Source organism: Kitasatospora sp. Ki12, assembly GCF_054601375.1.
The window spans coordinates 2156905-2606469 of sequence record NZ_BAAIHT010000002.1 but is presented as its reverse complement, the minus strand read 5'-3'; the positions used below and the strand labels follow the sequence as shown (position 1 = coordinate 2606469).

General features: G+C 72.7%; 407 protein-coding genes, 9 tRNA genes, 5 pseudogenes and 2 riboswitches (2 of these 423 cut by a window edge). Of the genes and pseudogenes, 248 read left to right on the top strand and 173 right to left on the bottom strand.

From position 1 onward, the window contains the following. Positions 1-1998, bottom strand: the 5' portion of a protein-coding gene (locus ACYP53_RS29100) for a S9 family peptidase (protein WP_459649586.1). It extends 93 nt beyond the left edge of the window; only the first 1998 of its 2091 coding nucleotides appear in the window; it begins with the start codon at positions 1996-1998; the stop codon falls past the left edge of the window. Positions 1999-2095: 97 nt separating this feature from the next. Here ACYP53_RS29100 and ACYP53_RS29095 point away from each other — a divergent pair, with 97 nt between their 5' ends. Then, entirely contained in the window at positions 2096-3268 is a 1173-nt protein-coding gene (locus ACYP53_RS29095) for an aminotransferase class V-fold PLP-dependent enzyme (protein WP_459649585.1), read from the top strand. Between the two features lie 58 nt (positions 3269-3326). Here the strand turns inward: ACYP53_RS29095 and ACYP53_RS29090 are convergent. Beyond that, a pseudogene (locus ACYP53_RS29090) lies at positions 3327-3650 on the bottom strand (ArsR/SmtB family transcription factor); the annotation flags it as partial. 30 nt (positions 3651-3680) lie between these two features. Next, the gene (locus ACYP53_RS29085) at positions 3681-4055 is read right to left on the bottom strand and encodes a hypothetical protein (RefSeq protein WP_189920878.1); all 375 of its coding nucleotides are present in this window, start codon (positions 4053-4055) and stop codon (positions 3681-3683) included. Positions 4056-4307: 252 nt separating this feature from the next. Between ACYP53_RS29085 and ACYP53_RS29080 the strand changes: the two genes are divergently transcribed. Next, complete coding sequence (locus tag ACYP53_RS29080) at positions 4308-7163, top strand: DEAD/DEAH box helicase (protein ID WP_189921086.1); 2856 nt, start codon at positions 4308-4310, stop codon at positions 7161-7163. 353 nt (positions 7164-7516) lie between these two features. Here ACYP53_RS29080 and ACYP53_RS29075 read toward each other — a convergent pair whose 3' ends face one another. Continuing rightward, positions 7517-8005: an SAM-dependent methyltransferase gene (locus ACYP53_RS29075; protein WP_459649584.1), complete on the bottom strand. Its 489-nt coding sequence runs from the start codon at positions 8003-8005 to the stop codon at positions 7517-7519. A gap of 41 nt (positions 8006-8046) precedes the next feature. Further along, positions 8047-9423, bottom strand: a complete 1377-nt coding sequence (locus ACYP53_RS29070) for a Tat pathway signal protein (RefSeq protein ID WP_459649583.1) — start codon at positions 9421-9423, stop codon at positions 8047-8049. A 217-nt stretch (positions 9424-9640) separates the two neighbouring features. Here ACYP53_RS29070 and ACYP53_RS29065 point away from each other — a divergent pair, with 217 nt between their 5' ends. The 5 genes from ACYP53_RS29065 to ACYP53_RS29045 are packed head-to-tail and all read left to right on the top strand — an operon-like array spanning position 9641 to position 13448. Then, entirely contained in the window at positions 9641-10237 is a 597-nt protein-coding gene (locus ACYP53_RS29065; protein WP_459649582.1) for an ATP-binding protein, read from the top strand. Next, positions 10234-11184, top strand: coding sequence for a hypothetical protein (locus ACYP53_RS29060; protein WP_459649581.1), 951 nt, complete (start codon positions 10234-10236; stop codon positions 11182-11184). Before ACYP53_RS29065 ends, ACYP53_RS29060 begins: the two co-directional genes overlap by 4 nt. A gap of 26 nt (positions 11185-11210) precedes the next feature. Further along, the gene (locus tag ACYP53_RS29055) at positions 11211-11819 is read left to right on the top strand and encodes a hypothetical protein (RefSeq protein WP_459649580.1); all 609 of its coding nucleotides are present in this window, start codon (positions 11211-11213) and stop codon (positions 11817-11819) included. Then, positions 11806-12339, top strand: coding sequence for a class IV adenylate cyclase (locus ACYP53_RS29050; RefSeq protein ID WP_459649579.1), 534 nt, complete (start codon positions 11806-11808; stop codon positions 12337-12339). The genes ACYP53_RS29055 and ACYP53_RS29050 overlap by 14 nt, the downstream gene beginning before the upstream one ends. A gap of 14 nt (positions 12340-12353) precedes the next feature. Continuing rightward, complete coding sequence (locus ACYP53_RS29045) at positions 12354-13448, top strand: radical SAM protein (protein ID WP_459649578.1); 1095 nt, start codon at positions 12354-12356, stop codon at positions 13446-13448. Between the two features lie 102 nt (positions 13449-13550). Here the strand turns inward: ACYP53_RS29045 and ACYP53_RS29040 are convergent, their stop codons facing one another. The 4 genes from ACYP53_RS29040 to ACYP53_RS29025 form a co-directional block, all read right to left on the bottom strand. Then, the gene (locus ACYP53_RS29040; protein ID WP_459649577.1) at positions 13551-13934 is read right to left on the bottom strand and encodes a winged helix-turn-helix domain-containing protein; all 384 of its coding nucleotides are present in this window, start codon (positions 13932-13934) and stop codon (positions 13551-13553) included. Then, positions 13931-14725 (bottom strand): hypothetical protein, encoded by a 795-nt coding sequence (locus tag ACYP53_RS29035; RefSeq protein ID WP_459649576.1) that lies wholly within the window; start codon positions 14723-14725, stop codon positions 13931-13933. Before ACYP53_RS29035 ends, ACYP53_RS29040 begins: the two co-directional genes overlap by 4 nt. A 193-nt stretch (positions 14726-14918) precedes the next feature. Next, positions 14919-15821 (bottom strand): 5'-3' exonuclease, encoded by a 903-nt coding sequence (locus tag ACYP53_RS29030; protein ID WP_189921084.1) that lies wholly within the window; start codon positions 15819-15821, stop codon positions 14919-14921. A gap of 72 nt (positions 15822-15893) precedes the next feature. Continuing rightward, entirely contained in the window at positions 15894-16970 is a 1077-nt protein-coding gene (locus tag ACYP53_RS29025; RefSeq protein ID WP_189920869.1) for a cation diffusion facilitator family transporter, read from the bottom strand. A gap of 279 nt (positions 16971-17249) precedes the next feature. Between ACYP53_RS29025 and ACYP53_RS29020 the strand changes: the two genes are divergently transcribed. The 6 genes from ACYP53_RS29020 to ACYP53_RS28995 all read left to right on the top strand — a co-directional run bounded on the left by ACYP53_RS29020 (position 17250) and on the right by ACYP53_RS28995 (position 22984). Further along, on the top strand, positions 17250-18197 hold the full coding sequence (locus tag ACYP53_RS29020; RefSeq protein WP_459649575.1) for an acyl-ACP desaturase: 948 nt from the start codon (positions 17250-17252) through the stop codon (positions 18195-18197). 115 nt (positions 18198-18312) lie between these two features. Beyond that, positions 18313-19218 (top strand): class I SAM-dependent methyltransferase, encoded by a 906-nt coding sequence (locus ACYP53_RS29015; RefSeq protein ID WP_189920867.1) that lies wholly within the window; start codon positions 18313-18315, stop codon positions 19216-19218. Then, positions 19218-20702, top strand: coding sequence for an MFS transporter (locus tag ACYP53_RS29010; RefSeq protein WP_459649574.1), 1485 nt, complete (start codon positions 19218-19220; stop codon positions 20700-20702). Before ACYP53_RS29015 ends, ACYP53_RS29010 begins: the two co-directional genes overlap by 1 nt. Before the next feature lie 14 nt (positions 20703-20716). Next, the gene (locus ACYP53_RS29005) at positions 20717-20959 is read left to right on the top strand and encodes an acyl carrier protein (RefSeq protein WP_189920863.1); all 243 of its coding nucleotides are present in this window, start codon (positions 20717-20719) and stop codon (positions 20957-20959) included. After that, entirely contained in the window at positions 20956-22215 is a 1260-nt protein-coding gene (locus ACYP53_RS29000) for a beta-ketoacyl-[acyl-carrier-protein] synthase family protein (RefSeq protein WP_459649573.1), read from the top strand. The genes ACYP53_RS29005 and ACYP53_RS29000 overlap by 4 nt, the downstream gene beginning before the upstream one ends. A 19-nt stretch (positions 22216-22234) precedes the next feature. Beyond that, positions 22235-22984 carry an SGNH/GDSL hydrolase family protein gene (locus tag ACYP53_RS28995; RefSeq protein ID WP_459649572.1) on the top strand — a complete coding sequence of 250 codons (750 nt, stop codon included), beginning with the start codon at positions 22235-22237 and terminating at the stop codon, positions 22982-22984. A gap of 76 nt (positions 22985-23060) precedes the next feature. On the opposite strand, the gene ACYP53_RS28990 is transcribed toward ACYP53_RS28995, so the two are convergent. Then, positions 23061-23834: a gamma-glutamyl-gamma-aminobutyrate hydrolase family protein gene (locus tag ACYP53_RS28990; RefSeq protein WP_459649571.1), complete on the bottom strand. Its 774-nt coding sequence runs from the start codon at positions 23832-23834 to the stop codon at positions 23061-23063. Between the two features lie 156 nt (positions 23835-23990). Between ACYP53_RS28990 and ACYP53_RS28985 the strand changes: the two genes are divergently transcribed. The 3 genes from ACYP53_RS28985 to ACYP53_RS28975 all read left to right on the top strand — a co-directional run bounded on the left by ACYP53_RS28985 (position 23991) and on the right by ACYP53_RS28975 (position 27605). Continuing rightward, positions 23991-25451, top strand: a complete 1461-nt coding sequence (locus ACYP53_RS28985) for a glutamine synthetase family protein (RefSeq protein WP_189920855.1) — start codon at positions 23991-23993, stop codon at positions 25449-25451. Positions 25452-25551: 100 nt separating this feature from the next. Then, positions 25552-26352 (top strand): 3-oxoacyl-ACP reductase, encoded by an 801-nt coding sequence (locus tag ACYP53_RS28980; RefSeq protein ID WP_459649570.1) that lies wholly within the window; start codon positions 25552-25554, stop codon positions 26350-26352. Positions 26353-26450: 98 nt separating this feature from the next. Continuing rightward, positions 26451-27605, top strand: a complete 1155-nt coding sequence (locus tag ACYP53_RS28975; protein ID WP_459649569.1) for a DUF2510 domain-containing protein — start codon at positions 26451-26453, stop codon at positions 27603-27605. Between the two features lie 186 nt (positions 27606-27791). Here the strand turns inward: ACYP53_RS28975 and ACYP53_RS28970 are convergent, their stop codons facing one another. From ACYP53_RS28970 to ACYP53_RS28960, 3 genes are all read right to left on the bottom strand, one after another. Beyond that, a complete protein-coding gene (locus ACYP53_RS28970; protein ID WP_459649568.1) occupies positions 27792-28706 on the bottom strand; it encodes a lytic polysaccharide monooxygenase auxiliary activity family 9 protein in 915 nt (304 codons plus the stop codon). Between the two features lie 241 nt (positions 28707-28947). After that, positions 28948-29361, bottom strand: a complete 414-nt coding sequence (locus ACYP53_RS28965) for a hypothetical protein (RefSeq protein WP_459649567.1) — start codon at positions 29359-29361, stop codon at positions 28948-28950. A 62-nt stretch (positions 29362-29423) separates the two neighbouring features. Next, complete coding sequence (locus ACYP53_RS28960; protein WP_189920845.1) at positions 29424-30641, bottom strand: alanine racemase; 1218 nt, start codon at positions 30639-30641, stop codon at positions 29424-29426. A gap of 151 nt (positions 30642-30792) precedes the next feature. Between ACYP53_RS28960 and ACYP53_RS28955 the strand changes: the two genes are divergently transcribed. Next, entirely contained in the window at positions 30793-31566 is a 774-nt protein-coding gene (locus ACYP53_RS28955) for an SseB family protein (RefSeq protein ID WP_459649566.1), read from the top strand. Between the two features lie 78 nt (positions 31567-31644). Here ACYP53_RS28955 and ACYP53_RS28950 read toward each other — a convergent pair whose 3' ends face one another. Further along, positions 31645-32022 carry a DUF1844 domain-containing protein gene (locus ACYP53_RS28950; RefSeq protein ID WP_229928911.1) on the bottom strand — a complete coding sequence of 126 codons (378 nt, stop codon included), beginning with the start codon at positions 32020-32022 and terminating at the stop codon, positions 31645-31647. Positions 32023-32511: 489 nt separating this feature from the next. Here ACYP53_RS28950 and infC point away from each other — a divergent pair, with 489 nt between their 5' ends. The 11 genes from infC to ACYP53_RS28895 all read left to right on the top strand — a co-directional run bounded on the left by infC (position 32512) and on the right by ACYP53_RS28895 (position 43760). After that, on the top strand, positions 32512-33273 hold the full coding sequence (gene infC / locus ACYP53_RS28945; RefSeq protein WP_189921078.1) for a translation initiation factor IF-3: 762 nt from the start codon (positions 32512-32514) through the stop codon (positions 33271-33273). A 141-nt stretch (positions 33274-33414) separates the two neighbouring features. Continuing rightward, a complete protein-coding gene (gene rpmI, locus ACYP53_RS28940) occupies positions 33415-33609 on the top strand; it encodes a 50S ribosomal protein L35 (RefSeq protein WP_030055648.1) in 195 nt (64 codons plus the stop codon). Between the two features lie 109 nt (positions 33610-33718). Beyond that, positions 33719-34114 (top strand): 50S ribosomal protein L20, encoded by a 396-nt coding sequence (gene rplT / locus ACYP53_RS28935; RefSeq protein ID WP_030055649.1) that lies wholly within the window; start codon positions 33719-33721, stop codon positions 34112-34114. Between the two features lie 131 nt (positions 34115-34245). After that, positions 34246-35112 (top strand): TrmH family RNA methyltransferase, encoded by an 867-nt coding sequence (locus ACYP53_RS28930; RefSeq protein ID WP_189920841.1) that lies wholly within the window; start codon positions 34246-34248, stop codon positions 35110-35112. Between the two features lie 187 nt (positions 35113-35299). Next, positions 35300-36403, top strand: coding sequence for a sensor histidine kinase (locus tag ACYP53_RS28925; protein WP_459649565.1), 1104 nt, complete (start codon positions 35300-35302; stop codon positions 36401-36403). Between the two features lie 264 nt (positions 36404-36667). After that, positions 36668-37789 (top strand): phenylalanine--tRNA ligase subunit alpha, encoded by a 1122-nt coding sequence (gene pheS / locus ACYP53_RS28920; RefSeq protein ID WP_189920837.1) that lies wholly within the window; start codon positions 36668-36670, stop codon positions 37787-37789. Further along, entirely contained in the window at positions 37789-40290 is a 2502-nt protein-coding gene (gene pheT, locus ACYP53_RS28915) for a phenylalanine--tRNA ligase subunit beta (RefSeq protein ID WP_189920835.1), read from the top strand. The genes pheS and pheT overlap by 1 nt, the downstream gene beginning before the upstream one ends. Before the next feature lie 178 nt (positions 40291-40468). Then, entirely contained in the window at positions 40469-40906 is a 438-nt protein-coding gene (locus ACYP53_RS28910; protein ID WP_459649564.1) for a GntR family transcriptional regulator, read from the top strand. Continuing rightward, entirely contained in the window at positions 40906-41832 is a 927-nt protein-coding gene (locus tag ACYP53_RS28905; RefSeq protein ID WP_459649563.1) for an ATP-binding cassette domain-containing protein, read from the top strand. Before ACYP53_RS28910 ends, ACYP53_RS28905 begins: the two co-directional genes overlap by 1 nt. Then, positions 41829-42794, top strand: coding sequence for an ABC transporter permease subunit (locus ACYP53_RS28900; RefSeq protein ID WP_459649562.1), 966 nt, complete (start codon positions 41829-41831; stop codon positions 42792-42794). The genes ACYP53_RS28905 and ACYP53_RS28900 overlap by 4 nt, the downstream gene beginning before the upstream one ends. A gap of 123 nt (positions 42795-42917) precedes the next feature. After that, on the top strand, positions 42918-43760 hold the full coding sequence (locus tag ACYP53_RS28895; RefSeq protein WP_459649561.1) for a chitosanase: 843 nt from the start codon (positions 42918-42920) through the stop codon (positions 43758-43760). Positions 43761-43873: 113 nt separating this feature from the next. Here the strand turns inward: ACYP53_RS28895 and ACYP53_RS28890 are convergent, their stop codons facing one another. Next, positions 43874-44743 carry a 3-hydroxybutyryl-CoA dehydrogenase gene (locus tag ACYP53_RS28890; protein WP_189920825.1) on the bottom strand — a complete coding sequence of 290 codons (870 nt, stop codon included), beginning with the start codon at positions 44741-44743 and terminating at the stop codon, positions 43874-43876. A 283-nt stretch (positions 44744-45026) separates the two neighbouring features. Here ACYP53_RS28890 and ACYP53_RS28885 point away from each other — a divergent pair, with 283 nt between their 5' ends. Beyond that, positions 45027-45845, top strand: coding sequence for an SDR family NAD(P)-dependent oxidoreductase (locus tag ACYP53_RS28885; protein ID WP_189920823.1), 819 nt, complete (start codon positions 45027-45029; stop codon positions 45843-45845). A 58-nt stretch (positions 45846-45903) separates the two neighbouring features. On the opposite strand, the gene ACYP53_RS28880 is transcribed toward ACYP53_RS28885, so the two are convergent. Continuing rightward, complete coding sequence (locus ACYP53_RS28880; RefSeq protein WP_459649560.1) at positions 45904-46836, bottom strand: polysaccharide deacetylase family protein; 933 nt, start codon at positions 46834-46836, stop codon at positions 45904-45906. A 208-nt stretch (positions 46837-47044) separates the two neighbouring features. Here ACYP53_RS28880 and ACYP53_RS28875 point away from each other — a divergent pair, with 208 nt between their 5' ends. Both ACYP53_RS28875 and ACYP53_RS28870 read left to right on the top strand, forming a co-directional pair. Continuing rightward, complete coding sequence (locus ACYP53_RS28875) at positions 47045-47929, top strand: SAM-dependent methyltransferase (RefSeq protein WP_459649559.1); 885 nt, start codon at positions 47045-47047, stop codon at positions 47927-47929. 199 nt (positions 47930-48128) lie between these two features. Further along, positions 48129-48644 carry an FBP domain-containing protein gene (locus tag ACYP53_RS28870; protein WP_189920818.1) on the top strand — a complete coding sequence of 172 codons (516 nt, stop codon included), beginning with the start codon at positions 48129-48131 and terminating at the stop codon, positions 48642-48644. A gap of 42 nt (positions 48645-48686) precedes the next feature. On the opposite strand, the gene ACYP53_RS28865 is transcribed toward ACYP53_RS28870, so the two are convergent. Further along, a complete protein-coding gene (locus tag ACYP53_RS28865) occupies positions 48687-49061 on the bottom strand; it encodes an RNA-binding S4 domain-containing protein (RefSeq protein ID WP_459649558.1) in 375 nt (124 codons plus the stop codon). Positions 49062-49138: 77 nt separating this feature from the next. After that, positions 49139-49543, bottom strand: coding sequence for a VOC family protein (locus ACYP53_RS28860; protein WP_459649557.1), 405 nt, complete (start codon positions 49541-49543; stop codon positions 49139-49141). Positions 49544-49684: 141 nt separating this feature from the next. On the opposite strand from ACYP53_RS28860, the gene ACYP53_RS28855 reads away from it, so the two are divergent. The 16 genes from ACYP53_RS28855 (at position 49685) to cobA (ending at position 69934) form a co-directional block, all read left to right on the top strand. After that, positions 49685-50851, top strand: a complete 1167-nt coding sequence (locus tag ACYP53_RS28855) for a methyltransferase (protein WP_459649846.1) — start codon at positions 49685-49687, stop codon at positions 50849-50851. A 116-nt stretch (positions 50852-50967) separates the two neighbouring features. After that, on the top strand, positions 50968-51996 hold the full coding sequence (argC, locus tag ACYP53_RS28850; RefSeq protein ID WP_189920811.1) for an N-acetyl-gamma-glutamyl-phosphate reductase: 1029 nt from the start codon (positions 50968-50970) through the stop codon (positions 51994-51996). Between the two features lie 14 nt (positions 51997-52010). After that, entirely contained in the window at positions 52011-53165 is a 1155-nt protein-coding gene (gene argJ, locus ACYP53_RS28845; protein WP_459649845.1) for a bifunctional glutamate N-acetyltransferase/amino-acid acetyltransferase ArgJ, read from the top strand. A gap of 129 nt (positions 53166-53294) precedes the next feature. Continuing rightward, positions 53295-54170 (top strand): acetylglutamate kinase, encoded by an 876-nt coding sequence (gene argB / locus ACYP53_RS28840; RefSeq protein WP_189921070.1) that lies wholly within the window; start codon positions 53295-53297, stop codon positions 54168-54170. Continuing rightward, a complete protein-coding gene (locus ACYP53_RS28835) occupies positions 54167-55372 on the top strand; it encodes an acetylornithine transaminase (protein ID WP_459649556.1) in 1206 nt (401 codons plus the stop codon). The genes argB and ACYP53_RS28835 overlap by 4 nt, the downstream gene beginning before the upstream one ends. A 23-nt stretch (positions 55373-55395) precedes the next feature. Continuing rightward, complete coding sequence (locus ACYP53_RS28830) at positions 55396-55944, top strand: arginine repressor (protein ID WP_049652068.1); 549 nt, start codon at positions 55396-55398, stop codon at positions 55942-55944. Positions 55945-56057: 113 nt separating this feature from the next. Continuing rightward, the gene (argH, locus tag ACYP53_RS28825) at positions 56058-57482 is read left to right on the top strand and encodes an argininosuccinate lyase (RefSeq protein ID WP_459649555.1); all 1425 of its coding nucleotides are present in this window, start codon (positions 56058-56060) and stop codon (positions 57480-57482) included. A 104-nt stretch (positions 57483-57586) separates the two neighbouring features. Continuing rightward, positions 57587-57844: a sigma-70 family RNA polymerase sigma factor gene (locus ACYP53_RS28820; protein WP_189920805.1), complete on the top strand. Its 258-nt coding sequence runs from the start codon at positions 57587-57589 to the stop codon at positions 57842-57844. A 234-nt stretch (positions 57845-58078) separates the two neighbouring features. Then, positions 58079-58579: a GNAT family N-acetyltransferase gene (locus ACYP53_RS28815; protein ID WP_189920803.1), complete on the top strand. Its 501-nt coding sequence runs from the start codon at positions 58079-58081 to the stop codon at positions 58577-58579. A gap of 548 nt (positions 58580-59127) precedes the next feature. After that, a complete protein-coding gene (locus ACYP53_RS28810; RefSeq protein ID WP_459649554.1) occupies positions 59128-60153 on the top strand; it encodes a methionine ABC transporter ATP-binding protein in 1026 nt (341 codons plus the stop codon). Further along, positions 60150-60884 (top strand): methionine ABC transporter permease, encoded by a 735-nt coding sequence (locus ACYP53_RS28805; protein ID WP_459649553.1) that lies wholly within the window; start codon positions 60150-60152, stop codon positions 60882-60884. Before ACYP53_RS28810 ends, ACYP53_RS28805 begins: the two co-directional genes overlap by 4 nt. 57 nt (positions 60885-60941) lie before the next feature. Continuing rightward, the gene (locus tag ACYP53_RS28800; RefSeq protein WP_189920792.1) at positions 60942-61766 is read left to right on the top strand and encodes a MetQ/NlpA family ABC transporter substrate-binding protein; all 825 of its coding nucleotides are present in this window, start codon (positions 60942-60944) and stop codon (positions 61764-61766) included. A gap of 223 nt (positions 61767-61989) precedes the next feature. After that, positions 61990-62652 carry a GNAT family N-acetyltransferase gene (locus ACYP53_RS28795; protein WP_189920790.1) on the top strand — a complete coding sequence of 221 codons (663 nt, stop codon included), beginning with the start codon at positions 61990-61992 and terminating at the stop codon, positions 62650-62652. Between the two features lie 199 nt (positions 62653-62851). Then, a complete protein-coding gene (cbiE, locus tag ACYP53_RS28790) occupies positions 62852-64108 on the top strand; it encodes a precorrin-6y C5,15-methyltransferase (decarboxylating) subunit CbiE (protein ID WP_459649552.1) in 1257 nt (418 codons plus the stop codon). A gap of 494 nt (positions 64109-64602) precedes the next feature. Then, entirely contained in the window at positions 64603-68577 is a 3975-nt protein-coding gene (gene cobT, locus ACYP53_RS28785) for a nicotinate-nucleotide--dimethylbenzimidazole phosphoribosyltransferase (RefSeq protein WP_459649551.1), read from the top strand. 109 nt (positions 68578-68686) lie between these two features. Next, positions 68687-69934, top strand: coding sequence for a uroporphyrinogen-III C-methyltransferase (gene cobA, locus ACYP53_RS28780; RefSeq protein WP_189920784.1), 1248 nt, complete (start codon positions 68687-68689; stop codon positions 69932-69934). 51 nt (positions 69935-69985) lie between these two features. Here cobA and ACYP53_RS28775 read toward each other — a convergent pair whose 3' ends face one another. After that, positions 69986-72736, bottom strand: a complete 2751-nt coding sequence (locus ACYP53_RS28775) for a SpoIIE family protein phosphatase (protein WP_189920782.1) — start codon at positions 72734-72736, stop codon at positions 69986-69988. A gap of 89 nt (positions 72737-72825) precedes the next feature. Between ACYP53_RS28775 and ACYP53_RS28770 the strand changes: the two genes are divergently transcribed. Next, entirely contained in the window at positions 72826-73638 is an 813-nt protein-coding gene (locus ACYP53_RS28770) for a TrmH family RNA methyltransferase (protein WP_189920780.1), read from the top strand. A gap of 893 nt (positions 73639-74531) precedes the next feature. On the opposite strand, the pseudogene ACYP53_RS28765 reads toward ACYP53_RS28770, so the two are convergent. After that, a pseudogene (locus ACYP53_RS28765) lies at positions 74532-75779 on the bottom strand (serine/threonine-protein kinase); the annotation flags it as partial. Between the two features lie 405 nt (positions 75780-76184). On the opposite strand from ACYP53_RS28765, the gene ACYP53_RS28760 reads away from it, so the two are divergent. Then, positions 76185-76385, top strand: coding sequence for a hypothetical protein (locus ACYP53_RS28760; protein WP_189920778.1), 201 nt, complete (start codon positions 76185-76187; stop codon positions 76383-76385). A 365-nt stretch (positions 76386-76750) separates the two neighbouring features. On the opposite strand, the gene ACYP53_RS28755 is transcribed toward ACYP53_RS28760, so the two are convergent. The 6 genes from ACYP53_RS28755 to ACYP53_RS28730 all read right to left on the bottom strand — a co-directional run bounded on the left by ACYP53_RS28755 (position 76751) and on the right by ACYP53_RS28730 (position 77385). Next, positions 76751-76822, bottom strand: a tRNA-Val gene (locus tag ACYP53_RS28755). A 41-nt stretch (positions 76823-76863) separates the two neighbouring features. Next, a tRNA-Val gene (locus ACYP53_RS28750) sits at positions 76864-76935 on the bottom strand. A 41-nt stretch (positions 76936-76976) separates the two neighbouring features. Further along, positions 76977-77048: transfer RNA gene (locus ACYP53_RS28745), tRNA-Val, on the bottom strand. A 41-nt stretch (positions 77049-77089) separates the two neighbouring features. Further along, a tRNA-Val gene (locus ACYP53_RS28740) sits at positions 77090-77161 on the bottom strand. Positions 77162-77198: 37 nt separating this feature from the next. Further along, a tRNA-Cys gene (locus tag ACYP53_RS28735) sits at positions 77199-77272 on the bottom strand. Positions 77273-77312: 40 nt separating this feature from the next. Beyond that, positions 77313-77385 (bottom strand) — tRNA-Gly (locus ACYP53_RS28730). Between the two features lie 360 nt (positions 77386-77745). Here ACYP53_RS28730 and ACYP53_RS28725 point away from each other — a divergent pair. The 3 genes from ACYP53_RS28725 (at position 77746) to ACYP53_RS28715 (ending at position 80622) form a co-directional block, all read left to right on the top strand. Continuing rightward, positions 77746-78807: a chorismate-binding protein gene (locus tag ACYP53_RS28725; RefSeq protein ID WP_459649550.1), complete on the top strand. Its 1062-nt coding sequence runs from the start codon at positions 77746-77748 to the stop codon at positions 78805-78807. 33 nt (positions 78808-78840) lie between these two features. Continuing rightward, positions 78841-79671: an aminotransferase class IV gene (locus tag ACYP53_RS28720; protein ID WP_459649549.1), complete on the top strand. Its 831-nt coding sequence runs from the start codon at positions 78841-78843 to the stop codon at positions 79669-79671. Between the two features lie 105 nt (positions 79672-79776). Continuing rightward, on the top strand, positions 79777-80622 hold the full coding sequence (locus ACYP53_RS28715; RefSeq protein ID WP_459649548.1) for a GNAT family N-acetyltransferase: 846 nt from the start codon (positions 79777-79779) through the stop codon (positions 80620-80622). Between the two features lie 7 nt (positions 80623-80629). On the opposite strand, the gene ACYP53_RS28710 is transcribed toward ACYP53_RS28715, so the two are convergent. Further along, complete coding sequence (locus ACYP53_RS28710; RefSeq protein ID WP_459649547.1) at positions 80630-81142, bottom strand: DsbA family protein; 513 nt, start codon at positions 81140-81142, stop codon at positions 80630-80632. Between the two features lie 110 nt (positions 81143-81252). Between ACYP53_RS28710 and ACYP53_RS28705 the strand changes: the two genes are divergently transcribed. Beyond that, positions 81253-81711 carry a hypothetical protein gene (locus tag ACYP53_RS28705; RefSeq protein WP_189920767.1) on the top strand — a complete coding sequence of 153 codons (459 nt, stop codon included), beginning with the start codon at positions 81253-81255 and terminating at the stop codon, positions 81709-81711. A 57-nt stretch (positions 81712-81768) separates the two neighbouring features. On the opposite strand, the gene ACYP53_RS28700 is transcribed toward ACYP53_RS28705, so the two are convergent. After that, positions 81769-82338, bottom strand: a complete 570-nt coding sequence (locus ACYP53_RS28700) for a CGNR zinc finger domain-containing protein (protein WP_189920765.1) — start codon at positions 82336-82338, stop codon at positions 81769-81771. Positions 82339-82731: 393 nt separating this feature from the next. Further along, positions 82732-83145 carry an SsgA family sporulation/cell division regulator gene (locus ACYP53_RS28695; RefSeq protein WP_030056266.1) on the bottom strand — a complete coding sequence of 138 codons (414 nt, stop codon included), beginning with the start codon at positions 83143-83145 and terminating at the stop codon, positions 82732-82734. Between the two features lie 256 nt (positions 83146-83401). Between ACYP53_RS28695 and ACYP53_RS28690 the strand changes: the two genes are divergently transcribed. From ACYP53_RS28690 to ACYP53_RS28680, 3 genes are all read left to right on the top strand, one after another. After that, positions 83402-83791 (top strand): TIGR02611 family protein, encoded by a 390-nt coding sequence (locus tag ACYP53_RS28690; protein ID WP_459649546.1) that lies wholly within the window; start codon positions 83402-83404, stop codon positions 83789-83791. A 78-nt stretch (positions 83792-83869) separates the two neighbouring features. Beyond that, a tRNA-Val gene (locus ACYP53_RS28685) sits at positions 83870-83941 on the top strand. Positions 83942-84150: 209 nt separating this feature from the next. Continuing rightward, positions 84151-84222 (top strand) — tRNA-Val (locus tag ACYP53_RS28680). Between the two features lie 80 nt (positions 84223-84302). On the opposite strand, the gene ACYP53_RS28675 is transcribed toward ACYP53_RS28680, so the two are convergent. Beyond that, on the bottom strand, positions 84303-85070 hold the full coding sequence (locus ACYP53_RS28675) for an exonuclease domain-containing protein (RefSeq protein ID WP_459649545.1): 768 nt from the start codon (positions 85068-85070) through the stop codon (positions 84303-84305). Between the two features lie 168 nt (positions 85071-85238). On the opposite strand from ACYP53_RS28675, the gene ACYP53_RS28670 reads away from it, so the two are divergent. From ACYP53_RS28670 to ACYP53_RS28655, 4 genes are all read left to right on the top strand, one after another. Beyond that, positions 85239-85793, top strand: a complete 555-nt coding sequence (locus ACYP53_RS28670; RefSeq protein ID WP_189916592.1) for a DUF4365 domain-containing protein — start codon at positions 85239-85241, stop codon at positions 85791-85793. 34 nt (positions 85794-85827) lie between these two features. Then, a complete protein-coding gene (locus ACYP53_RS28665; protein WP_459649544.1) occupies positions 85828-86991 on the top strand; it encodes a hypothetical protein in 1164 nt (387 codons plus the stop codon). Between the two features lie 88 nt (positions 86992-87079). After that, positions 87080-89059, top strand: a complete 1980-nt coding sequence (gene thrS, locus ACYP53_RS28660) for a threonine--tRNA ligase (RefSeq protein WP_459649543.1) — start codon at positions 87080-87082, stop codon at positions 89057-89059. 81 nt (positions 89060-89140) lie between these two features. Next, positions 89141-89701: an HIT family protein gene (locus ACYP53_RS28655; protein WP_459649542.1), complete on the top strand. Its 561-nt coding sequence runs from the start codon at positions 89141-89143 to the stop codon at positions 89699-89701. 75 nt (positions 89702-89776) lie between these two features. Here the strand turns inward: ACYP53_RS28655 and ACYP53_RS28650 are convergent, their stop codons facing one another. Beyond that, the gene (locus tag ACYP53_RS28650) at positions 89777-91423 is read right to left on the bottom strand and encodes a hypothetical protein (protein ID WP_459649541.1); all 1647 of its coding nucleotides are present in this window, start codon (positions 91421-91423) and stop codon (positions 89777-89779) included. A 206-nt stretch (positions 91424-91629) separates the two neighbouring features. Between ACYP53_RS28650 and ACYP53_RS28645 the strand changes: the two genes are divergently transcribed. Then, entirely contained in the window at positions 91630-92055 is a 426-nt protein-coding gene (locus ACYP53_RS28645; protein WP_459649540.1) for a thiol-disulfide oxidoreductase DCC family protein, read from the top strand. A gap of 32 nt (positions 92056-92087) precedes the next feature. Here ACYP53_RS28645 and ACYP53_RS28640 read toward each other — a convergent pair whose 3' ends face one another. Further along, positions 92088-94136 carry an elongation factor G-like protein EF-G2 gene (locus tag ACYP53_RS28640; RefSeq protein WP_189916604.1) on the bottom strand — a complete coding sequence of 683 codons (2049 nt, stop codon included), beginning with the start codon at positions 94134-94136 and terminating at the stop codon, positions 92088-92090. A 277-nt stretch (positions 94137-94413) separates the two neighbouring features. Between ACYP53_RS28640 and pgsA the strand changes: the two genes are divergently transcribed. The 16 genes from pgsA to ACYP53_RS28560 all read left to right on the top strand — a co-directional run bounded on the left by pgsA (position 94414) and on the right by ACYP53_RS28560 (position 110420). Further along, positions 94414-95061 (top strand): phosphatidylinositol phosphate synthase, encoded by a 648-nt coding sequence (gene pgsA, locus ACYP53_RS28635; protein ID WP_459649539.1) that lies wholly within the window; start codon positions 94414-94416, stop codon positions 95059-95061. A 16-nt stretch (positions 95062-95077) separates the two neighbouring features. Next, positions 95078-96040 carry a phosphatidylinositol mannoside acyltransferase gene (locus ACYP53_RS28630; RefSeq protein WP_229928644.1) on the top strand — a complete coding sequence of 321 codons (963 nt, stop codon included), beginning with the start codon at positions 95078-95080 and terminating at the stop codon, positions 96038-96040. Positions 96041-96130: 90 nt separating this feature from the next. Then, entirely contained in the window at positions 96131-97315 is a 1185-nt protein-coding gene (locus ACYP53_RS28625; RefSeq protein WP_459649538.1) for a glycosyltransferase family 4 protein, read from the top strand. 102 nt (positions 97316-97417) lie between these two features. Next, the gene (locus tag ACYP53_RS28620; RefSeq protein ID WP_459649537.1) at positions 97418-97786 is read left to right on the top strand and encodes a 5-carboxymethyl-2-hydroxymuconate Delta-isomerase; all 369 of its coding nucleotides are present in this window, start codon (positions 97418-97420) and stop codon (positions 97784-97786) included. A gap of 88 nt (positions 97787-97874) precedes the next feature. Beyond that, positions 97875-98375 (top strand): hypothetical protein, encoded by a 501-nt coding sequence (locus ACYP53_RS28615; RefSeq protein ID WP_189917272.1) that lies wholly within the window; start codon positions 97875-97877, stop codon positions 98373-98375. Positions 98376-98503: 128 nt separating this feature from the next. Next, a complete protein-coding gene (gene pdxS, locus ACYP53_RS28610; protein ID WP_189916612.1) occupies positions 98504-99415 on the top strand; it encodes a pyridoxal 5'-phosphate synthase lyase subunit PdxS in 912 nt (303 codons plus the stop codon). A gap of 103 nt (positions 99416-99518) precedes the next feature. Further along, a complete protein-coding gene (pdxT, locus tag ACYP53_RS28605; protein WP_189916614.1) occupies positions 99519-100142 on the top strand; it encodes a pyridoxal 5'-phosphate synthase glutaminase subunit PdxT in 624 nt (207 codons plus the stop codon). 110 nt (positions 100143-100252) lie between these two features. Beyond that, complete coding sequence (locus tag ACYP53_RS28600) at positions 100253-101011, top strand: YebC/PmpR family DNA-binding transcriptional regulator (protein ID WP_189916616.1); 759 nt, start codon at positions 100253-100255, stop codon at positions 101009-101011. Between the two features lie 145 nt (positions 101012-101156). Next, positions 101157-101747: a crossover junction endodeoxyribonuclease RuvC gene (gene ruvC, locus ACYP53_RS28595; RefSeq protein ID WP_459649844.1), complete on the top strand. Its 591-nt coding sequence runs from the start codon at positions 101157-101159 to the stop codon at positions 101745-101747. Continuing rightward, positions 101744-102355, top strand: coding sequence for a Holliday junction branch migration protein RuvA (ruvA, locus tag ACYP53_RS28590; protein WP_459649536.1), 612 nt, complete (start codon positions 101744-101746; stop codon positions 102353-102355). Before ruvC ends, ruvA begins: the two co-directional genes overlap by 4 nt. Positions 102356-102410: 55 nt before the next feature. Then, on the top strand, positions 102411-103481 hold the full coding sequence (gene ruvB / locus ACYP53_RS28585) for a Holliday junction branch migration DNA helicase RuvB (RefSeq protein WP_189916621.1): 1071 nt from the start codon (positions 102411-102413) through the stop codon (positions 103479-103481). A gap of 260 nt (positions 103482-103741) precedes the next feature. Next, positions 103742-104149, top strand: coding sequence for a preprotein translocase subunit YajC (gene yajC / locus ACYP53_RS28580; protein WP_189916623.1), 408 nt, complete (start codon positions 103742-103744; stop codon positions 104147-104149). Between the two features lie 149 nt (positions 104150-104298). Beyond that, a complete protein-coding gene (gene secD, locus ACYP53_RS28575; protein ID WP_459649535.1) occupies positions 104299-106140 on the top strand; it encodes a protein translocase subunit SecD in 1842 nt (613 codons plus the stop codon). Between the two features lie 4 nt (positions 106141-106144). Next, complete coding sequence (gene secF / locus ACYP53_RS28570; protein WP_459649534.1) at positions 106145-107236, top strand: protein translocase subunit SecF; 1092 nt, start codon at positions 106145-106147, stop codon at positions 107234-107236. Between the two features lie 27 nt (positions 107237-107263). Next, positions 107264-107815, top strand: coding sequence for an adenine phosphoribosyltransferase (locus tag ACYP53_RS28565; protein WP_097238690.1), 552 nt, complete (start codon positions 107264-107266; stop codon positions 107813-107815). 169 nt (positions 107816-107984) lie between these two features. Then, positions 107985-110420 carry a RelA/SpoT family protein gene (locus ACYP53_RS28560; protein ID WP_189916627.1) on the top strand — a complete coding sequence of 812 codons (2436 nt, stop codon included), beginning with the start codon at positions 107985-107987 and terminating at the stop codon, positions 110418-110420. Positions 110421-110503: 83 nt separating this feature from the next. Here ACYP53_RS28560 and ACYP53_RS28555 read toward each other — a convergent pair whose 3' ends face one another. Together ACYP53_RS28555 and ACYP53_RS28550 are read right to left on the bottom strand one after the other, a co-directional pair. Next, positions 110504-111733 (bottom strand): DUF349 domain-containing protein, encoded by a 1230-nt coding sequence (locus tag ACYP53_RS28555; protein ID WP_459649533.1) that lies wholly within the window; start codon positions 111731-111733, stop codon positions 110504-110506. Positions 111734-111997: 264 nt separating this feature from the next. Next, positions 111998-112843, bottom strand: coding sequence for a peptidylprolyl isomerase (locus ACYP53_RS28550; protein ID WP_189916631.1), 846 nt, complete (start codon positions 112841-112843; stop codon positions 111998-112000). A 233-nt stretch (positions 112844-113076) separates the two neighbouring features. On the opposite strand from ACYP53_RS28550, the gene ACYP53_RS28545 reads away from it, so the two are divergent. From ACYP53_RS28545 to rpsD, 8 genes are all read left to right on the top strand, one after another. Next, positions 113077-113784: an MBL fold metallo-hydrolase gene (locus tag ACYP53_RS28545; RefSeq protein ID WP_189916633.1), complete on the top strand. Its 708-nt coding sequence runs from the start codon at positions 113077-113079 to the stop codon at positions 113782-113784. 11 nt (positions 113785-113795) lie between these two features. Continuing rightward, on the top strand, positions 113796-115058 hold the full coding sequence (hisS, locus tag ACYP53_RS28540) for a histidine--tRNA ligase (protein ID WP_459649532.1): 1263 nt from the start codon (positions 113796-113798) through the stop codon (positions 115056-115058). After that, positions 115055-116845: an aspartate--tRNA ligase gene (gene aspS, locus ACYP53_RS28535; protein WP_459649531.1), complete on the top strand. Its 1791-nt coding sequence runs from the start codon at positions 115055-115057 to the stop codon at positions 116843-116845. The genes hisS and aspS overlap by 4 nt, the downstream gene beginning before the upstream one ends. A 97-nt stretch (positions 116846-116942) precedes the next feature. Then, the gene (locus ACYP53_RS28530; protein WP_459649530.1) at positions 116943-117449 is read left to right on the top strand and encodes a GNAT family N-acetyltransferase; all 507 of its coding nucleotides are present in this window, start codon (positions 116943-116945) and stop codon (positions 117447-117449) included. Between the two features lie 169 nt (positions 117450-117618). Continuing rightward, a complete protein-coding gene (ppk2, locus tag ACYP53_RS28525; protein WP_189916649.1) occupies positions 117619-118437 on the top strand; it encodes a polyphosphate kinase 2 in 819 nt (272 codons plus the stop codon). A 134-nt stretch (positions 118438-118571) separates the two neighbouring features. After that, entirely contained in the window at positions 118572-119189 is a 618-nt protein-coding gene (locus tag ACYP53_RS28520) for a hypothetical protein (protein WP_459649529.1), read from the top strand. 32 nt (positions 119190-119221) lie between these two features. Then, entirely contained in the window at positions 119222-120652 is a 1431-nt protein-coding gene (locus ACYP53_RS28515) for a replication-associated recombination protein A (RefSeq protein ID WP_459649528.1), read from the top strand. A 320-nt stretch (positions 120653-120972) separates the two neighbouring features. Next, positions 120973-121587, top strand: a complete 615-nt coding sequence (gene rpsD / locus ACYP53_RS28510; RefSeq protein WP_063346792.1) for a 30S ribosomal protein S4 — start codon at positions 120973-120975, stop codon at positions 121585-121587. A gap of 99 nt (positions 121588-121686) precedes the next feature. Here the strand turns inward: rpsD and ACYP53_RS28505 are convergent, their stop codons facing one another. Together ACYP53_RS28505 and ACYP53_RS28500 are read right to left on the bottom strand one after the other, a co-directional pair. Further along, positions 121687-122013 (bottom strand): tetratricopeptide repeat protein, encoded by a 327-nt coding sequence (locus ACYP53_RS28505; RefSeq protein ID WP_189916654.1) that lies wholly within the window; start codon positions 122011-122013, stop codon positions 121687-121689. An 81-nt stretch (positions 122014-122094) separates the two neighbouring features. Beyond that, on the bottom strand, positions 122095-124323 hold the full coding sequence (locus ACYP53_RS28500; RefSeq protein ID WP_189916656.1) for an ATP-binding protein: 2229 nt from the start codon (positions 124321-124323) through the stop codon (positions 122095-122097). Positions 124324-124543: 220 nt separating this feature from the next. Between ACYP53_RS28500 and ACYP53_RS28495 the strand changes: the two genes are divergently transcribed. The 5 genes from ACYP53_RS28495 to mltG (ACYP53_RS28475) all read left to right on the top strand — a co-directional run bounded on the left by ACYP53_RS28495 (position 124544) and on the right by mltG (ACYP53_RS28475) (position 130024). After that, the gene (locus tag ACYP53_RS28495; protein ID WP_189916658.1) at positions 124544-125023 is read left to right on the top strand and encodes a DUF948 domain-containing protein; all 480 of its coding nucleotides are present in this window, start codon (positions 124544-124546) and stop codon (positions 125021-125023) included. Positions 125024-125028: 5 nt separating this feature from the next. Continuing rightward, complete coding sequence (locus ACYP53_RS28490) at positions 125029-125448, top strand: DUF6167 family protein (RefSeq protein WP_459649527.1); 420 nt, start codon at positions 125029-125031, stop codon at positions 125446-125448. Continuing rightward, positions 125448-128117, top strand: coding sequence for an alanine--tRNA ligase (alaS, locus tag ACYP53_RS28485; protein ID WP_189916662.1), 2670 nt, complete (start codon positions 125448-125450; stop codon positions 128115-128117). The genes ACYP53_RS28490 and alaS overlap by 1 nt, the downstream gene beginning before the upstream one ends. Beyond that, the gene (ruvX, locus tag ACYP53_RS28480; RefSeq protein WP_189916664.1) at positions 128117-128602 is read left to right on the top strand and encodes a Holliday junction resolvase RuvX; all 486 of its coding nucleotides are present in this window, start codon (positions 128117-128119) and stop codon (positions 128600-128602) included. The genes alaS and ruvX overlap by 1 nt, the downstream gene beginning before the upstream one ends. A gap of 138 nt (positions 128603-128740) precedes the next feature. Beyond that, positions 128741-130024 carry an endolytic transglycosylase MltG gene (mltG, locus tag ACYP53_RS28475; protein ID WP_459649526.1) on the top strand — a complete coding sequence of 428 codons (1284 nt, stop codon included), beginning with the start codon at positions 128741-128743 and terminating at the stop codon, positions 130022-130024. A 184-nt stretch (positions 130025-130208) separates the two neighbouring features. Here the strand turns inward: mltG (ACYP53_RS28475) and ACYP53_RS28470 are convergent, their stop codons facing one another. Beyond that, positions 130209-130733, bottom strand: a complete 525-nt coding sequence (locus ACYP53_RS28470) for a hypothetical protein (RefSeq protein ID WP_459649525.1) — start codon at positions 130731-130733, stop codon at positions 130209-130211. On the opposite strand from ACYP53_RS28470, the gene mltG (ACYP53_RS28465) reads away from it, so the two are divergent. From mltG (ACYP53_RS28465) to ACYP53_RS28425, 9 genes are all read left to right on the top strand, one after another. Continuing rightward, complete coding sequence (mltG, locus tag ACYP53_RS28465; protein WP_459649524.1) at positions 130707-132098, top strand: endolytic transglycosylase MltG; 1392 nt, start codon at positions 130707-130709, stop codon at positions 132096-132098. The two genes, ACYP53_RS28470 and mltG (ACYP53_RS28465), sit on opposite strands and share 27 nt — an antisense overlap. 34 nt (positions 132099-132132) lie before the next feature. Continuing rightward, positions 132133-132963 carry a shikimate dehydrogenase gene (locus tag ACYP53_RS28460; RefSeq protein ID WP_459649523.1) on the top strand — a complete coding sequence of 277 codons (831 nt, stop codon included), beginning with the start codon at positions 132133-132135 and terminating at the stop codon, positions 132961-132963. Positions 132964-133204: 241 nt separating this feature from the next. Then, positions 133205-134389, top strand: coding sequence for a chorismate synthase (aroC, locus tag ACYP53_RS28455; RefSeq protein ID WP_189916680.1), 1185 nt, complete (start codon positions 133205-133207; stop codon positions 134387-134389). Beyond that, the gene (locus tag ACYP53_RS28450; protein WP_189916682.1) at positions 134386-134907 is read left to right on the top strand and encodes a shikimate kinase; all 522 of its coding nucleotides are present in this window, start codon (positions 134386-134388) and stop codon (positions 134905-134907) included. Before aroC ends, ACYP53_RS28450 begins: the two co-directional genes overlap by 4 nt. Beyond that, positions 134900-135991: a 3-dehydroquinate synthase gene (gene aroB, locus ACYP53_RS28445; protein WP_189916684.1), complete on the top strand. Its 1092-nt coding sequence runs from the start codon at positions 134900-134902 to the stop codon at positions 135989-135991. The genes ACYP53_RS28450 and aroB overlap by 8 nt, the downstream gene beginning before the upstream one ends. Positions 135992-135999: 8 nt before the next feature. Then, entirely contained in the window at positions 136000-136428 is a 429-nt protein-coding gene (gene aroQ, locus ACYP53_RS28440) for a type II 3-dehydroquinate dehydratase (protein ID WP_189917278.1), read from the top strand. 71 nt (positions 136429-136499) lie between these two features. After that, positions 136500-137396 (top strand): AAA family ATPase, encoded by an 897-nt coding sequence (locus ACYP53_RS28435; protein WP_459649522.1) that lies wholly within the window; start codon positions 136500-136502, stop codon positions 137394-137396. 102 nt (positions 137397-137498) lie between these two features. After that, positions 137499-138308 (top strand): Fpg/Nei family DNA glycosylase, encoded by an 810-nt coding sequence (locus ACYP53_RS28430; protein WP_459649521.1) that lies wholly within the window; start codon positions 137499-137501, stop codon positions 138306-138308. Between the two features lie 72 nt (positions 138309-138380). Further along, positions 138381-140387 (top strand): AAA family ATPase, encoded by a 2007-nt coding sequence (locus tag ACYP53_RS28425; RefSeq protein WP_459649520.1) that lies wholly within the window; start codon positions 138381-138383, stop codon positions 140385-140387. Positions 140388-140400: 13 nt separating this feature from the next. Here the strand turns inward: ACYP53_RS28425 and ACYP53_RS28420 are convergent, their stop codons facing one another. Together ACYP53_RS28420 and ACYP53_RS28415 are read right to left on the bottom strand one after the other, a co-directional pair. After that, complete coding sequence (locus ACYP53_RS28420; protein WP_459649519.1) at positions 140401-142077, bottom strand: hypothetical protein; 1677 nt, start codon at positions 142075-142077, stop codon at positions 140401-140403. A 72-nt stretch (positions 142078-142149) separates the two neighbouring features. Beyond that, positions 142150-142533, bottom strand: coding sequence for an ArsR/SmtB family transcription factor (locus tag ACYP53_RS28415; RefSeq protein WP_189916692.1), 384 nt, complete (start codon positions 142531-142533; stop codon positions 142150-142152). 82 nt (positions 142534-142615) lie between these two features. Further along, positions 142616-142829, top strand: a riboswitch (cobalamin riboswitch). Between the two features lie 32 nt (positions 142830-142861). Between ACYP53_RS28415 and nicT the strand changes: the two genes are divergently transcribed. Continuing rightward, positions 142862-143977: a Nickel transporter NicT gene (gene nicT, locus ACYP53_RS28410; RefSeq protein ID WP_459649518.1), complete on the top strand. Its 1116-nt coding sequence runs from the start codon at positions 142862-142864 to the stop codon at positions 143975-143977. 90 nt (positions 143978-144067) lie between these two features. Here the strand turns inward: nicT and ACYP53_RS28405 are convergent, their stop codons facing one another. Beyond that, on the bottom strand, positions 144068-144316 hold the full coding sequence (locus ACYP53_RS28405) for a type B 50S ribosomal protein L31 (protein WP_459649517.1): 249 nt from the start codon (positions 144314-144316) through the stop codon (positions 144068-144070). A gap of 77 nt (positions 144317-144393) precedes the next feature. Continuing rightward, positions 144394-144558, bottom strand: a complete 165-nt coding sequence (gene rpmG, locus ACYP53_RS28400; protein ID WP_097238718.1) for a 50S ribosomal protein L33 — start codon at positions 144556-144558, stop codon at positions 144394-144396. Positions 144559-144718: 160 nt separating this feature from the next. Here rpmG and rpmB point away from each other — a divergent pair, with 160 nt between their 5' ends. The 10 genes from rpmB to ACYP53_RS28350 all read left to right on the top strand — a co-directional run bounded on the left by rpmB (position 144719) and on the right by ACYP53_RS28350 (position 151304). Next, complete coding sequence (gene rpmB, locus ACYP53_RS28395) at positions 144719-144955, top strand: 50S ribosomal protein L28 (protein WP_189916705.1); 237 nt, start codon at positions 144719-144721, stop codon at positions 144953-144955. Further along, the gene (gene rpsN, locus ACYP53_RS28390) at positions 144955-145260 is read left to right on the top strand and encodes a 30S ribosomal protein S14 (RefSeq protein ID WP_189916718.1); all 306 of its coding nucleotides are present in this window, start codon (positions 144955-144957) and stop codon (positions 145258-145260) included. Before rpmB ends, rpsN begins: the two co-directional genes overlap by 1 nt. Positions 145261-145265: 5 nt before the next feature. Next, positions 145266-146444 carry a CobW family GTP-binding protein gene (locus ACYP53_RS28385; protein WP_189917282.1) on the top strand — a complete coding sequence of 393 codons (1179 nt, stop codon included), beginning with the start codon at positions 145266-145268 and terminating at the stop codon, positions 146442-146444. 15 nt (positions 146445-146459) lie between these two features. Further along, positions 146460-146696, top strand: coding sequence for a 30S ribosomal protein S18 (gene rpsR, locus ACYP53_RS28380; RefSeq protein ID WP_189916726.1), 237 nt, complete (start codon positions 146460-146462; stop codon positions 146694-146696). Between the two features lie 9 nt (positions 146697-146705). Continuing rightward, the gene (rpmF, locus tag ACYP53_RS28375; protein WP_189916728.1) at positions 146706-146879 is read left to right on the top strand and encodes a 50S ribosomal protein L32; all 174 of its coding nucleotides are present in this window, start codon (positions 146706-146708) and stop codon (positions 146877-146879) included. Positions 146880-147047: 168 nt separating this feature from the next. Then, positions 147048-148154: a M24 family metallopeptidase gene (locus ACYP53_RS28370; RefSeq protein WP_459649516.1), complete on the top strand. Its 1107-nt coding sequence runs from the start codon at positions 147048-147050 to the stop codon at positions 148152-148154. 74 nt (positions 148155-148228) lie between these two features. After that, positions 148229-148792, top strand: coding sequence for an elongation factor P (efp, locus tag ACYP53_RS28365; RefSeq protein ID WP_189916732.1), 564 nt, complete (start codon positions 148229-148231; stop codon positions 148790-148792). Between the two features lie 4 nt (positions 148793-148796). Then, entirely contained in the window at positions 148797-149234 is a 438-nt protein-coding gene (gene nusB / locus ACYP53_RS28360) for a transcription antitermination factor NusB (RefSeq protein ID WP_189916734.1), read from the top strand. A gap of 125 nt (positions 149235-149359) precedes the next feature. Beyond that, the gene (locus tag ACYP53_RS28355) at positions 149360-150181 is read left to right on the top strand and encodes a thioesterase family protein (protein ID WP_189916736.1); all 822 of its coding nucleotides are present in this window, start codon (positions 149360-149362) and stop codon (positions 150179-150181) included. 205 nt (positions 150182-150386) lie between these two features. Beyond that, positions 150387-151304, top strand: coding sequence for a hypothetical protein (locus ACYP53_RS28350; protein ID WP_459649515.1), 918 nt, complete (start codon positions 150387-150389; stop codon positions 151302-151304). A 221-nt stretch (positions 151305-151525) separates the two neighbouring features. On the opposite strand, the gene bldD is transcribed toward ACYP53_RS28350, so the two are convergent. Beyond that, positions 151526-152029, bottom strand: coding sequence for a transcriptional regulator BldD (bldD, locus tag ACYP53_RS28345; protein ID WP_030056198.1), 504 nt, complete (start codon positions 152027-152029; stop codon positions 151526-151528). Positions 152030-152359: 330 nt separating this feature from the next. On the opposite strand from bldD, the gene pyrR reads away from it, so the two are divergent. The 14 genes from pyrR to ACYP53_RS28275 all read left to right on the top strand — a co-directional run bounded on the left by pyrR (position 152360) and on the right by ACYP53_RS28275 (position 169065). Then, positions 152360-153016, top strand: coding sequence for a bifunctional pyr operon transcriptional regulator/uracil phosphoribosyltransferase PyrR (gene pyrR, locus ACYP53_RS28340; RefSeq protein WP_229928649.1), 657 nt, complete (start codon positions 152360-152362; stop codon positions 153014-153016). Positions 153017-153021: 5 nt separating this feature from the next. Next, the gene (locus ACYP53_RS28335; protein WP_459649514.1) at positions 153022-154011 is read left to right on the top strand and encodes an aspartate carbamoyltransferase catalytic subunit; all 990 of its coding nucleotides are present in this window, start codon (positions 153022-153024) and stop codon (positions 154009-154011) included. After that, on the top strand, positions 154008-155312 hold the full coding sequence (locus ACYP53_RS28330; protein ID WP_459649513.1) for a dihydroorotase: 1305 nt from the start codon (positions 154008-154010) through the stop codon (positions 155310-155312). The genes ACYP53_RS28335 and ACYP53_RS28330 overlap by 4 nt, the downstream gene beginning before the upstream one ends. Continuing rightward, positions 155309-155878: a PH-like domain-containing protein gene (locus ACYP53_RS28325; protein ID WP_189916740.1), complete on the top strand. Its 570-nt coding sequence runs from the start codon at positions 155309-155311 to the stop codon at positions 155876-155878. The genes ACYP53_RS28330 and ACYP53_RS28325 overlap by 4 nt, the downstream gene beginning before the upstream one ends. Further along, positions 155875-157047: a glutamine-hydrolyzing carbamoyl-phosphate synthase small subunit gene (carA, locus tag ACYP53_RS28320; RefSeq protein ID WP_459649512.1), complete on the top strand. Its 1173-nt coding sequence runs from the start codon at positions 155875-155877 to the stop codon at positions 157045-157047. The genes ACYP53_RS28325 and carA overlap by 4 nt, the downstream gene beginning before the upstream one ends. Further along, positions 157040-160348, top strand: coding sequence for a carbamoyl-phosphate synthase large subunit (carB, locus tag ACYP53_RS28315; protein ID WP_459649511.1), 3309 nt, complete (start codon positions 157040-157042; stop codon positions 160346-160348). Before carA ends, carB begins: the two co-directional genes overlap by 8 nt. A gap of 89 nt (positions 160349-160437) precedes the next feature. Further along, positions 160438-161541: a quinone-dependent dihydroorotate dehydrogenase gene (locus ACYP53_RS28310; protein WP_189916746.1), complete on the top strand. Its 1104-nt coding sequence runs from the start codon at positions 160438-160440 to the stop codon at positions 161539-161541. A 101-nt stretch (positions 161542-161642) separates the two neighbouring features. Next, positions 161643-162476, top strand: coding sequence for an orotidine-5'-phosphate decarboxylase (gene pyrF / locus ACYP53_RS28305; RefSeq protein ID WP_189916748.1), 834 nt, complete (start codon positions 161643-161645; stop codon positions 162474-162476). A 373-nt stretch (positions 162477-162849) separates the two neighbouring features. Continuing rightward, positions 162850-163176, top strand: a complete 327-nt coding sequence (gene mihF / locus ACYP53_RS28300) for an integration host factor, actinobacterial type (protein WP_030056187.1) — start codon at positions 162850-162852, stop codon at positions 163174-163176. A 49-nt stretch (positions 163177-163225) separates the two neighbouring features. Continuing rightward, a complete protein-coding gene (gene gmk, locus ACYP53_RS28295) occupies positions 163226-163783 on the top strand; it encodes a guanylate kinase (protein ID WP_189916750.1) in 558 nt (185 codons plus the stop codon). A gap of 37 nt (positions 163784-163820) precedes the next feature. After that, entirely contained in the window at positions 163821-164087 is a 267-nt protein-coding gene (rpoZ, locus tag ACYP53_RS28290; RefSeq protein WP_030240625.1) for a DNA-directed RNA polymerase subunit omega, read from the top strand. A 172-nt stretch (positions 164088-164259) separates the two neighbouring features. Further along, positions 164260-165486: a bifunctional phosphopantothenoylcysteine decarboxylase/phosphopantothenate--cysteine ligase CoaBC gene (gene coaBC / locus ACYP53_RS28285; protein WP_189916752.1), complete on the top strand. Its 1227-nt coding sequence runs from the start codon at positions 164260-164262 to the stop codon at positions 165484-165486. Positions 165487-165637: 151 nt separating this feature from the next. Beyond that, entirely contained in the window at positions 165638-166846 is a 1209-nt protein-coding gene (metK, locus tag ACYP53_RS28280) for a methionine adenosyltransferase (protein WP_189916754.1), read from the top strand. A gap of 134 nt (positions 166847-166980) precedes the next feature. Continuing rightward, positions 166981-169065, top strand: coding sequence for a primosomal protein N' (locus tag ACYP53_RS28275; RefSeq protein ID WP_189916756.1), 2085 nt, complete (start codon positions 166981-166983; stop codon positions 169063-169065). Positions 169066-169246: 181 nt separating this feature from the next. On the opposite strand, the gene ACYP53_RS28270 is transcribed toward ACYP53_RS28275, so the two are convergent. Then, positions 169247-169876 (bottom strand): hypothetical protein, encoded by a 630-nt coding sequence (locus ACYP53_RS28270; RefSeq protein ID WP_373313746.1) that lies wholly within the window; start codon positions 169874-169876, stop codon positions 169247-169249. A gap of 266 nt (positions 169877-170142) precedes the next feature. On the opposite strand from ACYP53_RS28270, the gene def reads away from it, so the two are divergent. The 10 genes from def (at position 170143) to ACYP53_RS28220 (ending at position 180256) form a co-directional block, all read left to right on the top strand. Next, positions 170143-170688, top strand: coding sequence for a peptide deformylase (def, locus tag ACYP53_RS28265; protein WP_459649510.1), 546 nt, complete (start codon positions 170143-170145; stop codon positions 170686-170688). Between the two features lie 75 nt (positions 170689-170763). Continuing rightward, the gene (gene fmt, locus ACYP53_RS28260) at positions 170764-171714 is read left to right on the top strand and encodes a methionyl-tRNA formyltransferase (protein ID WP_459649509.1); all 951 of its coding nucleotides are present in this window, start codon (positions 170764-170766) and stop codon (positions 171712-171714) included. A gap of 94 nt (positions 171715-171808) precedes the next feature. Then, positions 171809-172165 carry a hypothetical protein gene (locus ACYP53_RS28255; RefSeq protein WP_189916762.1) on the top strand — a complete coding sequence of 119 codons (357 nt, stop codon included), beginning with the start codon at positions 171809-171811 and terminating at the stop codon, positions 172163-172165. 136 nt (positions 172166-172301) lie between these two features. Next, positions 172302-173747, top strand: coding sequence for an RsmB/NOP family class I SAM-dependent RNA methyltransferase (locus tag ACYP53_RS28250; protein WP_459649508.1), 1446 nt, complete (start codon positions 172302-172304; stop codon positions 173745-173747). A 957-nt stretch (positions 173748-174704) separates the two neighbouring features. Next, complete coding sequence (locus ACYP53_RS28245; protein ID WP_189916766.1) at positions 174705-175007, top strand: hypothetical protein; 303 nt, start codon at positions 174705-174707, stop codon at positions 175005-175007. A 138-nt stretch (positions 175008-175145) separates the two neighbouring features. Next, a complete protein-coding gene (locus tag ACYP53_RS28240; protein ID WP_459649507.1) occupies positions 175146-176546 on the top strand; it encodes a SidA/IucD/PvdA family monooxygenase in 1401 nt (466 codons plus the stop codon). Between the two features lie 98 nt (positions 176547-176644). Next, positions 176645-178276: a class I tRNA ligase family protein gene (locus tag ACYP53_RS28235; RefSeq protein ID WP_459649506.1), complete on the top strand. Its 1632-nt coding sequence runs from the start codon at positions 176645-176647 to the stop codon at positions 178274-178276. Then, positions 178273-179541 (top strand): saccharopine dehydrogenase family protein, encoded by a 1269-nt coding sequence (locus ACYP53_RS28230; RefSeq protein ID WP_459649505.1) that lies wholly within the window; start codon positions 178273-178275, stop codon positions 179539-179541. Before ACYP53_RS28235 ends, ACYP53_RS28230 begins: the two co-directional genes overlap by 4 nt. Beyond that, the gene (locus ACYP53_RS28225) at positions 179538-179885 is read left to right on the top strand and encodes a cupin domain-containing protein (RefSeq protein WP_189916778.1); all 348 of its coding nucleotides are present in this window, start codon (positions 179538-179540) and stop codon (positions 179883-179885) included. Before ACYP53_RS28230 ends, ACYP53_RS28225 begins: the two co-directional genes overlap by 4 nt. Before the next feature lie 203 nt (positions 179886-180088). Next, the gene (locus ACYP53_RS28220; RefSeq protein WP_189916780.1) at positions 180089-180256 is read left to right on the top strand and encodes a hypothetical protein; all 168 of its coding nucleotides are present in this window, start codon (positions 180089-180091) and stop codon (positions 180254-180256) included. Positions 180257-180341: 85 nt separating this feature from the next. Here the strand turns inward: ACYP53_RS28220 and ACYP53_RS28215 are convergent, their stop codons facing one another. Both ACYP53_RS28215 and ACYP53_RS28210 read right to left on the bottom strand, forming a co-directional pair. Further along, positions 180342-181595 (bottom strand): GNAT family N-acetyltransferase, encoded by a 1254-nt coding sequence (locus tag ACYP53_RS28215; protein ID WP_459649504.1) that lies wholly within the window; start codon positions 181593-181595, stop codon positions 180342-180344. A 101-nt stretch (positions 181596-181696) separates the two neighbouring features. After that, a complete protein-coding gene (locus ACYP53_RS28210; protein WP_189916784.1) occupies positions 181697-182947 on the bottom strand; it encodes an ATP-grasp domain-containing protein in 1251 nt (416 codons plus the stop codon). 37 nt (positions 182948-182984) lie between these two features. On the opposite strand from ACYP53_RS28210, the gene ACYP53_RS28205 reads away from it, so the two are divergent. Then, positions 182985-183683 carry a thioesterase II family protein gene (locus ACYP53_RS28205; protein WP_459649503.1) on the top strand — a complete coding sequence of 233 codons (699 nt, stop codon included), beginning with the start codon at positions 182985-182987 and terminating at the stop codon, positions 183681-183683. A 52-nt stretch (positions 183684-183735) separates the two neighbouring features. Here ACYP53_RS28205 and ACYP53_RS28200 read toward each other — a convergent pair whose 3' ends face one another. Genes ACYP53_RS28200 through ACYP53_RS28190 form a run of 3 tightly spaced genes read right to left on the bottom strand, consistent with a single transcriptional unit; the run spans position 183736 to position 186862 of the window. After that, a complete protein-coding gene (locus ACYP53_RS28200; protein WP_189916787.1) occupies positions 183736-184257 on the bottom strand; it encodes a flavin reductase family protein in 522 nt (173 codons plus the stop codon). Continuing rightward, a complete protein-coding gene (locus ACYP53_RS28195) occupies positions 184254-185465 on the bottom strand; it encodes a MupA/Atu3671 family FMN-dependent luciferase-like monooxygenase (RefSeq protein WP_459649502.1) in 1212 nt (403 codons plus the stop codon). The genes ACYP53_RS28200 and ACYP53_RS28195 overlap by 4 nt, the downstream gene beginning before the upstream one ends. Positions 185466-185488: 23 nt before the next feature. After that, the gene (locus tag ACYP53_RS28190; RefSeq protein ID WP_459649501.1) at positions 185489-186862 is read right to left on the bottom strand and encodes a KamA family radical SAM protein; all 1374 of its coding nucleotides are present in this window, start codon (positions 186860-186862) and stop codon (positions 185489-185491) included. A gap of 263 nt (positions 186863-187125) precedes the next feature. On the opposite strand from ACYP53_RS28190, the gene ACYP53_RS28185 reads away from it, so the two are divergent. From ACYP53_RS28185 to ACYP53_RS28170, 4 genes are read left to right on the top strand one after another with little or no spacing between them, the layout of a single operon-like run. Then, positions 187126-187674 carry a phosphopantetheine-binding protein gene (locus ACYP53_RS28185; protein WP_189916789.1) on the top strand — a complete coding sequence of 183 codons (549 nt, stop codon included), beginning with the start codon at positions 187126-187128 and terminating at the stop codon, positions 187672-187674. Beyond that, positions 187667-189214, top strand: coding sequence for an AMP-binding protein (locus ACYP53_RS28180; RefSeq protein WP_459649500.1), 1548 nt, complete (start codon positions 187667-187669; stop codon positions 189212-189214). Before ACYP53_RS28185 ends, ACYP53_RS28180 begins: the two co-directional genes overlap by 8 nt. After that, complete coding sequence (locus tag ACYP53_RS28175; protein WP_459649499.1) at positions 189207-190478, top strand: MFS transporter; 1272 nt, start codon at positions 189207-189209, stop codon at positions 190476-190478. The genes ACYP53_RS28180 and ACYP53_RS28175 overlap by 8 nt, the downstream gene beginning before the upstream one ends. Then, positions 190471-191733, top strand: coding sequence for an ATP-grasp domain-containing protein (locus tag ACYP53_RS28170; protein WP_459649498.1), 1263 nt, complete (start codon positions 190471-190473; stop codon positions 191731-191733). The genes ACYP53_RS28175 and ACYP53_RS28170 overlap by 8 nt, the downstream gene beginning before the upstream one ends. A 58-nt stretch (positions 191734-191791) precedes the next feature. On the opposite strand, the gene ACYP53_RS28165 is transcribed toward ACYP53_RS28170, so the two are convergent. Then, on the bottom strand, positions 191792-193033 hold the full coding sequence (locus ACYP53_RS28165) for an aminotransferase class I/II-fold pyridoxal phosphate-dependent enzyme (RefSeq protein WP_189916802.1): 1242 nt from the start codon (positions 193031-193033) through the stop codon (positions 191792-191794). Between the two features lie 129 nt (positions 193034-193162). Here ACYP53_RS28165 and ACYP53_RS28160 point away from each other — a divergent pair, with 129 nt between their 5' ends. After that, positions 193163-194149, top strand: a complete 987-nt coding sequence (locus tag ACYP53_RS28160) for a helix-turn-helix domain-containing protein (RefSeq protein ID WP_189916804.1) — start codon at positions 193163-193165, stop codon at positions 194147-194149. Positions 194150-194194: 45 nt separating this feature from the next. On the opposite strand, the gene ACYP53_RS28155 is transcribed toward ACYP53_RS28160, so the two are convergent. The 3 genes from ACYP53_RS28155 to ACYP53_RS28145 all read right to left on the bottom strand — a co-directional run bounded on the left by ACYP53_RS28155 (position 194195) and on the right by ACYP53_RS28145 (position 196026). Beyond that, the gene (locus tag ACYP53_RS28155; protein ID WP_459649497.1) at positions 194195-194671 is read right to left on the bottom strand and encodes a hypothetical protein; all 477 of its coding nucleotides are present in this window, start codon (positions 194669-194671) and stop codon (positions 194195-194197) included. A 5-nt stretch (positions 194672-194676) separates the two neighbouring features. Then, the gene (locus ACYP53_RS28150; protein WP_459649496.1) at positions 194677-195615 is read right to left on the bottom strand and encodes a polysaccharide deacetylase family protein; all 939 of its coding nucleotides are present in this window, start codon (positions 195613-195615) and stop codon (positions 194677-194679) included. 84 nt (positions 195616-195699) lie between these two features. Next, positions 195700-196026: a sulfurtransferase TusA family protein gene (locus tag ACYP53_RS28145; RefSeq protein WP_459649495.1), complete on the bottom strand. Its 327-nt coding sequence runs from the start codon at positions 196024-196026 to the stop codon at positions 195700-195702. 159 nt (positions 196027-196185) lie between these two features. Between ACYP53_RS28145 and ACYP53_RS28140 the strand changes: the two genes are divergently transcribed. Then, positions 196186-197205, top strand: coding sequence for a S66 peptidase family protein (locus tag ACYP53_RS28140; protein WP_189916818.1), 1020 nt, complete (start codon positions 196186-196188; stop codon positions 197203-197205). A gap of 112 nt (positions 197206-197317) precedes the next feature. Here the strand turns inward: ACYP53_RS28140 and ACYP53_RS28135 are convergent, their stop codons facing one another. The 4 genes from ACYP53_RS28135 to ACYP53_RS28120 all read right to left on the bottom strand — a co-directional run bounded on the left by ACYP53_RS28135 (position 197318) and on the right by ACYP53_RS28120 (position 199709). Beyond that, a complete protein-coding gene (locus ACYP53_RS28135) occupies positions 197318-197824 on the bottom strand; it encodes a MarR family winged helix-turn-helix transcriptional regulator (RefSeq protein WP_459649494.1) in 507 nt (168 codons plus the stop codon). Between the two features lie 77 nt (positions 197825-197901). After that, the gene (locus ACYP53_RS28130) at positions 197902-198258 is read right to left on the bottom strand and encodes a DUF6204 family protein (RefSeq protein ID WP_189916822.1); all 357 of its coding nucleotides are present in this window, start codon (positions 198256-198258) and stop codon (positions 197902-197904) included. Between the two features lie 88 nt (positions 198259-198346). After that, positions 198347-198991 (bottom strand): ester cyclase, encoded by a 645-nt coding sequence (locus ACYP53_RS28125; protein ID WP_459649493.1) that lies wholly within the window; start codon positions 198989-198991, stop codon positions 198347-198349. Next, positions 198984-199709 (bottom strand): SDR family oxidoreductase, encoded by a 726-nt coding sequence (locus ACYP53_RS28120; RefSeq protein WP_189916824.1) that lies wholly within the window; start codon positions 199707-199709, stop codon positions 198984-198986. The genes ACYP53_RS28125 and ACYP53_RS28120 overlap by 8 nt, the downstream gene beginning before the upstream one ends. Positions 199710-199839: 130 nt before the next feature. Between ACYP53_RS28120 and ACYP53_RS28115 the strand changes: the two genes are divergently transcribed. After that, positions 199840-200730, top strand: coding sequence for a LysR family transcriptional regulator (locus ACYP53_RS28115; protein ID WP_189916826.1), 891 nt, complete (start codon positions 199840-199842; stop codon positions 200728-200730). 193 nt (positions 200731-200923) lie between these two features. On the opposite strand, the gene ACYP53_RS28110 is transcribed toward ACYP53_RS28115, so the two are convergent. Together ACYP53_RS28110 and ACYP53_RS28105 are read right to left on the bottom strand one after the other, a co-directional pair. After that, a complete protein-coding gene (locus ACYP53_RS28110) occupies positions 200924-201613 on the bottom strand; it encodes an alpha/beta hydrolase (protein WP_189916828.1) in 690 nt (229 codons plus the stop codon). A 32-nt stretch (positions 201614-201645) separates the two neighbouring features. After that, positions 201646-201975 (bottom strand): hypothetical protein, encoded by a 330-nt coding sequence (locus tag ACYP53_RS28105; protein WP_189916830.1) that lies wholly within the window; start codon positions 201973-201975, stop codon positions 201646-201648. Between the two features lie 197 nt (positions 201976-202172). On the opposite strand from ACYP53_RS28105, the gene ACYP53_RS28100 reads away from it, so the two are divergent. From ACYP53_RS28100 to ACYP53_RS28090, 3 genes are all read left to right on the top strand, one after another. Then, positions 202173-202793 carry a WHG domain-containing protein gene (locus tag ACYP53_RS28100; RefSeq protein WP_189916831.1) on the top strand — a complete coding sequence of 207 codons (621 nt, stop codon included), beginning with the start codon at positions 202173-202175 and terminating at the stop codon, positions 202791-202793. Between the two features lie 55 nt (positions 202794-202848). Then, positions 202849-204231, top strand: a complete 1383-nt coding sequence (locus ACYP53_RS28095) for a carotenoid oxygenase family protein (protein WP_459649492.1) — start codon at positions 202849-202851, stop codon at positions 204229-204231. 209 nt (positions 204232-204440) lie between these two features. Next, positions 204441-206033 (top strand): hypothetical protein, encoded by a 1593-nt coding sequence (locus ACYP53_RS28090; protein WP_189916835.1) that lies wholly within the window; start codon positions 204441-204443, stop codon positions 206031-206033. Between the two features lie 69 nt (positions 206034-206102). On the opposite strand, the gene ACYP53_RS28085 is transcribed toward ACYP53_RS28090, so the two are convergent. After that, positions 206103-206642: a GNAT family N-acetyltransferase gene (locus ACYP53_RS28085; protein WP_459649491.1), complete on the bottom strand. Its 540-nt coding sequence runs from the start codon at positions 206640-206642 to the stop codon at positions 206103-206105. 159 nt (positions 206643-206801) lie between these two features. Between ACYP53_RS28085 and ACYP53_RS28080 the strand changes: the two genes are divergently transcribed. Continuing rightward, a complete protein-coding gene (locus ACYP53_RS28080; protein WP_459649490.1) occupies positions 206802-207611 on the top strand; it encodes an alpha/beta fold hydrolase in 810 nt (269 codons plus the stop codon). A gap of 40 nt (positions 207612-207651) precedes the next feature. Here ACYP53_RS28080 and ACYP53_RS28075 read toward each other — a convergent pair whose 3' ends face one another. Next, positions 207652-208641: an ArsR/SmtB family transcription factor gene (locus tag ACYP53_RS28075; RefSeq protein WP_189916841.1), complete on the bottom strand. Its 990-nt coding sequence runs from the start codon at positions 208639-208641 to the stop codon at positions 207652-207654. 244 nt (positions 208642-208885) lie between these two features. Here ACYP53_RS28075 and ACYP53_RS28070 point away from each other — a divergent pair, with 244 nt between their 5' ends. Next, positions 208886-210277: an alpha/beta fold hydrolase gene (locus tag ACYP53_RS28070; RefSeq protein WP_459649489.1), complete on the top strand. Its 1392-nt coding sequence runs from the start codon at positions 208886-208888 to the stop codon at positions 210275-210277. A gap of 149 nt (positions 210278-210426) precedes the next feature. Here ACYP53_RS28070 and ACYP53_RS28065 read toward each other — a convergent pair whose 3' ends face one another. Together ACYP53_RS28065 and ACYP53_RS28060 are read right to left on the bottom strand one after the other, a co-directional pair. Further along, positions 210427-210984, bottom strand: a complete 558-nt coding sequence (locus ACYP53_RS28065) for a hypothetical protein (protein WP_189916843.1) — start codon at positions 210982-210984, stop codon at positions 210427-210429. Next, on the bottom strand, positions 210981-212126 hold the full coding sequence (locus tag ACYP53_RS28060; RefSeq protein WP_459649488.1) for a serine hydrolase domain-containing protein: 1146 nt from the start codon (positions 212124-212126) through the stop codon (positions 210981-210983). Before ACYP53_RS28060 ends, ACYP53_RS28065 begins: the two co-directional genes overlap by 4 nt. Positions 212127-212264: 138 nt before the next feature. On the opposite strand from ACYP53_RS28060, the gene ACYP53_RS28055 reads away from it, so the two are divergent. Together ACYP53_RS28055 and ACYP53_RS28050 are read left to right on the top strand one after the other, a co-directional pair. After that, positions 212265-212825, top strand: a complete 561-nt coding sequence (locus tag ACYP53_RS28055; RefSeq protein ID WP_229928657.1) for a DUF3885 domain-containing protein — start codon at positions 212265-212267, stop codon at positions 212823-212825. 178 nt (positions 212826-213003) lie between these two features. Beyond that, a complete protein-coding gene (locus ACYP53_RS28050) occupies positions 213004-214383 on the top strand; it encodes a pyridoxal-phosphate dependent enzyme (protein ID WP_459649487.1) in 1380 nt (459 codons plus the stop codon). 27 nt (positions 214384-214410) lie between these two features. Here the strand turns inward: ACYP53_RS28050 and ACYP53_RS28045 are convergent, their stop codons facing one another. Then, positions 214411-214836 carry an ML domain-containing protein gene (locus ACYP53_RS28045; protein WP_189916849.1) on the bottom strand — a complete coding sequence of 142 codons (426 nt, stop codon included), beginning with the start codon at positions 214834-214836 and terminating at the stop codon, positions 214411-214413. A 127-nt stretch (positions 214837-214963) separates the two neighbouring features. Continuing rightward, positions 214964-215722, bottom strand: coding sequence for a TetR/AcrR family transcriptional regulator (locus ACYP53_RS28040; RefSeq protein ID WP_459649486.1), 759 nt, complete (start codon positions 215720-215722; stop codon positions 214964-214966). Between the two features lie 104 nt (positions 215723-215826). Here ACYP53_RS28040 and ACYP53_RS28035 point away from each other — a divergent pair, with 104 nt between their 5' ends. From ACYP53_RS28035 to ACYP53_RS28010, 6 genes are all read left to right on the top strand, one after another. Next, entirely contained in the window at positions 215827-216843 is a 1017-nt protein-coding gene (locus ACYP53_RS28035; protein ID WP_459649485.1) for an ATP-binding cassette domain-containing protein, read from the top strand. Continuing rightward, positions 216843-217664 carry an ABC transporter permease gene (locus ACYP53_RS28030; RefSeq protein WP_459649484.1) on the top strand — a complete coding sequence of 274 codons (822 nt, stop codon included), beginning with the start codon at positions 216843-216845 and terminating at the stop codon, positions 217662-217664. The genes ACYP53_RS28035 and ACYP53_RS28030 overlap by 1 nt, the downstream gene beginning before the upstream one ends. Before the next feature lie 103 nt (positions 217665-217767). Further along, positions 217768-218754 (top strand): aldo/keto reductase, encoded by a 987-nt coding sequence (locus ACYP53_RS28025; protein ID WP_189916866.1) that lies wholly within the window; start codon positions 217768-217770, stop codon positions 218752-218754. Positions 218755-218825: 71 nt separating this feature from the next. Beyond that, positions 218826-219440: a TetR/AcrR family transcriptional regulator gene (locus ACYP53_RS28020; protein WP_459649483.1), complete on the top strand. Its 615-nt coding sequence runs from the start codon at positions 218826-218828 to the stop codon at positions 219438-219440. An 89-nt stretch (positions 219441-219529) separates the two neighbouring features. Beyond that, entirely contained in the window at positions 219530-220123 is a 594-nt protein-coding gene (locus ACYP53_RS28015; RefSeq protein ID WP_189916870.1) for a DUF4188 domain-containing protein, read from the top strand. Positions 220124-220389: 266 nt separating this feature from the next. Next, positions 220390-221040 (top strand): C39 family peptidase, encoded by a 651-nt coding sequence (locus tag ACYP53_RS28010; protein WP_459649482.1) that lies wholly within the window; start codon positions 220390-220392, stop codon positions 221038-221040. Between the two features lie 38 nt (positions 221041-221078). On the opposite strand, the gene ACYP53_RS28005 is transcribed toward ACYP53_RS28010, so the two are convergent. Beyond that, positions 221079-221930 carry an SCO6745 family protein gene (locus ACYP53_RS28005; protein ID WP_459649481.1) on the bottom strand — a complete coding sequence of 284 codons (852 nt, stop codon included), beginning with the start codon at positions 221928-221930 and terminating at the stop codon, positions 221079-221081. 281 nt (positions 221931-222211) lie between these two features. On the opposite strand from ACYP53_RS28005, the gene rpe reads away from it, so the two are divergent. Together rpe and ACYP53_RS27995 are read left to right on the top strand one after the other, a co-directional pair. Beyond that, positions 222212-222895, top strand: a complete 684-nt coding sequence (gene rpe, locus ACYP53_RS28000) for a ribulose-phosphate 3-epimerase (protein ID WP_189916876.1) — start codon at positions 222212-222214, stop codon at positions 222893-222895. A gap of 167 nt (positions 222896-223062) precedes the next feature. Next, a pseudogene (locus tag ACYP53_RS27995) lies at positions 223063-223236 on the top strand (pirin family protein); the annotation flags it as partial. A gap of 72 nt (positions 223237-223308) precedes the next feature. On the opposite strand, the gene ACYP53_RS27990 reads toward ACYP53_RS27995, so the two are convergent. Further along, on the bottom strand, positions 223309-223482 hold the full coding sequence (locus ACYP53_RS27990) for a hypothetical protein (protein ID WP_459649480.1): 174 nt from the start codon (positions 223480-223482) through the stop codon (positions 223309-223311). Further along, positions 223482-223952 carry a hypothetical protein gene (locus ACYP53_RS27985; protein ID WP_459649479.1) on the bottom strand — a complete coding sequence of 157 codons (471 nt, stop codon included), beginning with the start codon at positions 223950-223952 and terminating at the stop codon, positions 223482-223484. The genes ACYP53_RS27990 and ACYP53_RS27985 overlap by 1 nt, the downstream gene beginning before the upstream one ends. A gap of 169 nt (positions 223953-224121) precedes the next feature. Between ACYP53_RS27985 and ACYP53_RS27980 the strand changes: the two genes are divergently transcribed. Continuing rightward, entirely contained in the window at positions 224122-224364 is a 243-nt protein-coding gene (locus ACYP53_RS27980; RefSeq protein WP_459649478.1) for a GntR family transcriptional regulator, read from the top strand. Positions 224365-224517: 153 nt separating this feature from the next. Here ACYP53_RS27980 and tgmC read toward each other — a convergent pair whose 3' ends face one another. From tgmC to ACYP53_RS27945, 7 genes are all read right to left on the bottom strand, one after another. Then, positions 224518-225660 (bottom strand): ATP-grasp peptide maturase system methyltransferase, encoded by a 1143-nt coding sequence (gene tgmC, locus ACYP53_RS27975; protein WP_459649477.1) that lies wholly within the window; start codon positions 225658-225660, stop codon positions 224518-224520. Further along, positions 225657-226622 (bottom strand): ATP-grasp ribosomal peptide maturase, encoded by a 966-nt coding sequence (gene tgmB, locus ACYP53_RS27970; protein ID WP_459649476.1) that lies wholly within the window; start codon positions 226620-226622, stop codon positions 225657-225659. The genes tgmC and tgmB overlap by 4 nt, the downstream gene beginning before the upstream one ends. Then, a complete protein-coding gene (gene tgmA, locus ACYP53_RS27965; RefSeq protein WP_459649475.1) occupies positions 226622-226882 on the bottom strand; it encodes a putative ATP-grasp-modified RiPP in 261 nt (86 codons plus the stop codon). The genes tgmB and tgmA overlap by 1 nt, the downstream gene beginning before the upstream one ends. A gap of 341 nt (positions 226883-227223) precedes the next feature. Beyond that, positions 227224-227541 (bottom strand): hypothetical protein, encoded by a 318-nt coding sequence (locus ACYP53_RS27960; protein WP_459649474.1) that lies wholly within the window; start codon positions 227539-227541, stop codon positions 227224-227226. Next, entirely contained in the window at positions 227538-227894 is a 357-nt protein-coding gene (locus ACYP53_RS27955) for a hypothetical protein (RefSeq protein ID WP_459649473.1), read from the bottom strand. The genes ACYP53_RS27960 and ACYP53_RS27955 overlap by 4 nt, the downstream gene beginning before the upstream one ends. Next, positions 227891-228220, bottom strand: coding sequence for a DUF7848 domain-containing protein (locus ACYP53_RS27950; RefSeq protein WP_459649472.1), 330 nt, complete (start codon positions 228218-228220; stop codon positions 227891-227893). Before ACYP53_RS27950 ends, ACYP53_RS27955 begins: the two co-directional genes overlap by 4 nt. Further along, entirely contained in the window at positions 228217-228426 is a 210-nt protein-coding gene (locus ACYP53_RS27945; protein ID WP_459649471.1) for a hypothetical protein, read from the bottom strand. Before ACYP53_RS27945 ends, ACYP53_RS27950 begins: the two co-directional genes overlap by 4 nt. Before the next feature lie 168 nt (positions 228427-228594). On the opposite strand from ACYP53_RS27945, the gene ACYP53_RS27940 reads away from it, so the two are divergent. Both ACYP53_RS27940 and ACYP53_RS27935 read left to right on the top strand, forming a co-directional pair. Beyond that, positions 228595-229422, top strand: coding sequence for a helix-turn-helix domain-containing protein (locus ACYP53_RS27940; RefSeq protein ID WP_459649470.1), 828 nt, complete (start codon positions 228595-228597; stop codon positions 229420-229422). Next, on the top strand, positions 229419-229619 hold the full coding sequence (locus tag ACYP53_RS27935; protein WP_459649469.1) for a DUF397 domain-containing protein: 201 nt from the start codon (positions 229419-229421) through the stop codon (positions 229617-229619). Before ACYP53_RS27940 ends, ACYP53_RS27935 begins: the two co-directional genes overlap by 4 nt. A 60-nt stretch (positions 229620-229679) precedes the next feature. On the opposite strand, the gene ACYP53_RS27930 is transcribed toward ACYP53_RS27935, so the two are convergent. The 7 genes from ACYP53_RS27930 to ACYP53_RS27900 form a co-directional block, all read right to left on the bottom strand. After that, positions 229680-229952, bottom strand: a complete 273-nt coding sequence (locus ACYP53_RS27930; protein WP_459649468.1) for a hypothetical protein — start codon at positions 229950-229952, stop codon at positions 229680-229682. Beyond that, complete coding sequence (locus tag ACYP53_RS27925) at positions 229949-230302, bottom strand: hypothetical protein (protein WP_459649467.1); 354 nt, start codon at positions 230300-230302, stop codon at positions 229949-229951. The genes ACYP53_RS27930 and ACYP53_RS27925 overlap by 4 nt, the downstream gene beginning before the upstream one ends. Positions 230303-230567: 265 nt before the next feature. Further along, positions 230568-230810, bottom strand: a complete 243-nt coding sequence (locus ACYP53_RS27920; RefSeq protein ID WP_459649466.1) for a hypothetical protein — start codon at positions 230808-230810, stop codon at positions 230568-230570. Positions 230811-230954: 144 nt separating this feature from the next. After that, a complete protein-coding gene (locus ACYP53_RS27915; RefSeq protein WP_459649465.1) occupies positions 230955-231953 on the bottom strand; it encodes a DNA cytosine methyltransferase in 999 nt (332 codons plus the stop codon). 207 nt (positions 231954-232160) lie between these two features. Next, positions 232161-232889: a sigma-70 family RNA polymerase sigma factor gene (locus tag ACYP53_RS27910; protein ID WP_459649464.1), complete on the bottom strand. Its 729-nt coding sequence runs from the start codon at positions 232887-232889 to the stop codon at positions 232161-232163. Between the two features lie 453 nt (positions 232890-233342). Beyond that, a complete protein-coding gene (locus tag ACYP53_RS27905) occupies positions 233343-235142 on the bottom strand; it encodes a DNA polymerase (RefSeq protein WP_459649463.1) in 1800 nt (599 codons plus the stop codon). Between the two features lie 108 nt (positions 235143-235250). Continuing rightward, positions 235251-237668 (bottom strand): phage/plasmid primase, P4 family, encoded by a 2418-nt coding sequence (locus ACYP53_RS27900; RefSeq protein WP_459649462.1) that lies wholly within the window; start codon positions 237666-237668, stop codon positions 235251-235253. Between the two features lie 80 nt (positions 237669-237748). On the opposite strand from ACYP53_RS27900, the gene ACYP53_RS27895 reads away from it, so the two are divergent. Together ACYP53_RS27895 and ACYP53_RS27890 are read left to right on the top strand one after the other, a co-directional pair. After that, on the top strand, positions 237749-238258 hold the full coding sequence (locus tag ACYP53_RS27895) for a hypothetical protein (protein WP_459649461.1): 510 nt from the start codon (positions 237749-237751) through the stop codon (positions 238256-238258). Positions 238259-238874: 616 nt separating this feature from the next. After that, on the top strand, positions 238875-239444 hold the full coding sequence (locus ACYP53_RS27890) for a hypothetical protein (protein ID WP_459649460.1): 570 nt from the start codon (positions 238875-238877) through the stop codon (positions 239442-239444). A gap of 50 nt (positions 239445-239494) precedes the next feature. Here the strand turns inward: ACYP53_RS27890 and ACYP53_RS27885 are convergent, their stop codons facing one another. The 4 genes from ACYP53_RS27885 to ACYP53_RS27870 form a co-directional block, all read right to left on the bottom strand. Continuing rightward, positions 239495-239674, bottom strand: coding sequence for a hypothetical protein (locus ACYP53_RS27885; RefSeq protein WP_459649459.1), 180 nt, complete (start codon positions 239672-239674; stop codon positions 239495-239497). A gap of 169 nt (positions 239675-239843) precedes the next feature. Further along, positions 239844-240533: a recombination directionality factor gene (locus ACYP53_RS27880; RefSeq protein WP_459649458.1), complete on the bottom strand. Its 690-nt coding sequence runs from the start codon at positions 240531-240533 to the stop codon at positions 239844-239846. A 57-nt stretch (positions 240534-240590) separates the two neighbouring features. Next, entirely contained in the window at positions 240591-241343 is a 753-nt protein-coding gene (locus ACYP53_RS27875) for a hypothetical protein (RefSeq protein WP_459649457.1), read from the bottom strand. 205 nt (positions 241344-241548) lie between these two features. Continuing rightward, positions 241549-242829, bottom strand: a complete 1281-nt coding sequence (locus tag ACYP53_RS27870) for a hypothetical protein (protein ID WP_459649456.1) — start codon at positions 242827-242829, stop codon at positions 241549-241551. A gap of 298 nt (positions 242830-243127) precedes the next feature. Here ACYP53_RS27870 and ACYP53_RS27865 point away from each other — a divergent pair, with 298 nt between their 5' ends. Next, a complete protein-coding gene (locus ACYP53_RS27865) occupies positions 243128-243496 on the top strand; it encodes a hypothetical protein (protein WP_459649455.1) in 369 nt (122 codons plus the stop codon). A 39-nt stretch (positions 243497-243535) separates the two neighbouring features. On the opposite strand, the gene ACYP53_RS27860 is transcribed toward ACYP53_RS27865, so the two are convergent. The 19 genes from ACYP53_RS27860 to ACYP53_RS27770 all read right to left on the bottom strand — a co-directional run bounded on the left by ACYP53_RS27860 (position 243536) and on the right by ACYP53_RS27770 (position 260307). Then, positions 243536-243739, bottom strand: coding sequence for a hypothetical protein (locus ACYP53_RS27860; RefSeq protein WP_459649454.1), 204 nt, complete (start codon positions 243737-243739; stop codon positions 243536-243538). Positions 243740-243801: 62 nt separating this feature from the next. Continuing rightward, a complete protein-coding gene (locus tag ACYP53_RS27855; RefSeq protein ID WP_459649453.1) occupies positions 243802-244026 on the bottom strand; it encodes a hypothetical protein in 225 nt (74 codons plus the stop codon). A 15-nt stretch (positions 244027-244041) separates the two neighbouring features. After that, positions 244042-245100: a peptidoglycan-binding protein gene (locus ACYP53_RS27850; RefSeq protein ID WP_459649452.1), complete on the bottom strand. Its 1059-nt coding sequence runs from the start codon at positions 245098-245100 to the stop codon at positions 244042-244044. 132 nt (positions 245101-245232) lie between these two features. After that, positions 245233-245418, bottom strand: coding sequence for a hypothetical protein (locus ACYP53_RS27845; protein WP_459649451.1), 186 nt, complete (start codon positions 245416-245418; stop codon positions 245233-245235). A gap of 12 nt (positions 245419-245430) precedes the next feature. Further along, positions 245431-247665, bottom strand: coding sequence for a hypothetical protein (locus ACYP53_RS27840; protein ID WP_459649450.1), 2235 nt, complete (start codon positions 247663-247665; stop codon positions 245431-245433). Then, on the bottom strand, positions 247652-248917 hold the full coding sequence (locus ACYP53_RS27835) for a hypothetical protein (RefSeq protein WP_459649449.1): 1266 nt from the start codon (positions 248915-248917) through the stop codon (positions 247652-247654). Before ACYP53_RS27835 ends, ACYP53_RS27840 begins: the two co-directional genes overlap by 14 nt. A gap of 2 nt (positions 248918-248919) precedes the next feature. Next, positions 248920-251565, bottom strand: a complete 2646-nt coding sequence (locus ACYP53_RS27830; RefSeq protein ID WP_459649448.1) for a phage tail protein — start codon at positions 251563-251565, stop codon at positions 248920-248922. Positions 251566-251586: 21 nt separating this feature from the next. Continuing rightward, positions 251587-251991: a hypothetical protein gene (locus ACYP53_RS27825; protein WP_459649447.1), complete on the bottom strand. Its 405-nt coding sequence runs from the start codon at positions 251989-251991 to the stop codon at positions 251587-251589. Next, positions 251943-252293 (bottom strand): phage tail assembly protein, encoded by a 351-nt coding sequence (locus tag ACYP53_RS27820; protein WP_459649446.1) that lies wholly within the window; start codon positions 252291-252293, stop codon positions 251943-251945. The genes ACYP53_RS27825 and ACYP53_RS27820 overlap by 49 nt, the downstream gene beginning before the upstream one ends. A gap of 43 nt (positions 252294-252336) precedes the next feature. After that, positions 252337-252894, bottom strand: coding sequence for a phage tail tube protein (locus ACYP53_RS27815; protein ID WP_459649445.1), 558 nt, complete (start codon positions 252892-252894; stop codon positions 252337-252339). An 11-nt stretch (positions 252895-252905) separates the two neighbouring features. Then, the gene (locus ACYP53_RS27810; protein ID WP_459649444.1) at positions 252906-253325 is read right to left on the bottom strand and encodes a phage tail termination protein; all 420 of its coding nucleotides are present in this window, start codon (positions 253323-253325) and stop codon (positions 252906-252908) included. After that, the gene (locus ACYP53_RS27805; protein ID WP_459649443.1) at positions 253322-253606 is read right to left on the bottom strand and encodes a DUF5403 family protein; all 285 of its coding nucleotides are present in this window, start codon (positions 253604-253606) and stop codon (positions 253322-253324) included. The genes ACYP53_RS27810 and ACYP53_RS27805 overlap by 4 nt, the downstream gene beginning before the upstream one ends. A 324-nt stretch (positions 253607-253930) precedes the next feature. Then, on the bottom strand, positions 253931-254308 hold the full coding sequence (locus ACYP53_RS27800) for a hypothetical protein (RefSeq protein WP_459649442.1): 378 nt from the start codon (positions 254306-254308) through the stop codon (positions 253931-253933). Then, positions 254308-255219, bottom strand: a complete 912-nt coding sequence (locus ACYP53_RS27795; RefSeq protein WP_459649441.1) for a P22 phage major capsid protein family protein — start codon at positions 255217-255219, stop codon at positions 254308-254310. The genes ACYP53_RS27800 and ACYP53_RS27795 overlap by 1 nt, the downstream gene beginning before the upstream one ends. A gap of 38 nt (positions 255220-255257) precedes the next feature. After that, positions 255258-255797 carry a hypothetical protein gene (locus ACYP53_RS27790; protein ID WP_459649440.1) on the bottom strand — a complete coding sequence of 180 codons (540 nt, stop codon included), beginning with the start codon at positions 255795-255797 and terminating at the stop codon, positions 255258-255260. Positions 255798-255854: 57 nt separating this feature from the next. Beyond that, positions 255855-256814, bottom strand: coding sequence for a VG15 protein (locus ACYP53_RS27785; protein ID WP_459649439.1), 960 nt, complete (start codon positions 256812-256814; stop codon positions 255855-255857). Next, positions 256811-258193, bottom strand: coding sequence for a phage portal protein (locus ACYP53_RS27780; protein ID WP_459649438.1), 1383 nt, complete (start codon positions 258191-258193; stop codon positions 256811-256813). The genes ACYP53_RS27785 and ACYP53_RS27780 overlap by 4 nt, the downstream gene beginning before the upstream one ends. Before the next feature lie 26 nt (positions 258194-258219). Next, positions 258220-259842 (bottom strand): terminase, encoded by a 1623-nt coding sequence (locus ACYP53_RS27775; protein WP_459649437.1) that lies wholly within the window; start codon positions 259840-259842, stop codon positions 258220-258222. A gap of 33 nt (positions 259843-259875) precedes the next feature. After that, positions 259876-260307, bottom strand: a complete 432-nt coding sequence (locus ACYP53_RS27770; protein WP_459649436.1) for a phage terminase small subunit — start codon at positions 260305-260307, stop codon at positions 259876-259878. A gap of 716 nt (positions 260308-261023) precedes the next feature. Here ACYP53_RS27770 and ACYP53_RS27765 point away from each other — a divergent pair. Together ACYP53_RS27765 and ACYP53_RS27760 are read left to right on the top strand one after the other, a co-directional pair. Further along, complete coding sequence (locus ACYP53_RS27765) at positions 261024-261386, top strand: hypothetical protein (RefSeq protein WP_459649435.1); 363 nt, start codon at positions 261024-261026, stop codon at positions 261384-261386. After that, positions 261383-261742: a hypothetical protein gene (locus tag ACYP53_RS27760; protein ID WP_459649434.1), complete on the top strand. Its 360-nt coding sequence runs from the start codon at positions 261383-261385 to the stop codon at positions 261740-261742. The genes ACYP53_RS27765 and ACYP53_RS27760 overlap by 4 nt, the downstream gene beginning before the upstream one ends. Here ACYP53_RS27760 and ACYP53_RS27755 read toward each other — a convergent pair. The 5 genes from ACYP53_RS27755 to ACYP53_RS27735 form a co-directional block, all read right to left on the bottom strand. After that, positions 261717-262154: an HNH endonuclease gene (locus ACYP53_RS27755; protein WP_459649433.1), complete on the bottom strand. Its 438-nt coding sequence runs from the start codon at positions 262152-262154 to the stop codon at positions 261717-261719. The two genes, ACYP53_RS27760 and ACYP53_RS27755, sit on opposite strands and share 26 nt — an antisense overlap. A 12-nt stretch (positions 262155-262166) precedes the next feature. Next, a complete protein-coding gene (locus ACYP53_RS27750) occupies positions 262167-263066 on the bottom strand; it encodes a class I SAM-dependent methyltransferase (protein ID WP_459649432.1) in 900 nt (299 codons plus the stop codon). 45 nt (positions 263067-263111) lie between these two features. Continuing rightward, positions 263112-263186 (bottom strand) — tRNA-Gly (locus ACYP53_RS27745). Between the two features lie 320 nt (positions 263187-263506). Next, positions 263507-263773: a hypothetical protein gene (locus ACYP53_RS27740; RefSeq protein WP_459649431.1), complete on the bottom strand. Its 267-nt coding sequence runs from the start codon at positions 263771-263773 to the stop codon at positions 263507-263509. A gap of 93 nt (positions 263774-263866) precedes the next feature. Next, complete coding sequence (locus tag ACYP53_RS27735; protein ID WP_459649430.1) at positions 263867-265300, bottom strand: recombinase family protein; 1434 nt, start codon at positions 265298-265300, stop codon at positions 263867-263869. Positions 265301-265353: 53 nt separating this feature from the next. Here ACYP53_RS27735 and ACYP53_RS27730 point away from each other — a divergent pair. The 3 genes and pseudogenes from ACYP53_RS27730 to ACYP53_RS27720 all read left to right on the top strand — a co-directional run. Then, a pseudogene (locus ACYP53_RS27730) lies at positions 265354-266160 on the top strand (pirin family protein); the annotation flags it as partial. A gap of 210 nt (positions 266161-266370) precedes the next feature. After that, positions 266371-269001, top strand: a complete 2631-nt coding sequence (locus ACYP53_RS27725; protein ID WP_459649429.1) for an RICIN domain-containing protein — start codon at positions 266371-266373, stop codon at positions 268999-269001. A 189-nt stretch (positions 269002-269190) separates the two neighbouring features. Further along, on the top strand, positions 269191-271644 hold the full coding sequence (locus tag ACYP53_RS27720) for a non-reducing end alpha-L-arabinofuranosidase family hydrolase (RefSeq protein ID WP_459649428.1): 2454 nt from the start codon (positions 269191-269193) through the stop codon (positions 271642-271644). 103 nt (positions 271645-271747) lie between these two features. Here the strand turns inward: ACYP53_RS27720 and ACYP53_RS27715 are convergent, their stop codons facing one another. Further along, positions 271748-272866: a DUF5954 family protein gene (locus ACYP53_RS27715; protein WP_189916883.1), complete on the bottom strand. Its 1119-nt coding sequence runs from the start codon at positions 272864-272866 to the stop codon at positions 271748-271750. A 232-nt stretch (positions 272867-273098) separates the two neighbouring features. Here ACYP53_RS27715 and ACYP53_RS27710 point away from each other — a divergent pair, with 232 nt between their 5' ends. Beyond that, on the top strand, positions 273099-275150 hold the full coding sequence (locus ACYP53_RS27710; RefSeq protein ID WP_459649427.1) for a transglycosylase domain-containing protein: 2052 nt from the start codon (positions 273099-273101) through the stop codon (positions 275148-275150). A gap of 116 nt (positions 275151-275266) precedes the next feature. Further along, positions 275267-276298, top strand: coding sequence for a hypothetical protein (locus ACYP53_RS27705; protein ID WP_459649426.1), 1032 nt, complete (start codon positions 275267-275269; stop codon positions 276296-276298). Positions 276299-276439: 141 nt separating this feature from the next. Here the strand turns inward: ACYP53_RS27705 and ACYP53_RS27700 are convergent, their stop codons facing one another. Continuing rightward, positions 276440-277201, bottom strand: coding sequence for a maleylpyruvate isomerase family mycothiol-dependent enzyme (locus tag ACYP53_RS27700; protein WP_459649425.1), 762 nt, complete (start codon positions 277199-277201; stop codon positions 276440-276442). A gap of 64 nt (positions 277202-277265) precedes the next feature. On the opposite strand from ACYP53_RS27700, the gene ACYP53_RS27695 reads away from it, so the two are divergent. Next, positions 277266-278186: a MerR family transcriptional regulator gene (locus tag ACYP53_RS27695; protein ID WP_459649424.1), complete on the top strand. Its 921-nt coding sequence runs from the start codon at positions 277266-277268 to the stop codon at positions 278184-278186. Positions 278187-278237: 51 nt separating this feature from the next. On the opposite strand, the gene ACYP53_RS27690 is transcribed toward ACYP53_RS27695, so the two are convergent. Both ACYP53_RS27690 and ACYP53_RS27685 read right to left on the bottom strand, forming a co-directional pair. Then, positions 278238-278438, bottom strand: a complete 201-nt coding sequence (locus ACYP53_RS27690; protein WP_459649423.1) for a DUF397 domain-containing protein — start codon at positions 278436-278438, stop codon at positions 278238-278240. Further along, positions 278435-279283: a DUF5753 domain-containing protein gene (locus ACYP53_RS27685; protein WP_459649422.1), complete on the bottom strand. Its 849-nt coding sequence runs from the start codon at positions 279281-279283 to the stop codon at positions 278435-278437. The genes ACYP53_RS27690 and ACYP53_RS27685 overlap by 4 nt, the downstream gene beginning before the upstream one ends. Before the next feature lie 120 nt (positions 279284-279403). Between ACYP53_RS27685 and ACYP53_RS27680 the strand changes: the two genes are divergently transcribed. Beyond that, positions 279404-279667 carry a hypothetical protein gene (locus ACYP53_RS27680; RefSeq protein WP_189916899.1) on the top strand — a complete coding sequence of 88 codons (264 nt, stop codon included), beginning with the start codon at positions 279404-279406 and terminating at the stop codon, positions 279665-279667. Between the two features lie 218 nt (positions 279668-279885). Here ACYP53_RS27680 and ACYP53_RS27675 read toward each other — a convergent pair whose 3' ends face one another. After that, positions 279886-280086, bottom strand: a complete 201-nt coding sequence (locus tag ACYP53_RS27675; protein ID WP_459649421.1) for a DUF397 domain-containing protein — start codon at positions 280084-280086, stop codon at positions 279886-279888. Positions 280087-280422: 336 nt separating this feature from the next. Between ACYP53_RS27675 and ACYP53_RS27670 the strand changes: the two genes are divergently transcribed. The 3 genes from ACYP53_RS27670 to ACYP53_RS27660 all read left to right on the top strand — a co-directional run bounded on the left by ACYP53_RS27670 (position 280423) and on the right by ACYP53_RS27660 (position 282012). After that, a complete protein-coding gene (locus ACYP53_RS27670; RefSeq protein WP_459649420.1) occupies positions 280423-280932 on the top strand; it encodes an allene oxide cyclase barrel-like domain-containing protein in 510 nt (169 codons plus the stop codon). A gap of 514 nt (positions 280933-281446) precedes the next feature. Then, on the top strand, positions 281447-281734 hold the full coding sequence (locus tag ACYP53_RS27665) for a hypothetical protein (protein ID WP_189916905.1): 288 nt from the start codon (positions 281447-281449) through the stop codon (positions 281732-281734). Positions 281735-281877: 143 nt separating this feature from the next. After that, positions 281878-282012: a hypothetical protein gene (locus ACYP53_RS27660; RefSeq protein ID WP_268256579.1), complete on the top strand. Its 135-nt coding sequence runs from the start codon at positions 281878-281880 to the stop codon at positions 282010-282012. A gap of 130 nt (positions 282013-282142) precedes the next feature. On the opposite strand, the gene ACYP53_RS27655 is transcribed toward ACYP53_RS27660, so the two are convergent. The 3 genes from ACYP53_RS27655 to ACYP53_RS27645 all read right to left on the bottom strand — a co-directional run bounded on the left by ACYP53_RS27655 (position 282143) and on the right by ACYP53_RS27645 (position 283120). Continuing rightward, positions 282143-282346, bottom strand: a complete 204-nt coding sequence (locus tag ACYP53_RS27655) for a DUF397 domain-containing protein (protein WP_459649419.1) — start codon at positions 282344-282346, stop codon at positions 282143-282145. Between the two features lie 113 nt (positions 282347-282459). Beyond that, positions 282460-282663 carry a DUF397 domain-containing protein gene (locus ACYP53_RS27650; RefSeq protein WP_459649418.1) on the bottom strand — a complete coding sequence of 68 codons (204 nt, stop codon included), beginning with the start codon at positions 282661-282663 and terminating at the stop codon, positions 282460-282462. Positions 282664-282754: 91 nt separating this feature from the next. Further along, entirely contained in the window at positions 282755-283120 is a 366-nt protein-coding gene (locus ACYP53_RS27645) for an ArsR/SmtB family transcription factor (RefSeq protein ID WP_189916906.1), read from the bottom strand. Between the two features lie 94 nt (positions 283121-283214). On the opposite strand from ACYP53_RS27645, the gene ACYP53_RS27640 reads away from it, so the two are divergent. Then, the gene (locus ACYP53_RS27640) at positions 283215-285206 is read left to right on the top strand and encodes a heavy metal translocating P-type ATPase (RefSeq protein WP_459649417.1); all 1992 of its coding nucleotides are present in this window, start codon (positions 283215-283217) and stop codon (positions 285204-285206) included. A 40-nt stretch (positions 285207-285246) separates the two neighbouring features. Here ACYP53_RS27640 and ACYP53_RS27635 read toward each other — a convergent pair whose 3' ends face one another. After that, on the bottom strand, positions 285247-286533 hold the full coding sequence (locus ACYP53_RS27635) for an MFS transporter (RefSeq protein WP_189916911.1): 1287 nt from the start codon (positions 286531-286533) through the stop codon (positions 285247-285249). 309 nt (positions 286534-286842) lie between these two features. Beyond that, positions 286843-288207, bottom strand: coding sequence for a right-handed parallel beta-helix repeat-containing protein (locus ACYP53_RS27630; protein WP_459649416.1), 1365 nt, complete (start codon positions 288205-288207; stop codon positions 286843-286845). Between the two features lie 94 nt (positions 288208-288301). Between ACYP53_RS27630 and ACYP53_RS27625 the strand changes: the two genes are divergently transcribed. Continuing rightward, on the top strand, positions 288302-289450 hold the full coding sequence (locus ACYP53_RS27625; protein WP_459649415.1) for a Dyp-type peroxidase: 1149 nt from the start codon (positions 288302-288304) through the stop codon (positions 289448-289450). Positions 289451-289501: 51 nt separating this feature from the next. On the opposite strand, the gene ACYP53_RS27620 is transcribed toward ACYP53_RS27625, so the two are convergent. Both ACYP53_RS27620 and ACYP53_RS27615 read right to left on the bottom strand, forming a co-directional pair. Beyond that, complete coding sequence (locus ACYP53_RS27620; RefSeq protein ID WP_459649414.1) at positions 289502-290734, bottom strand: cytochrome P450; 1233 nt, start codon at positions 290732-290734, stop codon at positions 289502-289504. A 108-nt stretch (positions 290735-290842) separates the two neighbouring features. Next, positions 290843-291481, bottom strand: a complete 639-nt coding sequence (locus tag ACYP53_RS27615; protein WP_459649413.1) for a TetR/AcrR family transcriptional regulator — start codon at positions 291479-291481, stop codon at positions 290843-290845. Between the two features lie 124 nt (positions 291482-291605). Here ACYP53_RS27615 and ACYP53_RS27610 point away from each other — a divergent pair, with 124 nt between their 5' ends. Then, positions 291606-292037: a DUF4345 domain-containing protein gene (locus ACYP53_RS27610; RefSeq protein ID WP_459649412.1), complete on the top strand. Its 432-nt coding sequence runs from the start codon at positions 291606-291608 to the stop codon at positions 292035-292037. On the opposite strand, the gene ACYP53_RS27605 is transcribed toward ACYP53_RS27610, so the two are convergent. Continuing rightward, positions 292019-293602: an FAD-dependent monooxygenase gene (locus ACYP53_RS27605; protein ID WP_459649411.1), complete on the bottom strand. Its 1584-nt coding sequence runs from the start codon at positions 293600-293602 to the stop codon at positions 292019-292021. The two genes, ACYP53_RS27610 and ACYP53_RS27605, sit on opposite strands and share 19 nt — an antisense overlap. A gap of 109 nt (positions 293603-293711) precedes the next feature. On the opposite strand from ACYP53_RS27605, the gene ACYP53_RS27600 reads away from it, so the two are divergent. From ACYP53_RS27600 to ACYP53_RS27590, 3 genes are all read left to right on the top strand, one after another. Beyond that, the gene (locus tag ACYP53_RS27600; RefSeq protein WP_459649410.1) at positions 293712-294323 is read left to right on the top strand and encodes a TetR/AcrR family transcriptional regulator; all 612 of its coding nucleotides are present in this window, start codon (positions 293712-293714) and stop codon (positions 294321-294323) included. Between the two features lie 116 nt (positions 294324-294439). Then, positions 294440-294982, top strand: coding sequence for an MOSC domain-containing protein (locus ACYP53_RS27595; protein ID WP_459649409.1), 543 nt, complete (start codon positions 294440-294442; stop codon positions 294980-294982). Between the two features lie 26 nt (positions 294983-295008). Next, positions 295009-295380 carry a hypothetical protein gene (locus tag ACYP53_RS27590; RefSeq protein WP_459649408.1) on the top strand — a complete coding sequence of 124 codons (372 nt, stop codon included), beginning with the start codon at positions 295009-295011 and terminating at the stop codon, positions 295378-295380. Between the two features lie 162 nt (positions 295381-295542). Here ACYP53_RS27590 and ACYP53_RS27585 read toward each other — a convergent pair whose 3' ends face one another. Both ACYP53_RS27585 and ACYP53_RS27580 read right to left on the bottom strand, forming a co-directional pair. Then, entirely contained in the window at positions 295543-295863 is a 321-nt protein-coding gene (locus tag ACYP53_RS27585) for a metal-sensitive transcriptional regulator (RefSeq protein WP_459649407.1), read from the bottom strand. Between the two features lie 26 nt (positions 295864-295889). Beyond that, a complete protein-coding gene (locus ACYP53_RS27580; protein WP_459649406.1) occupies positions 295890-296234 on the bottom strand; it encodes a cation transporter in 345 nt (114 codons plus the stop codon). A 243-nt stretch (positions 296235-296477) separates the two neighbouring features. On the opposite strand from ACYP53_RS27580, the gene metF reads away from it, so the two are divergent. Next, the gene (gene metF / locus ACYP53_RS27575; RefSeq protein ID WP_459649405.1) at positions 296478-297413 is read left to right on the top strand and encodes a methylenetetrahydrofolate reductase [NAD(P)H]; all 936 of its coding nucleotides are present in this window, start codon (positions 296478-296480) and stop codon (positions 297411-297413) included. Between the two features lie 482 nt (positions 297414-297895). Here the strand turns inward: metF and ACYP53_RS27570 are convergent, their stop codons facing one another. From ACYP53_RS27570 to ACYP53_RS27560, 3 genes are all read right to left on the bottom strand, one after another. Further along, positions 297896-298627, bottom strand: coding sequence for a DUF7873 family protein (locus ACYP53_RS27570; RefSeq protein ID WP_189916935.1), 732 nt, complete (start codon positions 298625-298627; stop codon positions 297896-297898). Continuing rightward, a complete protein-coding gene (locus ACYP53_RS27565) occupies positions 298615-298914 on the bottom strand; it encodes a hypothetical protein (RefSeq protein WP_459649404.1) in 300 nt (99 codons plus the stop codon). The genes ACYP53_RS27570 and ACYP53_RS27565 overlap by 13 nt, the downstream gene beginning before the upstream one ends. A 213-nt stretch (positions 298915-299127) precedes the next feature. Next, positions 299128-302160, bottom strand: a complete 3033-nt coding sequence (locus ACYP53_RS27560; protein WP_459649403.1) for an ATP-binding protein — start codon at positions 302158-302160, stop codon at positions 299128-299130. 252 nt (positions 302161-302412) lie between these two features. Here ACYP53_RS27560 and ACYP53_RS27555 point away from each other — a divergent pair, with 252 nt between their 5' ends. Together ACYP53_RS27555 and ACYP53_RS27550 are read left to right on the top strand one after the other, a co-directional pair. Then, positions 302413-303576, top strand: a complete 1164-nt coding sequence (locus tag ACYP53_RS27555) for a permease (RefSeq protein ID WP_459649402.1) — start codon at positions 302413-302415, stop codon at positions 303574-303576. A gap of 142 nt (positions 303577-303718) precedes the next feature. After that, positions 303719-304966, top strand: a complete 1248-nt coding sequence (locus ACYP53_RS27550; RefSeq protein ID WP_459649401.1) for a neprosin family prolyl endopeptidase — start codon at positions 303719-303721, stop codon at positions 304964-304966. Between the two features lie 70 nt (positions 304967-305036). Here the strand turns inward: ACYP53_RS27550 and ACYP53_RS27545 are convergent, their stop codons facing one another. Next, positions 305037-305246 carry a DUF397 domain-containing protein gene (locus ACYP53_RS27545; RefSeq protein WP_459649400.1) on the bottom strand — a complete coding sequence of 70 codons (210 nt, stop codon included), beginning with the start codon at positions 305244-305246 and terminating at the stop codon, positions 305037-305039. 102 nt (positions 305247-305348) lie between these two features. After that, the gene (locus ACYP53_RS27540; RefSeq protein WP_459649399.1) at positions 305349-305501 is read right to left on the bottom strand and encodes a DUF397 domain-containing protein; all 153 of its coding nucleotides are present in this window, start codon (positions 305499-305501) and stop codon (positions 305349-305351) included. Between ACYP53_RS27540 and ACYP53_RS27535 the strand changes: the two genes are divergently transcribed. The 5 genes from ACYP53_RS27535 (at position 305488) to ACYP53_RS27515 (ending at position 308057) form a co-directional block, all read left to right on the top strand. Beyond that, positions 305488-305790, top strand: coding sequence for an ATP-binding protein (locus tag ACYP53_RS27535; RefSeq protein ID WP_459649398.1), 303 nt, complete (start codon positions 305488-305490; stop codon positions 305788-305790). The two genes, ACYP53_RS27540 and ACYP53_RS27535, sit on opposite strands and share 14 nt — an antisense overlap. Then, a complete protein-coding gene (locus ACYP53_RS27530; protein ID WP_459649397.1) occupies positions 305787-306062 on the top strand; it encodes a hypothetical protein in 276 nt (91 codons plus the stop codon). The genes ACYP53_RS27535 and ACYP53_RS27530 overlap by 4 nt, the downstream gene beginning before the upstream one ends. Further along, entirely contained in the window at positions 306059-306256 is a 198-nt protein-coding gene (locus ACYP53_RS27525) for a hypothetical protein (protein WP_459649396.1), read from the top strand. The genes ACYP53_RS27530 and ACYP53_RS27525 overlap by 4 nt, the downstream gene beginning before the upstream one ends. Positions 306257-306440: 184 nt before the next feature. Further along, entirely contained in the window at positions 306441-307691 is a 1251-nt protein-coding gene (locus ACYP53_RS27520) for an RNA-guided endonuclease InsQ/TnpB family protein (protein ID WP_459649395.1), read from the top strand. A gap of 51 nt (positions 307692-307742) precedes the next feature. Then, positions 307743-308057: a hypothetical protein gene (locus ACYP53_RS27515; RefSeq protein ID WP_459649394.1), complete on the top strand. Its 315-nt coding sequence runs from the start codon at positions 307743-307745 to the stop codon at positions 308055-308057. A gap of 59 nt (positions 308058-308116) precedes the next feature. On the opposite strand, the gene ACYP53_RS27510 is transcribed toward ACYP53_RS27515, so the two are convergent. Then, on the bottom strand, positions 308117-309025 hold the full coding sequence (locus ACYP53_RS27510) for a hypothetical protein (protein WP_459649393.1): 909 nt from the start codon (positions 309023-309025) through the stop codon (positions 308117-308119). A 44-nt stretch (positions 309026-309069) separates the two neighbouring features. Beyond that, a complete protein-coding gene (locus tag ACYP53_RS27505; protein WP_189916952.1) occupies positions 309070-309351 on the bottom strand; it encodes a metal-sensitive transcriptional regulator in 282 nt (93 codons plus the stop codon). A gap of 277 nt (positions 309352-309628) precedes the next feature. On the opposite strand from ACYP53_RS27505, the gene ACYP53_RS27500 reads away from it, so the two are divergent. Beyond that, complete coding sequence (locus tag ACYP53_RS27500) at positions 309629-311872, top strand: heavy metal translocating P-type ATPase (protein ID WP_459649392.1); 2244 nt, start codon at positions 309629-309631, stop codon at positions 311870-311872. Positions 311873-311997: 125 nt separating this feature from the next. Here the strand turns inward: ACYP53_RS27500 and ACYP53_RS27495 are convergent, their stop codons facing one another. Further along, positions 311998-313785 carry a serine/threonine protein kinase gene (locus tag ACYP53_RS27495; protein ID WP_459649391.1) on the bottom strand — a complete coding sequence of 596 codons (1788 nt, stop codon included), beginning with the start codon at positions 313783-313785 and terminating at the stop codon, positions 311998-312000. 250 nt (positions 313786-314035) lie between these two features. On the opposite strand from ACYP53_RS27495, the gene ACYP53_RS27490 reads away from it, so the two are divergent. Beyond that, positions 314036-318253 (top strand): CHAT domain-containing protein, encoded by a 4218-nt coding sequence (locus ACYP53_RS27490; protein WP_459649390.1) that lies wholly within the window; start codon positions 314036-314038, stop codon positions 318251-318253. A gap of 144 nt (positions 318254-318397) precedes the next feature. Further along, complete coding sequence (locus ACYP53_RS27485) at positions 318398-318823, top strand: hypothetical protein (RefSeq protein WP_189916963.1); 426 nt, start codon at positions 318398-318400, stop codon at positions 318821-318823. Between the two features lie 32 nt (positions 318824-318855). On the opposite strand, the gene ACYP53_RS27480 is transcribed toward ACYP53_RS27485, so the two are convergent. Further along, a complete protein-coding gene (locus ACYP53_RS27480; RefSeq protein WP_459649389.1) occupies positions 318856-320076 on the bottom strand; it encodes an RNA-guided endonuclease InsQ/TnpB family protein in 1221 nt (406 codons plus the stop codon). Positions 320077-320235: 159 nt separating this feature from the next. Between ACYP53_RS27480 and ACYP53_RS27475 the strand changes: the two genes are divergently transcribed. The 7 genes from ACYP53_RS27475 (at position 320236) to ACYP53_RS27445 (ending at position 327852) form a co-directional block, all read left to right on the top strand. Continuing rightward, positions 320236-320997, top strand: a complete 762-nt coding sequence (locus ACYP53_RS27475) for a nucleotide exchange factor GrpE (protein WP_459649388.1) — start codon at positions 320236-320238, stop codon at positions 320995-320997. A gap of 31 nt (positions 320998-321028) precedes the next feature. Continuing rightward, positions 321029-323593, top strand: coding sequence for an Hsp70 family protein (locus ACYP53_RS27470; RefSeq protein WP_459649387.1), 2565 nt, complete (start codon positions 321029-321031; stop codon positions 323591-323593). A gap of 20 nt (positions 323594-323613) precedes the next feature. After that, the gene (locus ACYP53_RS27465; RefSeq protein WP_459649386.1) at positions 323614-323952 is read left to right on the top strand and encodes a hypothetical protein; all 339 of its coding nucleotides are present in this window, start codon (positions 323614-323616) and stop codon (positions 323950-323952) included. 92 nt (positions 323953-324044) lie between these two features. Next, complete coding sequence (locus ACYP53_RS27460) at positions 324045-324284, top strand: chaplin (protein WP_189916973.1); 240 nt, start codon at positions 324045-324047, stop codon at positions 324282-324284. A 68-nt stretch (positions 324285-324352) separates the two neighbouring features. Then, positions 324353-326104 carry an AMP-binding protein gene (locus ACYP53_RS27455; RefSeq protein ID WP_459649385.1) on the top strand — a complete coding sequence of 584 codons (1752 nt, stop codon included), beginning with the start codon at positions 324353-324355 and terminating at the stop codon, positions 326102-326104. A 144-nt stretch (positions 326105-326248) separates the two neighbouring features. Then, positions 326249-326461 (top strand): hypothetical protein, encoded by a 213-nt coding sequence (locus ACYP53_RS27450; protein WP_459649384.1) that lies wholly within the window; start codon positions 326249-326251, stop codon positions 326459-326461. A 125-nt stretch (positions 326462-326586) separates the two neighbouring features. Continuing rightward, positions 326587-327852, top strand: a complete 1266-nt coding sequence (locus tag ACYP53_RS27445) for an APC family permease (RefSeq protein WP_459649843.1) — start codon at positions 326587-326589, stop codon at positions 327850-327852. A gap of 85 nt (positions 327853-327937) precedes the next feature. Here the strand turns inward: ACYP53_RS27445 and ACYP53_RS27440 are convergent, their stop codons facing one another. Together ACYP53_RS27440 and ACYP53_RS27435 are read right to left on the bottom strand one after the other, a co-directional pair. Further along, positions 327938-328339: a YccF domain-containing protein gene (locus tag ACYP53_RS27440; protein ID WP_189916979.1), complete on the bottom strand. Its 402-nt coding sequence runs from the start codon at positions 328337-328339 to the stop codon at positions 327938-327940. Between the two features lie 476 nt (positions 328340-328815). Further along, the gene (locus ACYP53_RS27435; RefSeq protein WP_189916987.1) at positions 328816-329862 is read right to left on the bottom strand and encodes a YncE family protein; all 1047 of its coding nucleotides are present in this window, start codon (positions 329860-329862) and stop codon (positions 328816-328818) included. Positions 329863-329990: 128 nt separating this feature from the next. Between ACYP53_RS27435 and ACYP53_RS27430 the strand changes: the two genes are divergently transcribed. Then, on the top strand, positions 329991-330887 hold the full coding sequence (locus ACYP53_RS27430) for a LysR family transcriptional regulator (protein ID WP_459649383.1): 897 nt from the start codon (positions 329991-329993) through the stop codon (positions 330885-330887). Between the two features lie 69 nt (positions 330888-330956). Here ACYP53_RS27430 and ACYP53_RS27425 read toward each other — a convergent pair whose 3' ends face one another. After that, positions 330957-333365, bottom strand: a complete 2409-nt coding sequence (locus tag ACYP53_RS27425) for a collagenase (protein ID WP_459649382.1) — start codon at positions 333363-333365, stop codon at positions 330957-330959. A gap of 250 nt (positions 333366-333615) precedes the next feature. On the opposite strand from ACYP53_RS27425, the gene ACYP53_RS27420 reads away from it, so the two are divergent. From ACYP53_RS27420 to ACYP53_RS27410, 3 genes are all read left to right on the top strand, one after another. Then, positions 333616-334050 (top strand): DUF6153 family protein, encoded by a 435-nt coding sequence (locus ACYP53_RS27420; protein ID WP_459649381.1) that lies wholly within the window; start codon positions 333616-333618, stop codon positions 334048-334050. A 107-nt stretch (positions 334051-334157) separates the two neighbouring features. Next, entirely contained in the window at positions 334158-335810 is a 1653-nt protein-coding gene (locus ACYP53_RS27415; RefSeq protein WP_459649380.1) for a multicopper oxidase family protein, read from the top strand. 407 nt (positions 335811-336217) lie between these two features. Further along, positions 336218-338029, top strand: a complete 1812-nt coding sequence (locus tag ACYP53_RS27410) for an APC family permease (RefSeq protein WP_459649842.1) — start codon at positions 336218-336220, stop codon at positions 338027-338029. Between the two features lie 149 nt (positions 338030-338178). On the opposite strand, the gene ACYP53_RS27405 is transcribed toward ACYP53_RS27410, so the two are convergent. After that, a complete protein-coding gene (locus ACYP53_RS27405; RefSeq protein WP_459649379.1) occupies positions 338179-338790 on the bottom strand; it encodes a transglycosylase family protein in 612 nt (203 codons plus the stop codon). 218 nt (positions 338791-339008) lie between these two features. On the opposite strand from ACYP53_RS27405, the gene ACYP53_RS27400 reads away from it, so the two are divergent. From ACYP53_RS27400 to ACYP53_RS27390, 3 genes are all read left to right on the top strand, one after another. Further along, positions 339009-339866: an S-methyl-5'-thioadenosine phosphorylase gene (locus ACYP53_RS27400; RefSeq protein WP_459649378.1), complete on the top strand. Its 858-nt coding sequence runs from the start codon at positions 339009-339011 to the stop codon at positions 339864-339866. A 305-nt stretch (positions 339867-340171) separates the two neighbouring features. Beyond that, on the top strand, positions 340172-341674 hold the full coding sequence (locus ACYP53_RS27395) for a purple acid phosphatase family protein (RefSeq protein WP_459649377.1): 1503 nt from the start codon (positions 340172-340174) through the stop codon (positions 341672-341674). Positions 341675-341927: 253 nt separating this feature from the next. Further along, on the top strand, positions 341928-342863 hold the full coding sequence (locus ACYP53_RS27390; RefSeq protein ID WP_459649376.1) for a hypothetical protein: 936 nt from the start codon (positions 341928-341930) through the stop codon (positions 342861-342863). Positions 342864-342909: 46 nt separating this feature from the next. Here ACYP53_RS27390 and ACYP53_RS27385 read toward each other — a convergent pair whose 3' ends face one another. The 4 genes from ACYP53_RS27385 to ACYP53_RS27370 form a co-directional block, all read right to left on the bottom strand. Continuing rightward, positions 342910-343356: a hypothetical protein gene (locus tag ACYP53_RS27385; protein ID WP_459649375.1), complete on the bottom strand. Its 447-nt coding sequence runs from the start codon at positions 343354-343356 to the stop codon at positions 342910-342912. A 70-nt stretch (positions 343357-343426) separates the two neighbouring features. Beyond that, positions 343427-343951: a hypothetical protein gene (locus tag ACYP53_RS27380; RefSeq protein WP_459649374.1), complete on the bottom strand. Its 525-nt coding sequence runs from the start codon at positions 343949-343951 to the stop codon at positions 343427-343429. A gap of 376 nt (positions 343952-344327) precedes the next feature. Continuing rightward, a complete protein-coding gene (locus ACYP53_RS27375) occupies positions 344328-344741 on the bottom strand; it encodes a peptidase inhibitor family I36 protein (protein WP_189917010.1) in 414 nt (137 codons plus the stop codon). Between the two features lie 175 nt (positions 344742-344916). Next, positions 344917-345240 carry a hypothetical protein gene (locus tag ACYP53_RS27370; RefSeq protein WP_459649373.1) on the bottom strand — a complete coding sequence of 108 codons (324 nt, stop codon included), beginning with the start codon at positions 345238-345240 and terminating at the stop codon, positions 344917-344919. Positions 345241-345428: 188 nt separating this feature from the next. Here ACYP53_RS27370 and ACYP53_RS27365 point away from each other — a divergent pair, with 188 nt between their 5' ends. Further along, positions 345429-346280, top strand: coding sequence for a helix-turn-helix domain-containing protein (locus tag ACYP53_RS27365; RefSeq protein WP_459649372.1), 852 nt, complete (start codon positions 345429-345431; stop codon positions 346278-346280). A gap of 13 nt (positions 346281-346293) precedes the next feature. Continuing rightward, the gene (locus ACYP53_RS27360) at positions 346294-346491 is read left to right on the top strand and encodes a DUF397 domain-containing protein (RefSeq protein WP_459649371.1); all 198 of its coding nucleotides are present in this window, start codon (positions 346294-346296) and stop codon (positions 346489-346491) included. 35 nt (positions 346492-346526) lie between these two features. Here the strand turns inward: ACYP53_RS27360 and ACYP53_RS27355 are convergent, their stop codons facing one another. The 3 genes and pseudogenes from ACYP53_RS27355 to ACYP53_RS27345 form a co-directional block, all read right to left on the bottom strand. Next, complete coding sequence (locus tag ACYP53_RS27355; protein ID WP_459649841.1) at positions 346527-347228, bottom strand: 2-phosphosulfolactate phosphatase; 702 nt, start codon at positions 347226-347228, stop codon at positions 346527-346529. Positions 347229-347336: 108 nt separating this feature from the next. Next, positions 347337-347789: pseudogene (locus ACYP53_RS27350) on the bottom strand (GNAT family N-acetyltransferase); the annotation flags it as partial. Positions 347790-347898: 109 nt separating this feature from the next. Next, a complete protein-coding gene (locus ACYP53_RS27345; protein ID WP_459649370.1) occupies positions 347899-348507 on the bottom strand; it encodes a TetR/AcrR family transcriptional regulator in 609 nt (202 codons plus the stop codon). A gap of 58 nt (positions 348508-348565) precedes the next feature. Between ACYP53_RS27345 and ACYP53_RS27340 the strand changes: the two genes are divergently transcribed. Further along, positions 348566-349462: an alpha/beta fold hydrolase gene (locus ACYP53_RS27340; protein WP_459649369.1), complete on the top strand. Its 897-nt coding sequence runs from the start codon at positions 348566-348568 to the stop codon at positions 349460-349462. Here ACYP53_RS27340 and ACYP53_RS27335 read toward each other — a convergent pair. Together ACYP53_RS27335 and ACYP53_RS27330 are read right to left on the bottom strand one after the other, a co-directional pair. Beyond that, positions 349445-350149 carry a sirohydrochlorin chelatase gene (locus ACYP53_RS27335; RefSeq protein WP_459649368.1) on the bottom strand — a complete coding sequence of 235 codons (705 nt, stop codon included), beginning with the start codon at positions 350147-350149 and terminating at the stop codon, positions 349445-349447. The genes ACYP53_RS27340 and ACYP53_RS27335 overlap by 18 nt on opposite strands. Next, positions 350149-351270, bottom strand: coding sequence for a uroporphyrinogen-III synthase (locus tag ACYP53_RS27330; RefSeq protein WP_189917023.1), 1122 nt, complete (start codon positions 351268-351270; stop codon positions 350149-350151). The genes ACYP53_RS27335 and ACYP53_RS27330 overlap by 1 nt, the downstream gene beginning before the upstream one ends. 336 nt (positions 351271-351606) lie before the next feature. Here ACYP53_RS27330 and ACYP53_RS27325 point away from each other — a divergent pair, with 336 nt between their 5' ends. The 8 genes from ACYP53_RS27325 to ACYP53_RS27290 all read left to right on the top strand — a co-directional run bounded on the left by ACYP53_RS27325 (position 351607) and on the right by ACYP53_RS27290 (position 364532). Further along, positions 351607-353697: a molybdopterin oxidoreductase family protein gene (locus ACYP53_RS27325; RefSeq protein ID WP_459649840.1), complete on the top strand. Its 2091-nt coding sequence runs from the start codon at positions 351607-351609 to the stop codon at positions 353695-353697. Then, positions 353694-354974 carry an NAD(P)/FAD-dependent oxidoreductase gene (locus ACYP53_RS27320; protein WP_459649367.1) on the top strand — a complete coding sequence of 427 codons (1281 nt, stop codon included), beginning with the start codon at positions 353694-353696 and terminating at the stop codon, positions 354972-354974. Before ACYP53_RS27325 ends, ACYP53_RS27320 begins: the two co-directional genes overlap by 4 nt. Next, positions 354971-357574 carry a nitrite reductase large subunit NirB gene (nirB, locus tag ACYP53_RS27315; RefSeq protein WP_459649366.1) on the top strand — a complete coding sequence of 868 codons (2604 nt, stop codon included), beginning with the start codon at positions 354971-354973 and terminating at the stop codon, positions 357572-357574. The genes ACYP53_RS27320 and nirB overlap by 4 nt, the downstream gene beginning before the upstream one ends. Next, positions 357571-357930, top strand: a complete 360-nt coding sequence (gene nirD / locus ACYP53_RS27310; RefSeq protein WP_459649365.1) for a nitrite reductase small subunit NirD — start codon at positions 357571-357573, stop codon at positions 357928-357930. The genes nirB and nirD overlap by 4 nt, the downstream gene beginning before the upstream one ends. After that, entirely contained in the window at positions 357927-359258 is a 1332-nt protein-coding gene (locus ACYP53_RS27305; protein WP_459649364.1) for a nitrate/nitrite transporter, read from the top strand. Before nirD ends, ACYP53_RS27305 begins: the two co-directional genes overlap by 4 nt. A gap of 224 nt (positions 359259-359482) precedes the next feature. After that, positions 359483-359941 carry a hypothetical protein gene (locus tag ACYP53_RS27300; RefSeq protein ID WP_459649363.1) on the top strand — a complete coding sequence of 153 codons (459 nt, stop codon included), beginning with the start codon at positions 359483-359485 and terminating at the stop codon, positions 359939-359941. 63 nt (positions 359942-360004) lie between these two features. Further along, positions 360005-363823, top strand: coding sequence for an HD domain-containing protein (locus ACYP53_RS27295; protein WP_459649362.1), 3819 nt, complete (start codon positions 360005-360007; stop codon positions 363821-363823). A gap of 85 nt (positions 363824-363908) precedes the next feature. After that, positions 363909-364532: a hypothetical protein gene (locus ACYP53_RS27290; RefSeq protein ID WP_459649361.1), complete on the top strand. Its 624-nt coding sequence runs from the start codon at positions 363909-363911 to the stop codon at positions 364530-364532. On the opposite strand, the gene ACYP53_RS27285 is transcribed toward ACYP53_RS27290, so the two are convergent. The 3 genes from ACYP53_RS27285 to kdpB all read right to left on the bottom strand — a co-directional run bounded on the left by ACYP53_RS27285 (position 364520) and on the right by kdpB (position 368226). Continuing rightward, positions 364520-364984, bottom strand: coding sequence for a hypothetical protein (locus ACYP53_RS27285; RefSeq protein WP_459649360.1), 465 nt, complete (start codon positions 364982-364984; stop codon positions 364520-364522). The two genes, ACYP53_RS27290 and ACYP53_RS27285, sit on opposite strands and share 13 nt — an antisense overlap. 334 nt (positions 364985-365318) lie before the next feature. Further along, positions 365319-365804 carry a universal stress protein gene (locus ACYP53_RS27280; protein WP_189917039.1) on the bottom strand — a complete coding sequence of 162 codons (486 nt, stop codon included), beginning with the start codon at positions 365802-365804 and terminating at the stop codon, positions 365319-365321. A gap of 217 nt (positions 365805-366021) precedes the next feature. Continuing rightward, the gene (gene kdpB, locus ACYP53_RS27275; protein ID WP_459649359.1) at positions 366022-368226 is read right to left on the bottom strand and encodes a potassium-transporting ATPase subunit KdpB; all 2205 of its coding nucleotides are present in this window, start codon (positions 368224-368226) and stop codon (positions 366022-366024) included. A gap of 343 nt (positions 368227-368569) precedes the next feature. Here kdpB and ACYP53_RS27270 point away from each other — a divergent pair, with 343 nt between their 5' ends. Together ACYP53_RS27270 and lysA are read left to right on the top strand one after the other, a co-directional pair. Beyond that, complete coding sequence (locus ACYP53_RS27270; protein WP_459649358.1) at positions 368570-368749, top strand: hypothetical protein; 180 nt, start codon at positions 368570-368572, stop codon at positions 368747-368749. A gap of 38 nt (positions 368750-368787) precedes the next feature. Beyond that, the gene (lysA, locus tag ACYP53_RS27265) at positions 368788-370164 is read left to right on the top strand and encodes a diaminopimelate decarboxylase (protein ID WP_459649357.1); all 1377 of its coding nucleotides are present in this window, start codon (positions 368788-368790) and stop codon (positions 370162-370164) included. A gap of 30 nt (positions 370165-370194) precedes the next feature. On the opposite strand, the gene ACYP53_RS27260 is transcribed toward lysA, so the two are convergent. Beyond that, positions 370195-371064, bottom strand: a complete 870-nt coding sequence (locus ACYP53_RS27260; protein WP_189917047.1) for an SAM-dependent methyltransferase — start codon at positions 371062-371064, stop codon at positions 370195-370197. Positions 371065-371285: 221 nt separating this feature from the next. Between ACYP53_RS27260 and ACYP53_RS27255 the strand changes: the two genes are divergently transcribed. The 8 genes from ACYP53_RS27255 to ACYP53_RS27220 all read left to right on the top strand — a co-directional run bounded on the left by ACYP53_RS27255 (position 371286) and on the right by ACYP53_RS27220 (position 380606). Beyond that, positions 371286-372077, top strand: a complete 792-nt coding sequence (locus ACYP53_RS27255; RefSeq protein WP_459649356.1) for a DUF2785 domain-containing protein — start codon at positions 371286-371288, stop codon at positions 372075-372077. Positions 372078-372365: 288 nt separating this feature from the next. Then, a complete protein-coding gene (locus ACYP53_RS27250; protein WP_459649355.1) occupies positions 372366-373160 on the top strand; it encodes a hypothetical protein in 795 nt (264 codons plus the stop codon). A 38-nt stretch (positions 373161-373198) separates the two neighbouring features. Continuing rightward, entirely contained in the window at positions 373199-374461 is a 1263-nt protein-coding gene (locus ACYP53_RS27245) for a radical SAM protein (RefSeq protein ID WP_459649354.1), read from the top strand. A 206-nt stretch (positions 374462-374667) separates the two neighbouring features. Beyond that, positions 374668-376011 carry an extracellular solute-binding protein gene (locus ACYP53_RS27240; protein ID WP_459649353.1) on the top strand — a complete coding sequence of 448 codons (1344 nt, stop codon included), beginning with the start codon at positions 374668-374670 and terminating at the stop codon, positions 376009-376011. Continuing rightward, positions 376008-376931 carry a carbohydrate ABC transporter permease gene (locus ACYP53_RS27235; protein ID WP_459649352.1) on the top strand — a complete coding sequence of 308 codons (924 nt, stop codon included), beginning with the start codon at positions 376008-376010 and terminating at the stop codon, positions 376929-376931. Before ACYP53_RS27240 ends, ACYP53_RS27235 begins: the two co-directional genes overlap by 4 nt. Next, complete coding sequence (locus ACYP53_RS27230; RefSeq protein WP_189917065.1) at positions 376928-377755, top strand: carbohydrate ABC transporter permease; 828 nt, start codon at positions 376928-376930, stop codon at positions 377753-377755. The genes ACYP53_RS27235 and ACYP53_RS27230 overlap by 4 nt, the downstream gene beginning before the upstream one ends. A 2-nt stretch (positions 377756-377757) precedes the next feature. Beyond that, a complete protein-coding gene (locus ACYP53_RS27225; RefSeq protein ID WP_459649351.1) occupies positions 377758-379548 on the top strand; it encodes a glycoside hydrolase family 36 protein in 1791 nt (596 codons plus the stop codon). A 20-nt stretch (positions 379549-379568) separates the two neighbouring features. Then, a complete protein-coding gene (locus tag ACYP53_RS27220) occupies positions 379569-380606 on the top strand; it encodes a LacI family DNA-binding transcriptional regulator (RefSeq protein ID WP_189917069.1) in 1038 nt (345 codons plus the stop codon). A gap of 41 nt (positions 380607-380647) precedes the next feature. Here the strand turns inward: ACYP53_RS27220 and ACYP53_RS27215 are convergent, their stop codons facing one another. Then, the gene (locus tag ACYP53_RS27215) at positions 380648-381457 is read right to left on the bottom strand and encodes a DeoR/GlpR family DNA-binding transcription regulator (RefSeq protein ID WP_189917071.1); all 810 of its coding nucleotides are present in this window, start codon (positions 381455-381457) and stop codon (positions 380648-380650) included. Positions 381458-381561: 104 nt separating this feature from the next. On the opposite strand from ACYP53_RS27215, the gene galT reads away from it, so the two are divergent. Together galT and galK are read left to right on the top strand one after the other, a co-directional pair. Beyond that, positions 381562-382668, top strand: a complete 1107-nt coding sequence (gene galT / locus ACYP53_RS27210; protein WP_459649350.1) for a galactose-1-phosphate uridylyltransferase — start codon at positions 381562-381564, stop codon at positions 382666-382668. 86 nt (positions 382669-382754) lie between these two features. Continuing rightward, complete coding sequence (galK, locus tag ACYP53_RS27205; protein WP_459649349.1) at positions 382755-383888, top strand: galactokinase; 1134 nt, start codon at positions 382755-382757, stop codon at positions 383886-383888. Here the strand turns inward: galK and ACYP53_RS27200 are convergent, their stop codons facing one another. After that, entirely contained in the window at positions 383889-384551 is a 663-nt protein-coding gene (locus tag ACYP53_RS27200; protein WP_189917075.1) for an NADPH-dependent F420 reductase, read from the bottom strand. A gap of 190 nt (positions 384552-384741) precedes the next feature. Here ACYP53_RS27200 and ACYP53_RS27195 point away from each other — a divergent pair, with 190 nt between their 5' ends. Together ACYP53_RS27195 and ACYP53_RS27190 are read left to right on the top strand one after the other, a co-directional pair. Further along, positions 384742-385518, top strand: coding sequence for an SDR family NAD(P)-dependent oxidoreductase (locus tag ACYP53_RS27195; protein ID WP_459649348.1), 777 nt, complete (start codon positions 384742-384744; stop codon positions 385516-385518). 94 nt (positions 385519-385612) lie between these two features. Next, the gene (locus ACYP53_RS27190) at positions 385613-386452 is read left to right on the top strand and encodes a helix-turn-helix domain-containing protein (RefSeq protein WP_459649347.1); all 840 of its coding nucleotides are present in this window, start codon (positions 385613-385615) and stop codon (positions 386450-386452) included. 69 nt (positions 386453-386521) lie between these two features. On the opposite strand, the gene ACYP53_RS27185 is transcribed toward ACYP53_RS27190, so the two are convergent. After that, positions 386522-387142 carry an L-threonylcarbamoyladenylate synthase gene (locus ACYP53_RS27185; RefSeq protein ID WP_189917080.1) on the bottom strand — a complete coding sequence of 207 codons (621 nt, stop codon included), beginning with the start codon at positions 387140-387142 and terminating at the stop codon, positions 386522-386524. Positions 387143-387332: 190 nt separating this feature from the next. Between ACYP53_RS27185 and ACYP53_RS27180 the strand changes: the two genes are divergently transcribed. Then, entirely contained in the window at positions 387333-388652 is a 1320-nt protein-coding gene (locus ACYP53_RS27180) for a cytochrome P450 (protein WP_459649346.1), read from the top strand. A gap of 63 nt (positions 388653-388715) precedes the next feature. On the opposite strand, the gene ACYP53_RS27175 is transcribed toward ACYP53_RS27180, so the two are convergent. Next, on the bottom strand, positions 388716-389129 hold the full coding sequence (locus ACYP53_RS27175; RefSeq protein ID WP_189917084.1) for a Fur family transcriptional regulator: 414 nt from the start codon (positions 389127-389129) through the stop codon (positions 388716-388718). A gap of 278 nt (positions 389130-389407) precedes the next feature. Here ACYP53_RS27175 and katG point away from each other — a divergent pair, with 278 nt between their 5' ends. Continuing rightward, positions 389408-391627: a catalase/peroxidase HPI gene (katG, locus tag ACYP53_RS27170; protein ID WP_459649345.1), complete on the top strand. Its 2220-nt coding sequence runs from the start codon at positions 389408-389410 to the stop codon at positions 391625-391627. A 76-nt stretch (positions 391628-391703) separates the two neighbouring features. On the opposite strand, the gene ACYP53_RS27165 is transcribed toward katG, so the two are convergent. Both ACYP53_RS27165 and ACYP53_RS27160 read right to left on the bottom strand, forming a co-directional pair. Then, entirely contained in the window at positions 391704-392405 is a 702-nt protein-coding gene (locus ACYP53_RS27165; RefSeq protein WP_459649344.1) for a response regulator transcription factor, read from the bottom strand. 26 nt (positions 392406-392431) lie between these two features. Continuing rightward, the gene (locus tag ACYP53_RS27160) at positions 392432-393700 is read right to left on the bottom strand and encodes a sensor histidine kinase (protein ID WP_459649343.1); all 1269 of its coding nucleotides are present in this window, start codon (positions 393698-393700) and stop codon (positions 392432-392434) included. Positions 393701-393970: 270 nt separating this feature from the next. Between ACYP53_RS27160 and ACYP53_RS27155 the strand changes: the two genes are divergently transcribed. Beyond that, positions 393971-394657 carry an ABC transporter ATP-binding protein gene (locus tag ACYP53_RS27155; protein ID WP_459649342.1) on the top strand — a complete coding sequence of 229 codons (687 nt, stop codon included), beginning with the start codon at positions 393971-393973 and terminating at the stop codon, positions 394655-394657. Then, positions 394654-397044, top strand: coding sequence for an ABC transporter permease (locus ACYP53_RS27150; protein WP_459649341.1), 2391 nt, complete (start codon positions 394654-394656; stop codon positions 397042-397044). Before ACYP53_RS27155 ends, ACYP53_RS27150 begins: the two co-directional genes overlap by 4 nt. 17 nt (positions 397045-397061) lie before the next feature. Here ACYP53_RS27150 and ACYP53_RS27145 read toward each other — a convergent pair whose 3' ends face one another. The 4 genes from ACYP53_RS27145 to ACYP53_RS27130 all read right to left on the bottom strand — a co-directional run bounded on the left by ACYP53_RS27145 (position 397062) and on the right by ACYP53_RS27130 (position 400446). After that, a complete protein-coding gene (locus ACYP53_RS27145; RefSeq protein WP_459649340.1) occupies positions 397062-397613 on the bottom strand; it encodes a hypothetical protein in 552 nt (183 codons plus the stop codon). Between the two features lie 117 nt (positions 397614-397730). Continuing rightward, positions 397731-398186, bottom strand: coding sequence for a DUF6193 family natural product biosynthesis protein (locus ACYP53_RS27140; RefSeq protein ID WP_459649339.1), 456 nt, complete (start codon positions 398184-398186; stop codon positions 397731-397733). A gap of 115 nt (positions 398187-398301) precedes the next feature. After that, positions 398302-399306 (bottom strand): JmjC domain-containing protein, encoded by a 1005-nt coding sequence (locus ACYP53_RS27135; protein WP_459649338.1) that lies wholly within the window; start codon positions 399304-399306, stop codon positions 398302-398304. Positions 399307-399372: 66 nt separating this feature from the next. Beyond that, positions 399373-400446 (bottom strand): cytochrome P450, encoded by a 1074-nt coding sequence (locus ACYP53_RS27130; protein WP_459649839.1) that lies wholly within the window; start codon positions 400444-400446, stop codon positions 399373-399375. Between the two features lie 446 nt (positions 400447-400892). Here ACYP53_RS27130 and ACYP53_RS27125 point away from each other — a divergent pair, with 446 nt between their 5' ends. Beyond that, entirely contained in the window at positions 400893-401345 is a 453-nt protein-coding gene (locus ACYP53_RS27125; RefSeq protein WP_459649337.1) for a DUF5990 family protein, read from the top strand. An 80-nt stretch (positions 401346-401425) separates the two neighbouring features. Here the strand turns inward: ACYP53_RS27125 and ACYP53_RS27120 are convergent, their stop codons facing one another. Next, positions 401426-403696, bottom strand: a complete 2271-nt coding sequence (locus ACYP53_RS27120) for a M9 family metallopeptidase (protein ID WP_459649336.1) — start codon at positions 403694-403696, stop codon at positions 401426-401428. A 298-nt stretch (positions 403697-403994) separates the two neighbouring features. Here ACYP53_RS27120 and ACYP53_RS27115 point away from each other — a divergent pair, with 298 nt between their 5' ends. Beyond that, the gene (locus tag ACYP53_RS27115) at positions 403995-404597 is read left to right on the top strand and encodes a superoxide dismutase (RefSeq protein ID WP_459649335.1); all 603 of its coding nucleotides are present in this window, start codon (positions 403995-403997) and stop codon (positions 404595-404597) included. Positions 404598-404679: 82 nt separating this feature from the next. Here ACYP53_RS27115 and meaB read toward each other — a convergent pair whose 3' ends face one another. The 3 genes from meaB to ACYP53_RS27100 are packed head-to-tail and all read right to left on the bottom strand — an operon-like array spanning position 404680 to position 409810. Beyond that, positions 404680-405672 carry a methylmalonyl Co-A mutase-associated GTPase MeaB gene (gene meaB, locus ACYP53_RS27110; RefSeq protein ID WP_459649334.1) on the bottom strand — a complete coding sequence of 331 codons (993 nt, stop codon included), beginning with the start codon at positions 405670-405672 and terminating at the stop codon, positions 404680-404682. 17 nt (positions 405673-405689) lie between these two features. After that, the gene (scpA, locus tag ACYP53_RS27105) at positions 405690-407945 is read right to left on the bottom strand and encodes a methylmalonyl-CoA mutase (RefSeq protein ID WP_459649333.1); all 2256 of its coding nucleotides are present in this window, start codon (positions 407943-407945) and stop codon (positions 405690-405692) included. Next, positions 407942-409810 (bottom strand): methylmalonyl-CoA mutase family protein, encoded by a 1869-nt coding sequence (locus ACYP53_RS27100; RefSeq protein ID WP_459649332.1) that lies wholly within the window; start codon positions 409808-409810, stop codon positions 407942-407944. Before ACYP53_RS27100 ends, scpA begins: the two co-directional genes overlap by 4 nt. Before the next feature lie 379 nt (positions 409811-410189). Here ACYP53_RS27100 and ACYP53_RS27095 point away from each other — a divergent pair, with 379 nt between their 5' ends. Then, positions 410190-411275, top strand: coding sequence for a C40 family peptidase (locus tag ACYP53_RS27095; protein WP_459649331.1), 1086 nt, complete (start codon positions 410190-410192; stop codon positions 411273-411275). Positions 411276-411401: 126 nt separating this feature from the next. Here the strand turns inward: ACYP53_RS27095 and ACYP53_RS27090 are convergent, their stop codons facing one another. The 3 genes from ACYP53_RS27090 to ACYP53_RS27080 form a co-directional block, all read right to left on the bottom strand. Further along, positions 411402-411773, bottom strand: a complete 372-nt coding sequence (locus ACYP53_RS27090) for a BlaI/MecI/CopY family transcriptional regulator (RefSeq protein ID WP_459649330.1) — start codon at positions 411771-411773, stop codon at positions 411402-411404. A gap of 291 nt (positions 411774-412064) precedes the next feature. Then, a complete protein-coding gene (locus tag ACYP53_RS27085; protein WP_459649329.1) occupies positions 412065-414806 on the bottom strand; it encodes an FtsX-like permease family protein in 2742 nt (913 codons plus the stop codon). Beyond that, positions 414803-415603, bottom strand: coding sequence for an ABC transporter ATP-binding protein (locus tag ACYP53_RS27080; protein WP_459649328.1), 801 nt, complete (start codon positions 415601-415603; stop codon positions 414803-414805). The genes ACYP53_RS27085 and ACYP53_RS27080 overlap by 4 nt, the downstream gene beginning before the upstream one ends. Before the next feature lie 139 nt (positions 415604-415742). After that, positions 415743-415918: riboswitch (M-box (ykoK) riboswitch) on the top strand. Between the two features lie 356 nt (positions 415919-416274). Between ACYP53_RS27080 and ACYP53_RS27075 the strand changes: the two genes are divergently transcribed. The 3 genes from ACYP53_RS27075 to ACYP53_RS27065 all read left to right on the top strand — a co-directional run bounded on the left by ACYP53_RS27075 (position 416275) and on the right by ACYP53_RS27065 (position 419485). Then, positions 416275-417927 (top strand): NRAMP family divalent metal transporter, encoded by a 1653-nt coding sequence (locus ACYP53_RS27075; protein ID WP_459649327.1) that lies wholly within the window; start codon positions 416275-416277, stop codon positions 417925-417927. A gap of 85 nt (positions 417928-418012) precedes the next feature. After that, on the top strand, positions 418013-418747 hold the full coding sequence (locus tag ACYP53_RS27070; protein ID WP_189917129.1) for an MgtC/SapB family protein: 735 nt from the start codon (positions 418013-418015) through the stop codon (positions 418745-418747). Positions 418748-418807: 60 nt separating this feature from the next. Further along, the gene (locus ACYP53_RS27065; protein ID WP_459649326.1) at positions 418808-419485 is read left to right on the top strand and encodes a YoaK family protein; all 678 of its coding nucleotides are present in this window, start codon (positions 418808-418810) and stop codon (positions 419483-419485) included. 118 nt (positions 419486-419603) lie between these two features. Here ACYP53_RS27065 and ACYP53_RS27060 read toward each other — a convergent pair whose 3' ends face one another. From ACYP53_RS27060 to ACYP53_RS27050, 3 genes are all read right to left on the bottom strand, one after another. Beyond that, entirely contained in the window at positions 419604-420260 is a 657-nt protein-coding gene (locus ACYP53_RS27060; RefSeq protein ID WP_189917133.1) for an Rv1733c family protein, read from the bottom strand. A 378-nt stretch (positions 420261-420638) separates the two neighbouring features. Beyond that, the gene (locus ACYP53_RS27055; protein WP_189917135.1) at positions 420639-421127 is read right to left on the bottom strand and encodes a nucleotide triphosphate diphosphatase NUDT15; all 489 of its coding nucleotides are present in this window, start codon (positions 421125-421127) and stop codon (positions 420639-420641) included. Positions 421128-421148: 21 nt separating this feature from the next. Continuing rightward, complete coding sequence (locus ACYP53_RS27050; protein ID WP_459649838.1) at positions 421149-422636, bottom strand: SDR family NAD(P)-dependent oxidoreductase; 1488 nt, start codon at positions 422634-422636, stop codon at positions 421149-421151. A gap of 314 nt (positions 422637-422950) precedes the next feature. Between ACYP53_RS27050 and ACYP53_RS27045 the strand changes: the two genes are divergently transcribed. Next, the gene (locus ACYP53_RS27045; RefSeq protein WP_189917139.1) at positions 422951-424390 is read left to right on the top strand and encodes a GuaB1 family IMP dehydrogenase-related protein; all 1440 of its coding nucleotides are present in this window, start codon (positions 422951-422953) and stop codon (positions 424388-424390) included. Here the strand turns inward: ACYP53_RS27045 and ACYP53_RS27040 are convergent. Beyond that, positions 424351-424983, bottom strand: coding sequence for a DUF5995 family protein (locus ACYP53_RS27040; protein WP_459649325.1), 633 nt, complete (start codon positions 424981-424983; stop codon positions 424351-424353). The two genes, ACYP53_RS27045 and ACYP53_RS27040, sit on opposite strands and share 40 nt — an antisense overlap. A gap of 110 nt (positions 424984-425093) precedes the next feature. On the opposite strand from ACYP53_RS27040, the gene ACYP53_RS27035 reads away from it, so the two are divergent. From ACYP53_RS27035 to ACYP53_RS27010, 6 genes are all read left to right on the top strand, one after another. After that, positions 425094-426707 carry a recombinase family protein gene (locus tag ACYP53_RS27035; RefSeq protein WP_459649324.1) on the top strand — a complete coding sequence of 538 codons (1614 nt, stop codon included), beginning with the start codon at positions 425094-425096 and terminating at the stop codon, positions 426705-426707. A 325-nt stretch (positions 426708-427032) separates the two neighbouring features. Next, positions 427033-428223 carry a serine/threonine-protein kinase gene (locus ACYP53_RS27030; RefSeq protein ID WP_459649323.1) on the top strand — a complete coding sequence of 397 codons (1191 nt, stop codon included), beginning with the start codon at positions 427033-427035 and terminating at the stop codon, positions 428221-428223. Between the two features lie 97 nt (positions 428224-428320). Next, positions 428321-431473 carry an SNF2-related protein gene (locus ACYP53_RS27025; RefSeq protein WP_459649322.1) on the top strand — a complete coding sequence of 1051 codons (3153 nt, stop codon included), beginning with the start codon at positions 428321-428323 and terminating at the stop codon, positions 431471-431473. Continuing rightward, the gene (locus ACYP53_RS27020; protein WP_459649321.1) at positions 431470-436902 is read left to right on the top strand and encodes a hypothetical protein; all 5433 of its coding nucleotides are present in this window, start codon (positions 431470-431472) and stop codon (positions 436900-436902) included. The genes ACYP53_RS27025 and ACYP53_RS27020 overlap by 4 nt, the downstream gene beginning before the upstream one ends. Beyond that, positions 436899-443633, top strand: coding sequence for a DEAD/DEAH box helicase (locus ACYP53_RS27015; protein ID WP_459649320.1), 6735 nt, complete (start codon positions 436899-436901; stop codon positions 443631-443633). Before ACYP53_RS27020 ends, ACYP53_RS27015 begins: the two co-directional genes overlap by 4 nt. Next, the gene (locus ACYP53_RS27010) at positions 443630-445984 is read left to right on the top strand and encodes a UvrD-helicase domain-containing protein (RefSeq protein WP_459649319.1); all 2355 of its coding nucleotides are present in this window, start codon (positions 443630-443632) and stop codon (positions 445982-445984) included. The genes ACYP53_RS27015 and ACYP53_RS27010 overlap by 4 nt, the downstream gene beginning before the upstream one ends. A gap of 404 nt (positions 445985-446388) precedes the next feature. On the opposite strand, the gene ACYP53_RS27005 is transcribed toward ACYP53_RS27010, so the two are convergent. Both ACYP53_RS27005 and ACYP53_RS27000 read right to left on the bottom strand, forming a co-directional pair. Continuing rightward, on the bottom strand, positions 446389-446700 hold the full coding sequence (locus ACYP53_RS27005) for a hypothetical protein (protein ID WP_459649318.1): 312 nt from the start codon (positions 446698-446700) through the stop codon (positions 446389-446391). 168 nt (positions 446701-446868) lie between these two features. Beyond that, positions 446869-449565, bottom strand: partial view of a hypothetical protein gene (locus ACYP53_RS27000; protein WP_459649317.1) — the 3' portion only. Its footprint extends 405 nt past the window's final position; only the last 2697 of its 3102 coding nucleotides appear in the window; its start codon lies off the right edge, out of view; the stop codon is at positions 446869-446871.

The following is a 449565-nucleotide window of genomic DNA, read 5'->3' as shown; positions in this document are numbered from 1 at the left end:
CAGCACCGCGTGCGGGCGCCCGGCCGTGGTGAGCGCCTGGGAGAGCAGCAGGGTGTGCGAGGGGTGGACGTTGTCGTCGGCCAGCCCGTGGATCAGCAGCAGCGGCCTGGTCAGGCCGGGTGCGTCGGCGAGCAGGCAGTCGGCGGCGTAGCCCTCGGGGTTGTCCTGCGGCAGGCCGAGGTAGCGCTCGGTGTACGCGGTGTCGTACTGCCGGAAGTCGGTGGGCGGGGCGCCCGCGCAGGCGGCGTGGAAGACGTCCGGGCGGCGCAGGACGGCGAGCGCGGCGAAGTAGCCGCCGTACGACCAGCCGCGGACGCCGACCCGGCCGAGGTCGAGGTCCGGGTGGTGCGCGGCGAGCGCGCGCAGGGCGTCGACCTGGTCGTCCAGGGCGGCCTCGGAGAAGCGGCGGAAGATCGCCCGGGTGAAGTCCGGGGAGACGAACGGGGTGCCGCGGTTGTCGGTGGTGACGACGGCGAAGCCCTGGTCGGCCCACCACTGGCGGAGCTGCCAGCGGCGCGGTTCGGCGGCCACGGCCTGGTAGCCGGGCCCGCCGTAGACGTCCAGCAGGACGGGGAGCCGGCGGCCGGGGACGTGGTCGCGGGGGTACACCACGGCGGTCGGCAGGCCGCGGTCGGTGACCCGGGCGAGGCGCGGGCGGACCGGGTAGGGCAGCGCGGCGCTCAGGTCGGTGAGCGGGAGTTCGGCTCCGTCCTCCAGGTCGCTCGGCAGGACGCCGCGCAGGACGCGGCGGTGGATCCCGTCGGCGGAGGCCGAGGTGAGCAGCAGGGTGTCGGCGGCGGCGAGCGCGGAGTGCACGCCGGGCCCGGTGGTGAGGAGTTCGGGGGCGCCGCCGTCCGGGTCGATCAGGTGGACGTACTGGTCGGCCGGGTCGCCCTGGCCGGTCTCGCAGAGCAGTCGGCCGCGCAGCCGCCCGACCACCCGGCGGATCTGCAGCCCGGTGGTGTCCAGCGGCTTGCCGTCCAGGGCGAGGCCGCGGGCGTGCGGGGTGTCGTGGACGGTGAGCAGCCGGCCGTCGGGCAGCCGGTCGGGGGTGCCGGGCAGGTCGTCGGCCCAGAACTCGTCGGTGGTGCGGGAGAGTTCGCGGGTCCGGCCGGTGGCCGGGTCGGCGGTGAGGAGCAGCACGTTCTGCTGGAGCCGGTCGGCGACGGTGAGCAGCAGCTCGTGGTCGGAGGCCCAGGAGGCGGCGCACAGGTAGGGGAACGCGTCGGCGTCCCAGTGGAGTCGGACCCGGCCGCCGTCGAGGCCGAGGACCCAGAGCTGGACGTCCGCGTTGGGGCCGCCGGCCTGCGGGTAGGCGAAGTCCTCGGGCGCCTCGGCGGGGTGGGCCGGGTCGGCGAAGTAGCGCCGGGGGAGGGCGGATTCGTCCACCCGGGCGGCCAGCAGCGCGCCGCCGTCCGGGCGCCACCAGTGGCCCCGGGCGCGGCCGAGCTCCTCGGCGGCGGCGAACTCGGCGACGCCCCAGCGGGCGCCGTCGGCGGGGGAGAGCGGGTCGGGGCCGGGGGTGACGTACAGGGCGTCGTCGGCGACGTAGGCCACCCGCTGGCCGGTGGCGTCCGGCCGGGGGTCGAACGCGGGCCCGGCGGTGGGGAGTTCGTCGCTGGTGCCGGTGGCGGTGTCGGTGCGGAACAGCCGGCCGTCGAGGGTGAAGACGGCCACCGCGAGGTCGGCGGTGGCGGCGTAGCCGCCGATCCCGGCGGCGACCAGCCGGGTGCGCTCGCGCAGCCGGCGCTCGACGGCGGGCAGGTCGTCGCGGCGGCCGGTGCGGCCGGGCAGCAGCGCGGCCGGGTCGGCGACCGTCCGCTCCTCGCCGGTGGCGGTGTCGAGCAGGTGGAGGCGCTCGACCGGGTCCTCGGGGCCGGCCGAGCGGAGCAGCAGCAGCCGGGTACCGTCCTCGGCGAGGGTGTAGGCGCGGGGCGCGCCGTGGGTGAACCGGCCGGTGCGGGCGCTGAGGGCAAGGAAGGCGTCGGTGATGGTCACGGCCCGATCGTGGTCGCGCGGTGCGTGCCCCGACCAGTAGTCTGTCATGTGAAATGTCACACACCACGTGGGGTGTGCCGTGCGAACGGAGGAAACCGTGACCGAGGACCTGCGGACCGTCGAACCCCCGGCCCCGCTGCCCGCCGCCGACGGGCTGTTCAGCGTGTCGGCGGACGCGGCGCACCTGAACCACGGCTCGTACGGCGCCGTGCCCGTCCCGGTGCAGCGCGCCCAGGAACGGCTGCGGACCGAGCACGAACTCGACCCGGACGGCTTCTTCGCCGACCTCCCGGCCCGGATCGCCGCCGCCCGGACCGTCCTCGCCGCCGAGCTGGGCACCGACCCGGACCGGCTCGCCCTGGTCGCCAACGTCACCGAGGCGGTCGCGATCGCCCTGGACAGCCTCCCGCTCGCCCCCGGCGACCGGATCCTGGTCACCGACCACGGCTACGGCGCGGTCACCCAGGCGGCCGCCCGCAAGGCCGCCGAGACCGGCGCCGAACTGGTCGTGGCGCCGGTGCCGCTGGACGCCCCGGACGAACGGGCCGTCCGGGAGGCCGTGCTCGCCGCCGTGGACGCCCGCACCACTGTCGCCGTCCTGGACCAGCTCACCTCGCCCACCGCCCGCCTGGTGGCCGGCCCCGCCCTGCTCGCCGAACTGCGCGCCCGCGGCGTGACCACCGTCGTGGACGGCGCCCACGCGCCCGGCATGCTGCCCGCCCCGGCCGACCCGCACGCGGACTTCTGGTTCGGCAACCTGCACAAGTGGGCCTTCGCCCCGCGCGCCACCGGCGTCCTCGCCGTCCGCCCCGAGTGGACCGCCCGGGTGCGCCCGCTGGCCCTCTCCTGGGAACACGACAAGGGCTTCCCGGGCAACGTCGAGTGGCGCGGCACCTGCGACTACACGCCCTGGCTGGCCGCCCCGGCCGGCTTCGAACTGCTGCGCGCCCTCGGCCCGGCGGCGGTGGCCGCGCACAACGCCGCGCTCGCCGCGTACGGCCAGCGGGCGCTCGCCGAGCGGGCCGGCCTGGAACCGTTGCCCGCGACGCCGGGGGTGTGGATGCGCACCGTCCGGCTGCCGGCCGGGCACGGCGAGACCGAACCGCAGGTCAAGGCGCTGATGGCCGAGGTGTGGCGGCGGCTGCGCACCCGGATCGCCGTCCGCCCCTGGGCCGGCGGCGGGGTGCTGCGGATCAGCGCGCAGCTGTACAACCGGCCGGGGGAGTACGAGCGGCTGGCGGACGGGCTGGCGGCGGTGCTGAAGGGCTAGCGGGGCGGTTCTCCGGCTGCGGGTCTGCACGAGGCCCACGGTCCGTATGTGGCTCCGGGGCCGCCCGTAGCTCCGCGAGCAGCAGGTTGCGGTCGGCGAGCAGCCCGGTGAGGATCCGCCGGGCCGCCCGCAGCAGGTCCGCGACGTCCCCGCCGGCCAGCGCGTAGACCACCGTGCCGCCCTCCCGGGTGGCGGTGACGATGCCGGACCGGCGCAGCACCGCGAGCTGCTGGGAGAGGCTGGAGGGCTCGACCTCCAGCTCGGCGAGCAGACCGCGGACGGGCGTCGGCCCGGCCTGGAGCAGTTCCAGCACCCGGATCCGGACGGGATGGCCGAGCATCCGGAAGAACTCGGCCTTCGCCTGGTAGAGCGCGACCGTCACGAGGCCCCCCTTCCTGGTGTCGGTGCCGGTTCAGATCTCCAGCGAGCCTTCGATCAGCTTGAGCCGGTGGCGGGCCATCGCGAGGTTGGAGCGCTCGCGGTTGAGCGCCAGGAAGAGGAACAGGCCGCGTCCGCTGGGCGTCGTGATCGGCCGGACCATGTGGTACTGGTTCGTGAGGCTGATCAGGATGTCCTCGATCGCGTTGTCGTGCAGGTTGAGCATCTCCATCGCCCGCATCTTGGCGCGGACCACGTCGGTGTTCCCGGCCGCGGCGACGTTGAGGTCGAGCTCACCGCCGTCGCCGAGGCTGCCGAGCGCCATGCCGCTGCCGTAGTCGACCAGGGCGACGCCGATGGCGCCGTCGATCGACATGGCCTCCTTGAGGGACGTCTCCAGGTTCGCCATCGCGGTTCCTCCCGTGGGTTGGTGGCTGTTTGGTGGCTGTGACGACGAAGGTAGGGAGATCGGGCGGCGGTCCACCGGCGATGATCGAAGACGTTCGAAGTCGACCGGTCCGCGATCGCTTGAAGACATTTGCAACTATGGATCTGAGAGAGGAGTGATCTCCTCGCACGGAAAAACGGTGCTATCGATGTCACTCCTCCCGGGTAACCTCTCGCTGAGATGCCAGATCACACCAACCACACCCGGACGGCGATGAACACCCCCGATCCAGAGCCCCAGGACGATCAGGAGCTCAGCCCCGCCGAGGCGTACGCGGCCAGTCGTCGCCGGGCCAAGGAGCAGGCCACCGCCCTGTACGGCTTCCAGCAGCTGTACGACTTCCCGCTGGACGACTTCCAGCTGGAGGCCTGCGAGACGCTGGAATCCGGCTCGGGCGTCCTGGTCGCCGCTCCCACCGGCTCCGGGAAGACGATCGTCGGCGAGTTCGCCGTGCACCTCGCCCTGGCCGCCGGGCGCAAGTGCTTCTACACGACGCCGATCAAGGCGCTCTCCAACCAGAAGTACGGGGACCTGGTCAAGCGCTACGGCGCCGCCAAGGTCGGCCTGCTCACCGGCGACAACACCGTCAACGGCGACGCACCCGTGGTGGTCATGACCACCGAGGTGCTGCGCAACATGCTCTACGCGGGCTCCAGCACCCTCAACGGCCTCGGCTACGTCGTGATGGACGAGGTGCACTACCTCGCCGACCGCTTCCGCGGCGCCGTCTGGGAGGAGGTCATCATCCACCTCCCCGAGTCGGTCACCCTCGTCTCGCTCTCCGCGACCGTCTCCAACGCCGAGGAGTTCGGCGACTGGCTGGACACCGTGCGCGGCGGCACCAAGGTGATCGTCTCCGAGACCCGCCCGGTGCCGCTGTGGCAGCACGTGATGGCCGGCAACCGGATGTACGACCTGTTCGCCGACCCCGACCGGGACGGCCGCCCCAAGCACAACCTGAAGAACCCCGGCAAGGCCGTCAACCCCGAGCTGGTCCGGCTCGCCCGCTCCGAGGTCGACCGCAACCCGCGCGACCGCTTCGGCCGCGGCCGGGGCCGCTCCATGCCCAACGGCCGCCCCGGCAAGGTCTGGACGCCGGGCCGGGTCGACGTCATCGACCGGCTCGACGCCGAGGGCCTGCTGCCCGCGATCACCTTCATCTTCAGCCGGGCCGGCTGCGAGGCCGCCGTCCAGCAGTGCCTCAGCTCCGGCCTGCGGCTCAACAAGGACTCCGACCGCGCCCTGGTCCGGACGATCGTCGAGGAGCGCTGCGCCGACATCCCCGACGAGGACCTGCACGTCCTCGGCTACTTCGAGTGGCTGGACGGGCTGGAGCGCGGCATCGCCGCCCACCACGCCGGGATGCTGCCCCGGTTCAAGGAGGTCGTCGAGGAGCTCTTCGTGAAGGGCCTGGTCAAGGCCGTCTTCGCGACCGAGACCCTGGCGCTCGGCATCAACATGCCCGCCCGCTCGGTGGTCATGGAGAAGCTGGTCAAGTGGAACGGCGAGACCCACGCCGACATCACCCCCGGCGAGTACACCCAGCTGACCGGCCGGGCCGGGCGGCGCGGCATCGACGTCGAGGGCCACGCCGTGGTGCTCTGGCAGCGCGGCCTCGACCCGGAGGCGCTGGCCGGCCTGGCCGGCACCCGCACCTACCCGCTGAAGTCCTCGTTCCGGCCGTCCTACAACATGGCCGTCAACCTGGTCTCCCAGTTCGGCCGGCACCGCTCGCGCGAGCTGCTGGAGACCTCCTTCGCCCAGTTCCAGGCGGACCGCTCGGTCGTCGGCCTCGCCCGCCAGGTGCAGCGCAACGAAGAGGGCCTGGACGGCTACCGCGAGTCGATGACCTGCCACCTCGGCGACTTCGACGAGTACATGGAACTGCGCCGCCGGCTCAAGGACCGCGAGAACGAGATGGCCCGCGAGGGCACCAGCCAGCGCCGCGCGGCCGCCGTCGAGTCCATCGAGCAGCTCAAGCCGGGCGACGTCATCCACGTGCCCACCGGCAAGTTCGCCGGCCTCGCCCTGGTCCTCGACCCGGGCCTGCCGCCGGTCGACCGCTCCGGCCGGGGCGACCGGCGCCACCCCGACTTCCAGGACGGCCCGCGCCCGGTGGTGCTCACCGCCGAACGCCAGGTCAAGCGGCTCGCCATGATCGACTTCCCGCACCCGGTCGCCGCGATCGAGCGCCTCCGCATCCCCAAGTCCTTCAACCCGCGCAGCCCGCAGTCCCGCCGCGACCTCGCCTCGGCCCTGCGCACCAAGGCCGGCCACCTGGAGCCCGACCGGTTCCGCCGCGGCCGCGCGGCCGCCGCCGACGACCCGGAGATCACCCGGCTGCGCACCGAACTGCGCCAGCACCCCTGCCACGGCTGCTCCGACCGGGAGGACCACGCCCGCTGGTCCGAGCGCTACCATCGGCTGCACCGCGACACCGAACTGCTGGAACGCCGGATGCGCTCGCGCACCCACACCATCGCCCGCACCTTCGACCGGGTCTGCGCACTGCTCACCGACCTCGGCTACCTGCGTGGCGACACCGTCACCGACGACGGCAAGCGGCTCGGCCGGCTCTACGGCGAACTCGACCTGCTCGCCTCCGAGTGCATCCGCGAAGGCGTCTGGAGCGGCCTCGCCGCCGCCGAACTCGCCGCCTGCGCCTCGGCGCTGGTGTACGAGGCCCGGCAGTCCGACGACGCCGGCGCCCCCCGGGTCCCGGAGGGCGCGGCCAAGGAGGCGCTCGGCCAGATGGTCCGCATCTGGGGCCACCTGGACGCCCTGGAGGAGCAGCACCGGATCAACACCGCCGAGGGCGTCGGCCAGCGCGAGCCCGACCTGGGCTTCGCCTGGGTCGCCTACCGCTGGTCGCTCGGCCACGACCTCGACCAGGTCCTGCGCGACGCCGAGATGCCGGCCGGCGACTTCGTCCGCTGGACCAAGCAGCTGATCGACGTCCTCGGCCAGATCCAGGACGCCGCCGGCGAGGACGCCGACCTGCGCAAGACCGCCCGCAAGGCCGTCGACAGCCTCCGCCGAGGCATCATCGCCTACTCCTCGGTCGGCTAGCACGACCCCAACGGGGGCCCGCACGAAACCCTTCGTGCGGGCCCCTTCGGCATCGCGCAGCGGGCGGCCCCACCGGTGACCGGTGAGGGCAAGCCAAGCCTTCGGCCCTGGCTTGCCCCTACCCCCCACCCCCCACCCCCCACCCCCCACCCCTCCTTCCTGTGCGGCTTCGGCATCGCCTCACTGCTTCCATTTCACATAGCAGAAATGCCCCTGCCCCCGCCGGTGGCGGGGGCAGGGGCAGGGTGAATGAAAGCGGTTCCTTCCGTTGCCGCTTCGGCAGAGCCGAAGCGGCAACGGACATGCGGGAGACTGCGTAGGAAGTCGATACGGTCGACTTCCCATGGAGACGGTCAGGACGCGGGGGGCGCCGGCGCGAAGTAGTCGTGGAGCATCGCCGTGGTCCACGCGGGTTGGCGAACCTCTCCGCGCGGGCCGAATTCCTCGAACCAGGGCTTCACTTCGAGGACGGGGGTGCCGTCGATGGCGTCCAGGTCCTCGACGTGCAGGTCCAGGCCGTCGACCTTGAGGAGCCGGCAGCGGGAGGACCCGAGCCAGTTGATGCGCCGCATGTTCCGGTGACCGAACACGCCGACCTCGGGCCAGTCGGGGTTGTCCCGGGGGCGGCGCGCGCCGAAGTTCAGGTCGGCGGGGTCGGTCTTGTGGAACCGGAAGATCACGTCGAGGTGGGAGAACTCGTCCAGCCCCTTCGTCGCGTCGAGCGGAAACCTGTCGCCGTCGAGCCGGATGATCGCGCGGGTCCCACCCCAGTAGTCGTCTGTCGGTTCCGTTCGGCCCCCCACAACGTGTCCGAGCGCTTCCACACCGAAGACCTCACCCATGTGCTTCCCCTCCTGTGAACGAACCGCGCCGGGACGGCGGGTCAGATGGTTGCCGCCAGGTAGTCGGTGGCGAGCCTGTCGACGGCGTCGATGGTCGGCACCTTCCGTCCACGGTAGGGGGACAGCGCACCGCGGATTCGCAGGGCGACGTCGCGGGTGCGGGCGGATCGGACGGTCTGCATGGCATCGAGCGACCGGGACCAGATCGCGCAGGCCTCCTCGATGGAGTGCTGTCGGGCCTTCACGAGGCCCAGGTGGCCGAGCGTGACCGCGTGGGTCCTGGTGAAGGAGGAGGCCTTACGGGTCGCAACGCTGCGCTCGAACTCCCTTGCCGCACCCTCCAAGTCGCCGAGGTCGCGCAACGCCGACGCCGTCTCGTGTGCCAAGGAGGCCTCGCCGAAGAAGAACACCCGGGCCGGCTCCTCGTCACCGGGCGAGGCTGCGGACAGATCGAGCTCGGCCCGGAGAAGCGCGGCGTTCGCCTCCGCGGTGCGTCCCGCAGCGGCGAGAGAGCGTGCGTGTACGACGCCGAGCAGGGAGCGCTCGCGCGGGCTGGCGAGCCCGTACCGGTTGTCAGCCATGGACGCCTCGGCGACCCTCACGGCGTGGTGCGGCTTCCCGAGGTCGACCGCTTGATGGGCCATGGCGCGCAGGACATGGCCGGCCATCGCAGGGTCATCGGCCTCGGCTGCCAGCTTCACGGCGACGGTGTAGTAGTGCTGGGCCGTGGGGTGCTCGCCGTTGTCGAACGCTGTCCACCCTGCCAGGTAGGCCAGTTCGGATGCCGCGGAGAACATGTCCCGCCGAACCTGGTCGGAGGCGAAGGTGCCCTGGAGGAACTCTCCGACGTCAGTGAGGAGGTACTGCGCGACGGCCGTGCGTCCGTGCCCGCCGCCACGGCGCTGGTCGAGCTGGGAGAACAGCTTCGTCATCTCCCGGACGGCGTCCACATCGGCCTGGCCGGCACGGCGCTGTGTGATACCGCGGCTGTTGGTGCGGGCCATGTGTTCCCACCAACTCGCAGGCGGGACGCTCAGCGCCCCGAGCGAGTACGTGAGCGTGCGGAGGAGCTGTCTGCGTTCCACGTCAACGTCGATCCGTCCAAGAGCCGCCAGGGCCTTCAGCGTATCCAAGCTCCAGTCACACAGGTCCGGTTGATCGTCCCCCAGCCCCATCGCTACCAAGGTGATGTCCCGGTTCAGCCAATGGGAGAGCACCTCCGCGAGGTATCGCGGGATGTTTCCGGACGGCATCACACCTTGGCGGACCCACTGCGTGACGGACACCCGGCTCGGTCGTGCCGGATCGTCGTGGCGGGCCGCGACGGCGCACAAGGCCCGGGCGAGGGCTTCGTTCGGCCGACCTGCTTCCCGGATGAGCTGCCCCAGCCGCTCATTGGGTTGGCGAGTACGCCCCATGGGGGTCTCCTGGCGGTGCCGTTTAACCGGTTTAACAACGGACGGTGTCCAACACCTTACTCCCAGCGAACTCGGGCGGTTTGCTGTTCGTGCAAGGCAGCTACAGGCCGCACCGCGAATGTCCCGTCGCGTTCGGGCAGCGGTACGGCCTGTCTTCCGACAACCCCGACCCCGAGTGAGTGAGGCGCCCTCAATGGAGCCTGGATCACGCATCATCATGACGAGGTTCCCCGCCGAACGGGAACGGATCGGCGAGCTCCGCCGCTGGGCGAAGGCGGCCGTCCTACTGCTCGGCCTCGACCTGGACGACCGGCAGTGCGGCGACGTGGTGGACGACGTCGGGCTCGTGCTGTCCGAACTCGGTACCAATGCCGTCCTGCACGGCTGCGGCGGCGACCGGCCGGACGTGGAACTGACCGCCTCTCTGGCGTACGCCCCGGGCGTGCTGCGCGTGTCCGTGACCGACCCGGGTGGCGGCAGGCCCGAGTGCCGACCGGCGAGCGACGAGGCGACCTGCGGACGTGGCCTGAGGTTGGTCATGGCGGTGGCGTCCCAGCTCGGTGTCGGAGACCTTCCCGAGGGCGGCAAGGAGATCTGGGCCGAGATCAAGCTGCCTGATCCGGTTCGGCCGCCGACCGCCATGGTCGAGCAGATCGGCCGGCAGATCGGGGTGCTGTGCTCGGACACCACGGCACGGGAGTTCAGGCACCGGCCGTCCAGAGCGGGGCGAAGCGCCGCTTCCGTTCCGGTACGTACCGGACCGACCTCCCGTCCGGTCCATCCGTCCACTCCGCGCCCGAGGGTCGAACCATGAGTGTCGGGGCGCGCACCGGAACGCTGCTCAAGACCACCACCCCGGCCCGCAGGCTGGACGTCGGAGCATCATTCGAGGCGCTGACACGGGCCTGCGCTGCCATCGCCGCCGACTTTCGGCGGGCTGAACTGGTCAGCGACAGTCCGAACCACCTCTGGTCGCTGCCGGCTTCGCAGGTGCTCGCCCTCGTGCACCCCGACGTGGACGAGGCCCGAGCGCTCATCAAGGGCGCGGAGCTCCTTCGGCAGCACCAGGTCGCCGTCACCTCCCCTTGGAACACTGACGTCCACGTGTCCGCAGACGGCCGGGCCGTGACCTTCTGGCGGGACCCCGGGAAGCCGGGTGCCGACACGTCCCTGTCCGCATGGGTTACCGCCCTCACGCACCGGATCGACCCCAGGGCGGCCCCGTGGCTCAGGGAGCATGACCCGTTCGGCCGCCTGCTGGACGGCCTGGACGCGGCTCCTCTGAACGACGCTGCCCGCTGGTTCCTCCGCGAGCGCGCAGCCCAGCTGCACGAGGAGTGGGCCTACCTCGACTGGCCGACACCGGACGCCGTCATCCTCGGCGCCCTCCGCATGGCCCCCTGCCACGACGACGGAGTCCACGTCGGGCTCCTGCTGCGCCGCCCCCTCCAGCGCGGCCACCGGGAGTGGGACTTGGTCGCCGCCCGCTGGCGCTCCGAGTTACTCACCGGCCAGCGCGAGGATCACAGGACCTACGCCGACACCTACCTCTCGTACGAGCGGGACGACCAGCCCCTGAACCACCCGTACATCGGTGCCTGGTCGGGCTACCAAGTGGTGCGCGACACCGTCGTACTCACCGCGGTGATGGACACGGTGCGCCGCGCTCACCTCGACACCGGTACCCGTCGACAGGCTGCTCACCGCATCGCGTGCCTGCGCGGTGCTCGTTCTGTCCCGTGGAACTGGGGGCCGGGATGACAGCCGGAACGAAGGACGGAGTTCACATGGACGTGACCCGGGGTTTCTTCATCACCCTCGACGGTCTCAGTGCGAGCGGGAAGTCCACCGTCGCCCCGCTGGTCGCCACCTTGGTCAGCGGCGTTCACCTCACCGACGGGGCGTTGCCGACGTTCGACCGCATGCGCGCGGAGGTCGACGCCACCGGCATCCTGCCGGCCCGGTTCCACTGGTGGTTGATGGCTAACCACATCAAGTCGGAGACTGCCCGGGCGCTCATTAGGGCCGGCCGGACGGTGGTGGTCGAGTCCTACTTCCCGCGCACCATCGCCACGCACAGGGCGATGGGTCACGACTGCGTGCCGGGGTACCCGGACACGGCCCTCGTTCCCGACGTTCCGATCCTCTTGGAGGTGGACGAAGTCGTACGCCAGGAGCGGCTTCACCGGCGGGCTGTGGAAGGAACGCTGACCGACTGGCACCAGCGGGAGGAGCCGAACGTGGCGGAGAGCTCCCGTGTGTACCGGGCGTTCGGTCTGAGGCCGGTGGACGGCACCGGCCGTTCGCCCGAGGAGGTGGCGCGTGGCATCGCCGATGTCGTGCGCTCGCATGCTCGCACCGTATCGAGGAAGGCAACTTTCGATGACCGCAACTGAGTTCGAAGCGAAGATCCTCGACATCGAGCCGGAGAGGATCCGTGCGCTGCTTGCCGAAGCCGGGGCCGAGCACCTATGCGACCGGTTCCAGCGCCGCTACGTCTACGACATCCCCGGCCGGCCCGGTGCGTGGGTCCGGCTGCGCGACACCGGCCGCGATGTCACGTTGTGCGTCAAGGAGATTCACTCGGACGCGATCGACGGCGTGACGGAGACGGAGACGGCCGTCGGCGACTTCGACACCGCGAACACGCTCCTCGGCAAGCTCGGTTACCAGCCGAAGGCGTATCAGGAGAACCGCCGATCCTCCTGGACGCTGGGCGGCGCGGCTGTCGAGATCGACGAGTGGCCGCTGATCCCCCCGTACCTGGAGATCGAGGGGGACAGCGCCGATCACGTCCACGCGACGGCGCTCGCGCTCGGGCTCCCGCTCGGCGAGCTGACGAGCGAGAACACCACCAAGGTCTACCGCCGGTACGGGATCGACATCGAGGCGATCCCCCGGCTCACGTTCGAGTGAAAGGGAGGTACGCCTTGTCTGCGACCCAACGCCCGGCGGTCCGAGTCGTCCGGGACAACACCATCCGCGTCAAGGTGATCGACGCCTGCGGGATGGCCTGCACGTTCTGCCACAACGAGGGCACGCCCGTCACCGCCGACAACAAGGGCCGCACCCTGCTGCCCTTCCTGTCGGGGCCCGGCCGGACCGGACGCGTGTCGATCTACAGCGAGACGAACGGCGTCGACTTCCTCTCGGCCAAGATGGCCCCGGACATGTCCTTCCGGCGCGCCGTTCGGACCGTGGCGAGGGCGTTCGACGCCGGAGAGGTCCACCTCACCGGAGGGGAACCCACCCTTCACGCGGAGGTGTCCTCGCTGGTCTCGGTGCTCACCGGCATGGGGCTGAGCGTCGGTATGACCAGCAACGGCGAGCGCGGACGACAGGTGATGCCGGCGTGCTCGGCGGCCGGGCTCAACCGGGTCAACGTCTCGGTCTTCGGCACCACCGCCGAGGAACTCCGGGCCGTCCAGTCCGAGCGCTTCAACGCGGCAGGCCTGGCGGACTCGAAGGTCCGTGCTGCGGAACAGACCATCCGCGCCGCCGTGTCCAACGGCGTGAAGGTCTCCGTGAACATCGTCGTCCCCGGAATGGCCCACGTGGACCGGGTCGTCAACCTGGTCGAGTCGTACGGCCAGTTCGCGGACGTGCGGATGCTCACCAGTATCCAGGACGGAGCGGAGTCGGCCGCAGCGATCTCCGAGGTGCTGGCCCGTGTCGGCGCGGAACCGGTGCTCCGGACGTTCACCGCCGGCACCTCCGATGAGCGCACCCTCTACCGGGCGCTCGGCGGCCGGGCGGTCTACGTGAAGCGGCTGCTGCCCGTACGGCTCCCCGGCACCTGCGCGTCGTGTCGGTTCAACAACGACACGGACTGCGAGGAGGGCTACTACGGCATCCGCCTGTACCTCACCGAGCAGGGGGAGTACATGGTCGGTGTCTGCATCCAGCGGATGGACCTCTGCGTCACCGTGGCCGATCTGCCGAGGAGCGGGATCGTGGAAGAGGTGCTGGCCTTCAAGGACGCCGAAGTCCGGAGGCTGACGAGCGAGTACGGCGCCGCTGCCTGACCCGAGTCCGAGTGGGGCCCGCACGTTCGCCACGAACGTGCGGGCCCCTTCGCATGCCCACCCCGCAACGGCGCGGCGTGGGAAGTCGGCCTGGCCGACTTCCTAGGTGCGGGGGTGGGCGGAGTCGGCGGCGTCGAGGCGGCGGACCAGTTCGCGGAGGGCGCGGAGTTCGCGGTCGAGGGCCTGGGCGCCCTGGGGGGTGAGGGTGATCCAGGTGCGGGGGCGGCGGCCGGCGTAGCCCTTGTTGACGGCGATCAGGCCGGCTTCCTCGAGGACCTTCAGGTGCCGGGAGAGGTTGCCGTCGGTGAGGCCGAGCTGCTCCTTCAGGAAGCCGAACTCGACGCTCTCGGCCTCGCGGGCGACGGTCAGGACCCCGAGCCGGACCCGCTGGTGGACGGTGTCGTCCAGGTCCAGGGTCGGGTGCGGCCGCTCGGCCTCGTCCTGTTCCTCGTCGCCCGTTCCACCGGACGCCTGCGCAGCGCTCATGGGGTGACGGTACGGGACGCCGCCGGTTCGCGGCGGGCCGCGGTCCACTGGGCCAGCCCGGCGGCGAGCAGGATCGCGGCCAGCAGCAGGGCCTTGGGCTGGGGGCCGTCGGCCCAGCCGCCGTCGCTCCGGTCGAGCCACGGCAGCCAGCCGCTCTCCCAGGGTGCTGCGAGGTAGGCGGTGAGCAGCGCGGTGTGGGCGAGGCCGGCGCCGGCGACCAGCGGGCTGCGCTCGGTCAGCCCGAGGACGAGCAGGCCGGTGCCGATCACGTACCAGGGTGAGGCGTAGCCGTTCGCCAGCAGGGAGAGCGTGAACGGCGTCCGGTCCGCGAAGAGCAGCGCGAGCAGTACGGCGGCGACCAGGACGCCGGCCCCGGCGGCGGCGCCGAGCCAGGAGGCGCGGTGCGGGACGATGCCGCGGGCCTCACCGCGCCGCCGGTACCAGCGGGCGAGGGCCAGCCAGGCCAGGGGGAGCAGCGCGAACCAGATTCCCCAGCCGAGGAAGCGGAGGACCGCCCCGTCGAACTCGTGGGCGTCGCAGGCGGCGTCCGGGGCGTGGGCGACGCAGAGGCCCGTCAGCTGCGCGTAGGCGAAGGCCGGGTACGACTCGACGCCGCGCCCGTGGGCGCCGAAGTTGTAGGCCTGTCCGGCAATCGGCGCGGCTGCCAGCGAGAGCAGGCCGAAGCCCAGTAACGGCACCCCCGCGCCGCGCAGTCGGGTGCGGGCGCGGGCCCGCAACCCTTCGGTGGCGGCCAGCAGTTCGGCCGGGTCGTCGTGGTGCGGTGTTGCCATGGTCCACCCCTGTCGAGCTTGATCGTGGATTCACTTTGCATCGCAAAGTAGATTGCGGTCAAGAGTTCACGGGGAGGCAAAGCAACCGGCGGTCCGGTGCGGTCCGGGAACGCCGAAGGGGCCCGCCGCGCGATGCGACGAGCCCCTCTCGGGTACGAGCCCCTCCGGGGTACGAGCCCCTCCCGGGTGCGGCTCAGCGGGTGGCGAGGGCCTCCAGCAGGCGGTCGAGGGAGGTGCCGAGGCCCCAGCGGGTGGCGAGTTCCTCGAGGGTCATGGGGTCGAGCGGTTCGCGGGGGAGGGCCGGGTCGAAGGCGGGGAGGGGGGCGTCGGGGGCGACGCGGACCACGGTCGGGGCGACGTCGAGGTAGGCGGAGCCCTCGACGATGTTGCGGCGGCGGGCCGGGGTGAGCCCGGAGCCGATGTCGAGGGCGGCGGCGCGGATGGCCGCGAGGTCGCCGTACTCGTTGATCAGCTGGGCGGCGGTCTTCTCGCCGATGCCCTTGACGCCGGGCAGGCCGTCCGACGGGTCCCCGCGCAGGGCGGCCATGTCGGCGTACTGGGCGCCGCGTACGCCGTACTTCTCCAGCAGCAGGGCGTCGTCGGTGACCTGCAGGTTGCCCATGCCCTTGACCGGGTAGAGCACGGTGATGCCGCGGGCGTCGTCGACGAGCTGGAAGAGGTCGCGGTCGCCGGTGACGATCTGCACCGGGCCGTCGGCGCGGGCGGTGAGGGTGCCGATCACGTCGTCCGCCTCGTAGCCGGGGGAGCCGACCCGGGCGATGCCGAGCGCGTCCAGCACCTGCTCGATCACCGGGACCTGCGGGGCCAGCGTGTCGGGCACCTCCTCCTCGCCGTCCTGGGCGGCCTCGGCGACCCGGTGGGTCTTGTAGGAGGGGACGAGGTCCACCCGCCACTGCGGGCGCCAGTCGGCGTCCATGCAGGCGACCAGCCGGTCGGGGCGGTGGTCGTGGACCAGCCGGGCGATGAAGTCCAGCAGGCCGCGGACGGCGTTGACCGGCTCTCCCTGCGGGGAGCGCAGGGAGTCCGGTACGCCGTAGTAGGCCCGGAAGTACAGGCTGGCGGAGTCGAGCAGCATCAGTCGCGGTGCGGTCACGACTCAGATCATGCCGTACGGGGGTGACGGACAGGGGCGACGGACCGCGGGTTCTCAGTGTTCGTGCGGGCCGGCGCGGTGGACGGGGCCGTGGGCGTCGGCGCAGTGTTCGGCGGCGGTGTCGCCGGGGGCGGAGATCTGCAGCAGCGCGCCCGCCTCGTCCTCGCCGACGTGGTCGACCTGGAGGGTGCTGTGGGTGATCCCGTACTCGTCGGCGAGGCGGCGCTGGAGCTGGCGGCGGACCGCGTGGCAGTCGCCGCCGGGGGTGACCAGGATGTGCGCGGAGAGCGCGGGCTGGCCGGAGGTGATCTCCCAGATGTGCAGGTCGTGGATCTCCTCGACCAGCGTTTCGGTGACCATCCGGTCGGCGACGGCGTCCGGGTCGATCCCGGCCGGGGCGGCCTCCAGGAAGATCCGCCCGGAGTCCCGGACCAGGGCGATGCCGGCCTTGAGCATCAGCGCGACGACGATCAGGGAGGCGATGGCGTCGGCCCGGGCGAAGCCGGTGAGCAGGACGACCAGGCCGGCGACGGCGGTGGCGATGAACGCGTACAGGTCGGTGAGCACGTGCTGGAAGGCGCCCTCGACGTTCAGCGAGCTGCGGTTGGCCTTGGACATGCACCAGGTGGCGGCGAGGTTGACCACGATGCCGATCAGCGCGGTGACCAGCACCAGCGAGCCGGTGACCTCGGGCGGCTCGATCAGCCGGGCGACGGCCTCGTAGCCGAGCCAGGCCGAGAGCACCAGCAGGGTGACCCCGTTGGCCTGCGCGGAGAGGATCTCGGCGCGCTTGAGGCCGTACGTGTAGCCGCCGCGGGCCGGGCGGGCGGCGAGCCGCATCGCGATCAGGGCCAGCACGATCGAGGCGGCGTCGGTGAGCATGTGCGCCGCGTCGGAGATCAGCGCGAGGGACTGGGCGGCGAAGCCGACCACGACCTCGCCGGCCATGAAGACGACGATCAGGGCGAGCGCGCTGAGCAGCCAGCGGCGGTCGGCGTCGGCGGAGACCCCGTGCGAGTGTCCGCCGTGTCCGCCGCCGTGTCCGCTTCCGTGTGCGTGTCCGTGGGTGTGGCCGGGGGAGTGCTGCTGGTCATGCGCATGATCATCGTGAGAATGCTCGTGGCCGGCCATCGAAGTCCTCTCTGGACGCACGGGTGCTGGTGACGGGGTGCGATCGCCCCGCACCCGAAGTGAACCGCAGAATCGACAAAGATCCAAAGGCTGTACTGGTGACCGTTGTCGTTGCCGTTCGGGCGTCCGTTCAGACGTCCGTTCCGGTGTCCGTGGCGGCCTCCTCGGCGGCCGGCTTGCCGGGGGCATGGGCCCAGGTCAGGACCGCGATCCGGGAGTCACCTGAACGGGTGAGGCGAGCTTGCGCGGCCGTACGCGGTTACACGACGATCATGGCCCGTGAAGATCGCTACCGCGGACGCCCTCCGCTGGCTCTCCGAACTCGAAGCGACCGCCGAGGAGCTGATGAACCGTCATCTCGCGTCGGCGCGCGAGTGGTTCCCGCACCAGTACGTCCCCTGGAGCCTCGGCCGGGACTTCGACGGCCCGCTCGGCGGTGAGCCCTGGAGCGCTGATCAGTCCGCGCTGAGTCCGGCCGTACGGTCCGCCCTGGTCGTCAACCTGCTGACCGAGGACAACCTGCCCGGCTACCACTGGACCATCGGCAGCCGGACCTCCCGGGACGGCGCCTGGGGTGCGTGGCTGCACCAGTGGACCGCCGAGGAGGACCGGCACGCCGCGGCCATCCGGGGCTATCTGCACGCCGCCCGTGCCGTCGACCCGATCGCGCTGGAACGCGCCCGGATGGCGCACCTCGGCACCGGCACCGTCCCGGAGCTCGAAGGCCCCCTCGACGTGATCGCCTACGCCGCCGTCCAGGAGCTCGCCACCCGGGTCAGCCACCGCAACACCGGGCGGCTCAGCGGCGACCCGGTCTGCGAGCGGCTGCTCACCCGGATCGCCCAGGACGAGAACCTGCACATGGTCTTCTACCGGGAACTCCTGCGCGCCGCACTGGAGTCGGACGCCGACCAGGTGCTCGTCACGCTCGACGCCACGATCCGCGACTTCGCCATGCCCGGCCTGGCCATGCCCGGCTTCGGCCGGATGGCCGCCGAGATCGCGGTGGCCGGCGTCTACGACCTGCGGGTGCACCACGACGAGGTGCTCGTCCCGCTGCTGCGCGCCCTCAGGGTGAACGACCTCACCGGGCTCGGCCCCGCCGGGGAGCGGGCCCGCGACCGGATCGCCGCGCACGTCGAGCGGACCGACGCCCGGGCCGCCCGCTTCGTCGAGCGCCGCGCCCAGGCCCTCGCCGTCCGGGCCGGCCGGGCGGAGCCCGCCTGAGCCCGCCTGAGTCCGCCTGAGCCCGCCTGCGTACGCCCGAGCCCGCCCGCCCGAGCCCGCCTGCGTACGCCGCCGCCGAGCACACCCGAGCCCGACCCTCCAGAACAGGACCCGTATGACCATCACCACGGCCGGCACCACCGCCGCCGACATCGCGTTCCACTACGACCTCGGCAACGACTTCTACGCCCTCTGGCTGGACGAGACCCTCGCCTACACCGCCGCCAGGTGGGACGGCATCCCGCCCGGGGAGCCGGACGCCACCGCGCTGCCGCGCGCCCAGCGGGCCAAGCTCGACCACCACCTCGACCTGGTCGGTGCCCGCCCCGGCGACGGCCTGCGGCTGCTCGACGTCGGCTGCGGCTGGGGCGCCATGCTGGCGCACGCCGGCCGCGACGGCCGGATCGCCCACGCCACCGGCCTGACCATCTCCCGCGCCCAGTACGACTTCCTCACCGCCCGCGCCCTGCCCGGCACCGAAACCCGACTGGAGAGCTGGGAGGACCACGCCCCCGAGCGGCCGTACGACGCCGTCGTCTCGATGGGCGCCTTCGAGCACTTCGCCACCGCCGGCATGGACCGGGCCGAGCGGCTGGACGTCTACTCCCGCTACTTCGAGGCCTGCCACCGCTGGCTGCGCCCCAGCGGCCGGATGTCGCTGCAGTGCATCGCCTACGACGGTGCCGCCGACGGCTCCGGCCCGATCGGCGACTTCGTCGGCGCCGACGTCTTCCCGAGCGCCAAGCTGCCCCGGCTCTCCGAGATCGCCGCCGCCTGCGACCCGTACTTCTCGGTGGTCGCCCTCACCGCCTCCGCCGATGACTACGTCCGCACCCTCGCCTCCTGGTCGGCCCGGCTGCTGCGGGCCCGGGTGGAGGCCGAGCGGCTGGTCGGCCCCGAGGGCTACCGGCGGTACCGGCGCTACCTGCGGGCCAGCGAGGTGACCTTCCTGCGCGGCGCCGCCACGCTGTACCGGATCGGCTTCCGGCGGCGCGACGAGCCGCTGCGGCTGTCCGCCTGATGCCCGGGCCCAAGCCACTCCCGGAGTCCCCGCCGTCCACGGAGTCGACGCCGTCCCTGGACAGGACCACCACCCCACGCCACGCCTGGGCGGCCGTCGCGGTGGTCTGCGCCGCGCTGTTCCTGCTCGGCCTGGACTTCACCGTCCTCAACGTGGCCGTCCCCGGCCTGCGCGCCGACCTCGGCCCGACCCTCGCCGAGACCCAGTGGATCGTGGACGGCTACGCCCTCGCCCTCGGCGGCTGCGTGCTGGCCGGCGGCGCGCTGGGGGACCGGTACGGGCGGCGGCGGGCCTTCCTCACCGGGCTGGCCCTGTGCGGTGTGGCCTCCGCCGCCGGGGCGCTCGGCACCGGGCCCGCCCAACTGGTCGCCGCCCGCTGCGGCATGGGCCTCGGCGCGGCCCTGTTCATGCCCGCCACCCTCTCCACCGTGGTGCACGTGCTGCGCGAGCCGGCCGCCCGGAAGCGGGCGATCGGCATCTGGGCGGCGGTGGCCGGGGTCGGCGCGGTGTTCGGCCCGGTCGCCGGCGGCCTGCTGGTCGACCGGTACGGCTGGCAGTCGGCCTTCTGGCTGAACGTCCCGGTGATCGCGGCGATCGGCGTCGCGGCGCTGATCGCCGTTCCCGAGTCCCGTGCTCCCGAGGTCCGGCCGCTGGACCGGCCCGGCGCGCTGCTGTCCTGCGCGGGGCTGCTCGCGCTGGTCTGGGGCGTGATCGAGGCCCCGGGCCGGGGCTGGACCAGTGCCGCCGTCCTCCTCGCGTTCACCCTCGGCGCCTTGCTGCTGGCGGCCTTCGTCCGTCGCCAACTCGGCTGCCCCGCACCGATGGTGCCGGTCCGGCTGCTGCGCGGCGGGCCGGTCTGGCCGGCCACCGTCTCGCTGGCGCTGATGTCCTTCGCGATGTTCGGCGCGATGTTCCTGCTCACCCTCTACCTCCAGCAGGTCCGCGGCCTGAGCGCCTGGCAGGCCGGGCTGCGGATGGTCCCGCTCTCCCTCGGCCTGGCCACCGGCGCGCTCCTCGGGCCGCTGGTGGCACGGCAGTCGGGGGCCAGGGTGCCCTCGGCCGGCGGACTGCTGCTGATCGCCGCCGGATTCGTCCAGCTCGGCGGGCTGGCCGCCGGATCGGGGGACGGGCCGGTGCTGCTGTTCGAGGGACTGTCCGGGCTCGGTGCCGGACTGCTCGCCCCGGTCGCCACCGAGGTGGTGATGAGCGCCGTCCCGGTCGCCGCCGCGGGTGTCGGCTCGGCCCTCAACGATGCGACCCGGCAGGTCGGTTCGACCCTCGGCGTGGCTGTGCTCGGCTCCGTGCTCGCCACCTCGCTCACCGGTACCGCCCCCGGCGACCCGGCCGCCTTCACCGACGGCCTGGCCGCGGCCGCCGTCGTGGGCGGCGCGGTCGCGGTGCTCGGCGCCGTCCTCGCCTGGGCCCGACTGCCCGGGCGGCAGCCCTCCGCCACCGCCCTCGACCTCACCAACCACCCCAGTTGAAAGGAAAATTCACCATGCCCAGCACCTACGAGACGATCCGCGCCTGCCTGGTCGACGAGTTCGACGTGTCCCCGGCCGTGGTCACCCCCGACGCCACCCTGGCCTCACTCGCCCTGGACAGCCTCGCCCTGGTCGAACTCTCCCTGGTGGTCGAGGAGCGGATCGGCGTCACCGTCGCCGACATCACCCCGGACCGCACCCTCGGCGAACTCGCCGCCCACGCGGAAGCCACCCTGGCCAAGGAGTCGGCCAGTTGAGCCCGCGCACGGTCGCCACCCCGCGTACGGCCGCCGCCCCGCGCACGGTCGCCGTCACCGGCCTCGGCCTGGTCACCCCGGCCGGGAACGGGCCGGACGCCGTCTGGGCGCACTTCCTCGGCGCCGGGCCCACCGCCCGGCCCGACCCCGAACTCGACGGCCTCGCCGTCGACTTCTCCTGTCGGCTGGCCGACTTCGAGCCGCCCGCCCTGCTCGGCGGGCGGCTCGCCCGGCGCCTGGACCGCTTCAGCCAGATGGCCGTGGTCGCCGCCCGGCAGGCCGTGGCCGACGCCGGGCTCGACCCGGCGGAGTGGGACGGCGACCGGGTCGGCGTCGTCCTCGGCGTCAGCGCCAACAGCGTGCACACCTACCCCGTCGAGTACGCCCGGCTCGCCGAGGGCCGGGCCGACCGGGTCTCCCCGCTGATGCTGCCCCGCTCCATCCCCAACATGGCCGCCGGCGAGGTCAGCCTCGACCTCGGCGCCCGCGGTCCCGGCCTGGTCGTCAGCACCGCCTGCGCCTCCGGCACCAGCGCGCTCGCCCTCGGCCGCGACCTGATCGCCTCCGGGACCTGTGACCTCGTCCTGGCCGGCGGCACCGACAGCCCCCGCACCCGGATGACCTGCGTCGCCTTCGACCGCCTCGGCGCGCTCTCCCGGCGCCGGCACGACCCGGCCGGCGCCTCCCGCCCCTTCGACGCCGACCGGGACGGCTTCGTCCTCGGCGAAGGGGCGGGCGTGCTGCTGCTCGAACACCCCGAACACGCCCGCGCCAGGGGTGCCCGCCCCCGGGCCCACCTCGTCGGGCACGGCGCCTCCTCGGACGCCCACCACTTCACCGCCCCGCACCCCGGCGGCGCCGGCCTGGCCCGAGCCGTACGGGCGGCGCTCGCCGACGCCGGGCTGGCGCCCGAGGAGATCGGACACATCAACGCGCACGGCACCGGCACCGCGCTCAACGACCCGGCCGAGGCGGCGGCCCTGCGGCAGGTCTTCCGCCGGCCGCCGCCGGTCACCGCCAACAAGAGCGTGATCGGGCACACCATGGGCGCGGCCGGCGCCATCGAGGCGGCGCTCACGGTGCTCGCGCTGCAGCACCGGCTGGTCCCGCCCACCGCCAACCTCGACCGGCTCGACGACGCCATCGGCCTCGACGTGGTCACCAAGGTGCCGCGACCGGTCGACGTCCCCACCGCCCTGTCCGTCTCCAGCGGCTTCGGCGGGCAGAACGCCGCCGTCGTCCTCACCGCCGCCTGACCCGGGAGCCCTGCCCACCATGCGTCGCCTCGCCCTCCGGCTCGCCCGGCTGTACATGCACCTGCTGGCCCACCGCCCGCCCACCGACTGGACCGTCCCGGTCGCCGACGGACGGTACACCCCGCCCGAGCCCGTCCCCGACGGCCGTCCGCTCACCCTGCTGATGCTCGGCGACTCCCTCGCCCAGAGCTTCGGCGCCCACCGCCCCGACCAGACCCTCGGGGCCCGGCTCGCCGCCGGCCTCGCCGAGGGCACCGGCCGGCCCGTCGACCTGCGCGTCCACGCCCGGGTCGGCTCGACCACCGCGGCCGTCGGCCGCCAGCTCCTGCGGGCCGCCCCGCTGCGCCCCGGCATCGCCGTCCTCATCGTCGGCGGCAACGACGTCCTGCTGCCCGCCCCGCTCGGCCGCGCCGCCCGTCGGCACGCCCACTTCGCCCGGTCCCTGCGGGAGGCCGGCTGGCAACTCGTCGTCGTCCCCTGCCCCAACCCCGGCTACGGCCCCGGCTTCCGCGCCCCCGCCCGCTGGATCGGCCACCACCGCTCCCGACGCCTCGCCCGCCGCCACACCCGCACGGCCACCCGTACCGGTGCCCACCTCGCGCCCACCTCCGGCCCGGAGTTCCGCGACCAGGCCCCCCGGCTGCTCGGCCCCGACGGCATCCACCCCTCACCCCACGGGTACGCCGCCCACGCCACCCGGATGCTTCCCACCCTGCTGGCCGCCGCCGAGCACCTCCACCACCCGGCCCCCAGCCCGGCGACCCCCTGAACCGGCCGTTCCCCCCGCGCCCCGACCGGGGAGCGCGGGGGGAACGGCGGGGGTCGTGCCCGAACTTCGCCGCCCCTCAGCGAAGCGCCACCGCGTCCAGGGCCGGGGAGCCCAGCGCCGCCGCGTCCGGGACCAAGGCGTCCAGGGACGCCGGGGTGGCCGCCCGGACGAGGGCGCGCATCAGCCGCAGATCGTCCCCCTGCTCCGGGTGCCACTGCACCCCGAGGGTGAAGCCCGGCCCCTCCACCGCCTCCACCGTGCCGTCCGGCGCGTGGGCGCTCACCCGCAGGCCCGCCCCGAGCCGGCCGACGGCCTGGTGGTGGAAGGTCGGCACCTCCAGCTCGCTCTCCGGCAGCAGCCCGCCCAGCAGCGTCCCCGGCACCGGCCGCACCAGGTGCGAGCCGTAGCGCCCCGGCGAGCCGCCGTGCACGTCCACCGGCACCACGTCCGGCAGATGCTGCACCAGCGTCCCGCCGCACACCACGTTCAGGACCTGCATCCCCCGGCAGACGCCCAGCAGCGGCATCCCCGCCGCCAGGGCCGCCCGCAGCAGCGCGACCTCCCAGACGTCCCGCTCCGGCGAGTCCACCTCGGTCGCCGGGTGGGCCGGCTCGCCGTAGTACGCCGGGTCGATGTCCGGGCCGCCCGCGATCACCAGGGCGTCCAGCCGGGCCAGCACCTCGGGCGCGCGCTCCGGGGCGTCCGGCGGCAACAGGACGGCGATGCCGCCGGAGTTCTGGACGTACGCGGTGTACCGCTCGGGGACGAGGGCCACCCGCCGGGCCCGCCAGTCGCTCCAACTCGCGTCCACCAGGTAGGTGCTGACGCCGATCAAAGGCCTGCGATCCATGGCGCGCATTCTCCTCCCGAAACACCTGATCCATCGTCAACCACGCATATCGGCGCGCCACACCCGTCCGCCCTCTTCCGCCCCGCGAGTCGCAGGCCGTACGGTTCGCTGTGACCGCGTGATCTCGAAGAGTGATCGAGGAAGGAGGGTTCCGCCATGTCCGAGAACGCCGCACCTGAGAACGCCGTACCTGAGAACACCGCCCCCGGGGACGCCGCACCCGGGAACGCCGCACCCGGGAACGCCACCGCCGGTTCGCGCCCCCGGCCGCCGCTGACCCTGGACGAGCTGCGCACCCTGGTGGACGCCGGCGAGGTGCACACCGTGGCCCTCGCCTTCACCGACATGCAGGGCCGCCTGCAGGGCAAGCGCTTCGCCGCCCGGTTCTTCCTCGACGAGGTCGCCGAGCACGGCTCCGAGGCCTGCGACTACCTGCTGGCCGTCGACGTCGACATGAACACCGTGGACGGCTACGCCTTCTCCTCCTGGGCCACCGGCTACGGCGACTTCGCGATGCGCCCCGACCTCGGCACCCTGCGGCTGACCCCCTGGCAGCCCGGCACCGCCCAGGTGACCGCCGACCTCGCCCGGCACGGCGGCCACCCGGTGGACGCCGCCCCGCGCCAGATGCTGCGCCGCCAGATCGCCCGGCTCGCCGAGTACGGCCTGGCCGCCGACATCGGGACCGAACTGGAGTTCCTGGTCTTCCGCGACACCTACGAGCAGGCCTGGCTCGGCGGCTACCGCGGCCTGACCCCGGCGAACCTCTACAACGTGGACTACTCGATGCTGGGCACCGCCCGGGTCGAGCCGCTGCTCTCCCGGATCCGCAACGAGATGGCCGGCGCGGGCCTGGTCGTGGAGTCCGCGAAGGGCGAGTGCAACCTCGGCCAGCACGAGATCGCCTTCCGCTACGCCGACGCCCTCACCACCTGCGACCAGCACAGCGTCTACAAGACCGGCGCGAAGGAGATCGCCGCCCAACTCGGCTGCGCACTCACCTTCATGGCCAAGTACGACGAGCGCGAGGGCAACAGCTGCCACATCCACCTGTCGCTGCGCGACACGGTCGGCGCGCCCGCCTTCGCGGACCGGGACGGCCGGATGACCGACACCATGCGGCACTTCCTGGCCGGGCAGCTGAGGGCGCTGCGCGAGTTCAGCCTGCTCTACGCGCCGAACATCAACTCCTACAAGCGCTTCCGCCCCGGCTCCTTCGCCCCGACCGCCGTCGCCTGGGGCCGGGACAACCGCACCTGCGCCTACCGGGTGGTCGGCCACGGCCCCGGGCTGCGGATGGAGAACCGGGTGCCCGGCGGCGACGTCAACCCGTACCTCGCGGTGGCCGGGATGATCGCGGCCGGCCTGCACGGGCTGCGGCACAAGCTGGAGCTGCCCGCGCCCTGCCTGGGCAACGCCTACGCGGTCGAGGAGTACGCCCGGGTGCCCGGATCGCTGCGCGAGGCCGCCGACCTGTGGGCGGGGAGCGAGCTCGCCCGGGAGGCCTTCGGCGGTGACGTGGTCGACCACTACCTGAACATGGCCCGGGTCGAACAGTCCGCCTACGACGGCTCCGTCACCGACTGGGAGCGCTACCGGTCCTTCGAGCGGATGTGACGCGTGACAGAGGTGGCGCACGAGCGTTGGACGTGACGCATGACGCATGACGCGTGACGGACCACGAACGTCTTCACCCAAAGCGAGGAGTGACAGCCCCATGAGCGAGAAGCACGCCGCGCCGGACGCGGTGGTCTGCCGCCGGCTGGTCGGCCGCACCGCCGTGGTCACCGGCGCGGGCAGCGGCATCGGCCTGGCCGCCGCCCGCCGGCTCGCCTCGGAGGGGGCGAAGGTGGTCTGCGCGGACCTCGACGAGGAGACCGGGCGGGCCGCCGCCAAGGAGACCGGCGGGCTGTTCGTGCACACCGACGTCACCGACCCGTACATGGTCGAGGCGCTGTTCGACGAGGCGTACGAGACCTACGGCAGCGTGGACGTCGCCTTCAACAACGCGGGCATCTCCCCGCCGGAGGACGACTCCATCCTGACCACCGGCCTGGACGCCTGGCGCAGGGTCCAGGAGGTCAACCTGACCTCGGTCTACCTCTGCTGCAAGGCCGCGCTGCCGTACATGCGCCGGCACGGGCGGGGCTCGATCATCAACACCGCCAGCTTCGTGGCCCGGATGGGCGCGGCCACCTCGCAGATCTCCTACACCGCGTCCAAGGGCGGGGTGCTGGCGATGTCCCGCGAGCTGGGCGTGCAGTTCGCCCGGGAGGGGATCAGGGTCAACGCGCTCTCGCCGGGGCCGGTGGACACCCCGCTGCTGCGCGAGCTGTTCGCCGCAGACCCGGAGCGGGCCGCCCGCCGACTGGTCCACATCCCGCTCGGCCGGTTCGCCCGGGCCGAGGAGATCGCCGCCGCGGTCGCGTTCCTGGCCAGCGACGACTCCTCGTTCATCACGGCGAGCGAGTTCCTGGTGGACGGCGGCATCTCCGGGGCGTACGTCACCCCGCTGTAGGCCCGCGGGGACCTTCTCACCGTAATCTCATCGAAAACCGCGGGAATCGGCTGCCGCGCTGATTTCGCGTTTATCCGGCTGCCTTTAGATTCTTTGCTGTGAGTGAGCAGATCCCCGCCGGGTGGTACCCGGACCCGAAGGACCCCACCGGCGACCCGAGGCCGCAGCGGTGGTGGGACGGCAAGGGCTGGACGGCCGACACCCGGCCCGCACCCTCGGACGCCCCGGAGCCCGCTGCGCCCGACGCGTCCGATGCGGCCGGCGCTCCGGGGCCGGAGACGACCGAGCAGTCCAGGGTGCTGGAGGGCGAGGTCCTGGGGAGCGGCCCGACCGTCCGCTACCCGGAGCCGCCGCCCTTCGGCGCCGCCTACGGTTCGCCCGCGCCGCCGCCGCGCAAGCCCTGGCGCAAGCCGTCCAAGCTGGTCGTGGCGACGGCTGTCGCCGCCCTGCTCGGCCTGGGCGCGGGCTCCGGGATCACCTACCTGGCGATGGACGGCCACGGGGACAAGGCCAAGCCGGCGGCCCAGCACGTCCCCAAGGGCGGCTTCGGCCCCTGGGACGGCTACCCGGGCGGCCCCGGCGGCAACGACGGCGGCAGCGGTGACGGCGGAAGCGGCGGGAACGGCAACGGCGGCAGCGGGGACGGCAAGGGCAACGGGAAGGGCAACGGCAACGGCAAGGTGCGGCCGAACGCCGACACCGCGATCGACGTGGTGAACCGCCTCACCCTGCCGGTCCCGAACGGCTGGCAGGCCGGCACCACCGGCAAGGGCTACGCGATGATCACCGTCGGCTCGTACACCTGCGCCGACGGCAACGGCGAATGCACCCTCGGCGGGGTCAACACCGGCCGGATCGACGGCGGCGGCACCGACGTCCAGGCGGCGGCCAAGGCCGACATCGCGGCGGTCGCCAAGGAGTCGTACGGCGACGTCACCGGGCACCAGGAGCTCAAGTCCGAGGCCGTCAAGGTCAACGGGAAGGACGGCTACCTGGTCCGCTGGAAGGTGGACGCGCCCAAGGGCAACAACGGCTACGTGCAGACCGTGGTCTTCCCGTCCGCCGACGGCAAGGGGCTGGTGTCGGTGCACTTCGGCTTCGACATCGCCGACAAGGCGCCGGACGTCGCCGTGATGGACACCATCGTCAAGGGCATCACCGACTACAAGGGCAAGCTGCCGAGCATCCCGGGGCTGCCCGGCTCGGGCTCCGGGGCCGGCGGCGCCGGGGACGCGGGCGGCACCACCACCTGAGCCCCGCGCTCCTCACACGGCACACGGCGGCTGCCCACCCGGAGGTCCTCCCTCCCGGGCGGGCCGCCGCCGTTCGCTTGCTCGCCGTTGGCTGCCCCGCCGTTCGCTTCCTCGCCGGGCCGTGCCGCGGCGCCGCGGGAACCGGGCCGGACGGGGGTGTGACCGGCCCGGCGCCCGCGTCCGGCGTCAGGAGTCGCGTCGAACAGCCTCGACGCGACGGCGCCGGAGCACCATGCCGGCCCAGCCGACGCCGATCGCCGCGGCGCCGGCGAGCAGCAGCGGACCGGTGGCCGAGGTACCGGCCACGGCGGCGGAGGTGGTCGGGACGATCTGGCCGGCCGGGGCGTTCGGGTCCCCGCCGTGCCCGTGGTGGGCGACCGTGGACTTGGGCGCGTCCGCCGCGATCTGGGCGTCGCTGGGCGCGGCCGGGGCGTTGGCGGCGAGCGCCGTACCGGCCGCGTCGGCCTTGCCGAAGTCGACGTCGGAGCAGCTGTAGAACGCCTCCGGGCTGTCGCTGCGCTGCCAGACCATGTACAGCAGCTGGCGGCCGGTGCGCTGCGGCAGCGTGCCGGAGTAGGTGTAGTACCCGTCGGTGGCGGTCCGGGTGACCTGCACCTGGGCCACCGGCGTCGGGTCGAGGTCCGACCACTTCAGCGGCTTGGTGGGGTCGTAGGTCGGCTTGGTGATGTAGACGGTCTGGGTGCCGACGTGCGGCGCGGTGGTGCGGAACTGGAAGGTGAACGCGCCGGGCTTGACCGCGGTGGCCGGCCAGTCGGTGCGCGGCCAGTCCAGGGCCTTGTACTTGTCGCGGTTGGCCGAGCAGAGCTTGCCGTCCGGGATCAGCGCCTGGTGGTTGCCGGCGGCGTTGGCGATGTTGACCTCGTTCCAGTCGTACAGCGGCTGGGTGCCGCTCGCCGCGACGAGGTCCTTGCAGACCTGGGACACCGGGTGCTCGGGGCCCTCCGCGTAGCAGGCGGCGACCCGGCTGACGGGGTTGGTCATCGTGCCGTGGGCACTGGCGGTGCCGGCGGTGGTCGCGGCCACCGCGAGGACCGCGGCGCCGACCACACCGACGGACAGGGCACTTCGCTTGATGGACATGGGGTGGGGACTCCTTGACCGTCGTTCCGGGCGGGTGTGGGGGAACGGGCACGCCTGCCCGTTCGGAGGTCGCCGGCCCGGCGCGCGACCCCCGGCCAGAGCGTAGGATTGGTCTGGACCAGAGTGCAATAGCCGCGCGTGGGCCTCTTGTTGACGGACTGTAGGGCCCCGGGCAGCGCAAAGGCCCGATGGATGACGGTGGTTAGCCGTTCCATCGGGCCCGGTTAAGGCTGGGGAAAGGTCAGCGCTGCATGTTGTGGATGATGCCGGCCTGGATCACGGACTCGTTGTAGGTCCCGTTCTCGATCACGTTGATGATGTACGTCCCGCTGCTGGTCTTGCTGAACTGCCCCGGAGCGAAGTCCGAGAGGATGTCGAAGAGCTCCTCGGCCGCCTGCGGGTTCTCCCGGAACAGCGCGCGCAGCCGGTTACGGATGGCGGCGGCCTGGTCGGCCAGGACCTCCTGATCGCCGTCGGCCTCCAGCACCTCGGCGCGGATCACCTCCAGCTCCGCGCTGGCCTCCTCGTCCCGATCGCCGCGCCCGAACACCCGGGCGATCCGCGAACTGGCCTGGTTCCAGGCCGCTGTGGCCATCAGGCCGGCTACCGAAGTCGCCCCGGACCTCACCATCTCCTGCACGAGCTCGGTGTCCATGTGCCCCCTCCCGGGTCGGACTGCAGTGTCGCCACCACCGTAGGGCAAAGCCGGACGAAGCGTCAGAGGAACGTCTTCCCCTCGCCCCGGTACGTCGGCACGGTCCGTACGATCCGGTCGCCCTCGACGAGGTGCAGTTCGGCGAAGCGTTCGCACAGTTCGCCCGCCTTGGCGTGCCGGAACCAGACCCGGTCGCCGATCAGCAGGTCGTCCGCGGCGGAGCCGAGCAGGGGGGTCTGCACTTCCCCGGCGCCTTCCATCGGGTCGTAGCGCAGGCCCTCCGGCAGGTACGGCTGCGGTGAGCGGTCGGGGCCGGCCGCGCCGGAGGCGGGGTAGCCGCCGCCGAGCACCGTGACCACGCCGACGCCGGGCCGCCGCACCACGGGCTGGCCGAACAGGGCGGCCGGGCGGCCCCGGAACGAGCGGTAGTTGTCGAACAGCCGGGGCTGGTAGAGCCCGGAGCCGGCCGCCACCTCGGTGACGGCGCGTTCGGCGACAGTGGACTCCACGCTGCCGGTGCCGCCGCCGTTGACGAACTCCAGGTCGGCCACCCGACGCAGCCGCCGGACCACGGCGGCGCGCCGCTCGGCCAGTTCGGTCCGGGACCTGTCCTGCATCAGCCGGATCAGCCGCGAGCGCACCGGCCGTCCGGGCAGCCGGTCGCCCACCCCGGCGACGTGTCCCTCGTACGCCATCAGGCCGACGACCCGGAAGCCCCGGCGCTGCTGGACGAGTTCGGCGAAGGCGCCGAGGTCCTCGGGGGTGCGCAGCGGGGAGCGGCGGGCGCCGACCCGGACCCGTCCGCCGAGCAGGTGCAGCGCGGTGTCGAGTTCCAGGCAGACCCGTACTTCGGCGTCGCCGCCCCGGGCCTTGTCGATGAGGTCGAGCTGGGCCGGGTCGTCGAGGACGACGGCGATCTCCCGGGCGGCTTCCGGGTCGGCGGTCAGCTGGGCGAAGCCGTCCCGGTCGGCGGAGGGGTAGGCGAGCAGGATGTCGCGGACGCCGGTGCGGGCCAGCCAGAGCGACTCGTCCAGGGTGAAGCTCATCACCCCGGTGAAGCCGTCCGTGTTCAGGGTCCGTTCCAGCAGGGCCCGGCAGCGCACCGATTTGCTGGCGACCCGGACCGGCTTGCCGCCCGCCCGGCGCACCAGGTCGGCGGCGTTGGCGTCGAACGCGGCGAGGTCGACGATCGCCACCGGGCCGTCGAGGTGGGCGGTGGCGCGGTCGTACCGGAGGCGGTCGGAGACCGGGGCGGGCGCGGGCGCGTCGAGGATCACCATGGGCGCAGGGTGCCACAGCGGACTACCGGTGGGTAGGGCCTGTCTCGTGGATTTTGGCGCCCCGGGCCCGGCAAGGGTCCGCAGGACAGTCCCTCCGGGGCGCGGGCGGGGAAATGGGGCCGGTCGGGGGAGGTGGCATAGGGTCGGCGGGGTGGACCGCAAAGACTTCTCCAACCCGGCGTTCGTCGGCAAGAACATCCCGAACCCCGGCTTCGGCGACGACGACGGCACCGCCGATCCGGCGCTCGCCGAGGCCCTGGCCCGCTGGTCGGAGGACCGCGCGGCCGAGCCCGCGGTGCTGGCGGCGCTGATCCCCACCCGGCTGATGGTCCCGATCGTCGCGATCCTCGGCGAGGTGGAGGTGGACGAGCACGGGCACAAGCACGACAAGAGCAGCGACATGGCCGTCCCGGTGCTGGAGGCCCCGGACGGGCGCCGCGCGCTGCCGGCCTTCACGTCGCTGGAGTCGCTGGCCCGCTGGCGCGCCGACGCCCGTCCGGCGCCGACGGCCGCCCCGCAGGCGGCGATGGTGGCCTACTCGGAGCGCGCCGACACGCTGGTGATCGACCCGGCCGGGCCGGTGCCCTTCCAGCTGAGCGGGGCCCGGCTGCGGGCGCTCGCGGAGAACCGGCCGTTCCTGCCGCCGGCCCGGGACCCGGAGGTGCGGGAGGCGGTGCGGGCGCTGCTGGCGGCCGAGCCGCAGGTGGTCACCGGGCTGCTGGGGGCGTCCGGGAGCGCGGACGCGGTGCTCGCGGTGGTGTTCGACCCGGCGCTGGACCAGCCGGGGCTGCAGGCGGCCGCGCAGCGGGTCGGGCGGGCGGTGGCGGCCGATCCGCTGCTGCGGGTGCGGCTGGACCGGGGGCTGGAGCTCGCGGTACTGCCGGCGGGCGCGGAGCTGCCGTGGGAGCCGCTGTACAAGCGGTGAGCGGTGAGACGAACGCTGGCACGAACGGGTCCGCCCGCATGCTCACGTGAGCATGCGGGCGGACCCGTTCCGGCGGTCTCAGGCGTAGACCGGCCCGGTGAACTTCTCGCCCGGGCCCGCGCCCGGCGCGTCCGGGACGAGGGAGGCCTCGCGGAAGGCGAGCTGCAGCGAGCGCAGCCCGTCCCGCAGCGGCGCGGCGTGGAAGTTGCTGATCTCCGGGGCTCCGGCGGTGACCAGCCCGGCCAGCGCGGTGATCAGCTTGCGGGCCTCGTCCAGGTCCTTGTCCTTCTCGCCGCCCTCGGCGAGACCGCACTTGACGGCGGCCGCGCTCATCAGGTGGACGGCGACGGTGGTGATCACCTCGACGGCCGGGACCTCCGCGATGTCGCGGGTGAGGTCGTCGAAGCCGATCGCGTCGTCGTCCGGGCCGGGGGTCTGGGTGGGCTCGCTGCTCAAGGGGGGCTCGTTCCGTCGTGCCGTGATGGGTACAGGTGGAGCGTACAAGGGCCCCGGAGCACGTGGACGGGGCAGTGCGCGGGGGCGGAACGGCGGCGGAATAGCGTTCGACAGCGTGACGCTGTAAGCTTCGAGACTGACCGGCCGGGATCCCGCATGGGCGCCTGGCCAGCAAGTGGAGGCTCCACTGAGGAGGCCCGAGAGGGCAACCGCGAAAGTCTCCCACCTGGTCGGCCCGAGGGCCGACGGGTCCCCGGTCCGCGACGGGCGCCTGGCGCCGAGTCGCCGCAGCACCCCTCACCGGGTGCCGCCCCCGGTTGTGTGGAGCCCCGCTTGTACCGAGCGGGGCTTTTTTCGTGTCGCGGTGCACACGGTGCCTGAGGTACCCGGGCAGCGCAGCACGAATGAAGCCCCGCCCAGTGGTCGAGTCCACTACGTGCGACCGCCGTCCGACGGCCGCATCGCAGAAGGTGCAACCGAGGAGGCCCCATCAGCACCGAGCCCCGCATCAACGACCGGATCCGCGTTCCGGAGGTGCGACTCGTCGGTCCCAGCGGCGAGCAGGTCGGCATCGTGCCGCTTGCCAAGGCGCTGGAGCTTGCGCAGGAGTACGACCTCGACCTGGTCGAGGTCGCGGCGACCGCCCGGCCGCCGGTGTGCAAGCTCATGGACTACGGCAAGTTCAAGTACGAGTCGGCCATGAAGGCCCGTGAGGCGCGCAAGAACCAGGCGCACACGGTCATCAAGGAGATGAAGCTCCGGCCGAAGATCGACCCGCACGACTATGACACCAAGAAGGGTCACGTCGTCCGGTTCCTCAAGCAGGGCGACAAGGTCAAGATCACGATCATGTTCCGTGGTCGCGAGCAGTCCCGCCCCGAGCTGGGCTTCCGCCTGCTGCAGCGGCTCGCCGACGACGTCCAGGACCTGGGCTTCGTGGAGTCCTCGCCCAAGCAGGACGGCCGTAACATGATCATGGTTCTTGGCCCGCACAAGAAGAAGACCGAGGCGATGGCCGAGGCCCGTGCCCTCGCGGACGCCCGCAAGGCCGAGCGTCAGGGCCGGGTCGCCGGCTCCGACGCCGCCGCGGACGACGACGCGCTGGCCGAGGACCTGGTGACCGAGGACCTGCTGACCGAGGACCTCGAGGCCGACGACGAGGTGGCCGAGGCGCAGGACGCCCCGGCCGAGGCGGCGGCCGACGAGGCCGACGCTCCGGTCGAGCAGCCGGCCGCCTCCCAGGGCGCCTGAGCCTCACGGCCAGGACGGCCCGGGAGACCGGCCCCCAAGGGTGACGGGCGTCCCGCCCGGTCACCGCAGATCCATCCAGTTCACGCCCGTGTGGCAGAAGCCGCGCGGGCGTGGACGGGACCGACGAGGAGATACGGCGAAATGCCGAAGCAGAAGACGCACAGTGGCGCCAGCAAGCGCTTCAAGATCAGTGGCTCTGGCAAGGTGCTGCGCGAGCGCGCCGGCCGCCGCCACCTCCTGGAGCACAAGCCCTCGACGCTGACCCGCAAGCTGGCCGGGACCGTCGAGCTGGCCCCCGCTGACGCCAAGAAGATCAAGAAGCTTCTCGGCAAGTGATCGCCTTCCCGCCCGGTGCGAGCCGTGCGCGGGGCAGCTGATCCTTCCCGACCCATTCGAATGACGGACCACGTGAAGTAGTCCGTGGTCCAACCCAAGGAGTAATCAAGTGGCACGCGTCAAGCGGGCAGTCAACGCCCACAAGAAGCGCCGGGTCATCCTGGAGCGCGCCAGCGGCTACCGTGGCCAGCGCTCGCGCCTGTACCGCAAGGCCAAGGAGCAGGTCACCCACTCGCTGGTCTACAACTTCAACGACCGCAAGAAGCGCAAGGGCGACTTCCGTCAGCTGTGGATCCAGCGCATCAACGCTGCGGCCCGTGCCAACGGCATCACCTACAACCGCTTCGTGCAGGGCCTGAAGGCCGCCAGCGTCGAGATCGACCGCAAGATGCTGGCCGACCTGGCCGTCAACGACCCGGGTGCGTTCGCCTCCCTGGTCGAGGTCGCCCAGAAGGCGCTGCCGGCCGACGTGAACGCCCCGAAGGCCGCCGCGGACGCCGCCTGATCTTCCGAGATCGGTTGAGCTCTGACCGGACCCGCAGGCTCTCCTGCGGGTCCGGTTCTGCTTTTCTGCCCCTCAGTGACCTCCGTCCGCCGGCGCCCCCGAGAACGCCGGCGCCTCCAGAGAACGAGACCATGCCGAGCACCGAGACCCCCCTGCTGACCTCCCTGCGCTCCCCGCGCGTCGTCGCCGCCCGCCGGCTGGCCAAGCGCAACCAGCGCACCAAGGAGCGGCGCTTCCTGGCGGAGGGCCCGCAGGCCGTCCGGGAGGCCGTGGCCTTCGGCAGGCTGCCGGGCACGTCCGAGCACGCCGTGGTCGAGGTCTACGTGGGCCTGGAGGCCGCCGAACGGCACGCGGACATCGTCGAGGCCGCGCTGGCCGAGGGGCTGCCCGTGCTGACCGCCACGGACGAGGTGATCGCCGACATCTGCGACACGGTGACCCCGCAGGGCATCGTGGCGCTCTGCCGCTTCATCGACACCCCGTTCGCCGAGGTGCTGGAGGCCCGCCCGAAGCTGGTCGCGATCCTCGCGCACGTGCGCGACCCCGGGAACGCCGGCACCGTGCTGCGCACCGCCGACGCGGCCGGCGCGGACGCCGTGGTGCTCACCGACGCCTCGGTCGACCTCTACAACCCGAAGGCCGTCCGGGCCTCCGTGGGCAGCCTGTTCCACCTGCCGGTGGCGGTCGGCGTGCCGGTCGAGGAGGCCGTCGCCAGGCTGCGCGAGGCCGGCATCCGGGTGCTCGCCGCGGACGGCGCGGGGGAGCGCGACCTGGACCAGGAGCTGGACGAGGGCACCCTGGGCGCGCCCGGCGCGTGGCTGTTCGGCAACGAGGCGTGGGGGCTTCCGGAGGAGACCCGCGCGCTCACCGACGAGGTCGTGCGCGTCCCGATCCACGGCCACGCCGAGAGCCTCAACCTGGCCACCGCCGCGGCCGTCTGCCTGTACGCCTCGGCCCGGGCGCAGCGTTCGCCCGGCGGCTGCCGCTCGAACGCCTGACGCACCGGACGGGCGTGCCGTGCGGGTCCCCGCCGGGCCCGCCGCGGCCCGATCCGGCGGAACCCGCGGGACACGCCCCGGGCGCGCCGGGATCACCCCGTTGCAAGCCCTACTGCGGGGGCCTGCGAGGCGCTAGGGTCTGCCTCGGTGGGGGGAACGGCACGGTGGGTAATCGGGGAGGCAACCCATGGTCGGCAGCGGGCCCGAGCTCGACCCGGACGACCTGCCGGACGGCCTGGTGGTCGCCGACGCGCTGGGCCGGGTGGTCTGCTTCAACCGGGCCGCGGCCCGGCTCACCGGCGTGCTCCCGGAGGCCGCGCTCGGCTGCGGGCTGGAGGACGTCCTCCCGCTGGAGGACCTGGACGGCCGCCGCTGGTGGCAGCTGACCGACCCGTACGGCGGCCTGGCCACCCGTACCCGCCAGCCGGAGCGCAACCTGCTGCTGCCCGGGGGCCGGGAGGTGCTGGTCTCCGCCCGGTACGTCCGTACGGCGCCCTGCGGGCCGCTGGAGCGCCTGGTGATCGCCCTGCGCGGCACCGAGGCCCGGCGCCGCACCGAGCGCAGCCACGCCGAGCTGATCGCCACCGTCGCGCACGAGCTGCGCTCCCCGCTCACCAGCGTCAAGGGCTTCACGGCGACGCTGCTGGCCAAGTGGGAGCGGTTCACCGACGGGCAGAAGCGGCTGATGCTGGAGACGGTGGACGCGGACGCCGACCGGGTCACCCGGCTGATCGCCGAGCTGCTGGACATCTCCCGGATCGACGCGGGCCGGCTGGAGCTGCGCAAGCAGGTGGTCGACCTGGCCGCGGCGGTGCGTCGGCACGTCGAGCGCAAGGTGGCCACCGGCATCCCCGAGGAGCGCTTCGACGTCCGGATCGCCGAGCCGCTGACCGTGCTGTGGGCCGACCCGGACAAGGTCGACCAGGTGCTCGGCAACCTGCTGGAAAATGCGGTGCGGCACGGGGAGGGAACTGTCACGATCGAGGTGGCACCGGCCAAGGAGGTCGTCGAGGCACCCGTCTGGGAGCGCTCCGGCACCCCGCCCCGCATCGTGGAAGGCACAGCGGTCACCGTGAGCGACGAAGGCAGCGGCATCCCCGAGGAGTCGATGCCGCGCGTCTTCACCCGCTTCTGGCGCGGCTCCAAGCGCGGCGGCACGGGCCTCGGCCTCTACATCGTCAAGGGCATCGTGGAGGCCCACGGCGGCTCGATCCGCGTCGACCGCGCGCCCGGCGGCGGCGCCCGGTTCCGATTTATCCTGCCCGCCGGCGTGCCCGACTTCATGCTCTGAAAGAGCATGAACGACGAGCAGAGCATGCTCCGAAGGAGCTCTGAGGTCCCGCCGGACGGGCTTCGCGCCAGCGGTGCTACGCGCTGCGACTACACTCGACCTTTGGCGTCGCGCAACGCCCTGCGCGGCTGAGCCGCGGACACCCACTCCCGTGAGCCTCCGGTGAACGGTGACCGGCTGCCCGTGCCCCGGCCCCGCCGGGCGTGACGTGAAGGCGAGCCCACACACCTGAGCACGGACGAGCAGGAGCACGGGAAGATAGAGATGTCGGCACCCAACAAGTCGTACGACCCGGTAGAGGTCGAGGCCCTGAAGCCCGAGGTGGTGGAGCAGGCGCGGGACGAGGCGATCGCCGCCTTCGCCGCCGCCGGCACCCTGGACGAGCTGAAGCAGGCCAAGGTCGCCCACACCGGCGACCGGTCCCCGCTCTCGCTCGCCAACCGCGAGATCGGCGCCCTGCCCCCGCACGCCAAGGCCGCCGCGGGCAAGCTGATCGGCCAGGCCCGCGGGGCCGTCAACCAGGCCCTCGCCAAGCGGCAGGCCGAGCTGGAGGCGGAGCGGGACGCCCGCGTGCTGGTCGAGGAGGCGGTGGACGTCACGCTGCCGTTCGACCGCGCCCCGCGCGGCGCCCGGCACCCGCTGACCACCATGGCCGAGCGCATCGAGGACACCTTCGTCGCGATGGGCTACCAGGTGGCCGAGGGCCCCGAGGTCGAGGCCGAGTGGCTCAACTTCGACGCCCTCAACCTGGGCCCGGACCACCCGGCCCGCTCGATGCAGGACACGTTCTTCGTCCAGGCCCCGGACGGCTCCGCCGACTCCGGCGTGGTGCTGCGCACCCAGACCTCCCCGGTCCAGGCCCGCACGATGCTCGACCGCGAGCCCCCCATCTACGTGATCTGCCCCGGCCGGGTCTACCGGACCGACGAGCTGGACGCGACCCACACCCCGGTCTTCCGCCAGGTCGAGGGCCTCGCGGTGGACGAGGGCATCACCTTCGCCGACCTCAAGGGCACCATCGAGGTCCTGGTCGAGAAGCTGATCGGCGACCACCTGGAGCTGCGCTGGCGGCCCTCGTACTTCCCGTTCACCGAGCCGTCGGCCGAGGTCGACCTGCAGTGCTTCGTGTGTCTCGGTGCGAGCGTCGGCAACCCGGACCGGCCGTGCCGCACCTGCTCCTCCGAGGGCTGGATCGAGCTCGGCGGCTGCGGCGTGGTCAACCCGCGGGTGCTCGTCGCCTGCGGTGTCGACCCGAACCGCTACAGCGGGTTCGCCTTCGGCCTGGGCCTGGAGCGGATCCTGATGAATCGCCACAACGTCGCCGACATGCGCGACATGGTCGAGGGTGACGTGCGCTTCACCCTCCCGTTCGGGATGGAGATCTGATGCGCGTCCCGCTTTCCTGGCTGCGCGAGTACGTCGACCTGCCGGCCGGGGCGACCGGCCGTGACGTCGCGGAGCGCCTGGTCCGGGCCGGCCTGGAGGTCGAGACCGTCGAGCAGATCGGCGCCGACCTCAAGGGTCCGCTGGTGGTCGGCGAGGTGCTCTCCATCGAGGAGCTGACCGGCTTCAAGAAGCCGATCCGGCACTGCTTCGTCAACGTCGGCGCCGCCAACGGCACCGGCGAGCCGCAGGAGATCGTCTGCGGCGCGACCAACTTCGCCGTCGGCGACAAGGTCGTCGTCGTGCTGCCCGGCGCCGTGCTGCCCGGCCCGTTCCCGATCGCGGCCCGCCAGACCTACGGTCACACCTCGGCCGGCATGATCTGCTCCGCCCGCGAGCTGGGCATGGGCGACGAGCACAACGGCATCATCGTGCTCCCGCCGGAGTACGAGCCCGGCACCGACGCCGTCGAGCTGCTCCAGCTCGTCGACGAGGTGCTCGACATCGCCGTCACCCCGGACCGCGGCTACTGCCTGTCCATGCGCGGCGTGGCCCGTGAGGCCGCCGCCGCGTACGGGCTGCCGCTGGCCGACCCGGCGCTGCTCGACGTGCCGCCGGCCAACTCCTTCGGCTACCTGGTCAAGGTCAACGACCCGGCCGGCTGCGACCGCTTCGTGGCCCGTACGGTCGTCGGCGTCGACCCGAACGCCAAGTCCCCGCTGTGGCTGCAGCGCCGGCTGCAGAAGTCGGGCATCCGCCCGATCTCGCTGACCGTCGACATCACCAACTACGTGATGCTGGAGGTCGGCCAGCCGCTGCACGCCTACGACAAGCAGCGCGTGAACGGCCCGATCACGGTCCGCCGGGCGGAGCAGGGCGAGACCCTGACCACGCTCGACGGGGTCGAGCGCAAGCTCGCCGCCGAGGACCTGCTGATCTGCGACAACAGCGGCCCGATCGGCCTGGCCGGCGTCATGGGCGGCGCCTCCACCGAGATCCTCGACCCGGCCGCCGGCCCGGGCACCACCGAGGTGATCATCGAGGCGGCGCACTTCGACCCGGTCGCCATCGCCCGCACCGCCAAGCGGCACAAGCTGCCCTCCGAGGCGTCCAAGCGCTTCGAGCGCGGCGTCGACCCGGAGGCCGCCCGCGCCGCCGCGCAGCGCGCCGTCGACCTGCTGGTCCTGATCGCCGGCGGCACCGACGAGGCCGGGGTCACCGACATCGCGGCCCCGCACCCGGTGCGCACCATCACCATCGCCGCCGACCTGCCCGACCGGGTGGCCGGCACGGCGTACGGCCGCGAGACCGTCACCCGGCGTCTGCAGGAGGTCGGCTGCTCGGTCGCCGGCGCCGACGTCCTGGAGGTCACCCCGCCGACCTGGCGCCCCGACCTCACCGACCCGTACGACCTCGCGGAGGAGGTCATCCGGCTGGAGGGCTACGACAACGTCCCCGCCCGGATGCCGAACGTGCCGCCGGGCAAGGGGCTGACCGAGGGCCAGCGGATCAACCGCCGGATCGGGGTCGCCCTGGCCGCGGCCGGCTACGTCGAGGTCAACAACTACCCGTTCCTCGGCGAGACCGCCTGGGACGCGCTCGGCCTGGAGGCGGACGACCGCCGCCGCCGGACGGTGAAGCTGGTCAACCCGCTCAACGACGAGGAGCCGGCGCTGCGCACCACGCTGTTGCCGGGCCTGCTCGGAGCGCTGCGCCGCAACATCGGCCGGGGCAACACCGACCTCGCGATCTACGAGACCGGTACCGTCTTCCTGCCCAAGGACGAGCTGTCCGTGGCCCCGCGCCCGGCCGTCGACCACCGGCCCAGCGCCGAGGAGCTGGCCGAGCTGGACGCCGCGCTGCCGGACCAGCCGCGCCGGATCGCCGTCGCCCTCGCGGGCGAGCGGCTGCCGTCGGGCTGGTGGGGCAAGGGCTCCGAGGCCTCCTGGGCGGACGCCGTCGAGGCGGCCCGCACGGTGGCCCGCGCGGCCGGCGTCGAGCTGACCGTCCGCCAGGGCCAGCTGGCGCCCTGGCACCCGGGCCGCTGCGCGGAGCTGGTCGTGGCCGGCACCGACCGGGTGGTCGGCCACGCCGGTGAGCTGCACCCGCGGGTGGTCAAGGCGCTCGGGCTGCCGGCCCGGTCCGCCGCGATGGAGATCGACGTCGACCTGCTCACCGCCGACGGCGCCGAGCGGGTCAGCGGCCCGACCGTCTCCGGCTTCCCGGTGGCCACCCAGGACGTCGCGCTGATCGTCGACACGGCGGTTCCGGCCGCCGACGTCGAGGCGGCGCTGCGCGCCGGCGCGGGCGAACTGCTGGAGGCCCTCCGGCTGTTCGACGTGTTCACCGGCGAGCAGGTGGGCGAGGGCAAGAAGTCGCTGGCGTACGCGCTGCGCTTCCGCGCCGTCGACCGCACCCTGACCGCCGACGAGGCCACCGCCGCCCGCGAGGCGGCCGTCGCCGAGGCCGTCGCCCGTACGGGCGCGGTGCTGCGCGGCGCCTGACCGGGTAGCCCGGAGGGGCCCCGCCACGGACCACGAGGTCCGCGGCGGGGCCCTTTCGCGTGTCCGGGGCCCTTTCGCGTGTCCGGGGCCTTTCGCGTACCCGGGGCCCGGCCCGGACCCCCGGCTTTGCCGAGGCTTGACTTGACGGTGCCTCAGTCCGTCCTTTATCTCTTTACCTATGGAAGTAGATAAAGCTGACGACCAGCCCTCTCCCATCGAGTTCCGCCTGGACCCGGCCTCCGGCGTCCCGACCTACCTGCAGCTCGTGCAACAGGTCGAACAGGCGCTGCGGATGGGCTGGCTGACCGAGGGGGACCGGCTGCCCCGGGTGCGCGAGGCGGTGGCCGGGCTGGCGATCAACCCGAACACCGTGCTCAAGGCGTACCGCGAGCTGGAGCACCGCGGCCTCGCGGTCGGCCGCCGGGGCCAGGGCACCTTCGTACGGGGGCTGCCCGCCGGGGTGGTGCCGCTGCGCGAACGGGCCGCGCTGCGGCGGGGGTTGCTGGACTGGATGCGCTCGGCGCGGACCGCCGGGCTGGACGAGGAGGGGATGGTCGCCGTGTTCGAGGACGCGCTGCGCGACCTGCGCGAGGGCCGGGACGGGGTGGTGGCCTGATGGCCGCGGACACGGTGATCGACTGCGCCGGGCTCGGCAGGCGCTACCGCCGCACCTGGGCGCTGCGGGACTGCCGGCTGGCCGTCCCCGCCGGGCACGTGGTGGCCCTGGTCGGCCCGAACGGCGCCGGCAAGTCCACGCTGCTCGGCCTGGCCGCCGGGCTGACCCTGCCCACCGAGGGCGCGATCACCGTCCTCGGCGACCAGGTGCCGGGCTCGCCGAGGGCCCTGGACCGGATCGGGTTCGTCGCCCAGAACGCCGCGCTCTACCCGGGCCTGCGGGTCCAGGACCTGCTCGCGATGGGCCGCCACCTCAACCGCCGCTGGGACGACGCCAGGGCCAGGGCCCACCTGGACGGCCTCGGCATCCCGCGGGACCGCCGGTACGGCCGCCTCTCCGGCGGCCAGCAGGCCCAGGTCTCGCTCGCCCTCGCGCTCGCCAAGCGCCCCGAACTCCTGCTGCTGGACGAGCCCTTGGCCGCCCTCGACCCGCTCGCCCGGCACGATTTCATGGCCGTGCTGCTGACCGCCGTGGCCGAGGACGGGCTGTCCGTGGTGTTCTCCTCGCACGCCGTCAACGAGCTGCGGCAGAGCTGCGACTACCTGGTGGTGCTCGGCGGCGGCCGGGTCCAGGTAGCGGGGGAGGTGGACGACCTGCTCGGCGGCCACCGGATGCTGACCGGCCCGACCGCCGAGGCGGACCGGGTCGCCGATCGGCTGCCGGTGGTCCGCGACCGCCGGGCCGGCGCCCAGTCCCACCTGCTGGTGCGCACCGGCGGGGTGGACGCCCCGGTCTCCGACGGCTGGCGCCAACAGCGCGTCGGCCTGGAGGAGTTGGTGCTCGCCTACCTGCGCGAGCCGACCGCCTCCGCCCTCCCCGGCCCGCGCGGGGCCGTCCGTCCGAACGAGAAAGTACTGCTGCCGTGAGCTCCCTGACCCTCGCGCCGCCCCGCTCCGCCGTCCTGCGGGCGGCCGGGCTGCGGCACCGCCCCGCGCTACGGACCCTGTCGGGCGTCCTGGCCGGGCTGCTCCTGGTACTGGCCGTCACCGGGTACCGGCTCCACGCGGGGCTCGACCGCTCCGGCGCCCAGGGGTGCGACATGGCGCTGCGGAGCTGCAACGAGCACTGGAAGGACTTCCTGCGCGAGTACGGCGCCGAGCTGGCGCTCGGCGGGAACCTGGTCTACTTCCTGGGCGGCGCCCTCGGGGCGTTCCTCGGGGCTCCGCTGCTGGCTCGGGAGTTCGAGCACGGCACGGTCCGCTTCGCCTGGACCCAGGGGGCCGGGCGCACCCGCTGGACGGTCGGCGGGCTGGTGCTCGTCGGCAGCGTGCTGGCCGTGGCGACGGCCCTGACGGCGGTGGTGCTCGACTGGTGGATCGCGCCGCTGGCCGTCCACGGGGGCCGGTTCACCCCGCTGGCGTTCACCAGTGCCCCGCCCGCGCTGGTCGGCCGGGTGCTGCTGGTCTTCGCGCTGTCCGCGCTCGTGGGGGCCGTGCTGCGCCGGACGCTGGTGGCGGTCGGGGTCGGGGTGGCGGCCTCGGTGGCGACCACCCTGGTCGCCGAGTCGCTGCGCTTCCACTACCGCGCACCGCTCGAGGACACGCTGCACACCCTCGCCCAGGCCTCGCTCGACCACCGCTGGGAGGGCGGCCTCTGGGTCACCGACCCGGCGGGGGAGCGGCTCGGCCTCGGCCGGCTCTACGACCTGGGCGGCGACTACTACGGGGCCCAGAAGCTGCTGAGCGAGGGCGGTTACTCGCTGCACGAGTCCTACCAGCCGGACGGCCGCTACTGGACCTTCCAGTTCGTCGAGTTCGGCTGGACGGCCCTGCTCGCCGTGGCCCTGTGCGCGGCGGCGGTCTGGTGGGTGCGGCGCCGGGCGGTCTGAGCTGCGGGTCCGATGATCGCTTGAAGAGTTTCCGTCAAAACCCTTGCGGGAGTGCGGGCGGGACCGCTTTCCTTTCTTCTCGTTAGGAAAGTTTCCTAACCCTACGAGGAATCGGAGCGTCCCATGCGCCCTCAGCCCCGTCGTGCCCTCCGCATAGCCCTCGCCGCGGCCCTGGTGGCCGCGCCCCTCACCCTCGCGGCCACCACGGCGGCCCAGGCCGCCCCCGCCGCGGCCTCGGCCGCCCAGCTCAAGGCCGCCGGCCTGGACGACCCGCACAAGAAGGACATCGCGATGCAGCTGGTGTCCAGCGCGGAGAACTCGTCGCTGGACTGGAAGGCCCAGTACAAGTACATCGAGGACATCAAGGACGGGCGGGGCTACACCGCCGGCATCATCGGCTTCTGCTCCGGCACCGGCGACATGCTGGAGCTCGTCCAGCACTACACCGACGTCAAGCCCGGCAACGTCCTGGCCAAGTACCTGCCCGCGCTGAAGAAGGTCAACGGCACCGACTCGCACGCCGGCCTCGGCTCCGCGTTCGAGCGGGACTGGGCCACCGCCGCCAAGGACACCGTCTTCCAGCAGGCCCAGAACGACGAGCGCGACCGGGTGTACTTCAACCCCGCCGTCCAGCAGGCCAAGGCCGACGGCCTGCGCGCGCTCGGCCAGTTCGCCTACTACGACGCCATCGTCATGCACGGCCCGGGCAACAGCTCGGACAGCTTCGGCGGCATCCGCGCCGCCGCCATGAAGAAGGCGAAGACGCCCGCCCAGGGCGGCGACGAGGCCACCTACCTCAAGGCGTTCCTGGACGCCCGCAAGGTCGTCATGAAGAAGGAGGAGGCCCACTCCGACACCAGCCGGGTGGACACCGAGCAGCTGGTCTTCCTCAACGCCAGGAACTTCGACCTCAACCCGCCGCTGAAGTGGAAGGTCTACGGCGACAGCTACGCCATCAACAGCTGACGCCCGGTCGAAGGTCGAACGGCGGGGCCCGGCGGCCGTCATCCGGTCGCCGGGCCCCGCCGCGTTCCCGCCGTGCTCCTGCCGCGTTTCCGTCGCGTTCGCGCCGGAAGGGATCAGGCGCCGGCGGTGTAGTCGTAGAAGCCGCGGCCGGACTTGCGGCCGAGCAGGCCCGCGTCGACCATCCGGGAGAGCAGCGGGGGAGCGGCGTACAGCGGCTCCTTGTACTCGTCGTACATCGACTCGGCGATCGAGACGATGGTGTCCAGGCCGATCAGGTCGCACAGCCGCAGCGGGCCCATCGGGTGGGCGCAGCCGGCCTCCATGCCCTTGTCGATGTCGGAGGCGGTGGCCACGCCCGACTCGAACATCCGGACCGCGGAGAGCAGGTACGGCACCAGCAGTGCGTTGACCACGAAGCCGGCCCGGTCGCGGGCGCGGATCGGCTCCTTGGCGAGCACCTGGGACGCGAAGGCCTCGACCCGCTCGGTGGTGGCCGCCGAGGTGGTCAGGGTCGGGATGACCTCGACCAGCTTCTGCACCGGCGCCGGGTTGAAGAAGTGCAGGCCGATGACCTGCTCCGGGCGCGAGGTGGCGGCGGCCAGCTTCACGATCGGGATCGAGGAGGTGTTGGAGGCGAGGATCGCGTCGCGGCGCTCGACGACCTGGTCCAGGGTCTGGAAGATCTTGACCTTGATGTCCTCGCGCTCGGCGACCGCCTCGACCACCAGGTCGCGGTCGGCGAAGTCGGACAGGTCGATCGTGAAGGACAGCCGGGACATCGCCTCGTCCCGCTGCTCGGGGGTCAGCTTGCCGCGCTTGACGGCGGTGTCCAGGGAGTTGGTGAGCCGGGTGCGGCCGAACTCCAGCGCCTCACCGGTGGCCTCCGACACCAGGACGTCCAGCCCGGCCCGGGCGAAGACCTCGGCGATGCCCGACCCCATCAGACCGCAGCCGACTACTCCGACGCGCGCGATGTCACTCACTCAGTTGCCCTTCGGTGGTGCTGGGGGTCGCCCAGCGACTGGTGGCCCAGCGAGCTGCTGGTCAGCGGGTCGGTGTACCGGAATGGGTGCACCGGTCACCGCCCCGACGACGTTACTACTCCGTACCGGCCAGTAGGTCACCCCCTCCCCGGCCGAGTGCCACCGCCGAGGACCCCCCGAACGGGTGAGCCGGGGGCCCGGGCCCGTGCGCCCGGGGGCACCGCCGCCCGGTGGCCGACAGAATGCCGCAGACGGGGCCGGGGGGCGGAAGGGAGCACACACGGTGTCGACGGGATCGCTCACAGGACAGGTCGCCCTGATCACCGGCGCAGGCCGGGGCATCGGCCGGGAGATCGCCATCGGCCTGGCCGCCGAGGGCATGGCCGTCGGCCTGGTCGGCCGCACCCACGGGACGCTGACCGACACCCTCAAGGAGTGCGTCAAGCACGGCTCCCGGGGCGTCGCCGTCGCCGCGGACGTCACCCGCCCCGGCTCGGTGCGCGAGGCCGTGCGGCTCGTCGAGCGCGACCTCGGCCCGATCGACCTCCTGGTCAACAACGCCGGCCTGGTCGACCGCGCCGAGGTGCCGATCTGGGAGACCGACGCCAACCAGTGGTGGCAGGTCGTCGAGACCAACCTGCGCGGCCCCTACAACCTGCTGCGCTGCGTGCTGCCCGGCATGGTCGCCCGGCGGCGCGGCCGGGTGCTCAACCTCAACTCCGGCTTCGCGCTGCGCCCGGACGGCCACTACACCGCGTACGCCACATCCAAGGGCGCGCTGCTCCAGCTCTCCGACAACATGGCGGACTCGCTCGCCCGGCACGACGTCGTGGTCCTCGACATCAGCCCGGGCGCGGTCGCCACCGACATGACCGCCGGGATGCCGATGTTCCGGGACATGAAGGCCTGGGGCTCCATCCCGTACATGGTCGCGGTCACCGTGGACGCCGCCCGCGGCCGCTTCGACGGGCTGCACGGGCGGTTCATCCACGTCGGGCGGGACGACCTGCAGGAGCTGGTCGACCGGGCCGACGCGATCCGGGCCTCGGACGCCCGTACGCTGCGGCTGCGCCCGTACAAGGACGACGACCCGATGGTCTGACCGGTCCCGCCCCTGCGGGCCCTACGCGTCCTGCGGGCCCCGCGCGTCCCGCGCCGCCCTACGCGCAGAGCTGGCTGGCGGTCACCGGCTTGAGCCCGGCCTTGGCGAGCCCGTCCAGGATGGCGGGCAGCGCGTCCACCGTGCACTGGTGGCCCATGTGCAGGGCCACCACCGAGCCGCCGCGCACCGCGTTCAGCACCCGGCGCTGGAGCTCGGCGGCCGGGGGGTCGTTGTAGTCGCGCGGGTCGACGTCAAAGGACAGCACGTGCTCGTAGCCGACGGCCCTGGCCTGCTCGCGCACCATCGGGGTGGCGTACTGGGCGGCGGAGGGGCGGAACCAGCGGCCGATCGAGCCGGTGAGCCGCTGCAGCCGCTCGGCGCACTGGGCGATCTCGGCGCGTGCCTGGTCCGGCGTCATGGCGGAGATGTTGAGGTGGTTCTGGGTGTGGTTGCCCAGCTCGTGGCCGCCGTCCAGGATCCGCCGGGCCATCTGCGGCTGCTGGTCGAGCCAGCTGCCGACGACCATCACGGTCAGTTTGGCGCCGCGCTGCTCGGCGATCTCCAGCAGCGCGGTGGCCAGCTTCGGGTCGCCGCTGCCGTGGAAGGTGAGTGCCACGTTCTTGCCGGTCCGCGCGCCGTACGCGACCTCGACCGGGGTGCCGGGCGCGAGCGGCGGCAGCGGGGGCGGGGTCGGCGGGGCGGAGGCCTGGGCGGCGGCCGCGGTCGGCCCGGCGGTCGGTTCGCCGGCCGGTTCGGTGGTGGGCAGGGGCTCGCCCGGGGTGGTCGGGGCGGGAGAGGCCGGGCCCTCGCCGCCGTTCCAGGCCGGGTCGGTGGTGTGCTGCGGGTCGACGGTGCCGGGGTGCGCGGCCAGCGCCCCCGGGTCGGCCCGGCGGTGGGCGCCGGTGCCGCAGGCGGTGAGGAGGCCGCCGGTGGCGGCGAGGGCGGCCAGCTGGGCGGCGGTGCGCAGTACGGTGCGGCGGTCGGCAGTCATCGGCAGCCAGCATAGAGAGGGCGGCTGCGGCGGGCGATCCGGCATGACCGGTGGGACCCGCCTTTGACGTGCACACATTCGGTCTACGGGCGTTGCGTAAACCTGAACTCCCGCTGTTTCCACGGCGTGTCGTTGGATACGATCACCGCGCACCGCGTGTTGACGGGCGGTCGCACAATTCCGGCATTGCGCATGGGGGGCGGACAGGATGCACGAGGACACCGCGGCGATCGGCGAGCCGACCGGCACCGACTGGCACTGGGCCAGAGCGGACGACTGGCGACCGCCGAGCGAGCTGGACACCGGCGTCCCGCACACGGCCCGGATGTACGACTACTACCTGGGCGGCAAGGACAACTTCGAGGTCGACCGCAAGGCCGCGCAGGCCGCGATAGCCGCCTACCCCGCACTGCCGCTGCTGGCCCGCACCAACCGGCAGTTCCTCGGCCGCGCCGTGGAGTCCGTGGCCGGCCGGGGCATCCGCCAGTTCGTCGACATCGGCACCGGCATCCCGGCCGTCGGCTCCACCAGCGAGGTCGCCCAGCGGGTCGCCCCGGACGCCCGCGTGGTGTACGTGGACAACGACCCGATCGTCGCCACCCACGCCCGCGCCCTCCTGGCGAGCCACCCCGCCGGGCACACCTCGGTGATCGAGGCCGACCTGCGCGACCCGGCCTCGATCCTGGCCCACCCGGCGCTGGCCGCCGCCGTCGACCTCTCCCAGCCCGTCGCGCTGATGCTGGTCGCCGTCCTGCACTTCATCCGGGACGAGGACGGCGCGCAGCGCATCGTCAGCACCCTGCGCGACGCGCTCGCCCCCGGCAGTGCCCTGATCCTCTCCCACGGCAGCCCCGACTTCGCCTCCCGGGAGAGCGCCGCCGAGGGCACCCGGATCTACCGGAGCGCCAGCGCCCCGCTCGTCCTGCGCCCGCGGGCCGATGTCGAACCCTTCTTCGGCGACTTCGAGTTCGTCGGCCCCGGGCTCGTCCAGCTCCCGCTCTGGCGCCCCACCGCGGGCCACGTCCCCACCACCGAACTCCCCGAGGGCTGGCAGGACGTCTCCGCCTACGCGGGCGTCGCGTTCAAGCCCTAACAGCCCCGTCGCCCCCGGCCCCGGCGCCTCCCTCCTACGCCGGGACCGGGTCAGCCCAACCTACGCACCGCCACTGACAACGCCTCACCCGGATCGGTGAGGACGCCCCGCGGCGGCTCGGCGTCCAGGCCGGGTACCCCGTACGAACCGGGAGAAATTGACGCGACAGGGCGGGCGGGCCGGTGTTAGCTTCCGGCGCATGGAACCCCTGAGTGAGAACGAGATCCGCGCGTCCTTCGTCAACTGCTCCAAGGGCGAGGCCCGTCGGCTCAACCTGCCCCGGGGTCTGGCCGAACTGCCCTGGGAGAGCCTGGACTTCCTCGGCTGGCGGGACCAGGGCGCGCCCGACCGGGCGTACCTGGTGGCGTCGTACGGCGGCGAGCCGGTCGGCGTCACGCTGCGGGTGCCGACGGTCCGGCGCAGCCTGACCAAGACCAACGTGTGCTCGCTCTGCATCACCGCGCACGCCGGCACCGGCGTCGCGCTGCTCGCCGCCCGCCGGGCCGGGGCGGCCGGGCGCGAGGGCAACACGGTCGGGACGTACATCTGCGCCGACCTCGCCTGCTCGCTCTACGTCCGCGGGCTGAAGAAGTCCACCCTGGTCACCCGGCCCGACGAGTCGTTGCCGCTGGAGGACCAGATCGCCCGGACGAGGGCCAACCTGGACGCCTTCCTCGGCCGGGTGCTCACCGACACCTCCGCAACGGCTGCCTAGCGTCCGGGGGCGTCCTGGGCTCCGGCCGGCGTCGCGGTGCCCTCAGTGGCCGCGCAGCTGGTCGAACTCGCGGCGCTCCCGCTTGGTGGGGCGCCCGGCCCCGCGCTCCCGCTGTCCGGCCGCCGCGACGAACTCGCGCGGCGGCCGCGGCGGGCTGTTGTCGACCAGGCACTCCGCCGCGGCCTCGGCGCCGACGCGCTTGCGGATCAGCTTCCGCACCACCACGACCCGCTCGTGGTTCTCCTCGCGGACCCGTACCTCGTCCCCGGGCTTCAGCGCCTGGGCCGGCTTGGCCCGTTCGCCGTTCACCCGGACGTGCCCGGCCCGGCAGGCGGCCGCCGCCAGTGCCCGGGTCTTGAGCAGCCGGACCGACCAGATCCAGCTGTCCACCCGCACGCTTCCCTCGTGTTCAGCCATCCCCGGAGCCTACCCAAGCGGCCTGCCCGAGCCGGCCTGCCCGAGCGGGTCGACCCAGGCAGCCTCCGTCGGGAGCCCTACGCGGCCGACGGCGCCTCCTGGACCGCCCAGCCGTTGCCGTCCGGGTCGTTGAAGAACACGAAGTTGTTCCACGGCTCGCCGTGCCCGTTCACCCGGGACCCGGCGACGAAGTGCTGGACCGGGCTGACCTGGACGCCCCGCGCCAGCAGTTCGGCGTGCGCCTTCTCGATGTCGGCCACCACCAGCTGGAGGCCCTTGACCGAGCCGGGCGGGGAGTCGATGACCCCCCGGCCCACCACGATCGAGCAGGGCGAGCCCGGGGGAGTCAGCTGGACCACCCGGACCCCGTCCCGCAGGCGGGTGTCGTGGTCGACCGTGAAGCCTGCCTGCTCCTCGTAGAAGAGCTTCGCGCGGTCCACGTCGGACACCGGGACCACGACGACTTCGAGCTTCCAGTCCATCGCCCTCACCCCTCTCGGTCGGGCTCTTCCAGTATCCGTCCGGCGGCACTCATCCAAAACTGTTCCCCGCCGGCCGTCCGATAGCCTGAGAACACGATGAATCCCCAGACCACGCCCGCCGCGACCCCGCAGGCCACCCCGCTGACCAGCCCGTGGGGCACCCTCGACCTCACCCGCTTCCCCGAGGACCCGCGCGAGCGGCTGCGGGCCTGGGACGCCGCCGACGAGTACCTGCTGCGCCACCTGGCGGGCGAGGCGGACAGCGCGGCCGGTGCCGCGACCGAGCTGTCCGGCCGCCGGATCGCCGTCCTCGGCGACCGCTGGGGCGCGCTGACCACCGCGCTGGCCGAGCACCGCCCGGTCCAGATCTCCGACTCGCACCTCGGCCGGCAGGCCACCCGCGCGAACCTGGCCCGGGCCGGCGCCGCCGTCGACGAGGGCCTGCTGCTCACCACCCGGGACACCCCGCCGGACCGGATCGACGTGCTGTTGGTGCGCGTCCCCAAGAGCCTGGCCCTGCTGGAGGACCAGCTGCACCGGCTCGCCCCCGCGATCCACCCCGGCACCGTGGTGGTCGGCGCCGGCATGGTCACCGAGATCCACACCTCCACCCTCCAGCTCTTCGAGCGGATCCTCGGCCCGACCCGCACCTCGCTCGCCGTCCGCAAGGCCCGGCTGATCCTCTGCACCCCCGACCCGGCGCTCGAGCCGGGCCCCAACCCGTGGCCGCACCGCTACGCGCTGCCCCCGGACATCGGCCCCGCCGCCGGCCGTACGGTGGTCAACCACGCCGGCACCTTCTGCGCCGAGCGGCTCGACATCGGCACCCGCTTCTTCCTCGCCCACCTGCCCGTCCCCGCCCTGGGGGCCCGGGTGGTGGACCTCGGCTGCGGCAACGGCGTGGTCGGTACGGCGGCGGCGCTGGCCGGGCCCGGCGCGGAGCTGGTCTTCGTGGACGAGTCGCACCAGGCGGTGGCCTCCGCGGAGGAGACCTTCCGCACCAATCTGGGCCCGGAGGCCCCGGCCGAGTTCCTGACCGCCGACGCGCTCGCGGCGGACGTGGTCGCCCCCGGCTCGGTGGACCTGGTGCTCAACAACCCGCCGTTCCACTCCCACCAGGCCACCACCGACGCCACCGCGTGGCGGATGTTCACCGGCGCCAAGCGGGCGCTGAGGCCCGGCGGTGAACTCTGGGTGGTCGGCAACCGTCACCTCGGCTACCACGTCAAGCTGCGCCGGCTCTTCGGCAACTGCCAACTCGTCGCGGGCAACCCCAAGTTCGTGGTGCTGCGGGCGGTCAAACGCTGATCCGGGAGCGGCCCTGACACCGCCGGCGGGTGGCCGTCCGGCGGTGCTCCGGCAGAGACTCCTTGCATGGATTTTCCTCCACGCGTATATTCATGCCAAGACCTAGGAGGAACGCCATGGCATTGCGAGTCGCCGTCGCCGGCGCCAGTGGGTACGCGGGCGGCGAGGTGCTGCGTCTGCTGCTCGGCCACCCTGAGGTGGAGATCGGGGCGCTGACCGGCGGCTCGAACGCGGGCACCAGACTGGGCGCGCTGCAGCCGCACCTGATCCCGCTCGCCGACCGCGTGCTCGAACCCACCACCCCCGAGGTGCTGGCCGACCACGACGTGGTGTTCCTGGCGCTGCCGCACGGCCAGTCCGCCGCCGTCGCCGAGGCCCTCGGCCCGAACGTCCTGGTGGTGGACTGCGGCGCCGACTTCCGGCTCAGGGCCGCCGCCGACTGGGAGCAGTTCTACGGCTCCGCGCACGCCGGCACCTGGCCCTACGGCCTGCCCGAACTCCCCGGCCACCGCGCCGCGTTGAAGGGCAGCAACCGGATCGCCGTACCCGGCTGCTACCCGACGGCCGTCTCGCTGGCGCTGTTCCCCGCGTACGCGGCCGGGCTCGCCGAGCCGGAGGCCGTGGTGGTCGCCGCCTCCGGCACCTCCGGGGCCGGCAAGGCCGCCAAGCCGCACCTGCTGGGCAGCGAGGTGATGGGCAGCGTCAGCCCGTACGGCGTCGGCGGCGTCCACCGGCACACCCCGGAGATGGCGCAGAACCTCAGCCCGCTCGCCGGTGAGCCGGTCACCGTCTCCTTCACCCCCACCCTGGTCCCGATGCCGCGCGGCATCCTCGCCACCTGCTCGGCCAAGGCCAAGCCCGGCGTGACCGCCGAGGGCCTGCGCGCCGCCTACGCCGAGGCGTTCGCGGGCGAGGCCTTCGTCCACCTGCTGCCCGAGGGGCAGTGGCCGCAGACCAGCAGCGTCTACGGCGCCAACACCGCCCTGGTCCAGGTCGCCCTGGACGCCACCGCCGGGCGGATCATCGCGATCAGCGCGATCGACAACCTGGTCAAGGGCACCGCCGGTGGCGCGGTGCAGAGCATGAACATCGCCCTCGGCCTGCCCGAGGAGCTCGGCCTCCCCGTGAACGGAGTCGCACCGTGAGTACTGCTGGCAACGTGGGCGTGACGGCGGCCAAGGGCTTCCGCGCCGCCGGGGTGACGGCCGGCATCAAGGCCTCCGGCACCCCGGACCTCGCCCTGGTGGTCAACGACGGCCCCTCGCTCGCCGCGGCCGGCGTCTTCACCGCCAACCGGGTCAAGGCGGCGCCGGTGCTCTGGTCCGAGCAGGTCCTCAAGGGCGGCCAGGTCTCCGCCGTCGTCCTCAACTCCGGTGGCGCCAACGCCTGCACCGGCCCGCTCGGCTTCCAGGACACCCACGCCACCGCGGAGAAGGTCGCCGCCGACCTGGGGCTCAACGCGGGCGAGGTCGCCGTCGCCTCCACCGGCCTGATCGGCGTCCGGCTGCCGATGGACATCCTGCTGCCCGGCGTCACCCTGGCCGCCGGGGAGCTCAGCGCGACCGGTGGCGAGGCCGCCGCGATCGCCATCAAGACCACCGACACCGTGCACAAGACCGCCCAGGTCACCAGCCCGGCCGGCTGGACGGTCGGCGGCATGGCGAAGGGCGCGGGCATGCTCGCCCCGAGCCTCGCCACCATGCTGGTCGTGCTCACCACCGACGCCGCCGTCGACAGCGCCGGCCTGGACGCCGCCCTGCGCGGCGCCACCCGCACCACCTTCGACCGGATCGACTCCGACGGCTGCATGTCGACCAACGACACCGTGCTGCTGCTCGCCTCCGGCGCCACCGGCGTCACCCCGGACGAGGCCGAGTTCGCCGAGGCCGTCCGCGCGGTCAGCGCCGACCTGGCCCGCCAGCTGATCGGCGACGCCGAGGGCGCGAGCAAGGACATCCGGATCGACGTCACCGGTGCCGCCACCGAGGACGAGGCGGTCGAGGTCGCCCGGACGATCAGCCGCAACAACCTGCTCAAGTGCGCCATCCACGGCGAGGACCCCAACTGGGGCCGGGTGCTGGCCGCGATCGGCACCACCTCCGCCGCCTTCGACCCGGACCGGCTGGACGTCGCCATCAACGGCGTCTGGGTCTGCAAGGACGGCGGCGTCGGCGAGGACCGCGACCTGGTGGACATGAAGGGCCGCGAGGTCGTCGTCACCGCCGACCTGAACGCCGGCGGCGCGAGCGCCTCGCTCTGGACCAACGACCTCACCGCCGACTACGTCCACGAGAACAGCGCCTACTCCACGTGAGCCGTGCCACCTGATCCGCGACATCCTCCGCCAACCTCCGGCCGGGGGGACCCCCATCGACGAGGGATACCCGTGCAGATCGCACCCAAGGGCGAACAGGCCCGCAACAACACCGCGTTGCCCAAGGCCATGACGCTGATCGAGGCACTGCCGTGGCTGGAGCGCTTCCACGGCAAGACCGTCGTGATCAAGTTCGGCGGCAACGCCATGGTGGACGAGGAGCTGAAGGCGGCGTTCGCCCAGGACGTCGTGTTCCTGCGCTACGCCGGTCTGCACCCCGTCGTGGTGCACGGCGGCGGCCCGCAGATCAGCGCCCAGCTGGAGAAGCTCGGCCTGGAGTCCAGCTTCACCAACGGCCTGCGGGTCACCACCCCCGAGACCATGGACGTGGTCCGGATGGTGCTGGCCGGCCAGGTGCAGCGGGAGCTGGTCGGCCTGCTCAACTCGCACGGCCCGTTCGCCGTCGGGATGACCGGCGAGGACGCGCACACCATGACGGCGGTCAAGCGCTACGCGGTGGTGGACGGCGAGCAGGTGGACATCGGCCTGGTCGGCGACATCGTCAACATCGAGGCCGGCGCGGTGAAGGCGCTGATCGGGGACGGCCGGATCCCGGTCATCTCCTCGATCGCCCGGGGCGCGGACGGCCACGTCTACAACATCAACGCCGACACGGCCGCCGCCGCCCTGGCGGTCGCGCTCGGCGCCGAGATGCTCGTCGTCCTCACCGACGTCGAGGGCCTCTACAAGGACTGGCCGAACTCCGACGACGTGATCAGCCAGCTCAACGCGAGCGAGCTGGATGAGCTGCTGCCGGGCCTGGCCAGCGGCATGCTCCCCAAGATGGAGGGCTGCCTGCGCGCCGTCCGCTCGGGGGTGGGCACCGCCCGCGTCCTGGACGGCCGGGTGCCGCACAGCCTGCTGCTGGAGATCTTCACCGACGAGGGCATCGGCACGATGGTCGTGCCGGACGACGAGCCGACCGTGACCGGGGGACTGGCATGACGCACAACGAGCAGCTCACCGAGCGGTGGCAGCACACCTTCACCGACAACTACGGCACCCCCCGGATCCCGCTGGTGCGCGGTGCGGGCAGCAGGCTGTGGGACGCGGACGGCAAGGAGTACACCGACCTGCTCGGCGGCATCGCCGTGAACGCCCTCGGTACGGCCCACCCGGCCGTCGTCGAGGCGGTCGGCCGGCAGATCGCCACCCTCGGCCACGTCTCCAACCTGTTCATGGCCGAGCCGACCGTCGCGCTCGCCGAGCGGCTGCTGGAGCTGGACGGCCGGCCGGGCGGCCGGGTGTTCTTCTGCAACTCCGGCGCCGAGGCCAACGAGGCCGCCTTCAAGATCAGCCGGCGGACCGGCCGCACCCACCTGGTCGCCCTCCAGGGCGCCTTCCACGGCCGGACCATGGGCGCCCTCGCGCTCACCGGCCAGCCCGCCAAGCAGGACCCGTTCCGCCCGCTGCCGGGCGACGTCACCCACGTCCCCTTCGGTGACGTGGAGGCGCTGCGGGCGGCCGTCACCACCGAGACCGCCGCCGTCTTCCTGGAGCCGATCCAGGGCGAGAACGGCGCGATCCCGCTGCCGGACGGCTACCTCAGGGCGGCGCGCGAGATCACCCGGGCCACCGGCACCCTGCTCGTCCTGGACGAGATCCAGACCGGTGTCGGCCGCACCGGCCACTGGTACGCCCACCAGGCCTTCGAGGGCGTCGAGCCGGACGTGGTCACGCTGGCCAAGGCGCTCGGCGGCGGCCTGCCGATGGGTGCGACCCTCGCCTTCGGGCCGGCCGCCGACCTGCTCACCCCGGGCCAGCACGGCACCACCTTCGGCGGCAACCCGGTGGCCGCCGCGGCCGGGCTCGCGGTGCTGGACACCATCGAGTCCGAGGGCCTGCTGGAGCACGTCCGCAAGCTGGGCGAGCGGCTGCGGCACGGCGTCGAGGCGATCGGCGACCCGCTGGTCTCGCACGTGCGCGGGGCCGGCCTGCTGCTCGGCATCGTGCTCACCGAGCCGGTCGCGGCCCGGATCCAGGCCGTCGCGCAGGAGGCCGGCTTCCTGGTCAACGCGGCCGTCCCGGACGCCGTACGGCTGGCCCCGCCGCTGGTCCTGACCGAGCAGGAGGCGGACGCCTTCCTCGCGGCGCTGCCGGGCATCCTCCGGACGGTGCGGGAGAACGCCCCGGCCGATGCGAGTTGACCGTCGTCCGGGAGAATAATCACATGACCGCTTCCCACTCCGGCCCGTCCGCCGCCGGCCCGACGCCGCAGGTCCCGCAGACCCGCACCGCGCGCCACCGGCGGATCGTGGACCTGCTCACCCGCCAGCCCGTGCGTTCGCAGAGCCAGCTCGCCAAGCTGCTCGCCGACGACGGACTCGTGGTCACCCAGGCCACCCTCTCCCGGGACCTGGACGAGCTGGGCGCGGTCAAGATCCGCAACCGGGACGGCGCGCTGATCTACGCCGTCCCCGCCGAGGGCGGCGACCGCACGCCGCGCGCGCCGATGGGGGAGTCGGCCAGCGAGGGCCGGATGGCCCGGCTGGCCGGCGAGCTGATGGTCTCCGCGACGGCCTCCGGCAACCTGGTGGTGCTGCGCACCCCGCCGGGCGCCGCCCAGTTCCTGGCCTCGGCGATCGACCAGGCGGAGGTGTTCGAGATCATCGGCACCATCGCCGGTGACGACACCGTGCTGCTGATCAGCCGCGACCCGGCCGGCGGCCAGGCGCTCGCCGACCACCTCATGCAACTCGCCCAGGCGAAGGCGCAGTAGCGTCCGGACACCCACGACCCCGGCCGACGGACCCCGTCGGCCGGGGTTTTGTGTTTCATACGCCATCGTGCATACTTATGCCGTCCGCTGTACAGGCATGAAGGAGCCCCGCGATGACCGCCCAGCAGTCCTCCGACGTCCGCCTCTGGGGCGCCCGCTTCGCCGACGGCCCGTCCGAGGCGCTGGCCAGGCTCTCCGCCTCGGTCCACTTCGACTGGCGCCTCGCGCCGTACGACATCGCCGGCTCCAAGGCCCACGCCCGGGTCCTGCACAAGGCCGGCCTGCTCTCCGACGAGGAGCTGGCCGGCATGCTGGGCGGCCTCGACCGGCTGCTCGCCGACGTCGAGGCGGGCACCTTCACCGGCACCGTCGCCGACGAGGACGTCCACACCGCCCTGGAGCGCGGCCTGCTGGAGCGCCTCGGCGCCGAGCTCGGCGGCAAGCTGCGGGCCGGGCGCTCGCGCAACGACCAGATCGCCACCCTGTTCCGGATGTACCTGCGGGACCACGCGAAGACCATCGGCGGCCTGCTGCTCGACCTCCAGCAGGCCCTGGTCGGCCTCGCCGAGGCGCACCCGGACACCGCCATGCCGGGCCGCACCCACCTCCAGCACGCCCAGCCCGTGCTCTTCGCCCACCACGTCCTCGCGCACGTGCAGGCCCTCGGCCGGGACGCCGAGCGGCTGCGCCAGTGGGACGCCCGCACCGCCGTCTCGCCGTACGGCTCCGGGGCGCTGGCCGGCTCCTCGCTCGGCCTCGACCCGCAGGCCGTCGCCGCCGACCTCGGCTTCGAGGGCGGCTCGGTCGGCAACTCCATCGACGGCACGGCCTCGCGCGACTTCGTCGCCGAGTTCGCCTTCGTGACCGCGATGATCGGGATCAACCTCTCCCGGATCGCGGAGGAGGTGATCATCTGGAACACCAAGGAGTTCGGCTTCATCACGCTGCACGACGCCTTCTCCACCGGCTCCTCGATCATGCCGCAGAAGAAGAACCCGGACATCGCCGAGCTCGCCCGCGGCAAGTCCGGCCGCCTGATCGGCAACCTGACCGGCCTGCTGGCCACCCTCAAGGCGCTGCCGCTGGCCTACAACCGGGACCTCCAGGAGGACAAGGAGCCGGTTTTCGACTCCTGCGACACGCTGGAGGTGCTGCTGCCCGCGTTCACCGGGATGATGGCCACCCTCACCGTGCACCGGGAGCGGCTGGAGGAGCTCGCCCCGGCCGGCTTCTCGCTCGCCACCGACATCGCCGAGTGGCTGGTCAAGCAGGGCGTGCCGTTCCGGGTCGCGCACGAGGTGGCCGGCGCCTGCGTCAAGGTCTGCGAGGCCGAGGGCATCGAGCTGTCCGACCTGACGGACGAGCAGTTCGCCGCGATCTCCGAGCACCTGACGCCGGAGGTGCGCTCGGTGCTCAGCGTGCACGGCGCCATCGCCTCCCGCAACGGGCGCGGCGGCACCGCCCCGTCCGCCGTCGCGGTCCAGCTCGCCGAGGTGAAGGCGGACCTGGCGCGACAGCAGGAGTGGATCCGGGTCTGACCCGGGGCCGGGGGAGGGGCGCGGCGGTCCGACCGGCGCGCCCCTCCGGCGTCCGCGCCCCGGCCCGGGCGTAACCGGCCCCGCCCCCGGGCGTCATGCACGGTGTGTGCACAACCCTTCCCCCCGTCCCCTCCGCCGAGGACGTCTACCTCGCCGAACGCCGCCGCCGGGTGGTCCGCGAGACCGTCGCCGCGCTGCCCGGCCGCTGCCCGCAGCTGGTCGCCGCCCTGGCCGAGGACCCGCCGCCGACCTACCGCGAGCTCTCCGAGCGCCTCGGCATGCCCCGCGGCTCCATCGGCCCCACCCGCTCCCGCTGCCTCGCCTGCCTGCGTACGCTGCTCCACGCGGAGCGGTACCCGTGAGGCGCGGGGGCGGCTCCCGCCGCGCCCGTCCGCGCCGCCCGACCGGGCGCCCCGGCCCCTCCCCGAACGGGCGTGACCCTCGCCACGTCCGGCCCCGCGAAGGTTGAGGAAAGCTGACACCCGGGTAGAGCGCTGGCGAACGCAGCTCTTGACGGTGCCGCGATCACTCGGATACTGAGCGTGAGCGCGCCACCCTCTGCGCGCCGGGCACGACGACTGGGGAGGCCCCTCCACATGGGCATGAGCGTGATCATCTCGGCCGCGGCGGCCGAGGACGCGGAGCAGATCCTCAAGCTCCAGTACCTCGGCTACCAGCCCGAGGCCGAGCTGTACGGCGACTGGGCGATCGAGCCCCTGACGCAGAGCCTGGAGAGCCTGCGCGCCGAACTGACCGAACAGCACTTCCTGGTCGCCCGGCTGGGCGACGAGGTGGTCGGCACCGTCCGGGGCCACGTCGGCGCCGACGGTGTCGGCCGGATAGGGCGTCTGGTCGTCCACCCGCGGATGCAGCGCCACGGCCTCGGCGGCCGCCTGCTGGACGCGCTGGAGCGCCGCCTCGTCGAGGACGGCCGGGTGTCCGCCTTCCGCCTGTTCACCGGCCACCGCAGCCTCGGCAACCTGCGCCTGTACGCCCGCCAGGGCTACCGGCAGACCCGGGTCGAGCAGGTCAACAACCGGCTGAGCTTCGTCCACCTGGAGAAGCCCGTCAGCACGCCGCTCGCCGCGACGGCCTGAGCCCGCCGCTCCGCGCCCCCTCGGCGCCGCCACCATCCGGACGGTACGGTGGCGGCGCCGAGCCGTGTTTCCGCAGGTCAGAGCCGAACGTGTCCGTATTGCGGACAGCCCCGTCAAATAATTGGGCGTACCCGGAGCCATCTGTTTTACTGGCTCACATGACTGCGACGACGAACTGCACCCCCACCGGCACAATGCCGGCAGGTGAGCGTGCCATGTGTCGTCGAATGTGTCACTGCTGAGGGCCACCGCCCCCGGCGCCCCCCTGCGGGTGCCCTTCCCCTCGCGCCCCGAAGCGAGACTCCGGCGCCGCTCCCGCCCGTGCGAGCGCGTCCGTCATCCCGTACCCCTCCCCCTGCCGTGCCCGCCCACCCGCGGGCACCGGTGACTCGTAAGGGCCACGCCGTCGCGCGGCCCGGCCGTCCAGCGGCCACGATCAAGGGGTGGCAGGTCCGGATCCCCCTGGCGAAGCGACGTAAGACGCCGCCGACCGCACGCCGGTCGGGCGGTCGACCCACGCCGCCCGCCCCCGACCCACGGAAGCCGCTGTGATCACCACCACGGACCTCACGAAGGTCTACCGCTCCCGAGGCCGCGAGGTGACCGCCCTCGCCGGCGTCGACCTGCACGTCCGCCCGGGCGAGGTCTACGGAGTCGTCGGCACCAGCGGTGCCGGCAAGTCCACCCTCATCCGCTGCGTGAACATGCTGGAGCGCCCGACCTCCGGCACCGTCACCGTGGACGGGCTCGAACTCACCGCGCTGTCCGGTGGCGAGAACCGCGCGGGACGGGAGCTGCGCGAGGCCCGCCGGCGGATCGGCATGGTCTTCCAGCACTTCAACCTGCTCGCCTCGCGGACGGTGCAGCAGAACGTCGAACTCCCGCTGGAGATCATCGGCCTGGACCGCACCCAGCGCCGCCGCAAGGCCGCCGAACTCCTCGACCTGGTCGGCCTCGGCGACAAGGCCCGCAGCTACCCCAACCAGCTCTCCGGCGGCCAGAAGCAGCGCGTGGGCATCGCCCGCGCCCTGGCCGGCGACCCCAAGGTGCTGCTCTCCGACGAGGCCACCTCGGCGCTCGACCCGGAGACCACCCGCTCGATCCTCAAGCTGCTGCGCGACCTCAACCAGCAGCTCGGCCTCACCGTCCTGCTGATCACCCACGAGATGGACGTCATCAAGTCCGTCTGCGACTCGGCCGCCCTGATGCGCGGCGGGCGGGTGGTCGAGTCCGGCAGTCTCACCGACCTGCTGGCCGAGCCCGGCTCCGAGCTGGCCCGCGAGCTGTTCCCGCTCAGCGAGTTCGGCACCGGACACCCCGGCTCCACCGTGCTGGAGATCACCTTCCAGGGCGACACCTCGGCCCAGCCGTTCGTCTCCCAGCTGGCCCGCACCTACCAGATCGACATCAACATCCTCGGCGCCGCCGTGGAGACCATCGCCGGCCGGATGGTCGGGCGGATGCGGGTCGAACTGTCCGGCGGCCACCAGGACAACGTGGTGCCGATCGGCTACCTGCGCGAGCAGGGCCTGCAGGTGGACGTGATCGGCGCGGCGAACGGAGCGGTGGCATGACCTGGGACCAGATGCAGGAACTGATGTGGCCCGCCACCCAGGAGACCTTCCAGATGGTCGGGGTCGCGACCGTCTGCACCGTCCTCCTCGGGCTGCCCCTCGGCGTCCTGCTGGTGCTCACCTCCAAGGGCGGAGTGCTGCAGAACCAGCCGGTGAACAAGGTGCTCGGCGCGATCGTGAACCTCGCTCGCTCGCTGCCGTTCATCATCCTGATGATCGCGCTGATCTCCTTCACCCGGTGGCTGACCGGCAACTCCCTCGGCTGGCAGGCGGCCACCGTGCCGCTGACCGTCGGCGCGATCCCGTTCTTCGCCCGCCTGGTCGAGACCTCCGTCCGCGAGGTCGACCGCGGCCTGATCGAGGCCGTCCAGTCGATGGGCGGCGGCACCTGGACGCTCGTCCGCAAGACGCTGGTGCCCGAGGCCCTGCCCGGCATCGTGGCCTCCGTCACCACCACGATCATCGCGCTGATCGGCTACTCCGCGATGGCCGGCACGGTCGGCGGCGGCGGCCTGGGCGACCTCGCCTACCGCTACGGCTACCTGCGCTTCGAGACCGCCTTCATGTGGATCATCGTGGCGGAGATCGCGATCATCGTGACGATCATCCAGCTGGCCGGCGACTACGCCGTGCGCCGGCTGGCGAACCGGGGCCAGGGCGGCGGACGCACCCGCCTGCTCCGCCCGCGCGCCGCCACCCCCGAAGCCGACGAATCCGCCGTCGCCTCCTAGACCTCCCCCGTCCGACCCTGGACGCGGCTCCCCGCATCACGCAGAAAGGCACTTTTCGTGCGCAACGTTCTGAAGTTCACCAGCATCCTCGCCACCGCCGGCCTCGCCCTCTCCGTGGCCGCCTGCAGCAGCTCGGGCTCGTCCTCCTCGGACCCGAACGCGCCGCTGAAGGTCGTCGCCAGCCCCACCCCGCACGGGCAGATCCTCAAGTTCGTCAAGGACAACCTCGCGGACAAGGCGGGCCTCAAGCTCGACATCAAGGAGGTCACCGACTACGTGACCCCCAACACGGCGGTGCAGGACGGTTCGGCCGACGCCAACTACTTCCAGCACGTCCCGTACCTGGAGGACTTCAACAAGAAGCGTGGCACCGACATCGTCTCGGTCGAGACGGTGCACCTGGAGCCGCTCGGCGTCTACTCCAAGAAGGTCAAGTCGATCACCGACCTTCCGGACGGCGCCACCATCGGCCTGCCGAACGACGCCACCAACGAGGGCCGCGCGCTCAAGCTGCTCGCGGACAACAAGCTCATCACCCTCAAGGACGGCGCCGGCACCGCCGCCACCCCGGCCGACGTGACGGGCAACCCGAAGAACCTCAAGTGGAAGGAGCTGGAGGCCGCCCAGCTGCCCCGCTCCATCACGGACGTCGACGCCGCCGTCATCAACGGCAACTACGCGCTCGACTCCGGCCTGAAGCCGGCCACCGACGCCCTGGTGCTGGAGAAGGCCGAGGGCAACCCGTACGCCAACATCCTCGCCGTCAAGAAGGGCAAGGAGAACGACCCGCGGGTCAAGAAGCTCGCCGAGCTGCTGCACTCCGACGAGGTCAAGAAGTACATCAACGACACCTTCCAGGGCTCGGTCGTCCCGGCCTTCTGATCCGACGCACCTCCGTCGCGGCGCCGTCGCACCGCCGTCCCCCCGCAACGCCCGACCGGGCCCCCGCCGCACCTCGGCGGGGGCCCGGTCGGGCAGTATGCACCAGGGACGCCCCGGGCAAAGGCGTTCTGACGTACCGTCGTGCGCGCGGCGCACCGCGTGATACCCGGAGTGCGACGGAGGCGTACGGTGTTGTGTTCACGACCCGGCGAGGAGAGACGGCATGGCAGCGAGCTTCCCCGAGACCGCCATCAGCACCGAACGGCTGCTGCTGCGTCCCCTTGCGGAGGACGACGCCCCCGGCCTGGCCGCGATGATGGCCGATGACCTCGTACTGGCCTGGACGGACCTCCCGCACCCCTTCACCGAGGCCTACGCGGCCGAGCTCGTCCGCACCCACGCCCCCGCCCACCGGGCCGCCGGGCGCGGCATCGTCTTCGCCGTCACCGAACACCTGACCCAGCGCCTGGTCGGCCTGGTCGAGCTGCGCAACACCGACTGGCGGCTGCGCAGCACCGAGATCTCCTACGTCACCGCCACCTGGGCGCGCGGCGAGGGCTACGCCCCGGAGGCCGTCCTCGGCGTCGCCCAGTGGCTGTTCGAGGACCGCGGCTTCCTGCGCCTGGAGATGCGCACCGCCGCCGGCAACACCGCCGCCCAGCAGGTCGCCGGGAAGATCGGCGCGATCAGCGAGGGCGTGCTGCGCAGCGCCTGGATAGTGCGCGGCGAGCCCGGGGAGGCCTTCGTGGGGGCTCCCGGCCGCCGGACCGGGGAGGAGAGCCGCAGCGACCTCATCCTGTGGAGCCTGCTCCCGGAGGACCTGGAGTCGCCCGGAGCGCACCGGGGCGGCTGGCACGGCGAGCACCGCTACGTGCTGCGCGACTGACCCGCCAGGCCCGGCGGCGCCCGACCGGACGGCGGGCCGCCACCCGCCCGTCACGGACATGTGTGCGAGATGTCCACCCCGGACGATCACACCCGGTAGCCTCTGACCGGCGCCGCACCGCGCCGAACCGCGCCGCAAGTGAGTGGCGTGCTGAGTGGCGTACCGCGTGGCGCACCGAGTCGAGGGAGAACGGCCGCAGATGGCTGACCGGATCACGGTCATCGGGTGGGACGGCACGCCGCTGACCGAGGCCGCCGGTGCGGCCCTCGCCGCGGCGACCCTGGTGGCCGGAGCCCCCTACCAACTGGGCGCCCTCCCGGTGCCGGACGACGCCGAACGGATCGCCCTCGGCGACATCCGGCAGGCCGCCCGCCGGATCGCCGAACACCGCGGCGCCGCCGTCGTGGTCGCCGAGGGCGACCCGGGCTTCTTCGGCGTGGTGCGCACCCTGCGCCGCCCCGAGTACGGCCTCGAACTCGAAGTCCTGCCCGCCGTCTCCTCCGTGGCCACCGCCTTCGCCCGGGCCGGCATGCCCTGGGAGGACGCCCAGGTGGTCAGCGCCCACGGCGGCCGGCTGCGCCGCGCGGCGAACATCTGCCGGGCCAACCCCAAGGTCGCGGTGCTCACCGCTCCGGGCGCCGGGCCCGCCGAACTCGCCCTGATGCTGCGCGGGGTGCACCGGACCTTCGTGGTCTGCGAGGCCCTCGGCACCCCCGAGGAGGACATCACCGTCCTCACCTCCGACCGGATCGCCGACCACGTCTGGCGCGACCCCAACGTGGTGCTGGTGATCGGCGGCTCCGCCCTGGCCGGCCCGGTGGACCAGGCGGCCGGCTGGCTGGCCGGGCGCCCGGTCGGCTACCCCGGCGCGGAGCGCGGCTGGGCGCTCCCCGGCGATGCCTACGCGGGCGCCGGGCGCACGGGGGGTGAGACGGGCGCGCCGGACACGCTCCCCGCGCACGTACGCGCCCTGGTGCTGGCCCGTCTGGGTGCACGTCCGGGGGACCTGGTCTGGTCGGTCGGCGCGGGCAGCGGAGCCCTCGCCGTCGAGGCGGCCCGGTTCGGCGCCGCCGTGGTCGCCGTCGAGGGCTCCCGCTCGGCCTGCGCCCGGCTGACCGTCAACGCCCGCCGGTACGGCGTCGAGGTGGAGGCCGTCCACGGCAGCGGCCCCGAAGTGCTCGGCGGCCTGCCGGAGCCGGACGCGGCGGTCGTGGAGTCCGGCGGACCGGACGTGGTGCGCGCCGTACTGGCCCGCAAGCCGGAGCGGTTCGTCGCGCTGCCCCGGACCCTCGCCGAGGCGGAGGAGATCCGCCGGGCGATCGGCGAGGCCGGCTACCGGGCGGACGGCGCGCTGCTCCAGTCGACCCCGCTGCGCTCCACCGGGGACGGCGGCGGACTGGCGCTGGGGGCGGACGGGACCGGCGCGCTGGTGCTCTGGGGTGAGCAGATCGTGTGAAGGCCTCGGGTGCGGCCGGGGGGCCGCGCGCGGCGGGACGGTGATCGACGGTGATCCAGGTCGCATCCGGACAATGATTCGAGAGGTGACCGCGCCGGGCCGGTAGTGTGACGTCCTGGGCGGCTGCAGCTGTCGGCGACCCACCCGATTCGGTCGGTTTGTCACCTTTTTGACGTGGTGCAACCCCGTTCCGCTCGGAGTGTGGGCAATTCGACGCGCCTCGTGCCGGACCTGGAGAATGCCGTAGGGTCCGGTGCGGTCGTGCCGGTCGCTCCGGGTTGTCGTTGTTTCAGACGATGCGCCGCCCCCGTGTGGGCGGTGTGCCGGGCCGGGGTGCCGCAGTGCGCCGGAAGGACTCGGGCCGCAGCGCTTCGGCGCGGCGGCCGCGTGTGGTTGAGGGGCGGGTCGGTGCAGGCCCGGCCCGTGCGGATGGGCGCTGCGATCGGTGATCGCGTCGCCAAGGGCGCGGCAGCGGCCTGGAAGGAGCTTTGACAATGACCGATGGCGGCCACGTCCCGGGCGAGGGACTGCCGGAGCACCTGAACGCCGGGCCCGACCCGCTCGGCGGACCGGAGGGCGTCGCGGGCGTTGCACCTCTGCAGGGCGTCGCGACGGACGGCGGAGTGATCCCGAACCCGGCGGCCCCGGTCGGTGCCGTGCCCGGCGGGATGCCCCCGGGCGCCGGCGCCATCCCGCCGCAGGGCCAGCCCGGCTATGCCGTCCCCGGCGAGGGGTGGGCCGTCGACCAGGGCGCCCAGCGCCCGGCCTTCCACTTCCTCGACCAGCCCGACGGCCTGGACGACGAGGACGACGTGCTGCTGATGCCCGGTCCGCAGGGCTCCTGGGGCGAGCCGATGGCGGCCGTCCCGGTCGAGCAGACGCCGCTCGCGCCGCAGCAGGACGGCATGCCGGTCGAGCCCTCCTGGCCGCCGCTGGACCCGCCGGCGCTCGGCGCCGAGCAGTTCCAGCAGCAGCCCTTCCCGTCGCAGCCGCAGGCACAGCAGCCGGTGACGCAGGCTCAGCCGCCGCGCCGCCCGCTGCACGCCGGCCCGCCGATCCCGGACCCGTCGCTGATGACCGGCCAGGTCCCGGTCCGCTCATTGGCCGACCGCGGGCCGTCGCAGGGCGGCACGCCCGCGCACGGCATCCCGGTCGTCGGCCGGCCGCCGATGGCCGAGACCGTCGCCCCGGCTCCGGCCGCCGTGCCGCAGGCCGCTCCGGCGGCGCCGGTCGTTCCGCTGGTCGCGGGGGCTCCGATGGCGCAGGCCGCGGCGGCTCCGGCCGCTCCGGCGGGCCCCATGGCTCCGATGGCTCCGATGGCTCCGGGGGCTCCCGTGGCGGAGGGTCAGCAGGTGCTGCCGCAGGACGTCCAGCAGGTGGCGCAGGTGCCGCTGGCCTCGCAGCCGGTCGAGGCCGTCATGGCCATCGAGACGGTCGGCGCGATCGAGGTGATCGAGGTCGTCGAGACCCCGGACGCCGCCCAGACCGTCCAGGGCGCCCAGCCCGCCGAGGCCGTCGCGGAGGCTTCGGCCTTCGCGGCGCAGGCCGTCGTCGCCGAGCCGGTCCCGGCCGAGGCCGCCCAGCCGGGCGCCGAGGCCCACGCCGCTCCCGGTGCGGTCGAGCCGGTCGCGGTCGGATCCGTCGCGGTGGAGTCGGTGGCCGTCGAGTCGGTCGCCGTCGAGTCCGTGGCCGTCGAGTCCGTCGTGGTCGAGGAGGCCGCCGCCGAGGGTGCCGTCGCCGACGGTGCCGCCGAGCAGGCCGAGGCCGCCACTCCGGCCGGTCAGCCGCGCCGGATCTCCGCCTTCCTCGCCGCGCCCACCCCGCACGGCCTGCCCAAGGTCGCGCCTGTCGAGCAGGCCCCGGCGGCCGGCGAGGCCGCGCCGCAGCAGCCCGCGCCCATAGCGGCCGCCGCCGCGCCGCAGGCCGTCGAGGGCGGCGAGACCGCCGAGGCCGCTCCGGCCGCCGCCGAGCCCGTCCAGGGTGCGGAGACCGCCGAGGCCGTCGCGAGCGCGCCGGAGGCCGTGGCCGAGCCGGTCGCCGAGACCGCCGCCGGCACCGGCGAGATGCCGTCCGGCCAGGCCGTCGCGGAGAACACCGTCGCGGAGAACACCGTGGTGGAGCAGGCCGTCGAGGGCGAGCAGCCGCAGCAGGCCGCGCCCGTCGAGACCCCGGCCGAGGCCGCCGCCGAGCCGGTCGCCGAGCAGGCCCAGGCCGAGGTCCCGGCCGAAGCCCCCGAGCAGGGTGCCGAGGCCGCCGCCGCACCCGCGGCCGAGGCCGCGCAGCCGACCGACGCCGTCCTGCCGGAGGGCGAGCCGCAGCCCGCCGCCGAGCAGGCCGAGCCCGCCGCCGAGGCCGTCGCGGAGCACGTCGTGGCGGAGAACGCCGCGGCCGAGCAGGCCGTGGTGGAGCAGACCGCGGAGGGCGAGCAGCCGCAGGAGGCCGCGCCCGTCGAGGTCCCGGCCGAGGCCACCGCCGAGCAGGCACCGGCCGAGGGCACGGCTGACGCCGCCGCCGAGACCGCGGAGCCCGTCACCGCCGAGGCCACCGAGGCCGTCGAGACCGTCGAGCAGGCCCCTGAGGCCCCCGCCGCCGGGGAGCCCCAGGCCGAGCCGCAGGCCGAGCAGCAGCTCGCCGACCAGCCGGTCGCCGAGCAGCCCGCCGCCGACCAGCCGGTGGCCGAGGACCCGCAGCCCGAGGAGCCCGCCGAGCCGCGCGGCCCGGCCGCCCCCGGTTACGACGAGGCCGGCCGCGAGGCCGTCCACCAGGTGATCCGTGAGCGCCGCGACGTCCGCAACGGCTTCCGCCCGGACCCGATCCCGCACGAGGTGCTGATCCGGGTCCTGGAGGCCGCCCACACCGCGCCCAGCGTCGGCTACTCGCAGCCCTGGGACTTCGTGGTGATCCGCTCCGGCAAGACCCGCAGGCGGATGCACGCCCTGGCCGAGCGCCAGCGCGAGGCGTACGCGGACTCGCTGCCCAAGGGCCGGGCCAAGCAGTTCAAGGAAATCAAGATCGAGGCCATCCTCGAGACCCCGGTCAACATCGTGGTGACCGCCGACCGCACCCGCGGCGGCCGGCACACCCTGGGCCGGCACACCCAGCCGCAGATGGCCCCGTACTCGGCCGCCCTGGCCGTCGAGAACCTCTGGCTGGCCGCCCGCGCCGAGGGCCTGGGCGTCGGCTGGGTGAGCTTCTTCGACGACGAGCAGCTGGTCCGCGAGCTCGGCCTGCCGGAGCACCTGGAGGTCGTCGCCTACCTGTGCGTCGGCTACGTCGACTCCTTCCCGGACGAGCCGGAGCTGGAGCAGCAGGGCTGGGCGAAGAAGCGCCCGCTGGCCTGGGTCGTCCACGAGGAGCAGTACGGCAACCGCGCGCTGCCCGGCGAGGAGCCGCAGGACCTGCTCGCCGAGACGCTGCGCGGCATCCGCCCGCTGGACGCCAAGGCGCTCGGCGAGGCGTGGGACCGGCAGAAGCGGATGACCAAGCCGGCCGGTTCGCTCGGCATGCTGGAGATCATCTCCGCCCAGCTGTGCGGCCTGTCCCGCAAGTGCCCGCCGCCGATCCCGGAGCCCGCCTGCGTGGCGATCTTCGCCGGCGACCACGGCGTGCACGCCCAGGGCGTCAGCCCGTGGCCGCAGGAGGTGACCGCCCAGATGGTCGGCAACTTCCTGGCCGGGGGAGCGGTGATCAACTCCTTCGCCAAGCAGATCGGCACCGAGGTCTGCGTGGTCGACGTCGGCGTGGCCGCCGAGCTGCCCGACGCCGTCCAGCAGGGCCGTGCCACCGGTCTGCTGCCGCGCAAGGTCCGTCCCGGCACCGCCGACATGACCCAGGGCCCGGCGATGACCCGCGAGGAGGCCCTCAAGGCCATCGAGGTCGGCATCGAGACCGCCCGCGACCTGGTCGCGGCGGGCAACAAGGCACTGGTCACCGGCGACATGGGGATCGCCAACACCACCGCCTCGGCGGCCCTGATCTCGGTGTTCACCGGCCTGGACCCGGCCGAGGTCACCGGCCGCGGCACCGGCATCGACGACGAGACCCACGCCCGCAAGATCGAGGTCATCCGCGCCGCGCTGGCCCTGCACCAGCCCGACCCGAACGACCCGATCGGCGTCCTCGCGGCCATCGGCGGCCTGGAGCACGCGGCCATCGCCGGCTTCCTGCTGGGCGCCGCCTCGCTGCGCACCCCGGTGGTCCTGGACGGCGTCATCGCCGGTTCGGCCGCGCTGGCCGCCAAGGCGATCGCCCCCGAGGTGCTGGCCGCCTGCATCGCCGGCCACCGCTCCGCCGAGCCCGGCCACCAGGCCGCGCTGGCGAAGCTCGGCCTGCGTCCGCTGATCGACCTGGACCTGCGGCTCGGCGAGGGCACCGGTGCCCTGCTGGCCCTGCCGCTGGTGCAGAGCGCGGCCCGGGCGATGCACGATGTAGCCACCTTCGACTCCGCCGGGGTCACCGAGAAGGCCTGACGCGCACCTCGTCACCGCTCCGCGGACCGGCCCGAGGGCGCGCCGGTCCGCGGAGCGGCGTCTTGCCGTACCGTCCCCACATCCGCACCCCGATCCAGGAGCACCGCCGATGACCGCGCCCAATCCGCACCCGAGCACCGAGGGCCGCACCCCGTACCCGGTCGGCCTGCTGCTGGCCGGCCGCCGCGTCGTCGTGGTCGGCGGCGGCCAGGTCGCCCAGCGTCGGTTGCCCGCCCTGATCGCCACCGGCGCCGACCTGCACCTGATATCCCCGGCCACCACCCCCGCCGTCCAGGCGATGGCCGACGCCGGGGAGCTCACCTGGCACGCCCGTCCGTACGAGGAGGGCGACCTGGCCGAGGCCTGGTACGTGCTGGTCGCCACCGACGACCCGGCCGTCAACACGGCCGTCAGCGCCGAGGCCGAGCGGGCCCGGGTGTTCTGCTCCCGCAGCGACGACGCCTCCGCCGCCACCGCCTGGACCCCGGCCAGCGGCCGCGACGCGGGCGCCACCGTGGCCGTCCTCACCGGCGACCCGCGCCACTCCGCCGCCCTGCGCGACTCGATCGTGGAGGGCCTGCGGGACGGCTCGCTGGCCGCCCGCCAGTACCGCTCGCACGGCGCCGGCGTCGCCCTGGTCGGCGGCGGCCCCGGCGACCCGGACCTGATCACCGTGCGCGGCCGCCGCCTGCTCGCCGACGCCGACGTGGTGGTCACCGACCGCCTCGCCCCGCGCGAGCTGCTCGCCGAGCTGCCCGAGCACGTCGAAGTGATCGACGCCTCCAAGATCCCGTACGGCCGGTTCATGGCCCAGGAGGCGATCAACCGCACGCTGATCGAGCACGCCAAGGCCGGCAAGTTCGTGGTCCGGCTCAAGGGCGGCGACCCGTACGTCTTCGGACGCGGCGGCGAGGAGCTGCTGGCCTGCGCCGAGGCCGGTCTGCCGGTCACGGTCGTGCCCGGCATCTCCAGCTCGATCAGCGTCCCCGCGGCGGCCGGTGTCCCGGTCACCCACCGGGGCATGACGCACGAGTTCACCGTGATCTCCGGCCACGTCGGCCCGGACGACGAGCGCTCGCTGACCAACTGGGAGGCCGCCGCGAAGATGAGCGGCACCCTGGTGCTGCTGATGGCCGTGGACAAGATCGGCGCGATCGCCGCCCGGCTGGTCGAGCACGGCCGCCCGGCGGACACCCCGGTCGCGATCGTCCAGGAGGGCACCACCGCCGCCCAGCGCCGGGTGGACGCCACCCTGGGCACCGTCGCCGCGGTGGTCGAGGCCGAGGGGGTCAAGCCGCCGGCGGTCATCGTCATCGGCGACGTCGTCAACGTCCTGGCCGCCGCCTTCCAGCGGTAGGGCCGCCCCGAGCGGGAGAGTCGGGAGTGGGAAGTCGGCCCGTCCGACTTCCTACTCCAGCGGCTGCTCCGTCCAGATCACCTTCCCGGTCGCCGTGTACCGCGTCCCCCAGCGGTCCGCGAACTGCGCGACCAGGAACAGCCCGCGCCCGCCCTCGTCCTCGGTCGCCGCGTACCGCAGGTGCGGCGAGGTGCTGCTGCCGTCCGACACCTCGCAGATCAGCGCCCGGTCCCGCAGCAGCCGCACCCGGATCGGCCCCGAGCCGTACCGGATCGCGTTGGTCACCAGCTCGCTCAGGATCAGCTCGGTGGCGAACGCGGCCTCCTCCAGCCCCCAGGACTCCAGCCGCCGCGCCACGTCCGCCCGGACGGTGCCCACGGCCGCCGGGTCCGACGGCACGTCCCACTGCGCCACCTGGTCCGGCGCCAGCACCCGGGTCTGCGCCACCAGCAGCGCGATGTCGTCCTGCGGGTGCGCCGGCAGCATCGCCCCGAGCACGTCCGCGCAGGTCTGCTCGGGGGTGCGCGGCGGGCCGGAGAGCGCCGAGCGCAGCAGCTCCAGCCCCTCGTCGATGTCCCGGTCGCGGTCCTCCACCAGCCCGTCCGTGTACAGCACCAGCCGGCTGCCCTCGGCCAGCTCCAGCTCGGCGGTTTCGAACGGCAGCACCGCCAGCCCCAGCGGCGGCCCGGTCGGCAGCTCCGGGAACACCACCCGGCCCTCCGGGTCCACCACGGCCGGCGGCGGGTGCCCGGCGGTGGCCAGCGTGCACCGGCGCGCCACCGGGTCGTAGATCGCGTACAGGCAGGTCGCCCCGGTCAGCCCGGCGCTCTCGCCGCTCGCCGCCTCGTCCTGGTCTATCCGGTTCACCAGCTCGTCCAGGTGCCCCAGCAGTTCGTCCGGCGGCAGGTCCAGGGTCGAGAAGTTGTGGATCGCCGTCCGCAGCCGGCCCATCGTCGCCGCCGCGTGCAGCCCGTGCCCCACCACGTCCCCGACCACCAGCGCCACCCGGGCGCCCGGCAGCGGGATCACGTCGAACCAGTCCCCGCCCACCCCGGCCTGGGCCGGCAGGTAGCGGTGCGCCACGTCCAGCGCGTTCTGCGCCGGCAGGCTGCGCGGCAACAGGCTGTGCTGCAGCGTCACCGCCATCGCGTGCTCCCGGGTGTAGCGGCGGGCGTTGTCGATGCACACCGCCGCGTGCGAGACCAGCTCCTCCGCCAGCGCGAGGTCGTCCGGCTCGAACGGCTCCGGCCGCTGCGCCCGCCAGAACCGGGCCACCCCCAGCAGCACCCCGCGCGCCCGCAGCGGCACCCGCACCAGCGAGTGCACCCCGTACGCCAGCGCCCGCGCCGACCCCTCCGGGTCCTGCTCCCGCCAGCGCAGGGCCTCCGCCAGATCCGGCTCCAGGCCCGGCTCGCCGCTGTGCAGCGCCCCGGCCAGCGGGCTCGACGGCACCACCTCCAGCACCGTGCCGACCGGGTAGAACGGCCCGTCGTCCCGTACGCCCGCCACCGCCGCGCGCCGCATCCGCCCCAGGACGACGCCCGGCGGCGGCTCCTCGCCCACCAGGACCTGCTCCGCGAGGTCCACCGTGACGAAGTCCGCGAACCGCGGCACCGCGACCTGCGCCAGCTCCTCCGCCGTCCGCGTCACGTCCAGCGTGCTGCCCACCGTCACCCCGGCGTCGTACAGCAGCCGCAGCCGCCGCTGCGCCCCCTCGGCCCGGCCGGACAGCGCCAGCAGCTCGGTGGAGTCACGCAGCGTGGCGACGCAGCCGGGCGGGCCGCCGGCCTGGTCGGTCAGCCGGACGTTCACGGCCAGCAGCCGCTCCCCGGCCAGCACCACCTCGTCGGTCACCTGGCGGTTGGCGGTCAGCAGCTCCAGCGGCGCCTGCTCCAGGCCCAGCTCGGCCACCGGGCGGCCCTCGGCGTCCGGCGGCAGGTCCAGCAGCCGGCGCGCCTCGTCGTTGCAGAGCAGCAGCAGCCCGTCCCCGCCGACGATCATGACGCCCTCGCGCACCGCGTGCAGCACGGCCGCGTGGTGCTCGTACATCCTGGTCATCTCGATCGGGCCCAGCCCGTGCGTCTGCCGCCGCAGCCGACGGCTGATCAGCGCGCTCCCCAGTGTGGCCAGCCCGATCGCGCCCGCCGTCGCGCCCAGCACCACGGGCAGCTGACGCTCGCTCGCCGTGCTGACGTTGGCCAGCGTGACGCCCGCCGAGACCAGCCCGACCACCTGGCCGTCCGGCGAGTACACCGGGACCACCGCCTGCACCAGCGGACCGAGCGTGCCCGTGACGTGCTCGGTCACCACCTGGCCGTGCAGCGCGGGCTCGTAGGTGCCGATGAACTTCTGGCCGATCCGGGCCGGGTTCGGATGGGTGTAGCGGATGCCCTGGTTGTTCAGGACGACGATGAAGTCCACGCCGGACCCGATCCGCGCGGACTGCGCCTTCGGCTGCAGGATCGCGGTCGGGTCGGGGGAGCGGAGCGCGTCCACCATGCCCGGCGAGTTGGCGAAGGTCTGGGCGACCGCCACCGACCGGTTGCGCGCCTCGTTGTCGGCGTCGTTGCGCGACTGCACCACCAGGGCGATCACCGCGGCCGCCGCCAGCAGCAGCACGACCAGGATCTGCAGGGCGAACACCTGCCCGGCAACCGACCGGTGCCACACCGGCCACGCCCGCCTCGCGCGCGGCAGCTGTGGCCGACCGTGTGGGCGGCCACCGGAGGAGCCGGCGGAGCCAGTGGCGTCAGAGGCGCCAGAGGCCGACGGTGCCCAGGATCGGCCCGGATAACGGGCCATACGGTCATATTTGCACTCCGGCTAGCCGGGGACCACCCCGTCCGGTCGGCCGTTTGGCCTTCCCCGCCCCCGCTTGGCAAGATCGCAGGGTGTCCGAACCCAGCACCATCACCGACCCGGCCGACTCCCGCCTCGCCGACTACACCGGCCTCACCGACGTCGAACTGCGCCGCCGCCGCGAACCCGCCGAGGGCCTGTTCATCGCCGAAGGGGAGAAGGTCATCCGCCGCGCCCTCGCCGCCGGCTACCGGATGCGGTCGATGCTGCTCACCGCGAAGTGGCTGGACGTGATGGCCGACGTCATCGCCGAGGCCGACGCCCCGGTCCATGTGGTCGAACCCGGGCTCGCCGAAGCCGTCACCGGCTACCACGTCCACCGCGGCGCCCTCGCCTCGATGGAGCGCAAGCCCCTCCCGGACGCCGCCGACCTGCTCGCCGGGGCCCGCCGGGTCGCCGTCCTGGAGGGCCTGGTCGACCACACCAACCTCGGCGCAATCTTCCGCAGCGCCGCCGCCCTCGGCATGGACGCCGTCCTGCTCTCGCCCGACTGCGCCGACCCGCTCTACCGGCGGGCCGTCAAGGTCTCCATGGGCGCGGTCTTCGCGGTCCCGTACGCCCGCCTCGACCCCTGGCCCGTCGCCCTGGACACCGTCCGCGCCGCCGGCTTCACCCTCCTCGCCCTCACCCCCGCCGACAACGCCGTCGACCTCGCCACCCTCACCCCGCACCGCCTCCCCAAGGCCGCCCTCCTGCTCGGCGCCGAAGGCGACGGCCTCACCCCCCACGCCATCGCCGCCGCCCACCACCCCGTCCGCATCCCCATGGCCCACGGCATCGACTCCCTCAACGTCGGCGCCGCCGCAGCCGTGGCCTTCTACGCCGTCACCACCCCCACCCCCTGAAGGCCGCCCCACGCTGCGATCCACCAGCACCATCACCAGAAGCCGCCTGGCCCGACCTCCCGCGCACTCGCATGACTGGCCCGGCGGCTCTGCCCGCCCGCCCCTGAACCCGCATCCCCCGGCTGGCCCCGGGCACACCGCAGCACCAGAAGTCGATCCGCTCGACTTCCTGTGCGCTCGTGCGGATGGGGTGCCGCTCCCCTTCGGGCCAGGGGTCAGCGGCTGTTCCCCGTAGGTCAGCTGGCTGGGGAGGTGGGCGGGGCCGGGGCGGCGGCGGGGGGTGGGGTGGTGCTGCCGGGGGCGCCGGGCCAGGACTCGTCGAGGGTGCCGTCGGCGCGGACGGTGTAGCGGGTGGAGGTGGTCGCGCCGGTGGCGGCGACGCGTTCCTCGCGGACGACCGCGGTGCCGTCCAGCCGCCAGGTGGCCGTCGCCTGTGGGTCGGCGGCCGAGGTGCGGGAGGTGGTGGCGACCGGGGTGTCCCCGGCGAAGGTGTAGAGCTGGACGAGGTCGACCGGTGCGGAGCCCTCGGCCCGGCGCAGCACGACGACCGCGGCCGGCTGGCCCTTGTACCGGGCCGGCAGCACCGCGCTGAGCGCGACCTGGGGCCCGGCGCCGGCGGAGTGTCCGTCGCGCAGGGCGATGGCGGGTCCGCCGGCCCCGTCGGGGTAGCTGCGGTTCGGCCAGTCGACGGCGGGCAGCGGCCCTTGGGGGGCGGCCAGGGCGCCGTCCGCGGCCCCGCCGCGCGCGGCGGCCGGGAGCGGTGTGGCCGAGGCCTGCGGGGCGACGTCCACCGATGTCCCCGGCACGGCGAGTTCGCCGCCGCCCCGTGCACCGGTGTCCGTGCTCACGACGGCGGCCCCGGTGGACGGCTTCAGTCCCTGGCTGTCCCGGTTCTCGCAGCCCTGTGCCGCGGCGATGGCGAGGGCCACGCCGATGGTCACGGTGACGAAGACCACCAGCCGTTGCCGCAGCAGCCGCTGCCGCGAGGTGCCGGGCCGTACGCCGGGGGCGGGGGTGTGCTGGCGGCCCCGGTCGCGGGGGCCGGGGCGGCCGGGGGGAGGTGTCTGCGGTCGTTCGGGCCGGCTCCGCAGCGGTCGGGTGACGGGGGTGGGCTCGGGCCGGGGGAGCGGGCGCCGCCCGGCGGTGCCCGCGGCCTGCGCGCCGGGGCGGCCGGCGCCGGCTCTGGCCCGTGCCACGCCGGGCGGCTCGGGGGAGCGTCCGGGGGCCGGGACACCCTGCCGGGCACCGTCCTGCGGGGCGGCGGGTGCGCCGCGCCCGGGTCGGGGCGCGCGCGTTCCGGGGCCGGCGGCTCCGGCGGCCGCGCCGCGTGCGGCGAGTTCGCTGAGGCGTTCGTGGAGGGCGGCCGCGCCGGGCCGTTCGGCGGGTTCCTTGGCGAGGCAGGCCCGGATGAGCGGTGCGAGTTGGGGCGGTACCGCGGACAGGTCGGGTTCCTCGTGGACGACCCGGTACAGCATCACCTCGGAGGACGCCCCGGATCCGAAGGGGGTGTCGCCGGTGAGGGCGTACGCGAGGGTGGCCCCGAAGGCGAAGACGTCGGTGGCCGGTGTGACGGCGGCGCCGCGGACCTGCTCGGGGGCGAGGAAGCCGGGGGAGCCGACGGCGGTGCCGACGTGGGTGAGCGTGCTGGCGCCGCGCGACCATGCGATGCCGAAGTCGATGATGCGCGGGCCGCGCGGGGAGAGCAGGATGTTGGACGGCTTGAGGTCCCGGTGGACGACCCCGGCCTCGTGCACCTTGACCAGTCCGTCGGCGAGCGCGGCTCCGATCCGGGCGGCTTCGGGCCAGCTCATCGGTCCTTCGTCGCCGACCCGCTTGTACAGCGAGGGCCCGGGTACGTACGCGGTGGCCAGCCAGGGCCGGTCGGCTTCGATGTCGGAGCCGACCACGCGCGCGGTGCAGCCGCCGCGGATCCGGGAGGCGGCGGCGATCTCGCGGGCGAAGCGGGTGCGGAACTCCGTGTCCTCGGCGAGTTCGGCGCGGATCAGCTTGAGGGCGACGCGCTGGCCGCGGCGGTCGGAGCCGAGGTAGACCACGCCCATGCCGCCGGCGCCCAGTCGCCGGTGCAGGCGGTACGGCCCGACGATGCGGGGGTCCTCACGCCTCAGCCGCATCATCGCCATGTCCGTTCCCCGTCAGCCCGTGGTTGAGGCCCCGTCGGTTGGGCCATCGTCAGTTCCTGTCTGGCACAGCTTACGGACTGCCTGCTGCGGTGTGCTGATACGCAACACCTGAAGCCGCCGTGCGATTGTCTGATCTTGCGCTGACCCGCAGGTCACAGGGGTGCCGGATCGTTTCTCGGGGTTACCCCTCAGGGTTCCCCCGGGGGTCGGCCGAGGCTTCCCTCCCCCTCCGGTAGTAGGCCCTGAGGCGGTCCGTCATCCTCCGGGACGTCCGAGGAACAGTACGACGGCATGACGTCCGCAGGGGCCCCCGACCAATAGCGTTGTGTCCAGCGGTGGACGGGGAGCTCGTCCCCCGAGGTAAGCCGTCCACCGCGCCAACTCGACCGGATCAGGAGCAAGGGCATGGCACAGCTCACGGGAACCCCCCGCCGCCGTCGGCCGGCCTTCGTCCAGACCCGGTCCACCACCGAGCAGCCCACCCGGCACCCCGCGGTGGCGCTGGCCATGGCCCTGCCGTGCGCCGTGCTCCTGATGCTGCTCTTCGGCGGGTGGGACCAGATGGCGAACCAGGCCCAGGCCGTCGCCGATCTGATCGGCCGCTGAGGACGGCGGGGCGAGCAGGGAGCAACTGAGAGCCGGGAGCACCCGAATGCCGGGAGCACCCGAGTAGGACCCGCCGTCCCCCAGGGGGCGGCCACAGGACGGGCATCGATCCCCTGGGGACGGGGAGCGGTGCCGCCGGGGAGGCCGCGGCCGCGATGACACGCGGACGGGCGAGAGCGGTGCGCAGAGCGCCCCGGCAGGCGGAGACGCCGCGTACGGACGTCGGTGAGGGCGTCCGTACGCGGCTCTTCGGTTTCCCTGATGTCCGGTGCTTCGCCACAGAACCGCCAACACGGCCGACACGGCCGGCGAACGCAAGAGGCCGGGGCCGCGACCCTGACGGATCGCGGCCCCGGCCGTTACTGTGCGCGATACTGGGATTGAACCAGTGACCCCTACCGTGTCAAGGTAGTGCTCTCCCGCTGAGCTAATCGCGCCTGGTGAGGCGGTCTTGCAGCAGACCCCGAAGGGCCCGACGTGCGCGATACTGGGATTGAACCAGTGACCCCTACCGTGTCAAGGTAGTGCTCTCCCGCTGAGCTAATCGCGCCTGGTGAGGCGGTCTTGCAGCAGACCCCGAAGGGCCCGACGTGCGCGATACTGGGATTGAACCAGTGACCCCTACCGTGTCAAGGTAGTGCTCTCCCGCTGAGCTAATCGCGCCTGGTGAGGCGGTCTTGCAGCAGACCCCGAAGGATCCGACGTGCGCGATACTGGGATTGAACCAGTGACCCCTACCGTGTCAAGGTAGTGCTCTCCCGCTGAGCTAATCGCGCGCAGGGGGATGCCCCCGGTTGAACCGGGGGACCCTCTTGGAGGTGGAGACGGGATTTGAACCCGTGTACACGGCTTTGCAGGCCGTTGCCTCGCCTCTCGGCCACTCCACCAGGCAACGCATGAAGAACGATCTTACACTGTTCTCCATCGAGCGGACGACGAGATTCGAACTCGCGACCCTCACCTTGGCAAGGTGATGCTCTACCAACTGAGCTACGTCCGCCTGTCTCCCAGGGCCCCGGCCGGTTTTCCCGGCTGCGCTCCCTGGCGACGTGTTGAACTCTAGCGGATTCCCGGGCCAGCTAAAAATCCGTTCCCGCAGCGTGCCGCGGGGATGTCCTCCGCGTGCCGTTCCGTCAGCCACCGCGGACGGCCACCGCCCGCCACCTGCGGCGCTCCCGGACGATCATCCGCAGGCCACCCGACGCACACCCGCACGACGCCCGGAACCGCTCACACCCCGACTCCCGTCCCGGCCGCGCTCCGGCCCGTACGCCCCGTCGCACAGGCGCTCACCAGGGCCGCGCCCGCGCCCCCGACCTACACTTCAGGCACCGCCGCCCAAGCACCGCGCAGGAGAACCGTGTCCGGCCACCCCGACCCCCGCACCCCGCTCGCCCGCTTCGGCGGCCGCCTGGCCACCGGGCTGCGCGACGTCACCTCGGACCCGGCCGCCCTCGACTCCTCCGGTCACTGGGCCGTCGCCTACGACTTCGAGGGCCGGCTGACCTGCGCCCGCTTCGACCGGGTCCGCCCCGCCCCGGCCCCGCCCTCCGGCGCCGGCTGGCGCGGCCCGGACGCCGGCAGCTGGCACAGCTCCCTCGACCGCGCCGCCTACACCGCGGGCGTACGCCGCATCCGCGAGCACATAGCCGCCGGCGAGGTCTACCAGGCCAACCTCTGCCGCGTGCTGACCGCACCGCTGCCCGACCCGGACCTCAGCGACATCGACGCCCTCACCGGCCTCCTCGCCCACGGCAACCCCGCCCCCTACGCCGGCACCATCCGGCTGCCCGAGCACGGCGTCGAGATCGCCACCGCCTCGCCCGAGCTCTACCTGCGCCGCACCGGCCACACCGTCTCCTCCGGCCCGATCAAGGGCACCGGCCGCACCGAGGCCGACCTCCTCGACAAGGACCACGCCGAGAACGTGATGATCGTGGACCTGGTCCGCAACGACCTCGGCCGCGTCTGCGACACCGGCACCGTCACCGTCCCCGACCTCTGCGCCGTCGAGAAGCACCCCGGCCTGGTCCACCTGGTCTCCACCGTCGAGGGCACCCTGCGCGAGGACGCCGGCTGGCCCGAGCTCCTCGCCGCCACCTTCCCGCCCGGCTCCGTCACCGGCGCCCCCAAGTCCAGCGCCCTGCGGATCATCGACGCCCTGGAGACCGCCCCGCGCGGCCCGTACTGCGGCGCCGTCGGCTGGGTCGACGCCGACCGCGGCGAGGCCGAGCTCGCCGTCGGCATCCGCACCTTCTGGCTCGACCGGACCGACCCCGGCGCACCCCTGCTGCGCTTCGGCACCGGCGCCGGCATCACCTGGGGCTCCGACCCCGAACGCGAGTGGGCGGAAACCGAACTGAAGGCCGCCCGCCTGGTCGCGATAGCGTCGGGCAGCGAACCCGACCCGACCGGGGTATGAGCAGCACCGCCCACCGCTGAGGAGCACCCCTCCATGCACAACCGCACCACGAGCTGGGTCAACGGCAGGCTCGTCGACTCCGCCGACGCCGCCGTCTCGGTCCTCGACCACGGCCTCACCACCGGCGACGGCGTCTTCGAGACCATGAAGACCGTCGACGGCCGGGCCTTCGCGGTCACCCGGCACCTCGACCGGCTCACCCGTTCCGCCCGCGGCCTCGGCCTGCCGGACCCCGACCACGACCTGGTCCGCGAGGCCTGCGCCCAGGTCCTCGCCGCCAACCCCGCACCGCTCGGCCGCCTGCGGGTGACCTACACCGGCGGCCAGGCCCCGCTCGGCTCCGAGCGCGGCACCACCGGCCCCACCCTCGTGGTCGCCCTCGGCGCCATCAACCGCCGCCCCGACGAGACCGCCGTCGCCGTCGTCCCCTGGCGCCGCAACGAGCACAGTGCCGTCGCCGGCCTCAAGACCACCTCGTACGCCGAGAACGTCGTCGCCCTGGCCGCCGCCCACCGGGCCGGCGCCTCCGAGGCCCTGTTCGCCAACACCGCCGGCCGGCTCTGCGAAGGCACCGGCTCCAACGTCTTCGTGGTCATCGGCGGCCGCCTGCTCACCCCCGCGCTCGCCTCCGGCTGCCTGGCCGGCATCACCCGCCGGCTCGTCATCGACTGGTGCGGCGCCGAGGAGGCCGACCTCCCGCTCGACGCCCTCCAGGACGCCGAAGAGGTCTTCCTGACCTCCACCACCCGCGACGTCCAGGCCGTCACCCGCGTCGACGACCGCGAACTGCCCGGCATCGGCCCCGTCACCGCCAAGGCCATGGCCGTCTTCACCGAGCGCGCCGGCGACGACCTCGACCCGTGAACCCCACCCCGTGATCCCCGCCCCCGGGCGACGGAACCGGCCGGGTGGACGGCCCGGCGGACGGCCCCGTGGATAACCGTCCGAGCAAGGGGAAGGGAGCAGCACATGACCACCACGCTGCGCCCCGAGGGCCCGGAGACACCCATCGCGGCCGGCGGCCGCACCAGACGCTGGCGGATCCTGTCGAACGGCCACCCGGTCGGCGCGCTGCGCACCACCGCCACCCCGAACGGCGGCCAACTCTGGGGTGAGATATCCGAGTTGGAAGTCTCCGAAGCGCGCGGCCGGGGCCGGGGCACGTTCGGCGCGCTCGCCGCGGAGGAGGTGCTGCGCAGCTGGGGCTGCGTCCGGGTGGACGTCCGGATCCCCGAGCCGGCGTCGATCGCCCGCTCCCTCGCCGCCACCCTCGGCTACACCGAGCGGATGCGGACCATGAGCAAGCGCCTGACCGACGCCCCGGCGCTGCCCACCGGACTTGCCGTGCGCCCGATCGGCGCGGAAGCCCTCAGCGCCTGGCTCGACGAGGGCGCGGAGCGCTTCACCCGGGCGCTCGTCGCCTCCGGCCTCACCGAGACGCAGGCCCGCGCCAAGGTGGACGGCGGACGGCGGCACCGGCTGCCGGAGGGTGTCGGGGCCCCGGGCGTCGTCCTCAGCAGCCTGTACGGCGCCGACGGCGGGCCCGGCCCGTACGGCTCGATCTGGCTGGCCCTGCACCTGCGCGACCTGCCGGACGGCGAACCGCTCGCCTGGGTGATGGTGGTCGAGGTGTCCCCGGCCCACCGGGGCCGGGGACACGGCCGCACCCTGATGCTGCTCGCCGAGCGGGAGTGCCTCGCCGCCGGCGTGCGCAACCTCGGCCTCAACGTCTTCGCCGACAACGCCGTCGCCGTCCGGCTCTACGGCTCGCTCGGCTACCGGGTCACCGAACGCCTCTACGGCAAGGCGCTCTGACGTGCCGTCAGGACGTCTTCGCCGCCTCGACGGCCGCCTCGACGACGGCCTCGATCCGCTCCCGGAGCCCCTCCTGGCTCTTCCCGCCGTCCAGCCGCTCGCGGCCGATCACGTACGTCGGCGTGCCGGTGACCCCGATCGCCTTCCCCTCGGCCTGGTCGGCGTCGACGGTCAGCATGTGCCGGCCGTCGATCAGCGCGGTGTCGACCTCCTCGACGTCCGCCCCGACCTCCCGGGCGACGTCCAGCAGCACCTGCTGCCCGCGCGCGTCCAGCTCCTCGACCCTGGCCAGCAGCGCCTCGACGAACGGCCAGCCCAGGCCCTGGGCGAACGCCTCCTCGGCGGCCTCGGCGGCGGCGTAGGCGTGCTTGTGCTTCTCCAGCGGGAAGTGCCGCAGCTCCACGGACAGGGCGTCGCCGTACCGGGCGCGCAGCGCCCGGACGTCGTCCAGCGCGGTGCGGCAGTCCGGGCACTGGAGGTCGCACCAGAACTCGAGGCGGGGGAGGGAACCATCGATCATTCCCCCAGTGTTCCACTAGTGGGCGCCCGCTCCGGCCGGCGGTGCGTCCGAGGCCGGACCGACAGGGAGGCACCGATGACCGGGACGAACGGACGCGAAGGGGTGGCCCCGTGCTGAGCGCGGCGATCAGCTTCATCCTCACGGCGGGCGGGGTGGCCGTCGCGGGCCTGCGGGCCTACAAGCGGCGCTTCCTCTCGGCGACCCGCTGGTTCGCGGTCGCCCTGCTGCCCGCCGGCCTCTACCTGACCGGCCTGTTCCCGCTGGCGAGCACGATCGGCCGGGCCTTCACCGACTGGGCGGCCAAGCTGGTCTTCGACCCCCGGGTGTGGGTGGGTGTCGTGCTGCTCGGCGTCTCCGCCGCGCTGCTGGTCACCACCCGCTGGGTGGGCCGCCGCGGCAGCGCCGTGGAGGGCGCGCCCGAGCGCCCCGCCGCCGCGGGCCCGGCGCCCGAGCGCCCGGCGGTGGCCCCGGCGCCCAAGGCCCCGAAGAAGCAGGCCGGGGGCAAGCGCGAGGACGGCCTGGGCGACTTCGCCGACATCGAGGAGATCCTCCGCAAGCGCGGGATCTGACCGGGGGCCGAGCGCGGGATCTGACCGAGGGCCGCGCCCAGCGGCCCGACGTGGCGCTCAGGCGGAGGGAACGGACTCCGCCGAGCGCTGCCGCGCCCGGTAGGCGGCGACGTGCAGCCGGTTGCCGCAGGTACGGCTGTCGCAGTAGCGCCGCGAGCGGTTGCGGGAGAGGTCGACGAAGACCCGCGCGCAGTCCGGTGCCTCGCACCGGCGCAGCCGCTCCCGCTCGCCCGCCATCAGGATGAAGGCCAGCGCCATGCCCAGCTCGGCCGCCAGGTGGTCGCCGAGCGCGGCGTGCGGCGCGAAGTAGTGGATGTGCCAGTCGTGGCCGTCGTGGTCGGTGAGCCGGGGCGTCGTGCCGGCGGCCGCGACGATCGCGTTGACCAGCTCGGCGGCGGCCGCGGTGGACTCCATCGCGAAGACCTCGCGCAGCTTGGTGCGCAGCTCGTGCACCCGGTGCAGGTCGTCCTCGGTCAGCGAGTCGATCTCGCTGATCTCCTGGCGGACCACGAAGGCGTCGAGCGCGGCGACGTCCGGCAGCCGCTCGGCGCCGCACACCTCGGGCGCGGTGTTGAGCAGTTCCACGAGGATGCTCAGCGCGCACTCGGTGTCATGGGTGATCAGCACGTTGGGGGCTCCTCGCGCAGGGGGACTCCGATACCCCGCGTCCACGGTTACCCCCAGACCATACCGGGCCTTGTGCCGTAAGGGCGGCGCCTTCTTTCGAAAGCGTGTACGGATCCCGTCAGAGCGTCCGAAACCGGGCACCGCCGGGCCCTCGGAGCCCCACAAAGACATCGGCGCCCGGCATCGGGGCCGGCCACCCGCTTGGGTGGCCGGCCCCGATGCCGGGCGCTCGCGGTGCCGCGGACCCGCTCCGGTGGGAGCGGGCCGTCCACCGGCCCCGAGACCGCGTCGTGCGCGGCTGAGTCCGCTGCCGTGCCCCCGAGTAGGACGGCTGCGATGACGGCAGGGGGTGCGGCCCCGCCGTCGGCGGGGCTTGACCGCCTCCGGTCGAGTTCAGCTTTCGGCGAGGATGTGGGACAGCTCCCGGTCGAGGTCGAAGTGGCGGTGTTCGGTGCCGGGTGGCACCGCGGCGTCCGTCCGCTTGAGGAACGACTCAAGCGCGCGGGCAGGGGCCTCCAGCAGCGCTTCTCCTTCCGGAGAGCTCAACGCGATGCAGACCACCCCTTGCCCGTGACTGCGCGACGGCCACACCCGGACGTCGCCGGTACCGGTGGGTCGGTGCAGCCCCTCCGCGAGGAGATCTCGGGCGAACACCCACTCCACGGTCTCGTCGGCGCCCGTGTGGAACGTGGCGTGCACGGCGTAGGGGTCGGCGGTGTCGTAGCGCAGGCCCGCGGGGACGGGCAGTGAGGACTCGCTGGACACGATGAGGCGCAGGTGCAGCTCGCAGCTGACCGTGGTGTTCATAAGCGCCATGGCCTTTCGCTCAGTGTGCGCTCGGGGAATCGCACGTCGGCGAACGGACCATCCCACCCCCAAGACCGATGTAAACCCCTCTGTCCCGATTCGGGCGCGAGTCGTACCCCTTACGGCGCATTGCGGAATCGTCCCGGTGCGGCCGGGCCGGGCATTACCGAGGCACTTCTTGGTTAGTTTCCTGGCATGACTGTGCGAAACGACAAGACGGGCGGGAACACGAGAACGGGTGAAGGTCTCCATCCGGATGACGCGGCGGGCAAGGGCGGCCGGCTCCCGGGCCCCGGCCTTCGTGCGCCGCTCCCCGGCGCTGCACCGGGCCTGGCAGGCGGCGGTCTTCCTGGCCGGCCTGGTGGTGGTCGGGCTCGGGGTGGTCATGCTGCCGATGCCAGGCCCCGGCTGGGTGGTGATCTTCCTGGGCATGGGGATCTGGGCCACCGAGTTCGCCTGGGCCCGGCTGGTCCTGAGCTGGACCCGCCGCAAGGTGGCGGAGGCGGCCCAGCGGGCCCTGGACCCCAGGGTGCGCCGCCGCAACCTGACGATCACCGCGATCGGGCTGGCCGTCCTCGCCGGCGCGGGCGGCTGGTACTTCGCCCGCTACGGCCTGGCCGTCCCCTGGCGGCTGAGTGAGAGCTGAGCGGCCGGGCTCGGGCCGGGGGAGCCGGGAGGGTGTTCGGACCACCCTCCTGGATGCGGTAATGTTTTCCCTGCACCCGGGCGATTAGCTCAGCGGGAGAGCACTTCGTTCACACCGAAGGGGTCACTGGTTCGATCCCAGTATCGCCCACCGGAATGCATTGTGATACGTGAGGCCCAGCCGATTATCGGCTGGGCCTCACGTGTATTTCCGGAATCCGCCTGAAGGGCCGTCGGTAATCGCCTGAGGCACAGTCACCTTCCGCGCCCGGCGCGAGTTCTGCGGATGCGTCGGCGCACCCCCGGAAGGGCGAGTTGTACGACGACCCCCGAATGGTGCTAGAGTTCATCTCGTTGCCCGGGCGATTAGCTCAGCGGGAGAGCACTTCGTTCACACCGAAGGGGTCACTGGTTCGATCCCAGTATCGCCCACCGGACAGCACGCAGGCCCTGACCAGGAAATCGGTCAGGGCCTGCGGCGCGTTCGGGCCCGATGCCGTCGGAACCGCCCGCTACGCCGCCGCCTCGCAGCCGTGCTCCGGCTCCAGCCGGCGCCCGCAGCCGCACCGGGCCGGCCGCAACGGCCAGGAGAGGTCCACCCGCTCCGCCACCCCCGAGCGGTCGAACCAGCTCTGCAGCCCGCGCGCCTGCGCCGCGTGCCAGACCGCCTGCCGCAGGTGCAGCTCCGCCGCCGTCAGGTCGCCGAGCGCCGCCGGGTAGCGGGCGCCTATTCGGCGGGTCAGCGCCAGCGCCGCCGCCGCGTCCGCCGCCGCCTCGTGCGCCCCGGTCAGCTCCACCCCGTAGTGGGCGCACAGGTCGGTCAGCGTCCGGCGGCCCTTGCGGTAGCGGTCCACGTGCTTGTCCAGCACCCGCGGATCCAGCACCAGCAGCCCGGCCGCCTCCAGGCCGCCGATCAGCGTCAGCCCGTGGTGCCGGCGCAACTCCCGGTCCAGCAGCGTCAGGTCGTACGGCGCGTTCATCACCACCACCGGACGGCCGGCCCGCGCCTGCGCCGCCAGCGCGCGGGTGACCTCCGCCACCACCGTGCGGGCGGGCCGGCCGTGCAGCCGGACCTGTTCGTCGGTGATGCCGTGCACCGCACGGGCGCCGTCCGGGATCGGGACGCCCGGATCGGCGAGCCAGGTGGTGGTCCGCACCGGTGCGCCCGGGGCGAGTTGGACGACCAGGGCGGCCGAGACGATCCGGTCGTTCTCCACGTCCACGCCGGTGGTCTCGGTGTCGAAGGAGGCGAGTGGGCCGGTGTACCAGTGCTGCTGCATGACTGCCCCTCAGGCGTGCGTTCCGCGCCCGGTTGATACCCGGTTCTGACGCTCCTTCAACCCGTTTGGCCCAGGCGGGACCGGGGATCCTGCCCTTGACTGTCCCGTTCGAATCGACCCGCCCGTTCGAATCCGGACGGGCCCGGAGCCGGGGGAGGCCACGGGGCGATGGCACTGACACAGCCGCAGCCCGACGAGGCGGCGGCCGTCCTGCGGGGGAACCTCGCGGTCACCGCCTGCATGGAGACGCTGCAGGTCGGCTACCTGCACGCGGTCGCCGCGGCGGCCGGCTGCTCGCTCTCCCAGCCGTTCCCGGACAACGGCATCGACTGGCAGGTCAACCACGGCTCCCGGGCGCACGAGGTGGACGACGAGGTCACCATCAAGATCCAGCTCAAGGCCACCCAGCAGATCGCCCCCGACCCGGCCGGCCGGTTCTTCAGCTTCACCCTGGACAACGACCACCTGCGCAAGCTCGCCCGCTCCCGGGTCGCCGTGCCCCGGATCCTGGTCGTGATGCTGCTGCCGAGCCGGGTCGACCACTGGCTCCGGGCCCGCCCGGACGCCCTGGAGCTGCGGCACTGCTGCTACTGGGTCAACCTGGCCGGCCACCCGGTCACCGGGCAGCGGCGGACCAACGTCCGGGTGCCCACCGACAAGGTCTTCGACGACCGCGCGCTCTGCGACATCATGGCCCGGGTCGGCGCGGGCGGAAGCCCGTGACCGCGCCCGGCCCCCACAGCGAGGAGCCGACCCCATGACACCGCCGTACGAACCGGGCGAGCCGCCCCGGGCCCTGCCCGACCCGGCCACCGTGGACCCCGCGGTGCTGGCCACCCTGCTCGCCCGGCACGGCTGGGTCCGCCGGGGCGGCCCGGCCGCCCGCTACGGTCGCTGGACCCCGCCCGACGGCGAACCCGGCACCAGCCTCCTGGTCCCGGCCGGGGAGGGATTCGACGACGCCGTCGACCTCCTCGCCGACGCCGTCACCGCGCTCTCCCGCTCCCGCACCCCCTCCGCCCGCTCGATCCTGCTCGCCCTCGCCGTGCCGGGCGACGAACTGCGCTGGCGCCGCGAAGCCCCCGGCCCCGCCGAGGCCACCCCCTGGGACGACGCCGAGCGGCTCCGGCAGGCCGCGCGCGGGATGCTCGCCGCCGGGGCCAAGGCCGCCCGCACCAGGGCCGCCTACTTCGGCGCCCGGCTGGACGGCCCCGCCGGGGACTTCCTGGACCGCGTCCTCGTGGTCGAACAGGGCGCCGCCCTCACCGCCTACACCCCCGCCCCCGAGGGCCGGGCCGCCGTCACCACCCTGGTGCGCGCCCTGGAGGCGCTGCGCGACGCGGTCGACTACCGCCGGGTCAGCGGCGGGCCCGAGGCCTTCGAGAACGCCGTCCAGGCCGGGGTCAGCCGGGAGCTCGTGCAGTCCGTCGAGGAGCTCGTGCGCGGTACGACGGCGGCCCGGCTCACCGTCGCCTGGTCGCCCGCCGCCGGGACACCGGGCGGCTTCGGGGACCGCCGGGTCGTCCTCGACTTCTCGCCCGGCGACCTGCCCGCCCTCACCGAGGCCGCCGAACTGCTGGAACGGATCGAACCCGCCGTCGCCGTCACCGTGGTCGGCGTGGTCACCCGGCTCAAGCGCGCCGACCCGGCCGGACCGGGCTCGGTACGGCTGCGGGTGCTCGGCGGCGCCGAGGTCCGCGAGCTCAAGCTCCGGCTGCCCGACCCCGACTACCGGCTCGCCGCCGAGGCCCACCTGGCCGGCCTCCCGGTCCGGGTCTCCGGCCGGCTGGAGCGGCACGGCGGCTTCCGTCGGCTGACCCGCCCGCACGGGCTGGAGCTGTGCGGCTGGGAGGAAGGGGACCGCGAGCGACTGCTGAAGGCGCTCGGGGAGGGGCCGGAAGAAGGGGGAGCAGGGGCGTAGGTGGACGGCGGGGGCGGCGCTCTCGGTACCATCGTCACGCGCAGCGCAGTGTTGCGTCCTCTGAAATCCAGCACGTCAGGAGAGACCGGTGACGGACGTCCGGGTAATCATCAGCCGCGAACCCGATCGGGAAGAGCGCGTGGTGACGACGGGCACCACGGCCGCCGAGCTCTTCGCCGACGACCGCTCGATCATCGCCGCCCGCGTCGGCGGCCAGCTCAAGGACCTCGCCTACGCCGTCCAGGACGGCGACGAGGTCGAGCCGGTCGAGATCGGCAGCAAGGACGGCCTCGACATCCTGCGCCACTCCACCGCGCACGTCATGGCCCAGGCCGTGCAGCAGCTCTACCCCGAGGCCAAGCTGGGCATCGGCCCGCCGGTCAAGGACGGCTTCTACTACGACTTCGACGTCGAGAAGCCCTTCCACCCCGATGACCTCAAGGCCATCGAGAAGAAGATGCAGGAGATCATCAAGCGCGGGCAGAAGTTCTCCCGCCGCGTGGTCACCGACGAGTCCGCCCGCGAGGAGCTGGCCGCCGAGCCGTACAAGCTCGAACTGATCGGCCTCAAGGGCTCCGCCGCCACCGCCGGCGAGGGTGCCGACGTCGAGGTCGGCACCGGCGAGCTCACCATCTACGACAACCTGGACGCCAAGAGCGGCGAGCAGTGCTGGGGCGACCTCTGCCGCGGCCCGCACCTGCCCAGCACCCGCCACATCCCGGCGTTCAAGCTGATGCGCAACGCGTCCGCCTACTGGCGCGGCAGCGAGAAGAACCCGCAGTTGCAGCGCATCTACGGCACCGCCTGGCCGACCAAGGACGAGCTGAAGGCCCACCTCGACTTCCTGGTCGAGGCCGAGAAGCGCGACCACCGCAAGCTCGGCAACGAGCTGGACCTCTTCTCCATCCCCGAGGAGATCGGCTCCGGCCTCGCCGTCTTCCACCCCAAGGGCGGCATCATCCGCCGGGCCATGGAGGACTACTCGCGCAAGCGGCACGAGGAAGAGGGCTACGAGTTCGTCTACACCCCGCACGCCACCAAGGGGAAGCTCTTCGAGAAGAGCGGCCACCTCGACTGGTACGCGGACGGTATGTACCCGCCCATGCAGCTCGACGAGGGCGTGGACTACTACCTCAAGCCGATGAACTGCCCGATGCACAACCTGATCTTCGACGCGCGCGGCCGCTCGTACCGTGAACTGCCGCTGCGCCTCTTCGAGTTCGGGACGGTGTACCGCTACGAGAAGTCCGGCGTGGTGCACGGCCTGACCCGGGCCCGCGGCTTCACGCAGGACGACGCCCACATCTACTGCACCCGCGAGCAGATGGCGGAGGAGCTCGACTCCACGCTGACCTTCGTGCTCAACCTGCTCCGCGACTACGGTCTGACCGACTTCTACCTGGAGCTGTCGACCAAGGACCCGGTCAAGTACGTCGGGTCGGATGAGACCTGGGAGGAGGCCACCGCCGTCCTGGCGGCCGTGGCCGAGAAGCAGGGCCTGCCGCTGGTGCCGGACCCGGGCGGCGCGGCCTTCTACGGCCCGAAGATCTCGGTGCAGGCGCGCGACGCCATCGGCCGAACCTGGCAGATGAGCACCATCCAGCTCGACTTCAACCTGCCCGAGCGCTTCGACCTCGAGTACACCGCGGCGGACGGCTCGCGCCAGCGGCCGGTCATGATCCACCGCGCGCTGTTCGGCTCGATCGAGCGCTTCTTCGCGGTGCTGCTGGAGCACTACGCCGGCGCCATGCCGCCGTGGCTGGCCCCGGTCACCGTGACCGGCATCCCGATCACCGACGAGCACGTGCCGTACCTGCTGGAGGTCGCGGCCGAGCTGAAGAAGCAGGGGATCCGGGTCGAGGTGGACACCTCGGACGACCGGATGCAGAAGAAGATCCGCAACGCCCAGAAGACCAAGGTCCCGTTCATGCTGATCGCCGGCAACGACGACGTCGAGGCGGGTGCGGTCTCCTTCCGCTACCGCAACGGCGAGCAGAAGAACGGCGTCCCGGTCGCGGACGCCGTCGCGGAGATCGTGGACGCGGTGAAGAACCGGATCCAGGTCTGATCCGGTAGCACGACCGTCACGCGCGGGGCAGGCTCTCGATGAGTCTGCCCCGCGCGGCTTTGCATCCACCGTCGGGCGAATATGCTGATCAGCATGACGACTGAGCCGGAACTGCAGCGGGGCGTCGGGGAGCCGGACGGCTTCCGCCGCCTGTGGACCCCCCATCGGATGGCGTACATCCAGGGTGAGAACAAGCCCACCGGCCCGGCTCCGGACGACGGTTGTCCGTTCTGCTCGATCCCGTCGCTGAGCGACGAGGACGGGCTGGTCGTCGCCCGGGGGAGCGCGGTGTTCGCGGTGCTGAACCTGTACCCGTACAACGGGGGGCACCTCATGGTGGTCCCGTACCGGCACGTGGCCGACTACACCGAGCTGGACGGGGCGGAGACGGCCGAGCTGGCGGACTTCACCAAGAAGGCGATGACGGCGCTGCGGGCGGCCTCCGGGGCGCACGGGTTCAACATCGGGATGAACCAGGGCACGGCGGCCGGTGCCGGGATCGCGGCGCACCTGCACCAGCACCTGGTGCCGCGCTGGGGCGGGGACACCAACTTCATGCCGGTGGTCGGCCACACCAAGGTGCTGCCGCAGCTGCTGGCGGACACCCGGAAGATGCTGGCCGAGGTCTGGCCGCAGGGCTGACCCCAGGCATGCGAAGGGGCCCGTCACCGAGGAGATCGGTGGCGGGCCCCTTCGTCCGTCCGGCGCCGGCCGGGCTCAGCCGGCGTTGAAGGTGTCGACGTCGTACGGCCGGGGGCTCTGCGCCTCGGACTTGATGATCGAGGTGCGGGTCTTGAAGAAGCGGTCGGCGTCGAGGTCGTGCTCCCGGAGGAACTCCAGGGTGGCGGTGTGGACGGCGTTGAGCACCGGGACGGAGGCGTTCATGGCGTTGTCGACCATGGAGCGGTTGTCCCAGGCACGGCCGGCCCAGACGTGCCGCAGGCCGAACGGCTCGGGCAGGCCGAGCCCGCCGCCGAGCCAGCCGAGCAGGCCGGGCATCCGGTAGAAGGGGGCGCGGACGGCCTGGCGGACGACCTCGTCGTTGTCGATCAGGGGGAGCTTGATGGTGCGCTCCTCCCAGAACTTCACGGTCTTGGAGACCGTCTTCTCCTTGTCCTTCGGCTTGTCGAAGAAGACGCCCTTGACCGGGCCGAGCGCGTAGCCGGCGACCGAGATGTTCAGCACGTCGGCGAGCAGGGTCACCGTGATGGTGAAGGTGAGGACCAGCTTGCCGTCGTGGGTGATGAACTGGGTGGCGAGGTAGTGCCGGGGGCCGCCGGAGAAGGTCTGCTTGTCGGCGATGCTCTGGACGGCGAAGTCGCGCATCCGGTCGCCGTCCATGTCAGCGTTGCCGGGGCGGCTGATCTCGTCGGCGCCCTCGCCGATGTCGAAGACCACCCACTGCTTGATGGTGACGTTGGGCATGCCGCTGTTGGCGACATGGCTGATTCCGAGGCCCTTGAGGTGGGAGGAGATCCGGCGGATCAGGTCCCAGGGGTGGAAGGCCCGGAAGTCGGCGTGGCCCTCGGCGGGGTGGAGGGTGTCGGCGAGGCGCCACTCGCCCCAGCGGCGGCCGGCGCCGAGGATGCCCTTGGGGCCGGCGTAGTGGTGGACGTTGGTCTCCTGCTCGCCGTCCAGGCGGCCGAGCTTGTCGCGCAGCGCGGTGGCCTTCTTGTCGAGGTCGTCGCGGGGGACGGCCTTGGCGACGGTGGCGGCGACGGCGGAGCCCTCGACCAGGGACTGCCAGCGGCCCCGCAGGTCCTTGGCGGAGCGCTCGACGATCCGGCGGGCGAGGTACCAGCCGATGACCGGGGCGAGCATGGTGACCCGCAGGTAGACGCCGAGGACGCCGGCGGCCGGCGGGCGCAGCACCAGGAAGACGGCGAGGGCGGCGGCCAGGGCGAGCACGATTCCGCCGTAGGCCGCGGCGTTCTTGGGGTTGTCCCGCTTGAGCCAGGCGCGCACCTGGAAGGCGGCGAGCCAGAGCAGGGTGCCGGGGAGGAAGAGCGCGCCGGTGACGAGGGTGACGGTGGTGAGCTGCCGGTCACGGGTGTTGCGCAGTTCCTCGGCGGCGAGGCAGTGTTCGACGACCTGGCGGGTGTCGACGCCGAAGGCGGGGACGATGGGTTTGCGCTCCCCGCCGAGGGCGCGCGAGACCAGGGCCTTGCTGAAGGCCTCGCCGAGGTTGGGGCGGAAGAGGGCGAAGCGGCCCTTCTTCTCCTTGGCGTCGGTGACGGCCGTGACGAAGCCGCCGATCTCGCCGTCGCGGTACGCGGCCGAGGAGAGCGCCTGGGTGACGGCGGTCTGCGGGCCGGCGTCGGTCCGGGGTATCTGCGCACCCGGGGTCATGTCGAGTGTGGTCACGGTGGCGTCCCCTCCTCCCCTTGTCAGCGGCAGGTTACCGTGCTGCGGCACCCCCGCGCGGATGATCGTCTGAAGTACCGTCACGATCGAGCCGCACCGGGCCCGGGAGGCATGATGCCCATGTTCGGGCAGGTCGATACCCGCGGGAGCGGGTCGGTGTGGGGTGGAGGAGGATGGTGGGTGGAGGCGAGGAAAGGGGAACCGCTGTGAAGGATCCGGTGCTGGTCTTCGACGGGGACTGCGCGTTCTGTTCGTCGTGCGTGCGGTGGGGGGAGCGGTACCTGCGGCAGACCTTGGCCTCGGGGGGCTGGGAGCCGGTGGCGTTCCAGTTCGCGGACCTCGACGCCCTGGACGCGCGGGCCGGCGGCCGGGGTGAGGTGTCGGCGGAGCGGGCGGAGCGCGAGGTGCTGTGGGTGACGCCGGCCGGGCGGGTTTACGGGGGCGCGCAGGCGGTCGCGCGGCTGCTGATGCGCTCCGGCGGGGTGTGGGCGTACCTGGGCGCGGTGTTGACGCTGGCGCCGGTGCGGCCGGTGGCGGGTCTGGCCTACCGGTGGGTGGCGCGCAACCGGCACCGGATGCCGGGGGGTACGGCGGCCTGTGCGCTGCCCGACCGCGGCGTCGGCCGGGCGTAGGTGCGGGTAAGTCCGGTCGTCCGTACGGTCGTTCAGCCGGTGTGGCGCTCGGCCAGGGCGGCCGGCATGGGTTCGTGGCGCAGGTAGGCGCGGGTGAACTCGGCGGTGCCGTGGGTGAGGGCGCGCAGGTCGACCGGGTAGCGGGTGAGTTCGAGCTCGGGGACCTCGGCGCGCAGCAGGGTGAGGCCGGGGCCGCCGGTCTCGGTGCCGAGGACGCGGCCGCGCCGGGCGGAGAGGTCGCCGAGGACGGCGCCGAGGTAGTCGTCGGGCGCCAGGACGCTGACGGCGGCGACGGGTTCGAGCAGGCGGATGACGGCGTGTTCGGCGGCGTCGCGCAGGGCGAGGGCGGCGGCGTTCTGGAAGGACGCGTCGGAGGAGTCGACGGAGTGGGCCTTGCCGTCGGTGAGGGTGACCCGGACGTCGACGAGCGGGTAGCCGGTGGAGACGCCCTTGGCGAGCTGGGCGCGGACGCCCTTCTCGACCGAGGGGATGAAGTGCTTGGGGACGGCGCCGCCGACGACGTGTTCCTGGAACTCGAAGCCGGAGCCGGCCGGGAGGGGTTCGACCTCCAGGTCGCAGATGGCGTACTGGCCGTGGCCGCCGGACTGTTTGACGAGCCGGCCGTGGCCGGCGGCGGCGGTGCCGAAGGTCTCGCGCAGGGCGACCTTGGGTTCGACGGTGTCGACGTGGACGCCGTGGCGGCTGCGCAGCCGGTCGAGGACGACTTCGGCGTGGGCCTCGCCGGTGCACCAGAGGACGAGCTGGTGGGTGTCCGGGTTCTGTTCGAGGCGTAGCGCCGGGTCCTCGGCGGCGAGGCGGGTGAGGGCCTGGGAGAGCTTGTCGTCGTCGGCCTTGCTGTGGGCTTCGACGGCGATCGGGAGCAGCGGCTCGGGGAGGGTCCAGCCGTCGAGTTCGACGGGGTGTCCGGGGTCGTGGACGGTGTCGCCGGCCCGGGCGGTGGTGAGTTTGGCGGCGCAGACGAAGTCGCCGGCGACGGCGTGCGGGACGGGGCGCTGGAGTTTGCCGAAGGGGCTGGTGAGCGCGGTGACGCGTTCGTCGCCGTTCTGGTCGGCGGTGTGGGCGGGGCCGACCAGGTGGATCTTGGTGTCGGGGCGCAGGGTGCCGGCGTACACGCGCAGCAGGCTGATCCGGCCGACGTAGGCGTCGCCGGTGACGCGGACGACCTGGGCGGCGAGCGGGGCGTCGGGGTCGCAGTCGGGGCCGGGGCGGGTGCGTTCGGTGGGGTCGGGGAAGGTGTGCGCGATGAGGTCGAGGAGTTCGGCGGCGCCGAGGCCGTTGTCGCTGGTGGGGACGGCGGGGTGGAGGGCGCAGTCGAGGACTTCGCGGCGCAGGCCGGCTTCGAGGGAGTCGGCGTCGAGGGTGTCGCCGGCGAGGTAGCGCTCCATGAGGGTGTCGTCCTGGCCGGAGATGGCCTCGACGAGGCTGTCGTGGGCGGGGCCGGTGTCGGGGAGGGGGGTGGCGTCGCCGTAGGTGTCGCCGGTGAGCAGGTCGACGCTGCCGTCGGGCCGGCCGTCGTGGAGGACGGGCAGGAACAGCGGGCGGAGGGTGTCCGGGCCGAGTTCGAAGGCGTCGTGGCAGGTGGTGAGGATGTCGTCGAAGCCGGTGCGGGCGAGGTCGAGCTTGGCGACGGCGATGGCCCGGGGGATGCCCTCGGCGGCGCATTCGCGCCACAGGGCGCGGGTGGGGGCGGTGACCGGGTCGGTGGCGGAGACGACGAAGACGGCGGCGTCGGCGGCGTGCAGGGCGGCGCGCAGGTCGGCGCCGAAGTCGGGGTGGCCGGGCGGGTCGATCAGGTTGATCTTGACGCCCTTCCATTCGAGCGGCAGGAGCGCGAGCTGGACGGAGCGCTGCTGCTGGTGCTCGATGGGTTCGTGGTCGGAGACGGTGGTGCCGTCGGTGACGCGGCCGGCGCGGCCGGTGGCGCCGGCCGCGTGGGCGAGGGATTCGGCGAGGGTGGTCTTTCCCACACCGCTGGAGCCGATGAGGACGACGTTGCGCAGGTCCCGGGGGCCGGTGACGGCGGGCGCCTGGCCGGCTCGTGCCGTGCTGCGGTCGGGCATCGGGGTCTCCTCCCGTAGCGCCGAGGCTGTCCATCGCAGTCTAGGGTCGGGTCCTGTCCGGGCGCGTGCCGTGCGGCTGACCGGGGTACGTGTCGTACGGCCGGCCGGTGACCGTACGTGTGCGTGTCGTGGCGGGGCGGCGTCCGGCGGTGCGTGCGGTCGAGCGTGTCGTCGGCGTGGCTACGATGGGTGCGCCGGGCGGGCTGATCCGTCGGGCCGTCTGCCGCGTGTGTTGCGCCAGGCGGGTATCTGGAAGATCGGGGCGGCTGGGAAGGCCATGCTCAACAAATACGCGCGTGCCTTCTTCACACGTGTTCTGACCCCGTTCGCCGCGTTCCTGATCCGGCTGGGCGTGAGCCCGGACGCCGTGACGCTGGTCGGTACCGCCGGTTCGGTGGCCGGTGCGCTGGTGTTCTTCCCGCGTGGGGAGTTCTTCTGGGGCACCATCACGATCACGCTGTTCATCTTCTCGGACCTGGTGGACGGGAACATGGCGCGGCAGCTGGGCCGGAGCAGCAAGTGGGGGGCCTTCCTGGACTCCACGCTGGACCGGGTCGCGGACGCGGCGATCTTCGGCGGCCTGGCCATGTGGTACGCGGGCAAGGGCGACAACGACCTGCTGTGCGCGGTGTCGATCTTCTGCCTGGCGAGCGGCCTGGTGGTGTCGTACACCAAGGCGCGGGCGGAGAGCCAGGGCCTGCCGTGTGACGTGTCGGGGCTGGTGGAGCGGGCCGAGCGGCTGGTGGCCAGCCTGGTGGCGGCCGGTGTCGCGGGTCTGCACACGTTCGGTGTGCCGTACGTGGAGTGGCTGCTGCCGGTGGCGCTGTGGCTGGTGGCGGTGGGCAGCCTGGTGACGGTGTTCCAGCGGATGCTGACCGTGCGCCGCGAGGCGTTCGAGGCCGACCGAGTGGCGGCCGGGAGCTGATGGGGGGCGTCCTGCGGTGACGGACCGACTGGTGTACTGGGCGTACGCACTGGGCTGGGGGCTGTTGAAGCACCTGCCGGAGCGGGTGGCCCGGGGCCTGTTCGACCGGCTGGCGGACTACGCGTGGCGCAAGCGCGGCAAGCGGGTGCTGCAGCTGGAGGCGAACCTGCGCCGGATCCGTCCGGGCTTGGACGAGGCCGGGCTGCGGTCGCTGTCGCGGGCCGGGATGCGGTCGTACCTGCGGTACTGGATGGAGTCGTTCCGGCTGCCGGTGTGGAGCCGGGAGCGGGTGGCCCGGGACGTGCGGGTGGACGGCTTCGAGCACCTGCGGGGGGCGCTGGAGTCCGGTCGGGGCGCGGTGATAGCGCTGCCGCACATGGGCAACTGGGACCTGGCCGGTACCTGGGTGGCGCAGCAGGGCTACCCGTTCACCACGGTCGCGGAGCGGTTGAAGCCGGAGCGGCTGTTCGACCGGTTCGTGGCGTTCCGGGAGGGCCAGGGCATGGAGGTCCTGGCGCTGACCGGTGGTTCGGTGAACGTGATCGGCACGCTGGCGCGGCGGCTGCGCGAGGGCCGGCTGGTCTGCCTGGTGGGGGACCGGGACCTGTCGGAGGCGGGCATCGAGGTGACCTTCTTCGGTGAGGCGACCCGGATGCCGGCCGGTCCGGCGGCGCTCTGCCAGCGGACCGGGGCGGCGCTGCTGCCGGTGACGCTCTGGTACGAGGGACCGGTGCTGCGGGCGCTGATCCACCCCGAGGTGACGGTGCCCGAGGAGGGCGACCGCAAGGAGCGGACCCGGGCGATGACCCAGGCGATGGCCGGGGTGTGGGAGCGGGGGATCCGCGAGTACCCGCAGGACTGGCACATGCTGCAGAAGTTCTGGCTGGCCGACCTTCCGGCCCGTGAGACGGTGGAGGAGCCCGCCGCGGTGCGCGCGGAGGCGGCGCCGGAGCCCGCGGCCGAGGCTTCCGGGTCCTGAGTCCGACCTGTCCTGAGCGCGTGCCGAGCCCCGTGCTGAGCCCGACCCGTCCTGAGCCCGTACGACCGTCCGAAGGAGCTTGAGGTATCCGTGAAGATCGGCATCGTCTGCCCGTACGACTGGGACGTCCCCGGTGGGGTGCAGTTCCACATCCGGGATCTGGCCGAGCACCTGATCGGCCTGGGGCACCAGGTGTCGGTGCTGGCGCCGGCCGAGGACGACGAGGCGCTGCCGCCGTACGTGGTCTCGGCCGGGCGGGCGGTGGCGGTGCCGTACAACGGGTCGGTGGCCCGGCTGAGCTTCGGCATCCTGTCGGCGGCGCGGGTGCGGCGGTGGCTGCACGACGGGCGCTTCGACATCCTGCACGTGCACGAGCCGGCCTCGCCGAGCCTGTCGATGCTGGCGGCCTGGTCGGCGACCGGGCCGATGGTGGGGACGTTCCACACCTCCAACCCGCGGTCGCGGGCGATGATCGCGGCCTCGCCGATCCTGCAGCCGGGCCTGGAGAAGATGCGGGCCCGGATCGCGGTCTCGGAGTACGCCCGGCGCACCCTGGTGGAGCACCTGGGCGGGGACGCGGTGGTGATCCCCAACGGCGTGGACGTGGGCTTCTTCGCGGAGGCCGAGGCGGACGAGCGGTGGACGGGCCACGCGGCGAAGGGCGAGCCGGGCACGATCGGCTTCATCGGCCGGATCAACGAGCCGCGCAAGGGCCTGCCGACGCTGCTGGCGGCGCTGCCGAGGATCCTGGCGGAGCGGCCGGGGGTGCGGCTGCTGGTGGCGGGCAAGGGCGACGAGGAGGAGGCCGTCGCGGGCCTCGCGCCGGAGGTGCGCCGGCAGGTGGAGTTCCTCGGCATGGTGAGCGACGCGGAGAAGGCCCGGCTGCTGCGCAGCGTGGACCTGTACGTGGCGCCGAACACCGGTGGCGAGAGCTTCGGGATCATCCTGGTCGAGGCGATGTCGGCGGGCGCCCCGGTGCTGGCGAGCGATCTGGACGCGTTCAAGCAGGTGCTGGACGGTGGGGACGCCGGCGAGCTGTTCCGGGTGGAGGACGCGGACGCGCTGGCCCGTACGGCGCTGCGGCTGCTGGGTGATCCGGCGCGGCTGGAGGAGCTGCGGAAGGCGGCTTCGCGGCACGTGCGGCGGTTCGACTGGTCGACGGTGGGCGCGGACATCCTGGCGGTGTACGAGACGGTGACGGCCGGGGCCGCGGCGGTGGTCGAGGAGGACGTGCGCAGCGGGCGGCGCGGCAGGTTCGGGCTGGCCCGGGACTGATCCGGTGGCCGCCGGCCGGTCGCGGCGGGGTCGGCCTCGGCCCGGCTGTAGGTGGGGTTAGGGTCGGGCGCGACCGTACCGCCTGACCGCATGGGGGAACCGATGCCGCAGATCTCCGTGGACTACTCGGCCGGCCTGGCCGGCACCTTCGACCGCCGGGCGCTGGGCCTGGCGATCAACCGGCTCGCCGAGGAGACGATCGACGCGAAGCCGGAGTCCTGCAAGACGGTGTTCCGGTCGAGCGAGGAGCTGGTGGTCGGGACCAGCGGGATGAGCGGGGACGTCCAGGTGTTCGTGGAGTTCCAGATCTTCCCGGGGCGCTCGCCGGAGGCGAAGGCCGCGCTGGCCGAGGGCGTGCTGAAGCTGGTGGCCCAGTACGTGCGGCCGCGGCCCGGTGCCCGGCTGTTCAGCGCGGTGGACATCGCGGACATCGACCGGGACTGCTACCGCAACGCGGTGGTGCTGGGCTGACGCCGGTCGGGGCGGCCGGTGACACCCGGTAACGTAGCGGCCCGTGACTACCTGGATCTGGGCCGGCGTGGCCGTGGTGCTCTTCGGCATGTACCTGAGTTGGACGGCCGGCCGGCTGGACCGGCTGCACGCCCGGATCGACGCCGCGCGGGCGGCGCTCGACGCGCAGCTGGTCCGCCGGGCGTCGGTGGCGATCGAGCTCGCGACGTCCTCGCTGCTGGATCCGGCGGCCTCGCTGCTGCTGCTGGACGCGGCGCACGCGGCCCGGCAGGCCGAGGACGAGCACCGCGAGGTGGCGGAGAGCCAGCTGAGCCTGGCGCTGCGGGCGGTGCTGGAGGAGCCGGAGCAGGTGGCGGCGCTGGTGGCCGAGCCGGGCGGCGAGGAGGCGGTTCGTGAGCTGACGGCCGCGGTGCGCCGGGTGCCGATGGCCCGCCGGTTCCACAACGACGCGGTGCGGGCGGCGCGGGCGGTGCGCGAGCACCGGCTGGTGCGGTACTTCCGGCTGGCGGGGAAGGCGCCGTTCCCGATGGCCTTCGAGATGGACGACGCTCCGCCGCCCGCTCTCACGCCCGAGGGGGCGCCTGCTTAGGGTGGCCACGGATACGGCCCGTTTGTCGTGTCCCGTCGTCCTGGCTGGACTCGGTGGCGCATGGATGGGCCACCTGTTCCGCCTACCATAGGGCGATAGCACTGGTTCATCTTCGAGTGAGGTCTCACGTGTCCACCACCCCCACCACCGCAGACCAGCCGCAGATCGGCACCGCCCGGGTCAAGCGGGGCATGGCCGAGCAGCTCAAGGGCGGTGTGATCATGGACGTGGTCAACGCCGAGCAGGCCAAGATCGCCGAGGACGCCGGCGCGGTGGCCGTCATGGCGCTCGAGCGGGTTCCGGCCGACATCCGCAAGGACGGCGGCGTGGCCCGTATGTCCGACCCCAACATGATCGAGGAGATCATCGAGGCGGTCTCCATCCCGGTGATGGCCAAGTCCCGCATCGGCCACTTCGTCGAGGCCCAGGTCCTGCAGTCGCTCGGTGTCGACTACATCGACGAGTCCGAGGTGCTGACCCCGGCCGACGAGGTGAACCACTCGGACAAGTTCGCCTTCACCACCCCCTTCGTGTGCGGCGCCACCAACCTGGGCGAGGCGCTGCGCCGCATCGCCGAGGGCGCGGCCATGATCCGCTCGAAGGGCGAGGCCGGCACCGGCAACGTCGTCGAGGCCGTCCGCCACCTGCGCCAGATCAAGAACGAGATCGGCCAGCTGCGCGCCCTGGACAACAACGAGCTGTACGCCGCCGCCAAGGAGCTGCGCGCCCCGTACGAGCTGGTCAAGGAGGTCGCCGAGCTCGGCAAGCTGCCGGTCGTGCTGTTCTCCGCCGGTGGCGTGGCCACCCCGGCCGACGCCGCGCTGATGCGCCAGCTGGGCGCCGAGGGCGTCTTCGTCGGCTCCGGCATCTTCAAGTCGGGCGACCCGGCCAAGCGCGCCGCCGCCATCGTGAAGGCCACCACCTTCTTCGACGACCCGAAGGTCATCGCGGACGCCTCCCGCAACCTGGGCGAGGCCATGGTCGGCATCAACTGCGACACCCTGCCGGAGACCGAGCGCTACGCCAAGCGCGGCTGGTAGTCGCCCCGCAGGTTCCGAGGGCACGGGCCCGCCGCAGCGTTCCGGCGCTGCGGCGGGCCGCGCCACGTAGTCCCGTAGTAACGATCGATTGAGGTTGAAGACCGTGAGCACTCCAGTCATCGGCGTCCTCGCCCTGCAGGGCGACGTCCGCGAGCACCTGGTGGCGCTGGCCGAGGCCGACGCGCTCGCCCGTCCGGTGCGCCGGGCGGAGGAACTGGCCGAGGTCGACGCGCTGGTGATCCCCGGCGGGGAGTCCACCACCATGTCCAAGCTGGCGCTGCTGTTCGGCGTGATGGACCCGGTGCGCGAGCGGGTCGCCGCCGGCATGCCGGTCTACGGCACCTGCGCGGGCATGATCATGCTGGCCGACAAGATCCTGGACGGCCGCGAGGACCAGGAGACCGTCGGCGGCATCGACATGACGGTGCGCCGCAACGCCTTCGGCCGCCAGAACGAGTCCTTCGAGTCCGGGATCGCTTTCGCGGGCCTGGACGACGCGCCGGTGCACGGCGTCTTCATCCGCGCCCCCTGGGTCGAGGCGGTCGGCGCGGGCGTCGAGGTGCTGGCCGAGCTGCCCGCCGCGGACGGTCCGGACAGCCGGATCGTGGCCGTGCGCCAGGGCAACCTGCTGGCCACCTCCTTCCACCCGGAACTGACCGGCGACCACCGGGTGCACGCGTACTTCGTGCGGATGGTCGAGGAGCACCTCGCGGCGGCCGCGCGCTGACCCGCACCGGGCGCGCCATCACCGCGTGCTGACCGTGTGCGCCTCACCGGTGACGACACCGGTAAGATCTCATCTGTTCATTTCCCTTTGGCGACGTAAAGGAGCTGGCGATGTCCGGCCACTCTAAGTGGGCTACCACCAAGCACAAGAAGGCCGTGATCGACGCCAAGCGCGGCAAGCTCTTCGCCAAGATGATCAAGAACATCGAGGTGGCGGCGCGCACCGGCGGTCCCGACCCGGCGGGCAACCCGACCCTGTACGACGCCATCCAGAAGGCGAAGAAGAGCTCGGTCCCGATCGACAACATCAACCGCGCCGTCAAGCGCGGTGGCGGCCTGGAGGCCGGCGGCGCCGACTACCAGACCATCATGTACGAGGGCTACGGCCCGAACGGCGTCGCCGTCCTGATCGAGTGCCTCACCGACAACCGCAACCGCGCGGCCTCCGACGTGCGCGTCGCGATGACCCGCAACGGCGGCTCGATGGCCGACCCGGGCTCGGTGTCGTACCTGTTCGCCCGCAAGGGCGTCGTCATCGTCCCCAAGGCCGACGGCGTGGACGAGGACAAGCTCTTCGAGGTCGTCCTGGACCAGGAGCCCGAGGAGATCAACGACCTCGGCGACACGTTCGAGATCGTCTCCGAGGCCTCCAAGATGGTCGCCGTGCGCACCGCGCTGGTGGACGCCGGTGTCGACTACGACTCGGCCGAGGCCAACTTCCTCCCGAGCATGCAGGTCGAGCTGGACGTCGACGGCGCCCGCAAGATCCTCAAGCTGATCGACGCCCTCGAGGACAGCGACGACGTGCAGAACGTCTTCGCCAACTTCGACATCTCCGACGAGGTCGGTGCGCAGCTCGACGCCGAGTAACGGCACGAGTGGTCGTTCTCACTGCCCGGCCCGGTGGTCCCAGGACCGCCGGGCCGGTGTCGTCGGCCGGGTTGTCGGACCCGGGCGGTAGCCTGCGGAAGTTCACCCGCCACAGCCGGCGGGTCACGGGAGGCGGGGCGAAGTGGTGCGGGTACTGGGTGTGGACCCGGGGCTGACCAGGTGCGGGGTCGGCGTGGTCGAGGGCGCGCCGGGCCGGCCCCTGCGGATGGTCGGGGTCGGGGTGGTGCGCACGCCCGCCGACGCCGAGATCGGTCAGCGGCTGGTCCAGGTCGAGCAGGGCATCGAGGCCTGGCTGGACGAGCACCGGCCCGACCTGGTCGCCGTCGAGCGGGTTTTCGCCCAGCACAACGTGCGCACCGTGATGGGGACGGCCCAGGCCAGCGCGGTGGCGATGCTCTGCGCGACGCGGCGCGGCATCCCGGTCACCCTGCACACCCCCAGCGAGGTCAAGGCGGCCGTCACCGGCTCCGGCCGGGCCGACAAGGCGCAGGTCACGGCCATGGTGCAGCGGCTGCTGCGGCTGGACGCGCCGCCCAAGCCGGCGGACGCCGCGGACGCGCTGGCGCTCGCGATCTGCCACATCTGGCGCGGCGGGGCGACCAACCGCCTGGAGGCCGCCGTCCTGGCGGCCCGCGCCACGTCCGGGTCCGCCACGTCCGGGTCCGCTCCCCGTTCCACCCCCCGATCCACCCCCGTGAGAGGAACAGTCCGGTGATCGCCTTCGTGCAAGGGCCCGTGGCGGCCATCGCCGCCGGTACGGCGGTGGTCGAGGTCGGCGGGATCGGGATGGCCGTGCAGTGCACCCCGAACACCCTGGCCGGTCTGCGGCTGGGCGAGCCGGCCCGGCTGGCGACCTCGCTGGTGGTCCGGGAGGACTCGCTGACGCTCTTCGGTTTCGCGGACGACGACGAGCGCGCCGTCTTCGAGATCCTCCAGGCCGCGCCGGGCGTCGGCCCCAAGCTGGCGCAGGCGATCCTCGGCGTGCACAGCCCGGACGCGCTGCGGGCCGCGATCGCGGGCGGCGACGAGAAGGCGCTGGTCGCGGTCCCCGGCATCGGCAAGGCGAAGGCCGCCAAGCTGCTGCTGGAGTACAAGGACAAGCTGGGCGCCCCGCACGGCGCGGTGCCGGCGCAGAAGCCGATCGCGAGCGGCCCGGCGCCGTGGAGCGAGCAGCTGCACTCCGCGCTGACCGGCCTGGGCTACGCCCCGCGCGAGGCGGACGAGGCGGTCGCGGCCGTCGCCCCGGAGGCGGAGGCCCAGCAGGCGCCGGACGTCGGCGCCCTGCTCCGGCTCGCGCTGCGCGGTCTCAACCGCGCCCGCTGACGCCATCTGACGATCTGTCCGTTTGTCGACTCTGAGGACTCGGGAGCCCGCAACGATGTACGACTCGGAACCCGCCGACCGGCTGGTGACGGCCGCCGCCGACGGTGAGGACCAGGCGGTGGAGGCGGCGCTGCGCCCCAAGCTGCTGGACGAGTTCATCGGCCAGGAGCGGGTGCGCGAGCAGCTGTCCCTGGTGCTCCAGGCCGCCCGCAAGCGCGGCAGCGCGCCGGACCACGTGCTGCTGAGCGGTCCGCCCGGGCTGGGCAAGACCACCCTGTCCATGATCATCGCGGCCGAGCTGGGCGCCCCGATCCGGATCACCTCCGGCCCGGCCATCCAGCACGCGGGCGACCTCGCGGCGATCCTCTCCTCGCTGACCGAGGGGGAGGTGCTCTTCCTCGACGAGATCCACCGGATGTCCCGGCCCGCCGAGGAGATGCTCTACATGGCGATGGAGGACTTCCGGGTCGACGTGATCGTCGGCAAGGGGCCGGGCGCCACCGCCATCCCGCTGGAGCTGCCGCCCTTCACCCTCGTCGGCGCCACCACCCGGGCCGGCCTGCTGCCGCCGCCGCTGCGCGACCGCTTCGGCTTCACCGGCCACATGGAGTTCTACGCCCCGGCCGAGCTGCAGCGGGTGGTCCACCGCTCGGCCGCGCTGCTGGACGTGGAGATAGACCCGGCCGGTGCCGCCGAGATCGCCGGGCGTTCGCGCGGCACCCCGCGGATCGCCAACCGGCTGCTGCGGCGGGTCCGCGACTACGCGCAGGTCCGGCACGACGGCCTGGTCGACGCCGAGATCGCGGCCCAGGCGCTGGCCGTCTACGAGGTGGACGCCCGCGGCCTGGACCGGCTGGACCGCGCGGTGCTGGACGCGCTGCTGCGGCTGTTCGGCGGCGGGCCGGTCGGTTTGTCGACACTGGCCGTCGCGGTGGGCGAGGAGTCCGAGACGGTCGAGGAGGTGGCCGAGCCCTTCCTGGTCCGCGAGGGACTGCTCGCCCGGACCCCGCGCGGCCGGATCGCCACCGCCGCGGCCTGGCAGCACCTCGGCCTGACCCCGCCGGTCCAGACCGCCCGGGGCACTGTTCCGCCCCAGCCGGAGCTGTTCCCGGCCGACGAAGGTTGACCGCCATCGGCTGAACGGGTGAGACGGGGCCGTACGTTCCCGCCCGGTGCGGTCGGCGCACGGCATGGGGGAGCCGGGAAAGGAGCCCGGGGAAACTGTGCAGGCGGAGGGTCGCCACTTTCGGCGGCAGGATGCGATGCTTGGCGTTGTCCGATCAGTTCGGGGTTGCATAGACTCCGCCGGACCGCCCCTCTCACCTGACGGGCCGACCCATACCACACAGGCCGCCGGCCGGCGGCCCGTAAAGGACCCTGGCTGCAGTGAACCTCATCATCCTTCTCCTCCCGATCATCGCGATCGTGCTCATGTTCCGGTCGCAGAAGAAGCGCCAGCAGCAGCAGCAGAGCATGCAGACCTCGCTGGAGCCCGGGGCGGGAGTGCGCACCATCGGCGGTCTGTATGCCCAGGTGAAGGCGGTCAATGACGAGACCGTCGAGCTGGAGATCGCGCCCGGCGTGGTCACCCACTTCACCAAGAGCGCGATCGCGGCCGTCCTGGACCCCCAGGAGTACGACGCGATCATCAACGGTCGCCCCGCCGACGACGAGCTCCCCGAGCCGGAGGCCGAGGACGCCGACGCCGAGCCGGTCGAGGACAAGCCGCTGACGCTCACCAAGGACAGCGCCGCGAAGGGCGACGTCGAGGGCGGGGCTCCCGCGAGCAAGTAGTACGGACGGGCAACCCGCCCGGCCGCGCGGCAACAGTTGCCGCGAGCCCACAGGACCTCAGGGCCGCAGCACCGCCGGACCCCTGTCCCGCCACGAGCCGGACGGGGGTCCGGTCGGGGAAGTGGCATGGACAGGGAGAAACGAGCAAGGTGGCAACACCCAAGTCGCGCCCGCGCGACGGCTACCCAGGGCGGGCGCTGGCCCTCATCCTGGTCGTCACCGTCGGACTGGTCGCCCTCATGTTCGGGACGGGCAACACCAAGCCCCGGCTCGGGATCGACCTCGCCGGTGGCACCAGCATCACGCTGACCGCGAAGTCGACCGACCCCAAGGCGATCAACAAGTCCAACATGGACATCGCCACCGGGATCATCGAGCGCCGCGTCAACGGCATGGGTGTCTCCGAGGCGGAGGTCCAGACCCAGGGCGACAACACGATCATCGTGAACATCCCCAAGGGCGGCGACCGGCAGAACGCGGCGGACCAGGTCGGTACCACCGCCCAGCTGTTCTTCCGCCCGGTCCTGGCCGTGGCCCCCAGCGGCGTCACCGCCCCGGCTCCCACCGGCACCCCGTCCGCGGGCGCCACCGGCACCCCGTCGGCGACCCCGCCGGCCGGTGCCACTCCGTCGGCCACCGCCGGCGCCTCCGCGCCCGGCTCGCCGTCCGCGTCCGCGAGCGCCACCAAGCAGGGCCGCACCGTCGGTGAGGCGCTGGCCGCCGAGGGCACCAGCCCGTCGCCCGCCGCCACCGGCGCGAGCACGGCCCCGTCCGCCGCCGCCACCGGCAGCGCCGCCCCGGCCGCCACCGGCGCCCCGAGCGCCCCGGCGACCCCGCCGTCCGCCGCCGACCTCAGCGCCGCGATGACCCAGGGCACCGTCCCGCCGGAGCTGGCCGCCGCGTTCGCCGCGGTCGACTGCTCCAAGCCCGAGGTCCGCGCCGCCCAGACCGGTCCCGAGGACAAGGCCGTCATCGCCTGCTCCCAGAAGCCCGAGAACGGCTACTACGAGAAGCTGGCGCTCGGCCCGGTGGCCGTGAAGGGCAAGGACGTCTCCAAGGCCCAGCCCAGCCTCGACACCCAGACCGGCGCCGGCTGGCAGGTCCAGCTGCAGTTCAACGGCACCGGCACCGACGCCTTCGCCAAGGTCACCGGCCAGCTGGCCACCCAGGCCCCGCCGACCAACCAGTTCGCCATCGTGCTGGACAACCAGGTCGTCTCGCACCCGCAGGTCAACGGCTCGATCCCGGGCGGCAGCGCGGTCATCACCGGTCGCTTCACCCAGACCGAGGCGCAGGACCTGTCCAACGTGCTGGGCTACGGCGCCCTGCCGCTGGAGTTCGCCAAGAGCGACATCACCACCGTCTCCCCGGCGCTCGGCAGCGACCAGCTCAAGGCCGGCCTGGTCGCCGGCCTGATCGGCATGGTGCTGGTCGTCGCCTACTCGCTGATCTACTACCGCGGCCTCGGCCTGGTCTCGATCGCCGGTCTGATCGTCTCGGCGATCATGACCTACTCGATCATGAGCCTGCTCGGCGGCGGGATCGGCTTCGCGCTGAACCTGCCCGCGGTCTGCGGCGCGATCGTCGCGATCGGCATCACCGCGGACTCCTTCATCGTGTACTTCGAGCGCATCCGCGACGAGGTCCGCGAGGGCGCCCCGCTGCGCCCGGCGGTCCAGCGGGCCTGGCCGCGCGCCCGGCGCACCATCCTGGTCTCGGACTTCGTGTCCTTCCTCTGTGCCGCCGTGCTCTACGTGGTCTCGGTCGGCAAGGTCCAGGGCTTCGCGTTCACCCTGGGTCTGACCACGGCGCTCGACGTCGTGGTGATCTTCCTCTTCACCAAGCCGCTGATCACGCTGCTGGCCCGCCGGAAGTTCTTCCTCAACGGCCACCCGTGGTCCGGCCTGGACCCGAAGCGGCTGGGCGCCCGCCCGCCGCTGCGCAGCAGCCGTCGTCGTAACCCCTCCTCTGCCGCCGTGAAGGAGGCCTGACACCGTGTCGCGCTTCTCCAACCTGGGACACCGGCTCTACCAGGGCGAGGTCAGCTTCGACTTCGTCGGCCGCCGCAAGCTCTGGTACTCCATCTCCGGCGTGATCGTGCTGGTCGCGGCGATCGGCCTGGCCATGGGCCTGCACCTGGGCATCGAGTTCAAGGGCGGCTCGGTCTACACCGTGGCCAAGCCCGGCCTGACCGTCTCGCAGGCGCAGGAGAAGGCCGACCAGGTCGTCTCCTCGCACCCGCTGGTGCAGTCCACCGACAACGGCAAGATCCGCATCCAGGTCAGCACCGAGGAGCCGAAGAGCTCGGACGAGGTGCGCTCGCAGCTCGCCGAGAAGATCGGCGTTCCGCTGGACACCGTCGAGGCCCAGGTGATCGGCCCCAGCTGGGGCAAGCAGATCTCCAGCAAGGCCCTCACGGGTCTGATCATCTTCATGATCCTGGTGACGGTCTACCTGGCGATCGCCTTCGAGTGGCGGATGGCGGTGGCCGCCCTGGTCGCCCTCATCCACGACCTCCTGATCACCATCGGGGTCTACGCCCTGGTGGGCTTCGAGGTCACCCCCGGTACGGTGATCGGCTTCCTGACGATCCTCGGGTACTCGCTCTACGACACGGTCGTCGTCTTCGACACCGTGAAGGAGAACACCAAGGGGCTCACCAAGCAGAACAAGCTCACCTACAGCGAGGCGGCCAACGCGGGCCTCAACCAGACCCTGGTGCGCTCGCTCAACACCACCGTGGTGGCGCTGCTGCCGGTCGCCGCGCTGCTGTTCATCGGTGGCGGCATCCTGGGCGCCGGCACCCTGAACGACATCTCGCTCGCGCTCTTCATCGGCCTCGCGGCCGGTGCCTACTCCTCGATCTGCGTCGCCACCCCGCTGCTGGCGCAGCTCAAGGAGGAGCAGCCGGAGATGAAGGCGCTGCGCAAGCGGGTCCTGCAGCACCGGGCCGCCGCCGCCGACAAGGTCGAGGACGCGGTCGCCGGTGACGAGCTCGCGGACGAGGGCCAGCCCGCGGGTATGGTCGGTCAGCGTGGCCGTGCGGCCGGCACCCGTGCCAAGGGCCGTCCGTCCACCAAGCGCTGACCCGTACCACGACCCCGAGGACTCACCGTGACCACCGCCGACATCGCCCTGGCCGAGCTGCTGAACAGCCGGATCCGGGACGTTCCGGACTACCCGAAGCCGGGCGTGCTGTTCAAGGACATCGCGCCGCTGCTCGCCGACGCCGAGGCTTTCGGCGCCCTGACCCGGGCGCTGGCGGACCGGGCGAAGGAGCTCGGGGCGACCAAGGTGGTGGGCCTGGAGGCGCGCGGCTTCGTGCTGGCGGCTCCGGCGGCCTTCGCGGCCGGGCTCGGCTTCGTGCCGATCCGCAAGCAGGGCAAGCTGCCCGGCGAGGTGTTCCGCCGCTCGTACGAGCTGGAGTACGGCTCGGCGACGCTGGAGGTGCAGTGCGACGCCTTCGCGCCCGGTGAGCGGGTGCTGGTGGTGGACGACGTGCTGGCCACCGGCGGGACGATCGGGGCCTCGCTGGACCTGGTCAAGGAGGCCGGCGCCGAGCTGGCGGGCGTCGTGGTGCTGATGGAGCTGGGCTTCCTGGACGGCCGTGAGCGGCTGGCCGGGCACCTGGCCGGCGCTCCGCTGGAGACGCTGGTCACGGTCTGAGGCACCTGAGTGGAGGGCGGCGGTCGGAGCATCCGACCGCCGCCCTTCCGTTTGCGGCCCGGCCGGATGAACGCCGGGGCGCCGGGCTCGGTACCATGAAGATTCATCCCCTCCCGGTCGGGTCCTCCCGTTCGGACCGCGGCAGGGGCCGGCCCGGTGCCCCGAGGAGTTGTCCTTGCCCGACGAGGTTGTGCCCACGGCCGCAGCGGCCGCCCCCGAAGACCGTCCCGCGCCCTCGGGGGCCACCCCGGCACGTCCGGCGCCGACCTCCTCGCGTTCGCTCGCCCCGTCCGGCCGGGGCTCCACCGGTGGCATGCGCGCCCGCCTGGCCCGCCTCGGCGGCCAGCGCTCCAGCGTGCTCAACCCCGTCCTGGAGCCGCTGTTCCGCTCGATCCGGGCGAACGACCCCAAGGCCGACCCGGCGCTGCTGCGCGACATCGAGAAGGCGTACGCGGTCGCCGAGAAGTGGCACCGGGGGCAGAAGCGCAAGAGCGGCGACCCGTACATCACCCACCCGCTGGCCGTCGCGACGATCCTCGCCGAGCTCGGCATGGACGCCCCGACGCTGATGGCCGGGCTGCTGCACGACACCGTCGAGGACACCGACTACGGCCTGGAGACCCTGCGCAAGGACTTCGGCGACTCGGTGGCCCTGCTGGTGGACGGCGTCACCAAGCTGGACCGGGTCAAGTTCGGCGAGGCCGCGCAGGCCGAGACCGTCCGCAAGATGGTCGTCGCGATGGCCAAGGACCCGCGGGTCCTGGTGATCAAGCTGGCCGACCGCCTGCACAACATGCGCACGATGCGCTACCTCAAGCGGGAGAAGCAGGAGAAGAAGGCCCGCGAGACGCTGGAGATCTACGCCCCGCTGGCGCACCGGCTGGGCATGAACACCATCAAGTGGGAGCTGGAGGACCTCGCCTTCGCGATCCTCTACCCCAAGATGTACGACGAGATCGTCCGGCTGGTCGCCGAGCGCGCCCCCAAGCGGGACGAGTACCTGGCGACCGTCATCGACCAGGTCCAGACGGACCTGCGCGGCGCCCGGATCACCGCCTCCGTCACCGGCCGGCCGAAGCACTACTACTCGGTCTACCAGAAGATGATCGTCCGGGGCCGGGACTTCGCCGAGATCTACGACCTGGTGGGCATCCGGGTCCTGGTCGACACCGTCCGCGACTGCTACGCGGCGCTGGGCACCATCCACGCGCGGTGGAACCCGGTGCCGGGGCGGTTCAAGGACTACATCGCGATGCCCAAGTTCAACATGTACCAGTCGCTGCACACGACGGTGATCGGCCCCGGCGGCAAGCCCGTCGAGCTCCAGATCCGCACCTTCGACATGCACCGGCGGGCCGAGTACGGCATCGCCGCGCACTGGAAGTACAAGCAGCGCGCGGTGGCCGGGGCGTCCAAGGTCCGCACCGACACCCCGACCCAGACCCGCAAGGACGACAAGGCCGGCGCCGTCAACGAGATGGCCTGGCTGCGGCAGCTGCTGGACTGGCAGAAGGAGACCGCCGACCCGGGCGAGTTCCTGGAGTCGCTCCGCTTCGACCTGGCCAGCAACGAGGTCTTCGTCTTCACCCCCAAGGGTGACGTGATAGCCCTGCCGGCCGGCGCGACCCCGGTCGACTTCGCCTTCGCGGTGCACACCGAGGTCGGCTACCGGACGATAGGCGCCCGGGTGAACGGGCGGCTGGTGCCGCTGGAGTCGACCCTGGAGAACGGCGACGCCGTCGAGGTGTTCACCTCCAAGGCGGAGAACGCCGGTCCGTCCCGGGACTGGCTGGGCTTCGTCAAGTCGCCGCGCGCCCGCAACAAGATCCGCGCCTGGTTCTCCAAGGAGCGCCGCGAGGAGGCGATCGAGCACGGCAAGGAGGCGATCGTCCGGGCGATGCGCAAGCAGGGCCTGCCGATCCAGCGGATCCTGACCGGCGACTCGCTGGTCACCCTGGCCCACGAGATGCGCTACCCCGACATCTCCTCGCTCTACGCCGCGATCGGCGAGGGCCACGTCGCCGCGCAGAACATCGTGCAGAAGCTGGTCCAGGCGCTCGGCGGCGAGGAGGGCGCGACCGAGGACCTGGCGGAGACCGCCACCCCGACGCACGACAACCGCCGTGCGGTGCGCCGCCGGGCCAAGGGCGACCCGGGCGTGATCGTCAAGGGCGTCGAGGACGTCTGGGTCAAGCTCTCCCGCTGCTGCACCCCGGTGCCGGGCGACCCGATCGTCGGCTTCGTGACCCGCGGCAACGGCGTCTCGGTGCACCGCGCCGACTGCGTCAACGTGGAGGCGCTGAGCCAGCAGCCGGAACGCATGATCGACGTCGAGTGGGCGGCCACCCAGTCCTCGGTCTTCCTGGTGGCCATCCAGGTCGAGGCGCTGGACCGCTCCCGGCTGCTCTCCGACGTCACCCGGGTGCTCTCCGACCAGCACGTCAACATCCTGTCGGCGGCGGTGCAGACCTCCCGCGACCGGGTGGCGATGAGCCGGTTCACCTTCGAGATGGGCGACCCGAAGCACCTCGGCCACGTGCTCAAGGCGGTGCGCGGCGTCGAGGGCGTGTACGACGTCTACCGCGTCACCTCCGCGCGGAAGTGACGACGGTCTGACGGCGCGTCCGTACGGCGAAGGCCCCCGGGGAGCTCCCCGGGGGCCTTCGCCGTACGGACGGTTCGGCGGGATCAGCCGCTGAACTCCTCCTGGCTCTTGTGCGCCTGCTCCAGCAGGGTCTGCACGCCGGCCAGCTCGGACTCGAGCTTGGCCGTCCGGGAGGCGTTGCCGGCCGCGCGGGCCTTGTCCAGGTCGGCCTGGATCTTGTCGGCCTTGGCCTGGAAGAGCCCGACCATGCCGGCCGCGCGGGCCTTGGCCTCGGGGTTGGAGCGCTTCCACTCGCTCTCCTCGGCCTCGCGGATGGCCCGCTCGACCGTGTTCAGCCGGCCGTCCAGCTTCGGACGGACCTCGCGCGGCACGTGCCCGATCGCCTCCCAGCGCTCGTTGACCTCGCGCAGCGCGGCCTTGGCGACCTTCAGGTCGGTGATCGGCAGGATCGCCTCGGCCTCGGCGGCCAGCGCCTCCTTGAGCTTCTGGTTCTCCACCTGCTCGGCGTCGCGCTCGCTGAACACCGCGGAGCGGGCCTGGAAGAAGACGTCCTGCGCGCCGCGGAACCGCGCCCACAGCTCGTCCTCGATGTCCCGCTGGGCGCGGCCGGCGCCCTTCCACCGCGCCATCAGGTCGCGGTAGGCGGCCGCGGTGGTGCCCCAGTCCGTGGACGAGGACAGCGTCTCGGCCTCGGCGACCAGCGCCTCCTTGGTCTGCCGGGCCTTGTCGCGCTCGGCGTCCAGGGTGGCGAAGTGCGCCTTGCGGTGCTTGGAGAAGACCGAGCGGGCGTGCGAGAAGCGGTGCCACAGCTCGTCGTCGCTCTTGCGGTCCAGGCGGGGCAGGCCCTTCCAGGTGTCCACCAGGGCGCGCAGCCGGTCCCCGGCCTCCCGCCACTGGGTGGACTCGGCGAGCTGCTCGGCCTCGGTGACCAGGGCCTCCTTGGCCGCGCGGGCCTCGTCCTGCGCCTTGGCGCGGGCGGCCTTGCGCTCCTCGCGCCGGCTCTCGATCTCGCCGGCGAGCGTGTCCAGCCGCTTGGCCAGGGCCTCCAGGTCACCGACCGCGTGCCCCTCGACCACCTGCGCGCGCAGGTGCTCCAGCGCGGTCTGGGCGTCCTTGGCGGCCAGGTCGGTGGTGCGCACCCGCTTCTCCAGCAGGCCGATCTCCACCTCGATGCCCTGGTACTTGCGCTCGAAGTAGGCGAGGGCCTCCTCGGGCGAGCCGGCCTGCCAGGAACCCACGACGCGTTCGCCGTCGGCCGTCCTGACGTAGACCGTGCCCTGCTCGTCCACACGGCCCCACGGGTCGCTGCTCATAGCGCGTCCTCCACATGACGTCGCGCCCACGCCGGGGCGGCGCGCGACCGTCGTCCACAGTTGATGTGCGGCGGACCGATGAGTCCGCCGTCCCCGTCCGCCCTGCCCTGCTGCCGAGGGTGACGGCTGGGCGGGTCCGGGCACCCTATACAACGCCAACATAGGCGACCAGGCCCGGTGCTGTCCGCATCCGGGCCGGGCGATTTCGGCCCGGGGCCGGGCGAGCGCGCCGCGCGGGACGGCTGCCGACGGCCCCGGGATCGGTCAACCCTTCGACACCGTAACGGAGTTGAAGGTCACGTCGGCCATCGGGTGGCCGTCCGGGGAGCCCTCCAGGGTGCCGGCCGCGGCGATCTTCTGCACCACGTCCAGGCCGCCGGTGATCTTGCCGAAGGGGGTGTACTTCGGCGGCAGCTTGGTGTCCTTGTAGACCAGGAAGAACTGGCTGCCGTTCGTGCCGGGGCCGGAGTTGGCCATCGCCACGGTGCCCGCCGGGTAGGTCGCGCCGTCCAGGTTCTCGTCCGCGAACTTGTAGCCCGGGTCGCCGGTGCCGCCCGGGACGGTCGCGCTGGCGGTCGGGTCACCGCACTGCAGCACGAAGATGCCGTCGGTGGTGAGGCGGTGGCACTTGGTGTGGTCGAAGTACTGCTCGCCGGCCAGGAAGGAGAACGAGTTCACCGTGTGCGGGGCCTTGGCCGCGTCCAGCGCGATCGTCACCTTGCCGCAGTTGGTGTCCAGCGCCATCGTGTACGCCGAGCCCGGCTCGATCGACATGGCCGGCTCGGCCTGCCACTTCTTGCCGTTGGGGGCGCCCGGCGCCGGAGCGGCGCAGCCCTCGACCGGCTTGCGGGTCGGGGTCGTCGGCTCGGCGGCCTTGGTCGGCGCGGCCTGCGGGCTGTTCGCCGCGGACGCGCTCTTGTCCTTGTCGTCCGAGCTGAACGCGCCGGTGGCGATCAGGGTGCCACCGCCGGCCAGGACCACCACGGCCAGCGCGGCGCCCAGGATCGTGGTGCGACGCTTACGGGCGGCCTCGGCCTCGGCCCGGCGCTCCATCTGGCGATCGTACTTCTCGCGGGCGAGCTGCCGCCGCCGCTGTTCGCTGCTGACCACCGGCCGTGTCTCCTACGGATGTGCGGGGAAAGTGGAGGGGATTCCGGAGCGGATCATCGCATCCCTCGGCGGCCAAGTGTAGGGACCGGGCCCGTAAGGACGCGGTGAACCTGTCAGACGGCCGCGTCCGGGCGCCGATCTGGTTCGCAACCGGAGGCGCACCGCCGGTAGGCTGCCCTTACACCACTTGACTTCCATCCTCGTCGCCACCGACCGCATCACGAAGGACGCGCGTGTTCATCGCCGGATTCCCCGCTGGAGCCTGGGGCACCAACTGCTACCTGGTCGCTCCGGCGGCGGGCGAGGAGTGCGTCATCGTCGACCCCGGCCACCAGGCCGCCCGCGGCGTCGAGGAACTGGTCCGCGAGCACCGGCTCAAGCCCGTCGCCGTGCTGCTCACCCACGGCCACATCGACCACGTGGCCTCGGTGGTCCCGGTCTGCGGCGCCCGCGGCGTCCCGGCCTGGATCCACCCCGAGGACCGGTACATGATGGCCGACCCGGAGAAGGCGCTCGGCCGCTCCCTGGGCACCCAGCTGATGGGCGAGCTCACCGTCGGCGAGCCCGACGACGTGCGCGAACTCACCGACGGCAGCGTGCTGGAGCTGGCCGGCCTGCGACTGACCGTGGACCACGCCCCGGGCCATACCGGGGGGTCGGTGACCTTCCGGACGCCCGGTGCCGAGGACCTCCCCCCGGTGCTGTTCTCGGGCGACCTGCTGTTCGCCGGCTCCATCGGGCGTACCGACCTCCCGGGCGGGGACAGCGAGGCGATCATGACGTCGCTGGCCCGGGTGTGCCTGCCCCTCGACGACTCCACCGTGGTCCTCTCCGGCCACGGCGGTCAGACCACCATCGGCCGCGAGCGCGCCACCAACCCCTACCTCCGACAGGCAGCGGGTGCGGTCGGCGCCCCGGACTTCCCTCGACGAGGAATGTGACGGAAGAGAAGTTGAACACCTTCACCGCCCCCAAGGGCACCTACGACCTGCTGCCCCCCAGCTCCGCGACGTTCCTGGCGATCCGCGAGCGCATCGCCGCGCCCGCCCGCCGGGCCGGCTACGGCTACATCGAGACCCCGGTCTTCGAGGACGTGAAGCTGTTCTCCCGCGGTGTCGGCGAGTCCACCGACATCGTCAGCAAGGAGATGTACACCCTCACCACCAAGGGTGGCGACGAGCTCGCGCTGCGCCCGGAGGGCACCGCCTCGGTGCTGCGGGCCGCGCTCCAGGCGAACCTGCACAAGCAGGGCAACCTGCCGGTCAAGCTCTGGTACTCCGGCTCGTACTACCGCTACGAGCGCGCCCAGAAGGGCCGCTACCGCCAGTTCTCCCAGGTCGGCGCCGAGGCGATCGGCGCCGAGGACCCGGCGCTGGACGCCGATCTGATCATCCTGGCCGACGACGCCTTCCGCGGGCTCGGCCTGCGGAACTACTCGCTGCTGCTCAACAGCCTCGGCGACAAGCAGTGCCGCCCGGTGTACCGCGCGGCGCTGATCGACTTCCTCTCCGGCCTCGACCTGGATGAGGAGACCCGCCGCCGCGCCGAGATCAACCCGCTGCGGGTGCTGGACGACAAGCGCGAGTCGGTGCAGGCCCAGCTCGCCGACGCCCCGATGCTCCGCGACTACCTGTGCGAGGAGTGCAAGGCGTACGACGAGAAGGTCCGCGAGCTGCTCACCGCCAACGGCGTCGCCTTCGTCGACGACCCGAAGCTGGTCCGCGGCCTGGACTACTACACCCGCACCACCTTCGAGTTCGTGCACAACGGCCTCGGCGCGCAGTCCGCGATCGGCGGCGGCGGCCGCTACGACGGCCTGTCCGAGATGATCGGCGGCCCGGCGCTGCCCTCCGTCGGCTGGGCGCTCGGCGTGGACCGCACCTACCTGGCCCTGGAGGCCGAGGGCGTCGCCCTCGACCTGCCGGCCGCCACCTCCGTGTACGCCGTCGCGCTCGGCGAGGAGGCCAAGAACACCCTGTTCGCCAAGGTGGTCGAGCTGCGCCGGGCCGGCGTCGCCACCGACCTCGCCTTCGGCGTCAAGAGCATCAAGAACGCCATGAAGTCCGCCGACCGGTCCGGCGCCCGCTTCGCCCTGATCGCCGGGGACCGGGACCTCGCCGAGGGCGTCGTCCAGCTCAAGGACATGAGCACCGGCGAGCAGAACCCCGTCGCCCTCGACGCACTCGTCACCACCCTGAAGGAGAAGCAGCTGTGATCCGCACGCACGACGCGGGCACGCTCCGCCCGGAGCACGCAGACACCACCGTCACCCTGGCCGGCTGGGTCGCCCGCCGCCGCGACCACGGCGGCGTGGCCTTCATCGACCTGCGCGACGCCTCCGGCACCGTGCAGATCGTGGTCCGCGACCTCGACTCGGTGCACGGCCTGCGCGCCGAGTACTGCGTCAAGGTCGTCGGCGACGTCCGCGTCCGCCCCGAGGGCAACGAGAACCCGGACATCCCGACCGGTGCCGTCGAGGTCGTGGTCAGCGCGATCGAGGTGCTCTCCGAGGCCGCCCCGCTGCCCTTCCCGGTCGCCGAGTACGAGCCCGGCACGGTCAACGAGGAGGTCCGGCTGCGCTACCGCTACCTGGACCTGCGCCGTGAGGGCCCGGCCAAGGGCCTGCGCCTGCGCTCCAAGGTCAACAACATCATCCGCCGGGTGATGGAGGAGAACGACTACCTCGACATCGAGACGCCGTACCTCACCCGCTCCACCCCCGAGGGCGCCCGCGACTTCCTCGTCCCGGTCCGCCTGCAGCCCGGCCACTGGTACGCGCTGCCGCAGTCGCCCCAGCTGTTCAAGCAGCTGCTGATGGTGGCCGGCATGGAGCGCTACTACCAGATCGCCCGCTGCTTCCGCGACGAGGACTTCCGCGCCGACCGGCAGCCGGAGTTCACCCAGCTGGACATCGAGGCCTCCTTCGTCGACCAGGAGGACATCCTGGCCCTCGGCGAGAAGATCGTCGGCTCGATCTGGCGCGACGTGCACGGCTACGAGATCCCGAACCCGCTGCCCCGGATGACCTACGCGGACGCCATGGGCCGCTACGGCTCCGACAAGCCGGACGTCCGCTTCGGCCAGGAACTCACCGACCTCACCGAGTACTTCAAGGGCACCGAGTTCCGCGTCTTCCAGGCCCCGTACGTCGGCGCGGTGGTCATGCCCGGCGGTGCCTCGCAGCCGCGCAAGCAGCTGGACGCCTGGCAGGACTGGGCCAAGGCGCGCGGCGCCAAGGGCCTCGCCTACGTGCTCATCGACGCCGAGACGGGCGAGCTGCGCGGCCCGGTCGCCAAGAACCTCTCCGCCGAGCACCTGGCCGGCCTGGCCGCCGCCGCCGGCGCCAAGAACGGCGACGCGGTCTTCTTCGCGGCCGGCAAGGAGCGCGCCTCGCAGGAGCTGCTCGGCGCCGCCCGTCTGGAGATCGGCAAGCGCTGCGAGCTGATCGACGAGTCCCAGTGGGCCTTCCTCTGGGTCGTCGACTTCCCGATGTTCGAGCCGATCGAGGACGACAAGGGCCAGTTCCAGGGCTGGCACGCGGTGCACCACCCGTTCACCGCCCCGACCGCGGAGTCGCTGGACACCTTCGACACCGACCCCGGCTCGGCGCTGTCCAACGCGTACGACCTGGTCCTCAACGGCTCGGAGCTGGGCGGCGGTTCGATCCGTATCCACCAGCGCGACGTGCAGAAGCGGGCGTTCGACGCGATCGGCCTCTCCGAGGAGGAGGCGGCCTCGCAGTTCGGCTTCCTGCTGGACGCCTTCAACTACGGCCCGCCGCCGCACGGTGGCGTCGCCTTCGGCCTGGACCGGATCGTCACCCTGCTCGGCGGGTACGACACCATCCGCGACGTCATCGCCTTCCCGAAGACGTCCACCGGTGGCGACCCGCTGACCGGTGCGCCGACCCCGATCACCCCGGCGCAGCGCCGCGAGGCCGGTGTGGACGCCCAGCCCAAGGTCCGTGAGGACGCCAAGACCGAGGCTCAGCCCAAGTCCTGACGAAGCGTCACATCCGCTAACCTGCAACGGCCCCGGACGGTCCACCCACCGTCCGGGGCCGGTCCACAACGGTGTGCGACACAGGGAGGGTTGACTCATGCGGGTCACAACGAGAATCGAATGTCCGGAGGACGCCCCGGCGACCAGACGCGTCCACATGGCCGCGTTCCCCGGGCCGGACGAGGCGGACCTGGTGGACGCGCTGCGGCGCGATCCCGCCTGGCTGCCCGGGCTGTCCGTGGTCGCGGTCGACGCGACCGGGCTGGTCGTCGGGCACGCGCTGCTGACCCGGCTGCGGGTCGGGGACGGCCAGGCGCTGGCGCTCGCGCCGGTCGCGGTGGCGCCCGAGTGGCAGCGCCGGGGCGTCGGCGAGCTCGTCGTCCGGGCCGCGCTGGCGGCGGCCGAGGACGCGGGGGAGAAGCTCGTGGTCGTCCTCGGCGATCCGGAGTACTACGGCCGGTTCGGCTTCACGCCGGCCGGGGGCCACGAGGTCGTCGGCCCGTTCGAGGTGCCGGAGCCCTACTTCCAGGCGCTGCCGCTGGCGTCGTACGACGGCGGCCCGCGCGGGCTCTGCCGCTACCCCGAGCCCTTCGTCTCCGTTTAGGGCGTGCCCTGCCCGCTGGCCCGCTGCCGTGACCTCCCGGCCGGGCCCGCCCGTCCCGACGCGTTCCGGGCTCCCCGTCCCTGTCCGGTCCGCCGCACCGACCTGCGAATCCGCGGCCCTGGGCCTACGGTGAGTGTGCATCAGCAGCAGTCGGACGGAGGACCAGAGGGTGGCCGAGGAGCAGCGGACCGCGAAGCCGGGGCGACTGGCGAAGAAGCCGTACGAGCGGGAGCTGCTGCGGCTGCAGCAGGAGCTGGTGAAGCTCCAGGAGTGGGTGCGGGTCGAGGGCGCCCGGGTGGTGGTGGTCTTCGAGGGACGTGACGCCGCGGGCAAGGGCGGAGCGATCAAGCGGGTGACGGAGTACCTGAACCCGCGCATCGCCCGGGTCGCGGCGCTGCCCACGCCGACCGAGCGGCAGAAGACCCAGTGGTACTTCCAGCGGTACGTCGAGCACCTGCCGGCGGCCGGGGAGATCGTGCTGTTCGACCGCAGCTGGTACAACCGGGCCGGCGTCGAGCGGGTGATGGGCTTCTGCACCGACGAGGAGTACTGGCAGTTCCTGCACCAGTGCCCGACCTTCGAGCGGATGCTGATCGAGGCGGGCATCGTGCTGCGCAAGTACTGGTTCTCGGTGAGCGACACCGAGCAGGAACGGCGCTTCCGGGACCGGCTGGAATCCCCGATGAAGCGCTGGAAGCTCTCCCCGATGGACGTCGAGTCGATCACCCGCTGGGAGGACTACTCGCGGGCCAAGGACGAGATGTTCATCCACACCGACATCCCCGAGTCGCCCTGGCACGTGGTGGAGAGCGACGACAAGCGCCGGGCCAGGATCAACATGATCGCCCACCTGCTCTCCACCGTGGAGTACCACGAGATCAAGGCGCGGCAGATCGAGCTGCCGCCCCGGCCGGCCTCGCGCGGCTACCAGCGGCCACCGCGCGACCTGCAGAAGTACGTCCCGGACCACGCCGCCAAGCTCGACTAGCGGGTGCCCCCGGGCCGTCGCCCGAACGGACCCGTGGCGTTGCCGGTGCCCGGGCCGGGCCGTGCGATGGACGTGGCCACACCCGGCGCGGGCGTCCGACGCGCGGCGCCCGCCGGACGTCAGGAGACCCGCCCATGTTCGTGCGCACCGGCTACTTCACCGGCGACCCGGCCCGCCTCGGCAGAGCCCTCGACGGGCTGAGCGCCGAAGCCGTCGGCCTGCTCTCCGCCGAGCCCGGCTACCGGGGCTTCGGGCTCTTCGCCAACCGCGAGCTGGGGATCATCACGATGGGCTCCTGGTGGGAGAGCGCCCAGGCCGAACGGGACAGCGACGCCAAGCTGGGCGGGCGGCGCGCCGAGCTGGTGGCGCCCTTCGCCGGGACGGTGGCCGTCGACGTCTGGGAGGCCGCGGCGTTCGCGCCGCCCCGGGAGGGCGGGCCGGGCGCCGGCTTCCGGCTGGTCCGGGCCGAGTTCGACCCCGCCGCGGCCGACCGGCTGGTCGGGATCTTCCGGGAGCAGGCCCTGCCCGCCCTGGAGCGGATGGACGGCTTCGTCGGCGGCGCCCTGCTGATCCAGCGGGACCGGGGGCGGGGCTCGGTGGGCGCGATCTTCCGCGACCGGGCCGCACTGGCGGCCTCCCGCGGTCCGCAGGCCGAGGCGCGGGCCAAGGTGACCGCCGCGGCGGGCGTGACGGTGCGCTCCGTGGAGGAGTTCGAGGTGGTCGTCCTGGACCGCCGCCCGCCGCAGGGCTGAGCCCTGTCACCGCCCTCGCATAGGCTTCCGGTGTGGACGAACCGGACCTCTTCACCGCCGCCGCCGAGGAACGCCAGGCCAAGGAGCCCGGCCGGGCTCCCCTGGCCGTACGGATGCGCCCGCGCACCCTGGACGAGGTGGCCGGGCAGCGGCAGCTGCTGAAGCCCGGCTCGCCCCTGCGACGGCTGGTCACGGGCTCGCGGGGGCCGGCCGCCACCAGCTCGGTGATCCTCTGGGGGCCGCCCGGCACCGGCAAGACCACCCTGGCGCACGTGATCAGCCAGGCCGTCGAGGGGCGCTTCGTCGAGCTGTCCGCGATCACCGCCGGGGTCAAGGAGGTCCGGGCGGTGATCGACGGCGCCCGGCGGGCGGTCGGGATGTCCGGCCGGGAGACGGTGCTCTTCCTCGACGAGATCCACCGCTTCTCCAAGGCCCAGCAGGACTCGCTGCTGCCGGCCGTGGAGAACCGCTGGGTCACCCTGATCGCGGCGACCACCGAGAACCCGTACTTCTCGGTGATCTCCCCGCTGCTGTCCCGCTCGCTGCTGCTCACCTTGGAGTCGCTGACCGACGAGGACGTCCGGGCGCTGCTGCGCCGGGCGGTGGCCGACGAGCGCGGCCTGGAGGGCGCGCTGGAGCTGACCGGGGAGGCCGAGGACCACCTGGTGCGGCTGGCCGGCGGCGACGCCCGGCGGGCGCTCACCACGCTGGAGGCGGCGGCCGGGGCGGCGCTGGAGAAGGGCGAGCCGGCCATCACGCTGGCCACCACCGAGACGGCCGTCAACCAGGCGGCGGTGCGCTACGACAAGGACGGCGACCAGCACTACGACGTGGCGAGCGCGCTGATCAAGTCGATCCGCGGCAGCGACGTAGACGCCACCCTGCACTACCTGGCCCGGATGATCGAGGCGGGGGAGGACCCGCGGTTCATCGCCCGACGGCTGATGATCTCGGCCAGCGAGGACGTCGGCCTGGCGGACCCGACGGCGCTGCAGACGGCGGTGGCGGCCGCGCAGGCGGTGGCGCTGATCGGCTTCCCGGAGGCGCGGATCATCCTCTCCCAGGCGGCGATCGCGCTGGCCCTGGCGCCCAAGTCCAACGCGGCCTACCTGGCGATCGACGCGGCGCTGGCGGACGTCCGGCAGGGCCTGGCGGGCGCGGTGCCGGCCCATCTGCGGGACGCGCACTACGGCGGCGCGGGCAAGCTCGGCCACGGCAAGGGCTACCAGTACCCGCACGACCTGCCGGAGGGCATCGCCGCCCAGCAGTACGCGCCGGACGCGGTGCACGGCCGGGAGTACTACCAGCCGACCAGGCGCGGCGGCGAGGCCCGGTACGCGGACGTCGTGGACTGGACCCGGGGGCGGCTGCGCGGGGAGCGGCGGAGCGAGAAGCGGGCGGAGAAGATGGCGGAGACGGCGGAGAAGGCGGCCGAGCGGAGCCCCGGGGAAAAGGGCGAGTGATCGGCGGCTATACTCGATCGGAGTGCCATGTCCCGGGACGGCGGCGGGGGAGACCCCACCGACCGGCCGCACCAGCGGGACACCGGCCGTAGGCCCCTTCCGAGGGGCCCGCACCAGGAGCGTCGCGCACCGTTTCGGTGTCGCGTGCAGCCCGCCGGCCTCGGTTCGGTGGGCCACACGTGTGACAAGCACTCTCGTGCCCGGCTCCGGAGAGCGGCTGATCCCATCGCGCAGGCGGCGGGGTTTTCTCCGGGTCGCGACGTGCGACCTCCGTCAACACCTGGTGAAAGCCGTATTCGTAAGCAAGGAAGGTTTGGTTCATGGCGAACCAGAAGCGTCCCAAGGTCAAGATCGCGCGTGCGCTCGGCGTGCCGCTGACCCCGAAGTCCGTCAAGTACTTCGAGGCCCGCCCGTACCCGCCCGGCCAGCACGGCCGTGGTCGCAAGCAGAACTCGGACTACAAGGTCCGTCTGCTCGAGAAGCAGCGTCTGCGCGCTCAGTACGACCTGAGCGAGAAGCAGATGGCGCGCGCGTTCGACCGCGCGAAGAAGGCCGAGGGCAAGACCGGTGAGGCGCTCGTCGCCGAGCTGGAGACCCGTCTGGACTCCCTGGTCCTGCGTTCGGGCATCGCCCGCACCATCTACCAGGCCCGCCAGATGGTCGTCCACGGCCACATCGAGGTCAACGGTGGCAAGGTCAACAAGCCGTCGTACCAGATGAAGCCGGGCTTCGTGGTGACCGTCCGCGAGCGCAGCAAGGAGAAGGTCCCCTTCCAGGTCGCCCGTGAGGGTGGCTACGCGGGTGAGGGCCAGACCCCGAAGTACCTCGAGGTCAACCTGAAGGCCCTGGCCTTCCGCCTGGACCGTGCGCCGCAGCGCAAGGAGGTCCCGGTGATCTGTGACGAGCAGCTGGTCGTCGAGTACTACTCGCGCTGACCCGCGTCCGCTCTTCGCGAGACCGCGAACGAGCCCCCGTCGCCTTTCGAGGCGGCGGGGGCTCGTCCGTTTCTCCGGCCGTTCCGGTCCGGGCGGAGCTCAGAGGTTCTCGCCGGTCATCGCGGCGGCCAGCCGCAGGTGCGGCCGGGCCTCCTCGGCGCGGCCCTGGCGCTCCAGGGTGCGGCCGAGCATCAGCCGGGCGTAGTCCTCGGCCGGGTCGGCCTCCAGGATCCGGTTCAACTCGGCCTCGGCGCGGCGGAGTTGGGCGGAGTGGAAGTAGCTGCGGGCGAGCATCAGCCGGACGGAGAGGTTGGCCGGCTCCTCGGCCAGCACGCCTTCGAGCAGGCGGGCGGCATCGGTGTACGCCTTGGAGTCGAAGTAGAACATCGCCATGCGGTACTCGTCGGCGGTGTTGTGGACGGCCATGGTGCTCCTTCCGGGTGGATCCTTGCCTCCTCAAGCAACGGGCAAGTTTCAACTATTCCGGGGCACCCGCTCCGGCCCGCCTCAGCTGTGGCGGACCGCCGCGGCCGCCGGTGCGGGCGGCGCCGGACAGGGCCCCGGGCCCGGCTCCGGGTCCTCCGCCGAGCCCCCGCCGTCGAGCGCCCGGCAGACCGCCGCGTCCACGTCCAGCCGGGCGCCGGCCTCGTAGCACTCCTCGTACTCCCGCTCGCCGAGCCCGGCCCGGGCCCGCTCGGCGCACTGCTGGTGGGTGCCGAAGAAGCTCCGCGAGCCCAGGAACGGGGTGCCGACCGTGCGCCAGATCCGGTGCGCGGCGCCCTGCAGCACCCGGGCCTCGCGCAGGTTGCCCGGCTCGCCCGGGCCGCTCGGCTCGGTCTCCAGCAGTGCCAGCAGGTCGATGCCCAGCACGATGCCGAGCAGGTCGTGGAAGAGGTGGTTCAGCCGGACGCACTCCCGGGCCAGCACCCGGGCCGGCTGGACGGCGCCGTCCAGCCAGTGCGAGTAGGCCGTCGCGTACAGCACGTACGCGTACGCCCACTGCTCGCCGTGCTCCTCGCACAGCTCGCGGGCCTGCCCGAACCAGAGCTCGCCGCTGTCCAGGTCGCCCTGGAACAGGTAGGCCAGGCCCAGTTCGAGCATGGCCATCACCACGTTGCTGTTGAGCTCGCCGATGGTCCGGTAGTGCCAGAGCGCCTCCTCGAACAGCTCGGCGGCACGCTCCGGGTCGTCGCCGATCAGGGCGACGCAGCCCTGGCGGTGGACGGCGTAGGCGAGGGCCCGGTCGTCGCCGGTGTCCAGGGCCTGGCGGCGGCACTCCTCCAGGGCCGGCCGGGCGGCCCCCAGGTCCCCCTGGAGGGTGGCCATGTAGCCGGTCACCCAGAGCGCCTTGGCGCGGGCCTCGGTCGGTTCGCGGTCCAGGGCGAGCGCGCGGTCCAGCCAGTGCCGGCCCTCGCCGAGGTGGCCGCAGCCGACCCAGTAGAACCAGAGGGTGCCGGCCAGCAGCAGGGCGATCTGCTCCTCGCCCGGCTCGGCGAGGCAGAACTCCAGGGCCGCGCGCAGGTTGGTGTGGGCCAGTTCGGTGCGCTCGGCGGTCTCGGCCTGCCGGGGGCCGAACCACTCGACCTCGCCCCAGGTGGCGACGCCCAGGTACCAGTCCCGGTGGCGGCGCAGCAGCCGCTGCTCCTCGCCGGCGGCGCGCAGCCAGTGGCCGCCGTACTCGCGCAGGGTGTCCAGCAGCCGGAAGCGGACGCCGAAGGCGCTGTCCTCGCGCAGCACCACGGACTTGGCGACCAGCTCGTCCAGCAGGTCCAGCACGTCCTCGGACTCGATGCCGCCGCCGGCGCAGACGTACTCGGCGGCCTCCAGGTCGAAGCTGCCGGCGAAGACCGACAGGCGGGCCCAGAGTAAACGTTCCTGCACCGTGCAGAGCTCATGACTCCAGCCGATCGTCGTCCGCAGCGTCTGGTGCCGCGGCAGGGCCGTCCGGGACCCGCCGGTGAGCAGCCGGAAGCGGTCGTCCAGCCGGGCGGTGATCTGCTCCACCGACAGCGCCCGCAGCCGTCCGGCGGCCAGCTCCACGGCCAGCGGGATGCCGTCCAGCCGGCGGCAGAGCAGGCCGACCGCCTCCGCGTTGGCCTCCGTCACCTCGAAGGACGGCAGCACCGCCCGGGCCCGGTCGGCGAACAGCCGCACCGCGTCCGGCAGCGCGCCTGCGGGCACCGGACCGTCCGGCGCCGGATCGACCGGCAGCGGCGCCAGGGTCAGCAGGTGCTCGCCCGAGGCCCGCAGGGCGGCGCGGCTGGTGGCCAGCAGCCGCAGGCCGGGCAGCGCCCGCAGCAGCGCGTCGGCCAGCTCGGCGCAGGCCTCCACCAGGTGTTCGCAGCCGTCCAGCACCAGCAGCAGGCGCCGGCCGGCCAGCCGCTCGGTCAGGACGTCCAGCGGCGGACGGGCGGTGCCGTCGGTCAGCCGCAGGGCCTCCAGCAGGGCGTGGCCGAGCAGCAGCGGGTCCTGCACCGGGGCCACGTCCACCAGCCAGGTGCCGTCCGGGAACCCCTCGCCCGCCCGGGCCGCCGCGCGCAGCGCCAGCCGGCTCTTGCCCACCCCGCCCGGGCCGGTCACCGTCACCAGCCGGGCGGCGGCCAGCAGCTCCGCCAGCGCGGCCAGTTCCCGCTGCCGCCCGACGAAGCCCGTCACCTCGGCCGGCAGCCGGCCGTGCTCCGGTTCGGGTGGGTCCGCCTCGGGCTCCCCGGGCTGTGCTGTCCAGTCGCCGGCCAAGCGCTGCTCCCGCCGTTCCAGGCCGGACCGTCGCGGTCCGGACGTGCTCGGGCCGTACGCGCGACGGCCTGCCTGGCAGAACGAGGTGACCGGCCGGTAGGTTACGCCCGCGGTTCGCACACCCGGTCGGATCGCCCGCGCCGACGACCCGGTCCGGAAACGGCGCGTGGGCGCGATAGGGTTCCGTCTGGAGAACTGCAAGGTGAGGGAGCGCGCAAAGGTGTCCGTGGGAGAGCTGGCCGGATTGCTCGTCGCCGTGTTCTGGGCGGTCCTGGTCACCCTGCTCGCCGTCGTGCTGGTCCGCCTCTCCCGGGTGCTGAAGGAAGCCACCGTCCTGGTCTCCGCGGTCACCGAACAGGCCGTGCCGCTGCTGGCCGACGCGGGCACCGCGGTGCGCAGCGCCAACGAGCAGCTGGAGCGGGTGGACGAGATCACCGCCAACGTGCAGGACGCCGCCGCCAACGCCAACGCGCTCTCCTCCACCGTGGCCGCCACCCTGGGCGGACCGCTGGTGAAGGTCGCGGCCTTCAGCTACGGCGTCCGCAAGGCCGTCGCCAAGCAGCAGGGCGGCCTGCCGTCCGTACCGCTGCAGACCGGCGAGCGCGAGGAACTGGCCCGGCTGATCCGGGCCGAGGTGCGCGCCGCGACCGCGCCCAGGGGCGGTTTCCTCTCCAGGGTCCGGCGAGCGGTGAGGGGCTGACGGGCATGGCACGCATCTTCTGGATGGCGGTCGGTGCCGGCGCCGCCGTGTGGGCCATGAACAAGGCCAACGGCGCCGTGCAGAAGCTCACCCCGGACAGCCTCTCCGGCACCGCCGCGCGCGGTGCGCTGCACCTGGGCGACCTCGCCAAGCAGTTCGCCCAGGACGTGAAGGCCGGCATGGCCGAGCGCGAGGAGCAGCTCAAGGACGACCTCGGGCTGCACGGCACCGCCGCGGTGGAGCCGCGGCAGCGCCGGGTGCTCAGGGGAGAGCCCCAGTACCGAGCTATCTCGGCGGCGCCCGGCAGCCCGGCCGCCGCCCTGCCCCCCGCCCGCAGTGCCCGCACCACCCCCAGGACCACTGAAGAAACGCCCCGCCGCGCCCTGCCGCAGCGGGGCGGCACCCCGAACCGGAAGGACCAATAATGGAGTCGGCTGAGATCCGCCGCCGCTGGCTGCGCTTCTTCGAGGAGCGCGGCCACACCGTCGTTCCGTCGGCGTCCCTGGTCGCCGACGACCCCACCCTGCTGCTCGTCAACGCCGGCATGGTGCCGTTCAAGCCCTACTTCCTGGGCGAGGTCAAGCCGCAGTTCTCGCGCGCCACCAGCGTCCAGAAGTGCGTGCGCACCCTGGACATCGAGGAGGTCGGGAAGACCACCCGGCACGGCTCCTTCTTCCAGATGTGCGGCAACTTCTCCTTCGGCGACTACTTCAAGGAAGGAGCCATCAAGTTCGCGTGGGAGCTGCTCACCACGCCCGTCGCGGACGGTGGCTACGGCCTGGAGAAGGAGAAGCTCTGGATCACCGTCTACAAGGACGACGACGAGGCCGAGCTGATCTGGCGTGACGTCATCGGCGTCCCCTCCGAGCGCATCCAGCGCCTCGGCATGAAGGACAACTTCTGGTCGATGGGCGTCCCCGGCCCGTGCGGCCCGTGCTCGGAGATCAACTACGACCGCGGCCCCGCGTACGGCGAGGAGGGCGGCCCGGCCGTCAATGGCGAGCGCTACCTGGAGATCTGGAACCTGGTCTTCATGCAGTACGAGCGCGGCCACGGCGACGGGAAGGACGGCTTCGAGATCCTCGGCGACCTGCCGAGCAAGAACATCGACACCGGCCTCGGCCTGGAGCGCCTCGCCGCCATCCTGCAGGGCGTCGACAACCTCTTCGAGATCGACACCAGCCGGATGATCCTCGACCGCGCCGCCGAGCTCACCGGCCACACCTACGGTGCCGACCACAAGGCGGACGTCTCGCTGCGCGTGGTCACCGACCACATCCGCACCGCGCTGATGCTGATCGGCGACGGCGTCACCCCCGGCAACGAGGGCCGCGGCTACGTGCTGCGCCGCATCCTGCGCCGCGCCATCCGCAACATGCGCCTGCTGGGCGCGACCGGAGTGGTGGCCAAGGACCTCACGGACATCGCGATCAAGGCGATGGCGCCGCAGTACCCGGAGCTGGAGACCGAGCGCAAGCGCATCGAGACGGTCGTCGCCGGCGAGGAGGCGGCCTTCCTGCAGACCCTGAAGGCCGGCACCAGCCTGCTGGACACCGCGGTCACCGAGACCAAGCAGGCCGGCGGCGCGGTGCTCTCCGGCGAGCAGGCGTTCAAGCTGCACGACACCTACGGCTTCCCGATCGACCTCACCCTGGAGATGGCCGAGGAGCAGGGCCTCCAGGTCGACGAGGCCGGCTTCCGCCGCCTGATGCAGGAGCAGCGGGACCGGGCCAAGGCGGACGCCAAGGCCAAGAAGATGGGCCACGCCGACGTCGCCGCGTACCGCGAGGTCGCCGACAAGTCCGGCGCGAGCGTCTTCACCGGCTACAACCTGACCGAGGGCGAGGCCACCGTCGTCGGCCTGCTGGTGGACGGCGTCCCGTCGCCGGCCGCCTCCGAGGGCGACGAGGTCGAGCTCATCCTCGACCGCACCCCGTTCTACGCCGAGGGCGGCGGCCAGCTCGCCGACCACGGCCGGATCCGGCTGGAGTCCGGCGCGGTGGTGGAGATCCGCGACGTGCAGCAGCCCGTCCCGGGCGTCATCGTGCACTCGGGCGGCGTGCTGTTCGGCGAGGTCGTGCTGGGCGCAGCGGCGTACGCCACGATCGACACCGAGCGCCGCCGGGCGATCGCCCGCGCCCACTCGGCCACCCACCTGACCCACCAGGCGCTGCGCGACGCGCTCGGCCCGACGGCCGCCCAGGCCGGCTCCGAGAACGCCCCCGGCCGTTTCCGTTTCGACTTCGGCTCGCCCGCCGCCGTCCCGGGCAGCGTGCTGGTCGACGTCGAGCAGAAGATCAACGACGTGCTGGGCCGCGAGCTCGACGTCACCGCCGAGGTCATGACGATGGACCAGGCCCGCAAGGCCGGCGCCATCGCGATGTTCGGCGAGAAGTACGGCGACGAGGTCCGGGTCGTCACCATCGGCGACTTCTCCAAGGAGCTGTGCGGTGGCACCCACGTCGGCAACACCGCCCAGCTGGGCCTGGTGAAGCTGCTCGGCGAGTCCTCGATCGGCTCCGGCGTGCGCCGGGTGGAGGCGCTGGTCGGCGTCGACGCGTACAAGTTCCTGGCCCGTGAGCACACCGTGGTCGCCCAGCTCACCGAGCTGGTCAAGGGCCGCCCGGAGGAGCTGCCGGAGAAGATCTCGGGCATGCTCGCCAAGCTCAAGGACGCCGAGAAGGAGATCGAGCGCTTCCGCGCCGAGAAGGTGCTGGCCGCCGCGGCGGGCCTGGCCGACTCGGCCGAGGACGTGCACGGCATCGCCGTGGTCGCCGCCCAGGTCGCCGACGGCGTGGGCGCCGACGAGCTGCGCAAGCTGGTCCTGGACGTGCGCGGCCGGCTGGGCTCGCGCCCGGCCGTGGTCGCCGCGTTCACGGTGGCCAACGACCGTCCGCTGACCGTGATCGCCACCAACGAGGACGCCCGCGGCCGCGGCATCAAGGCCGGCGAGCTGGTCCGGACCGCCGCCAAGACCCTCGGCGGCGGCGGTGGCGGCAAGGACGACGTCGCCCAGGGCGGCGGCTCCAACGCGGCCGCGGTCGGCGAGGCCATCGCCGCGGTGCGCGGCCTGGTCGCGGAGCGCGCCAGCTGATGGAGCCCGTCCAGGAGGAGCGCCCCTTCCGGCGTGGGCGGCGGATCGCCGTCGACGTCGGTGACGCCCGGATCGGGGTCGCGTCCTGCGACCCCGACGGGGTGCTCGCCACGCCCGTGGAGACCGTGCCGGCGGGGGTGAAGTCGCAGGCCAGGATCGCCGCCATCGTCGAGGAGTACGACGCGGTGGAGGTGATCGTCGGGCTGCCCCGCTCGCTGAGCGGCAAGGAGGGCCCGGCGGCGGAGAAGGTCCGCGCGTACGCGGTGCGGCTGGCCAACCGGCTCTACCCGGTGCCGGTGCGGCTGGTGGACGAGCGGATGTCGACCGTCACCGCGACCCACGGGCTGCGCGCCTCCGGGGTCAAGGCGAAGAAGGGCCGCTCGGTGGTCGACCAGGCCGCCGCGGTGGTGATCCTGCAGACCGCCCTTGAGTCCGAACGGGTGAGCGGACGCCCGCCCGGTGAGAGCGTCGAGGCGGTCGGCTGAGCAGCCTGATCTAACGTCCCGTTGAGGGGTCCGTGCGGACGCGTCCGCACGGACCCCTCTTTCGTTCGTTTCCGATGTCGTCGTGGATCGATGGAGATCGATCCGGACCGATCTGGGACCGCCGAGGGGACGCGCGCCATGACCGACCAGGACTTCCACCCGGGGCTCACCCCCGGACACCTGGGTGCGCCGGTACTGGAGCCGGAGGGCCGCCCGCCGTCCGCGCCCCGTCCGCGCTTCGATGCGCCGGATCCGCACCGACGGCGTAACGGGCTGGCCTGCGGGCTCACCGCGCTCGCCCTGATCGCGGTGTTCGGCGGGATCGGACTGACCGGGTACACCTGGTTCCAGGCGCAGCGCCGGCCGCCGGCCGCCGCCGACTTCGGCGGGCAGGGCACCGGCAGCGTCCAGGTCTCGGTGCCGGAGGGCGCGGGCCTGTCCCAGATCGCGTCCGCGCTGGTCCGCAACGGTGTGGTGGCCAGCTCGCTCGCCTTCACCCGGGCCGCGAAGGGCAGCGCGGCCGCGGCCGGACGGATCCAGCCCGGGACGTACACGCTGAAGCAGAAGATGTCGGCGGTGGCGGCGCTCGCCGTCCTGATCGACCCGGCCAACGCCAACGGCCTGACCATCCCCGAGGGCTGGCGCGGCTACCAGATCTACGCGGCCGTCGACAAGAAGCTCGGCCTCCCGGACGGCACCACCCAGCGCGCCGCCCAGGAGCAGGGCGCCGAGCTGGGCCTGCCCGACTTCACCAACGGCAGCCCCGAGGGCTACCTGTTCCCGGCGACGTACAGCGTCACCGACGGGACCACCGCGATCGACCTGCTGAAACAGATGGTGGAGCGGGCCGGCAAGGAGTACAGCCGGGACGACGCCGGCGTCGTCGCCCAGAACCTCGGGCAGAGCGTGTACGGGCTGGTCACCGTGGCCAGCATGGTCCAGGGCGAGGCCGACAACACCGAGGACATGGGCAAGGTGGCCCGGGTCATCTACAACCGGCTGGCCAAGGGTATGCCGCTGCAGCTGGACTCCACGATCAACTACGCGCTCGGCCGGTCGACCCTGAACACCAGCGTCACCGAGACCAGGCTGGACTCCCCGTACAACACCTACCTGCACCCCGGGCTGCCGCCGACCCCGATCTCCAACCCCGGGCGGCAGGCGGTCATGGCGGCACTGGACCCGACGCCGGGGGACTGGCTGTACTTCGTCACCGTGAAGCCCGGGGACACCCGGTTCACCGACAGCTTCGACGTGCAGCAGCGCAACGTCGCGGAGTTCAACGCCAACCGGGCGGCGGCGAAGCCGAGCGCCCCGGCCTCGGCGCCCGCGTCGGCTGCCGCGTCCGTGCCCGGAGCCTCTGTACCCGCGCCCGGAACGGCGCCCGGGGCTCCCTCCGGCGCGGGTGCGGCGACCCCGTAGTGATCTTGTGTCCCCTCCGTGAGGTCGCCCGCTGACGGCACGTTCGCCCGGCCGGGGGTAAGGCTGCGGTACGGTAACGTCTCTCCCCAGGCGCTGCGCTAGCACGCCGGTTCGAGAATCAGCCGGGACGGATCCGTCCCGGACGGCCGGTCCGATCCGCCGGCCGTCACGTCGGTTAAGGGGATCAATGACCGATCTGGGTGGGGGCTACGCCCCCCAGGGCGAGCCGTGGCACCCCGGTGATCCCGGGTACGACGGCCGGCAGCCGGTCCCCGGCCAGCAGGACGGCCAGTGGCAGCAGCAGTACCCGCAGCAGGAGCACCAGGGCCAGCACGGACAGCACGGCCAGCAGGTCCAACAGCCGTACGGGGACGCGCAGGGGTATCCGCAGCAGCAGATGCAGCAGGGCTACCCGCAGCAGCCCGGCATGCAGCAGCAGGCGTTCCAGCAGCAGGGGTACCAGCAGCAGGGGTACCCGGGCGGTCAGCAGGGCTTCGTCCCGCAGGGCCACGCGCAGCAGGGGTATCCGCAGCAGCAGATGCAGCAGGGCTACCCGCAGCAGCAGATGCCGGAGCAGGCGTTCCAGCAGCAGGGTTACCAGCAGCAGGGGTACCCGGGCGGTCAGCAGGGCGGCATGCAGCAGCCCGGCATGCAGCAGCAGGGGATGCCGCAGCAGCCCGGTATGCAGCAGCAGGCCGTGCCGCAGCAACAGCAGCAGGCCCGGCCGCAGGCGGCGCCGGCGCCCGCGCCCGCTTCGGGCCCCGGTCCGGACGGCATCGACTGGGAGGCCGAGGCCGCCGCGCTGGAGTCCGGTGCCGACCCGGTCGGCGGTGCGCAGGACGGCGCGACGGACGAGTGGGACGGCCACCAGGACGGCCACCACGAGGACGGCGGGTACCTGGAGCAGGAGGCCGAGCACCAGGAGTCCGGCTTCCTCGGTGAGCAGGACGACTCCCGCGAGGCGAAGAAGAAGCGCAAGGAGAAGGGTAAGCAGTCGGGCCGGCGCAACGGCGGCGCCTGCCTGCTGGTCGCCGTGGTGCTGCTCGGCGCCGTGGGCGGCGCCGGCTGGTGGGGCTACGGCTTCTACCAGGACCACTTCGGCCCGGCGCCGGACTTCACCGGCGAGGGCACCGGCTCCGTCCAGTTCGAGGTCAAGAAGGACGCGGTCGCCGGGCAGATCGGCCTGGCGCTGAAGAGCGCCGGCGTGGTCAAGAGCGTCGACGCGTTCTCCGAGGCCTGCAAGGCCGAGCCCAAGTGCATCACCGTCCAGCCGGGCTTCTATGAGATGAAGAAGGAGATGTCGGCGGCCGCCGCGCTCAAGGAGCTGCTCGACCAGGCGGGCGGCGCGGCGATGGTGATCCCGGAGGGCAAGAACTCCTCCGAGATCTACGCCAAGATCGACGACAAGCTGAAGCTCCAGAAGGGCACCACGGCGGGCGTCGCGAAGGCCCAGCTCAACGACCTCGGCCTGCCGGCGTATGCGAACGGCAACATCGAGGGCTTCCTCTGGCCGACCCGCTACAACATCGCCGACGGTATGAAGCCCGAGGACCTGCTCAAGCAGATGGTGAAGAACGCCACCGAGAAGTACGCGGGCCTGGACGCCCAGGCCGCCTCGGTGGGGCTAAAGACCGGGTACGAGGTGATCATCGAGGCGAGCATCCTCCAGCGCGAGGGCAACAACCCGGAGGACTTCGCCAAGATGGCCAAGACCATCCAGAACCGGCTGGCCGCCGGCGGCGAGATCAACCACCGGCTCGGCATGGACACCACGCTCCAGTACTCGCTGGGCCGCAAGGAGCTCAACAAGAGCGACATGGACAACGCGTCCAACAAGTACAACACCTACGTCAACCCGGGCCTGCCGCCGACGCCGATCTCCAATCCCGGGGACGACGCGCTGAACGCGGTGCTCCACCCGGCCGACGGCAAGTGGCTGTACTTCATCGCGATGGACCCGCAGCACACCCGGTTCGCCGAGACGAGCAAGGAGCACTACGCCAACGTCAAGGAGTACTGCCAGGCGGCCGGGCAGGGCTTCGACGAGGCCCGTGGCCACTGCACCACCAAGTAGCCCCGGCCGGACGGTAGTCGATGGAGAGGCAGCGTTGACCAGCAAGCACCGGGCGGCCGTCCTCGGCTCGCCGATCGCCCACTCGCTCTCGCCGGACCTGCACCGGGCCGCCTTCGCGGCGCTCGGGCTGGACGGCTGGCGCTACGACCGCTTCGAGGTCGACGAGGCCGCGCTCCCCGGCTTCGTCGCCGGGCTGGACGAGGCCGAGTGGGCGGGGCTGTCGCTGACCATGCCGCTGAAGCGGGCGATCATCCCGCTGCTCGACGAGGTCAGCGCGACGGCCCGCTCGGTCGACGCGGTCAACACCGTGGTGTTCACCGCCGACGGCCGGCGCACCGGGGACAACACCGACGTCCCCGGGCTGGTCAACGCGCTGCGCGAGCGCGGGATCACCGAGGTGTCCGCCGCCGCCGTGCTGGGCGCCGGGGCCACCGCCTCCTCGGCGCTGGCCGCGCTCGCCCAGATCTGCACCGGCGAGGTGACGGTCTACGTGCGCAGCCCCGAGCGGGCCCGGGAGATGGCCGAGCTGGGCGAGCGGCTGGGCGTGGTCGTGCGCACCGCCGACTGGGAGCGCGGCGCCGAGGCACTGGAGCGGCCGCTGACCGTCTCGACCACGCCGGTCGGCGCGACGGACGGCTTCGCGGCCGCGCTGCCCGCCGCGCCCGGGGCGCTGTTCGACGTGCTGTACCACCCGTGGCCGACGGCGCTGGCCGCCGCCTGCGCCGAGCGCGGGTCGACCGTCCTCGGCGGGCTGGACCTGCTGGTGCACCAGGCGGTGCTGCAGAGCGAGGCCTTCACCGGGCGGACGCCCGGGCCGCTGGCGGCGATGCGCGAGGCGGGGGAGAAGGCGCTCGCCGGGCACTGAGCCCGGCGGCCGGACGGTTCCCGGGCCGGTCGTGGCACCCCGCCGCGCCGCCGGGTGTCCGCCATCCGGACGTCCGGCCGTCGCCGCCCGGCCGTCCGCGGCACGGTTCGTGGCCGGTTGCCGTCCGTCACGCGGACTCTGGCCCCCGGGCGCCGCCGGGGCATGAAAGGATTCGGGCAGAAGGCACGCTCGGGCGGGCCCCGGCGGTGCCGTGGGCCGGCCCGCTGATGAAGGAGCTCCGTTGGGTACGTTGCGCTGGCTGACGGCGGGGGAGTCGCACGGTCCCGCACTCGTCGCGACGCTGGAAGGCCTGCCCGCCGGTGTACCGGTCACCACCGCCGTGGTGGCCGACGCGCTGGCGCGCCGTCGGCTCGGTTACGGCCGCGGGGCGCGGATGAAGTTCGAGCAGGACGAGGTGACCTTCCTCGGCGGTGTCCGGCACGGCCTGTCCATGGGCAGCCCGGTCGCGATCATGGTCGGCAACACCGAGTGGCCGAAGTGGGAGCAGGTCATGTCGGCCGACCCGGTCGACCCCGAGGTGCTGGCGGGCCTGGCCCGCAACGAGGCGCTCACCCGCCCCCGGCCCGGCCACGCCGACCTGGCGGGCATGCAGAAGTACTCGATCGAGGAGGCCCGGCCGATCCTGGAGCGCGCCAGCGCCCGGGAGACGGCCGCGCGGGTCGCGCTGGGCGCCGTCGCCCGCGCCTACCTGCGCGAGGTGGCCGGGATCGAGATCGTCAGCCACGTGGTCGAGCTGGCCGCCGCCAAGGCGCCGGCCGGCGTGCTGCCGCTGCCCTCGGACGAGGCCCGGCTGGACGCCGACCCGGTGCGCTGCCTGGACGCCGACGCCTCGAAGGCGATGGTCGCCGAGATCGACCAGGCCCACAAGGACGGCGACACCCTCGGCGGCGTGGTCGAGGTGCTGGCGTACGGCGTGCCGGTGGGCCTCGGCTCGCACGTGCACTGGGACCGCCGGCTGGACGCCCGGCTGGCCGCCGCGCTGATGGGCATCCAGGCCATCAAGGGCGTCGAGGTCGGCGACGGCTTCGACCTGGCCCGGGTGCCGGGCTCCAAGGCGCACGACGAGATCGTCCCGACCCCCGAGGGCGTCAAGCGCACCTCCGGCCGTTCCGGCGGCACCGAGGGCGGCCTGTCCACCGGTGAGGTGCTGCGGGTGCGCGCCGCGATGAAGCCGATCGCCACCGTGCCGCGGGCGCTGCAGACCCTGGACGTGCGCACCGGTGAGCCGGCCAAGGCGCACCACCAGCGCTCGGACGTCTGCGCCGTGCCGGCCGCGGGCATCGTCGCCGAGGCGATGGTCGCGCTGGTGCTCGCCGACGCGGTCAACGAGAAGTTCGGCGGCGACCACGTCTCCGAGACCCGCCGCAACGTGCAGGGCTACCTCGACCACCTGATCATCCGATGACGCACCCCGTGGTCGTGCTGGTCGGTCCGCCCGGCAGTGGCAAGTCCACCGTCGGGCGGGCCCTGGCCGAGCGCCTGGGCGTCGGCTTCCGGGACACCGACGCCGACATCGAGGCCACCGCCGGCAAGCCCATCCCGGAGATCTTCGTCGACGAGGGCGAGCCCCACTTCCGCGCGCTGGAGGTGACGGCCGTCCGCGAAGCCGCCACCGGACACGACGGGGTGCTGGCGCTCGGCGGCGGCGCGGTGATGGCCGACGCCACCCGCGAGCTGCTGCGCGAACTCCCGGTGGTCTTCCTGGAGGTCCCGCTGGGCGACGCGGTCAAGCGGGTCGGCCTGGACGCCCCGCGCCCGCTGCTGGCCGTCAACCCGCGGGCCCGCTGGCGCGAGCTGATGGAGGCCCGCCGCCCCCTCTACCTGGAGGTGGCCACCGCCGTGGTCGACACCGCCGGGCGCACCCCCGAGCAGGTCGCGGACGCCGTACTGGAAGCACTGGAGCTGAAGACCCCCCATGAGTGACACCACCGTCAGGATCCACGTCGGCGGAAGCGCCGGCCACGACCCGTACGACGTGCTGATCGGGCACCAGCTGCTCGGTGAGCTGGCACCGCTGATCGGGACCCGGGCGAAGCGGGTCGCGATCATCCACCCGGAGGCGCTGGCCGCCACCGCCGACGCCATCCGCGAGGACCTGGCCGGCGAGGGCTACGAGGCCATCGGGCTGCAGGTGCCCAACGCCGAGGAGGCCAAGAGCGCCGAGGTCGCCGCGTACTGCTGGTCGGTGCTCGGGCAGACCGGGTTCACCCGCAGCGACGTCGTCGTCGGTCTCGGCGGCGGTGCCACCACCGACCTGGCCGGGTTCGTCGCCGCCACCTGGCTGCGCGGCGTGCGCTGGGTCTCCATGCCCACCACGCTGCTCGGCATGGTCGACGCCGCCGTCGGCGGCAAGACCGGCATCAACATCGCCGAGGGCAAGAACATGGTCGGCGCCTTCCACCCGCCGGTGGGCGTGCTGGCCGACCTCGGCACCCTGGAGACCGTGCCCAAGCACGACTACGTCTCCGGGCTCGCCGAGGTCATCAAGTGCGGCTTCATCGCCGACCCGGTCATCCTCGACCTGATCGAGGCCGACCCCGAGGGTGCCAAGACCCCGGCCGGGCCGCACACCGTCGAGCTGATCCGCCGCGCCATCCAGGTCAAGGCCGACGTGGTCTCCGGAGACCTCAAGGAATCCGGGCAGCGCGAGATCCTCAACTACGGCCACACCCTCGGCCACGCCATCGAGCGCAACGAGCGGTACAAGTGGCGGCACGGCGCCGCGATCTCCATCGGCATGGTCTACGCCGCCGAACTCGGCCGCCTGGCGGGCCGGTTGGACGACGCGACGGCCGACCGGCACCGCACCGTGCTGGCCTCCGTCGGCCTGCCGCTGAGCTACCGGGCGGACGCCTGGCCGAAGTTGCTGGACGCGATGAAGATCGACAAGAAGTCGCGCGGCGACCTGATCCGCTTCATCGTCCTGGACGGCCTCGCCAAGACCTCCGTGCTGGAGGGCCCCGACCCGTCCCTGCTGGTCGCCGCCTACGCGGAGGTCTCGGCGTGACCCGGGTGATGGTGCTCAACGGCCCCAACCTCGGGCGGCTGGGCAGCCGCGAGCCGGACGTCTACGGCGCCACCTCGTACGCCGGGCTGGTCGAGCGCTGCACCGCGCTCGGCAAGGAGTTCGGCTTCGAGGTCGAGGTGCACGAGACCAACTCCGAGCAGCGGATGGTGGAGTGGCTGCACGAGGCGGCCGACGGGAAGGTGCCCGTGGTGATCAACCCGGGCGCGTTCACCCACTACTCGTACGCGATGCGGGACGCCGCCGCGCAGCGCACCGCGCCGCTGATCGAGGTGCACATCTCCAACCCGTACGCCCGGGAGGCTTTCCGGCACACCTCGGTGATCGCCGCGGTGGCCTCCGGCACCATCGCCGGTTTCGGGCTCGGCTCGTACGAACTGGCGCTGCGCGCGCTGGCCGAGCAGCTGACCACGCGCTGAGAGTGGGCGGCCACGGCCCGGCGGCGGACTGTGCCCGCCGCCGGGCCGCCGTGTAGTGTCCCCGCTGAGAGGTGTCGGGAGGTGCCGTGACGCAGTACGCCGGAGGTGGGCCCGTCCCGCCGCGTCCCGCCGCTCCGCCGGTGCCGCCGGGGAGCGCCGCGGGGGTGAACCCGCCGGTTCCGCCTCCGCCGCCGGTGCGGCCCGCGCCGGCCGGACCGTCCGCTCCCGCGCCCGCCACTTCGCCCGCGCCCGGCCCGACTCAGGCCCCGGTGCCGGCTCCGGCGCCCGCCGCCGCCGTCGCGCCCGCCCCGGTGGCCGGACCGCCGGTCCCCCCGGGCGGCACCGGGCACTTCGTCCTGCCGTCCGGGACGCCGGTCCAGCTGCCCGCCCACCCGCAGCAGCACGCGCCCACCGGGCCGATCGCCGTCCTGCTGATCGGTCCCGCCGGGGCCGGGAAGACCACCGTCGCCCGGTACTGGGCCGAGCGCCGGCCCACCCCGACCGCGCACATCAGCCTGGACGACGTACGGGAGTGGGTGCAGTCCGGCTTCGCCAACCCGCAGTCCGGCTGGAACAACGCCTCCGAAGCGCAGTACCGGCTGGCCCGCCGCACCTGCGGCTTCGCCTGCCGCAACTACCTGGCCAACGGCATCTCCTGCATCATCGACGACGCCGTCTTCCCCGACCGCCCGGCGATCGGCCTCGGCGGCTGGAAGCGGCACATCGGCCCCGGCATGCTCCCCGTCGTGCTGCTGCCCAGCCTGGACTCGGTGCTGCGCCGCAACGCCCGGCGCAACGGCAACCGGCGCCTCGGGGACGAGGAAGTGGCGCGGATCCACGGGCGGATGGCCGGCTGGTACAACTCCGGGCTGCCGATCATAGACAACTCCTACCTGGACGTGGCCGGGACGGCCGCCGAGCTGGACCGCGTCATCCTGGCCCGGCTGATGGGCATGCCGGTCCGCTGACCAGCGGCTTCGCGGGGGTGTCGGAGCCGGCTGCGATGATGGAGGCGTCCTCGGGCCCGCCCAGCGGCCCGTCCTGTCGAACGCCCCGGGGAGCTGACGCCCGTGCCGGAAGGCCACATCATCCACCGCCTCGCCGCCGAGAACCGGAACGCCTTCGGCGGCCGCCCGGTCCGGGTCTCCAGCCCGCAGGGCCGGTTCGCCGACGAGGCCAAGGTGATCGACGGACAGCTGCTCACCGGCGCCGAGGCCACCGGCAAGCACCTCTTCCTCGGCTTCGAGGAGGGCGCCTGGGTGCACATCCACCTCGGCCTCTACGGCGGCTTCACCTTCGGCACCGGCCCGGCGCCCGAGCCGGTCGGCCTGGTCCGGCTGCGGCTGGAGGGCGAGGACGGCTACGCGGACCTGCGCGGCCCCAACACCTGCGCGCTCGTCACCGACGGCCAGAAGGCCGCCGTCGCCGCCCGGCTCGGCCCCGACCCGCTGCGCGCCGACGCCGACCCGGAGGCCGCCTGGCGCCGGGTCACGGGCAGCCGCACCACGGTCGCCGCGCTGCTGATGGACCAGAAAGTGCTGGCCGGGGTGGGCAACGTCTACCGGGCCGAGGTGCTGTTCCGGCACGGCATCGACCCGCACCGGGCCGGGCGCGACCTCACCCGCCGGGAATGGGACGCGATCTGGGCCGACCTGGTCGCGCTGATGCGCGAGGGCGTCACGGCCGGCCGGATCGACACCGTCCGCCCCGAACACACCCCCGAGGCGATGGGCCGCCCGCCCCGCGTGGACGACCACGGCGGCGAGGTGTACGTCTACCGGCGGGCCGCCATGCCCTGCCTGGTCTGCGGCACGGACGTCCGGACGGAGGAGCACGCCGCGCGCAACCTCTTCTGGTGCCCGACCTGCCAGACGGCCTGAGGCGGGGATTCCGGCCGTCGGGCCGGTCCGCAGCCCGTAGGCTGGGGCCGACCGGCCGGAGGGAGCAGGCTGATGGAGCGGCGGGACGTGGCCAACACCGTGTCAGGCACCACGGTGGGCGGCCACCTGGTGCAGGCCCAGCACATCGGCTCGGTGCACCTCCACCAGCCCGAGGAGCTGCCGAGACCGCATCAGGTCCGGCGGCCGCACGGCCCGTTCGTCAACCGTGAGCCGGAACTCGCCGCGCTGACCGCCGCCCTGGGCCGGGTCGAGACGGGCGAGCTCGGTGTGGTGGTGTTCACCGGCCTCGGCGGGGTCGGGAAGACCGAACTGATCGCCAGGTTCACGGAGGAGCACCGGGCGCGCTTCCCGGGCGGGGACCTCTACGCGGACCTCCAGGCCTACCGGCACCAGGGCGGGGTGGATCTGCCGGAGCTGCTGGCGGGCTTCCTGCGCGCACTCGGCACCGAGTCCCCCGCTGCGGAGGCCGAGCGGTTCACCAAGTTCCGGACGGTCACCGCCGGGCGCCGGTGCCTGTTCTTCCTCGACAACGTCGAGCACGCCGCCGAGGTCAGAGCGCTGCTCCCCTCCGGCGGGCTGGTGGTGGTCGCGAGCCGGCGACGGCTGCCCGCCCTGCGGATGGACGGCGCCGAGGTGCGGCAGCTCGGGCCGCTGAGCCCGGAGGCCGGCGCCGAGCTGGTGCGGACCTGGCCGGGCTCCGAGCACGGCACCGAGGAAGAGCTCTCGGCGCTGGTCGAGCTGTGCGGCGGGCTTCCGCTCGCGCTGAGCGTGGTCGGCAGCCAGCTGCTGGACCACGAGAACCTGCCGATCGGTGAGGTGGTGGCCGAACTCCACGACCGGGAGGGCCGGTCGGCCGTGCTGAACGATGAGGACAGTGACCTCGGCCCCACCTACGACGCGGTGTACGAGCGGCTGCCGGAGCAGGGCAAGGCGCTCTACCACCTGATCGGCGTGCACCCCGGCCCGTTCCTGTCGGCCGGACTCGCCCAGGCGGCGGGCATCGAGCGGGCCGCGCGGGTGCTGTCGGAGCTGCGCGCCACCCACCTGGTGGACGAGGTGGAGGACGACGACCCGTCCGAGAAGCGCTTCCGCGCCCACGACGTGGTGCGGCTGCACGCCTACGGCCGGGCCCGGGAACTGCCGGACCGGGCCGAACTGCTCGCCCGGGTGGTGGCGTACTTCCGGGGCCGGGCCTCGCGGGCGGACCGGGCGATGGGGCCCCGGCTGCGGTTGCAGGACCCGAGCGGCGACGGGCTGCCGGGATTCCCGTCCGGCGCCGCCGCGCTGGAGTGGCTGCACGCCGAGCGGGCCAACCTGCGCGCGGTGGTGGAGGCGGCGGCCGAGCAGGGCTGGCACGGCGAGGTGTGGCGGCTGTGCGAGTCGCTCTGGCCGCTGTACCACGGTCGCAAGCTCTACCAGGACTGGATCGCCACCCACCGGCTCGGTGTCGAGTCGGCGCACTGGGACAACCAGCCGGACGCCGTGGTCCGGATGCGCAACCAGCTGGCCCGCGCCCACTACGAGCGCAAGGAGTACCCGCTCGCCGCCGAGCAGCTGGCGCTGGCGGCGGAGCAGCTGCCGCTGGTGACCAGGCGTCAGGTGGCGGGGGTGCTGCACGAGACGGACGGCCTGCTCTGTCTGGCCGACGGCCGTCCGGGCCGGGCGGTGGAGCGGTTCGCGCTGGCCCTGGAGGAGAACCGGGGCGACCCGCACGGCGAGATCGTGCAGAGCTACAACGTGGCGCAGGCGCTGATCGCCGACGGCCGCCCGGACGAGGCGCTGACCGTGCTGGCCGGCGCCGCCGCGCGGGCCGGGGCCACCGGGGACGACGACATGCTGATGAAGCTGCCGCTGGTGACCGCCCGGGCCCACCGGGCGCTGGGGCAGCTCTCTCCCGCCGTCGCCCACGCCGAGGACTGCGTCCGGAGGGCGAAGGAGCGGAGCCAGCACGCCAAGGAGGCCCAGGCGCACACCCTGCTGGTCTCCCTCGCCACGGAACTGGACGACCCGGAGCTGGCCGAGCGCAGCCGGGCCCGGCTGCGGGAGCTGGCGGGCTAGGTATCGATGGTGGCTAGGGACCGGTGGTGAAGGAGACCCGGGTGCGGTGTTCGCCGGTGCGGACGGTGAGGCCGTGTTCGGGCAGGCCGGCTGGGTCGCCGCCGTCGGCGAGCCAGCAGGCGAGTGCCGAGCCGAGCAGCAGCGGGTCGAGGCTGGGTTCGGGGCAGCCGAAGCCCCGTTCGGCGCGGGCCTCCAGCAGCAGGCCGCCGTGCAGCCGGAGCAGGTGGCGGGCCGGGCCGAGGGCGGCCACCGCGACGGCGAGGCCGGGCAGTTCGAGGGCGGTGTCGGCGAGCCAGTCGGCGGCCGGGCGTTCGGCGTGCGGCTCGGTGCGGGCGAGGACTTCGGCGGTGTAGCGCAGGGCGTCGCCCGGGTGCTCGTCGGTGAGGGCGTGGAAGCCGCGCGGGGTGTGGTCGCCCGGGTCGAAGGGGTAGCGCCGCAGGCTGACCTCGGTGCCCTCGGTCGTGCCCTCGACGTCGTACGCGGTGGGCCCGTCGGTGGTGCCGGGGCGGGGGACGGGCTTGGGGTAGGGCGGCAGGAGCGGTTCGCCCTCGGGTTCGTCCAGTTGTTCCAGGAAGGAGTAGAGCAGCGGGCGCAGCAGCTCGGCCGAGCGGCCGCGTCCGCCGAGCGAGCGGTCGGTGAGCGGGCGCAGGGTGGCCGGGTCCTGGTCGCGCAGGGCCAGTTCGAGCTGGGCGGCGAGGTCGCCGTCGGGGTCGAGCACGGGTGCGGCCTGGCCGAAGGCGTAGGTGGGGGAGTGCGGGTCGAGCTCGGCGGCGCCGGTGGCGACGAGCACGGTGGGTCGTTCCAGGGCGGCGCCGTAGACCGAGACCGAGCCGTGGTCGCCGATCAGGCAGTCGGCGGCGACCAGGGCGGCCTGCCAGCCCTGGTGGGGCGGGATCAGGCGCAGGCCCATCCGGCGGGCGCTGTCGAGCAGGGCCTCGGGGTCGTGCCGGCTCCAGATGTTGGGGTGGAGGACGACGGCCACGGTGTACTCGTCGGCGGGCAGTCGGCGGACCAGGCGCCGGGGCAGGTCGGGGCGGCGGCCGAATAACGAGTGCTCGCTCCAGGTGGAGTTGACGACGACGAGCCGCCGCCCGTCGACGGCGCCGAGCGCGGCGCGGTAGGCGTCGCGGGAGCGCAGGCTGCGCAGCATCCGGTCGAAGCACGGGTCGCCGACCACGCGGGCGACGTCCAGGGCCTCGGGGCAGGAGGCCCGGAGCCGGTCCAGCTGTTCGGGGTGGGAGAGGCCGAGGACGTCCACGAACACCCGGCCGCGGTGGGTGAGTTCGTTGCGGGACAGGCCGGCGGAGCTGACCGCGTCGCCGGTGGACTCGGTGACCAGGCGGTTGTAGCCGGCGCCGTGCGGGAGGACGACGAGGCGGGCGTCCAGCCGGTGCATGGAGGCGTGGACGGCGCAGGCGACGGCCAGGTCGAAGCGGTGCCGGACGGCGTCCTCCCAGTCCAGCACGGTGTAGCCGGGCAGGCCGTGGAGGTATTCGTCCAGGGCGCGGTCGGCGAAGGCGGAGCCGGGGTTGACGGTGAAGTAGCGGGCGATGCCGTCGGGGTTCAGCAGGCTGAGGACGTCCAGCACCCGGGTGGCCGAGGTGAGGGTGCGGGCGACCGCCAGCACGCGGGCTCTGACCGGTCGGGTGTTCCAGCGGTCGGCGGGCCAGGCGTGGGGGTGGGACGGCACACCATGATCGTACTCATCCGGGGTGCCGGCCAGGCGGCTGTCGCCCGAGTGTCGGTCAGCCCGCAGCTGTGGTCAGCCCGCCGCGGCGGTGGGTTCGTGGTGCTCGGCGGCGGCGCACTCGTCGAGGAGGGGGCGCATGGCCTCGTCCACGAGCCGGTAGCGCACCACACGTCCGTCCCGGTCGCCGGTGACCACGCCGGCCGTGCGGAGCAGCCGCAGGGCCTGGGAGACGGCGGGGTCGCGCATGCCGGTGGCGACCGCGAGGTCGGTGACGGCGAGCGGGCCGGCCCGGTGGAGGGCGAGCAGCAGGGCGAGCCGTCCGGGGTCGGAGAGCAGCGAGAACCGCTCGGACCAGGACCGGACGTGCGCGGTGTCGCCGATCGCGGCGATGGCCTCGCACACCCGGTGTCCGTCGATGGTGCGGTGGCCCGCGCGGTCGGCCGGTACGAGATGCATGACCGCATTCTTGCAGGCGGGGGGCTGTGATCCTGGACACCTGCGCAGGTGCGCAGCCTTGCACGGGTCGGGGGCGGACCCCTACGGTGTAGCCCGCCGTGGTGCTCGGGAAGACCGGTGACGGACCTTCAGTGGTCCCAGCCCGGAGCGGCCCTCGCCACTGTGATCGGGTGAATTCCTTCGTCCTCGACGGATTTCAGTCCGTGTCCACGAAGCCACTGGGCGCCTCGCGCACCCGGGAAGGCGGACCCGGATGTCCCGTAAGCCAGGAGACCGGCCGCGGCACTTCACGAAGTGATTCCACGAGGTGTTGGAGCGTGATCCGGACATGACCCTGCCCGAAACCGTCGCCGCGGAAGCCAAGGCGGCGCCGTCCGTGCTGCCCAGCTTCAGATGGAAGCGCGAGGACACCGTCCGCACGGCCGGGCTGATGGGGGTGATCCTGGCCATGCACGTGGTGGCCTTCGGGACGCTCGTCTTCCTGGTGGCGCCCGAACGGTACGCGGTCGGTACCCAGGTCTTCGGGGTGGGCCTGGGTATCACCGCGTACACCCTCGGCATGCGGCACGCCTTCGACGCCGACCACATCGCGGTGATCGACAACACCACCCGCAAGCTGATGGCGGACGGTAAGCGGCCGGTCTCGGTGGGCTTCTGGTTCGCCCTCGGGCACTCCTCGATGGTGGTCATCATGGCCGCCCTGGTGGCGGGCGGCGCGCAGCTGGCCAACACCCTGATGGACGACGAGTCGACCACCCACAAGTGGCTCGGCGTGGTCGGGACGACCACCTCCGGCGTGTTCCTCTACCTGATCGGCGCGCTCAACCTGGCGGCGCTGCTCGGCATCGTCAAGGTGTTCCGGGCGATGCGGGCCGGGCAGTACGACGAGGCGGAGCTGGAGGCGCACCTGGACTCGCGCGGCTTCATGGCCCGGGTGCTGAACCGGGCGACCCGCTCGATCACCCGGCCCGGGCAGATGTTCCCGGTCGGCATGGTGCTGGGGCTGGGCTTCGACACCGCGACCGAGGTCACCCTGATGGTGATGGCGGGCTCCGGCGCGGCCTCCGGGCTGCCCTGGTACGCGATCGTCTGCCTGCCGCTGCTGTTCGCGGCGGGGATGAGCCTGTTCGACACCCTGGACGGGACCTTCATGAACTTCGCGTACCAGTGGGCGTTCTCGAACCCGGTGCGCAAGGTGTACTACAACCTGACCATCACGGGGCTGTCGATCGCGGTGGCCTTCGTCATCGGCACCATCGAGCTGGTCGGGGTGCTGCACGAGAAGTTCGACCTCACCGACCCGGTGAGCGGCTGGATCGCGGACATCTCGCTGGACAACGTCGGCTACGCGATCGCCGGGCTGTTCGTGGTGGTCTGGGCGCTGGCGATCGGGTACTGGAAGGTCGCCAAGGTCGAGAAGCGCTGGGCGCCGCAGGAGCAGTGAGCCGCGCCGGCCCCCGTCGTCACACGCCGAACGGCGCCTCCCCGGGTGGGGAGGTGCCGTTCGGCGTTCCTCGGGCTCAGTTCCTCGGGCTCAGTGCTGGTCGCCGTAGCGCCGGCGGAAGCGCTCGACCCGGCCCGCGGTGTCCATCACGCGGGACTGGCCGGTGTAGAAGGGGTGGCTCGCCGAGGAGATCTCGACGTCGATCACCGGGTAGGTGCGGCCGTCCTCCCACTCGACGGTGCGGTCGCTGCCGACCGTCGACCGGGTCAGGAAGGCGAGGCCGCCGACCTTGTCGCGGAAGACGACCGGGCGGTAGGAGGGGTGGATTCCGGGCTTCATGGACGGGCTCCTCTCGGGGGCCTGCGGGGTGCTGGGGTTCTTGTCGGGTGTCGGGTGTCGGGTGCGGGCGCCGCCGGTCAGCGCTCCTCGCGGAAGTCGACGTGCCGGCCCGCGACCGGGTCGTACTTGCGCAGGACCATCCGGTCCGGGTCGTTGCGGCGGTTCTTGCGGGTCACGTACGTGAAGCCGGTGCCGGCGGTGGAGCGGAGCTTGATGACGGGGCGCAGTTCGCTGCGGGCCATGGGGCGTCCTCCTGGCGTCTGGGTCCTGGGTCCTGGGTCCTGGGTTCCGGGTCGCGGGTCTCGGGGTGCTGGGTCGAAACCGTACACCGAAATGGAAGTCATTTTCATCTGGTGTAACGTGAGCCCGGTCCTGCCCATTCCCGGACGCCAGGGAGCATTCATGTCCGCCCGCTGCCAACTCACCGGCCGCCGGCCCGGCTTCGGCAACGCGATCTCGCACTCGCACCGCCGCACGAGCCGCCGCTTCGACCCCAACATCCAGCGCAAGCGCTACTGGCTGCCCAGTGAGGGCCGGTACGTGCGGCTCGTCCTCAGCGCCAAGGGCATCCGCACCGTCGACACGATCGGCATCGAGGCCGCCGTCGCCCGTATCCGCGCCCGGGGGGAGAAGGTCTGATGGCCAAGCAGAGCAAGATCGCCAAGAACGAGCAGCGTCGCGCCACCGTCGCCCGCTACGCCGAGCGCCGCGCCGAGCTGAAGCGGATCATCGCCCACCCGGGCACCGGCCCCGTCGAACGCGCCGCCGCGCAGGCCGAACTCGCCCGCCAGCCGCGCGACGCCAGCGCCACCCGGATCCGCAACCGCGACGCCGTGGACGGCCGCCCCCGCGGCTACCTGCGCGCCTTCGGCCTCTCCCGGGTCAACCTGCGCGTCCACGCCCACGCCGGCCACCTGCCGGGCGTCCGCAAGGCGAGCTGGTGAGCGCGATGGAGGCCATCCCGGGGCGGATCAAGCTGCCCGTGGTCGTCGTCGCCGGACTGCACGAGGGCGAACGCCGGACCGCCGTCGAGGAACTGGCCGCCGCCGCGGTCGACGCCGTCGTCCTGCGGCACGACCTGCGGGACGCCTCGCTCGGCCTCGTCCACCGGGAACTGTGCGACGCCCGGGGGACGTTCGACGCCGACGACGTGCCGCTGACGAACGACTGCCCGTGCTGCGCCCTGCGCGAGGACCTGCTGCCCCGGCTGCTGGAGATCGCCGACGAAGGCCGGTACGGGCTCGCCGTCGTCGAGCTGTGGGGTGGCAGCGACCCGCACCCGGCCGTCGAGGTGATCGCCGGCGGGGAGTCCGAGGGGCGGCCCCTCGCGGACGCCGTCGAACTCGCGGGTGTCGTCACCGCCGTCGACCCGGACCGGCTGATCGGCGAACTCTCCGTCCCCGACGACCTGGTGGAACACGGCCTGCACACCGCCGAACGGGACGAGCGGACCCGTGCGGAGGCGCTGGCCCACCAGATCGAGTACGCCACCACGATCGCCGTCCCGCGCGCCACGGCGCACGCGCCGGGGCTCGCGCTGCTGCGTCAGCTCCATCCGACCGCCCGGGTCGTCCGGCTCGGCACCGGCACCCTCACCCGGGCCGCGCTCGGCGGCTTCGACGTCGCCGCCGCCCGCGACCGGGTCAACCCGGCCCTCGCGCTGCTGCCCCAGGAACGCGACGAGGCGGGCGTCACCACCCTGGTCTGGGAACGCCGCCGGCCCCTGCACCCGGAGCGGTTCCACGAGGCGCTGCACCAGCTCGTCCCCGCCGCACAGCGCAGCCGCGGGCGGTTCTGGCTGGCCAACCGGCCCGACCTGATCCTCGCCTGGGACGCGGCCGGGGCCAACCTCGCGGTCGAGGAGTGCGGGCCCTGGCTCGCCACCCTGCCCGACGCGGCCTGGGAGCTCTACCCGCCGGCCCGGCGGGCCGCCGCCGCCCTCGACTGGCATCCGCTGCACGGCGACCGGGTCCAGCAGCTCAGCTTCACCGCCGAAGGGCTGGACGCCGAGGGCATCACCGCCCTGCTCGACTCCTGCCTGCTCACCGACGCCGAACTCGCCGCCGGCGAACCCGGCTGGAAGGCACTGCCCGACGCCTTCCGGGACCTGCTCGCCCCCCTCCACTGAAGGAGCCCCGACACCATGCGCAAACGAACCGCCCCGCCGAAGGACCGGCCCAACCCCCTGATCGCGGCGGGCATCGAGTACATCGACTACAAGGACACCGAGCTGCTGCGGCGCTTCGTCTCCGACCGCGGCAAGATCCGCAGCCGCCGGGTCACCCGCCTCACCGTGCAGCAGCAGCGGGCGATGGCCCGGGCGATCAGGAACGCCCGCGAGATGGCCCTCCTCCCGTACACCTCCGGTCCCACCCGATAGGAGCCTCCGATGGCCGTACCCAAGCGCAAGACCTCCCGCAGCAACACCCGGCACCGCCGCGCCCAGTGGAAGGCGACGCCCCCGAAGCTGGTCCCGGTCACGATCGACGGCCGCGAGCTGCTCGTCCCGCAGCGGCTGGTCCCGGCCTACCGGCGGGGGCTGCTCGACCCGGGGGAGGCGTAGCGGCGAGGCGCAGGGCCCGTCTTCGAACCCCAGCGGCGGCCGATGGCGGTCGGGCCCGGGCGGGGTGGCGGGAAACGGCCGGTGGTGCGGGGGCGCGTCGGGGGCTCCGGGGGTTCTGCCGGGGGTGCTCGGCGGGCGGTTCGGGCCGGGGGTTCGTAGGCTCGACGCATGGCGGATGCGTACGCGGGGCGGCGGGAGCGGGTGAGGGAGCACTGCAGCGCGGCCGGGGCCGATGCGGCACTGATCACCCGGGCGGCGAACGTGCGGTATCTGACGGGCTGCGCGCCCTGCGGGGCGACGCTGCTGCTGACCAGGGAGCGGGCGCTGCTGACGCTGCCGGACGACCTGCCGCCGGACGACTCCGGGGAGCACCTGATCGCCCCGGACGTCACCCAGGTGCCGGTGGCGGCCGGGGCGGACACCGCGCTGGCCGCCGCGGCCGCCGCGGCGAGCTTCGGGGTGTCCGGCCTGGCGGTGGAGGAGCACGACCTGACCGTCACCCGGCACCGGTCGGTGGCGGGCCTGGCCGAGGGGGCCCGGCTGATCGACCTGGGCCAGGTGGTCGAGGGGCTGCGGGTGGTCAAGGACGAGCACGAGATAGCCGACCTGCGGATCGCCGCCGAGATCGCCGACCAGGCGCTCGGCGAGCTGCTGGAGTCGATCCTGGTCGGCCGCACCGAGCGGCACCTGGCGATGGAGCTGGAACGCCGGATGATCGACCACGGCGCCGACCGGGCCGCCTTCCCGGTGTCCGTCGGCACCGGCAGCCACTCCGGCCAGGCCGCCCACCAGCCGACCGACCGCCGGGTGGAGGAGGGCGACTTCCTGACCGTGGTGATGGGCGCCCAGTACCGCGGCTACGGCGTCTCGACCGCCCGCACCTTCGTGATCGGCGCCGCTCCGGCGCCCTGGCAGGTGGAGCTGCACCGGCTGGTCTTCCGGGCCCAGCGGGCCGGCCGGGAGGCCCTCGGACCAGGGGTGGAACAGTGCGTGCCCGACCGGGCCGCCCGGCAGGTCCTGGAGGCGGCGGGCCACTCCGAGGCCTCTCCGCGCCCGGTGGGCCACGGCATCGGGCTGGAGATGAGGGAGGCGCCGCGCCTCGGTCCGTCGGACATGGGTAAACTGGACAGCCGCGTGCCGGTCACCGTCGGTCCGGGAGTCCACCTCCCGGGCAAGGGCGGCGTCCGGATCGAGGACACGCTCGTCGTGCGCCCCCTCGAGGAGGGCGGGCCCGAGCTGCTCACCATCACCACCAAGGAGCTCCTCGCCCTGTGACCGCGGCCCCGGGCCGTGGCGGCAGGACGCACCCCTTGGTTCCTTGACAGCTATATCCAGGAGTTAGTGCGCCCGTGGCTTCCACGAACGATCTCAAGAACGGCATGGTCCTCAAGCTGGAGGGCGGCAAGCTCTGGTCCGTCGTCGAGTTCCAGCACGTCAAGCCCGGCAAGGGCCCGGCCTTCGTTCGGACCAAGCTGAAGGAGGTCCTGACGGGCAAGGTCGTCGACAAGACCTTCAACGCGGGCACCAAGGTCGAGACCGCGAACGTCGACAAGCGCGGCATGCAGTTCTCGTACAAGGACGGCGAGAACTTCGTGTTCATGGACATGGACACCTACGACCAGCTCACCATCGAGCCGGCCGTCGTGGGCGACGCCGCCAAGTACCTGCTGGAGGGCTTCGAGGCCCTGGTCGCGCAGAACGAGGGCGCGGTGCTGTACATCGAGCTCCCGGCCGCCGTCGAGCTGACCATCGCCGAGACCGAGCCGGGCGTCCAGGGCGACCGCTCGACCGGTGGCACCAAGCCGGCGACCCTGGAGACCGGCGCCGAGATCCAGGTGCCGCTCTTCATCACCAGCGGTGAGAAGGTCAAGGTCGACACCCGCGACGGCAGCTACCTCGGCCGGGTGAAGTAAGTCCGTGTCGGCCGCACGTAGCAAGGCCCGTACTCGGGCCTTCCAGATCCTCTTCGAGGCCGACCACCGCGGGGTCGACCCGCAGCGGGTCCTCGCGGACTGGGTGGCCCGCGCCCGCGAGCCGAAGCCCGACGAGGGCACTCCGCAGGTGGGCGAGTACACCATGGAGCTCATCGAGGGGTACGTCCAGCACGCCCGTCGGATCGACGACCTGATCTCGCAGTACGCGGTCGGCTGGACGCTCGACCGGATGCCGATCGTGGACCGCAACGTCCTGCGGCTCGGCGCGTACGAGCTGATCTGGGAGGACGGCGTCCCGGACGCGGTCGTCCTGGACGAGGCGGTCGAGATCGCCAAGGAGTTCTCCACGGACGACTCCCCGGCCTTCGTCAACGGCATGCTGGCCCGCTTCCTGGAGCTGAAGCCGAGCATCCGCCGGTAACGGTCATGCCCGTCGGGACGGCCGCCGGACCCGGAAATCCGGGTCCGGCGGCCGTTTCGCGTTTCACCCGGCAGGCGTAATGTGGAGTCCTACTCGCCAGTAACTTGAAGGGCAGGTCTCCCCGCATGACCACCACGATCAGCAGCGAGTTCGACCGGGGCATCGCCCTGACCAGACACGCCGAGGAGTCCGGCCGCTACGAGGCCGAACTCGGCGCCGGCTGGCAGATCGGCGGCGGCGTCAACGGCGGGATGCTGCTCGCCGTGGCCGGACACGCGCTGTCGCTGGAACACGGGACGCACCCGGACCCGGTGTCGATCAGCGGTTACTACCTGTCCGCCTCCACCCCCGGGCCCGCCACCGTCCGCACCGAGGTGCTGCGCTCCGGCCGGGGGCTCTCCACCGGCACCGCCTCGCTCAGCCAGGACGGCGTCGAACGGCTGCGCGTGGTCGCCAGCCACGGTGACCTCGCCACCGCCGACGGCGAGGTGCGCACCAGCGCCCGGCCGCCGCAGCTGCCGCCGCCGGACCAGTGCATCGGCGTGGAGCACGCACCCAAGGAGCTGATCGAGCAGGCCGCCCTGCTGGAGCGCTTCGACCTGCGGCTGGACCCGGCCACCGTCGGCTGGGCGCTCGGACAGCCCTCCGGCAACGGCCGGATCCAGGGCTGGTTCCGGCTGGCCGACGGCCGCGAGCCCGACCCGCTGCTGCTCCTGCTGGTCGCCGACGCGCTGCCGCCGGTCACCTTCGACCTCGGCATGCCGGGCTGGGCGCCGACCGTCGAGCTGACCGTCCACCTGCGCGCCAAGCCCGCCCCCGGCTGGCTGCGGGTCACCCACGCGACCCGCAACCTGGCCGGCGGGTACTTCGAGGAGGACGCCGAGATCTGGGACGAGTCCGGCCGCCTGGTCGCGCAGTCCCGCCAGCTGGCCCGGGTCCCGAGGTAGCGGAGGGTCCTGAGGCGGCTGAGGGTCCCGAGGTGGCCGAGGGTCCCACGGGTCCTTCGGGGGCCTCGGGGCCGGTGCTATTACCGGTGGTTACATTCCTGTGACACGCCGTACGTGTGCGGCGTGCGAGGGGTGGGGAGGAAGGCGGTCAGCGGCGAGCCCGCCGCCGACCGTCACCGCCGAAGCCAGGAGCCAGGAGCCAACGATGAGCCGTAAGGGGCGAGCCCGCCGCAACTCCGACTGCACCTCCGGCGGTCCGCGGCCCGTGGTGCGGGCACCGCACCGGCCGCAGCCGGCCGAGGGCGCCGACCAGGCCTTCGTCATCGGGGTGCTCACCAACGCGGCGGACTTCGCCCGGGCCCGGGCCTGGGGGGTCTCGGACGCCCCCGACTTCGAGCGCTACCTGACCGACGCCGCCGAGCTGCTGGCCGACGCGCTGGAGCGGTTCGAGACCGTCCGGGCGCGGATGTTCCACCCCCAGGACTTCGAGGAGTTCTGCCTGCTCAACGGGCTGGACCCGGCCGAGCCCGGCGCCCGGGACCGCTACCTGGTCAACCCGGCGCTGCAGACCCAGCTGCTCGCCTACCAGGGCGAGGAGCTGGCCGGGGACTTCGTGCCGCGCCTGGTCCGGGCCCGGGAGAACGGGCTGACGCTCTGCCACGTCGACCTGCTGCTCGACGGGGGCCTGTACGGGGGCGCGGGCGAACGGGACGAGGATCACACCCGCTGGGTGCGCGCCGCCTACCAGCGCGGGGGCGAGGTCTTCCGCCGGATGCTGGTCGGCGCGGGCGCCGGCGTGTACGAGCTGCGCCTGCGGGTGGACGCGCCGGGCGGCCGGCTGACCGCCGCCGCGCGGGTCCTGCAGTGGGAGGACGGCGTGGTGCGGATCAACGACGAGGACCTGGAGCTGGTCTGCGCGGTGCTGTGCGCCGGGCTGGCCCTGGAGCTGCCGGGGGTCGCGGTGCTGCACGGTTCGCAGGGGTCGGCCGCCTCCTGCGGGGAGTACCTGCCGGCCTCCTGGGCCTGGTCGAGCGGCGGGGCGGACTGGGCGCCGGCGGACCGCCCGGTCAGCCTGGACGGGGTCGCGGCGAAGCCCGGCTACAGCCTGGGCACCGTCTGCTGACGCCACTGACAGCTGCTGCCGCCCTTGCGGCCGAGCCGACCGTCGGCACCGGGTACGAGCGCCCGGAGGCGAGGCGGCGATATAAGAGGCGGCAGGTCGCATACGCGCCGCGGCGCGGCGCCCCACTGGGGTGCCGCGCCGTGACGTTTCTGCTTGTCGGCACTGGAGAACCGAGTGCCGGGAATTGCAAGATCCGCTGGCGGGAGCCGGTGCGGTGAGCCTCAGCTCGCGTCCTCCTCGCGCACCGCGCGGCGCGCGTCGGGGTTGAGCACGCCCCAGGAGATCAGCTGCTCGGTGAGGATCGACGGCGACTGGTCGTAGATGACCGCCAGGGTGCGCAGGTCGTCCTGGCGGATCGACAGCACCTTGCCGTTGTAGTCGCCGCGCTGGCTCTGGATGGTGGCCGCGTAGCGCTGCAGCGGGCCGGCCTTCTCGGAGGGGACCTGGGTCAGTCTCTCCAGGTCCAGGACCAGGCGCGGCGGCGGCTCGGCCGCGCCGCCCGGGGTGCCGCCGGGCAGCAGCTCCTGCACCGGGACGCCGTAGAACTCGGCCAGCTCGGCCAGCCGCTGCACGGTGACCGCACGGTCGCCGCGCTCGTACGAGCCGACGACGACTGCCTTCCAGCGCCCCTGGGACTTCTCCTCGACACCGTGCAGGGAGAGACCCTGCTGAGTGCGGATCGCTCGGAGCTTGCCTCCGAGTTGCTTCGCGTAGTCGCTGGACATTGATCTCCCCGGACGAGATTGCTTCGCGTTCAGTGGTGGGTCACGGGCGATTGCCGACGCCGTTACCGGTGGGTTCGACGTCCGTCTCGTAACTCACTGTGAGGTTACGTAGAGTAAGGTAGTTGCGTCAAGCCGAATGGGGCAGTCGTGCGAATGGCCCGCATCGTCGGCGCGTCCGGGGTGTTAACCGGCGGAAGCGGAATGGTGGACTCCTGTTTGCCGTCCGGGGCACTGCTAGGATGACCCGAAGCCCGCGCCGAGTCGGCGGGGGCCGTCCCAGACATCCTTTAAGGCCCGTCCAGTGAGGCGGGGAAGGAGGTCCGCTTCGGCATGACCGCACACCGAGATTCGACGCCGCAGGACCAGGCTCCGAGGCCGCCGCACCAAGTGCTGGACGGTACGGACATCGCCCGGGTCATCACCCGGATAGCACACGAGATCGTCGAGCGCGCCAAGGGCGCGGAGGACGTCGTGCTGCTCGGCATCCACACCAGGGGCGTCCACCTCGCCCGCCGCCTGCACGGCCGGCTGGCCCAGATCACCGGGCGCGAGATCCCGCTGGGCACCCTGGACATCACCATGTACCGGGACGACCTGCGGCTGAAGCCCGCCCGCGCCCTGGAGCACACCGAGATCCCGCCCGGCGGCATCGACGGCAAGCTCGTCGTCCTCGTCGACGACGTGCTCTTCTCCGGCCGCACCATCCGCGCCGCGCTCGACGCGCTGAACGACATCGGCCGGCCGCGGGCGGTCCAGCTCGCCGTCCTGGTCGACCGGGGCCACCGCGAGCTGCCGATCCGCGCGGACTACGTGGGCAAGAACCTCCCCACCTCGCTGCGCGAGGCCGTGCAGGTGCGCCTCTCCGACTCCGACGGCGTGGACGCCGTCCTGGTCGGGGACCGCGACTTCACCGCGGCGTCGCGCTCCGCGCTCACCGAACAGGGCGCGCAGGCCGCCAAGCCCACCGAACCGCACCTCCCGGAGTAGCCCGCGTGAAGCGCCACCTCGTCTCCGCCGCCGATCTCAGCCGCGACGACGCGCTGCTGATCCTGGACACCGCCGAGGAGCTGGCCCAGCTCTCCGGCCGGGCCGTCAAGAAGCTGCCCACGCTGCGCGGCCGCACCGTCGTCAACCTCTTCTTCGAGGACTCCACCCGGACGAAGACCTCCTTCGAGGTCGCCGAGAAGCGCCTGTCGGCCGACGTCATCAACTTCTCCGCCAAGGGCTCCTCGGTCTCCAAGGGCGAGAGCCTCAAGGACACCGCGCTGACCCTGCAGGCCATGGGCGCCGACGCGGTCGTCATCCGCCACCACGCCTCGGGCGCGCCGGCCCGGTTGGCCCAGTCCGACTGGCTGCACGGCAGTGTGATCAACGCCGGTGACGGCACCCACGAGCACCCCACCCAGGCGCTGCTCGACGCCTTCACCATGCGTCGCCACCTCAACCCGGGCGCCGGCCACGATCTCGCGGGCCGCCGGGTGACGATCGTCGGCGACGTCCTGCACAGCCGGGTCGCCCGCTCCAACGTCCACCTGCTGAACACCCTCGGTGCCCAGGTCACCTTCGTCGCGCCGCCGACGCTGCTGCCGATCGGCATCGAGAACTGGCCCTGCGAGATCAGCTACGACCTGGACCGGGTGCTGCCCAAGACGGACGCGCTGATGATGCTGCGGGTGCAGCGCGAGCGGATGAACGCCGCGTTCTTCCCGACCGAGCGCGAGTACAGCCGCCGCTACGGCATGAACGGCCTCCGGTTGGCCCAGCTGCCCGGGCACGCGATCGTGATGCACCCCGGCCCGATGGTCCGCGGCATGGAGATCACCGCCGAGGTCGCCGACTCGCCGCGCTGCACCGCGGTCGAGCAGGTCGCCAACGGCGTCTCCGTCCGGATGGCCGTGCTCTACCTGCTCCTCGGCGGAGCCACCCTCGCCGACGCCCCCGCCGACGCCCCCCGCACCGAGACCGTGGAGACCGCTCAGTGACCACCTACCTGATCCGCAACGCCCAGATCCTCGGCGGCGCCCCGCAGGACCTCCTCCTCGCCGACGGCGTGATCAAGGAGATCGGCACCGGCCTGACGGCCGTGGCGGACATCGAGATCGACGCCACCGGGCTGGTCGCGCTCCCCGGCCTGGTCGACCTGCACACCCACCTGCGCGAGCCCGGCCGCGAGGACGCCGAGACCGTGCTCACCGGCACCCGGGCCGCCGCGATGGGCGGCTTCACCGCCGTGCACGCGATGGCCAACACCACCCCGGTGGCCGACACCGCCGGCGTGGTCGAGCAGGTCTGGCGGCTCGGCCAGGAGGCCGGCTACTGCGACGTGCAGCCGGTCGGCGCCGTCACCGTCGGCCTGGAGGGCAAGCAGCTCGCCGAGCTCGGCGCGATGCACGAGTCCGCCGCCGGCGTCCGGGTCTTCTCCGACGACGGCAAGTGCGTGGACGACGCGGTGCTGATGCGCCGCGCCCTGGAGTACGTCAAGGCCTTCGACGGCGTCGTCGCCCAGCACGCCCAGGAGCCGCGGCTGACCGAGGGCGCCCAGATGAACGAGGGCCAGGTCTCCGGCGAGCTCGGGCTCGGCGGCTGGCCGGCCGTCGCCGAGGAGTCGATCATCGCCCGCGACGTGCTGCTCGCCGCGCACGTCGGCTCCCGGCTGCACGTCTGCCACGTCTCCACCGCCGGTTCGGTCGAGATCATCCGCTGGGCCAAGGGCAAGGGCTGGGACGTCACCGCCGAGGTGACCCCGCACCACCTGCTGCTCACCGACGAGCTGGTCCGCTCCTACGACCCGGTGTACAAGGTGAACCCGCCGCTGCGCACCGCCGAGGACGTCCAGGCGCTGCGCAAGGCGCTCGCCGACGGCACCATCGACGCCGTCGCCACCGACCACGCCCCGCACCCGGCCGAGGACAAGGACTGCGAGTGGGCCGTGGCCGCGATGGGCATGGTCGGCCTGGAGACCGCGCTGTCGGTCGTCCAGCAGACGATGGTCGAGACCGGCCTGCTGAACTGGGAGGGCGTCGCCGACCGGATGTCGCACCGACCGGCCCGGATCGGGCGTCTCGCCGGGCACGGCCGCCCGATCTCGGTGGGTGAGCCGGCGAACCTGGTGCTGTTCGATCCCGCGTACCGTGGTGCCGTGAACCCGGAGAGCTTCGCCACCCGTAGCCGCAACACCCCCTACAAGGGCCTGGACCTGCCCGGACGGGTGCACGCCACCTTCCTGCGCGGCCGCGCCACCGTGCTGGCGGGCGAGCTGTCCGAGCAGGGCGGCGAGCTGTGAGCGCCTACGCCACGCTCGCCAAGGAGCAGGCGAAGGTCACCAACTGGCCCGGGTACATCGGCTGGTCCGTCGGCCTGCTGGTCCTCATCGCCCTCGTCTACTGGCTGATGCGCCAGGGCTGGAACTGGCGGCGCACCCTGCAGTCCGGCATCCCGCCGCTGCCCGCCGTGCCGGACCGCGCCGGACGCACCATCCTGGAGACCAGCGGCCGGTACCACGGCACGACCACCGCCGGGAACTGGCTCGACCGGGTCGTCGCCCACGGCCTGGGCACCCGCAGCCGGGCCGACCTCACCCTCGGCGAGGACGGCCTGCTGGTCCAGCGTCCCGGTGACGTCGACTTCTGGATCCCGGCCGCCCACCTCACCGGTGCCCGGACCGACTCCGGGATCGCCGGCAAGGTCGTCCCGTCCGGGCTGCTCGTCGTCAGCTGGACGCACGAGGGCACCGAGCTGGACTCCGGCTTCCGGGCCGACCACCCCGACGAGCACGCCGCCTGGGTCGAGGCGGTCGCTCACCTTGCCACACGCACGCAGACGAAGATGACGGAAGAGGCCGCGCAATGACCGCACCTGCCCCCACCACGCAGCGCCAACGGCGGGAGCGTCCGGTTTCGAACCGTGCGGCCGCCGTGCTCGTCCTGGAGGACGGCCGGATCTTCCGTGGCCAGGCCTACGGCGCGACCGGCGAGACCTTCGGCGAGGCGGTCTTCAACACCGGCATGTCCGGCTACCAGGAGACCCTGACCGACCCGTCGTACCACCGGCAGGTGGTCGTGATGACCGCCCCGCAGATCGGCAACACCGGCTGGAACGACGAGGACGACGAGTCCAAGCAGATCTGGGTCGCCGGCTACGTCGTGCGCGACCCCTCCCGGGTCGCCTCCAACTGGCGCTCCCGCCGCTCGCTCGACGAGGAACTGGTCAGCCAGGGCATCGTCGGCATCAGCGGCATCGACACCCGCGCGCTCACCCGCCACCTGCGCGAGCGCGGCGCGATGCGCTGCGGCATCTTCTCCGGCGAGACGCTGGCCGACCCGGCCACCCTGCTGGCCCGGGTGCAGCAGTCGCCCGAGATGAAGGGCGCCGACCTGTGCGCCGAGGTCGCCACCACCGAGCCGTACGTCGTCCCGGCCGTCGGTGAGAAGCGCTTCACCGTCGCCGCGCTGGACCTCGGCATCAAGGCGATGACCCCGCAGCGGATGGCCGAGCGCGGCATCGAGGTGCACGTGCTGCCGGCCGACTCCACCCTGGAGGACGTCTACGCGGTCCAGCCGGACGGCGTCTTCTTCTCCAACGGCCCGGGCGACCCGGCCACCGCCGACCACCAGGTCGCCGTCGCGCAGGGCGTGCTGGAGCGCGGGACCCCGTTCTTCGGGATCTGCTTCGGCAACCAGATCCTCGGCCGCGCCCTGGGCTTCGGCACCTACAAGCTCAAGTACGGCCACCGCGGCATCAACCAGCCGGTGCAGGACCGCACCACCGGCAAGGTCGAGGTGACCGCCCACAACCACGGCTTCGCCGTGAACGCCCCGCTGGACAAGGTGAGCGACACCCCCTACGGACGGGTCGAGGTCTCCCACGTCTGCCTGAACGACGACGTGGTCGAGGGCCTGCAGGCGCTCGACGTCCCCGCCTTCAGCGTGCAGTACCACCCCGAAGCTGCTGCCGGCCCGCACGACGCGGCCTACCTCTTCGACCGTTTCGTGAAGCTCATGGAGGGCCAGCGTGCCTAAGCGCACTGACATCAAGTCCGTCCTGGTGATCGGCTCCGGCCCGATCGTGATCGGGCAGGCCGCCGAGTTCGACTACTCGGGCACGCAGGCCTGCCGGGTCCTCAAGGCCGAGGGCCTGCGGGTCGTGCTGGTCAACTCCAACCCGGCCACGATCATGACCGACCCGGAGATCGCCGACGCCACCTACGTCGAGCCGATCACCCCGGAGTTCGTCGAGAAGATCATCGCCAAGGAGCGCCCCGACGCCCTGCTGCCGACCCTCGGCGGCCAGACGGCGCTCAACACCGCGATCTCGCTGGACGCCAACGGCGTGCTCGCCAAGTACAACGTCGAGCTCATCGGCGCCAAGGTCGAGTCGATCCACAAGGGCGAGGACCGGGAGCTCTTCAAGGGCGTCGTCGAGGCCGTCAACGCCAAGATCGGCCACGGCGAGTCCGCCCGCTCGGTCATCTGCCACACCATGGACGAGGTGCTGGCCGGCGTCGACACGCTCGGCGGCTACCCGGTCGTCGTCCGCCCCTCCTTCACCATGGGCGGCGCCGGCTCCGGCTTCGCCCACGACGAGGAGGACCTGCGCCGCATCGCCGGCCAGGGCCTGACCCTCTCGCCGACCACCGAGGTGCTCCTGGAGGAGTCCATCCTCGGCTGGAAGGAGTACGAGCTGGAGCTGATGCGCGACAAGAACGACAACGTCGTGGTCGTCTGCTCCATCGAGAACTTCGACCCGATGGGCGTGCACACCGGTGACTCGATCACCGTCGCCCCGGCGATGACCCTCACCGACCGCGAGTACCAGATCCTGCGCGACGTCGGCATCGCCGTCATCCGCGAGGTCGGCGTCGACACCGGCGGCTGCAACATCCAGTTCGCCGTCAACCCCGACGACGGCCGGGTCATCGTCATCGAGATGAACCCGCGCGTCTCGCGCTCCTCGGCGCTCGCCTCCAAGGCCACCGGCTTCCCGATCGCCAAGATCGCCGCCAAGCTGGCCGTCGGCTACACGCTCGACGAGATCCCCAACGACATCACCGAGCAGACCCCGGCCTCCTTCGAGCCGACCCTCGACTACGTCGTGGTCAAGGTGCCGCGGTTCGCGTTCGAGAAGTTCCCGAGCGCCGACGCCACGCTGACCACCACCATGAAGTCGGTCGGCGAGGCCATGGCCATGGGCCGCAACTTCCCCGAGGCGCTGCAGAAGGCGCTGCGCTCGCTGGAGAAGAAGGGCTCCCAGTTCTCCTGGACCGGCCCGGTCGGCGACAAGGCCGAGCTGCTGACCAAGGCCGCCGTGCCGACCGACGGCCGGATCAACACCGTCATGGAGGCGATCCGGGCCGGCGCCACCCCGGAGGAGGTGTTCGAGTCCACCAAGATCGACCCGTGGTTCGTCGACCAGCTCTTCCTGCTCGACGAGATCGCCGGCGAGCTGGCCGACGCCGCCGAGCTCACCCCCGAGCTGCTGCGCCACGCCAAGCGGCACGGCTTCTCCGACCAGCAGGTCGGCGAGATCCGCGGCCTGAAGCCGGACGTGGTCCGTGAGGTGCGCCACGCGCTCGGCATCCGCCCGGTCTTCAAGACCGTCGACACCTGCGCCGCCGAGTTCGCCGCCAAGACCCCGTACTTCTACTCGTCCTACGACGAGGAGAGCGAGGTCGCCCCGCGCACCAAGCCCGCCGTGATCATCCTGGGCTCCGGCCCGAACCGCATCGGCCAGGGCATCGAGTTCGACTACTCCTGCGTGCACGCCTCCTTCGCGCTCTCCGAGGCCGGGTACGAGACCGTCATGGTCAACTGCAACCCGGAGACCGTCTCCACCGACTACGACACCTCCGACCGGCTCTACTTCGAGCCGCTCACCCTGGAGGACGTGCTGGAGATCGTCCACGCCGAGCAGCAGGCCGGCCCGCTCGCCGGTGTGATCGTCCAGCTCGGCGGCCAGACCCCGCTGGGCCTGGCGCAGGCGCTCAAGGACAACGGCGTGCCGATCGTCGGCACCCAGCCCGAGGCGATCGACCTCGCCGAGGAGCGCGGCGCCTTCGGCCGCGTCCTGCGCGACGCCGGCCTGCCCGCGCCCAAGCACGGCACCGCCTTCTCCTTCGAGGAGGCCAAGGCGATCGCGGACGAGATCGGCTACCCGGTCCTCGCCCGTCCGTCCTACGTGCTCGGCGGCCGCGGCATGGAGATCGTCTACGACGAGGCCTCGCTCGCCTCCTACCTGGAGCGGCACGCCGGTCTGATCTCCGAGCACCCGGTGCTCATCGACCGCTTCCTGGACGACGCGGTGGAGATCGACGTCGACGCGCTCTACGACGGCACCGAGCTCTACCTCGGCGGTGTCATGGAGCACATCGAGGAGGCCGGCATCCACTCCGGCGACTCCGCCTGCGCGCTGCCCCCGATCACCCTCGGCGGCCACGACATCAAGCGCCTGCGCGCCTCCACCGAGGCCATCGCGCGCGGCGTCGGGGTGCGCGGTCTGATCAACATCCAGTTCGCCCTCTCCGGCGACATCCTGTACGTCCTGGAGGCCAACCCGCGCGCCTCCCGGACCGTCCCGTTCACCTCCAAGGCGACCGCCGTGCCGCTGGCCAAGGCCGCCGCCCGGGTCTCGCTCGGCGCCACCATCGCCGAGCTGCGCGCCGAGGGCATGCTCCCGGCCGAGGGCGACGGCGGCACGCTGCCCGCCGACGCGCCGATCGCGGTCAAGGAGGCCGTGATGCCGTGGAGCCGCTTCCGCGACGTCCACGGCCGCGGCGTGGACACCGTGCTCGGCCCGGAGATGCGCTCGACCGGTGAGGTCATGGGCATCGACAAGGTCTTCGGCACGGCCTACGCCAAGGCCCAGGCCGGCGCCTACGGCGCGCTGCCGACCAAGGGCAAGGTCTTCGTCTCGGTCGCCAACCGCGACAAGCGCAACCTGGTCTTCCCGGCCCGCGCGCTGGTCAGCCTCGGCTTCGAGGTGCTCGCCACGGCCGGCACCGCCGAGGTGCTGCAGCGCGGCGGCATCCCGTCCACGCTGGTGCGCAAGCACAGCGAGGGCGAGGGCCCGAACGGCGAGAAGACCATCGTCCAGCTGATCCACGACGGTGAGGTCGACCTCATCATCAACACGCCGTACGGCACCGGTGGCCGCCTCGACGGCTACGAGATCCGCACCGCGGCCGTGGCCCGCGCGGTGCCCTGTCTGACCACCGTCCAGGCGATGGGCGCGGCCGTGCAGGGCATCGACCGGCTGCTGCGCGACGAGGTCGGGGTGATGTCGCTCCAGGAGCACGCCGAGCTGATCAACGCCGGCCGCAAGTAGCACCACCGCAGTGGGGGGCACCGGAGCCGGATTGGTGCCCCCCACTTCCATGCCCACGTCCCGTCACCGCTCCGGGAGTTGAACCACCCTTGTACAAGCTTCTGTTCGACTTGGTCTTCAAGAAGATGGACCCCGAGAAGGCCCACCACCTGGCCTTCTTCTGGATCCGGCTGGCCTCCTCGGTGCCCGGCCTGCGCTCGCTGGTGCGGCTGGTGCTCGCCCCGCGCGACCGCGCCCTGCGCACCGGCGCCCTCGGCCTGGACCTGCCCGGCCCGTTCGGCCTCGCGGCCGGCTTCGACAAGAACGGCGTCGGCATCGACGGCCTGTCGATGCTCGGCTTCGACTACGTCGAGATCGGCACCATCACCGGCGAGCCCCAGCCCGGCAACCCGGCGCCGCGGCTGTTCCGCCTGGTCGAGGACCGCGCGCTGATCAACCGGATGGGCTTCAACAACCAGGGCTCCGCCCGGGTCGCCGCCCGGCTGGCCGCCCGGCCGCACACCAGCTCCACCCCGGTGATCGGCGTCAACATCGGCAAGACCAAGGTCGTCGAGGAGGCCGACGCGGTCGCCGACTACGTCAAGTCCACCGAGCGCCTGGCGAAGTACGCCGACTACCTGGTGGTCAACGTCAGCTCGCCGAACACCCCCGGGCTGCGCAACCTGCAGGCCGTGGACCACCTGCGCCCGCTGCTGGCCGCCGTCCGCGAGGCCGCCGACCGCACCACCGCGCACCACGTGCCGCTGCTGGTCAAGATCGCCCCCGACCTGGCCGACGAGGACGTCGACGCGGTCGCCGACCTCGCCCTGGAGCTGGGCCTGGACGGCATCATCGCCACCAACACCACGATCGGCCGCGAGGGCCTGCGCACCGACGCCGGGCGGGTCGAGGAGATCGGCATGGGCGGTCTGTCCGGCGCCCCGCTCAAGGCCCGCGCCCTGGAGGTCCTGCAGCGGCTGCGCGCCCGCACCGGCGGCCGGCTGACCCTGGTCTCGGTCGGCGGCATCGAGACCGCCGAGGACGCCTGGCAGCGGATCGTGCACGGCGCCGACCTGGTCCAGGGCTACAGCGCCTTCATCTACGAGGGCCCGTTCTGGTGCCGCAAGATCCACAAGGGCCTGTCCGCCCGGCTCCGGGCCGCGGGCTTCCGCGACCTGGCCTCGGCCGTCGGCAGCGCCGTCAGCGGCTCCTGAGCGGCCGGGCCCGGCCCGACACCCCCGGTACGACCCCGGCACGACCCGTGCCACCCCCGGGCCACTCCCGGACCATCCCCGGACCATTCGGAAAGGACGACATGACCCTCGCCCCGTTCGGCGCCCGGCTGCGCCAGGCCCTCGACACCCGCGGCCAGCTCTGCGTCGGCATCGACCCGCACGCCTCCCTGCTCGCCGCCTGGGGGCTCGGCGACGACCTCGCCGGGCTGGAGACCTTCAGCCGCACCGTGGTCGAGGCGCTGGCCGACCGGGTGGCCGTGCTCAAGCCGCAGGCCGCCTTCTTCGAGCGCTTCGGCAGCAAGGGCGTCGCCGTGCTGGAGAAGACCGTCGAGGAGGCCCGGGCGGCCGGTGCGCTGGTCCTGATGGACGCCAAGCGCGGCGACATCGGCTCCACCATGGCCGCGTACGCCGAGGCCTTCCTGTCGCCCGCGAGCCCGCTGTTCTCGGACGCCGTGACGGTCAGCCCGTACCTGGGCTTCGGCTCGCTGCGCCCGGCCCTGGACCTGGCCCGGGAGCAGGGCTGCGGCGTGTTCGCGCTGGCCCTCACCTCCAACCCGGAGGGCGGCGAGGTGCAGCGCGCGGTGGGCGCGGACGGCGAGTCGGTCGCCGCCTCGGTGCTGCGGCAGCTGGCGGCCGAGAACGAGGGCGCCGCGCCGCTGGGCTCCTTCGGCGCGGTGGTCGGCGCGACGCTCGCCGACGCGGGCGTGGAGCTGGCCATCAACGGCCCGCTGCTGGCCCCGGGGATCGGCGCCCAGGGCGCGACCATGGCGGACCTGCCGCGGGTCTTCGGCGGCTCGGTGATCAACGTGGTGCCGAGCGTCAGCCGGGACGTGCTCAAGCACGGCCCGTCGGTGCCGGCGCTGCGGGAGGCGGCGGAGCGCTTCGCCGGCGAGTTCGCGGACGCCGTCAAGTAGGCGCGGCGGGGGCCGTCGAGGAGCGGAAGGCCTCCTACTGGTAGCCGGTCGGTGACCCTGTGGAGTGTCCGCAGGACGGCGACACCGTCGCGGAGCGGACGTGAGCGCCGTCACATCGAGCCCGTCAAAGTTTCGCAATCGCGGTCATTTTGCCCGGGAAAGTCCTGGTCGGCCTTGGCTGACCAGGACTTTTCGTGTTCTTTTCCTGACGTGGCGCCGCAATCCGGGTAGTGTCCGGCGATAGGTCATCGGCGAGCCGCGAATTGTGCGGGTCCCGCAGGTCAGGGCCCTTGTGGTTCCCCTTGCGGACGGTGTCCTGGGTACCAAACCAGTCATAGCTCAATCCCTTCCATCCACACCTGAGGTGAACGGCGTGGCTCTTCCGCCCCTTACCCCTGAACAGCGCACCGCCGCGCTCGCCAAGGCCGCCGAGGCTCGCCGGGAGCGCGCCGAGGTCAAGAACCGGCTCAAGCACTCCGGCGCCTCCCTGCACGAGGTCATCAAGGCCGGCAAGGCCGACAACGACGTCATCGGCAAGATGAAGGTCTCGGCCCTGCTGGAGTCGCTTCCGGGCGTCGGCAAGGTTCGCGCGAAGCAGATCATGGAGCGCCTCGGCATCAGCGAGAGCCGGCGTGTCCGAGGTCTCGGTACCAACCAGATCGCCTCCCTGGAGCGGGAGTTCGGCGGGGGTGCCGCCTGACCGTGCCCCGGTGGTCCCGTCATCGTCCGCGATCCGGGATAATCGGTGCATGAGTGAGCGTCCGCGGCTGACCGTGCTCTCCGGCCCCTCGGGGGTCGGCAAGAGCACGGTCGTCGCTCATATGAGGAAGATGCACCCCGAGGTCTGGCTCTCGGTGTCGGCCACCACCCGCCACCCGAGGCCCGGCGAGAAGAACGGGGTCCAGTACCACTTCGTCGACAACGACGAGTTCGACAAGCTGATCGCCAACGGTGAGCTGCTGGAGTGGGCCGAGTTCGCCGGGAACCGTTACGGGACCCCGCGCGCGGCCGTGCTGGAGAAGCTGGAGCGCGGCGAGCCCGTGCTGCTGGAGATCGACCTGCAGGGTGCCCGGCAGGTGCGCGAGTCGATGCCCGAGGCACAGCTGGTCTTCCTGGCTCCGCCGAGCTGGGACGAACTGGTCCGCCGACTGACCGGTCGGGGCACCGAGCCGCAGGACGTGATCGAGAAGCGGCTCGACGCCGCCAAGATCGAACTCGCGGCCGAGACCGAGTTCGACACGACCCTTGTCAACACCTCCGTCGAGCAGGTAGCGGCCGAACTGCTAGCCTTGCTCGGTGTAGCCTGACCTGTCTGTCTTTTCCACCCTTTCGGAAGGTTTTCGCGTGTCCTCTTCCATGACCGCGCCCGAGGGCATCATCAACCCGCCGATCGATGAGCTGCTCGAGGCCACCGACTCGAAGTACAGCCTCGTGATCTACGCCGCCAAGCGCGCGCGCCAGATCAACGCGTACTACTCGCAGCTCGGTGAGGGCCTCCTGGAGTACGTCGGCCCGCTGGTCGACACCCACGTGCACGAGAAGCCGCTGTCGATCGCGCTGCGCGAGATCAACGCGGGCATGCTGACCGCCGAGGCGATCGAGGCCGCCTGAGGCGGTCGGTGAAGTTTCCGGGAGGGCCCGGCGGAATCGTTTCCGCCGGGCCCTCCCGCGTACCCGGCCGTCGTTCCCGCTCCGTCGCTCCGGCGCGGGGTGGGGCGCCGCGCGGGGCGCCGCCGAGGGGCCGTAGGGTGGGCGGGTTCCCGATGCGTAGAGAGGTCGGCCCATGACGACTGCGGACGCCCCCCGCGTGGTCCTCGGTGTGAGCGGCGGGATCGCCGCGTACAAGGCGTGCGAGCTGCTGCGCCGGTTCACCGAGTCCGGCCACCAGGTCACCGTGGTGCCCACCGCGGCCGCGCTGCACTTCGTCGGCGAGGCGACCTGGGCCGCGCTGTCCGGCCGCCCGGCCGCCACCGAGACCTGGGAGCGCGTGCACGAGGTGCCGCACGTGCGGATCGGGCAGCAGGCCGACCTCGTCGTCGTCGCCCCGGCCACCGCCGACCTGATCGCCAAGGCCGCCCACGGCCTCGCCGACGACCTGCTCACCAACACCCTGCTCACCGCGCGCTGCCCGGTCGTGGTGGCGCCCGCGATGCACACCGAGATGTGGGAGCACCCGGCCACCCGGGACAACGTCGCCACGCTGCGCCGTCGGGGTGTGATCGTGCTGGAGCCGGCCGTCGGGCGGCTCACCGGCAAGGACACCGGCAAGGGGCGGCTGCCCGAGCCGTCCGCGGTGTTCGAGGCCTGCCGGGCCGTGCTGCGCCGCGGCGGCGCGGTGCCGACCGACCTCGCGGGCCGGCACGTGGTGGTCTCGGCCGGCGGCACCCGGGAGCCGCTGGACCCGGTGCGCTACCTGGGCAACCGCTCCTCCGGCAAGCAGGGCTACGCGCTCGCCGTGACGGCCGCGGCGCGCGGGGCCCGGGTGACGTTGCTCTCGGCCAACGCCGAGCTGCCGGACCCGGCCGGGGTGGACGTGGTGCACGTCTCGACCGCGCTGGAGCTGCGCGAGGCGGCACTGAAGGCCGTCGCCGACGCGGACGCCGTGGTGATGGCCGCCGCGGTGGCCGACTTCCGGCCCGCCGAGTACGCGACCGGCAAGATCAAGAAGGTCGAGGGCATCGAGCCGGCCCCGGTCGCGCTGGTCCGCAATCCCGACATTCTGGCCGAGCTGTCCGCCCAGCGGCCCCGTTCGGGTCAACTGGTGGTCGGATTCGCGGCGGAGACCGACGACGTGCTCGCCAACGGCCGCGCCAAGCTCGTCCGCAAGGGCTGCGACCTGCTCGTGGTCAACGAGGTGGGCAACGGGAAGGCCTTCGGCACGGACGTCAACGAGGCCGTCGTCCTGGGCTCGGACGGCAGTGAGACGCCCGTTCCGGTGGGCCCGAAGGAGGCACTCGCGGACGTGATCTGGGACCTGGTCGCAAAGCGGCTGGAATCGGGCGGCAACTGATCGGAATGGGCTGCAGAACGCTCGAGAATTCCTGGAGCGGGTGACGTTCGACGGAACCGGCCCGTTAGACTCCAGGAATCAAGTCTTTCCGGAGTTCCCCGGGCCCACCGGGGACCTTCAGTCAGCAGCCGCTGCAACCCCAGGGAGCGCTGTGTCTCGCCGCCTGTTCACCTCGGAGTCCGTCACCGAGGGACACCCCGACAAGATCGCTGACCAGATCAGCGACACCATCCTTGACGCTCTCCTGCGTGAGGACCCGACGTCCCGGGTCGCCGTGGAGACGCTCATCACCACCGGCCAGGTGCACGTGGCCGGCGAGGTGACGACCAAGGCGTACGCGCCGATCGCCCAGCTCGTCCGGGACAAGATCCTGGAGATCGGCTACGACAGCTCCAAGAAGGGCTTCGACGGCGCCTCCTGCGGCGTGTCGGTGTCCATCGGTGCCCAGTCGCCCGACATCGCGCAGGGCGTCGACACCGCGTACGAGGCCCGGGTCGAGGGCGACGAGGACGACCTGGACAAGCAGGGTGCCGGCGACCAGGGCCTGATGTTCGGCTACGCGTCCGACGAGACGCCCGAGCTCATGCCGCTGCCGATCACCCTGGCCCACCGCCTCTCGCGTCGGCTGACCGAGGTCCGCAAGAACGGGACCATCCCGTACCTGCGCCCCGACGGCAAGACCCAGGTCACCATCGAGTACGACGGCGACAAGGCCGTCCGCCTCGACACCGTGGTCGTCTCCACCCAGCACGCCAGCGACATCGACCTGGAGTCGCTGCTCACCCCGGACATCCGCGAGTTCGTGGTCGAGCCGGAGCTGAAGGCGCTGGCCGAGCAGGGCATCAAGCTGACCACCGAGGGCTACCGCCTGCTGGTCAACCCGACCGGCCGCTTCGAGATCGGCGGCCCGATGGGCGACGCCGGCCTCACCGGCCGCAAGATCATCATCGACACCTACGGCGGCATGGCCCGCCACGGTGGCGGCGCCTTCTCCGGCAAGGACCCGTCCAAGGTGGACCGCTCGGCCGCGTACGCGATGCGCTGGGTGGCGAAGAACATCGTCGCCGCCGGCCTCGCCCGCCGCGCCGAGGTCCAGGTCGCGTACGCGATCGGCAAGGCCGAGCCGGTCGGCCTGTTCGTGGAGACCTTCGGCACCGAGACCGTGCCGGTCCTCGCGATCCAGAAGGCCGTCTCCGAGGTCTTCGACCTGCGTCCGGCCGCGATCATCCGCGACCTGGACCTGCTGCGCCCGATCTACTCCCAGACCGCCGCGTACGGCCACTTCGGCCGTGAGCTGCCGGACTTCACCTGGGAGCGCACCGACCGGGTGGAGCAGCTGAAGGCCGCCGTCCAGGACTGACGCCCGCAGCGCTCGAAGCGGCGCCCGCCCCTTTCCGGGGGCGGGCGCCGCTTTTTTCGTCGGGGGGGGGGAGTCCTCGCGGCGGCCGCCGGTCCGTGCGCGTTGTCGGTGTGACCTGGTAGTACTTGGTCGCGATGAGCAACACAGGGGAGAACGGGGCCGCCGAGCCGGAGCAGCTGGCGTTCATCCGGGAGACGGTCAAGCGCGCCAAGCCGCGCAGCTGGCGCGGGGCCAAGCGGGCCGAGCACCTGCCGGTGGCCCGGGTCGTGGTGGACAAGGGCGTGCTCACCATCGACAAGTTCTTCGACTACGAGGTGCCGGCCGCCATGGCCGAGGAGGCCCAGCCGGGCGTCCGGGTGCGGGTGCGCTTCGGGGCCCGGGTGGTGAAGGGGCAGCGCGAGGGCGGGGAGCTGCACGACGGGTTCATCGTGGCCCGGCTGGAGAAGAGCGACTTCCCCGGGCCGCTCGCCCCGCTGGCGCAGGTGCTCTCGCCCGAGCCCGTGCTCACCCCGCAGCTGCTGCGGCTGTGCCGGACCGTCGCCGACCGGTACGCCGGCACGCTCGCCGACGTGCTGCAGCTGGCCGTCCCGCCCCGGCACGCCAAGGCCGAGGCCGAGCCCTCGCCGGAGCCGCTGCCGCGCCCGGACGCCCCCGCCCCCGGCGGCTGGCAGCGCTACCCGGCCGGGCCCGACTTCCTCACCGCGCTGGCCTCCGGCGGCGCGCCGCGCGCGGTCTGGGCGGCCCTGCCCGGGCCCGGCTGGCCGTACGAGATCGCGCGGGCGGTGGCGGCGACGCTCGCGGGCGGGCGCGGAGCGCTGGTCGTCCTGCCGGACGGGCGCTCGGTGTCCCGGGTCGACCAGGCGCTGACCGAGCTGCTCGGCCCCGGGATGCACGTGGCCCTGGAGGCCGACCTGGGCCCGCGCGAACGGTACAAACGCTGGCTCGCGGTGAGCCGGGGCTCGGTGCACGCCGTCATCGGCACCCGCGCGACCATGTTCGCGCCGGTGCGCGACCTCGGCCTGGTCGTCGTCTGGTCGGACGGCGACAGCAGCCACAGCGACCCGCGCGCCCCGCACCCGCACGTCCGCGAGGTGGCCCTGCTGCGGGCCGCCGAGGAGGGCGCGGCGGTGCTGCTCGGCGGGCACGCGGTGACCGTGGAGGGCGCGCAACTGGTCAGCACCGGCTGGGCGCGCCCGCTGGTCGCCGACCGGGAGACGGTGCGGCAGGTCGCGCCCCGGGTACGCACCGTCACCGACCAGGACCAGCACCGCGACGCGGCCGCCCAGGCCGCCCGGCTGCCCTCGGTCGGCTGGGAGGCAGCCCGGGAGGCGCTGGCCGCCGGTCACCCGGTGCTCATCCAGGTGCCCCGGCGCGGCTACGTGCCCCGGCTCGCCTGCGGACGCTGCCGCACCCCCGCGCGGTGCCGGAAGTGCGAGGGGCCGCTGGAGGCGCCCTCGGCGGACGCCGCGCTGCACTGCGCATGGTGCGGGGAGCCGGAGAACGACTGGCACTGCCCCGAGTGCGGCTCGTTCCGGCTGCGGGCCCAGGTGATCGGCGCCCGGCGGACGGCGGAGGAACTGGGCAAGGCCTTCCCGCGGATCCCGGTACGGACCTCGGGGCGGGACGCCGTGCTGGCCACCGTGCCGGACGAGCCCTCGCTGGTGATCTCCACCCCCGGCGCGGAGCCGGTGGTCGAGGGCGGCACCGGATACGGGGCGGCGCTGCTGCTGGACGGCTGGGCGCTGCTCAGCCGGCCCGACCTGCGGGCCGGCGAGGAGACGCTGCGGCTCTGGCTGGCCGCCGCGGCGCTGGTGCGGCCGTCCACGGAGGGCGGCGCCGTCGTCGTGGTCGCGGAGCCCTCGGCCCGGCCGGTGCAGGCGCTGGTGCGCTGGGACCCGCTCGGGCACGCCGGGCTGGAACGGGACGAGCGGGCGCAGCTGCACTTCCCGCCGGTGTCCCGGATGGCCTCGGTCAGCGGCACCCCGGCGGCGGTCGCCGACCTGCTCGGGCTGATCCGGCTGCCGGAGGGCGCGGACGTGCTCGGGCCGGTGCCGGTGCCCGCGCTGCGGGGGGAGGAACAGGAGCGCGCGCTGCTGCGGGTGCCGCCCGGGCAGGGGGCGGCGCTGGCGGCGGCGCTCAAGGCGGCGCAGATCGCGCGGATCGCGCTGCGGACGCCGGAGCCGGTGCGGGTGCGGGTGGATCCGCTGGACATCGGCTGAGGCCGGGAGCCGCGGGCCGGGGCCGGGGTCGGGGGTGCGGGCTCGGGGGCTTGCTCGGCGGTGGGGCGGGGTGAGTGGGCCACCCCGCCCCGGAGTGGCCGGTCGTCGGTGCGGCGGTGCGGTGCTGCCGTGCTGCTTGTGCTGCTTGTGGTGCGGTGCTGCTGTGGTGCTCGCGGTGCGGTCAGCCGCGCAGGGGGATACCGGTGCGGTCGACGGGGGTGCCGCGGTCGATCGCGGTGCGCTCGATGGGGGTGCGGTCGATGGGCGCGCGCTCGGGCTGGGGGCGGTCGACGGGGGTGCGGTCGATCGGGGCGCGGTCCAGGCTGCTGCGGTCCAGGCCGCCCTGGCGGGCCGCCGGGACGGTCGCGGCCAGGCCGCCGGTGGGGGCGGCGGGCAGCTCCTCGGAGCGGTCCGGGCGGCTCGGGCCCGGGACGGCCCCGCTGGCGGCGAGGAGTTCGCTGGTCGGGCGGCGCATGCCGTAGCGGCGGTGCACGGCCTGCTTGGTGACCCCGAGGGCGGAGCCCACCGAGTCCCAGGAGAAGCCCAGCGCGCGGTCGAACTCGACCGCGGCCGCCACCAGGGTCTCCACGCTCTCCCGCAGCTCCTGCGCCAGGCGCACGGTCGGCGCCGGCGCCCTCCCGTACACCACGAAGCCGGCCGAGGTGCTGGGGCGGCGCGGACGGTAGACGTTGCCCAGTTGGGCGGTGAGCGTCCGCAGCGCGTCGACCTGGCGCCTCACCCGCTCGATGTCCCGCACCAGCAGGTGCAGGCTCGCCCGCGCCCGGGCGTCGTGGTTGATCTGCTCGGCCATGGCCTACGTGCCACCTTCCGTACGGTTCAGCTCGGCCGGGGCGCGGTGTCCCGTGCGCCCGGCCCCGGTCAATCTCTCTTGACCAACGCCGAAGCGGGGGCCGGGGTAACGCCGCTCGGCAGAGTCGGGATATGCCAGTGCCCTCCGGGCGGGCCCCGAGGGCATGGGGGCCGGCGTCCGGGGGTTGCATAGACTTGGCGGGCACAGCCGTTGCCCGCAGTCCCTCCCCGACGCCCGACACCTCGACGGACAGGAGCCCGCACCCCGTGGCGATCCAGCCGATCCGTCTCTTCGGAGACCCCGTCCTGCGCGCCACCGCCAAGCCGGTGACCGTGTTCGACAAGGAACTGCGCACCCTGGTCCGGGACCTCACCGAGACCATGCTGGACGCTCCCGGCGCCGGTCTGGCCGCACCCCAACTCGGCGTCTCCCTGCGGGTGTTCACGTACCACGTGGACGGCGTCACCGGGCACCTGATCAACCCGGACCTGTCGCTGAGCGAGGACGAGCAGGAGGGTCCCGAGGGCTGCCTGTCGCTGCCCGGCCTGCGCTACGACACCAAGCGCGCGTACGGCGTGGTGGCCAAGGGCTTCAACATGTACGGCGATCCGGTCACCCTGGAGGGCACCCAGCTGCTCGCCCGGTGCATCCAGCACGAGACCGACCACCTGGACGGCATCATCTTCATCGACCGGCTCGACCGCGAGCAGCGCAAGGCCGCGCTCAAGGCGATCCGGGACACCGACTGGGGCGGCGGGCCGGCGCCGGTCGTCAAGGTCTCGCCGCACAGCACCTTCGGCGCGGCGCGCTGAGCCGCTCGGCTCGCTGGGCCGCTCGCCACGCTCCCCGGTCGGCTTCCTGAACTCCCCACTGCAGAAAGGCACTTGATGCGTCTCGTCTTCGCCGGCACCCCCGAGGTCGCCGTTCCCGCCCTGGACGCCCTGCTCGCCTCCGACCGGCACGAGGTCGTCGCGGTGGTCACCCGCCCCGACGCCCCCGCCGGCCGTGGCCGCAAGCTGGTCGCCAGCCCCGTCGCCCAGCGCGCCGAGGAGGCCGGGATCGAGGTCCTCAAGCCGGCGAAGCCCAGCGACCCGGAGTTCGTCGCCCGGCTCACCGAACTCGCCCCCGACTGCTGCCCGGTGGTCGCCTACGGCGCGCTGCTGCGCCCCGGCACCCTGGAGATCCCCAAGCACGGCTGGGTCAACCTGCACTTCTCGCTGCTGCCCGCCTGGCGCGGCGCGGCCCCGGTCCAGCACGCGGTGCTGGCCGGCGACGAGGTCACCGGCGCGTCCACCTTCCTGATCGAACAGGGCCTGGACTCCGGCCCGGTCTACGGCGTGATCACCGAGGAGATCCGCCCGAGCGACACCAGCGGCGAACTGCTCAGCCGGCTGTCCGTCTCCGGCGCGCGGCTGCTCGCCGCCACCATGGACGGCATCGAGGACGGCTCCCTGCACGCCGTGCCGCAGCCGGCCGAGGGCGTCACGCTGGCGCCGAAGATCAGCGTCGAGGACGCCCGGATCGACTGGAACCACCCCGCGCTGCGGGTCGACCGGGTCGTGCGCGGCTGCGCGCCGGCGCCCGGGGCGTGGACCGAGTTCCGCGGCGAGCGGCTGAAGGTCACCGGGCCGGTGAAGCTGCTGCCCGGGTCGGCCGAGCTGACGCCCGGTGAGGTGGCGATGGTCGGCAAGAACAGCGTCCGGGTCGGAACCGGCAGCCACGACATCGAGCTGGGCGAGGTCCGCCCGCAGGGCAAGAAGGAGATGCGGGCCGCCGACTGGGCGCGCGGGGCGCGGCTGGAAGCGGGCGAGCGGTTCGGCGCGGGCGCCGAGGGCTGAGCGTTCGGGGGCGGTCCGGCTCGCCGCGCGGGCCGTTGCGGGTGGGCCTACCTTGGTCCGAGTGGGGGATTCCTCACCAGGAAGGCTGATCCCAATGGCCCGACTCACCTGGACGAGCCCGCGCACCTGGACCGCCGTGGCCGGCGCGCTGCTGGTGACCGCGACCTTCGGGCTGGCGACGGCTCCACCGGCCGGCGCCGTGACCACCACGGTGGTCCGCGGCACACCGGCCGCCTCGGGCACGGTCTCCTCCGCCACCTGCACGGGGGACAGCGTCCTGATCGCGGGAGGCTTCGACCTGGGGACCGTCGCGGTGGATCCGTCCACCGGTGCGGCGCCCGCCGTGCTGGTGACGCTGAACGGCCCCTCGACCGACCGGAGCAACACCTGGGAGGCCGCCGCGGTCGGCGTGAACGGGGCCCAGGCGCTCGCCCTCTGCCAGACGGGCTGACCGGCCGTCACGGAGCCCCCTCGCGCGAGGGGGCTCCACCCCCGGGGCCGCGGGGCGGCGCAGGCTTCGGGCGGCACCTCCCGCAGGGGATATCGTTGAGGCCGATAACCACCGCAGCACTTTGAGGCACACAGGCATGAGCACCCCCGGCAGCACCTCCGGCGCCCCGCGCGCACCCCGCCCGCACCGCCGTCCGAAGAAGGACCCGGCCCGGATCGTCGCGTTCCGCGCGCTGCGCGCCGTCGACGAGCGGGACGCGTACGCCAACCTGATCCTGCCCTCGCTGCTCCGCGAGGCGGAGCAGAAGGGCATGGACCGGCGCGACGCCGCCCTGGCCACCGAGCTGGTCTACGGCACCCTGCGCCTGCAGGGCACCTACGACGCGATCATCGCGGCCTGCATCGACCGGCCGCTGAGCAAGGTGGACCCGCCGGTCCTGGACGTGCTCTCGCTCGGCGCCCACCAGCTGCTCACCACCCGCATCCCCAGCCACGCGGCCGTCTCGGCGACCGTCGAACTCGCCCGGGTGGTGCTCGGCGACGGCAAGGCGAAGTTCGTCAACGCCGTGCTGCGCCGGATCAGCGCCCGTGACCTGGACGCCTGGATCGAGCAGGTCGCCCCGCCGTACGAGAAGGACGCCGAGGACCACCTGGCGGTCGTGCACTCGCACCCGCGCTGGGTGGTCTCCGCGCTCTGGGACTCGCTCGGCCGCTGGCAGCCGGACGCCTCCGGGCGCGGCGCCATGGAGGAGCTGCTGCGGGCCGACAACGAGCGGCCCGAGGTGACCCTGGTCGCCCGCCCCGGCCGGGCCACCGTCGGCGAACTGGCCGACGCGCTGCCCGAGGCCGTGCCGGGCCGCTGGTCGCCGTTCGCCCTGCGGCTCGCCGAGGGCGGCGACCCGGGCTCGGTCGAGGCGGTCAAGGACAACCGGGCGGGCGTGCAGGACGAGGGCAGCCAGTTGGTCGCGCTGGCGCTGGCCGCCGCCCCGCTGGACGGCCTGGACCGGCTCTGGCTGGACGGCTGCGCCGGCCCCGGCGGCAAGGCGGCGCTGCTCGGCGCGCTGGCCGCCGAACGCGGCGCGGCGCTGGTCGCGAGCGAGAAGCAGCCGCACCGGGCCCGGCTGGTGGCACGGGCGCTGGAGGGCAACCCCGGCCCGTACACGGTGATCGCGGCGGACGGGACGCGCCCGGCCTGGCGGTCCGGCGGCTTCGACCGGGTGCTGGTCGACGTGCCCTGCTCCGGCCTGGGTGCGCTGCGCCGCCGCCCGGAGGCCCGCTGGCGGCGCCGGCCCGCCGACGTGGCGGCCTTCGGCCCGCTGCAGCGGGACCTGCTGCGCTCGGCGGTCGAGGCCACCCGGATCGGCGGCGTGGTCGGCTACGCGACCTGCTCGCCGCACCTGGCGGAGACCCGGGCGGTCGTGGACGACGTGCTGCGGGCCGAGGGCGGCCGGGTCGAGTGGATCGACGCGCGCCCGCTGCTGCCCGGCGTCCCGGCGCTCGGCGACGGGCCGGACGTCCAGCTGTGGCCGCACCTGCACGGGACGGACGCGATGTACCTGGCGCTGCTGCGGCGCACCGCCTGAGGAAGCCCGCGGGCTGATCGGCGGCCGCCGCCTGCCGCCGCGCGTCCGGATCGCGTCCGTACGTCGAGGGAGCCCGGGGTCGAACACCCGGGGCGGTCCGGCGTGCCCGGACGCGAATTCCGGTGCCATATCGCGGACCCGCCCGGGGCGATGGGCGGAACGCGTGGTGACCGGGCCGTGCGGCTCATGGAAATGCCACCGGTCACCCTGTCGTGGGGTGTGCGGGAAAAGCGCCGGCGTCTCGCCTGAGCGCGAGCCCGGCGTGGCCGTCGACAACCCGTGCGGCCCGGCCGACGCCCGTGCCGCGCCTGGACCGAGGGCACGGCGGGCTCCTCGGACGAGGAGCCGATCGCGGTACCCGTCGGCAAACCGCTGAAATCCCCCGGGCCCTCCGAACGTACCCGCCGCGACGCCCTCCGGATCGTCCCGGGGCCGGCCCGGTACACGGAACGGGCCGACGGGGCACCGGAATTCGACGACGTATTCCGAAAACCTTCTCCGGCACCCCCGGGAAGACCGTGAATCCACCGGATCCGCCGTCTCCCGCGAGGCGGCGCCGGCCGTGCCGGGAGTAGCGGTCGCCGATGAACCGGCCGGCCGCCGTACGAGGGCGCCGCGGGTCGCCGGGGTCCGTCGGGGTCCGTCGGGGTCCGTCGGGTTTCGTCGGCCGGGCCGGGCCGGGCCGGGCGTCGGCGGGGCGGGGTGACCGGTGTCGTCCGGAACATCCGGAACGTGTCCGGACGGTGCTTTAACTGCGGTTCATGCGGATGGTGCGGTGGAAACGTGTACGCCGCGGTGGTGGGGGAATTGCGCTCGATCGGCTCGATGAGTAGGGTTTCGCCGAATTCCCGGCCTGCGCACCCTCCATCCGTTCTGCGCCTCCTGGGCCGGGCCCGAGTGCGCTTCATTCGTCGGGGTCGAGTCCTGGGCCGAACCCTGCGGCGACAAGGAATGCAGATGTATCTGGTGCACGTCTCGCTGGCTGCTCCGGCTGTTCCGTACGACCCGGTCGATCCGGTGGGGATACGCGGCGCGGTGCTGCGGACGGTGCCGGCGGCCGCGCATGTGACGGCCCGGCTGGACCGGGAGCCGCCGAGCCTGGTGGTGTTCCTGGTGGGGACCGACGCGGGGCAGGCCGAGGCGGCCACCGCCCGTGGCTGTCTCCGGTTGACGATGCCGGGGGAAGTGCTTGACGGGTGGTCAATTCTCAACAGTGAGGCGCTGGTCGTGCGGCAGTACTTCGATCGGCTGCTGGACTGATCCGGTTCCTGGCCGATTGCTGCCGTTGCACGGTCCTGCAGGCCGGAACGGGTGACCGGGGGCGGTCCGGCGCGGAAACATGGCCGGGAGAGAACCGCGGAGCACCGTCCGCGGGTTGCCCGAGACACCTGGGAATCCATGGACCGCAGTCGCAGCACAGGCCCGTATGACCTGCTCGTGGTGGGGGGAGGCCCGAAAGCCGCAAGTCTGGCGGCGAAAGCGCACTGTCTGAATCGGCTGGGAATCGCCGAGGTGCGCATTGTGGTGGTCGAATCGGCGGAGATCGCCGCTTCCTGGAGCGGCCGCCACGGAAATACCACCGGTAGTGAATTCCTCGGCACCCGGCCGGAGAAAGACGTCGGATTTCCGTACCGCAGTTCCCGGCTTTTCGAGGCCGGCGGTGCGGAACTGGACGCCATGATGGCCGGTACCTTCTCCTGGCAGCGCTTCCTGGTGTCCAGGGGGGAGTTCAGCCGCTGGGTCGACTCCGGCGGGCCGGCCCCCACCCACCGGGTGTTCGCCGAGTACCTGGCGTGGGTGTTCGACCAGGCCACCGAGGGTGTCGAGGTGGTCCGCGGCCGGGTGACCGGTCTGCACCGGGGGCCGGAGCGGTGGACCGTCGACCACCTGGACGCGGAGGGCCGGCCGCGGTCGGTCGAGGCGTACGGCGTGGTGCTCACCGGGCCGGGCGAGTCGCGTCCGCTGCCCTGCGACGAGGGCGCCGCGGACCGGGTCGTCCCCGCCTCGGTGGACCGTTCCACCGTCCGTCCGCTGCTCGGCGGCGGCCGTGAGGTGCTGCTGGTCGGCGCGGGGGAGAGCGCGGCGAGCTTCGCGACCTACCTGCTCGGCACGCTGGGTGACGCCGTGTCGACGGTCACCATCGCCTCGCCGACCCCGCCGTACAGCCGGGCCGAGTCCTACCTGGAGAACGGGGTCTACTCGGAGCCCGAGGCCGCCGGCTGGCAGGAGCTGCCGGAGCCGCTGCGCGAGGAGTTCATCCGGCGCACCGACCGGGGAGTGCTCTCGCCCGGCGTCCTGGCCGGCCTGGCCGGCGACCCGCGGCTGCGCTTCGAGACCGGCCGGGTGGAGTACATCGGCTCCGGGGCGAACGGCCGGCTCGGAGCCGAGCTGGACGGACCGTCCGGCCGCCGCAGGATCGACTGCGACCTGGTGGTGAACTGCATCGGCAGCTCGCCGCTGGCCCAGCTGCGCCTGCTGCTCTCCCCGTCCACCGCGCGGGAGTTGGCGGCCGACGCCGGGGTCGACCTCGGCGACCAGCGCTCCGTGATGCGCGCCGTGGCCGCCGACCTGGCCGTGGAGGCCCCCGGGCCCCGGCTGCACGTCCCCGCCCTGGCCGGGCTCGCCCAGGGCCCCGGCTTCGCCAACCTCAGCTGCCTCGGCGCGCTCTCCGACCGCATCCTGCACAGCTACGCACCCGGCGGCCGCCGGGCGGACGGCGAGCAGCGGACGGCGACCGGCGCGGACGGCGCGAACGCCGCGAGCGACCGGTCCCCCGCGGAGCTCGGCGTCCCCGCCTGAGCCGACCGGTGGTTTCGATCCCGGCCCCCACACGCCCGGTGCCCGGCGGCTCCGCGCCCCGGGCCCGCTGACTCACGTACGACCATTCGAGGAGAACCATGCCCACCGCCGACCCGTCGGCCACCGTCCTGTTCGCACCGAGCAACCCCACCCCCAACGGAGACCTGCACGTCGGTCACCTGGCCGGCCCGTTCGTGGCGGCCGACGTGGCCCGCCGCTCCCTCGAGTTCCACGGCGGGCAGGGCCGGCTGCTGCTCGGCACCGCCTGGATGAACACCCATGTGATGTTCGCCGCCGAGCAGGCCGGCGTGCCGTACCTGGAGTACGCGGACCTGCTCGGCGAGCGGATCTGGGAGACCTTCAGGTCGGCCGCCGTCGAGCCGGACGTGGCGCTGCGGACCGCCCAGGCGGACCGGATCGGCACGGTGGTGCTGGAGATGCTGCGGCGGGCCACGGAGTCCGGCGCGGTACGGCCGCGCACCCGGCCCGCGCACTACTGCACGGCCTGCGCGGACTGGCGCTTCCAGGGCTATGTGAGCGGGAGCTGCCCGCACTGCGGCACCGCGGGCGCGGCCGGGATCGACTGCGAGGCCTGCGCGCTGCACCACGACGACTCCGAACTGATCGGCGGCACCTGCACGGTGTGCGGCGGCGAGACCGAACTGCGGCCGCTGCGGCGGCTCTACCTGCTGCTGGAGCCCCTGCGCGAGGAGCTGACCGGCTGGCTCGCCGGGGCGCACCTGTCGCCGGCCGCCCGCCGGTACGCCGACCTGGTGCTGGCCCGGGAGCTGCCCGAGGTGCCGGTCAGCTATGTGTCGGCGCTGGGCATCCCGCTCCCGGAGCTGCCGGTCGATCTGACGGACGGTCAGAGCGTCTACCCCTGCTTCGAGTTGGCCGGGCGCTACCAGGTGATGGTGGAGCTGGCCCGGGAGTCCGGGGCCGCCCCGGAGGGCTCGCCCTCGGCGATGTTCTTCGGCTTCGACAACGCCTTCGAGCGGCTGTTCATCCTGCCGGCCGTGCTGCTGGCCGCCGGTACGGGCGTCGCGCCGCTGCCGAGCTACCTGGACATGTCGTACTTCTACCGGCTGGACGGCGCCAAGTTCTCCACCTCCCGCAACCACCTGGTGTGGGCCCGGGACCTGGTGGCCCGCAGCTGCGCCGACGAGGCCCGGCTGTACACCTCGCTGACCCGCCCGGAGACCGGCGAGACCGACTTCACCATGGCGGAGTTCCTCGCCTCGCCCGCCCACGGGCTGGCCGGACGGCTGCTGGCCTGGGCCGAGGAGCTCGGCGCCACCGCGCCGGAAACCGCCGCCGTGGCAGGGCAGTTCAGCCAGGGGCCGGCCGCGCTGGCGGCGAGCTGCGCCACCTGGGCGCAGGACCTGTGGCGGGCCTACCGGCTGGAGTCCTTCTCCTGCCGCTCGGCGGCCCACGCGCTGCTGCGGCTGGTCCAGGACGGGCGGTCGGCGCTGACCCTGGCCGCCGCCGCGCCGGAGCGGGAGGCCGGCGAGTACCGGGCCCTGGCGCTCCAGGTGCTGCGGACGGTCGCGGTGGCCGGCCTGCCGTTCCTGCCGGAGACCTGCGCGGCGCTCCGGCAGCGGCTCGGCCTGGCGGCGGAGGGCGTGCGCTGGGACGGCACGCTGCTGACCGGCGTCCGGACCGGAGCCACCGTGCCCGGCGACAGCCGGACGGACGGCCCCGGCACGGCCCGGACGGCGGTCGCCGTATGAGGTACGCGGTGGTCGGCTGCGGGCCGATGGGGGCCGCGGCCGCCCTGCGGCTCGCCGCGACCGACCCGGACGCCGAACTGGTCCTGGCCGACCGCGACCCGGAGCGGGTCGAGGAGGTGGCGGCCAGGCTGCGGGCCGGCACCGGGGCGCCGGTCCGGACGCTGGTCGGTGACACCGGCGACGCGGAGTTCCAGCGGACGGTGGGCGGCGCGGACGCCGTGGCGGTCGCCCTGCCCTGGGTCGCCGCCCGTCCGCTGCTGGACCGGCTGGTGGCCTCCGGGACCGCCGCCACCGGCATCGGCCGTCCGCCGGACGACGGGCTCACCGGGCTCGACGAGGCGGCCCGCCGGGGCCGGACCCGGCTGATCCTGCCGGTCGGCCTGGAGCCCGGCCTGACCGAGATCCTGGCCCGCCGCGCCGCGGCCAGGCTCCGCGCCTGCGAGCAGCTGCGGATCTGGTGCGGCGGCATCCCGCTCAACCCCCGTCCGCCGCTCAACCACCTCGCCCTGTACGGGGACCGGCTGACCATCACGCCCCGGGCGACCTGGAGCGTGCGCGGCGGCGCGCTGGTGCGGGTGCCGCGGTTCGGCGGCCTGGAGTCGGTGCGGGTGGCCGGCCTCGGCACCCTGGAGGCCTACGACGACGGGATGCTGCCGAGCCTGGTCGACGACCCGGTGCTGGGACGCGTCCCCGAGGTGAGCCAGAAGACGCTGCGCTGGCCCGGCTACGCGCAGAAGGTCCGGGCCTTCGCCGAGTGCGGACTGCTCGACGAGCAGCCGCGCACCGTGGACGACTCGCGGGTGGCGCCGCGCGCGGTCCTCGACGACGTGCTCGCCGAGCACGTCCGCCGCCGGGACGGCGACGTGGACGTGACGCTGCTGCACATCCGCGCCACCGGCGGCGGCGACGAGGACTTCGAGACGGCCACCACCACCGTGGTGGACCGGCTGGACACCGACGGCCTCACCTCGATGGCCCGGCTCACCGGCTTCACCCTGGCCGCCTGCGTCCGGCTGCTCGCCGCCGGACTGCCCGCCGAGTACGGCCTGCACACCCCGCAGGAGGTGTTCGCCGGCCGGCACGGCGACGAGCTGCTGGCGGAGCTGCGGGCCGCCGGCGTGCGGGTCACCGAGCGGGTCACCGCCGGCCGTCGGCCGGCCGAGGAGTCCCTGCACCACTTCGCCCTGAACCACCCCGATCCGAACCACCCCGATCCGAACCACCCCGACCCGAACCACCCCGATCTGATGGAGACCAACGCATGAGCGTGACCGAGGAGTTCACCGCCCTGCTGCCCGAGGCGGAGTTCAAGCTGCGCCCCTCGGGCGCCCACCTCGCGGTGCTGGACCTGCCCGACAGCCCGGAGCCGGTGGCACCGTTCACCTTCGCGCACATCCACGTCCCGCCGGGCGTGACCACGGCCGCGGACTGCCACCCGGAGCGGGAGGTCTGGTTCGTGCGCAGCGGCTCCGGCGTGCTGTCGGTGGACGGCGTTCCCCGCCGGGTGTCGGCCGGTGAGCACTTCTTCTACGACAGCGGTCACACCCACCAGCTGCACAACGACGGCGAGGAGCCGATCGAGGTCGTCTCGGTGTGGTGGCTGCCCTGATCAGGCTGCCCTGATCCGGGTGGTCTGCGCCGCGGGGTGACGCGGCCGGCGGGCGGCATGGTGTTGCCAGGGCAGCACTATGCCGCCCGTTCGTGCAGACAGCGGGGTGCCCGAGCGGCCAGGCTGGTGAACACAGCCCGGGGCGCGGTGAACGGCCGGCCCGGGCGCACACTCTCCGGTTCCGTCACTCGCAGGAGTCCACCATGCAGAAGACCGCCCGCCCGGCCCTCGTCGTCCTCCTCGCCGTCGTGTGCTCGCTGCTGGGCGCCTCCGTCGTGACCGCCGCCGACGCCGCCGGGCCGGCGCGGGCGGCGGCCGCCGTGACGAACACCGTCACCCCGCAGCCCGGCGACAGCATGGGCTGGGAGTGACCTCCGGCGGTACGGAGCACAGAGAAGCGGTGGGACGGTCCCGATCGGGACCGTCCCACCGCTTCTCTGTCGTACGGAGCCGGCGTCAGGAGGCGTCGAGGCCCAGTGCGGCGACCCGGGCCCGGGCGCTGCGGTCCTGGATGGCCAGCAGCTCGGCACAGGGGTCGGCGGCCGCCTCCGGCAGGGTGAAGTAGGCGCGGCGCGGCACCAGTTCGCAGCCCCGGACGTGCTTGGCCTCGGTGGTGCCCAGCCCGTAGTGGATCCGGCGGATGCCGTTGCGGGCGGCCCACTCCAGGGTGTCGTAGTAGACCAGGTTGAAGTAGCAGTACGTGCCGTCCACGGCCGCGTAGTCGAAGCCGGCCGAGCGGGTGTAGAGCACGTCGCCGGCCCGGAAGGCGAGCAGGTAGCCCACCACCCGGCCGTCCCGGACGCTGCTGAGGACGGTGAGGCGCTCCCCGAGGGTGTCGCGCAGCGCGGCGAACTCGCGGCGGGCCCAGCTCTCCCCGGCGGCGTGGCCGTACTTGGCCCGCAGAGCGACGCGCAGCGCGAGGTGCTGCTCGCCGAGCGCGTCGGGGCCCTCGGCGGCCGTGGTGTGCAGGCCGGCCGCCCGGTACGCCTGCATCTCCTTGCGGAGCTTGCTGCGGCGGGCGCTGGGGAAGCGCGCCAGGTAGCCGTCGAGTCCGTTCTCGGGCACGTCGAGGACCGCCTCCGCGCCGAACAGCGCCCGGACGGCACCGGTCGCGGCGGCGTGGTCGCGGCCGGCGGCGTCCTCGGCCGGGTCCAGGTAGAGCAGGGAGTGTCCGGCGCAGCCGAGTTCGGCGGCGGTGGCGCGGGCCAGCCGGTCCAGGGCGGGCACCAGGGGCGCGGTGTCCGCCGGGCTCGCGGCGTCGAAGGGCCGCAGGCCCAGCGAGGAGCCGAAGACGCCGACGGTCAGCCAGGGGTACAGCGTGCCGCGGACCTCGGCGACCCGCGGTGCGAGGTGTCCGGCGCGGGCGGTGTCCTGCTCGGTGGCGGCCGGCGGGTGGCCGATCGCGGAGAAGTCGCCGATGATCCGGGGCCCGTTGTAGAAGAGCAGCTGTTCGGGGCCCCGGATGAGCAGGGCGGGGGCGACGGCGAGCGGCCGGCCGGTGTCGGCCCGGTTGATCAGCAGGTAGAGGATCTCGTGGTCGTCGTCGGCCTCGACGAACCGCCACCAGTCGGCGCTGGCCCAGACCGGTTCGCCGGGCAGGTCGGTCAGCCCGGCCCGGCGCAGTTCGGCGACCGAGCCGACGACGGTGCCGGTCAGGCCGTCGCCGAGCGGGCAGGACCAGCCGGTCAGGCCGTCGACGGGTGCGTGCATGGTTGTTCTCCCAACAGAACGGCGACGGTGGCCCCGTGGGTCGCGGGGCCACCGTCGGAGGCGGGTGCCGAGGGGGACGTACGGCGGTGGGTGGGGCCTGCTCAGGCGGTGGTGATCCGGGGGCGGGACAGGTCGACCGCGCGGGCGGCGACGTCCCGGGCGTCCTGGTAGTCCACCGAGCGGGTGATGGCGTAGCCGAGCACGGCGCTGAGCGTCTCGCCCGGGGGGAGCACGATCTTGCCGCCGAGCTCGCGCTCGTAGACGAAGTGCTCCAGGCCGAACAGCTCCAGCACGTCGTACAGGCCGTCGAAGCCGTGGAACTGGCCCTCGACCGGGCTGAGCACGCCCCGGCTGGCCGCGAACAGCTCGGAGCGCTTCTCCATGTCCGGGGCCTGGCCGGTGGCGACCCGGACCAGGTTGGCCGGGAACGGGATGCCGGTGCTGAGCGGGATCAGGTGGGAGGTGATGTAGCCGCCGCCGGGGCGGGCGGCGATCTCCAGCAGCTTGGCGCTGCCGTCGGGCAGCACCCGGCACTCCAGGTGGAAGGAGCACCAGTCCAGGCCGATGGCCTTGGTGACGCTCTCCGCGAGGCGGCGCACGCTCTCCTGCGCCTGCTCGCTCAGCGCGGTCGGGTGGACCTGCTCGTACTCGACGTAGAACGGCTCGGTGACCCACTTGTCGGTGATGCCGGCGATCATCGTGCGGCCGTCGTGGACGAAGCCCTCCACGCTGTGCTCGCTGCCGCCGAGGCGCTCCTCGTAGACGAACTGGCCCTCGTAGTCGCCGAAGACCGGGGAGAGCTCGCGGGTCGCCAGCAGGGTCGCCTGGCGGAAGGTGGCGGCCAGGTCGGTCTCGGCGTCGATCTGGAAGATCGACCGGCTGCCGGAGCCGCCGGCCGGCTTGAGCACGGCGGGGGTGCCGATCTCGGCGGCCGCCGCCTCCAGGTCCGCCAGGTCGTCGACCTTGCGGAAGCGCGGGATCAGGTCCGGGTGGTCCAGCAGGGCCGAGCGCATCGAGTGCTTGTTGCGGGCCTTGTGCGCGGCCTCCAGCGGCACGCCCGGCCAGCCGCAGCGCTGGGCCAGCGCCGCGGCCAGCTCGACCCCGGTGTCGGTCCAGGTGACCACGCCGGAGGCCTTGGTCCGCTGGGCCAGCGTCAGGCCGGCCTTGAGCGCGGCCGGCCGGTCGAAGATGTCGACCTGCTCGAAGTCGCTGATCGCCTCACGGCAGAAGGCGGGCGGGGTGGGGCCGAGCAGCGCGACCTTGTACCCGGCGGCGTGCGCGCCGAGGACGGCCGCGTTGACCTCCAACGGGGTTCGCCGGGTACCGATGAATATGATGGTCGGCTTCGACATGGTGTCTCCTCGGAGCGAGATTCATAGGGGTTCGTTGATGACTGGAACGGCCGTGGTCTGCCTGCCCCCCTCGGGAGCGGGGCGGTCCTTCTACCGCGGCTGGCCGCGCCGGATCGACGAGGCCGCGGTCCGTCCGATGTCGCTGGCGGGCCACGAGGAGCGGATGCGCGACGTGCTGCCCGGTTCGGTGGGGGAGGCCGCCTCGGACATCGCGGACCGGGTGCTCGCGCTGGACGCGGCCCGGGTGGTGCTGTTCGGTCACAGCCTGGGTGCGGCGGTCGCCTACGAGACGGCGGCGCTGCTCGCCGCCCGGCCGGACGCGCCGCGGCTGGCCGTGGTGCTGTCGGCCCGTCAGGCCCCGGGCGGGCCGAGCCCGGTTCTGGCGGCGCTCGACGGTGACGACCGGGCGCTGCTGGACACGGTGTCCGCCTGGGGCGGGATGCCGCCCGGCGGTGCGGACGGTGAGCTGGCGGCGCTGCTGGCCCCCGTCCTGCGGGCGGACCTGGCGATGAGCGCCGGGTACACCGAGCCGGGCGGCCCGCTGCGGGTGCCGGTCACCGTGGTCGGGTACCGGGAGGACACCGTGGTGCCGCTCGCCGAGGTCGGGCGCTGGTCCGCGCTGTGCGAGGGCCCGTACCGCAACGAGACGCTGGCCGGGGGGCACTTCGCGGCGAAGGACGCGCCCGAGGAGCTGATCGGCCTGGTCCGCGAGGCGCTGGAGCGGACGGCGGACTGACCGGCGGTCACGCCTGTCACGCCTGTCACGCCCGTCACGTCGGTCACATCGCTCACGCCGTCGCGACGCCGGTGAGGCGGCGGCCCAGGTGGACCAGCGGGTCGCGGTCCGGGCCCGGCTCGGCTTCGAGCACTTCGAGGACGGCCAGCTCGTGGTCGCCGGACTCCACCCAGGCCACCGGACGCGCGGTGATCGCGGCGCAGCCCCCGGCGAGGACCAGCCCGCCGGCCGCGCCGCGGGTCACCGTCCGGCCGCGCAGCAGCTCCTCGCCGTCCGGCCGGGCCGGGTCGGCGAACCAGCGGGCCACCTCGGCCTGGTCCGCCGCGAGGACCGTGATGCCGACCGGGCCGCCGCCCTTCAGCGCCCGCAGCAGCCGGGAGGAGCGCTGGAGGGAGACGGTGGCCAGCGGCGGTTCGAGCGAGGCGCAGACCAGGGTGCTGACGGTCGCGCCGACCGTGCCGCCCGGCGTGTCGCACAGCAGCACCGCCACCCCGGCGGGCAGCCGGGCGAAGGCGGAGCGCAGCTGCGCGGGACCGACCGCGGCGGGTGACGGAGCGAGGGTCGTGCCGCTCACCCGGCCACCTCCGCGAGCGGGCGGTCGACGGCCGCGTCGCGGGCGTCGGTGCCGGTGCTGGTGCTGGTGCCGCTGCCGCTGCTGGTGCCGGCGAGCGTCCGGTCGGTGTCCGCGGGCGTCCGGTCGGTGCCGGGGTAGCGGGTGTCGGCGAGCAGTTCCAGGCTGTCCAGGACCCGTTCCAGCGGCAGGCCGAAGTCGACCAGGCAGGCGATCTCGTCCACGCCGGCCGCCCCGACCCGCTCCAGCATCCGCAGGCACTTCTCGGGTGTGCCGATCAGGCTGGCCTCGCGGTGGAAGCGGCGGGCCCGCTCCTCCAGCAGTTCGTCGATCACGGCCTCCGGCAGGGCCGGGATGCTGACCTCGCGGCCGCCGCTGACCGCGCCGCCGCCGGCCGAGGCGCGCAGCTCCAGCTCCAGGGCGGTGCGCAGGTAGCCGCGCAGCGGGGTCCTGGCGGCCTTCCAGCCGTTGTCGGCGTCTCGGGTGGCGTAGGTGTGCAGCATCAGGGTGACCGTGCCGGGGCCCTGGTGGCCGGCCTCGGCCCGGGCCGCGCGGTAGCGGTCGATCCGTTCGCGCAGGGTGTCGAGGTCCTGGCCGAGCAGGTGGGTGAGCAGGTTGGTGCCGAGCCGGCCGGCCGCCTCGAAGGTGGCCGGGTTCCCGGAGGCGGTGAGCCAGAGCGGGAGTTCGGGGGAGAGCGGTGTGGGCTGGACGGCGACCTGGACGGTCCGGCCGGAGCCGTTGCGGCGCTCGACCGGCCGGCCGGCCCACAGCTCGCGCAGTTCGGTCACCGCGTCCTGGACGCGCCGGGCGCGGTCGGCGTAGCGGTCGGGGGCGAGCACGAAGTCGTTGGCGTTCCACCCGGAGCCGAGCGAGATGCCGACCCGGCCGCCGCCGCTGAGGTTGTCCAGCACCGACCAGTCCTCGGCGATGCGCAGGGTGTCGTGCAGCGGGGCGACCACGCTGCCCGCGCGGATCTGGCACCTGGAGGTGCCGGCCGCGAGGGCGGCGCCCAGGACGGCGGGGCTGGGGAACAGCCCGCCGAAGGCGTCGAAGTGGCGCTCGGGCGTCCACACGGCGGTGTAGCCGAGGCGGTCGGCGGCGGCGGCCGCGCCGCGGACCAGCGCGTAGCGGTCCTCGGACCGGTCGGCCTCGGTCGCGCCGAAGAACATCACGCCGAGTGCGGGCAGCGGGCCCGACGGCAGGGAGGGCAACTCGGTTCTCCTCGGTGGGGTGGTCATCGCGCGGCCAGCAGCAGGTCGCTGTCGGTCGGCCCGGTTTCGGTCTGCGCCTCGGTCTGCGCGTCGGTCCGCGCGTCGGTCTGCGCCTCGGAGGTCGATCCGGTCTGTGCCTCGGACGATGATCCGGACGGCGTCTCGGACGGCGTCCCTGCGTTCTCCTCCCACGGGAAGCAGGGGGCGAAGGCCGGCTCCAGGTGGTTGATCCAGGAGGCGGTCGGGGACCAGTGGGCGAAGAACGACCGTCCGACCAGCGCGGGGTCGCGGGCCTGCAGCATCCGCAGGACGAACACCCGCTGCCCGGCGATGGTCGCCTCGCCGTCGACCGCGATCTTGCCGGGGGTCGCCGACATCACCGGTCCGCGGGCCGAGCGGGCCAGGCCGGAGACGGTGCGCTGGGCGTCCTGGACGATCTGCAGGGCGGTGGCCAGCGGCACTTCGAAGTAGCGGCGGGCACCGGTGTCGCGCTCGACGAAGGCGTAGTACGGGTGGATGCCCAGGTTGACCATCTCGGCCCACATCTCGGCCCAGGTCTCCGCCCGGTCGTTGACGTGGCGGATGATCGGGGCCTGGGCGCGCAGCACCGCGCCGGCGGCGAGGAGTCGGCGGACCGCCGTCCGGGCCTCGGTGGTGGCGAGCTCGCGCGGGTGGGACACGTGCAGCATGACGGCGACCTGCCGGCCGGAGTCGACGATCTCGCCGATCAGCCGCATCAGGTCGTCGGCGTCGGCGTCGGTGGTGAACCGGTGCGGCCAGTACGCCAGCGCCTTGGTGCCGAAGCGGATGGTGCGGATGTGCTCCATGCCCTCGCCCAGCAGCGGGGCGACCCAGCGCCGCAGCACCGCCGTCGACATGATCATCGGGTCACCGCCGGTGAACAGCACGTCCGTCACCTCGTGGTGGCGGCGCAGGTAGGCGGTGGAGGGGTCGAGTTCGGCGCTCAGCCGCAGCTCCGGCATGCCGACGAACTGCGCCCAGCGGAAGCAGTAGCCGCAGTACGCGTGGCAGGTCTGTCCCTGCGAGGGGAAGAGCAGCGCGGTCTCGCGGTACTTGTGCTGGAGGCCCTCGACCACCATGCCGTCCTCGACCGGCACGTTCTGCGCCAGCTGGCCGGAGGGGTGCGGGTTGAGCTCCAGCCGGATGCGCCGGGCGGCCGCCGTGACGGTGGCCCGGTCGGCGCCGCTCAGCAGCAGGTCCGACATCTCGGCGAATGCGGCCGGTGGCAGCATCTCCCGGTCCGGGAAGGTCAGCCGGTAGATCGGGTCGTCCGGGGCGGCCGTCCAGTCGATCAGCTCGTCCACCACGTAGTTGTTCACCTTGAACGGCAGGACGGCGGCGACGGTCTGGATTTCATGACGGGTTTCCGGGTCCATTGCGCGAACCTGTGGAATGTCCGTGAGGCGCGCCCCGGAAATGCTTCTCAACTTCACTGCTGGAATTCTCCCACGGCTCAACGGAGTGGACTCGTGAACGATCGTGCCACAGCTTCGGCGGCTTGGGGCGGCAGGAAGCTGTCAGGGCAACTTGCTGCTGACAAGGCCTGCTCCCGGCCAGCTCGGAGGGCGGTAGCTTCCTTCTGGAACGGTATTTCACGACCGTAGCAAATAACATTTCGCCGGAATCTGGAGTTTCTGCTGTGGATGCGTTGAAGGTAGCCGAGATCTGGGGTGACCTGGTCGGCCGAGACACCGTGGACATCGACGACGACTTCTTCTTCGATCTCGACGGGAACTCCCTGATGGCGGCCGCCGTGGTCGCCCGGACGAGCGAACTCTCCGGCGTTCCGCTGGAACTGCGCGACCTTTATCTGGCGACCACCCCGCGCGAGCTCGCCGAGCACCTCGCGGCGATCGGCGCGCGGCTCGCCGAGCTCTCGGAGACCGCGCCCGCCACCGGGGCGCTGCCCGCCGTCGCGGCCGCCCTGGCCGAACTCAGCGCCGCGGCCGCCGAGCGGCTGCTGCCGCCGGACACGGTCGTCCGCACCGTCGATCCCGAGGCGGAGGAGGCCGCCGGGGGCCGTCGGATCGCCCTGCTGCGCGAGTACCGGGGCGCGGGCCGCTGCGAGGTGGAGAGCGCGGACGCCGAGGAGGCGGTGCTGCGGCGCGGCGACGGCCCCGCCTTCCGGCTGCGGCTGGCCGGCCCGGTCCTGGAGGTCGGCACCGTCGAGGTAGCCAGGCATGGCTGAGCCGAGCGAGAGCCTGGCCGGGCTCGTCGAGGCCGCCCTCGCCACCGCCGACCCCGCCCGGCCCGCCGTGACCGAACCGGCCGGCACCTGGACGTACGGCGAACTCGACCGTGCCAGCGCCGAGTTGGCCGCCGCACTGGCGGCCGCCCCGGGCCGGGAGCCGGCCGTGGACGGTGCCGGGCCCGCCCCGGTGGCGGTCCTGCTGCCCCGGGGCGCGGCGGCGGTGGCGGCGATGCTGGCCTGCGTCCGCGCCGGGCGGCCGTTCCTGCCGCTCCCTCCGGACACCTCCTCGGCCGCGCTGCCCGACCTGCTGGGCGTCCGCGACCTGGTCACCGCCGGCCCGCCGCCCGCCTGGTGGACCGGCCCGGCGTCCCGGGTGCACCGGGTGCGGCGGGAGGGTCCTCCGGCGGCCCGACCTGCTGTTCAGGCCGTCGCGGGTGACGGGACCGGGTACTTCCTCGCCACCTCCGGCACCACCGGTACGCCCAAGGTGGTGCGGGGTTCGGCCGCCGGGCTGGCGCACTACCTGCGCTGGCAGCGCGAGGAGCTGGCGCTCGGACCGGGTGACGTGCTGTCCAACTCCGCCGACCCCTGGTTCGACTTCTCCTTCAAGGAGACGCTCGCCGCCGTGGTGTCGGGCGCGACCGTGGCCGTCCTCACCGACCGCGAACTGCTCGGCGGGGCCCACCTGTTGAGCTGGGCCGCAGAACACCGGCCGACCATGGTGTGCCTGCTGCCCTCGCGGCTGGCCGCCCTGCTCGGCGCGGCCGAGCAGGCCCCGGCGGAACTGCTGGACGCGGCGTTCGGCCGGCTGCGCCTGCTGCTGGTCTCCGGCGAGGTGTTCCCCACGCCGCTGCTGGCACGCTGGCGGGCGGTCTGCCCGCACGCCACCGTGCTCAACCTGTACGGCCCGACCGAGTCGACCGTCATCAAGCTGCGGCACACCGTGCCGCCCGGCGCGGCGGTCGACACCCCGACGGTGCCGGTCGGGACGCCGATCCCCGGCGCCGAGGCCCTGCTGGACGCCGGGGATCCGGCCGAACTCACCCTGGTGTCAGATCAGTTGGCGCTCGGCTACGCCTCCGGCGGGCAGGGCTCCGCCACCCGCTTCGGCACCCACCCGGACGGCCGGCCGCTGCTGCACACCGGCGACCTGGCCCGCCGGACCCCGGACGGCGCGATCGAGATCGTCGGGCGCGCCGACCACGTGGTGAAGCGCCACGGCGTCAAGGTCTCACTGCCGGACCTGGAGGCACAGGCCCGTACCTGCTCCTCGGTCGGCTCGGCGGTCGCCCTGCTGCTGCCCGGGGAACGCGAGCGGATCGTGCTCTGCTGCACCCCGTACGGCGCCGCGGCCGACGGCCCGGCGCTGCGCCGCCTGCTGCGCGAGCACCTGCTCGGCCGGGTGCCGGCGGCCGCCATGCCGGACGCGGTCCGGGTGCTGCCCGAACTGCCGCTCGACCCGCGCGGCAAGGTCGACCGCCGCGCGCTGGCCGCGCTGTTCGAGCCCCGGCCCGAGCCGGTGGCCGCTCATGGCTGAGCCGGTGCCGGGCAGCGCGGCCGTGCGCCGCCGGCTGGCCTTCGGCGCGGCGGTGGACTCCTTCGGCACCGGTCTGCTGCTGTCGACCTCGGCGGTGTACTTCGTCGCCGTGATCGGCTTCGGGGTGGGCGAGGTCGGTGTGGTGATGTCGGTGGCCGGTGTGGCGGGCCTGCTCGGGCCGGTCCCGGTGGGCCGGCTGGCGGACCGGCTGGGCCTGCGCCGGGTGTACTGCGGCGCGCTGCTGCTGCGCGGGGCCGGCTACCTCGGCTACGCGTTCGTCACCGACTTCCGGGTGTTCGTGGTGGCCACCTGCCTGCTGCGGATGCTCGACCAGTCCACGCCGCCCCTTCAGCAGTCGCTGGTCGGCGCGCTGGCCGAGGGCGGCGAGCGGGTGCGGACCATGGCGCTGGTGCGCGGTGTCCGCAACACCGCGCTGAGCGCCGGGTTCCTGGTGGCGGGGCTGGCGCTGGCGGCGCACACCAGGCCCGCCATGATGGCGATGCTGATCGGCAACGGGCTGAGCTTCTTCGTCCTGGCCGCGGTGATCGCCTCGCTGCCGATCCCGGCCCCGGCGGCAACCGCATCGGTGTCCACTGCTGCGGACGGCGTCGCCGGGCCCGAGGCGGGACCGGACGTGGAGCGCTCCGGTCCGCCGCTGCGCCACCGCCGCTTCGTGCTGCTGACGGTCAGCAACGGCCTGCTGCTGCTGCACGACTCGGTGCTGTTCGTACTGCTGCCGGTCTGGATCGTGACCAGGACCTCGCTGCCCGCCGCGACCGTGGCGGGGCTGCTCGCGGTCAACACGGTGCTGACGGTGCTGCTGCAGCTGCTGTTCAGCCGGACCGAGCGGCTCACCCACCGGCCGGGCGCGGTGCTGCTCGCCGCGGCAGGCTTCCTGGTGGCCGCCTGCGCGGTGTTCCCGGCGGCCGCGCGGCTGTCCGGCGGCTGGGCCGTGGCGGGCTGCGCCGCGGCGGTGGCGCTGCTCACGGTCGGCGAGAACCTGCACGCCGTGGCCGGCTGGCAGCTGTCCTTCGACCTCGCGCCGGCCGACCGGCGCACCGAGTACATGGCCGTCTTCAACCTCGGCCTCGGGCTGCAGAACGTCGTCGGTCCGGCCCTGATGACCTCGGTCGTGCTGGGTGCGGGCCCGGGGGGCTGGCTGCTGCTCGCCACCCTGTTCGCGGGCTCCGCCCTGGCCTGCCGCGCGGCGGGCACGGTGCGGGCCCCGCTACCGGTCTCCCAAGGAGGAATCTGTCATGGCTGAACACGTCCTGGTGCTCGGCGGCGGGATGGACATGCCCGCCATGCTGCGCGAGCAGGGTCTCGACGTACGCACCACGGTGGCCTGCCAGCTCGCGGTGCTGCCGAAGATCCGCCGCTCGGCGGAGCACAGCCGGGTGCTCGGGCTGCGGGCCGACGCCCCGGCGGCCGAGTGGGCCGCGGTGGTCCGGGCCGTCCACGGGCTGGACCCGTTCACCAGGGTCGCCGCCTTCGCGGAGCGCGACCAGGACCGGGCGGCGGCGCTGGCCGAGGAGCTGGGCCTGCCGATGCACAGCCCGCGCACCGTCCACCTGGTGCACCACAAGCCCAGCATGCGCGCCCGGCTGGCCGAGGCGGGCGTGGACGACACCCCGTTCGCGGTGGCGGCCGACGTGGCCGAACTGCGCGCGTTCCTGGCCCGCCACGGCGGGCCGTGCATCGTGAAGCCGGCGATCGGCGCGGGCAGCGTCGGGGTGCGCCGGCTGGACGGCGAGGCGGACCTCGACTCCGCCTTCGCCCGGGCCGACCTGGACAGCGAGTGGGCACGCGGCGGCGTGCTGGTCGAACGGCTGCACGCCGGACCGCAGTTCAGCGTGGAGGCGTTCTCCGAGGACGGCGAGCACCAGGTGGTGTGCGTCACCCGGAAGTACTCCGACCCGGACACCTTCGTGGAGCTCGGCCATGTCGCGCCGGCCCCGCTGCCGGAGGCGGACCGCGCGGCGATCGCCCGGCACGTCGCGGCCGTCCTGGACGCCCTGGACATCCGCTTCGGCCCCACCCACACCGAGGTGGTGCTGACCGCCGACGGCCCGCGCACCATCGAGACCCACATCCGGCTGGCCGGCGACGAGATCCCCGCCCTGGTGCGCGCGGCGCTCGGCGTGGACCTGGAGCGGCACACCGTCCGCCAGGTGCTCGGCCTGCCGGTGCTCGCCGAACTGCGGGCCGAGCTCGCCGCGGCGGAGGCGGCCGAGCCCCGGCACGAGGCGGTGTGGTTCGCCCGGCCGACTGCCCTCGGCGTCCTGGACGCCGTGGACGGCCTGGCGCGGGCGCGCGCCGGGGAGGGCGTGTCGGAGGTCCGGCCGCTGGCCGAACCGGGGGCCGAGCTGGCCCCGCTCGACTCCTCCGGCGCCCGGCTCGCCCTCACCCGGGCCCACGGCCCGGACGCCCGGACCGCGGTGGCCCGGGCCCGCGCGGCCACGGCCGAGCTCAGGTTCCGGGTGACCCTGGAGTCGGGCGAGGACCGGCCGCTGGTCTGACCGCGCCCCGGCCCGGCCCCGTCGCGTCACCCACGCCCGGGCCGGGCCGCGTCGGGGGTCAGCCCTGCGGGGCCGCCGCCGCGAGCACCTCGCGGACGCAGACCGCGAGTGCCCGCAGCGCGGTCTCCAGGTCGGCCGGCTCCGGGTAGCTCGGGGCGATCCGGATGGTCCGGTCGGCCGGGTCGTCACCGTACGGGTGGGTGGCACCGGCCGGGGTCAGCGCGACCCCGGCCGCTCCGGCCAGCCGGACCACCTCGCGGGCGCAGCCCTCGGGCACCTCCAGCGACACGAAGTAGCCGCCCTTGGGCTGCGACCAGCGGACCCCCGGCTGGTCGCCGAACTCCTCCCGCAGGATGCGCTCGACCAGTTCGAACTTGGGCTGCAGCAGCTCGCGGTGGCGGCGCATGTGGGCGCGCACCCCGTCCGCGTCGCGCAGGAAGGCGACGTGCCGCAGCTGGTTGATCTTGTCGGGGCCGATGGTGCGCTTGCCGGTGTGGCCGAGCAGCCAGGACACGTTGGCGGGGGAGGAGCCGAAGAAGGCCACGCCGCTGCCGGCCAGGGTGACCTTCGAGGTGGAGGCGAAGACGAACGCCCGGTCCGGGTGGCCGCCGTCGGCGCAGGCCGCCAGCACGTCGGCGAGCTCCACCTCCTCGTCGGTCAGGTGGTGGACCGCGTAGGCGTTGTCCCAGAAGATCCGGAAGTCCGGCGCGGCGGTCGGCATCCCGGCCAGCCGGCGCACGGTCTCGGCGCTGTAGCAGGCGCCGTCCGGGTTGCTGTACTTGGGAACGCACCAGATGCCCTTGATCCGGGCGTCGCCGGCCACCAGCTCCTCGACCACGTCGAGGTCCGGGCCCTCGGGCGTCATCGGGACCGGGATCATCCGGATGCCGAAGCGCTCGCACAGCGCGAAGTGCCGGTCGTACCCGGGGACCGGGCAGAGGAACGCGATCTCCGGCTCCTCCGCCCAGCGCCGCTCCGAGCCGGGCACCCCGCTCAGCATCGCGTGGACCAGGCTGTCGTGCATCAGGGCCAGGCTGGAGTTGTCCAGCGCCACCAGCTGCGCGACGGGCACCTGGACCAGCTCGGCGAAGATCTCCCGGAGCTCGGGCAGGCCCTGCAGACCGCCGTAGTTGCGGCAGTCGGTGCCGTCGGCCGAGGTGTGCCCGACGGGCTTCGACAGCAGGTCCTGCGACAGGTCGAGCTGGCGGGGCGAGGGCTTGCCCCGGGTCAGGTCCAGGGACAGGCCCTGTTCCAGCAGCTTCTGGTACTCCCCGACGGATCGCGACTGCACGGGTGTCACGGACTTCCTCCCTTGGACCGGACCTTGTGCCGGACAGCCTATCGAGGCCTTAAGCTGCGCTTTTAACGGCACTACGATCGTGGACACGCCATCGACAGGATGGCGTCCGAATGTCACCCGGGGGGGAACATGCTGACGAGTCTTGGGCTGGACACCTTCTCCGAGCAGGTGTACCGACAGATGCTGGCCTACCCGGAGCTCGGCCTTCCGGAGCTCGCGGAGCGGCTGGGCAGCTCCGTCGAGGAGATCCAGGAGGCCTGGGACCGGCTCGCCGACCTGTCCCTGCTGCGGCCGACCCGCAGCGGATCGAGCGGCCTGCACGTGGTCAGCCCCGAAGTCGGACTGGAGATGCTGCTCGCCCGCGAGCAGGCCGAGCTGCTGGAACGGCAGCAGCAGATCGAGCGCAGCCGGGTGGCCGCCGCCGCGCTGATCGCCGACCACGCCGACCTGCGCCGGGAGTCCCCGGTCGCGTACGTGGAGCAGCTGCCGGGCGTCGAGGCGGTGCGCGACCGGCTGCGCAAGCTCACCGGTGAGGTCGAGCACGAGCTGCTGGCCTTCGCCCCGGGCGGCCCGCAGAGTCCGGAGAACCTGGCCGCCGCCCGCCCGCTCGACGAGGAACTGCTCAACCGCGGGGTGCGCATCCGCACCCTGTACGTGGACAGCATCCGCAAGGACCGGGCCACCGCCGAGTACGCGAGCTGGCTGGGATCGGCGGGCGGCCAGACCCGTACGGTGCCGAGCCTGCCGCTGCGGATGCTGATCATCGACCGGAAGATCGCCGTCGTCCCGGTCAACCCGGAGCGCTCCGACCAGGGCGCCGTGGTGCTGCACGGGCCGGGGACGGTCACCGGGATGTACGCGCTCTTCGACCAGTTCTGGGCCCGTGGCGTCCCGCTGGACCAGGAGCCGGGGGACGGCGCCTTCGAGGAGCTCAACGGGCAGGAGCGGGAGATCCTGGCGCTGCTCGCCGACGGCATGACCGACGAGGTGCTCTGCCGCCGGCTGGGCGTCTCGGTCCGCACCGCGCGGCGGATCATCGCCAAGCTGATGGACCAGCTGGGCGCGCGCAGCCGCTTCCAGGCCGGCGCGGAGGCCGTCCGGCGCGACTGGATCTGACTCCCGGCTCGCGCGGCCCCTCGGGTTCAGGGCGCGGCCGCGGGTTCAGGGCGTGTCCGACGAGCCCTGGGGGCGGGGGCGCGTGGGGTCGGGGAACCCGGCGAGGAAGGCGTGGGCCTGGGCGCGGAGGTCGTCGACCGGCGGGTCGTCGCAGACCACCTCCAGGCCGAGCGCGGTCGTCTGCCCCCAGTGGAAGTAGGACTGGTAGGCGAGGTAGGGCCGGTGGCCGTCGCTGGGGTCGAGCCCGACGGCGAAGGTCGCGGAGCAGGTGCGTTCCCGCTTCGTCCGCGCGAACTCCGTACGGGAGAGCGCCCATTCGAACTCGTACGGCTCGGGCTCGGCGGGCAGGTCCAGCAGGGCCTGGGCGAGTTGGCGGACCTCGTCCGGGTCCGCGAAGGGCAGCGACTCGGAGCCGAAGGGCGCGGCGGCGAACAGCTCCCACTCCCGGCCGTTGTGGCTGACGGTCAAGGCCCACGGGCCGTCCTCGTCGCGCCAGTGGCAGTGCAGGCTCAGGTCCTCCATGACGGTCAACCTCCCTGTGGTGCTGGGCTGTTCGTAGACCTCCATGGTGGCACAGCGGGTGGCGGAGGGAAGTCGGGTGTGAGCCGTTCTCGGGCCCGTCGCCAGGCGTCCCGCAGCGTGTCCCAGCCGACGACCGTGACGCCGTGCTCGGCGAGCAGACGGCGGGCCTCCGGGGAGACCAGGAACTCGTGGTCGGTGCGGCGCACCAGCCAACCGTCCTGCGGGGCACGGGGGTTCGGCCCGGCCAGGCTGGGGTGCAGCGCCCATTCGGTCAGGCCCGGCGGCAGGTCGGCCAGCAGCCGGGCGTAGTGGGCGGGCTTGTCCTCCGGCGGTACGGAGAAGCTGTCGAGGAAGCCGTGGTCGACGACGGGCAGGCCGCGTGCGCGCGACCGGTCCAGGGCGGGCGGCAGCCAGACCCGGACCGCCAGGCCGTACTCGGCGCCGAGGGCGAGCGTGAGGTCGAGCACGTCCTCGCGGCCGCCGTCGGCGAGGCAGTGGAAGTCGAGGTGGGTCGGGGCCCGGCCGGCCGCCGCCACCGCGTCGATCTGGGCGCGGAACTCCCGCTCCACGTGGTCGAGTCGGGCACGGGCGAGCAGTGCGGCCCGCCCGGCCGGGGTGGGGGCGAAGAACTCCCCGTCGTCGTCGAGCAGGGACGGCACCCGGTCGCGCGGCGACAGCGGGCCCCAGCGCAGGTGCGGCGACTCGCAGACCAGGGTGAGGTGCACGCCGAACGGCACCTCCGGGTGCCGGCGCAGCAGCCGGAGCGCGTGCGGGGCGCCGGCGCAGGGCGTCATCAGGCTGCAGGAGGCGGCGATGCCGTGGCGGACGGCGTCGATCACGGCGCGGTTGACGGACTCGTCCAGGCCGAAGTCGTCGCAGTTGAGCAGGAGGAGCCGGGCCTCGGGCGGGTGGCCCAGGAGGGCGTTGGCGGCGGGTGCGGGCACGACGGCAGTCTGCACCGGAGGCACCGGCGGTGCACGGGAATTACCGCCCGGGGGCGGGGGTTCGGAGACGGGCCCGGGGCCGGGTCAGTCGGCGATGGGGGCCGGGTGCCAGGGGCGGTCGGGGCGGGTCCGGACCGGGGCCGAGGTGAGCCGCAGGGCGTACACCTCGCGGTCGGTGGCCTCGTACGGGACCCGGCCGAGGTACTCGTGGCCGGTCAGGTGGCACCAGGCGGGCAGGTCGAGCGGGGCGGCGGGGTCGGTGGTGTGGATGTGGACCACCGCGCCGGCCGGGAGGTGCGCGATCCGGGCGCGCAGGCGCAGCAGGAGCTGGACGCAGAGCAGGCCCGTGCCGTCGACGGTGAGGTCGGGGGCGGTGCGGGCGGTGTCCGTGCTGCCCGGGGTGTCGGTCATGGGCTGGCCTTCGCGGGGTGGTGGGGCGGTGCGGTGGTGCCGGTTCAGCCTAGGAGACGGGCCGGACGGTGGGTACGGCGGGTGTCCGGTGCGGGCGCCTCGGCGGGCGGCCGGCGAAACTCGCGTGACCCCGCGGACGGCACCGGCGACACTGACGCCATGACTGGTTCCGCACCGCCTCGACTGCTTCGGCCGCGTGCCCTGGGGCCCGGGGACCTCGTCGTCATCGCGGCGCTGTCCGGTCCGCTGCCGGCCGCTTACGAGCCCAACGTCGAGCAGACGGTGGCCGTGCTCGAACGGATGGGCTTCCGCGTGCGCCGGGCCCCGCTCCTCGAAGCGGGACGCCGGCATTGGTGGAGCGCGGCCACGCCGGCGGAGATCGCCGGGGAGCTCAACGGCCTTCTGCGTGATCCCGAGGTGCGGGCGATCGTCGCGAGTGACGGCGGCCAGACGGCGCTCGGCTACCTCGACCTGATCGACGTCGAGGCGGTCAGGGCCGACCCCAAGCCGATCCTCGGCTACAGCGACGTCTCGCTGCTGCACCTGGTGCTCCACGCGCGCACGGGTCTGGTCGGGTTCCACGCCGACATGGCCGTTCCCGGCTTCGGCGGCAACTGGCCGTCCGCGCCCGTGGCGCGCCGGGCCGAACTGGAGGAGCTCTACTCCAGGCTGCTCACCGGTACCGAGGCGATCGGTGTGCTGCCCGCGAGCCCGTCGTGGGAGTGCTGGCGCCCCGGCCGCGCCGAAGGCCCGCTGATCGGCGGGGTGATCAACCGCATCGTGCTGGCGCAGGCGACGCGTTTCGCGCTGCCGCTCGAACGCTTCGACGGTGCGGTGCTGTTCTGGGAGGAGACGGGCGGCCTGGCGTCGCACGTGTGGAGCTACCTCCAGGTGATGCGGCACAGCGGCATCCTCGACCGGATCTCCGGCATGGTCGTGGGCGTGCCGCGCGACATCGCCGGCCTCGAACCCGGCGCGTCCCCGACCCTGCCCGAGCTCGTCCTCGACGTCCTCGGCGACCGTGACATCCCGGTGCTGGGCAACGTCGAGTTCGGGCACGCCGGCCCGAACCTGCCGATGCCGGTCGGCATCCGCGCCGGCCTCGACGCGCGGCAGCGGACGTTGACGCTGCTCGAACCGGCGGTGGGGCCGCCCGCGATCACGGGACCGGTCGGGTGAGCGGCGCGGTCCGGTGGGCTCACGGCCCCCGGCGGCAGCACCACCGGGGGCCGACTCGCGCCCTGCTGATCCCCGGGACCACCGACCCGGAGAACGCGCACGGTCGTAACAACTAGCCGAGTCCCTGGCCGGGCGCGGTGCCGCCGAGGCGGGTGAGCAGGGCGGACAGCAGGGTGAGGTCCTCGGCGCTCCACCGGTCGGCCGCGAAGTGGTCGGCGGCGACCTGGCGGGCGGTGTGCAGCATCTCGGCGAGCCGGTCGCGGCCGGTGGGGGTGAGCGCGGCGTACGCGACCCGGGCGTCGCGGGCGGCGGCTTCCCGGGTGACCAGGCCGATCCGCTCCAGTGGTGCGAGGCCGCGGGTCACTCCGGAGGCGGTGAGGCCGAGGGCCTCGGCGAGGTCGACCCGGCGCATCCGGCCGCCGGGGGCCTGGGAGAGGTGGAGCAGCACGGTGAAGTCGGACAGGCTCACGCCGTGCAGGCCGCCGAGGCTCGCGTCGAAGCGTTTGACCGCGGCCGTCTGGGCGCGGACCAGCCGCAGGGCGGTGTCCAGCGGGTCGGGGCCAGGGGGCGTGCCGGGGTGCTGGGGGTCGGTGTCGGGCCGTTCGGGCCGATCTGTCATTGCCACCTCCTTGACTGCTCAAGTATATCCCTGGGGCGAGCCGTCAAGGAGATGGCGGAGGGGGGAGGGGGTGTCGGTCAGCGGGTGGTGCCGGCGGCGCGCCGCTGACGCTTGCCGAGCGGCGCCTGGGAGAGGTCCTCGGCCTGGGACCGGAGGTTCTTGTGGCCGTAGCCGCGGCCCGTCAGCCAGTCCCGCGCCGCCTGCTCGGCCCGCTCGGTGGCCGCCAGGATGTCCTCCTCGGCCTCGCCCCCGTCGAGGAAGCGGAAGGTGAAGGCGGTCCGCGCCGAGAGGTCGTAACTGAGGTGCCCCTCGGGCGTGAAGGCCGCGTGCAGCACGTCGTGTTCGGGTGCGGCGGTGAGGAGTTCGGCACGCTGCTCGTCGGTGAGGCCGTCGAAGACGCCGCGCACCATGATGCGGAAGGTCCGTGTGGTCATCCCCCGACCATAGGCAGGAGGGGCCGTCGACCGCCAACGCGATTTCCGGGCGCGTCGGCCGTCGACGGCCCCCGCCGAGGGCCGGACGTCAGCTGTTGACGCCCAGTTGGGCCAGCAGGGACGTGTTGTCCTCGATGTGCCAGTCCTCGACGATCCGGTCGGTGCCGACGTGCTGGATGTCGATCGCGTTGAACTCGACGCCCTGGCCCCGGCCGTGGACACCGTCGAAGGTCCCGGTGAAATGCCCGCGGAAGACCAGCCGGGCGGTGATCCGGTCACCGGTGACCAGCACCTCGGACAGCTCGCAGGTCAGGTCCGGTACGGCCGCGCGGAAGGTGCGCGAGGCGAGCACCGGGCCGGTCGGGCCCTGCGGGCGGCCCGGCGGCAGCGTGTTGTCCCGGAACCCCGGACTGATCGACGCGTCCAGGTACCGCTGCTGCCCGGTGTTCCAGAAGGTGTACAACTGCTGGGCCAGGCGCACCTCCTGGGCCGCGCGCCGGGCGCCGATCGAACGGTCCACGGTGAGCGCCTTCGGCTGGACCAGATCGGGCGAGCGGTCCACCAGCCGCTGCGGCCAGGCCCGCGAGGACGGTTGGCGGCCGGCGCCGTGCGGGGGCGCGGCCGCCGCGGTGCCGCCCAGCAGGGCGGCCAGGGCCGCGGCGACGGCGGCCGCGCGGAGCGGGCGGACCGGGCGGCGGGGGCGGACAGGGCCGCGGGACAGGGCCTCAGACAAGGCGGCCGCCCCCGTCCACGTGCAGCACGGTGCCGGTGACGTACGGGTTGTCGACCGCGTACAGCACGGCCTTCACCAGGTCCTCCGGGCTGCCCACCCGGCGGGCCGGGTTGCGCGCGGCGACCCCGCGCAGGAACGCCTCCTTGTCGGCGCCGAGCCCGTCCCAGGAGCCGGTGTCGACGATGCCGGGGGACACCGCGTTCACCCGGACCGGCGCGATCTCCACCGCCAGCGCCTGCACCAGGAAGGCGAGCGCGCCGTTGGTGGTGGCCATCACCGTACGGCCCGGGGCCGGACGCCAGGCCGCCACCCCGGAGAAGAACGTGAACGAGCCGCTCTCCGACACCTGCCCCACCAGGTGCTTGGCCAGCAGCAGCGGCCCGATCACCTTCGCCGCGAACGCCCGCCGGACATCGGCCGCGTCCAGCTCCGCGAGCGGGCCGTTGGCCGGGATCGCGGCGGTGGACACCAGGTGGTCGAAGCGGCCGGCCCGGGCGGCGAAGTCCGCGATCGACTGCTCGTCCGCGATGTCGAGCGCCAGCACCTCGGACGGCCCGGACAACTCACCGGCCGTCCACTCCAGCTTGCGCGGATCCGGACCGGCCAGCACCAGGTCCGCACCGGCGGCCGACGCAGCCTTGGCCAGAGCGCGCCCGGTGCGCGAACCGGCGCCGACCACGACGAGGCGCCGGCCCTTCAGGGAACCGTCATCGGACATGGGAGGACTCCTTCGAGGACAGGGGGAGGGGGTCGGCCGCCGCTGCTCGCCGCGGCCGCTCCACGACTCTCCCCCGACCTGCGGTGATGAGTCCAAGGCTTGTTTTCTACGTCAGCGATAAAATCTGCTCATGGCAACGCTCCGGCAGCTCGAATACCTGGTCACCGTGGTCGACACCGGCTCCTTCACCCGCGCGGCCGAACAGCTGCACGTCACCCAGCCCGCGCTCTCCCACCAGATGCGGGCCCTCGAAGCCGCCGTCGGCGGCCCGCTGCTCGAACGCCTGCCGCGCTCGGTCCGGCTCACCCCGATGGGCCGGGCCGTCCTGCCGCACGCCCGCGCCGCGCTCGCCGAGGCCGAACGCCTGCACACCGTGGCCCGGCGCACGGCCGGGCTGGAGGAGGGCGAACTGGAGGTCGCGGCGATCTACTCGGTCAGCCTCGGCATCCTGCCGCCCGTCCTGCGGGCCTGGCGCCGGCTCCACCCCGGGGTGCGGATCCGGCTGCGCGAGTACCCGCACGCCGACCTGCTCCGGGCCGCGATGGCCGCCGGCCGCGCCGACGTCGCCATCGGGCCCGTCCCGGACGGCTGGGAAGGGCCGATCCGGGAGCTCGGGGTCGAGGAGTTCGCGGTCGTCCTGCCCGTCGACGACCCGCTGGCCGACAGCCCCACCGGCACCGTCGCACTGGCCGAACTCGCCGACCGGGACTGGGTCCACTACGCCCCCGGCAACGGCCTCGCCGACCTCCTCGACCACGTCGCCGCCCAGGTCGGCTTCCACCCCCGGGCGGCCGTCCGTGCCGAACAGACCTCCGCCGCACCGTTGTTGGCCGCCGCCGGGCTCGGCCCCGCCCTGGTCCCGGCGAACATCGTGCCGCCGCACTTCGACGGCGCCGTGCTCCGCCCGCACCCGCCGGTCCGCCGCACCCTGGCCGCCTACACCCGGACCCGGCCGGACGCGCTCACGGTGGCGTTCGCCGACCTGGTGGTCGGGGTGGGGTGCGTGGACCCGGCGGGGTGACCGGAGGACGGGGGCGGCTCTCGGTGGGCTAGGCCCTCTCTTTCGGATCTTGTCGGATCAGCGCGCGGCGTTGGGCGCCCGGCTGGGCGTGCCGGCGGATCGTCCTCGTACTGGGTCGTACTTGGATGATTCGCCGGTGCGTCCAGGCGGGATGCCCGGCGTCGTGCGCCCGGCAAGATCCGAAAGAGAGGGCCTAGGCCCGGGCCGGGAGGCGGGTGCAGACCGTTCCGGTGGCGAGCGTGGCGGGCTCGGCCTTCAGGGTGTCGAGGGTGAAGGCGGTGGTGAGCGCGTTGATGTCGCGGGTTTCGCGGAGGAGGAAGTGGTTGCCGCCGGGGATCTCGTAGCGGGCGAGGTCCGGGACGACCCGGCGGGCGCGCAGCGCGTACTCCAGGGACTGGGTGGCGTTGGCCGCGCTGTGGTCGCCGGTGCCGTGGACGATCAGTACCCGCCGCCCGGCGAGCTGGTCGACGGTGTCGCCGCTGGGCAGCCAGGGGGCGATCCCGGCGACGCCGACGACGGACGGGTGACCGGCGCACCAGAAGGCGGCGCGCCCGCCGAGGGAGTTGCCGATCAGGACGACCGGTGCGCCGTCGTACCGCCGGGTGAGCTCGTCGAGCGCCCACCGGGTGTCGACGGCGGTGTCGGCGTCGTCGCCGTTCCAGCCGCTGTAGCGGTAGCGCAGCAGGTGCACGGCGAGGCCGTGCGGCCGGCCGCGGTCGGCGAGTTCGGCGGCGAGGTCCCGCAGGCCCAGTTCGGCGACCTTCAGCGGTCCGCTCCTGCTGCGGAGGAATCCGCCGGGCAGGAGCAGGGCGACGCCGTTGACCGGTTCGTCCCCCTGTCGCGGGGTCAGCTGCGGGGTGCGCGGACGGTGCGCTCGGAACACGCGGAATCCTCCCAGATCGGTACAGCCGGATTCTACGGTTCCGAGGAGGGGTCCCGGTGCGCGAGCAGGGACCACAGGACCCAGCCGGTGACCCGGGTGCGGGCCACCATGACTTTGGCCCAGCGGGCGCCGAGCGGGGAGGTCCAGGTGTCCACGACCTCCACGACGTCCCCGGAGCGGGCCAGACCGATGACGGTGTCCTCGCCGAAGTGGTCGGTCCGGACGTTGGCGGCGCTGACCGAGACCTCCCACCAGCCCGCCCCGACCTCGGGGGCCCGCTCGCCGGCCGGTGTGACCGCGGCCGGGACGAGCAGGATCGCGAGGGAGAGGACCGCCGCCGTCGCCCGGCCGATCACGGCCACGCGAGCCTCGGCGCGCCGTTGTGCGGAGGTGGTGGCGGCGGTGTGAACAGCGGGGGAGCCATGTACAGCAGAACGACCCGGCCCTGCGTACGCGCACTGTTGGGCACCGAGGCTCACCCGGTCGGGTGAGTCCGGGTGGCGCCAGCGATGCCGGGAAGGTCTGGTAACACTGTTTCCCATGGGTTATGTTGTTACCCATGAGCACGCCCTACCAGGACGCGCAGCGGGCCGGCCAGGACGCCGTGCGCGCCGTGATCCTCGACTGCGCCATCACCCTCCTCGTCGCCGAGGGCTCCGCCGCGCTGACCGTGCGCCGGATCGCCGCCGAGATCGGCTCCTCGACCAAGGTGCTGTACACGATGTTCGGCGGCAAGGAGGGGCTGCTCGACGCGCTGTACCGCGAGGGCTTCGCCCGGCTGCGCCGAGCGCAGGAACAAGTCCCGCCGGGGGAAGGGCCGTTGAGCTACCTGACCGCGCTCGGCCGGGCCTACCGGGAGCGGGCGATCGCCGAACCCGCCTACTACCGGGTGATGTTCGAGCATCCGGTGCCCGGATTCCGGCCCGGCGCCGAGGCCTTGGCGATGGCCGACGGCGCGTTCGACGCCTCGGTGGCCGCGGTGGAGGCGTGCATGGCGGCCGGGGTCTTCCGGCCGGGCGACGCGCACGAGGTGTCCAAGCTCTTCTGGGCGGCCACGCACGGCGTGGTGAGCCTGGAACTCGCCGGCCACTTCGCCCCGGCCGATGCCGGGCCGCGCTACGAGGCGCTGATGGCCGCCCTGGGCCGGGCGTTCGGCGCCGGAGCGCCGGCGACCGACTGACGAGCGGACTGACGGGCCGACGGGCGAACCGACCGACTGACGAGAGGACGACACGATGAGCCGAAACCGCTACCTGTTAGGGAACTTCGCCCCCGTGGTAGAGGAGGTCACCGCCCACGACCTGCCCGTCACCGGGCGGATCCCGGACCACCTCGACGGACGCTACCTGCGCAACGGCCCCAACCCGCTGGGCATCGAGGACCCCGCCGCACACCAGTGGACGCTGGGCGCGGGCATGGTGCACGGCGTCCGGATCCGGGGCGGGCGCGCCGAGTGGTACCGCAACCGGTGGGTCCGCTCCGGAGCCGTCGCCGACCTGCTCGGTGAGCCGCGGCGCGGCACTCCCGTCGACGAGCGGCTGGACATCTCCCCGAACGTGCAGGTCGCGGGCCTCGCCGGGCGCACCTTCGCGCTCACCGAGGGCGGCATCCGGCCGTACGAACTCACCTACGAGCTGGACACGGTGGGCCCGTGCGACCTGGGCGCCACGCCGGAGGGGTACAGCGCCAACGCGCACTCGCTGTTCGACCCGCACACGGGGGAGCTGCACTCGCTCGCCTTCCGCTACGGCTCGGACCAGGTGCAGCACATCGTGATGGACGCGGTCGGCGCCGTCCGGAGCGTCACCACGATCCCGGTGCCGGGGAACCCGTACATGCACGACTTCGCGCTCACCGAGCGGTTCGTGGTGCTGTACGACACCCCGGTGGTGTTCAGCGCGGCGCACCTGGCGACCGGCGTGCCCTTCACCTGGGACGAGCGGCGTGCCGCCCGGGTCGGTGTGATGCCGCGGGCGGGCGGCGGGGTGCGGTGGTTCGAACTGGCGCCGCACCTGGTCGGGCACACGCTCAACGCGTACGAGCGGACGGCGGATTCGCTGGTGGTCGACGTCGTCCGGCACCCGCCCGGCATCGATCTGCGGCGCCTCGGGGCGAGCCGGCCCACGCTCGACCGCTGGACGGTCGACCTGGCGGCGGGGACGGTGAAGGAGGAACGGCTGGACGACCGGGTCCAGGAGTTCCCGCGCCTCAACTCCCGTTTCTCCGGGCGCCCTTACCGCTACGGTTACGCGGCCGCCGTCGAGCTGTACGCGCCGCCGGCCGGGCCGGGGGACGAGCGGCCGGCCGAGGGGTTCAGCAACGCCCTGCTCAAGCACGACCTGCACCGGGGGACGGTGGAGGCCCATGAGTTCGGGCGGGACGGTGCCGTCGGGGAGGGGGTGTTCGTCGCGGCCGAGTCGCCGGCGGCGGAGGACGACGGGTATGTGATGGCGTACGTCTTCGACCCGGTGCGGGGTGCGACGGACCTGGTGGTCCTCGCCGCCCAGGACTTCACCGGCGAGCCCGTGGCCCGGGTGCACCTGCCGGTGCGGGTGCCGCTGGGGCTGCACGGGAACTGGGTGCCGGGCGGGGAACCGGGGGTGCCGGGCAGGGCGTGAGGTGACGCGGCGTCGCGGGTGAGGGGCAAGGGGCCAAGAGTTGCCCCTGGGGGAGCCTCGCGGCATTCGGCGCCTCTTATGTGCAGGTGATGGCCGGGGTTTTCCCTGCTCTTTGTTTCGGATCAAGGCGGGCTCTGCGACGATCCGATGATCGTCGCCCTGTTGTGGTGGGCGGCGCGTCGCAGGGGTGTCGCAGGGGAGAGACCGGCATGGCCGTTGGGCCCGAGGACGACGTGGTCCGGGCGGGGTGGGGTGCCAGGTTCGCCTGGAACAACAGGTTCGTCCGGAACAACGGGTTCGCCTGGAACAAGGAGACCTGGATCGTGGTCTCAGGCGGGGTGCTGGGGGCCATGTTCGCGAGCATGGGGCTGGCGGTGCTGTTGGGGCCGGGGAACGGGTTCGGCGGCGACAACCTCGCGTACATGGGGATCATCAGCATCCTCGGACTGATGCCGTGCGGCGCGGGCTTCGTGTGGGCGCTGATACACCCGCGGCACGGGCTGCCCTCGGCCGCCGTCGGCGCGCTGCTGGGCCTCGGCCTCTTCCTCTCCTTCGCCGGCGGCGCTGTCAACGACGCGTGGCGGGCACCGCTGGACCGGCCGTCCACGACCCGCGCGCTGGGCAGCTGGACGGCCGGGGACCTAGTGGTGCGGGTCCGGCCGGACCAGGTGGTGGCGTACCGGAGCGCCACCGGCACCGTGGTCTGGCGCTGGACGCCGCCCGGGGAGGACTCGGTGTGCGCGATGAGCCGGGGCACCGGCCAGGCCGGCCCGGCGTCGGCCACGGCCTCGGCGTCGGCCGCGGCGGCCCAGGCCGGAGCGGCCGCGGGCGCGGTCGGGCTGATCGGCCACTCACCGCAGAACAAGCCGTGCGCGGCGGTGACCGCGCTCGGCCTCGCCGACGGCCGCTCCGGGTGGACCGCCGCCGTGGACGCGCCCGCCCGGGAGGGCGACTCGGCGGCGCCGGACGTGGTGGCGGTCGCCGGGCAGCAGGCCGTCCTCCAGGAGAGGGACGGCTGGCGGGCGGTACGGCTGGCGGACGGCGGGGCGGCCTGGCGCAGCCCGGTCGACGCCGGCTGCGCCCCGCGGCAGGTCGCGGGCGCGGCGGCGGACGTGGTGACGGTGGCGCAGTGCGGTGGGGCCGCGCCCGTGCTGCGGTCGCTGGAGGCCGGGGACGGGCGGGAGCGGTCGCGGATCGCGCTGCCGGGCGCGGGCGGCCTCAAGAACCTCGCGGTGGTGTCGGTGGCGCCGCTCGCGGTGTGGGTGGACGCCGAGGCCGAGCGGGGGACGCACGCGGTGCTCAGCTACGACCGGGACGGGCGGCGGCGGGCGACGATACCGGTCTCCGGTGACGAGTACGACCTGGACGTGATGCTGGGCGGGCTGCACGCCTTCGACGAGTTCGACGCCCGGCCGCTGTTCGGCGGCGTGGTGGTGGGGGACCTGTTCATCGTGCCGGCGCAGAAGCCCGGCGACGTCAGCATCAGCGGTGGCACGCACCCGAGCCGCAGCGCGACGGGCCGGCTGGTCGCGTACTCGCTCGCCGACGGCGGGCAGCGCTGGACGGCCGGGCTGGACGACCAGGTCACGGGCCTGGTGGTGGACGGCGCCTCGGTGTGGGCGATGACCCGCGCCCGGATCGTCCGGGTGGACGCCGCGACCGGACGCAAGGGCGTGGAGCTGGACGTGAACGGCACGGCGTCGCTGTACCCGGTGGACCTGTCGGTGTCCGGCTCCGAGCGGTTCACGGTGGTGGCGGAGGACGGGACGCGCGACGAGCCCCCGGTGCGCGGGATGCGCTGAGGGGGCTCGTCGCGCGGCCGCCTTCGAGCGCTGGGCAGTCGGGCGCCGGTGCGGCCCCGGCTCGGTGAGTTACTTCGAGCCGGTCCGGGCGCCGCTGCGGAAGTCCGGGTAACCCAGGATGAAGACCTTCTCCGCCGGGTTCCGGACGTAGGGGATCACCTTCCCGGTGTCCTCGAAGCCGAGCCGCCGGTAGAAGGCCAGGGCGCGTCCGTTGCTCTCGTTGACGCCGAGGGTCAGCCACTGGGCGGCGGTGTGGTCGCGCGCGTGGCGGATGATCGCCCGGACGAGCTCGGCGGCGGGGCCGGCGGCGCCCCGGTGGGCCGGGGTGACGTAGACGGAGCGCACGCACACGGTGTCGGGCACGTCGGGGACGGGTTCGACCCCGGCGATCCCCACCCAGGCCCCGGCCTCGTCACGGACCGTGAAGGTGGCGCGCTCCTCGGCGGTGGCCTCGGTGGCGGCCTGCTCCTGCCAGTGGCCGTCGGGCTGGGCGGCGGTGTCGGCGTAGGACAGGTTGAAGGCGTCCGGGGAGTCCCGCAGCGCCTCCAGCGTGATCTCGCGGAGTTCCCGCCACTCCTCGGCGGTGATCCGGCGTACGACGTAGTGCATGCCCCGAGCCTGGCACGGCCGCGGGGCGGTGGGATCACACGTGAGGATGATCTTCGTCCCGGTGCTCCCCCGCGTGGGGGAGCCGCCCGGCGGACCTGAGCCTTCCAGGCGGTTGTGTCAGGCTGGTGGGGGAGCACCGCCGAGATCGGGAGGCTCGAGATGGCCGAGATCAGGGTGAACGGGGTCGCGCTGCACTACGAGACCCGCGGTGAGGGCCCCGGCGTCGTCCTGGTGCACGGCTCGTGGAGCGACGGGGACTCCTGGGCGCGGGTGGTGCCGGGCCTGGCCGAGTCCGTGGCCGTCGTCACCTACGACCGCCGGGGCCACAGCCGCAGCGAGGACCTGCTCACCCAGGGTTCGGTGTACGAGGACGCGGCCGACCTGGCCGGGCTGATCCAGGGCCTCGGCCTCGCCCCGGCCTTCGTCTACGGCGACTCCTACGGCGCGCTGGTCACCCTCCGGCTCGCCGCCGCCCGCCCCGACCTGATCCGGGGGATCGGCGCGCACGAGCCGCCCGGCAGCGGCATCCTGCTCGCCGACCCGGACCTGCGCCCGATCGGCACCGCCTTCGCCGACCGGATCGCCGCCGTCCGCGAGCTGCTGGAGCAGGCCGAGTCGGCGGCGGCCGCCGAACTGTACGTGGACAGCCTCGCCTTCGGGCCGGGAGCCTGGGAGCAGCTGCCCGCGCCGATCCGGCACACGTACATCCGCAACGCGCCCACCTACCTGGACGAGCTGCGCGACCCGGACGCGCTCGACCTCGACCTCACCGGGCTGGCCCGGTACACCGAACCGGCGCTGCTCACGCAGAGCGACGACAGCGCGCCGATGTTCGGCGAGGTGCTGGACCTGGTCGACCTGGCCCTGCCGAAGGCCGAGCGGCACGTGTACACCGGCGCCGGGCACACCCCGCACCTGTCGCAGCCGGAGGAGTGGGTGCGGGTGGTCCTGCCCCGCATCCTGGCCTGAGCGCCGCCCGAGCCGGCCGGCGGGCCGGTCCGCTGGTCCGCTACCGGGCCGCCAGCATCTCCTCCCCGCGCGGCGTCCGCCGGTACAGCACCTCCCGCCCGCTGCGCAGCCGGCTGACCAGGCCCGACCGGTGCAGTACGCCCAGGTGGTACGAGACGGTGCCCGCGCTCAGGAAGTGCCGGGCGGCCAGGTCGGCGGTGGTCGTCGGGTCGACCAGGGCGGCGAGCAGGTCCGCCCGGGTCGGCCCGAGCAGCTGGGCCAGTGCCGGGGCGGGGGTCTGCGGGATGGCGGGCGGATTGCCGACCGGGTACATCAGGGTCGGCGCCCGGTGGCAGCCGTCGACCGGGTCCAGGATGACGTGGAGCCTCCGGCTCACCAGGGTCGGCATCAGCAGCACCATCCGGGCCGGCAGCTCCACGTCGAAGCGGCTCTCCAGCCGGATCAGCCCGTCGGACCAGGAGAGTTGCGGGGAGAGGGAGTTGAACAGCGAACCGGTGCCGTGCCGGGCCAGGAAGCGGCCCCGCTGGTCGACCTCGGCGTCCAGTACCGCCCGGGCGTCCGGCCAGTACGGCGCGAGCGCCGACTCCCAGTAGCGGCCCAGCTCGTCGGCGACCCGCTCGGCGAAGTAGCGCGGGCCGCGCAGCATGGTGCGCAGCACCACGTCCGGTACCTGGCGGCCGGCCAGGTTGGCCGCGGGCAGGCCGTGCCGGACGGTCTCCAGCTCCGCCCGGACCCGCTCGGGGTCGGTCCGGCGGACGGCCTCCAGCTGCTCGGCCACGGTCGGATCCGGTCCGGAGGGGTGCGGGGAGAGGAAGTCCGGGATGTAGCCGCCGGCCTGCTCCAGGGCCAGCCCCGACAGCAGCTCCAGCTTCTCCCGGCGCAGCACCCGGCGGGTACGGCCCACCCAGGCGTACGGCCCGGTACGGGAGTTGAGCGAGAAGGCCATCAGGGTGTTGACCGCCTCGTGGAGTGGTGAGACCACGAAGCGGGTGCGGGCGAGCCCGGTCGAGTCGATCGTGAGCCGGATCAATGCCGTCCTTCCCCGGTCGTCGGAACGTCGTTCCGCTGGACTGTCAGGTGGGTGGAACGCGGAGCTGATATACCGTCAGGTCATCTGGAATCACCGGGTTCGTCCGCCTTTCGGCTGCCTTTCGGTCCCCGACGTTTCGACCCTGGTCGAATCCTGGCACGAATGCTCGCGTTCGAGGTCACCCCGGCCCAAGCTGATTCCCGTGACCGCGTCAGCACGGACGCGGCGCGACGGAAGGACGAACATGACGAGCACGCGCGGTCGCGTGGCCGCCCTGCTGGGCGCCGTCGCGATGGTCGCCGGCAGCACCCTGGCCACCACGCCCGCCCTCGCGGCGCCGGCCGAGCCGGCCCGGCACGGCGGCGGGATCGCCGGGCAGGCGCCCTGCCAGGGCGCGCCCGAGTTCACCTGCGGGACCCTCACCGTGCCGCTCGACCACAGCGGCGCCACCCCCGGCAGCCTTCAGCTCGACGTGGCGATGACCGGGAACGCCGACGCGCCCAAGGGCGACCTGCTGTTCCTCGCCGGCGGCCCCGGCCAGCCCGGTGTGCCGCTGATCCGGCGGATCGCGAGCAAGCTCACGCCCGTCCTCAAGGACTACCGGCTGATCATGTTCGACCAGCGCGGCACCGGCGAGCGGGCGCTGCAGTGCCCGGGCCTGCAGGAGGACATGGGCTCCTCCGACCTCGCCGTGCCGCGCCAGCAGTCCATCGCCGACTGCGCGGCCACCCTCGGCCCGAACGCCCGCTACTACAGCAGTGCGGACACCGTCGCCGACATGGACCTGCTGCGCCAGGCCCTCGGCGACCGGCGCCTCACCATCGACGGCGTCTCGTACGGCACCTTCGTCGCCGAGCGGTACGCCCTCGCCCACCCGGCGCACGTGGCCCGGCTGGTGCTCGACTCGGTGGTGCCGCAACAGGGTTACGACCCGCTCGACCTGATCGCGCTGCCAGCCACCGCACGGGTGCTGCGCACCGCCTGCCAGGCCACCGGCTGCACGACCGACCCGGCCGCCGACCTCGCCGCCACCGTCCGGAGGTACGGCAACGGGGCGCAGATCCTCGACGCGCTCACCAGCTACGAGTTCGCCGACCCCGACTACGGCGGGGTGCCGGAGGCACTGCACGAGGCCGCCGCCGGGCAGCCGGCCAAGCTCCAGGCCTTCATCGACGACGTGCGCAAGAACGACGCCGCGCCGGCCGAGTTCCTCAGCCAGGGCCTGCACGCCGCCACCCTCTGCGCCGACGGGACCTATCCGTGGGGCACCACGGACACCCCGGTCGCGGGCCGGGCGGCGGCGCTGGAACGCACCCGGCAGCGGCTGACCACCGAACAGACCTGGCCGTACGACGCCGCCACCGCGACCGGGCTCGGCAGCCTGCTGGTCTGCCTGGACTGGCCGCGCGAACCGGTGCCGCCGACGCCGCCGGCGCACCGCAAGCTGCCCAATGTGCCGGTGCTGCTGCTCGGCGGGGACCGGGACCTGTCCACGCCGTACGAATGGCTGTACCAGCAGGCGAAGTCGACGCACAAGCCGCAGATCGTGATCGTCCCCGGGGCGGCGCACTCGGTGCAGACCCGCGCGGCCGACCCGGCCGGGCGGCAGGCGGTGTACGACTTCCTGCTGAAGTAGCGCTGCCTAAGTAGCGCTGCAGAAGCTGCGGGAGTAGCGCGGGGGTCGCCGGTGGCGGTCCGTTTCTCACGGGGGTGGGAACGGGCCGCCACCGCGGCTTTCCGGGGAAGGGTCGCTCCGGCCTCCTCGCCGAACAGGCCTTCGCGGGCTCAGAGTTCGGCCGCGCCCCAGCCGTCGTCGGGGAGCGAGCGGTCCGGCTCGGGACAGTCGGCGTGGTCGTAGCCCCACATCACCGCCTTGTGCAGCACCCACTCCTCCGACGGCGGTTCGTCATGGCACTCGCGGTTGGTGAGGACCAGCTCCACCCGGAGCTCCTCGGCGGGCGAGAGCAGCAGATTGCGCTGGTCCGGCAGGTTCTCGTAGGTGATCGTCTGCCAGGGGCGGCCGCCGGCCGTCAGCGCGGCCATCAGTTCGGTCTCGGTGACCCGGGTGGGGAGCGTCACCGACTCGCCCGCCCGCTGCGGGAGTTCGAGCTCGCCGTGCCAGATCGGCAGGGAGAGCGAACGGAGCTCCCGGCAGCGGCAGAACACCGTCTGCACGTCACCGAAGCCGAAGGCGTGCGGCCAGCGCCGGTCGCGGTGGATCCGGCCGCCGTCCCACGGATCGCCGTAGCGGGCGGCGAGTTCGGGCAGCGAGGCACCGTAGTGCAGCTCGCCGAGACGGCCGGTGGTCGCCAGGCCGGTGAGGAGGGTGAGGAAGTCCGTCACCCGAGGCACCCGCGCACCGCGTCGACCAGCCGGGTCGCCCGGGCGTCGCCGTGGCCGATCATCCGGTTGGCGACGTAGGCGAAGCCGACGCCGAACTCGTCGTCACCGAAGGCGAACTGGCCGCCGGCACCGTCGTTGCCGAAGCTCCGCCCGCCGAGCAGCCGGCGGAAGGCCGGGGAGTCGAGCAGCACGCCGGAGCCCCAGCGGGCGCCCATGTCGAAGCCCAGGAAGCCCGCGCCGGAGGAGACCTCGCGCACCGCGTCGGTCACGGTGTCGGCGGAGAGCAGCCGCTCGCCGCCGTCCAGACCGGTCACCGCCGCCGCGTACAGGCCCGCGAGGCCGGTGGCGGAGGCGACGGCACCCGCGCCGGGCAGCTCGATCGCGTGCAGGGCGGGGTCGTTCCAGCCGTGCGGCACGTCCAGCCCGGGGAAGACCAGGGCGCCGTTCATCGTCACGATCCGGGTGAGCAGGTGCTCCGGGCCGGGCATCGGGCGGCGGCCCTCGGCCTCCACCAGCCGGGCCAGCCGCGGCAGTTCGCTCTCCGGAAGACCGATCCAGACCGGCAGGCCGAGCGGCTCGGCGAGCTCCTTGCGCAGGAACGCGCCCGGGGTCAGGCCGGTGATCCGCCGGATCACCTCGCCGACCGCGAAGCCGAACACATGGCCGTGGTACTCGTACGCGGTGCCCGGCTCCCAGAGCGGCTGCTGCGCCTCGACGGCCCGGATCACCGGATCCCAGGCGGCGATCTCCTCGAAGGAGAGCACCGCGTCCAGGGCCGGGAGGCCGGCCCGGTGGCCGAGGATCATCCGGGTGGTGATCGCCTGCTTGCCGTTGCGCGCGAACTCGGGCCAGTAGCGGGCGACCGGGGCGTCCAGGTCGAGCCGGCCCTGCTGGGCGAGCAGGTGCGCGGAGATGCTCACCGGGCCCTTGGCGCAGGAGAAGACCGGCACCACGGTGGACTGGGTCCAGGCGCGGCCGGTGCGTTCGTCGGCGGTGCCGCCCCACAGCTCGACCACCTTGCGGCCGCCGACGAACACCGTGACCGCGGCGCCCAGCTCGGGGAACTCCGCGAAGTTGGCGGCGAAGACGTCCGCGACCGCGCCGAAGCGTTCGTCGGCCCAGCCCTGGTACTGCTGCTGCATGATGGGGTGCCCCGTTCTGACTTCAAGATCGACCGGACCACGCTACGGGAGCCGGGCGGCCGTGACGAGGGGATTTCGGCAGGTCGGGGCTGGTGGGGCGGGTGTGACAGACTCGGCGGCGATCGAGAGGGGGCCGGGGTGGACCGGGAGGCGTTGACCGCGCTCTGGGAGCGGCGGTGGCCGGGCAGCGAGCCCGTCGGGTACGAGATCGACCGGGGTGAGCGGGACGTCTGGGTGCGCTTCCACAGCCTGCCGGAGTCCAAGCGCTACGCCGACGACGAGCACGAGTACGCGATCCTGCTGGAGCGCTACAACACCGTGCTGGACGAGCTCTTCGCCGGCGCCGAGGTGTACGTGATGACACCGAGGTGGACGGTCAGGTCGAGCGTCCCCCGGATGCGCCGGGACGCGAAGCACTGGCGGACCTGGCTCCAGACGGACGACCCCGACCCGGAGTTCCGCACCTACTGCCACGTCTTCGTGGAGCGGCGGCGGTGGCGGCGGGGCTGCCTGGACCGGCTGCTGCGCCGGGTCGCCGACGACGTGGAGGGCGGGGTGATCGTCACCGACACCGGCATGCGACGGCTCTACCACCCGTACGACGGCGGCGCGGACGTGTTCCTCACCACCACGGAGGAGCGAGACCGGCTGAAGGAGCGGCACGCCGACTGGCTGTCCCGGCACCCGCGGGGGTTGTGAGGCGGCTTCGGCTCGCCGGCGGAGCGCGCGGCGACGGCTACCGGGACGGCGAGCAGGACGGAGAGCGGGACGGCTATCCGGGCGTCGGGGTGGGCAGGCTCGGGCGGTACGTCCGCACACGCCGTGCCGGCCGGACCGGGTCCCCAGCGGGCCGGCCGGCCGGATGAAGGAGCCCAGGATGACCGCAGTGTACGAATCCGTCCTCGACGCGATCGGCGGGACGCCGCTGTTCCGCCTCGCCCGGCTGGGCGCCGGGATCGCCGCGCCGGTCTACGCCAAGGCCGAGTTCCTCAACATCGGCGGCAGCGTCAAGGACCGCGCCGCGCTGTCGATGGTCCTGGCCGCCGAGCGGGACGGCCTGCTGCGGCCGGGCGGGACGATCGTCGAGGCGACCTCCGGCAACACCGGCATCGGGCTGGCGATCGTCGGGCGGCAGCGCGGCTACCGGGTGATCGCCGGGGTGTCGGACAAGTCGGCGCCGGAGAAGGCGGACATCCTGCGGGCGTACGGCGCCGAGGTGGTGCTCGCGACGACCTCGGTGGCGCAGGAGGACCCCCGGCACCTGTTCAACGTGGTCAGGCGGCTCGTCGCGGAGACCCCCGGCGCCTGGCTCGCCAACCAGTACGACAACCTGGCCAACCCCGACGCGCACGTCCGGACCACCGGCCCCGAGATCTGGGAGCAGACCGGCGGCCGGGTGACCCACTTCGTCGCGGGCGTCGGCACCGGCGGCACCGTCACCGGAACCGGCGGATTTCTCAAGGAGGCCTCCGGCGGCACGGTGACCGTGATCGGCGCGGACCCGGAGTCCTCCTCGTACGGCGGCGGCGACGGCAGCCCGTGGTTCGTCGAGAGCATCGGGCACTTCCTCCACCCCGAGACGGTCGAGGACCGCTGGCCGCAGGCCTACCGCTCGGAGGTGATCGACTCCTTCGAGCGGATCCCGGACCGCGAGTCGCTGCTGACGGCACGCCGGCTCGCCCGGGAGGAGGGCATCCTGGCCGGCCCGTCCTCCGGTGCGGCGGTCGCGGCGGCGCTGCGGGTGGCCCGGCGGCTGGGCCCGGACGGCCTGGTCGTGGTGCTGCTGCCGGACTCCGGGCGCTCCTACCTGTCCAAGGTGCACAGCGACGGGTGGATGCGGGCGTGGGGCTTCCTGGAGGAGGCGGACGGCCTGCGGGACCTGCTCGACGGCGCCGGCCCGCTGGTGACGGTCGCCGCCGACGCGACCGTCGGCGAGGCGCTGGCCGTTCTGCGGGAGGCGCCGGGCGGCGTCGCCCCGGCGGTGCTGGCGCGGCCGGCGCGGCCGTTCGGGGTGAGCGCGACGGAGGTGGTCGGCTCGGTGTCCCGGGAGGTGCTGACGGCGGCGCTCACGGACGGCGGCGCCAAGCCGGACGATCCGCTGGGCGCGCTGCTCGGGCCGGCGCTGCCGACGGTGGGCGTCGGGCAGTCGCCGGCCGAGGCGCGGGCGGCGCTGGGGGAGACGTGGCCCGCCGTGGCGGTGCTGGTGGACGGGCGGGTCGCCGGGGTACTGCCGCGGGCGGAGTTGGCCGACGGGTAGGCCCGTGGCCGCCTGGCGGGGGGAGGCTCAGGGCTTCATGAAGTCGACCTTGACCTTGAGCGCCAGCAGGTCGTCGTCGTCCACCGTGTAACCCCGGACATCGATGCCGAACTTCGCCTGCGGGGTCTCCTTCGGCAGGTCCATCGTGAGGGTCAGCGTCGTGTCGCCCTTCGGGATGGGGTTCTTGCCGTCGCTGGTGGAGCAGCTCAGCTTGAGGCCGCCCTCGCCGCGCAGCTCGGAGAAGAGGTCGAACTGCTTCGTCAGCAGCTTGATCAGGCCGAGCTTGACGGTGACGTGGAGGTAGGCGCCGTCCGCGATGTCCGCGAGTGCCGCGGCCTTGATGGTGAAGACGTCGGCCTGTCCTCTGGTGGGCGGGTCCGGGGTGACCGTGATGCTCTCGATCTGCAGCGGGTCCGTCGGCAAGCCGACGTTCTCGTATTCCCAACCGGTCATCGGAATTCTCCATAGTGGTGAGGGGCGTTGATCAGCACGACGGCGGCTCAGTCTGGTGTACCGGCCGCCGGCGCTCTCGTGACGCGCCCCTCAAACCACTCGAACGGGTGATCCATCCACCCTGCCGTCAGCCCTCCGCCGGGGGCGCCAGGATGGCGGAGATGACCCGGTCCAGGCTGCGGTCGAAGGCCCGGTCCGGGTCGGGGGGCGGGCCGGCGGTGGCGAACGCCTGGGCCAGGTGCGGGTAGGCGCCGCTCATGGCCGCCTGGGTGAGGTAACCCACCATCTCCGCCTGCCACTTGGCGCCCGCGGCGGCCGTCTGCTCGTACTGGGCGAACTGGCAGATGAAGCCGTTGAACATCGCCATCGCCTCCATCCGGGCACCGCCGGCCAGCCCGGAGGGGGCGGTGACGCCGAGGAAGTGGTCGGTGTAGCGCAGGGCGTTGGGGCCGATGCTCGGGCGGGTCAGGACCAGGGCCGCCACCCAGGGGTGCCGGCGGAAGATGGCGAGCTGCTCGTGGCCCAGGCGGGTCAGGTCGACCCGGACGTCGCCGCTGGGCTCGGGCGGCAGCCGGTACTCGCCGCTGACGGCGTCGAGCATCAGGTCGAGCAGGTGCTCCTTCTTCGGCACGTAGTTGTAGAGCGACATGGTGCCCGCGCCGAGCGCGGCCGCGACCCGCCGCATCGAGACGGCGTCCAGGCCCTCGGTGTCGGCGATCGTGATCGCCGCCGCGGCGATCGACTCACGGCTGTGGGCGGGCCGGGGGCCGCGGCCGGTGCGCTCGGGGCGCAGCCAGATCAGTTCCGGGGCCTCGGGGGGCGTGGGCCTGCCGGACGGGCTGGGCGCGCTGGGTTCGCTGGACTGGCTGGGATCGCTGGACGGCACTGGAAGATCACCTCGGTTCCCCATCTTAGATACGTACGCCGTACGTAGTACGATGGCGCCCGCACGCACTTCTACGTACGCTGTACCTAGAGAAGGGCAGAGCCATGTCCGACACCACCCGGCCCGCCATCGAGATGGCGGGCGTGCGGAAACGATTCGGCGCCACCGAGGCCCTGCGCGGCCTCGACCTCACCGTCCCGGCCGGCACCGTCTGCGGCCTCCTCGGCCCCAACGGCGCCGGCAAGACCACCGCCGTACGCGTTCTCGCCACCCTGGTCGCCCCCGACAGCGGCACCGCCCGGGTCGCCGGGCACGACGTGGTCCGCGCCGCCGAGGACGTCCGACGCGCCATCGGCCTCGCCGGACAGCACGCCGCCGTGGACGAGGGCATCACCGGGCGCGACAACCTCCGCCTGCTCGGCCGGCTGCACCGCCTCGGCACCCGCCGGGCCCGCGAGCGCGCCGACGAACTGCTCGCCCGCTTCGGCCTCGCCGAGGCCGCCGACCGGCTCGTACGCACCTACTCCGGCGGCATGCGCCGACGCCTCGACCTCATCGCCAGCCTGGTCACCAGCCCGCCCGTGCTCTTCCTGGACGAGCCGACCACCGGGCTCGACCCGCGCAGCCGGCAGGAGATCTGGGACACCGTCAAGGAGTTGGCCGACGGCGGCACCACCGTGCTGCTCACCACCCAGTACCTGGAGGAGGCCGACCGGCTCGCCGACGACATCGTGGTCGTCGACCACGGCGCCGCCATCGCCACCGGCCCACCGGACCGGCTCAAGGCGGCTATCGGCAGCCAGGTCTCCGTCACCCTGGCCGACGCCGGACAACTCGCCGCCACGGCCGTGGTGTTGTCGGCGATGACGGGCGACGACGCACAGGTGGACATCGCCGAGCGGACCGTCACGGTGCTGACCGTGCCCGGCTTCTCCGTCCTGCTGCCCGCGCTGGTACGGGAGTTGGACGGCGCCGGGGTCGTCGCGCGGGACGTGGCGGTGCGGGCGCCGTCGCTGGACGACGTGTTCCTGTCGCTGACCGGAGGCTCCGCGCGAGGGGACGGCGACTCCGAGCAAGGGGACGGCGCGGGCTCCGCCGGTGCCGTGGGGAGGGCCGCCTGATGGCCACCGTCGTGCTCGCCGCGCCGCGGCCGTCCACTGCCGGCCGGCTGGTCGCCGACACCTGGACGTCGATGCTCCGCGTCCTGCTCAACTACCGCCACTCGCCGGGCTTGTTGGCCGCCTCCCTGGGCGTCCCGGTGGTCATGGTGGTGGTCTTCGGGTACGTCTTCGGCAGCGCCATGCGGGTGCCGGGCGGCGGGGACTACCGGGAGTTCCTGATGCCCGGCCTGTTCGCCATGGTCGCCACCAACGGCGTCATGCCCACCATGGTCGGCGCCGCCCGCGACGTCGGGCGCGGGGTCACCGACCGGCTGCGCTCCATGCCGGTCTCCCGCACCGGCCTGCTGCTCGGGCAGACCCTCGCCGACCTGCTGGTCAGCGTGGTCGTCCTGGCGCTGCTGGCCCTGGTCGGGCTCGCCGCCGGCTGGCGCGCCCGGCACGGACTCGCCGACACGGCAGGGGCGTTCGCGCTGCTGCTGCTCTTCCGGTTCGTGATGACCTGGGCCGGCACGCTGCTCGGCCTGGCCGTCGGCAAGGAGGAGGCGGCCGGCCAGCTCTCGGTCGCGGTCTTCCCGCTGGCGATGATCACCAACGCGTACGTGCCGACCGGCGGCATGCCCGGCTGGCTGCGCCTCGTCGCCGACTGGAACCCGATCAGCTCCGTCGTCCAGGCCTGCCGGGAGCTCTTCGGCAACCCCTCGGCGCCCGGATCCGCCTGGCCGATGCAGCACGCCACGCTCGCCGCGCTGCTCTGGAGCGCCGCGCTGCTCGCGCTCTGCGTGCCGCTCGCCGTAAGGAAGTTCGCCACGCACGGGCGGTGACCGAGGGGTCCGGCGGGGGCGTGCCCGGGGGGTGGGCAGGGGGACCGGCACGCCCGTGAAATGTGCTGGACAGGGGGGCCGGTGTGGTCTTGGGTGGGGCGCCATGGAGTACACCCACCTCGGCCGCACCGGCCTGACCGTCTCCCGCCTCTGCCTCGGCACCATGAACTTCGGCCCGCACACCGAAGAGGCCGACGCCCACCGCCTCATGGACACCGCCCACGACCGCGGCATCAACTTCTTCGACACCGCCAACGCCTACGGCCGCGACGCCGACGGCAACCTCAAGGGCCGCACCGAGGAGATCATCGGCCGCTGGTTCGCCCAGGGCGGCGGCCGCCGCGAGCGCACCGTCCTCGCCACCAAGGCCTACGCCGACATGGGCGACTGGCCCAACGACGGCAAGCTCTCCGCGCTCGCCATCCGCAAGGCCGTCGAGGCGAGCCTACGCCGGCTGCAGACCGACCACATCGACCTCTACCAGATGCACCACATCGACCGGGCCACGCCCTGGGAGGAGATCTGGCAGGCGATGGAGGTCCTGGTCGCCCAGGGCAAGATCGTCTACGTCGGCTCCAGCAACTTCGCCGGCTGGCACATCGCCCAGGCCCAGGAGGCCGCCCGATCCCGCCACTTCCTCGGCCTGGTCAGCGAGCAGTCCCTCTACAACCTGCTCGACCGTGCCGTCGAGCTGGAGGTCATCCCCGCCCTCCAGCACTACGGCCTCGGTCTCCTCCCCTGGTCCCCACTGCGCAGCGGCCTGCTCGGCGGCGTCCTGCGCAAGGAGCGCGAGGGCACCCGCGGCCGCAGCGCCCTGGGCCACGCCTCCGAGCTCCTCGCCGAGCACCGCGACCGCATCCAGGCGTACGAGGACTTCGCCGACGAACTCGGCACCGACCCCGCCGACCTCGCACTCGCCTGGCTGCTCTCCCGCCCGGCCGTCACCGCCCCCATCATCGGCCCCCGCACCCCGGCCCACCTCGACGCCGCCCTCGCCGCACTCGACCTCGAACTCGACCGGAAGACCCTCGACCGCCTCGACGAACTCTTCCCGGGCCACCAGCCCGCCCCGGAGGACTACGCCTGGTAAGCGGCGGGAGGCCCCGGCCCCGCCCCCGGTGGATGGGGGCGGGGCCGACCGGCTGTGGTAGCAAGGCAGACATGAGCGAGACGAGGGAGCGGGCGGCGTACCATCACGGGGCGCTGCCGGAGGCCTTGGTGGCGGCGGCGTTCGAGGTGTTGGACGAGCAGGGGCCGGAGAAGGTCAGCGTTCGGGAGGTGGCCCGGCGGGCCGGGGTGTCGGCCGGGGCGCCGTTCCGCCACTTCGCCGACCGGCAGGCGCTGTTGACGGCCTTGGCGGACCGGGTGCTGGCGGACTTCGTGGGCTGGCAGGAGGCGCAGGTGGCGGCCGCCGGGCCGGACGGCGGCTCGGTGATGCGGGCGGTCGGGCTGGGGTTCGTCCGGTACGCGGTGCGCCACCCGCGGCGGTTCGAGCTGGTGCGTTCGCGGGTGTTCACCGCCGTGCGGGAGCCGGAGCTGCGGGCGCAACTGGACGGGATCGACCGGGCGTTGACGGACGTGGTCGTCGTCGACCAGGAGGCGGGCCGGCTGCGCCCCGGGGATCCGGCGCTGGTCGCCCTGGCCGGGCAGGCGCTGGTGTACGGGCTGGCGCAGATGATCGTGGACGGCTACCTGCCCGCCGAGAAGGCGGAGGAGCTGGCCGCGCAGGTGCTCGACGCCTTCGGGCAGGGGATCGCCAACCGGCCCGCGCAGTAGTCGGATTGGGGCTGTGACGAGCCTTGACCGGGTCGACGCGCGCTGATGTAATCACCGATTACATGGGGTGCGGGTACGGGGAGGCACGGATGCCCTTTTTCGCCAAGCCGCTGCGGGGCTACACCACCGCCGCCGCCACCGGCGACACCGTGGTGCTGCTGATCGGCATGCGGATCAACCGATTCTGGGCCGTGCACCACTGGGGCCCGGTGATGTTCGCGATGTTCCGGATGCTGTACGAGCTGCGCCGGTCGCCCGAGCGCGGCCTCCTCGGCCGGATCCTGCTCACCGCCTCCCCGCGCACCTACTACGTCGTCCAGTACTGGGAGTCGAAGGAGAAGCTGTACGGCTACGCGAGCGCGCCGGACGGCTTCCACCACACCGTGTGGGGCATCGCCAACCGCAAGATGCGGGAGGGCCGGATCCGCGGTCACGTCGGGCTCTGGCACGAGACGTACGTCGTGCCGGAGGGCGGGTACGAGTCGATCTACTTCGACATGCCGCCGTTCGGCCTGGCCGGCGCCACCGGCGCGATCCCGGTGGAGCAGCGCGGCCGGCGCGCGGCCCAGCGGCTGGCCTACCGGTCGAGCGAGACCGGCGGGGCGGGGGACTCCAGCGGTGCCGGGAAGCGGGACGGCGAGGCGGTCGTGGGGGACGGCACGGCGGGTACGGCCGGCGCGTAGGTGGCGGCGGGCGAGTCGGGCGAGTCCGGGCCCATGGTGGCCGCCAGGTAGAGCCACGGCGCGATGAGGACCAGCGCGCCCGCCGCCAGCACGGCCAGCACTCCCACCACCGCCGGAACGACCTTCGCCACCGCTGCCTCCCATGGACTCGGCCGCGCTGTCCGCGGCGTGCCCACGCTACGGAAAGCCGCAGGTCGGGTGCCTGAGTACGGATACTCAAGAGTGTCGTGAGTCGGACGGTCGCCCCGGCGTGAGAGCGTCGGGGGATGGTGGATCTGGGCAGCGCCGCGCGGCCGGCGCGGGTGGTGCACGAGGTGCCGTACCGGGCGCAGTGGGAGTCGCCCGAGCTCGTACGGGAGATCGTCGACGGGCGGCTGGACGCGGCCGCCGACCCCCGGTGGGGGCAGTCCGGGGCGGCCGACCCGGAGGAGTACGCCTGGTGGTCGTGGCGGCTGTGCGGAGTGGCCTGCCTGCGGATGGCGTTGGAGCACTGGTGGGGCGTGACGCCGACGGCGATGGCGCTCGCCGGCGAGTGCACGGCGGCCGGCGCGTACGTGCGGGACGGTGAGAGCCTGCGCGGGCTGATCCACGTGCCGTTCGCCGAGTACGTCCGGCGGCGCTGGGGACTGGCGGCGCGGGCACGGGAGTTGACGCCCGAGGAGGTGTCGGCCGAGGTGGCCGGCGGGCGGCTGGTGATGCTCTCGGTGCACCCGTCGATCCGGGAGCCGGCCGGGCCGGAGCCGGTGCGGCGTGGCGGCCACCTGGTGCTGGCGGTGGGCGCCACGGACACCGCGCTGGTGATCCACAACCCGTCCGGGTTCCCGGGGGAGTCGCAGGCCTTCGCGCGGGTGCCGTGGCGGTCGTTCGGGGCGTTCTACGCCGGGCGGGGGATCGTCCTGGGCCCGCCCGGGACGTAGGGCTCGCCCGGGCGTGGTGGGTCCCCGGCGTGGCCGGCCTACGGGTTGTCGGGCAGCCCCGCCGGGTTGATCGGCAGCTGGCTGCGACAGAGCGCCGAGATCGGCTTCAACGCCGCCGCCAGCCGGTCGAGTTCGGCGCGCGGGTAGTCGTCCCAGACCCGGGTGGCGGCCAGGTCGGTGGCGGCCTCCAGGGCCTGGTGGCCGATCCGCCCGAGCTCGGTGACCGTGCCCCGCTCGGTCAGCCAGCCGCGCTCGACCAGGCGTTCCGCCGCGGCCTCCCACTCGGCGTCCGTCCAGCCGCGCAGCGGCTGTATCGCCTCGCGCCGCATGTCCATCGCGCAGCGGACCACCAGGGCCTCGCAGCCGTCCAGGCCGGTTGCCACCAGTGCGGCCACGTGGCCGTCCCCGCGGTGTTCGCGCATCACGGTGGCGGCCTGCCAGAGCCGCTCGTACAGGCCGCTCGGCCGGGGGAGCGCGGCGTTGGCCGCGGCCAGCACCCGTCCGGCGCAGTCCAGTCGGGACGCGGCCTGCTCCAGGGCGTCCGCGACCAGTTCGACCTGGGCCGGGTCCACGTGCTCCAGCAGCCGGGCCAGCGTCGCCGACGCGCCCTTCAGCCGGGCGGTCAGCGCTTCCTCCGGGCTCGCGAGCGTCCACACCTCCGGCAGGGCGCGTTCGACCATCGCCGGGGCGAAGTTGAAGAACGCGGCGACCACCGGCGCCGCGTCCACCGCGCCGAGCGGGGCCGAACGGTTGGCGAAGTAGCTCCGCAGGCGGCCGTGCAGCCCGGCCTCCTCGAAGGCGGCGCGCCCCTCGGGCTGGAAGTAGCTGACGGCGTGCACCGGCTCGAAGAGCCACCACAGCGCGCGGGCGGGGTGGACGAGATCGGCCATCGGGGGCCCCTTCTCGGACGGAGCTCCGGGTGGGTGCGGGAGCTCGGCTGGTCGGACGGCCCGGCGGGTGCCGCGGCGGCCCGTGGCTCGGACCGCTCGGGCGGGCGCGCGGACCGCTTCAATGGCTGATGACCACGGCGGAGGCCCCGGTAATCCCCGGCGCGCTGTGATGCCCGTCACGGGCGGGTCGCGGTGTGCGGCCGGCGGCACGCGGCGCGAGATGATGGGGCGAGGCGCCCGCTCCCGGGGCGCCACCAGCCCTCGTGTGAAGGTAGTCGGTCATGGCCCAGATCAACCCCAGCATCCTGTCCGCGGACTTCGCCCGGCTCGCCGACGAGGCCGAGGCCGTCCGGGGTTCCGACTGGCTGCACGTGGACGTCATGGACAACCACTTCGTGCCCAACCTGACCCTGGGCGTCCCGGTCGTCGAGTCGCTGGCCCGCGCCACCGACATCCCGCTCGACCTCCACCTGATGATCGAGGACCCGGACCGCTGGGCCCCCCAGTACGTCGAGGCCGGCGCCGGCTCGGTCACCTTCCACGTCGAGGCCGCCGCCGCGCCCGTCCGGCTCGCCCGCGAGATCCGCGCCAAGGGCGCCCGGGCCTCGATGGCGCTCAAGCCGGGCACGCCGATCGAGCCCTACGAGGACCTGCTGCCCGAGCTCGACATGCTGCTGATCATGACCGTCGAGCCCGGCTTCGGCGGCCAGGCGTTCCTCGACATCATGCTGCCCAAGATCCGCCGCACCCGGGAGCTGATCGCCAAGCACGACCTGGAGCTGTGGCTGCAGGTGGACGGCGGCGTCTCCGCGAGCACCATCGAGCGCTGCGCCGAGGCCGGCGCGGACGTCTTCGTGGCCGGCTCGGCCGTCTACGGGGCCGAGGACCCGGCGGAGGCCGTCCGCAAGCTCCGGGACCTCGCCGACCAGGCCTCGGCGGACGCCTGGTGGGCCTGCGGCCACTGAGGCGCCCGCCACCTGTCGCCCCACAAGCCTTTCACCGCTCCACCGCCCTTTCACCGCCTGACCGCCGGATGGCCGGGTGCGGGTGGAGGAACGTCGGACCGTGCCGGATGATCGGTCACGACGGGCCCCTCCGCGCCCGGCCCCCCTCGTACGGTGGTGGAACCGCGATGAGCAACCTCGACCTCAAGCCCACCCCGACCGTCTGCGGCCGCGAGGCCGGCGGCGGCCCGGTGAAGGATCTGCTGACGCCGCGTCACGTCCAGCTCGGCGAGAGCACGGTGGTCCGCCGCCTGCTCCCCAACCTCGGCCGCCGGATGGTCGGCGCCTGGTGCTTCGTCGAAGTCCACACCCTTTAGATGACTCCGAGGGGTATAAGGAACCCCGCCCGGCATTCCCGGGCGGGGCGGGTGGTGCTAGTTGTCGCCGATGGCAAAGACGGCCCGCACGGACGGGGCGCAGTCGGGGCACGCGTAGAGGACCTGTCCCGGGCCGCTCGCGGCCTCCTGGGCGCCCACGGCGGTCACGTGCGCGCCGTTGTCCGCGCAGAGGCAGCAGACGTGTACAGCGGGCTTCGGGGTGTGGGTCATTAGGCCACCGCCCCGATGAGTTCCCGGTCGGCGTTGGTGGCGTCGTCCAGGTAGTGAACCGGGTCGGGGAGGTCGAGGGTTGCGGCGAAGGCGCACGCCCGCCGGGCCGCCATGACGCTCGGCTGCTCCGCCCGCTGGGGTCGCGCGAGGCGGCGGCTCAGTTCGGTGTGCCGCACCTTCTCCCACCGGGGCCACGCCGTCCGGACGTTTGCCTGTCGCTGCGCTTCCTTCGTCTCATCGGGCAGGGCCTCCCAGGCCGCGAGGTATGGCGGGATGAGTCGGGGCGGCGTCAGGGGGATGGTGAGGGCGAGGAGGTGGGCCGGGACCGGTCGGTTCTGTGCGCAGTTTGCCCTCATAGGCGAGGGGGCGGGGTTCGGTGCGATGGTGCCGCGGGTGGCGGGGTGCCGGCCGGAGGGGGTGAGCAGGAACCGGCACACCCGGAGAAGGGTGCCCAGGATAAGGTTGCGCATGGCGAAGATCAGCTCCCAATAGCTGCTCGGATGCCTGCCCCTGGTGACTGTGTCCGCAGTTGCCAGGGGTTTTGTTGTTTGTATCGAGCGTAGTTCGACACGTACAAGATGTCCATACGTTCAACAGGTATAAGTGGCCTAGTTGGAGGGTGTTGACTACGCTCAGCGCATGCCCGACCAGAGCCGCCAGGTCCCGCCGTACATGAAGATCGTCAATGCGCTGTCTCGCGACATCGAGGCGGGCGTACTGAACGTCGGCGACCCGGTCCCGCCGGAGTCGGCCTTGATGGAGACGTTCGACGTCTCCCGGGGGACGGCCCGCCGGGCGATCGGGGTACTTCGCGAACGCGGCCTGATCGAAACCACGTGGGGCCGGGGCTCACGCGTCATCGCGGCGTCTCCTGCCAGCTAGGCTGGTGAGGGTGTTGGAGACGAGTAGGCCCCGCCCAGGATGTTCCGGTTGGGCGGGGCCATTCCCCTCGCGGTAGGGGACTTCCATTACGGGTTGATCACGGGTCGACCTCCGCTCGCGGCGGGGTCTCGCCGGGGTCAAGCCCGGCCAGGCTCAGACGGGCAGATCCCATCCGGGCCCCTCCTTGGCGCCGAGCCAGACCCGCTGTCCGGTCGCCGACACGGTGATCCCGAAGCAATCTTGGTACGGCTCACCGGCGGTCTGCCAGGACTGAACCGCTTGCTCGACCTGGTCCCACAGGGCGACGGGCCCGCGCTGAGTTACGGTCCACCCACCGTTGGGGTTGGGCGCCGTCCGGGCCTGCGATCCGGTGGCCAAGTCCCAGAGGATCTGTTGAGCCCCCACACCCATGCGGATTGCCCCGGGTGCAGCGAGTTGGGCTACCCACCCGGCGGTCCAACTGTCCAGCGTCGCCGGGTCAATGCGGGTCGGACGCTCCTTGCCGGGCAGGAGGTCCAGTGTCGGGCGAGGCGGCCGGTCGTGGGGGCGGGCGATCATGAAACTGGTTTGGTCGGTCAGGAACCGGCCGGTGGCCTCGCCAGGACCAGTCACGTCGAGCAGCACGAGGGCGTTCGCGTAGCTCCACCCGGAGAGGGTGACCAGGATTCGACCGCCGGGCTTGATCTGGTGCAGCCACGAGAGCGGGATGTATCGGACTGAACAGGTGGCGATGAGCAGGTCGTACTGCCCGCCGTCCGGGTCGCCTCGCAGCCCGTCTCCGATGATCAGCCGGGGGGAGAATCCTGCAGCCTTGATCGCCGCTGCGGCTGCCGTGCCGACCGTGGGGTCGTACTCGATGCTGGTGAGGTTGGCGTCCCCAAGCCGGTGCGCTCCGAGGGCAGTCGAGTACCCGGTTCCGGTGCCGATCTCCAGTACCCGGTGCCCGGCCTCGGCGCCGAGCTGCTGCCACATGCGCAGTACGACGGACGGGAGGGTGGACGACGATGACGGGACACCTGTCACGGTCTCCCCGTGGGTGTCCTCGGGCCCGATGCGGCCGTCGAGTTGGGTCACCAACGTCAGGTCATCGTAGATCCCCTCCAGCCATCCGGGCTCGCCCTCGCGAACGGGTCGGTAGCTGGTCGGAACGCTGCCGGCGACCGGAGCGAAGTAGCTTCCGACGAAGAGCTCTCGCGGAACGGCCCGCGCGGCGCTCTCCCACTCGCGTTCGGTCAGCGTGCCGTGCCTGGTCAGCCTGTCAGCCAGAGCGGCGCGGAGTTCAGCCGGTGTGCTCATGTGTCACGGCCTTTCTGTAGCTGGTCGGAGAGGGCGTGGGCAATCGCCTCAGTGGTATCGGCCGGCTGCCACGCCCACTGGCCGTTCGGGTTGCATTCAAGGAAGTACCAGGCGCCCGAGGCGGTCACCGCGAAGTCGAACGCGCCATAGACCAAACGGAGCTGACCGAGGTAGGCGGCGACCGAACGCGCGACCGGCTCGGGTACGTCGATCGGCGTGCACGTCATCCGGTCCTGGCGGCGCCGCCAGTCGAGGTCAGGACTGTCGATCCGGACGCCGAACAGGCGATTGCCGACGGCCGTCACCCGTGCGTCGAACAGCTTCAGCACCTTCGCCTGGAAGAGGTGCGGGCACGCGGACACGGCGTCGGTGATGTCGGCCGGGCTGACCTCGCGCACCCATACGGCGTGGGGCTGCCCGCCGACCGAGTAGGGGGTATTCCACAACGGCTTGTACACCGCCCCGGCGGCTTGGTCCGCCACGAACTCCCGGGCCTCGTCCGCGCTGTTTGTGATCACTGTGTCGGGGACCCGGAACCCAGAGCGCTGCGCGGCCGCCAGCTGTGCCGGCTTGTGCTCGGCTGCACGGTTGGCCCAGGGATGGTTCACGTAGTGCGCGTTGGGGAGTGACGCGAGGATGCCGCCCGCACCCCACAGGGCTTGCGAGGCGGCAAACCGGCGGTCCTGCCCGTCCAGTTCGGACGGGCCTTCGTAGGGCGAGGCCCGGCGTACCCAGACGGACCGGACGGCGGAGAGGTCGAGCTCCCGGCTGGCGGTGCGCAGGGTGCCCCGCTGGTCGCCCGTGCGGTACGTGGCGGTCAGCGAGGCACCCGTGTGCAGGTCGGTGCCGGGGTCGAGACGGACCACCGGAACCCGGCGCTCGGCGAGCACCCGCAGTACCGCATCCGCAGTCACGTCAAGGGGATTGGTCAGTACCAGCACCGACCCGCTTCGGTCGTTCATCAGCCGTTGCTCTGGTCCTGGTCGTAGGACTCGGTGCTGTCGGCGTCCGTCGGCCCGCCCGGGTTACCGTCGGGCGTGGTCGTGGTGGGCGTCAGGCCGCTCGTGCTGGTGCCGTGACCACCCAGCTCGACCGTGCGCCCGTGCTCGTCCACGATCACCGCGATCTGCGTCTCGGGGTCGATGACGGGCGTGTACTGCGGGACCGGAACGGTAGCCGTGAACGGCCCCATGCGGGTGGTACCCCACGGTGCAGTTGCCATCTGTGCTGCGCCTCCATTTCGTGGTGGTGCTGACAGGCTCAACAACTCGTCCAGGCGGTCGAGTTGTGTAATCCCACCCCGGCCGGCTCGACCTGTCCAGGGTGGGGGACGGCCGGGGTGGGGGCTTGGGAACCCGCTCCGAGCGGAATGGACCTCAACCAAAGCTCGGAGCGGGAGTCTGGGGCCTGCGGTGTGCAGGCAGGGGGAAAGCTGGGTACTCAACCTGGTAGCCGAGTAGGAGCCCGCCCTGGGCGCGGTCCGGGGGGATGCACGGCACTCACCTACGGGGAGGGGCGGGCCTGTGTGCGCGCGACCAGGGCGGGCGGTCTTGGGAGGTAGAGCTACCCGCCGCTGTGCTCGACCACGACGGCGTACTGCGGGTGGCGTGCGAGAAACCGGTCGAGGTCCCGCTCCGTCAACCGTTTGCGTCCGCGGGAGGACGCGAGCAGCCACCGCACTCGGCGGCACGCCCCGATCGACCAGTTTCGCGCGCGGTAGATCACGTGATGTGCCTGCGCCCGAACACGCTCACCGAGGTTCACGTGCGGGATCGGCTCGATGAGGATCCGGGCCCACATCTCCGGAGTGCCGTTCTCCAGGATCCACCGAGCGAGGGTTGCCGCCGCGAGCTGTGCGCGGAGCGACTTCCTTCGGTTCACCTGGCCTCCTCTCGGTCGAGTGCCGGAATCCGCCAGAACGGCCGGCGGGGGCGGGGCCGGGCGTGCCGACCACGGGCGGGCATCACCCGAACGTCGCGCGTCCCGGCGTACTCCCAAATTCGGTCGTTGATCTGAGCGATGCACTCGGTGCAGGCGTACAGCGGGGCGGTCAGCCCACCGGGAGAGGTCGCGGGACCGAGCCAGAGCACCGGCAACCCACGGCGTCCGCAGTAGAACCAGCAGTCGCCGGACACCCACTCGTTTCCGTCGTCGGCCTGGGCCGGCAACGGCCGGTCGGCGGCAGCGATGCCCGCCAACACGGTCGTTGCGGCGGCGAGTTCGAGCATGGTCACAGCGGTTCGACCTTCGGTACCATCACCATCGGCAACTCGGCCAACAGGCGGTACGACCGGTGACTCGGGTGGCCCCAGACGTGCCGCCGAACCCACTCTCCGTACCCGGCGTCCGTCTGCACCGTGCCGGAGTTGGCGTGGCACCGCTTGCCGCTCTCGTCCTCGGCCACGCAGGTGAGGATGAACGAGGCCGAGGTGACGTCCGGACCGGGGTCGCGTTGGATCGTCCACTCGCTGTGCCGCGTAACCGTCTCGGACTCGATCCGGGCCACGCCGAGCCGGCGCTTTGCCTGGTCGGGCGTCCACAGCCCGTCGTCCCGGATCACGCGACGTCCGCCGATTTGGTCGAGTCGTGCCGCGGGTTCGGAATGATGTGCTCGACCACCGGAGCGCCCGGCAACGGCTCGACGTCGAACGGATCGATCTCCCGTTCCAGTCCGCCGCCACGGGGTCGGACGTGGGCCTTGCCGCCCCGCGCTTCCATGAAGACGACGTGAAGGCCGGTCGTTCGATCCTTGATCAACTCGCCCATCTGCGGGCGGTACGGCTTGGGCCGGCTGATGGGGGGCGTGGGGGTGCGTCTGCGCGCCATGGTGGCTCCGTTCCGTAGTTCGATGACTACCGGGGGCGCCAACTGTCCTCTACGCTCGGTCGGTGTTCAACCAGACGGATCCGCTTGCTAAGTAAGAAAATTGGTCCCATGAACCGGTCCGAGTTAGACCCTGAGGCTTCTCCGGCAGCAGACTTCGGTGCGTTTCTCCGCAAGTCACGCGAGGCACGAGGGTGGAGGCAGCAGGACGTCGCAGATCTGATCGGCTGCACGCCCACCCACATTTCGCACCTCGAAAATGGTCACCGGCGCGCAACTCCACCTGTCACACGTAAACTTGACAAAGCGTTTGGCATGGGGCGTGCCTTTACGGACAAGGCGCGCGAAGCCGATTCCTCCCCGCTTCTCGAAGGGTTCCCGGCGTACGTGGCCGAAGAAGCTAAGGCGACGGAGCTACGGCTGTTCACCTTGGGCATCGTCCCCGGGGTGCTCCAGACGCTCGACTACGCACGGGAGATCGCAGCGGGCGCAGTACGGCGCGGCAGCATCACACCGGAGACGGCTGACAAGCGGGTTGCTGTCCTCGCGCGCCGACAGGCAAAACTGCGACGAGAGTCGCCACCGGTGATCCACGCTGTCCTGGACGAGAGTTGTATCCAGCGGCCGATCGGCGATGCCGGTGTCATGGCTGACCAGCTAGACGCCTTGATCGAGTTCGCCAGCCTGCCGCACACGATGCTCCAGGTTGCCCCGCTGACCCTCGGTGCTGATCGCGCGTTTGATCTTCCGGTGTACATCCTGACCTTCAAGGACCGGTCGCTCATGTCCTACGCGGAGAGTTCGCAGCAGGGCAACCTGGAGAGGGACAGCGGTGCCGTGCTGCCCATCCTCGGGACCTACTATCAGCTACAGGCCATGGCGCTTTCGCAGGCGGATTCTGTGGCTCTGATCAGGGAGCGAAGGAAGGAACTGCCGTGACCGCCGAACCTGCATGGTTCAAGTCTTCATACAGCAGCAACGGCGGAGAGTGTGTCGAAGTATCGGCCAACGCCATGCCGGGCGCCGTCCCTGTGCGTGACTCCAAAGACCCTGAGGGCCCGGCCCTCGTCTTCCCCCTCGACGCCTGGTCGAGCTTCGTCGCCGCCGTCCGCTCCGGCGAGTTCGGCAACATCTGACGCACGCCTGCCGCCCTGAGGCCCCGCCACTCCTCCCCAGAGTGACGGGGCCTTCTGCTGCTATGCGGCGAGGGCCATGAGTTCAGCCGGAAGCCTGCGGGATTCCCCGGTCGGGGTGATGAACGTCAGGCTCGACGGGTACGACTCCCCGGGGTGCCGGTCGACCAGGTACACGCCGACGGCCTGATCGGAGCGGGTTCCCGGGACCTTCCGGGCCTGCATGCCGTACCGCTCCGTGACGCCGGCCTGCACAAGGACCTGGCCAAGTCGGAGGGCCAGTTCCCATGCCTCCGCGGCCGTGCCGCGAACCGCGATGAAGTGCCGCTTCTTCATGCCATCCGCCCCTCGTACGACGCGTGCTCTCCGGCCGTCCAGCAGAGGGCGGGGCGCCAGAGCCCTGTCTCGACGGAACGGTGCCACTCGGCCAGGCCGAGGAGGATGCCGCCCGGGATGTCGTGGTGGGCCGTAACCCTGTACCCGCTCGTACTCCGGCGCGGGATCAGCCGTCCGGCCATGCTCCCGGTTTGCTCCAGTACCTTCACCAGTTCCCCCCAACTTGCTATGAACAACGCCCGTCCGGCAGCGCCGGGGCCGATTTTCGGACACGCGCGCCAGACGATCTGACCGGACGGGTTGTTCGTAGCGACCTCGACATCCATGCGTACGGTGACGTTCTGCGGCATGAGCATTGACCCTACGTAGTAGTACTGATTCGAACAAGTGTTTTCAGAAAGTTTCCGTGACTCTATGAGTTCGGACGCGTACATGACTTCGGCGGCTGGAACCCACCCATGGCCATGCCAAATGAAGCCGGGCCGATGATGGTCCATTTGCCATGCCTTGGTCCGAGCTTGTCCCCCATGTGATGTATGACGCGTGGGTCGCTAGAAGGTTGCGCACGAACGCAAAAAGCCCCCCGCGCGAGGCGGGGGGCTGTTCGGCTACTTGCTAGTTGATCCCGATGACCTTCTCGGCGGCCGGGCCGGTGACGCGGGCGATGGGCGAAGAGCGCCCGATCACCAAGGTGGTGAGGTCGGCGAAGCGGACGGTGAGCGCCCCTCCCCGGGCCTCGGTGGCGTGGACCACTCGGAATCCGACGAGGCCGCCTATCACCACGTCTCCCTCCTTGAGGATATCGGCGGGAACCTCTTCCATCTCCTCGGCGAAGGTCTTGATCAGGTCGTAGCGCATTCTCTGTCCCCTTTCGCAGCTTGGCCAACTTCTCTGCTGTGGCTCCAGCTTGAAGGAGCTGGTGTCCCAGACTCCAGGCCCTTTGGGGAGAATCTCGAACTGGCTCCGGGTACTCAACTCAGTACCCGGGGAGGGTGGTTCGGCTCACCGGTGGTCCGGAGAGCCGCTCGCCATGAGTATTTGATAGGCCTGATAGGCCTGTTGGGGTACGACGCCGTTTCCGAGAATTCGGATGGCTTGCCAGCGTGGGAGTCCAATTCCCGTTACCCATGCGGGTTCGAGACCCATCATCCATTCCACGAAAAGGGGGCTGAGTCGGTAGTTCCCGAACCGGGTGAGTTCCGTCGGGGGCGGTGCCGGGCGGCCAACTATTTGGCCCCATCGGTGAATCGCCGGGGCATAGTCGGTGCCGTCGGACGATCGCCACTGATGGTTGAGTCGTACGGCCTGGCCGGGGAGGTAGAAGATGCCGTTGCTGTCTCGCTGGTTCGGCGACCCCTTGGGGCCGTCGCTCGCCTTTGGGGTCGGCAGGAGGGTCAGTCCGGGGGCGGTGCCGGTAGCCGGGTGACGGCCGTCCGAAGGTTGAGCCCACCCTGTCGACGGTCGTCGCCGCCGGGGCCGCCCGTGCCGTCGGAGGTTGTTGGGGTCGGTAGTAGTCGGGTAGGCGATGGCGAACCAGCGGTCCCGGGCGTGGCAGGCTCCAACTGCGGGGTCACCAGCACGTAGGCACGTCCATCGCACGTCGTACCCGATCGAGGCCAGGTCGCCGGCGACACGGTCGAGCCCCCTGGTTCGAAGGGCGGCGACGTTTTCCAAGTAGAGGATGCGGGGTCGTAGTGCGCGAACGGCGGCGACGACGTCGGTCCAGATGCGGGAGCGGTCACCGTCGATTCCCTCCTTTCGTCCGGCGTGGCTGATGTTCTGACAAGGGAACCCGGCGGTGATGACGTCGACCAGGCCGCGGAGGAGGGCCCAGTCGATGGACCGGACGTCGCCGAGGTTCGGGGCGCTGGGGAACCGGGCGGCAAGAACGGCGGAGGCGTGCGGGTCGATCTCTGCGACGTAGGCGACGCAGCCCCCGGTCAGCCGCTCCACGGCAACGCCGAGACCGCCGTAGCCGGCGCAGAGTTCAAGTATTCGCACCGCGCGGCCCTCTCAGGAGGAGGGCGGCGAGGGCAAGCGCACTGATCCGAACGGCCGTTGATCGGGCGGCCCGTCCGTGCTGGCCGCACGGGATGCTGGCAGTCGCGGTGGTTTCGCCCGCCGGGTTGTGGAGTTGGACGTCGAGTGTGCCGTCGGCCAGGTGTCGGACGGTGATCACGTGGCCGTCGTCGGTGGTGATCTTCCGCATCACGCCGCCTCGTTGGCACCGGCGAGGTACAGCTCGGCGAACCTCCGGCGGCCGAGGTAGCGGCCCTGGCGGACCTGGCGCTCGGTGATGCCCATGTCGGCGGCGAGGTCGCTGTCCGGGACGTCCGGGCCGTACAGAGGCACGGGGACGATGCCGAAGTCGGCGCGCAGGATGTAGCCCTGCATCGGGCCCATCTTGTTGAGCGTCGCGTGGACGGCGTCGCGGATCACGTACCGGCGGTGGCGCTCCACGTCCCCCTGCTCGACGAGGTCGGCCGGGACACCGACGGTGTCGGCGATGTGGTCGCCAAGGGTGTGGGTGCCACCTCCCGCGGCTGGCGCGTCGAGGGACCAGATGCCCTGCCACGCCATCCGGGCCGCCCACGCGCCCTCGGGGCTGAGGCGGCGGAACCCGGCGGGCGGGTCGGTGCAGAAACGTTCCGCCTCGTACGGGTCACCGCCGCACATGCTGAGTGCGGTCTCGAAGTCCTTGGCAGCCTGCCGACTTGCCCCCTGTCGGGTCATCTCCCGGCGCTTGTCGGCGAGGGCGCCGGCGATCGTGCGGTCGGCGTAGGCGAACCACTGTGCGGGGTCGTCGCCCTCGAATCGCTCGATCGCCTGCCATAGCGCGTACCGGGCGTCCTGAGCGAGGTCTTCGGCGAGGTCCCGATCGAGGCGTCCGCCGTCGGAGGCGTAGTGGTTGGCGTGCCACTGGACGCGGTGGTCCATCGCGGCAAGGACGGCGGTTATGTCGTCCAGATTGTTGTTTCGTGCACCCGCAATCTGTTCCGGGGTGAGGCTGAGCCGCATGCTGTTCGCTCCCGATCGCTAGTTCCGCGATCTCCGGGGAGTGCGCGGGTAGAGCGGACGGAACGAGGCATGCAAATGCCGATCAGCGGCCCGGAGTTGGGCGTGCGCTGCCCCGTTCCAGGACAGGCGCAGACGGGCTGATCAGGCACCGTGTTGCGTGTATCTAGCGATTCATGCGGGCGTGACGAACCGGCCCGGATAACCGGGCGGAATGGGTGCGGATGGGTGGTTTGCCTTGAATGGGGTGGCCGGGTCGTGATCCGGCCCTCATTCCTGAGGATGAGAGGCGACAGGAAGCCCCAAGGCTGCGTTATCTGGCCGTTATATGGGGTCGGGTACTCAACCTGGCACCCGGCCCCACGTGGTGGTCGTCTACGCGGCGGTCTCGTACAGGGAGCCCCAACTCTGGCCTCCGACCTTGGCCTTTGCCTCCATCGGGACTCCGTAGACGTCGAACGACATGCACCGTTCGATCTCGCGGGCGATCTCCTGCGCCTGCCCCGCCGGCACGCTGGCGAGGACCTCGTCGTGGATCGGTAGGCGCGCGTACTGAAGGAGTCCGGCTTCTTCGATGTTCAGCAGGCCCTGGCCGAGAACCTCCCGGGCCGTGGACTGCGTCATGTAGTTCGTGGCGGCGTAGGACCGATCGCGTGAGAGGGGGATGCGTCGGCCGATGGGGGTTGTCAGCCACATTCCGTTCGCGAATGCCTCGGCTTGCCATCTCCGCGCGGCCCAGGAGATTTCTGGGAATTCGCGGTTGTAGGCTGCGATGGCGCGCGCCACATCCTCTACCGGGGCGCCGGATTGACGTGCAATCGTTTCCTTTCCGCCGCCGTAGACTTTTCCCAGTCCGATCTTTTTCGCCAGGGTCCTTTGGCGGGCGGTGAATTGGGGGCCGAACACCAGCTCGGCGGTGTGGTCGTGGAGGTCCCGCCCGGCGGCGACGGCGGCCTTCATCCCGGACACGTCGGCGATGGCGGCGAGGGTGCGCATGTCGACCGCGGAGAGGTCGGTGGACACCATCACGTGGCCGGGCTCGGCGAGGAAGCATCCCCGGACCTCGCTGTCCCCGGCGGGAACGCCGTGCAGTGGAGGCTTCTCCAGTCCCATCCGGCCTGTGATCGCCTCCATGGGCTTGATCACCGGATGGATGCGCCCGTCCGCCCCGACGTGGTCGAGGAACGCGGAGACGAACGACGTGCGCCAGGTGCCAGCGCGACGGGCACGAAGGACGGCGTAGGCCAGGGGGTTGGGGGTGCGGGCGTGCAGCCGCTCCCAGTCGTCGTCCAGGTCGGCAAGTGGGAGGAGGACGGCTTTGTCGAGCCGGAACGCCCCGGAGCGTGTGCGCTCGACCAGCCGCTCACCCATGCCGAGGAGAGCATCCGCGACCTGGGCAGCGGAGTTGACGTTGGCCACGCCGTACCGGTGCGCCCGGGTCGTGAACTCGTCAGCCTGGGCGGCGAGTTTGGTGTCCAGACGGCGGGTGTAGTCGATGTCTAGGATCAGGCCGGTGCGCGCCATGATCGCGCACATCCGCGCGATCTGGTGCTCGTAGTCGCCGAGGGCCTGGCGGACGCCGAGGCGGTTCAACTCGGCGGCGAGCACCGGCTCCAGGCGCGAGGCGAGGACGACATCGAGGCCGGCGTAGACGTTGAACAAGCGGTTGTCGAGGGGGATGTTCGCCCACCCGGTCTCGCTGGTGAAGCCGAGCCGCCGGAACTCCTCGTGGAGTCCGGCCTCCGTGTCCGGTGCTGCGGGGTCGACCCACCGGGCGGACAGGGCTTTCAACTTCCCCCCGACACCGCCGTCCTTCGCTCGGCGCGGGTCGATCAAGGTGGCCATGATCAGGGTGTCGCGGGTACGGGGGGCGAGCTGCTCGATCCGGATGTCCGCGTGGCGGTCGAGGACCTGCCAGTCGTACATGCCGTGGTGGATGATGAACCGGCGGCCGTGGGTGAGGACGGCGCGGGCGAACTGCTGGAACTCTCCGCCGCGTTCCCAGTGGATGACCCAGGCCATGTAGGGATCGCCGAACTGAATGGTCCGAAGGCGGAAGTCGGCGGCGTAGGGTCGGAGCCCCGTCGTCTCGGTGTCGACCGCGATGGCGCCGCGCCGGTCGGCCTCCTGCGCCCAGGCGTAGAACGCGTCCAGGTCTGCCGGGATCTGCGGCACGTTGACGGTGACCGTGTCCCCGGCTATGGAATGCCGATAGGTGAGAATGGGAGCCCCCCAAATAGGAGGGGCGGGTACCGTGTTGAGTACCCGCCCCGCTGCTGTTTCCTACGCCGCGATATCTGCCGATGGAGACCACGGGCCCGCAGACTCCCGGATCCCGACGAGTGCGATTCCCCGAGCGATTCGCTTTCGGCGGACACCCCGCTCCTCAAGCGCCGAATAGAAGGCGCGCCGAGTCCACCGTTCCTTCATCGGGAGATTTTCGGCGTCACACCAGCCGAGGTACTTGTTGAACGCATCCGTGCCGTCCATCTGAGTTCCGTCCGGGCACGGCTCAAGAATGTCTGGAAAGAATCCGGCAAGCTGGTCCGAAGTCTGCTTGAAATCCCGGACCGAGGACGTGATGACCGACGGTTCACGTAGCCCCTCGCGAAACCACTCCACCGATCCACGCACCGCCCAGGCGGCTATTCCCTCTGCCTCCGCCGCGAGCTTCGCATCCAGGTCGTAGTCACGCTCCTCGGGAGCGAAGTAGCGCGTGAACGGCACCAATTTCACGCGCCTCCAGAGGCCTGCGTCCTGGCTTTTGAACTTCGGCTTGTGATTGCTCGAAAGAATCAGCAGGAAAGCTGGCTTGAATTCAAAGAATTCCTTGCGAAGGAACCGCGCGGAAATCATGTCCTTGCCGGTTGAGCGCTTGAGGACGGCCTCGCTCATCGGGCGCCCGGCCTCGCCTTCGGAGGCCAGTACCAAGCGGGCGCCGCGCAGGGCGGCGAGATCGTTCGGGATTCCGCCCGAGGGTCGCTCCTCAAATGTTGAGAACGGCGTCGTGGTGGAGATGGTGCGGAACGTCTTTGTCAGGCAGTCGGTCAGGACAGACTTTCCGTTCGCGCCTCCGCCGTGGAATACGGCGAAACACTGCTCGCTTGTATTCCCGGTGATCCCGTATCCGATCATCCGGCGCATGAACCCGACGAGTTCCGGATGGTCCGGAAAGATCTCGCTCAGGAATTCCTCCCAGCGAGGGGCGCGAGCTTCGGGCCGGTAGTCGATGTCTAGGCAGTAGGTGATCAGATCGTCGGGGTCGTGAGGTCGCAGATGCCCGGTCCGGAGATTCACTGTCCCATTTTTGAAGGAGAGGAGGTCCGGTCGGGCGTCGAAATCGGCGGCGTCAATGTACACCGATGGAACGGACTTGAGTTCCGTCATGAGGTTGTCGATCCCCGATGTGTTCAGAAAACCCTTTGCGGCGCCGGGATTTCCGGCGAGGGCGAGGGCGGCGCCCATTCGATGGATCTCCTGCCGGACCCGAGTCGCTGACTGCTCCCACCGCCGGCCGTCCCAGGCGAAGAACCCGAGGCCAGGGCTGTAACGGATTCGCCCGTTGGTCCAGTTGACGAGCGCGTAGGCATTGATGGCGGCGGAGTCGCCGAACTTGTCCGTCAAGTCCTTGAGCATTTCCAGGGCTTCGAGTCCCTGCTCACGACTGACGAAGTCGGCGCCGGTCCGTTCGGACAACGCGGCGCTACGACGCTCCGCCTCCTGGTCGACGCCCCGCAACGGCCGCGCCGCCTTCACCGCCTGGTGCAACTGGGCCGGGAAGCGGGCCGGGTCGCGGGTCCGCCAGTCGGTGAGGTCGTCGCCGTCCTGGGGGATGTCGAGGAGGTAGGCGTCGATGCCGTGCTCGGCGAGGCCGTCGGCCAGGCGCTGGCTGAACTGAGCGCCCGCCGTATCCCGGTCGCCCGCGATGACCACGTGCATGCCGCGCAACCCGGCGGCGAGTTCGGCCACCAGCTCGGGGTTGCCGGCGAGGGCGGCACCCCGGATCGCGACGGCGTTGTAGCCGACGGCCACCACTGTGAGCGCGTCCCCCGGCCCCTCGGTGATGATCACGGTGCCGTATCCGCCGAGGCCGGGGAACCACCCGTACTGGCCCCACCGCTCGCCTTCCGGGTTGCTCAGGCTCACCCACCGCGCCGGGCACTGGCCGGTGACGTCACGGCCCTGCAACCCCCGGGCGACCCCGGCGAAGTCGCGCATGGGCACGGTGAGGCGCGGATACGCGGTGAAGGCCCGGCTTCGGTAGCGGAAACCAGGCTCGCCGGGGTCGACGCCGAGAAGGAGGTCGGCGGCGGTGTCGAGGGAGAGGCCAAAGCGGTCGAGGTAGGCACGGGCCGCCTGGGCGGTGGCGTCGTCGAAGTCGGCCAGGGCCGCCGAGGTGAGGTCGGCGTACATGGCCAGGGCGGCTATCGCCCCCGGCCCGGCGTGCGCCGGCCGTTCCGCGGTCACCCGTGGTCCGTCCCCGCCGACGTTGAACAGGTCGCCCCAGTTGAACCGCGCGGCACGGCGGACGGCGTCGTTGTCGCAGCCGGTCCGGCACTTGAACCTGATCTTGCCGTCCTCACCGTGCCAGATGCGAAGGCTGGGCGACCGGTCGGTGTGGGCGGGGCATCGAGCGATGTAGCCGCCATCGGCATGGGGGGTGACCTGCTGGAACCGGGACAGGATGTCGGTGATCTGCACGTGCGCTCCTCGGGTGTTTGAGCGCCGGGGAGTGCACATGTAGAGCGTGGAGCTATCCTGGGATCTCCTCAGGGGGTGCCGTGATTTCGAATGAATTTAATGATGGCAGTGCCGAGAACGTTGTTCAGGCGGGAAACGTCTACGGGGACATTAATTTTGTCCGCGCGTCATCCGGTGATGATCTCAGAGTGGCCTGCAGAGAGGTGTATAGCGCGCTTTCCGAACTCGCTCCATACTTCGATAGTATTGAGCATGCGGTAGGGGTTTTGGGTGACAGGGAGTATCATGATGGGCTGGGGCTGATCAGTGATATTTTCAAAGCATCTCCTCTAGGGGCCGTCTTGGCGTCATGCGAAGCGGCGCTCAGGAAGCACAATGCAAGCTTTGAGCTATTTGCCCCGGTTCAGGTTTGGAGTGCATTCTCAAAGTTCTCGACCCCAGTCAGTCGAGCGGCTCGATTGTATCCGGGTGGAGCCCATGGGAGTGGCCATGCGCTAATTCTCTTGGGTGAAAATCGCTCTGAAATTGAGAAGGGAATGGCTGAGTTCGTTGCTGCGGTTCGCAGTCTCGGTGTGGGGGGAGGTGCCTAGGCACTTTCCCGCCCGAACGAATTGCATCCCTAAGCTGCCGGATCAGAACGGCGAGGTGCTCCACGTCGGTAGTGAGGTACCAGCGGCCGGTGTCGAGGCTTCGGATGACGGGTCGCCACGCGTAGCGGTGCCGCATGACGGTTGTGCCGAGACCGAGGGCGAGGCGGAGGCGGGTCCAGGTCCGGACGTCGGCGTGGACCTTGCCTCGGGCGACGGCCGCACGACGTTCCTTCACAGCAACCAGGCCGTAGGGGAACCCGGCGTTCATCGCCTCGGCACGGGCCTGGCGGAGCCACGTGGGGATGGCGGACGAGGTCACGTCCTTGGCCTCGATGATCACTGGGACGGCGTGGAGGTCGCCGACGTCGAGTCGTCCCTCCTGTGCCGCGCGTCGGACGTTGCCCGGGTCGAACGGGTCCAGGAGGTGTCCCTCCTGGTCCAGTTGGCCGAGAGCCGTGTTCAGGTGGTCTCGGAGCGAGCTCTCCCAGCGGGTGCCCTGCTGCTTGTTGCGGTTCGCGATGTTCCCCTCCCGGGGCACTAGGTTGAGTACACGATTTCGTCACGGAACTGATGCGGCCTGACGGTATGGCGGCCAGGTTGCGGAAGACTTGGCGGCATGAACGAACTGATCGTTGCGGCTATCGCCGCCGGGGCCGCCCTTCTAGGGAGTGCCGTCACTGGCTTCTTCACTGTTCGGGCAGCGCAGCGTCAGGCAGACGCCGCCCGTGACGCCGCTCAACGGCAGGCCGATGCGGCGTGGGCTGCTGCTCAGCGTCAGGCGGATGCCGCATTCGCTGCTGCGCAGCGCCAGGCAGATGCCCAGCTTGAAGTTCTGAGGGAGTCGCAGAAAGATCAGCGCCGCCACCGGCTCCGCGAGCTGCGGCGTCAGGCCTATGTTGAGTTCCTGAGCCGGTGTGAGCAGGCAGAGTTCGCGTCGGCGCATCTTGGAACCATTACCCATATCGGAGGGCCGCAATGGGTGGAAGCACATACCGCCCTTCGGGCTGCGCAGGTTGAATGTTCGAAGGCGCTGAACCTAGTGAAGCTGGAAGGCCCGGACATCGTGGCCATCTACGCTGACGAGATGTGGGCGGCCTTCTCCGGGACCTCAGTCGACCACTCGGAGCTCGAACAGGCACGTGCTGGGTTCATGGAGAACGTTCAAGAGGCGATGGCGCAGATGTGATGCAGCAGAGGGGTCGACCGGCGGCGTATGCCACCCGTCGACCCCTCGGTTCACTGCTCCAGGTATCCCGGCATGATCAGCCGGACGTGTTCGGCGGAGACCCAGGTGCGGCGCATGGAGCGGCGCCGGACGAAGCCGCTTTCGACGCCGGTCGGCTGGACCAGCAGCATGGGCCGGAGCCTGCCGTCGACCACCCGGGCCGTCACCCGGCGGACCACGGCGTCGGTCACCCGGACCCGGTTGCGCCGGCGGGCGGCGTAGTTGACCAGGTCGCCGGTGTGGATCTCGTCGCCCGCGTAGTCGCAGACGGTGTTTCGATCGCTGATTGCTACCCCCGGTTCTCGACGCCGTCGGGCGCCGGTGTGATGGATCGGTGCTGTGCGCCGAAGGCGCCGGCGGTCACTCCGCGGCCGGGGCCGGGCCGAGCACCTTGAAGACGGGCTTGCGGAAGGCGACGTCCACGCCGGTCTGGGTGGTGAACTGCACCAGTTCCAGGGAGAGCTGGACGAAGGCCGGGCCGTCGACCTTGTCGAGAGCGTTCTCCAGCTCGTGAAGGACCTTGAGCAGCTCCCAGGAGCCGCTGGTCAGCTGGCCCTTGCCGAGGTCCGGGGAGTCGGCGAGGCGGAACGTGACCTTGATGAGCGGCGACGGGCCCCGGCCGGACTTCGACTGGGCCTTGCGTTCGCTCAGAAGCGCCGGACACCCGCAGGGCGTACCCGCGTCCTCCGGCGGCTCCAGGAACTCGACACCGTCACACACGTGGATCGGCGGACCGGACCGGCCGAAGAGGACGAGCGAGGACTCGACGGCCTGGGCGCCGTCGATGATCAGACGGAGGCTGTCCGTCTCGGTGATGACCTCCAGGGAGTCTTCCTTGGTGGTCTCCCATGGTTCGACCGCGCCGCCCAGGAGCTTGGCGATCGCTTCGGCGACGGCCGGATCGCCGGTCGTGATGCGCCAGGTCGGCAGGCTGATCGGTCGGTCGTTGACGGTCTTGCCCGCGCGCAGACGGTAGGCGAGGTCGTCGGCGAACTGGGGCCGGGCCTTTGGGAACGCGGCGGGGTCGGTCTCGAAAATGCGGACAGCCAAGCTGCTGAACTCCTTGGGATCGGGAAAGGGGGTGGCCGCGGAGCGGCCGGCGGGGCACTACTTCGCGCGGCGCTGGGTGCCGGTGACGAGAGGGCCGACAGAGGCGGCGAGGGCCCGGCCGATGACGGTCCCCGACTGTTCGCGGTCCCAGTCGAAGATGCGGCGGAGGTCGCGGAATACGGCGAACACCTCCTCACCGGAGCGGACCGGCTTGAACGCCCAGCCCTGGTCGGTGATGTGTAGGACGGCGGCGCCGTACACCACCGGCATCGGCTCCTCGCTGCCGTCAGCGTGGATGATCCGCTCGGCGTGCCGGTACGCGCTCAGCTGGAGTGCGACCTCGGGGTAGGTGTCCCGGCTGGTCTTCCAGTCCACAATGAGGAGCTGGGGGACGCCGTCGGGGTCGAGGCTCCCGTCCTTCCCCAGCCGGACGCGGAGGATGGCGTCGAAGGACCCGGCGTAGCCGACGGTGTCGTTCCAGCACACGTCTTCGGCGTGGACCAGCTCCGGGCGGACGACGTCCAGAAACTCAATGAAATGCCGCTTGTACGGCTCAAGGTCGGGGCCGACCCGGTCCACCTGTTCGCCTCGGAGTAGCCTCTCGAACAGGTCGTGCGCATCGGACCCCACGCGGGCCCGGGCGCGGGTGTAGCGGGTCGCCGCTCCCTTGAGGTAGTCGACCGCTCCGGCACGATCCCTGGCCGCCATCTTGGCCACGAAGTCGATGCTGTCGACGGCGAGTTCAGCCACCATCCGGGCGTTCCAGAAGGCCAGGAAGGGCTTAGGGATCATCGACAGGACCGACGTCACGCCGGGGTTCTTGTCGTGCGTTTCCGGGTGCACGTACCACCGTGCCCCGCCTCGTCGGATCGTGCGGACTGTACCGCCCACGTTGCCCCCTCGGGGTTGGGTGCCTGTTCTGACACCGGTAGGGGCGCGCACACGTAGAGGGGCATGGGCATGCGAAAGGGCCCCGCCCGACCGGCAAGGGTCAGACGGGGCGCGGGAGTTGGGGTTACAGCGGGTTGGCGGCGTCGCGGATCTCGGCGAGCAGCTTCTCTATCGCGTCGAGCTGGCCGAGGAGGGCGTCGCGCTCCTCGCCCTCCATCATGCTCACCGGGGCGAGGGGGACGACGGTGAGGGCCTTGGCGACGTCGTCCAGCATGGCCGTCGGGGTGCTGGTCGCCGGGGCGACCGGGGTGGGTGCCGGGGTCTGCTCCTGCTCGGGTTCGTCGGCCGGGGCGGTGTCCCGGGCCGCCTTGTTGGCCTTGGCCAGCTCGCGGCGTCGGGCGGCGTCGGCCTTGCTCAGCTCCTGGCGGGTTTGCCGGGGGATGTTGAAGGCGTCGTGGACGAGGTCCGTCAGCGAGATGGGGCGCTGCGCCAGCTCCAACGTCTCGGTGGCCAGGTCGATGTGTTCCTGGTCGTCCTTCTTGATCGCGGCGTCCAGGTAGGCCTGGGCCGACTCGATGGCCTGGCGCTGCGACTCCTGCGCCTTCTCCAGGAGCGGGGCGTAGCGGGTCCGCTCCTCCTCGTCGGCGGTGTCGAGGGCCTGCACGTAGGGGATCAGGACGGCCGACATCTGGTTCTGCGCCGCCCGCTTGATCTGGTTCCTGATCTCCTTCACGTCCACCTCGTGGACGTCGGAGACCCGCTCGGCGGCGAGGTCGAACAGCTTCTTCACGGCCGCCTGGTACTGGTTGCTCTTGCCGTCCAGGCTCGGCAGGCCGTCCACGAGGATGTACCGGCGGAGCTGGAGCATGGTGTTGGCGACGGCCTTGCCGATGGAGATGGTCGTCCGGAAGGCGTCGGCGATCACGCCCGCCCCGGCGTTTAGGATCTCGGTCATCCCCTCGACCATGTTGAAGTCGGTGGTGGTCACCAGCGCTCGGGTAGGTGCCGCATCCTGGCGGGCCGCCTCCTCCCGGTCCTGCGTGGTCTCGATGACCTCAGGTCCCGGGACGATAACGGTGGGCGCCTCCTCGACGGTGGCCGCCTGGCGCTCGACTTCGGGCGCCTTCTCGGCGGTGACGGGCAACTCGACGGCGGCCTCGCGCTCGGTCGGCGCACCCTCGAAAACCCGGCCGAGCAGCTCGATCAGCTCGGCGGAGCACGTGTTGCACAGCTCGGCTTCCGCGTCCGTCGTCATCTCCACCCGGCCCTTACGATTGCAGAGAGTGACGCCGGTCATGTCGGCCGCGTCGGCCGTCTTGAACGCGTGGGGCTTGGCTCCCTTGCCGACCGTTCCGACGGCGAGGCCGGTGCGAACTACGGCCTTGACCAAGAGAGTTGAGCTCATCTTAGGATCCTTCCCTGCCTGCCGTTCCCGTGTGGCCCGGCGTCTGCTGGAGACCATACGGAGGCTGGACGGCCAGACTCCAGGGCGAATCGGAGGATTTATCTCCGCATTTCGTCACTGGGAGTGCTCGCCAATCGGCGCGCGCCGTCGTTCATCAGGGGGCGTCGGCGTAGTAGCGGCTCCCGTGCGTGTGCGTCGTCGACTGCTCCGTTTGCAGGTTCACCCGTCTAGGGCTGACGCTGGAAATGGGGGAGCTAGTGTCCACTGGCTACTTCTTTCTGAGCTCCAGGAGGCAGAAGTGCCACAGTCATTCCGGATCAGATACCGGGGTCAGAAAGGGCGAATACCTAAGAACTTTGGGCTGCCCAGCGTCATCCACACCCGGCACGCCGTGGTCCATATAACCGCCGGCGAGGTCAGGGACGGAGGTCCCAGCGAAGTCCAAGCTCCTGGCGGCCATACCGTTGAACAGGACTTCATCTACAACCTGGGCGACGCGGACGTGTGGGTCAGCAACATCTCGCCACACGGTGAGAACGACCACTTCCAAGGTGAGGAAGGCGGTGTCGAGTTCATCCTTCATGTGGACTACGGCCATCCAGTTGACGTTGGCGTCACGATCTGCGTTGACGACGAGCCGCCTGTGTTCATCGATAACGACAACTGAGGTTCTTGCGCATCAGAATGGGCCCGTGTTCGCCCATGCTCATGTCGGCACCACGTCCGTACCGGCGTCCCGTGTCTTGCCGTCCTCCACGCGCTGGACGGTCTCGCCGACACCGAGGGTCGCCGCGACGACGCCGAGGATCAGGGCGTCCGGCAGGTCCCGGACGTAGTGGGCGATCAGGGCCAGGACGGTGGTGGCAACGGCGTACAGGCGTGCCGGGTGGGTCTTCAGGAACTGGGTCAACTGCGCTCTCTTTCATGGTGGTCGGGTGCCCGCAGTGGGGTGGGTACCAGGTTGAGTACCGGCTAGCGGAGGAGCTGGACGACGGCGCCGACGACGGTGGCGAGCGTGGCGATCGGGAGTGCGTACTTCCATGCCTCCAGCGTCCGCAACCGTGCCTCATGGTCGGCGAGTTGGTCGCGGACCTCCTGCGTCTGCTCGCCGAGGGACCGGACGTCGGAGCGCATGCCCACGATCTCGTCGTAGATCTCGCGCGGGGACACCCGGACGGACAGGTCGTCGTCGCCCATGCCCCCTCCTTTCTGTCAGCCGGTCGGGACGCGCAGGCGGTCCCACGAGGTCTGGCCGGGAACACCGTCGGCTGCGGAGCCGCCGTATCCCAGGCGGCGCTGCCACGCCGCGTACGACCGCTGATCGGCGGCGCCCCAGTCGGGGCCGGGGCCGACGGCATAACGTCCGCAGCCCTCGGCGACCAGGCGCTCGCCCATGCGCGTGATCACGCCGGAGTGCCGGCCGGGCTGGAAGAAGTCGGCGCCGGGGAACGGCTCGATCCCGCCGGGCAGATAGCCGAGGAGGCGGCGAAGGCTGGTCTCGCCCGGAACACCGTCGGCGTCGGAGCCGGAGAACCCCAGCGACTGCTGGTAGTCCCGGTAGTTGGCCGTGTCGGCGTCGGACCACAGCGGGCCGGGACCCTCGGCGTAGTGGGAACCGAAGCCGGCCCCGACGAGGGCGCGACCCACGGCGGTCACGTGCTCGCCCTGGGCCCCGTACCCGTAGACGAGACCGTTGATCACGGTCTGCGCCCGGGACACGGTGGGCGCGGGGTTCCCGCCACCGTCGCCCCCCGTGCCGGCGGAGCCGCCTGCGGCCCCGAAGAGCGCGGCGGGGTCGATGGCGCCAGGATCGCCGTGGTCGTTCCCGGGCACGTTCGCGTGGCCGTAGTGCCCGCCCTGGTTCAGCCACACCGTCCGGTCCCGACGCGAACCCCCTGGGTAGGCGGGCGGGTAGCCCATCGGGAAGTGGTCGGGGATGCCCCACGACCGGATCGCCGCCATGAGGGCCCGAAAGTTGGGCCCCGGCTGCCAGTAGGAGGTGAACGGCCGCGCGGCGCGGGCGAGCACCTCGATCTGGATGCAGGCCGCCCCGACACGGTTGGTGCGGGTGGCACCGTCGTTGCGCAGGGCCCGCGCGCTCTGGCCGAGCGGGCCGTACTGGCCGATGCGGTCGGTCGTCGGGTCGTACAGGATGTGCGGCTCGGCCGCGATGTTCACCAGGTAGTTGCCGACGCTGTCGAACGCCCCGTCGCCGGCCCCGCTCTCGGTGGTGTGCCACACGACGCGGGCGGGCCCGTCCGGAGTGTCCATGGCGCCGCCGATGGACCCGGAGCCGATCCGCTCCGCTCCGGGAATCCAGTTGTCTCCCAATGCAGTTGCCCCCAAATAGTCGAGGGCGGGTACCAGGTTGAGTACCCGCCCCCTCGCGGGGGGCGCACGGGTCTACTGCGGCCCGGCCACGACGACGCCGGGAAGGAGTGCGATGTCGCCGACGGCGGTCTCGGGCGCGCCGACCGGGACGACGGGCGGGTCACGGCGCACGAGATAGCCGGGCAGCAGGACTGCCAACCGATCGGCGAGCAGGACGAGTTGTTCGTCGGTGAGGGTGACCGGTGCGGGCTCGGCCATGGTGGAGGCCTCCTAAGCGATGGGCGGGTCGGGGGCGAGTCCGGTGTCGGTGGGGAATCCGGGCGAGGCGGCGCCGCGCAAGGTGAGCGTCTGCTTCACCGCGCTGTCGCTGCCTGTGATCCGGTTGCCCACGACCCAGGCCAGGGTGTCGAGTTGGGCACCGGTCCGGTCGATGACCCGGACGACGTCCCCGAGGTGGATGCGCGGGTCGGGCAGGATCTCGACGTCGCCCAGGAGTGGAACCGGAAGCCGCCCGGCGTTGAGCAGATGGACGGCGAGGTAGGCCGCCGAGGTGATCTCCTGCACCCAGCCCCCGGCGTCGTGGTCGTAGACCTGGCGGCCGTACGCCTGCTGGCTCTCGCTGTTCTGCATGGTGACCCACGTGTCCTCGGGGCTGTTGTCCGTGGGCAGGGTGGGGGTGAGTACCGAGTACGAGGTCCCCTGTCCCCAGACCGGAGGGCGACAGAACACGTCGACGGTCGCGGTGTTGCGAAGGGTCATGGTGGTGAGGCCGTCGGTGCGCGTCAGCCCGACCTCCACGGCCCCGTGCACGGTCTCCGTGCCGTCGGAGTTGAAGAAGCTGAACCGGACGGACCCGGGTGCCCCGTCTCCGCGGGTGATCGGTGGAATCGCGTCGAGCTGGTCCTCGCCGGACACCCACGAGACGCTGATCGTCCGCCCCGGCGGGATGACCAGGAGGTCACCGGACGTCTTGTAGGTGGTCACGGCCTTCACCCGGGACCAGTTGCGCCACCGTACGCGTATCCAGTTGCGGCAAGCGTCGATCTCCTCCGTGGTCGTGAGCGCGGCCAGCTCGCGGGCCGAGCTGACGGTCAGGTCCGGCGTCGCCGGGGTAGAGATCCAGCGTGATCCGTTGCGCCACCGGAACAGCCCCGACTGGTCGAACTCCGCCGTCGACACCGTCGCGCGAGCGATCGCGGTGATGACGTCCCAAGCGCTCCCACTCACCACCGGGATCACCGTCAGGGGGTAGATGGGCGAGTCAAGGACCGCGCCCCGTTTCCAGTCGGACTGGGTGAGGTCGGACGGGATCGCCGCCATCGGGGTGAACTGCATGTTCTCGACGGCGAGGTCACCGAGGACCACGGACACGTCCTGGACCACGCCGGGCGGAAGCTTGATCTGGGGGATGTCCGCCCCAAGGCCGTAGATCGTGTTGCCGCTCGGCGGGGTGAGCCTGAACTCCACCGTCGTGACACCGTCGTTGGCGACCTTGACCCAGAACCCGACATGCCACCGGCCGGGCGCCTCGGTCCGCATCTGGTCGGGGTTCCACGTGAGCGACGGGTTGTCGCCCGGGAGGGTGTCCGTCGTCCCGCTGCTGACCCTCACCCGCCGGTTCGACCAGTCGATCTCCAGGGCGGTGCGCCAGTCCCGGTCCTCCGTGGCCCAGTGGATCTCCAACCGGGCCTGCTGGTTGGCGGACGCGGGGCCGGTGGTGTCGAACCAGCACTCGTGCCAGTAGCCGGCGCCGCCGAGGTTGCGGTTCAGCCCGCGCACCGTCGGCACGTACCGGGCGATGGCCTGGCCGGTCGCCGGGCCTCGCGCGGCTGCGGTGAAGGGCGGGTTCGGGTGGTCCCACCGGTTCCATCCGCCGGTGAGGGTGTAGAGGGTACCGACGTTCGCGGCGGCGCCCCCGTGGTAGCTCGCGTACAGGGTGCATCCGGGGCGTGGCGGCGGGGAGGTGTGGATCCCGGCGCGCCGCAGGAGGTGATCCATGCACCAGGTCGCCGAGGCAACCCAGTCCGTGGACGCGATCCCGGTCGCCCCCTGGTCGATCCCGCCGGACGGCCGGGGAAGCTGGGCGGGCATCCGCAGGCGCTCGGCGCCGTCGAGCGCGGTGACGCGGACGGTGTCGCCACCGGACTGGGCGGACCGGGACCGGATCTGTCCCCGGAAGGCCGGGAGGGACTCCTCGCCGAGGCCCCAGGAGTGGACGACGGACTGTCCCGGCCGGGCGATGTCGGCGGTGGCGTGGGGTGCCCACGGGCCGTACAACGCTGGTGCCGGCACTCCGCGGGCACCGCCGACGGACAGCTCCAACTGCGCGGACGCAGACCCGGACCACGCGCGCATCGCGTCGGGCAGGTCGGTGCCGTAAGCGGTTTCGAGCGTCCACGCCTGGATCTGCGCTCCGACGTCGACCCCTCCGAGGCGGGTGGCGTGCCGCTCGCTGCGGTCTCCGGCCCGAAGCGCGGCGGTGAGGGCGGCGTTAGCCTGCTGCACTGGTCACCTCCACCAGGTCGAGGGAGACGTCACGGGTATCCGGCTGTCCGGGCACGGTGCCCTGCGAGTAGCCGGTGATGCTGTACGCCGGGGTTCCGTCCCCCGGCGGTACGGTCGGCGTCCCGGTGTGGCGCGGGGCCACGGTCAGGGAGTTGGTGCCGATCTTGACGTTCGTCGCGGTGCTCGCGCCCCACTGGACGGCGGGCGCCACGAAGCCGACGCCGTCGGGCACCACGGCCTGGGAGGTGGCCACGGCGGTCACGGCCTGGCCGGTCGGTGAGAACCACTCCAGGTACGGGTAGCTCGCACCACCGATGGCGGCGAGCGTGGACGAGAGAGCGAAGGCGATCCTGTCCCCGGGCACGACGGGCCAACCGCTCAGGCCCACTGGGGGCTTGAACCGCAGAATGCCTCCGGGTCCCTGCCCGGCGTAGTTGACGACCACGTCGGCGCCGGAGTTGGCCAACCGCAGGTGTGGAGTGGTCGTCCACTGGTTCGGCGCGCCCATGCCGGTGAGCTGGCTGCCGGTGAGGCGTTCGACGGCGGGCGGGTCGGCCACGATGTCCTCGGGCCGGGCGACCCGCAGCAGGGCGGGCCCGGTGGTCGAGACGTCGGCCGTGGCGAACTGCACCGAGGGGGACGCGAAGGCGGCGCCCGCCGGGACGGCCTGGACCATCGGCCGGGTGGTCGCGGTACTGCGGCTGGTCGACAGCACGGTCCCGGCGGGGTCGTACCAGGTGAGTCGGAGCTCGGCGGCGATGGTGACGACGCCGGGCACCCACCAGGCGATTACCTGCCCCGGCGCCACCGGATATCCCGGCCACGATGGGTGGTTCCACCGAAGCGTCAGGCCGGAGGACGGCGTCGCCCCGATGGCGCTGATGACCACCGGCGCCCACTGGGTGCCTCCGCCGATCAGGGACACTCCCATGCTCGCCGTCCACTGGTCCACCGACCCGCGCCCGAGGGCCTGGCCAGCCGACAGCATGTTGTCGCCCAGTGGATCGACCACGACCACGGGGCCAGGGCCGTCGACCCGGCGAGCCAGGCGGTCCAGGTGAACCCAGTCGCCCCGGAGCATCCGCGTCCAGGCGATCTTGAGCCGCCGAGGCTGGACGGGCGCCGTCCACGTGGTCACGGCCCCCGACAACGCCCGGAACTCGGTGACCGTGAGGTCGGGCGTCCGGTCGTACGAGACGGCGGCCTCGTCGATGTCCCGAAGGGCCCCGGGCCGCCCGATCAACATCCCCACGTCTACCTCCTGCTGAGCTGTCGCGCCCCGAGGGACGAGGCACGGGCGATCTCCTGCGCCCCGATCTGGACCACCACATCCCGCCCGGCGACATCGCGCAGCAGCGACACCAGGTCGTCGGTGCCGGAACGGTCGGTCCAGGCGCCGGAGGAGGCCGGGGCCATCGCCGCGCCCGTGCCGACCAGGGCCGGGATGTCCGCTGTCACCCCCGACAACTGTCGGCGAAGGGTTGGAAGTTGGTCCGTGATTCCGGTCTGGAAACCACGGATGATCAGGCGCCCGTTCGGCGCGAGGATCTTGCGGTCCTTGGCCGGCGGGCCCTTCCAGTCCGGCAGCAGGTCCGTCACGGCCTTGAGCTTGTTCTTCACCTTCTCGATGCCGTGGTCGATGCCGCGCAGCAGGCCGCCGAGCAGGTCCTTACCGGCACCGAGCAGGAGCGAGCCGATGTCGCCCAGGGCGGACAGCAGGCGGCCCGGGAGCCCGGCGAAGTAGCTCACGGTGGTGTTGAACCCGCCGTCGATGGCGGCGGTGAAACCGGACAGGGCGTCACCGATGGTGCGCACGATGTCGCTGCCGAGCTGCTGCACGCGCTGCCACGCCGCCTGCGCCATGTCCCCGAAGAACCCGGGGATGCGCGCGAGCGTTTCGCTCACGAAATTCGACATTTCGCGGAGCGTGTTCACAAAGTGCGTCTTGACTCCGGAAATCAGTTGCTTTCCGTGCTCCCAGGCTCCGGAGAAGTCGCCTTGCAAAAGCGCCACGATCACCTGGAGGGCGGGGACGAGAATATTCGTCACCGCCGAGGAGAAGACGTTTGCGAAGACCGCAGCGAGATCGCCGACAATTCCGACCGCCTGAACGAAGAGCGGCAGCAGCGCCGTCAGCGCCTTGGACAGCAGCTCACCCAGGACGACCAGGAGCGGGGACACCGCGACCAGCAGCTCGGCGAAGGACGCGCCGACCTGGATCAGGGACGGCTGTAGTGCCGTGAGCAGCTGTGATGCCAGCTGGGCGCCGACCCCGAGAAGCAGGGCCAACGCGGCCAGGATCGGCCCCAGCAGCGCGGGCAGCTGCGCCAAGATCGGCGAGAGCGCGCCGAGCAGAATTCCCGCCAACTGGCCAAAAAGCTGCCCGGCGAGAATAAGGGCGGGGCCCAAGAAAGTCGCGAGCTGCGCTATCAGCTGTGTGCCGATCGGCAGCACCAGCGCAAGCGCGGAAGCAACCGCTGAGACGGCCGGGCCAAGGGCCTCTCCCAGCGAAACAGCCAGTCTGGAAAGGGCTGGCTGCAAAATGGCCGTTGCCTGCTGAATGGGCCCGGTCAGAACGCCGACCAGAGTGGCCAGCAGGGGAAGCGCCGCCTGAAGGGCGGAGGTCAGGACACCGGAGACCAGTGACCCGACGCCCGCGAGCGTCTGGAACAGCGCCGAGAACGCTGCCTGGGCCTCGGCCGTCCCGGTGAGCTGGGCGAGCCGCTGGGACAGCTCGGCGAGAATCGCCAGAACGCCGGCGCCCGCGGTCGCCGCCGGCCCGAAGACGTTCCCGAGGACGACGCCGACGTTCGCCAGTGTCGCGAACAGCTGGCGGGCCTGGGCGATGGCGCCCTGGATCGAGCGCTCAAGCTGGCCGGACTGGAAGGCCTTCCCGAGGCGGACCGACAGGTCGTCCAACCCCTTACCGGCCCGGTCGGTCAGGCTGGCGAAGCTGGGAGCGGCCGCCGCGCCCAACTGGGTGATCCCCTGAAGGATGACCGCCGGAAGGGCGGACATGTTGGCCAGACCGGCATTCGCCCCTGCGATGGCCTTGCCGAGCTGTCCGGATGCGGCGAGTCCGCGAGCTGTGTCGAGGACGCCGTGTCCCATGTCGTTGAGAGCTGCGGCCGTCCCCGTGAGCCCGGTCTTGAGGACCGGAAGGACGGTCCGTGCAGTGTCGCCCAGGGAGGATCCGAGGTCCTTGAAAAGGCTGGTCTGGACCGACTTGCGGACGTCGTCCCAGGCCGGGCCTAGGGCGTGCAGCTGCTGGACGAACGCCCGCGCGGGCGGGGTGAGCTTCGCGAGCGCGTCGGCGTCGCCGCCCAGGGCATCCGAGACGCCGGACATCCCGGTTTTGAGCGCGCCGAACGCGAGGCCTGCGGCCAGGACGGCGGGGGCCGCCAGGGAGGCGGCGGGCGCCATGGAGACCAGGCTCGACCCGACCCCGGCCAGGCTCGGGACGGTGCCGGCCTTGGCGAGAGTGCCGCCGACGTTGCCGATGACTCCGAGGAGGGCGGCGAAGCGGTTGCGGGCGGGGTCGCTGTCCTTGCCGAGGTCGGCGACGGAGGCCCGAAGGCGGTCCATCTCGGAGCGGTCGGCGTCGACCCGGGCGGGAATCGCCAACGGTGGGGTGAGGCCCGCGAGTTCGGCCCGAAGGCGTCGGACCTCGTCCTCGTCGAAGAGGAGTCGGACCGGCATCAGGATGCGGCCGTCCAGCTCCCGCATGGACTCGCGGGTGTCCGCCACCAGGCGCCGGTGGTCGATCGTGGCCCTGATCCTGACCTGGGCCCGGTTCTCGATCCGGTCCAGGTAGCGCTGGAGCGAGGTCGCGAAGTTCGACGTGTTCGGCAGGACGCGGACGCTCAGACGTCCTGTCTCCCGACCACCGGGTCCGGCCATGGCACCCCCCGGTGGTCGTGGCTACAGGTCGACGGCGAGCGGGTGGTGCGCGAGGTCCAGGGCGGCCCGCTTACGGGTGCCCGGCGTCTTCACCGGCTCGGGGTCGCGCTTGAGCTTGCCGCCGTTGACGCGGACGTTGTTGGCGTCGGCGAATCGGACGGCGTTGAGCAGGTGCGCGAGAAGGTGGGTCTGGAGGGTCCAGCCCCGGTGTTCGGGACCTCCGGCGAGGGAGGCGGTGAGGGCGGACTCCTCGGGGAGGTGCTCGGCGAGCGCCCAGGCACGGCGAGGCGACAGGCGGCCCCGCCAGACGTCGGCGAGGTCGAGGCCGAAGAAGCGCTGGAAGTCGGCCAGCAATGCGGCGCCGTGCCCGGCTTCGATCAGCTCGCCGAGGCCGGAGCTTCCCCCGGCTGGGTGGCCTCCTGCCACGCTTCGATCATGCGGACCTGCATGGCCAGGGGCCAGTCCTTCATCTCCGCGGCCATCGCCTTCGGATCGGAGGCGACCAGGAGGAGGAGGTCGCGCAGGTGCGGCGCGACGGTGTCGAGGTCGCCGTCCTGGCCGTCGCCGATGGAGCCGAGCAACACGCGGGCGGTGGCCATGCCCTCGGTGGGCAGCAGCAGGAGGTTCCGCAGCGTCACGGACACTCCGGCCCGGGTGGCGATCGGCAGGCCGGTGTATTCTCGCTCGACCTCGGCCATCAGGTCGGCGCACGACAGGACAGAACTCAACGGCACTCCAGAGGTGTTGTGGGTACTAGGTTGAGTACCCGGGTCAGGCGGAAGCGAGGGAGGCCCACTCGCCGATCGCGTTGCCGATCAGGGTGGAGCCGAGGAACGTTCCCTTGATCGGGAAGGCCACGAAGTCGTCGTTGCTCAGGCCGACGGCGTCGGAGCCCAGCAGGCTCACCCGGGGGTGCCACAGCGGAAGGAAGCGCTTGCCGTCCACGAGGACGATCAGGAGAGCCCGCGTCTGCGGGACCGGGTTGGCCGGGATGCGGAACGACCCGTCGGCCTGCACGGCCTCGGCGCCGGCACCGAAGTAGAGCTTGTACGTCTCCGCGTCGGCCTGGATCGACTTGAGGGTGACGGAGTAGGTGACGGACGGATTGGTCGCACGGAGCTTGGCGTTCTGCCAACTGCCCTTGACCTCTGGGTCGTCGCCATCGCGTCCGAACTCGGGCAGGTCATCGAGCGACGTGTGACCGACGTTGACCCACTTCGCACCGGGATTCAGCGGGTCCGTGATGGCCGTGGGCTTGGGCTCGTCCGGGGCTGCGGTGAAGATGTAGCCGCCCGCCGGGACGATGACGGAGGCGTCGGAAAGCGCCAACAGTGCACTCCTTAAAGGGTCTTGGGGTGGGGGCGCGTCGTGATGCGGTACGTCGCCTGGAACCGGAACAGGTCCGGCCCGGTCGTCGGGGCGCCGGTGCGCAGCTCGGCCGGTCCGCTCACGTCGGCCCCAGTGCTGAGGTAGCCGTCGGGGCCGGCGAACTGGGCACGGCAGGCGGCAAGGAGGACGGTGCGGGTGGTGCGGGCGAGGACGGAGACCTCGCGCCGGGTGGTGGCCGCGCACTGCACGTCGATGATCGCCGCGTCCACTCCGGCCGGGTTGGTGGCGGCCCCGGCGACCCGGCGGGCGACGACCAGCGGAAGGCGGGTGGACCAGTCGTCGGGCCACAGGACCCGGACGTTCGCCCCCGGGAGCCCGGCCCGCAGGGCGGCGGTGACCAGGGCGTCGGTGTCGGGGAGGACCGGGATCACGACATCGCCGCCTCGATGGCGTGGATCCCGGGAACGAACCGGCCGTCCGGGGTGAGGTGGCCGTAGTTGATCGAGACGACGGCGGGGTCCGCGATGGACACGGTGGAGTCGGTGCGGTCCACCTCGACCTTGAGCGACGAGGACAGGGCGCCAGTCGCGACGTGGGCGGCGACGACGGCCCGGACCAGGGAGGCGCGGCGCTCCAGCTCGGAGCGGATCTCCCGCCGGACTTCCGGGAGGTGGGCGACGACGGCGTTAGTGTTCGGCTTGACCTTGGCCAACCGTGTTCCCCCTCTTGCGGATCATCGCGGCGTCGTAGGTGACGCGGCGGTTGCCCCGGTAGTGCTGGACCTCGCCGACCACCGCCCACACGGCTCCATCCCACTCCACCCGCGACCACGGCCCCGCCGGTAGGGACCGGCTCCAGAGCCGGTACAACGTCTCGGTGGTGAACCCGGCGTCGGCGGACTCCTCCGCGGTTGCGGGTCGGACGGAGGCGCACACGGTCACAGGGGCGCCGGTGCCCGGCTGCGTGCCGCCGTAACCGTCGTCCTCGTCCCGGACGGGGTGGACGACGACCCGTTCCCGTCCCCGGTCGTTCAGGCTCACAGCGACCCGCCGAGACCGGCGATGGGCACGGAGTAGACGCCGCCCGCGACCCCGGCCGCCCCCCGGATCAGCCGCACCTCGCTCGTGGTCAGGTCGACGCCGAGCGGGGTGGAGGCGGGCAACTGGTAGGAGTAGGAACCCTGCTGCTCCATGCGGTAGCCCTCCGGGTTGCGCACCCGGCGCTCCGCGGCCGCGAGGACGACGGAGCGGACCACGTCGGGGACGCGGGCCGGGTCGGGCCAGGCAAGGCCGTGGGCGCGGACCACGGCGGAGGCGTCCGCGAGGGCGGCCTCCGCCATGGTCAGATCGGGCCCGGTGAGCGGGTAGCCGAGGCGGGCGGTCAGCTGGTCGACGCTCGCCAGCGGACCGGGCACTACGGCGCCTTCGGCAGAGTCAGCTTCACCGCGCGCAGGAGGGCGGGGTTGCCCCGGCCGTCCGGCTTGTCGAGCATCGTGTTGAACCCGGCGTAGATGTTCACGATCGACCGGTCGCGGAGCTTCGCGGAGTCGTAGTCCTTGATCCAGCGCATGGAGAGCCCGTTGTAGGACTGCGAGGCGCCGAACGCGACGCCGCCCGGGATGGCGGGAGCGCGGGTGGCCAGGACGAACGCGGACGGGACGAACGCGTAGGCGCTGGTCGGGTCGATCGCGTTGGAGGTGACGACGTTGAAGCCGGCGATCTTGCCCACGGTGGCGTCGCGGAGCGCGGAGTCGTCGCCGCTCTGGTCGACCTTGGACAGTCGCTCGGACTTCAGGAGGTTGACTTCGACGTCGGCGCCCACGAGGAGGGTCCTCTCCTTGAAGTCGACGTTCTGCTTGTTCAGCGTCGCGCGGGCGTCGATCACGCCGGACCACGGGTCCTTCGGGTCCAGGGTGATGGTCGACTTGTACGGCGCGCCCTGGATCAGGTTGGCCACGCCCGAATCGATAGCGCGCGCAACGGCGTTGACCTGGGGGGCGAGGACCTGCGACCCGAAGTCCTTGATGTCGAGGGTGAGTTCCTCGTCGGTGATCTGGACCGCGCTGTAGATGTCCTTGTTGAGCTTGACGTCGATGCTCGACTCGGCGAGGGAGTCGAGCACGATGTCCGCCGGGTTGGTCGCGCGCCAGTCCTGCTCACGGGCGTCGAGGACGGCCGGGACACGGATCGTGACGCTGTCGTTCTTGGCGCCGGTGAAGTCGAAGCCCGCGTTGTTCCACACGAGGTTCGCGAGGACCAGCTCGCGCTCCAGCAGGCCGAGGGCGGTGGCGGCGATCGTCTCCGCCTTGAGGAACTGATTAGCCAAAGGGAACCCTCCGAGGGGGGTACTAGGTTGAGTACCGGTCAGTGCCGGCCACGACGGACCAGGGCGGCGAGAGCGGCCGGGTCGGTCGGGTCGGGCTTTGCGTGAGGGTCGAGGCCGCCGGAACCGATGCCGGAGGACCGCTGGTGGTAGGCCGTCGACAGGGCCTTCGCATGGGCCTCGCGCTCCTCGTCGGTGCCGCCCTGGACCAGGTCGGCGAAGACGGCGGGGAGGTTGTAGGTGCGGCCGAGACGCTCGCGGTGCAGCTCGGTTTCCAGCTCGGTGACACGGGCGGTGACCTGCTCGAACTCCTCGGGGGTCTTCGCGGTCTCCAGGGCCGCCTTGATCTCCTTCGCCCGGGTGCGGTACTTCGCCGCCTCCTTGCGTACGGCGGCCAGTTCGGTGCGGGCCCACTCGGGGAGGGCCGCCTCGTCGTGCTCGCCGTCCGCCCCGGTCTCGTCGGTGCCGGTACCGGGGTTCTCCGGGTCGGTCCCGGTGCCCGGGGCGCCGTCCGGCGTGGTGGTCTCGTCCGTCTCGGTGTCGCCGTCGGCGGGCTCGGACGGGGTGGGCGGGGTGCTCATGGAGGCCTCCAGGGCGGTGTACGGGCCCGCCACCGGGGCAGGCAGGAAGGGGAGGCGTCAGCCGGTGCGGGTACGGCGCTTGGCGCCGTGATGGCGGCGCCAGGCCGCCATGGCCTTGGTGCCGCGCAGACCCTTGGTAACGGTCTGCCACTCCTCGCGGTAGGCCTTCGCCTCGTCCGAGATGAAGAGAGCGCGCGAGTAGACCGGGACGGTCTGGCAATGACACATGGCGTGGAACCTCTCCACGTCCTCCGGATCGGCCGGAAGGTCATCGGAGTCCTTGAGCGCGGCGGACTCGCGGGACTTGTAGACCGCGCCACGGGAGGCGAGCATCGCGCACCAGGAACACGGATTGTCGTCGGTGACACGGGCCCAGCCAAGGACGCGCCGGTCCACCCGGGAGGCGGCGGCGACCAGGTCCCGGCCGCCCCGAAGGGCCTCACGGTCGGCGGCCCCGGCGGCGACCGCCCCGGCGTCGCCCATCGCCTGATCGAGTTCGGCGAGGAAGGCCGGGGCGTCGAGACGGCCGTCGAGGTCGGCGGTCAGCCGGTCGAGCGCCTGCCCGGCCCGCACGGGCCCGGTGACCGCGAGGGAGGTTCGTGCGGCGTCGTCGTGGGCCTCGTCGTCGGCCTCGGGCCAGATGAACGGGTCGAGGACGACCGGGCGGCCGTCGTCGTCCCGGTGCTCCGCGGCCGTACCGGCCAACTGCGCCCACTCGGCCCGCAGGTCGCCCAGGCGAACGGTGTGGGCGTCGTAGCCGCCGTGCAGAGGCGCAACGGTGTGCCCGGTCTCCACGGCACGCTGGAGGCGGTAGAACGCCGCCGCGACCTCCCTCGACCGGGCCCGCTCCTGACGGACGAGGGCGAGTGTGCTCGCGAGCCACACACCCCCGGTGTCCACGAGGGACCGGGGGGAGACCCGGGACCAAGCGGACAGCGAACGGGCGGCGAGACCGGAGCCCAGGCGGGCCTGAGTCTGCCAGTACTCGGTGGTCAGACGGATCGTTTCCGCCTTCACGCCGCGACCGCCGGGACAGGGACCTTGGCGAGGGAGTCGGCCAGGCGCATGGCCGGGTCGTCCTCGGCCTGCATCTGGGCCCACTGCTCCACGTCGGTCGCGGTGACACCGGGAATGCGGCCCCACATGCCGCGTGCGGGCACACCGAGCATCTGGACAGCCTTGCCGAGGGCGTCCACGGTCTGCGACAGCGACCGGGACTCGGCGTCCTTCCACGTCACCTGGCCACGCGGGTCCGGCTCGACGCCGAGCACCTGGGCGCACAGCCCGAGGACCAACTCCCAGCTCTCCCCGAAGCTGTGCTTCCACTCATCGATGGCACGGAACATCGCGGCCTCGGCGGCGTTCAGCGCCTCGGCGCTCATGTTGGCGACGGTGCCGGCCAGGAGGTGCTGGCCGGGGACCTGGGAGACGGCGGCGAGGTGGCGCACGGACAGCTCGATCGCCGAGATGAAACCGTCCAACGGAGTCTCGTCGAGCTGCTGGAACTTGGTGTCCGGGTCCGGGGCGACGAGGAAGCGGGACGCGTCGGCCTGGACCGGCAGCACCTTCGGGCGGCCCGTCGCCGGGTCGTACTCCGGCTCGCCGGTCTCCGGGTCGCGGACGATCTCCGGCGCCATGCCGCTGATCGTGCGGACCTTGAACGACCCGAACGTCTGGGCTACCAGGAGATCGAACACGGACTGGTTGATCCGGTCCTGGATCGGGATCACGCCCTCGATCACCCCGGTGACGCGGCCTTCGAGGTCGATGTCCGGGGCGAACCGGACGACAGGGCACACGCCGAGGCTGTGGGCGGCGAAGCCGAGGACCCTGGTCCCCTCCTTGCCGCCGATCGACAGCGATGTGACCCCGGTGGAGTCGTAGAACCAGCCGAGGACGGCGGTGTCCTTGCTCTGCGGGACGGAGTCGACGCGCAGTGCCCACAGCGGGTGGGCGTCGGAGGCCGGGTCGTCGTAGAAGGCGATCATGCGGCGCGGGGAGACACCCCTGATCACCGGGCGTCGCGGGTCGGCCGGGTGCGGGAGGACCGTCACCCAGGACTGACCGAAGGCCAGGGCGGCACGGTGGACCTGCGCCTGCCGGGCGTCCATCCGCTCGCCCTGCCAGGCCAGCCACTCCGCCGGCGGTGCTGCTTCGGTCGAACCGGACCGCCGGTAGCCCTCGATGGCGAGGGCCTGGGCGGGGGTCTTCACCAGCAGCGGGAGCCAGTTGGAGACGGCGCGCTTGGCGAGGAGCTTGTACTCGTCGGTGGCGTTACGCGGGGTGTAAGGACCGTCGTGGTCGCCCCGTAGATACCTATCGACGCGATCCAGGCGGACGATGTCGGCACGAAGCGTGTCGAGGCCCTTCTCCGCCCCGACGAGGGGGGTGATCATCGTGTCTGCCAAGGTCCCCCCGTGGGTTAGAAGAAGTACACCGCCCCCGACCGCTCCTCGCGCCGGGTCTTGCCGGACTCGATCAGGCGGTGGCGGGCGAGGTCGGCGAGCAGCGAGGCCGCGTAGGCGTCGACCTTGCGGCCGGACTCGCGGGTCGGCTTGCCGAAGGAAATGCCGAAGCGGTTGGGCCGCCGGCGGGCGTTGAGCACGTGACGGCGCAGCGTGCGGCCCAGGGGCGTCGACTCGCCGGGGTGGGAGATCGTGCCGTCCTCGACCGCAGCCATCAGCCGTTCATTGGCGAGCGTCAGCTCCTGGAGCCCGCCGCGCATGTCCCGGCCGACGGCCGACCGCGGGGACGCCCGGATCACGAGCTGTGGCCCGAAGTCCTCGGACCAGGTGTCGATGTACGACTCCCACAGCGCGACGTCCGCGAAGAACGCGAGGACCCGGTACGTGGAGAAGGTGTGGCGGACGACGCCGTCGACCGCCGGACGGTCGACCTCCCACCCTTCGCCCTGCGGGCCGTCCGGGGCCTCCCAGATGCCGAGGGGGACGAGTAGGCGGTCCCGAACGCGCATGGCGCACAGAGCCGTTGCGTCGTCGGTCCGTCCACCGTCGAACCCCAACACGACCTCGTCGCCGGGGGACAGCGTGGCGTCCACCGCGCAGGAGTCCCAGTCGGCCGGGTCGATCAACTGATCCTCGGCGGTGACCAGTTGGTTCAGGAACATGCGCTGCGAGCGCGAGCGCGGCATGTGGCCGCTGTAGATCGTGGAGATGATCCACTCGACGTCCAACCACACCGAGTCGCCCCGGGCGGCGATGATCCCCGCCCGAAGCTGCTCGGGGTCGCTCATGTCGACCGGCGGCGACTCCACCGAGTCGTAGTAGACCCCGGAGTCCCGGGCCTTGCCCTCGTTGATCTTCGACCAGGCGTGCCACGACTGCTCGGCGACCGACTCCTCGCCGGGCAACGGAGCGTTCGTGATTTCCATCGTCCGGGCGCCACCGCCACGGGACTTGCCGACGTTGCCCGCGATGGTCATTGCCATCTCGTGGCCGCCATTGGACGAGATCCAGTGATGGGTCTCGTTCATCAGGACGAACGTCGCGCGCCCGCCCTCCAAGGAGCGCGGGGAGGAGGTGACCGCCTCCAGCACCGCGCCGTTGCGGGCGTAGACGATCTCCTTGCCGAGGTCGATGCCGTACTCGGATATCAGCCGATCCGAGAACATCGCCGGGAACAGCCTGAACGTGTTCCTCGTCTGGTCTTTCGAGACGGCGGCAACCTGCACCCACGGTGCCGAGTGCGGCACCGCGATAGGCGTGCCATCGTCGTCCCACCCGCCGAACCGGCAGGGTCCAACGAACTCGGCCGCGCAGATCCCCGCGAGGAACGGGTCCTTGCCCCACCCCTTGAGCCGTCGGATCGTGCCCTGCCGGCGGACGAACGCGCCGTCGGCGTCGATCTCGTACCAGCGGAGCAGGATGCGGACCTGCTCCGGGGTGAAGCGGAATGGCCGTCCGGCGTCCGGCCCGTCGGGCTGGAGGAGGTATCGGGAGACCCAGTCGAGGACGGCCCAGCCGAGGGTGCGGTCCGGCGGCGGGACCGTGTCGGGCCAGGTGCGGACCGGGGACAGCACCAGCACTGGCCACCCCCTGGGTACTCAACCTGGTACCGGCTACGCGCTCCCGCCCTCGGCGGCCTGCCGGTACTGCTCCATGAGTACGAGGTGCGCGGCCTCGCGGGGGTCCTCGCCCTGATCCAGTCGCTCCAGCTCGACCCTGGCCCGACGGCGCGCGCCCTCGGTCGTCAACAGGTCGGTCATGCCGGACAGGACGGATTGAAACAACTGGGCTGAGAACTTGCCCTGTTGGAGGTTCCGCGACATGGCCTCGGCGATGTAGTACGCCGTGGACCAGTCGGACGCCTCGTAGAACTGCGCCTGCCCCGACTCCTTCAACGAGCGGAACCAGCGGGCTGCGATCGGGTGCCAGTCGCCGGAGGCGCGCGGCACTGCCGGGGCCTTGCCGGTGGAGGCGGTCACCAGGGGTGGGCCGTCCTCGTTGCGGCGTCGCCGCTGAGAGGAACGTTTCGGCACCGGCCCGGGCATGGTCCACCCCCTCTCCGAAATGCATAGTTACCCGGCGTTGCGGCGGTCTCTAACCTCCACGAACCAGCAGGTCAGCCCCGGTCTGGTGTCCACCTGACGACCTTGGAACCCGTACAGAACCCGAGGTGCTATACGCCTGCGGGGGCCGAGACGGCCCGAAGGGGGTCACTCCCCAGGAGTACCAGGGCACCGGGCCCGAGGTCATCGAGCATGGCGATGCGGCCGGGCCTGCAAGCCCATGCCCCTTGGTCACGCACAGTCACAGATCGGCTGGATGGCGACCGACCGGCCTCGCCCGCCCCGCCCGGGGCCGTGCCGCCCGTGCCGCCGCACCCTCGCGCGAGCTCTTGCGGGCGTGGTGCCATCGGCACAGCGCTTGAAGGTTGTCGAGGCTATGGTCGTCACCGGGCCGAATGTGGTCGACGTCCGTCGCCGCCTCCGTGCACCGATCGCCGTCCCGCATGGTTGCCATGCAACGCCATCCGTCCCGACGTAATACCACTTGGCGAACAGTCGGCCAGTTCGCCGGAAGGCGTTCCCGTCGGGTGCTCGTGGACCAGGTCACATCGCCTCCGCGACGCTCGCGTCAAAAAGTCTCCGCTGCGAAGTGTCACCGGATAGGTTCATCCAGTGATTCTTGCTCGCGGCACTGTAAAAGGAAGAGGTTCGGAGAGATACTGAAAGTAGCAGCCTGAGCGCACGCTAGGGAGGCGGTCATGCCTGAATCTAAGCCGCCCGACGGTGATTTGAAGCCGAATACTTTACTTGCCGCTTTCGGTTCACTTATGGTGCTTGTGGCGCTGGCTGGATTCTTCTTGGAGATTAATAGCGCTTTTGCGGGGACTATCTTGACGCTCGGCGTGGTTCTCCTCCTATTTGCGGTTCTTGCGCCAAGGATGGTGGGGGATCAGATAGTATTCGGGGTATTTCGCTTCAGGCTATCTCCTGAGGGTAGACGGGGAATTGAGGAGGGCGAGCGAGAAGTCTTGGAAGGCGAGGTTGAGAGCTTGGACGATATTGGCGACGCAGTGAAGGTGGATTTCCCGCTGTCGGAGTCCGAGTCCAGGGATCTGAAATGAAGACCGCCAAGATAGTGGTAGCAAAGTCGGCGGCCGAGAAGCTCAAGAGACTGCCGAGGTTGAAAGCCCGCAGGGTTGTTGAAACTCTCTCACATGACGTGGATCTGATAGCTTTGGGAGAGAAGTTTCCCGGACGCGGGTCTGTCAAGGTGAAGGGGACTGGTTATTCAGCCGTCGATACGGACGCGGGTATCGCCCTCATTCGCCCCATGAGCCAATCGGAACGCGTGAGGTTCAACGTCGCAAGTCCTCATGGTTACGTAGTGACGGATGTGCTGGCGGTGGAAGATGTGAAGGCATCTGACGCGACATCGATAGAGCGCGCTCTACCTAAGGCGACTGGCGCTTCAGCCTGAACTCCTTACGGGTCTTCACCGCATGGCACCCACGGCAGAGGAGCTGAACATTCTCGGCCACATCCTCACCGCCGTGCGCGATGGGCGTGATGTGGTCGACGTCGAGGGCGGTGGCGAGGTGCGATGTCCCGCAACGGGCGCACACACCACCGTCATTGGCTCTCACTGCCCGGCGGAGGTCGGCCCCGGCGTCGTTCCGCCGGGCCACCTCCCTCCACCGCTGGTACCGGGCCCGGAACGACCCACTCACCGTGAACGCTCGATGATGCTCACCGCAACGGCCGCGGTGAGTGGCGGTATTGGCGCACTCGATGCAGGCATGGTTGCTCCGGTCGTAGCGTTGGGTAGGGCCGCACTTCCTGAAGATGGCGTACGACAGCGGGCGGATAGGTCCCTGAATCGTGAATTCCATAGAGTTCCTGATCTAGAACGGCACGGCGGGGGCCAGCCCCTTGACTGCCTCGGTTGCCGCCCGCGGGTCGCCCTTGACGAACGTCAGCACGTACTGGTGGATGCGGCCGAACTTCCGCGACCGGTTCCACTGTGCCGGCAGGCGCATGGCCATGGTCCCGATGGTGTTCATGAGGACGCCGTCGTTGTAGAGGCGGGCCCCGGCACGTTCGTGGGCGGCGATGGTGTGCTGGACGAGACCTCGGATCATCCCGGCCCGGTCCCGCACCTCCCCGACCACCCAGGTCGAGAACCTGTCGTCGGCCAGGCACCGCACCGACTCCGCGATGATTGCCTCGTACGCCTTCGTGAAGTCGTCCCACGACATCGCCGAGAGGTCGGCCGGGTCGTCGGAGTAGACCTCAAGGTCGTGGTACGGCGGGCAGGTGAAGATGTGGTCGAACCCACCGGTCGGCAGCTCTGGAAGAACCTCGGCGGCATCCCCGGTGATCCACTCGGGCTCCGCGGCCAGGAGTTCCCGGGTGCGCCAGTCGTCGGCCGTGTCCCGGTTCACGGCTACCTGGCCGGGGGACAGGTCCACCCCGGTGTACCCGTAGCCGCCGTTCCCGGCAACGAGGCCCCGAACGGCACCGCCGGCGAACGGGTCGAGGATCATGCCGCCCGGCGGGCAGTACCAGTGGTAGTCGGCCTCGGCGAGGACCGGGTCGAAGACGGAGGGGTTCGCCCCGTAGCCGGAGCCGCCGAAGTTCGCCGGGAGCCGGTACAGCTCCACGTCCTCACGACCGGCGGCCCCGCCCAGGCCGTGGGCCTTCCACTCCCGGCGCCGGTTGACCCACGGGCCGAGTTCGCTGCGGTAGATGCTGAACGGCGCGATGCCCGCCACTGGGCCGTACCGGTTCTGAGTCGTCGCCATGATCCCCCTGACTGGGTACGAGGTTGAGTACCCGCAGGGCGGGCGTGGGGGTTCCGGCCGGAATCGAACCCGCGCTACCCCTGGGCAGGGGGGCGGCCTTGCCAGTTAGCCGACGGAACCTGGATGCCCGGTGACGTCACGGGCTGCGCGAGCGGGTCCTCGGACCGCCGGTCCCCGAGGGGTGCGCGGGAATCCCGCTCGCAACCAACGGGGGGTGCACGGGTAGAGCGGGACCACAGCGGGACGGCCCCATGTTGGAGTGTCGAAGTGGCGACGCCCCCGGGTAGAGCTCCTAAGAGATGTGATTTGTATCGGGAGCGGGGTGCACTTCTACACAACTACACAAACCGCAGGTCAGAGCCGGTGTTCGTACCTGTCGCTGTGTAGATGTTCATAGGCTGGGCTGACCGACCCCCAGTGTTCGTTACCGCCCCGTGACCTCAACGCCGGCGGAGGGCCCCCTCGCAGTCCCGGCACCGCCGGTCGGCGAGGGCGGGCGGATACCACGGCTCACCCGGCCGGGCGGGGGCGTAGTGCGCGTGCTCCATCGGGGTGGTGTCCCGGCCGCACAGCGTCCGCTCCAGTGGGTCCTCCGGCGCGTCCGGGTCGGCCCCGGCGGCGTGGACGAGGAGGACGGCCGGGCCCACACCATCGGCCCCGAGGTCCAGGTCGGGCTCCCGCTCAAAGAGGACGACGATCGTGGCCATACCCCGACCCTGCGCCACAGCCACCGCCTGTGCACCTTGGGCATGCGAACGGCCCGCCACCGGATCATCTCCGATGACGGGCCGTTCTGGGGGCTACCCGGCCGTGATCTCCAATCGGCGCTCGGCGGCCGTGACGGGGCGTGTCCGCTTCTTCTTCGGGACCAGCGGCTGGCCCCACTCGATTCGCAGGCGGCCGCCTGGGTGGTCATGCTTGTAGACCGTGACCCGGAGCCCCTTGTCGCGCAGCATCGCGCGCTTGGATTCCTCCGTCGCGTCGGCCCACATCTCGTCGATCGTGATGCCGGTGGGCTGGTACGTGGTCCTGATCTCCGGGTCGTGCTCCGCCTTGAGCCGCTCGATCGTGGCGTCCGTCTCCTGAAGCTTGGCAATGAGGTCCGCCACGCTCGGGCCGGAAACGCTGGTGATGGCCTCCATGATGCGCGACCGGGCGGCGGTGAGGTCGAGGAGGGCGGCCGTGTGATCGACGCCCCCGTGATGAACCGCGCGCATCACCGGGTCGGCCCCGAACCGGGACAGGAACTCGGCCTCGACCTTCGGCTCAACTATGTCGGCATTGATCTGGCCGTGACTGTTGCACTGGTAGGAGAGCTTCTTCCGGGCCTTGCCGCCTGTGAACCGACCGCCGCAGCGACCGCACGCGATGAAGCCGGACAGGAACGGGGACGCCTGCCGGAGGACGTTGGTGCCGCGCGTGAGTTCGTCAAGGCGGGCCAGGATTCGTGCGTGGGTCACGGCGTCGATTACCTCCGGTGCGAACTGCACTGGGGTAACCCCGTCCTCCTTCACGATCAGCTTGCCCTTGAACTTGCGCCAGCCTCGAAGGGCGACACCCATCAGCAGGTCGCGCCACTGCTGACGCCCGATCGGAAGAGGACGAGATGTCGAGGCAAGGTTGCCGCCTGCGAGGAGTTCGCCGATCGCCTTGATCACGAGGGGAACCATCGCGCTGTCGGCGTCGAGGTATGCCGGTGCTTTCGGGTGCTCCCGTACGACCTTGAACGGGAACGGCGCGAACCCACTGCTCCACCGTCCCTGATCCCGCCGCTCCTGGTGCGCGGCGAGGATGCGCTCGGTCATCATCTGCCGCTCCCACTCGGCGAGGGCGACCAGGATGAGGGCGATGAGGCGGCCGCCCGGGGTGGCCGTGTTGAGTGCCCCGTCGGCGGTAGCGAGGATGACGCGCGGGGTCAGGGATTCGGCCCAGGCCACCAGGTTCAGGAACTCGCGAACCGAACGGCTGTACCTGTCCAGCTTCCACGCCCACACATGGGTGGGCCGGTAGGCCATGAGTGAGGACATGCCGTCACGGTCGGTCAGAGGCGTTGCGCCGCTCACGCCGTCGTCAATGAAGACCTTCGCCGTCTCCGGGTCGAACCCGGCGGCACGGATGCTGTCCTTGCAGGCCCGGAGCTGTACGTCGAGGGCGGTGGAGGCGTCGTCACTGCGCGACAGGCGAAGGCTGATCGCGATACGGGCGTCTGGTTGGAATGTGGCCGGGATGGTCATGGTGGCCGGGGAGAGCATGGGTCGTCCCTACTTCACAGAGGGGCGTCGCCTAAGGGGTGTGGAGTTGGGTCGACCACTACGGTCCGGACGACATCGCCGACCAGCCCGGCATGCAGGTCCCGCCGCACCCGCACATGGGCCTGCAGACGGTCAGCTGGCTGCACGAGGGCGAAGTGCTGCACCGCGACAGCCTCGGCAGCCTGCAGACCGTCCGGCCGTACGAGCTGGGCCTGATGACCTCCGGCCGGGCGATCTCCCACTCCGAGGAGTCCCCCCGCCCGCACGCCCGCCACCTGCACGGCGCCCAGCTCTGGGTCGCCCTCCCGGACGCGCACCGGAACACCGCCCCCGCCTTCGAGCACCACCCCGACCTGCCCGTGGTCACCGCCCTCGGTCTGCGCGCCACCGTCATCCTCGGCGCCCTGGACACCGCCACCTCACCCGGCACCACCCACACCCCCCTGGTCGGCGCCGACCTCGCCCTCACCGAGGGCGCGGACCTCCGGCTCCCCCTCGTCCCCGACTTCGAGTACGCCGTCCTCGCCATGTCCGGCCGCGTCGACGTCGACGGCGTCCCCGTCGAACCCGGCTCCATGCTCTACCTCGGCTGCGGCCGCCCCCACCTCCCCCTGCACGCCCGCACCGACGCCGCCGTCCTCCTCCTCGGCGGGGAACCCTTCGACGAGAAGATCGTCATGTGGTGGAACTTCATCGGCCGCTCGACGGAGGACATCGCCCGGGCCCGCGCGGACTGGACGGCCGGTACCCGCTTCGGCGAGGTCCACGGCTACGCCGGCGACCGCCTGCCCGCCCCCGAACTCCCCGCACTCCCGCTGAAGCCCCGCGGGCGCGAGCGCTGACCGGGCGCCGGCCGGACGGGCCTCCCGCACCGGGTGAGGCCTCGGCGGGGCGGAGGTCACTCCGGGGGCTGGTCGGCGTGACCTGAAGGAAAGTTCGCGGCGCGCGGCAACCTTCGCGGCTCCTGCGACCACAAGGGGGTGGATCCGGCCGGTACCGGTGTGCGGATCCGCTCTTCTCTCGTGATCGGCTCGCAAGGAGATCGTCTACCCATGAGCAACCCCACGAACGGCGGGCGCCGCGGGCGTCACCGCCGTCGCTGGAGCGCCACCGCCGTGCTGGCCGCCGTGCCGCTGGCCGCCGTGTCGTACCTGTTCACGCACGAGGACTCGCAGGCCGCGACGGTCGACGCCGGTGCCTACTACCGGCTGGTCTCCGTCCGCAGCGGCCAGGTGCTGGACGTCAACGCCTTCTCCACCGCCGAGGGCACCCGGATCCAGCAGTGGACCGACCAGAACACCGCCAACCAGCAGTGGAAGCTGAGGTCCACCGGCGACGGCTACTACGAGCTGGTGAACCGCAACAGCGGCAAGGTGCTGGGCATAGCGGGCGACTCGACCTCCCAGGGGGCCGCCGCCGAGCAGCAGACGGACCGCTCCGCCGCCTCCCAGCAGTGGAAGGTCGACGGTGTCGGCGGCTCCGACGCCGTCACCTTCACCTCCCGCAAGAGCGGTCGGGTCCTGGACGTCACGGGCAACTCCACGGACCGGGGCGCGCAGATCATCCAGTGGTCCGGGTGGGGCGGTGCCAACCAGCAGTGGAAGCTGGTGAAGGTGGCTGAGGGCAGCGGCGGCGCGCAGACCGGGTCCGGATCGTACGTGTGGCAGAACGCCCCGGTGGCGGGCGGCGGTTACGTCACCGGGCTGGTCTTCAACCAGAAGGAGAAGGGCCTGCTGTACGCGCGCACCGACATGGGCGGCGCGTACCGCTGGGACACCGGGGCCGAGCAGTGGACACCGCTCACCGACTGGGTCGGCGAGAAGGACTGGAACCTGCTGGGCATCGAGTCGTTGGCCACCGACCCGGTCGACCCCGACCGGCTCTACCTCGCGGCCGGCACCTACACCAACGACTGGGCCGGCAACGGCGCGATCCTGCGCTCCTCCGACCGGGGCCGCACGTTCCAGCGCACCGACCTGCCGTTCAAGCTGGGCGGCAACGAGGACGGCCGCGGGGCGGGCGAGCGGCTGGTGATCGACCCCGCGAACCACGACACCCTGCTGCTGGGCACCCGCAAGAACGGCCTGTGGCGCAGCACCGACCACGGCCAGACCTGGAACCAGGTCTCCTCGTTCCCGGTCAAGGACGGCGCGAGCTTCGGCACCGGCGTCTCCTTCGTGACGTACGGCCCGGCCGGCAGCAACACGGTCTACGTCGGCGTCGCCGACAAGTCCACCAGCCTGTACCGCTCCACCGACGGCGGCAGCACCTGGCAGGCCGTCGCCGGACAGCCCACCGGTTACGTGCCGCAGCACGGCGTGCTCTCCGGTGACGGCTCGCTGTACGTGACGTACTCCAACAACCCCGGCCCCAACAACGTGACGGCGGGCGCGGTGTGGAAGTACGCGCCGAACGGCGGGGCGTGGAAGAACATCTCGCCGTCGCAGGGCGGCTACGGGTTCGCCGGTCTGGCCGTCGACCCGCAGAAGCCGTCCACGGTGATGGTCACCACGCTGGACCGCTGGTGGCCGCAGGACGAGGTCTACCGCTCCACCGACGGCGGTGCGTCCTGGAAGACCCAGTCCGACAGGTCCGTGCGGGACGCCTCCATCGCCCCGTACCTCGGCACCGGGATCGGGCACTGGATGACCGCGCTGAGCATCGACCCGTTCGACTCCGGGCACGTGATGTACGGCACCGGCAACGGCATCTGGGCCAGCAAGGACGCCAACGCGACCGACAACGGCGGCACCAGCCACTGGTTCATCGGAGCCCGTGGGCTGGAGGAGACGGCGTACTACGACGCGGTCTCCCCGCCCGGCGCCGCCGCCCTCATCACCTCGCTGGGCGACCAGGGCGGCTTCGTGTACGACGACCTGAAGAAGGAGCCGTCCGGGCGGCTGGTCAACCCGGAGATCTACAACAGCACCTCCGTCGACTTCGCCCAGTCCAACCCCTCGCTGGTGGTCCGGGTCGGCCGGGGCGGCAAGCAGGACGGCGCCCTCTCCACCGACGGCGGCCACACCTGGAACGGCTTCAAGGGCGAGCCGGTGCCCGGCGCGGACAGCGGCCACATCGCGATCGCGGCGGACGGCTCCAGCTTCGTCTGGGCAGAGGCCGGCCAGGCCCCGTACCGCTCCACCGACCGGGGCGCGAGCTGGTCGAGGGTCAACGGCCTCGGCAACGATGCCGTGGTCGTCGCCGACCGGTCTTCGGCCAACACCTTCTACTCGCTGAGCAACGGCAGGCTCTACGCCAGCACCGACGGCGGCGCGAACTTCACCGCCCGCTCCGGCAACCTGCCGGGCGGTAAGCTCAGCGCCGTCCCCGGCATCGCGGGCGACCTGTGGCTCGCCGGCGACGGCACGGGTCTGCTGCACTCCACCGACGGCGGCCGCAGCTTCAGCAAGCTGTCCTCGGTGGAGTCCGCCTCCGCCGTCGGCTTCGGCAAGGCCGCACCCGGCACCTCGTACCAGGCGCTGTACCTGATCGGCACCGTCAAGGGCGTCGCCGGCGTCTTCCGCTCCACCGACCAGGGCGCGAGCTGGGTCCGGATCAACGATGACGCGCACCAGTGGGGCAACTTCGCCGGCTCGCGCATCATCACCGGTGACCCCGACACCTACGGCCGCGTCTACATCGGCACCAACGGACGCGGTCTCCAGTACGGCGACCCTTCCTGATTCCGACACCCGGGCGGGGCCGCAGGCACGACTGCCTGCGGCCCCGCCGCGGTGTGACGGGACCGCGCACCGTCCTCACCGGCTCCCCGCAGATTTTTTTTCGGATCACGGCAACCTTTCCGTGCGCGGCGGCAACCAGCAGTCAGCCGGGGCCGAGATCGAGGCCCACCTGCTTCGGAGGGACAACCGTTGTCAGATCAGAACCGTGCTCATCGCCGTCGTCCGCCCACCCGCCGGGTGATCGCCGTCGCCGTGGCCATCGCCGCCGTGGGCGCCGCCGTGCCGCTGGTCGCCCAGGCCGCGTTCACGTCGAATTCCGGCGCGCCGACCACGCTGGGTGCGGCGGCGGCCGGCAGCGGCCGCTACTTCGGTACGGCGGTGGCCACGGGCAGGCTCGGGGACCCGGCCTACTCGGGCATCCTCGACCGGGAGTTCAACATGATCACCCCGGAGAACGAGATGAAGTGGGACAGCACCGAGCCGTCCCGCGGGTCGTTCAACTTCGGCCCGGCCGACTCGATCGTCAGCCATGCCTCCGCGCACGGCCAGAAGATGCGCGGCCACACCCTGGTCTGGCACTCCCAGCTGCCCGACTGGGTCCGTTCCGTCAAGGACGCCACCACCCTGCGCGGTGTGATGAACAACCACATCACCCAGGAGATGGCCCACTACAAGGGCAAGATCTACGCCTGGGACGTGGTCAACGAGGCGTTCGCCGACGGCGGCAGCGGCCAGCACCGCAGCTCGGTGTTCCAGGACGTGCTGGGCAACGGCTTCATCGAGGAGGCCTTCCGCACCGCGCGGAACGTCGACTCCTCGGCCAAGCTCTGCTACAACGACTACAACATCGAGAACTGGACGGACGCCAAGACCCAGGGCGTCTACTCCATGGTCAAGGACTTCAAGGCCCGCGGCGTGCCCATCGACTGCGTCGGCTTCCAGAGCCACTTCGGCGCCGGCGGCCCCCCGGCCAGCTTCCAGACCACGCTGTCCAGCTTCGCCGCGCTCGGCGTCGACGTCCAGCTCACCGAGCTCGACATCGCCCAGGCGGCCCCCACCGCCTACACCAGCGCCGTTCAGGCCTGCCTCAACGTCGCCCGCTGCACCGGCATCACCCTGTGGGGCATCCGCGACAGCGACTCCTGGCGCGGTGGCGAGAACCCGCTGCTGTTCGACGGCAACGGCAACAAGAAGCCCGCCTACAACGCCGTCCTCTCCACCGTCGGCGGCGCCGGCGGCAGCGCGCCGGACGGCGCCGTCAACTCCGGCACCGTCTACACGCTTTCCGCGATGGGCGCCGCCGGACGCGTCCTCGACGAGCCCGCCGGACAGAACGGCAACGGCACCCCGCTCCAGGTCTGGGACACCAGCGGCGCCACCAACCAGCAGTGGCGGGCCACCAAGAACGGCGACGGCTCCTTCACCTTCACCAACATCGCCAGCGGGCGGGTCCTGGACGATCCGGCCGGCCAGGCCGCCAACGGCACGAAGGTGCTGGTCTGGGACAACAACGGCGGCGCCAACCAGCACTGGAAGGCCGCCCGCAACGGCGACGGCTCCTTCACCCTCACCAACGTCGCCACCGGCAAGGCCCTGGAGACGCCCGGCAACCAGAGCGCCAACGGCATCCCCGTCCAGATCTGGGACTCCTGGGGCGCCGCCAACCAGCACTGGACCCTCCGGTCGACGGGCGCGTCCACCCCGGCGCCGACCCCGACCGCGCCCGCCCCGGGCGGCACGTGCGCCCTTCCCTCGACGTACCGGTGGTCCTCGACCGGCTCACTGGCGAAGCCGGCGAACGGCTGGGCGTCGGTGAAGGACTTCACGGACGTGGTGTACAACGGCAAGCACCTGGTCTACGCGTCGAACGTGTCGGGGTCGTCGTACGGTTCGATGATGTTCAGCCCGTTCACGAACTGGTCGGACATGGCGTCGGCCGGGCAGACCGGTATGGGGCAGGCGGCGACGGCGCCGACGCTGTTCTACTTCGCGCCCAAGAACATCTGGGTGCTGGCGTACCAGTGGGGCCAGTGGCCGTTCATCTACCGCACCTCGACCGACCCGACCAACCCCAACGGCTGGTCCGCGCCGCAGCCGCTGTTCACCGGCTCCATCCCCAAGTCCAGCACCGGGCCGATCGACCAGACCCTGATCGCCGACGACCAGAACATGTACCTGTTCTTCGCCGGTGACAACGGCAGCATCTACCGGGCGAGCATGCCGATCGGGAACTTCCCCAGCAGCTTCGGATCCTCCTACACGACCGTCATGACCGACACGACCGCCAACCTCTTCGAGGCCCCGCAGGTCTACAAGGTCAAGGGCCAGAACCAGTACCTCATGATCGTCGAGGCGCAGGGCTCCGGCGGACGCTACTTCCGTTCCTTCACCGCCACCAGCCTCAACGGCTCCTGGACCCCGCAGGCCGCGAGCGAGGCCAGCCCCTTCGCGGGCAAGGCCAACAGCGGAGCCGGCTGGACCAACGACATCAGCCACGGCGACCTGGTCCGCAACAACCCCGACCAGACCATGACCATCGACCCCTGCAACCTGCAGTTCCTCTACCAGGGCAAGTCGCCGACCGCGACCGGTCCCTACGACCAGCTGCCGTGGACGCCGGGCGTCCTCACCCTGCAGCACTGACCTGCCCGAACCACCACCCCGAATCCCCGCCCCGGACCCCGGTCGGCCGTACGCCGGCCGGGGTCCGGGGTGTCAGCCCGTCACGGCCGCGCTCCTGTAGGCGTCACGCCTCGTCGTCCGCGGGGCGCGGGAGCGGCTTGCCGCGGCGGGCCATCTCGGCCTCGAAGAGGCGCTGGAACTCCTGTGCGGACTCGTTGAGTTCGATCGGGGCGTCCTCGTCCGGGTCGATGCCCCGGGCGCGCAGCTTCTGGTCCAGCACCATGATCGGGTCCTCGGGGTCCTGGTCGGAGGGGCGCGGTCCTTCGGGCCCGTCCGGGCCGAACCGGACGGCCCGTTCCACCCGGATGATCCGCAGGAAGCGTTCCTCGACGGTGAGTTCGCAGCCCTTCTCGGCGTCGAGCCGGTCCGCCGCCTCGGCGTAGCGGGCCCGTTGCCGAGGGGTCAGCCGGCGCTCGACCGGGTCGGTCACGCGCAGCCGCATCGACAGGATGTCCTTGGCGCGGAAGGGCGTGGGCGCGTCCATGATGCCGGTGGGGCGCCACTGGCCGCCGACCCGCTCCGCGACGGTGAAGGCGGCGGGCAGCAGCACGACGCCCGGGTGGGTCACGTCCGAGCGCAGCGCGTCCGCGCGGACGTCGGGCGGGAAACTGCCTTCGAGAGGCACCAGTTGGAGGAGGTCGGCCTTGAGGATGCCCGTGGACACCCCGGTCGGCAGGGCGGGGTCCATCACGAAGCCGGCGGCCGGGTCCAGGGCGTCGCCGAGGTCCCGCTCCTCGTGGTCGTCGGGGTCGCTGGAGCGCGGCGGTTCCGGGCCGTCGGAACCGCTGTTGATGTACCGCTCAGCCCGTACCACGCGGTAGCGGACGTCGACTTCGACCTCGTCGATCTTCTCCCACTCCAACCGCTCGGCCACGGCCAGGTACGCCTGCTGCGCCTCGGTGTCGCCGGCCGTCTCCGCCTCGGCGGCCCGCCGGCGGCAGATCGCGCCCATGTCCTCGCGGGCGGACTGCGGTTCGCATTCGACCATGGAGGTGCACAGCTCCCAGCCGCCTTCGGGCCGCTCGCGGGCGACACCGAAGACCGGGCCGCCGGCCGACAGGATCCGCGGGTACCTCTCGCGCGCCGCCTGCGCCTCGATCTCCGTGATCTCCGCCACCGGGCCGTCGGGGGCGGCCATCCTGATGGAGAGGTACCCAGGAACGTCGTCAGGGAAGTTCACCATGCCCTCATGATGCAACCGGCCGACGGCCACGCACAGGCGAACCACCGGTTCCGTCTCCTCCCGGCGAGTCTGATCGAAAATGGACATGATCATGGCCGGAGTGAGCCGATTCAGGGCCGGATTCTGCACCCTTCCGATCATGCCGATGCCTTCCCGGGCTGTCGCAGGGTTGTGACAGAGCGGTGCCGGTTCTCTGACGAGTTCCTCATGACGTGCACGTAGGGTCCCTCCCATGGCAGAGAAGCGGGCGGGGACGGGTATGCGGAAGTTCGGGCACGGGCTGCGGCTGATCGGGATCAGCGTGGTGGCCGGTGTGGTGGCGGCGGGGATCGCGCTGCCGGCGGTGGCGGCGGCCGGGCTGGGGGCCCAGTCGGCGGCGGACGACTTCCAGAGCCTGCCCGACGACTTCAAGACGCCGGCGCTGTCGCAGGCCTCCACGATCCTGGACGCGCAGGGCGGCACGATCGCCACCGTGTACGACCGCGACCGCACCGTCGTCCCCGCCGACCAGATATCCCCGCTGGTGAAGACCGCGCTGGTGGACATCGAGGACAACCGCTTCTACGAGCACGGCGCGATCGACCTCAAGGGCGTGCTGCGCGCCGTGGACAAGAACGCCTCCTCGGGCACCACCCAGGGCGCGTCCACGCTGACCCAGCAGTACGTGAAGAACGTCTTCGTCGACGAGGCCGGGGAGGACCCGCAGAAGGTCGCGGAGGCGCAGCGGCAGACCGTCGGCCGCAAGATCCAGGAACTGAAGTGCGCGATCAAGGTCGAGGAGACCCTCGGCAAGGACCAGATCCTCGCCAACTACCTGAACATCACCTTCTTCGGGGAGAAGGCGTACGGGATCGAGTCCGCCGCGCGGCGCTACTTCGGCGTCCACGCCAAGGACCTCACCCTGCCGCAGGCCGCGATGCTGGCCGGCCTGGTGCAGTCGCCCAGCGGCTACGACCCGGTGGTCAACCCGACCGCGGCCAAGGAGCGGCGGGACACCGTGCTGCGCAAGATGGCCGAGTTCGGGCACATCACCAAGGAGCAGGCCCAGCAGGCCATCGCGACCCCGCTGGGCCTGAACGTCCAGGCGCCGCAGCAGGGTTGCATCCTGGCCAAGCAGGGCGAGGGCTTCTTCTGCGACTACGTGCGCAAGGTAGTGCTCACCGACCCGGCGTTCGGGAAGTCGGCCGCCGAGCGGCAGGCGGTCTGGAAGCGCGGCGGGCTGCAGATCCACACCACGCTCGACCCCAAGGCGCAGGCGGCGCTGTACAGTTCGGTCACCGACCACGTGAACGCCGGCGACCAGGCGGCGACCGCGATGAGCATCGTCGAGCCCGGCACCGGCAAGATCCTCGCGATGGGCCAGAGCCGCCCGTACGGCGTCGACGACAAGCAGCACCAGACCCAGATCAACTACAACGTCACCAAGGCCATGGGCGGCGGGCTCGGCTTCCCGACCGGCTCGACGTTCAAGCCGATCGTCGCCGCGGCGGCCCTGGAGAACGGCCTCACGCCGAGCCAGAGTTACACCACCGACTACAGCATCCCGTGGCCGGCGATGAAGGACTGCTCGGGCGCCAAGTTCCCCTCGTCCGGGCAGGTGCACAACGACAGCCCCACCCTCACCGGCCAGTTCACCATGAAGACGGCCATGGCGCAGTCGGTCAACACCTACTTCGCGAAGCTGGAGGCCGACACCGGCCTCTGCGGCGTCGCCCAGATGACCAACAAGCTCGGCATCACCGAGCAGGCGGGCGGCGAGAAGCTCCAGGTCGTGCCGTCGATGACGCTCGGCAGCAACGACCTGACCCCGCTGGCGATGGCGAGCGTCTACGCGGCCTTCGCCGCCCACGGCACCTACTGCGCGCCGACCGCCGTCACCTCGATCACCGGCCCCGACGGCAAGCAGCTGGCCCTGCCGCAGGCCGGCTGCTCCTCCGTGATGTCCGCGGACACCGCCGACACCGTCACCGCGATGCTCAAGGGCGTGGTCGAGGACGGCACCGGCAAGGCGGCCGGCCTCGACGGCCGCGACAGCGCGGGCAAGACCGGCACCACCAACGAGAGCCGCCAGGTCTGGTTCGTCGGCTACACCCCGGAGATGGCCGGCGCCACCGTCGTCAGCGACACCGACAACCCCAAGCCGCTGGACGGCCAGCGCATCGGCGGCAAGGTGGTGGGCCAGGCCTTCGGCGGCACCCTGGCCGGCCCGATCTGGCGCGACGCCATGGACGGCGCCCTCTCCGGCGTCCCGGCCGGCACCTTCCCGGCGGTCCCGCTGCCGTAGCGCGGTGGCGGGCCGGTGGGGAGTGGACGAAGTGTGGGTGTGCGGCAGTAGGGTGCGGCGTTCGGGAGTTGACCGGGTGTCCGGTCGACGGGGGGCGACCGCGTGAGGACCTTGGCGTGACCTACGGAGAGCAGAACCCGTACCAGCAGCGGGGGTACGGGCAGGGGCAGGGGTACGGGTACGGGCAGGGGTACGGGTACGGCCATGGGTACGGGCGCCGGGTCCCGCTGTGGCAGCGCTTCCGGGGCGAGGAGTGGCCCACGCTGCGGGAGTTGCTGGCACCGGCGCGCGGCGCGATCCGCGGCTGCGTGCTGCTGCCGCTGCTCTTCTGCCTCTGGCCGTTCCTGCTCTTCCTCGGGCTCTACCCGATGGCGCGCTCGGCGCGACGGCTGGCCCGCCGGGTGTTCGTCGTGCCCGGGCCGCGCGGAATCACCGACCACGTGGTGCTGCGGGTGCAGCGGATCCGGGGCTGGCTGGCGCTCGTGGCGGGCTTCGCGGTCCTCGCGGTCTACGGGACGCCGGACGACTGGAGCGAGGCCAACGACCAGTTCCAGCTCCGGCTGACGATCACGCCCTGGCTGGTCCTGGTGACGGCCCCGGCCGTGGTCGGGGTGCTGTTCCGGCTCGCCGGCCCCGCGGCGCGGCCGGCCATGCGGGCACAGGTCCGCCCGGCGGTGCTGATGGCGCTGCAGTACGTCGGCGCCTGCACGGCGGTGCCGGTGCTGCTCTGGCTCGCCGCCCAGGCGCGGGGAATGGTGCAGGTGCTGCTGGTCGGAAACCTGTTCGACATACTGGTCCTGGCCGCGCCGATCTGGGCGCTGATGTTCGTGGCCTTCGCCTCGCCGACGGTGGTCCGTACGGCCTTCACCCTGGACCGGGTGCACGCCGTCTTCCCGCCGGTGCTGACGGGCGTCCTGGTGTGGGAACTCGCCGTGATCGGCCTGCTGTTCGGTGGCCTGCCGCCCGGCCCGCTGCCCGTCGAGCTGGCCGCCGTCGTCGGCGGCCCGGCGACGGTCACGGCCGTCGCCTGGTGGGAGGTCCGGCGGCTCCGCACCCACTTCGGGGTGACGCTGCGCGGGGCGGCGGGTGCGGGTGGTTCGGGTGGTTCGGGCGGTGCGGGCGGTGTGGGCGGTACGGGCGGCCGGTAGGACGAAGAGGAATGAACCGGGCGGAACGGGGCAGACGGCCACCGCACCCGAGGCCTCCGGGGGAGGAGGCCTCGGGGAGCCGGCCGGGCCGGGCTGTCGGCGGACGGTCCGGCCCGGCGGGGCACGGGCGGGCTCGGTCTCTCAGAGCGCGGTGTGGGCCAGCCAGTGCTGGAGGAGAGCGTGGTCGCCGGTGACCGTCACCCGGCCGTCCGTCGCGGGGAGACGGCGGGAGAGGACGAGGAGGAGGTCGGGGGTGGTCCCGGACACCACCACGTCGGCTTCGACCGGGCCTGGTTCCCAGTGCGGCCCCTGGGGCGTTCTGGTGATCACCCAGCCTTCCGCGGTGCGTGGCCGCAGGCCGATCCGCTGGCCGTGGCCGGGGAGTCGGGCGAGGTCCGGGCGGGCGGCCGCCAGGGCGGGTGTGGTGAGGAGGTCCAGGGTCTCGCTGACGGTGTCGGCCGCGAGGTCGTCCGGGAGGTCGAAGGCGGTGCCGGTCGCGGCGGCCGCGTCGTAGTGGTGGACACAGGTGTCGCTCACCATCCGGCGCAGGCAGAACGCGGCCGGGCGTGGCCCGAGGAAGGTGTGGACGGGGGCGTCCGGGCCGGCGTTCCGGACCGCATGGATCAGGTCCTCCGCGCCTTCGTGCAGCCAGTCGGCCCAACCGGCCGAGGGCCCGGGGTCGGCCCGGGCCGGGTCGGGTGCGGGCAACGGCTGGCCCGTGCGGACGAGTTCGGCCGCCCATCGGTGTTCCTCGCCGAGGTGTCCGACGAGGGTGCGCAGCGACCAGCCGGGGCAGGTGGGCACCGGGGCCTCCGGGGCCTGCCCGGCGACCGCGCGGGCGAAGGCGGCGGTCTGTGCGCGCAGGCCCTCCACGAGCCGTACGGGGTCCAGCGTCGACGTCATGACGACAACTCCTCTCTCGGGGTGACGCCGGTACCGTAGGAGCTCCAGTCCGGTGGAGGTTCAAGTGCCCTTGCTCGATGAGACCTTGGGGATCGGCGAGCTGGCACGGCTGACCGGCCTGCCGGTGCGGACCGTCCGGTTCTACTGCGACGAGGGCATCGTCGACTCGGCGCGCAGTACGGGCGGGCACCGCAGGTTCGACCGGGCCGCCGTGGAACGGCTCGCCCTGGTCCGGCGGCTGCGCGGGCTGGGCCTCGGGCTGCCCGCGATCAGGCGGGTGCTGGTCGGCGAGCACACCGTGGCGGAGGCAGTGGCCGCCGAACGGGCCGCGCTCGACGTCCAGTTGGCCGACCTGGCCTGGCGGCGGGCCTCGCTGCGCGCCGTCGAGGAGACCGGACCGGCCGGACGGGCCGTACGGCTGGACCTGCTGGCGGCCGCGCAGAACGGCCGCGCCGCCCACGACGCGCTGACCGACTTCTGGCGGCGAGCGCTCACCACGCCGGTTTCGGAGGCGATGTTCGCCGCGTTCGTGACCGCCGCCGTCCCCGAGCCGCCCGCCGACCCGTCCCCGGCGCAGGTGGTCGCCTACGCCGAACTGTTCGCCCTGGCCGGGGACCGGGAACTGACCCGGCTCCTGCTGGCGATGGGACGGGCCAACGCCGAACTGGTCGCGGACGAGGTCGGCCTGCTGGCCGGGATCGGCGAGGCCTGCGCGCTGGCCCGCCCGATGGTGGGGACGGGCGAACCGCCCCGCGAGGGCCCCGAACTCGACCGGTTCGTCGCAGCCCACGCCGAGGCGCGCGGAGGCATGGACACCCCGCCCTTCCGAGGCGGACTACTGGCCCACGTGGCCGCCGACCGCGACCCCCGGATGCGGCGCTACTGGCGCCTCGTCGCCGAGGCCGGCGGCGACCCGGCCACACCGGGCGCCGCCCACCTGTGGCTGACTGACGCCCTGGCTCAGTCGGTGGGGGAGAGGACATGAGAAAGCGGTGCCTCGCCCGGCTCGGACGAGGCACCGCTCAGAGGGACGTCCTTACAGGAGCCCGAAGTCGAACTCGCCGGTGGCGACGGCGGAGATGAAGGCGGCGTGAGCGGCGCGGTCGATGGCCAGGGCGGGACCATTGGGGTCCTTGGAGTCACGGATGTAGGAGACCGGACCGCCCGGGATGGCAACCTCGACGCAGTTCTGATTGCCGCCGCTGTAGCTCGATTTCTTGAAGGTCAGCTGGGTCACTTGATCTGTTCTCTCTGTGCGGTGATGAAGGCGAGCGAGGAGTCGACCGGAAGGGCCTCGGCGGTGATCTCCTGGAACTTCGCCCGGTACAACTCGACATCGGCCGGGTCCTCGACCCAGAACGCGTTCAGCAGCCCTTCGACGAACACGACGTCGAGATCCTTCCGCTGAGGGAATCCGAGCAAGGTGAACGCTCCGCTCATGCCCGGGTGGATGGCCGCACCGGCAGGCATGATCTGGATGTTGACGTTCGCCAGCCGGCCCAGCGTGAGCAGCTTGTCGAGTTGCGGGCCCATGATGTCGGGCCGATTCGCGTTCGCACGGAGTGCAGCTTCATGGATGACCGCCCAGACCTCAACCGGGTTTGGGCGGGTGAGGATGGACTGCCTCGCCAGGCGGACCTGCACCAGGTCGTCAACCGTGCCGCCCTTCATGGTCCGGAGTCGATCGATGACCAAGCGGGCGTAGTCGGCAGTCTGGAAGAGGCCCGGGATGAAGGCGGGTTCGTAGGTCTTGAAGGCCGACGCCTCGGTTTCGAGCGTGATCAGGTCGGTGGAGTAAGCGTCGATCACGTCGCGGTAGCTCAGCCACCAGCCGCGCTTGCTGCCGTCCTTGGTGATGGCGATCAGGCCGGCGCGGAACTCCGCGTCGTCGCAGCCGTAGTGGTCGAGGAGCTTGTTGACGTCCTCGATCTTGGCCGCCGTGCGGGCGTTCTCGATCCGGTTCAGCTTGGCCAGACTCATGCCGGTGGCGTCGGCTGCCGTGTCCGCTGCGATCTTCTTCTGCTCCCGCAGCCTGCGAAGCTCCTCGCCCAGCCGACGACGCCGAACGGTTGATACCGCCATGCTGTGCCCCTCCTGACCCATCGGTTGACCAGTCTGCCCTTGTCTGCCGCGTAGGCGCTGCCGACAACTGGCAGAGAATGGCACCGAATTCGGGTTCGATATCGCGCTGGACTCCGCCGCGTGACCGCCGCCGACGGCCGGCCCATCGAGCCGGACGACTCGCTGATGCGCACCTACACCGAACCGGAGGTCGCCTACCTGATCGCCGAACTCCAGGAGCGAGGGCGCGAGTTCGGCCTGCTCTGGCCGTCCGCCACCACGGACAGCGTCGTGGACGGCCGCGTCCTCGTCCGCTTCGGCAACGCGCCGGCCAGCACCGTCCTCAACCTCCTCACTCTCCTTCGCGAGCACGCGAAGCCCGAGGACGGCCCGTGCGACTCCTGATCGGCCTGGCGGCCCTCCTCGCCATCGCCGTCGTCGCGCTCGGCGCCGTCGCCGCCCGGCGGATGCCCCACCACCCGGACCGCGACCGCCAACCGGCGGCCTGACCCCCGCCCCCGCTCCGGCCGCCCGGCAGACCCACCGGGCGGCCGAGGCATGCACAGGAAGTCGGACCCGCCGACTTCTCGTGCACCATCGCCCGAGGGGTCATCCAACGTTCCTCAGAGGAGTCCGAAGTCGAACTCGCCGCTGGCGACGGCGTGGATGAACGCCTGATGCGCTGCCCGGTCGATGGCCAGCGTGGGGCCGTTCGGGTCCTTTGAATCGCGGATGAACGAGACCGGGCCACCCGGGACGGCGACCTCGACGCAGTTTTCGTTGCCGCCGCTGTACGTCGACTTCTTGAAGGTCGGTTGGGACACTCGGTCCTGCCTATCTCTCTGCGACGAGGAGGGCTTTCAAGGGGGACGCCCTCCCGTCGGGCGGCCACGGCATGCACAGGAAGTCGACCCCGCCGACTTCTCGTGCCACAGCCCATCCGACGGACGGCACGTGTGTGAAACGACGTCAGTGCCGCCGAAGGTGACCGGCGTAGCTCTCCGTGCCCATCGCCACCGGCCCGCGGGAACCGGCCCGCCCGGCGTGGGGCCGAACGGTCGAATCTGTTGGCGAGCTGTTCCTGGACGAACCGGTGGTCATGGGGCGGAGGCTATGAATGGGGCGCCTGATCCCTCAAGGACATCGACCTCAGGAGAGACATGATGCGCCCCATCGCAAGGGCCGGTCTCGGCACGGCCGCCGCGCTGATCACCCTTCTCGCCGCCGCCCCCGCCGCGACCGCCACGCCGACCACCGGATCCGCCGACCCCGTCGCCCGGGACCGGGCCATCACGCTCATCGGCAGGCTCGCGCAGCAGACGTTCTTCCCCGTCAACCCCGGTGGCGCCCCCGCCCAGGGAGACCGGACCGTCTTCCGCTCGGTGCTCTCCGATCTGGACGGCAACCAGGTCGGCGAGACCGGCGGCACGTGCACCACCACCCGCACCGACAACGGCGGCGCGGAGGAGTGCACCGTGACCTACACCCTCCCGGGCGGCCAGATCACCGCCCAGGGGATGGTCTTCGGCCACCTCAACCCGGGCCCGCCCCCCTCCTTCGACAACGCGATCACCGGCGGCACCGGGGACTTCGCCCGCGCCCGCGGCTCGATCCACGCCGACACGGTCGCTCCGGGCGCGAGGCGCTTCATGATCGACCTCGACAGCTGACCGCCCCTGCGGCCGGGTGCCGACCGGCGAACGGCCGCAGGCGGTCAGGCATGCAGTGACGCACGGGGCCGGCCGCCGAGGACCTTCGGGGAAGCGGGGGCCATGCCCACGGACACAGCCCCGCCCGGGTTCGCCTGGGCGGGGCTGCGTTACCGGCGCCGACGGTTTGACGATCGAGCCGGACGACCTGCGGCACGTGTGTGACATGGCGTCAATGTCACCGGCTGCGACCGGTGTAGCTCTCCGTGCTCATGGCGATCAGTACGTGCCTGAAGGGGCTTGCGACCCGTGCTCCACGGCGGTTGACTGGAGGGAGACGAATCATCTGCCATCCCACCCGATGCCTTCCGGGATTCGCCGGCCGAGGTGAATCCGCGAACCCCTCAGGCCGCGATGGCCACGTGCGGTGAGCGGAATTCCGATGGGATGCGCTCCCGGTCATGATGCGGGGCCTGTGGCCAGGGGTCCGCGGTTCGGCGCCCGCGAGGCGGTAGCTGATGCAGGAGGTCAGGTCATGACTTGGCAAGTTCCGCCGGCCGGAGCGCCCCGATGGTTCCTGGCCCACGGGCAGGCCGCCCAGTTCGGTTACACGTTCGGCGGCGTCTACCAGGGGCCCCAGTACGTCGAGGCGAAGCTCGACTTCAGCAGTGGTCCCGCGGATCCGCGCGACCTCGTCGTCCAGTGGCACGGCCTGGAGAACCGCGCGGTGTTCGGCGGCGCGCAGGACAACTACATCGTGGGCATCTGGAACCCGTCGAGCGTCGACATCTGGTTCCACCTGGACGGAGGCGGCGTGACATGACGCACGAGAGCGGTACGGCGGCCAGACTGCTCGTCCTGGCGGACGAGCAGGGCAACATCATCGCGGCATCCGCCGTTCCCGAGCCCGGGGCAGCGAGCGCGGACGCCCCTACATCCACCGGAGTCCGCGCGTCGGAGGGCAGGGTGCTGCACGAGGTCTCGCTGCCCGAGGGGCGGCTGCGGGCCGTAGCGGGCGAATCCCTCGGGGACTACTACGTAGCCGTCGAGGGCGGCGAGCCGAGGCTGGTCAAGCGGTCCTCGGGCAACGCGGGGGCCTGACACCCCGACCCGCTCGCCTGCCACCCACCTACGGAATGCGATCCGTGGATCTTCGCCATAGCCGGTGTGGCCGACACCGTCCGGAGACGGTGCCGGCCACACCGGCCGTAGCGGTGGCAGATCTCGCTCGTCAGAGGAGTCCGAAGTCGAACTCGCCGGTGGCGACGGCGTGGATGAACGCCTCGTGGGCCGCCCGGTCGACGGCCAGGGCGGGGCCGTTCGGGTCCTTCGAATCGCGGATGAACGAGACCGGGCCGCCGGGGATGGCGGCGACCTCGACGCAGTTGTCGTCTCCCGCGCTGTGCGTGGACTTCCTGTAGATCGGCTGGGTCACTCGGTCCTGCCTATCTGTGCGACGAAGGGGGGCTTCCAGGTTCGACGCCTTCCCATCGAGCGGCCACGACATGCACGAGAAGTCGATCCCACCGACTTCTCGTGCACTGTCCGTCAGAGGAGCCCGAAGTCGAACTCCCCCGCGGCGACGGCGTGGATGAACGCCTCGTGGGCCGCCCGGTCGACGGCCAGGGCGGGGCCGTTCGGGTCCTTCGAATCGCGGATGAACGAGACCGGCCTGCCCGGGACGGCCGCGACCTCGACGCAGTTGTCGTTTCCGCCGCTGTGCGTCGACTTCTTGAACCTCGGCTGGGTCACTCGGTCCTGCCTATCTGCGCGACGGGGAGCCCTTTCAAAGCCGACGCCTTCCCATCGAGCGGCTGCGGCATGCGCGCGCCCTGCCCCCGCGCTACTCCGCGAGGTCCGGTGTGTCGCTGAGCCCGAGCCGTAGGTGCTCGATGTGGTAGACGGCCTGGTCGAGGAGGGCGGCGACGTGGTTGTCGTAGAGCGCGTAGACGACCTGGCGGCCCTGGCGCTGTCCGACGACCAGGCCGAGGTTGCGGAGCAGTCGGAGCTGGTGGGAGCAGGCGGACTGTTCGAGGCCGACCTCGGTGGCGAGTTCGGTGGCGGCGCAGGGGCCTTCGCGCAGGCGGGAGAGGATCAGCAGGCGGGAGGGGGTGGCCAGGGCCTGCAGGGTGGTGGCCACCCGGGCAGCGCTGGTGGCGTCCAGGCGCGTGTGCGGGACGGCGGTGGTGGGGGCGGCTCCATGACCCATGCGCCAATAGTACAACTGATGCATGAAGGAGCGTTCATATGTTCATGTATGGTGAGTGGGTCATCGGCCCCGCCCTGCCCCGAAGGTCCCCGCCATGCCCTCCACCACCCTCATCGAGCGCCCCGCACCCCCCGCCGCGCTCCGCCCGGACACCGCGCCCCGGCGGCGCACCCGGGTGCTCTCGCTGCCTGAGGCCCGCTGGGCCGCCGCCGCGACGCTGCTGTTCCTGGTCGCGCTGCCGCTCCAGCTGACCGGCGCCCCCGGCTGGGCCTGGGGCCCGCTGTACGCCCTCGCGTACGCCACCGGCGGCTGGGAGCCCGCCTGGGAGGGGCTGCGGGCGCTGCGCGGGAGGACCCTCGACGTCGACCTGCTGATGATCGTCGCCGCGCTCGGCGCCGCCGCCGTCGGCCAGGTCATGGACGGCGCGCTGCTGGTCGTCATCTTCGCCACCTCCGGCGCCCTGGAGGCCCTCGCCACCGCCCGTACCGCCGACTCGGTGCGCGGGCTGTTCGACCTCGCCCCGGCCACCGCCACCCGGCTGCTGCCCGACGGCCGGGAGGAGACCGTGCCGACGGGAGGGCTCGCCGTCGGCGACACCGTCCTGGTCCGGCCGGGGGAGCGGATCGGCGCCGACGGGCGGGTGCTCGACGGCGCCAGCGACGTCGACCAGGCCACCATCACCGGCGAGCCGCTGCCCGTGGCCAAGGAGCCCGGTGACGAGGTGTTCGCCGGCACCCTCAACGGGACCGGCGCGCTGCGCGTGCGGGTCGACCGGGACGCCGCGGACTCGGTGATCGCCCGGATCGTCGCGATGGTCGAGGAGGCCGCCGAGACCAAGGCGCCGACCCAGCTGTTCATCGAGAAGGTCGAACAGCGCTACTCGCTCGGCATGGTGGCCGCGACCCTCGCCGTCCTCGCCGTGCCGCTCGCCCTCGGCGCGGACTTCACCGGCTCGCTGCTCCGGGCGATGACCTTCATGATCGTCGCCTCGCCCTGCGCCGTCGTGCTGGCCACCATGCCGCCGCTGCTCTCCGCGATCGCCAACGCCGGACGGCACGGCGTCCTGGTCAAGTCCGCCGTGGTGATGGAACGCCTCGGCCAGACCGACGCCGTCGCCCTCGACAAGACCGGCACCCTCACCGAGGGCACCCCGAGGGTCGGCGAGATCCACCCGCTGACCGGCTCGGGGCTCACCCGCGACGACCTGCTCGCGCTCGCGGCCGCCGCCGAGCACGCCAGCGAACACCCGCTCGCCCGGGCCGTCGTCGACGCCGCCCGCGGCCGCGGGCTCACCCCGACCCCGGCCGAGGACTTCGCCTCCGTCCCCGGCGCCGGGGTCACCGCCACCGTCGGCGGCCGGGTGGTCGCGGTCGGCGCGCCGGTCCGGCTGATCAACGGCCGCACCGACACCGCCTCGGCCGAAGCCGCCGCGCTCGCGGCCGACCTGGAGGAAGCCGGCCGCACCGTCGCCCTGGTCGAGGTGGACGGCCGCCCGGTCGGCCTGCTCGGCCTCGCCGACCGGCTGCGCCCGGACGCCGCCGCCACCGTCGCCGCGCTGACCCGCCTCACCGGCCGCACCCCGGTGCTGCTGACCGGCGACAACCCGCGCGCCGCCGCCCGGGTGGCCGCCGAGGTCGGCATCACCGAAGTCCGCGCCGGGCTGCTGCCGCGGGAGAAGGTCGCCGCCGTACGGGGCGCGGAGGCCGACGGGCGGAAGGTGCTGGTGGTCGGCGACGGCGTCAACGACGCGCCCGCCCTCGCCGCCGCGCACACCGGCGTCGCGATGGGGCGGGCCGGCTCCGACCTGGCCCTGGAGACCGCCGACGCGGTGGTCGTGCGCGACGAACTGGCCACTGTCCCGGCCGTGGTGGCGCTCTCCCGGCGGGCCCGGAGCCTGGTGGTGCAGAACCTGGTGATCGCCGGGGTGTTCATCTCGGTGCTGGTGGTCTCGGACCTGGTCGTCACCCTTCCGCTGCCGCTGGGCGTGCTCGGCCACGAGGGCTCGACCGTCCTGGTCGGCCTCAACGGGCTGCGGCTGCTGCGCGAGGCGGCGTGGGTCAGGGCCCGCGCGGAGGGCGGGGGCTGAGGGCGGGTTCTGAGGGCCCGCCGGCTCACCCCGGTGGGTGCTACTCGGCCTCGGCGGGGCCGGCCTCCGGTGCGGCGGCCTCGGCGGCCGGGGCCTTCTCCATGGCGGTCATCCGCGGCAGCAGCACCAGTACGGCCACCAGCAGGACGAGCAGCAGGGTGCCGCCCATGACCAGCGGGGTCCGGATGCTGGTGACGGAGGCGATCCAGCCGCTGAGCGCGGCGCCGGTCATGATGCCGAGCCGGCTCAGCAGCATGTAGCAGCTGTTGACCCGGCCGAGCAGCTCCTTCGGCACGGCCTGCTGCCGCAGCGAGATCGCCTGGATGTTCCAGGTGACGATGGCGAAGCCGATCACCCCGTACAGCGCCGCGACCTCGAACACCGAGGTGCTGAACGCCATCAGGATCAGCGACACGCCCATCAGCAGGAAGGACAGCGCGATCCGGGTGCCCCGGCCGAGCAGGCGGCTGAGCCGGCCGGCCAGGGTACTCGCCGCGGTGCCGCCGATCGCGCCCGCCGCGAGGACGATGCCGTAGGAGGCGGCGGGGGCGTGCACGACCTTGGTGACCATCAGGACCATCATGGTGGTGCCCATGAAGCAGGTCAGCGCGCCGAGGGTGGAGAGCACGGCGAGCATCCGCACCTCGCGGTGGTGGAACAGCCAGTCGACGCCCTCGCGGATCTCGGTGAGCACCGGCCGGCCGGCCGCGGCGCGGGCGGCGGTGGAGCGGCCGGTCGCGGCGACCAGGGCGGCGGCGAGCGCGAAGGAGACGCCGTCCACCGTGAAGGGGAAGCCGGCGGCCACGGCGAACAGCGCCGAGCCGAGCAGCGGGCCGATCAGGTTGCCGCCGACCAGCATGTTGGCCTGCATCCGGCCGTTGGCGGCGTCGAGTTGGTCGGGGCGGACCAGCTCCGGGACGGCCGAGGTGGCCGCGTTGGAGAACACCGTCTCGCCGCAGCCGAGCAGGAAGGCCAGCGCGGCGAGCGCGATCAGCGGCGGGGTGGCGAGGAAGACCCAACACGCGAAGCCGAGGACGACGGCGGCGCGCAGGGCGTCGATCGTCCACATCAGCCGCCGCCGGTCGGCCCGGTCGGCGAGCACGCCGCCGTACAGCGACATCAGCAGGAAGGGCAGCGAGCCGGCGACGGAGACCACCGAGACCGCGCTGGGCGAGTCCGAGACGGCCACCGCGAGCAGTGGCAGGGCCGAGTCGCGCATGCCGTCGCCGACCGAGGAGACCGCCGAGGCAGACCACAGCAGGGTGAACTTCCGGCCCAGTTGCGGACGGCTTTTGGATGGCTTCTCGGCCAGGTCTGCTGCGGTCACCGACGCAGTATGTCATGTCCGCGGAGTAACGCTCGGGCGGATTCCGAACTGCCCGGGCTGTCCCGAACTGCCCGTGTCGGCAAGGAAGTCGTGGTCGTCCCGGGCTGTCCGGACTGTCCTGCGGGTTTGCGAACTCTTGAGGCTGCCACGGGCCTTTCTTGGGAGGAGCCCGCGCCCCCGGCCGAGCCCTGGGAGAGACCTGGGAGAGCCCCGGGAAAGCCCTGGGAGAGTCCCGGCCGGCACCCGGCCGACAACCGCGCCGTCCGCGCGCGCGGCGGACGGCGCGGAGGCGCGGTGTCGCGGTGGCGGTCAGTGCTTCGGGACGGCGTCGGCGCTCTCCGGGAGCGGGTAGGCGCCGGGGTCGACCGGTCCGGGGAGGTCGGTCGCCGGGCGGCCGGGGGCGGTCGGGTCGGGCAGCGAGGGCTGCGCGGGCGGGGCCGGGACCTGACTGAACGGGATGCCGGGCGGCGCCTGCACCGGTGTCGTGCGGCCGGCGGGCACCGGGCCGCGGCCCTGGAGCCCGCAGCCGGCCAGGGTCTCCAGGCCCTCCGGGCTCTGTACGGCGGGCCGGTTGCCGGTGAAGCAGTTGGCCGGGTCGACGGAGGCCAGGGTGAGGTCGGTGCCGTTGCCGGTGACGAGGTTGCCCTCGACGCGGTTGCCGCTCGCCGGGTGGCCGGGCGGGTCGGTGATGATGATCCCGACCGCGCGGTTGCCCCGCACGAGGTTGCGCTGCACCTGGTTGGCCGTACCGCCGCCGATCCCGATGCCGATGCCGAAGGCGCCGTCGGCCTGTTCGGGGGTGTCGGCGGCGTTGTTGTCGGTGACGACGTTGCCCGCGATGACCGCGCCGTGCTGCGGGGCGAGCGCCTCCAGGTCGTTGGAGTTGACGGTGACACCGACCCGGTTGCCGGCGACCCGGTTGGCGACGATGCTCAACCCGTCGGAGGCGTTGGTGAGTTCGATGCCGACGGCGTTGCGCTCGACGGTGTTCCCGCGCACCAGGGTGTCGCAGGGCTTGCACTGCCCGACGTAGATGCCGGAGTCCGCCTGCCCCGAGGCGTACGAGTCCTCGATCACGCCGCCGCGCGCGTCGAAGGCGTAGATGCCGTACAGGCCGTTGTCGTACGCGGTGACACGGGTCGCGCGGAAGCCCTGGACGGGCGGGAAGCGGGCGGTGTCCAGCGGGTCGTAGGCGGAGCCGCCGGCGCCGCGCTGCTGCAGCTTCTCGTCGGTGACGCCGGTGAACAGGACGCCGTTGGCGAGGTAGCCGTGGACGGTGAGGTTCTCCACCACCGAGCCCGGGCCGGTGACGGTGACGCCGTTGGCGAGGCGCACGCCGCCGTCCAGGACCACGGTGTTGCGGTCGGTGCCGCGCAGCACGATCCGGGGCTTGGTGATCCGGACGCTCTCCCGGTAGGTGCCCGGATCGACCAGGACGGTGTCGCCCTCGTGGGCCACGTCCACGGCCTGCTGGACGGTCGGGAAGTTCTGCGGGACGCGGACCACCGTGCCGCCCGGGTGCTTCGCGTCGGAGGAGGCCGAACCGTTCGAGGAGCAGCCGGAGAGGACGAGCGCGGCGGCGGTCAGCAGAACGGGGACGACGTGCCGGAGCGCGCTCTTGGGCGGGTGCGGCGCGGTGTCCGTTGTGGCGGAAGGAGATTGACGAGTGGTCAAAAGTTGCATAATGCGTGTTCTATCGTCTCCAATGGCGGCCATGCATGCCGAAAGCGGAAAGGCGCAGGACCGGCCACGAACCGTCGGAACCGGAGTGGACCGACGGGCCCTGCTCGCAGGCGGGGCGGTGCTGGCCGCCGGGGTCGGCGCGGCGGCCACCGCACTGGTCCGCGGCGGCGACGGCGGACGGGCCGCGGCGCCGCCGCCCGAGCCGCCCGTCCCCTTCTTCGGCGCGCGGCAGGCCGGGGTGACGGCCCCACAGCAGCCGGCCACCCAGCTGCTCGCCCTCGACCTGGCGCCCGCCGCCGCCTCGGACGGCCGCGCCGCCCTGCGCGCCCTGCTCGGGGAGCTGACCCGGATCCTGGCCGAGGCGGCCGGCGGCACCTCGGCCGACGCCCGCCTGCACGGCGGGCAACCGGCGAGGCTGGACGGCCTGGTGGGGGTCGGGCCCGGGCTCGCCGCCCGGCTGGGGCTGAACGTTCCGGCGCCGGTCCTCGCCGAGCTGCCCGCCTTCCCCGGCGACCGGCTCGACCCGGCGCGCGGCGGCGGCGACCTGCTGCTCCAGCTGTGCGCGTCGGACCGCTGGCCGCTGTCCGTCGTCGCCGAACAGGTGACCGCGGCGGCCGGCGCGGCGGGGGCGACCGTACGGTGGACGCAGTCCGGCTTCCTGCCGCGGACCGCCGGCGGCGCCACGCCCAGGAACCTGTTCGGCTTCAAGGACGGCACGGCGAACCCGGACGAGGACGCCGCCCGGCAGTGGGTCTGGGGCCCGCCCGGCCCGTACGAGCACGGCACGGTGCTGGTCTACCGGCGGATCCGGATGGACACCGCCGCCTTCGCCGCCCTCCCCGCGGACCGGCGGGAGCTGGCGATGGGCCGCCGCGCGGGCGACGGCGCCCCGCTCACCGGCACGGCCGAGCACGACGAGCCGGACATCTACGCGAAGAACCCCGACGGCTCGTACGTCATCCCGGCCACCGCCCACGTCCGGCTCTCCAGCCCCCGGCTGGACGGCGGCGCCCGGATGCTGCGGCGCGGCTACAGCTACGACGACGGGCCGGGCGACCGGGGCCTGCTGTTCTGCGCCTTCATGCGGGACCCGGCGCAGTTCACCCGGGTGCAGAACCGGCTGGCGGCGCGGGACGCGCTCAACGCGTTCCTGGAGCACACGGCGTCGGCGGTGGTGTACGTGCTGCCGGGGGCGCCGGAGGGCGGGGTGCTGGGGGCGGGGCTGTTCGGGTGAGCCGCCGGACCGCGCCGCCGACGGCTTCGGCGGCGGCGCGCCCCAGCTGAGTCACCAGGTGACGGGGATCCGGGCCGGGCTCCTGGTGGTGGTGCCCAGCTGCCAGGCGACGTCCGCGACCGGCGTGGTCAGCCGCAGGCCGGGCAGGGCGGCGGCGAGCCGCTGGAGGGACTCGCGCATCTCCAGGCGGACCCGCCAGGCGCCGATGCAGTAGTGCGGACCGGCGCTGAAGGCGAGGGTGGGGGCAGCGAGCGGGAGGTCGAGGTCGGCGTCGAGGCCGTCCGGGTAGACCGCCGGGTCGCGGTTGGCGCTGCCCAGACTGATGGCGACGACGGCGTCGGCCGGGATGACGGTGCCGCCCAGCTCGATCGGCTCGGTGGCGCGGCGGATCGTGGCCTCGTCGTCCCCGAGCGGGATGAAGTGGAGCAGGCGTTCGGCGGTGCGTTCGGCGGTGTCCGGGTCGGCCAGGCGCGGCCAGTGGTCGGCGCGCTCGCCGAGGAGGTAGACGAGGGCGTTGCCGAGGGCGCCGGCGACGCTCTCGTTGCCGCTGGCGGTGAGCCCGGCGACCAGGTGGACCAGCGACTCCTCGGGAATGCCGCCGTCGTGGTCGGCGGCCAGGACGAGGCGGCTGACCAGGTCGTCGCCGGGCTCGCGGCGGCGGCGCGCGATCAACTCGGTGGTGAAGGCGGCGTATTCGGCGAGGGCGTCCGCGTTCGTACCGTCGGCGCCCGGGCCTTCCGCGTCCGGTTCGCCCGCGTCCGGTTCGCCGCCCTGGGCGAGCAGGGCGAGGGTCCAGCGGTGCAGCCGCTCCTCGTCCAGGCCGTCCGGTCCGTCGCCGTCGAGCCCCATCAGCCGGGTGGTGACGGCGAAGGGCACCGGCCGGGTGAACGCGGCGGCCAGGTCGGCGGGCGGCCCGGCGGCGACCAGCGCGTCCACGGACTGCTGGATGGCGGCCGCGACCCAGGGCTGCCAGCCGGCGATGGCGCGCGGGGTGAAGGCCCGTTGGACGGTGCCGCGCAGGCGCCGGTGGGCCGGGCCGTCCTGGTTGAACAGGGAGGCCGGGTTGGCGGCCACGTCGGCGGTGGCGCCCGCGGTGCCGACGTCGTGCAGGTCGGCGCGGGTGACCCGGGGGTCGCCGAGCACCTGGCGGACGTCGTGGTAGCGGGTGACCAGCCAGGCGGGGGTGCCGTCCGGGAGGGTGGTCGGGTGGGGCGGCCGGACGGGGGAGACGGGGAGGCGGTGGAGCGGGGGGAGGGCGGTCCGGGTGTCGGTGACGGAGTCCATGGGGCCCTTCGGAGGTCGGCGGGTCGGCGGGGTGGGCGGGCCGAGCGGTCGACGGGAGGAAGGAGTCCGGGGCATCCAACTGTCATATTTTCATAGGGAATTGGACGCTTATGACGCTTCTCCCGTTGTGCCCGATGGTATGCCCACGACCGGACCGGCGGGCAGGAACGGCCGGAGCGCGCCCAGAACGGCGCCGATGCAGGCGTCGCGCAGCTCGTCGCGGCCGCAGGACTCCTCGGTCAGCCAGTCGATGACCAGTACCCGGACGAACACCAGCCAGCTGCGCAGGATCTGCGACACCGCCCGCCGCGCCGTCTCGTCCGCGAGCGGGAGGACGCCGAGCAGCCGGCCGCGCAGGGCGTTGAGCTCCTCGGTGATGATCGTCTGGATCACCTGGTCCCCGGCCAGCACCCGGTTGGCGGCGAGCACGGCGTGCCGGTTGGCGATGAAGTAGTCCAGGTGGGCGTCCATGCCCTCGACGAGCTGCTCGACCAGGGTGTCGGCCGGGTCGAACCGGGACTTGGCGAGCAGCTCGTCGGCGGCCTGCCGGTAGACCTCGGCGAACAGCTCGTGCTTGCTCGCGAAGTGACGGTAGAGCAGCGCCCGCGACACCCCGGCCTGCTCGGCGACCTCCTCCATCAGCACCTCCTCGTACGGGCGGGCGGCGAAGAGCCGGGCGCCGACGGCGAGCAGCTGGGCCCGGCGCTCGGCGGGGGAGAGGCGGCGGCGCGGTGCGTGGACTGGCATGCGCGCCAGGTTACTTGACACATGTCTACTTACCGGCGCTAGCTTAGTAGACACGTGTCAACCAGAGCCGAGGGCGTGCCGAGGACGGCGCGCCCCGGCCGGACCGGAGACGGGTGGGTGGGTCATGGCCAGGACGCTGCGGGTGCTCACGTGGACGATGGGGGTCGCCTGCGTGGCGATCGGCTTCCTCCACATCCTGCTGGGGAACGCCGCGATGCCCGGGACCGCGGACGCGGGGCCGACGGTCGGCAGCTTCGGCCGCTTCATGGGCGCGGTCTTCGCCGGCTACGGCGCGGCCTGGATCCAGGCCGCCCGGCAGACGCCGGTGCCCGCCCGGACGGTGCGGTGGCTGGCGGCGGTCCTTCTGCTGGGCGGCCTCGCGCGGGTGCTCTCCCTCGCGGTGGACGGCCGGCCGCACGGCTTCCAGCTGGTGCTGATGGCGATCGAACTCGGCCTGGCACCGGTCTACTTGCTGCTCGCCGACGCGGACGAGCGGGCGCACTCGTCCGCGCGGCGCGGCATCGGCGGTACGGGAGTTCAGGCCACCGGGGTGTAGCCCCCCAACTGCTCGGCCAGCGCGCCCGGGTCGGCGGTGGCCCCGGTGAGCGCGACGTAGCCGTCCGGCCGGACCAGCACGACGGCGGCGCCGCGCAGCCCGTACGCCCGGGCGGCGTGGCCGTCGGGGTCGAGGACGGCGGCCCGGCGCAGCGGGGTGGGGGTGTGCGGGTCGGCCCCGGTCGGCAGGCCGTCCGGCGCCAGGTGGTCACCGAAGGTCAGCAGCGTGAAGTGCGGGCCGCGGAAGAGGTCGAACAGCCGGGTCGGTGTGCCGTCGGCGGTGGTGCAGGGCGCGTCGGGGGCGCGGTCGCCGGCCCGGATGCCGGTGGTGTCGTCGAGGTCGCGGCCGAGCGGCCCGCCCCGGTAGCCGACGGAGAGGCCGGTGAAGTCGGAGCCCCCGGCGGCCGGATCGACGAACTGCGCGGTGAGCGCGCGGGCACCGTCCGCGCCGAAGAAGGCCCGGTGCTGGGCGGAGGTGGCGGCGAGGACGGCACGGGCGACGGGCAGCCGCTCGCTCTGGTAGCTGTCGAGCAGTGCGTCGGGGGCGCCGTGCAGGACGGCGGCCAGCTTCCAGCTCAGGTTGTGGGCGTCCTGGATGCCGGTGTTCATGCCCTGCCCGCCCGCCGCCGAGTGGCAGTGCGCCGCGTCCCCGGCGAGCAGCACCCGGCCGTCCCGGTAGCGCTCGACCATGCGGACCGTCGGCCGCCAGACGGTGGACCAGACCGGCTCGTGCAGGGTGACCCCGGCCAGTCCGGCCCGTTCGGCGAACAGCCGACGGAAGGTGTCCCCGGTCGGGGCCGCGGTCGTGGTCGCGCCGTGCTCCTCCGGGTCGACGGAGGCGTGCACGGCCCAGTTGCCGTCCGCCCTCATCGGGACCATCGCCAGCGCGCCGACGCCGAACCGGGGGTCGTTCCAGATGTGCATGGCGTCGGTGTCCAGGCCGTCGACCTCCATCGAGGCCATGAGGAACCGTTCCTCCTCCCAGGTCTCGCCGAGGAAGGGGATGCCGGCCAGCTTGCGGACGCTGCTGCGGCCGCCGTCGCAGCCCACCAGGAAGCGGGCGCCCAGCCGCTCGGTGCGGTCGCCGCGCCGGACGGTGGCGAGCACGCCGTCCGCGTCCTGGACGTACGAGACCAGCTCGGTGTCCGTCTCGACGGTGACGCCGTGCTCGGCGAGCCGGTCGCGCAGCACCGCCTCGGTGTGGTGCTGGCCGAGCAGCAGCGTGCCGGCGTACGGGCGGTCGGGGGTCGGGCGGATTCCGGGCGCCGGGTCCACCTCGCGGATGAACCGGCTCCCCTCGTACGTCCGGACCTTGAGGTCGAGCCTGCCGAGGTCGAGGATCGCGTCCACCACGCCGAGGTCGTCGAAGACCTCCAGCGTGCGCGGGTTGACGCCCTTGCCGCGGACGCCGCGGTCGCGGAACCCCGGCTCCCGCTCGATGACCCGGCAGTCGACGCCGGCGCGGGCCAGCCCGAGGGCGAGCGCGAGGCCCACCGGGCCGGCGCCGACCACCAGGACGTCGGAGCGGGCGGTGGTGTGGGCGGTGGTGTGGTGCGTTGTGCGCATGACGGATCTCCCCCTGGCCGGAGGATCCCGACCATAAGATACGGTGCGTTTCTTGTCTTCGACTGTAGACTGCCCTCGATAAGAAACGCAACGTATCTATGAGGGTCGGGTGCGGGACTCGGTGGTGGACCACGACAAGCCGGTGCGGCGGCGCGGCGACGAACTGGAACGGGCGATCCTGGACGCCGTCTGGGCCGAACTCGCCGACCACGGCTACGACCGGCTCACCATGGAGGGCGTCGCCGCCCGCGCCCGGACCAGCAAGCCGGTCCTCTACCGCCGCTGGCCCAACCGCGCCGCCCTCGTCATCGCCGCCCTCGGCCGCAACGCCCCCGACTACCAGGAGCCGCCGGACACCGGCGAGCTGCGGGCCGACCTGATGCTCTTCCTCCGCAGCGTGCTGCACCGCTTCGACGACCTGCCGCCCGCCGCCGTGCACGGCTTCCTGGTCGACCTGCTGCGCGACCCCGAACTGCGGGCCGGCTTCACCGGCGGGCTCACCGCCGAGGGCCCGGTCGGCAGCCTGGGCGTGATGATCCGCCGCGCCGCCGACCGGGGCGAGGTCGACCCCGCCCGGATCACCCCGCGCGTCGTCTCCCTCCCGCTCGACCTGCTGCGGGACGCGTTCCTGGTGGGCGGTTCCGTGCCGTCCGACGCCGTGGTCGCGGAGGTCCTGGACGAGATCGTCCTGCCGCTGCTGCGGGCACCGTCCGGGAGTTGACTGTCCGCCAGGTCTCGATGGGGCGGGTGCGGTGTCCTGCCAGGGCGGGGCCCGCGCCGGTCCGGGGCCTATGCTCGGAGGCGATCGAACGTACGTCCGCGAGGAGGGGCCGAGGCATGAGCGGCAGCGTGGTGGCAGTCAGCAGCAATGCCGAATACTCGTTCACCAAGCCGAACCGGACCAGCATCACCCTGCTCGCCGGACTCGGCGTGGAGGGCGACGTGCACGCCGGGGTGACGGTCAAGCACCGCTCGCGCGTCGCCCAGGACCCGACCCGGCCCAACCTCCGCCAGGTCCACCTCATCCACCGCGAACTCCTCACCGAACTCGGCGAGTCCGGCTACGACGTGGCCCCGGGCGCCCTCGGCGAGAACATCACCACCCAGGGCGTGGACCTGCTCGGCCTGCCGGTCGGCGCGGTGCTGCGCATCGGCGCCGAGGCGGAGGTCGAGATCACCGGCCTGCGCAACCCCTGCGCGCAGATCGACACCTACCGCACGGGCCTGCTCAAGCAGGTCGTCGGCCGCGCCGAGGACGGCAGCATCGTCCGCCGCGCCGGCATCATGGGCGTCGTCCGCACCGGAGGCGCGATCCGCCCCGGCGACACCATCGCCGTCGAACTGCCCGACGGACCGCACCAGCCCCTCGACCGGGTCTGAGGGTCCCGCGGGGAGGAGTTGTCAGGGTGGAAGGGATCACCTTTCGGGCGTGGCGGGGTCCGCACTACGTGACGCTCGCCGAACTGCTGGTCAGGCTCGGCGGTTTCGGGCTGGGGCTGCGGTGGCGGGTGGAGTGCGACGAGGAGTGGGATCTCACCGCGGAGCTGGCGTGCCGGTCCGCGGGTGACGGGATGGACACCCTGACGCTGTTGTCGCTGGTGGCCCCGGGCGTCCAGCTGATCGACGCCGAGGCGCGCGGTTTCGCGGAGGGCGCGCTGGTGGTGGTCCTGGCCGAGGTGGACAGCTCGCTGTGGGACGTCAGAGCGGCCGACGGGCGGGTGCTCGACGAGCTGCGGCGCCAGTTCCCGGACGCCGTCACGCTCCGGCGGGATGCCTGACCGGCCGGCCGGTGCCGGCGGATACCCCCACCCCGTACTGGGGCGGTGGATGAAACGGCCTGGGGCCCGGCAGAGTTCGCTGCCGGGCCCCCGGGGTTGAGCGGGTGTCGTGTTGTGCCCTTCCCTGCCGTGCTGTGCCCTGCCCTGCCCTGCCTTGCCGGATCAGGAGCGGACGAGGCGGGCGATGGCCTGGTTGGCCTCGCGGATCTTGGTGCCCGCCTCCTGGCCGCCGTCGGCGATGGCGTCGCGGACGCAGCATTCGATGTGCTCGTCCAGGAGTTGGAGCGCGAAGGACTGGAGGGCCCGGCTGGCGGCGGAGACCTGGGTGAGGACGTCGATGCAGTAGGTGTCCTGTTCGACCATGCGCTGCAGGCCGCGGATCTGGCCCTCGACGCGGCGGAGCCGCTTGAGGAAGTCGTCCTTGTGGGGGCTGTAACCGGCCATGCCCGTCTCCGGTTCCTGTGCGGTGAGGAGTGCTCTCACTCTACCGGGGCGCGGTGGGAGGGGAGTCAGCCCTCGATGCGGCCGACCAGGTCGTAGCCGGCCTCGTCGATGGCGGCGGCCACGTCGGCGTCGGCGAGCGGCCGGGTGCTGCCGACGGTGACCTTGCCGGTGGTGAGGTCGACGGCGACGTCGGTGACGCCGTCGAGCTTCTTCAACTCCGCGGTGACCGAGGAGACGCAGTGGCCGCAGGTCATGCCCTTGACCTGGAAGGCCGAGGTCGAGGCGGACCCGGTGGCGGGGGCGGTGGTGGCGCCGGTGCCGCACGAGCCGCAGCAGGAGGAGTCCTCGGTGGTGACCTCGAGGGCGGCCTCGGTGGCGGCCGACGCGACGGTGACGGTGGTCTCGCTCATGGGTGTGCTCCTGTCGTCCGTTCCGGCGCCGGCCGGAGTGTCCCGGCCGGCTGCTTCGTTCCGAACATACCATACCCCCCTAGGGTACTGAACAGGCCTGCCCGGCCACGGGTCGTCCGCCCCTGGACGGGATCAACAGCGGGATGTGGCAATCCTGTTGCGGCCACCGGGCAGGGTGGGAGGCGGCCTCCCGCCACCCGGAAACCGGCAGACGACCGACGCCCACCACACGAGGTGAACCCGATGGACCAGACCACTTCCCGCAGCGGTCCGCGCGGCCTGCGCGACACCCTCGCCGCCGGCGAGCGCACGTACTCCTTCGAGTTCTTCCCCGCCAAGGACGAGTCCGGCGAGCGCGCGCTGTGGGCCGCGATCCGGCGGGTCGAGGCGGTCGCGCCGACCTTCGTCTCGGTCACCTACGGCGCGGGCGGCTCCTCGCGCGACCGCACCATCGAGACCACCGAGCGGATCGCCGCGCAGACCACGCTGCGCCCGGTGGCCCACCTCACCGCCGTCGGGCACTCCACCGCCGAACTCCAGGCCGTGCTGCGGCGCTACGCGGACGTCGGGATCCGTGACGTGCTCGCCCTGCGGGGTGATCCGCCCGGCGACCCCAACGGCGTCTGGGAGCAGCATCCGCAGGGGCTGCGGCACGCCGCCGAGCTGGTCCGGCTGGTCAAGGACTGCGGCGCGTTCACCGTCGGCGTGGCGGCCTTCCCCGAGCGCCACCCGCGCTCCGCGGACTGGGACGACGACATCCGGCACTTCGTCGCCAAGTGCCGGGCCGGCGCCGACTACGCCGTCACCCAGATGTTCTTCGAGGTCGAGCACTACCTGCGGCTGCGGGACCGGCTCGCCGCGGCGGGCTGCGGGACGCCGGTCATCCCCGAGATCATGCCCGCCACCGACGTGCGTCAGATCAGCCGCTTCGCCGAGCTGAGCGGGGCGTCCTTCCCGGCCGGGCTGGCGCTGCGGCTGGAGGCGGCCCGCGGCGACCGGGCGGCCGCGCACCGCATCGGCGTCGAGCACGCGACCCGGATGGCGGAGCGCCTGCTGAGTGAGGGCGCGCCGGGCCTGCACTACATCACGCTGAACCGCTCCACCGCCGCGCTGGAGATCCACCGCAACCTCGGACTCGACCGCCCGGTACGGGAACCCGCGGCCGTCGCCCGCGGCTGACCCCGGCCCGCGCCGATACGCCTTGGTCGGGACGTACGGAAAAACCGAGAGGACCCGGGAGCGTAGCCAGCTCCCGGGCCCCTGTTTGCCGCCCAATTGCGCACACCGGCACGTTTAAGGGTCGTGGATCAGATTGAAATCGGCGCGTTCTACCTTTGAACTACCGTGCCACGGAGCGGCACAGACAGGACTTGAACCTGCATTCGTCGATATTCGTCCACACCCGGTCGATCCGGTGTTCGGCGGCGAATGCTGAGACTGGAGCGAGAGTCTGAGATTCACGGGGCCTGCCTCTTCCGAGCTTGGGCTACCCCGGCCGGTGGTGCCGGGGGGAGGACTCGAACCTCCACTGTGACCCCTGGTCAGCTTCAACATCAGTGTCAGCTTTTCGCACCGTGCAGCGCACCCGCCCGGTCTGCCCGGGACGGGTCGTGTTCGCGCTCGGTGCACCCGCCCGGCTCCCCGGGCGGGCGATCATGGGGCTACCGGAACAGGTAGCCGAAGACGGCGTCGCCGACCCGCTGGTCGGTGACCTCGACGGCGTTGGCCTCCTCGCGGGCGAACTTGACGGCCTGCTGGAGCTTCTCCACCCGCTCGGCGAGCTCGTTCACCCGGCGGGCCGGCAGCGCGCCGGAGAACTTGACGGTGGTCCAGTAGCCGACCGCGATGTCCTCGTAGTAGACCTCGACCTGGGCCGGGTGCTTCTCGGTGGCCTCGGCCTTGACGTGGTTGCGGGGCACCTTCTTGGTGCGGATGGTGCGCACCGGCTCGGTCTTCCAGGAGTCGGTGGACGCGTCGAGGTTCCAGGACTCGGAGGCGTCCAGCACCGGGAGCTTCTTGACGAAGGTGAACAGGTCGGTGAGCTGCTTCTCCAGGAAGAGCAGGTACGGCACCGGCACCTGGGCGAGGAGCACCTGGCCGTCCACCACCACGTCGGCGCGGGCGTCGACGTTGGCCCAGTCCTTGGTGGCCGTCACGTCGAAGAGCCGGGTGAGGGTGTTCGCGGTGGACCGCAGGATGTCCTCGGCCTTCAGCTGCACCCGGGTCGACTCCGGCGGGAGCTGCTCGCCCTCCTCGTCCTTGGGCTGGTAGGTGCGGGAGATCCCGGCCAGCAGCGCGGGCTTCTGCAGGTCCTGGTGGGCCTGCGTCAGCTCCTGGAAGGACTTGGACTTGACGCCCTTTTCAACGGCGATGATCTGGTTCAGCTTTGCCACGTCGGGGACGGTACCAGGCTCGAACTGATCGGCGACAGCCAATTCTTGACCGGGTGGCGGGAGGCAGGGCGGGGGCGTCCGCCCGGGTGGACGCCCCCGCCCCGCCGGACGGCGGTCGTCCGTCGGCGCACGGTGACGGTGAAGACCGGGGAGGCGCTGTCCCCGCCGACGATCCGCAGCTCGTTCAGGCCCTTGAGGCCGAGCTTCACGCCGAGCGAGTAGGAGCCGTTGGCGGTGGTGCGGACGGAGGCGGGCAGGGTGACCCACGCGCCGTGCTGCCCGGACATGCCTCCGGCCGGGTCCGTCCCCTGCGCGGACCCGACCGGAGGCCAGGGCGGGTGGGACGCGGTGCGTCGACCGGGCTGGGGTCGGGGGTCGGCGCGCCTGTCCTGTGCCGTGGGGGTCGAGCTTAGGGAGGGGCGGCTTACCGATCGCTTACCGATGGCTTGCCGATCGCTTTACCGATCGCATACCGCCGGTGAGCCGGTGAAAGCGCCCGGTCAGTGGCCGGACGGCTGGGTGTCGCCGAGCTCGCGGGCCTCGGCGAGGACGCGGGCGGCCGAGTCGGGGAGGCCGGCGGCCTGGTAGGCGCGGCCGAGGGCGCGGAGGGCCTCGGCGAGGAAGGAGCGCCAGCCGCGGGCGCGCCAGACCAGGACGGACTCCTCCAGGTGGGCGATGGCGGAGGCGTGGTGCCCGGCGGCCAGGTCGAGTCCGCCGAGGATGCCGAGGGCCTGGGCGAGGTGGTGGCCGAGGTCGAAGCGGCGGGCGATGGCCAGGGCGGCCTCGGCGGTGTCGCGGGCGCGGTCGTCGCCGGTGGCGGCGTAGAGGGTGGCCAGGTAGAGCAGGGAGAAGGCCTCGACGTAGCGGTCGTCGAGGGAGCGGGCCATGGCGAGGGAGCGGGTGAGCAGTTCGCCGCCGCGTTCGGTCTGGCCGGCCCGGGCGTGGGCGGCGCCGAGGAACTGGATGGCGGTGGCTTCGAAGCGGGTGTTGCCGATGAGCCGGGCGAGCCGCAGGGTCTCGGTGAGGTGCTCGATGGTGCGGTCGAGGTCGGTCTCGTTGTGGGCGACGGCGATGATCTGGTGGGCCCGGGCCTGGCCGCCGGGGTGGTCGTGGGCGGTGGCGAGTTCCAGGGCGCGGTGGGCCGCGTCCAGGGCCTCCGGTTCGCGGCCCTGCGCCACCAGGCCCCAGGCGGCGAGGACGAGGGCGTCGGAGGCTCCGCGCGGCTCCCGGACCTGCTCGAACAGGCCGTGGAGGCGGCGCGCGCGGTCCGCCAGGGCGACCATCGTCTGGGTGCCGTCCGCGAGGTCGTCGGTGGTGTCGGCGCCGTCGCCCGGGGCCGTCCAGGTGGTCACCTCGATGAGGCCGCGGGTGAGGACGGCGGTGCCCAGGTCGTCGCCGGCCGCGCGGCAGGCCTGGAGGACGGTGCGGTGCGTGGTGCGCCAGTCGTCGTAGAGGCCGCGCACGTCGCAGTACTTCTCCTGGCAGGCGGCGAGGTCCCAGGCCAGCGGCACCATGCGCAGCGCGGCGGCCTGCCGGGCGCTCGCGTTGAGGGCGGGCTGTTCGGCGTCGAACCAGGCCATCGGGTCGTCGAGCAGCCGGGCCGTGACGGCGGACGGCAGGGGGTGGCGGGGCGCGGGGCCGTGGATCGGCGCGAAGCAGGGCCCGGGGACCTGGTCGGCGGCCTGTTCGGCGAGCCGGAGCCAGGCGCCGAAGGCCCGGGCGAGCGCGGCGGTGCGCGCGGCCGGTTCGTCGGCGGCCTCGGCGTGCTCGCGCGCGTACAGCCGGACCAGGTCGTGGAAGCGGTAGCGCAGGTGCGGCTCGGTGCCGGTCTCCTGGAGGAGCTGGGCGTCGATCAGTTCCTCCAGCTGCTGTTCGGCCTGCTCCACGGGGATGTCGGCCATGGCCGCGGCGGCCCACGGGGCGAAGTCGGGGGCGTCGAGGAGGCCGAGCAGCCGGAAGGTGCGGCGGGTGGGTTCGGAGAGCCGGGCGTAGCCGACGGCGAAGCCGGCCCGTACGGCCAGGTTCCCGGCGGCCAGTTCGTCGAGGCGGCGCCGTTCGTCGCGCAGCAGGTGGGCGAGCCGGGCGAGGGTCCAGCGCGGCCGGGCGGCGAGGCGGGCCCCGGCGATGCGGACGGCCAGCGGCATGCCGCCGCACAGCTCCACGATCTGGGCGGCGGCGACGGGTTCGGCGGCGACGCGGTGGTCGCCGAGGATGCGGCCCAGCATGGTCCGGGCGTGCGGGGCGTCGAGCTCGTGGAGGTCGATGAGCCGGGTGCCGGGGAGGGCGGTGAGCGGGGTCCGGCTGGTGACGAGGACGGCGGGGCGGGCGTCCCCGTGGTCGGCGGGGCTCTGCCGCGCGGGGGTGGCCGGGCCGGCCGGGGTGCCCGGGAGCAGGGGGCCGATCTGCCGTTCGTCGGCGGCGTTGTCGAGGAGGACGAGCGTGCGGCGGCCGGCGAGCAGGGTGCGGTACAGCGCGGAGCGCTCGTCCAGGGAGGCGGGGATCTCCCGGGGGTCGGCGCCAAGGGCGCGCAGGAAGGCGGCCAGGACGCGGCCGGGGTCGGCGGGCGTCTCGTCGACCCCGCGCAGGTCCGCGTACAGCCGGCCGTCGGGGTAGTCGGCGGCGGCGCGGTGGGCGGTGTGGACGGCCAGCGCCGTCTTGCCGATGCCGCCCATGCCGGCGATCACCGGGACCAGGCCGGCCGCCATGGCGTCCAGGGCCAGCCGTACCTGCTCGTCACGGCCGGTGAAGTCCGGAAGGTCCCGGGGGAGTTGGGAGGGGACGCGGGGGTGTCCCGGGGTGCTGCGGGCGCCCTCGCGGTCGTGGGCGAGTAGGGCCAGGAAGACGGTCTGCGCCTGCTCGCCCGGCTCGATCCCGAGCTCCTCGGACAGTCTCCGGCGCAGCGACTGGAAGCGGCGCAGGGCCTCGGCGGAGCGGCCGTCCGCGGCCAGCAGTTCCAGCATCGCGGCGTGCACGGGCTCGTCGAAGGGATGGTCCTCGGCGAGCGCCGTCACCGCGGGGGCGGCGGCGCGGGCGGCGTCGGGCGTCCCGGTGGCGAGGGCGTCCCCGGCCAGGGTGAGGACGGTGGCGCGGACCGTGCCCTCGACGCAGGTCAGCAGCGGGTCCTCGCGGTTCATCCGCTCCAGCCCGGCCAGCACCGGGCCGCGCCGCAGCGCGATCGCCGCGGCCGGGTCCCCGTCGGCGGCGAGCCGGCGGAACCGTCCGAGGTCCACCGCGTCCGGGCCGGTCAGCAGCCGGTACCCCTGGGCGTCGGACTCCAGCACCACCGTCTCGTCCCCGAACCCCCCGAGCCAGGTGCGCAGCCGGGACATGCCGGTGTGCACCGCGCCCCGGCCGATCCGCTCCGCCTGCTCGGCCCAGACGAGTTCCAGCAGGCGGCCGACGGGCAGCCGCTCGCCCTCCGCGAGCAGCAGGGCGCCGAGCAGCCCGCGCAGCACGGCGGCCCTCGGCAGCGCCTGCGGCTCGGAGTCCACGGCGACCGTGAGGGGGCCCAGCAGTCCGAACGTCATCGTCATCCGCATCAGCCCCCAGGGGTCACGGCCGGTCCATGCCCGGGTCGCGCCGCCCGGCCGGTCGGGCGGCGGCCGCCGGGCCGCGGCACGACCATGACCCTAGTACGGGCACGGACTCAGTGGGGACGACCGGGACCGTACGGTCCGGCGCGCGTCCCGGGTGTCGGCGCGCCATCGGTGTCTGATACCCCGTACGGGTATATGGTGGCCGGCGCCCCAGCGGAGTCCCGCGGCACCACGGGAAGGCGGACCACCATGCACGCGATCCTGCACGCGCTGTCCATCGCCGGATCGATGACCTGGGAGATCACCTGGGCCCTCATCCTCGGCTTCCTGCTCTCCGCCGTCGTCCAGGCCGTCGTCCACAAGGCCACCGTGGTCCGGCTGCTCGGCGACGACCGCCCGCGCACCCTCGCCGTCGCCGCCGCCCTCGGCGCGGCCTCCTCCTCCTGCTCGTACGCGGCCGTCGCCCTGGCCCGCTCGCTGTTCCGCAAGGGCGCCGACTTCACCGCCGCGATGGCCTTCGAGATCGCCTCGACCAACCTGGTCGTCGAACTCGGCGTCATCCTGGCCCTGTTGCTCGGCTGGCAGTTCACCGCGGCCGAATTCGTCGGCGGGCCGCTGATGATCCTGCTGCTCGCCGTGCTCTTCCGGCTGCTGCTGCGCGACAGCCTGCTGAGCGAGGCCCGCGCCCAGGCCGAGCACGGCCGGGCCGGCTCGATGGAGGGGCACGCGGCGATGGACATGTCGGTGGCCGGGGAGGGTTCCTTCGCCCGCCGGCTGCTCTCCCGGCCGGGCGTCACCGCCGTCTCGCACGTCTTCGTGATGGAGTGGGCGGCGATCCTCCGGGACCTCGTCCTCGGCCTGCTCATCGCCGGCGCCATCGCCGCCTGGGTGCCCGACTCCTTCTGGCAGGCCTTCTTCTTCGCCGACCACCCGCTCGCCGGCAAGCTCTGGGGCCCGCTGGTCGGACCGCTGGTGGCGATCGCGTCCTTCGTCTGCTCGATCGGCAACGTGCCGCTCGCGGTGGTGCTGTGGAAGGGCGGCATCAGCTTCGGCGGCGTGGTCGCGTTCATCTTCGCGGACCTGCTGATCCTGCCGATCCTGAACATCTACCGGAAGTACTACGGCGGCCGGACGGCCCTCTTCCTGCTCGGCACCTTCTACGCGGCGATGGCGCTCGCCGGCTACGCGGTCGAGTTCCTGTTCGGCGGCCTCGGCCTGGTCCCGAACCATCGGGACGCGGAGATCCCGATGTCGGGCGTGGAGTGGAACTACACCACCTGGCTCAACATCGCCTTCCTGCTGCTCGCGGCCGCCCTCCTCATCCGCTTCCTCCGCACCGGCGGCGCCGCGATGCTCCGGATGATGGGCGGCGGTCCGGACGCCGCGGACCACGGAGGGCGCGACCGCCACTGACCGGGGGAGCCTCCCGCGAGCGATGTTGCGCGTTCCACAACTCCCCATCCCTGACAGGACACTGGCCGAATCCGGGCCTAGCGTGGAGATATCGGAAATGTCATGCGAAAACTACGTACAGTGATCGAAAGGAGGGTCGATCATGGCGCCGCAGGACAACCCGGCCTTCCCCGGCTTCGCCAAGTTCATCGACTCCGTCGCCTCGGCCCGGCACGAGGACTTCGTGCGCCGGGGGCTGGCGGGCACGACCAGCGCGGACGACTTCTCCGCGATGGTGGAAAGCATCAGCAACCTCTACGCAGGTGTCGAGGTCACGCACAGCTTCGTCGACGAGAACGGGCAGGTCTTCGACTGTGTCCCGATCGAAAGCCAGCCCGCCCTCAGGGGCAGCTTCAGAGCTCCCGCCACACCCCCGGACGCCCCGGTCGCGGCCGGGCCACGGGGCGCCGGCCAGGGCACGCCGGTCCAGCCGCAGCTGCGGTCCGACCGGCTGGACAAGTTCGGCCACGCGATGTCCTGCCCGCCCGGGACGATCGCGATGCGCCGCGTCACCCTCGAGGAGCTGACGAGGAGCGGCGGCGTGCAGAACTTCCACCGGAAGTATCCGCAGGGGAAAGGCCGCCACCCCAGACTGAGCCCTCCTGAGGAGGCCGCCTCGGGCATCCACAAGTACGCGCACGCCTTCCAGGGGGTGGACAACCTCGGTGGTCACGACTTCGTCAACCTCTGGGACCCCAACGTCGGATCGGAGATCTTCTCGCTCTCCCAGCACTGGTACGCCGGCGGCTCACCCCTGCAGACCGTCGAGTGCGGCTCCCAGGTCTACCCGGCGAAGTACGGCACCACCCAGCCGGTCCTCTTCATCTACTGGACGGCCGACGGCTACCAGAACACCGGGTGCTACAACCTCGACTGCTCGGCGTTCGTCCAGACGAACGGCGCCTGGGCCATCGGCGGCACGCTCGGCCCGGTGAGCGTCTCGGGCGGTGCGCAGTACGAACTGGAGATGTCCTACTACCTCACGGGCGGGAACTGGTGGCTCTACCTGGGCGGCACCTCGGCGAGCAACGCGGTCGGCTACTACCCCGGCTCGCTGTTCAACGGCGGCCAGCTCGCCAGCAACGCCCAGGACATCGACTACGGCGGTGAGGTGGTGAACAACGTGGCGTGGCCGCCGATGGGCAGCGGCGCCTTCGCCGAGAGCGGCTGGCAGTTCGCCGCCTACCAGCGCAACGTCTACTACTTCGCGACCGACAACACCTCCCAGTTCGCGAAGCTGACCGGAGTCCAGTCGTCGCCGAACTGCTTCACCATCGTCGTCGGCAACGCCCCCGACCCGTGGAACGAGTACTTCTTCTTCGGCGGCCCGGGCGGAGGCTCCTGCACCTGACCCGGCCGCACACGACACCGGAGCACCCTCGCGCGAGAAGTCGGCCCGGCCGACTTCTCGCGAAGGGTGCTCATGCGTTGGGGAGTTCGCCGGTCTTGATAGCGGTGACGAAGGCCGTCCACGCGCCGGTGGGGAAGGCGAGCGCCGGGCCGTCGGGGTCCTTGGAGTCGCGGACCGGGATGATGCCTGTGTTGAGGAGTGTGACCTCAACGCATGCGGATTGTCCGTTGCTGCGGGTGGACTTGACCCACACCGCTCCTGTCAGGTCAACCGTGTCCATAGCTTCCTGCCACTTCGGAGATCAGCAGCTTCGACGCCTGCTCGCTGAATGCTGACGACCTGCGCGAGAAGTCGGCTGGATCGACTTCTCGCGCACCGGGGTTCAGGTGTTCGGGAGTTCGCTGGTCTTGATGGCCGTGACGAAGGCCGTCCACGCGTCGGTGGGGAAGGCCAGGGCCGGCCCGCTGGGGTCCTTGGAGTCGCGGACCGGGACGATGCCGGTGAAGCCGTCGGCGACCTCGATGCAGTTCGACACCGGTGAGTTGGTGCTCGGGGAGCTCGTGACCAACGCGGTCCTCCACGCCAAGACCCCGCCGGGGCGGCTCATCTTCATCCGGTTCGAGCTGAGCCCCGACGCCCTCCGCATCGAGGTGCACGACGCCGACGGCAACCGGCCGTCCGTACCGCCGCCCGCCGCCGAGCACGACGAGACCGGGCGCGGGCTCCGGCTCGTCTCCCAGCTCGCCGCCGGCTGGGGCTGCTGTCCGCGCGAGGGCGGCATCGGCAAGGTGATGTGGGCATTGATCGACGGGGGCGCGCGGTGAGCCCCGAACTCCCCTTCCCCGTCACCGTCGAGATCAAGGGCATCGCGAAGGCCGCCACCTTCGCCAAGCTCCCCGACGCCCTGGATGCCGTCCGCACCAGCCTCGCCCGGCTCCCGCTGGACGACGACCAGGCCAGCTACCTCGCCGACTTCTTCTCCCCGGCCTCCGCCGACCGGATCGCCCACCAGCTGATCCACGTCGGCACGGTGCGCCTGCTCGCCTTCGTGGGGATCGAATCCCACCTCGTCGACCTCCGGCCGGCCTCCGAGTGACCGGCCGGCTCACCTGGGCCCGCATCGAACTGTGGTGGTGCCTCAACGCCCAGTTCTCCCGCCCGGTTCGCGCCATCAGCCCCCGCCGCCGGGCCGCCCACGCCGAGATGCAGCGCTGGCTGGCCACCCCGGGTAACGCCGAGGCCCTTCTCCTCTCCGTACTCCGGCAGGTCGCCCGAAACTCGCCCGGGTAAGCAGGGGTGCCGGGCGATCCCGCGTGGATCGCCCGGCACCCCTTCAAACGTTCTTGCTCATTGCAGACCCCGGCTTCAGCTGGGGGTCTGCTCATCCTTGGCCCTGAACCGCGAAGCGGCGCGGGTCGCTGCGTTGTCAGTGACGTGCGCTACGTTGATCGCCGCAACCGATGGGGGTGTTCCCATGCTGTCCGGCCGCAGGTACCGGCTCGAACTTGACGCTGAGCAGGTCGAGTTGTGCGAGAAGTTCGGCGACATCTGTCGTTCGGTGTGGAACACCGCCCTTGAGCAGCGCCGGGAGTACCGGCGTCGCGGGGCATGGATGAACTACGTGCCGCAGGCCGCTGAGCTGGCCGACGCCAAGCGGGAGTTCCCGTGGTTGAAGGACGCGCCGTCGCACGTGTTGCAGCAGACCCTTCGGGATCTGGACCGGGCATGTCGTGAGCACGGGACGTATCGGGTCCGGTGGCGCTCCAAGGCCCGCTGGTCGCCGTCGTTCCGGTTCCCCGCCGGGAACCTGATCACGGTCGAGCGGATCGGCCGGAAGTGGGGACGGGCGAAGCTGCCGAAGCTGGGGTGGGTCCGGTTCCGCTGGTCCCGGCCGATCGGGGGCGAAGTGCGGTCGGCGACGGTTGCCCGGCAGGGATGTCAGTGGTTCGTCTCGTTCCTGGTTGAGGACGGCAAGCGGACGCCGCAGCAGCACTTGATGCCGAAGACCGCCGTAGGTGTGGACCGGGGCGTCAAGGTTGCCGCGACCACCAGTGGCGGTCACTTCCACGACCGTGAGTACATCACCACGGGCGAGACGAAGAGGCTGCGCCGCCTGCAACAGCAGCTCTCCCGCTGCGAGCGCGGCAGTAACCGCCGCCGCTCAGTGCTGGCGAGGATCAACACCGTCACCGGCCGTGTCCGTAACCGTCGCGCCGACTTCTGCGCGCAGACCGCTCACACACTGGCCACCCGTAACGCGGTGGTGGTGCTGGAAGACCTCCGCGCCAGGAGCATGACCGCCTCGGCGGCGGGAACCATCGAACAGCCCGGCCGCAACGTTCGCGCCAAGGCCGGACTGAACCGAGCCATCCTGGACAAGGGATGGCACATGCTCGAACTCGCGCTCCGCAACGCGGCGCGCACCACCGGGACGACGGTCGTCCTGGTCGATCCCGCGTACACGTCGCAGACCTGCCACGCCTGCAAGCATGTGGACCCGAAGAACCGTGAGAGTCAAGCGGTCTTCGAGTGCACCGCCTGCGGGTACCGGGACCACGCCGACGTGAACGCCGCGAAGAACATCCTCAACGCCGCAGGGCATGCGGTGTCAGGGCGTGGAGACCTCGGGGTTGCCCGGTCCGTGAAGCGCCAACCACCGGCGACGCGCACACGCACGGGGCGAAGCCCCCGCGCGGCACGCGTGGCCGGAATCCCCGTGCTGTAGCGCGGGGAGGAAGTCAAGCGGGTCGATCAGATGGAACGCGATGCATCGGTCGTGGATTTCACCTCCCGTCTGCTCTCGGGACTCGTACGGACCGAGAACACCGCCGCCCTGCGCCAAGCGCTGCCCGAAGCCCTGCCGTGGGTCACCTTCCTGCCCGAGGAGGACGTCGACGCGCTGCTCGCCGAACTGGTCGACACGGCACGCGGCGCGGTGGAGCTGGACAACCTCGCCCCGATCGCGGTCCTGCTCACCCAGTGGAAGCACAGCGCCGAGATCCACGCGGATCCCGCGCTGTACGCCCTCCTCACCCGCGAGCCCGAGGGCGACCTCGGGCCAGTGCCCCGGCCCGAGGTTGCAGAGTCGTGAACTGCGCGGTGCCGGGCGATCCGCGTGGATCGCCCGGCACCGTGGTGTTCCGGGCTTGCTCAGTGCTGGTGGCTGGCGGTGGGCTCGGTCGGGTGGGCGGTGGTGGTGAGGGTGAAGGCCGCGGTGTGGACGGTGTCCTGGTGCTTGAAGTCCAGGAAGAGGCGGTAGTCGCCGGGGCTCGGGGCGGTGGTGGTGAAGCCGATCTCCGGGCCCGGGGCGGTGGTGTCCGGGTGGACGTGCAGGTAGGCGAGGTCGCCGGCGCGGAGCGCGACGAGGTGGCCGTACGCGCCGAGGTAGGGCTGGAGGTCGGTGACCGGCTTGCCGTCCTTGCTGACGCTCAGGGTGAGCCGGCCGCTTCGCCCCGGGGTGAGGTCGCCGCCGAGGGTCACGGTGTAGCCGTCCGCGGTGACGGTCCGGCCGGTCTCCGGGAGCGGGGCCGGGCGTAGGTCGCCCGCGGCGTGCAGGTCGGCGCCGAGGGTGAGGCCCTCGGCGGCACCGGCCGGGGTGAAGTCGGCGAAGACCCGGTACTCGCCGGCGGCGGGTACGGCGGCCGGGGCGCTCCAGGTGCCGTCGGCGGCGAGGGTCGGGTGCAGGTGCTGGAAGGTGGAGAGGTCGCGCGGGGCGACGATCAGGTGCAGGTCCTTCTCGTGCTCCTGCTGGTACGCGGTGACCGGCTTGCCGTCCGTATCGAGGATGCGGAACCGCAGGTCGGTGGGGGAGCCGGCGGTGACGAAGGGGTTCTCGACGCTGAGGGTGTAGCCGCGCTCGGAGATCTGCAGCCCGCCGGGCAGGTGGTCGGCGGCCGCCTCGCCCGTCCGTCCGGGCCCTCCGGTGTCGTGGCCCGCGTGCGCGGCGGTGACGGGCCTGGGGGAGGGGCCGCTGCCGGTGGCGTTGCCGACGCCGAGGGCGAGGCCGAAGGCGGCGGCGAGGCCGGCGGTGAAGGCGGTGATGCGCAGCGCGGTGTTCATGGCGGTTCTCCTCGGGGGCGTGGGCGGCGTATGGGGGGAGGGGCTCAGGTGCGCATGAGCCGGGCGATGGCCTGCGTGGCCTCGGCGACCTTGAGGTCGGCCTCGGTGCCGCCGCCCGCGATGGCGTCCTGGACGCAGTGGGCGAGGTGGCTGTCGAGCAGCTGCAGTGCGACGGACTGGAGGGCCTTGGTGGCGGCCGAGACCTGGGTGAGGACGTCGATGCAGTAGGTGTCGGTGTCGACCATGCGCTGGAGGCCGCGGATCTGGCCCTCGACGCGGCGCAGTCTGCGCAGGAGCTGGTCCTTCTCGGTGCGGTAGCCGGTCATGCGGGCCTCCTCGGGATTCCGGCGGGGCGTGCGGGGAGTGCGGGTGTGCGGGTGTGCGGGGCGCGCTGTGCGGCCCCGATGCTCATGAGTGAATACCCCATGGGGGTATCAAGTCAAGCGGATCGGCGCCCCGGAAAATACCTGCCGGGGGTATCGCTCAGGCCTTGCCGACGATACCCCTCAGGGGTATAAATGAACCCGGCGCCGCCCGATACCCCTCATGGGTATGAAGGCCCGGCCGTCGAAGGCAAGGCAACCGACGTCACGAGGAGCGACGATGACTACGCAGGCACCCGCCTCCGCGGAGGTGGAACTCTCGATCGGCGGAATGACGTGCGCCTCGTGCGCGGCCCGCATCGAGAAGAAGCTCAACCGGATGGACGGGGTCACCGCCAGCGTCAACTACGCCACCGAGAAGGCGAAGGTCTCCTTCGAGGGCGGCGTCGAGGTCGCCGACCTGATCGCCACCGTCGAGGCCACCGGCTACACCGCGGCACTGCCCCAGCCCCCGGTCGCCGAGGGCGGGGCCGGCGAGCCGGCCGAGCCGGCCGACGAACTCGCCCCGCTGCGGGCCCGGTTGTTCACCGCGCTGGTACTCGCCGTGCCCGTGATCGCGATGGCGATGGTGCCCGCGCTGCAGTTCGACAACTGGCAGTGGCTCTCCCTGACCCTGACCGCCCCGGTCGTCACCTACGCCGCCTGGCCGTTCCACCGGGCGGCCTGGACCAACGCCCGGCACGGCGCCGCGACGATGGACACCCTGGTCTCGCTCGGCACCGGCGCCGCGTTCCTCTGGTCGCTCTGGGCGCTGTTCTTCGGCGACGCCGGGATGGCCGGCATGCGGCACGGCTTCGAGTTCACCATCGCCCGCAGCGACGGCGCGTCCAACATCTACCTGGAGGCGGCGGCCGGCGTCACCGCCTTCATCCTGGCCGGCCGCTACTTCGAGGCCCGCTCCAAGCGCACCGCCGGCGCCGCGCTCAAGGCGCTGCTGGAACTGGGCGCCAAGGACGTGACGGTGCTGCGCGGCTCCACTGAGGTGCGTATCCCGATCGCCGAACTCGCCGTGGGCGACCGCTTCCTGGTGCGGCCCGGCGAGAAGATCGCCACCGACGGCACGGTGGTCGAGGGCGCTTCGGCGGTGGACGCCTCGATGCTGACCGGCGAGTCCGTGCCGGTCGAGGTCGGGGTCGGCGACAGCGTCACCGGTGCGACCGTCAACGCGGGCGGCCGGCTGGTCGTCGAGGCCACCCGGGTCGGCGCGGACACCCAGCTGTCCCGGATGGCCAAGCTGGTCGAGGACGCGCAGAACGGCAAGGCCGCCGCGCAGCGCCTCGCCGACCGGATCTCCGCGGTCTTCGTACCGATCGTCATCACCCTCGCGGTGGCCACCCTCGGCTACTGGCTGGGCACCGGCGAGGGCTGGACCGCCGCCTTCACCGCCGCGGTGGCCGTGCTGATCATCGCCTGCCCGTGCGCCCTCGGCCTGGCCACCCCGACCGCGCTGCTCGTCGGCACCGGCCGCGGCGCCCAGCTCGGCATCCTGATCAAGGGCCCGGAGGTCCTGGAGTCCACCCGCAAGGTCGACACCGTCGTCCTGGACAAGACCGGCACCGTCACCACCGGCCAGATGACCCTGCTCGCCGTGCACACCGCCGCCACCACCACCCGGGCCGAGGTGCTGCGGCTGGCCGGGGCCCTGGAGCACGCCTCCGAGCACCCGATCGCCCGGGCGATCGCCGGCGCCGCCGCCAAGGCCGGCGAACTGCCCGCCGTGGAGGGCTTCGAGAACGTCCCGGGCCTGGGCGTCCAGGGTGTGGTGGACGGCCACGCGGTGGTGGCCGGCCGCGAGGCGCTGCTCAACGAGTGGTCGCAGTACCTGCCGGCGGAGCTGGCCGAGGCCAAGCGCACCGCCGAGGCCGCCGGGCGCACCGCGGTCGCGGTCGGCTGGGACGGTGAGGCGCGGGCCGTGCTGGAGGTCGCCGACGCGGTCAAGCCGACCAGCGCCGAGGCCATCGGCAAGCTGCGCGCGCTGGGCCTGACCCCGGTGCTGCTGACCGGCGACAACCGGCTGGTCGCCGAGGCGGTGGCGGCCGAGGTCGGCATCGCACCGGAGCACGTGATCGCCGAGGTCATGCCGCAGGACAAGGTCGAGACGGTCAGGCGGCTGCAGGCCGAGGGCCGGGTCGTCGCGATGGTCGGCGACGGCGTCAACGACGCCGCCGCGCTCGCCCAGGCCGACCTGGGCCTGGCCATGGGCACCGGCACCGACGCCGCGATCGAGGCCGGCGACCTCACCCTGGTCCGCGGCGACCTGCTGGCCGCGGCCGACGCCATCCGGCTCTCCCGCAAGACCCTCGGCACCATCAAGAGCAACCTGTTCTGGGCCTTCGGCTACAACGTCGCCGCCCTGCCGCTGGCCGCCGCCGGACTGCTCAACCCGATGATCGCCGGGGCCGCGATGGCCTTCTCCTCGGTCTTCGTGGTCGGCAACAGCCTCCGGCTGCGCCGCTTCCGCTGAGCCGCGGGCCCTCCGGCCGCCCTCCTCCGCCGGGCCGAGGCCCCGGAACCCCGCCAGGGTTCCGGGGCCTCGGCGCGTTCAGCCGGAGGAGAAACGGCCGCCGGAGCAGCAGCCCGAGCCCCCCGTCACCCCTCCGGCAGCTCCACCGCCTGCCACCGGTACGCCGCGTCCTCCTGCCAGACCTGCAGCTCGCCCTCCACCACCGCGGCCAGGCAGAGCCGCCAGTCGTCCCCCATGGCGAGCGCGACCCGGGTCGCCGGGCGCAGCGTCGGCCGCCACCAGCGCGGGCGCCGGGAGGCGCCGCCGGCCGGCAGTCGCAGCCGTACGCCGCCCGCGCCGGCGAGGGCGATGGTCGGGCCGCCGCGGTGGCCCACCATGGCGATGCCGAGGGAGGGTTCGCCGTCGCCGATCTCGGTGCCGGGCCCGGCCGCGCCGAGGGTGTGCAGCTGGACGGAGCCGTCCGGCCGCAGGGTGGCGGCCCGCGGTCCGGCGGAGGTACGGGCCAGCGCCCCGGCGCGCGGGCTGTCGGCCGGGCCGAGCGGGGCGGGCGGCTCGGCGGAACCGGGCCGCCAGCTCAGCACCCGTCCCCGGTGCTCGACCAGGACCAGCCAGCAGCCGGGCCGTTCCTCCAGCGCCGCGAGCACCCGGTCGGCGGGGCAGCCGGACAGTTCCTGGCCGGTGAGGGTGAGGCCGGGCGCCCAGCGGTAGGAGCGCAGCGCGCCGCCGACGGCCGTCCAGACCGTCATCTCCCCGCCCGGGCCGACCGCTCCCGCCAGTCCGTTGACGCCGCGGGCCGCCTCCCACCAGCCGGCCGCGGTACCGACCCAGAGGGTGTTGCCGCGGTCCTCGGCGCAGACCACCAGCTCGCCCTGGCGCCCGGCCCAGCCGGCGGCCAACTCCCGTACCGCGCCGGGGCCCTGGCCGGCCGGCAGCCGGTGGGCGGTGCGGCCGGGGCCGGCCAGCGCGGTGCCGTCGGCGCCGCCGGTGACGACCAGCGGGCGTCCGGAGCGGTCCGGCAGCACCGCCAGGCCGGCGGTGCGGGCCACCGGCCGGTGGGAGCGCAGCAGTTCGCGGCCGCGGCCGGCCCACGGGCCGAGCGGGGCCGGGCGGCGTTCCGGGTCGCGGGCCAGCGGCTCGCACGCCCAGCGCGCCAGCTCCTCGCCGTAGCCCGCCGCGAGCAGCTCGGCGCGGGCCTGTTCGGCGGCCAGCCGGTGGTCGAGCCGGCCGTGGTCGGGCAGCAGCAGGGTGCGGGCTAGGGTGCCGACCGCGAACAGGTCCTTGGCGGTGGTGGGGAAGCCGCCGACCTGCTCGGCCTCCGGCGGGACGTGCCCGGGGGTGAACACCGCGACGGTGAGGGTGTGGTCGAGCGGGGCGAGGAAGGTCAGGTCGATCAGTTTGACCACGCCCTGGCCGTCCACCAGGACGTTGGCGGGGGAGATGTCGCGGTGCACCCAGCGCTTGCGGTGCAGTTCGTCGACGATCCGGCAGAGCCGCTCCAGCACCTCGGCCACCGCCGCCGGACCGCCGCGCTGGGTCCGGGCCCAGGTGTGCAGCGGCACGCCTTCGACCCACGGCGAGATCTGGTAGCCCAGCAGCCCGCCGGAGGACACCGCGCCGGGCCGGTGCGGGGAGGGGCCGAGCAGGAAGCTGGGCACCACCAGGTCGGTGACGCCCAGTCGGTGGGCGTTGTGCGAGACGTCGTCCCAGCGGCCGAGCCAGCGCCGCACCTCGGACGGGTCGCGCTCCAGCATGATCTTCGCGGCGACGAGTTCCTTGCGCCCGTTGTGGCCGGTCCGGACCGCCCGCCACACCTCGGCCTCGCCGCCCCGGTGGTGGAATTCCAGGAGTTCGTACTGCTCGGGGTCGAACTCCGGACCGAACCTGAGCCCGGGCACCCAACGCGACTCGGACACACGACCCCCGACGCTTCCGAACCGTTCGACGGTTCTGACCGCTGCTGATGCGCTTGTTGACGTCCCGCCGACGCGCTTGTCCGCGTCCTGCTGCCGCGCTGACCAGGATAGTGCTCTTTCCTGTTCGTCTGTCCGATCGAGGGCCTATTCTGTTGGCGCTCGAGCAACATCACGACACGACGTCAACTCATGATCATCCAAAGCTGCTTGATCATGGAGCGGACGACATCCTGACACAGGGGGACGGTGCATGGCGCTGCTAGCGGTGCTGCTGATCGTGGTGGCACTGGCCGGTGCGGCCGCCGTCGTGCTGGCGCGACGCCGACGGATCCTGGACGCCGAGGCCGCGACGAAAGCCCTGGCCGCGGCCGCCGAACGGCTCACCGCGGGCAAGGCCGCCCAGGCCCGCCGCCACTACGCCCGGATCGCCGGCCGACTCGCCGCCGGGCCCGCCGAACTGAGTCCGCACCGCGGCCTCGCCCTGCTCGGCCAGGCCGAAGCCACCATCCCCACCGGCGACCAGCAGGCCACCCTCGCCCTGTACCGCGAGGCCTTCCCGCTGCTCACCGACCCGGCCCGCCAGCTGCCCCGCTGGAGCCTGCGCCGCCTCGCCGACGAGCAACTGCACACTGCCGACGGCGACCTCGGACCGCTGCTTGCCCTCCTCCAGGCCACCGCCGCCGGCGCCGAACCCGGCGAGGAGGCCGACACCGCGGCCCGCGCCCTCGACCGGCTGCACCACCGCTGCCGCGAAGGCGCCCCCGCGCGGCGCGAGGACGCCACCGCCCGCGCCCTCGCCGCCCTGCCCGGCCGCGACTGGCCGGTCCTCGCCCGCGCCGCCCTGCTCCAGGAGACCGACCGCGCCGCCGAGGCCGAGGCCCTGGTCGCCGAACGGGCCCCCGGCGGCAGCGGCGAACTCTGGTTCCGCCGCGGCGTCCAGCTGTACGGCCGGCACCAGGACGGACCCGCCGGCGCCGCCTTCGACGAGGCGCTGCGCCTCGGCCCCGGCGAGCCCTCGCCGTGGGGGCGCGGCCCGGCCCTGCGCACCGACTGCCTGCTCTTCCGCGGCCTGGCCCGGCAGCGCCTCGGCAACACCGAGGCCGCCTGGAGCGACTTCGCGGCCGCCACCGCCGAGGCCCCGACCGACCCCCGCCCCCGCTACGCCCTCGGCCGGCTCGCCCTGCTGCTCGGCGCCGACGACCAGGCCCGGGAACAGTTCACCGCCGCCCTCACCGTCCAACCCTCCTTCGCCCCGGCCCGGTTCGGCCTCGCCCTGGTGCACGAACGGGCCGCCCGCCCCGCCGAGGCCGCCGCCGACTACCGGGCCGGCCTCGGCCAAGCCCCCGACTGGCGCCCCGCCCGGGTCCGGCTCGGTGCCGCCCTGCTCGCCGCCGGACGGGCCGACGAGGCCGAACCGCTGCTGCGCGCCGAGTCCGACACCGAACCGGGCACCCGCTGGACCAGGATCGCGGCCTTCCACCACGGCCTCGCCCTCGCCCGCACCGACGACCCGGCCGGCGCCCTCGCCCGCTGGGAGCCGCTGGAGGACGAGGACCTGCGCGAACGCCAGGCCCTGGCCCGCGACCGGCTCGCCCGCACCCGCCTGGCCACCGACCCGGCCGCCGCCCGGGCACACTGGCAGCGCGCCGCCGCCGAACACCCCAGCGCCGCCGGCTACCGCACCGCGCTGCGCGAGGCCGCCCTGCGGGAGGCCGCCCACCTGCTCGTCACCGGCCGCGACCACCCCGAACCCCGGGCCCGCGCCACCGCCGCCCTCGCCCTCGCCGACACCCTCCCCGGCGCCCTCACCCACCGCCAGGCCCGGCTGCGCGCCGCCCTCGCCCTGGCCGAGGGCGCCACCGAACCGGTCACCACCCTGCTGGACGCCTCCGGCGGCCTGCGCGACCGCTACCACCTGGCCGCCCTCGCCCTGCTCGCGGGCCGCCCGGCCCAGACCATCGCCCTGCTCGGCCCGCCCGACCCGAACGGCGACCCAGCCGTCGCCCGGCTGCGCGCCCTGCTCGCCGAACGGGCCGGCAACTGGACCGCCGCGCTCGACTGGTACCGGCACTTCCTGAACGCCGGCCCCGGCACCGGCCGCGCCCCCGGCACCCCGCCGGACCACGCCCCCGGCGGCTGCGCGGTCTGCGACCGCCCCGCCACCGGCGCCTGCGGCGGCTGCGGCCGCGAAGCCTGCGCCGACCACCTGCACACCGCCGCCGACGCCGCCTCACCCCGCTGCGTCCGCTGCGCCGGCCCCGCGCTGCGCGCCGTCCTGGACTGCGCCCGCCGCGCCGGCACCCCCGAACAGGCCGAACCCGTCCTGGCCGGCTGGGCGGCCGCCCTCGGCGACAGCGCCGCCGCGGGCCCGGTCCGCCTCGACCTCGCCCTGCTGCGCGCCGAACTCGGCCGCCACGACGAGGCACTGGCCGACCTCCCGGCGGACGCCGCGGCCTCCCGCGCCGCCGTCCTGGTCCGCAGGGCCGGCGCAGCCCTGGCCGCCGACCGGCCCGGAGCGGCCGCCGGCGACCTGCGCCAGGCCCTCGCCCTCGCCCCCGGCCACGCCCAGGCGGCGGGCACCCTGGTCCTGCTCGCCGAGCACGAGGCGCACCAGCACGCCACCGAGGGCCGGCACCGGGAGGCCTGGACGGCCTACCGCGAGCTGCTCCGCGGGGACCCGGCACACCCCCGGCTGCTGCACGCCCTCGGCCTGGCCGGCTACCGCCTCGCCGCCGGTGCCGACTCAGCCGCCGATCCGGTCGCTGCCGACTCCGCCGCCGACCTGACCGCTGCCGCCGACCCGACCGCCGCGGGGACGACCGCCGCAGGGACGACCGCTTCGGCGGCGGCCGACGAGGAGGTCTGGGCCTGGACGCTCGGCTGCCTGGTCGCCGCCCTGCACCAGCCCGAGCTGTGGGACGAGTCCGCCCGGATCACCGGCCGCACCCCCGAACCGCAGCGGCTGGCCGCCGCCCGTACCGGCCTGATCGACCGCCTCCGGGACGACCTGCGCGCCCTCGACCGGGCCGCCGGCCGCAGCGGCGACGAGGTCACCTCCTGGACCCTGCGCCTCGGCCTGGAGGCCCACGCCGCCGACGCCTTCGCCCAGGAGCACGTCCGGATATCCCTGCCCGGCCGCCCCACCCGCCGGCTGACGGCCGGCCCCACGCTCGACCGGCTGCTCCGCGCCGAGCCCGGAACCACCGGCTGGGCCGAGGCCTTCGAGCAGGCCGTCGGCGCGTGGCGGCGGCGCACCATAGCCGCCGACGCCCCGCCGCTGGTCCGCGCCGTCGGCCTCTTCGGCCCGCTCGGACCGCAGCGCTACCTGCAGCTGCAGGGCCGCCAGGCCGCCGCCGTCGCCGCCCTGGACGAGGTGGCCGAGGGCGAGCGCGGCGAGGACTGGCAGGCGCTGCTCGGCGCGTCCCTGATCAGCCAGGCCCGCGAGCACCACCGCAACCAGGACTGGCGCGAGGCCCTGGACTGCCTCACCCGCGCCCGGGCCGTCCCCGGCGTCGACCTGCCCGCCGACGCCGCCAGGATCGCCGCCGAGTCCGGCGTCCGGGCCGCCCGCGCCCTGCTCAAGAACACCGTCGACGACCAGCCCGGGGCGGCCGAACTGCTGGAGAAGGCCTTCGCGATCGCCCCCGACGACCCCGAGGTGCGCGGCGACCTCGGCGCCACCTACGCCCAGTGGGCCCGCAAGATCAACAATGAGGACAAGGACTACGGCCGCGCCATCGAACTGCTGCGGAAGAGCCAGGAGCTCGCCCCCGGCGACCCGACCGCCCGGCACTTCCTGGAAGCCGCCCTCGGCAACCGGGCCGGCCAGCTCAGCCGCGCCGACGCCCCCGACCCGGAGCTGGAGGAGGCCGCGGAAGCCTGGCGGGCCCTCATCGCCATCAACCCCGACCCCGACCACCGGCTCGGCCTCGCCTTCGTCCTGCGCCAGCTCTCCCGCTCCGCCGCCTTCGCCGACGACCGCGCCCGCGCGGTACGGCGGATGGCCGAGGCGCTCGACGCCGACCCGGAGTGGGACGGCGACATCGACCGCGAAGCCCCCCGCCGGGTCGCGGTGATGATCGCCAACCACGTCGTGGACGCCATGCAGGACCGGCCGTTCACCGCCCAGGCCGCCATGCTGCAGAAGGCCAGGTCCTACGACGACTCGACCGACATCTGCCGCCTGATGGTGAGCATCTGGCGCGGCGAGGCCATCGGCCACTACGAGGCCCGCCGCTACGTCGAGGCGATCCGGCTGCTGGAGGAGGCCCTCGGGCTCTCCCGCAGCCCGGAGGACACCGGCAAGCTGCACCGCGAACTCGGCATCGTCTACGGCTCGTACGCCGTGCAGCGGGCCAACGCCCGCCAGCTGCGGGAGGCCCGCGACCTGGCCCGCAAGGCCGTCGAGCACAGCCCGGAGGACTCCGAGCTGCGGGCCATGCAGCGGCGGATCAACGCGCTCTACTGACGGCAACCGCACGGCACTTGCCGTCGTCCTTCAGCCGAGAGCCCTGTCGCCGACCCCGTCCGTTCAGCCGATCCAGCCGTCCCTACCGATCCAGCCGCCCGAGCCGTCAGCCGTCCCAGCCGTCGTGAGGAGAGACCGCCCGCCATGCCACTGCCAGAACCGTCGCCGTACGAGGTGCTGGGCATCCCGCTCACGGCCGGAGTGCGCGAGATCAACCTCGCCGTCGGACCGGCGATGCGCGCGGCCCGCTACACCCGCCAGCAGATCCAGGAAGCCGCCGCACTGCTGCGCAACCCGGACCGCCGGCTGGAGGCGGACCTCCAGCAGCCGCTCCCGCCGGAGCCCGTCGAGCAGGCCGCCGAGCTGCTGGCCCCGGCCCTCGCCGAGCCGCTGCTGGTGATCGAGCGGCCCCCGCTCCCACCCGTCCCCGCCTTCCTCACCCTCCACCGCGCCGAGCTGGCCGCCGACTTCACCGATCCGGCCCCGGCCGGCACCGACCCCGAACCCCCCGTCCCCGCCCGCTACGCGGCCGACCTCTCCGTCCTGCCGCAGATCGAGGTTCCCGATTGACTTCCTCCCCTCCTGAAGGAGGGCGATTCCCCTCAGCCTCGCGGCTGAGCCGCTGCGCGTCGGCGCTGCGGTGGGACTACTTCCTGCTTCACCGACGACCGCCCGCCCGGAGCGCTCCGTTGAGGTCTTACACCGTCTCCACAGGCCGACACCGCCAGTCCGGCGGCCAGGATGTTCTTGGCTGCGTTCACGTCCCGGTCGTGGGTCGTGCCGCAGCCGCATGTCCAGGTACGGACGTTCAGCGGCATGCTCGCCGCGATGGTGCCGCACGCCGAGCACAGCTTGGAGCTGGGGAACCACCGGTCAACGGTGATCAGCTCGCGGCCGTACCAGGCACACTTGTACTCCAGCATGACCCGCAGCTCGCTCCAGCCCGTGTCACTGATCGCGCGGGCCAGCTTCCTGTTCTTGAGCATGTTGCGGACCATCAGGTCCTCGATCACGATCGTTTGGTTCTCACGAACGAGTCGAGTGGTGAGCTTGTGGAGGAAGTCCCTGCGCCGGTCGGCGATCCCGGCCTGGATCCTGGCGACCTTGGTCCGGGCCTTCCCACGGTTCGCCGATCCCTTGGCCTTGCGGGCAAGCACCCGCTGCGCTGTCGCGAGGTGTCCCCGGTCCCGGCGTTCATGCCGGGGGTTGGTGATCTTCTCGCCGGTGGAGAGTGCCACCAGGCTGGTGATCCCGACGTCGATGCCGACCGCCGCGTTCACCGGCTTGGCCATGGTCGGCCGGTCGTCGCACAGGATCGACACGAACCAGCGGCCCGCACCGTCCTGCGACACCGTGACCGTGGACGGGGCCGCCCCCTCGGGAAGCGGCCTCGACCACACGATGTCGAGCGGCTGATCCATCTTCGCCAGGGTCAGACGCCCGTTCCGGAACCGGAACGCCGAGGACGTGTACTCGGCGGACTTCCTCGACTTCTTCCGGGACTTGAACGTCGGGTACTTCGCCCGCTTCTGCCAGAAGTTCGAGAACGCCCCTTGAAGATGCCGGAGCGCTTGCTGCAACGGGACCGACGACACTTCGCAGAGGTAGGCCAGCTCTTCAGTCTTCTTCCAGGCCGTCAGCATCGCCGACGTCCGGTTGTAGTCGACCCTCTCCTGGCGCAGCGTCCACGCCTCAGTCCGGGCCTGCAACGCCATGTTGTAGACCTTCCGCACGCATCCGAACGTGCGCGACAGCTCAGCTGCCTGCGCATCGGTCGGGTGGAAGCGGTACTTGAACGCCCGCTTGACGTGGGTGGTCGCCATGGGTCACACATTAACACCCATTGTTGTAGCAATATAACGGACAGTCACAATTTGGATATTCCAAGCCGCATTGGCGGCGGTCTGCCTATTCCTGTCCCGCTACATGGGAGTTCGCTCCCTATCCCGGCTGAAGCCGGGGGTATCCATGAAAGGATCCGAATGACCGACGCACCGACCGTGACCCCGCTCGACGGCCACCGGCCGCTGGAGATCCCGCCGGGGGTCGAGGAGGTCGACCTGGAGCGGAAGTTCGTCCAATTGCTGTTCCGGGCATCCCTGTTGGGGAGCAAATTGACGGAGCAGCGGCAGGCCGCCCGGGCCGAGCAGCGGGAACTGCTGGGCGTCCTGGTCGACGTGGACGACGCGCTGGCCGCGCTCGGGCTGGATCGCGAGCTGGTGGCGATGGGCCGGGGCGAGGGCATCGAGGCCACCCGGCGGCGGCTGCTCGGGCGGCTGGCGAAGGCCAAGGTGCGGCCGATGCGGCTGGAGGGGATGACGGCGGACCCGGACCTGGCGGAGATCGTGGGCGTCGAGGCGAGGCCGGGGGTGGCGCCGGAGACGGTGGTACGGACGGTGCTCGCCGGGTTCTTCTGGGAGGACGAGGTGTTGCGACGCGCCCAAGTGGTGGTCGCCGCACCGGAGTCGGAGCAGGACCCGGAGCCGGTGGCGGCGGTGACCGCCGGGGCGGTCGCGGAGCCGGAATCGGAAGCGGAAGCGGAAGCGGAAACGGCCGGAGCGCCCTCGGCCGGGATGACCTCGGCCGAGGTCGAGGAGGCGCTCCAGGGCGCGGAGTCCGAGCAGCCCGAGGGGGCGGGGGAGCCCGAGGCGGTGGTGCCCGTCCGGGCGCAGCCCAAGGCGGCGCCGCCGCGGGCACGCCGGAAGGCCGCGGTGTCGGGCAAGCGGGCCAAGCGCAAGAAGTAGCCAGGACCACGAGGGGCAAGAGGGGAACGACATGTACCGCACACTCGGCATCGACCTGGGCACCACCAACTCGGTGGTCGCCCACCTGCGCCGGGGCGAGCCGGAGATCATCTTCAACCGGCAGAACCAGGAGGGCACGCCCTCGGTGGTCGGCAGCGGCCGCAAGGGCGAGCTGCTGGTGGGCTCCACGGCGCGCGGCCGGATCGCCATCGACGGCGTCAACGTGATCCGCTCGGTGAAGCGCTTCATGGGCCGCAAGTTCAAGGACCCGCAGGTCCAGGCCGCCCTGAAGGAGGTCGACTACAAGGTCACCGCGGGCACCGACGGGGACGTCAACGTCTGGTTCAACGGCCGCTCGTACACGCCGATCGAGATCTCCGCGATCATCCTGCACCGGCTCAAGGAGGACGCCGAGCAGCGCTTCGGCGAGCCGTTCCACCGGGCCGTGATCACCGTCCCCGCCTACTTCGGCGAGCGGCAGGTCGCGGCGACCCAGGAGGCGGGCCGGCTGGCCGGCCTGCACGTGCTGCGGATCATCAACGAGCCGACGGCCGCCGCGCTCGCGTACGGGATCACCTCGGAGGCCGGCGACGAGGGCAAGACCGTGCTGGTCTACGACCTCGGCGGTGGCACCTTCGACATCTCGATCCTGCTGCTGGTGCCCGGTTCGGTCTCGGTGCTCGGCATCGAGGGCGACAACCTGCTCGGCGGCGACGACTTCGACCGGGCGATCACCACCGCGCTGCTGGAGGACATCCGGGAGGAGTACGGCTCGGACTACCAGCCGGACCTGCGCGACCGCCCGAAGATCGCCTCCACCGCCGAGACGATCAAGATCGAGCTCTCCAACCAGGAGTCCTCCGAGGTCATCCTGCCCGGTCTCGGCGCCGGACAGCTGGTGCTGGAGACGGAGTTCGAGCGGGCCCGGTTCGAGGAGCTGATCGAGGCCCAGATCGAGCGCACCATCGAGCTGACCCACAAGGCCATCATGCAGGCCAACCTGACCGTCGGGGACATCGACGAGGTGGTCCTGGTCGGCGGTTCGACCGCGATCCCGCTGGTCGCCAGGCGGCTCGGCGAGGTGTTCGGCCCGCGCCGGATCCGGCGCGGCGTCAACCCGATGCAGTGCGTGGCGCTCGGCGCGGCCGTGCAGTCCGCGCTGGTCGGCGAGGTGGAGTGCCCCGAGTGCCGGGCCCCCGGCGACCTCTCCGCCTCCAACTGCGCCAACTGCGCGACCTCCCTGCTGGGCGGCGACCGGGTGTCCTGCCAGACCTGCCACATCCCGGTCGACTCCGCGGCCGCGGACTGCCCCAAGTGCGGTCAGTCCATGGCCGGTTCCGGCGGCGCCGGCATCCCGAAGCAGACGCAGGCCACCACCGTGGTGCGCGGCGACAACTGCCCGCGCTGCGGCACCCCGGCCGCGCCCGGGGTCACCGCCTGCGAACTCTGCGGCGAGGCGCTCAACTCGGCCGCCCCCGGTCAGACCAGGGTGGCCTCCACGGCGGCCGAGGACGTCGGCCTGCGCTGCGGCTCCTGCGGCCAGGTGAGCCCGCCCGGCAGCGAGATCTGCACCGGCTGCGGGGAGTTGATGCAGGTCACCAACCCCTTCGACATCACACCGAAGAACCTCGGGATCGAGCTCAACGACGGCCGGCTCGCCGTCATCATCCCCAAGAACACCAGCTACCCGACGAGTTCGCCGGTCAGCCGGGAGTTCGTGGTGTCCGGCAGCGGCCGCCAGCGGCTGGAGATCGCGGTCTACGAGGGCGAGCACGAGATCGCCCAGCAGAACGAGCTGATCGGCCACCTCACCCTGCGCCTGCCCGAGGGCCTCGGCGGCCGCACCCCGGTGGAGGTGGCCTTCGGCCTCGACCGGGACCGCACCATCACCCTGTCGGTACGGATCCAGGGCGGCGCGGAGAAGACCGTCAAGCTGGAGCGGGTCACCCTCGACCCGGAGCTGAAGGTGCAGGTCGAGGAGCAGCAGCGGCAGATCGAGACCTTCACCGACCGCTGGGGCGGCGAGCTGACCGAGGCCGAGATGCGCGAGGCCCAGCGGCTGATGGACACCCTGGACGACCTGGCGGCCGGCCAGACCCGCGGCCAGTCGGTGGACGAGGCGCTGGAGCGGGCCCAGCGCCAGCTCAAGGCGCAGCGCTGGGTGCGCGGCTCGGAGGCGTACCTGAGCCTGTTCATCCACTACTGCGAGAAGCTCCTCGACCCGAGCGACCTGGACCGGCTCCGGTCGGTCGCCGCCGAGCTGCGGCTGAAGCGCGAGGCGGCGGACTGGGAGGGCGCGATGCGCGCGGCCCAGCGGGCGGACGAGCTGTGCGACTCGCTCGGCCACACCATGCGGATGCTCACCATGTGCAACGTCTACGTGACCCAGAACATGGTCTCGCCCGCCCTCGGCCAGCTGATCATGGCCGAGCTGCGCGGGCTGGACGCCGCCGTGGAGGCGCCGAACATGGAGGAGGTCAACAAGCACATGTCGAACCTGCTGGCCCTGTACGCGCAGGCGCAGCGGGAGCTGGGCAGCGAGCCGAGCGCCGAGTCGCTGGGTCCGGTGCGCCCGGAGGAGGCCGGTCCGCGATGAGTGTCGTGCCCGAGAGTGCCGTGTCCGAGAGTGCTGTGCCCGAGAGTGCCGTGCCCGACCTCCAGGTGCTCTGTCCGCTGTGCAAGGTGGCGGCGGACCCGGCGAGCCTGTGCTGCCCCTCCTGCCGGGAGGACCTGTCCGTGCTGTTCCGGCTGCGTTACGCCGGTCGGATCGACTTCAACCGGGCGTTGGAGGCCCTGCGGAACGGGGACGCGGCCGCCGCGGCCGCCCTGCTGCGCGCGGCGCTGGCGGCCGAACCGGAGCTGGATCCGGCGCGTGAGCTGCTGGAATCACTGAGCGTGGCCGGGCCCGGCGGGCCGGATCCGGCGAGGCGGGAGGGCGACACGCCCTCTGAGTGACCAATTCGGCCGCTCTCGACCTGCCGTCGAGTTCGATCGGTGCGAGTGTGATCGTCACACGGATGTTCGCCACCCTCACAAGGAGTGACGCAATGCGTCTTCGCACCTACCTCGCCGCCACGGCCGTCGCCGCGGTGTGCGTCCTCGCCGGCGCCGGTACCGCTGCGGCCGGCGGCGCCACCGCCAACGGTGTCGCCTTCGGCTCGCCGGGTGTCCTGTCGGGCAACCAGATCCAGATCCCGATCAACATCGAGGCCAATGTCTGCGGCAACACGATCGGCGTCATCTCGATCCTGAACCCGGCGATCGGCAACACCTGCATCAACGCGTGACCTGAGCTCCTGGCCCCGGGGCCGTCCGTCGCACCGACGGGCGGCCCCGGTGTCGTGCCGGGGCGCGGATGCGAAGGGGGTGTGCCGGGGCGCGGTACCCCCGTTCGGGGGTGGCGCCGGAGCCGCGGGATCGGGACCATGGTCCCCGACCCTCGCGATCCCCAGCCAGGAGGCAGCACGTGCGGACCACGCCGACCAGTCGCAGCTACTCATCCGGCACCTCGGACGTCCCGCTGCTCGGCGACACCATCGGGGAGAACCTCGACCGCGCGGTGCGGGCCTTCCCCGACCGCGACGCCCTGGTCGACCGGCCCACCGCCCGCCGCTGGACGTACGCCGAACTCGCCGCCGACGTCGACGCCCTGGCCCTCGGCCTGCTGCGGCTCGGCATCGCCAAGGGCGACCGGGTCGGCATCTGGGCGCCCAACTGCGCCGAGTGGACGCTCACCCAGTACGCCACCGCCAAGCTCGGCGCGATCCTGGTCACGGTCAACCCCGCCTACCGGGCACACGAGTTGGAGTACGTGCTGAAGCAGGCCGGGATCCGGCTGCTGGTCGCCGTCGAGCGGTTCAAGACCTCCGACTACGCCGCGATGATCGAGGAAGTCCGGCCGCGCTGCCCCGAGTTGGAGCGCGTACTGCTGACCGGCGGCCCCGGCTGGGACGAGGTGCTCGTCGCCGGCCGGCGGGCCGACCCGGCGCTGCTCGCGGAATTCGCCGAGCGCCAGGGCGAGCTGGCCCCCGACGACCCGATCAACATCCAGTACACCTCCGGCACCACCGGGTTCCCCAAGGGCGCGACCCTGTCGCACCACAACATCCTCAACAACGGGTACTTCGTCGGCGAGCTGCTCGACTACACCGAGCAGGACCGGATCTGTGTCCCGGTGCCGTTCTACCACTGCTTCGGGATGGTGATGGGCAACCTGGCGGCCACCTCGCACGGCGCCTGCACGGTCATCCCCGCCCCGTCCTTCGAGCCCGGCGCCACGCTGGCCGCCGTCGCCGCCGAGCGCTGCACCTCGCTGTACGGCGTGCCGACCATGTTCATCGCCGAGCTGGCCGACCCCGACTTCGAGCGCTACGACCTCGGCAGCCTGCGCACCGGCATCATGGCCGGCTCGCCCTGCCCGAGCGAGGTGATGAAGGAGGTCATCGAGCGGATGGGCATGGTCGAGGTCTCCATCTGCTACGGCATGACCGAGACCTCGCCGGTCTCCACCCAGACCCGGGTCGACGACTCGGTCGATCGCCGGGTCTCCACCGTCGGCCGGGTCGGCCCGCACCTGGAGGTCAAGGTCGTCGACCCGGCGACCGGCCGTACCGTCCCGCGCGGTGAGCCGGGCGAGCTGTGCACCCGCGGCTACTCCGTCATGCTCGGCTACTGGAACGAGCCCGAGCGCACCGCCGAGGCCGTCGACGCCGCCCGCTGGATGCACACCGGGGACCTCGCCGTGATGGACGAGGACGGATACCTCGCCATCACCGGGCGGATCAAGGACATGGTGATCCGCGGCGGCGAGAACCTCTACCCGCGCGAGATCGAGGAGTTCCTGTACACCCACCCGGACGTCCTCGACGTCCAGGTGATCGGCGTCCCCGACCCGAAGTACGGCGAGGAGCTGATGGCCTGGATCCGGATGCGCGAGGGCGCCGAGCCGCTCACCGCGGAGGCCGTCCGGGCGTACTGCGCGGGTCGGCTCGCGCACGTCAAGATCCCGCGCTACGTGCACGTGGTGGAGGAGTTCCCGATGACGGTCACCGGGAAGATCCGCAAGGTCGAGATGCGTGAGGCGGCGGTGCGGATCCTGGGGCTGTAGCCCCTCGGGTCCGGTCCGGCGGGCTGCGGGTGTCCGGCGCGCGCCGGGGGAGCGGGGCACGCGTCGGGGGTACGCGCTCGTCCGGGCGGGTGGAACGGCGGCCCGCCGGGAATGCCGCACGGTCGGTGTGCGCGCAGTCCCGGCATGACTGCTCGTACGCCCATGCGATCCCTGGTCGCGGACGCCGCCCTCGCCGCCCTGCTCGCCCTGGCCCTCGCCCACCCGGCCGCGCCCGCCCTCGCCGACCGGGCCGGGCCGACGGGACCGACGGCCGGCTGCGCCGCACAATCCGCGGCACAACCCGCGGCACAACCCGCCGACCGGCCCGGTGGCACCGCCGGTCCCTGCGCCCGCTGACCGGGGTGGTCCCCGCCCCACCACCGGCTGACCGCCCGAACCGCTCGGACGCCCCGGCCGTTCTCCTCCCTCCGGTAGGGTGCGCGGTCGTCCGGGCCCGACGAGGAGAGGTGCAGGTCGATTCGATGAGCGGGGCGAGGACGGTGGCCGGGCCGGGGGAACTGCGGCGGCACCTGGGCGTGTTCGACGCCGTGGTGATCGGGCTCGGGTCGATGATCGGCGCCGGCGTCTTCGCCGCGCTGGCGCCCGCCGCGGCCGCCGCCGGGTCCGGACTGCTGATCGGGCTGGCAGTGGCCGGCGTGGTGGCGTACTGCAACGCGACCTCCTCGGCCCGGCTCGCCGCCCGCTACCCGCAGTCCGGCGGCACCTACGTCTACGGCCGGGAACGCCTCGGCGCGTTCTGGGGCTACCTCGCCGGCTGGGCCTTCGTCGTCGGCAAGACCGCCTCCTGCGCGGCGATGGCGCTCACCGTCGGCTCCTACGTCTGGCCCGGACAGGCCCACGCCGTCGCGGTCGCCGCGGTCGTGGCGCTGACCGCGGTCAACTACGTCGGAGTGCAGAAGGCGGCCCGGCTCACGCGGGCGATCGTCGCCGTCGTGCTGGCCGTGCTCGCCGCGGTGGTGACGGCCTGCCTCACCGGCGGCGACGTCGACACCGGCCGCTGGGCCGTCGGCGCGGACGCCGGCCTCCACGGCGTGCTTCAGGCGGCGGGCCTGCTGTTCTTCGCCTTCGCCGGGTACGCCCGGATCGCCACCCTCGGTGAGGAGGTCCGCGACCCGCGGCGCACCATCCCCCGCGCGATCCCGCTCGCGCTCGGCATCACCCTGGTCGTCTACGCCGCCGTCGCGCTCGCCGTCCTGGCCGTCCTCGGCCCCGACCGCCTCGCCCACGCCGGGGCGCCGCTGGCCGACGCCGTCCGGGCCGCCGGGGCCCCCGGCCTGGTCCCGGTGGTGCGCGCCGGGGCCGCGGTCGCCGCGCTCGGCTCGCTGCTCGCCCTGATCCTCGGCGTCTCCCGCACCACCCTCGCGATGGCCCGCGACCACCACCTCCCGCACCCGCTCGCCGCCGTCCACCCCCGCTTCGGCGTACCCCACCGCGCCGAGCTGGCCGTCGGCACCGTGGTCGCCGTCATCGCGGCCGTCGGCGACGTACGCGGCGCGATCGGCTTCTCCTCCTTCGGCGTCCTCGCCTACTACGCCGTCGCCAACGCCTCCGCCTGGACCCTCACCCCCGCCGAAGGCCGCCCCCCGAGGCTCGTCCCGATCGTCGGCACGGCCGGCTGCCTCCTCCTCGCCTTCGCCCTCCCCGCGTCCGCCGTCCTCAGCGGCGCCGCCGTCCTCGCCCTCGGCGCCGCCGCCTACGGCCTCCGCCGGGCGACGGCCCGCCGCTGACCCGGGCGTCACCCGGGACCCGTCCGAACGCCGACGGCCGGCGGGGCGCGATGCCCTCGCCGGCCGTCGGTGGGTGTGCGGGGTGTTACCGGGCGCCCCACTCCTGGTCGGTGTGCACGATCTCGCGGCCGAGCGGCATCAGCGAGATCGGGATCATCTTGAGGTTGGCCCAGCCGAACGGGATCCCGATGATCGACAGGAACAGCGGAATGCTGGTGATCAGGTGCCCGATCGCCAGCCACCACCCGGCGAAGACCAGCCAGATGACATTGCCGACGCAGGACGCCGCCCCGGCGTCGGGCCGCTCCACCGCCGTCCGCCCGAACGGCCACAGGATGAAGCCGGCGATCCGGAACGAAGCGATCCCGAACGGGATGGTGACGATCAGGACGCAGCAGATGATGCCGGCGAGCGTGTAGGCAAGCGCCATCCAAATGCCGCAGAAAACGAGCCAGATGACATTGAGGATGAACTTGATCGCCTTCATGGGTCGTACCTTCTCACGTCGCTCGTGCTTGCTGCCATGACCGGTGAATGCCCGCTGGCGGGCGCGTCCACGCCCCTAGGGCCCGTCTTCGAACCCCCGCCTGCGGGGCGACGCTCCCCCAGCCTTCGGCCGGGAGGTACCCCCAGGGCACAAGCGCACCTCGCCGCGTTGTCGTCGGTCGCCGATGGCCCCCAGCCTTCGGCCGGGAGGTGCCCCCACCGCATGGACTCTCCCCCAGCCTTCGGCCGGGAGGTACCCCCATCCTCCGCCTTGCGATGCACGCACCCCAACGCCGCCCCGCCCGCCCTGGCGGGCGGACGACGGGGGTTCGAAGACGGGCCCTCGGGGGCGCATATGGGGGACCGGGCCGGGGTGGCCGGATCTCGACGGCCGGGAGGGTGGGCCGAGATTTCTTCGAACCGGCCTGCAACCTCGGCGGGCGGTGCACGGCGGTCCGGGGCGTTGGGCCGGGGCTGTCAGGCCGGGCGGGGGATGTAGGCGAGGCCGTGGGCGCCGGGTTCGGCGAGCTTGGGGACGGTGAGGCGGGAGACGGAGGTGAGGGTGTCGAGGTCGACGACGTCGACGGTGGAGGAGACGACGCAGGAGACGTAGGCGAACCGGCCGTCGGGGGAGGAGGTGATGGTCAGGGGGAAGAGGCCGACCTCGACGGAGCCGAGGCGCCGGTGGTCGTCGGCGGAGAACACGGTGAGCCGGCCGGGGAGTTGGCGGCCGAGCGCGGAGTCGGGGTCGGGGGCCGAGCGGACCTCGCCGGCCAGGATCCTGCCGGTGGAGGTCAGGTGGACCGGGAGCGCGGCGGACTCGGTCGGGAGGACGGCGACGACCGATGCCGTCTCGGTGTCGATCACCCGGATGCCGGGGGCCGCGTCGGGCCGTGCTGCGTAGCCGAGGTACGGGCCGGCGACGTAGACCCGGGTGCCGTCGGGGGAGACGGCGAGGCCCTCGCTGCCGGGGACCTCGACCTTGGTGGTCATGACGCCCCGGCCGAGGTTCACGACCGAGACGAACGGGGCCTCCTTGTTGGTGGCGAAGCCGGTGCGTCCGTCCGGGGAGATGGCGAACCAGTGCGGGCCGGGGGCGCCGGTGTCGATCCGGCCGAGCGAGCGGCGGGTCTCGGTGTCGATGACCACGACGCCGCCGGGGCGGTCCGGGCCGCCCTCCACGCTGACGTAGAGGCGGTTGCGCTCGGCGTCCAACGCCAGTCCGTGCGGGCCGTGTTCGGGGGCGAGGTCGATCACCTCGACGATCCGGCGGGTGTCGGCGTCGATGAGGGTCAGCTCGGTGCGCCGGCCGTTGTGCGCGTGGTAGTAGCCGGAGCTGTAGGCGGTGGTGCACCAGAGCTGGCGCCGGGTCGGGTCGAAGAGCAACTCGTGGGGTTCGGCGAGGATTTCGACGGTGTCGAGGAGCCGGTCGGTGGCGGCGTCGAAGAAGGAGACGGTCGGGCCGCTCTGGCTGACGACGGCGAGGACGTCCCCGGCGAGGTGGGAACGGGAGGTGGTGGACAACGGGTGCTCCTTGCGGCGGGTTTCCGTGTGAACGGTTCCACTCTCGGCGCCCCGGGGCGCCGGCACCATGCAAAGATTGGCAGGGGATAGTTTCCCTATACGCAAAAGTGCAGTTCAGGAGCCGAATCATGGACCTCAACCTGCTGCGGGCCCTGGACGCCCTGCTCCAGGAGAACAGTGTGACCCGGGCCGCCGAGCGGCTCGGCACCTCGCCGGCGGCGGTGAGCCGGATGCTGGCCCGGCTGCGCCGCGCGGTCGGCGACCCGCTGCTGGTGCGGGCCGGCCAGGGGATGGTGCCGACCCCGCGGGCGCTCGAACTCCGCGAGGAGGTGGGCGCGTTGCTGCGGGGCTGCGAGAACGTGCTGCGTCCCGGGGCGGGGTTCGACCCCGTGCACCTGGAGCGGACCTTCACTGTGCAGACCAGCGACGTGGTGCTGGTCCGGGTGGCCGGGTCGTTGACCGAGCGGATCCGCGCGGAGGCGCCGAAGGTCGACGTGCTGTTCCTGCCGGAGGCGCTGGAGGGCGGGCCGGCGCTGCGTCAGGGGCTGGTGGACGTCGAGGTGGGCGTGCTCGGGCAGTTGGACCCGGAGATCCGTACCCGGCCGCTGGTCCGGGCGCCGCTGGTGGGTGTGGCCCGCAGCGGCCATCCGCTGTTCGAGGGGCGGATCACCGCCCGGCGCTTCGCCGCGGCCGACCACATCGGCATCTCGCGGCGGGGCAAGCGGCTCGGGCCGATCGACACCGTGCTGGCCGAGCGCGGACTGCGGCGCCGGGTCGCGGTGGTGGTGCCGAGCCACACCACCGCGATGCTGCTGGCCCGGGACAGCGACCTCGTCGCGCTCGGCCTGTCGGACTGGCTGCCGGAGACACTCGACGCGCTGGGGCTGCGCACCTTCCCGATCCCGCTCGAACTCGCCCCGCTGGAGCTGGGGATGGCCTGGCATCCGCGCAACTCGGCCGATCCAGGCCAGCGTTGGTTCCGCGAACACCTGGCGGCGGCCGTCCGGCAGGTGCGGGAGGAGTGAGCCGGCCGGGCGCGGTACGGACCCCACAGTCCGTACCGCGCCCGGTGGTTGCCGGTGGATTCCGGACGGCTACCGGCGGAGCGGCCCCTCGCAGGTGTAGTCGGCGGTGCCGGCCTTGCCGGTCTTCCAGACGTCGACCTTGCCGAAGGTGCAGTTCATGTCGTTGAGGTTGTTCGCCCCGTCGACGTTCTTGGTGCGGGTGAGGAGGAAGTAGTCCACGGTGTCGGACATGTCCTTGAAGACCCTGTCCGGGTTGGCGGAGTCCGAGAGGTTGGCGGTGATGCGGCCGGTGCAGACGAAGCGCATCGGCTTGTTGGCCCAGTCGCCGTTGTCCTTGCAGGTGGGCGTGGAGGAGGTGGCGGCGGCGAACTCCTCCTGGACGTCGTCGGCCCAGGCGAGGTCGAGGGCGTCGTCGGCGATGAAGGAGGTCGACGGGACGTACAGCTTGTCGACGTTCTTGATCTGCTCGTCGAGGAAGGCCGAGTACTCCTTCTGGAGCGCGGCGTCGGCGCCCGCCCGGGTGCGCCAGGCGTCGAACCCGGCCGGGTCGTCGGCGCGCTCGTAGCCGTACATCTCGCGCAGCAGCGTGGGGTGCTTCTGCCAGAGGAACTCGAAGAAGGTGCCGGCGTAGTTGTAGAAGTGGAAGGCCGGGGTGTCGGTGTACTTGGCGTGCAGGAGCTGGGCGACGGTCATCCGCGGGATGCCGGCGGCCTCGTCGGCGGCGAGCTTGCGCACCAGCGACTTGCGGACCAGGATGCCCTGGTCGCGGGTGGCGCCGTCGAAGAACTCGGCGGTTCCCTCGTCCATCGCGGTGGTCTTGTCGTCGGCGTACCAGCGCGCGTCGCCGAAGTAGCCCGGCACCGCCCAGCGGCCGTTGAGGTAGTGGGTGTACTCGTGGCGGAACAGCTCCTCGAGGGTGAGCTGGGAGTCCTGCGGGACGCGCCGCTGGTAGGTGTAGAAGGTGGCGCCGCGCTCGATGTACATGCCGCCGTTGGCGGTGCTGTAGCCGGTGAGGACCGGCTGGTACACCTCGTAGTCGGCGCGCGAGGCGTACAGGTGGATGTGCAGCGTGGAGTTGGTGTCCCCGGCGAGCGGCTGGTCGGTGCCGAGGACGCGGAAGAACTGGGTCTTGACCTGCTTGCTCGCGTAGTACATCTGGTCGACGGTGGCCTTGTCGAGGGCGGTGCGGACCTCGATGGCGCCGTTGTCGTAGGTGTACGTGTGGGGGAAGAGCCTGGCCTCCAGATCGGACACGCAGACGCCGTACTGGTGGCAGACGCCGTAGGTGGCGGCCCAGCCGATGGCCTTGACCCACGGGTCGGACCACTCGCCGAAGGAGGTCCTGGTGGTGTCGATCAGCGCGCCGAGGCCGGCGACGGTGGCGTCGCGCAGGGCCGGGATCTGGCCGAAGCGGCCGGCCTCGGCGACGGCGTCACGGGCGGTCCAGGCGTTCCGGGTGCCCTTGAGGTGGCCCCAGGAGGCGTACGCGCGGAACGCGGCGCGGTAGTCGGCGTCGGCGGTGACGGCGGCGAGGAAGGCCGGGTCCTGGTTGTAGATGCCCAGGTAGTTGAGGTTGAGCGCCTGGAGGACGGCCTTGCCCCAGGCGGCGCTGTCGGCGACGGTGGTGCCGGGGGCGAGCACGCCGAGGATGCGCCGGGCGAGGCCGAGGTTGTTCTGGCGGAGGCCGTCGGTGCCGGCGGTGATGGCCGTCTCGCGCAGGACGTTGGCGGCGAGGTCGGTGCGGTCGAAGGCGTGCGCGCTGCCCGCGTACGCCGTGACCGCCTGCTGGACCGAGCTGAGCGTGGCGGGGTCGGAGACGTTCAACTCGTGGTGGGTGAAGGCGTGGTAGACGGTCGCGTGCAGGTACGTCCACAGCTCGTAGACGTGTGAGGAGCCGGTGCCGTCGTCGGTGGCGGACAGTTGGGCGATCCGCTTGGCGACCGCCTGGACGTGGGCGTTGTCCATGGTGGTGGTGAAGCGGGCGTCCCAGGTCCAGAGCAGCGTGTTGAGACAGCCGTCGGCGGTGACCGCGGGATCGGTGAGGAAGGCGACCAGTTGGTCGGCGCCGAGGCCGGTGAGCCCGTCGACGGTACAGGGCACGCCCGCGGCGGTGGTGGGCGCGGTGGCGGCCGTGGCGGTGACCGGGCCGGCGGTGGGCGCGGGCGCGCCCACGTGGTCGGGCAGCAGGCCGGGGATGAGCGAGTCGCCGAGCGAGCCGCCGCCGGGGGCCGGGGCGGGGGCGCCGGGCTTGGCGGCGTCGGTGCCGAGGTGGTCGACGTCGTCGTAGGCGGTGCGCCGGTCGGGGTCGGCCTGGGCGGGCGTGGCCGGGGTGGCCGGGGCGGCCGACTGGGCCGTGGGGGCCGAGGGGGACGACGGCGTGGGGGTGAGGGCCTGGGCGGTCTGCAGGGTGGGCAGCGTGAGCGTGAGGGCCATCGCGGAAGCGAGCAGGACTCGCTTGGCAACGCGGGAAGTTGACACCGTAACTCCTGGAGGGGGAAGTGGCAGGGCGGTGCGAGGCGGCAGTGCCGTGGGGGTCCGGCCCGGGACTGCCGGGGGGAGGGGGCGGGCGGTGCGGGGTCGGGGCCGCCCCCGAGTGAGGCGTAACATAGCAATGTGAAATTGCACCTGCCAAGAGGGTGAACGAAGTTGACCCCGGCTCGGTCCGCCGCCGCAGTTCGGGATACCCTGCGGGGGTACGGGATCAGCTAGGACGGTGGGGAGGCGAACGATGGCGCGGTCACCGCGACCGTTCGGGCCCGCCGTCCCGTGGGTGCTGCGCCCGCTCCTCCTCGCCGCGCTGCTGCTGGGCGTCCTGACGATGCACACGCTCGGGCATCCGGTTGCCGGACATGGTGGGCACCACAGGGGTGACGACCGCGTGACGGCGGCGCAGCAGCTTCCCGAACACCACACGATGGCTGCTGAGCCCGTACCGGCCTCGGCCACGGACCCCGCCTCCGCCGACGGCATGGACCCGATGGCGGTCTGCCTCGCCGTCCTCGTCGGCTGGGCCCTGGCGCTGCTCGTCGCCGGCCACCTGCTGCGCCGCAGCGGCGACGCCGCCGCCGAGGTGCGGGCCAGGCTGCTGCGGGCCGTCCGCGCGCTGCCCCCGCCCGGCGGCGGGCGGACACTCCTCACCCGGCTCTCGGTGCTGCGTCAGTAGGCGCGCGCCCGCCGTCCCGTGCCCGCGTGCCCCGACAGGCCCGTGCACGGAACGGCGGACGCGACGTCCCGCTCACCCACACCACACCGCACGAGGTGCACTCCGTCATGCGCACACCCACCCGTCGTACCGTCCTCGGCGCCGCGCTCGGCGCCGCCGGGGCCGGCCTGGTCGCCGCCTGCTCGTCCGACTCGATGAAGGGCATGGACCACTCCGCCATGAACCACGGCGCCACCGGGAGCACCGGCAGCGCCACCGGCTCGGCCACCGCCTCCGGCGCCGCGCCCACCGGCTTCGTCGCCCCGAACGGCCCTGAGGTCGCCGCCGCCGAGGCCCGGCGCAACCCGGGCCCGGAGCGGAAGGTCGCGCTCACCGCCACCGAGACCACCCTCGACCTCGGCGGCCGCACCGTCCGCAGCTGGGCGTACGGGGACCGCCTGCCCGGTCAGGAGGTCCGGGCCACCGTCGGCGACACGCTCGCCCTCACCCTCGCCAACCACCTGCCGCAGCCCACCTCGCTGCACTGGCACGGCCTCGCGCTGCGCAACGACATGGACGGCGTGCCGGGCGTGACGCAGGCCGCCGTCAAGGCCGGCGGGTCCTTCGACTACCGCTTCGCGCTGACCCACCCGGGCACCTACTGGCTCCACCCGCACTCCGGCGTCCAGCAGGACCGCGGCCTGTACGCGCCGCTGATCGTCGAGGACCCGAAGGAGCCCCTGCGGTACGACAAGGAGTGGGTCGTCGTCCTGGACGACTGGGTGGACGGCGTCGACGGCAGTACCCCGGACGCCGTCCTCGCCGAACTCGCCAAGGGCATGGGCGGCACGGGCGGGATGGGCGGGACGGACCACTCGGGCGGCTCCGGCCACGACATGCCGGGGATGCCCGGCATGGGAAGCGCATCTGGTGCGGCGAGCGGAGCAACCGGCCCCTCCCGGATGCTGATGGGTGCCTCCAGCCCCCTGCTCGGCGGCGACGCCGGTGACGTGGCCCACCCGTTCCACCTGGTCAACGGCCGGCTCGCCACCGCGCCCGAGACCTTCACCGCCAAGCCGGGCGACCGGATCCGGATCCGGCTGATCAACGCGGCCGGCGACACCGCCTACCGGGTCGCCCTCGGCGGCCACGAGCTGACCGTCACCCACACCGACGGCTTCCCGGTCGAGCAGGCCACCACCCGGGCGCTGCTGCTCGGCATGGGCGAGCGCTACGACGTCCTGGTCACCGCCCAGGACGGCGTCTTCCCGCTGACCGCGCTCGCCGAGGGCAAGAACGCCACCGCGCTGGCCGTGCTGCGCACCGGCGGAGGCGCCGCGCCCGACGCCTCGGTGCGCCCGGCCGAGCTGGACGGCAAGCTGGTCACCGCCGGGCAGCTCAAGGCCGGCCCGGACGTCCGACTGTCCGCCAAGTCCCCCGACCGTACGGTGGGGTTGGAGCTCACCGGCGGCATGGCGAAGGCCGACTGGGCGTTCAACGGCCGCCGGTACGACCCGGCGCAGCGCTACCCGGTGGCGGCGGGTGAGCGGGTGCGGCTGGAGTTCCGCAACAGCACCGCCATGTGGCACCCCGTGCACCTGCACGGGCACAGCTTCGCGCTGCCCGGCGGCGGCCCGCGCAAGGACACCGCGATCGTGCTGCCGGGCGCGACCCTGGCCGTCGACTTCGACGCCGACAACCCGGGGCTGTGGATGGTGCACTGCCACAACGTGTACCACGCGGAGACGGGCATGATGACGGTCCTCGGTTACCAGGCGTAACCCCCGTCCGCATCCCGGGACGCCGGGGCGGGGAGCCCGCTCCGCACCCCGGCGTCCCGGCCCGCCGCGCCGTGCACCCGCGCCGACCTGCGGCGTCATGACGTTTTCTTAACGCGTCCCGATGACGTGCCCTTAACGCCCGTCGCATAGCCTGGCGCACTGCCGTCGCCCGACGGCGCTTTACGGGGTCTTTAAACAAGAGGTGCAAGGTGGTTTCGTCGGGTTCGACGGAGACGACGACGGACGATCCGTCGTCGGCGCGAATACGGCTCCGCAGCTGGCTCCTGGAGGACGTGTCCGCCTCCAAGACCGCCCCGGACGCGGGCACGGACAGTGACACGGAGACGGGGGACTCCGAGGCACACGGCACGGGCGGTGCGCACGCCGGCCAGCGCTGGTGGCGGGTGATGTGCCTGACCGGCCTGGACTACTTCTCGACGCTCGGCTACCAGCCGGGCATCGCCGCCCTCGCCGCGGGCGTGCTGTCGCCGATCGCCACCATCGTGCTGGTGGTCGTCACCCTGCTGGGCGCGCTGCCGGTCTACCGGCGGGTGGCCAAGGAGAGCCCGCGGGGTGAGGGCTCGATCGCGATGCTGGAGCGGCTGCTGTCGTTCTGGAAGGGCAAGCTGTTCGTCCTGGCGCTGCTGGGCTTCGCGGCGACGGACTTCCTGATCACCATCACGCTGTCCGCCGCCGACGCGAGCGCGCACCTGGTGGAGAACCCGCACCTGAACGGCATGCTCGGCGGCAAGCAGGTGCTGATCACGCTGGTCCTGGTGGCGCTGCTCGGCGCGGTCTTCCTCAAGGGCTTCAGTGAGGCGATCGGCCTGGCGGTGGCGCTGGTCGGCGTCTACCTGGCGCTGAACGTGGTCGTGGTGGCCGTCGGCCTCTGGAAGATCATCGAGGCGCCGCACGTGGTCACCGACTGGACGGACGCGCTGACCGCCCAGCACGGCAACCCGGTGATCATGGTCGGCGTGGCCCTGGTGACCTTCCCGAAGCTGGCGCTCGGCCTGTCCGGTTTCGAGACCGGCGTCGCCGTGATGCCGCACATCGAGGGCGCGCCCGGTGACACCGAGGCCAACCCGGCCGGCCGGATCCGCGGCGCCCGCAAGCTGCTCACCACCTCCGCCGTGATCATGAGCTGCTTCCTGATCGCCACCAGCTTCATCACCACGCTGCTCATCCCGGCCGACCAGTTCAAGCCCGGCGGCGACGCCAACGGCCGCGCCCTGGCCTTCCTGGCGCACGAGTACCTGGGCGGCGCCTTCGGCAGCGTCTACGACCTCTCCACCATCGCGATCCTCTGGTTCGCCGGCGCCTCCGCGATGGCCGGCATGCTCAACCTGCTGCCGCGCTACCTGCCGCGCTACGGCATGGCGCCGCACTGGGCGCGCGCGGTGCGGCCGATGGTGATCGTGCTGACCGTGGTCGGCTTCCTGGTCACCTGGATCTTCGACGCCGACGTGGACGCCCAGGGCGGCGCGTACGCGACCGGCGTGCTGGTGCTGATCAGCTCGGCGGCCATCGCGGTGACCATCGCCGCGTACCGCAAGCGCGAGAAGGGCTGGACGGTCGCCTTCGCGGCGATCTCGGCGGTCTTCCTCTACACCACCGTGCTGAACTGCATGGAGCGGCCGGACGGTCTCAAGATCGGTGCCTGCTTCATCGCCGGCATCATCCTGGTCTCGCTGCTCTCCCGGCTGCGCCGCGCCTTCGAGCTGCGCGTCACGAACGTCGCGCTGGACGATGTGGCGGAACGTTTCATCAGGGACTACGCGCACCGCCCGCTGCGGCTCATCGCCAACGAACCGAGCCGCCGCGACAACGCCGAGTACCGCGACAAGATCCGCCAGATCCGCGCCGACAACGACATCCCCGGCGAGGACGACCTGGTCTTCGTCGAGGTCACCGTCCGCGACGCCTCCGACTTCGAGGCCGAGCTCACCGTCCGCGGCGAGGTCCTGCACGGCCGCTACCGCGTCCTCACCCTGGAGAGCTCCAGCATCCCCAACGCGATCGCCGCCCTGGCGCTCACCGTCCGGGACCGCACCGGGCAGCGGCCGCACCTCTACTTCGAGTGGACCGAGGGCAACCCCTTCGCCCAGTTCCTGCGCTTCTTCCTGTTCGGCCAGGGCGAGGTCGCACCGGTCACCCGCGAGGTGCTGCGCGAGGCCGAACCCGACCGCTCACGCCGTCCGCGGGTCCACGTCGGCTGACCCCTGCCCGTACCCGTACGGCCCGTCCGCTCCCGGTGAGCGGCCGGGCCGTCGGCGTTCCCGGGCCGTCTTCGGTGTGACCGGGCACGGCGCCGCCCACGCCCGGGAAGGGGAGGGCGTGGGCGGCGGGGACGGGTCCAGGCGGCGGGTCAGGAGGGGAGGTCGAGGACGGTGCCGGGCTGGATGAGGTCCGGGTCCTCGCCGACGGCCGTGCGGTTGAGGGCGTACAGGGCCGGCCAGCCGCCCGGGACGCGCAGCCGCTCGGCGAGGTCGGCCAGGGTGTCGTCCTCGCGGACGGTCCAGGTGCCGCCCCCGGGGGTCCCGGCTCCGGTGGGGGTGGCCGCGGCGGCCGGGGGCGGGAGGACGCCGCCGCGGTCGTGGTCCCGGGTGGCGCGGGCGCCGCAGACCGGCCACGGGGAGAGGCCGCGGTGGCCGGCCAGGTGCTGGGCGACGGCGATCTGCTGGTCGCGGGTGGCGAGGTCGGCGCGCGGGGCGTAGGCGAGGCCGCCGTTCTCGCGCCAGGTCGGCTGGTCGAACTGGAGGCCGCCGAAGTAGCCGTTGCCGGTGTTGACGCGCCAGTCGCCACTGCTCTCGCAGGCCGCCACGCTGTCCCAGTCGTACCGGTCGTCACCCGCCCGTCCGGGGTCGGACCCGGTGTCGCGCCCCGGCGGCGCGGCGTGGGCCGCGGGGGCGGCGAGGACCACGGCGAGGGCGCAGAGCGCGGTGGGGACGAGGCGACGGAGACGAGCGGTGGGAGGCATCGGCGGCTCTCAGATCCGGGGACAGGGCGTGCGCCGACCGGAGGCGGCGCACTCCCACCGACGCACGACCAGTGGGGCGCGCCGCCGCCGACACGTCCGGCAGGTCACCCGCACGGCCGCGCGGGACCACCCCGGCGGCCCGCGGCCGATCGGCCGTACCCCGTTCCACCCACCCCCCGTAGGGTGGCCCGGACGTTCCTCGACGAAGGGTACGAACGATGACGAGCGATCAGGGCACCGTACGGGCCGAGTTGGGCGTGATCGGCGGCTCGGGGCTCTACGCGCTGCTCGACGACGTGACCGAGGTGCGCGTCGACACCCCGTACGGGGCGCCCAGCGACGCGCTGTTCGTGGGGGAGGTGGCCGGGCGGCGGGTCGCCTTCCTGCCCCGGCACGGGCGCGGCCACGGGCTGCCGCCGCACCGGATCAACTACCGGGCCAACCTGTGGGCGCTGCACTCGCTGGGCGTGCGGCAGGTGCTCGGACCGTGCGCGGTGGGCGGGCTGCGGCCGGAGTTCGGGCCGGGGACGCTGCTGGTGCCAGACCAGTTCGTCGACCGGACCTCGGGGCGGGTGCAGACCTTCTACGACGGGCTGCCGCTGCCGGACGGCTCCGTCCCCGAGGTGGTGCACGTGTCGATGGCCGACCCGTACTGCCCGGCCGGGCGACGGGCGGCCCTGGACGCGGCCCGCGACGCGGACTGGGAACCGGTGGACGGCGGCACCCTGGTGGTGATCGAGGGACCGCGCTTCTCCACCCGCGCCGAGTCCCGCTGGTTCACCGCCAACGGCTGGTCGGTGGTCGGCATGACCGGCCACCCGGAAGCCGTCCTCGCCCGTGAACTCGGGCTCTGCTACACCTCGTTCGCGCTGGTCACCGATCTCGACGCGGGGGTGGAGAGCGGCGAGGGCGTCACCCACGCCGAGGTGCTGAAGGTCTTCGCGGGGAACGTCGACCGGCTGCGCACGGTGCTGTTCAAGGCACTGGAGAGCCTGCCCGCCGCGCGGGACTGCGTCTGCTCGCACGCCCTGGACGGGGTCGCCACCGGTCTGCCGGGCGTGGTCGCCACCGGCTGAGCCCCGCTGACCGGTCGCCACGGGTCGTGGGGGCGCGGGTCGTGCACCGACGTTTTCCGGCCGACCGGTGTTCAACTGCCGTTCCCCGTACGCACGGCCGGCCGTGGTCCGGCCGTGCGGTTCGGCTGGGAGCCTCCTGGGCGATTCCCGGAGCCCAGGAGGCGGCAGTCGTGGCACACCCTTCGGTCCATCCTTCGACACACCCTTCGACACATCCCTCGCGCAGGACGGTCCTTCGGACGGGGACGGCGGCCGGCGCGCTCGCCGCACTGCCCGCGTCCACCCTGCTGTGGACCCAGCCGGCGGTGGCCGGCACGCCCGGCCCGGAGCAGATCCACCTCCAGTGGGGCGAGGAGCCCTCCCGGGAGATGACGGTCTCCTGGGCGACCGGCGCCTCCGTGCGCCGCCCCCGGGTACGGATCGGCACCCCGCGCGGCGGCGCCGGACACACCGTGGACGCGGCGACCCGCACCTACGTCGACGGTCTCAACAAGGTCGAGACCTTCACCCACCACGTCCGGCTGACCGGCCTGCGGCCCGACACCACGTACGTCTACGAGGTCCTGCACGACGGCGCGGACCCGGTGCGCGGCACCTTCCGCACGGCGCCCGCGCGCGGCCGGGCGGCCTTCCGGTTCACCAGCTTCGGGGACCTGGGCACCGGCGACAACGTGTTCAAGAAGTCCTCGATCCACGGCGCCGCGGCCGTCCGCCAGGTCGAGCAGTTCAACCCGCTGTTCCACCTGCTCAACGGCGACCTCGCGTACGCCAACAACAACACGGACCTCCAGCCGCAGTGCTGGAACGCGTTCATGAACAACCTGTCCACGTCGGCCGCGAACCGCCCGTGGATGCCCGCACCCGGCAACCACGAGGTGGAGGCCGGCGGCGGGGACCTCGGGTACGCCTCCTACCTGACCCGCTTCGAACTGCCCGACAACGGCACCCGCGACCACTGCGGCAACTGGTACAGCTTCCAGATCGGTTCGGTGCTCTTCGTCAGCCTGGACGGCAACGAGATCGCGGTCGAGGACGACGCCAGCCTCGACCCGGCCACCGGGCAGTCCATCTACATCAGCGACTACAGCGAGGGCGCCCAACTCCGCTGGCTGGAACGGGTGCTGTCGCGGGCCCGGCGCGGCCGCTCGGTGGACTGGATCGTCGCCAACATGCACCAGTTCGCGATGTCCTCCTCCTCCGCCAGCCACGGCGGCGACATGGGCATCCGCGAGAAACTGCTGCCACTGCTCGACCGCTACTCCGTCGACCTGGTGCTGGCCGGCCACGACCACGACTACGAGCGCACCCACCCGGTGCGCGGCACCGCCCCGGGCGGGCTGCTCACTCCGGCGGTGGCCGACGACGACCTGCGGCAGATCGACACCTCGCAGGGCACCGTCCACCTGATCCTCGGCGGCGGCGGCACCGCCGGGCACGACGACGTCTATCTGCCCGCCGACGGCGACGGCGTGCGCGAGGCCTTCGTCCGCACCCAGCGGCTCACCTTCAAGGCCGACCCGGACGCCAAGGAGAAGGCCCACTGGTCAGCGGTGACGGATCCGGACACCAAGTACCCGTACGGCGTCGCCGTCTTCGACGTCGACCCGGGCCTGGTGCCCGGCGGCCGCACCACCATCACCGTCAGCTACTACCACTCGGTGCCCGCCACCGCCGCCAACCCCTTCCCGACGCCGGTCCTGTACGACCGCTTCACCCTCCACCGCGACCGCAGCGACGGCTGGGACGACGACCAGGGCGAGGACGAGGACAGCGACTCCCGGGGCGGCGCGAAGGCCGTCGCGCGCTGACCCATTGGCTCCGACTTCCCGGGCCCGCCGTGCAGTTCGCGGCAGGTCCGGGTTGCTTTTAGCGCACCCGGGTGCGGCGGGCAATCCGCAGTTCGTCGTAAGACAGGCCACGGGGCGGCGGGCAGGATTGTCCCCGGCATGTCCATGCCGACAACTGGCAGTTCGGATCACGTAGATCGCGCGGACCACGCGGATCATTCGGATCACCAGCACGCGCCATTCGCACTCCCACACCACCAGAAGGTTGGAAGCGATGCACCTCCGTGCCACGACCCGCAAGCTCCTTCTCGCCGGCCTGGCGCTCGCGCTCGGCGCCGCGCCGTTGCTGGCCGTCCCGGCCTCGGCCACCACCACGTCCGCCGTCGCCCTCGCACCGGTGAGCGCGGCCGCGTCCGTCGCCCTGCCGGGCGCCCAAATCACCGTCTCGACCGCCCTGTTCGCGCTCTCCCCCGACCGCGGCGGTGTCTACAACTGGAACGGCGCCGCCTGGACCCAGGTCGGCGGCCCGGCCGCCACCATCGTCTCCGGCGGCGGCGGGCTGGTCGCCACCAACCCGACCAGCGGGGACCTCTACGTCTACAACTGGAGCCCCAACAGCTGGTCGAGGATCGGCGGCCCGGGCAAGCAGTTCGCCCTGGACGGCAGCCGGCACGTCTTCGGGCTCAGCCCGGACGGCAGTGGTGTGTTCGTGTGGATGGGCGGCACCAGCTGGAACCAGATCGGCGGCCCGGCGGGCAGCATCGCGGCCGGCGGCAACACCCTGATCGCCACCAACCCCGCTACGGGGGACGTGTGGCGCTACGACGGCACCGGCTGGACCCGGATCGGCGGCCCCGGCGCCCAGTTCGCCGTGGACGACGCGGGCCGCGTGTACGGCCTCAGCCCCGACCGCAGCGCCGTCTTCCAGTGGCAGGGCGGCACCAACTGGACCCAGGTCGGCGGCCCGGCCGGCAGCATCGTCGCCGGTGGCGGCGGTACCCTGCTCGCCACCAACCCCGGCACCGGGGACGTCTGGCGCTACAGCGGCGGGAGCTGGTCCCGGATCGGCGGCCCCGGCGCCGAGTTCACCATCGACGGCGCCGGCCACGTCTACGGCCTGAGCCCCGACGGCAGCGGCGTCTTCCAGTGGCAGGGCGGCACCAACTGGACCCAGGTCGGCGGCCCCGCCGCCTGGCTCGCCGCCTCCTGAGGCTTCATGACCCGGGCCCGCCGCGCACTCAGCGCGGCGGGCCCGCTCAGGTGTCGGTGGCCCGGACGTAGATGTCGGCCGCGCCCGGTGTGGACGTGGTGGACGGCCGCGCCACCACGAGGATCTGCCGCCCGGCCTGCCCGCCGGGCACCAGCGAGCCTTCGGCGGGTTCGTCGCCGGGCAGCGCGGCCCGCAGGTCCTCCGGCAGCGGCGCGGGGGCTCCGGGCCGGGCCAGGTCGTACGTGCTGAGGAAGTCGTCGATGTTGACGTCGTCGCCCCCGCCGAGTCCGTAGTGCAGGTAGGCGACCGGCTTCCCGTCGGCGGTTCGGGACAGCACGGCGTCCGCCGGGATGTAGTACCGCCCCTTGGCGGGGTGCTGCTCGTGATGCAGGCCCGCCAGCCGCTCCGCGCGGTCGGCATCGGTCTCGCGCGGATCGAAGGTCCGCAGGACCCCGGCCACACCCCACCAGACGCATCCCACGGTGACCAGCACGCACAGCGCGAGGAACGTACCCAGGAGCCAACGCGTCCACGGCCTGCGAGCGGAACCACCGGACGTCATGTCAGAGCTTCCTGGTCCTGTTCCTACTGCTGCCTCCCATGTCGAACTCCTGCGCCAGACCGGTCCGGTGGAGGCGCTGGAGGTCGTCGTCCGAAACATAGCCGATGCCCGGCACGTCGGTCCCCTTCCGGTGGTCCCAGTTGTACCGGTCGCGGACGTGCGTCTTGTAGGTGACGGTCACCTCCGGCGGAGCACCGGGTGAGGTCGGCCTGACCTCGATCTTCGCTCCGGTGTTGTAGTGGAAGGAACCGACCGCGTAGAACCAGTCCTTGCTGCTCTCGGGCGTCGCGGACATGGGCTGCCAACCGGTCTGCTGAACCGGCGCGACGGGTTTGCCGGTGCGCCGGTACTCCGCCAGAGCCTCGGCTTCCCAGCCCGGGATGTTTCCGTCCAGCGTGGTGGAAACGCTCCCCTGGAAGTCGGGTATGTCCCTCAGCATGTCCTCGACGTTCAGATCGAGCGGCTCGCCGGTGCCGGAGAGGAAGTGCGCCATGTTGGCGCTGGCGCAGACCCGTGACTGGCGCACGCGCCGAGGGACGATCCGATGGTCCAATCGCCGTGTCGGATTGCGGCCGCCGCCGACTCACCGAAGCCGGTGTCGGACTGTGAGACCTTGTCTGCTCCCTCATCCACCTTGGCAGCCGCTACTGGGAGTCGCTCCGGCTCCGATATATACCCAATCATCCCGTGCCTCCCAAACTTGGGTAGCTCTCCTGGTTCTCGCGCTGACGAGAGAGCAGCGGCGGACGCAGGTGAATGGGATGACCCGTGAGAGAGCTCGACCCATGCCTTCGTCGGCAGGCGCGCCATCCGGACGGGCGTGTTGACGGGTGGTGGTTCGCGCAGCCGCGACGGGGCCTCCACGCGAGGTGGAGGCCCCTGCGGGTCTTTCGGATGATCTGTCAGGTGAACAGGCGGGCGTCGTCGTTGGCCGTGATGTTGAGTGATCCTGCGTATCCGTTGCCGTAGGCGTACCAGAGGCCGTCGCTGACCCGGCTGACCCATACGGTGTGGCCGGTGTTGTTCACGATCGAAGCCGCGTTCTGGTAGACGGTCTGGCCGTAGCCCGAGCCGTTCGCCCAGTGGGCGAAGGTGAAGTTGTGCAGGTCGACGTTCTGGCCCGGGGACCAGTTCTCGAACGAACCCCAGCCGTTCCCGGGCGAGTTGTAGTACAGGCAGACGCTACCGCTGGGGCAGGTCTCTGCCCCGCCCGGACCGGCGGCGTAGGCGCTCCCGGTGGCCATGGCCACCGCGCCGGCCGTCAGTGCCGCCACCGCTGCGAGCCTGGCCGCACGCGGTTTGATCGTGATGCGCATTCCGTACTCCCGTCTCAAGTCGACAGTGCAGGAAGGCCGATGGGTGCGGTCAGTGTTCGACCGCTGTCCGCTTGAGGCCTCGAACAGGCTGGCACGGCAGTCTCGTTGGCGCCATGGTTTCGCATCGTTCCGCTTGTGGACACATCCGGAGGCGGCGGCGCTGGTTTCGGAGGGCTCAGGCGGCTTCGGCCCGGTCCAACGCGGCGGCACCCGGCTGCGCGAGCCAGACCAGCCGCGCGGTGATCCCCGGTTGCCCGGTGAAGTGTCGTACGGCTCGCTCGGGTGACGCGAGGGTCATCCGCAGCCGCCCATCGATGCCGATCACGTGCGTCGGCCCGTCGTTGTCGGCGAGCCCCCAGGCCACGACCCACCCGTCGGCGTCGGCAGGGCCCTCGCCGCACACCTGGACGACGGCGAACAGCCTGGGGGCGGTGTCGAGCACGAGCCCGCACAGCTCCTGGTCGAACGGGCGGGGGTTTGGCGAGGGCTGGGCGGTCATGGAAGTCTCCTACGTGAACGGGAGTTGGACGCTTCACTGCCGACACCGTGGGCAGCGATCGTCTCTGACGCAGGATCAAAAGTAGCCAGTAGGTAGTATGTAGTCCACCACCTCTGGAGAAGTGATATCACCGCCACTCCAAAGGATGAACGACGCCGGTCACGGCGAGCGAGGGAAGGGAGCAGCGGATGCCGCCCAGCAAGATCCCGCCGAGCATCCGGCAGCGGCGACTCGGCACGGAGTTGCGCCGGCTGCGCGAGCAGGCGGGATTGTCGGTCACGCGAGCCGGGGAACTTCACGGCACCCCGCAGTCCCGGATCAGCAACATCGAATCCGGCGGGTACCCGGTGAGCGCGGACCGGGTACGGACCCTGGCCCGGCTCTACGGCTGCGTGGATGATGCCCTGATCGAGGCGCTGACCAACATGACCGGCGGTCGCACGCGGGGCTGGTGGGAGGAGTACCGCGAAATCCTCCCGGCCGGAGCGCTCGACCTGGCCGTACTCGAACACCATGCGCAGTCGATGCGGATCGCTTCCGCGATTCACATCCCTGGTCTTCTCCAGACTCCAGAGCACGCCCGCGCGCTCTTTCGGGATGTCGTCCCACGCCTCTCACCGCCGGAAGTGGAGCATCTCGTCTCCCATCGCATCAAGCGGCAAGCAGTGATCTATGGCGAGCAGCCGATCCCGCTGTCCGCCGTCGTCCACGAGGCCGCCTTGCGCATGGGCTTCGGCGGCCCGATGGTCGCGCGTGAACAGCTGGAATACCTGCTGACCGCGAGCGAGCGACCACACATCGATCTGAAGGTGATCCCGTTCGGGACGGGGAGCTACCCCAGCTCTGGCGCCGGGATTGTGTACTTCAAGTCTGAGGTCGCACGATTGGACAGTGTCCAGGTCGACGGCGACAGATCGGAGTTCGTTGACACCGAGCCGCAGTTGATCAAATATCGGGCTGTCATGGATCGGCTGGAGGAGGGCGCGCTTCGGCCGGACGCATCCCGCGACCTTATCCGCCGCATCGCCCAGAGCATCTGAGACAGGACCGAATATGGCCGTTCACAACTGGCAGAAGTCCTCGTTCAGTGGCGACGCCGCCAACTGCGTATATGTCTCAGCAATCGCTGGCTGCGCCATAGAGATCCGCGAGAGCGATGACCCGGACGTCATCATCACCACCTCGCCCGACAGGTTCCGCGCCTTCCTCCTCGGCGTCAAGGCAGGGGAGTTCGACCATCTGACGACGTAGTTCGGTCGGGGCCCGCAGCACTGGGGGCGGTCTCGTCAGATCGCGGGGGCGTCGACCTGCGCAGGCACGGTGCACGGACGCAGGACCATGAGCGAGTCCTCCAAGGCCGCCACCATGGCGAAGGGAAACCGGTCGAGCTCAAGGCAGAGTGCGATGTCGTCGGGGCGCACTCCCTGACGCACCCCCGCCGCAAGCTCGGCGGCGGCGCGCGACTCGGCAGCTCGGCGGAGGAACACAGAAGCGTCCGCCTCGGCGTCGGTCGACCTACGAGCGATGTATTCAGCGCACGCCACATCCTCATCGGCCCGTCCGTCTTCGCCGGTGACTACGAACGTGACACTGCGGCTCTTGCGTGTCCGCAGGAGCCGAGCGGTCGCCTCCGCCACCACGAAGCCGGCGCACAGCACCAACGGTGCGTCCTTCACGGCAAGGGCACCGACCGTCCCCGCGGTGGTCTTCTGCACAACGGTCCGTCCTCGAAGGTCGGCCGACCGCAGCATTCCCGGAGAGTTGACCAGGTCGAACCCAGCAGCGGGCGGACCGTCTTTGAGTGCCACCCAACCCGGGTGGCGGGTCTTCAGTGCCAGGGCGTCGTCCAACGACGCGGCGAGAACGATCTTCTCCGCCCCCTGGGCGAAGGCCCAGGCCGCCACGGTGAAAGCGCGCATGACGTCGACCACGACCGCCACGGACGGGACCTCGACCAGCTCAGCGATACCGACGAAACGAGCGTCCATGCCGGTGCAGTCCTCCGCGCCCCGCGAGAGGCGCCAGATCTGTTCCTCCCCCGTGGCGGCCGGGGTGACGCGCTCGGCGGGACGGCGGAGGTGGACGGTGAAGCCGAGGCGGGCGGGGACGGCGGCGCTGCGGTGGTTGCCGGGGTCGTGCCAGATCTCGACGTGGTCGACGCCGGGCAGCCGGAAGGCTTCGGCGATCATGGCTCGGGCGGCCCGGGTGACGAGGCCGCGGCCGGTGGCGTCGGGGTGCAGCCAGTAGCCGATCTCGCGTACGGCGGGCCCCGATTCCTCGCGCCGGTAGAGGCTGGCGGCGCCGACCATCCGGCCGTCCTGGACGATCAGGTAGGTGTAGCTGTCGCCGCGTTCCCACTTTTCGTCGCGGGTGGCGACGAACTCGGCTGCCGCGGCCGGGGTGTGGTCGGCGATCCAGGACATCCAGGGCCGTACGTGTTCGGCGGACTCCTCGATCAGCCGGAGGAACTCCGGGTAGTCCGCCTCGCCCCTGAAGCGCCTCAGGGTGAGGCCGCCGTCGAGCTCGATCACGTTCAGCGGGAGGTCCATCCTGCGATCATCGGGCAGGCTGTTCGCACGCGCGAAGCATTTTTGGGAACGCCAGGCGCACCAAGGTCGACGGCAAGCTCGGGCGGCGGCTCCGACACCGTCGCTGCTCTCAGGCGCGGTCGGGGAAGATGCGGCCGAGGTGGTAGTGCAGGACGGTGGTCGCTGCATCCGCCGTGCGCTGGTTGAGCAGGACGCTCAGGCCGAGGCCGGCGGAGACGGCGAGGAGGACGACGGCCTCCTGGCGGGGGTCGAGGTGGGGGGCGGCGTCCCCGGCCTGTTGGGCGGCGGTCAGCTGGGCGGCCAGGAAGGATTCCATCTCGTCGGGGGCGGCGAGGAAGGGCTGTCCGCCCAGGGCGGGGTCGGTGACGGAGAGCACCGCGTACTCGGTGTAGACGAGGTGGAAGGTGCGGCTCTCCTCGTCGGTGGGGACGGCTTCGAGGAGCACCGCCTCGATGATGCCGCGGGGGTCGGCGGTGGTGCCGGCTGTGCGGACGCGGTGCTGGACGCGTTCGCCCATGCGGGTGGCCAGGCGGGTCATGGCGGCGAGCAGTAGCTGTTCCTTGGTGTCGAAGTAGTACTGGACGAGGCGTACGGAGACGTCTGCCTCGATCGCGACGGAGCGCATGGTGACGGCGTGCAGTCCGTTCCGGGCCGCCGAGCGGAGCAGGGCGTCGATGATGTGGGCCCGCCGTTCCTCGTGATCCACCAGCTTCGGCATCGGGTTCCCTCCGAATGTTTTTGTGGTACAACCATACCATCAAAACTGGGAGGGGATCATGACCAGGACCAGCGTCGGACACTTCGTCAGCGAGGCGGCTCGGGCGAAGTTCCTTGCGGCGTACGACCGGGCGATGGAGCTGTGGCCGAGTCCGCGCCAGGAGTTCGATGTCGAGACCACGTACGGGAGCGTGCACGTTCACCGCTACGGCGCGACGACCGGCGAACCGATCGTGCTGCTGCACGGCCACGCCGGGCATCCGTCCAACTGGTACCCGCAGGTCGCCGCCCTGGGTGAGCACCACCCGGTGTACGCGATCGACACCCTGGACGACCCCGGCCGTAGCGTCCAACGCGCCGTCGCGGCGGGGTCGGAGGAGAACGCGGCCTGGCTGGAGGAGGTGCTCGCCGGTCTGGGGCTGGAGCGGGTGCACCTGGTCGGGGTCTCGTACGGTGGATGGCTGGCCCTCAACCAGGCCGTCCACGCGCCCGAGCGCCTCGCGTCGGTCGCGCCGCTGGATCCGGGCGGGATCGAGAAGGTGCCCGCGCGGTTCTACCTCCACATGGTCGCTGGTCTGTTCGGGATGCTGGCCCCGCGACCGCTGCGCCCGGCGGTCGGGCGGCTGCTGGCCAACCCGGCGCTGAGCGCGCCGCCCGAGATGATCGCGCCGTTGATGCTCGCGATGCGCGGTTACAGGCCGAGCTCCCGGCCGCCGGCCCGGCCGTTCACCGACGAGGAGTTGGGGTCGATCGCGCTGCCCGCGCTGGTGCTGGTGGGCAAGCGCAGCGCGCTGCTGCGGCCGCGCCAGGTGGTGGAGCGGGTGACGGCGCTGATTCCGGGGGTGCGGGCGGAAATCCTCGAACGGGCCGGGCACGGGCTGAACTTGGAGCGGCCGGAGCTCGTCAACGAGCGGCTGCTGGCGTTCGTCGGTGGGGTGTCAGGCGGCGGCGAGTAGGGCTGAGGTGGCTCGGGCCTCGTCGTAGCGGTGGAGGACGAGGCGGGCGACGGCTGAGTGGGCTCCGAGGGGGGCGGTGGTCCAGGTCGCTTCGGCACCAGCGGCGCGGCGGGCGAAGAAGCCGGGAGAGAGGAGGTAGGTGGCGAGGGCGACCCGGGGGTGGCCGGCGCTCTGGAGGGCGGCGACGGCCTGGTGGGGGGTGGGGGTGGCGGCGGAGAGGTGGGCGGGGGTGACGGGGCGGCCGAGGCGGGTGGCGAGGAGGTGGGCCATCCGTTCGGTGTCGGCGAGGGCGGTGGGGTCGGAGGATCCGGCTCCGGCGAGGACCACGGGGGTGTCCGCCGGGGCGCAGCTCTCGGTGAGGCGGTCGGCGAGGGCTTCGGCGAGCAGGGGGTGGGGGCCGAGGGCGGGGGTGAGGCATTCGGGAGGCAGGCCGGCGGACGCGAGGGCGGCGGGGATGTCGACGCGTACGTGGTAGCCGGTGCCGAGGAGGAGGGGGACCAGGATCGGTTGCCGGTCGTCGAGCCGGTCGAGGGCATGCGGAAGGGACGGCTCCGCGAGGTCCAGGAAGCAGCAGCGGACGGTGAGTTCGGGGCGGAGGGAGCGGACCAGCCGGAGCAGGGCGCGAGTCGAGGTGACGGCCGCCGGGTCGCGGCTGCCGTGGGCGACGGCGAGCAGGACCGGCGGCATCAGCCGGCCGCCAGCCGGTAGCCGCGCTTGGGGACGGTGCGGATCAGGGCGGCGTGCGGTCCGAGGGCGGCGCGCAGCCGGCCGACGGCGGCTTCCACGGCGTGCTCGTCGGCCGTGGCGTCCGGCCAGGCGGCGCGCAGGAGTTCGGCGCGGCTGAGCACCCGGCCGGGGCGTTCGGCGAGGGCGCGCAGGACGGCGGCGCCGCGCGGGCTGAGCATGTGGCTCTCGCCGTCGACCAGGGCGGCGTTGCCCTGGAGGGTCAACACCTGGCCGTCCAGCGGGACTTCACGACGCGCCCGGACCGGCAGGACGTCCGCGAGCAGCCGGACCAGCGAGCCGAGCCGGCCGCGCTCGGGGTGGACGGCGGGCAGGCCGAGGTCGGCGAGCGGCCGGGCGCACAGGGTGCCGACGCAGACCGGCAGGACGTCCTCGCGCAGGGCGTCGATCAGCGCCTCGTACAGCCCCTCGGCCTCGGCCGCGGTGAGCAGGGCGGTGATCGCGGGGGCGCTGGTGAAGGTGAGTGCGTGCACCTGGCGGCGGACGGTCTGGTCGATGAGTCTGCGTACCGCGCCCGGGTCCTCCGGGGGTGCCCAGCGGTAGACCGGGACGGAGATCACCTCGGCGCCGCGTTCGCGCAGCGCGGCGGCGAAGCCGTCCAGTCGGACCCCGTGCTCCTGGACGGCGATCCGGCACCCGGCGAGCGGGCGGGCGAGCAGCCAGGTGAGCAGTTCGTCGGTGGCCTCGGTGCCGGGGGAGTAGCCCTCGTCGAGCCCGCTGGCCCGGACCGCGCCGGTGGCCTTGGGACCGCGGCTGAGCACCACCGCGCCGCGGCAGGCCTCGGCGAGGGCGGCGCCCCGGTCCCAGCCCTCGGCCGCGCTCATCCAGCCGCGCCAGCCGACCCCGGTGGTGGCCACCACGTAGTCGAGCGGGGCGGCCAGACAGCGGTCGGTGGCCTCGCGCAGGGCGAGGTCGTCGGCGAGCGGCAGGATGCGCAGCACCGGAGCCTCGACCACCTGGGCGCCGCGCCGGGCGAGCAGGGCGGTGAGCTCCTCGCGGCGGCGGGCGGCGGTGACCCCGACGGTGAAGCCGGTGAGCGGTCCGGGCTGGGTGAGGGTTGCCATGGCGGTCAGCGTGCGGTGCTCCTGTTACGGGGGGATTGCCCAGCCGTCACCTACCGGTAAGCGAAAGTGCCCTTCCGGTTACGGCAGATGTCCGACCGTGCACCCCGGTGACCTGGGACCGTGAGCGAGGCGTACCGCGGCCGCAACACCGGTGACCCGATCGCGAAACAGCGGGCGGCGACCTTTCTCGGCATGACGCCGACCAGCCCGGACGCCGCCGCCCCCGCCGCCGGGGCCGCCACCACCGTCGGGGCCGCCACCACCGCCGGGGCCGCCACCGCCGCCCCCGCCGCGGCCACCGACACGCACTGCCCGTACTGCTCGCTGCAGTGCGGCATGCGGCTGGGCGGCCCCACGGCGGACGCCCCGGTCGAGGTGCTGGAGCGCCCGGACTTCCCGGTGAACCGCGGCGCGCTCTGCGGCAAGGGCCGCTCGGCGCCCGCGCTGCTGGCCCGGGACGTCCGGCTGACCGGCCCGCTGCTGCGGGACCGGCCGGGCGGGCCGCTGCGCTCGGCGGGCTGGCCGGAGGCGCTGGACCGGGTGGCCGCCGGGCTGGCCCGGACCCGGGCCGAGCACGGGCCGGACGCGGTGGGCGTGTTCGGCGGCGGCGGGCTCACCAACGAGAAGGCCTACCTGCTGGGCAAGTTCGCCCGGGTGGTGCTGGGCACCGCCAACATCGACTACAACGGCCGGTTCTGCATGTCCTCGGCGGCCGCGGCGCACCGGCGGGCCTTCGGCCTGGACCGCGGGCTGCCGTTCCCGCTCGCCGACGTCCCGCACACCGGCTGCCTGATCCTGGTCGGCGCCAACCCGGCCGAGACGATGCCGCCCGCCGTCCGCTACCTCCGCGAACTGCGGGAGAACGGCGGCAGGTTGATCGTGGTCGACCCGCGCCGCACCCGCACCGCCGAGCTGGCCGACCTGCACCTGCAGCCCCGCCCCGGCGGGGACCTGGCACTGGCCCTCGGCCTGCTCCACCTGGTCGTCGCGGACGGCCTGGTGGACGAGGAGTTCGTCGCCGGGCGGACCACCGGCTTCGAGCGGGCGCGCGAGTCGGCGATGGCCCACTGGCCGGACCGGGTGGAGCGGATCACCGGTGTCCCCGCGCACCGGCTCCGCGAGGCGGCCCGGCTGTTCGGCGAGGCGGAGACCGGCATGGTGTTCACCGCGCGCGGCCCGGAACAGCAGAGCAAGGGCACCGACACCGTCGGCGCCTGGATCGACCTGTGCCTGGCCACCGGCAAGGCCGGCCGCCCGTACAGCGGTTACGGCTGCCTGACCGGCCAGGGCAACGGGCAGGGCGGGCGCGAGCACGGCCAGAAGGCCGACCAGCTGCCCGGCTACCGCTCGATCGAGGACCCGGCGGCGCGGGAACACGTCGCCGCCGTCTGGGGCGTGCCGGCCGAGAGCCTGCCCGGCCCCGGCAAGTCCGCCTACGAGCTGCTGGACGGCCTCGGCCGCCCCGGCGGCGTCCGGGCCCTGCTGCTGGCCGGCTCCAACCCTGCGGTGTCCGCGCCGAACGCCGGGCACGTCACCGAGCGGCTGCGCGCCCTGGACCTGCTGGTCGTCGCCGACCTGGTGCTCTCCGAGACGGCCCGGCTCGCGGACGTCGTCCTGCCGGTCACCCAGTGGGCCGAGGAGGACGGCACCACCACCAACCTGGAGGGCCGGGTGATCCTGCGCCGCCGCGCCGTCGACCCGCCGGAGGGCGTCCGCAGCGAGCTCTGGGTGCTGCGCGAACTCGCCGCCCGGCTCGGGGTCCCGGCGGGGCGCCAGGCCGACGGCTTCCCGGTCGAAGGCTCGGCGGCCGACGGCTTCCCGGTCGAGCCCGAGCGGGCCTTCGACGAGCTGCGGCGCGCCTCGGCGGGCGGCGACGCCGACTACGCGGGCGTCAGCTACGCCCGGATCGCCGCCGAGGACGGGGTGTTCTGGCCCTGCCCGTCCGAGGACCACCCCGGCACGCCCCGGCTGTTCCTGGACCGCTTCGCCACCCCGGACGGCCGGGCCCGCTTCGCCGCCGTCACCCACCGCCCGGCCGGCGAGGAACCGGACGAGGCGTACCCGCTGTACCTGACCACCGGCCGGGTGCTCGCCCAGTACCAGAGCGGCGCGCAGACCCGCCGGGTCGCCGAGCTCAACGCGGCCGCGCCCGGCCCGTTCGTCGAGCTGCACCCGAGGCTCGCCGAGCGGCTCGGGATCGCGGAAGGCCAGCCGGTCGCCGTCACCAGCCGGCGCGGCCGGGCCGTCGCCCCGGCGCGGGTCACCGACGCGATCCGGCCGGACACCGTCTTCATGCCCTTCCACTGGTCCGGCGCCGGCCGGGCCAACAGCCTCACCAACCCGGCGCTGGACCCGGTGTCGCGGATGCCGGAGTTCAAGCTCTGCGCGGTGCGGGTGGAGCCCGCCCAGAAGGAGGCCACGCCATGACCCCGAGGATCGCCGTGGTCGGCGGCGGCATGGCGGCCGCCCGGTTCGCCGAGCGCTACGGGGCGCTCGGCGGGCCCGGCACGGTCACCGTGTACGGCGCCGAACCGCGCGCCCCGTACAACCGGGTGCTGCTCGCCGAGGTGCTGACCGGGCGCTACGACGCGGAGTCGATCGCCCTGCCGCTCGGCGGGGCGACGGCCCGGCCCGGCTGCGAGGTCGTGGCGATCGACCCGGCCGCCCGGACCCTGCGGCTCGCGGACGGCGGCGTCGAGGAGTGGGACGAACTGGTCCTCGCCACCGGCGCCAACCCGGTCCTGCCGCCGGTGCGCGGACTGCGCCGCGCCGACGGGTACGGCCTGATCGAGGGCGTGCACACGCTGCGCACCCTGGAGGACTGCGCCCGGCTCGCCGAGGAGGCCGTCGGCGCCGAACGGGCCGTGGTGATCGGCGGCGGGGTGCTCGGGGTGAGCGCCGCCCGGGCGCTGGCCGCGCTCGGTGTCCGTACCGAGATCGTCCACCAGGCCCCGCACCTGATCGAACGCCAACTCGACGACGAGGCGGCGGTGGTGCTGCGCGAGCGGCTCCGGTCGCTCGGCGTCGAGTGCTACACCGGCAACCGGGCCCGCGCCGTGCACGGCGGCATCGGGGGATCCGCCCCCAGCCTGACGGCCGGGAGGTACCCCCAGGCCGAAGGCGGGGGGAGGGTCGGCGCCGTCGAGCTCGCCAACGGCTACCGGCTCGACTGCGACCTGGTCGTCCTGGCCTGCGGCACCCGGCCGCGCACCGCGCTCGCCCACGCCGCCGGACTGCCCGTCGCCACCGGCGTCCTGGTCGACGACGGCCTGACGGCCGCCCCCGGCGTGTCCGCGATCGGGGACTGCGCCGAACACCGCGGCACCGTCCACGGTCTGGCCGGCCCCGCCTGGGAGCAGGCCGACGTGCTCGCCCGCCGGCTCTCCGGCGCCGAACCGGACGCCCGCTACCCCGGCACCCGCCCGCGCGCCCGGCTCAGCACCGGAGGCCTGGAGTACGCGGCCTTCGGCACCGTGGACGAGACCCTCGACCCGGGCCTCGACGTCCTGCGGCTCACCGACGCCACCCGCGGCAGCTACAAGAAGCTCCTCCTGCGCGGCGACCGCCTGGTCGGCGCCATCCTGCTCGGCGACCTGGCCACCGTGGACGCGCTGGCCGGCGCCTTCGCCGACGGCGGTGCACTCGCCGGCCACCCCCTGCACCTGCTCACCCAAGGAACCGTGATGACTGGAGACGTGCGTTGACCACAGACGACCGCAGCATTCGAGACCTCGTCCTGGTCGGCCACGGCATGGTCGGCCAGCGCTTCCTGGAGGCCTGGACCGAGCAGCCGGCCGCGCGCGGCTGGCGGGTGACGGTGCTCGCCGAGGAGCCCCGGCCCGCCTACGACCGGGTCCACCTGAGCGCCCTGTTCTCCGGCAGCACCGCGGAGGACCTGACGCTCTGCCCGTCCGGCTTCCTCGCCGAGCACGGCATCGACCTGCGGCTGGGCGACCCGGCCACCGCGATCGACCGCGAACGGCGGCTGGTGGCCACCCGGTCCGGCGCCGAAGTCCGGTACGACGTCCTGGTGCTGGCCACCGGCTCGGTGCCCTTCGTCCCGCCGGTGCCCGGCACGGACGCGCCCGGCTGCCACGTCTACCGCACCATCGAGGACGTCGACGCGATTCGCGCCCAGGCCGGGACCGCCCGGACGGGCGTGGTCGTCGGCGGCGGACTGCTCGGCCTGGAGGCCGCCGGCGCCCTGCGGGCCGGCGGACTGGACACCCACGTCGTGGAGTTCGCGCCCCGGCTGATGGCCGTCCAGGTGGACGACGGCGGCGGCGCGGCGCTGCGCCGCAAGATCGAGGAGCTCGGCGTCACCGTCCACACCAGCGCCGGCGCCAGCGGTGTGCTCACCGGCCCGGACGGCGCCGTCCGCGGCCTCGCCCTCGCCGACGGCCGCGAACTGGCGGCCGACCTGGTGGTGTTCTCAGCCGGCGTGCGCGCCCGCGACCAGCTCGCCCGGGACTGCGGACTGCCGGTCGGTCCGCGCGGCGGTGTCGTGGTCGACGCGCACTGCCGTACGGAGGACCCGGCGGTCCTCGCCGTCGGCGAATGCGCCCAGGCCGTCGACGGCCGGGTCTACGGACTGGTCGCCCCCGGCTACCAGATGGCCGAGACGGCGGCCCGCACCCTCGCCGAGCTCGCGGGCTCCGGTCCCACCGGCACAGGCTTCGTCGGCGCCGACACCTCCACCAAGCTCAAGCTGCTCGGCGTGGACGTCGCCAGCTTCGGCGACCCGCACGGCACCGCCGACGGCGCCCTCGACGTGCTCTACAGCGACAGCCGCAGCGGCGTCTACCGCAAGCTCGTCATCGGCGCCGACGGCACGCTGCTGGGCGGAGTCCTGGTCGGCGACACCGAGGGCTACGGCGCCCTGCGCCCGCTCGCCGTCGGCGGCAAGCCGCTCACCGTCGCCCCCGAACAGCTGGTGCTGCCCGCCGGATTCGCCTCCGCCGGACCGGTCGCGCTGCCCGACGACGCCGTGCTCTGCTCCTGCCACAACGTCACCCAGGGCGCGGTGCGCGCCGCCGTCCGCGAGCAGGGCGCCGACAGCGTCGCCGCCGTCAAGAAGTGCACCCGGGCCGGCACCGGCTGCGGCAGCTGCCTCAAGCAGCTCGGCACCGTCGTCACCGAGGAGCTGGAGGCCGCCGGGGTCAGCACCGCCAAGGGCCTGTGCGAGCACTTCGGCCACACCCGCGCCGAGTTGTACGAGATCGTCCGGGTCACCGGCCTGGCGAGCTTCTCCGAGCTGCTCGCCAGGCACGGCAACGGCGGCGAGGGCTGCGAGATCTGCAAGCCGACCGTCGCCTCCGTCCTGGCCAGCCTCGGCAACGGCCACATCCTGGACGGCGAGCAGGGCACCCTGCAGGACTCCAACGACCACTTCCTGGCCAACCTGCAGCGCAACGGCTCCTACTCGGTCGTGCCCCGGGTGCCCGGCGGCGAGATCACCCCCGAGGGCCTGATCACGATCGGCGAGATCGCCCGCGACCACGGCCTCTACACCAAGATCACCGGCGGCCAGCGGATCGACATGTTCGGCGCGACCGTCGACCAACTGCCGGTCATCTGGCGCAAGCTGGTCGACGCCGGGTTCGAGTCCGGACACGCCTACGGCAAGTCGCTGCGCACCGTGAAGTCCTGCGTCGGCGAGACCTGGTGCCGCTTCGGCGTCCAGGACTCCACCACCCTCGCCATCGAACTCGAGCTCCGCTACCGGGGATTGCGCTCCCCGCACAAGCTCAAGGCCGCCGTCTCCGGCTGCGCCCGCGAATGCGCGGAGGCGCAGAGCAAGGACTTCGGCATCATCGCCACCTCGGCCGGCTGGAACCTGTACGTCGGCGGCAACGGCGGCATGACCCCGCGCCACGCCGACCTGCTCGCCGCCGACCTCGACCGCGAGACCCTCATCCGCACCATCGACCGCTACCTCATGTTCTACATCCGCACCGCCGACCGGCTGGAGCGCACCTCGGTCTGGCTGGAGCGGCTGGAAGGCGGCCTGGACCACCTGCGGGCCGTCGTGCTGGACGACTCGCTCGGCATCGCCGCCGAGCTGGACGAACTGATGGACCGTCATATCGGCGGCTACCGGGACGAATGGGCCGAGACGCTGGCCGACCCCGACCGGATGCGGCGCTTCGCCTCCTTCGTCAACGCCCCCGGCACCCCCGACCCCGCCGTGACCTTCGTCCCCGAACGCGGCCAGATCCGCCCCGCCCGCCCCGGCGAGGCCGGCCACACCCTCGACTCCCCGGTGCTCGTCGCCGGGGCCCGACTGGAGGTGCTCACCCCGTGACCGTACAGATCCACGACGGGACCAGCTGGCGGACCGTCTGCGCCCTCACCGACCTCGAACCCGGCCGCGGCGTCGCGGTGCTGCTCCCCGACAGCGAACAGGTCGCGCTCTTCCGCGACCGCGCCGGCGAGCTCTACGCCGTCGACAACCTCGACCCGTTCAGCGGCGCCCCCGTCCTCTCCCGCGGCCTGCTCGGCAACCGCGGCGACAGGCCCACCCTCATCTCGCCCATGTACAAGCAGGTCTACGACCTCACCGACGGCCGCTGCCTGGACGAGGACACCGCCCCCGACGGCGCCCCCGCCGTCCTGCGGCGCTGGCCGGTGCGGGTCCACACCGAGGAGCGTGCCGCATGACCACCGTCCTCGACACCAGAACGCCCGCCCCGCTCGCCGGATGGGACCCGGAGGACGAGGAGTTCTGGGAGCGCTCCGGCGCCCGGATCGCCCGCCGCAACCTGGTGTTCTCCGTGCTCTCCGAGCACATCGGCTTCTCCGTCTGGAGCCTCTGGTCGGTGCTCGTCCTCTTCCTCGGGCCCCAGTACCACATCGACACCGCGGGCAAGTTCACCCTCACCGCCCTCCCCACCGCGCTCGGCGCCACCCTGCGGCTGCCGTACACCTTCGCCGTCGCCCGCTTCGGCGGACGCAACTGGACGGTGATCAGCGCCCTGCTGCTGCTCATCCCCACCGGGCTCGCCGCCCTCGTGCTGGAACCCGGCGTCTCCTACGGGACCCTGCTGGCCGTCGCCTGCGTGGCCGGCGTCGGCGGCGGCAACTTCGCCTCCTCGATGGCCAACATCAACGCCTTCTACCCGCACCGGCTCAAGGGTTGGGCGCTCGGCATCAACGCGGGCGGCGGCAACCTCGGCGTACCGGCCGTCCAACTCCTCGGGCTGCTGGTCCTGGCCACCGCCGGGGCCGCCCACCCCCGGCTGCTGCCGCTGCTCTACCTGCCGCTGATCGTGCTCGCGGCGGTCGGGGCGTGGTGGCGGATGGACAACCTGGCGACGACCGGCCCCGGCGAGGGGAAGGCGCTGCGCGAGGTGGCCCGCGACCCGTACGGCTGGGCCGTCTCCACGCTGTACATCGGGACGTTCGGCTCCTTCATCGGCTTCGGCTTCGCCTTCGGGCAGGTGCTCCAGGTGCAGTTCCACGAGCGCTTCGACACCCCGGTCAAGGCGGCCGCGCTCACCTTCCTCGGACCGCTCCTCGGCTCGCTGCTGCGACCGGTCGGCGGGCGGCTCGCGGACCGGTACGGCGGGGCGGCGGTCACGCTGTGCACCTTCCTCGGGATGGGGGCCGGGACGGCGGTGGTGCTGGTCGCCTCGCGGGCGGGCTCGTTCCCGCTGTTCCTCGGCGGATTCATCGCCCTGTTCGTGCTCAGCGGCATCGGCAACGGCTCGACCTACAAGATGATCCCGGCGCACTACCAGGCCGTCGCCCGGGCGGCGGTCGTGGCCGGCGCCGAACCGGCGGCCGCCGAGGCCGACTCCCGCCGCCGCTCCGCCGCGCTGATCGGGCTCGCGGGGGCGATCGGGGCCTTCGGCGGGGTGCTGGTGAACCTGGCCTTCCGGCAGTCCTTCCTCGCCAGCCACAACGGGGATGCGGCGTACCTCGGGTTCCTGGGGGCGTACCTGCTCTGCTCGGTGCTGACCTGGGCGGTCTGGCTCCGGCGGCGGTGAGAGCGACGGTGACGCCCGGGCCGGTGCGGCGGTGAGAGCGACGGTGACACCCGGGCCGGTGCGCCGGTGAGAGCGACGGTGACACCCAGGCCGGTGCGCCGGTGAGAGCGGCGGGCGTCGGACCGTTGGGCCGTTGGTATGACGGGCGGACGGCCCCGGCGCGCGCCGCTCCGGCCGGACGGTTAGCGTCGGCCGCAACACGTCCTCAGCCCCGGGAGGTTGCAGTGCAACGGTGGATCATCCTGACGGTCGTCACCACGGCCCTCACCGGCCTCGCCGCACCCGCCCGGGCCGCCCAGGAGGTCGCCGACCCGGCGCCCGCCACCACCGTCGTCACCCTCGACAACGCCACCATCGACCCGAAGATCCCCAGCCGCGTCCGGGTCGACGTCAGCTACCTCTGCTCGGTCGCCGACGACGCCCGCTCGCTCACCGTCTCCGTCGAACAGAAGGACCCGGAGGACACCTCCTCCGTCGCCTTCGGCTCCAGCCGCACCGCCGAAACCGACGTGCTCTGCGACGGCACCCAGCAGCACCGGCGGATCGTCGTCCAGTCCAAGACCATCAACTGGATCCCCGACGCCGACGCCGTCCTCACCGCCATGGTCTCCAACATCGGCGCCACCCCCCAGGCCGCCGCCGACGCCAAGCGCGCCAAGCTCGTCACCGGCCCCGCGAGCTGAACCACGCTTGCCCTACGCGCTTGCCCTACGCTCGTGCCCTGCACTCGGGGAGGGGCGCGAACGGTGACCGACGGCTCGAACACGATCAACAACAGCACCGTGCACGGGAGTTCCGTCCAGGCCGGGTACATCGAGAACCTGTACCTGGACGGACGGCGTCCACCGGCCGGCCCGGACGAGGACGACCCCTGGGTGCGGAACGCCGCCGCGTCACGCGCCTGGCAGCACATCCGGGCCGACCGGGACACCGAGCCGTACCGCGGGGCGGCCCTCGCCGCCGTCCGCGAACTCGCCCGGCTGCGGGACGCGGTGGACCTGGCCGACGACCCCTGGCAGGACCCCGGCATCGCGCTCCGCTTCGCCGACCGGCTCGGCTGGCTCCTCGGCGACCGCCCCCTCGACCTCTACCCGGCCGAGGCCGCGCTGCTGGCGGTCACCCCCTTCCTCTACCGGGTCCGCACCCTGCGCCTCGCCGCCGCCCGCACCGGCGTCCGCCCCACCGACCTGCTGCCCGCACCGGCCCCCGACGCCCACCGCGCGGCCTACGAGCAGTTCACCGAGTCCTACGACCTGCTCACCCACCGCGCCCGCACCCGGCCCAAGTCGGCCGCCCCCCTCGGCTGGTGGCTCTACCACCGCTGGCTCGACCAGCACGAGGACCTCGCCGACCCGGACGCCGTCCGCGAACTCCTCGACGCACTGCCGGCCCTCACCGAACTCGGCGAGACCTTCTCGCCGAAACGCGTCAGCGCCCTCCTGCACGGCCTCCGCCGGGGCCCCGACGTCACCAACCGCGACTACCTCGCCGGCCTCAGCACCGACGACCACCTCCGAGCCCCCGGCGAACAACAGGTCCGCGAACGGCGGTTGGCCCTCCTCCTCGCCCTCGCCCACGGCACCGCCATCGAAACCACCGCCCTCCCCGACATCGTCGCCGAACACCTCGGCATCCCCCACGAAGTCGACCTCACCGCCCTGCGCCGCACCCTCGACGAGGCCGTCTGGGGCGGCTCCTACGACCTGCCCGTCCTGCGCGCCGAATGCCACCACGAGGCCGTCGTCGAAGGCCTCCGCGAATACACCGCCCGCGCCGACGAACTCCTCCACGCCGTCCGCCGCGAACTCACCGACCACCCCCTCCCCACCCGCCTCACCTCCGACGGAGCCGCCCCCGCCACCGGCGCCTTCACCGGCTGGGCGAGGTTCCGGCTGGACGAACGACGCGTCCGCAGCCTGCTGATGGGCGTCGAGCTCTACCGCGACCGCGACCTGGCCGTCCGCGAGCTCTACCAGAACTCCCTCGACGCCTGCCGCTACCGCCGCGCACGCACCGAATACCTGGACCGCACCAACACCGTCGGCGCCAGCTACACCTACGAAGGCCGCATCGAGTTCCGCCAAGGCGCCGACGAGAACGGCCGCGCCTACCTGGAATGCCAGGACAACGGCGTCGGCATGGGCGAGGCGGAGTTGAGAGGCGTCTTCTCCAACGCCGGCGCCCGATTCGCCGAACAGCTCGACTTCAAACTCGAACGCGCCGAATGGCGAAAGGCCGACCCACCCGTCGAACTCCACCCCAACAGCCGCTTCGGCATCGGCGTGCTGAGCTATTTCATGCTCGCCGACGAGATCCAGGTGACCACCTGCCGCATGGACGCCACCGGCCGGCCAGGCCCGCTGCTTGAGGTCTCCATCTACGGCCCCAGCCACCTCTTCCGCATCGTCGAACGCGAGGACACCTGCCGGAAGCCCGGCACCACCGTGCGCCTGTACCTGCGCGACGACATCGAACCGGCGGAGTCCTGGTCGGCCGTCGGTGTCCTCGAACGCCTCCTGGGCATCGCGGAGTTCCCGACTTCGGCGGTGCACGGCGACCGGGCAGCGCACTGGGATCCCGGGGTCCTCCGCTCGCGGAAGGCTCCACAGGGCGAGGCGTTCGGGTTTGACGCCGGAGGGGAGACGGCACCGTGGGTCGGCGCTCCGAAGGGGGCACAGGTGACCTGGTGCGGACACGGTGGCGCGTTGCTGGTGGACGGACTGGTGGTCGAGCCGGAGGTCGTCCGCGGAGTGATCTCGCCCAGCGGGCTGTCCGGCGCGGTGGTGAACCTCTCCGGAAGACTGGCACCGGGGAAGCTGTCGGTGGACCGCCGCCGCGTCATCAGCGATGTGTCGGAGACCGTTCGGGAACTACTCGAGGGAGCGGTGGGCGAGTTCGTGAGCTGTGAGTCGGCCGTACTCACGATGGACTGGCTCCACCGGGTGACGAACACGAACTACGATTTCGCCGATCTGGTGGCGGCCGAATGCGCCCGACAGGGCCGACGGTTCGAATTTCGCGAGGTCGAATACGACACCCGCCGCACGGGATTGTTCCTGGCCGATGATCGAATCCTCAAGTCGCTCGAAGCCCCGGATGCCTATGTTCCGGGGCAGGTGGACGGAGACCCGCTCGATCACGTTCTGCTGTGGCGGATCATGGCTCACGGAAGGGAGTCGCTGTTCCCGGAACTGGGCGATCTCTGTCCGGAGCTGCTCGTGTCCGGGAAGGTACGGACCGCGATGCCGTCTGACATCGCGGTCCTGGCGGAGCGTGACCATCGATTCAGCACTCGATCGTGGCGGAGTCGGACACATCTGAGGGGCGAGTGGATCTCCGGGCTTTCCCAGGAACTCGGCATCACGCCGGAGAGTGCCCGTGTCCGGGCCACTGCTCTGGGGGTTCCGCCTGGCGGCCGTCGAGGCCACATGGTCGGACAGGAGCATGACCGCTCGCCGGCGGTCGTCAATGACCTGCTGGTCATCGCCGATTTGCGCGGGGTCTCGGCGGCAACGGCGGCAGAGTTCTGGACTGGTCTGGGCCGAGAGGTCGCCCGCGAGGTGGTCGATCTCGCGATCGCCGTCGACACCAACCCCGTCTTTCTCTGGCGCCGGTCCGGCAAGGGAGCCTTGTGGGGTGGGCCGCACCCGGGAGGCGATGTCGCGCCGGGGCATCTGGCCAAGGCCAGTCGCCTGCTCGGGCTTTCGGTCGATCGGGTCTGTGCGGTCATGATGGACCACGGCCTCACGGCGGACTCGACGGGCCTGCCGCCCTTCCCCTCCGAGGAGACCGTGGTGCTGTTGAGCTGCTACCTCAACGGCTCCACCCCGTGGCTGGATCGGTCGGAACCGGTCCCGGCGGAGCATCTGCTGCGCGCGGCGCGAGACCTGGGGGCGACGGTGGAACGAGTGGCACAGGTCCTTCGGACCGCCGGATTCCGTGTGCCGCCCTTCCCGGAAGACGCTCATGTCGCGGACTTGGAGCTGTTCCTGAAGCGACCGTCCCAGTGGCCTGCGACTGACCTGACCTTCGAACAGCTCTTTGACCTGGTGAAGTCGAGGAGATCCACGCTGCGCGAGGTGATCGAGCGCTACCGGGCCTACGGAGTGGAGATTCCGATCCACCTGCCGGAAAGGCTCACTCGACGAGACGAAGAGCTCTTCTCGTCCGGCGGCGCGATGAACTGGGACCGCCTGACGGTGAGCGCGCCCGTGCCCTTCGCCCGGTTGATCGCGGCGGCCCGTATGCTTCGACGGCCCCCCGGGGAGCTGGCGCGCCACTTGAGGACGCGCGGACTCGTACCGTCCAGTGACGACCTTCCGGCCGAACTCACCCTGGACCAGGCGGTCGAGCTCCTGAACCGCAACGGGGTCGCGTCGATCGCACTGAGCTGGATGGAGGAGATCGTCCTGGTCGACCTGCTGAAGCTGTCGCTGAGGACGGGACACTCGATGGCGCAGATCGCCGCGTGGTACCGGGAGTGGGGCATGGACGTGCCCGATGTCGGCGAGGTGATCCGGGCCGCGCTGGCGCGGGTGCCGATGGCGGGCCCCTCGGAGGTGTGAATCCGCCGCTCACCAGGGGTGCTGTGGTGCCGTGCGATGTTCTACAGTGCTGTAGAACTGAACGACCGGCGAACGGGGACGCACCATGCACAAGCCGCTTCGGCTGCCGCAGCAGGATCGGGCCGACTTCGAGACGGAGCTCGGGCGGGCGCTCGGTGCGCCGGAGGTGCGGGCGGCGCTGCGGGAGGGCGGGGGCGAGGCGGGCGGGGTGGAGTGGCTGCGGCGGGCGGCGCGGGAGAACGCGGAGTTCGTGCTGGCCGCGGCGGCGCCGGAGTACGAGCGGTACGCGGCGCTGCGGGCCGACGCGGACGCGGTGGCGCGGCTGCCGGTGGATGTGCCGGCGCGGGAGCGGGCGTCGGGGTGGTGGGGGGTGCTGGGGGTGGTGGTGCCGATCGTCGCCGGGGTGGCGGCGGGAGTCTTCCTGCTGGCGGGCTGGCTGCTGGACCTGGTGGAGGACCTGGACGTGTTGGCGCACGCGCTGCTGAGCGCGGGGTGGGTGGCGGCCGGGGTGGCCGCGGCGAGTCTGCTGGTGGGCGGGGCGGGGTTGCTGGGCGCGGCGGCCCGGTCGTCGGCGGCGGTGGGTGCGGAGGCGGACGGGCCGGGGGAGTTGGCCCGGGCGCGGGCGGCCTGGCGGGCGGCGCTGGCGGAGCGCGGGCTGCTGCCGTACCTGGTGGCGCAGGCGAACGCGGCGGCCGGTCAGCGGGGTTGATCGAGGTTCGGGGTGCGGGCGGCGTCGACGAGGAGCTGGGCGGCGTCGAGGGGGATGGCGAGGCGGCGGGCGATCCAGAGGGCGGGGCGGCCGGCCCGGGCGAGCATCCAGGCGGAGTACAACTGGCCCAGCTGGGGCGCGCCCTGGGCGAGCAGGAGGGGGCGGACGGCTTCCATCGGGAAGCCTTCGAGGGCGCGGGCGCTGTATTCGCGGCCGTTGGGGCCGGCGGGTGGCAGGGGGAGCGGGCGGCGGGCGTCGAGCCAGCGGGTGAGGAGGACGGCGCCGACGACGAGGAGGCCGGTGCCGGAGGCGCCGATGAGGATTCCGCCGATGACGGGGCGGTCGTCCTCCTTGGCCATGCCGAGGGCGATCTCCTCCAGGACGAGCAGGCCGAGCACGGTGAGCAGCACCGCCGCTTCGCCGGGGCGAGGACGGGGCCGGGACGTCGACATGCGGAACCTCTTCCTCGGCGGGCTGACCGGGGCGTTCGGGCGGGCGCGGCGATTCACCTCCCGTACAACGGCGGTGGGCGGCGCGGGGCACGCTCGGGCGGGCCTGGTGGTGAAGTGCCGGACTCGCGTTGACGTACCGTCATGGTCCTTGTGTCGTCGGCGGGTTGATCGTAAGGGTGGATGCTTCGGTGGGGCGGGGAGCTCTGCTGCGGGCCTCGGGCCAGGATAGCCCGGGCCCACCGAGCTCGACGGGCTCGACGGCGATGTCGAAGGAGCGGAGCCCGGCCGCACCGGAGGCGTCCCGAGGCCGGGCGGACGGGTGGCCGGGCGGGCGTCAGCGGGCCAGGAGCGGCAGCGGGGCGCCGGTACGGGCCGGGAGTTCGAGGCGGGTGAGGAGCGCGGAGGGCGAGACCTCGACCACGCGGCAGCCGGCCCGGTGGCGGCAGTGGCGGGCGACGGAGCCGTGGCGCAGCCGGTCGAAGCGGCGGCGGGTGGCGGCGCCGAGGACGAGCAGGTCGTCGGGGCCGCTGACGGCGCCGACGAGGGCGGGTCCGGGGTCGGCGTCGACCACCAGCGGGTGGATGACCAGGCCGGACGGGTAGCCGCCGTAGGCCTGCTCGAAGGCGATGTCGAGCCGGCGTCGGGCGGCGTGCTCCAGTTCGGAGCGCGGGCGCAGTCCGTCGCGCTCGCCGGCGGTCCAGGCGGCCACGGGCACGAGCACCGCCTGGTGCCGGGCCGCCTCGCCGACGGCGTGGTAGAGGGCGGCCAGACTGCTCAGTGATCCGCTCAGGCCGACGATCACTCGGGTGGTCCCGGTCATGGCCGTTCGCCTCCGTCTCTCCGGATCGGCTCCGGTGGGGTGACCCGCGGGTTGGTCCGTCGGGGTGGCCCGGTGGGGTTCTCCGGTTCGGTACTCCTCGCTTCGGATGACTCCAGTGAACCCCGGAACGACCTGCTCCGTACCGGCGCTGACACCACCATGACGCGGGCCGCACCCGTCTTGACGGCCTCCTGACGGGTGGGCCGGCCGGGTGGCCTCAGCCGAGCCCCGGGACGAACTGGATCAGCAGGTCGATCGCCTTGATCCCGAGGAAGGGCAGGATCAGCCCGCCCAGCCCGTACACCCGCAGGTTGCGGCGGAGCAGGTCGGTGGCGGAGGCGGGCTGGTAGCGGACGCCGCGCAGGGCGAGCGGGATCAGCGCGACGATGATCAGGGCGTTGAAGATGATCGCGGAGGCGATCGCCGAGGTGGGGCTGTGCAGTTCCATGATGTTGAGGTGGTGCAGCCCGGGGTAGGCGCTCGCGAACATCGCGGGGATGATCGCGAAGAACTTGGCGACGTCGTTGGTGATCGAGAAGGTGGTCAACGCGCCCCGGGTGATGAGGAGTTGCTTGCCGACCCGGACGATGTCGATGAGCTTGGCCGGGTTGGAGTCGAGGTCGACCATGTTGCCGGCCTCCTTGGCGGCGGGGGTGCCGGAGTTCATGGCGACGCCGACGTCGGCCTGGGCGAGGGCGGGTGCGTCGTTGGTGCCGTCGCCGGTCATCGCGACCATGTTCCCGGCTGCCTGCTCGCGCCGCAGGTGGGCGAGCTTGTCCTCGGGGGTGGCCTCGGCGAGGAAGTCGTCCACCCCGGCCTCCTCGGCGATGGCCTTGGCGGTGAGCGGGTTGTCGCCGGTGACCATGACCGTGCGGATGCCCATCCGGCGCAGCTCGGCGAAGCGTTCGGCGATGCCCTCCTTCACCACGTCCTTGAGTTCGACCACGCCGAGCGCGCGGGCGCCGTGGCGGTCGTGGACGGCGACCAGCAGCGGGGTGCCGCCGGCTGCGGCGATCCGGTCGACCAGCGGTTCGGCCTCGGCGGGCAGCCGCCCGCCGGAGTCGGCCACCCAGCGGGCGACGGCGCTCGCGGCGCCCTTGCGGATCAGGCAGCCGGTGCCGTCGGGCCAGTGCAGGTCGACGCCGCTCATCCGGCTGTGCGCGGTGAACGGGACGGGCCGCTGCTCGCCGAGCTCGCCGGGGGAGCGCGGCGGCACCCAGTACTGACGGTTCGTCAGTTCGACGAGTGAGCGGCCCTCCGGCGTCCCGTCCGCGACGGAGGCCAACTGGGCTGCCTCGGCCAGCTGTTCGGTGGTGGCGCCGGGCAGCGGGTGCAGGGCGACGGCCCGGCGGTTGCCGTGGGTGATGGTGCCGGTCTTGTCGAGCAGCAGCACGTCGACGTCCCCGGCGGCCTCCACGGCGCGGCCGGAGAGGGCGATCACGTTGCGCTGGACGAGGCGGTCCATGCCGGCGATGCCGATCGCGGAGAGCAGCGCGCCGATCGTGGTCGGGATCAGGGCGACCATCAACGCGACCAGCACGACGGTGGTCTGGGGCGCACCGGCGTAGATGGCCATCGGCTGGAGGGAGACCACGGACAGCAGGAAGACGATGGTGAGCGAGGCGAGCAGGATGTTGAGCGCGACCTCGTTCGGGGTCTTCTGCCGGTCGGCGCCCTCGACCAGGGTGATCATCCGGTCGATGAAGCTCTGGCCGGGGCGGGAGGTGACGCGGACGACCAGGTGGTCGGAGAGCACCCTGGTGCCGCCGGTGACGGCGGTGCGGTCGCCGCCGGACTCGCGGATGACGGGCGCGGACTCCCCGGTGATGGCGGACTCGTCGACGGAGGCGACGCCTTCGACCACCTCGCCGTCCTGGGGGACGACCTCGCCGGCCGGCACCAGCACGATGTCGTGCAGCAGCAACTGCCCTGCGGGGACGGTCTCGTGGCGGTGGTCGCGGGTACCGACCCGCCAGTGCGGCAGCCGCCGGGCGGTGGTGCCGGCCTGGGCGCGGCGCAGCGAGTCGGCCTGGGCCTTGCCGCGGGCCTCGGCGACGGCCTCGGCCAGGTTGGCGAACAGCACGGTCAGCCAGAGCCAGAAGGAGATCACCCAGGCGAAGACACTCGGGTGGACGACCGCGGTGAGGGTGGTGAGCGCCGAGCTGGTCTCGACCACCAGCATCACCGGGTTGCGCGCCATGACCCGCGGGTGGAGCTTGCGGACGGCGGCGGGCAGCGCCTCGGCGAGCTGCCGGCGGGTGATGAGCCGGCGGCGCCCCGTCGGGCCGGTGGGCCGGTGGCCGGGGTGGTGCGGCGGCTGCCCGGGGGCGGGGGCCGGGGCCGGGCGGCGGAACAGGTTCTGCTGCCGGCTGGTGGCGGCAGGGCTGGTGGTGTCCGGGGTGGTGAGGGCCGAACGGCGCATCGTCTCGGGGGACCTTCCGGGCCGCCCGGTCGGACGGGGCGGCGGTTCGGGGAGCGACGGGGGACGGCGGACAGCCCACCACCGGTGTCCCGCGCGCCATGCCGCTCTTGACACCGGCTTGGCGGCGGAGCGGCCGTCCTTGACACCTCCCTGACACCGCGCCCGGGCCGCCGTCAGGGGGGCATCAAGGTCGGCGGCGGGGGCGTAGGTCCTGCGTCAAGGGCGGGTGCGGTGGGTGTGCGGAGGGTCTCCACTGGAGGGGGCCGGGCGTACGACGCCAGCTGTGCGGCCGCAAGACGCGGGCAGCCCGGCCGTACGGCCCACCACTCGAAGGGACCCCGCCATGACCACCGCCACCCTCGTCATCGACGTCGACCGGCCGCCGGCGCGCGCCGTCCGCCTGGTGCCCGCCACCGGACGCCAGGACCGGCCCGAGCCGCCGGAACCGGCCCCGGCCGCCGAGGCCGACCGCGCCCGCACCCGCCCGGCGAACTGCCGCTTCGCGATGCACTACGAGGACTGACCGGCCGGCGCCCGAACCCACCCGACAGGAGCATCCCCATGACCCAGCTCACCGCCCCACCCGTCACCTCCCCGGCGGCCGCCCCCGCCGACGCCCCCGCCGACGCCCCCGCCGACGCGCTCGGCGGCCCCTGGCCGGCTTCGGCGCGGCCCGGCCGGGGAGCCGACCTGCTGGTCGGCGGGGTCGGACTGGCCGAGGCCGCCGAGCGGTTCGGCACCCCGCTGTACGTGCTGGACGAGGGCGAGGTGCGGGCCAGGGCCCGGGCGTACCGGCGGGCGCTGCCGCACGCCGAGGTGCTGTACGCGGCCAAGGCCTTCCTGTGCAGTGCGATGGCCGACTGGGTGGAGCAGGAGGGCCTGGGCCTGGACGTGTGCTCCTCGGGCGAGCTGTGGCTGGCGGTCTCGGCGGGCTTCCCGGCCCGGCGGATCCTGCTGCACGGCAACGCCAAGTCCCCGGAGGACCTGCGGCTCGCCCGGCGGCTGAGGGTCGGCCGGATCGTCATCGACGGCCCGGCCGAGATCGCCCGACTGGCGGCGCTGGTGGCCGCCGACACCCCGCAGCGGGTACTGGTGCGGGTCGTCCCGGGGATCGCGGCCGGGCACCACGAGGCGGTCCGGACCGGGGTCGGCGGCCAGAAGTTCGGCTTCCCGATCGAGGGCGGGGACGCGGCCGACGCGATCGCCCGGGTGCTCGACCAGCCCGGTCTGGAACTCGCCGGTCTGCACTGCCACCTGGGCTCGCAGATCACCGAGGTGGAGCCGTACCTGCGGGCGGTGGACGCGTTGGTGCGGCTGCTGGCCGAGGTGCGCGAGCGGCACGGCGTGGAGCTGCCCGAGCTGGACCTCGGCGGCGGCCACGGCATCCGCTACCTGCCCGGGGACGCGGAGTTGGACCCGGCCGAGTTCGCCGTCCGGGTGACCGACCGGGTGGCGGTGCGCTGCGCGGAGGCCGGACTGGAGGTGCCGCGGCTGCTGGTGGAACCGGGCCGCGCGATCGCCGGGCCGGCCGCGGTGGCGGTGTACCGGGTGCTGTCGGTCAAGCACACCGCCGACGGCCGCTGCTTCGTCGCGGTGGACGGCGGCATGAGCGACAACCCGCGTCCGGCGCTGTACGGATCCCCGTACACGGTACGGCTGGTGGGCCGCCGCTCGGAGGCGGGCGCGGTCCGCGCGGACGTGGTCGGACGGCACTGCGAGGCCGGCGACGTGCTGGTGCGCGACGCCGTGCTGCCCGCCGACGTCCGGCCGGGGGACCTGCTGGCGGTCCCGGCGGCCGGCGCGTACCAGCTGTCGATGGCCTCCGGGTACAACCTGGTCGGCCGTCCGGCGGTGGTGGCGGTGCGCGACGGCCGGGCCCGGCTGCTGATCCGCCGGGAGACGGTCGAGGACTTCCGGCTGCGCGAGGTCGGACGCTGAAGCGGCTCAGCGCTTCAGCGCCTCACGGCTTCACGGCTTGATGGCGACGCCCGCGTAGAAGGAGACCTGTGCGTCGGTGACGCCGGCGGGGAGCAGCCCGTCGGTGGGGGTTTCGGTGTCGTCGTGGCTCCAGCGGTGGGCGGGGACGATACCGGGGCCGAGGAGATCGAGGCCGTCGAAGAAGGTGGCGAACTCGGCCTTGGGGCGCAGCCGGAGGGAGGTGCCGGCCTGGTTGTAGATCTCCTCCACCCTGGAGGCGCCGGACGGGTCGAGTTCGGCGGTGGCGTGGGAGAGGACCAGCGCGGAGCCGGCCGGCAGGGGAGCCAGGAGGTGCTTGACGATGGCGTGGGCGGCGTCGAGGTCGGGGACGAAGTGGAGCAGGGCCACCATCGAGAGGACCACGGGCTGCGTCAGGTCGAGGGTCTGCGCGACCTGGGGGGTGGCCAGGATCGCGGCCGGGTCGTGGACGTCGCCGTGGACGTAGGCGGTGCGGCCCTGGGGGGTGCTGGTCATCAGCGCGCGGGAGTGGGCCAGGACGACGGGGTCGTTGTCGGCGTAGACCACGCGGGCCCGCGGTTCCACGGCCTGGGCGACCTCGTGGAGGTTCGGAGAGGTGGGGATGCCGGTGCCGATGTCCAGCCACTGGCGCAGGCCGCGTCGGGCCAGGGCCCGGGTGGCGCGGTGCATGAAGGTGCGGTTGGCGTGGACGGCGGTGCGCATGGTGGGGAACACGGTCAGGACGCGTTCGGCGGCCTCCCGGTCGACCGCGAAGTTGTCCTTGCCGCCGAGGAAGTAGTCGTACATCCGGGCGCTGTGCGGTATGTCCTGACGTATGTTCAGTGCGGCCGATTCGGTGGACCCGAACTGGACGGCCGTCACCAAGGTCTCGTCGGTGCTCATTCCGTACTCCCTCATCGGTGATCATGCCAGGGCTCGCCGCATTGTAGCCAGCTGCCGGCCCGGCCGACGTCACCGTCCCGCTGCCCCTGTGGTAGGCGGACGGTGAACAGCTCGACCATCCGCTCCTCCACGCGGCGCACCGCCCAGGTGGTTGCTGCGCCCCGCCCGGAAGCGGGGAAAAGCGGGTGAACGGGCGTGGCGCCGTCGGTAGGGTCCCGCCCGTGACGGACTGGCTGGAGATCTACGAGAGCGACTGCGCCCTTCCCCCGGGGCGCCGGCTGGACGACCTGGTCGCGGAGCTGGCGCGGGCCCTGGGGGACCCGGCCCCGGAGATCAGGGACGGCTACCCGTACGCGGTGCTGGCGACCTGGATCGAGCGCGGGGTGATCGACCGCGACCGGCGCCTGGCGCTCGGCGACCTGATGGCCGATCGGTTCACCGATCCGCGGACCGAGGCCAGGACCTTCGCCGCGCTCGTCCTGGAGATGATCGTGCGCGGGGGCGACCTCCGGCCCGGCTGGGTCGAGGCCTTCGCCGCCTGGTACCGCTCGGAGACCGACCTGCGGGGCCACGACGCCGCGCTCGGCTGGCTGCACGCCGTGGCGCACGGCGCGGACCTGCTGGGGACGTGTGGCCTGCGGCCCGAGGTCGATGCCGAAGCGCTGCTCGCGCTCGCCGCCGAGCGGCTGCTGGCCCCGACCGACTACCTGTTCGCCGAGCGGGAGGACGACCGGCTCGCCAAGGCCGTCGGTCTCGTCCTCACTCGGGGCGACCTGACGGCGGAGCAGTCGATTGGATGGCTGTCGCCGATCGGATCCGCGCTCGCCCCGCACGAGCGAGGGCCGATGCCGGCCTGGGCCTCCAACACCGTACGCACCCTCCGCGCCCTGTACCTCGCCGCGGACCTCGGCGTCTCCGCGCGGCGCGACGGCCACCGCGCCCCGCTCGCCCACGGCGAAGCGGTCAAGGCTCGGCTGGCCGAGGTGCTGGCCCCGGTGTTCCCGTACTCCTGACCCGTCCGGACGGATCTCCCGACGGATCTCCCGAGGATCTTCCGACGCGATATCGGACGAATCGCGGGGTTCGTCATCCGACGGAGCGTCAGGAGGTGGCAGGAAGACGCCAGAAGACGTCGGGAAGTCGGTGCGAACGCGACCACTTCGTGGGCGATCGCTGTTAGGCTGCGCGCCTGAATCCCAACTCACCGGGATTCCAGCAGATTTGGACGAGGGCGTGAACACCCTCCCGCCGGGCGGGATCGGCTGGGGCGGGCCCGCCCCAGCCGACACCCGAGGAGCCAGGTGAAACCCGAAGAGCTGCCCCTGCTGTTCCAGGTGCTGGCCCACGAGTTCACGGACGTGACCGGCATGTCGGTGGCGGCGACCGGCTCGCTGGCCAGGGGCGATCACCGCACCGGGCCCGGCGGCGAGATCGTCTCCAACCTCGACCTGGTCCACGTGGTGGCCGACCGGGCCGACGTGCCGGAGGCCCGCGCGGTGGTCGGCCGGGTGATGCGGCGGATATCCGACGCCTTCCGGATCGAGACGACGTCCACCATCGCCGTGCTCCCGGCGTTCCGGTCCGCCGGGCACGCCCACTACCGGAGGAGCATGCGGCCCGAGTGGTTCTGCGACGGCCTCGGACTCGGGCCGGCGGCCTTCGATCCCCCCGGCCGCGAGGACGGCGGCCCGCTCGCGGCCCTGGCCTGGGCGCTGCAGCCGGTGCCGTACTACCTGGCGAAGGCCACCGCACTGGACCCGCCGACCAACCTGGCCAAGGCCCGGAGGCACGCGCGGCGGCTGGCCGACCGCTTCGGCCTGACGGAGGTGCGGGACGGCCTGGACGACCTCCCGCGCGCCCTGCGCGAGGTGATCGCCGGACACGGTCTGACCCCGCTCGACTCCACCGCCCGCTACCTGGACACCCCGACCCACCCGGCCATCGCGCAGCTCGTGCGGGACGCGGTGTTCGTCGAGGCCATGGGCCTGGTGTCCGCGGATTCGATGATCGCCATGCTGCCCTCCGTACGGCAGCCCGCACGCTCACGGCCCTCCGCCGCACTGTCCGCCGTATCGCTGTCCGCCGTCCCGAACTGACCGGCACCTCCCCGAACCCACCGACTGGAGCGCGCCGCATGTCCACCCGGCAGCACGTGGAGATCCTGCCCCCGCACCCGCTGCGGGCCGGCTACGACCGGGCCCTGGAACGCGGGTCGATCGCCGACCGCTTCCAACGGCGCCTGGAGCCCGCCAACTTCAACCCCGGCTACCTCGGCGATCTGACGGCGCGGGTCGAACGGGCGCTGCGCCTGGACCCGTCGGACGAGACCATGAGGTGGCGCCTGGCGTTCCTCCTACTCCAGAACAACGCCACCGCGGCGGCCGTCGAGCGGGCCGGGGAGCTGCTGGCCGGTGCCAGCCTCCCGCAGGCCGGGCGGCTGGCCCGGCTGGTGGCCGGGATCCGGGGCCGGGCCGGCCGGCCGCGGACCGGCCGTCGGGTCAGACGGGTCAACTGGTCGATCAACAACCGCTGTCCGATGTCCTGCCAGGGCTGCTACAACCCGTTCGCCGCGGAGCAGATCGACCTCGCCCAGGCCGAGCTGATCGTCGGGAAGCTGGCCGCGCACGGGACCAGCGACCTGGTGCTGGCCGGTGGGGACCCGCTGCTGTGGCCGCCGGTCTTCGACGTGGTCGACCGGGCCGTCGCCGCCGGGCTCAAGGTGGGCCTGGACACCACCGGTTACACGCTCACCGCGGCGAAGCTCGCCCGTCTGCGCGGGCTGTCCTCGCTGCGGCTGCCGCTGGACGCCGTCACCCGGGACGTGCAGCGGGCCTTCCGCCGCAGCCCGGACGACCGGCTGCTGGACGCCCTGCTGGAGTCCCTCGCCCTGTGCGACGCCGAGGGCTTCGACCGGGTGCGGGTGCACACCGTGGCGAGCGCCGCGAACCTGCGTCAACTGCCGGAGCTCGCCGAGGAGGTGCTGTCCCACCCCTCGGTGGCCCAGTGGGTGATCTTCCAGTGGTGGGGCCGCCGGGCGTCGCCGGAGACGGTCCGCCGGCTCGGGGTGGAGGTGGAGGCCGTCCGCGAGGTGGTGGCCGGGATCCGGCGCGACCACCCGGACCGGGAGATCCACCTCGCGGAGAGCGGCGAGCGGGAGCTGCTGAACTGGATGATCCAGTCGAGCGGACAGGTCGTCACCTTCGGCTCGGGCGCGGAGGAGGAGTTCATCCTGGGCAACCTGCTGACCGACGAGGTCGAGGAGATCCTGACCCATCCGATCCTGGACTTCGAGGCGATGGCCCGCGGGATCCCGGTCACCCCGGGAACTGTGTTCGGCCCGCCGGACGGCGCACCCGACGGCGCACCCGACGGCGCACCGGACGTCCCGCACGGCTGATAACGGAACGGTTGCGGAGCCCGTCCTTCCCCCGCTCGGGTCTTGACGGCACGGGGAGGGCGGGCGTTTGCTGTGTCCCGCTCGTTGGAACCTGTTCGGTTCTGGTTTGTTTTGTGTATTTGAACGTTCAAAACACCCGGACGGGCACCCATCCCCCACCCCCTTCAGCCTCCACCCTCCAGCGCCGCCCCACCGAGAGGAATGCAATGTCACACCTTTCCCGACGCGATCTGCTCCGCACCTCCGGAGCGGGCTTGCTGGCCCTCACCGCCGGCGGCGCCCTCGCGGCCTGCGGCGGCGGCTCCGGTTCGGGCGGTGCCGGCGGCGACGCCGAGAGCGGCACCGTCACCGTCTGGTCCTGGGCCACCGCCGCCGAGGCCCTGCGCGGCGTCGTCCCGGCCTTCGAGAAGGACAACCCCGGGATCAAGGTCGACGTCCAGGACATCGGCGAACCCGCCATCTGGGACAAGATCACCGTCGGCATGGCGGCCGGCGGCCAGGGCCTCGGCGACGTGCTGCACATCGGCTGCGACTACCTGCCCGGCTATCTGGAGAAGTTCCCCGGCGGCCTCGCCAACCTCTCCGAGTTCGGCGCCGACGCCCACAAGGACGCGTTCGCCAAGGGCCTGTGGCCGGTCGTCACCGGCAAGGACGGCCACGCCTACGCGCTGCCCTGGGAGGTCAACCCGCTCGGCTTCTTCTACCGCAAGGACTACTTCGACAAGGCGGGCGTCGACCCCGAGTCCCTCGCCACCTGGGACGACCTGATCGCCGTCGCCGACCGCTTCAAGGCCGCCAACCCCGGCATCGCCATGGTCGGCCTCAACAAGGCCGCCAACCCCAGCCCCGACCTGGACTTCCTCCAGGGCCTGATGCAGCTCCAGGGGGCCTTCTACTTCGACCTCCAGGGGAGGATCACCGTCGGTTCGGAGGCGGCCGTGCGCGCCCTGACGATCATCAAGCGGCTGGAGGAGGCCGGGATGATCGCCGACACCCCCGGCGTCCAGAGCTGGCCGCCCGTGATGAAGGCCGGCAAGCTCGCGGTGGCCGCCATGCCCGCCTGGGTCGCGCACTACCTGGAGAAGAAGTTCACCGACCAGAGCGGCGACTGGCGCCTCACCAAGCCGCCGGCGGTCACCCCCGGCGGCAAGCGCACCGCGCTGGTCAACTCCACCCACCTGGCCGTCGCCGCCTCCAGCCCGCGCCGCCGGGCCGCCTGGAAGTTCGTCGAGTACGCGCTCACCCGCACCGCCGCGGTCAACTCCATGTTCAACGCCGGCGGCGTCTTCCCCGCCCTCACCGCGGCCTACGCCGACCCGCTGTACGCCGCGCCGAGCGCCTTCTACGGCGGCCAGCCGGTGCTCAAGACCTTCGCCGACCTCGCCACCGACGGCGGCGACCCCACCAACTACTCCGGCGACTACGCCCGCGCCCTCAAGCTCGTCAGCGACGCCCAGACCAAGGTCCTGCTCAAGGGCGCCGACCCGGCGGCCGTCCTCCAGGACGCCGCCAAGCAGCTCGCCCAGCAGACCGGACGCACGATCGCATGACCGCCGCCGTCCCGTCCGTCACCCTCGCGAAGGACGCCGCGCGGGCCCACCGCAACGCCCGCCGGCGCCGCACCGCCGTGCCCTACCTGCTGCTCGCCCCCGCCCTGCTGACCTTCGGCGTGTTCAAGGCCTACCCGGTCGTCGACTCGCTGCTGCTGTCCTTCACCACCGGCTCCGGCACCGCCAGCCACGCGGCCGGACTCGCCAACTACCGCCGCCTGCTGGACGATCCGCTGTTCTGGACGGCCCTGCGCAACACCGGCGAGATCCTGGTCCTCCAGGTGCCGCTGATGCTCGGCCTGGCCCTGCTGACGGCCGTCGGCATCAACTCGGCGCTGGTGCGCTGGCGTACGGTCTGGCGGCTCGGCGTCTTCATGCCCTCGGTCACCGGCCTGGTCGCCACCGGCGTGATGTTCGCCTACCTGCTCAAGGCCGACGACGGCGCGGTCAACTGGCTGCTGAACGCCGTCGGCCTGCCCGCCGTCGACTGGCTCGGCCAGCCCTTCTGGGCCCGGATGGCCGTCGTCCTGGTGCTCACCTGGCACTACACCGGCTACAACGCCGTCATCTACCTCGCCGGACTCCAGTCCATCCCACGGGAGTTGTACGAGGCCGCGATGGTCGACGGCGCCGGTCCGGTCCGCCGGTTCACCGCGATCACCGTCCCCGGCCTGCGCCCGGTGCTGCTCTTCACGATCGTGCTGTCCACCATCGGCACGCTCCAGCTCTTCGACGAGCCGTACGTGCTGACCGGCGGCGGGCCCGACAACGCCACCCTGACCGTCTCCATGTACCTGTACCAGAACGGCTTCCGGTTCTTCGACTTCGGCTACGCCTCCGCCATCGCCTACGCGCTCACCCTGCTCGTGTCGGTGCTCGGCGCGGCCCAGATGCGCCTGATGGGAGAGCGCGACACATGAATCCGACGAAGCTGCGCGGCTGGCCGCTGACCTTCCTCCTGGCCGGCGTCACCGGGCTGTCGATCGCCCCCTTCTACTGGCTGGTGGTCTCCTCCACCCGCAAGGACACCGAGGTCTTCGACTGGCCGCCCAAGCTGCTGCCCGGCGGGAGCCTCGGCGAGAACCTGAGCCACCTGGAGCAGAAGATCGGCCTGCTCAGGGTGGTCGGCAACTCCCTGCTGGTGGCGGGCGTCCAGACGCTGGGCGCCCTGGTCGTGGCGCTGCTCGCGGGCTACGCCTTCGCCAAGTTCCGCTTCCGCGGCCGCACCCTGCTCTTCGCGCTGCTGCTCTCCACCCTGGTGGTGCCCGAACAGGTCATGCTGGTACCGCTGTTCAAGATGATGATGAACCTCGGCCTGCTCGACACCTACCAGGCGCTGATCCTGCCCGGGCTCTGCGTGCCCTTCGCCATCTTCCTGATGCGGCAGTCGCTGAGCAGTCTGCCGGACGAACTCCTGGACGCCGCCCGGGTCGACGGCGCGGGCGAACTCCGGGTGCTGTTCAGCGTGGTGGTGCCGGTCATGCGGCCGGTGCTGGCCGCCCTGTCGATCTTCCTCTTCCTGGGCTCCTGGAACCAGTTCGTCTGGCCGCTGATCGCCCTGCGCAGCCCCGAGATGCACACCCTGCCGGTCGCGCTGGCGACCCTGCACGGCAACAAGGCCAACACCGACTACGGCGCCATCCTCTCCGGCACCGCGCTGTCCACCCTGCCGATGATGGTCCTCTTCCTGGTCCTCCAGCGGCAGTTCATCTCCGGCCTGCTGGCCGGCGCCACGAAAGGCTGAGCATGACCGAGAGCACGACCGCGAGCACGAGCCCGGCCGAGAGCACCGCCGCGAGCGCGACCGCGAGCACGGCCGAGGTCTGGGAGCCGCACGCCCCCGCCGTCGCCGGAGGCCTGCGCCCGCTCCACGCCCGGGGGCTGGACCTGCGGGTGAGCGGTGCCGCCACCGCCCGGGAGACCGCCGACGGGGTGGTGGAGGTGACCGCCGAGGGCAGCGGCGAGGTCCGGATCGAGTGGCGGGTGCCCTGCGTCGACGCCACCGCGTTCTGGACGCCCGAGCCGCGCGGCACCGGCCGGCTGCCCGCCGCCTGGAGCGCCCCGCGCCGGACCGGCCTCGCCGACGGCGCGCCGATCGCCGCGCTGGTCGGCACCGGCGACGTGGCGCTCTGCGCCTTCGCCGCCGGGCGCCCGGACGTCCTGACCGGGGCCGGCGTGGTCGAGGAGACCGGCGAGTTCCGGTTCTGGGCCCAGGCCGCCGAGCGGCTGACCGTGCGGATCGACACCTCGCGCCGCCACTACGCCCGCTGCCTGGCCGACCTCGCCGCCTGGTGGGGCGCCGACCACGCGGCCGACATCCCCGACGCCGCCCGCCAACCCGCCTACTCCACCTGGTACTCCATGCACCAGGACGTCTCACCGAAGGGAGTCGAGACCCAGGCCGCGCTCGGCAAGGAACTCGGCCTGGACGTGATCATCGTGGACGACGGCTGGATGACCGCCGACCGCACCCGCGGCTACGCCCACTGCGGCGACTGGGAGCCGGTCTCCCTGCCCGACACCGCCGCCCACGTCCGGCGCGTCCACGAGCTCGGCGTCCGCTACCTGCTCTGGTACGCACTGCCGTTCATCGGCAAGGACAGCGCCGCCTACCAGCGGATCGGCCGGTACGCGCTCGCCGAGGTCCCCCGGATGGGCGCGGTGGTCGCGGACCCGCGCCACCCCGAGGTCCGGGCCTTCCTCACCGACCGGCTCGCCCGGGCCGTCGAGGAGTGGGGCATGGACGGGCTCAAGGTCGACTTCGTCGACTGGTTCGCCCGCGCCGCCCAGGGCGGCGACGCCCCGGCGGCCGGCCCCGGGGCGGACTGCGACAGCGTCGACGAGGGCGTGCGACGGCTGCTCGCCGCCATCCGCGACCGGATCACCGCCGCGAACCCGGAGGCGATGATCGAGCACCGCCAGCCGTACGTGAGCCCCGGCCTGTGGCCGTACGCCACCATGATCCGGGCCACCGACTGCCCGCTCAGCCCGCAGGAGAACCGGCAGCGGACCGTCGACGTGCGGCTCGCCGCTGGGCCCGTCCCGGTCCACGCCGACATGCTGATGTGGCACCCGGCCGAGCCGCCGGAGCAGATCGCCTGCCACCTGATCAACGTGCTGTTCTCGGTCCCGCAGGTCTCCGTCGACCTCGCCGCGCAGAGCGACGGGCAGCGCGAGGCGCTCGCCTTCTGGCTCGGCGTCTTCCGCGAACACACCGAGACCCTCCAGCTCGGCGAACTGCTGCCGGCCCGCCCGGACCTCGGCTACCCGATGGTCACCGCGCGCGGCGCCGACACCGTCGCGGTGGCACGCTACGCCGCCCTTCCCGTGGACGCCGCCGGCGAGGACTGGCGCACCCTGCTGGTCGCCAACGCCGACGCCGACCCGGACGTCCGGCTCACCGGCGGCAGCGGGCGGGCCGCGGTGACGGTGCGGGACGCCCGGGGGCATATCGTCCGGCAGGGCGAGGTCGAGCTGGCCGCCGCGGACCCGATCCCGGTACCGCGCGGCGGACTGCTCACCCTGCGCCGCCCCTGACCAGGCCTGGAGGAGACCGGATGCCCGAGGGACCGCCGCGACCGCGCCGCGGCGCCAGCACGATCGAGGAGGTCGCCCGGGCGGCCGGGGTCTCCCGGCAGACCGTCTCCAACGCGCTCAACGCCCCGCACCGGGTCCGGCCGGAGACCCTGGAACGCGTCACCACCGCGATCCGCGAACTCGGCTACCAGCCCGACCAGTCCGCCCGCTCGCTGCGCAGCGGCGCCCGGCGCACCCTCGGCTACCTCGCCCCGGTGGACGACCCGCTCGACCCCAACCCGCTGATGGCCGGCTTCCTGGAGGCCCTGGTCGACGCGGCGGGCGCCGAAGGCCGACGAGTCCTGCTGTTCCGGCCCGCCCCGCCGACGGCGGACCCGACGGCCGCGATCGACGAACTGGTGGCGGCCCGCCAGGTGGACGGGCTGGTGCTGGCCGACGTGCTGGCCGAGGACGCCCGGATCGCGCACGTCGCCCGGCTCGGCGTCCCCTTCGTCAGCTTCGGGCGCACCGGCCCGGGGGAGCCGCAGCACTGGGTGGACATCGCCAACGACGCGGCGATGGCCGAGGTGGTGCGGCACCTCGCGGCCCAGGGCCACCGCCGGATCGGCTACCTCGGCGCCGCCGAGGAGCTGCCCTGGATGGCGGCGCGGCGGGCGGGCTTCCTCGCCGAGGCCCACCGGCTGGGGCTCACCGCGGTGGCGCTGCCGGGGGCGGAGGCGACCGCCCCTTCGGCGGTCGCCGCGGTCCGGGCGCTGCTGCGCGGGCCCGACCGGCCGACCGCCGTCGCCGCGGGCAGCGACCTGCTGGCGCTGGACGTGTACGAGGCGGTCCGGGCGGAGGGGCTGGCGGTCGGGCCCGGCGGGGTGGCCGTCACCGGCTTCCACGACACGCCGCTCTGCCGCCACCTGCACCCCGGGCTGACCTCCGTCCGGCTGCCGCTGCGGGCGATCGCCGCCGCGCTGGTCGGCCGGCTGCTGGGCCGGCTGCGCGGTGAGGCGGAGCCGGCGGCGGGGCTGGAGCTGCCCACCGAGCTGGTGGTGCGGGGGAGCAGCGGGTAGCCGGAAGCGGGCCGCGGGCTGTCGGCCAGTCGGGTCGTCGGTCAGTCGGCGCCCGGTGCGACGATCAGCTCGCCGACCAGGCGGGCGGCCGCGGCCCGCTGTTCGGCGGGCAGGGCGTCGTCGGTGACGAGGACGTCCAGCTGGTCCAGAGCGGCGAAGGAGGCCAGGCCGACGGCGTTCCACTTGGTGTGGTCGGCCACCACGACCACCCGGCGGGCCGAGTGCAGAAAGGCCCGGTTGGTCTCCGCCTCGGCCAGGTTGGGGGTGGTCAGCCCGGCCTCGGGGGAGAGGCCGTGGCAGCCCAGGACCAGCAGGTTGACGTGCAGCGAGCGGATCGCCTGGTCGGCCACCGGCCCGACCAGCGCGTCCGAGGGTGTGCGGACGCCGCCGGTGCGGATCACCGTCGCGGTGGCGGGGCCGCCGTCCTCGTCGGGCTGTTCGAGGAGGTCGGCGATCCGCAGCGAGTTGGTGACCACGGTGAGGCCCTCGACCGCGCGCAGGTGCCGGGCGACCGCGAAGGTGGTCGTCCCGCCGGCCAGCGCGACGGCCGAGCCGGGCGGTACCAGTGCGGCGGCCGCGCGGGCGATCGCCTCCTTGGCGGGCAGCTCCCAGTGCGCCTTGGTCTCGAACCCGGGCTCGCCGGTGGCCGGCGCCTCGATCCGCACCGCGCCGCCGTGCACCTTGTGCACCAGGCCGCGGCGGGCCAGCGCGTCCAGGTCGCGGCGGACCGTCATGTCGGACACCCCGAGCTCCCGGACCAGCTCGGTGACCCGGACCCCGCCGCGCGCACGGACCTGCTCCAGGATCAGCACACGGCGCTGCCCGGCGAGCGGTTGGGCGCTGTCAGCCATCGGGAGGCCTCCTTCCCCTACGTCTGAGGCATGGCATTGGTGGATAATGTTTGAGATTGTAGCTTTCTGTTGATTCCAATGGCTCCACTCGGAGGAAGAAGGCCATGCCCGGGACGACCCTGACCCAGCCCACGACCAGGACCGTGACCGGACTCGCGGACGGCCGGCAGCTGATCTACTACGACCGCGGGGCCGCCGCCCCCCGGAACGCCGTCGACGAACGCCCGCTGGACCCGCAGGCCCCCGGCTCCCAGGTCCGGCTCGACCCGGCCACCGGCGACTGGGTCACCATCGCCGCGCACCGCCAGGCCCGCACCTACCAGCCGCCCGCCGAGGAGTGCCCGCTCTGCCCGTCCCGGGACGGCCGGCTCAGCGAGATCCCGGCCGAGGACTACCAGGTGGCCGTCTTCGAGAACCGCTTCCCCTCGCTCGCCGGCCCGCCCGCCGACCCCGCCGGGGAGGCCGACGGCCTGTGGACCGCGGGCCCCGGCGCCGGCCGCTGCGAAGTGGTCTGCTTCACCGCCGACCACGACGCCTCCTTCGCCGACCTCACCCCCGAGCGGGCCCGGCTGGTCCTGGACGCCTGGACCGACCGCACCGCCGAACTCTCCGCCCTGCCGGGGATCGAACAGGTCTACTGCTTCGAGAACCGGGGCGCCGAGATCGGCGTCACCCTCGCCCACCCGCACGGCCAGATCTACGCCTTCCCGTTCACCACCCCCCGCACCGCCCGGATCGCCGCCCGTGCGGCCCGGCACCGCGCCGCCACCGGCGGCAACCTCTTCGAGGACCTCCTCGCCGCCGAACGCGCCCACGGCGAGCGCGTCGTGCTGACCGGCGAGCACTGGACGGCCTTCGTGCCCTTCGCCGCCCGCTGGCCCTACGAGGTGCACCTGTACCCGAACCGCAGGGTGCCCGACCTGACCGCCCTGGACGAGTCGCAGCGCGCCGAATTCCCGCTCCTCTACCTGGAGTTGCTCCGCCGCTTCGACCGCCTCTTCGGCGCCGGCCGCACCCCGTACATCTCCGCCTGGCACCAGGCGCCCACCGGGCAGCGCGACGAACTCGCCCTGCACCTGGAGCTGTTCACCATCCGGCGCGCCGCCGACAAGCTCAAGTACCTGGCCGGCGTGGAATCCGGCATGGACGCCTTCGTCAACGACGTCACCCCCGAGGACGCGGCCCGCCGGCTGCGGGAGGTCGCGTCGTGAGCCCCGCGCACCCCGTGAACACTGTGAACCCCGAGAACACTGTGAGCCCCGTGAACCCCGTGAACCCCGTGAACCCCGTGAACCCCGTGAACGCCCCCACCTTCGCCGAGCTCTACGGACGCCCCGCCGAAGGCGAGTGGGCCGCCCCCGGGCGGGTGAACCTGATCGGCGAACACACCGACTACAACCTCGGCTTCGTGCTGCCGATCGCCCTCCCGCAGACCGTCCGCGCCGAGGCCGCCCGCCGGGACGACGGACTGCTGCGGCTCTGGTCCGCCCAGGGCCGGGAACTCGTCGAACTCCGGCTCGCCGACCTCGCCCCGGGCGCGGTACCCGGCTGGGCCGGCTACCCGGCCGGCGTGGTGTGGGCGCTGCGCGACGCCGGACACGAGGTCGGCGGCGCCGACATCCGGCTGGACAGCGACGTCCCGAGCGGCGCCGGCCTCTCCTCCTCCGCGGCCCTCGAATGCGCCGTCGCCGCCGCCTACGACGGCCTGTACGGGCTGGGCCGCTCCGCATCCGAACTCGCCCAGCTCGCCCAGCGGGCCGAGAACGCCTTCGTCGGCGTGCCCTGCGGGATCATGGACCAGATGGCCTCGATGTGCTGCCGCCCCGGCGCCGCCCTGTTCCTGGACACCCGCGACCTGTCGGCACGCCAGGTCCCCGTCGACCTCGCGGGCGCGGGCCTCGCCCTGCTCGTCCTGGACACCCGGGTCAAGCACGACCTCGGCGACGGCGCGTACGCCGCCCTGCGGGCCGGCTGCGAGAAGGCCGCCGGCCTGCTCGGACTGCCCGCGCTGCGCTCCCTGGAACCCGCCGGACTCGCCGACGCGCTCACCCGCCTCCCCGAGGAACTGCGCCCCCTGGTACGCCACGTGGTCACCGAGAACGCGCGCGTGGAGGCCGCCGTCGCCCACCTGGACGCCGGCGACCTCCCCGCACTGGGCCCGGTCCTCACCGCCGGCCACGCCTCGCTGCGCGACGACTTCCGGGTCTCCTGCCCGGAGACCGACCTCGCCGTCGAAGCCGCGGTGGCCGCCGGTGCCCACGGCGCCCGGATGACCGGCGGCGGGTTCGGCGGCTCCGTCATCGCCCTGGTCGACACCGGCCGGGCCGACCACGTCGCCGCCGAGGTCACCGCCGCCTTCCGCACCGCCGGCTACGCCGAGCCGCGCACCCTCACCGCCACCCCCGCCGAGGGGGCTCGGCGGATCCGCTGATCAGGCCCGGTGGGCCGCCGGGCGCTCCGGGGAGGCCTCCGCGAGCGCCCGGGCCACGGCCTCGGCGCCGGCGCGCAGCCCGTACACCGGGGTGGACGGCTGCTGGCGCCAGGAGTCGTCGATGCCGCCCGCGTCCACCGAGTCGAAGCCCAGCTCGTCGACCAGCGCCCGGACGACCCGCTTGGCCGCCTCGTCGTCGCCCGCGACCGGCACGGCGATCCGCTCCGGGTCGCCCGCCGGGAGCGGACGGTCCAGCAGGTCCTGCGCGTAGGTGCCGTTGAACACCTTCACCACCGGGTGGCCGAGGTGCCGCTCCGTCCACCGGCTCTCGGTGAGCCCGTCGTCCTCGATCGCGTCGATCCGGCCGTCGCGCTCCTTCGGGTAGTAGTTGCCGGTGTCGATCACGGCCACGCCCTCGGCGGCCCCGTCGAACAGCCCGGCGGGCAGGTCCGGGACGTTCTTCAGCGGCACGGTCACGACCACGACCTCGGCGCCCCGCGCCGCCTCGGCGACCGTCACCGCCGTCGCGCCGGTCTCCTCGACCAGGGCCTTCAGCGTCTCCGGGCCGCGCGAGTTGGCGACCGAGACGTCGTGCCCGAGCGCGGTCAGCCGCCGGGTCAGGTTTCCGCCGATGTTGCCCGCGCCGATGATGCCGATCTTCATAGGAAGCCCCTCGTGTGCGAGTTCCGTACCGGGTCGTCAGGCTCGTACGGCCCGTCCGGCCGCGGTAGCCCGTCGTCCTGGCCCAACCGCGCCGCGACCGCCGCGATTCCCCGCGCCAGGGTGGTTCTCCGGGACCCGGGGTCGGGGCGGGTCTGGTACCGGGTCGGCGGCCGCCGTGAGGGTGGGAGCCATGAACACCGACCGCACCCCCGCCGACCACACCGTCCTCGTCACCGGCGGCACCAGCGGCATGGGCCTCGCCACCGCCCGCCGCCTGCTCGCCGACGGCTCCCGGGTCGTCGTCACCGGCCGCGACGACGCCCGGCTCGACCGCGCCGCCCGGCTGCTCGACGCCGGCGACCGGCTGCTCGCCGTCCGCGCCGACGCCGCCGTCCCGGCCGACCTGGCCCGCCTCGCCGACACCGTCCGCGAGCGGTACGGCAAGCTCGACGGCGTCTTCGCCAACGCGGGCGTGGCCGGCTTCCGGCCGCTGGAGGAGGTCACCGAGGACGAGTTCGACCGGATCACCGGCACCAACCTCAAGGGCGTCCTCTTCACCGTCCGGCACGCCCTGCCCCTGCTGGACGCGGCCGGCGGCGGCTCGGTCGTCCTCAACGCCTCCTGGACCCAGCACCGCGGCCTGCCCGGCGCCGCCGTCTACGCCGCCACCAAGGCGGGCGTCCGCAGCCTCGCCCGCACCCTCGGCAGCGAGCTCGCCGGGCGCCGGATCCGGGTCAACTCGGTCAGCCCCGGCTACATCGTCACCGAGATGTTCCACCGGGCCGTCCCGGACCCGGCCGACCACGAGCCGATCCGCGGCCACGTCCCGCTCGGCCGCCTCGGCACGGCGGAGGACGTCGCCGAGACCGTGGCCTTCCTGCTCTCCGACCGGTCCTCGTACATCACCGCGCAGGACATCGTGATCGACGGCGGCCTCGTCCCCGCCTTCCCCTCCCTCAGGGGCTGATCCACCCGCCGATCCGCCCGCTTCCACCCGCCGCCCCGTGCCTGGTCCTGACAGGGCCAGGCACGGGGACGCCCCGCCGGGCGACAATCCTTCCGTGAACCCGACCAGCGCCCTGAGCGAATTCCTCCGCACCCGCCGCGCCCGGCTGCGCCCCGAGGACGTCGACCTCCCCGACTACGGCGGCCGCCGCCGGGTCGCCGGGCTGCGCCGCGAGGAGCTCGCCCACCTGGCGGGCGTCAGCGTCGACTACTACACCCGCCTCGAACAGGGCCGGGTCGGCAACCCCTCGCAGACCGTGCTCGACGCCGTCGCCCGCGCCCTGCGGCTGGCCCCCGACGAGTCCGGCCACCTCCACCGGCTGGCCCGGCCCGCGCCCCGCCCGCGCCGCCGCCCCGCCGTCCGCCAGCAGCCCCGCCCCTCCCTGCTGCGGCTGCTGGACCAACTCCACGACACCCCGGCCCTGGTGATGGGCCACCGGATGGACGTCCTGGCCTGGAACCGGGCCGCCACCGCCCTGTTCGGCGACTACGGCGCCCTGCCGGCCGAGGAACGCAACATCGCCCGCATCACCTTCCTCGACCCCTCCTCCCGCGAGCTCTACGCCGACTGGGCGAGCTGCGCCCGGGAGAACGCCGCCTTCCTCCACCTGGAGGCCGGCCGCCGCCCCGACGACCCGCTGCTCGCCGAACTCGTCGGCCAACTCTGCCTCCGCAGCGAGGAGTTCCACCACTTCTGGGCCGAACACCCGGTCGCCGACAAGACCTCCGGCCGCAAGGTCTTCCGCCACCCCGTCGCCGGCACCCTGGACCTCGCCTACGACACCCTCCGCCCCGCCGACGACCCCGGCCAGGCCCTGGTCACCTACACCCCCGACCCGGGCACCCCGTCCGACGACGCCCTCCGCCTGCTGCTCTCCTGGGCCGCCTCGCGCTGAGCCCCGCGTTCCCCGGCGCCGGGCCGGTCGGGTGACGGACGGCCCCCGCCGCGGGAGCCGCCCGGTCCGTCACTCGAAGCGCGCGGGGTCTCCGGCCCCCCGTCGGACGACCTCCGGGCTGCCGCTGGAGAAGTCGATGACCGTCGTCGGCTCGGTGCCGCAGTCGCCCGAGTCGACCACCGCGTCGAGCACGTGGTCGAGGCGCTCCTTGATCTCCCAGCCCTGGGTCATCGGTTCGTCGTCGCCGGGCAGGACCAGGGTGCTGGAGAGCAGCGGCTCACCGAGTTCGGCGAGCAGCGCCCGGGTCACGGCGTGGTCGGGGATCCGGACGCCCACCGTCTTCTTCTTGGGGTGCATCAGCCGGCGCGGAACCTCCTTGGTGGCGGGGAGGATGAAGGTGTAGCTGCCGGGGGTCGCGGCCTTGACGGCGCGGAACACGTTGTTGTCGAGCTGGACGAACTGCCCCAGCTGCGCGAAGTCCTCGCACATCAGGGTGAAGTGGTGGCGCTCGTCGAGGCGCCGGATCGTCCGGATCCGTTCGAGGCCGTCACGGTTGTCCAGCCGGCAGCCCAGGGCGAAACAGGAGTCGGTCGGGTACGCGATCAGGGCTCCGGAGCGGAGGCTGTCGGCCACCGTGCCGATGGTGCGCGGCTGGGGGGACTCGGGGTGAACGTCGAAGTACTTCGCCATTGGCCGACCCTACGGGATTCCCGGGGCTCATCGGCGCAGCCGCGTCGTCCCGCGTTCCGACGCTCCCGCGTTCCGGCGTTCCGGCGTTCCGGCGTTCCGGCGTTCCGACGCTCCCGCGTTCCGGCGTTCCCCCGTTCCGGCGTTCCCGCGTTCTGGCGGGCCGCCGGGCCGCGGCGTACGGTCGGTCGGCATGGGCTTCGATCAGGCTGCGGCGAACCGGATCTTCCTCCCCGGGACGTACGCCGAGGGCGTGCCGTACGACCTGTTCCGTGAGCTGCGGGCCGAGGCGCCGGTCTGCTGGGTGGAGGAGCCGGCGGTGGGGGAGTGGCCGGCCGGGCCCGGGTACTGGGCGGTGCTGAGGCACGCGGACGTGAAGCACGTGCTGCGCAGCCCGGAGGAGTTCTCCTCGCACCTCGGCGCGACCCAGATCAGGGACCCGGACACGCCCGCCGACCTGGCCTTCGCCCGCACGATGATGCTCAACCAGGACCCGCCCGACCACTCCCGGCTGCGCCGGGCCGTCGCCGCGGCCTTCACCCCGCGGGCGCTGCACGAGCTGACCGTGGCCGTGGAGCGCCGCGCGGCCGAACTCGTCGACGCGATCCGCCCGTTGGGCGAGGCCGACTTCGTGCCGGTCGCCGCCGAGCTGCCGGTGTGGACACTGGCCCTGATCCTGGGCGTGCCGGAGCAGGACCGGCAGCTCCTGGTCGACTGGTCGAACCGGGTGATCGGCTACCAGGACCCCGACCACGCCCGGTCCAGTACCGCCGACCCCTCCCGGCTCACCGACCTGGGCCGCGCCGCGCTCGCCCACCGCCCCGCCGTCCGGACCGCCGTCCGCACCGCCCCCGGCGGACGCCCGGTCAACCCGCGCTCCCGCGCGGCCCTCGCCGACATGTTCGCGTACGCCCACGGGCTCGCCGAGCAGCCGCCGCCGGGCAGCATCGTCGCCCGGATGCGGGACGCCGGGCTGGGCCCCGCCGAGTTCGAGACGATGTTCTTCCTGTTCGGGGTCGCCGGCAACGAGACCCTGCGCAACGGCCTGCCCGGCGGGCTGTACTCCCTGCTCACCCACCCCGAGCAGTACGGCCGGCTGGCCCGCGAGCCCGGGCTGACCGCTCCGGCGGTCGAGGAGCTGCTGCGGTTCTGGCCGCCGGTCGTGGAGTTCCGCCGCACCGCCACCAGGGACGTGGTGCTGGCCGGGCGGCCGATCCGCCGGGGCGACAAGGTGGTGGTCTACCACGCCTCCGCAAACCGGGACGAATCGGTCTTCCCCGACCCGGACCGCCTGGACCTCACCCGCTCGCCGAACGACCACGTCAGCTTCGGCTTCGGCCCGCACTTCTGCGTCGGGGCACGGCTCGCCAGGATCCAGACGGCGGCCCTGATCCGCCGGGTCGTCGCCGGACTGCCCGGCCTGGAGCTCGCCTCCGACGCGCCGCCGAAGCGGCTGGTCTCCAACTTCCAGAACGGTCTCAAGTCACTGCCGGTCCGCTGGAGGCAGCGGTGAGGAACCCGGGGCGCGGAACCGCCGGCGCGGAACCGGCGGCGCGGGGACGGAGGCGTGGGGCGGTCAGCCCGCGCAGTCGGGGCAGAGCCCGCGGTAGGTGACCTCGGCCTGCGAGACGGTGAAGCCGAAGCGCTGCTCCGCCGGGAGGTCGGCGAGCGGGTTGCCGAGCGGGTGGACGTCGCGGATGGCGCCGCAGCCGGTGCAGATCAGGTGCTGGTGCGGACGGTGGGCGTTGGGGTCGTAGCGCTTGGCGCGCCCGTCGGTGGCGACCTCGATGACCTCGCCGAGCGTGACCAGCTCGCCGAGGGTGTTGTAGACCGTCGCCCGGGAGATCTCCGGCAGGCGCTCGGCCGCCCGGGCGTGCACCTCGTCCGCGGTCAGGTGCACGTGCTCGCCGTCCAGGACCTCGGCCACGACACGCCGCTGGGAGGTCAGGCGCCAGCCGCGCCCGCGCAGCCGCTCCAGCAGGTCACTCATATCGGTTCACCTATTCAGGTCAAGGGGAGGACCGGAGTTTACCAATGCACATCCTGCGCCCTCCGGTTCCCGATGGGATATGGGCTTGGTGCCTTTCTTGACTTGGATTCCGTCCATCGTAGGATCGGCTCCGCGCTAGCCTGGTGAGCAGCAGCACGTGGCTCCCGTTGCTGTGGTGCGCAGCAGCAACACGTGGCACGCGGCTCCGAACGGCACCGACCGGTGCCGTAGGCAGCCAGAGAAGACACCGTGATCCGCCTTGTGAGGGAAGGATTCCCATGTCTGACATCCACGATGCAACCGGCGTAGAGGCGAGTGCGGAGGGCTGCCCGGTGAATCACGGGCGCGCGCCGCACCCGACCCAGGGCGGTGGCAACCGCCAGTGGTGGCCGGAACGGCTCAATTTGAAGATCCTTGCCAAGAACCCCGCCGTCGCCAACCCGCTCGGCGGGGAGTTCGACTACGCGGCGGCCTTCGCCACCCTGGACCTCCCGGCCGTCAAGCGGGACATCCAGGAGATCCTCACCACCTCCCAGGACTGGTGGCCGGCCGACTACGGCAACTACGGTCCGTTCATGATCCGCATGGCCTGGCACAGCGCCGGCACCTACCGGATCAGTGACGGCCGCGGCGGCGCCGGCGGCGGCCAGCAGCGCTTCGCCCCGCTGAACAGCTGGCCCGACAACGCCAGCCTGGACAAGGCCCGCCGCCTGCTCTGGCCGGTGAAGAAGAAGTACGGCCGCAGCCTGTCCTGGGCCGACCTGATCGTCCTGACCGGCAACGTCGCGCTGGAGGGCATGGGCTTCCGGACCTTCGGCTTCGGCGGCGGCCGCGTCGACGAGTGGGAGCCGGACGAGGACGTCTACTGGGGCCCGGAGACCACCTGGCTGGGCGACGAGCGCTACACCGGCGACCGCGAGCTGGAGAGCCCGCTCGCCGCCGTCCAGATGGGCCTGATCTACGTCAACCCCGAGGGCCCCAACGGCAACCCGGACCCGATCGCCGCCGCCCGCGACATCCGCGAGACCTTCTACCGGATGGCGATGAACGACGAGGAGACCGTCGCGCTGATCGCCGGCGGCCACACCTTCGGCAAGACCCACGGCGCCGGCCCGGCCGACAACGTCGGCCCGGACCCGGAGGCCGCCCCGATCGAGCAGCAGGGCCTCGGCTGGAAGAGCAGCTTCGGCACCGGCGTCGGCGCCGACGCGATCACCAGCGGCCTGGAGGGCGCCTGGACCGCCACCCCGATCACCTGGGACAACAGCTTCTTCGAGACGCTGTTCGGCTACGAGTGGGAGCTCACCAAGAGCCCGGCCGGCGCCCACCAGTGGAAGCCCAAGGACGGCGCGGGCGAGGGCACCGTCCCGGACGCCCACGACCCGAGCAAGCGGCACGTCCCGATCATGCTCACCACCGACCTGTCGCTGCGCTTCGACCCGGTCTACGAGCCGATCTCCCGGCGCTTCCTGGAGAACCCGGACGCGTTCGCCGACGCCTTCGCCCGCGCCTGGTACAAGCTCACCCACCGCGACATGGGCCCGGTCGTCCGCTACCTCGGCCCGGAGGTCCCGAGCGAGAAGCTGCTCTGGCAGGACCCGCTGCCGGAGGTCTCGTACCAGTCGGTCGAGGCGGCCGACGTGGCCGACCTCAAGCGCCGGATCGGCGCCACCGGCCTGTCGGTGGCCGAGCTGGTCTCCACCGCCTGGGCGGCGGCCTCCTCCTTCCGCTCCAGCGACAAGCGCGGCGGCGCCAACGGCGCCCGCATCCGGCTGCAGCCGCAGATCGGCTGGGAGGTCAACGAGCCCGACCAGCTGGCCTCCGTGCTGCGCACCCTGGAGGGCGTGCAGCAGGAGTTCAACGCGCAGGCCGGCGGCGGAAAGCAGGTCTCGCTGGCCGACCTGGTGGTGCTGGCCGGCGGCGTCGGCGTCGAGCAGGCCGCCAAGGCGGCCGGCCTCGCCGTCGAGGTGCCGTTCGCGCCGGGCCGGGTGGACGCCCCGCAGGAGCTGACCGACACCGAGTCCTTCGCCGCGCTGGAGCCCAAGGCGGACGGCTTCCGCAACTGGGTCGGCAAGGGCAACCGGCTCCCGGCCGAGTACCTGCTGCTCGACAAGGCCAACCTGCTCGGCCTGAGCGCCCCCGAGCTGACCGTGCTGGTCGGCGGCCTGCGCGTGCTGGGCGCCAACCACGGCGGGTCCGCGCACGGCGTGCTCACCGCCACCCCGGGCGTGCTGACGAACGACTTCTTCGTCAACCTGCTGGACCTGGACACCCGTTGGACGGCCACCTCGGAGGACTCGCACACCTTCGAGGCCCACGACGCCTCCGGCAAGGTCACCTGGACCGGCACCCGGGCCGACCTGGTCTTCGGCTCCAACGCCGAACTGCGCGCCGTCGCCGAGGTGTACGCGAGCGACGACGCCAAGGAGAAGTTCGTGACGGACTTCGTCGCGGCCTGGACCAAGGTCATGAACGCGGACCGCTTCGACCTGGTCTGATCGAGGCCGTCCCGAGCCGGTGACGGCGGGAGCCCGGGAGTCGTCAACCCCCGGGCTCCCGCCCGTCGTTACGGCGTTACGGCTCCTGCGCCGCGGACCCCACGCTGACCAGCCCGGTCTCGTACGCCGCGACCACCACCTGGGCCCGGTCCCGCAGCCCCAGCTTGCCGAGGATCCGGGCGACGTGCGTCTTCACCGTCGCCTCGGACAGCCGCAGCCGGGCGGCGAGTTCGGCGTTGCTGAGGCCGCGGCCGAGCAGCGCCATCACCTCCAGTTCGCGCGGGGTGAGCGTGCCCAGCTCCCGGTGCGGGGCGGCGGTCGGGGCGTCCGGGCGGGCGAAGCGCTCGACCAGGCGGCGGGTGATGGCGGGGGCGAGCAGCGCGTCCCCGGTGCGGACCAGCCGGACGGCGGCGGCCAGGTGCTCCGGGGTGACGTCCTTGAGCAGGAACCCGCTCGCCCCGGCGGCCATCGCGGCGTAGACGTAGTGGTCGAGGTCGAAGGTGGTCAGCATGATGATCCGCGGCGGCTGCCCGGAGGGGTCGGCGAGGATCCGGCGGGTGGCCTCCAGCCCGTCCAGGCCGGGCATCCGGATGTCCATCAGGACGACGTCCGGTCCGGTCCGGCGGACTGCGGAGACGGCCCGCTCGCCGTCCTCCGCCTCGGCGACCACCTCGATCCCCTCCGACTCCAGGATCAGCCGGAACCCGCCGCGGACCAGGGCCTGGTCGTCGGCGACCACCACCCGGATCGGCTGTCCACTCGTCGGCTGTCCACTCATCGGTGGTTCAGTCGTCGGCTGTTCACTCATCGGCTCTCCAACGGGATCAGGGCGGTGACGCGGTAGCCGCCGCGCGGCCGGGGGCCGGACCGCAGGGTGCCGCCGTAGACGGCGAGGCGTTCGCGGAGGCCGAGCAGGCCGCGGCCGTTTCCGGTGGCGGCGGCGCCGGTGGGGCGGCCGCCGGTGTCGGTGACGTCCACCGTCAGGTGGTCGGGGGCGTACTCGACGGTCACCGTGGCGTCGGCGCCGCCCGCGTGCTTGACGGTGTTGGTGAGGGCCTCCTGGACGACCCGGTAGGCGGCCAGTTCGACCCCGGGCGGCACCGGCCGGCGCTCGCCCCGGACCGCCAGCTCCACCGGCAGCCCGGCCCGGCGGACGCCCTCGACCAGCGCGTCCAGCCGGCCGAGGCCCGGCTGCGGGCTCAGGTCGGCCCCGGCGGCCGGGTCGAAGCCGGGCGCCGGATCGGCGGGCTCCGAGTCGATGGTCAACAGGCCCATGACGTGCCGAAGTTCGGTCATCGCCGCGCGCCCGCCGGACTCCACCGCGGCCATCGCCTCGCGGGCCTTGTCCGGGGCGGTGTCCAGGATCTTGCGGGCGGCACCGGCCTGGATCGTCATCATGCTCACGTTGTGGGTCACCACATCGTGCAACTCCCGTGCGATCCGCGCCCGTTCGAGCTCCACCGCGCGGCGCAGGGCGGTCAGCTGCTCGCGTTCCAGGGCGGTCAGCCGCTCCCGCCCCTCGTCGACCCGGCGGCGCCACATCCGCAGTTCGTAGGCGACCGCGAACACCGGCACCAGGACCAGGACGGCGATCACCCCGTTGGGGAAGTGCGGCAGCTTGGCGTCGGTGAAGAGCACCACCAGCGCGGCCGTCGCGACCGGCAGGCTGAGCAGGACGGTCCTCGGGCGGCGCCCGTACGCGGCCGCGCTGTACGCGGCGACGATCACCGCCGTGCCCGCCGAGTACGCGATGTCCTGCGACTGGTGGCGGACCAGCAGCGCGGCCGGCAGCACCGCCCACAGCACCGCCAGCGGATGGCGGCGGCGCAGCACCAGAGGCAGCGGCACGAGCGGGACCAGCAGCAACAGCCAGGTCAGGGTCGTTTCGCGCGGGTTGTCCGCGATGGTGGCGTAGCGCCCGCTGGTGACGGAGAGGAAGAGGGCCAGGGCCACGTCGAAGGCCAGGCCGCGCCGGGTCGGCCGGGGCGGCGGCGTGGCGCCCGGGCCATCGGCCGGGTCGTCGGCCGGGCGGAGGGCCGCGCGCAGCCGTCGCACCGTCGGATGGTTGATCACCGGGACATTGTGGGGGTCGGGCGGCCCCGGGGACAGCCCCGCGGACGGCGGTAGCCGGTACATCCGGCGACTACCTCGCAAGGATGACGCCGCGCCGGATCCGCCGGACGCGGTACGGAAGTTGCCGCGGGCGACGGACGCGGCGGCGCCCCGCCCCTCCGTACCGTCGTGCCGTCCACCAGTGGGAACGTGCGAGGAGCGGGGATGAGCAGCGTGCGAGGAGTGCCGGGGTCTGGGTCCAGGCCGGGGCCGGGGTCGAGCGGCGATCCGGTGATCGAGCTGAGCGGGGTGAGCCGCCACTACGAGGGCGCGCGGGCGGCACTGGACGGGGTGACGCTGAGCGTACGGGTGGGGGAGTCGGTGGCCGTGCTCGGCCCGTCCGGGAGCGGCAAGTCCACGCTGCTGAACCTGGTGGCCGGGCTGGACCGGCCGAGCGCCGGGACGGTCACCGTGGCCGGGGTCCGGGTGGACCGGCTGGGGGAGGCGGCCTCGGCCCGCTACCGGCGCGGCACGATCGGCATGGTGTTCCAGTTCTTCAACCTGCTGGATGACCTCACCGTCGCCGACAACGTGGTGCTGGCCGGGGAGCTGGCCGGGGTCCCGCGCGCCGAGGCCCGGCGCCGGGCCGCGCAGCTGCTGGAGTCGCTCGGCATCGACCGGCACGCCCGCGCCCACCCGGGCCGGCTCTCCGGCGGTGAGCGCCAACGTGTCGCGGTGGCAAGGGCGTTGATGAATCGGCCGACGGTGTTGCTGGCCGACGAGCCGACCGGTGCGCTGGACTCGGCCTCGGGCGAGGACGTCAAGGAGCTGTTCCGGGAGCTGCACCAGGACGGCCAGACCGTCCTGATCGTCACCCACGACCTGACGCTGGCCGAGGACTGCGCGACCCGCACGGTCCGGATGCGCGACGGACGGGTCGAGGCGGACTGGGCGGCAGCCCCGGCGGTGGGCGCATGAGCGCGCTCGGAAGGGTGGTGCGCGCCGGCGTCCGGCGGCGCCGGACGCAGTCGGTCGCGGTCGGCCTGGCCGCCCTGGTGGCCACCACCAGCTCCGTCCTCGGCGGCTCGCTGCTGGTCGCCTCCCAGGCCCCCTTCGACCGCGCCTTCGACGGCCGGCACGGCGCCCACCTCACCGCGCGCTTCGACGGCACCCGGGCGGACGCCGACCGGCTCGCCGCCACCGCGCACGCCGCCGGGGTGACGGCCGCCGCCGGGCCGTTCCGCACCGTCACGGTCGACCCCGAGCCGGGCCCGGACTCCGGCGTCCCGGCCGGGGTGACCATGGCCCCGATGACCGTCACCGGCCGTGCCGCCCCGGCCGCCGGGGACATCGACGACGTCGAGCTTCTGCAGGGAAGTTGGCCGACCCGGCCGGGCGAGGTGGTGATCGACTCCGGGTACCGGGACCAGGAGCTGGAGACCGGTGCCACCCTGCGCCTGCCCGGTCTGCCGGGGGCACCGACGCTGCGGATCGTCGGCCGGGCCCGGTCCGTCAGCCGTACCTCCGACGCCTGGGTGACGCCCGACGGCATCACCGCGCTCACGGCGTCGGGCAGCACTCCCGGCTACGAGATGCTCTACCGCTTCGCGCAGGCCGGCACCGCCGACGCGATGGCCGTCGACCGGGCCGCCGTCACCGCCGCCGCCCCCGCCGGCTCGCTGACCGGCGCGCAGTCCTGGCTCACCGCCAAGCAGGGCTCCGACCGCAACACCGCGCTGTTCCTGCCGTTCATGGTCGCCTTCGGGCTGCTCGGCCTCGCGATGTCGGTCCTGGTGGCGGGGAACGTGGTGGCCGGCGCGGTCGGCACCGCGACCCGACGGATCGGCGTGCTCAAGGCCCTCGGCTGCACCCCCGCCCAGGTGGTGCGGGCGTACGTCGCCCAGGCGCTGGTCCCGGCCGGCGCCGGCACCCTGTTCGGGGTGGTCGCCGGCAACCTGCTGACCGTCCCGGTGCTCGCCACCACCGGGCAGCTGTACGGCACCGACACCTCCGGCATCGCCCCCTGGGTGGACCTCGCGGTGGCGGGCAGCACCCTCGCCGCCGTCGCCCTGGTCGCCTGGGCGGCCGCCGCCCGGGCCGGACGGCTGCGCACGGTGGACGCGCTGGCCGTCGGCCGTACGGCGGGCGGCACCCGGCGGGACGCGGTCGCCCGGCGCGCCGCCGCACTGGCCGCCCGGCTGCCGCTGCCCCGGCCGCTGAGCCTCGGCCTGGCCCAGCCCTTCGCCCGCCCGGCCCGGGCCGCCGGCATGCTCGCGGCGGTGCTGTTCGGCACGGCGGCGGCGGCCTTCGCGACGGGCATGGGCGGCACGATGACCTGGGTGCAGGAGGCGAAGAACCACGACGTCTCGGACGTCTTCGTGCACCCCCAGCGGCCCGGCGTCTCGCCCGCGCTCTGGTCGGCCCCTGTGGCCCGGCCGGAAGCGGCCGACCCGGCCGCCGTCACCGCCGCCCTGACCGCCCAGCCCGGCACCGCCGCCTACTACGGCACCGGCGTCGAGGACGTCACCGTGCCCGGCGTCGCCGGGAACACCACGGTGACCGCCTTCACCGGCGACAGCGGCCGGGCCGGCTACCGGATGGTGTCCGGCCGCTGGTACCGGGGCCCGGGGGAGGCCGTCGCCCCCGCCACCTTCCTCAGCGAGGCCTCGGCGAGGATCGGCGACCAGGTCACCTTCACGGACCACGGCCGCCCGGTCACCGTCCGGATCGTCGGCGAGGTCTTCGACCCGCACGTCCAGACCAACGAGCTCTTCACCGACGCCGCCACCTTCCCGGCCGGCACGGTCCCGAAGCCGGACGTCTGGTTCGTCACGCTCAAGGACGGCACCGACCGCGCCGCCTACGCGACCGCCCTCGGCCGCGCGCTCGCCCCGGTGCACATGAGCGCCGAGGCCGGCGGGCCGTCCGGCTCCAGCGACATGATCCTCGCGATGAGGTCCCTCACCGCGACGCTGACCGCGCTGCTGGTCGCCGTCGCCGGGCTCGGGGTGTTCAACACCGTCGTCCTGGAGGTCCGGGAACGGCGGCGGGACACCGGCGTCACCAAGGCGATCGGCATGACCCCGCCGCAGACCGTGGGCACGGTGCTCGCCTCGGTGCTCCTGGTCGGCGCCGTCGGCGGCGCGGTCGGCCTGCCCGTCGGCCTGCTGCTGCACCGGGTCACCGTGCCCGCGATGGGCCACTCCGCCGGGCTGAACTTCCCGGCCGCGGCACTGGACGTCCTCGGCACCCCGCAGCTGGTGGTGCTCGGCCTGGGCGGCGTACTGATCGCCCTGCTCGGGGCGCTGGTGCCGGCCGTACGGGCGGCGCGGGCGCGGACGGTGGACGCCCTGCGGGCGGAGTGACGGCGGGGGCGGGAGGCTCAGGCGCCGTCCGGGGCCCGGCCGTTCCCCTCCTGCCGCTCCGCCGCCTTCTCGGCCGCCCGCTGCTCCTCGGCCTTCTTCTCCGCGGCCCGGACCTGCTCGGTGAAGGTGTGCGCGTCGATCCGCTCGACGCTGGCACCGTGCCGGGCGGCCAGCTCGTCGGCCGGGCCGGGGGAGGCCTCCCGCAGCTCCAGGACGATCAGCACGCCGCCGTCCGGCACCCGGGTGGAGAGCACGATCAGGGCGGCGCCGGCCTCGGTCGCGTACCGCTCCTCCGCCGCGTTGCCCAGGGCCGCGCCCGCCGCGAAGCCCAGCAGCACGCCGATCGGCCCGCCGAGCAGCCCGACCACCCCGCCGAGCAGCCCCGACCCGACGGTGGCCACGCCCGCACCCCGGGTGAAGGTGTCCCTGACCTCCAGCACCCCCTCGGTGCTGCGCTCCAGCGCGGCCGCGACCCGCAGACCCGGCAGGTGCTCCGCCTCGTCGAAGGCGGGGCGCCAGCCGGCGGCGTCGGGGAAGGTCAGCAGGACGGCGTTGTGCTGCTCGCTCATCGCACTCCGATCGGGCCGGGACCGGCGGTGGCCGGGCTTCCATCGTGACCCTCGGTACAGGCCGGTGCCACAGGAACGGCGCACTCGAACCCCGGCCGGGTGGCGTCCGGCCGGGGTTCAGCCCTCGGGCCGGTTGAAGAGCGGCCCCAGGTCCGGCGGGAGGTGCTCGACCACCAGGGCGACGGCCTCCTCGGGGCTGGTCGGGCTGCCGAGCACGTCGAGGCTGAACGGGCGGCGGACGCGGTAGATCCCGTTCCCCATCGGGTCGGTGAACGGGATGCCCTCATGGGTCCACGGCCAGTGCGTCGACAGGCTGAAGCACAGGGTGTAGTGGCTGGTCCAGAGGTAGAGCCGGCGCAGCCTCGGCTCGGCGTACACGGCCCGGAGCAGGCGCAGCTGGTCGTCGATCGCGCTGCCGGGACCGCGCCCGTTCGCCAGCTTGCGCCACTCCGAAGCCCGGATCTTGTTCTGCCAGTTGGCCTCCGCAGCGGCCTCCGGTCCGATCGCGCGGGCGGCGGCGACGTCCAGCATGACGGGCTTGGGCGGAAGGTCCTTCAGATCGTCGGATCGCATGCCTGAGAGTCTGCCCTGGCCCCTCCCGGAATCGAACACCAGCAGCTCCGATGATCGGCCGCCACTGACCGGGGCCAGCCCGCCGACCCGCTGGCCCCGGTCGGCGGGTCGGGGGTCAGTGCGTGGCGCGTGCCGTGGCGCGCAGTCGGCGCCAGGTGCGGCCGACGGACCCCAGCCCGGGGCGCCCGGTGCCGGGCCCGCCGGTCTCCCAGGCCCGGGCCGTCTCGGCGAAGCTCTCCGGCCGGGTCGGCGTCGCGGGCGGCAGCGACGCGGCCCGGGCGGCGAGCAGCAGGTCTTCCGGTCCGATCGTGTCGAGCCGCTCCCGGGCCTGGCCGAGCAGTGTGCCGCAGGCGTCGGCGATCGCGGCCTGGCCCAGTGGGCGGGCCGGGAGGGCCGGCCCTTCGGCCAGTTGTTGCGCGAGGGCCGTCCGCAGGTCCTGCAGGGAGAGGTCGCGGATGGTGAGCGACAGGTGGGCGGACAGTCCGGCGGCGCCCACCGCACGGTGCGCGAAGCCGCGCGGGACGTAGAGCAGGTCGCCGGGTTCGAGGACGCGGTGGAGGCGTTGCGGGGAGCGTTCGTCGTCCGGGAGTTCTCCCAGGGACCAGTCCGCCGCGGCCGGCGCGTCGTGGACGTACCAGGTCTTGCGTCCGGCCGCCTGGAGGACGAACACGTCGGCGTCGTCGCGGTGCACCGCGAGGCCCTGGCCGCCGGCCGGGGTGAGGAAGAAGAACGCCTCCACGCGCCGGCCGAGTTCCTCGGACAGCCGGGCCACCAGCTCGCCCGTCGGGCGGTGCCACTGGTCGACGCACCGCAGCAGCAGCGTCGCCCCGGCGCGCAACCGCTCGATGACCTTCGCGCGGTCGGCGAAGCCCTCGTGCGTCACGCCGTTGACCACGCGTGAGGTGGTGTAGGCCTCGGTCGGGACGGTCACCTTGTCGGAGCGGACCATCTCCAGGTAGGGGGTGCGCAGCAACCCTCCGTCGAAGGCGGCGTCCAGCGCGTCGAGGTCGAACGGCGGGGCGAGGGCCTCCGGGGTGAAGACCGCGGGCTCGCGCTGCCACTGGCGGCCGGTGAAGGTCTCGATGTCGCCGACCCAGTCGGCCAGCGTGGGCGATTCCATGATGTGTCCCGTGGTGTCAGGGTGTTCGGTGCTCGCGGCCGGCGGTCTCCGCCCGCTGCCGCCGGGTCATCTCCCCGCCGCCTCGAACCGTGTCGCCGCCTCGAACCGTACGGAGAGCAGGGAGCGCAGGGGGACGGGTGCGTCGTGGCGCGGGCCGCGGATGACGAGGCCGCTGTCGAAGGCGACGGTCAGCAGCCGCTCGGCCAGGGGGACGACCAGGTGCTTGGCCCAGCAGCGCGCGCCGTCGAAGCCGAAGGGCATGAACGCGGGCGTCTTCTCCGGGTCTGCGACCCCGGCCCACCGCTCGGGCCGGAACTCCAGCGGGTCGGACCAGTGGTCCGGGTCGCGGTGCATCAGGAGCGGGAAGAGCGCCACGTCGTCCGTGGGGCGGATCTCGGGGTGCAGCGCGGTGTACGCCTCCCCGCCCGTGCGCCACAGCATCCACGCGGGCGGCAGCAGGCGCAGGGTCTCCCACAGGGCGGAGGTGGGGTCGGCGGGGGCGGTCTCCCGGCCTCCGTGCTGCCGCAGCAGCCACAGGGCGTTGCCGGCCAGTGCGGCCACGCCGTCGCAGAGGGTGGCGGTCGCCCGCCGGTACATCGCGACGGCCTGCTTGCGGTCCAGGGGGTCGGAGGCGCCGCGGATCAGCTCGGCCAGTGCGGTCGACCCGGCCCCGTTCCCATCCCCACCCCCGGGGCCCGGCCAGACGGTGACGGCCCGGTCGACGATCCGGGAGAGGGCGTCGGAGCGCGTGATGCCGCGTTTCGACAGCAGGGAGACCGGCAGGGGGTCGGAGGAGAAGAGCCAGCGGCGCAGGTAGGAGGTGGGCGCGTAGGGCCAGGCGCCGGACAGCCCGCGGGCCGGGGGCGGCGGCGTCCGGATGCCCGCCATGACGTCCTGCCCGAGCGCCCGGATCGTCCGGGTCGCGCTGTCGTGCGGGATGTCGGCTCCCGCGGCGGGCTTGTAGACCGAGCGCTCCGTGGACAGCACGGGGCGCGCCGCGACGATTTCGGCGGTCAGCCGGTGGTCGGAGACGCCGACCGTGGTGGCGTCGATCCGGAATACCTTTTCGGTCCGCTCCAGCAGGTCCCGGATCCTCGGGGCATAGACGAGGGAATGGCCGAGCACGGCGGCCGGCGCCATTTCTTCCACGAGAATCCCGCCTTTATCGGAATGGCGATGACATGCGTAGTGCGCCGCGTCGCCGGGCGGAGGGGGCGGCTCGGCCGCGCCGCGCCCCCGCCCGGCGACGGTGCGTCAGATGACGTGCAGGACCCACGCGTGGGCGGCGAGGTCCTCGTCCTTCTTGAACTTCTTGACGATCGCCTTGAACATCTTCATGGCTGTCCCCATTTCCGTGGTTTCGGGCGCGACACGGCAGTCGCACCTCGATCGTGAGGCGAATTCGGAATTCCGCTGGCGGACTCCGGATGCGCTTCATCCGTCCCTGGACCATAACCGACCGTTCGACGATTTGACACCCCTCGGACAGCCGTTGATCGCATCTCTTCGCAATATTGACGGCCGATATTTGGGGGAATTGTTATAACCCCGCCCCGGCACGTCCGTGGATGGGGGAACATGGCGGTATGGAGCTGAGGATCGAGGCCACCGACCTGCCCGGCCGTGAGTGCGGCGCCACACCGGGCGACCCGGAGTACCGGGACGTCCACGTCGCCGTCCAGCGCCGGGGGAAGCCGGGCGAGCTGCTGGACCCGCAACCCGGGGACGCGGCGCGGGCGGGCTGGTCACTGGAGTGCGCGACGAAGCCGCTGCCGGACGGCGGGGTGGACATCAGCGGGCGGTACGTCCAGGGCGGCCCGGGCGGGCGGTTCGTCTACCTGAACTGGGTGGCGAGGGACGGGGGCGACTGGACGATGTTCCGCCGGGCGAAGCTGCTGCTGGAGGAGATCGACCGGGACACCGCCCGGGAGGCCGCCCGTACCGGCCTCCTGGTCGCCCGACTCGGCCTGACCGACGTCAAGGGGCACCCGCTGTGCGCCGCCGTCCGCCCCCCGCTGGTCACCTGGTCGCCGGCGTAGGCGGGTGTGGCGTAGGTGGGGAAAACGGGAAGGGCCCCGCGTCGCCGCGGGGCCCTCCGGTACCGGTCGTGCAGGGGCGGTCAGTTGTACGTCGTGGTGACGGTGACGCCGCTGAAGGCCTGCTGGCCGTAGAGGCTGAAGTAGACCCAGCCGGACGGCGGGTTGGCGATGGTGAGGGTCTCGCCGTTGCCGCCGGCGGTGGACTTGGCCCGGTAGGAGCCGGTGGTGGCCCACGCGCCGCCGTTGTAGTAGAGGTCGGCGTTGCCGGTGCCGCCGCTGGTGGTGACGGTCAGCTGCTGCACGCCGGCCGGGAGGTACAGGAAGCTGTAGCTGTAGTTCCCGGTGGTGGCGGCCACGTTGTCGCGGCGGCAGTTCTTGTCGTACTGCCGGGCGTCGGCGGCGGTGCACAGTGGCGCCTGGGAGGTGGGCAGCGAGCCGCAGTTGTCGGCGGCGCAGGCCTTGAGCCAGGTGGCGAAGTCGGCGTCGTAGCGGGTGCCGATGGTGGTCTTGAGGATGGTGCGGGCGCCGTTCCAGTCGCCCACGCGGTACTTGGCGAGCAGGGCGTCGACGTCCTGCGGGTGCGACTGGAGCATGTAACGGACGGCCAGGTAGCCCCAGTTGTAGATCCGGGTGGAGTCCGCGTTGTCGTAGGTGCTGTCGAAGAGGGTGCTCAGCGCGTAGGTGCCCTTGCCGGCCTGGGTGACCGCGTCGTCGTAGTGGACGCCCCGGTAGCTGTAGGAGACGTACTCGGCGAGGCCCTCGACCCACCAGATGGTCGGGGTGGTCATGCCGGCGTCGAAGTCGCCGTAGAAGTCGTAGCGGCCGTCGAGGTAGTGGGTGTACTCGTGGTTGAGGTTCCAGATCTGGAACTGGGGGCGCAGCCAGGAGGCCTCGTGGGCGATGAAGCGGGCCTGGTTGCCGGCCGCGTTGGGCTTGCCCTCCTCGTACATGCCGCCGTTGTCCACGGCGATGTGGTACATCTCCCAGGCGTACAGGCTGTAGTTGTAGTAGTCGTCGAAGACGACGACCTCCAGGCTGGTGTTGTTGTCGTCGGCGACCGGGCCGCCGTCCTTGACCAGCTTGTGGAAGAACGCGTCCTGGTTGACCAGGCTGGTGCAGGTGTCGGCGAGCTGCTGCGCGGTCATGTCCTGGGCGCGGATGCGCAGGTTGGCGTTGCAGGTGTGGTCGACGGTGAGCACGAGCGGGACGAGCCGGGTGGGCACGTCACAGGTGCCGTAGTACGAGCAGTTGCCGGCGTCCTTGTTCTCCGCGAACCAGAGCAGGTTCATGGTGAGCGGCCCGGTGTTGCCGACCAGCGGGTAGCGGTTGATCAGGTCCTTGAGGATCGGACGGCCCTGGGCGCGCAGCGCGGTGTTGGCGACCAGGTTGCCGAGCTCCATGCCGATGCCGGTCACCATGTCGGAGCCGTTGAGCTGGGAGCTGTTGCGGGTGACGAAGGACTGCACTGTGGTGGCGAAGGACGGGTCGGCCTGGAGCGCGGCGGTGAAGGCCGGCAGGTCGAAGCCGCGCTCGATGACGGTCTTGGTGTTGGCGACGGCGGCGGCCATCGAGCCGGACCAGGACGGGGTGTAGTCGGTCAGCAGCCGCTTGACGACGCCGGTGTAGCGGGCGTTCTCCTGGGCGCTGTCGATCAGGGTGACGGCCTCGGCGAGGGTGGCGCCGTTGGCCTCGGTGACGTCCTTGCTGTGCGGGGTGGCGAAGAAGGCGTCCAGCGCGCCGCGGGCGGCGGTCTGCAGGGTGGTGCCGTACGCGCCGACGACGTCCGGGTGGTTCCACTGGACGTAGTAGCCGGCGCGCAGGAAGAGCACCAGCTCGCCGGCCGCGGTGGAGTCGTCGCCGGGGTAGGTGGCGGCGGTGTCGCGCAGGGCGTTGGCGACGCTGACCATCTGGGCCTCGTTGAACGCGGCCTTGGCGTCGTTGCCGGTCAGCGTGAACAGCGTGTTGACGCAGTCGAGTCCGGCGGCCTTGACCTTCTGGACCAGCGCGGCACCGGAGTTGCCGGTGAACGCGGAGACGTCGCAGGCGTTGGCGGCGGCCGAGAGCTGCTTCGCCGTCCGGGCGCCGACGGTGCTGCCCGCCGTCGGGGCGGTGGCCTTGGCCTGCGGGTCCGAGGCGAGCGGGCGGGCGTCCTTCGGGGTGTCGGGCGACTTGGGGACGGGGATCGCCCGCGGCGCGGCGGCCTTGGCGGCGGGCGCGGCCGGCTTGCCCGACGGGGTGGGGGCGGGGGCGGCGTGGGCCTGGGGCGCGAAGAGTCCGAGGGCGAGGAAGAAGGCGGCGCCGAGCGCAGGGAGTCTGCGCGCGTTCGCCTTCGCTATCCGGAAGGGACGCATGGGTGGGGGCCTCCGGGGCCGTTGAGGGTCGTCGTGCGGTGATTGGGGCGCACGGGTTCCTGATGTGTGACATGTAAAATGGCACACAGGTTGACGCGAAGGGAAGCCCCCGGGAACGGATTTGTTGTCAGGCCTCGGTGCGGGCCCGCGCTCTGAGATGCCGGCTGCTGCGACCAGTGTGCCCGACGGGGTGTGAGGAATAAGCAGGAGCCCATGCTTCGTTCCTGCAAGTCATACGCAATAGTGTTGTCCCGGCACGATCAGCATCGTTCAACCCGCCGAAAGGGGCCGTGTCCTGATGGGCACCTACACGCTTCCCGACCTCCCGTACGACTACTCCGCGCTCGAGCGGGCCATGTCGGCCGAGATCCTGGAGCTGCACCACTCCAAGCACCACGCCGCCTACGTCAAGGGCGCCAACGACACCCTGGAGCAGCTCGCCGAGGCGCGCGACAAGGAGCAGTTCGGCGGCCTGGTCGGCCTGCAGAAGACCTTCGCCTTCCACCTGTCCGGCCACGTGCTGCACTCGCTGTTCTGGGAGAACCTCTCCCCGGAGGGCGGCGACCGCCCCGAGGGCGAGCTCGCCGACGCCATCACCGAGCACTTCGGCGGCTTCGAGGCCTTCAAGAAGCAGCTCACCACCGCCACCACCGGCGTCCAGGGCTCCGGCTGGGGCATCCTCTCCTGGGAGCCGCTCGGGCAGCGCCTGATCGTCGAGCAGGTCTACGACCACCACGGCAACGTCGGCCAGGGCACCACCCCGCTGCTGGCCTTCGACGCCTGGGAGCACGCCTACTACCTGCAGTACCGCAACGTCCGCCCCGACTACGTCACCCGCCTGTGGGACGTCGTCAACTGGCAGGACGTGTCGGCCCGCTTCGCGGCCGTCAAGAGCGTCTGATCACCCCATCAGGTGACACGAAGGCCCCGGACCGGTCGGGCGGTCCGGGGCCTGTCGTCGTTTCCAGCCCTCGTGCCCGGGCTCAGGGGGCGCCGAAGAAGGCGTCCAGGAGGTGCTGGGCGGCGAGGCCGGCGGGGAGGGTGCCGGCGCGGACCCGGGCTTCCAGGTCGGGGGCGAGGCGGCGGACCTCGGGGTGTTCGTGGAGGCGGGCGTAGAGCTGGTCGTGGACCATGGCCCAGGTCCATTCGACCTGCTGGTCGCGGCGCTTGGCGGCCAGGGCGCCGGTGGCGTCGAGGACCTTGCGGTGCTGCTGGAGGCGTTCCCAGAGGACGTCGAGGCCGGTGTTGTCGAGGCCGCTGCAGGTCAGGACGGGCGGGGTCCAGGCGGCGTCGGGGGCCTGCAGCAGCCGCAGGGCGCCGGCGAGTTCGCGGGCGGCGGCCTTGGCGTCGCGTTCGTGCGGCCCGTCGGCCTTGTTGACGGCGATGACGTCGGCGAGTTCCAGGACGCCCTTCTTGATCCCCTGGAGCTGGTCGCCGGTGCGGGCGAGGCTGAGGAGGAGGAAGGTGTCGACCATGCCGGCGACGGCGGTCTCGGACTGGCCCACGCCGACCGTTTCGATGAGGACGACGTCGTAGCCGGCCGCTTCCATCACGACCATGGACTCGCGGGTGGCCTTGGCGACGCCGCCCAGGGTGCCGGAGGTGGGGGAGGGGCGGACGAAGGCGTGCGGGTCGACGGCGAGGCGTTCCATCCGGGTCTTGTCGCCGAGGATGGAGCCGCCGGTGCGGCTGGAGGTGGGGTCGACGGCGAGGACCGCGACCCGGTGGCCGAGCCCGGTGAGCATGGTGCCGAAGGAGTCGATGAAGGTCGACTTGCCGACACCGGGCACCCCGGTGATGCCGACCCGGACCGCCCCGCCCGCGTGCGGCAGCAGCCGCTGGAGCAGCTGCTGCGCGAGCACGCGGTGGTCGGGCCGGGTGGATTCGACGAGGGTGACGGCTCGCGCGATCCAGGCGCGCGAGCCGTCGAGGACGCCGGTCGCGTAGCTGTCGAGGTCGATCGTCCGGGGTGGCATCCTTCAGCGACCCCGGTTCACAGCTCGTGGCCGAGTTCGGCGGCCAGTGCCGTCAGCAGGTCGTGCGCGGCGTCGGGGATGACCGTGCCGGGGCCGAACACGGCTGCCGCGCCGGCCTCGTAGAGCGCGTCGAAGTCCTGCGGGGGGATGACCCCGCCGACGACGATGGTGATGTCCTCGCGGCCGGCGGCGGCGAGCTCGGCGCGCAGGGCGGGCACCAGGGTGAGGTGGCCGGCGGCGAGGGAGGAGACGCCGACGATGTGGACGTCGGCCTCGACGGCCTGGCGGGCGACCTCGGCCGGGGTCTGGAACAGCGGGCCGACGTCGACGGTGAAGCCGAGGTCGGCGAAGGCGGTGGCGATGACCTTCTGGCCGCGGTCGTGGCCGTCCTGGCCCATCTTGGCGACCAGGATGCGGGGCCGGCGGCCCTCGGCCCGCTCGAACCGCTCGACCAGGTCGCGGGTGCGCTGGAGGGAGGCCGACGGGCCCGCTTCGTCTCGGTACACACCGGAGATGGTACGGATCTGGCCGGAGTGGCGGCCGTACACCTTCTCCAGGGCGTCCGAGATCTCGCCGACGGTGGCCTTGGCCCGGGCCGCGTTGACGGCGAGGTGCAGCAGGTTGCCGTCGAGGGAGCCGCCGCGCTGCGGGCCGGCTTCGGCGGCCCGGGTGAGCGCGTTCAGGGCGTCCTGGGTGGCGGTCTCGTCGCGCTCCTCGCGGAGGCGGCGGAGCTTCTCGATCTGCCGGGCGCGGACCGCGGAGTTGTCGACCTTGAGGACGTCGATCTGCTCGTCGCTCTCGACCCGGTACTTGTTGACGCCGATGACCGGCTGGCGGCCGGAGTCGATGCGCGCCTGGGTGCGGGCGGCGGCCTCCTCGACGCGCATCTTGGGGATGCCGGCGTCGATGGCCTTGGCCATGCCGCCGGCGGCCTCGACCTCCTGGATGTGCTGCCAGGCGCGGGCGGCGAGGTCGTTGGTCAGCTTCTCGACGTAGGCGGAGCCGCCCCACGGGTCGATGACCCGGCAGGTGCCGGACTCCTGCTGGAGTAGCAGCTGGGTGTTGCGGGCGATCCGCGCGGAGAAGTCGGTGGGCAGGGCGAGCGCCTCGTCGAGGGCGTTGGTGTGCAGCGACTGGGTGTGGCCCTGGGTGGCGGCCATCGCCTCCACGCAGGTACGGGTGACGTTGTTGAACACGTCCTGGGCGGTGAGCGACCAGCCGGAGGTCTGCGAATGGGTGCGCAGCGACAGGGACTTGGGGTTCTTCGGGTCGAACTGCTTGACCAGCTTGGCCCAGAGCAGCCGGGCCGCGCGCAGCTTGGCGACCTCCATGAAGAAGTTCATGCCGATCGCCCAGAAGAAGGAGAGCCGCGGCGCGAAGGCGTCGACGTCCAGGCCCACCTCCAGGCCCGCGCGCAGGTACTCCACCCCGTCGGCGAGGGTGTAGGCGAGTTCCAGGTCGGCGGTGGCCCCGGCTTCCTGGATGTGGTAGCCGGAGATGGAGATCGAGTTGTACCGGGGCATCTTCTGCGAGGTGTACGCGAAGATGTCCGAGATGATCCGCATCGACGGCTGCGGCGGGTAGATGTAGGTGTTGCGGACCATGAACTCCTTGAGGATGTCGTTCTGGATGGTCCCGGCCAGCTTCTCCGGCGGTACGCCCTGCTCCTCGGCGGCGACGATGTACAGCGCCAGGACGGGCAGCACGGCGCCGTTCATGGTCATCGAGACGGACATCCGGTCGAGCGGGATGCCGTCGAAGAGCTGGCGCATGTCGTAGATGGAGTCGATGGCGACGCCCGCCATGCCGACGTCGCCGGTGACGCGTGGGTGGTCGCTGTCGTAGCCGCGGTGGGTCGGCAGGTCGAAGGCGACGGAGAGGCCCTTCTGGCCGGCCGCGAGGTTGCGGCGGTAGAAGGCGTTGGACTCCTCGGCGGTGGAGAAGCCCGCGTACTGGCGGACGGTCCACGGCTGGTTGACGTACATGGTCGGGTACGGCCCGCGCAGGTACGGGGCGACGCCCGGGTAGGTCTCCAGGAAGTCGAGGCCGGCCAGGTCGTCGGCCGTGTACAGCGGCTTCACGCCGATGCCCTCGGGGGTGTCCCAGACCAGCTCGTCGACGTCCTTGCCGGTGGACTGCCGCCAGGCGGCCTGCCACTGGGCGTCGGTGACGCCGGCGGTCACATCGGCGGTGGTGTCGGCGGTCAGGTCGGCAGCGGTCGCGTCGCCGGCGGTGTCGCCGTCCAGCCCGATTCCGGTGAAGTCAGGGATCATCGGGCCACTCCGATCAGGTCCAGCAGGGAGGTCAGGACGGCGACCGCGTCTCCGCCCGCGTAGATGAACTCGTCCACGCCGTCGGGTACTTCGCCGGGCCGGCCGGCCAGCAGCACCTTCCGGGCACCGGCCGCCCTGAGGGCGCCGGCGACGGCCGGGGCGTGCTCGCCGTACAGGGCGTCGCTGGAGCAGAGGCAGGCGACGGTGGCGCCGGAGGCGGTGAAGGCCTCGGCGAACGCGGCCGGGTCGACGGACTCCAGCGCGGTGGTCGCGATGCCGCCAGCCTGGAACAGGTTGGCCGCGAAGGTGGTGCGGGCGGTGTGCGCGGAGGCGCCGCCGATCGAGGCGAGGAACAGCTTCGGCCGTTCGCCGGTGGCGGCGAGCGCGGCGTCGGAGCGGTCCCGCAGCGCCTCGTAGGCCTCGGCGCGGCGGACCAGCGGCAGGCCGCCGCCGGGCACGGCCGGGGCGGGCTCGCGGACCAGCGGCTGCTCGTCCAGGTGGGGGAACTCGCTGACGCCGGTGATGGGTTCGCGCCGCTTGGCGAGCTTGGCGGACCGCTCCGCCCAGGTCGCGGCGATCCGCTCCCCGACGAGGCCCGAGCCCAGCGCGGCCTGCTGCCCGCCGGCCCGCTCGATCTCCTGGAACCAGGCCCAGGCGGCCCGGGCGAGCTCCTCGCCGAGCTGCTCGACGTACCAGGAGCCGCCGGCCGGGTCGATGACCCGGGCCAGGTGGGACTCCTCCAGCAGGATCGCCTGGGTGTTGCGGGCGATCCGGCGGGCGAAGGCGTCGGGCCGGCCGACCGCGCTGTCGAAGGGCAGTACGGTGACGGCGTCGGCGCCGCCGACCCCGGCGGCCAGGCAGGCCACGGTGGTGCGCAGCATGTTCACCCACGGGTCGCGGGCGGTCATCATCACCCGGGAGGTGACGGCGTGCTGGCGCTGCGCGGAGGCCTCGGTGGACGCCCCGGAGACCTCGGCGACGCGGGCCCAGAGGCGGCGCGCGGCACGGAACTTGGCGATCGTGAGGAACTGGTCGGCGTCCGCCGCGTAGCGGAACTCCAGCTGGCCGAGCGCCTCGTCGACGGAGAGCCCGGCGGCGGTCAGCGCGCGCAGGTAGGCCACGCCCGTGGCGAGCGAGCAGCCCAGTTCCTGGGCGGGGGAGGCGCCGGCCTCGTGGTACGGCAGGGCGTCCACGGTCAGTGCCCGGACGTTCGGGTAGCCGGCGGCGCAGCGGGCGGCCAGTACGGCGGCCTCGGCGAGCAGCGCGTCGGTGCGGGCGGTGTCGCCGGTGCGGGCCTGCAGGCCCAGCGGGTCGGCGCCGAGGTTGCCGGCGGCGGAGGCGGGGGAGACCTCGCGCTGCTCGTACAGCGCGAACAACCGCGCGGCGGCGTCGGTGAATTCGGGTCCGGCGTCGAGTGCCACGGCGGCCAGGTCCAGGTACACCCCGGTCAGGGCCTCGGGCAGGGCGTCCACCGGAAGGGCCTCGCCGCCCAGTTCCAGCCAGAGTGAGCCGACACCGTGCTCCAGATCGGCCAGGACCGCCTCGTTGGCGCGCCGGCGGTCCGGGTCGGCGTGGCGCTGCCGGACGTCCCAGCCGGCGACGGCGGAGCCCTGCGGGCGGCCGCCGCGGACGAAGGGCGGGAAGCCCGGGTAGCCGGGGTCGACCGCGGTGTCCTCAGCGGTGTACAGCGGGCGTGCGGTCAGCCCGTCCTGGAGCTTGGTGGTCAGTGCCTGCTCGGCGGCGGCGCCGTCCTCGGGCTGGGCACCGGACTTGCGCAGCACGCCCTGGACGAGCTGCTGCCACTGCTCACGGTGCGCAGCCGGGAACTCGGCGGCGAGGGGGAGCCCTTCGGGCGGGACCTTCATGTCCGCAGGTTAGCGCCCGTTCGCATAGCCGCAGGAGGGGCGCCGCGTGTGACCTTTCCCTCGATTTGGCGGATTCTGAGCACTCCACGGGGCGGGGAGTGCCACGGGGTCGCCATCGACGCGATGTGAACCGTCGGCGCGGCGCCGTCCGTAGTGAACACCGATGGCACGGAACGCGATCGATGTCCCGTCATGGCTCCGTAGCGCCATGATCAGGGGGATTGCGGAACCCCACCACTCATCTATTAAGTTACTTCGTAGAAGGTGGGCGGGGCGGCATCCCCCCGTTGCTCGCCCTGCCCGCCTTCGCCCGTCCCCGGCCCCCGCGAAGCCGTCCCCCCGGACTCCGCGGATTCCCCCGAAGGAGCGCCGACCGCCCATGGGAAATCGTCGCAAGCCCAGCCCTCCGAGCCGGGCCCGCATGGCGGTCCTCACCACGGCCATGGCGGCCGGCGGCGCGGTCCTGGCCTCCGGCACCGCCCACGCCGAGCCCGGGCCCACCGTCGCCTCCGTCAAGGAGCAGGTGGACCAGCTCAACGAGCAGGCCGAGCAGGCGATCGAGCGCTACAACGGCTTCCAGGCCAAGCAGCAGAAGCTGCAGAGCGACGCCAACCAGATCCAGGAGAAGGTCGTCCGGGGTCAGGAGGCGATGAACGAGCTGCGCACCCGGCTCGGTGCGGTCGCCGCCGACCAGTACCGGAGCAACGGCATAGACGCCTCGGTCCAGCTGATGCTCGACTCCGACCCGTCCGGCTACCTCGAGCGCGCGGCGGTGCAGAACCAGATCGCCGACTCCCAGGCGGCCCTGCTCAAGCAGGCCCAGGACGAGCAGCGCAAGCTCGACCAGGACCGCGCCGAGGCCACCGCGACGCTCGCCGAGCTCGACTCGGTCGGCAAGCAGCTGGCCACGCAGAAGAGCGACATCCAGACCAAGCTGGCCCAGGCCCAGGCGATGCTGAACAAGCTCAGCGCCGAGGACCGGGCCAAGATCAACGCCCAGCAGTCCGCGGAGAAGGCCAAGGCCGAGGCCAAGCAGGCCGCCGCGGCGGGCGCCGCTGACCGGGCTTCCCGCTCCGACCAGCGCGCCGACCTGAACGCCCCGGTGCCGGCCGCCGGCGGCCGGGCCGCCTCCATCATCGGGTTCGCCCAGGCCCAGCTCGGCAAGCCGTACGGCTGGTCCAAGACCGGCCCCGACAGCTTCGACTGCTCGGGCCTCACCAGCATGGCCTACCGCGCCGCGGGCGTCCGGATCTCCCGGACCTCCCAGGAGCAGTGGAAGGACGGCCCGCACGTCGACCGCGCCAACCTCCAGCCCGGCGACCTGGTCTTCTTCTACGACGACCTGCACCACGTCGGCCTGTACATCGGCGACGGCAAGATGATCCACGCGCCGCGCACCGGCAAGAACATCGAGGTGCTGCCGATCTCGGTGATGCCGTACATGGGCGCGGTGCGCCCGGCCTGACCGGCACATCCGGAGGCCCGCTCCCGCTCCGGCGGGGGCGGGCCGCCGGCGTTCCCCGGTCTGATGAGGGGTCAGAAGTCCTGCATGCAAGGAAAGTTGATACAGCTGGCAGCCCGCAGGCGAGGGTCACCGCGGGCCGCGGGACCTCACCTGTTCGAGGGCGGTGAGCAGGGCGGAGGCCTCGGCGGCGCTGATCCCGTCGACGAAGCGGAGCAGCGCGCCGGCCCGGTCGGGGGTGGTCTCCAGGGCCTGGTGCATCAGCCGGGCGGTGTACTCCTCCCGGGTGCAGGTCGGCCGGTAGACCCAGGCGCGGCCGACCTTGTCGCGGCGCAGCCAGCCCTTGGTGTGCAGGATGTCGGCGACCGTGGTGACGGTGGTGTACGCGACCGCCCGCTGCTGCCGGAGGTCGTCCACGACCTCGCGCACCGTGGCCGGGCGGTCCCAGGACCAGAGTCGGTCCATGATCTCGGCCTCCAGGTCTCCGAAGCCCCGTAGCACCGCCTGTCTCCCTCGCCGAACCCACCGCCGGCGCCCTTCGCCCGCCGGACCGCGGCCCATGGTACGGCGAGCGCCGGGCGCCCGCCCCGGGGTGACGGGGGCGGGCGCCCGGCGGGTGCGGGGCGGTGCCGAGCTGGTGTCCGAGTGGTGTCGGACCGTGTGCGACGGGTGTTCGAGCGGTGTCCGGATCCGACCGCCCGGGTTCCGGACGGTCGCCGTCCGGGCCCGGGACAGCCACCGCCCGGGCCCGGGACAGCCACCGCCCGGGCCCGGGACAGCCACCGCCCGGGCTCAGGACAGCCGTCGTCCGAGCGGGATCCGGGACTTGGTGAACAGCGCCGCGAGCAGCCCCGCGACCACCGGCAGCACCAGGACGACGACCAGCAGCTCGACCCAGGGCGCGGTGATCAGCGCCGGCTTGGCCCCGAACCCGCTGGCCCGGGACTTCAGCAGCCCGACCGCCGGTACGAACCCGTTGGCCGCGCCGAGGAGTGCTCCCAGCAGGGCGATCAGCGCGCACTGCAGGCCGGCCATGGTCCGCCGGATCCGCGGCGGCGCGCCGACGGCGGCGAGGGTGGCCTGGTCCTGCCGGGAGTCGGCGGCCGCGAGGCCGGTGGCGATCCCGGCCGCGCCGAGCACGACCAGCGCGGCGAAGCCGGTGAGCGCCAGCGAGAGCGCGTCGCTCTTGGGCTGGAAGCCGCGCTCGACGTCCAGCGTGGCGGCGCGGTCCAGCCGGGTCGCGGCCGCCTCGGCGCGCTGCTGCGCCTTGCGGTCGGGTGGGGTGGCGGGCCGCCAGACCGCGCCGGTGGACTGCGCGGAGAGCCCGAACTTCGGCAGCGCTGAGGGCAGCAGCATGCCCTGGGCGAACCGGGCGGCGAGCGGGTTGTCGACCAGCACCGCCTCGACCGGGATCTCCTGCACGTCGGGCTTGGGGATCTCGCCCGGCTGCAGCGGCGCGCCGCCCCCGCCGCGCAGCACCAGCACGGCCTTCCCGTCGGCGCCGATCAGGGTGCGGTCGAAGACCAGCAGCTTCCCCGCGGCCAGCGCCTGCTCGACGGCCGGGTCGTGGACGTCGAACAGGTTGTGCAGCACGGTGGTGTCGCCGACGGCCAGGTGCGGCTGGGTGGTGAGGGTGCGCCAGTTCACCGGGCCCTTGAGCTGGGCGGTGCTGGAGCAGTTGGGGCAGAACCGGTACACCGCCTGGGCGAGGTCGCCGCGCGGGCCGAGCCCGGTCAGCTGCTTCTCCGGTTCGGCGCGCACCTGGTCGGCCTGGGTGCCCTCGCTGTAGCTGCTGAGCTGCACGGCGCCGTACGGGGCCTGCGGCCGGTAGTCGCGCCGGTTCTCGGCGTCGGTGCTGGTGTTGTACACGCCGATGGCGACGGCGCCGGCCACCGCGGCCATCACCGCGGCCACCGCGGGGGCGGTGCGCGAGCGGTGGCGGGCGGAGTCGCGCAGCGCGAGCCGGGGCCCGAGCGGCAGCTTCCCGGCGGCCCGGCCGATCAGGGCGACCAGCATCGGGGTGCAGAGCAGCAGTCCGATCTCGGCGGACACCGAGCCGCCGAGCACGGTGAGCGTACGGGTGTCGAAGGTGCCGGCCACCGGCAGGCCGCGCTCCACGGCGGCGGCGCCGTACATGCCGACCGCGCCGCCGAGGACGACCAGCAGCAGGCCGGCCACGGTGGCCCAGCGGCTGGGCCCGCGTACGGTGTCCCGCCCGGTGAGCCCGGCGGTGACGCTGCGGCGGGCCGCCTGGAGGGCGGGGAGCGCGGCCGCGAGCAGGGCGGTGACCAGGCCGATCCCGGCGATCGCGAGCAGGTCCAGCGGGGGGAGCGCGAAGTGGCCGAAGCGTGCGCCGCCGACCCGTTCGATCTGTGTCCGGAGTGCGGCGACCAGGCCGGTTCCGAACACCACGCCGATCAGTGCCCCGGCCGCGCCGAGGACCAGGCCGCCGCCGAGCACCACCGCGCCGACGTGGGCGCGGCTGCCGCCGGCGGCGCCGAGCAGGGCGAGCTGGCGGCGCGAGCGGCGGGCGCCGACCGCGAAGGCGGGCCCGGCGAGCAGGGCGACCTCCAGCAGCGCCATGCCGGTGACGGTGGCGACGACGATCTTGGTGTTGTTGCCGGCCGCCGGGTCGCTGGAGCGGTGGGCGTCACGGTAGTAGGGGACGGCCGGGCGCGGCGGCGGGGCGAGCGCGACCGAGCGCGCGGTGACCGTGTACCCGTGCGCGTTGAACTCCTGGACCTTGGCCCAGTCGAGCGAGGCCCCCGCCGGGAGCCGGACCAGCCAGGCGGAGCGCTGGCCCGAGGCCCGCTCGGCGGCGGACTGGCCGGGGGCCGCGGCGGCGGCCATCGGGTCGAGCAACTCGCCCGGCCGGGCGATGAGTTCGACCCGTCCGAGCTCGCCCGGGTGCTCCACCACGCCGGTGATGGTGAAGGTGGTCCGCTCCAGGCCCTGGACGGTGGTGGTGCCGCCGACCTTGAGCCCGGCGTGGTCCAGGAAGGTCCGGGTGGCGGCGATCTCGTGCGCGGCGCTCGGGGCGCGGCCCTCGACCAGGTCGAGCCGGCCGTGCCAGATCGGGTCGGCGAGGTTCGCCTCGGTGGTGAGGGTGCGGACCAGGCCCTCGGGCGAGGTCGCGCCGGTCTCCGGCCCGGGCCGGGCCGGGGTGAGCGCGCTGCCGGGCGGCAGCAGCGCGCCGACCAGGGTGAGGGGGTCGGTGCTCGCGCCCTTCAGCTGCTCGGCGGTCGGCTGCTGGTCCGGGCGGGACTCGGCGACGAAGGCGCCGTCCTCGGCGACGGGGGCCTGTTCGACGGTGCGGCCCGGGTTGAGCGCGGTGACCAGGGCGTCCGCGCCGCCGACCACCCGTTCGACCCGTTCGGCCGGGGTGAGCTGGCCGCTGCGGTGGACCACGTCGGCGCCGGTGACGCCGAGTACGGGCAGGGCGATCATGGCGACGATCAGGGCGCTGCGGCCCTTGGCCCGGAGCGCGTCGCGGCGGGCGATGCGCAGGGCGACCTTCCAGGCTCCGATCCTCAACGCGTCACCTCGCCCGTCGAGTTGGGGCGGTGGACGGCCGCCGGGCAGGTGGCGGAGCGGTAGCCGGGGCTCTCCGAGGCGACCGCGCCGTCCCGGAGGTGGATGATCCGGTCCGCCCAACTGGCGTGCGAGGCCTCGTGGGTGACCATCATGGCGGCCGCGCCGGCGTCGCAGCGGGCGCGCAGCACGCCGAGCACGGCGTCACCGGTGGCGGAGTCGAGCGCCCCGGTGGGCTCGTCGGCGAGCACCAGCCGCCGCTCGCCGATCAGGGCGCGGGCGATGGCGACGCGCTGCTGCTGGCCGCCGGACATGTCGTCGGGGAAGCGGTCGGCGAGTTCGCCGATCCCGAGCTCCTCCAGGGCGGCCAGCGCCTCCCGGCGGGCCCGGCGGCCGGAGACTCCGTCGAGTTCGCGCGGCAGGGCGATGTTCTCGGCGGCGGTGAGCGCCGGGATCAGGTTGTAGTCCTGGAAGACGTACCCGATGGAGCGTCGCCGCAGGTCGGCGAGCTTGCCCCGGCTGAGGCCGCCGAGCGGCACGCCCTCCACCAGGACCTCGCCGTCGCTGGGCTGGTCGAGTCCGCCGGCCAGGGTCAGCAGGGTGGACTTCCCGGAGCCGGACGGCCCCATCACGGCGACGAACTCGCCCGGGTGGACGGCCAGGTCGATGCCGCGCAGGGCGTGCACCTCGGCGGCGCCCCGCCCGTGGACACGGGTGACGTCGGCCAGGCGCAGGACGGGCGCGGGTCGGGTCGGATCGGCGTGGGACACACTTCCCCCTCGTGGGCTGCTCAACTGCATATGTCGGTGAACTATATATGCCGGAGAGAGAAGCTCAAGTGCGGGGCCGGTTTGGTCAAAGTTCTACAAAGCTGTCGAAGTTCGGTCCGGAAGTCGGACCGGGGCGTTCGAAAGGGGTCTATGCTTGGTGAGGTTTCAAGAGGCACCTCGTTCGGTGAGGCGTCTTCACGGACACAGGCCACTGACCCGACGACGTCGAGAGACGCCCAGGTTCAGGACAGGTCTTCCCGGATTAAGGGTTGATCCCAAGTGGCTTCCGGCCGGTCGGTCGGACACGCCGTGGAGTGCCAAAGCTCTGACGAGTTGGGGTGTGCCGGTCCCGTGCGGGCCGGTGTGCTCCTTGCCGTGTCGCGATGCGGCGCACAGACGGTGCGCCCCCGGCCGGGAGGAGGTGAGAGACATGGACTGCAGTAGTCCGGGCCACAGTCGCCCCTACTCCCGCATGCTCTCGATCACCTCCGGCACGCGGTAACAACCTCCCCTGCGCGTCCACCAGGCGCTTCACCCCGGGCTCAACCGTGCCCGGACGCAAGCCGCCTGACGCACCGTCATGCCCGTAAGGCCGCCGCCACCCGGCGCCGCCGTACGGTCCGGTGCCGTGCGCCCGCAGGAGGGTCGCCGCCGCGTGCCCCCTGACGCCCCCTCAAGGAAGGGGGCAGGGAGGCCCTGCCATGACCAACGCCACGCTGGACCCGAAGGTCCCCGCCACGCCCGCCGCCACCGCCGTACTCGACGACGCCCACGTCGGCGACATCCGGGGCGCGCTCGGCACCATCCGCCTCGACGACACCGCCCCCCGCCACGGCCTGTCGGCCCGGCTGAAGACCCTGCTCGCCGTCGTCGGCCCGGGGCTGATCGTGATGGTCGGCGACAACGACGCCGGCGCCTTCTCCACCTACGGGCAGGCCGGGCAGAACTACGGCACCCAGCTGCTGTGGACCCTGCTGATGCTGGTCCCGGTGCTGTACGTCAACCAGGAGATGGTGCTGCGCCTCGGCGCCGTCACCGGCGTCGGCCACGCCCGGCTGATCCTCGAACGCTTCGGCCGGTTCTGGGGCGCGTTCAGCGTGATCGACCTGTTCCTGCTCAACGCGCTCACCCTGGTCACCGAGTTCATCGGCGTCACCCTCGCCGCCGGCTACCTCGGACTGCCCAAGGCCGCCGCCGTGGTGCTCGCCGCCGCCGTCATCATCGCCTCGGCGTTCACCGGCTCCTTCCGGCGCTTCGAGCGCGTCGCGGTGGCCCTCTGCGCGGGATCGCTGCTGCTGGTGCCGGTCTACTTCCTGGTCCACCCGAAGACCTCCCAGATGGCCCACGACTTCGTGACCCCGACCATGCCCGGCGGCACCGGCGGACTGGCCGCCGTGATGCTGGTGATCATCTCGATCGTCGGCACCACCGTCGCCCCCTGGCAGCTCTTCTTCCAGCAGTCGTACGTCATCGACAAGCGCATCACCCCGCGCTTCATGACCTACGAGAAGGTCGACCTGTGGATCGGCATCGTGATCGTGATCGTCGGCGCCGCGGCGCTGATCGGGCTCACCACGGCCGCCTTCGCCGGCACCGACGGCTTCGGCCAGTTCTCCGACGCGGGCGCCGTGGCCCGGGGCATCGAGGCCAAGGCCGGCCACCTCGCGGGCGTGCTGTTCGCGATAGCGCTGCTGGACGCCTCCGTCATCGGCGCGTTCGCCGTCTCCCTCTCCACCGCCTACGCCATCGGCGACGTCTTCGGCATCAAGCACTCGCTGCACCGCGGGGTCAAGGGCGCCAAGGGCTTCTACGCCGTCTACGCCGGCCTCGTGGTCGTCGCGGCCGCGATCACCCTGCTGTCGACGGACGCCATGCAGGGCCTGATGACCCAGTTCGTCCAGGTGCTGGCCGGAGTCCTGCTGCCCTCGGCGACCGTCTTCCTGCTCCTGCTCTGCAACGACCGCGCCGTGCTCGGCCCCTGGGTCAACGGCCCCAGGACCAACGCCTTCACCTCCGCCGTCGTCGGCGTCCTGGTGACGCTGTCGATGATCCTCACCGCCGCCGTGGTCTGGCCGGACATCAGCTCCGGGGCGATCCTGTGGATCATGACCGGCTGCGGCGTCACCGGCGTCCTCGCCGCCGGCTACGCCTTCACCACCGGCCGCACCGCCACCAAGGAGGACCCCGTCGACCGCAGCGGCCGCCGGGACTGGCGGATGCCCCCGCTGGAGACCCTCCCCGCGCCCACCATGTCCACCACCCGCAAGGTCGGCATGGCCGCCCTGCGCGCCTACCTGCTCATCGCCATGGCGATGGTCATCATCAAGGTCGTCCAGACCGCGCTGAACCACTGACCCCCCGACCGCAGCCCGTACGGGCGGGTCGCGGACAGCGTCCCGCCACCCGCCCGTGCCCCCACCCAGTGAAGGAGGTGCCGTCGTGCACACCCTGACCACCGTCGAGTTCCTGGTCCGGCTCGCCACCGGCGTCGCCTGCGGCGCGCTGATCGGCGTCGAGCGCCAGTGGCGGGCCCGGATGGCCGGCCTGCGCACCAACGCCCTGGTCGCGGCCGGTGCCACCCTGTTCGTCCTCTACAGCGAGGCCGTCGGCGACACCGGCAGCCCCACCCGGGTCGCCTCCTACGTCGTCTCCGGCATCGGCTTCCTCGGCGGCGGCGTCATCCTGCGCGACGGCGCCGGCATCCGCGGCCTCAACACCGCCGCCACCCTGTGGTGTTCGGCCGCCGTCGGAGTGCTGGCCGCCGCCGGCAAGCTGGACCTCGCCGTCCTCGGCACCCTCATGGTGCTCGGCGTCCACCTGGTGCTGCGCCCGGCCGGGCGGCTGCTCGACCGGGCCCCGCAGGCCGGCAGCGACCCGGACTCCACCTGCCGCGCCACCGTCCACCTGGAGTGCGACCGCAAGTCCGAGACCCACATCCGGGCCCTGCTGCTCCAGGCCCTCGCCGGCTCCGGCCTCGCCCCCACCGGTCTGCGCGCCCGCCGCTCCGAGCAGGGCGACCTCACCAGCCTGCGGGCCACCGTGGCCATCACCGGCCAGGTCACCCCGGCGCTCGAACAGGTCGTCTCCCGGCTGTCGTTGGAGCCCGGTGTCCGCGACCTGCACTGGCACCTGGAGGAGGAACCGGATGACCCGGGCAGCGCCGCGCTCGCCTGACGGAGGAGACCCGAGTCCATGGCACGGAAGGACCGTCTCACGAACCGCCCGGGAGGACCGATGCTGACCCACGACCCCGAGCACGGGCCGCTGGTACCGATGCTGCTGGTGCTGACCGTCGTCACCGGAGTGGTGGACGCGGTCAGCTACCTCGAACTCGGCCACGTCTTCGTCGCCAACATGACCGGCAACGTGGTGTTCCTCGGCTTCGCCCTGGCCGGCGCGGCCAACCTCTCCGCCACCGCCTCGCTCACCGCCCTCGCCGCCTTCCTGCTCGGCGCCCTGGCCGGCGGCCACCTCGCCCGCCGCCTGCCCGGCCACCGGGGCCGGCTGCTGACCGTGGCCGTCGGCGGCCAGGCGGCGCTCGTGGCGGCGAGCACCGTCCTGGCGGCGGCCGTCGGCCACACCGCGGACCCGGTCCGCTACACCCTGATCGGGCTGCTCGGCTTCGCCATGGGCGGCCAGAACGCCGTGGTCCGCGCGCTCAAGGTCCCCGACCTCACCACCACCGTGCTCACCATGACCATCACCGCCCTCGCCGCCGACCGCACCGGCCCCCGCCGGCTCGCCTCCGCGGTCTGGATGTTCGCCGGGGCCCTCCTCGGCGCCCTCCTCGTGCTCCACGCCGACGTCCCCACCGCCCTGGCGCTGGCCCTCGTCCTCCTCCTCGCCGTCGGCGCCCTCACCCATCTCGCTGCCAGGCCGACACCCGCCCCGGCGTGGGCCCGGCCGCGCTGAACCCGCGCTGTCGGCGCCCTCACCCACCTCGCCGCCGGGCCGACACCCGCCTCCGCTGAACCCGCGCCGCGCCGCTCACCTGGGGCGTCTCCCGGACGGGTGGCGCGGCGGGCGGCGCTCAGTCCTCGCGGCGGTGGCCCGCGCGGCCGCTCCAGCGGGGCTCCAGGCGGGCCCAGTCGTCGGTCCAGGCGGTGTCGGCGCGGCGGTCGAGGGCCTGGAGGCGCAGGCGGAGCAGGAGGACGACCAGGGCGAGCAGCGTGAGCAGGGCGCCGAGGCCGGTGCAGGCGGCCGAGACGGCGAGGGCGAGGGGATCGAGCGGGGGAGGGGTGGCGTCGCCGGCCGGGTCGATCCAGACCGGGACGGTGCTGCCGGTGACCGCCGAGCGCGGGGCCTGCACGGTGCCGGAGCGCGGGGTGCCGTCCTCGGCCGTCCAGGTGACCTCGACGTCGATCCGGTCGTGGTAGCCGCCGGTGAAGCGGCCGCCGCCGGCGGCGGGGCGCTCCGGCGTGCCGCCGACCACCGCGTCGACCTGGTGCAGCCGGGCGCGTTCCGCCGACGCCCGGGTCGCGGTACCGCGGTAGAGGAGGAGCGAGCCGCCCGTGGAGAGGGCGACGACGAGCACCGCGGCGAGCACGGCGAACAGCCAGGCCCGGGCCCGGGCGCGGTCCACCGGACGGGCGAGCGGCTCGTGCCGGGCACCGAGGGCCCGCCGCAGCTGACGGCCGGTTCGCCGCGGGAGCGACGCGGGCCGGGCCGGGCGAGGTGTGCTGGACACGTCGATGGCTCCTCAGGGGCGCGGTGGCGTACGGCGGTTACGGCGGTTCGCCACCAATTTCCACCCGACGGCCCCTCGCGCACAAGAGTGGTGCGCGCCCGTAGCACCGCCATCGCATCGCCCCTGCAGCCGGGCGGGCCGTCAGTGCACCGCCCCCGCAGCCGGGACGTTCGGCCCGCGGCCGGGACGTTCGGCCCTCGGCAGGGGTGCCCTCGTCGGGGCAGGCTGGGGACGCGGCGGCGCCCCCCGTGCCTGGGTGCGGCCGTTGGCCCGGTCGACCGTGGGGGTGCCGGGCCGAGGTGCGGGCAGGGGGTGGTCGTGGGGCCACCCCCTGCTTTCCGCCTCTTCCCTGTGTCGCGGGGTCTTCGGCGCCCGACCTCAGCGGGTGACGGGGTAGCCGTGCGTCCCGCTGCGCCGTACGCCGTCCAGCCCCGGCAGCCAGCTGCCGAGGACCAGGGCGGACGGGTAGAACATCGGCTCCGGCAGCTCGTCCACCGCGAAGCGCTCCCAGCCGGCGCAGGCGTGCGGCTCGGTGACCACGGCCTCGGCCAGGCTGGGCGGCGCGAGGACGGCGGCGGTCAGCCGCGGCCGGCCGAGCTCGTGGTCCAGGTGGACGGCGAGCACCCGCATCTCCTCGGCGGGCAGCACGATGCCGGTCTCCTCGGCGAGTTCGCGGGCCGCCGTCCCTTCGAAGGACTCGCCCGGGTCGACCTTGCCGCCCGGCAGGCTCCAGGTGGGCGGCTCACCGGCGGTGGTGCGCCGGCCGATCAGCACCCGGCCGTCCCCGGTGGGCACGATGATCCCGGCGCCGAGCATCGGTGCGGTGCTGGCGGGTGCGGTGCTCCCGGCCTGCGGTGCGGTGGTCAACTCGGGCTCTCCTTCGGGTGGTTACCAGTTGGCGCGCTCGTAGTCCTTGAGGAAGCAGCCGAACAGGTCCTCGCCCTGCTCGCCGCGCACGATCGGGTCGTACACCCGGGCGGCGCCGTCGACCAGGTCGAGCGGGGCGTGGAAGCCCTCCTCGGCGAGGCGCATCTTGTCCGGGTGCGGCCGCTCGTCGGTGATCCAGCCGGTGTCGACGGCGGTCATCAGGATGCCGTCGCTCTCGAACATCTCCTGCGCGCTGGTGCGGGTGAGCATGTTGAGCGCGGCCTTGGCCATGTTGGTGTGCGGGTGGCCGGCGCCCTTGTAGCCGCGGGCGAAAACGCCCTCCATCGCGGACACGTTGACGACGTACTTGCGGCGCGACGCGGAGGCGGCCATCGCCGGGCGCAGCCGGCTGATCAGGATGAACGGCGCGGTGGAGTTGCAGAGCTGCACCTCCAGCAGCTCGACCGGGCCGACCTCGCTGACGGTCTGCACCCAGCTGTTGGTGTCCGCGAGGTCGGGCACCAGGCCGCCGGCGTCGATCGCGGTGCCCGCCTCGATCCGGGCGGGGGTGGCGGAGCCGGTGACCAGGGCGAGCGAGGTGACGTCCTCGGCGGCCAGCCGCTGCTCGCCGCCGCTCGCCTGGTGGGGGAGCTCGGGCAGGGCGACGCCGCCGCTGCCGAAGCGGCCGATCGTGGTGGCCTGCGGCAGTTCACCGGCGGGAAGCGGCGCGGACTCGGCGTTGAGCAGCTCGCGGTAGGACTCCGGCGGGCGGCGCACGGTCTGCGCGGCGTTGTTGATCAGGATGTCCAGCGGACCGTCGGCGGCGACCTCGTCGGCGAGGGCCATCACCTGGGCGGGGTCGCGCAGGTCGATGCCGATGATCTTGAGGCGGTGGATCCACTCGGCGCTGTCCGGCATCGCCGTGAAGCGGCGGATCGCGTCGTTGGGGAAGCGGGTGGTGATGGTGGTGTGGGCGCCGTCGCGCAGCAGCATCAGCGCGATGTACATCCCGATCTTGGCGCGGCCGCCGGTGAGCAGCGCGCGCTTGCCGGTGAGGTCGGCGCGGGCGTCCCGGCGGGACCGGTTGAGCACCGCGCACTTCTGGCAGAGGTTGTGGTAGAACGCGTCGACCTCGACGTACCGCTGCTTGCAGGTGTAGCAGGAGCGCGGCCGCTCCAGGATCCCGGCGATCTCGGTGGTCGTGACGGTGGTCAGGCCGAAGGCGCCGGCCGTCTCGTCGTCGATCCGGGTGGGCGCGCCGGTGGCGGTCCGGGCGGTGACCGCGCGGTCGTTGGCGGTCTTGCGGGCCCGGGTCTCCTGGCGGCGGCGCTGCTTGAGGGTCCGGAATATGCCGCCCACGGCCTGGCGGACGGTGATCGCGTCCGGGTGGTCGACGTGCAGCTCGTCGAGCTCGGCGATCACCTCCAGGCAGAGCCTCAGTCGCTCCGGGTCGAGGCCGGGGCCGTAGTCGATCTCCTCCTCGGTGTCCTCGACCCGGTCCTGCTCGATGTCCGTCTGCCCGATGCCCACGCGTGCTGCCGCTTTCCGGTTCGCCTCACCCATTACCGCGTGAATGCTACGGGAGTGGCCCCGGCCGGGGCGAAAGGCGGACGTCGGAGGGGGTCTTTGGATGATCCTCCATGTCTACGCGCGAAGCTTTGATCACGGTTTGTGTACAGCGCCAGCAATGTTCTCCCAACTGGCTTTTGCTCCTACCGTCACGGAGAATCGAACGCTGGGTGCAGGGCGCCCGAGTGCGCCCCGGCGGCATCGCCGCACCCGCACCCGAGGTGTAATTTCTCCCAGCCAGAGAGCCCCCCTTCATGCGCTTCCTGAACGACCTCAAGCCTTCGTACGACCTCACGTACGACGACGTCTTCATGGTCCCCAGCCGTTCCGCCGTGGGCTCCCGGCAGGGTGTGGACCTCGCCTCGAACGACGGCACCGGCACCACCATCCCGCTGGTCGTGGCCAACATGACCGCCATCGCCGGCCGCCGGATGGCCGAGACCGTCGCCCGCCGCGGCGGCCTGGTCGCCATCCCGCAGGACATCCCCACCGAGGTCATCGCCGAGGTCATCTCCTGGGTCAAGGGGCGCCACCTGGTCTTCGACACCCCGATCACCCTCGCCCCCGGCGCCACCGTCGCCGAGGCGCTCTCGCTGCTGCCCAAGCGCGCGCACGGCGCCCTCGTGGTCGTGGAGGACGGCAAGCCGGTCGGCGTGGTCACCGACTCCGACTGCCAGGGCGTGGACCGCTTCACCAGCCTGGCCGACATCATGTCCCGCGACCTGCTGCTGCTCGACGAGTCCATCGACCCGCGCGCCGCCTTCGAGAAGCTCACCGAGGGGCACCGCAAGCTCGCCCCCGTGGTCGACGGCGAGGGCCGCCTGGTCGGCATCCTCACCCGCAAGGGCGCGCTGCGCGCCACCCTGTACACCCCGGCCGTGGACGCGAACGGCAAGCTGCGGATCGCCGCCACCGTCGGCATCAACGGCGACGTCGCGGGCAAGGCCAAGGCCCTGATCGAGGCCGGCGCCGACGTGCTGGTGGTGGACACCGCGCACGGCCACCAGGAGTCGATGATCAGCGCGCTGCGCGCGGTGCGCGGCCTGGACCCGCAGATCCCGATCGTGGCCGGCAACGTGGTCTCCGCCGCCGGTGTCCGCGACCTGGTCGAGGCGGGCGCCGACATCCTCAAGGTCGGTGTCGGCCCGGGCGCCATGTGCACCACTCGGATGATGACCGGCGTCGGCAGGCCGCAGTTCTCCGCGGTCCTGGAGTGCGCCGCCGAGGCGCGCCGGCTCGGCAAGCACGTGTGGGCCGACGGCGGCGTCCGGCACCCGCGCGACGTCGCCATGGCGCTGGCCGCCGGCGCCTCCAACGTGATGATCGGCTCCTGGTTCGCCGGGACCTACGAGTCCCCGGGCGACCTGCAGACCGCCGCCGACGGCCGCCAGTACAAGGAGAGCTTCGGCATGGCCTCGGCCCGCGCCGTCAGCAACCGCACCGCCCAGGACTCCTCGTACGACCGGGCCCGCAAGGCGCTGTTCGAGGAGGGCATCTCGCACTCCCGGATGTTCATCGACCCGGCCCGCCCGGGCGTCGAGGACCTGATCGACTCGATCATCGCGGGTGTCCGCAGCTCCTGCACCTACGCGGGCGCCAACAGCCTGGAGGAGTTCCAGGAGAAGGCGATCGTGGGCATCCAGAGCGCGGCCGGCTACGCCGAGGGCAAGCCGCTGCACTCCAGCTGGGCCTGATCGGGCCGGGCCTGATCGCCCGCGAGCGCACCGCCGGACGTCTCATCGGGTGTCCCGGCGGATCCACCGGCCGGCCGGTTCCTCGTCCCGGGGAGCCGGCCGGCCGGTGCCGTGCCGGGGGTGTCGCGGCGGGTGGGGGCGGGGTCTCCGGAGCGTGCGACCCGTGCGTCGCGCGTGCCGCGTGCATCCCGTGCAGCCCGTGCGTCGTGCGCGTCCTGTGCGTCCGGTCCGGCGTGCGGCCCGAGCGGGAGCAGCAGGGCGCGGCCGAGCAGCCCGACCGAGCCGGCCAGCGCGGCGGCGAAGGCCCGGGCCGCGCCCGGCAGGTGCCGCAGCTCCCAGAGCGCGCCCACGGCGCTCCACGCCCGCTCGCGGGCGACCCCGACCGACCAGGCGCCGAGCAGGTGGGTGAACGGCTCGGCGTGCTCCAGCAGGTCGGGGCCGGGCATCAGCCGCTCCCGGACGGCCGTCTCCACCTCGGCCAGCAGTCCGTTGATCCGGTGGTAGTCCTCCTCGACGTCGGCGGGCGCGCAGCCCCGGCGCCGGCAGGTGTCCACGACGGCCAGCGGCAGGTCGTGCTGGATGTGGGCGTTCATCCCGGCAAGAGCCTGCTATCACAGCGGCTCAGAACGGATACGCTGTGCCGCTGTACGTGACTGCCCGACCTGCGAAGATGCCCGATTCGACTCACGATTACGATCGTGCCATGGACCCTGTGACGCCGTACGACGGGTGCGGTAAATGCCTGCTTGGCGTGCGCCGCCTCTCGCGGATGAAGGACGCCACGTCGTCCCCGGCGCGGCAGCGCGACGAGATCCTCCGGGTTGCTGAGTCCGTCGGCGGGCACATCATCGCGTGGTCGGATGACTGGGAGGTGTCCGGGGCTACAGACCCTTTCACCCGTCCGGCCCTGGGCCCGTGGCTGCGCGGTGAGCGCGGACTGTTCAGCGGGCTCGCGGCGAGCATGGTGGACCGCCTTGGCCGAGACACGTACGAGGGGCTTCGCCTTGAGCGCGAGAATCGGGCTGCGGGCCGCTCGCTGCTCACGGGCGATCATCAGGGCTTCTGGGACATGGACGACCCGAACCAGGAGCTGGAATTCAACATGAAGCTCTTCGGGGCTCAGATCGAGCATCGCGCGATCCGGACCCGAAACCGGCAGGAGATCAAGCGGGCCCGAGCCGCTGGCGAACCACACAACAAGCCGTCGTACGGGTTCAAGTACGCGCGGCTGTCGCCCACGTCGAAGGTGGAACGCGCCGTCTTGGACCATGGTGACGCCAAGCGAGGTATCCCGGACGCTGCCGGAGTCCTGCGGGAGGTGAAGCGGCGCATCCTCGCTGACCAGACAGGGAAGATCACCGTCGCCACGGAGGCGTCCCGCCTCACCCGCGCAGGCGTCCTGTCGCCGAATGACCAGTTGCGTGCGAACTATGGCCGTGAGCCAAAGGGGACGCCCTGGTCCAACAAGAGCCTGAAGCGCATCCTCTGCAGTGAGGCCGCGTTGGGGTACCTCATGCATAGCGGTAAGCCCGTTCTCGGCAAGGACGGCCACCCCGTGCGGATCGGGCCCGCGCTGTGGGACCGCGCCACCCGGGACGCGCTGATCGCGAAGACTGCGCCCAAGCGCACAAAACAGCGGGCGCCCAAGGGAATGTACCGACAGTCCGGACTGATCAAGTGCGGGAACTGCGACCATGCGCTGATCGTCAGCGGCTCGGGCGGAAGCAGGGGCAAGGCATGGAACCGTACCTACGCCTGTACAGCGAAGTTCCGGGGGCTGCCAGGAGCAGAGAACTGCAAGCCCGCGCCGTCCATCCACGTGGCGAAGGCCGACGCCGAAATGGAGGCGTGGTTCCTGGGTCGGTTCGGTCCCGCCGAGTACGTGGAACGGGTCTACGACCCCGGTACGGGCCTTGCCTCTCGAATTGCAGATCTGAAGGCCGACCGTGCCCGGCTCCGGGACGACCGCAAGGCGGGCTTGTACGACGAACCGGACGACGCCGAGTGGTATCGCACCGAATATGCCCGGATGGGAGAGGAATTGAAGGAGCTCAAGGCGCTGCCGGATCGACCGGCCGGGTGGCGCAGGGTCCGCACCGGCAGGACCGTGGCGGCCGACTGGGCGGCAGCGCCGGACGAAGCCGCGCGCCGCGAACTGCTCGATTCCTTCGGAGTGTCAGCGGTGCTGTACCCGAGCACTGTAGAGCGCCGTTACGTGATCACCGCGAACCCAGAGGTGTGGACCCTGGCTGAAGTCCTGTCCAATCCGGCGCCCGCTTTGGGGGCGCCTCCGCGTAGCTCGACCAATGGTCGATGAAACTGTCTGACCGGCCGACGACGCAGCCTGCTGCTGGCCAAGCGCGCTGACCTGTTGATGACCCGCGCCCTCGCCCGTGTACTCCATCGCTCTGTGATCAGGTGCTGACACGCACGTCGCGGTGACCTGCTGCTTGTCGTCTCGGCTGCTCCCGCCCGTTCTCCGGGCCACGGGACGACGGCGCCTTCTGCCGGGCCGATATCGATCGGTACGCTGTGCGGGTGATTCGTCAGTGTCCACACTGCTCGGCAGAGCCTTCTGAGGCGGGTGAGACGCTCACGTCAATCGCGTTCGTGTCGGCACTGTGGAACCCGGGGGGAAGCTGGTGACAGGTACCGTCCTGCCGCAGCAGATCGGCCCGTACGCCGTCGAGCGGTGTCTCGGCACCGGAGGCATGGGGGCGGTGTACCTGGCGTACTCCGTCGCGGGCGACCCGGTCGCGGTCAAGGTCATCAGGCCCGACAAGATCGATCCGCATTCCCGGGCCCGCTTCGAGCGGGAGGCGGAGATAGCGCGCACCATCTCGGGTACGGGCCGGGTGGCGCGCTTCCTCGACGCGGATCCGCTCGCTGAGCAGCCGTGGCTGGCCATGGACTACGTTCCTGGCCGCCCGCTCACCGAGGTCGTGAAGGAGCAGGGCCCGCTGCCGGCACCACTGGTGGCGAGTGTGGGCGCACTGCTCGCCGAGGGGCTGGCCGCGGTGCACGGGGCAGGTCTGCTCCATCGGGACCTCAAGGCGTCCAACGTCATTCTGGGCGACTTTGGCCCGGTGATCATCGACTTCGGTCTCGGCGCCTTCCTGGAGGCGTCGAAGGGCTCCATGAGCCAGCCCGGAACCGTGCTCGGCACGGTCCGCTGCATGCCGCCCGAGCAGGCGCGCGGCGAGACCGAGGTGACGGGAGCGGCGGACGTGTACGGGCTGGGAACGGTCCTCCTGCACGCCGCCACGGGCCACGCACCCTACGACGGTGTGCGGTGGGAGGCGATCGCGGTGCAGGTGGTGAGCCCGGACGTCGGGCCCGACCTGTCCGGACTGCCGGAGCAGCTCACCCCGCTGCTGACCTCGATGCTCGCGTACGAGCCGGGCGACCGTCCCACCCTGGACCAGGTGACCAGGCATTGCGCCGACCTGCTGCGGGAACTGGGCACCAGCCCGGCTCGAGCCCGCCACGCGCTGATCCAGCAGACCAGGCTGGCCGACGGCGCGCCGGTGGCCCTCCCGCAACCGGACGCCCTGATGCTGGACCGCCTAGAGGCCCTCGACAAGCTGTTGCGGGAGCAGCCGGAGGCCGTGCCCGGGGCCGAGGGCGACTCCGCGCCCGCCGAGGAGGGCAGCCCCGCCGCGGGTGACCTCCCTGTCGGACCGACACCCGCACCGGCAGGCCCGCTCACGGAACCCCGGCCCCCCGCCGCGCGCCCCGGCCGTCCGCCCGCGTCCCGGCGGGTGGCTGACGAACTGCGCAAGCGGTACGCGGCCCGTGGGCAGCTGACCTGGTCCGAGCGCCAGAAGCTCTGAGCGCCTCGCCCCGTCCCGACCGCTTGCGGTAGACAGTAGGCACGGATGCGGCGGCACCGCTGAACCGGCCGAGCACACCATTATCGAGGAGCACAACGTGACGACGGCGCCACTGCCCGACGATTCTGCTGCGGGCACCGCCGAGGATTCGCACTTCCCGGCGGGGGCGAAGCCGACCTTCGCCCCCGGCGCCCAGGTCCGGATCCGGGATGAGCAGTGGCTCGTCAAGTCGGTCACCGAGAGCCGCGACGGGCTGATGGTCGAGGTCAGCGGTGTCTCCTCGTTCGTCCGGGGCACGGACGCCGTGTTCTACCAGGGCCTCGACCAGATCGACGTGCTCGACCCGCGCAAGACCGACCTCGTCGCGGACGAGACCTCGAAGCACGCCAAGGCCCGCCTCTACCTGGAGGCGGTGATCCGCAAGACCGCGCTCCCGCAGACCGAGCACGGGCTCGCGCTGGCCGACTCGTTCCTGATGGACCGCCAGGAGCACCAGCTGCGCCCGGCCGAGCGGGCGCTGTCCATGCGCAATCCGCAGCCGCGGCTGCTGATCGCGGACGTGGTCGGCCTCGGCAAGACCCTGGAGATCGGCATCACCCTTGCGGAACTGATCAGACGGGGCCGGGGCGAGCGCATCCTCGTCGTCACGCCGGCCCACGTCCTGGAACAGTTCCAGCGCGAGATGTGGACCCGGTTCTCCCTGCCGCTGGTGCGACTGGACTCCACCGGAATCCAGCGCATCCAGCAGGAGATCCCCGCCGGGCGCAACCCCTTCGCCCATTTCAAGCGGGTGATCGTCTCCGTCGACACGCTCAAGTCGGCCACCTACGCGCACCACTTGGAGAACACCGTATGGGACGCGGTGGTCATCGACGAGTCGCACAACCTCGTCAACAAGGGCACCCGGAACAACCGCCTCGCAGAGCGGCTCGCCAAGAACACCGACGCGCTGATCCTGGCCTCGGCGACCCCACACAACGGCGAGGCCGAATCCTTCGCCGAGCTGATCCGGATGCTCGACCCGGCGGCGATCGCCGACGTCAAGAACTACAAGGTCGCGGACCTCGACCACCTCTACATCCGCCGCACCAAGACCGACCGCGAGGTGCGTGACGGCCTGAAGGACAAGCCGTGGGCGGAACGCGGCCCGTCCCTTCCCGTCCCGGCCCCGGCCACGCCGAAGGAGGTGGCCGTCCTGGAGAAGCTGGCCGCCGAATGGACCCCCGGCGATCCCGCCCGCTCCTCGGTCTGCGCCGAGCCGATGGTGGCGTACGGCTTCCTCAAGGCGTTCCTCTCCTCTCACGTCGCCCTGCGCAAGTCGCTCGCCAACCGCCGTGCCTACCTGGAGCACCCTCGGCGCGCCGAGGCGACTCCCAAGGCCCGCGAGGCGTTCACGGTGGAACACCGGGCCCTCACCGAACTTGAAGCGCTCGTCGCGGAGTTCGAGGACAAGGACTCCGCCAAGCTGGACGCTCTGGTGGACACGCTGAAGAAGGAGCTCGGCGTCGGCCCGCGCTCCGAACGCCGGGTCGTGGTCTTCTCGGAGCGGATCGCCACGCTGGAGTGGCTCGCCCAGGTCGTCCCGGAGCGGCTGGGCTTCAAGGCGAAGCCGGCCCTGGCGGAGAAGGCGCGTCCCTGGAAGGCGTACGGCGGGGCGGTCGAGGTCATGCACGGCGACGCCACCAACGACGACCAGCAGCGGGAGATCGTCGACCGCTTCGGCCGCCGCGACGAGCCCGTACGGCTGCTGTTCACCGGCGACATCGCCTCCGAAGGCGTCAACCTGCACCACCAGTGCCACGACCTCGTCCACTACGACCTGCCGTGGTCGCTCATCCGCATCGAGCAGCGCAACGGCCGAATCGACCGCTACGGCCAGGCCGTCAGTCCCGAGTTCCGCGCGATCACCCTGACCGCCGACGTCCCGTGGCGGCGCGACGAATCGACCGGAGAGCAGCTCACCCTCGACGACCGGCTGGTCGGTGTCCGGCTGCTGAGCCGCGAGGCGCAGGCCCACGAGATCGAGACGGGCGAGGGCTGCGCCGAGGCCGTCACCGGCCTGTACGACGCCAAGAAGGAGGACGACCGCCTGACCCGCGACCTCATCAAGGGCGGTACGGCGGAGCGCTCCATCCAGCAGTCCCGGCAGGAGGCGGGCGGCGTCCTGGCCGGCCTCCTCGCGAACGTCAACGCGCTGATCGCCGATCCGTCGGCCGCGTCGGCCGCCGCGGGGATCCCCCCGGTGGCCAAGGCGGACGTACCGCATCTGTTCGCCGACACCGAGGCGTACTTCCATGCCGCGATGGACCTGGTCTACCCGCAGGCCGAGCGCGAGGCCATGGGCTGGAAGCCCGTCACGGACCGGGGCCGCGTCGAGTTCACGCCGCCGGACGATCTCCAGTATCGGCTGCGCGCACTGCCCGCCTCGTACCTCGACCAGGAGAAGATCCTCACGACGTCCAAGTACGACGGCACGCTGAGCCTCACCTTCAACCGGAAGTACGCGGCGGAGCGGCTCGAAGCGGCCCGCGACGCCAAGCGGGGAAAGACCGAGCAGACCGCGTCGCAGTGGCCGAACGTCTCCTACGTGTCCGACATCCACCCGGTCCTCGACTGGGTGACGGACAAGGTCCTCGCCAAGCTCAAGTACGACGAGGCGTTCGTCCTCGCCCACCAGCCGGACGCTGCCAGGGCCGCCCGCATCCACCCCGATCTGCCGGCAGCCCTGGGCGGCCCCGTCTATCTGCTGCAGGGCGTCCACTCCAACGCCGCCGGCACTCCGACCGTGGTCGAGTGGATGGCCGTCACCGGCCTTGACGGCGCCGACCCCCGGGTCTGGCGGATGGATTCGGCGTTCCTCGCCGCCTGCGGCGTCGGCCCGAACATGCCGGGACGCGACCGGATCCTCGACGAGAGCGGCCTGAAGGCCCTCGTGCCAGCCGCCGTCGACGCCGCGGAGGCCCACCTGCGGGCCCGGCGCGCCGAGTACGACCGGCTGATCGACGGCTACCTCGCCCCGTACGAGGATCGCGTCCAGACCTGGGAGCAGCTCGCGCTGGAAGTCGCAGGAAACCAGCACCGCCGCCGCGAGAAGGTCGAGGACACCGCGACCGACCGCCGCGAGCTCGTCCGACGCATGCGCACCTCCGGCGACCCGATGATCCGGGTCCTTGCCGTCCTCGAACCCCTCTACTCCGCCGCATCTACCGCCGCACCGACCGCCGCCCGCGCCGAGGAGTCCACCCGATGAGCTACACCTTCGACTCCTTCGCCAACCGCGGCGAGTACCTCTCCGCCCACTACTTCAGCGAGGAACTGGAGAACACCCTCAAGAAGAAGTCGGCGGACGACGAGGGCCTGTTCACCCTGTGGACCTACCGCGAGACCGACCAGCACGACACGCAATCCACCCCGCGTGAGCTGCTGCTCGGGCTGCACACCGAATACGCCGGCCGGGTCCGGCCGGTCCTCGCCGCTGACGACGACCCGGCGGGCGAGCGGGCCGAGCGCCTCGCCGCCTGGCACACCGCCCTGCTCGCCGCCCTCGGATACGGCAGGTCGGACCGCGTGCTGCCGCTGCACAATGCCGGCCGCGCGTACGAACTCCCCGTCGCCTGGCACGGTGACGGAATCGTCGCCCTCGACTGCGGGTGGACCGACAGCCTCGACGACGCCCTCGACGCCGACGGCGCGGGCCGCCTGCTGAACCCCCTCAAGACGTCCGAGGGTCTGATCAGTACGGGTGAGAAGCTCGCCGGCTGGCTCTTCCAGAGCGAACTGCACGAGCCGGGCGGCGAGGCGCCGCGGTTCGTGCTGCTGCTCTGCGGCGGCGTGATCGTCCTCGCCGACCGCACTACCTGGTCCGAGGGCCGGTACCTCGCGGCGAGCGTGGACGCGGCGCTGCTGCGCAACGACACCAAGAAGACCGGCGAGCTCGCCCTGCTCGCCGCGCTCTTCTCCCTCGACATGCTGGCTCCCCGCCCAGACGGCAAGGGCCGCCGGATGGACGACCTCCTCAAGGCTTCCCGCGACAACGCGGTCGGCGTCAACTCCGAGCTGCGCAAGGGGCTTCAGCGCTCGGTCGAGATCATCGCCAACGAGGTGCTCGCCCGGCTCAAGGAGAGCGAGGTCACCCCGCGGCAGATCGAGGACCCGGAGCGGCACGGGCCGTTCGCCAAGCAGCTGACCCGCGAGTCGCTGCGCTACCTGTACCGCATCCTCTTCCTGCTGTACGCCGAGGCTCGCCCCGAACTGGGCATCCTGCCCGCCGACGACTCCACCTACGAGGCGGGCTACTCCGTCGCCCGGTTGCGCGAACTGGTCTCCCGCGACCGGAAGCTGGTCGACGAGGAGAGCAAGAAGGGGTTCCACCTCTACGCCTCGCTCGATGTCCTGTTCAACAAGGTCAACTACGGCCACCGCCCGCACGGCACCGAACCCGGGGACCACAAGGCCGCTGGCGAGCGCAGCGAACGGCGCGGTCTGCGCTTCGAACCGCTGCGCAGCGAACTCTTCGACCCGAAGGCCATCACCCTCATCGGCCGGGGCGTCCGCGATCCGCGTGTCGATGCCGACAGCGGCGCGGACGAACTCCCGAAGTGGCTCGACCTCCGGCTGCGCAACGAGGCCCTGCACGAGGTGCTGCGCCTGCTGACCATGAAGGAGGCGAGCGCAAAGGGCCGGCAGGGCGGCTTCATCTCCTACCGCAACCTCGGCATCAACCAGCTTGGCGCCGTCTACGAGGGCCTGATGTCCTACACCGGCATCATCGACGACGAGCGGATGCTGGCCGAAGTCGCCAAACCGGGCGCCGCGAAGAGCGGCACCCAGCAGCACGGCGACCCCGAGAAGGGCTCCTGGCTCATCCCCGCAGACCGGCTGAGCGACTACCCGGCGAACACCCACGTCGTCTACTCCGCGCAGGACGCCGAACAGCACGGCCTGCGCGGCCCGAAGAAGTACGAGCCCGGCCGCTTCGTCTACCGCCTCGCCGGACGCGACCGAGAGACCTCGGCGTCCTACTACACCCCCGAGTCGCTGACCAAGGTCACTGTCGAACTGGCCCTGAAGCACAGGCTCGACCAGAAGACGGACGAGGACGGCAAGGCCGTCCGGACGCGGGCGAGCGAACTGCTCCGCTACACCATCTGCGAACCGGCCCTGGGCTCCGGCGCGTTCCTCAACGAGGCGATCAACCAGGTAGCCGAGGCATACCTGAAGCGCCGCCAGGAGGAGCTGGGCCTCACCCTCGACACCTCGCAGGCGCTGGAGGCGAAGCAGAAGGTCAAGGCGTACATCGCCCTCCACAACGCGTACGGCGTCGATCTCAACGCGACCGGTGTCGAACTCGCCGAGGTATCGCTGTGGCTCAACACCATGCACCCCGGCATGCGCGCGCCGTGGTTCGGCCTGCATCTGCGGCGCGGCAACTCGCTGATCGGGGCCCGGCGTTGGGTGTACGCGGCCGAAGCCGTCAAGAAGGAGCGGACGGTCGCCGCGCAGACGCCGACCAAGCTGCCGTTCCGGTCGGCGGAGGACGGCACGGAGCAGCCGCTGCCGGAAGGCGCGGTGCACCAGTTCCTGCTGCCCTCGCCCGGGTGGGGCGCGGTTGCGGACGCGAAGAAGCTGGTCGAGCAGCTCGCTGGTGAACAGGTCAACGGCCTGAAGGCGTGGCGGAAGACGGTGGTGACGAAGCCGAAGGCCACCAGGGGCAAGAGCAGCCAGCTGGCCCGGCTCCAGGCGGTCGCGGAGCGGGTGGAGTACCTGTGGCGGCTGGTCGCCAAGCGACTGGAGCTCAGTGAGCAGGAGATCGCCCGCACCATAGACGTCTGGGGTGCCGATCGGCGGGAGGACGCCGAGGAGTACGCCTTCCTCCGCCGCGACAAAGAGAACGCGGGCGGCACGCTGCCGCTGACCAAGGAGCAGGTTTTCAAGGACCTGTTCGAGGCGGAGGGCTCGCCGTACTGGCGGCTCAAGCAGGTCATGGACGCCTGGTGCGCGCTCTGGTTCTGGCCGCTGGACAAGGTGGGCCTGCTGGACGGATCGGACCCCGAGTACGCCACTGCGCCGGTCGTCACCCTGGACGCGTTGCTGTCCTCCGGAGTGGCGCCGGTCACCGGGGTGGCTGCGGAGCCGGTGGCCGAAGCCGAGCCGGCTTTCGTGGAGCACGGGCTGCTGTTCGCCCTGCCCGGAGACCAGTTGGCCTTCGGCGAGGGCGGGGACGACCTCGTCGAGCGGCGGGAGATCAAGAAGGCCGGCGCGTCGGGCGGCCGCAAGGGGGGCGTGGGCGGGCCGGTGCGTCGCCGTGACGTCATCGCGCTGACCGGCCTTGATGACTGGCTCGCGTTCCTGGAGTCCATGGTCGGCACAGGTGAGGTACCCGAGGGGACGTTCGCCACGTCCGTCGACTCCCTGGCCAAGCTGAAGGACCTGGAGAAACTGGTCGAGGCCGAGATGGGCATGGACGATGCCCGTAAGGCCGTTGAGACACGGTACCCGTGGATGCGGACCGTTCGTGACATTGCGGCGGAACAGGGCTTCCTGCACTGGGAGTTGGATTACGCTGGGGTCTTCGCAGGACAGTCCGGAGGGTTTGACCTTCAGGTTGGAAACCCGCCGTGGGTGCGGCCCCAGTGGAAGGAAGACCCGGTCCTCGCGGAGTTCGAGCCCTGGTTCATGCTGACGGAAAAGCCGAAAGCAGAAGAAAAGAGTCGACGACAGGCTCTGCTGCTTGAGCGGGAAGAAGTTCAGAAGTACCTGATCGGCGAGTTTACGAACACAATTACTACGGCTTCATATCTGTCGGATTCGGCGGTCTATCCGCTGGTGTCTGGAACTAAGCCGGATCTCTATCGAGCATTTATGTGCGAGGTGTGGGATCACGCGAGCGTCAGCGGGACGGCGGGGATGGTGCACCCTGATACTCATTTCTCCGGCGACAAGGAGGCTCGGCTGAGGGCGGCAGCGTATAGGCGTCTTCGGGTACACGGGGACTTTGTCAATGCGGGAAACCGCTTCTTTCCTCCGCCGGTGGGCAGGTCGAGCCACTTCGGGGTCCACATCTATGGTAGTGCCAGAATTATTGCTTTCGACTCGTTGTCATGGCTGTTTACGGTCGACACATTGCGGCTATCGGCTATCGCTGAGGACAACGAAGAGGCGCCCGGGGTCAAGTATCAAGGGGAGTGGGACGAACGTCCGCACCCTAAACGAGTTATCCGCGTTACTCCGGAGACCCTGCAGCTTTGGAGGCGTTTCACGGGAGACGGCGGTCGTCCAGAGCAGACGCCTATGCTCATGCCGGTAAGCACGGCTGAAGCACCTGCGATCAAGGCCCTTGCGCGTTATCCGCTGCGTATCGGCCAGCTGAGCCCCGAGATTTCTATCGGTTTCGATGAAGGCCAAGCTAAGAAGGCGAAGTTCGGCCCTGGCAAGAACGTGCGGCTCATCGACTACAACACCGGCGTGGATGGCCAGGAGGACTACCATGCGGAGTCCTGGGAGGACATCATCCTCAAGGGTCCGCAACTCGGCGTCGCCAACCCGATGTTCAAGCAACCCAGCCAGGGTGGCGGCGAGACACGCGGCCTGGACCTCCGAACGCTCGCAGACGACGCGGTTCCGGAGTCGGAGTACCAGCGGGTAGCACCGGTCGAAGTGTTCCAGGGAGAACAGGAGCGTTGGATTCACTGGGAGCGCTACGAGGAGCTGCTCGCTTCGGAGGACGAGAGAGCAGCAGCAAGGCTGACGGTCGCTGGGACGCGGAGGATCGAACCCGAAGAGGTCGCAGAGGCGGAGATTGAGGAGTTTCTGCAGGAAAAGGCCGGTGCACCGTACAGCGGGTGGTACCGCTTGGCATGGCGCGAAATGATTGCACCTGACACCGAACGCGCTCTGTACGCGGCACTGATCCCGCCAGGGACGACTCATATTCATGCGGTGCGTTCAGCACGTTTCGTCACACCTCGGCTGACCGCCCTCGCAGCTGGGTTCATGGCTGCGCTACCGGTGGACTACCTCCTCCGGACCATGGGTGTGGGACATCTGGAAGTTGCCCAGGCCAAGCGCCTGCCGCAGGCGCAGCCCGATCACCCCCTTGCCCCCGCCCTCCTCCTCCGCACCCTCCGCCTGAACGCCCTGACCACTGCCTACGCCGACCTCTGGGACGAGCTTTACGACTCTTCCTGGGCTGGTGACGAGTCCTGGGCGATCGAGTGGCCGGGTATGAAGACGGAGCTGCACGCCGTAACCCCCTCCTGGCAGCGGGAAACGCCGCTCCGTACCGAGTACGCGCGCCGCGCTGCGCTCGTCGAGATCGATGCGCTCGTCGCCGTCTGGCTCGGCATTGATGCGGACACGCTCGTCGCCATGTACCGGGCCCGGTTCCCGATCATGCAGGACTTCGACCGGGTGACCTGGTTTGATGCCAACGAGCGGAAGATCGCTGGCGACCGCTACACCTATGGCTTCGACCAGACCAAGGAGCACTGGCAGCAGTTCGAGGCCCACCAGGAGGACCCCGCGGTGAATCCCGTTCCAGACGGTTACGCCGCGCCCTTCTACAAGGCCGACCGCGAAGCCGAGATGGGCCGTGCCCACGCCCACTTCACCGAGCGCCTGAACGACGCCGTGGCCAAGGGCCTGTGGGACCCGACGACGATGGAGGTTCCGAAGCCGTGAGGCCGACTCTCGAAGCACAGGGACTCAAGGAGAGCCTGCTCCAGTACCTCTCCACCACCTACGGCCTGGCCGACGAGGGTGCCCGCAAGGCGCTGCACACCTTCCTCGGGAACGAGGCCACGGGCATGTTCCGTGGCCCGTACCTGCGCCTGCGCACGCCGTTCACGCGCGCGGAGGACGGCTGGCAGCAGCACCTGGACTGGCACCGCTCCGGCGGCTGGTCCCCGTACGCGCACCAGGCCCGCGCTTTCGCTCGGCTCACCACGAAGGACGGCCACACTCCGGAGCCGACCCTGGTCACCACCGGCACCGGCTCCGGCAAGACGGAGTCGTTCCTCTACCCGGTGCTCGACCACTGCGCCCGCGAGCGCGCGGCCGGGCACACCGGCGTCAAGGCCGTCTTCCTGTACCCGATGAACGCCCTCGCCACCGACCAAGCGGGACGCATCAACGACCTGCTGGACGCCGAGAAGGACGCGCTCCAGGGAGTCCGGGCCGGCCTGTACATCGGCGACAAGGCAGCGACGCACTACGACTACGTCTACACCCGCCGCCAGGACATGCAGCTGTCCCCGCCGGACATTCTGATCACCAACTACAAGATGCTCGACCTGCTGCTGCAGCGCTCCGCGGACGCCTCGCTCTGGGACGGCAGCGACATCCGCTACGTGGTGGTGGACGAGTTCCACACCTATGACGGCGCGCAGGGTACCGACGTGGCGATGCTGCTGCGCCGGCTGGCCTCCGCAGTCGGGGCGACGCAGCTCGGTAGCCCGCTGGGGACGATCACCCCGGTCGCCACCTCCGCCACCCTCGCGTCCGGAACCGATGCGGACGGGGTGCGTCAGCTGCTCGACGTCGCCGCGCACGTCTTCGGCACCGAGTTCACCGAGGACGCCGTCGTCGGCGAGGACCGGCTCACCGTCGACGAGTTCATGCTCGACGAGACGGTCCCGGACGCCAAGTTCCTGCCCGGCCGGGTACCCACGCCCGAGGCGCTCACCACACTGCCCGACCCCGCCTCCGGCTACGCGGCACTGGCCGCACTCGCCGAGGCTGTCACCGGGAGCCGGTTCGACGCAACCGGCCCGCTCGACGGCCGGGAACTGGGCGCGGCGCTCAAGCGGAACCGGCTCACCTACGCCGTCCTGTCCGCGTTCGACGGCACGGTGCGAAGCTACGACGAGGTCCTGGATGTCATGCGACGCCAAGGGGCCGCCAGCTGGGATGAGGCGATCACCACCCGGCCCGAGGTGGCGGCACTCGCCCTGGCCCGGTTCGTCGCTCTGCTGTCCGTCGCCCGGGATCCGGACGAGCCCGCCGGGAGCAGCCGTCCGCTAGTGCAGGTGGAGGTGCACCAGTGGGCGCGGTCGGTGACGCGCATGCTGCGCGGCGTCCAGCCGTGGCCCCAGGCGTCCTTCGCCTGGGACGCGGCCGGGGCGCAGGCGCCGTCTCGGACGACGCCGGACACCACCGGCCCCCGTGAGACCCGGCTGTTCCTGCCGGCGGTGTACTGCCGCGAGTGCGGCCGTTCCGGCTGGTCCGTCCTGGCACCCGAGTCGGATGCCGAGGAGCTGAGCTTCGAGTCCCACAAGATCCGGCGCGCTTCAGTGACCGCCGACAAGGCGAAGATCCGGACCCTGATCGCTGCCACCGACAAGGAGGCCATGGAAGGCAGCGGCCGTGCCCCGATGGACCCGGCGGCCCAGCGGTCGCTGACCACCGGCGGTGCGGGCGTGCTGATGGTGCTGGACGGCCCCGACCGCCGCCTCCGGCTGCCGGATCCGGCTGACGACTACACCGCCGAAGGCGATCCCCGACCCCGGGGCGCGGACGCGGCCTTCGTCCTCGTCCAGCTGGGCGAGCGCGCCGAGCGCGCGGCACAGGACGACTGGTGCCCGGCCTGCGGCACCCACAACGCGATCCGCTTCCTCGGCACCGGTGCCGCCGCGCTCGCCGCCGCGTCCGTCACCCAGCTGTTCACTGGCGGGGAGATGGACAAGAAGCAGCGTGAGACCAAGACGTTGATGTTCAACGACTCGGTGCAGGACGCCGCACACCGGGCCGGCTTCGTCGCTTCCCGTTCCTACACCTTCTCGTTGCGCGCCCTGTTCACCAAGCACTTGAGCGAGCACCGGCCCACCGCGCTCAACGACCTGGTGGCCGACGTGGTCGAGGCCACCACCGACCGTGAGACCCTGGCCGCGGTCGTCCCGCCCGACCTGCACGATGACTCGGGTGTGGCCCGCCTGTTGTCGGGTGCCGGCCGTGGTGGGGACAAGCGGACCTGGGACCTGATCGGCGAGCGGTTCGCCTTCGAGGCCGTGATGGAGTTCGGCCACCGCTCCCGCAACGGTCGGACCCTCGAACTCACCCGCACCGCTGCGGCGTTCGCGGCCATCCCCGATGAGCGGGCCGCGATCGCGCTGGTCCGCACTGCCCACGAGGAGACGGCGGACCGGGGCCTCACCCTGACCTCCCACGACGACGACCGCTACCTCGCCTTCCTACGGGGCTTCCTCGACCGGATGCGCACCCGTGGCGCGATCGGCCACCGCTGGCTGGGGAAGTACCTCGACGAGGCCGGGACCAGCCGGTTCTTCATCTGGGGCGGCCGCCCGCGTGGCATGAAGGCCTTCCCCAAGGGCGTCGCCGCCCCGGTCTTCCTGCTCGCCAAACCGAAGCCCAACAGCGAGTTCGACGTCGCGGCCGGACGCCTCTCCTGGTACGAGACGTGGGCGCAGCGCTGCTTGGGCCTGACCCGCGAGCAGGCGGACGAGTTCTGGCTCCGCCTGCTGCCCCGGCTCGCCGATGCCGGGCTGCTCGCCGTCAGAACTCCGGGCGACTCGGCGGCCCGGATCTACGGACTCCAACCCGGGGCCGTGCAGCTCCAGCTGCTCTCAGATGAGCAGGTCAACAGCGCGTACGTGCGCTGCCCCAGGTGCTTCTGGGAGCAGACCGTGCACCCGTCGCTGCTGTCCCGGTACCACGGCCAGCCCTGCCCCGCGTACCGCTGCGCGTCCGGGCGGCTCGTCGCCGGCGACCGCTGGCAGGAGACCGTCGACCGGCACGACCGCGACCGCGACTACCGCGACGACTACTACCGAGGCCTCTACCGGCGGGCCGGCACCTTCCAGGTGATCACCGCGGAGCACACCGGACTGCTCTCCCGGGCCAAGCGCGAACGCGTCGAGGAGGCGTTCCGCAAGGGCGAGGGCTTCAACGATCCCAACGTGCTCTCCTGCACCCCGACCCTGGAGATGGGTATCGACATCGGCGACCTGTCGGCCGTTGTGCTCGGGGCCCTGCCGCGCCGTCCCGCCAACTACACCCAGCAGGCGGGCCGGGCCGGCCGCCGCACCGGCAACGCGTTCATGCTGACCATCCCGGACCGCTCGCGCCGCGACCTGTACTTCCTGGACCGGCCGCGCGACATGATCGACGGGCAGATCGTGCCGCCCGGCTCGTACCTGTCCGCCGTCGAGATCCTGCGCCGCCAGTACACCGCCCACCTGCTCGACCTCGCGGCCCGCGGCCGGCTCCTGCGCGAGGACGGCAGGCCGCTGGCCGCGCTGCCGCGCAGGGTGGACGAACTGTTCGGCCCGTCCGGCTACCTCGCGGACTTCGCCGCCGCCGCCCTCGCCCACGGCGAGGAGCTGGTCCGCGGCTTCCTCGACCTCTTCCCGGTCGGCGTGAGCGAGAACGCCCGGGCCGAGCTGACGAAGTACGCGGTGCGCCGCCTGCGCAGCGCGGTCGAGCGGGCCGAGCGCGACTGGGAGCGGGAGAGCCAGAAGCTGCGCGACCGCATCCGTACGATCCGCTCGGCCATCGACGAGCTGAAGGACGGCGACGAGGAACAGGCCCGGACGAAGGCCGAGTTGGAGGCCGAAGCGCGGGCACTGTCGAAGAAGGGCGGGGCCAGGCTGCGCCAGCCCGCCCAGAGCGTCCTGTGCGACCTCGGGCTTCTCCCGAACTACGCGCTGATCGACTCGACGACCACCCTGTCCGCCACGCTCTACTGGCCGGAGGGGAAGACCGGCACGGGGCAGGAGGCCTACAAGTCGAAGCCGTACACCTACGAACGGCCGCGGTCCTTCGCCGTCGCCGAACTCGCACCCGGCAACACCTTCTACGCGGAGGGCTACAAGCACCGCATCACCGGCATCGACATCGTCACGGGCCAGGACCACGACTGGCGGTACTGGCGGTTCTGCCCGTCCTGCGGCCACGTTCGGACGCACAACGCCCAGCAGGACATCTCACCGTGCCCGCGCTGCGGGGACGCCGGCATCGCCGACTCGGGCAGCCTTTGGCAGGTGGTCCAGCCGACCACGGTCACCGCCCGCGCCAAGCGCGAGGACGCCCGCATCGGAGACGAGAGCGACGACCGCGACCGGCGGTTCTACAGCGTCGTCGACATGGTCGACATCGCCCCGGGCGACTTCGTGCCCAAGACCTCCTGGCGGCACACCAGCGAGGTGTTCGGCGTCGACTACACCCGACGTGCCGTGATCCGGCGGGTCAACGTCGGGCCGCTCAGGATCGGCGCCCAGGAGGGCGACCGGATCGCCGGGCGACCGGTACGGATCGCTCCCTTCCAGGTGTGCACCGCATGTGGCGCGGCGAGTGCGGACGGGCAGCCGGTGTTCGACGACGACCGCGACGCCGTTGACATCTCGGCCAACCGCCAGCGCGCTCTCAAGCACCACACGCCCTGGTGCCCGCACCGGCGCGGCACGAAGGCGGTGGCGCAGGAACAGGTGCTGCTCGCCCACGAGTTGGAGACCGAGGCGCTGCGGGTCCTGCTCCCGGCGGCGACCGTTCTGGTCGACGAGAAGGTGTACTCCTTCCAGGCCGCGCTGCGGCTCGGCGTCGACCGTGCCTTCGGTGGGGACCCGCAGCACCTGGACTCCTGCCTCGCCACCATGCCCGACCGTGACACCGACGAGACGAGGCACTTCCTCGTCCTCTACGACCGGCTCCCGCACGGCACGGGCTACCTCGACCGGCTCACCGCCCCGTCTGCCTTCCGCCAGGTTCTCGAAGACGCGCGGACCCTCCTCGTCGACTGTCCGTGCGTCCAGGAGAACCGGCCCGCCTGCCACCGCTGCCTGTACCGCTACACCGACGAACGGCACATCGAGGCCGTGTCCCGGCAGGCGGCGCTCGACATCCTCGACGACCTCCTCGGCCGGGGCACCGACGCCTGGACCACTAAGGAGGTCGGCAACACGGACCAGATCGGGCTGGACGGACAGGTCGAATCCGACCTGGAGGCACGCTTCCTCGCCGTGCTGCGGGCCTGGGCCGAGAAGCGGGGCAGTGACGCCTCGCTCGACGAGAGCGGTGACAACAGTGGGTACCTCCGGCTCAAGGACTCGACCACGGTCCACGGCTGGCGCCTCACCGCGCAGCGCAGCGAGGGCTTCACCCGCACCGACTTCACCTTCGAACGCACCGAAGGCCCGAGGCGGAAGGTGACGGTGTACCTCGACGGCCGCCGCTTCCACGCCTCCCGCCGCCACAACCGGCTCGCGGGCGACGCGGACAAGCGCAACCGGCTGCGGGCGCAGGGGCATGCCGTCTTCCAGCTCACCTGGGACGATCTGGCCGCCTTCGAACAGCACACAGGCGTGCATGCGGGGGACCGCGACGCGGTCGAGCCGGTGTGGCCGCCGTACGAGCACAGCGCCCGGGCCGTGGCCAAGCAACTGTACGCCGAGCACGGCCAGGACGACCTGGACTCCACTGCTTTCCTCGACCCGATGAGCCAGCTCCTCGCCTACCTGCGCAGCCCCGACGACGCCGCCTGGGGCAGGCGGGCCGCGTCCGTCGTGGGCGGACTGCTCGGCGCCGCCCCCGCGACGCTCGTCGGCAACGGCTCCGCGGAGAAGGCGCACCGGGCGCTCGGGACGCTCCTGGAAGCCTGGGAGCGGAGCGGCGACACCGACCCGGCCCCGGTGACGGGGGGAGGGGCGTTCAACCTTTTCCAGACCGCCGATCGGTCCGGACTGCCCGTCGCCTTCATGGTCGACGGCGCCACCGGCCGCTGGTCGGCGCTGGTGTGCCTCGACGACACGGAGAGCGACCAGCTCGGTTCCCCCGAGCACAAGGCACGGTGGCGGGCCTGGCTCCAGTGGTCCAACCTGCTGCAGTTCCTCACCCACACCGGTGGCGACGGCGTCCAGCTCACCACCTCCGGCGCGGGCCTGTTCGACCTCGGCACGCTCAAGGCGTTCGGCGGGATCGGCGAACTCGAGTCCCTGGTCGTCCAGTACGGCGGGAGCGCGAGCGCACCGCAGGCCGCGACGGCCGAACCGATGGACGAGACCCCGCTGGAGGCCGCACTGCGGGACCTGCTGTGGGACCGGGAGATCCTCGGCTACCTGGACGAAGACGAACCCGACGCCCCCCTCGCCCGCCTCGCCCACGTCCTGGCCGACCGCGGCAGGCGGGCACCCGTCTACGGCTACGAGCTCGGTGACCGAGGCTGGCTCGCCGACCTCGTCTGGGCCGACGAAGGGCTGCGGATCGCCGTCATGGCCGAGCCGTACGACAGCGACGACGAGGAACACCACAAGACCTGGCAGGCCTACCGCGACGCGGGCTTCACCGTACGCTCGGCCGAGGAATGGCTCGGCCGGCTCGACGACCTGCTCGCCGCCCTCCCCGATGCCACGGACCGTCCCGACTCCGCCTCCGACTCCCACGAACCGAGTGCCGCACGATGACAGCACGCCTGAGCCTCTACCAGAAGGCCGAGAACGAGCTCTACAAGATGGACTCGTCGGTCAAGACGAAGTTCTACGACTTCTGCCACCTGTTCCGGAACGATCCGGGGCACCCCAAGCTCGACCTCAAGCCCCTCAAGGGCGACCGCCGCATCTTCCGCGCCAAGATCGATCCGTCGTACCGCGCCCTCCTCGCTCCCGTCGGTGTGGGCCCGGATGGCGTCGAGCAGTGGCTCGTCGTCGCCGTGCGGCACCGCAGGCACGTCTACGAAGAGCTCAGCGTCGCCATCAACCGGATCACCGGCGAGATCGAGTTCGTCGACCTCGGCGTCGTCGGCCAGAGCGTGCTTAAGCGGGCCGGCATCCAGCTCACCCCCGACCCGGCGGAGCGGGGCGCGCCGGAGGCCGACGCCACAGCCGAACCCGTCGCCGCTGCGGCCCCCGCTGTCGAACCCCCCGCCGTCGAACCCCCCGCCGTCGAGCCCTCCGCAGAGCCGCTGCTCGCCGCCTGCACCGCCGACGACCTCCGCCGTCTCGGCGTCGCGGAGGCCCTGGTCGAGGTGGCCCTCCTGGTCACCACCGACGACGAACTCGACCAGCTCGTCGCCGGTGCGCCGCGCCTCACCGCCGAAGTGCTCACCGGCCTGGGAGCCGGCATGAGCGTCGACGAGGTGGAGAGCGAGATCACCCGCCCCGCCGCCACCGTCCTCGAAGCCGGCTTCGAGGACGACATGGGCGCCGCCCTCACCCGTACCGCCGTCACCACCGTCGACGACGACCTGCGCAACGTGCTCGCCGAGGGCGACTTCCGGGCCTGGAAGGTCTACCTCCACCCCACCCAGCGCAAGATCGTCGAACGGAACTACAGCGGCCCGGCCCGGGTCAGCGGAGGCCCAGGCACCGGCAAGACCATCGTCGCGCTGCACCGCACCGCCCGGCTCGCCAGGCAGCTCCAGCCCGGCCGGGACAAGCCGATCCTGCTGACGACGTACACCAAGAACCTCACCGCCGACCTGCGTTCCCGGCTCAGCTCCCTGGTCACCCCCGACCTTCTCGCCCGCGTGGACATCAAGCACATCGACATCCTGGCCCAGGGCATCCTCAACGAGAACAGCGCCGCCGGAGCCCAGCGCTCGCTGATCGGCGACGCCCAGGCGAAGGAGGTCCTCGGTGAAGTCCTGTTCGAGTACGACGCGCAGCGGCGTTGGGACGCGGAATTCCTCTTCGACGAGTGGGAGCAGGTGATCCTGGGGCAGTCGCTCGCCACCCGGCAGGACTACTTCAAGGCCCGGCGCCCGGGCATGGGCCGCGCCCTGACCCGCCCCGAACGCGGCGGCGTCTGGCAGGTGCTGGAGCAGTTCACGCTGCGCCTGAACAGCATGAAGCGCGAAACCTGGGCACAGTCCGCGGAGCGTGCCGCGCGCTACGAGATGGAGCGTGCCCGCAAGATCCAGGACCGCGCCGAGCGGAAGGCCGAGATCGGGGGCGGAGACCTGATTCACCGCGACGACAACAGCTCCGCGGTCCGCTACCTCCGCCACCGCTACCAGCACATCGTCGTCGACGAGGCCCAGGACCTCAGCGCCGCCCACTGGAAGATGCTGCGCGCGATGGCCGCCCCCGGCCCGAACGACCTGTTCATCGCCGGGGACACCCACCAGCGGATCTACGACCGCCAGGTCACCCTCTCCACCGTCGGGATCAACATCCGGGGCAAGGCATCGAAGCTGACCCTGAGCTACCGGACCACGCAGGAGATCCTCGACCAGGCCGCCAAGGTCGTCGGCGACTCCACCTACGACGACCTCGACGACGGCACCGAGAACCTCAGCGGCTACCACTCGCTGCTCCGCGGCCCGGCACCGGAGTTCGTCGCCTGCGCGGACTGGGACGACGAGCTCACCCAGCTCGCCGCCAGGCTGAAGCTGTGGCGTGACGAGATCACCCGACCCGGCGAGGACGGCAGCGTCCGCGACCCGGGCGGCGCCATGGCCGTCTGCGTCGCGGACGGCGACATGGCCGGCCGGGTCGCCGCCGATCTCCTGATGAAGCACGGCATCACCACCGCGACCCTCACCAAGGACGGCCCCCAGGGCGGCGGTGAGGTACACATCGGCACCATGCACCGGTTCAAGGGGCTGGAGTACCAGAAGCTCGCCATCATCGGCGCGAGCGACGGCATCCTGCCGCGCACGGCACTTATCGAGAAGTTCGCGCACACCGACCCCAAGCGCTACGAACGGGAACTGAAGCAGAGTCGCAACCTGCTCTTCGTGGCCGCAACCCGTGCCCGCGACGCACTATTGATCTCCTGGCACGGTGCCCCCAGCCCGTTCCTGCCGGTCCACTGATCGCCCAGCGCCGAGCGGGACAACCTGCAGGAGAAGCATGCCTACGGGCCGGGCGGCGCTCACAACGAGTGTCTTTGGCGTGGCACAGACAACGGATCGCCGGTGCTCGGCCCCAGGAGGAGATTCAAGATAACGGAGTGCTCCTGGAAGATGACCCGCTGGGTTTGGCTGCCAGCCGTGGGATCGGTCGGTGCCTTCGCAGGAGAGTCGCCTTCGCGCAACAGGCTGTCGTTGTGGGGCGCTGGCGAGGGGCGGCTTCTGCACTGGCTCCCACCGGTAGATGCTGTCTGCACCCTGGCTCTCCAGTACCAGGTGCACGGCATGGATGGTGGTGGTCACCTGCTCACGGCAAGGCGTCCACAGGGCTGGCCTTCGAGTCGCTGGGCCACCGCCAGCTCGCCGGTTCAGACGGCGGTGCTGTCCAGGCGCTTGCGCAGCTCCGTGACGGCGCTGACGAGCGCTCGCGTATCGGTCGCGTCCACGGGCTCGTCAAGAGCCGAGGTCCAGTCGGCGTACGTGCCGTCCGTGTTCACGCGGCCGGCCCACATCCTCACCCGCTTGTAGGGGGCGGAGGCCTCGATGCCGATCCACCAGTTGTCGGGCTTCTGGACGATCCGCCGTTGAGAGGGCAGCTGCCCCATCTGAACGGTGGCCAGGTTCTCCCATCCGCATGCGCGGATGATCCACTTTGCCACTGGGTCCGGACCGAATTCCATGGCTCCATCCACCCCTTCGACGTCCTTGCGCCTACCTGCACCCCGGTGGGGCACACCGATCACGGCGTCGGTCCGAGGGTAGCTGGGATCGGGGGATCAGGATCGCCGCACGACCGCCTGATCATTCTGGATCTCTCAGACAGGCCCTGTTGGTGCGGGCGGCGGCGGTCAGGCATTGCCGTGTGGTGATGCCCAGCTGTGGTGCGTCAGGCCGGTGTTGCGGGACAGGATTGCACCGACGCCTTGTTCGTCGAGGGCAAGGTAGGTGGCCGGAGCCGGGTCGTTGGCGTGCTTGGTGATCTCGACGGTCCAGATGGTCACCTGGGCCCGGGCCTCCAGCTGGACGTCGTGCCGGACGATGCGCCAGGTGACGCGGGAGGGCTGCGAGCACGCCTGCAGGTCGATGTCGCACTGGCGGTGGGAGACGGCCGCTGCGATCGTGTCGCGGAGCTGGTCCGGCATGTTCGCGGGGTTGGCACACCGGGCCAGTAGGGCCTCAAGCTCGTGTGCGGCCGGGCGTTCGTCCTCGGGCTGGGGGTCGGAGGCTGGCGCGGGGGCCTCCTTGAACGATCCGGGGGCGCGGCGCGGCCATACAACGTCGTCCGTGCCTGGGGCGAGGCAACCGGCGTCCAGGGGCACCGTGGCGGCGGTGTCGTCGAGGTCGACCTCGTAGCGGGCGACCGGGTCGGCGGCGACCGACTTCTCTTGGTCGTCGTAGTGCCAGAGCGGCTGGTGGACGTAGCCGTGCTGTCCCTCGTACGGGCCAGCGGCGACGCGTACGCGCTGGCGCGGGGAAAGATCGCCGCGTCGGGCCGAAACCTCGATCGCCACTGCGGCGAACGCTTCGGGGAGGAACAGTTCGATGGCGGGGTCCGGCAGCTTCACGTGGGCGTGGCGTTGGAGGCCGCCCCAGCGGAGGCGGTCGCTGCTCCCGTTGGGGCGGCTGAGTGCGCGGTCGTCGTCCACGGCGTCGGATGGTTCGAGGGGCGCCGTCGGGTTCCACGTCCTGGTCAGCCATCGGTACCGGTCGGCGACGTGGTCGACCCCGGGGACGACCTGCCCGTAGTAGTCCGGGCTGGTGTCGTGGCCGGCGGCAGAGAGGGAGTTCTGGGACAACTGCTCGATGAGTTCGTCCTCGCCGGCGCGCAGGTACCACGGCACCTTCTCCCAGGGCACGTCCGTGACCGGCTGCTTCCCGACGACGTGCAGGCAGTACAGCACCATCGCGATGGTGTCCCTGACCGCGAGGTAGTCGAAGCTGCCGAACGGCACTCGGAGGTGGGTGGTCACCACCTGGTGGGCACGGCGGGTCGCCTGCCGCCACGCGGTGTTGCGCTCCCGCCACTGCCGGAACGGGGCACTGCGCTGGCCCTGGGCAAGCGGACGAGGGTTCACCGCGGCGGTGATAGCGCCGACGGTGCCCCAGTCGCACACCGGCTCGGCCAGGAGGTCCACGACGCGGTGGATCTCCAGCTCGCCGACCGGAGCCGTCTGCAACCTCGCCGCGAGGGCCGCGAACTGCTCGTCGGTCAGCTGCGCCGCGACGACGGAGTGCCGAGTGTGGACGAGCGGAGAGTCGCTGCGGTACGGCAGGGTGTTCAAGAGGTGCGGCGTGACGTACAGCCCGAACTCCTCGGCGAGTAGCGCCCAAGCCCGATCCGTGAGTCCGACCGGAGCGCCGCCGTCGTCGATGTGCCAGATGGAGAAGGAAGGCAGGTCGAGCAGAGCGGTGTGCGGGCCGTGGCCGTTGGTCGTTGCAGGCACGAGCAGGACCTCGCTCTCGGTCCACGGGTCGCGCCGCCGGTGGATGACCAGGCTCAGCCGGCCGGGATGGGAGAGCAGCCGGTGCTCGGTGATGGAGTGGTCGCGGTGCCGGAGCCGCACCCGCACGGCCGACCAGGCGACTGTGTCCTCGGTGAGAGCACCGGGCTCGGTCCACTCGACCTCTGCCCCGGCCAGGACGGGCCGCTCGTCGACATGTTGCGTCAGCCAGCCGAAGAAGCCCGGCGACAGGTAGACCGGCAGCGGTACGTGGCGTGCGCCGCCGCTGCGCTCAGCGCCCCGGCCGATCCGGTCGAGGACCTGCGCCACCGCGGCGTCGAGGTCCGTGTGCACCGGCACCCGGTGGCGGTGGGCCCAGGAGACGGAGCCCGGAACGGTGGTGCCTGGCGCGCTGGTGAGGGACAGCCGTGCGCCGTGGCGGGCCGCGTCGGCGCGCAGCCAGTCGCCTCGCCCTGGCAGGCGCTCGACGAGCCGCGGGCCGGCGTCAGTAGAGGGTTCCTCCGGGGTGAGGATCGCGTCTGCCCATGCCGCTGCCGTCTCCACCCATCGCACATGGCCGGGCTGCAGGAGCGCTCCGTCGCGCGGGCTGGGAAGGAGGACGACCAAGCGGCCGGTGTTCCTCCAACCTTGCCGCAGCAGGCCGACCGCTTGCTGCTGCCACGAGTCGTCGCCCGGTGCGGCCACCAGCACGCAGGCGCTCCACTGGTCGGGAAGCTGTTCGCCGACGTGGATCACGGTGAACGCCCGGTCCCATTCCGGCAGCGGCTCCACCAAGTCGGGTTCCAGGACTGCTTCCTCGTAGCGGTCGTGGAACTTAATCGTGTAGGACAGCGGGGTGTCGGTGACCTCGCGCCGCTCTTCGTCCGTCTCCCAGGTGACGGCGTTGACGGTGCCGGTGCGGTCGGTGTGGATGCCTTCGATCACGCGTACTGGCACGGACAGCAGCGGCGTGCCGCCGAGGGGCAGTAGGGCCCCGTCCACCTTCCGGGTGAGCGTGTGCAGCGCGTGGTCGACGACGCTCTCGCCGCTGCTCCAGAAGCGGCCGTAGGCGGCTTCGGTGACCATGTCGGACGGCAGGGTGTC

What these genes read in the sequence shown, in the direction of transcription:
- ACYP53_RS29085 (WP_189920878.1), bottom strand. Translation starts at nt 4,055, where the DNA reads ATGGCGAACCTGGAGACGTCCCTCAAGGAGGCCATGTCGATCGACGGC.
- ACYP53_RS29080 (WP_189921086.1), top strand. Translation starts at nt 4,308, where the DNA reads ATGAACACCCCCGATCCAGAGCCCCAGGACGATCAGGAGCTCAGCCCC.
- ACYP53_RS29075 (WP_459649584.1), bottom strand. Translation starts at nt 8,005, where the DNA reads ATGGGTGAGGTCTTCGGTGTGGAAGCGCTCGGACACGTTGTGGGGGGC.
- ACYP53_RS29070 (WP_459649583.1), bottom strand. Translation starts at nt 9,423, where the DNA reads ATGGGGCGTACTCGCCAACCCAATGAGCGGCTGGGGCAGCTCATCCGG.
- ACYP53_RS29065 (WP_459649582.1), top strand. Translation starts at nt 9,641, where the DNA reads ATGACGAGGTTCCCCGCCGAACGGGAACGGATCGGCGAGCTCCGCCGC.
- ACYP53_RS29060 (WP_459649581.1), top strand. Translation starts at nt 10,234, where the DNA reads ATGAGTGTCGGGGCGCGCACCGGAACGCTGCTCAAGACCACCACCCCG.
- ACYP53_RS29055 (WP_459649580.1), top strand. Translation starts at nt 11,211, where the DNA reads ATGGACGTGACCCGGGGTTTCTTCATCACCCTCGACGGTCTCAGTGCG.
- ACYP53_RS29050 (WP_459649579.1), top strand. Translation starts at nt 11,806, where the DNA reads ATGACCGCAACTGAGTTCGAAGCGAAGATCCTCGACATCGAGCCGGAG.
- ACYP53_RS29040 (WP_459649577.1), bottom strand. Translation starts at nt 13,934, where the DNA reads ATGAGCGCTGCGCAGGCGTCCGGTGGAACGGGCGACGAGGAACAGGAC.
- ACYP53_RS29035 (WP_459649576.1), bottom strand. Translation starts at nt 14,725, where the DNA reads ATGGCAACACCGCACCACGACGACCCGGCCGAACTGCTGGCCGCCACC.
- ACYP53_RS29030 (WP_189921084.1), bottom strand. Translation starts at nt 15,821, where the DNA reads ATGCTGCTCGACTCCGCCAGCCTGTACTTCCGGGCCTACTACGGCGTA.
- ACYP53_RS29025 (WP_189920869.1), bottom strand. Translation starts at nt 16,970, where the DNA reads ATGGCCGGCCACGAGCATTCTCACGATGATCATGCGCATGACCAGCAG.
- ACYP53_RS29015 (WP_189920867.1), top strand. Translation starts at nt 18,313, where the DNA reads ATGACCATCACCACGGCCGGCACCACCGCCGCCGACATCGCGTTCCAC.
- ACYP53_RS29010 (WP_459649574.1), top strand. Translation starts at nt 19,218, where the DNA reads ATGCCCGGGCCCAAGCCACTCCCGGAGTCCCCGCCGTCCACGGAGTCG.
- ACYP53_RS29005 (WP_189920863.1), top strand. Translation starts at nt 20,717, where the DNA reads ATGCCCAGCACCTACGAGACGATCCGCGCCTGCCTGGTCGACGAGTTC.
- ACYP53_RS28995 (WP_459649572.1), top strand. Translation starts at nt 22,235, where the DNA reads ATGCGTCGCCTCGCCCTCCGGCTCGCCCGGCTGTACATGCACCTGCTG.
- ACYP53_RS28990 (WP_459649571.1), bottom strand. Translation starts at nt 23,834, where the DNA reads ATGGATCGCAGGCCTTTGATCGGCGTCAGCACCTACCTGGTGGACGCG.
- ACYP53_RS28985 (WP_189920855.1), top strand. Translation starts at nt 23,991, where the DNA reads ATGTCCGAGAACGCCGCACCTGAGAACGCCGTACCTGAGAACACCGCC.
- ACYP53_RS28980 (WP_459649570.1), top strand. Translation starts at nt 25,552, where the DNA reads ATGAGCGAGAAGCACGCCGCGCCGGACGCGGTGGTCTGCCGCCGGCTG.
- ACYP53_RS28970 (WP_459649568.1), bottom strand. Translation starts at nt 28,706, where the DNA reads ATGTCCATCAAGCGAAGTGCCCTGTCCGTCGGTGTGGTCGGCGCCGCG.
- ACYP53_RS28965 (WP_459649567.1), bottom strand. Translation starts at nt 29,361, where the DNA reads ATGGACACCGAGCTCGTGCAGGAGATGGTGAGGTCCGGGGCGACTTCG.
- ACYP53_RS28960 (WP_189920845.1), bottom strand. Translation starts at nt 30,641, where the DNA reads ATGGTGATCCTCGACGCGCCCGCGCCCGCCCCGGTCTCCGACCGCCTC.
- rpmI (WP_030055648.1), top strand. Translation starts at nt 33,415, where the DNA reads ATGCCGAAGCAGAAGACGCACAGTGGCGCCAGCAAGCGCTTCAAGATC.
- ACYP53_RS28930 (WP_189920841.1), top strand. Translation starts at nt 34,246, where the DNA reads ATGCCGAGCACCGAGACCCCCCTGCTGACCTCCCTGCGCTCCCCGCGC.
- ACYP53_RS28925 (WP_459649565.1), top strand. Translation starts at nt 35,300, where the DNA reads ATGGTCGGCAGCGGGCCCGAGCTCGACCCGGACGACCTGCCGGACGGC.
- pheS (WP_189920837.1), top strand. Translation starts at nt 36,668, where the DNA reads ATGTCGGCACCCAACAAGTCGTACGACCCGGTAGAGGTCGAGGCCCTG.
- pheT (WP_189920835.1), top strand. Translation starts at nt 37,789, where the DNA reads ATGCGCGTCCCGCTTTCCTGGCTGCGCGAGTACGTCGACCTGCCGGCC.
- ACYP53_RS28910 (WP_459649564.1), top strand. Translation starts at nt 40,469, where the DNA reads ATGGAAGTAGATAAAGCTGACGACCAGCCCTCTCCCATCGAGTTCCGC.
- ACYP53_RS28905 (WP_459649563.1), top strand. Translation starts at nt 40,906, where the DNA reads ATGGCCGCGGACACGGTGATCGACTGCGCCGGGCTCGGCAGGCGCTAC.
- ACYP53_RS28895 (WP_459649561.1), top strand. Translation starts at nt 42,918, where the DNA reads ATGCGCCCTCAGCCCCGTCGTGCCCTCCGCATAGCCCTCGCCGCGGCC.
- ACYP53_RS28880 (WP_459649560.1), bottom strand. Translation starts at nt 46,836, where the DNA reads ATGACTGCCGACCGCCGCACCGTACTGCGCACCGCCGCCCAGCTGGCC.
- ACYP53_RS28875 (WP_459649559.1), top strand. Translation starts at nt 47,045, where the DNA reads ATGCACGAGGACACCGCGGCGATCGGCGAGCCGACCGGCACCGACTGG.
- ACYP53_RS28870 (WP_189920818.1), top strand. Translation starts at nt 48,129, where the DNA reads ATGGAACCCCTGAGTGAGAACGAGATCCGCGCGTCCTTCGTCAACTGC.
- ACYP53_RS28865 (WP_459649558.1), bottom strand. Translation starts at nt 49,061, where the DNA reads ATGGCTGAACACGAGGGAAGCGTGCGGGTGGACAGCTGGATCTGGTCG.
- ACYP53_RS28860 (WP_459649557.1), bottom strand. Translation starts at nt 49,543, where the DNA reads ATGGACTGGAAGCTCGAAGTCGTCGTGGTCCCGGTGTCCGACGTGGAC.
- argC (WP_189920811.1), top strand. Translation starts at nt 50,968, where the DNA reads ATGGCATTGCGAGTCGCCGTCGCCGGCGCCAGTGGGTACGCGGGCGGC.
- argB (WP_189921070.1), top strand. Translation starts at nt 53,295, where the DNA reads ATGACGCTGATCGAGGCACTGCCGTGGCTGGAGCGCTTCCACGGCAAG.
- ACYP53_RS28835 (WP_459649556.1), top strand. Translation starts at nt 54,167, where the DNA reads ATGACGCACAACGAGCAGCTCACCGAGCGGTGGCAGCACACCTTCACC.
- ACYP53_RS28830 (WP_049652068.1), top strand. Translation starts at nt 55,396, where the DNA reads ATGACCGCTTCCCACTCCGGCCCGTCCGCCGCCGGCCCGACGCCGCAG.
- argH (WP_459649555.1), top strand. Translation starts at nt 56,058, where the DNA reads ATGACCGCCCAGCAGTCCTCCGACGTCCGCCTCTGGGGCGCCCGCTTC.
- ACYP53_RS28815 (WP_189920803.1), top strand. Translation starts at nt 58,079, where the DNA reads ATGGGCATGAGCGTGATCATCTCGGCCGCGGCGGCCGAGGACGCGGAG.
- ACYP53_RS28805 (WP_459649553.1), top strand. Translation starts at nt 60,150, where the DNA reads ATGACCTGGGACCAGATGCAGGAACTGATGTGGCCCGCCACCCAGGAG.
- ACYP53_RS28795 (WP_189920790.1), top strand. Translation starts at nt 61,990, where the DNA reads ATGGCAGCGAGCTTCCCCGAGACCGCCATCAGCACCGAACGGCTGCTG.
- cbiE (WP_459649552.1), top strand. Translation starts at nt 62,852, where the DNA reads ATGGCTGACCGGATCACGGTCATCGGGTGGGACGGCACGCCGCTGACC.
- cobT (WP_459649551.1), top strand. Translation starts at nt 64,603, where the DNA reads ATGACCGATGGCGGCCACGTCCCGGGCGAGGGACTGCCGGAGCACCTG.
- cobA (WP_189920784.1), top strand. Translation starts at nt 68,687, where the DNA reads ATGACCGCGCCCAATCCGCACCCGAGCACCGAGGGCCGCACCCCGTAC.
- ACYP53_RS28775 (WP_189920782.1), bottom strand. Translation starts at nt 72,736, where the DNA reads ATGGCCCGTTATCCGGGCCGATCCTGGGCACCGTCGGCCTCTGGCGCC.
- ACYP53_RS28760 (WP_189920778.1), top strand. Translation starts at nt 76,185, where the DNA reads ATGGCACAGCTCACGGGAACCCCCCGCCGCCGTCGGCCGGCCTTCGTC.
- ACYP53_RS28720 (WP_459649549.1), top strand. Translation starts at nt 78,841, where the DNA reads ATGCACAACCGCACCACGAGCTGGGTCAACGGCAGGCTCGTCGACTCC.
- ACYP53_RS28715 (WP_459649548.1), top strand. Translation starts at nt 79,777, where the DNA reads ATGACCACCACGCTGCGCCCCGAGGGCCCGGAGACACCCATCGCGGCC.
- ACYP53_RS28710 (WP_459649547.1), bottom strand. Translation starts at nt 81,142, where the DNA reads ATGATCGATGGTTCCCTCCCCCGCCTCGAGTTCTGGTGCGACCTCCAG.
- ACYP53_RS28695 (WP_030056266.1), bottom strand. Translation starts at nt 83,145, where the DNA reads ATGAACACCACGGTCAGCTGCGAGCTGCACCTGCGCCTCATCGTGTCC.
- ACYP53_RS28690 (WP_459649546.1), top strand. Translation starts at nt 83,402, where the DNA reads ATGACGCGGCGGGCAAGGGCGGCCGGCTCCCGGGCCCCGGCCTTCGTG.
- ACYP53_RS28675 (WP_459649545.1), bottom strand. Translation starts at nt 85,070, where the DNA reads ATGCAGCAGCACTGGTACACCGGCCCACTCGCCTCCTTCGACACCGAG.
- ACYP53_RS28670 (WP_189916592.1), top strand. Translation starts at nt 85,239, where the DNA reads ATGGCACTGACACAGCCGCAGCCCGACGAGGCGGCGGCCGTCCTGCGG.
- ACYP53_RS28665 (WP_459649544.1), top strand. Translation starts at nt 85,828, where the DNA reads ATGACACCGCCGTACGAACCGGGCGAGCCGCCCCGGGCCCTGCCCGAC.
- ACYP53_RS28655 (WP_459649542.1), top strand. Translation starts at nt 89,141, where the DNA reads ATGCTGATCAGCATGACGACTGAGCCGGAACTGCAGCGGGGCGTCGGG.
- ACYP53_RS28640 (WP_189916604.1), bottom strand. Translation starts at nt 94,136, where the DNA reads ATGCCCGACCGCAGCACGGCACGAGCCGGCCAGGCGCCCGCCGTCACC.
- pgsA (WP_459649539.1), top strand. Translation starts at nt 94,414, where the DNA reads ATGCTCAACAAATACGCGCGTGCCTTCTTCACACGTGTTCTGACCCCG.
- ACYP53_RS28620 (WP_459649537.1), top strand. Translation starts at nt 97,418, where the DNA reads ATGCCGCAGATCTCCGTGGACTACTCGGCCGGCCTGGCCGGCACCTTC.
- ACYP53_RS28615 (WP_189917272.1), top strand. Translation starts at nt 97,875, where the DNA reads ATGTACCTGAGTTGGACGGCCGGCCGGCTGGACCGGCTGCACGCCCGG.
- ACYP53_RS28600 (WP_189916616.1), top strand. Translation starts at nt 100,253, where the DNA reads ATGTCCGGCCACTCTAAGTGGGCTACCACCAAGCACAAGAAGGCCGTG.
- ruvB (WP_189916621.1), top strand. Translation starts at nt 102,411, where the DNA reads ATGTACGACTCGGAACCCGCCGACCGGCTGGTGACGGCCGCCGCCGAC.
- ACYP53_RS28555 (WP_459649533.1), bottom strand. Translation starts at nt 111,733, where the DNA reads ATGAGCAGCGACCCGTGGGGCCGTGTGGACGAGCAGGGCACGGTCTAC.
- ACYP53_RS28530 (WP_459649530.1), top strand. Translation starts at nt 116,943, where the DNA reads ATGCGGGTCACAACGAGAATCGAATGTCCGGAGGACGCCCCGGCGACC.
- ACYP53_RS28520 (WP_459649529.1), top strand. Translation starts at nt 118,572, where the DNA reads ATGTTCGTGCGCACCGGCTACTTCACCGGCGACCCGGCCCGCCTCGGC.
- rpsD (WP_063346792.1), top strand. Translation starts at nt 120,973, where the DNA reads ATGGCGAACCAGAAGCGTCCCAAGGTCAAGATCGCGCGTGCGCTCGGC.
- ACYP53_RS28505 (WP_189916654.1), bottom strand. Translation starts at nt 122,013, where the DNA reads ATGGCCGTCCACAACACCGCCGACGAGTACCGCATGGCGATGTTCTAC.
- ACYP53_RS28490 (WP_459649527.1), top strand. Translation starts at nt 125,029, where the DNA reads ATGGCACGCATCTTCTGGATGGCGGTCGGTGCCGGCGCCGCCGTGTGG.
- alaS (WP_189916662.1), top strand. Translation starts at nt 125,448, where the DNA reads ATGGAGTCGGCTGAGATCCGCCGCCGCTGGCTGCGCTTCTTCGAGGAG.
- ruvX (WP_189916664.1), top strand. Translation starts at nt 128,117, where the DNA reads ATGGAGCCCGTCCAGGAGGAGCGCCCCTTCCGGCGTGGGCGGCGGATC.
- mltG (WP_459649526.1), top strand. Translation starts at nt 128,741, where the DNA reads ATGACCGACCAGGACTTCCACCCGGGGCTCACCCCCGGACACCTGGGT.
- mltG (WP_459649524.1), top strand. Translation starts at nt 130,707, where the DNA reads ATGCAGCAGCAGGCCGTGCCGCAGCAACAGCAGCAGGCCCGGCCGCAG.
- ACYP53_RS28450 (WP_189916682.1), top strand. Translation starts at nt 134,386, where the DNA reads ATGACGCACCCCGTGGTCGTGCTGGTCGGTCCGCCCGGCAGTGGCAAG.
- aroB (WP_189916684.1), top strand. Translation starts at nt 134,900, where the DNA reads ATGAGTGACACCACCGTCAGGATCCACGTCGGCGGAAGCGCCGGCCAC.
- aroQ (WP_189917278.1), top strand. Translation starts at nt 136,000, where the DNA reads ATGGTGCTCAACGGCCCCAACCTCGGGCGGCTGGGCAGCCGCGAGCCG.
- ACYP53_RS28425 (WP_459649520.1), top strand. Translation starts at nt 138,381, where the DNA reads ATGGAGCGGCGGGACGTGGCCAACACCGTGTCAGGCACCACGGTGGGC.
- ACYP53_RS28415 (WP_189916692.1), bottom strand. Translation starts at nt 142,533, where the DNA reads ATGCATCTCGTACCGGCCGACCGCGCGGGCCACCGCACCATCGACGGA.
- nicT (WP_459649518.1), top strand. Translation starts at nt 142,862, where the DNA reads ATGACCCTGCCCGAAACCGTCGCCGCGGAAGCCAAGGCGGCGCCGTCC.
- ACYP53_RS28405 (WP_459649517.1), bottom strand. Translation starts at nt 144,316, where the DNA reads ATGAAGCCCGGAATCCACCCCTCCTACCGCCCGGTCGTCTTCCGCGAC.
- rpmG (WP_097238718.1), bottom strand. Translation starts at nt 144,558, where the DNA reads ATGGCCCGCAGCGAACTGCGCCCCGTCATCAAGCTCCGCTCCACCGCC.
- rpmB (WP_189916705.1), top strand. Translation starts at nt 144,719, where the DNA reads ATGTCCGCCCGCTGCCAACTCACCGGCCGCCGGCCCGGCTTCGGCAAC.
- rpsN (WP_189916718.1), top strand. Translation starts at nt 144,955, where the DNA reads ATGGCCAAGCAGAGCAAGATCGCCAAGAACGAGCAGCGTCGCGCCACC.
- ACYP53_RS28385 (WP_189917282.1), top strand. Translation starts at nt 145,266, where the DNA reads ATGGAGGCCATCCCGGGGCGGATCAAGCTGCCCGTGGTCGTCGTCGCC.
- rpsR (WP_189916726.1), top strand. Translation starts at nt 146,460, where the DNA reads ATGCGCAAACGAACCGCCCCGCCGAAGGACCGGCCCAACCCCCTGATC.
- rpmF (WP_189916728.1), top strand. Translation starts at nt 146,706, where the DNA reads ATGGCCGTACCCAAGCGCAAGACCTCCCGCAGCAACACCCGGCACCGC.
- ACYP53_RS28370 (WP_459649516.1), top strand. Translation starts at nt 147,048, where the DNA reads ATGGCGGATGCGTACGCGGGGCGGCGGGAGCGGGTGAGGGAGCACTGC.
- ACYP53_RS28355 (WP_189916736.1), top strand. Translation starts at nt 149,360, where the DNA reads ATGACCACCACGATCAGCAGCGAGTTCGACCGGGGCATCGCCCTGACC.
- ACYP53_RS28350 (WP_459649515.1), top strand. Translation starts at nt 150,387, where the DNA reads ATGAGCCGTAAGGGGCGAGCCCGCCGCAACTCCGACTGCACCTCCGGC.
- bldD (WP_030056198.1), bottom strand. Translation starts at nt 152,029, where the DNA reads ATGTCCAGCGACTACGCGAAGCAACTCGGAGGCAAGCTCCGAGCGATC.
- pyrR (WP_229928649.1), top strand. Translation starts at nt 152,360, where the DNA reads ATGACCGCACACCGAGATTCGACGCCGCAGGACCAGGCTCCGAGGCCG.
- carA (WP_459649512.1), top strand. Translation starts at nt 155,875, where the DNA reads ATGACCGCACCTGCCCCCACCACGCAGCGCCAACGGCGGGAGCGTCCG.
- pyrF (WP_189916748.1), top strand. Translation starts at nt 161,643, where the DNA reads ATGACCCTCGCCCCGTTCGGCGCCCGGCTGCGCCAGGCCCTCGACACC.
- gmk (WP_189916750.1), top strand. Translation starts at nt 163,226, where the DNA reads ATGAGTGAGCGTCCGCGGCTGACCGTGCTCTCCGGCCCCTCGGGGGTC.
- coaBC (WP_189916752.1), top strand. Translation starts at nt 164,260, where the DNA reads ATGACGACTGCGGACGCCCCCCGCGTGGTCCTCGGTGTGAGCGGCGGG.
- ACYP53_RS28275 (WP_189916756.1), top strand. Translation starts at nt 166,981, where the DNA reads ATGAGCAACACAGGGGAGAACGGGGCCGCCGAGCCGGAGCAGCTGGCG.
- ACYP53_RS28270 (WP_373313746.1), bottom strand. Translation starts at nt 169,876, where the DNA reads ATGGCCGAGCAGATCAACCACGACGCCCGGGCGCGGGCGAGCCTGCAC.
- fmt (WP_459649509.1), top strand. Translation starts at nt 170,764, where the DNA reads ATGCGTCTCGTCTTCGCCGGCACCCCCGAGGTCGCCGTTCCCGCCCTG.
- ACYP53_RS28255 (WP_189916762.1), top strand. Translation starts at nt 171,809, where the DNA reads ATGGCCCGACTCACCTGGACGAGCCCGCGCACCTGGACCGCCGTGGCC.
- ACYP53_RS28250 (WP_459649508.1), top strand. Translation starts at nt 172,302, where the DNA reads ATGAGCACCCCCGGCAGCACCTCCGGCGCCCCGCGCGCACCCCGCCCG.
- ACYP53_RS28245 (WP_189916766.1), top strand. Translation starts at nt 174,705, where the DNA reads ATGTATCTGGTGCACGTCTCGCTGGCTGCTCCGGCTGTTCCGTACGAC.
- ACYP53_RS28240 (WP_459649507.1), top strand. Translation starts at nt 175,146, where the DNA reads ATGGACCGCAGTCGCAGCACAGGCCCGTATGACCTGCTCGTGGTGGGG.
- ACYP53_RS28235 (WP_459649506.1), top strand. Translation starts at nt 176,645, where the DNA reads ATGCCCACCGCCGACCCGTCGGCCACCGTCCTGTTCGCACCGAGCAAC.
- ACYP53_RS28230 (WP_459649505.1), top strand. Translation starts at nt 178,273, where the DNA reads ATGAGGTACGCGGTGGTCGGCTGCGGGCCGATGGGGGCCGCGGCCGCC.
- ACYP53_RS28225 (WP_189916778.1), top strand. Translation starts at nt 179,538, where the DNA reads ATGAGCGTGACCGAGGAGTTCACCGCCCTGCTGCCCGAGGCGGAGTTC.
- ACYP53_RS28220 (WP_189916780.1), top strand. Translation starts at nt 180,089, where the DNA reads ATGCAGAAGACCGCCCGCCCGGCCCTCGTCGTCCTCCTCGCCGTCGTG.
- ACYP53_RS28215 (WP_459649504.1), bottom strand. Translation starts at nt 181,595, where the DNA reads ATGCACGCACCCGTCGACGGCCTGACCGGCTGGTCCTGCCCGCTCGGC.
- ACYP53_RS28210 (WP_189916784.1), bottom strand. Translation starts at nt 182,947, where the DNA reads ATGTCGAAGCCGACCATCATATTCATCGGTACCCGGCGAACCCCGTTG.
- ACYP53_RS28205 (WP_459649503.1), top strand. Translation starts at nt 182,985, where the DNA reads ATGACTGGAACGGCCGTGGTCTGCCTGCCCCCCTCGGGAGCGGGGCGG.
- ACYP53_RS28190 (WP_459649501.1), bottom strand. Translation starts at nt 186,862, where the DNA reads ATGGACCCGGAAACCCGTCATGAAATCCAGACCGTCGCCGCCGTCCTG.
- ACYP53_RS28180 (WP_459649500.1), top strand. Translation starts at nt 187,667, where the DNA reads ATGGCTGAGCCGAGCGAGAGCCTGGCCGGGCTCGTCGAGGCCGCCCTC.
- ACYP53_RS28175 (WP_459649499.1), top strand. Translation starts at nt 189,207, where the DNA reads ATGGCTGAGCCGGTGCCGGGCAGCGCGGCCGTGCGCCGCCGGCTGGCC.
- ACYP53_RS28170 (WP_459649498.1), top strand. Translation starts at nt 190,471, where the DNA reads ATGGCTGAACACGTCCTGGTGCTCGGCGGCGGGATGGACATGCCCGCC.
- ACYP53_RS28160 (WP_189916804.1), top strand. Translation starts at nt 193,163, where the DNA reads ATGCTGACGAGTCTTGGGCTGGACACCTTCTCCGAGCAGGTGTACCGA.
- ACYP53_RS28155 (WP_459649497.1), bottom strand. Translation starts at nt 194,671, where the DNA reads ATGGAGGACCTGAGCCTGCACTGCCACTGGCGCGACGAGGACGGCCCG.
- ACYP53_RS28145 (WP_459649495.1), bottom strand. Translation starts at nt 196,026, where the DNA reads ATGACCGACACCCCGGGCAGCACGGACACCGCCCGCACCGCCCCCGAC.
- ACYP53_RS28140 (WP_189916818.1), top strand. Translation starts at nt 196,186, where the DNA reads ATGACTGGTTCCGCACCGCCTCGACTGCTTCGGCCGCGTGCCCTGGGG.
- ACYP53_RS28135 (WP_459649494.1), bottom strand. Translation starts at nt 197,824, where the DNA reads ATGACAGATCGGCCCGAACGGCCCGACACCGACCCCCAGCACCCCGGC.
- ACYP53_RS28130 (WP_189916822.1), bottom strand. Translation starts at nt 198,258, where the DNA reads ATGACCACACGGACCTTCCGCATCATGGTGCGCGGCGTCTTCGACGGC.
- ACYP53_RS28120 (WP_189916824.1), bottom strand. Translation starts at nt 199,709, where the DNA reads ATGTCCGATGACGGTTCCCTGAAGGGCCGGCGCCTCGTCGTGGTCGGC.
- ACYP53_RS28115 (WP_189916826.1), top strand. Translation starts at nt 199,840, where the DNA reads ATGGCAACGCTCCGGCAGCTCGAATACCTGGTCACCGTGGTCGACACC.
- ACYP53_RS28100 (WP_189916831.1), top strand. Translation starts at nt 202,173, where the DNA reads ATGAGCACGCCCTACCAGGACGCGCAGCGGGCCGGCCAGGACGCCGTG.
- ACYP53_RS28095 (WP_459649492.1), top strand. Translation starts at nt 202,849, where the DNA reads ATGAGCCGAAACCGCTACCTGTTAGGGAACTTCGCCCCCGTGGTAGAG.
- ACYP53_RS28090 (WP_189916835.1), top strand. Translation starts at nt 204,441, where the DNA reads ATGGCCGTTGGGCCCGAGGACGACGTGGTCCGGGCGGGGTGGGGTGCC.
- ACYP53_RS28085 (WP_459649491.1), bottom strand. Translation starts at nt 206,642, where the DNA reads ATGCACTACGTCGTACGCCGGATCACCGCCGAGGAGTGGCGGGAACTC.
- ACYP53_RS28080 (WP_459649490.1), top strand. Translation starts at nt 206,802, where the DNA reads ATGGCCGAGATCAGGGTGAACGGGGTCGCGCTGCACTACGAGACCCGC.
- ACYP53_RS28070 (WP_459649489.1), top strand. Translation starts at nt 208,886, where the DNA reads ATGACGAGCACGCGCGGTCGCGTGGCCGCCCTGCTGGGCGCCGTCGCG.
- ACYP53_RS28060 (WP_459649488.1), bottom strand. Translation starts at nt 212,126, where the DNA reads ATGCAGCAGCAGTACCAGGGCTGGGCCGACGAACGCTTCGGCGCGGTC.
- ACYP53_RS28050 (WP_459649487.1), top strand. Translation starts at nt 213,004, where the DNA reads ATGACCGCAGTGTACGAATCCGTCCTCGACGCGATCGGCGGGACGCCG.
- ACYP53_RS28045 (WP_189916849.1), bottom strand. Translation starts at nt 214,836, where the DNA reads ATGACCGGTTGGGAATACGAGAACGTCGGCTTGCCGACGGACCCGCTG.
- ACYP53_RS28035 (WP_459649485.1), top strand. Translation starts at nt 215,827, where the DNA reads ATGTCCGACACCACCCGGCCCGCCATCGAGATGGCGGGCGTGCGGAAA.
- ACYP53_RS28030 (WP_459649484.1), top strand. Translation starts at nt 216,843, where the DNA reads ATGGCCACCGTCGTGCTCGCCGCGCCGCGGCCGTCCACTGCCGGCCGG.
- ACYP53_RS28025 (WP_189916866.1), top strand. Translation starts at nt 217,768, where the DNA reads ATGGAGTACACCCACCTCGGCCGCACCGGCCTGACCGTCTCCCGCCTC.
- ACYP53_RS28020 (WP_459649483.1), top strand. Translation starts at nt 218,826, where the DNA reads ATGAGCGAGACGAGGGAGCGGGCGGCGTACCATCACGGGGCGCTGCCG.
- ACYP53_RS28015 (WP_189916870.1), top strand. Translation starts at nt 219,530, where the DNA reads ATGCCCTTTTTCGCCAAGCCGCTGCGGGGCTACACCACCGCCGCCGCC.
- ACYP53_RS28010 (WP_459649482.1), top strand. Translation starts at nt 220,390, where the DNA reads ATGGTGGATCTGGGCAGCGCCGCGCGGCCGGCGCGGGTGGTGCACGAG.
- ACYP53_RS28005 (WP_459649481.1), bottom strand. Translation starts at nt 221,930, where the DNA reads ATGGCCGATCTCGTCCACCCCGCCCGCGCGCTGTGGTGGCTCTTCGAG.
- rpe (WP_189916876.1), top strand. Translation starts at nt 222,212, where the DNA reads ATGGCCCAGATCAACCCCAGCATCCTGTCCGCGGACTTCGCCCGGCTC.
- ACYP53_RS27990 (WP_459649480.1), bottom strand. Translation starts at nt 223,482, where the DNA reads ATGACCCACACCCCGAAGCCCGCTGTACACGTCTGCTGCCTCTGCGCG.
- ACYP53_RS27985 (WP_459649479.1), bottom strand. Translation starts at nt 223,952, where the DNA reads ATGCGCAACCTTATCCTGGGCACCCTTCTCCGGGTGTGCCGGTTCCTG.
- ACYP53_RS27980 (WP_459649478.1), top strand. Translation starts at nt 224,122, where the DNA reads ATGCCCGACCAGAGCCGCCAGGTCCCGCCGTACATGAAGATCGTCAAT.
- tgmC (WP_459649477.1), bottom strand. Translation starts at nt 225,660, where the DNA reads ATGAGCACACCGGCTGAACTCCGCGCCGCTCTGGCTGACAGGCTGACC.
- tgmB (WP_459649476.1), bottom strand. Translation starts at nt 226,622, where the DNA reads ATGAACGACCGAAGCGGGTCGGTGCTGGTACTGACCAATCCCCTTGAC.
- tgmA (WP_459649475.1), bottom strand. Translation starts at nt 226,882, where the DNA reads ATGGCAACTGCACCGTGGGGTACCACCCGCATGGGGCCGTTCACGGCT.
- ACYP53_RS27945 (WP_459649471.1), bottom strand. Translation starts at nt 228,426, where the DNA reads ATGGGCGAGTTGATCAAGGATCGAACGACCGGCCTTCACGTCGTCTTC.
- ACYP53_RS27940 (WP_459649470.1), top strand. Translation starts at nt 228,595, where the DNA reads ATGAACCGGTCCGAGTTAGACCCTGAGGCTTCTCCGGCAGCAGACTTC.
- ACYP53_RS27930 (WP_459649468.1), bottom strand. Translation starts at nt 229,952, where the DNA reads ATGAAGAAGCGGCACTTCATCGCGGTTCGCGGCACGGCCGCGGAGGCA.
- ACYP53_RS27925 (WP_459649467.1), bottom strand. Translation starts at nt 230,302, where the DNA reads ATGCCGCAGAACGTCACCGTACGCATGGATGTCGAGGTCGCTACGAAC.
- ACYP53_RS27920 (WP_459649466.1), bottom strand. Translation starts at nt 230,810, where the DNA reads ATGCGCTACGACCTGATCAAGACCTTCGCCGAGGAGATGGAAGAGGTT.
- ACYP53_RS27910 (WP_459649464.1), bottom strand. Translation starts at nt 232,889, where the DNA reads ATGGACCACCGCGTCCAGTGGCACGCCAACCACTACGCCTCCGACGGC.
- ACYP53_RS27890 (WP_459649460.1), top strand. Translation starts at nt 238,875, where the DNA reads ATGAACGAACTGATCGTTGCGGCTATCGCCGCCGGGGCCGCCCTTCTA.
- ACYP53_RS27870 (WP_459649456.1), bottom strand. Translation starts at nt 242,829, where the DNA reads ATGAGCTCAACTCTCTTGGTCAAGGCCGTAGTTCGCACCGGCCTCGCC.
- ACYP53_RS27855 (WP_459649453.1), bottom strand. Translation starts at nt 244,026, where the DNA reads ATGGGCGACGACGACCTGTCCGTCCGGGTGTCCCCGCGCGAGATCTAC.
- ACYP53_RS27850 (WP_459649452.1), bottom strand. Translation starts at nt 245,100, where the DNA reads ATGGACACTCCGGACGGGCCCGCCCGCGTCGTGTGGCACACCACCGAG.
- ACYP53_RS27845 (WP_459649451.1), bottom strand. Translation starts at nt 245,418, where the DNA reads ATGGCCGAGCCCGCACCGGTCACCCTCACCGACGAACAACTCGTCCTG.
- ACYP53_RS27830 (WP_459649448.1), bottom strand. Translation starts at nt 251,565, where the DNA reads ATGGCCGGACCCGGTGGTCGGGAGACAGGACGTCTGAGCGTCCGCGTC.
- ACYP53_RS27790 (WP_459649440.1), bottom strand. Translation starts at nt 255,797, where the DNA reads ATGAGCACCCCGCCCACCCCGTCCGAGCCCGCCGACGGCGACACCGAG.
- ACYP53_RS27780 (WP_459649438.1), bottom strand. Translation starts at nt 258,193, where the DNA reads ATGATCACCCCCCTCGTCGGGGCGGAGAAGGGCCTCGACACGCTTCGT.
- ACYP53_RS27770 (WP_459649436.1), bottom strand. Translation starts at nt 260,307, where the DNA reads ATGCCCGGGCCGGTGCCGAAACGTTCCTCTCAGCGGCGACGCCGCAAC.
- ACYP53_RS27765 (WP_459649435.1), top strand. Translation starts at nt 261,024, where the DNA reads ATGCCTGAATCTAAGCCGCCCGACGGTGATTTGAAGCCGAATACTTTA.
- ACYP53_RS27760 (WP_459649434.1), top strand. Translation starts at nt 261,383, where the DNA reads ATGAAGACCGCCAAGATAGTGGTAGCAAAGTCGGCGGCCGAGAAGCTC.
- ACYP53_RS27755 (WP_459649433.1), bottom strand. Translation starts at nt 262,154, where the DNA reads ATGGAATTCACGATTCAGGGACCTATCCGCCCGCTGTCGTACGCCATC.
- ACYP53_RS27750 (WP_459649432.1), bottom strand. Translation starts at nt 263,066, where the DNA reads ATGGCGACGACTCAGAACCGGTACGGCCCAGTGGCGGGCATCGCGCCG.
- ACYP53_RS27740 (WP_459649431.1), bottom strand. Translation starts at nt 263,773, where the DNA reads ATGGCCACGATCGTCGTCCTCTTTGAGCGGGAGCCCGACCTGGACCTC.
- ACYP53_RS27735 (WP_459649430.1), bottom strand. Translation starts at nt 265,300, where the DNA reads ATGACCATCCCGGCCACATTCCAACCAGACGCCCGTATCGCGATCAGC.
- ACYP53_RS27725 (WP_459649429.1), top strand. Translation starts at nt 266,371, where the DNA reads ATGAGCAACCCCACGAACGGCGGGCGCCGCGGGCGTCACCGCCGTCGC.
- ACYP53_RS27715 (WP_189916883.1), bottom strand. Translation starts at nt 272,866, where the DNA reads ATGGTGAACTTCCCTGACGACGTTCCTGGGTACCTCTCCATCAGGATG.
- ACYP53_RS27710 (WP_459649427.1), top strand. Translation starts at nt 273,099, where the DNA reads ATGGCAGAGAAGCGGGCGGGGACGGGTATGCGGAAGTTCGGGCACGGG.
- ACYP53_RS27700 (WP_459649425.1), bottom strand. Translation starts at nt 277,201, where the DNA reads ATGACGTCGACGCTGGACCCCGTACGGCTCGTGGAGGGCCTGCGCGCA.
- ACYP53_RS27685 (WP_459649422.1), bottom strand. Translation starts at nt 279,283, where the DNA reads ATGGCGGTATCAACCGTTCGGCGTCGTCGGCTGGGCGAGGAGCTTCGC.
- ACYP53_RS27670 (WP_459649420.1), top strand. Translation starts at nt 280,423, where the DNA reads ATGATGCGCCCCATCGCAAGGGCCGGTCTCGGCACGGCCGCCGCGCTG.
- ACYP53_RS27665 (WP_189916905.1), top strand. Translation starts at nt 281,447, where the DNA reads ATGACTTGGCAAGTTCCGCCGGCCGGAGCGCCCCGATGGTTCCTGGCC.
- ACYP53_RS27645 (WP_189916906.1), bottom strand. Translation starts at nt 283,120, where the DNA reads ATGGGTCATGGAGCCGCCCCCACCACCGCCGTCCCGCACACGCGCCTG.
- ACYP53_RS27640 (WP_459649417.1), top strand. Translation starts at nt 283,215, where the DNA reads ATGCCCTCCACCACCCTCATCGAGCGCCCCGCACCCCCCGCCGCGCTC.
- ACYP53_RS27620 (WP_459649414.1), bottom strand. Translation starts at nt 290,734, where the DNA reads ATGGACTCCGTCACCGACACCCGGACCGCCCTCCCCCCGCTCCACCGC.
- ACYP53_RS27615 (WP_459649413.1), bottom strand. Translation starts at nt 291,481, where the DNA reads ATGCCAGTCCACGCACCGCGCCGCCGCCTCTCCCCCGCCGAGCGCCGG.
- ACYP53_RS27610 (WP_459649412.1), top strand. Translation starts at nt 291,606, where the DNA reads ATGGCCAGGACGCTGCGGGTGCTCACGTGGACGATGGGGGTCGCCTGC.
- ACYP53_RS27605 (WP_459649411.1), bottom strand. Translation starts at nt 293,602, where the DNA reads ATGCGCACAACGCACCACACCACCGCCCACACCACCGCCCGCTCCGAC.
- ACYP53_RS27595 (WP_459649409.1), top strand. Translation starts at nt 294,440, where the DNA reads ATGAGCGGCAGCGTGGTGGCAGTCAGCAGCAATGCCGAATACTCGTTC.
- ACYP53_RS27580 (WP_459649406.1), bottom strand. Translation starts at nt 296,234, where the DNA reads ATGAGCGAGACCACCGTCACCGTCGCGTCGGCCGCCACCGAGGCCGCC.
- metF (WP_459649405.1), top strand. Translation starts at nt 296,478, where the DNA reads ATGGACCAGACCACTTCCCGCAGCGGTCCGCGCGGCCTGCGCGACACC.
- ACYP53_RS27565 (WP_459649404.1), bottom strand. Translation starts at nt 298,914, where the DNA reads ATGTCCGGGCAGCACGGCGCGTGGGTCACCCTGCCCGCCTCCGTCCGC.
- ACYP53_RS27560 (WP_459649403.1), bottom strand. Translation starts at nt 302,160, where the DNA reads ATGACGATGACGTTCGGACTGCTGGGCCCCCTCACGGTCGCCGTGGAC.
- ACYP53_RS27555 (WP_459649402.1), top strand. Translation starts at nt 302,413, where the DNA reads ATGCACGCGATCCTGCACGCGCTGTCCATCGCCGGATCGATGACCTGG.
- ACYP53_RS27550 (WP_459649401.1), top strand. Translation starts at nt 303,719, where the DNA reads ATGGCGCCGCAGGACAACCCGGCCTTCCCCGGCTTCGCCAAGTTCATC.
- ACYP53_RS27545 (WP_459649400.1), bottom strand. Translation starts at nt 305,246, where the DNA reads ATGGACACGGTTGACCTGACAGGAGCGGTGTGGGTCAAGTCCACCCGC.
- ACYP53_RS27535 (WP_459649398.1), top strand. Translation starts at nt 305,488, where the DNA reads ATGCAGTTCGACACCGGTGAGTTGGTGCTCGGGGAGCTCGTGACCAAC.
- ACYP53_RS27520 (WP_459649395.1), top strand. Translation starts at nt 306,441, where the DNA reads ATGCTGTCCGGCCGCAGGTACCGGCTCGAACTTGACGCTGAGCAGGTC.
- ACYP53_RS27510 (WP_459649393.1), bottom strand. Translation starts at nt 309,025, where the DNA reads ATGAACACCGCGCTGCGCATCACCGCCTTCACCGCCGGCCTCGCCGCC.
- ACYP53_RS27505 (WP_189916952.1), bottom strand. Translation starts at nt 309,351, where the DNA reads ATGACCGGCTACCGCACCGAGAAGGACCAGCTCCTGCGCAGACTGCGC.
- ACYP53_RS27500 (WP_459649392.1), top strand. Translation starts at nt 309,629, where the DNA reads ATGACTACGCAGGCACCCGCCTCCGCGGAGGTGGAACTCTCGATCGGC.
- ACYP53_RS27490 (WP_459649390.1), top strand. Translation starts at nt 314,036, where the DNA reads ATGGCGCTGCTAGCGGTGCTGCTGATCGTGGTGGCACTGGCCGGTGCG.
- ACYP53_RS27485 (WP_189916963.1), top strand. Translation starts at nt 318,398, where the DNA reads ATGCCACTGCCAGAACCGTCGCCGTACGAGGTGCTGGGCATCCCGCTC.
- ACYP53_RS27480 (WP_459649389.1), bottom strand. Translation starts at nt 320,076, where the DNA reads ATGGCGACCACCCACGTCAAGCGGGCGTTCAAGTACCGCTTCCACCCG.
- ACYP53_RS27475 (WP_459649388.1), top strand. Translation starts at nt 320,236, where the DNA reads ATGACCGACGCACCGACCGTGACCCCGCTCGACGGCCACCGGCCGCTG.
- ACYP53_RS27470 (WP_459649387.1), top strand. Translation starts at nt 321,029, where the DNA reads ATGTACCGCACACTCGGCATCGACCTGGGCACCACCAACTCGGTGGTC.
- ACYP53_RS27460 (WP_189916973.1), top strand. Translation starts at nt 324,045, where the DNA reads ATGCGTCTTCGCACCTACCTCGCCGCCACGGCCGTCGCCGCGGTGTGC.
- ACYP53_RS27455 (WP_459649385.1), top strand. Translation starts at nt 324,353, where the DNA reads ATGCGAAGGGGGTGTGCCGGGGCGCGGTACCCCCGTTCGGGGGTGGCG.
- ACYP53_RS27450 (WP_459649384.1), top strand. Translation starts at nt 326,249, where the DNA reads ATGACTGCTCGTACGCCCATGCGATCCCTGGTCGCGGACGCCGCCCTC.
- ACYP53_RS27445 (WP_459649843.1), top strand. Translation starts at nt 326,587, where the DNA reads ATGAGCGGGGCGAGGACGGTGGCCGGGCCGGGGGAACTGCGGCGGCAC.
- ACYP53_RS27440 (WP_189916979.1), bottom strand. Translation starts at nt 328,339, where the DNA reads ATGAAGGCGATCAAGTTCATCCTCAATGTCATCTGGCTCGTTTTCTGC.
- ACYP53_RS27430 (WP_459649383.1), top strand. Translation starts at nt 329,991, where the DNA reads ATGGACCTCAACCTGCTGCGGGCCCTGGACGCCCTGCTCCAGGAGAAC.
- ACYP53_RS27420 (WP_459649381.1), top strand. Translation starts at nt 333,616, where the DNA reads ATGGCGCGGTCACCGCGACCGTTCGGGCCCGCCGTCCCGTGGGTGCTG.
- ACYP53_RS27415 (WP_459649380.1), top strand. Translation starts at nt 334,158, where the DNA reads ATGCGCACACCCACCCGTCGTACCGTCCTCGGCGCCGCGCTCGGCGCC.
- ACYP53_RS27410 (WP_459649842.1), top strand. Translation starts at nt 336,218, where the DNA reads ATGTGCCTGACCGGCCTGGACTACTTCTCGACGCTCGGCTACCAGCCG.
- ACYP53_RS27405 (WP_459649379.1), bottom strand. Translation starts at nt 338,790, where the DNA reads ATGCCTCCCACCGCTCGTCTCCGTCGCCTCGTCCCCACCGCGCTCTGC.
- ACYP53_RS27400 (WP_459649378.1), top strand. Translation starts at nt 339,009, where the DNA reads ATGACGAGCGATCAGGGCACCGTACGGGCCGAGTTGGGCGTGATCGGC.
- ACYP53_RS27390 (WP_459649376.1), top strand. Translation starts at nt 341,928, where the DNA reads ATGCACCTCCGTGCCACGACCCGCAAGCTCCTTCTCGCCGGCCTGGCG.
- ACYP53_RS27375 (WP_189917010.1), bottom strand. Translation starts at nt 344,741, where the DNA reads ATGCGCATCACGATCAAACCGCGTGCGGCCAGGCTCGCAGCGGTGGCG.
- ACYP53_RS27370 (WP_459649373.1), bottom strand. Translation starts at nt 345,240, where the DNA reads ATGACCGCCCAGCCCTCGCCAAACCCCCGCCCGTTCGACCAGGAGCTG.
- ACYP53_RS27365 (WP_459649372.1), top strand. Translation starts at nt 345,429, where the DNA reads ATGCCGCCCAGCAAGATCCCGCCGAGCATCCGGCAGCGGCGACTCGGC.
- ACYP53_RS27360 (WP_459649371.1), top strand. Translation starts at nt 346,294, where the DNA reads ATGGCCGTTCACAACTGGCAGAAGTCCTCGTTCAGTGGCGACGCCGCC.
- ACYP53_RS27355 (WP_459649841.1), bottom strand. Translation starts at nt 347,228, where the DNA reads ATGGACGCTCGTTTCGTCGGTATCGCTGAGCTGGTCGAGGTCCCGTCC.
- ACYP53_RS27345 (WP_459649370.1), bottom strand. Translation starts at nt 348,507, where the DNA reads ATGCCGAAGCTGGTGGATCACGAGGAACGGCGGGCCCACATCATCGAC.
- ACYP53_RS27340 (WP_459649369.1), top strand. Translation starts at nt 348,566, where the DNA reads ATGACCAGGACCAGCGTCGGACACTTCGTCAGCGAGGCGGCTCGGGCG.
- ACYP53_RS27335 (WP_459649368.1), bottom strand. Translation starts at nt 350,149, where the DNA reads ATGCCGCCGGTCCTGCTCGCCGTCGCCCACGGCAGCCGCGACCCGGCG.
- ACYP53_RS27330 (WP_189917023.1), bottom strand. Translation starts at nt 351,270, where the DNA reads ATGGCAACCCTCACCCAGCCCGGACCGCTCACCGGCTTCACCGTCGGG.
- ACYP53_RS27325 (WP_459649840.1), top strand. Translation starts at nt 351,607, where the DNA reads ATGCGGCTGGGCGGCCCCACGGCGGACGCCCCGGTCGAGGTGCTGGAG.
- ACYP53_RS27320 (WP_459649367.1), top strand. Translation starts at nt 353,694, where the DNA reads ATGACCCCGAGGATCGCCGTGGTCGGCGGCGGCATGGCGGCCGCCCGG.
- ACYP53_RS27305 (WP_459649364.1), top strand. Translation starts at nt 357,927, where the DNA reads ATGACCACCGTCCTCGACACCAGAACGCCCGCCCCGCTCGCCGGATGG.
- ACYP53_RS27290 (WP_459649361.1), top strand. Translation starts at nt 363,909, where the DNA reads ATGCACAAGCCGCTTCGGCTGCCGCAGCAGGATCGGGCCGACTTCGAG.
- ACYP53_RS27285 (WP_459649360.1), bottom strand. Translation starts at nt 364,984, where the DNA reads ATGTCGACGTCCCGGCCCCGTCCTCGCCCCGGCGAAGCGGCGGTGCTG.
- ACYP53_RS27280 (WP_189917039.1), bottom strand. Translation starts at nt 365,804, where the DNA reads ATGACCGGGACCACCCGAGTGATCGTCGGCCTGAGCGGATCACTGAGC.
- kdpB (WP_459649359.1), bottom strand. Translation starts at nt 368,226, where the DNA reads ATGCGCCGTTCGGCCCTCACCACCCCGGACACCACCAGCCCTGCCGCC.
- ACYP53_RS27270 (WP_459649358.1), top strand. Translation starts at nt 368,570, where the DNA reads ATGACCACCGCCACCCTCGTCATCGACGTCGACCGGCCGCCGGCGCGC.
- lysA (WP_459649357.1), top strand. Translation starts at nt 368,788, where the DNA reads ATGACCCAGCTCACCGCCCCACCCGTCACCTCCCCGGCGGCCGCCCCC.
- ACYP53_RS27260 (WP_189917047.1), bottom strand. Translation starts at nt 371,064, where the DNA reads ATGAGCACCGACGAGACCTTGGTGACGGCCGTCCAGTTCGGGTCCACC.
- ACYP53_RS27245 (WP_459649354.1), top strand. Translation starts at nt 373,199, where the DNA reads ATGTCCACCCGGCAGCACGTGGAGATCCTGCCCCCGCACCCGCTGCGG.
- ACYP53_RS27240 (WP_459649353.1), top strand. Translation starts at nt 374,668, where the DNA reads ATGTCACACCTTTCCCGACGCGATCTGCTCCGCACCTCCGGAGCGGGC.
- ACYP53_RS27235 (WP_459649352.1), top strand. Translation starts at nt 376,008, where the DNA reads ATGACCGCCGCCGTCCCGTCCGTCACCCTCGCGAAGGACGCCGCGCGG.
- ACYP53_RS27230 (WP_189917065.1), top strand. Translation starts at nt 376,928, where the DNA reads ATGAATCCGACGAAGCTGCGCGGCTGGCCGCTGACCTTCCTCCTGGCC.
- ACYP53_RS27225 (WP_459649351.1), top strand. Translation starts at nt 377,758, where the DNA reads ATGACCGAGAGCACGACCGCGAGCACGAGCCCGGCCGAGAGCACCGCC.
- ACYP53_RS27220 (WP_189917069.1), top strand. Translation starts at nt 379,569, where the DNA reads ATGCCCGAGGGACCGCCGCGACCGCGCCGCGGCGCCAGCACGATCGAG.
- ACYP53_RS27215 (WP_189917071.1), bottom strand. Translation starts at nt 381,457, where the DNA reads ATGGCTGACAGCGCCCAACCGCTCGCCGGGCAGCGCCGTGTGCTGATC.
- galT (WP_459649350.1), top strand. Translation starts at nt 381,562, where the DNA reads ATGCCCGGGACGACCCTGACCCAGCCCACGACCAGGACCGTGACCGGA.
- ACYP53_RS27200 (WP_189917075.1), bottom strand. Translation starts at nt 384,551, where the DNA reads ATGAAGATCGGCATCATCGGCGCGGGCAACATCGGCGGAAACCTGACC.
- ACYP53_RS27195 (WP_459649348.1), top strand. Translation starts at nt 384,742, where the DNA reads ATGAACACCGACCGCACCCCCGCCGACCACACCGTCCTCGTCACCGGC.
- ACYP53_RS27185 (WP_189917080.1), bottom strand. Translation starts at nt 387,142, where the DNA reads ATGGCGAAGTACTTCGACGTTCACCCCGAGTCCCCCCAGCCGCGCACC.
- ACYP53_RS27180 (WP_459649346.1), top strand. Translation starts at nt 387,333, where the DNA reads ATGGGCTTCGATCAGGCTGCGGCGAACCGGATCTTCCTCCCCGGGACG.
- ACYP53_RS27175 (WP_189917084.1), bottom strand. Translation starts at nt 389,129, where the DNA reads ATGAGTGACCTGCTGGAGCGGCTGCGCGGGCGCGGCTGGCGCCTGACC.
- katG (WP_459649345.1), top strand. Translation starts at nt 389,408, where the DNA reads ATGTCTGACATCCACGATGCAACCGGCGTAGAGGCGAGTGCGGAGGGC.
- ACYP53_RS27165 (WP_459649344.1), bottom strand. Translation starts at nt 392,405, where the DNA reads ATGAGTGGACAGCCGACGAGTGGACAGCCGATCCGGGTGGTGGTCGCC.
- ACYP53_RS27150 (WP_459649341.1), top strand. Translation starts at nt 394,654, where the DNA reads ATGAGCGCGCTCGGAAGGGTGGTGCGCGCCGGCGTCCGGCGGCGCCGG.
- ACYP53_RS27145 (WP_459649340.1), bottom strand. Translation starts at nt 397,613, where the DNA reads ATGAGCGAGCAGCACAACGCCGTCCTGCTGACCTTCCCCGACGCCGCC.
- ACYP53_RS27140 (WP_459649339.1), bottom strand. Translation starts at nt 398,186, where the DNA reads ATGCGATCCGACGATCTGAAGGACCTTCCGCCCAAGCCCGTCATGCTG.
- ACYP53_RS27135 (WP_459649338.1), bottom strand. Translation starts at nt 399,306, where the DNA reads ATGGAATCGCCCACGCTGGCCGACTGGGTCGGCGACATCGAGACCTTC.
- ACYP53_RS27130 (WP_459649839.1), bottom strand. Translation starts at nt 400,446, where the DNA reads ATGGCGCCGGCCGCCGTGCTCGGCCATTCCCTCGTCTATGCCCCGAGG.
- ACYP53_RS27125 (WP_459649337.1), top strand. Translation starts at nt 400,893, where the DNA reads ATGGAGCTGAGGATCGAGGCCACCGACCTGCCCGGCCGTGAGTGCGGC.
- ACYP53_RS27120 (WP_459649336.1), bottom strand. Translation starts at nt 403,696, where the DNA reads ATGCGTCCCTTCCGGATAGCGAAGGCGAACGCGCGCAGACTCCCTGCG.
- ACYP53_RS27115 (WP_459649335.1), top strand. Translation starts at nt 403,995, where the DNA reads ATGGGCACCTACACGCTTCCCGACCTCCCGTACGACTACTCCGCGCTC.
- meaB (WP_459649334.1), bottom strand. Translation starts at nt 405,672, where the DNA reads ATGCCACCCCGGACGATCGACCTCGACAGCTACGCGACCGGCGTCCTC.
- scpA (WP_459649333.1), bottom strand. Translation starts at nt 407,945, where the DNA reads ATGATCCCTGACTTCACCGGAATCGGGCTGGACGGCGACACCGCCGGC.
- ACYP53_RS27100 (WP_459649332.1), bottom strand. Translation starts at nt 409,810, where the DNA reads ATGAAGGTCCCGCCCGAAGGGCTCCCCCTCGCCGCCGAGTTCCCGGCT.
- ACYP53_RS27095 (WP_459649331.1), top strand. Translation starts at nt 410,190, where the DNA reads ATGGGAAATCGTCGCAAGCCCAGCCCTCCGAGCCGGGCCCGCATGGCG.
- ACYP53_RS27080 (WP_459649328.1), bottom strand. Translation starts at nt 415,603, where the DNA reads ATGCAGTTGAGCAGCCCACGAGGGGGAAGTGTGTCCCACGCCGATCCG.
- ACYP53_RS27075 (WP_459649327.1), top strand. Translation starts at nt 416,275, where the DNA reads ATGACCAACGCCACGCTGGACCCGAAGGTCCCCGCCACGCCCGCCGCC.
- ACYP53_RS27065 (WP_459649326.1), top strand. Translation starts at nt 418,808, where the DNA reads ATGCTGACCCACGACCCCGAGCACGGGCCGCTGGTACCGATGCTGCTG.
- ACYP53_RS27045 (WP_189917139.1), top strand. Translation starts at nt 422,951, where the DNA reads ATGCGCTTCCTGAACGACCTCAAGCCTTCGTACGACCTCACGTACGAC.
- ACYP53_RS27040 (WP_459649325.1), bottom strand. Translation starts at nt 424,983, where the DNA reads ATGAACGCCCACATCCAGCACGACCTGCCGCTGGCCGTCGTGGACACC.
- ACYP53_RS27035 (WP_459649324.1), top strand. Translation starts at nt 425,094, where the DNA reads ATGGACCCTGTGACGCCGTACGACGGGTGCGGTAAATGCCTGCTTGGC.
- ACYP53_RS27020 (WP_459649321.1), top strand. Translation starts at nt 431,470, where the DNA reads ATGAGCTACACCTTCGACTCCTTCGCCAACCGCGGCGAGTACCTCTCC.
- ACYP53_RS27010 (WP_459649319.1), top strand. Translation starts at nt 443,630, where the DNA reads ATGACAGCACGCCTGAGCCTCTACCAGAAGGCCGAGAACGAGCTCTAC.
- ACYP53_RS27005 (WP_459649318.1), bottom strand. Translation starts at nt 446,700, where the DNA reads ATGGAATTCGGTCCGGACCCAGTGGCAAAGTGGATCATCCGCGCATGC.